Consider the following 461,373-nt stretch of genomic DNA (forward strand, 5'->3'; position numbering starts at 1 on the left):
GCAGACCGTTGCTTCTAAACTGTCAGATCGTGATATCCGTATCTTGTCAGATTATGTGAGTGCTATTCACTAATATCATATAAAGTCGGTTTGCTTTATTAACATTATCGATAAGAGCGCCGCTTGTATTCGTTTTAACTGAGTTATTAAACCCCGATTTCGGGGTTTTTTTATAACTGTCAGTCCTTATATAATGGCATATTAGTAGTACTTTACTTTATAAAAATAAATCGCCTATATATCAATTTGACGATTAAAAGCTTAAAAGCTATTTATGCTTAACTAATATTACTCAATGTTACTCACCTTGAATCGCTTGGATATAAATTATGATGATTCGCTATGCTTCTTATTTTATTGCAGCGCTGTTACCATTATTGCTTTTTCGCTGGTTTGCACCGGCGTCAATAGGAGAGATTGATTTTTGGCTGTTGTGGCTATTGGCTATGGTGCTGGTCTCGCTACCGGTCATTTATGCTGAGATAGCATTGGCTTATCGTAGTGCTGAAGCACCTTTGGCGGGTATGCAAAAGCTCACTCGAGAGGCAGATGCCAGCGCTTTGTGGCGTGGCTTTGGTTGGCTTGCTGCCCTCGTAGCCATAATCATTGCAGCACTTGTGATATCAGGTGCTAGCACGGGTATATTGACTGCACTTACAGACTTAAATAGCACACCTGAAGTGCCAAGCTTTGCGGTTGCCGCAGGCTTGATGGTCATTGCCGCATTGTTAAGCTTGTTGGGTGTGACACCCTTACCAATTGGTTTGGGATTAATGCTTATTGGATTGATATTTGGGGTAGCAAACGGTTTGCCAAATATTACCTTTGCGATGACCAATATCAGCTTAGGAGAATGGGCACGAGCAGTTGCACTAGCACTTGTCAGTGTTGGCGCAGGTACAGGCTTATATTGGTTTGGTCAAAACCGTATCACTAAGCAAGCGGTAACAGCGGTGGGAGTAGACAATCACTATGCTCAGAATTCCTCTCGTGCTCAGGCGTCAAACGAATATCGAGCAACCAAGCTGGTGCTACCGATTTGGATATTACAATTATTGGTAGGGATGGTGGCTTTATTTATCAGTGGTATGACGCTACCACCAATCGGACAGCTACTGTATTGGGCAGGAGTAATTTTTGTCGCCAGTTACTTGCTACATTATAGTACGCAGCAGCTCGTGCATAAGTTTGGACTGCTGGTCAGTTTGGTCATAACGGCTGTCATAGCGATAGTGTTGGTCGTTGCCATACCGACTATTTGGCTGGTAGGTATACTGGTTATTATCAGTACGATAGCCGTATTATTATTGTCAGTTTTTGCAGGATGGCAGATGAAAATCAGTCATTTGCGCAAGTCCTTAAACTTTGGTAATGAAGCTTTTTATAATTTATGGCGTGTGGCGATACGTTTGATTGTGCCAGTAGCACTCTTATTAGCCTTGATAGGTTGGGTGATGCAGTGGTTAAGCTAACAGCTGATGAGGTTAAAGTTAATAAACTGGATAGTGCTCAACAAGACAACGTTCAGCAAGGCACTGTTCCACAATCTATTATGATAACGGTATACTTAGCCTATGCTGAAGATGCACAGAGTCAGCATTATCTAACCTTGTCAGTAGCTGATGGCATAACCTTATATGCAGCATTGAAGCAAGCTGGTTGGTTGATACAGTTTGAAGGATTAGCAAAATGGTGCGATGAGGTGATTGATGTGGCAGTGCCGACAGCCAAACGTTGGCACGTTGGCATCTATGCGCAAAAACAGCCACTTAACTATCAATTGCAGCCTTTTGATCGGATAGAGGTATATAGAAGCTTGAGCGCTGATCCTATGTCTCAGCGCAAAAGTAAATCTCGAGTTTGAGGATTAAAGCTCGCTATCGAAGCGATTATTTAGGTAGAGACTCTAAACCCTGAATGCGAGTCACTATGCCATTATTATTAAAATAAACTTTTAGATGCTGACTGGCGTTTTTAACGTCGGCGATACCTTTACGTTGACCTTCAGTCCCTGCTTGATAGTCATAAATATAGTCCCAACGGTTCGGCTCTAAGGTATCTCTAATGGCTGGGCTACCAAGAAGATAAAGTACCTGATTTTGATTCATACCCACTTGTAATTTTTGCGCTTGGGTTTGAGTAATAGGCGTCCCTTGTGGCAAATCAATCTTATAAACACTCAGTAACGAGCAGCCAGACATGGTAACAGCGGCGCCCAATATGCTGGTAATGACAATCTTGCGTAATGCGCTTGAAGAATGAAGCGGACGTAAATTTAGGTTCTTTATCATGGTAAGATGACTCATAAAAAATGGGTTAGGTACGGCTAAGCACAGTAGATACTGGTCTTACCGACAATCTTGGATAAATGATACGTCATTTACTTGCAATTGCCTACCACTTACGACATTATTTACCAAATGTGCGCTGGCATCATTTATTATTAATATTTTAAATTCATATACTTATAATCATTTTTTTTAGAAAAAATGTACTGGAAATACATTTGATAGTGACTGATTTTGTATGAGAATAATTTTTTGCAATTAACCATTCATCACTACTAATGATTATTTACCTTATGTTTTTTGAACTTATTTGCTAAGACTTTCATAGTCAGAAGGGATATTATGGCTTCTTTTACCAATCAAGACTTACGTAGAGCGGGTTTAAAAGTAACGTTACCGCGTATCAAAATTCTAGAGCTGCTTGAGAGTGCAAAGCTGCATCATATGAGCGCAGAAGAGGTTTACAAGGCGCTAATTGAGCAAGGCGAAGATGTGGGTTTAGCGACTGTTTATCGCGTGCTGACTCAGTTTGAGCAGGCAGGTATTGTCGAGCGTCACAACTTTGAAAACAATTTATCCGTGTTTGAGATTACTCAAGAAGAGCATCACGATCATCTAGTTTGTGATAATTGCGGTAAGATTGTCGAATTTCATAATGAAGTGATTGAAGAAGAGCAGCTTAAAGTAGCAGCAGAGCATGGCTTTAAGTTATCAGGTCACTCATTGGTACTATATGGTATCTGTGATGACCAAGCCTGTAAGGACAGCGTCAAGTAAGCATCAACTTATCGATGAGATAAAATTAAAAAAGCCCTTATATATGATGAGGGCTTTTTTATGGCTATTTCTTAGCCATAAAAAATAATAACTATGGTTAAAAATACATCATTAAGTAATATCTAACGATAAACTGTCTGCGCCTTCATCCAAGTTTGCCACGCCATTTTTGCTGCTGAGTTTGATTTTTAAGCGCAAATCATTGGGAGAGTCTGCATGAAGAATCGCTTCTTTATAAGTAATCTCACCGTTTTCATATAGATCAAACAGTGCTTGGTCAAATGTCTGCATACCGCTATCACGTGAGCGTGTCATGACATCTTTGATTTCATGCACATCGCCTTTACGAATATAATCGCTAATCAGCTGTGAGTTTAATAAAATTTCAATAGCAGCGCGGCGTCCCTTACCGTCAGGCGTTGGAATCAACTGCTGCGCGATAATGGCTTGTAAGTTAAGTGATAAATCCATGAACAATTGATTATGGCGACTGGTCTCAAAAAAGTGAATAATACGATCAATTGCTTGGTTGGCATTATTGGCGTGCAAGGTTGCAAATACCAAATGCCCCGTTTCAGCATATTGAATCGCATAACTCATGACTTCGCGATTGCGAATCTCACCGATCAAAATCACATCTGGCGCTTGGCGCAAGGTGTTTTTTAGACCGGCTTCAAAAGAGTGGGTATCGATACCGACTTCGCGCTGGGTAATAATACAGCCACGATGCTTATGGACAAACTCGATAGGATCTTCTATGGTAATAATATGACCATGCGAGTTTTGATTGCGATGTCCTATCATTGCCGCAAGGGTGGTTGATTTACCCGTACCGGTTGCACCTACTAATAAAATTATACCACGCTTTTTCATTGCCAGCTCTTTTAGAGAGGGGGGCAGGCGTAGCTCCTCGACAGTAGGGATATTATTTTCGATTTTCCGTAAAATCATCCCTGCCATATCACGTTGTATAAAGGCACTGACTCTAAAACGTGCTTGTTGCGCCTGATCAGTAATCGCAAACTGGCACTCGTTGGTCTCATCAAACTCTTTTTGCTGATTGACTGTCATGACGCCTTTAACCAGCCTCATAGTCTGCTCAGCAGTTAAAGGCGTTTTACCAACCGGCAGTATTTTGCCATTGATTTTCATGGAAGGGGCGACATCAGCAGTGATAAAAAGGTCAGAGCCGTTTTTGTTAATCATCAATTGTAAAAGTTTATCAATGTCCATAACGTACCTATATGTGCGAGAAAATGTGCAATGAATAGAGTGAAACCTGCTTCAATAAACTTTTTTGCGAAAAATGACAGTTAACTTAAAGGCTGATTGCTCAAAAATCTGCAATTAGTACTATATTCTTTTAGAAAGAATTACTAATATCATTTACATTATAAGAATGCTTCAGGCTGTTTAGCGTAAGGTCGTGCAACGTCTTTACTAATTGTGCCTCTCGCTACAAGATTTTTAAGAGTTTGATCAAGAGTAATCATGCCATCACCAGCACCAGTTTGGATAGAAGAGTACATTTGAGCGATTTTATTTTCTCGTATTAAGTTACGAATAGCGGGCGTACCTAACATAATCTCATGGGCGGCAATTCGCCCGCCTGTTTGACGACGTAACAATGTTTGCGAGATAACGGCTTGTAGTGACTCTGATAGCATCGCTCGAATCATGTCTTTTTCAGCAGCAGGGAAGACGTCAATAACACGGTCAATGGTTTTGGCAGCGGAACTGGTGTGCAAAGTGCCGAAAACTAAGTGACCGGTTTCAGCGGCAGTGAGCGCTAAGCGTATGGTCTCAAGATCTCGTAGCTCACCAACCAGAATAACGTCCGGATCTTCACGTAACGCTGAGCGCAATGCTGGCTCAAACCCCAAGGTATCGCGATGGACTTCACGCTGGTTAATCAAACTCTTTTTGGACTCATGAACAAATTCAATTGGGTCTTCGATAGTCAAAATATGCTCTTTACGGGTTTCATTGATATAATCAATCATGGCAGCTAGCGTGGTCGACTTACCTGAGCCGGTTGGACCAGTGACCAACACCACGCCACGTTTAAAGTCTGAAACACGCTTAAACACTTCGCCCATACCTAGATCTTCCATCGTTAGAACTTTGGAGGGAATCGTACGAAAGACGGCGCCTGCACCGCGATTTTGATTAAATGCGTTTACGCGAAAACGGGCTAGATTTGGAATCTCAAAAGAAAAATCCGTTTCAAAAAACTCTTCAAAGTCGGCACGTTGTCTATCATTCATGATGTCATAAATGAGCTGATGAACTACCTTATGGCTCATCTCTGGCATATTAATCCGAGTCATCTCACCATCAACTCGAATCATCGCAGGCATACCGGCTGAAATATGTAAATCTGAAGCCTTATGCTTGACAGTAAAACGCAGCAAGTCTTCAATGCTTAAATTTTGTTCAGCCATAATCGGATATTCCTATTAATAAATAAAGTGTGCCAAAATCAACATAGAGAGCAGGCGATATGCAAGGTTCTATGACATTGTTTGAGCCAACCTCATTAAAATAGGTTAGGCGTCACTATAATTGTTACTATTACTAGAGCTTTTAGTAGCATATGTTAAACCATGTAACAATATCATAACAAGACTGTACTGATTTAACCATCTACTAACTGCATAAAATGCAAAAATAGACTGACTGGTTTTTCGCATAGTAATAAAGCATCGATACAATCAGCTCTCTTTTATTTCGAACTCACTATATCAACAAGAGTTTTTATGAATATGTCTTCTCAGCAAGTACTTAAAAATGTCGCAATCGATCTTACCAATAATGATGAAGCAGAAGTTCAACATTTAACTGAGAACTGGCAGCAGGTAAAGACGCAAGTGGTACAGGCATGCGAACAAATGTTGCGAGCGCCGAGCAGTGTAACTTTGCTTGCGGTGTCCAAAACCAAATCTGCTGAGATGGTGGCAACATTGGCACGTCAAGGTCAGCATGATTTTGGTGAAAATTATCTACAAGAAGCGATTGAAAAAATACAGTTGCTACGTGAGCAGGTAGGATGTAAGCATATTGTCTGGCACTATATTGGAAGCATTCAGCGTAATAAAACCCGTGATATTGCTGAGAATTTTGATTGGGTACAAACGCTTGAGCGTGACATTATTGCCAAGCGTCTTAACGACCAACGTCCTGCTGAGCTGCTACCTTTAAACATCTTGATCCAAATTAATATTGATAATGAAGACAGTAAGTCGGGATGTCTGCCAGAGCAGCTTCCAGAATTGTTAAAAACAATTAAAAATTATGAGCGTTTGCAATTGCGCGGATTGATGATTATTCCTGCTAAGGCAAACACAGATGCTTTTAAGCGCACCAAACAACTATTTGACGACATTAAGCGTACCCATCCTGAGCTGAGTCAATGGGATACGCTGAGTATGGGTATGAGTGATGATATGACTGATGCGATTGCTAGTGGCACGACCATGGTGCGTGTTGGTACTGCGATATTTGGTGCGCGTGCTTGATGTATAGTGAATTCAGTATTAAAACGATACAGTAGGACTGGGATGAATTTTACGCAGCCTCTGTCAGCGTAGTCACAGCACGCCAGAAAAATTTATACCAGTACTGCGTTGGAATATAACGTATCTGTTTTATTTGAAATTGACTATAGTCCGCACGCTTGAGGATAAAAATTATTATAAAGCCAACCCTGACAGTACTCATAAATTACATTACGTATTAAATCACATCTTCAAATTTTGTAACTAGTAGCTGAGTTATTTTAAGATTGTCAGTGGCGATAATCTCAAAACGATAATTGGCATACTCGACACAGTCTGTCTTTTTAGGAATTTTACGCAGCATATACATCATAAAACCGCTAATGGTTTCGTAATTTTGGCTATGTGGTAAATTGACCATGCCCAATGAGCGAATCACATCTTCAATGGGCGTCATGCCATCAATTAGCCAAGAGTTATCTGTACGCTGGACAATCGGTTGCTCCTCTAAAGTAACCAGCTCGCCCATCACGATGCTCATTACGTCTTTGAGCGTGATCACCCCAACCACTAATGCATACTCATTTACAATGACGGCAAAATCTGCACCCGTTGATTTAAACGTTTCCAATACTTCAAACAACGATAATGTATCGGGAATAAACAAGGCAGGTTTTAGCAACGCTTTGTCTGTTAAACACACTTCTTGCTGCTCAAGTACTGAGGCTAGAAAGCTGCGCGACTCTACATAACCGATGATATGTTCTAAGTCATCGTCATTACAGACCAAGAATTTATTATGCGGCTGCTTAATCATCACAGCAACTACTTCTTCGGTGCTGGCTTTAGTATCAAAATAGACAATATGCTCGCGCGGATTCATGACTGAGGTTACGGTTCGCTCTTGCATCTCAAAGATATTTTCGATCAAATGATGCTCTTGATGCTTAATGACGCCGGCTTCCGCACCTGCATCCATCACCGCATAAATATCCTCTGACGTCATTTCATCTTGGCGTACGGTTGACACGCCTATGAGTTTAAATAGTAAATTTGCCGCCCCATCAAACACCCAAATAATCGGCTTAAAGATAAAAATAAAGAAAATCATCGGGCGTACCATCTTGACCGCGATAGGTTCAGCATTGGACATGGCCAAACGCTTGGGCATCAAGTCTGCAAACAACACAAACACACTGGTGACTAAGATAAATGACACCACCGACGCGGCAGTCTCATTGCCAAAAAGCTGCTGTAAATATGGACTAATGGCTGACTCGCCAATGACCCCTGCTAAGATAGCCACTGCATTGAGCGCCACTTGTACCACAGTAATAAAGCTGCCGGGTTGCTCTTGCATATTGAGTACATCGAGTGCCCGTACTTCGCCTTCCTTGGCCATGACTTGTAACTTGATTTTACGGGCGGAGGCAAGCGCCAGCTCCGAACTAGAAACGATAGCGCTTAGCGCAATTAATATAAAAATAAACACACCAGCGGTTAGCAAGCTCATGACATACTCGGATAGAAATAGATAAGGTAGATAGATTTACAGTAATGATTGAAGATAATAATTGGTAGGTTTTGAGGTAAAAGGCATTTAGTTATTAGCATTTAGTTAGGCACAAAAACTAAAAAAGCTGGGCAAGCACCCAGCTAATTATAAAACAATTTTATGATATTAGATAAAAACTTAAATTTATCAAGCCTTTAAAAAATGGCTCTAAAAGGTTTTTGATAAATTCAGTATCAAGGCTTAGCCTTTTATTGACCATTTATTGACGAGTGGATAACGGCGCTCACGACCAAAGGCTTTATGGCTAATCTTAGTACCAATCGGTGCCTGCGAGCGCTTGTATTCACTATTGTCGACCATTTGGATAACCTTGGCGACCAAATCAGCATCAAACCCTTTATTAATAATATCTTGATAGCCCATATCTTCATCGATATATGACATTAAGATACCGTCTAAAACATCATAATCAGGCAAGCTGTCTTGGTCTTTTTGATCAGGACGTAGCTCAGCAGATGGTGGACGAGTAATGACGCGCTCAGGAATAACAGGCGTATCTTCTAAACGGTTACGATAGCTGGCCAATTTATAAACTTGTGATTTATACACGTCTTTTAAAACGTCAAAACCGCCTGCCATATCGCCATATAAGGTCGAATAGCCAACAGCTAGCTCTGATTTATTACCAGTCGTGATGACCAAATGCCCAAATTTATTAGACAATGCCATAAGTACCACACCGCGTGCACGTGCTTGGATGTTCTCTTCGGTGGTATCGGCTGGCGACTTGTTAAATAGTGGCGCAAGCGTATGACGAATACCTTCGACCGCATCAAAGATAGGGCAAACGGTATAAGAGACATTGAGACGGCGTGCTTGAGCTTGCGCATCCTCTAAACTGATTTGAGAAGTGTATTCATAAGGCATCATGACTGCATAGACCTTGTCAGCACCCAGTGCGTCGACCGCGATACAGAGTGTCAATGCTGAATCAATACCGCCTGATAGACCGACGATGATGCCAGTAAACCCTGAAAGATTGACATAATCGCGTAAGCCTACGACCAATGCTTGGTACATCTCTGATTCACGGCTTAATGATAAAGGTGCTTTTGCTTGTGTATCAAATTTTGCTGTTTTTACATCAAAGCTTGCCAGTAGCAACTGATTCATAAAGCGTGAGGCTTCATGTGCGACGCTGCCGTCTGCTTGAATGGCCATAGAGCCGCCGTCAAATACCAAATCATCTTGACCGCCAACGGCATTAAGATAAACGATAGGTAAGTTGTTTTCACGGCTACGCTTGGTCAGCATTGTTTTGCGAGTATCTTGTTTTTCTATCTCAAATGGTGAAGCGTTTAAGCTCACAATAAGGTCAGCGCCTTGCTTTTTGAGCTCGGCAATAGGACCTTTTTCCCATAAATCTTCACAGATCAGCAGACCAATGGTGATACCTTTATAATCAAATAAGACTTGATTACGTCCTTTATCAAAATAACGGCGCTCATCAAATACGCCATAGTTTGGCAAAATTTGCTTATGATAAAAGCCCTTTTGATGACCATTATGCAAGATAGCGGCTGAGTTAAAGGTGCCATGATGATCAACATGCGGATAGCCAACAATCATGACGATATCATCGATATCGCTTAGGGTAGACAACGCGCTTTTTATACGTCCTGAAAGACTAGGACGTAGCAACAAATCTTGCGGCGGATAGCCCAATAAGGCCAGCTCTGGGAAAATAATGACATCAGCACCTTGCTCGCGTGCTTGCAGTGCTAGGGTGCGCATTTTTTCAGCATTGGCTTTGATATCGCCAACTAAGAAGTGGGATTGGGCTAGGGCAAACGTAACGCTATCTTGCGATTTTGAAGCTTGGTTGCCCTTATTAGAAGCGTTAAGGTTGGGGTTATCAGTATCTTTTGCAGTGTCTTTTGACATTGTTATTGTTCCTATCAATAGGTTATTTAAATCTGTTATATATTTCTTGGTTTCAAATAAAACCAAATGAAAATATGTTTCCGAAAACGACTCAAAATATGTATTTAAAATCATTTACTCAAAATAAAATGCTTAAATAGTGCATCAATATCATGAGCATCAAACATGTATAGGCATGAGTGTCATGCAAATGTGCCCTCTCAATTTATGCAGCACTGCTCTAAAAATAATGCTAAATACCATCTAGAGTAAGATCATAGACGAGAGGTGTTTTATAGACGCTAAGGGCTTACCTCAATAAAAGTAATAAAGCCAAACCAACAGAGCGTCATTTAAAAGCGTAAATCAATCCCTTTAGTATAACATCAATTGATGTTACTAATAGAACCAGCCAGTGATTTAGCCCTCTAGATAGCAGATATAAAAGTGCTTAAAAAGCGCATATTGATGATGTTTTTGTTAAGATAATTATGTTCCATAGGTTTTGGCAATCAACCTCAATGACGATACAGGCACTAACAAATTTGCTCCCAAGAAAGTTGTAAGTAAAGGTTACAACATAGCGTTATTTATTTGGATAATCTTGTTGCATAATAGTTTTTTGCTGTTAGCCTAATTAACCTTATAAAAGCAGATATTTTATCCAAATCTGTACTGCTCAAAATCTTCGCTAATGGATGAAAATTACAAACATAATCTGTGATTTAAACAACCCATTTATAAATTTTATAGTAGAACCGTATTAGGTTTCTGCTGGTCACCCTTGGTTTGCACGCTATGATTGAAAACTGGACAAAAGAATTTATTATTCAGCGTTTGCTGGCAATCACCTTATTGGTCGTGCTGTTTGTGCTGTGTTTTCAAGTGGTGCAGTTTTTTATTGTACCGGCACTGTGGGCAGCGATTTTGGCGTATGTGACTTTTCCTATTTATAACTTTTTTCATCAAAGAGTCAGATTTAGCTCAAATTTTAGTGCAGCGATTATGACCGTCAGTATTACTTTGATGATAGGCGTGCCCTTGGTAGCCGGTATTTTTATCTTACAGCAAGAAGCGTTAAGCCTGATCAGTAATTTGGTCTATCGTATTAAAGTGGGTTATCTGGACGTGCCTGATTCTGTTAAAGATTTGCCGATAATAGGACAGCAGGTCAAAGATGTGCTTTGGCGCATCAATAAAAACCCTGAAGGGACGCTAGAGGCTTTTCGTCTTTGGGTACAGTCGCATCTGTACTACGGAAAAATTGCCTTTGACGTTGTGTTCAGCAGTCTTGCCAAACTTGGTATGGCGCTTATGACGTTGTTCTTCTTTTATCGCGATGGCACCAGTTTGGTTCGCCAAATTCGACAAGCGCTGCGTAATATTATCGGTAATCGTATCGACGGTTATATTGACTCTGTCGGTACTACCACGCGTGCGGTGGTTTACGGTATCGGTCTGACAGCATTAGCACAGGCATTGCTTGCTGGTATCGGCTATTATTTTGCCAGTGCACCGAGTCCTATTTTAATGACGATTGTAACGTTTATCATTGCTCTCATTCCATTTGGTACGCCATTTGTTTGGGGCGGTGTCTCACTTTGGTTATTGAGCCAAGGGCATACGGTTGAAGGTATCGGCTTAGCACTTTGGGGTATTTTAGTGATTAGCTGGGTTGATAACCTTATTCGTCCGATTGTTATTAGCGGTGCGACCAAAATTCCTTTTATTATTATCTTTATTGGGGTGTTGGGCGGTCTGACTGCTTTTGGTTTTGTGGGTTTATTTATTGGTCCTGTGGTACTAGCAATCGGACTTGCGGTATGGCGTGAATGGATATCACAGCATAAAAATGATCTGTTTGCCCAACAAGAAGAGCTGGATCAAGGTAAAAGTTTGATTAAAGTGAATCAGCCGAGCCAAGACACACTTTTATAAGCGCGTTTATAGTAAAGCAATCATCTAAAGCGCTTAAAGTCATATATAAGATTATCTATATTCAATGAGACGGTAGCGAATACGATGAAAAACAAGGTAGATACGATGAAAAATCTCACTATTGTGGCTGATAGTAATATCGCAAGCCTTGATGAGTTCTTTAATCCTGTAGCGCTGGGTCAAAATACTGAGCAACAGGTGCAGGTCATACGTGTTGCTGGTCGTGATATCAATGCACAATTAATGGCAAATGTGCAGCCTGACGTTTTGTTGATACGCTCTGTCACTTCAATAAATGAATCACTATTAAGTGAGAATAATAGCGTCAAATTCGTTGGTTCTGCGACCATTGGTACTGACCATGTCGATCAAGAATATTTGGCAGAACGCAATATTACCTTTGCCAATGCCGCTGGCTGTAGCAAGCATTCAGTCGCACAATACGTATTGACTGCTATATTAACTTTACGCCCACAGTATTGGCAGCAATCCACGAAGCCATTAACATTGGGCATCATCGGACTTGGTAATATCGGTAGTACGCTAGCTCAGTATGCCAATGATTTAGGCTGGAAAATATTGGGTTATGACCCTTTATTAGCCACATCCGATATCAATAACGCTAGTCTTGAGCAGGTATTGAGCCAAAGCGACATAGTAAGTTTACATGTCCCTTTAACGGATAAAAAAGATACGGATGCGCAAGGTACATTTAGCAACAGCATTAGCAATAATGTCAGCGACTATCCAACGCGTCATTTAATTAATGCAGAAACTTTGACACTGATGTCGCCGCATACTATGCTGATTAATAGTGCGCGCGGACCTGTGATTGATGCCGCTGCCCTCGAAGCCGATATCGATGCGACTGAACGCCAAGTGGTATTGGATGTGTTTGAACATGAGCCGCAGATTTCTGAGAGTTTGCTATCAAAGCTTGCTATTGCCACTCCGCATATTGCTGGTTATACCTTAGAAGGCAAGCTGCGTGGCACGCAAATTATTTATGATGCCTTGTGTGAAAAATTGGCAGTACTACCTGTATTATCGATGCATCAGTTACTACCACTCAATACTTATCTATGGTTTGAGCTAAAAGAACACCCAGACAGATTGCAAAAATTTTATGACATTAGAAAAGACGATGCGGCATTAAGAAATAAAATAACCAACGGTAAAGTTAAAGGTTCAGATTTTGATCAATTACGCCGTGATTACCATCTGCGCCGTGAATGGCAAGCACAAACAATCAGTGTGACTATTTAATTATCTGTTTTTACGATTTATGAGGCACTGTAACCAGTCATGAGTAAAGCCAATAATCAGCCTTTATCTAATCTAAGCTATGCCCCAACGATGACCCTTGCAATGGCGCAGCAGCGTGCAAAATTAATGAGTGTCATTCGTCAGTTTTTTGCCATACGTCAAGTATTAGAAGTGCAGACGCCGCTATTATCGCAAGCAGGCAATACCGATACCTTTTTACAATCCGTAGCCGCACAGGTCACGTATCAAGACAAGCCTTGTACTTATTATCTGCATACGTCACCTGAGTTTGCCATGAAGCGTTTGCTTGCCAGCTGGCAGGTGCCCATTTATCAAATCTGTCCGGTCTTTCGAGATAATGAGATCGGGGCGCGCCACAATATCGAATTCACCATGCTTGAATGGTATCAGCCAAATTATAGTCTGGATGATCTGGCAGCAGAGCTTGGTGAATTATTAGAGATGGTCTATGGTCATCCGATAATCATGAGTCATTATCGCTACGTTGATGCTTTTATGGATTTTGTTGGTATTCACCCGCTGACCGCCAGTCTAGCAGCATTACAAGCCGTGGCAGAAGACAAAGGTCTGATAGGATTTGATTTTAATAGTGCAGAGAGCTGCGATAGCGAACAAGACCGTCGTCAAAGCTGGCTGGATTTACTATTTAGCCATGCAGTCGAGCCACACTTGGGTCACGATTTACCGACGTTGGTGATTGAATATCCGCGTGCGACAGCTGCTTTGGCTAAAACCGCTGTTGATAAAGAAGGTAATAAAGTTGCCAAACGCTTTGAGCTGTATATCAAAGGAATCGAGATTGCCAACGCTTATGATGAGCTAGCAGACGGGCAGGCGTTAAGAGAGCGGTTTGAGCAGGACAACCAATTGAGAGGGCGTCATAATCTACCACAAATGCCTATTGATGAGCACTTAATAGCAGCGTCTGATGATTTGATACCTTGTAGCGGGATTGCTGTTGGTTTAGATAGGCTGCTGATGGTGTTGACAGATGCAACGAGCTTAGAAGAAGTTATCTCATTTCCTAGTGGTTCGGCTTAATCGCTCTTCGACAGATTTAACATAGTCGCTCCTTATTTTACAAGCCTATACTAAGAAAGCGAGTAAGCCTTTTGACTTACTCGCTTTTTTGTCTGTCATTTTATTTATAACTAACTAGGGCGTGTCCTCAATTCAATTGATCATATCTAAACGGGCTAAAAATGGCTAAATTTTACCAAACATCGTTAAATAGCTGGTTAATATCCCGATATTATCTGCGCTATTTTCCTCGTTTGACTGCAATTTATCTCATTTTTATCACCATTTTTGAAATGAGGACACGCCCTAGTACGGGGCGCCATTATAATTTTGCAATAGCCTCAGCAATGTTTGTCTCACCATTATTCATACTAAATACGGTGTTAATGCTATTGTCTGCATTAAGTACAGCAGCTAGCGTAGTTGCGACATCTTCGATTGAGTTCTCACCAGAATTATCATCATTGATCGTAATTTTTCCAGTGGCAGTTCGCTCTTTTAACGCTCCTGCTTGTACGATGGTGTAATCAAGACTGCTGTTATTGATTAACCACTGATCTGCGTAATGCTTGCAGATATAGTATTCTTTTAAATTTTCAATAGCTGAACTGTCCCATTTACTGGTGTCTAACGAAAAGACGGTACTTAGCATAATATAGCGTTTGATACCTTTACCTTGTACGGCTTGCATGGTCTTAACCGCCCCATGTAAATCGACTTCTAACACATCTTTACCACCAGAACCGGCGACGAAATAGACAGCATCGATATCTTGATCAATTTGCTGTTGAATTGCATCCTTGTTTGCAGTGATATCTAAATCTAGTTGGCTATAGTTATCGTCATTGAATAATCTTTCTTCCTGACGGGTGGTGCCGATCACTTGATGGTTATCTGCTAATAGTTGCTTAACCAAATCAGTACCCACTCGACCACTTGCGCCAATTACTAAAATTTTCATAATCATTCCTATTGTTATCTGCTTTATCGTAATTTTAAAACGTATTGTCTTAAACGTTGAATGTAGCGTAACAAGAAAAATCAGCATGCTTCGTTATGAAGCGTGCCGATTGCATAGTGTTTGGTTATAGAGTGTATACGGTTTGCAAGGAAGCAAAGCGCGTATAGTGGTTTTGAAATAATAGAGAGAACGTTATTTATAAAAGATTAGCGTACCAATTTATTTAGCCCATCGGCAAAGGCTTTTTTATCACGATCGCCATAAGGTTTTTGCCCGCTCATTTCTTGCAGCTCAAGCACGCCAGTACCACGCATGGTGTCCATAAAATCACGCATATTGAGCTTTTGCTTGATATTATTTTTGTCATAGACCACACCGCGTGTTGTCAGTACCATGCCACCTTTGTCCAAAATATCATTGGCCAAAGGGATGTCACTGGTAATCGCCAAATCACCCGGCTGAATCTGCTCAACGATATAATCATCGGCTTTATCAAAGCCAGAGGGCACGACAGTCATCACCAGTAGAGGCGATTTACGCAGTTTGATTGGCTGATTGGCGACAAATATTGCCATCGTTTGTGTGCGCTCAGCGGTCTTAATAATCAAGTCTTTGGCGATTAAAGGCACTGAATCTGCATCTACCCAAATCTGCATTATTTCTTAGCCTTCTCTGCTTTCGAGTTGGTTGACTCAAAATTTTGTTGCTCATTATCATCATTTGCTAAGCTTTCTTTATTTTCAGCGTCAGCCTTTACTTTAGCAGTAATTAGATCATCTTCTGCTGTTATCGGGTTATTGATGGGCGTTACCTTTTTATCAAGACCAACTTTATTAGGCAGTACGGCGACCAGCTTTGCCAATGCAGGCTCTAAGTCTGCGACATCATTTGGCATCAAGGTAATATGGGCAATTTTACGGTCATCGCGCTCTGCTTTATGATAGCTATGATAATGTACGCCATCGATATTGAGCACTTCACTGATATCAGGATATTGCCCCAAGACATTAATCATAATTGCTGGATAGACATTGTCAGTATCGCCTAGTGGCAGATTGACTACGGCACGAATATGATTCTCAAATTGGCTGGTGACAGCACCTTCAATACTCCAATGACCAGAGTTGTGCACGCGTGGCGCTATTTCGTTGGCAAGTAGAGTATCATTGCCGCGAGCATCTTTGGTCACAAATAGCTCAAGCGCCATCACCCCAACATAGCCCAAATGATTCATGACGTTAGTAATAGCATCAGTTGCTTGTTTGAATAAATGACTGGTACCAATAGCTGGTGCTTGAGTTTTGGCTAATATACCCTGATGATGATGGTTTTCGACCAAATCATAACAGCGTACCTGACCGTTTTGACCTCGTGCGGCGATGATAGAAAGCTCACGACTAAAGTGAATAAAACCTTCAGCAATCAATGGCGCTGGCGTTTGTGTAAGCGTGCCTTTACCCGTAACTGCATCCTTTAGTTCTTGCCAAGCTGCTTTGATCTCGCTGTCTTGTCTAATCACAAACTGACCTTTGCCATCATAACCGCCTCGGCTAGTTTTTAGGACAATAGGCAATCCAAGAGCATTACAAGCTTGCTGTAATTCCGCCTCTGAACTAACAGACACAAAAGGTACCGTTGCGATATCAAGCGAATTAAACATCTGCTTTTCTTTTAAGCGATCTTGCGCAATATCTAGGGCAATCGTTGGCGGGAACATGCCTTGTTTGCTGCCAGATTTTGATAGATTTGCTAGTTGCTGAACGGTAGCAGTTGGGGTATTTTCAAACTCCAAAGTGAAGACGTCAGCTGCTTCAATAAAGGCATCTAATTGCTCGCTGCTAAAAACGCGGCCATATAGACTGGCCGGACAGTCAGCGCTGTCTTCCAAAAACACACAGTGATAGCCCAATGGCATAGCCGCTTGTGCCAGCATCATGCCAAGCTGACCACCGCCTAAAATACCGATGGTGCGGATGGTTTGAGTAACAGGGTAAGCGTTCGCTATAGTCATGGCAGGCTCTTTGATTCAGATAAACAAGGGGTTAAATGCTTCAATATATGAAAATATAAATGCATATGGCTATAAAGGCTATAAAAGTCTAACGAGTTAAAATAGGAAAAGGTGCATTGTATGCACCTTGTATTTAGTAAAACTTATCTAAAAATAAATATCAAGTAAACCCGCTTATATTCAAAATGAACGATAAAAATGGTAAATATAATAATTATTTTCCAGTCGCTTAAGTTAAATACTAAGTATTAATAATACCGGGCGTTGGACTGGCAAGAATGGTGTCAGTTTGCGCTTGACGCATATTATCCAGCTTAGTCGCAATCGACTCATCATGTAATGCCAACACTTGAATCGCAAGCAGTGCCGCATTATAAGCGCCTGCTGAGCCAATAGCTAATGTGCCAACTGCCACGCCTTTGGGCATCTGAACGATAGACAGTAAGCTGTCCCAACCACTCAGCATAGAGGATTTTACAGGGACACCAAAGACAGGTAGCGGCGTTTGACTGGCACACATACCGGGCAGATGAGCTGCTCCGCCAGCGCCAGCGATAATCACTTGCAAGCCGTTGCCTTTTGCGCTTTTAGCATAATCGAATAATCTGTCTGGCGTACGATGTGCTGAAACCACTTCACATTCAAAGGCGATATCAAAGTCTGCAAGCAATTGTGCTGCTGCGCTCATGGTTGCCCAATCAGACTGCGAACCCATGATAATGCCAACTTTTGGTTGACCAACAGGGGAGGTGATAGGTGCGTTCTGATCAATAGCGTTAACCGTCGCTGAGATGATGCTCATGCTTTGATATCCTCAAAAAGACCATCATACAAAAATTTTGCTGTATTCGTAAAGCCAAGTTTGTGCTTTAATGCCAAATCGCGCATATAAAACATCATACATCTCAAAGATAGCCAAGTATGCGAGCCTCTTAATCATGATGATATTGGATAAAACGACTGGTCTTTAACGGTAAAGGCTGCTCACTATCGAGCTGATAACAGGTCAGATAACCGCTATCGACGGCTGCCGAATAATCAGTGCAGACCACTTGTGAACTGAGTGGCTCAGGGTCACCCGTTAGCCAATAATGTCCGACAAAGACAGGTTTGTGGGTTTTCAGAGTGAAGTCAATATTTTCAGCCAATACATCTTTAGGAATTTGCGCTAATGCCGATAAAGGTGCGCGCGCTACTTCATAAAGACTGCGTGTATTCAACTTATCAAGCCACCAGCGTACTCGTACGCGCGTGCGCTTAGTACCTTCTTTATCGACCATCACTAAGCCTTTAGGCAGCGGCGTTTCAACACCTTTTAACACGCGCTCTAACGCATCAAACGTTGCAGTACCTTCTCTAGAGGTCGAGATCAGCCCATGGACTGTCAGGCAATTGCTCTCTGTCAATAACGGCTGCAATATCGCCATGTTGTCGACATCCCAACAAGCATGCACAAAGCAGGCATAGTCGGTTTCAAGCCACAAAGGAATCTCATACAAGCGTCGTAGCCAATATTCATGTGTCTCTGAACCAAAAGGTACTTCTGCCAAAAACGCCTCATGCTGGCGGGTATGTATCTCATTATGTGAGCGCAGATATTGACTGCTATCATCAGGATCGAGGGTAGCGAAGGCAAGGGCATTATATTCATGATTGCCCATCACTGCATCAGCGACATCGGCATCGAGCATAGCAAAAACGATTTCTAATGTCGCTACCTGCTGTGAGCCGCGATCAATCAAATCCCCAATAAATAGCGCACGATGACCGGCTGGCGGCACAAAGTACTGACCATTATGCACATAACCCAATTGCTGTAGCAATCCAACCAGCTTGTCTGCATAGCCGTGAATATCACCGATAACATCTATAATCATAGTAAAGTTTCAAATCTTAAATATAAAAGGGCGTAAAAAGCGGTTTTGTGAAAATGATAGCCACTGTTATCCGTATTTTCTTGATTCGTTACTGTTATTTTCAGTCAATTTTTTCAAAACCCAGGTGACAACAGCGCATTTAGAAAATGTGGTAGTACTTTTGGCTCTAAAATGATGGTGGCTATCACCCCAAATGCGCCACCCCACATATGGGCCATATGATTGATGTTTGAGCCGCCGCGTTTATCAGAATAGATACTGTAAGCGACGTAGGCTACTGCAAATAAGATAGCGGGAATAGGGATGATCGCAAACAGATAGATTTTTTCCCAAGGAGCAAGCAATATAAACGCAAACAATACAGCAGAGACACCGCCTGATGCGCCAAGGCTTAAATAGCTGGCACTTTGCTTATGCTTAATATAACTTGGAATCATCGCAACAATAATAGCCAGTACATAGAAAAGCAGAAAACCATAACCGAACAAAAACTTCTGGTATAAGCTCTCAATGGCACGACCAAAAAAGTATAAAGTGAACATATTAAAGAGCAAGTGCATGCTGTCAGCATGGATAAATCCATGAGTCACAAAGCGATCCCATTGACCATTGTTCACTGCTGGGGGATAAAAAATCAGTCGATTAAACACTGCTTTGTTTTGCCACGCCAATAGACTGACAATAACCGTAATAATAATGATAAGCGTCGTCTGGTTAAACAAAGGGTAGTCCTTAGGTTGGGTCTAGATAGCAGTGATAAGTAAGGCAATACTTATAACATAAGTTGTATGGGTTATTGTCATCCAAATATGAGTAATAAACAGTTACGTATTCATCTTAATAATAGCAGCAGCGATTATCATGCAAAAACCAATATGCGACAAAATTGTGCTTTAATGCTTGTTTATATTGAATAATATAACATCGTACGAGTGACAGTGAGTAATGCTTCGTATACTGACAGTAACGACTGATGCTATGACCAATCAAAATATATCGACTATATATGTAATATTAACGCTGACAGAGGCAGTAACTTATGAGTATCATCGATCAACTAGAGCAAACGGTGACCCCAGCTATATTGGGTAACAATGGTAGCGTCTCCCATGTCAGCTTATTGGAACAATTTTATGCGATTTTGGCATCGCGTTTGGCATTGCCACATATCTACTCACAGTTATTGCGTATTGATGCCACCGTTATCAATGAGAATGTCGCACAACCGCCGTTATTTGAGCAACTTTGGCAAACCGCAAGCTTACGTCGGTTGATGATTCAAGAGCTGGCAGCGACCCATCATATTGATGAGTTTACGACGATGCAGCTGCTAATGAATGCCGCGCCACTGGCCTATCAAGAGTTAAAAATACTGGCAAATGGACGATTTTTGCCAGCCTTTTTGCAAGGTGAACAAGCCTCATTGCGCCCTTATTTGCCGATATGGTCCGCACCTATCATTGGCGCGCCGCAGCATACTGATGATGAGCTGTTTCAGAGCCAGAGAGTATTGGCAGGGACTGTGATACCAGCTGTTACTTTAAATAACTACAAGCCCGCCGCTGTCGATATTATCGCTTCACCGAGTTTCACAGCAGAATCGCCGATACCAACTTTAGATGAGCGTCTCAGCACTGATTCGATTCATGTCAGTCCAGCAGAGCATCATTTGGCAGAAAATAGCAGCCTACGCCGAGAAAAAACACGTACCCGTAATCAACGTAATGACATGTTGCTATGGACATTTGTATTACTAGGGGCAGTGACCGCTATTGGACTTGTGTGGGCATTATTAATCAAGCCAAATGACACGCCGCCAGTAGAGGCTGCGGTGACAACGCCAGTTGTCGTGCCGCCTGTGATTGAACCGCCCGTACAAGTGGTAACGCCAATTGAGCTCATAGTGGGGGTGGATAACAATGGCAGTCTTTATACTTGTAGTGGGTCAGTGGGCGATGTCGCGCTACAAAGCCTATTACAACAGGCGCTCAATACTAGCTTTGGTGAGCAGGCAGGGATGTGTCAGTTAACTGTCAAAGAAGGCGTTGCCAGCAGCGTTGCCAATATGCCAATAGAGGTATTACCTAATGTGCTGACATTATTAAGAGCAGCGCCGTTTGCGCGCTTACAATTACAGAATGATCGCATCACGGTAGAGGCGCCTGATGCTATGCAGCTACAGCGCTTAATGACAGATATGCGTACATTGCTACCATCGATGATGATTGAGAGTACTGCACCACTACCATTACCTAGCAACCCTAATGATATGAATAATGGTATCGTGGAGCAACAAGGTATGGCGACCAATAATTTTAATAATCAATTTGAGAATGCGCCTGCCAATAACAACGCTAACAACAGCGCTAATAATGTGGAATATCAAGCACCAGACGATGAGACCAACGATAGTGTGATGCCAGCACCTGTCAGAAATAATAATACTAATAATTTTAATAACGCGCCTTCAGGTTCAAATGGCTCTATCTCTTTATCTGAAGTTGATGACATGGCAAACAATGTTATTGTGGTTGAACCTGCTCAAGTCAGAAGATAAGTCACTATCATTTTTAAAGACTATAAAACGTTAAAAAGTGTCTTATATTTTATAAGGCACTTTTTTGTTTCCACTAATAAGCAGTTTTTTAGGCAATATTTAATTGGTACTGTTTTAATATTGCAATTTAACGTTGAGCTGAATATAGATTCGCAATTTTCACTTTATAGGCATCATAGTTACGAGTAACAACTGAAATATTACTTATTGTAGCATTTGCACAACAGCGCGTTGATTGTGAACGCCTTCTTAATACTTTTATAATGACGAAAGCTGAATCTGATCATTGCCCACTTTATAGCGTAGCTAGGTGTTATTTCAGACGATTAAATTTTAGATTAATACTGTTATATATTAGCACTGACATAACGCGCTTTTTTTTGAGCGCCTAAACGATATAAAACAAGTCACATAAAATAATGATGAATCGAGGAAGGATGCTATGGATATTATTAGTCATTTGACACGGACAGTCAGTCCAGCGGTACTTGGAGACGATCACAATCCCGCCAAGAAAAATTTACTTGAACAGTTCTATGCTATTTTTGCGGCGCGTCTAGCAGACAATCAGACCCATGACCGTTTTGCCAATGAAACGATTGCTCGTGATGATCAAGGTTTTTATGATCGTGTATGGACAGAAGACGCACATCGCGATCAAATCGCTCGCGAGCTTGCCGGTAAGCATAACGTCGATGTTACGGCTGCTCGTGGCTTAATTGCCATGGCAGCCCCGCTTGCTTATCATGAAATCAAAAGTTTGGCAGGTACGACTCCAGTACCGCAATTTTTAAACGAAAATATTGACAGTTATCAGCGTCATATTCCCGTATGGGCAACGGCTGTATTGCCTGTTGGCGTGATTGCTGCTGCTCCTGTTTCTACTGGTATGCATATATCAGATACTGTGAGCACCGCGCCGCTACAGCGCGAAGCAGAAAAAGATGGCAGCTTTATGAAGGCGCTGTTACCTATTATTGGATTGATTATTTTAGGGGCTTTAGCTTGGGCGCTATTAAGAGGCTGTCAAGATAAGCCTGAGCCGGTCGGCAAGCCTGTTGTGACAGAGCAACAAGCCGCGGATAGTGATGGGCAGGCAGTTGCAGGTGATATTACACCAGCATCCTTGCGTATTGCTACTGGTGAAAATAGTGAGCTATATGCATGCCGTATGGATGTGGGTAATGACACACTACAGAGCAATGTCATGACTGCGCTGACTGGCGTGTTTGGTGATGCCGCCAATAATTGCCGTGCAGATGTCGATGATAATTTCTCAATAGATATGCCAGCGACTGCGCAGCTTGCCACTATTTTACCTATTTTTAAAAATGTCCCAAATGCCAGTATGTTGGTCAAAGGCGATACGATTACGGTCAATGCTGCTGATACTGCCGCTTTAACCAAATTGGTATCTGATTTACAAGCTGCTGCGCCAGCGATGACAGTTATTGCTGAAGGTCCACTGAATGAGCAAACTGAGATTGCTGATAGCTTAACAGCGTCTGAGGCGGCAATGGATAACTTGGGTCAGAACCCCGATCCTCGTGATGTCGCTCGCGCCTTAAGTCTACAAGTGGTCAATTTTGAAGTAGATAAAGCGGTGATTCCTGACGCCAATAAAGCGCTATTAGATCGCGCTGTGAAGCTAATGGAGCAAGTGCCCAATATGACACTGATGATTATTGGTCACACTGACAAAACAGCGGATGCTGCTTATAATCTAAAGCTATCAGAAGAGCGTGCGCAGGCTATGAAGGCGTATTTGGTCGCGCAAGGTGTTGATCCGAGTAAGCTTATGACCAAAGGTATGGGTGAGACCGATCCTATAGCGGACAATACGACAGACCAAGGTCGTTTCCGTAACCGCCGTATCGAGTTTGTGGTCTATGACGAAACGACTACGGCCAATGATGGCTTAGCGATTAATAGTGATGCGCTTGATCCAGACCTAAATCCATTAGACAGCGACAACGATGATTTAATGCCAGATGCTGATGATGCTAGCCGTGGTACGGCATTGGATCCAGCTGCAACCAATTAAGCGAAGCGTTAAGATACATTGAATTAAACTATTAAGCAGAAAAACCGCATCTTAATCAAGGTGCGGTTTTTATTTTGTCTATTCTTCTATATCAAATTAACTTGATTGCTACCTATTAGATGTAACTGGTTGGGTCTTTTAACTCAAGATTAGCGGATGCCTTAGAGTCTAATTGAGTAGGAAAAAACGTCTGTGAGATATTCTCTTTTGCTTGTTGCCAATCATCAAACTGCTGACAAGTCGATTCAAGGTCGCCTTGCCAAGCGGGTATCTGTCCACACATGGTTTTGATACGTTTTTGATTGGGATAGGGTAGCTCTTGCGCCGCTTTTGCTGCTTCATGAGCCGCGACACGGTCATTACAGACCAAAGCAATATCACAGCCAGCGTTAATCGCTGCTTTGACGCGCGCACTGACATCACCCGCAGCTTTTGCCCCTGCCATAGACAAGTCATCAGAAAATAACACCCCATCAAAATTCAGCTGCTCACGAATAATGTCTTTGAGCCAAATCTTAGAAAAACCCGCTGGTTTATTATCTACTTGCGAAAAAATCACATGTGCTGGCATCAAAGCATCAAGCCAAGGCAACGTTTGCGCAAATGGCTGCATATCACTGTTCATAATCTCATCTAAACTACGATCATCGATGGCTTCTGCAACATGCGAGTCGGGGGCTATTGCACCGTGACCAGGGAAATGCTTGCCCGTGGTTGCCATGCCAGCGGCTTTCATACCACGCATAAACTGGCTTGCCAAAGCGGTGATAGCTTGCGGCTCATGGTGGAAGCTGCGATCACCGATAACTTGGCTGATACCATCTCTATCGAGCACCGGTGCAAAGCTCAAATCAATCCCGACAGCCAATACTTCTGCTGCCATCAAATAGCCACAATCATATGCACAGTCTAGAGCGCGATTGGGGTCTTGGTTAAATAACTCACCAAGTCTTCCCATCGCTGGCAGTGGCGTAAAACCGTTACGCAATCTGGCAACGCGTCCGCCTTCTTGATCGACCCCAATCAGAATGTCAGCGTTGTGACAACGTATGTCGTCACACAGCGCGCGCACTTGGGCGGCATCGGTGACGTTTCTGGCGAATAATATGACCCCACCAACTTGTGCTTGTCTAATCAAGCTGACATCTTCAGCCGTCAGCGCGGTACTATCGATATCAATCATCAAAACACCATACATTGCGTGATCCTTATGAGGTTATATATTGTTATATGCTACGGTAAACTAAAAAGTCATAAGAAATGACATTTATTATTCATCGCTGTCAGGGGCTTATTATGACAGTAATTACGAGTCCAGCATAATGTATCACGGGAATTCATTTGAAGACATTTTAATACATTGAACGATATTCGTTAAATAGAGTTATCTGGTTTATATAGTAGGAAACTTGGTATGAGCGCGCGCAGCGTGTAAGATTGTTTATACAGTTTGAGACAGAGCTATATTCATGCCCATGCTAGTATTGATTGGTTTTTTAACGATAAAACCAACATAATCCTTACGCAGATATAAGCTTTTAGTGCTAGCGTAACGCATGGTTTAGTGTTAAATATAAGAGAGTAAAAATAGCTGGATTTTATGGACAGCCATTTATAGATATTTTTTGATTTTGCTAAAAACAGAGCATACTTTTCACTTAAAATAATTAGGTAGATATGATGAAAAAACAACCAGCACAGTGGTTACTCAGTGCAGCGTCAGTGGGCATCGCAGGTTTAATTCTTACCCAGAGCTACGGCACCGCAGTAGCTGATACCAATACCGAAGGTTTTAAACAGACGCCTGAGCAACAGGTTACCACGCGCCAAGTAGCGGCATTGCTGGATCGCAGTCATTATCTTAATCAGCCACTGGATACAGCGACTGGTAGCGAGATTTTGTCTATGTATATCGATAGTCTCGATCCAAACCATACGTTGTTTTTGCAATCTGATGTCGATGAGTTTAAGAAAAAGTATGCCGATGAATTTGGTGCGCGTTTAAAGCGTGGTGATTTGTCTACTGGGGTAGAAGTATTTGAGCGCTATCGTAAACGCTCAAATGAGTATTTTGCCATGGCAAAAAAGATGCTAAAAACGGATATTAATTTGACCAGCAAAGATAACATTGTCCTTGACCGTGAAAAGCTCAATCATTTTAAGACCAAAAAAGAGCAGCGCGACTATTGGGCAAGTCAGTTAAAGTTTCAGTTGATGAGTATTACTTTAGGTAAGGAAGACGAAAAAGCAAAAGAAAAAGTCTTTTTAGACAACCCGGATATCACGCGTGGTCAAGATTTGGTCCGTAATGATGAGCGCACGCCAAGTGAGATTTTACTGAATCGCTTATCTCGTCAGCAAGAGCAATTTACCCGTCTCAAAGATGATGAGATTATGGAAACCATCTTAAACACGGCGATGCTGACCTACGATCCTCACAGTAATTATTACGCGCCAATTCAAGCCAATGAGCTGCAAATACAATCTAGCCTACAGTTAGAAGGGATTGGGGTATCTATCCGCCCTGACCGTAAAAACCCAGACTATACGCGTATTGTGACCTTAGTCGATGGCGGTCCGGCAGCTAAATCCGGTCAAATTAAGCCTAACGACTTAATTATTGGTATTGCCAAAGATGGCGAGACTATGACTGATGTGGTCGGCTGGTCAACCCGTGAAATCGTCAGTTTGATTCGTGGTAAACGCGGTACATCGGTGACGATTAAAGTTCGTCAGCCTAATACCCCTGATGCCAGTGCTCGTAATGTGACTGTGGTTCGAGATATTATTGCACAAGAAGAATCAGGCGTCACTCAGCGTGTCGTTGAAGTTCAGCGTCCAAATATCGATAAAACTCCGAAACGTATCGGTGTTCTTGAAATACCAAGCTTTTATTTGAACTACCGAGCCCGCCGTAATGGTGAAGATTATCGTAGTGTCAGTATCGATACCGAAAAAGCATTGAAAGAGTTAAATACAAAGAATATCGATGGCTTGGTCGTTGATTTGCGCAATAATCCAGGTGGCTCACTAGATGAAGTTGCCAAGATGCTTGGCTTCTTTATTAAGAGTGGTCCGCTAGTACAGATTCGTGATAATCGTGGCAATATTCAAGTTTACCGTGATGATGACGGTGGTGAGCAGCTATATGATGGTAAGGTAGTCGTTTTGACCAATCTTGCATCTGCGTCAGCAAGTGAGATTTTTGCCGCCGCTATTCAGGATTATGGACGTGGCTTGGTAGTCGGTAGCACGACAACAGGTAAAGGCTCAGCGCAAATCCAATTAGACAGCTTGGCGCTTGGTTCGGCGACATTAACGCAGCGTAAATTCTATCGTATCACCGGTGGTAGTACGCAGAATAAAGGCGTGGTCCCTGATATTGAATTGGTCAACATCTATGACGATGCAACCTTTGGCGAGCGCGCACAGAAAAAGGCGCTGCCTTGGGATACAATTAAGACTGCACCGTATAAGCCCGAAGGTAAATTCACGTCGAATACCTTGGCGACTCTTAACCAACAGTCAAAAATCCGCCAACAAAAAAATCCGCAGTTCGTTTATTTATCAACGCTCAATGATATCCGTAATATGGAAGATGAGAAAAAACCAGTTGCGCTCGATATCAATAAACGCCGTGCCAAAATGCAGCTAATAGAAAAACGCTCCCTAGAGGCTGAGAACAAGCGTCAGATTGCAACTGGTGAGCGTCCTTATGCCAACTGGAATACTTATCAAGCGGCAATGGATGCGAAGTTTGAAGAGCGTAGTCAGATGAAGGCTGCTGAGCGTCCAGAGCTACCAGAAGATGAAGCTTTCATTAATGAAGCGGCTTATATTATGCTCAGTGCTGAGCCAACAAAGCTGAGCAGTCCTGAAGAAAAGCTATAAAAATTATTGTAGACTATTATTTATTCAGCTGCCCAAACTCTACGAAAATTGTACGTAAGCATATGCTTACAAGGATTGACGTTTAGACCTCTTACTTAGTATGGGTCAATCTGCGATTATACATCTACGGCACGATTGAACTGAAAGGTTCAGAGGTACTAGGGATTGGTATCTGGAAAGTCGCATAAGGGATAGGTAGTTTGCTGATTAGGGATGATAGGGCTGGATGCCCGACCGTTATAAAATACTTCGGGATTAAGTATTGAATGACAGTAACATGGATGGTTGGTAATAAAAGCCGCATAATGCTAGTCATTATGCGGCTTTGTTACGTCTGGGCTTTGTGATATTTTAAAGGTCTTAACTTCAAGTAATTGCAGATAAAAACCTTTAAATTTGCTTATAAAAAAGGGTCAATAGAAAAATCTACTGACCCCTTGCAACAAAGGATGGGCTTCATCACTCATTGTTTAGGCATCTAGCACAATAATCTATAAGAGATTAGTGTTCAACGCCACCTGCGCCATGTACATGACCGTGGTTTAGTTCATCTTCAGTAGCAGCACGTACTTCTTGGATTTCAACATCAAAAGTCAAACGCTTGCCAGCTAGTGGATGGTTTGCATCAACAGTCACTTCTTTGTCACTGACGGCAGTCACAGTAACTAGCATCACTTGACCACCAGCTTCTGACTGAAATTGCATACCAGGCTGGATATCTTCAACGCCTTGGAAGTTGTCACGTGGTACATGTTGTACCGCTTGTTCTTGGTATTCGCCGTAACCGTCAGCAGGCTCAACAACAGCATTAACTCTTTCGCCAGCAGATTTACCTTCTAGTTGTTGCTCTAGACCTGGGATGATATTACTGTGACCATGCAAATAAGCAAGTGGTTGACCTTCTGGAGATTGGTCAAGGATATTACCTTCGTCGTCTTTTAGCGTGTAGTTGAACTTGACGGCAGTGTCTTTTGCGATAGTAGTCATAAATTATCCTAAATATGTTGATATTAAAAATTAAATACGGTTGCAATAAACCTAAAAAAGCCAATCAGCCAGCCAAATAGCCACGTCATCAGTTAATTATCATCAGTTTATTAGGGTAACTTTAGCAGTTAGCCTCTTTAATTGCGATAACTCCCATCACTTTCAAGGTTAAAACAACAAAAAATGCCAATTAATCGTGTAATTGAGCAGAATAATCCATGTTTTTAGCATATTAACCAAATACTGCGTTGCTGGTTTTAGGTTCGCCAGTTGCGTTTTTGAGCAATGACTTCTACCATAGCAATAATTATAAGGATAAAAAAATATGACTTCACTCTCTCATGCTGCCGATAATCAGCCATCTAATATTAACTACCAATTCGACTTTGAACGTTTTTTAGAACATCTGGTTGATGTGACTCTTAGGTTTACAGCAGATACAGACGCGCCAAGCTTATGGCTACCGGCATGGATACCGGGCAGTTATTTGATGCGTGAATTTGCTCGAAATATCACCGCTGTACATTACGAGATATTGGATAAAGAGTTATCGGATAACCAGATTGCGAATAATAAAAATCCTAAGTGTTATCGCGCGCAAAAAACTGATAAGCACACATGGCAATTGCCACACGCAAAAGCAGGGCAAACGATAAGCGTATATTACGAAGTATATTGTTATGATTTATCGGTACGCACGGCTTATGTGGATCAGCAGCGCTTGTACGGCAATTTTACTTCTTTGGCATTGGCAGTTGCTGGGCAAGAGCAATCACCAATCCAAGTTAGCTTGATGGTACCTGAAGCCTTTTTTATGGATAAAAATAAAGAGCAAGTATTACTGGCGTGGGGACTTAAAGCTACATACTTACAAAGCGATGAGCAATATTTATATGGTGTGCAAGCGGACAGCTATCACGAACTGATTGATTATCCATTTGAGATTGCGATACAAGAGAAATTTGATTTTATCATTCAAGATAATCAGCGTCAGACGCTGAGCCATCAATTTTTCCTCGCGGGTAAGCATAATGCCAATATGGGACGATTGCAGCAAGACCTAACTCGGATCTGCCAGACGTATCTCAATTGGTTGGGTGACGCGCCATTTAATGATTATACTTTTATGACTTATGCTAGTGGGCAAGATTATGGCGGCTTGGAGCACATCAATTCGACCAGTTTGATTACCCCACGCCGTGATTTACCTCGTATCAATGAACCAACAATGCCAAGTAGTGATTATCAGCGATTTTTAGGCTTGTGTAGTCATGAGTATTTTCATGCGTGGTGGGTCAAGACAGTTCGTCCCGATGTGATGCTAGATGTGGATTTACGCCACGAAGCTTTTACACCTTTGCTATGGGTATTTGAAGGCTTTACCTCCTATATCGACGATTTTATGCTGCAAGCCTCAGGGGTTATTGATAAGGCAAGCTATCTAAAGTTATTGGCAGAACAAATTAATCGCTATCACCAAACGCCGGGTCGCGCACAGCAAAGTGTGGCAGAATCGAGCTTTGATGCGTGGATTAAGCTGTATCGCAACGATGAAAATACTGGCAATGCGGGTATCAGTTACTACAATAAAGGAGCTTTAGTGGCGTTATGTCTGGATTTAACGCTACTAGAAAAGAGCGCGGGACGTTATCGTTTATTTGATGTGGTCAAAGCTTTTTATGAACAAGCGAAGCAAAATGACAAAAAGCGCGTCGGGATCAGTAGTGCCGATATGGGGACTATTATTGGGCAGTTTATGCCATTAGCGGATTGGGAAGATTTTGAGCGCTGCTATGTTAATGGCGTTGAAGAGTTGCCTCTGAAATCGTTGTTAGCCGCTAACGGTATTCAGTTACATAGCAATACCAAAGAGACCGCTGATAAACATGTACCGTGGGGCATGAGATGTGCTGAAACGCCAATAGGACTCAAGGTCAGTAAGGTAGCGCGCGCGAGCGCCGCGGCAAAAGCTGGACTCTCAGCACATGATGTTATTATCGCAATTGATGGTATCAAAGCAGATAACAAACAACTAGCACTATTCAATGATGCATCACACGATATTGAATGCCATTTGTTTCGCCGTGATGAGCTGATGACGGTTAAGGTTGTACCGAAAGTCGATACAGATGAGAGTGATGGTTTAGATAAAGTCTGTCCACATAGTATTAGCTTGCGTTTAGCAAAGGCTAATACAGATGATGAAAATAAAATAAATGAATTAAAAACAGAAAGTGCTTGGTTAGATGTGATGAAGGGTGCTCAGTCATAGTGATTTGGCTATCACACGTAGTTGAGTGCTCTACAAAGATAGTGGCTACTATAAAATTAGCAGCTATTAAAAAGCCCATACTAAACAATGATGCTTAGTATGGGCTTTGTGTTATACGCTTAAAATTTAAGCATTAGGTTTTGTGGTTTTGGCAACCTTTACGGCTTCTTTCTGGTTTGCAGAAGTATCTTGATCGGTAACACTGCTTGCATCTTTTTCTGCATTAACTAACGTTTGTGCAATCCACTCTTGTAACCATATAATTTCAGGCTGCTGGGCATCAATGATGTCTTGTGCCAATTTAAGCATTTCTTTATCAGTACCATATTGGAGCTGTACCATTGCCATATCTACCGCGCCGCGATGATGAGGCAGCATACCACGTGCAAATGCCATGTCTGGCACAGGGTTTGCGATGCCAGTCATCATGTCGTCATGCATGGCTTGCATGCCTGCCGTATAAGCTTGTTGCATTGCTTGGGTATTGGGCTTCGGCTTGGGCGCATCAGGGTGGCTAGCAAGCCATTTATTTATAATATCAATCTCAAGCTGCTGTGAGTCAATGATGTCTTTTGCCAGCTTACGCATCGTCTCATCAGTACCGTATTTAAGCTCAATCTTTGCCATATCTACTGCACCATGATGATGCCCAAGCATACTTTTTGCAAAGGCTGTATCAGGATCATTATAAGCCATACCTACCATCATCTCATTATGCATATCAGTCATAGACTTCGTATAGTCTTTAAATATGTCCGTCATTGGCATCTCATCTGGCGTAGTATCAGCAGTCATCATATCGTGAGCATCCATATCTTTATGGCTGTCAACTTGCTCTGATACGACCGGTGCATCGTCTTGCACTGCATTCACCTCAACATCATCTGATGCTGGCTGGCAAGCACTTATTAATAGCGCAGCAGACACGCCAGTAGCAAACAAGGCAAAACGATGAAAAGCAGTCATGACATATCCTTACCATAAATTGAACAAGAAGCTTAGCAAAAACGCATATGAATCATATGAATCATATGAATCATATGAATCATATGATTCATATAAAGCATATAAAGCATATAAAGCATATAAAGCATATAAAGCATATAAAGCATATAACTAAATGTTAACAGATAAATCTTACTCTTTCGAGACGCTATGTTTAAGATGTCGTAATATAGTGAGCTTAAATAAAAAAAGCTATCTTAAGTACAACTTTACTTAGGTATTATTATAGCTAACCTATGACGCCAAGTTTTCGGCATTGCTCACTATTTAAATGAATGCGTACAAACTCACCAACGCCCAACTCTCCAAGCTCAAATCCTGCCACTGACCAGCGTATCAAGCGTAAGCAAGGCAGCCCTACATGCGCAGTCATACGCCTCACTTGGCGATTTTTGCCTTCATAAATAGTCAGCATCAACCATGACGTTGGGATATTTTTACGCTCACGAATAGGCGGATCGCGCTCCCATAATGTAATCGGCAAGTCGGCTTCATCGACAAGTACTGCAGAGGCAGGCAATGTCTTACCGTCTTTCAAGACCACGCCTGACGCCAGCGCCTTTAATTGGACAGCAGTGACCATGCCTTCTACTTGCACCAAATAAGTCTTACCTTGTTTTTGTTTGTTTTGCGCAAAACCTTTTGTAGATGGTGGCTGCGTAATGGCTTTATTGATACGTCCATCACTGGTCAAAATCAGCAGCCCCTCTGAGGTAGCATCAAGCCGACCAGCGATACGGAGTGACTTGTCCGTGAAATATTCTGATAGAGTAGTATGGTCATTATTGCTGTCATCACGGAATTGACTTTGTACTCCGTAAGGCTTATTAAACAAAATCAGGCTAGAGCTGGACATAAAATAGCGTTTCCCAAAAATAAAATGGCGGATAGCAGGACATATACTATAAGAATTAATATATGAGTAAAGCCTAAAGGTAGAGGCGTGTTTTACCTTAAGTTTATCGTATTGTACAAACATTTATAATGCTGTCATCACCATGATAAAACAGCTAGCATAACAGAATGCCAAGGACGCTTAAAACACATAATACCTATCAAGGAGTATCACCTCATGTCATATAACAAGGTTATCGTACCAATAAACGGCGAAAAAATAACCGTAAATGCTGATTTATCCTTCAATATTCCAAATCATCCGATCATTCCCTTTATCGAAGGCGATGGCATCGGCGTTGATATCACACCTGTCATGATTGAAGTGATTGATGCGGCAGTTGAAAAAGCTTATAAAGGCAAAAAGTCCATCGTTTGGATGGAGACCTATTGCGGTGAAAAAGCGTCTAAAATTTATGACGGCGAATTTATGCCAGAAGAGACGCTTGATGTGTTGCGTGATTATGTCATCAGTATAAAAGGTCCGCTGACCACGCCAGTTGGCGGTGGTATGCGCTCGCTGAACGTGGCAATGCGACAAGAGCTTGATTTGTACGTTTGTCAGCGTCCTGTACGTTGGTTCGAAGGCGTTCCAAGTCCTGTCCAACATCCTGAGTTGACTGATATGATTATTTTCCGCGAAAACTCAGAAGATATCTATGCCGGTATCGAGTGGAAAGCAGGCAGTGAGGATGCCAAAAAAGTCATTAAGTTTTTAAAAGAAGAGATGGGCGTGACACAGATTCGCTTTTCAGAAGATTGTGGCATTGGTATCAAGCCAGTATCAAAAGAGGGCTCACAGCGTTTGATTTGTAAAGCCATTCAGCACGCCATCGACAATGACTTGCCCAATGTGACGCTTGTGCATAAAGGCAATATTATGAAGTTCACTGAAGGCGCTTTTAAAGAGTGGGGATATGAGGCTGCTACTGAGTGCTTTGGTGCTCAATTACTAGATGGTGGCCCTTGGATGACGATAACAAATCCTAAGACAGGTCATAAGATTGTGATTAAAGATGTGATTGCGGATGCGTTTTTGCAGCAAATCCTGATGCGTCCAGCTGACTACTCAGTGATTGCGACATTAAACCTAAACGGCGACTACATCTCTGACGCGTTAGCCGCGCAAGTCGGTGGTATCGGTATTGCTCCGGGTGCTAATAAAGGAGTTGCTATTGCCGTATATGAGGCAACACATGGTACAGCGCCAAAGTACGCCGGACAAAACAAAGTCAATCCGGGTTCGCTTATTTTGTCAGCTGAGATGATGCTACGTGATATGGGCTGGACAGAGGCTGCTGACTTGGTCATCGAAGGTATCCAAGGTGCTATCAAAAATAAGACCGTGACCTACGATTTTGAACGCTTGATGCCGGATGCCACCTTACTGAGTACCTCTGAGTTTGGTAAAGCAATCATCAAACATATGAATGCGTAAGAAAATGATGTCTTTTACACAATGTCTTGTAAATAGTCTCTGACATAAAAATCACTCATTAATAAAAGACAAAAAAACACCCCAAAATCTAAGATATTTGGGGTGTTTTGTTTACGCTAATGTCACTTCTATAAATTAACTTTTATAAGATGAGTTAATTATAATGAAGCAATGGCGTTATTGAACAAAGTGCTAGGACGCATTGCTTGCTCAGCCAATGCTTCATCCGCTAGGTAATAGCCTTTAAGATCCATAGGCTTACCTTGAGCATCATTTAGCTCTTTGATAATAGCTGCTTCATTGCTCTCAAGATTCTGCGCAAGTGCGGTAAATTGTGCTTTTAGCTCGCCATCTTGCTCTTGAGCGGCAAGCTCTTGTGCCCAATACATCGCAAGATAGAAGTGACTGCCACGATTGTCAAGCTCACCAGTTTTGCGTGATGGAGACTTGTCATTCAATAACAGCTTTTCAGTTGCTCTATCTAAGGTATCAGCCAATACTTGAGCTTTAGGGTTGTTGTCATTCTGTGCTAAATGCTCTAGCGACACAGTCAATGCCAAGAACTCACCCAAAGAATCCCAACGTAAGTGGTTTTCTTCAACCAATTGTTGTACATGCTTTGGTGCTGAACCGCCAGCGCCTGTTTCAAACAAACCGCCGCCCTTCATTAATGGAACCACTGACAACATCTTAGCACTGGTGCCCAATTCTAAAATCGGGAATAAGTCAGTGAGATAATCACGTAAGATATTACCAGTAGCAGAAATCGTATCAAGACCACGAGCAACGCGCTCTAAGGTATAACGCATGGCACGAACTTGTGACATGGTTTCGATATGTAGACCAGTGGTATCATGATCTTTTAGATACATTTTTACCTTTTTGATCAGCTCGTTTTCGTGTGGACGATACGGGTCTAACCAAAAGATAACTGGTGTATTCGATTCGCGTGCACGGCGTACTGCAAGCTTGACCCAATCTTGGATAGGCTCATCTTTAACCTGACACATGCGCCAGATATCACCTTTTTCAACACGCTGCTCAAGCAAGATTTCATTTGTTTCTTCGTCAACAATACGAGCAATACCGTTATCGCTCGCTTCAAAAGTCTTGTCGTGTGAGCCATATTCTTCCGCTTTTTGAGCCATTAGACCGACGTTAGGTACTGTACCCATCGTTGTTGGATCAAAGTTGCCATGCCATTTACAGAAATTGATCATTTCTTGATAAATGCGGGCAAAGGTAGATTCTGGCATGACGGCTTTACAGTCATATAGTTTGCCATCAGCACCCCACATTTTGCCACCGTTACGAATCATGGCTGGCATGGATGCATCAACGATGATGTCACTTGGCGAATGGAAGTTGGTGATGCCTTTTGATGAATCAACCATCGCCAAACGTGGACGATGTACTTGGCAAGCATGTAAATCACGCTCAATCTCTTCACGCAAACTGGCTGGCAACTCGGCAATTTTTTCATACAAACTTGCCATGCCGTTATTAACATTGACACCTAGCTCGTCAAATAATGCGCCATGCTTTTGGAAAGCATCTTTATAGTAGATTCTGACCGCATGACCGAAGACGATAGGGTGTGATACTTTCATCATGGTCGCTTTTACGTGCAACGAGAATAAGATACCAGCTTCACGGCAGTCTTCCATTTCACGCTCATAAAAATCAAGCAGTGATTTTTTGCTCATGAACATAAGATCGATGACTTCTTTATCAAGCAAAGCGATGCCTGTTTTGAATACATTGACAGTGCCATCGTCCGCTAAGCGTTCCATACGTACAGTACGTGCTTTATCTAAAGTGATAGATTGCTCGCCATCATAGAAGTCGCCGCTGTGCATATGTGATACATGCGTTTGTGACCATTGTTTCCATTCACCCATAGAATGCGGATGTTTGCGTGCGTAGTTTTTGACCGCTTTTGGTGCGCGGCGATCTGAGTTACCTTCACGAAGTACAGGGTTTACCGAGCTGCCTAGACTTTTGCCATAACGCAGACGAATCGATTTTTCTTCGTCAGTTTTTGGGTCATCTGGAAAATCAGGAATAGCGTAGCCTTTACCTTGTAGCTCTTTAATAGCTGCTTTCAACTGTTGAACAGAAGCACTGATATTTGGCAATTTGATGATGTTGGTGTTTGGATCTTGTGTCAGACGACCTAGCTCAGCTAAGTTATCAGGAACGCGTTGCTCTTCACTTAAAAACTCAGGGAATTCAGCCAATACACGCGCAGCAACTGAGATATCACTGGTGTCAACTTCAATGCCTGCTGTGTGAGTAAATGCTTTGACAATAGGCAAGAATGATAGGGTTGCAAGCGCTGGGGCTTCGTCGGTTTTTGTATAAATAATTTTTGACATTGTAGTAGAGTATTCCTTTATGTTGTCATTAATAAGGGGAGTAAGGCTTGGATCTTATTTCATCGCTTTATGCAGCCTTCATACCATAATGAGTGATGGCGCTAAATTAAGCACATCAAGTGTCACTTTTGCAATCATACAAAAATATATTTAAACAGTTTGACGCATTTAAATAGTTTCGAGACTGCCTGTTGACCTTATTTTGCAAAACTATCTTTTGGAAGCTGTTTTAACCTTTATGACAAACTTACCGCCAAAAGAGGGGTTGAACGATTGGGTAACACTGCCTGACGATACATGACAGTCGATATATTATAGTTCATCCACTATAAATCCGATATGATGTCAATCTCGTATGTTGAACTAAGTATACTATTTCGCTCATATCTCATCTATATGAATTATATTAAGCTAATAATACTCTTATTCTATCAGTCATCAAGATTGATATCATCTTTTCCATGTAATTTGCCTGTTTTTAATGGCAGTTTTTATTACGTATGGCATCAAAGTTTTTGTTTCTCTCACACTAGTACGGCATCATTTCTTAAACGGTATCAATAATCCTATAACGGTTATATAAAATTCTTGCAAATTGTGACAGCAAAAAAATGCCAATTTGATAGGCTATATGATCAAGAAAAGTCATCAAAAAAAACAGTGTACTGATTATGAATTTACAATATGCGTTACTGAACGATATCAGTTGGCAAAGCCTAAGCGAGTGGCAAACGCCAGACACCCCTTTTATGTCATTTGCCTTTTGGCAAGCGCTTAGTGACACTGGCGCGATTGGCGAAGAGGCTGGCTGGTTACCTATTTATATATTAGTGCACCGTGTAGATGCCGATGATGATTTTGTAGTACAGAAAAATTTGTCTTCTGTAGAAGCTTCTATAAAGGTGAAGCAGCCGGTTGCCGTGATGCCCGTATTTATTAAAGGTCATCACCAAGGGGAATTTGTATTTGACCATTCATGGGCGCAAGCTTATGCGCAGTATGGTCTCGACTATTATCCGCGTTTGGTAACGAGCGCCCCTTATACGCCTATTACTGGGCAGCGTTTATGGTTGGCAAAGGGTGAGACGCTCGATGCTGACATTATAAAGACCGCTATTGCAGGGGTGGATGATATTGCGCAGCAAGTAGATGCTTCTGGCTGGCATGGGCTATTTGTCACACCTGAGATGGCTGCTATGGCTAACGCATCGCTGCCGACTGATATTGATATAGAAATGGCGCTTAAAAACCAAGCAAATGGTGTAGCGGCAAAACCGATTGAGCTACCGATACTTGAGCGTCAAGGTTGCCAATTTTTATGGCAAAATAAAAATCTAACTCAAGATGATCAGCCATTTACAGATTTTGAAGCATTTTTGACCACGCTCAAAGCCAAAAAACGCAAAACCATTCGGGCTGAGCGCAGAAAAGTTGCTGAGCAAGGTATTACGTGCCAGCGAAAATGCGGTGATGACATTACCGAGTCTGACTGGAAGACTTTTTATCATTGCTATGTAATGACTTATGCGGTACGTGGGCAGCAGCCTTATTTGACCATGGATTTTTTTAAAGCATTAGCGCAACATATGGCTGAGCATTTAATGCTCGCACAAGCACTTGATGCCAACGGTGAAGTTATCGCGAGCAGTCTGTTTTTATATGATAAGCCTGACAATACAACGGCAACTTTGTACGGTCGTTATTGGGGAGCACTTGGTGAGTATGATAGCTTGCATTTTGAGCTGTGCTATTATCAAGGTATTGAGTTTGCCATCGAGCAAGGCTTGCACTATTTCGACCCAGGAACACAAGGCGAGCATAAGCTGATTCGTGGCTTTATTCCAACAGCTACCCACTCACTGCACCGTATTTATGATGCGCGTTTTGTGCCAGCGATTGCTGATTTTTGCCGCAAAGATCGGCTACATATGTCGCAATATCGAGAGCAAGCGTTTGAAGCTTTGCCGTTTAATATTGATAATATGCCAATGTTTGAGAACAATGAATAACCTTATCTTTTAATCATCTTCTACTTAATAAAGTACATATTAGCCGTAAACTATGACCTCTCATCTTTCTTGCGTAACCAATTCATTACCTCCAACTGAGCTATTACCTTGGCTAAATATCGAAGGCTCTCTTACTGCCTTGCTAGAGGTAAAAGCTGGGCAGCCGCTACGTGTGGAGCGTCAATTTGAGGGTTATCGTCTCCTATCTTTAGCACAAAAAAAGCAATTGGGTATCAAAGGGGCAGCGCTTAGTCGTCCACGTCTGGCGTGGGTCCGTGAGGTATATCTATACGGTAATGACGAGCTACCATGGGTACAGGCGCAAAGCCTGTTTCCGTTATCAAGTCTAAAAGGCAGTGCCAGACGTCTACAGCAATTAAAAAGCACACCCATAGGTTATGTATTGTTTAATCGCAGTCGCACCTTGCCCAATCAGCGCTGTATCAAACATACGGCAGATGGCTGGCAACGGCAGACGCTTTATGATTGGTATGGTCGTTCTTTACTTATTAGTGAGACCTTTTTGCCACGGTTCTGTGAAAAACAATTGGATATTTAAGTACTTCATCAGAAAATTAAAACAACCAATTAATTAGCCAACTATTTTCCACTTTATTGTTCAGATAAGTTTTTAGTGAATAAATTTTAATGAATTTACTACTTCTATTTAGAGGATATATTGATAAGTTACTGAAAAAAATAGATTTAAATATAGAGAATTTTACCCTGTCGTCTACTCAAAATAAGCTGATATTTTTTTGCGCTCGCAACATAAAGTTTCATGTTACACTTAAACTTTAGCGAGAATATCGATGCAAAAGAGTATCGAATTTATCCTTAAAACTGCAAGCTAATGATAAGCTCATGCCTTTTGCTTGCCTATTTCAAACTTCTTTTGCTACTCGCTTCTTTCAACGACCGTTATTACTAATAAACGTCACCACTTAGGACTTTACTATGTTTAAAGATATCTCTATCAAAGATTTTGATCCAGTACTTGCTGAAGCTATGGCTGCTGAAAGCGTTCGTCAAGAGAACCATATTGAGCTTATCGCTTCAGAAAACTACTGCTCACAAGCAGTGATGGAAGCGCAGGGTACTGATTTGACCAACAAATACGCTGAAGGCTATCCTGGTAAGCGCTATTACGGTGGTTGTGAGCATGTTGACGTCGTTGAGCAACTAGCTATTGACCGTGCAAAAGAATTGTTTGGTGCAGAATATGTGAACGTACAGCCACACTCTGGTAGCCAAGCAAACTCTGCTGTCTTTTTGGCATTGCTTGAAGCCAATGATACTGTACTTGGCATGAGTTTAGATGCTGGTGGTCACTTAACGCATGGCGCACATATCAATTTCTCAGGTCTAAACTACAATGCAGTACAGTATGGTTTGGTTGAAGGCACTGGTCTTATCGATTATGACCAAGTTGAGAGCTTGGCAAAAGAGCATAAGCCTAAAATGATCATCGCTGGTTTTTCAGCGTATTCACAAGTAGTTGATTGGGCGCGTTTCCGTGAAATCGCTGACGAAGTAGGCGCTTACTTGCTAGTGGATATGGCTCACGTTGCTGGTCTTATCGCTGGTGGCGTTTACCCAAGCCCAGTACCGTTTGCTGATGTAGTGACCACGACTACGCACAAAACCTTACGTGGCCCACGTTCAGGTATGATTCTTGCTCGTGATGAGAAGCTTGCTAAAAAGCTCAATTCTGCCGTATTCCCAGGCAACCAAGGTGGCCCGTTGATGCATGTCATCGCGGCAAAAGCAGTTTGCTTTAAAGAAGCATTAGAAGAGAACTTCAAAACCTATCAGCAGCAAGTGGTTAAAAACGCTCAAGCCATGGCAAAAGTCATTCAAGATCGCGGCTATGAAATTATCTCTGGTGGCACTGAAAACCATCTGATGCTTATCAGCTTAGTTAAGCAAGAGATGACCGGTAAAGAAGCGGATAAATGGTTGGGTGACGCACACATTACGGTCAATAAAAACGCCGTACCAAACGATCCAAAATCTCCGTTTGTGACTTCTGGTATCCGTATCGGTACACCAGCGATTACCACACGCGGCTTCAACGAAGCACAAGCAGGTGATTTGGCAGGTTGGATTTGTGATGTTCTTGACAGCCGTGGCGATGAAGCAGTAACTGCTGAAGTCCGTGGCAAAGTCGAAGCGATCTGTAAAGAGCTTCCTGTCTATGCTAAAAACCAGTAATTTCTAATTAATTGGTTTTATAAGTCAGATAAAAAAACCGCTTAGCTTTTGCTAGGCGGTTTTTTTATTTCGCGAGTATTAAATCAGCTTTTTATTTCATCAAATCACATAAATGGCAATTTGGTGAATATCTGCAAGATCGTCGCGTTAACGATATCAACGAAGAATGCACCAACCATAGGTACAATCAAAAATGCCTTATGTGATGGTAGGTAACGATCGGTGACCGCCTGCATATTGGCAATCGCTGTAGGAGTTGCACCCATACCGAAACCACAGTGTCCTGCTGACAAGACAGCTGCATCATAGTCTTTACCCATGAGTTTGAAGGTCACAAAGTAAGCATAGCCAATCATTAGAACAGTTTGTGACAATAAGATGATTAATACCGGACCTGCCAAATCTGTCAATTGCCACAGCTTTAATGACAATAAAGCCATCGCTAAGAAAAGACTCAAAGAAGCGTTACCGATGACGTCAATCGCACGGTCAAACATATCAAAGTTAAATACCATGGTTAAGGTATTACGCAAAATCACACCACCTGCTAATGCCCATACAAAGGTCGGTAACTCAAACCACGTATCCTGCGCTACCAAAGTCATGAGATCAGCAAATGCCAATGCTGCGGCAAACAGTGCCAATGATTCAATGGTAGACGATGCCGTAATCAGACGGATATTATCCGGTTTTTCAAACATCTCCTTATTACTATGAACTTCCTCTTCGCTGTGCTTGGTGCTGTAGAGCGACTGCTCACTTGCCAGTTTTTCGACATCACTTGGGTTTGGATTGTCTGCTGTAGGCTTGAGACCAAGCTTTTTAATCAAGCGACGGGCAACAGGACCACCGATAATACCACCTGCCACTAAACCATAAGTGGCAACTGCGATACCCAGCGTCGTCGCGCCAACCACACCATACTGCTCCTCCAAAGTAATGCCCCAAGCACCAGCAGTACCATGTCCACCAGTCAAAGCGATTGAACCGGTCACCAAGCCAAGCAAAGGATCAAGCCCAAGTGCGCTTGCCATTGCAACACCAAGGATGTCTTGCAAAATGATAAAGACAGACACGATGATGGTGAAGATCAGTAAGGGTGAGCCACCTGCTTTTAACCGACCAAAATCAGCGCTAAGCCCGATAGAGGCAAAAAACATCAGCATAGTTGCTGTTTGCAGTCCTTGATGGAAATTAAAGCTATAGCCCCAAACAATATTAAGAATATAAACGACAATCGCTGCGACCAAACCGCCTGCGACTGGTTCTGGAATATTGAAATCTTCTAAAAACTTAATTCTTTTGACTAAGAAGCGTCCAAGCAAAAGTACTAATGTGGCTAATATCAGGGTGTAATAGCCGTTTAGGGTGATTTCCATATGTTAATCCTTTCTATAAATATAAATTAACCTAAATTCGGGATAAATCTGTTTTTATCTCGAATTTAGATTCTTCTCTTACTAGCGACTAAGACAAATCATCAGACGCCACGACAATCCACAGTTGTGGTTTGCCAAATTCTTTAAAAGCATCTTCTATAATACTTTTGAAGACATTAAAATCTTCGTTGTTAATATTTTTAACCGCTGTTAAATCAAGTACCAAATGCTCGATATCACTGTCTGTTAAGCAGTCCCACGCTGCATCCCAGTTATGACCAAACCAACTTGGGAAATCGCATGCTTTCGCTAAGCTACTTAAGAGTGTTTCTTTATCTAATCGCTCTTCTATAGGTATAGCGATTGCTTGTTCAGGAATAGTAGCAAACGTTCTGCTGCTTTTACCTTTAACAAGGTTTTGATCAATGCTGCTTGGATTTACATAGTAAATAGCTTGAGTCATGTTATTTCACCTCCAGTTTTTGAAAGCTGTCGTAATGATCAAGGGTTAAATAATAAATGGTTGGTGGGTGACCGCCAGTGACAATACGCCGTGCGCCGCGATGCGAAACGGCAGGTGTGGGGACAGTATATTCGCGATAGTAGCCTTGCGACTGCTCCGGTAACTTGCCTTCGCGATTATAGAAAGTGGTTCCGTCTTTGTTAGGATAAGGGAAGGGTCCACCTTGCTGAATAAGGGCAATGGTTTGATCTATTTGCGCATCACCAGTGATAGCCGCTGCATTTGAATTACTGGCAATTTCAATATAATTTTGCGATAGAGTAGTAGATGGCGCGCTATCGGCAAAAAAACTGGATTTCAAATCAGCAAAGAAATAGACCGCAACAGCGATAATGGCAATCAAACTGAACAGGGTAGAGAAGCTGCTTTTCTTATTTTGGCTGCTACGATTATTTTTGCTAATGTGGTTTTGATTGTTTTTCTGATTAACATTATCTGAGCTGCGATGCATTGAATTTGCCACTGAATTGGATGCTGGCGTCTCTAAAATACTCAATTCATCCGATGTGACTTCGGTGGCGCGCAATTGGTTTTTGTCATTGCGCTCACTATTAAAATAAACGCGTTGCCCTTCACTGATAGGCTGCGCCATTCGCACGGATTTTATGTGAAAAAACACATCTTCACTCTGATTGTCGACATCGATAAAGCCATAGCCTTTATCAGAATTCCAATGCTTAATTTTGCCACTTTGCATGGGCATCCTCGTCCTATCGATAGATTTTTATCACGTAAAATAATGGCTTTATGTCATACATAATGTAGTTATTAATAATAAAAAAACGCCAGCAATTAAGCTGACGTTCTGTAACAATTATACTGCAGACGACATTATAGATTGTAGTGAAGACGTAATAAATTAGGCACGCGTTTCGCCATGACCATAAACAATCCACTTTTGTGAAGTTAAGCCTTCAAGTCCGACTGGTCCACGCGCATGAATCTTGTCAGTTGAGATACCAATTTCGGCACCAAGACCATATTCAAAACCATCGGCAAAACGGCTAGAGGCGTTAATCATCACGCTTGCCGAGTCGACTTCGCGAATAAATCTCTGTGACTTGGTATAGTTATCTGTAATGATAACATCGGTATGATGACTGCCATGGGTGTTGATATGCTCAATCGCCTCATCAATGCCGGATAAGATTTTAATCGCGAGGATAGGGGCGAGATATTCGGTATCCCAATCTTCCGCGGTGGCGGCTGATAAATGGCCTTTAAGGGTAGTGTTATCGTTCAGAATAGCCTGCGCTTTACCATCAAGACGTAGTTGCATCGCATTATCGGCTTCAACGATGGCTTCGGCAATTTTTGGTAACAGCTCATCAGCGATGGCTTCATCGACCAACAAGGTTTCCATGGTATTACAAGTACCATAGCGATGGGTTTTGGCATTGACACTCACGTTAATGGCAATCTTGGGATCAGCATCACTGTCGATAAAGGTATGACAGTTGCCATCTAAGTGCTTAATGACAGGCACACGTGCATCGCGGCTGATACGCTCAATCAGCCCTTTACCGCCGCGTGGTACGATAACATCAACATATTCTGTCATAGTGATAAGCTCACCGACGGCAGCACGGTCAGTGGTCTCTAGTACTTGGACACTATACTCAGACATACCAACGTTTTTTAGTCCTTCTAAAATACATTTGGCAATCGCTTGATTGGACTCAAATGCTTCCGAGCCGCCACGTAAAATGATGGCGTTACCTGACTTTAGTGCCAGTGAGGCTGCTTCCAAAGTGACATTGGGACGCGACTCATAAATCATACCGACTACACCAAGTGGCACGCGCATTTTGCCCAGATGAATACCCGACGGACGATACGTCATGTCTGTAACCTCACCAATAGGGTCAGGCAATGCCGCAACGTCTTTTAGACCTTGTAGCATGCCATCAAAGCGGGCGTCATTTAACTCCAAGCGATCAAGCAGCGCAGCATCTAGGTCGTTCTTTTGTCCATCGTCCATATCAACTTTATTGGCGGCTAAAATATCTTGCTTAGCGTTCTTTAATACATCGTGAATAGCCATCAGTGCAGCATTTTTGTCACCCGTATTGGCAGCAGCCAGTGCTCTGGATGCAGCGCGCGCTTCTTTACCAACATTTTGCATATAAGCGGTTACGTCTGTGGTATTGGTTTGACTCATAAATATTTTTCCTTATAGTTATAAATAGAGAATAATCAGTGTTCTTTAGCGCTCTAATGGCACTCTGCTATTTAACATAGAGGAGATTAGGTCGATAGTAAAGCCGATTTTGTGAATAGAGCTCGCTTGTCTTTATATGATAGTCATGATTGAGCATTGGATTGATGGTTACGTATTTTTAACAGAAATAGACTGCAATTACTAATGTAGTCGCTATAAATCGTCCGTATAGTGAGCGCTAAGCAGCAAAAGATTCATTTTAGCTTTAACACATTATTTTTGAACTCGCTCGGCTACATGATAGCTATTCATAGTAGAAATTAATGATAGTAAATAAAAATATTGGAGAATAAATATGACCATTGATCAACAACAAATTCAAAAATCTGGCGCGTACAAAAACTGGTTGGGCGTTGGATTGGTTGCAGCGGCATTGACGCTAAGTGCCTGTGGTAAAAAAGACGAGCCACCGGTAGAGACGGCGCCAGCAGTCGATGCGCAGACTTCGGTAGAAGATGAAGCAACGGGTGTGGCTACTGCCGGCAGTGCTGACGATGTTGCGGTAGCAACTGCTGACAATGATATGGCTGTCAGTAGCACGGATGATGTGGCCGTAGCAACTGCGGATGATGCAGAGATGATGGATGGTACTGAAAGCGAAGAGCACGTCTCAAGCTACTAATGTGGCAGATAAAACAGCGCTCACGCTATTAAGATGATAAAATAAGGCCCATAATTGACTGTATATTATGGGTCTTATTTTATAAAGGTAATTTATTGCCAAACGCCTTTTTAATGCTAAGCGCATTTTTACGTCATGTTTTCATTCATATTTATTGGAAGTCTGCTAAACCATGCTTGATACTGCAAATAATCCGACTCGACCTATCGCTTTAGATTTACAAGATATCCATAAAAGTTTCGGCTCATTGGCCGTACTGAAAGGCGTATCTCTAACTGCCTATGACGGCGATGTTATCTCTATTTTAGGTTCGTCTGGCTCAGGTAAGTCGACCCTGCTGCGCTGTATCAATTTGCTCGAAAAGCCCAATCAAGGTCGCATTATTATCGGTAAAGATGAGCTGATGCTAAAGCCAGCTAAGTCAGGCGAATTGCAAGCGGCTGATATCAAACAGCTAGAACACTTGCGCGCACGCGTGGGTTTTGTCTTTCAGAATTTCAATCTATGGCCACATAAAACGATTATTGACAATATCATCGAAGGGCCAATACAAGTCTTAAAAATAAAAAAAGACCAAGCCATTAGCGATGCTGAAAAGCTGCTCGATAAAGTCGGTTTGCTTGATAAAAAAGACGCTTATCCTGCTAATCTGTCTGGTGGTCAGCGTCAGCGTGTTGCTATTGCACGCGCCCTTGCTATGCAGCCACAGGTATTATTATTTGATGAACCGACTTCTGCTTTAGATCCTGAGCTGGTCAATGAAGTGCTTGCTGTTATGCGAGAGCTAGCAGCCGAGGGACGCACGATGTTGATTGTGACCCATGAGATGCGTTTTGCTCGTGATGTTTCTAGTAAAGTGGTGTTTTTACACCAAGGCGTGATTGAAGAGATTGGTACGCCTGAGCAGGTCTTTGATAACCCTAAGTCTGAGCGCGTTAGAGACTTTATGGCTTCACATCGTCAAAATTAATCCATTGCTTAAATCTAGTAAAATCGCAATCTTAGCAATAATTGTTTAAAACGCTAAGATTGCACATCAGTAAGTCTATTCGTGCCTTTATTACTCAATAATCACAGTCGGTATGCAAAACGTTTGTTTTTGATATTCCACTCAGGTATTATCAAAAGACCTGTGAGCGGGTATGCATAGCACTTATCCATATACCTAAATATCTTACAGCCTGAATATCCAGTTGCCTGAATCTGAGTAACTTATCTGGCAGGGACGTCAGAGAAAATATACCAGAACGCTGTATCAAAAATTAGAGATTAAAAATCATCTTAAAAATCCATCAGAATTTAAGGAACGTATGATGTCGAATTCTCGCCTATTGTGGTCATCGATGACCGTTACTGCCGCGCTCATGTTAGGGGCGTGTAGCCAACCTGCCAATGACGCTGCTGATACCAATGCAGATGCACCGGCAGCAGGAACCGCTGGCAAGACCATTCGTATTGCGACTGAAGGCGCATACCCTCCTTTTAACTATACCAATGCCGATGGCAGTTTGGCGGGTTTTGATATCGACGTTGCCAATGCTCTATGTGAGCAGATGCAAGCCAAATGTGAAATTGTCGCTCAAGATTGGGACGGTATTATTCCGGGTTTATTGGCGCAAAAATACGATGCGGTTATCGCTGGTATGTCTATTACCGCTGAACGTCAAGAAAAAGTTGATTTCAGCGAGCCTTACTTTGCCAATACGATGGTTTGGCTGACCGATACCAAAGGCAGTTTTGATCCTAAAGTCATCAAAAATCTGACGCTTGGTGGTCAACGTTCAACGACGCCGGGTGCTTATTTACAAGACAATTATGAAGGCAAAGACGGCAATACCGTTAAGCTTTATGACAATTATGACAATGCTTATTTGGACCTAAAGTCTGGTCGTAGTGATGTTGTATTGGCTGAAAAAGTATCAGCAAAATCATGGTTAGCAGACAACCCTGAAGGCTTCGGTATCGTGGGTGATGAGATTGACAATGATGACAATATTGCGATTGCTGTCCGTAAAGGCGATGCTATTAAAGAAGACTTTAATAAAGCGCTGAGTGAAATTCGCAGTAACGGTGAGCTTGCCCGTCTTGAGCAGCAAAACTTTGGTCAATAATCTGTAATCATTAGCGTCGATTGTTTATATCCTTCTTAAGTGGCGGATATATATACGGCTGGTAAATATATTAAGGAATAACCACTATGATCATTTCAATGACCTCGTCAATGACCAAAAAAGCCTTGTGGTTAGCGCCACTAAGCGCTGCCATGCTGATGCTAGCTGGCTGTAACAACAGCTCTACACCGACAGAAAGCACTGAAACAGCTGCTGCAACTGATACGCCTTTAAATATCAAAATCGCGACAGAATCAAGCTATAAACCGTTTAGTTATACCGATGCTGATGGCAAATTAATCGGCTATGAGATTGAATTGGTTGACGCACTATGTGCGCAAATGAAAGCCAAATGCGAAGTGATCTCACAGGATTGGGATGGCTTGATTCCAGGCTTAAATGCGCAGAAGTTTGACGCTGCCATCGCTGGTATGTCAATCACCCCTGAGCGCAAAGAAGTGGTCGAATTTAGCGAACCTTACTTTCATAGCGGCATTATCTTAATCGGTAAAAAAGGCGACGATGTTAGTGTTGACGCTCTAAAAGGTCAGCCAATTGCCTCACAGCGTTCAACTGTTGCCTCGCAATATCTACAAGATAAGCATGCTGATGCTGATATCAAACTTTATGATACTCAAGACAATGCGTATCTGGATCTAACGTCAGGTCGTGTGCGGGCGATGATGTCTGATAAAGTGACTGGTATTGACTGGCTAAAAACAGAAGCTGGTAAAGACTATGAGGTCAAAGGTCAAGAAATCAGCACCAATGATGATGCGATGGGTATTGCTTTCCGTAAAGGCGATCCATTGGTTGCCAAATTCAATAAAGCCTTGGCTGAGCTAAAAGACAATGGTACTTATGATCAAATCACGGGTAGCTATTTTGGTACCAGCTCAACCACTGCTGCTCAAAAAGCAGTCGCTACTAGTGATATCAAAGAAGTAGTAGTCATGGATAAAGCTAGTGTCGATGCTGATACGGCGATTGCTAAAGAAGAGCAAGCGACAGCAAACTAACACCTGTGATGACAAATATGTATTGATTCTAAGTTTTGAGGAATGCATATTTGCTAGTACTTATCAAAATTTCACGACGTAATAAACTCAAGGATGATTATGAGCAACCATCTTGTCATAGGCTCAAATTCAATGACCAGTCAGCGGTTTTTAAAACCTATGCTAGCAGTGGCAGCATTTTTAGCTTTAGTCGGTTGTAGTAACGGTCAAGATAAAGGGGCTGAAAGCACTAACTCAGACGCTAATAATACTGCGGAGACAACTGAGAAAAAAGCAGATGCGACAGAGGGTAATGTGCTGCGTATCGGTACTGAGGGTGCTTATGCGCCCTTTAACTATACCAATGCAGATGGCACGCTCGGCGGTTTTGATATCGAAATTGCCAATGCTATCTGTGCTGATATGCAAGTAACTTGTGAGATTGTGGCGCAAGATTGGGACGGTATCATCCCCGGTCTCAAGGCTGGTAAATATGATGCTATCGTCGCTGCGATGTCAGTCACCCCTGAGCGCGCTCAACAAGTCGCTTTTACGGATCCGTATTTTAGCAATGCGCTAGTGTTTTTAGCCAAAAAAGACAGCACCTTTGACCCTGCTAAGGTGACTGATATTAATGCCCACTCTATCGCCGCTCAGCGTTCCACCATCTCATCACAGTGGCTAGAAAACACTTATCCAAAAGCGGATATGAAGCTATATGATACATTAAGTAATGCGTTTTTAGATTTGGGTGCTGGTCGCGTCGATGCCATGATATCGGATAAACTGCCAGCGATTGAATGGCTCAGCTCGACGTCCGGTAATAATTATGTGTTAAAGGGCGCGGAGATTGATATCAATGATAACTTTGCGATTGCCGTCCGTCCGAATGATGAAGCTCTACAAGCAAAAATTAATACCTCATTGAGCAATATTAAAGCCAATGGCACTTATGACAAGATCAATCAAAAATACTTTGCTGTGCCAGCAAGTGCGACACTAACAGAAGCACCAGCTATAGATAGTGCTACACAGTAAAGGCTCAGTAGTATTACTGTTTTCACGACTGCATTCATATTGTGTTAATAAGCATGAGGACATCACCATTATGGTGATGTCCTTTTTCTTGTGTCCTTATTTACAGTCACGCTATTATTGTAGGCATTATTAACCAACAGATTTGCTGTTCTTTAACCAAATTATCGGCCTTTTAAGGAGAGAGATATCTATTTAGGCGATGCTTTTACACGTCAGTATTAACATAGCGGCGAATGAATATGATAAAATCAGCGCTCATTTCTACTGTGTCAATTATCGCGGCAATAACCGTATTAATCTAGCGTCAGTCTATGACGCAAATGACTCATATTTATTGGGTCTAAAGTACGTTTATTAACTGTATTCAGCTATTGATGCTGATTTTTTTAACTCATATTTTGCAATTTGCTAATATAAAGAGACTGAGTGGATAATCGTGTTTGACTTACAAGGATTTGGCGCGCTTTTACTGAGCGGCGCTACCGTCACCATACAGCTTGCCATGACCAGTCTGATCATCGGCATGTTCTTAGGTTTGCTCGGTGCCACAGCAAAGCTATCTAATATCTGGCTGCTGCGCAAAATTGCGACTGTCTATACTGCCACGATGCGCGGTATTCCTGAGCTGCTATTGGTACTGTTCATCTACTATGGCGGCTCTATACTGCTAATGAGCATCCTCAAAAAGTTCGGCTATAACGACTATGTCGAGATTAGCGCTTTTTGGGGCGGCGTGATGGCACTGTCTATTGCTTTTGGTGCTTATGCGACTGAAATCTTCCGTATGTCGATTCAAGAGATTCCTATAGGACAGCGAGAAGCGGCGCAAGCGATTGGTATGCGTCCTTTTCAGACTTTTTATCGCATAACCTTACCTCAAGTATGGCAGATTGCATTGCCAGGTTTGGGTAATCTATTTTTGGTTTTGCTTAAAGATACGGCACTGGTGTCGGTCGTAGGTCTCAAAGATATCATGTATCAGTCCTCGCGCGCCGCGCAATCAACACAGCAGCCATTTACCTTTTATATGGCAGCGGCAATAATTTATTTAGGTTTGACCATGCTGATTACTGGCTTTATGATGTGGCTTGAATGGCGTGCCAATCCGGCAGCGCGTTATGCTAAAAAGCTCAGCCGTCAAACCACTCACCGTCAATCGACCATAGGATAAAGGGGAAGACACTATGGATTGGAATTGGCAGGTTATTTTTGATCATATCCCAGACTTACTCGGTGGCGCGGTATTGACCGTACAGTTGGTTTTGTTCTCAGGTATTATTGGCTTATTTTTTGGTTTGGTTTTGGCGCTGTTACGGCTGTCTAAAAATTGGGTGGTACAGATACTCCCTTTTCTGTATATCTTCTTTTTCCGTGGCACACCGCTACTGGTACAGATATTTTTGATTTACTATGGTCTTGGGCAGTTCGAAGCGGTACGTAATTCGTTCTTGTGGGAGCCAGTTCTTAGCCAAGCTTACTGGTGTGCAATCATTGCCTTTACCCTAAATACCAGTGCTTATTTAGCCGAGATTATCCGCGGTGCGATTCAAAATATTCCGGTGGGTGAGCTTGAGGCTGCTGATGCAATCGGGATGTCAAAATGGCAGAAACTGACCCGTATTACGTTACCGCGTGCTTTTGGTATTGTGATTCCGGCATACAGTAATGAAGTTATCTTTATGCTAAAGGGCAGTGCGCTAGCGTCAACGATTGCTTTAATGGACATCACAGGCGTTGCTCGTACTATTAGTGCGCGGACCTATACCTTGATGGAGTTGTTCTTCGCTGCTGGTATCGTTTATCTCTTGTTGTCGTGGGTGATTCTGTTTAGCTTTAGAATGTTTGAAAAGCGCATGAATCGTCACGCAAGTTATGTACCACCAGATGTGACTACTCATACCGTCGGCTAATGATTTGTCATGAATAAAACCTATCATAAACGTTGTGATAAATAGTGCAGTATGTTTCGCTTTTTAAAATATCAACCATCTGTTGTGAGCGCCTAGTATGAGCCAATCACCATCTATATCCTTAGTCGATACAATTGCTGCCAGCGTCAAGGATGACGCGAGTATTGCCACCATTAATGATAGCGTACGAGAATCCATCGGCAAGGTCATCTGCGTGGGCCGTAACTATGCAGAACACGCGCGTGAGCTTGGCAATGAGATACCAAAATCGCCTATCTTATTCATGAAGCCAGCATCATCAGTGGTCAGTGTGCACAATGATATTGTCCGTCCAAATCCAGCGCTATATGGCGACACTCATTATGAAGCAGAGCTGTGTATTCAGCTGGCAGCCGACTTATCGGCAGCAACGATTGAACAAGCAAAGCAAGCGATAGGTGGCGTGACTTTGGGGCTTGATTTGACCCTACGTGACTTGCAAAGCAAGCTCAAAGAAAAAGGTCATCCATGGGAGCGTGCTAAATGTTTCGATGGTGCTTGTGTGCTTGCCGATTGGATTGATCCGCAAGCGTTTGGTGATTTTTGCCATGTCGAATATCAGCTCTATATCAATGACGAGCTGAAGCAAGATGGTGACAGTGCCTTGATGCTATTTCCAGTGTATGAGCTACTAGCAGAGATTAGCCATGCCTTTAGCTTACAAGCAGGCGATGTGATTATGACTGGTACGCCGAGCGGCGTTGGTGTATTGCAAGCAGATGATACGCTAACATTCAAGCTTGGCACTCATGAATGGCAGGTGCAAGTTCGATAATTTCTTATCGCAGCAGTATCATATAAGTTTTTACATGCATTGGCGCTATCAAAAAATCCCAAGTTCACACTTGGGATTTTTTTGGTTTATCAGTGGTAATAGCCATTTGTCATGAGGTTATCGTCACATTACTATCAAATTGGCATTTGGTTTTCAACATACTGTCATAAACACTCAGTAGACTTAGGCATAATTCGTATTTTGGTGATTGCAATTACAAGACTGCAATCAACTCTCTCATGCCAATCAAGCCTAACAGCAAGGTGACTGATAATGACATTATTGAATAGCAAACAACCACTTGCCCATGAAGTCGTTGAAGATTCTAATCCGACCAACAATATCGATTTTCAAACCATTATTAGTCGTCGTTTAAATCGGCGTAGTATCCTAAAAGGTGGCACAGGATTAACAGCGGCGGCGTTTTTTGGCGCGCTACCTTTAGTCGGCTGTAGCGATGACGATGATAGTATTCCTGCCAAAAATAATGGCAATGATGCTGCTGTCCCTGCACAAGGTGATCTCAAACGTCCCGAAACTTTGAAGTTTACAGCAGCGGCGCATTCGACTGCCGAAACGATGAGCGTGGCAGCAGGCTATAAAGCCGAGATGATATTACCACTTGGTACGCCGCTAATATCTGGTATTGATGACTGGAAAGACAATCGAGAGCAGTCGGCTGAGTCATTCGAGTGGCGCATGGGTGATAATCATGATGGCATGTGGTTTTTTGGCAAAAAGGGCAGTACCTATGACCCCAAAGCGTCAGAGAATGGGCTGCTGGTAATGAATCATGAATACGTAAACAGTAGTGAGCTGAGTCCGTTTGGCTATCATGTTATCCAAGATAACAACGCCGCGCCCATCTTTCAAAATCGTCGACTTGCTAGCGACGTGCGCCGTGAGGTTAATTGTCATGGGGTGGCGGTGGTCGAGATGAAACGCCGCGCTGATGGTATGGGCTATGAGATGGTGGCTGATTCGAAATATAATCGCCGTCTCACGAGTAGTAGTACGGCGCAGTTGACAGGACCCGTTGCAGGTTCTGATTTGGTCAAGACTAAGTTTGATCCGACAGGCTTTCAGACTCGCGGCATCAATAATAACTGCGGTGCAGGTTTATCACCTTGGGGCACTTATCTGACCACCGAAGAGAACTTTTTAGGGGTATTTGCCCGTGGGCAAGATGCTAGCCAATTAAGCGCTGGGCATAACTATGGTCGCGAACGCTACGGGGCAACGGAAAACTTCCCTGGTTGGGAATATTTATGGCATACCCCTGATGCTAAAGATGCCAAGATAAGCGATGAGTTTTCACGCTGGGATATGACCGCCGCTAGTGCTAGCGCTGCAGACGATTATAGAAATGGCTTTAATACCTTTGGCTATATCACCGAAATTGATCCTTTTGATCAGAATTCCATACCGCAAAAGCGCACGGCACTAGGGCGTTTTGCTCATGAAAATTGCGCCTATGCTCCTGTTGAACAAGGCAAACCGGTGGTTTTTTATATGGGTGACGATGCTCGGGGCGAATATATCTATAAGTTCGTCTCCAAAGCCACATGGTCAATTGCTGATATCGGCGGTGGATTAAAAGCAGGTGATAAGTATTTGAATGAGGGTACGCTCTATGTTGCCATCTTTAATGAAAATGGCCGGGGTGAATGGAAAGCGTTGATTCACGGTCAAAATGGACTGGATGTCTCCAATACGGTCTTGCCTTTTCATGGACAAGATGAGGTGTTGGTCTTTGCTCGTGCAGCAGCAGATGTGGTCGGTGCCACCAAAATGGATCGACCAGAGTGGGTGTCGGTCAGTCCTATAACGGGCGATGTATATGTGACATTGACCAATAATAAATATCGCGGCGTACGTGATGATCAGCCACTTTCAGCGCCCAATCCGCGCAGCTATAATACTGGCGGCAAAGCGCGTGGTAATGACAATGGTCATATTATTCGCTGGGCAGAAGCAGGGGGCGATCATGCGGCAACCAGTTTTGAATGGGATATTTATTTATTTGCTGCGCCGAGTGATTTTTCAGCAGAAAACTTATCACAATTAAATGACAATAATGACTTTTCTTCCCCCGACGGCTTATACTTTGATCCACGTGGCGTTCTATGGATTCAAACAGATGACGGTGCTTATACCGATACCAGCAGCTGTATGTTGCTAGCAGCGCTACCGGGCAATGTCAGCGATGGAACCTTCACTACTACGTCAGCGGGGCAACAAACCCGAGTCGGCATGCCTGCCAATAATGACAATATCAAACGTTTCTTCGTCGGTCCGGAGGGCTGTGAAGTCACAGGTATTACGATGGCCCCAGACTTTAAAACCTTATTTATTAATATTCAGCATCCGGGTAATACGTGGGGCGCTATTGCTGGAGGTAGTACACCACGCTCAGCCACCGTCATGATTACTCGCGAAGATGGTGATGTCATACTGGCAGAGTCGTTTGTCTAGTTAGACATTTGCATTAGTAATGATAGCTCTTAATAAACACAAAAATCCCAAAGCCATGGCTTTGGGATTTTTGTGTTTTAGGCAGTAGTTACTAGTGTGCAATTTTTGATATTGAATAATTACATGGCTTTTGACAATAAAGATACTTGATAGTTAAATCATTCTCTTCTGTTTATGACCATTACAGGATAGTATGGAAAATTCCTTTAACTGTTTGATATGTCAACACTATGCTCAGTCCAAAACCTTTAGAAACTATCCATGATTTATTTGCAACGACTCGGCGTCCTTCTGATGAGCAATCTGCTATCGATATAGGATTTCAAGGCGATGTCTATGAGGAACTGGATAAGCTTGACTATATCTATGTGGATGAGCTGACTGAAAAAAGCGTGAATCATACTGATATTCAACCGTATCAACCGCTCTCATTGGTTGGTTTTTTTGAAGGATTGGCACAGCTTGCGACTATGGGTGTGGTCGAGGTGACTGACATTGTGGAAGCCATCCACCGCGAGATATTACTGCGTCCTTTAGGGCGGTTTAATAAAGGAAATGTCGAGCGCTGGCAACAAGGTATCACGGGACGCATCTATGGTACAGTACGTCAGGCGATGCAACTGATTGGTAATAATTTAGCCTCAGGTCTGCACCTTTATAATACTGTTTTAAAACCCAAAAAGGTGAGACTATTACCAAAGAACTTGCGGCGCATGGTCAATATCCTAAACGGAGTGATGGGCGATCATCTGATTACGCATCAAAATCCATTAGCAGTATCGATGGTGCTGTATGATACCAATAATCGGGTGCAAAGCGCTGTATTGTCAGGGCGCGTTATTATTCTATGCCATGGACTTTGTTTAAGCCACTTAAGCTGGAAAGTATCTGGTGAGAATAATCTGGCAAAAGCGCTCATGTATAGCTTGCCATCAGCGACTGTCTTGTACTTAAATTATAATACAGGTCGACGTATCTCAAGTAATGGACGTAGCTTTGCTCAAGTGTTGCAAGATTTGGTTGAGAATAACCCAGACATCACCCAGATTGATTTGGTCGGTCATAGTATGGGCGGTTTGGTAAGCCGTAGCGCGCTGTTTTATGGCAAAGAGCAAGGTTTTAGCTGGGTCAAAAGGGTGAGCAATCTGGTGACTTTAGGGTCGCCGCATCATGGCGCAAGTTTGGAGCAGATTGGGCATTTTGTCCAAGATAAAATCGCTAAATTGCCCTTTGCTGGGTCATTGGCAAAGCTTGGTGATATGCGCAGTGCGGGTATCATTGATCTGCGTTACGGCAGTATTCGAGATGCAGACTGGCAAGCGTTAGAGGGGCGTAGTGTGCTACCAGCAGATTTTCGTCATCCTACTCACTTGCCATTGCATGTGAATACCTATCTGGTAGCAGCAGTGATGGTCGAGACCCATTTTGAATTTAAGACCACAAGTTTATTGGGCGATGGGCTGGTTTCGGTAGAGTCAGCACTGGGTGAGCATACCGAAGAGCATACGCTGGCAGTGCCAGAGGGGCACAAAGCTATTTTTTATGGGATAAACCATATGAACTTAATCTACAGCGATAGAGTACATCAGCAAATCATTGCTTGGCTCTTGGATGATAGATTAGGCGATGCACATGAAGCAAAGTATGCGCTGAACCCGCGTATTTATTCTTATCCAGAAACCTATGAGGTTTAGAATAAGAGATACAAAATAATCAGACTAATGCTAAAAACCCTCAAGCATCATACTTGAGGGTTTTTTTATGACTGACTATAGTGAATTCAGTATTAAAACGAGACAGTAGGACTGAGATGAATTTTACGCAGCCTCTGTCAGCGTAGGCACAGCACGCCAGAAAAATTTATACCAGTACTGCGTTGGAATATAACGTATCTGTTTTATTTGGAATTGACTATACTTAAATCAATGAGATAAAAGACTACTCAGCAAAAATCGCTGCCACATCGTCTTTATTAAATTTATAAATCTCACCGCAGAATCCGCAATCCATCTCAAAGGTACCGTTTTGCTCTGCAACGATATCCAATGCTTCTGTTTCGCCGATTTGCTCGATTGCCATTTCACACTTTTCACGTGAACACGTACAACCAAACGATAACGAGATAGGATCAGGAGCAACGACTTTTTCTTCATGATATAAGCGATACAAAATCTCATTGGTATCAAGCGTGGTCAATTCTTCTGCTTTCAGTGTACGCGTCAATACAGACAAGCGTGTCCACAAGTCATCATCAATACCAGCATCTTCATTTTGCTCAACTTCGTAGGTTTCTTGAGCGGTACGCGGCAGCATTTGCACCAAGATGCCACCCGCTTGTAAACCATCAGATGCCAAATTAATCAGCGTTGGAATCTGTGCCGATTGCTTTTGATAATGCGCCAAGCAATCTGCCAAATTGTCATGGCTACGTTCAACAATACCTTGATATGGCTCGCCGCCATCCGGTTGGATATTAATAAATAATACGCCTTGACCAGTAGCGCCCAGTTCAGCAAACGCTTCTTTAGCATGCAGCATATTATTCCACGCTTGCACGTGCTCGTCAGTATCACCTTTCCAGCTGGCAAGGGCGCGGATAATACCGTTTTGATCACATTCAGCCATCGCCCAATTCAGCAAACTATCGCTATCTGATGATTGCAATTGAATCGACAAGCGACCATTGATTTTAACAGTACCAATCAACAAACTTGCAGCCGTCAACATCTCACCGAGTAAGCGTTTTAGTGCTTCAGGATAAGGCTTTTGCGCAATGGTCGTCGCATAGCTACGCGATAGGCGCACCACATCACCGCGCACCGGAGAGTCTTCAATAAAAAAGCGTTGGCGAATGTCGTTATCTTGCATCAGATCAGTATTTTGTTCAGGGGAATTCGGAGTTTGGGTATCTTGGGTCATAGGTCATTTATAAGATTAAGAAGTTGCTAGCTTTATGGGGATAGGTTCGGATTTATCAATCGTATCTATAGTAGATACACTTTTAAAAGAGTACAGGGCCACTGGGATTAATATTCGCAGCTTCTTTTTGCGTAGGCACAGTCAGCAAGCAAAATTGACACCAGTAGCACCTTATAATTTTTTATTTCTTTTATTTAGGACTGACTATAGTAGATTGTTGACGTAAGAAATGATGTTTATAAAAAATGAATTTCTCTATTAGCCTTATCAAATACGTACCTATATTAATGACGTTAGAGCTTGTTTTATTTAGGGATTATTATCTTAGATAAATTAAAAACCGAAAATAGTCAGCTGAGTAAAAAAAGTTTACCCTCGTCAGTCAATTTGTTGTACAGTAACATTAAGTTGCATAGTGATAAACAACAGCAACAGCACGGATGCATAGCAATAGGGCCCATAAACGCAAATTTATAGCGTTTTTCTACGGTTTCTATCGCACTTAAATGTCATTCCAATCTTGTGGCAATGTGATAAAAGGACATATCTCATGACTTACTTTCTTTCTACCTCTATATCCAAACCATTAACGTTAGTTGCCTTAATGGCACTAGCTCTAGCAGGCTGTAACAACAATAGCCAAACCAGCAATGAGGCGACGCCAGCAGATGGAGCAACCACCGAGGCGACGGCAAATACCAACGGCACCTTAGATAAAATCAAAGAATCAGGCACCATCGTCGTCGGTCACCGTGACTCTTCTATTCCGTTCTCATACATCGCTGATGATCCAAATCAGCCGATCGGCTATGCTCATGATTTAGAGATGAAAGTGGTAGAAGCTGTCAAACAAAAGCTGAATATGCCAGATCTAAAAATCCGCTATAACCTTATTACCTCACAAACACGCATCCCATTAGTACAAAATGGTACAGTGGATTTTGAGTGTGGTTCAACAACCAACAATGAAGAGCGTCAGAAACAAGTCGCTTTTTCTAACGGCTTCTTTGAAATCGGTACGCGTTTATTGACCAAAAAAGATTCAGGTATCCAAGGTTTCGATGATTTAAAGGGTAAAACCTTAGTCACGACTGCAGGTACAACTTCAGAGCGTTATATTCGTGAATACAACGATGATAAAAAGATGGATATCAATGTCATCTCAGCAAAAGACCATGGCGAAGGTTTCTTGATGCTAGAAAACGGTCGTGCCGATGCCTTTATGATGGATGATGTATTGCTAGCAGGCGAAAAAGCCAAAGCAAAAAATCCAGATGAATGGGTCATTGTCGGTGAGCCACAATCGTTTGAGATCTATGGTTGTATGATGCGTAAAGACGATCCAGAGTTTAAAGCCGTGGTCGATGAAGCACTAGCCAATGTCTTTAAGTCAGGCGAGATCAATAGCATTTATGACAAATGGTTCTTAAATCCAATTCCACCAAAAAATGTCAATCTAAAGTTTGAGATGTCAGATAACTTAAAAGCATTGATTGCCAATCCACATGATAGCGATCAGCCAAAAGTAGCGACTGCGCAATAACGCTTCTTGTCCCTCAACATAGCATGCTTACGCGTTCAGATTGTTTGTCAAATAGTTTGATAGCAGTCTGAAAGCGTGGGCTTTTTAACCGTTGCTCGGAGAGACAATTATGAATTATAGCTGGAACTGGGGTGTGCTGTTTGAGCAGACCGGTATCGGTAGCGAGCTGTATATCCATTGGATGATTACTGGTCTTGGCTGGTTGTTATTGATTGGCAGTATTGCATGGGCAATCGCCATGGTGGTTGGTACTATTTTTGGCATCATGCGTACCTTGCCGAATAAAGGCGCACGTGCTATCGGTACTGCTTATGTGACGTTTTTCCGCAATATCCCTTTATTGGTACAATTATTTTTCTGGTTTTATATAGCTCCAGGTTGGCTCACCCCATCCATACAAGAGTGGTGGTATAAAGACTTGTCTCCCAATACCTCAGCCATGCTGTCAGCCAGTATCGGTCTTGGTTTATTTACCGCAGCTCGTATTGTTGAACAAGTACGTACTGGTATCGAGTCACTACCTCAAGGGCAGATCAATGCTGCCTACGCACTTGGCTTTAGTATCCCACAAGCCTATAAAGAAGTACTGCTGCCACAAGCGTTTCGAATTATCTTACCGCCGCTGAGCTCAGAGCTGACCAACTGCTTTAAAAACGCCTCAGTTGCGTCTTTGGTTGGGGTAATGGAGCTGATCAGTCAGACCAAAACCATCAGTGAATATACTCAAAACAGTCTTGAGATTTATACCTATGCGACCATTATTTATCTGGTGTTTAATCTGTCTTTAATTGCCATTATGGGGCTAATTGAACGTAAATTGCGTGTGCCTGGGCTAATTGCAGGGAGTCAAAAATGAATATGACCGAACTTGCAACTGCCTATCCCGGTTTGATGGGTGGCATGCTGACTACTTTAAAAGTATTATTTTTAGCAATCTTAGGCGGTCTCAGCTTAGGAACGGTATTGGCTTTGATGCGTTTGTCTGGTATCAAAGCGCTTGAGATACCTGCAAAGCTATACGTCAATTATTTCCGTTCTGTGCCATTGCTGCTCGTGCTGCTCTGGTTTTATTTTGCCGTACCGATGATTTATTTTTGGGTCGCTGGTAAATATCTGCAACTCGATACAGCCTTTACCTCGTGTGTAGTCGCTTTTATGATGTTTGAAGCGGCATATTTTTCAGAGGTGGTACGTGCGGGTATCCAATCTATCGGCAGTGGGCAGGTTAACGCTGCGAAAGCGCTTGGCATGACCTATGGGCAAACGATGCGCTTGATTATTTTGCCGCAGGCGTTTCGCAAGATGCTACCGCTGATTTTACAGCAATGTATTATTTTATTCCAAGATACGACATTGGTTTTCGCGATTGGCTTGACGGATTTTTTCCGTGCCGCTTATGTACGCGGTGAGCTGATGGGTTTATTAACGCCCTATATATTAGGAGCAGGCGCTGTTTATTTTATTATCAGTTTGAGTGCCTCTATTGGCGTACAACAAGTACAAAAGCGTTTAAGATTCTAATGATCTTTAATAAATTCGTATCGAAACCTGTACGTTAAGAGCTATATTTAATAATGATGAAAATAATGTGGTTAGGAGCCAGTGATGAATGAGCCAGTAATGAATAATACTGACACGTATATAAATGAATTTGGCGGACTGGTCACTAACACTGGTCATGCAAGCGATGAAATCGTCATCCAAATGAGTGATGTGAGTAAATGGTATGGTGATTTTCAAGTGTTGTCTGGCTGTAGTGCCCATGTGCATAAAGGCGATGTCGTCGTCGTTTGTGGTCCATCGGGCAGCGGCAAGTCGACCTTGATAAAAACGGTTAATGGGCTAGAGCCTTTTCAAAAAGGCGAGATTATGGTCAGCGGTATCTCCGTTGGCGCGCCAAAAACCAACTTGCCAAAATTACGTAGTAGTGTCGGTATGGTCTTTCAGCACTTTGAGCTGTTCCCGCATCTGACGATTGTTGATAATTTGACTGTCGCGCAAATCAAAGTGTTGGGACGTAAAGAAGCGGAAGCCAAGCAAAAAGCCATGGCATATCTAGACCGCGTCGGGCTAACGGCGCAAGCAGCAAAGTATCCAGCTGAGCTGTCCGGTGGGCAGCAGCAGCGTGTCGCGATTGCACGTGCGTTAGCAATGGATCCAGTGGCAATGCTCTTTGATGAGCCAACTTCAGCACTTGACCCTGAGATGATTCAAGAAGTGCTTGATGTCATGGTTGAGCTAACCCGTGAGGGCATGACGATGATGTGTGTTACCCATGAGATGGGCTTTGCCAGTCAAGTTGCCAATCGGATTATCTTTATGGATGAAGGTCATATCGTTGAAAATTGTAGCAAGGATGAGTTTTTTGAAAGCGCGAGAAGTGACCGCGCGCAAATGTTCTTATCAAAGATTCTCAATCATTAAGGCAGTCATTTAGAGTTGATTTATTTAGAGCGCCTATTAATAGGCGCTTTTTTTATTGTAAGCGACTTTATTAACGCCTACGTGAGTGAATACCTGTTTACTGATATAATGGCAGCCACTATCATAAACAGCCACTATCATAAAAACAATATAATCTCTCATCTATCATGGAGTCAGTATGAGCAAAGAAGCTACATTTCCTATTACTACAGCAACAGACGCCAAAGGTATTGTCATCATTGGTGCAGGTTTAGCCGGCTGGCATGTGATTGATGCCATTCGTGCCAAAGACAAAGAGGTGTCGATTACTCTAATCACCACAGACAATGGCGATCGTTATCATAAGCCGATGCTTACCATGGCAATCAGCCAAAACAAGCAGGCATCAGACTTGGTACGCGCGACTGGCGCTGATGCGGCAGAAGCGGCACAAGTGACCTTACTTGCCAATACGCAAGTCACGGACATTGATGCTGCTGCGCAAACGGTACAGCTTATCTCAGCGCTGCGCTCAGATCCTGTTTATACCAATTATGCAACCATCAGCTATGACAAGCTGGTCTTAGCGATGGGTGCTCATCCTATTTTCCCTAAGAGTTTGCCGCAAGATTTGGTATGGCATGTCAATCATATTGAGCGTTTTGGGCAATTGCAAGAAAAGCTTGCCATTGGTAGTCAGCACGTGGCGATTGTCGGTGCGGGTATGGTAGGCACTGAGATTGCTGAGGACTTGCTCAAGGCAGGTCATGAGGTAACCTTAATTGATTTAAATAATGCGCCGCTATCACAAATGCTACCGCCAAAAGCGACTGCTCGTATTGCCAAAGCAGTGCAGTCGCAGGGTATTAATTTTTTAGGCGGTTATCAAGTATCCGATGTCATACGTAATGATGACGGCAAGCTGCAAGTTAGCTATGAGCTATTTACTCCTAACGGAGAAGATACAGATACTCAGTCATCTGAGATGTTAATCGTCGACCATGTGATTGCCAGCACGGGTCTGACCGTTGATGGTAAATTACCAACTGCAGCTGGAGTTGAGTTCAACCATCGCACTGGTATCGTAGTAGATGCACCAACACTACGAACCAATACCAATAATATTTATGCGATTGGTGATTGTATGTCTATCAATGGTGTTGCCTGCCGTTATGTAGCGCCACTACGTGCGCAAGCAGCAACGATTGCTGATGATGTATTAGGTTTAGAGCATAGCGGTTATGAGCATAAGCCACCGATGATTCGCTTAAAGAATAAAGCCATCTCAGTGATGGCAACGGGCGTGCCGCAAGCAAACGGCAACTGGCAAGTAACCACTGAAACTGAAGACGAGCTTATTATGAATTTACTCAATGATAATAATGAAGTCAGCGCGACCGTTACTATTAAGGCGCCGCCAATTATATCAGCGTAGTAATTATCAAATTGCCTGTAGTTTATGGTCTTAGCTTGTTAAACATGCATCATGTTTTTAAGTTGAAGATACTCTAAAATTTAGTGCTAAAAAAAAGCCAGCCACTTATACATAGCGTGACTGGCTTTTTTGTGTCAAATATCTGCCATATTTTTATGCTATCTTTAATAAACCATTACCATTGGGCTCTAATTAAATGATACGTATTGTATTACTATTATTGACAGCATTCGATTTAAGGCGGTATAGTAGCTAACGCTAGTCGAGACCTGTTCAAGGAAGAATGAATGGGTGGCAGGCGACTAATAAGCATTATAAAAAGTAAAACGAAAGGACTCGTTATGACTCAAAATATCCATTTTGATACCATTCTAAATAATATCCCCTCTATCAATATGGGCGCACGTTCGGCAAATGCGCCATTGACTCAAAGCTATGATAAAGGTCCTGATGTGCCGCTGATTGAAGCGACCATCGGTGATTTCTTTGATGCTATCGTCTCCAAATATCCTGAACGCGAAGCGCTGGTCGTCTGCCATCAAAATATTCGCTGGACATATCAACAGCTGCAACAGCAAGTCAATCAGTTAGCGAGCAGCATGATCGAAATGGGACTTGAGATTGGTGACCGTATCGGTATCTGGTCGCACAACAATGCTGAATGGCTTTTGATGCAATTAGCAACTGCCAAGGTTGGCATCATTTTAGTCAATATCAATCCTGCTTATCGTGTTTTTGAGCTGCAATATGCGCTAAATAAATTGGGCTGCTCGGCATTGGTGCTCATGCGCCATTTTAAAAGTAGTGACTATGCCAGCTTAATCCGTGAGATGTGTCCTGAGATTTACCACAAAAATTACACTCAACTGGATTTGGTCGAGATTCCAACGATTGAGCGCATCATTTGGATTGATGAACCAAACAGCGATGAAGAGTTTGGGTTTATGCAGAAGTTTTCTGCATGGATGGCAGAAGGTGATGCCAATGATCCGCGTATCGCCGAGCGTCAAGCTCAGCTTAAAAATACTGATGCCATTAACGTACAGTTTACCAGTGGTACAACGGGCACACCGAAAGGCGCAACTTTAAGCCATCGTAATATATTAAATAATGGCTATTTCATCGGTGAAGCGATGAATTTCACTGAAGAGGATAGACTGTGTATTCCAGTGCCTTTATATCATTGCTTTGGTATGGTGCTTGGCAATTTAGCGATTCTCACGCATGGCGGTTGTATCGTTTATCCAAATGATGGTTTTGAGCCATTATCGGTATTACAAGCAGTTGAACAGGAAAAATGTACAGGTTTACATGGCGTACCGACGATGTTTATCGCTGAGCTTGATCACCCTGAATTTAAAAATTTCGACTTATCGACCTTGCGTACTGGCATTATGGCAGGCTCTAGTTGTCCGATTGAGATCATGCGCCGTGTCATCGATGAGATGCACATGAAAGAGGTCACCATTGCTTATGGCATGACTGAAACCAGCCCAGTATCCTGTCAAACCAATGAACATACGCCACTTGATAAGCAAGTCTCGACCGTGGGACTCGTGCAGCCAGCGCTTGAAGTCAAAGTAATTGATACTGAAACAGGTGAAATTGTGCCCTTAGGCGAAACTGGCGAGTTACTCACCCGAGGTTATTCGGTGATGAAAGGCTATTGGGGCAGTCGCTTTAAAACGCGTGAAGCCATTCAAGATGGCTGGATGCACACCGGTGACTTGGCGACTATGGACGAAGATGGCTATGTCAAAATCGTCGGTCGTAGTAAAGATATGGTTATCCGTGGCGGTGAAAACATCTATCCGGTTGAAATCGAAAACTATCTATATCGTCATCCTAAAATCCGTGATGTGCAAATTGTTGGCGTTCCTGATGAAAAGTATGGTGAAGTATTGGCTGCTTGGATTATACCTAAAGAAGCTGGCAGCTTAACGGAAGAAGAAGTACGTCAATTCTGTAGTGAGCATATTGCTCACTATAAAGTGCCAGCCTATTATCGCTTTGTGACCGAATACCCAATGACCATCACTGGTAAAATTCAGAAATATAAAATTATTGAGCAGATGAAAGAAGAGTTAGGATTATAAAAAATTGAGCCGTTTTACTTCTTATTTTACTAATAAATTTTTCAGTAAATATTAAAATAACCAGTAGTTAGAATAATTCGCATAAAAAAGCTACTCGCATTTACGCATTAAAGAAAAGGGATATCATGAGCGCTATCATAACCAGTAAACTGAGTCCAAATGCCGCTGAATTTCAGCAAAATAGTGCCGCCATGCAAGAGGTCGTTGATGACTTGTATCAGCATCTGCGTAAAGTCGCCCAAGGTGGATCAGAGCGTGCGCGCGCCAAGCATTTAGCACGTGGTAAGCTATTACCTCGTGAGCGTGTCGAGTGTTTGCTTGATGTTGGTACGCCATTTTTAGAAGTAGCTCCGATGGCAGCGCACGATATGTATGGCGAAGATATCCCAGCGGCGGGTGTGATTGCTGGTATCGGTCGTATCAATGGCATCGAGTGTATGATTGTCTGTAATGATGCCACGGTAAAAGGTGGTACTTATTATCCAATGACGGTCAAAAAACATCTACGTGCCCAAGAAATTGCCCAAGAAAACAATTTGCCTTGTGTCTACTTAGTTGATTCTGGCGGTGCGAACTTGCCCAATCAAGATGAAGTATTCCCTGATAAAGAGCACTTCGGACGTATATTTTTTAATCAGGCGAATATGAGTGCCGCTGGCATTCCACAGATTGCGGTGGTCATGGGCAGCTGTACGGCTGGTGGAGCTTATGTACCAGCGATGAGTGACGAGTCTATTATTGTTAAAGAACAAGGAACTATCTTTTTAGGTGGTCCGCCACTGGTGAAAGCCGCAACAGGTGAAGAAGTCACAGCAGAAGATTTGGGCGGCGGCGATGTACATACGCGTTTGTCGGGGGTGGTCGATCATTTGGCGCAAAACGATACCCATGCGTTATCAATCGCGCGTAATATCGTTAGCCACTTAAACCGTTCTGCTAAACAGATTCCAAATCAAATAAAACCACGTCCACCGCGCTATGATGCCAAAGAGCTATATGGCGTCATTCCAACTGATAAGCGTAAGCCATTTGATATTAGAGAAATTATCACTCGTATCGTCGATGACAGTGCCTTTGATGAATTTAAAGCGCGCTTTGGCACGACATTAGTATGTGGTTTTGCTCATATCGAAGGTATGCCAGTGGGTATTATTGCCAATAATGGCATCTTATTTAGTGAATCTGCACAAAAAGGTACGCACTTTATTGAGCTGTGCTGTAAGCGCAAAATCCCATTAATATTCCTCCAGAATATTACTGGCTTTATGGTTGGTCGTAAATACGAGAACGAAGGTATTGCCCGTCATGGTGCCAAGATGGTGATGGCGGTAGCGAATGCCAAAGTACCAAAATTCACCGTTATTGTTGGTGGCTCATTCGGTGCTGGTAACTACGGTATGTGTGGACGTGCTTATAGCCCGCGCTTCTTATGGATGTGGCCAAATGCGCGCATTTCTGTGATGGGCGGTGAGCAAGCGGCGTCGGTATTGGCAACGGTTAAGCGTGATAACTTTGACCGTAAAGGCGAGGCGTGGAGTGATGAAGACGAAGCAGCATTTAAAGCGCCGATTCGTGAGATGTATGAAGAGCAAGGTCATCCTTATTATGCTACTGCTCGTTTATGGGATGATGGCGTGATTGACCCTGCTGATACGCGTAACGTGTTGGCGTTAGCGCTTAGCGCAGCTCATAATTCACCGATTGAAGAGACAAGCTTTGGTGTCTTTAGAATGTAGTGTTGAACGGTATATCGCCAGACATTTAGCGCTCATAAATACATAAAATATAGAGAAAGATATGCAACAAAATTTGAATCATTATAAAAGTCTATTGGTTGACGTTGAGCAGCACGTTGCAACAGTAACCTTGAATCGCCCTGAGATACGTAACGCCTTTAATGATGAAATGATTGCTGAGCTAACCGATGCATTCAAAACGCTTGGCGCTGATGATCAAGTACGCGTTATCATTTTAGCAGCGGCTGGTAAAGCCTTTTGTGCGGGTGCCGATTTGAATTGGATGCGCGCCATGGCGGATTATAGCTATGAAGAGAACCTAGCGGACGCGGATAAATTGGCACAAATGCTTAAGACCATTTATGAGTGCCCAAAACCAACGATAGCAGCGGTACAAGGGGATGTTTATGCAGGCGGCATGGGTTTGGTTGCTGTCTGTGATGTAGCTATCGCTGTAAGAATTGCCAATTTTTGTCTTAGCGAAGTGCGTCTGGGCTTAGCACCTGCCACTATCAGTCCTTATGTGATTAGAGCCTTAGGTGCCAGAGCCTCACAGCGTTATTTTCTCAGTGCGGAAGTATTTGATAGCAAAAAAGCCCGTCAGCTTGGCTTTATCCATGAGCGCGTCAGTGAAGAGTCGCTTGATGATGCAGTTGCAGAATTTTGTGCCAAAGTAGTCAAAAATAGCCCTGAGGCCGTCAAAACCTGCAAGCGCTTATTGCATGAAGTCGCGGGCGCACCAATTACCGATGAACTAATTGCCGATACGGTCAAAGACATCGCTGATATCCGCTCATCAGAGCAGGGCAAAGAGGGCGTACAAGCATTTTTGCAAAAGCGTAAACCTGATTGGTTAATTTAGGGTGACAAGACTTAGAATAAGCTGTTTAAGAGTCAGACGTTATTCAAAAAAGGTGACAGTATAATGTTAGGAAAATGCTTGTGTGGTGATATCGAGTTTTCTGTTGACATACAGACTGACCCTTTTAAGATTTATCAGTGCCATTGTTCATTGTGCAAAAAACAATCAGGCTCAAGCGCCAATTCAGCGACCATTATCGAAGCGACCCATTTCAAATGGATAAAAAGTGAAAATATAAAAAGCTGGCAAAAAGAGACGGGGTTTAGCTCACATTTTTGTACAAACTGTGGCTGTTCTGTTCCCAATGCCTTTGCAAGTAAGTATTACTGGATACCCGTGGGTTTATTAGAGTTTGATAATAAGTTAGTTGCTATAGAGGTTGTCGCTAACTTCTGCTTAAGCACAAAGTCCAATTGGCATAGTGTCAATATAACGTCTAAAAACTTCGATGCGTTACCTAACTTCAAAAATATATTGGAACTTTTATCCTAAATTCTTAGGATTTTTCCAACTGAGTTTAAAACGTAAATATTCTAAATGATATTTAGAAAGATCATTAGAAAATAATAAAATTATCATTAGCTTTCTGCAATTTTTTAAGTTATAGATTAAACGATAAGGACTGTCATGTTTTCTAAAATTCTAATTGCCAATCGTGGTGAAATTGCCTGCCGTGTAGCCGCGACTGCCAAGCGTCTAGGTGTAAGTACCGTTGCGGTTTATTCTGATGCTGACCGTGAGGCTAAGCACGTGTCTGTCTGCGATGAAGCTATCTATTTGGGTGGTTCGGCTCCTAAAGATAGCTATCTGAAAGGCGATGCTATTATTGCCATTGCAAAAGAGACTGGCGCACAAGCTATTCACCCAGGTTATGGTTTTTTGAGTGAAAATGCGGACTTTGCCCAAGCTTGCCAAGATGCAGGTTTGGTCTTTATCGGGCCATCTGCGGACGCTATCCGTGCCATGGGCGGAAAATCTGAGTCCAAACGTTTGATGGAAGCGGCTTGCGTGCCACTAATACCCGGCTATCATGGTGAAAATCAAGATGCTCAATTTTTGCAGCAGCAAGCCGATAGCATTGGCTATCCTGTACTGATTAAAGCCAGTGCTGGTGGTGGTGGTAAAGGTATGCGTATCGTTGAGCAGTCCAGTGACTTTATTGATTTATTAGACTCTTGTCGCCGTGAAGCGATTACCAGTTTCGGTAACGATCAAGTATTGATCGAAAAATACGCATTGAAACCACGCCATATCGAGATTCAAGTCTTCGGTGATACGCATGGTAATTATGTCCATCTGTTTGAGCGAGATTGCTCGGTACAGCGTCGCCATCAAAAAGTATTAGAAGAAGCGCCGGCACCGGGTGTCGATGCGGCGATGCGTGAAGCAATGGGAACAGCGGCAATTGAAGCTGCACGTGCGGTCAATTATTTTGGTGCAGGTACGGTTGAGTTCATCGTTGAGCAGCGCGAAGGTTCGATGAACTTTTATTTTATGGAAATGAATACCCGTCTGCAAGTTGAGCATCCGGTCAGTGAAGCTATCTCTGGCGTCGACTTGGTCGAATGGCAGCTATTGGTCGCGGCAGGTTTGCCATTACCGAAAAAACAGGAAGAGCTGGCTATCAACGGACATGCGATTGAAGCACGTATTTGTGCTGAAAATCCTGACAATGGATTTTTACCAGCTACGGGTACGCTATTCACTTATCAAAAGCCTGAGCATAGTACTTTCGTCATTAATAAGAACAGCACGGATGTACGTGTCGATGACGGTGTACGCGAAGGTGATGTGATTAGCCCATTCTACGACTCTATGATTGCAAAGCTTATCGTTCATGCGCCTACTCGCGAGCAAGCGTTAGCCAAGCTTGATCGTGCTCTGGCCCAAACGCGCATCGTCGGTCTGCCAAATAACGTCGCATTTTTGCGCTATATTCTTAATACGGAATCATTCAGCCAAGCCAATCTTGATACTGCGCTGATTGAGCGTGAGCGTGAGCAGCTGTTTGATCAGCATCCGCTTGAGTTATCGACGCTTGCGGTTACTGCTATTGCGCAGCAGCTTGCCAATGAAGCGACAACGCAAGGGTCAGATCCTTTTAGCAAGCCTACGGGTTTCCGTGCCTTTAGCGATTATACGCGCTCGTTTAGCTTAGTTTATAATGAGCAATCTTATAAAGCTCTTATTAGCAACTGGCACAATGCAAGTTGTTCAGATAACAAAAAGGGCAGCGATAACCTCAGTAGCTTTACGCTAGTTATTGGGAAAGAAGTTGCGAACACTCAAGATAACAGCAACGCTAATGTAGCTGCCCAGATAGAAACTGTATATGAAGGTCAAGTCAGCTATAGCAGTATTGACGCACACAATCATACTCTATGGTTAGATGGTGCTCGTATCAACGCCCAAAGCTGGACAAACCATGAGGCCGTCTATGTCTTTACCGATAACGGACGAGATGAGATTACCCTCGTTGATATCATGGCGCATGTTGGTGAAGAGAATGCGGCGGTCGGTAGCTTAAAGTCGCCAATGCCAGGGCAAGTCGTGGCCTTCAAAGTTGCAGTCGGTGATACGGTGAAAAAAGGCCAGCCATTGGCTGTCATTGAAGCGATGAAAATCGAACATACCATTACGGCACCGACAGATGGCGTGGTTGCAGAACTATTATTTGGCGCAGGTGACTTGGTTGCCGATGGCGATGAGTTGCTGCGTATTGACAGTGCAGATAATAAGTAAAAAGGATGATAAGCATGAATCACTCGTACCCAAAACACGTCACCATCGTCGATGTCAGTCCACGTGATGGGCTACAAAATGAATCAATGACGGTACCGACTGCGGTTAAGCAAAGGCTTATCAACGATTTGATTGCCGCAGGGGTTAAAAAGCTTGAGGCTACTAGCTTTGTCTCGCCAAAGTGGGTACCGCAAATGGGCGACAATAGCACGCTGTTAGAGGCACTTGCAGCCACACGCCACATTGATGTGAGCTATTCGGTATTGGTGCCGAACATGCGCGGTTTTGAAAATGCCATCGTGCATCGTCCTGATGAGATCGTCATCTTTGGCTCAGCAAGCGAAACCTTTAGCCAAAAAAATATCAACTGCAGTATTGATGAGAGTATTGAGCGTTTTACACCAGTGGCTGCCGCGGCTAAAGCGCAAGGGATCAAGGTGCGCGGCGTCATCTCTTGTACGGTAGGTTGCCCTTATGAAGGCGAAATTGACCCTAGCCAAGTAGCTTACGTTACCAAGCGTTTGGTTGAGATAGGCTCGGAGCAAATTGGTATTGCAGATACCATTGGTGTTGGTACACCGCTCAAGGTACAGCGGGCGCTACAAGCTGCATTAGAATATGCTGATATCAGCATGTTGTCAGGGCATTTTCATGATACTTATGGTCAAGCGTTAAGTAATACCTTAGCTGCCTTACAAATGGGTGTCAGTGAATTTGATACCTCCGTCGCTGGACTTGGTGGTTGTCCTTACGCCAAAGGCGCAACGGGCAATGTCGCTACTGAAGATGTGGTTTATATGCTGCATGGTATGGGTATCAGTACTGGTATTGATTTGGATAAATTGGTCGTGGCAGGCGAGCGTATCAGTGAGTTTTTAGGTCGTCCAAATGGTTCAAACGTGGCACGTGCCTTAATCAATAAAAGTCAGTCTTAAATAGAGTCAATCCACTATAAAAGTATGACAGCGTTAACCTCGCTTGAAGTATTCAATATACATCGACATTCGGTTGCCTTGTCATACTTTCACATTGAATTGACTAGGACATTAAAAACGGTATCAAAAATATAGTGGCTTTAAAAAACAGATTAGAACCTAAACGTTAAAAATATCAAAATATCAAAACACAAGGAATAGTTATGAGTTTACCTGGATTGAATTTTCAGCTTGGCGAAGATATTGATGCCCTACGCGATATGGTACAGCAGTTTGCAACCAATGAAATCGCCCCACGTGCTGCCGAGATTGACAGTAGCGATGAGTTCCCGATGGATCTGTGGCAAAAGATGGGTGATATTGGCCTACATGGCATTACCGTTCCTGAAGAGTACGGCGGCTCTAACATGGGCTACGTCGCACATATGGTCGCGATGGAAGAGATTAGCCGTGCTTCTGCCTCTGTAGCGCTAAGCTATGGTGCGCACTCAAACCTATGTATTAACCAAATCAAACGTAATGGTTCAGAGGAACAAAAGCAAAAATATCTGCCTAAGCTCATCAGTGGCGAATTTATAGGCGCACTAGCCATGAGTGAGACAGGCGCTGGCTCAGATGTAGTCAGTATGAAGCTAAAAGCCGAAGAAAAAGATGGCAGCTACATTTTAAACGGTAGCAAAATGTGGATTACCAATGGTCCTGATGCTGACGTAATGGTAGTTTATGCTAAGACTAATCCAGAATTAGGCGCTAAAGGCATGACCGCTTTTATCGTTGAAAAAGGCATGGAAGGCTTTGGCACGGCGCAAAAGCTTGATAAGCTCGGCATGCGTGGTAGCCATACTGGTGAGATGACCTTTAATAATGTTTCAGTACCGAAAGAGAATATCTTGGGTGGATTAAACGAAGGCGTTAAGGTACTGATGAGCGGTCTTGATTATGAACGCGCGGTATTAGCCGCAGGTCCTATCGGTATCATGCAAGCAGTGATGGACAATGTCGTGCCTTATATCCATGATCGTAAGCAGTTCGGTCAAGCCATCGGTGAGTTCCAGCTTATCCAAGGTAAAGTTGCAGACATGTATACGATACTGCAAGCAGGTCGTAGCTTCTTATATACGGTCGGGAAAAACCTCGATATGTTGGATGCGCGCGGTGCCGGTCATAGTCGAGAAGTACGTAAAGACTGCGCCAGTGTGATTCTATGGTGTGCCGAAAAAGCCACGTGGATGGCAGGCGAGGGCATTCAAATCTTTGGTGGTAATGGCTATACCAACGAGTATCCACTTGGTCGTTACTGGCGCGATGCCAAGCTTTATGAGATTGGCGCGGGTACCAGTGAGATTCGCCGTATGCTAGTCGGTCGTGAATTGTTTAAAGAGACTAAGTAAGAATTATTGAGTGTTCATTAGATATTAAGTTCAAAATAAAATGGATACATTAATATCCTCGTGCTAATGGGCTAAATTTTTCTTGCGTGCTGTTCGCAGGCGTGACAGAGTCCGCCAATAGCTCATCCCTTTAGCACTCTATATTGGTCTCAAATCAAATAGACATAAAAAAGCAGGACGTTTTAAGCGTCCTGCTTTTTTAATTTCTAGCTTATAAAAATTTTTCAGTCATCATGCCTGTTTACTATGATCAAAATAGCGCGCAAGACCATTTAATAATAAATCATCGCGTAGGCGTACAGGGCGATTGACGTGTTGGGCGATAATAGCTGCATCACCGCCAGTCATGATCACTTCAAAGTTGGGATGACGTGTGCTAATCTCGTTAATAGCACCAACGATGGACAATAATATCCCACGATGGACCGCATCTTGCGTGGTGGTGCCCTGACTGACGCTATCAAAAGTACCGTTAGAGATGGTGATTTGCTTGGTGCCAGAAAACAACGACTCACGTTGTAGATAGATGCTTGGGAAAATATAACCGCCTAAATGCTCAGCGTGATCAATCAAATCAATCGTCACCGCCGTGCCGCAGCCAATCACACATTGACGTTTGGTTCTATCCACTGCGCCGAGCATCTGTAGCCAGCGGTCACAGCCGAGCTGCTCATCATTATAAGCGCTTTTCATCAGCGGATAATTGGCATCGACGTGGACAAATTCAAACGGAATATTAAGGCGACTGAGCGTTTCTGAGACTTTGACATTGAGATCATCGCCGAGCACTGATGAGATACCGATAAAGTCAGGGGCATAACGCTCAAAGCGGTCGGTCAAACCCATGAGTAATTCAGCAGGTGCTTGCAAATGTTGCTTGGCATCATGTGAGACTATCTGTCCGATATCATCGGTCAGCCAGTATTTAAGGCGAGTATTGCCGAGATCAAGCCAGAGCATAAAATTCCCTTTAGATAGAGCGCATTTAGTAAATGCTTTAAGCGTTATCAATAACGTCGATGCGTCCGGTAAAAAGCGCAGAAATATTACCGTTATCTTGACGCAATTGCAAACATCCATGTGTATCAATACCGCAAGCATAGCCAGTGAGGATCTCTGTTTGACCGTTGTGCTCTTGGGTAATACGTAAGCGCCGTCCTGCTAGTGCATCCATTGAGTCAAATTGCTGCAAAAAGCTGTCTAAATTATAGGTTTGACCAGTTGGCTTCTCTAACCCTAAATGCTCAAAGCGTGTCATTGCTGCCATGAGTGCTTTACTCATTTGTTGATAAAGCTCTCGTAGACTTGGCAGCGTACTTGCTGGTTTATCTGGCGCTAGCAGCTGCTCGATATCTTGTAAGCTAATGGCTTGGTAGCTCATACCTTCGCAGGTTTGGGCAGTAAGCATGGGAGTTGCTTGTACATTAAGACCAACTCCCATTACCACGCCGACCAATTTGCCCGCTTGGGTAACCGGCTCAATTAATATACCAGCCAGTTTGCTAAATTGAATAATTTTCGTGCTTGATACGGCTTCATCCGTTACAGAGAAAGATTGATAAAAACCCAAATCATTCGCCCATTTTACCCCGATGGGCGTTAAGTCTTGAGCATGTAATTGTTCATTTAATGTTTGAATAACGGGCATTTTTGCCAACTCAATACCGATGATTAACGACAATAAACCGCTAATCGGCACATGAACTGGATAGTATAACGATAGATAAACATTGCCACGTGGTGATTGCCATGAACGCCCATGTTGTCCACGACCTGCGCTTTGGGTTTCGGCTGTCAGTAAATGCATTTCATGGGCATTGAGCGTGCCATCCTGTACCGCTATGATAAGCTCGCTGTTGGTCGAGACGCTGCTAAATAGGTGCCGATGGTTAAGCTCTGGCAAATGAGTAAGCAGGTGAGACTTAGAGTCGCAGTCAGATAAAGAGTCGAGTGGCAGCATACGTTTTTTCGCTTTGGTTAATAGAGCAAAGGTGATAAATGTGGCAAGAGAATTTTTTGATATACTGAGCGATGGTCACAAATATTCAATACAGAGTAGATAGGATAAAGGTCAGTATACGATTTGGCAAATGCAATTAAGCGTATGATAAGTAAGTGCTGAAAAGATAAAGTAATCTAGTAAAAAGAAGCAGGATAAAAGGCTAATTCGATGATGTTATATGTATGGTTTGTGATTGCAGGGGCGTTTGCTGGCGTCAGCGCCGGCTTGTTTGGCGTCGGTGGCGGTATGATTATCGTACCAGCATTGCTCTGGATTTTTGCGGCTTATAATTTTCCTCCTGAAGTAATCACGCATTTAGCTATTGGTACCTCACTTGCAACTATTGTTGTAACCTCAATTAGCTCAATGACAGCCCACAATAAACGCGGTGGTGTACGCTGGGAAGTATGGCGCAAGATGGCATTGGGCTTGGTCATCGGTAGTCTGGTTGGTGCCGGTATTGCGGACATGATTGATGGCAAAGTGTTACAAGCTATCATCGGTGTTGGTGCATTACTGGTCGCGCTAAAAATGCTCTTTTTATCCAATAAGGAGCAGCTCGGTAAGCCGTTGCCATCTACTGGTGTACAGTTTAGCGCCGGTACGGGCATTGGCATGGCGTCCTCTATCTTTGGTATTGGCGGCGGTAGCTTGACCGTGCCATTTTTAAACTGGGCAGGGCTACCGATGAAGCAATCGGTCGGTACGTCTGCCGCTTGTGGTTTACCTATTGCATTGGCTGGTGCAGCAGGATTTGCATGGTTTGGTCAAGATGTGGTTAATATGCCCGAAGGTACGATAGGCTTTGTCCATATCACAGGATTCTTATGTATTTCCGTTGCTAGCTTTGCGATGGCAAAGGTCGGTGCCAAACTTGCCCACGTACTGCCTGCGCTCACGCTTAAGCGAGCTTTTGGCATATTATTGTTATTTGCGGGTGGACAGTTATTGTTAAGTGGGATTGGGATAATTTAGGTTTTACTTTTTATCAATCGCATCTAGCCCTAAACGCATCCATTTTCTTGCCAGCTCATCATGGTCGCTGAGCATACTCCACAGCGCATCTTCACTAAAGATAGAGTGCTCTTTACCTGAGTGCTCAATGGACAGATCCGCTTCACGATCTGTCATCCATTGTGGATTAAGATAGTAATCTTTCAACTCGTTTAGCAATGCTTCAGCTTGCAAAAACTGCTGTTGCGCTTTAAGCTGCTGGCGGTATAGTGCGCGCCATTGCTCATATTTTTGCTGTAGTTCCTGCGGATTATAGTTAGTCATTTTAATTCTCTTAATTTTTAGCGTTTAAATTAATGATATTGATTTTAAGCCATATTACAGCGTCCCTCATAAACCCTAAAAATTTAGCGCAATTTGAGGTAGAATAGCCGCCTGTTTTTGCTAAGTTTACTGATTATTCATGCGTTTAAAATCTCTCAAGCTGGCAGGCTTTAAATCCTTTGCCAATCCTACCACTTTTACCTTCCGCCATGGCATCACCGCCATTGTCGGGCCAAATGGCTGCGGCAAATCCAACGTCATTGATGCCATTCGCTGGGTGCTGGGCGAGACCTCTGCCAAGCAGCTGCGTGGCGGCGCGATGAGTGATGTTATCTTTGCGGGTACGCAAGATAAAGCCGCCAAAAGTGTTGCTAGTGTCGAGCTGACCTTTGAGCATACGCAAGACGAGCAGAATGGCATTCGCCATGAGTTTAATTTATATCAAGAGTTGTCCGTTCGCCGTCAGGTAAATTTGGAAGGGCGCTCGGATTATTTTATCAATGGCACGCGCTGCCGTCGTCGTGATGTGATCGATGTATTCTTGGGTACGGGTCTTGGCGCGCGCAGTTATGCCGTTATCGAGCAGGGTATGATTGGGCGTATTGTTGAATCTAGCCCACTGCAGCTACGTGAGTTTATCGAAGAAGCGGCAGGGGTTTCGCGCTATCAAGCGCGCCGTGAAGAGACGCAAAAGAAGTTAGAGAAAACTAAAGACAATTTGGCACGTCTGCATGATATGCAAAGCGAGCTGGTCAGCCAACAAAAACGCTTGTCTAAGCAAGCCGCCAGTGCTGAGCGTTATGAAGAGCTGGCGTTAACGCTTGCTGATATTAAACAACAACTTGCCATTCAACAATTATATCAAGCCAAACATAATCAGCAGCAGCAGAAAATCGCTCATGAGCGTAGTGCCACTGAGGTTGCAACCTTACAAGCCGACTATGAGACTCTAAAAGCTAAACAAGATAAGCTTGCGGCATATATCAATCAGGAGCAGTGGCTCAAAGACGATGCCCAAAGCAGCCATTATCAACAGCAGTTAAGCTATCAACAAGCTGAGCACCAGCTCAGTGATGCCAAGTCACAGCTGACCACCATTGAGCAGCAACTTGCCAGTTTAGAGCAGCAGCGTCAGCAAGCAGTCGATGAAATTGAGCGCTTAAAATCTGATGAAGCTGAGCAGCAGAAGGTGCTAGAATTATTGCGTCCGAAGCTTATTGAATTAACGAATAAACGTGACACGCATAAACGCAGCGAGCAACCGTTGCAGCGCGCCTACCATGACGCGCAAAATCAGCTGTCACGCCTGCAAGATAATGCGCGCTCGCTTGAACAGCAGCAAGCGATTAATAGCCAAGCACAAAAACGTTATCAGCAAAATCATGATAAATGGCAGCGCCGCCAGCAAAATTGGCAAAATCTCTGGCAGCAATTACAACAGTCTGTATCTCTAAATAATAGTGCTGACGAGCAAGAGCCGGCTGATGCGAACAATTTACAGCACACATTAGACACGCAAGTGACTGAGCTAAATAAACAGCTGCAACAGATTGAGCGTCAACAAGATAGCGTTGATGAACGTCTGTCAGAGCTACAACCGCAAGCGCATGATTTACAACAGCGTTTAAACATGCAGCAGCGCGAGTTGAGTGAATATGAAAAACGTCATGCCGTATTGGCAAGTGAGTACGATACCCTACACCAGATATTGCATCCTAAACCTATTCCAAAATCGCAACCGCTTGTTCATGCAAAAACTGCTGATGTTAAAGGTGAGTTAGGAAGCGAAATAGCTAACGATTATAAAGAGCTGGCCATATCAACCTTGCGCGAGCAGATTGAGCTAAGCGAGAAAGGCAAACAACATGCGCAATTACTCGATAGCGTATTGGCGTTGTGGTTGGATAGTCATGTATTGATTGATAAAGCATCTAATCAACAACACACCAGAGGTTTTCAAGAAGCGAAAAGCTTATGGCAAGTGCTTGAACATGATTTGGATAGTCTGTTTATTTATCAAATGGCACAAAACCAGCCTATTTCTAATAAAGATAAATCGTCAGTAGGTATGGGTCACAGCTTATGGTTATCTGCTACGCAAAATGAGTTAGCTATAAAACCATTTATCAGTAAATTGCCAGATACTCTAAGTGATAGAGTACTACCTTTATCAGAGCTGATTAGCGCACCGAACTTAGCGCTTTGGCAGCAATGTTATTTATATATTGCGCAACCTGAGACAAATAATAAGCAAACGTTAGAAGTGCTTGCTGAGATTTTAAAGGCATTGCCATCATCAGCCATTTTGCTAACGTCTGATGGCTGGCTTATCAGTCGTCAGGGGACGATTAATCTAAGTAAGTTTGCTGGCGCGCAAAATGGTCAAAACGATAGCAATAGTCAATTTTTAACTCAGCGTTTACAGCAGCGCAGCCGTCTGCAAGTGTTAGAAGATCTGCTTGATGAATTTGAGGTCAAAATACAAGATAAGCAAAAGGCTATTGCTAATAATCAGCGTAACTATGATGCACTAACGGTCAGCTTAGAAGAAACCCGCGCGCAAGCTGAGCAATTGACCCGTGACCAGCATAAATATCAGCAGCAGCTCACCACTCAACGCGCTAATGCTGAGCGTCTACAAGCGGACAGCCAACGCTTAAGCGCTGATAAAATAGCCCTTGAGCAAGAGCAGCAAGAGCTTAAGCAAGAACAACAAACGCTTAATAATGAGCTACAGGACATCCAAAGCGAAATAGCGGCGCTAACGCCACAAATCACCGATGCTCGAGCGACAACGCAGCAATTACAAGCTGAGCGCGGTGAGTTAAGTCGCACCCGTCAGGCAGACGATGATGAGTGGCAAGTATTGCAGCTGCGTATCCAGCAGAGCGAGATACGTGTAGAACATGGCGTAAGCAGCCTTATGCGTGTGACCGAGCAACACGATAAGTCACTGCAAAGCGAGAAAATTTTACAGACAAATTATGAACAGCAGCAAAAAAAGCTGCCAGCACTGCAAGCAGCCCTGCAAACAGTGCAAACGGCGCGTGATGAGCAGCAGACGTTATTAACAAGGCGTGAGACAGCATTAACGGCGCTTAAGCAAGAGTATAATCAGCAGCAGGTCGAGCTAGATACGCTGCAACATACATTGCAAACTCAGCAGTCTGAACTTGCACGTCTCGCCACCGAACTGGCATTAAGCGCTGCAAAATTAGAGGATGCTAGCAGCGATACACAAGAAGCGCTAGATACGTACTCTAATGCGAGTCATAAATATAAAGCGCAGTTGGATATATCTCAGCAGCCACAGCATCAGCAACAAGTGATGAGTGTCTCAAACTTATTGGCAGATTTTATCGCTCATGATCGCCGTGTGCGTCCAGACAAAATCGCAGAATTAGAATCTGAGTGTAACAAGCTTGAGCAGCAATTAAGCAAAATTGGCGCAGTTAATCTTGCAGCCGTGGCAGAGTTGGCAGAAGTTAATGAACGTTTAGAGCCACTGGCGCAGCAGACCGCAGATATTGCTGCCAGTATGCAAACATTGACAGAAGCGATTGCCTCGATTGATGAAACTACCAAGACACTATTTATGCAGACACTTGATGCGGTTAATAATGAGCTTGCTAACTTATTTGCCAAAGTCTTTGGTGGCGGGCAAGCAAGCTTAACCCTAAATACTGAGGATATGCCTGCTAATGCGCCAAAATCAGAACAGTGGCGGGCAGGGCTGACTTTGATGGCACAGCCAAAAGGTAAGCGTAATAGTCGATTAGCCGTGTTATCAGGCGGTGAAAAAACCCTGACCGCGCTGAGCTTAATTTTTGCGATATTTAAGCAGCATCCAGCCCCATTTTGCGTGCTTGATGAGGTTGATGCGCCGCTTGATGATGCTAATGTCGCTCGTTTTACCAGTCTCATTCATGAATTAGCAGACGATTTGCAGTTTATCTTTATTAGCCATAATAAATTAACCATGCAAATTGCTGATGAATTAAAAGGTGTTACCATGCCAAGCGCAGGGATTTCTACCTTGGTCAGCGTATCGCTCGATGAAGCCGCACTTTATATTGCTGAATAGCAAAAATAGTGATAACTGGCAGCGATTGTCAGTGGTATAGTTAGGGGTCAGGGCAGAAGGTCACGCAAGTGTGTCAGCCTCACGGTAAACGATGACTATATGGTGACGATGTTAATTAGCCATGCTAGACTATTGCCATTTATTCCCTCTTATGTATTCTCTTTTGTCGTAGATTAGGATTATTTCTCATGACCGCTATTCAGTTTATATTGATCGCCATTGCTGCATTGATTGTGCTTGCCGGGCTAATTATGGTCATGCGTAGCTTTAAGCGTCGCAAAAATGCAGAAGCTGCCGCGGTCAATTATGATAAAAACGGTATTCCTATCATACCGCGTCATGAGCGCAATATCGTCGACCAGCCAGATTTAGATGACACGATCGCTGGCGAAACCAGTATCACGCCTGACCGCAGTTATCTGAATGCAGTCGTTGAAGATGCACCTTTGAGCCAAACGCGTCAGCAAGATGATGCACAGTTGATGTCTGGATACGATAATGTTAGTAGCGATGTAAACGATAGCTATAGCCAAGTAAATGATGAAGATTATGCGCGCTGGCAGGCAGAACAGCATAACGATAATAGCGAATTTACCTCTGATGCTGAGCAAATGCATATCGAACAAGAGCCTGATGCGTTTTCAAGCTTGGTATCGGCAACCGACAGCCTGATGCCATCTATTGATACGGCAGAAGAGCCAAGTTTCAATGATAATAGCCCGATACTTGATCAGCATTTATCAGAGCCGGTCGATGATACGCAAAATGCACCACTTATCAATGCCAAAGACAATATCAATATCACCATCTTGCCGCACCAATATCGTGACCGTCCAGCAGCGTTGATTCGCGGTCGTGATTTATTGGCATTGATCGATAAATATGGTCTGCGTTATGGCGCGATGAATATGTTCCATCGCTATGAGCAAAAAGACGGCACTGGTATGCTATGGTTTAGCATGATGGGCATCACCGATAGTGGTATCGCGCCTTTTGATCCGCATAGCGTGGCGACCAATAACTATAACGGTGTGGTGGTATTTTTGTCTTTGCCGCATCCTCAAGCGCTGCGCAGTTTCGACAGTATGATGAGCATCGCTTATATGATGGCAAGCGATTTGGACGCTGTGATGCTAGATGAAGAGAACGACCCAATCACGCCTGAATACAAGCAACAGCTACGCAACCAAGTGCGCGATTATGAAGGTTGATCGCTACCAAAGTTGATTACAATTGATAAATAGTATCAGTACTAAAAAAGGCAAATAGCGATTGACGTTATTTGCCTTTTTACTTTTTCAAACCATTCATTTTCATTAAAAGTTTATCCGAGTATCTTGCAAACTTGTTATCATATCGACATCTTGAATTGCAAAAAAAAGACGCCGACTATGACTGACCCTATTGCACCGCTTACCTCTAAAGACATCAATACTGCAAAATCTGCAGCAAACGAAGATGCTATCGTGGCTCAAATGCGCACGTTCATTGATGCCCTTAAAAAGCACAATTATGCCTATTATGTGCTCGACAATCCCATCTTAGAAGACAGCGAATACGATCAGTTGCGTCGCTCTTTATTGGCGCTTGAAGAACAATATCCCGATTTAATACAGCCGGATAGCCCAATCAATCAAGTTGGCGATATGCCGCTATCGGCATTTACGCAAGTCACCCATGATATTCCGATGCTGTCGCTTGGCAACGTCTTTGAATACGATGATTTGCGTGATTTTATGCGCCGCGTTAATGACCGCTTAAGCGTGGCTCAGCAAAGCCCTGAATACGAGATGGAGCTAAAGCTGGATGGTTTGGCAGTATCGCTCAAATATGCTTATGGCAAGTTTGTCCAAGCGGTGACACGCGGTGATGGGCAAACGGGCGAGGACATCACTCAAAATGCCAAAACCATTCGCAATTTGCCACTTTGGCTCGCGGCTGCAAGCGATATCCCCTTATTGGAAGTACGCGGTGAAGTGCTGATGCCGAAAGCGGGCTTTGAGCGTTTGAACCGCCTTGCTGAAGAAAAGGGAGACAAAACTTTTGCCAATCCACGCAATGCTGCCGCTGGGAGTTTGCGTCAGCTTGACCCTGCCATTGCCGCTAGCCGTCCGCTCGCGTTTTATTGCTATTCTGTCAATCAAGGGTTACCTGAGCATATCAAAACCCAATCAGCAGCGCTTGCATGGCTAAAAACCATTGGCTTTACCGTCAGTGCGGTCGAAGTAGTGCAAAATCCACGCGAGTCTCAAGCCTATTATGAATCGGTAAAGGAGACACGTGGCGAGCTGCCGTTCGAGATTGATGGTATGGTCATCAAGGTCAATAGCTTGGCATTACAGCAACAGCTTGGTTTTCTATCGCGTGAGCCGCGCTGGGCAACCGCTTATAAATTCCCTGCCGAAACTGTCATGACACGCTTGCACGCTATCGAGTGGCAAGTCGGACGCACTGGTGCCATTACGCCCGTTGGTAAATTAGAACCCGTGAAAGTCGGCGGCGTCACGGTCAGCAATGTCACCTTGCATAACTTTGGCGAGATTCAGCGCTTGGATGTGCGCGCAGGCGATATGGTGAGCGTCCACCGTGCAGGCGATGTGATTCCTAAAGTGACCCGTGTTTGGACAGATCAACGTCCAGAAAATTCTGAACCGGTACAGCTACCGTCGACCTGCCCAGTATGCGACTCACCTGTGGTGCTGCCCAAAGATGAAGCGTTGGCGCGTTGCACCGGTGGGCTATTTTGTCCCGCGCAGCAGGTCGAGGCGCTCATTCACTTTGTCTCGCGTCGGGCAATGGATATCGATGGCTTAGGCGCAAGTTGGCTGGTCAGCTTTTTTGAGCACGGTTTGGTCAAGACTGTCGCCGATCTTTATCAATTGCACAATCATCAAGACGAGCTGATTACGCTTGAGAAACTGGGCGAAAAATCGGTACAGAATATCCTCAGTGCTATCGAAGCCAGTAAGCATACGACATTGGCTCGCTTTATCTATGCGCTGGGTATTCGCGGTGTTGGTGAGACGACTGCGCAGAATCTTGCCCAACAATTTGGCGACCTTGATAGCCTAATGGCTGCTGATATCGAAAAGCTACTGCAAACGCCTGACGTCGGTGCGATCACCGCTGAACTTGCTTATAAATTCTTCCGCGCACCACATAATATCGAAGTCATAACGGCATTACGAGAAGCTGGCGTGCATTGGGATAAGGTTGAGCAAGTGGTGTCAGAGGGATTGCCGCTCGATGGTCAAACATGGGTGATTACTGGCGCGCTTGATAGCATGGCACGCGATGAAGCCAAAGCCAAACTGCAAGCGCTGGGTGCCAAAGTCTCAGTCAGTATTTCGGCAAAAACCACCGCGCTATTGGCAGGTGAGAAGGCTGGCTCGAAAATGGCTAAAGCTGAAAAACTTGGCGTTAAAGTAGTGGGTGAAGAAGAGTTTTTGGCGATGGTTGGGGAGTAGAAAGAAATGAGCATGGATAGCTACGAAAATTTAGATAAAGCGACTCGGAAAGAAATTGAGAGGTTGCAAGGTATTACTCGCGAGAAGTATGGAAGTCAAATATTTGCAGGTTCTCTATTTAGTATAGGAAAAATCTTGTATGAAAATAATTATATTAAAGACGCACTTGATGTCTGGCAAGTAATTGACCTTAATGATGAACCAGAGATATATGCAAATGCCTTGTTTGAAATAGGCAAGTGTGTTTTGCCTAGAAAAAGCTTAAAAATAGAAGATCTTGATAAGTGTATAAAAATATGGGAAAAGATTAAGCGTGAGTATTCTCATGAAGCTTATGCAAGAGGGCAACACGCGATTGTTTTTATGCACTTTTTAAAAGGTGATTTTAAACAGGCATTAATAACTCTAGATAATATTCTATATACAGACTGTCCCACAACGTTTGCTAGAGCAAATTATTTTTTAGGTAGAGAGCTAATCAAGAAAAATCCATTTTCAGAGGCAGACATAGCTAGCCCGCTTTTTATGAAGTCAATAGAACTTTTTCCTTATGAGTCTTCTTGCTATAGAAAAATATGTGATTTATCGGTGAGTGTTGAGACTCAAACCTTGGGAAATTTATATTTACAGTTATTTAATAAAGTTTTAAGCATAGTTGATATTTTGAAATTAGATTTTGGCAGTTCGTTAATTGAAGAGAAGTCCTCCGAAAGAAAGCTTGCCCACTATACAAGTACACATACTACTAATCTACTGCTGTCACTTGATGAGAAAAATGAGTTACCCAGCTCTTTTCGACTTAACACTATTAATAACGTTAACGATCCAAGTGAAGGCCATTTACTTATTAATTATTTGAATGATTCAAAAGAAGGCTATTTTCGAGCTCCTGACTTTGACAAGAAGCTACAAGCTTTTATTACTTGTTTTACCTTTAATCATGATAGCCTCAACCAGTTCAGGCTATACGGTAAGCAAGACAATAAAGAGGCATCTGGAATTAGCTTAGTATTTAATAAAAGCTTTTTTCAAAAATATAATTCTACTGTAGGATTGTCTTACGTAGCATTTGAAGACAATTCAAAGGGAAATAGCACAACTTCTGTTCATTATGAATCTGGTGAAAATAATATAGAAGCTATAAAAAAAATAAAAAAGCAGCCAGTAATGAGATGTGTTTATCTTGATCCTACTTCTGACTACATTCATTTAGCTCAGCGTAATCGACTAACGTTTTTCCGAGAGTTTAATGATGAAATTGTACAATTAGGAAGTGAACAGATAAGTAAAGCTGAACACGAGTGGAAGAAATATCAGAGCTTTATTGATAAAAAGACGGAAGATTTCAGAAGAGCTTTTATAGACCTTAAAATTGCTTATAAAGCTATTGCAGAAGAATTAAATAAGATTGAGGAAAAAAATCCGAGTTTATCAGATAAAATAAAGATTTTATTAAATGAAATTCTTTTACCTCTGAAATACCTTATCAAACATTCAGCATTTCAAGAAGAGCAAGAGTGTCGTATGGTTTATATGACTTCACTTGACGATGAAAAAGTAAAAATGGATTTTGGCAAGTTCTTATACGTTGAATATGAAACAGACGTAAAATCAAATCTTGATAAAATATATATCGCTCCTGCTGCTGGTCAATTTCAGCCCTACTTAGCAAAACTACTTTGCGATACGAATGTCAAAATTGAGCTTTCAAGTAACCCTTATCGTCAGACCTAATATTTTTTAGTAGCGTGTGTCATATATATCAAAACACACGCTACTAACTTTTCTACTCGGCCACCTCTCCATGCCCTTTTACATCACCTTCTTTACCATCTGGCTGTATCACGATAGGCAATACCAACCCTTTTGCAAATTCCCCAGCCAACACATAATCATAGCTGCTGGCAGCGACATCCGGCGTAGTATGAATGATCAGCTTCATATCTTTATCATCAGTCAGCTCATGCGAAACATAGCTTTCACTCAGCTGATCCAACGCTTTAGATAGTGCCTCATTACTTGCCATGCTTATCGTTAGATTATGCTGAGCCGTTGCATTATCTACCTTGAAATACTCTGCATAATCGCGGACATTTTGGCTATCAAGCGCAAACGGATATTGATAGTTAGCGAGATCGGCGGGCTTTTCGCCGCTATCCATAACTGACCAATCTATCGTATTTGCTACCGCTGAGCCCGTTGTCGATACCGCCGTATCAGCTTTTTTAACAGTAGTATCATTACTATTATCGCAGCCTGTCAGCGCCCACATACTGGCAGTCGTAATGATGAGCATAGTTATAAGACGCTTTGGCATCGAGGTATCCTATTTATGATAAATCATGAGATGTTTTGATAGAGGAGCTATTTTGACAGCTTTCTGTGTGCTTCTCTAGCGAAATGCAAAAAAGGATGCTTTTCACTCTAGCAATTTCTTATTCTAGTAAGGTAGATAAGAACACGAGTTTTTTATAAACCGTTTAACAGAGGAGGCACAAAAAAACAGCCATCTTTCAATGACTGTTTATAGTAATGCTCAGTCTAATAATTATACATTTATTATTATAAATGAATGATTAAACCGAAATAACTATCTACCTACTTGGCAGTTTACTTGGTATTCTTTACCATTTGCCCATTTCATAGCGAAGATACCTTTGTCGTCTTTCATGTGCCATGCATAGACCACTTCTGGGTTTGATTCATTCACATAGCTTGCTGTATCGCCTTGAACAGCGCCATTTAAGATAATTGGCTGGTTTGCCCAGTTTACTTTAGGCAAAGTGGCGTTTAGCATTACTTGCTTCTTATTGATTGACTGCTTTGCCAAGATTTTGCTGCCATCAGTACAGGTATAAGGTGCTGGTGCCATACGGTCATAAGCGGCGTCAGTCACGCTTTCTGAAGCAGGTGTATTTGGCGTAGTAGGAGCGGTAGTCGCACAAGCGCTTAATAGGGCAAGTGCAGGTAGAGCAGTAGCAAGTTTGGTTAGGGTATTCATGGCATTCTCCAAAAGTATAAAAGTCATCGTGTATTTGTTATTAACTATGCGTTAAGCATATAGCGCATATAGTATCCAAAACTTACTTTATAGAATGTTAGAAATTGTTTGTTACGTGTTCACTTGGTTACTTAAACACTGATTACTGTAACGATTGATTTAAGGATATTTTATCAGTTTCTGATTTCATTATTTTCAGGAAGCAGCATAATCAACAAGATCAAATAAAAAAGCGCCTATCAACGTGTGGCTGATAGGCGCTTATCTAATTAGGTGTTAGCCAATAGATACTGTTGATCCACTGTATGACAGCAGATTAATAATGATTTGATTACTTGGTTTTACGCGGTGGTAGACCCGTATGCTGAGTTTGGAAGTTGCCTTTACTCACTGGCTTCTTGCCGCCAGTATTTTTGCCCGCAGTACCTTTATTTGACCAGCTGTCAGCTGTTTTATTGCTACGTTTCACCGAGTCATTACCCAGACGGCTGTTTTTCTTACGCGCTGATTGATAGCTGTCTTGCGCCGCATCACGACCTTCTAAGCTGGCATTAAATGGCGGGATTAAGCAGCCGCGATTTTTACCAATCAAATCACCGCGCCCCATATCTTGCAGGGCTTTACGCAGCATTACCCAGTTTTTTGGATCATGATAGCGTAAGAAAGCTTTGTGCAATTTGCGCTGCTTACCTGATTTGACGATATCCATATCACCTTCGTCACGGCTGATTTTATGCAGTGGGTCTTTATGCGTGTGATACATGGTGGTCGCGGTCGCCATTGGGCTTGGGTAAAACGCTTGTACTTGGTCAGCGCGGTAGCCATTGCCTTTTAACCATAGCGCAAGATTCATCATATCTTCATCTTTGGTACCCGGATGGGCGGCGATAAAGTAAGGAATCAAATACTGCTCTTTGCCCGCTTCTTGGCTGTACTGCTCAAACATGGCTTTAAATTTGTCATAATTACCCATGCCCGGTTTCATCATTTTTGATAAAACGTTTTCTTCTGAATGTTCAGGGGCAATCTTGAGATAACCACCGACATGATGGCTGACCAATTCTTTGACATATTCAGGATCTTTAATCGCCAAATCATAGCGTAGACCAGAGGCAATAAGGATTTTCTTCACGCCTTTAATATCGCGAGCTTTACGATACAACTGTGTCAAATTGCTGTGATCGGTAATCAGATTTTCACAAATATCAGGATAAACGCAAGACGGTTTACGGCAATTTTTCTCAATAGTTTCATCTTTACAGTTTAGACGATACATATTGGCCGTTGGACCACCAAGATCAGAGATAACACCGGTAAAGTTCGGTGCAGTATCACGAATCGCTTCGACTTCACGTAGGATAGATTCTTCTGAGCGATTTTGGATAATGCGTCCTTCGTGCTCAGTAATAGAGCAAAAAGTACAACCACCAAAACAGCCGCGCATGATATTGACCGAAAACTTAATCATGTCATAAGCAGGGATACGCGCATCGCCATAACTTGGATGCGGCAGGCGAGCGTATGGCAAGTCAAACACGTAATCCATCTCTTCCGTCGATAAAGGAATCGGTGGCGGATTGAGCCACACATCGATAGAGGTATGTGAGTTACCGGCGCCACTGCTATGACGCTGTACCAATGCGCGTGCATTACCCGGATTAGTCTCAAGATGCAAGATACGGCTAGCATGAGCATAAAGCACAGGGTCAGATTTGACATGCTCATAATCAGGCAGACGAATGACGGTTTTCTCACGCGGTGGCATTTTAATTTTATGCTTACGTGCTGTCATCGGTTTAGTAAAGCCACGCATTTGTACGACTTGCGTCTCTTCATCGACTTGGTCAGTATTCAAGATTTTATTGGTCACTGGCTCAGATACAAATCCTGGATATTGCCCTGACATTCCTGATAATGACTGTCCAACAGGAGAGGCGCTAGGCTTATCTTGTTCGATTGAGCATTGGTCAAGATCTTCGGTCATCACATACGGGTTGATAATCGGATCAACACGACCAACGGTATCGACATCATTACTAGCAACTTCGGTCATGCCTGCTTGCCAATGACGGCGCGTCGGCGTGAGCAAGTACGCTGTACCGCGCAAATTGCTCATTTGCTCAAAGCTATAGCCTTTTGATAGACCATGTACCACATCGACGATGGCGCGCTCAGCATTGCCATATAATAAGACATCAGCACGGGCATCAAGCAAAATACTACGGCGGACTTTGTCTGACCAATAATCATAATGCGCAATACGGCGTAGGCTGCCTTCGATACCGCCTAAGATAATCGGCACATCAGGATAGGCTTCACGGCAACGCTGACTATAGACGATAGCCGCGCGGTCAGGACGTTTGTCCGCGACGTTACCCGGCGAATAAGCGTCATCACTACGGATCTTACGATCAGCCGTATAACGGTTAATCATGCTGTCCATGTTGCCCGCCGTCACGCCATAAGCGTAGACAGGTTTGCCAAGTTCCATAAAGGCATCTTTACTTTTCCAATCTGGCTGAGCAATGATACCGACGCGGAAACCTTGTGATTCTAGTAAGCGCCCAATAATCGCCATACCAAAGCTTGGGTGATCGACATAAGCATCGCCCGAGATAATGATGACGTCACAGGCATCCCAGCCAAGCTCATCCATCTCTTTGCGGCTCATTGGCAAATAAGGCGCAGGCTCGTAGCAGCTTGCCCAATGTTTGTCGTAGTCGTAAAGGGGTTTGGTGCCTTGTTTAAAGGCGGTGCGGGCGATGGTATCGGCAGACATGGGATAACCTTAATCAGAAAAAATGCATATATATAATAGCCATTATAGAGAACGGTAGTTGATGGCTAATTTAAAGGCGCTCATTTTAACATGAATAACGTTCATGATGTAATAAACGTATTAGCGATAAGTTATTGATAGCGCAGAGTAATCTATGGATAGCTATTAGGCAAAAAGCAGATATCAATCTAAATAAATCTTCGTACCACTCTTGGTAAAATTCATCACAAACTGACTCTTAAAATTACGTACATTATTTTCGTAAGTGAGCAAATTGCGAGTGAACTGATGATAATCCTTCATATTTTTAGCACTCACCATAAGCATAAAGTCAGCATCGCCAGATACTTCATAACAGCTCATCACTTGCGACTGGGCATTCATCAAACGCTCAAATCGATGCTGCATAGAGTTATTGGAGCGCTCCATCTCTACCATCACCACCGCCGTCAAGCTATAACCGACCTTATGAGGGTCTACTATAGCGACTTGTTTAGTAATCACCCCATTGTCTATCAGCGCTTGCACACGACGTTGAGCCGTAGCGATAGACACATTGACGTGTTCTGCAAGAGTTTTTAAAGGCAATGTCGCATCATCTTGCATCAAATTCAAAATGGACTTATCGGTCTTATCTAGTGGCTGATTCATAGGGTTTCGCTTTAAGGTGAAGACATTAACAGAGGATGATTACAATTTACTTACTATAGAAGTATTATCACTATAAATTATAAAGTAATAAATTATTATTAATATGGGCGAATATAAGATAAATATATTTATATTAGGGTGAATATAGAGATTTTTTCGCAATCACTGGCTATAAACTAAGCTTTATATATTAGAAAACGATAATAATCTCTATCAAATAGTGTTCTCACTGCTCATGCAAATAAAGGTGCTTTATGTCTACTTCAACCCTAACCAATACTGTAGCGTCGACTTTGTCACGTTTCCCGATGCCAGCAATATGGACCAAAGGCAGCGTACAGCAGCGCACTTTAATGACGGGTGTAGCGCTAGCAGTCTTATCCAACGTATTGTTTGGCGTACTGTATGCTTATAGCAGTTTTTTAGCACCATTATCAGGGACACAAGTTTTTATCTGGCGGATGCTAGCGATGTGGGCCGCACTGATAGTCTATTTGCTTATTAGCGGGCGATTAGGTTTGCATATGGATAAACTCAAAGCATTAGGCTCTGTTAAACAATGGGCGTGGTTGCTATTGCCTACACCGATATTCTTAAGTCAGTTTTGGCTATTTATGTGGGCACCCGTCAATGGGCAGGGCGTACAAACCGCGATGGGATATTTCCTATTTCCATTGATGATGGTGGTGTTTGGATGCGTATTGTTCGGTGAAAAGTTAAGCCGTTTGCAATGGTTGGCGGTTGCTTTTGCCGCAGTTGGAGTCGGCAGTGAGATTGTACGTACGCAAAGCGTCTCGTGGGCAACACTATGGGTCTGCGGTACTTATCCTGTTTATTATATTTTGCGCCGTTTGCAAGGTATTGGCGCAGTTACTGGGTTATTGGTTGATTTAACCATATTCGCACCATTTGCTTTGACGTACTTATTTTTTATTGCCCCAAGTAGTTTAAGCTTAGTCAGCGGCTCTGGGTTCTTTATTGCGATGCTGGTAGGACTCGGTGTTATGAGCGTGCTGGCCATGAAAACCAACGTCGATGCCAGTCAAATGCTACCAATGAACGTTTATGGCATGATGAGTTATTTGGAGCCAGCATTACTATTTATCTTAGCAATAACCGTTTTGGGCAATCCTTTTGCATCGGCGATGATCTACAGTTATGGTTTGATTTGGCTCGGTATTGTCTGTCTGATTATGCACGGTATACGTCAATTACGCCGCGCCCATCAACAATCGCAAACGACAGAAATTGCACCAGTTATTTGAAAATTAATAAATAAGAGTAATCGAATAAATAAAAACGGACGATTCAACATTATGCTGAATCGTCCGTTTTTTTAAGATTAACACCAATCTTTTGAAAGAGGGCTTTAATCTAAATCCTTCTTAAAACCACGCTGCTTATCACGTTCCCAGTCACGGTCTTTAAGCGTTTTACGTTTGTCGTGCTGTTTTTTACCCAGTGCCAAGCCAATTTGACATTTTACCAGCGAGTTTTTCCAATAGCAGGATAATGGCACGCAGGCATAGCCTTTTTGGTTGACTGCACCCATTAGCTTTTCGATTTCGCGGCGATTAAGCAGCAGCTTACGGGTACGGATACTATCAGGGCTGACATGCGTCGAGCTAGATAGCAGCGGCTGAATATGCGCGCCAAATAGGAATGCCTCATTATTACGAAAAATAATATAAGCTTCCGTAATGGTCATTTTGCCCGCGCGAATGGCTTTAACTTCCCAACCTTGTAACGACAGACCTGCCTCAAATGTCTCTTCAATAAAGTACTCATGACGAGCCTTTTTATTGGCACAAATTTGATTTTCCGGTTTTTTTGATTTTTTTGACATAATGTCTCCATAAGGACTGCTTAAATATATCTTGTCCCTATATTTCTAGTCTTACTAATTCCTCATCCTAACCCTGAAGTGCGGGTTATTTTTTATAAATGCTAAACAGATGAGTCGAACTGGCTATTGTAACAAAGCTTCCGCTGCAAATGTAGCCGCGCTGTTAGGACAAATGTAGCAGATAAGTATTAAGTTTGGATAAAATTTGCTAGCATATAGCTTATTATTTTATTACCAACCACATTGGTCCTGCTATGAGCTCTTCTGCTACTTCTTCAAAATTGCATACCAAGATTTTATACCCTGGCACCTTTGACCCCATTACCAATGGTCATGTGGACTTAGTGACGCGCGCGACCAAATTATTTGACGAGGTGGTGATTGCAGTGGCATCTGGTCACCATAAAAAGCCGTTATTTAACTTTGAAGAGCGTGTGGCTTTGGTCGAGACCGTATTTGTTGATTTGCCGCAGGTATCCGTCATAGGCTTTGAGGGCTTGCTAGTCGATTTTATGCGCGAAAAGAATGCCACTGCTGTCTTGCGTGGTTTGCGTGCGATGTCAGATTTTGAATATGAGTTTCAACTCGCCAATATGAACCGCGAGCTTGATGAAAATTTTGAAGCGGTATTTTTGACGCCTTCACAGAATTACTCATTCATCTCGTCGACCATGATTCGCGAAATTGCTAAGCTCGGCGGTGACGTGACAAAATTTGTACCGCCTTGTGTCTCTGAAGCTTTTATTCAAAAGCTCGGTAATAAATAGGTCGCGTATCTGTGTTAGATTGCGTATTTCTTAATAAATAGAAATGCCTGATAGAAAAAAAGGAGCAGTCTATGGCGTTGTTAATTACGGATGAATGCATCAACTGCGATGTGTGTGAGCCTGCCTGCCCAAACGAAGCCATCTCAGAGGGCGATGATATCTATGTCATCGATCCTGACTTGTGTACCGAATGCGTCGGTCATTTCGATGAGCCGCAATGCGTGGTTATTTGCCCTGTCGATTGTATTCCTCATGATCCCAATCATATCGAAACCGAAAGTGATTTGATGTCTAAATACAAACGCATTACTGGTCAATAAAATATGACAACTGTATCAACCAACGATTTTGACCAGCAGCATCTTTGGCACCCGTATGCCAGCCTACCACCGACTTATCCCAATATCGTGATTGACCGTGCCGAAAGTATTTATATCGTTACTGAAGATGGTACGCGCCTGATTGATGGTATGTCGTCATGGTGGGCAAGCGTGCACGGTTATAATCATCCCAAATTGAATGCGGCGATGATTGAACAATTGGGAAAAATGGCGCACGTCATGTTTGGTGGTTTAACCCATCAGCCAGCGATAGACTTGGGCAAAAAACTGCTGTCGATTGTGCCTGCCGGACTGGATGCGATATTTTATGCCGATAGCGGCAGTATCGCGGTAGAAGTTGCGTTTAAGATGGCATTGCAATATCAAATTGCTGCCAAACGTCCGCAAAAATGCCAATTTGCCTCGACCCATTCAGGTTATTACGGCGATACATGGCATGCGATGAGTGTCTGCGACCCTATTAATGGTATGCACAGTCTCTATGGTAAGCAATTACCGATGCAGCATTTTGTCGCAGCGCCACCAATGGGATTTGAGCGTGATTTAACTCAAAATGAGAGTGATGAATTAACTGAGTTTTTTGTCAAAAATAGCGATAAGCTTGCTGGATTTATCATCGAGCCGATTGTTCAAGGCGCAGGCGGCATGCGCTTTTATAGTCCTCAGTATTTGCAGCTCTTACGCCAATTGTGTGATGAACATAACGTAGTATTAATTGCCGATGAAATTGCCACCGGTTTCGGGCGTAGTGGCAAATTATTTGCCTGCGAGCATGCTGCTATTAGCCCTGATATTATGACAATTGGTAAGGCACTGACCGGCGGTTATATGACTTTTGCCGCGACCCTGTCTACACGAGAAATAGCCGACACCATTAGCCAAAGTGATTACCCGTCACTGATGCATGGTCCGACCTTTATGGGCAACCCGCTGGCATGTGCCGTTGCTTGTGCCTCAATTGATTTAATCCTGTCTTATGATATCGAAGCACGCACGGCAAATATCCAAACAATAATGGAGCAACAACTTGCACCAGCTGCGAGTTTAGAAGGTGTTAAGGAAGTGCGTTGTTTAGGCGCAGTTGCCGTCATTGAGCTAAATGATGCGGTTAATATGCCAGTCTTTCAATCCTTACTTATTGAACACGGCATCTGGGTCAGACCCTTTGGGAAATTGGTTTATATTATGCCGCCCTATGTGATTACCGATGATGAACTTACCACTCTTTGCCAAGCGTTATTAAAAGTGGTCAGTAGTTATTTAACGCGAAAGGATTAATGATGAGCGTGCTCTTTGTTTCAGGAATTGATACCGATATTGGCAAAACTTATGCAACCGGTATGATTGCTAAAGCCTTAATGGAGCAAGGCGTTAATGTCATTACCCAAAAACTGGTGCAAACGGGCGTCGCAAGAGATTTAATTAGCGGAAAAATGGGAATTGCTGACGATATTATTACTCATCGTCAGCTGATGGGCATTCCGCTACAGCCGTGTGATATTGATAGTACCACTTGCCCATATCGTTATGAGAAACCTGCGTCACCGCATTTATCCGCCGAACTTGCCAGTGAAATTCTTAATACTGATGTGATTACAAGCGCTACAAAAATTCTGCAATCAAATTATGAGGTGGTGCTTTTAGAAGGTGCAGGGGGCTTATTAGTACCCATCACTGAACAATTATTAACCTTAGATTATATTGCTAAACAAGGCTATCCGGTCATTTTGGTCACATCAGGTCGGCTTGGTAGTATCAACCATACCTTGCTTAGCTTAGAGACGATCAAATCGCGTGGTCTAGACGTTCATAGCGTAATTTATAATCATATTCACGACAATGCTGCTCAGACGGATGAACAGATAGCAACTAGTACGATAAAATTTTTGCAAAACTATTTAGCTGAGCATCATCCAACGGCGCATTGGGTGGCCTTACCTGTACAAGAAGATAATGGGTTTAGTCATACAGATTTTATACTCCCTCAAAACTTTGTATAAATCACCGCTAAAAATAAGTCAAAATTTGCTGCCCTAAATCGTCACAAGTTTGCTATACTAGCGCGCTTGGTAGGCTAGGCAATCGCCGCTGCACACTGGTAACAGACATGCAGGGGAGGAAAGTCCGGGCTACATAGGGCAGCGTGCCAGCTAACGGCTGGGCAGGGTAACTTGACGACCAGTGCAGCAGAGAGTAGACCGCCTTTAGTGTCTGACACTATCGGTAAGGGTGAAAGGGTGCGGTAAGAGCGCACCGCGTGGCTGGCAACAGTTCACGGCATGGTAAACTCCACGCGTAGCAAGACCAAATAGGCATCGGCATGGCGCGGCCCGCGTTCGATGCGGGTAGGTTGCTTGAGCGTATTAGCGATGATACGCCTAGAGGAATGATTGTCCACGACAGAACCCGGCTTATCGGTTTACCAACCTTTTTAGCAATGTTTTAAACATGTTTCTTTATTAGCTAATTTTTAAAGAAGCACAGCAGTACCGGTTTGGTGTTTCAAAATTGCGCTTATTTTGAATTTAATTCAATTTTTTCGCAAAAAATGCCTTTTAAGGGTTGACGTAAGTCACTCATATCGGCATAATACCGAGCCTAAAATGGCGATGTAGCTCAGCTGGTTAGAGCGCATGACTCATAATCGTGAGGTCAAGAGTTCAAGTCTCTTCATCGCCACCATTTTTAGCAATACCTGCAACATTAAAAATGCCAATCATTATTTGATTGGTTTTTTTTTGCCTATTTTATGGCTGAAAATAAATAGCTACTCACAGAATCTATATCAGATCTAACGAAGTAAATATTCTTGATTTAAAGCTTGCTTGTTTACCTTCATTTATAAAACCAAGGCTTGCTGACAAAATCCACTTACTTTATAGTGGAAAACTGCTAGAATACCCTCACGTGCCTGCGTGTAGTTATAACTAATAATCAGCGCTGTAGGCACTTCACTTGCTACAATACGGTTTGCTTAATGTAGTGATATTGGTGTATTGACCAATATCAGCTATGAATAAGTATTCTATTGTTGCCATCTGACAGCATTTATATTCGTTATTCAATCCTCCATTATTTAGTAGGCGCTTTGTGACTGCATTAGCCAATATTCGTAACTTTTCTATTATTGCCCACATTGATCATGGTAAGTCGACCCTTGCCGATCGTTTTATTCAAATGTGTGGCGCGCTGCAAGATCGCGAGATGCAGGCGCAAGTCCTCGATTCGATGGATATTGAGCGTGAGCGTGGTATCACGATCAAAGCGCAGTCGGTGACGCTGTATTATGATCATCCAAATGGTGAGCGCTATCAGCTAAACTTTATTGATACCCCGGGTCACGTCGATTTTTCTTATGAAGTCTCTCGTTCCTTAGCGGCTTGTGAAGGCGCGCTATTGGTTGTTGATGCCGCGCAAGGTGTTGAAGCACAGTCGGTTGCTAACTGTTATACCGCGGTCGATCAAGGCTTAGAGGTCATGGCAGTTTTAAATAAAATTGACTTGCCACAAGTTGAGCCTGAGCGGGTGATTCAAGAGATTGAAGACATCATTGGTATTGATGCCGTTGATGCGCCACGCGTGTCGGCAAAATCTGGTCTCGGCGTTGATAAACTGCTTGAGGCGTTGGTTGAATTTATTCCTGCACCAACAGGTGATCGTGACGCACCGCTGCAAGCGTTGATCATTGACTCATGGTTTGATAATTATTTAGGCGTTGTATCATTAGTCCGTGTCCGCCAAGGTACGATAAAAAAAGGTGATAAACTTTATATCAAATCTACCAAAGATGCGCATTTAGTCGGATCAATTGGTGTCTTTACCCCGAAGCCGTTAGATACGGGTATCTTAGAAGCGGGTGAAGTGGGCTTTATTATTGCGGGTATTAAAGACATTGCAGGCGCGCCAGTTGGTGATACGATTACGCATGCCAGTACGCCTGATGTCGATCGTATTCCTGGATTTAAACAGATTACGCCGCAAGTGTATGCTGGTATGTTCCCTGTAGAATCTACCGACTTTGAAAAGTTCCGTGAAGCACTACAAAAACTGCAAATTAACGATGCGTCATTGTTCTTTGAGCCGGATACCTCAGACGCGCTAGGTTTTGGTTTCCGTTGTGGTTTCCTCGGTATGCTGCATATGGAGATTATCCAAGAGCGCCTAGAGCGCGAGTATGACTTGGATCTGATTACTACTGCGCCTTCAGTTATTTACGAGATTGTGAAAAAAGATGGCAGCATTATCTATGTTGATAACCCATCAAGACTGCCTGAACCGAATAATATCGAAGAGTTCCGTGAGCCGATTGCTCGTTGTCAGATTTTAGTACCACAGGATTATCTCGGTAACGTGATGACGCTTTGTATTGAGCGTCGCGGAGTTCAAGTCGATATGCGCTTTATGGGTCGTCAAGTGCAGCTCATTTTTGATATTCCGATGGGTGAAGTGGTCATGGACTTCTTTGACCGTCTAAAATCAGTGTCACGTGGTTTTGCCTCACTTGATTATAATTTTGAGCGTTATCAGGTCGATAAATTGGTTAAAGTTGACGTTCTGATTAACGGCGACAAAGTCGATGCGCTTGCTATGATTGTCCATGAAACTCAGTCGCGCTACCGTGGTAACGCACTGGTGACCAAAATGAAAGAGCTGATTCCGCGTCAAATGTTTGATGTCGCTATTCAAGCGGCAATTGGCAGCCAAATTATCGGGCGTAGTACTGTGAAAGCCATGCGTAAAGATGTCTTGGCTAAGTGTTATGGCGGTGACGTCTCGCGTAAGAAAAAGCTACTGTCTAAGCAAAAAGCCGGTAAAAAACGCATGAAGCAAGTGGGTAACGTCGAGATTCCACAAGAAGCCTTCTTAGCCGTATTGCAGGTAGATTAGATTATTAATAAATGAATCATCATTGCTGTTTTTACAGATGTCATCATTGGATAAGTAGCTCGCTAATAGGCAATTAAGTATGGATTTTGATTTCAATTTGATTTTAGTGCCATTAACCATAGGTTTGGGTATTATTTGGCTATTAGATAAGCTGACACTTAAACAGCGTAAAACACGGGGTCGCGGTAAAGAGAGCTTGCTGGTACGCTGGGCATATGATTTTTTCCCTGTATTAGCGGTGGTGCTTATTGTGCGCTCATTCTTAATTGAGCCGTTTAATATTCCGTCGTCCTCGATGGTGCCAACGCTATATACGGGTGACTTTATTGCCGTCAATAAGTATGCTTATGGTGTTCGTTTGCCCCTGACTTATAATAAAGTAATCGATACTGGCACGCCTGAACATGGCGATGTTGCCGTTTTTCGTTATCCAGAGAACCCAAGTATTTATTATATTAAGCGCGTCATTGGTCTGCCGGGTGATACGGTTAGTTATAATCAAGGCACAATTGCGATTAATGATGTGCCTGTTGCTACTCAAGCCATTGATTTTGACGCCAATGCAGAGCTGACGTCACAGTTATATTCGTCAGGGGAAGTTGCTCCGGGTCAAATGCTGACGGAAGAGAATGCTGCTGTGATGGGTCAGCAAGAAGAAGGCGACGCAAAATATTTTAAAGAAACTCAAGGTAAGCATGAGTATGTTGTTCGTTATTTGAATGGTATGAACAGCTCGCAATATGCGCCATTTTTACAGCAACAGTCGCCAGAAGTGGTGAGCTCAGAAGGCAATGAATGGCGTATTAATGTGCCTGAAGGTCAGTATTTTGTCATGGGCGATAATCGTGATCGCAGTGCAGATGGACGCTTTTGGGGCTTTGTTCCTGATGATAATTTAGCAGGAAAAGCAGTATATATTTGGATGCATAAGCCGCCAGGTCTACAGCTACCTACTTTTAAACGTAATGGTTCTATCGATTAATGACATCAATGTTCTTTAGATATATTTACCGACAAACGTTTTGTGCTAACATTATGGCTATTCAATGCAATGATATTTAGCTTATAAACATGTACTAAGAAATAGTGTTTTCTAAGCTAGATACATTACAAATATAGCTATTTTTCGTTGAGAGGTATTATGGTGCAACAGTTATCTGGCTTATCTACACAGCGCGGTGCTAGTGTCACGAGTATCGTTTTTATTATCATCGCTTTGGGTGTTGCTGTTAAATTGATTGTTGCCATTGTGCCAGCACAAATTGGCGATTATCAACTGACTAAAACCTTGAGTGCGCAGCTTCAAGAGTCTAATAACAAGAAAGAGACCGCCAAGCAATTCGTCGAGCGTGTTGATAAGCAGTTGTCTATCAATGCTGATTACGATACCAAAGCAGAGGATGTGTTTACCTTTCAAGATAAAAAAACAGGTCAGTTGGCTATCTATAAAAAATATGAAAAAACCAATACGCTCTTTGGAAATATTGATATTGTGAATCGCTTTGAAGGCGATATCGATCCTACAATAGCAGAGTAATTCGATTTTCTAAAATACGAGCAGCAACGATATAACAAGCCAGTACTCTAGAAAACAGTTCTTTATGAGCTGGTTTTTTGTATTTAATATTTTTAAACGTTACTATTTAATGACCTTAAATAGTACAACAAAAGGGATAATCATAAGCCACGCATGAAACCAACTTCGCAGTATCCTCAGGCGGTTCCTAATCCACCAAAAAATAGCCTGTCTGATGACACGCTTGTTATTAGCTCAGAATTTATTCAACGCTTAGCAGTATTAACGCGCAAGTTGGGTTATGTGTTTAATGATTTAAGTCTACCTAAGCTGGCACTCACGCATCGCTCGTTTGATAGTAAAAAGAACTATGAACGCTTAGAGTTTTTGGGTGATGCATTACTAGGTATGATAGTCGGTGAAGCGCTATATCATCGTTATCCAACCCAAAACGAAGGTCGTCTGACCCGTATGCGAGCGACGCTCGTGAGGCAAGAATCCTTGGTTATTATCGCTCAAAATCTAGAGCTGTCTAATCAGCTAATATTGGGTGTGGGTGAGCGTAAAGGTGGCGGACGCAATCGTGCTTCTATATTGGCGGACGCCGTCGAATCCTTGATTGGTGCTATTTATCTAGACAGTCAAGATATGAATATCACACGAGAATGTGTATTGTCTTGGTATGGTGATTTGATTGATAATGTCAATGATCAAAAAGCCCTAAAAGATGCCAAGAGCCGTTTACAAGAATGGCTGCAGTCGAAGCAATTTGACTTACCACATTATGAGTTGATGGAAACACGCGGTAATGCCCCGCATCAAATATTTGTGGTACGCTGTCAGGTAAACATTCTTAACTGTCCTGATATTACCGAATCTGGTGAAAGCCGCCGTATTGCTGAGCAAAAAGCGGCTGAATTGATGATTAACCAACTTCATAAGCTGCCTAGTGTGCCCAAAAAACGCAGCTAATGGCTTTTGTAATATTACCCTGATTTTATATTGATGACTTGATAGTAATGCCTTCAACACTATCATTTCTATATTTCAAAAATACTCATTCTTTAACGAATTGGTATTGCAACATCAAATATTCATAACTTGATAACAGTGCTGCTATTTATGTCACATGCGCATAAAGCAGTTTAACTGATGACAAACCCCACAGGATTACCCTATGAGCAATCATACTGACTTGCCATTAAACAATGAAGATAATGCCACAAACATGACCGAAAATACTGACCTAAATATAAGTACAAACAATGCAGTAGACATGAGTGAAGTAGAAATCAACGAAACGGAAAACAATGCAGTAGATAACGATTCAGCAATCGAAGATTTCTTTTCACCAAATAATGGCGCGCTTGCTGCTGAAGGTTTCAAAACCGGCTATGTCGCCATTGTTGGTCGTCCAAATGTCGGCAAATCAACGCTGATGAACCATTTATTGGGTCAAAAGCTGTCCATCACCTCACGTAAACCACAAACGACGCGTCATCGTATCCACGGTATCTTGTCTAATGATGAGATGCAGGCAGTATTTGTTGATACCCCCGGCATTCATCGCAACGAAGTACGTGCTATCAATGAACGCATGAATAAAGCGGCCGTCTCTGCATTGGTAGATGTAGACTTGGTATTGTTTGTCGTTGATTCTGATCAATGGCGTGACGATGATTTACTGGTTCTACAAAAGCTTGGCGATACCAATTTAAATGTGGTTTTAGTGATTAATAAAGCGGATACCTTAAAAGATAAAGGCAGCGTTTTACCGTTAATGGAAACCTTTAACGACAGTTTTGATTTTGCCGATATCGTCCCCGTTTCTGCATTAAAGAATCAAAACTTAGATCGTCTGCAAGAAGTGATCGCATCACATTTGCCAGTCGCTGCGCCAATTTATGATACAGAACAAATCACCGATCGCACAGAGCGTTTTTTAGCCAGTGAAATTATTCGTGAAAAAATCATGCGCAGTGCCGGTGATGAAGTACCTTACGATTTAACCGTACAAATTGACGGCTTTAAAGATGAAGCGGCTCATACTGACCCAAAAACTGGTCGTCCACGTAAAGCCTGTACCTTTATCGATGCCACTATTTATGTCGAGCGTAGCGGGCAAAAAGCGATTGTGATTGGTGACAAAGGGCAACGTATCAAACAAGTCGGTATGGATGCTCGTAAAGATATGGAGCAGCTGTTTGATAAAAAAATCATGTTAACGCTATGGGTAAAAGTTAAGCGCGGTTGGTCGGATGACGAAAGAGCCTTGACCAGTTTAGGCTATTAAAAATATTAATAGCGACTCTCTTTTATATTGAGTGAACTATAGCTGAGGTAATAATCATGCGTAACGAAGCGTTAATCGGTTATTTATTACATCAGCGCCCTTATCAAGAAAAGCGCGCCTTATATTATTTATTTTCTCAGCAGCATGGGGTGATACATGGTATTGGTAAAAAAGGCGCGCCACTATTTATGCCTTTACAACTCTTTGCTACTGGCAAACGTGATCTCAAAACATTCAGTCAAATCAATATAGCCTCTTTTAGTTCAGTCCATACACAAGCTGTCCAAGATGACGATGTAGCAAATGTAGATGTACGACATCAAGAAAGCATTACAGGTCAGCATCAATATGCAGCCCTGTATTTGAACGAGATATTGTGGCGATTGTTGCCTACTGAAGATCCTATGCCCATATTATGGCAACATTATCAAAACAGCCTAGATGCGCTCAAAAAACCTCTAACCGCTGAAGAGCTACGTCTGTGCTTACGCCAGTTTGAAAGCTATCTATTTGATGAGTTGGGATTTTCACTGACGTTACATCAAGACAGCCTTGAAAACCCTATTGAGCCTGAACAGGTTTACCGATTCTTACCCGATATGGGCTTAGTGCCGACTTTGCATACAGAAGATGGCGAAAGTATGGTTGGTCATGCGGTTTTTAAAGGGAATGATATTTTGATAATGGTAGAGCAAGGGTTGTCCGTTAGTACGCTGAACGCATGGTCGCGTTTACATCGGCAGTTGATTGATCATATGCTTGATTATCAACCGCTGCAAAGTCGTCTACTTTGGCAGCAGCAACAGCGTTATCAACTATAAAGCATACTTAACAATAGAATATGCTCACAACTACTTATCATCAATAAGCTATTTTTAGTAAATGATCTAACTATTAATAAAAGGATTTTTTATGACGGATACAGCGCAGATTTTGCCGACTACTACATTAGAGCAAAATCCACAAAATACTTCAAAAAAACCACTCTTAGGTGTCAACGTTGACCATGTGGCAACCTTACGTCAAGCACGCGGTGTGGGATATCCAAGCCCACTAGCTGCAGCACTTTTATGTGAGAAAGCAGGTGCTGATGGTATCACCATTCATTTGCGTGAAGATCGCCGTCATATTCAAGATGCCGATGTATATGAGATGGCAGGGCAGCTGACCACAAGAATGAATCTAGAGATGGCAGCAACGACTGAGATGCTAGACATAGCCTGTCAAGTCAAACCATATTGGGTATGCCTAGTGCCGGAAAAACGTGCTGAACTGACTACAGAAGGGGGGCTTGATGTGGCAGGGCAGCTAGCTTCATTGATAGATTGTGTCAGTAAGTTACAAGCAGCAGGTATCAAAGTCTCTTTGTTTATTGATCCAGAAGATAAGCAGATCGAGGCAGCAATTAATTGTAGCGCTGACGCAATCGAATTACACACAGGTTCTTACGCTGAGGCAGGTCTGGCAGGTAACACAGATAGGGTAAATATAGAGCTTGAACGTATTAAAAATGCAGTGGTTACCGCTAAACGATTTGATAGTAAGCTGTTGGTCAATGCTGGTCACGGTTTAACACGTGATAATGTTCATGCGATTGCCCAAATTGACGGTATATATGAGCTAAATATTGGTCATGCTTTGATAGCGGATGCGCTATTTATGGGGATAGAGCAGGCGGTTATTATGATGAAAACAGCGATGCACCGATAGCTACGACAGTTTATTCTTAGCTTATATTGATATATCATTATGTACCACATCCGGTCGGATGGTTTTCGTTAGGTTTGTAGGTAATACCGCCTGTCTGATTAAAAGAGATTTGGTACATGATGTGATTATAGGTTGAGGTTGGACAGTATTTAATATGTCCGAAATGCCCACGAGGACTGCCGCTATCGCCCCAAAATTTAGTGTAGTGACGGTTATTACCGACCCGTAAATATAAAGTACTGTATTTTGGGTTCAGCGCTTGGTCTTCTAACAAACCATCAATACCAACATCAAAATTGTTATTATTATTTTTATCCGAGAATAATAATAACTTTTTAAAGCTGTCTCTATGGCAAAGACCACCCCCATTAGATAAGCAAACCAGTAAATCTTGTCTTCTAATATGACTCTCAGCTTTTGCCAAAGTTAAGGTAGTGTCTATTTGGCTTGCAATACGTCTGGCTTCCATAGTTGCCAACTGAGTCAAAATATAAGGTGTGGCAATCATTAATATAATAGCTAAGATAGCAATGGTTACGATTAATTCTACTAAATTAAACCCATGCTCATTATGCCGTCTAAAACCCTTCGAGCATATTGAAAGTATTCTATAGGATATAGCCATAATGGACTGCTACCTGTATGAAAGGGATAGCTAAGATGGTTTTAAATGTTCATTGTGTTTTTAAGTCTATTGTTCATGTCACCATTTGTTTTATCAAGTTGCATTACTAATATAATGAATAGCAAAAAAAGCCATTAATCAAAATAAGTAGAATATTGTTTGTTTATATAATCGTAAATATAAACCAAATATATGTCTACTGTCAAAGAATGTTTCAATTCGTGAATAGAGGCTTTTAATAATAGAGAAAATTAACTACTTGTATTAAAATGAGTTGCAACAATAGGTAGGAATCGTTTCATCATCTATTGCGACCTAACATACAAAAGATAAAGAGTGTAAAGTGTGTTAGCTCTCAGTAAGTTAAGCGGGCTAATGTGTTTTAGTTATGACATTATCGTGTAATAATGTGTAGCTGGTTTACGAAAAAAGTTGTAAACTGAATTGATAATCGCTAAGCTACGTCTTAATTGGTTTTGCTTTGTAATTTTAAGTTCGTAAATGATGTTTGTTTTTGAGCAATAGTTTTGCTTAATGCACTACTAAAATTATCCTTTGGAGGAAGTTTCATGAAATTAAATAAAATTGCTTTGGCTTTGTTTGCCATCACAGCAGCCCCACTAGCAGCTAACGCTGGCGTAACTATCAGCCCATTATTACTTGGTTATCATTATAGCGAAGGTGCTGATGAAGAGCAGCTTTCAACTATGGGTACAGCTACTGGTGATAGTTTCTATAAAGAGAATGGTTTATACACTGGTGCTGCACTAGGTATCGAATTGACTCCTTCTACTCAGTTCCAAGTAGAGTATGGTGTATCAAATACTGATGCTGTAAATCGTGCTGGTACTGTAACTAATGATGCTGAACAAGAAATGATTTCTGGTAACTTCTTGATCGGTACTGAGCAATTTACTGGTTATACTGATAGTGCATTAAAGCCATATGTATTAGTTGGTGCTGGTCGTTCTAAGATTGAAGTTGAAGATGCTGCTGGTAACTTCGTTACTGGTTCTAAAGATACTATTGGTAACCTAGGTCTAGGTGCTATGTATCGTATCAACGACGCTTTAAGCCTACGCGGTGAAGCTCGTGCGATTCATAACTTTGACGAAAACTGGTGGGAAGGCATGGCTTTGGCCGGTCTAGAAGTAGTACTTGGTGGTCATTTAGCACCTGCAGTAGCTGTTCCACCGATGCAAGAGCCTAACGTTCAGACTCCACCAATCGTTGTTGTTGAATCTGATCTTGATTCAGACGGCGATGGCGTACCTGATAGCATCGATGCATGCCCAGGCACTCCAATGAATGTTGTTGTAGATGAGCGCGGTTGCCCAGTACCAGTAGATATTACTGATGAATTGAAAATGGAACTACGTGTATTCTTTGATAACGATAAATCAGCTATCAAAACTCAGTACAAACCTGAAATCGCTAAAGTAGCAGAGAAGATGCGCGAGTATCCTAACTCTACCGCTCGTGTTGAAGGTCATGCCTCTAAAACTGGTCCATCAGCACGTTATAACCAACGTCTGTCTGAAGCCCGTGCTGTTGCTGTGAAATCTATGTTGACTAACGAATTTGGTATTGCTCCAAACCGTCTATCAACTGTTGGTTATGGTTATGATCAACCAATCGCTGACAACAACACTGAAGAAGGTCGTGCTATGAACCGTCGTGTTTATGCCATCATCACTGGTGACAAAACAATGACTGTTGAACAAACTAAAGATATGGTTGTTCAATAAGTAATAGCTACTAATTATGTAATAAGCTAATTAGTTACAAAAAAAGTCATCCAATGGGTGGCTTTTTTTTATTTATGTATCGAGAAAAGTAAGTTATTACATAAATTTATGATTTAATAATGCTATACTAGCCACCCAAACACTTTGTAAACTGACAAAGTGTAATTAGCATAGCTATCTGTACGATGGATTCATCACCATAAGTCTATGTTTTACTTCTATTAATTATCTAGCTGTACCTATTGTATGGTTGTTTAATCATAGCGTAATACTACTTATCTGGTTAATGGCAAAAGTTTATCCAGCGGTGCTTACTGCTACTGCATTTTTTTAAGACGAAACGAGCATTTTATATGGCGAACGATATCAAACACCTGCGTAACATTGCAATTATTGCCCACGTTGATCACGGTAAAACAACTTTGGTTGATAAGCTATTACATCAGTCTGGTACTTTTGGCGACCGTGCAAATATTGCTGAGCGTGCAATGGATTCAGGTGATATTGAGCAAGAACGTGGTATTACTATTTTGGCGAAAAATACAGCCATTCGTTGGACAGATAACACTGATGGTACTGAATATCGTATTAATATTGTGGATACCCCTGGTCACGCCGATTTCGGTGGTGAAGTTGAACGTGTAATGTCTATGGTTGACTGCGTACTTCTAGTGGTTGATGCTGTTGATGGTCCAATGCCACAAACTCGTTTCGTAACGCAAAAAGCGTTCGAGCAAGGTCTAAAGCCTATTGTTGTTATCAACAAAATTGACCGTCCTGGTTCGCGCCCTGATTGGGTAATGGATCAAATTTTTGATTTATTCGATAACTTAGGTGCGACCGATGAGCAATTAGATTTCCCAGTAGTATATGCCTCAGCATTGAATGGTATTGCAGGTTTAGAAGCTGATGATTTAGCTGATGACATGACGCCACTGTTCAAAACTATCGTTGATGTTGTACAGGCTCCACAGGTTGATGCAGATGCACCATTCCGCATGCAAATCTCAAGTCTTGACTACAATAGTTTCGTTGGTGTTATCGGTATTGGTCGTATTCAGCGTGGTAAAGTAAAAACCAATACACAAGTAACTGTCATTGATAAAAATGGCAATACCCGTAATGGCCGTATTTTGAAAATTATGGGCTATCATGGTCTTGACCGTATTGATGTTGAAGATGCACAAGCTGGTGACATCGTTTGTATTACTGGTATTGATTCGCTTAATATCTCAGATACGATTTGTGATCCTAGTGCTGTCGAAGCATTACCAGCATTAACGGTTGATGAACCTACTGTTTCTATGAACTTCCAAGTAAATAACTCACCTTTTGCTGGTCGTGATGGTAAGTTTGTGACCTCACGTAATATTCGTGAGCGTCTTGAGCGTGAATTGATTCATAACGTAGCATTACGTGTAGAAGATACAGAATCTCCTGATAAATTTAAAGTATCAGGTCGTGGTGAGCTGCATTTATCTGTATTGATCGAAAACATGCGCCGTGAAGGTTTCGAGATGGGCGTTTCAGGTCCAGAAGTTATCGTCAAAGAAGTTGATGGTAAGCTACAAGAGCCGTATGAAAACGTTGTCTTCGATATCGAAGATGCGCATCAAGGTCCTATCATGGAGCAGGTTGGCTTGCGTAAAGGCGAGATGACCAATATGGAGCTTGATGGTAAAGGTCGTATGCGTATCGAAGCGACAATGCCTGCCCGTGGTTTGATTGGTTTCCGCTCTGAGTTCTTAACCCTGACTTCAGGTACAGGTATCATGACTTCAAGCTTTTCACATTATGGTCCACAGAAAGTTGGTGAGGTTGGTGCTCGCTCAAACGGTGTCTTGGTTTCTATGGCGAAGGGTGTTTGCTTGGGTTTTGCTCTATTTAACCTACAAAAACGCGGTAAATTATTTGCTGAGCCACAGCTTGAAGTTTACGAAGGTATGATTATTGGTCTTAACTCACGTAATGATGACATGGCAGTGAACCCGACGACCGGTAAGCAGTTAACCAACGTTCGTGCTAGTGGTACTGATGAAGCATTGACACTGACTCCAGCAGTTAAGTTTACGCTTGAGCAAGCACTTGAATTCATCCAAGATGATGAATTGGTAGAAGTAACGCCAAAAGCGATACGTATTCGTAAACGCTACTTGACTGAAAGTGAGCGTAAACGTTATGGTCGTAAGAAAGGTGCGTAATATTGAACAATAAATAGTGGTTATCCATTATTTGGTTCCGCATTAAAGATATCTAGTGAGCAGCATAGAATAGTTGGTATACCACTATTCTATGCTGCTTTTTTTTGTGTTGCATTTTACATAGAATAAAAAGACAATAGTTGGATATCACTTACTAAAAAAATGAGTAATCTTACGGTTATTATTAAAATCCCAAGTTGGATGCATCATTTACACACTTATCTTATGGTCGATAAGATTTTTAAGGAGATAAATCATGAGTATGGTATCTGAGTTTAAAGAATTTGCTTTAAAAGGTAATGTGATGGATCTGGCCGTCGGTGTGATCATCGGTGGAGCATTCGCTACGATCACAACGTCTTTAGTAGAAGACGTGATCATGCCCATTGTTGCTTTTATCGTCGGCGGCGAAATTAATTTCAAGAATATGTTTTTGATATTGGGCGATGCGCCAGAAGGTGTGGCAAGAACCAATGATGCCCTCAAAGCTGCTGGCATTCCTGTATTGGCTTACGGTAGCTTCATTACGGTGCTGATTAACTTTCTAATCTTGGCGTTTATTATTTTTATGATGGTAAAAATGGTCAACAGATTGCGCCGTGCAGATGAGGTAGAAGAAGCAATAGAAGAAGCAATAGAAGAAGCAATAGAAGAGCCGTCAGAAGAGGTGCAATTGCTTCGTGAAATTAGCGCTAAGCTTGGCAATATTAATAAGTAAACACATTTTACTGACCGTCAGATTAAAAAATAAAAGAGGCTAACGTCATGTTAGCCTCTTTTTATTGGATTTTTTATAATTACTTAATGGTAGTTATGTTTAGGGTCTAACGACAACATAGTCATTGGTATTAATAATAATTTCTGATGGTTGATCAACGACGATACGCACAACGTTATTATCAACGATTTGCGATTTGTAATAGTTGTCTTCAGCAACCGTACAGCCTAAACAGCGACTCATGGCATTCCATGGTTCAACAAAGAGCTTCTGCTGTGCTTGGTCAGCATTACCACCAATCAAAGAGAAGGGCAAACTGACGATGTAAGCGGCTGTACCTGCGACAGCTGCTATCAACTGTAATGGCTTGCCGACAACGGTATCTACAGCCATAGTCTCATAAGAGGGACCAAAATCTGTTTCATCAATTTCTATCGCTGCCAAAGCAGGTTGCATACTTGCAAAAGCTAAGCTGGCACTTATCAATACAGTTAATAGCTTATACTTTGCGGTGCATTTGGTGTTAGCTTGAGCAGTCATAATGATATCCTAAAACTCATAAATAGAATGATAAATGGCTGTTGCTATTTCTCCACAGAAATAGAGATATCGCGGCAACGAGAAATAGCCTATATATTACAGGTAAATAAATGGTTTGCATTATTTATGTAAGTGCAAGCACTATTAAAGCAATATGTGGATCAATAAGCAACAAAAATGCGCAGTATATAAGGATATGTTTATTAATTGCTCTATTTTAATGACAAGTAGTTAAAGAGTGGCGGACTGGTCTATTTAAGTGAATATTGGATAAAAAAATTAATATGGGAAAATCCAGATCTAATTAATTGGCTGACAAACAGGGCAGTAGACACTGGCACGTCCATTGAGCTTGATATTCTCTAAAACTGAATCACAGTGCGGACAAGTTTCACCTTGTCTACCATAGACATTCAAGGTTTGCTGGAAATAACCTGTTTGACCATCAGCAACCGTAAAATCACGTAGTGTTGAACCACCTAGCTTGATAGCTTTCTGTAAAATCGTTTTGATATGGGCGACTAAAATTACTATTTGGTCATATGATATCTTATTCGCTGGAGTAGCAGGATGGATGCCTGAGAGGTATAAGCTCTCAGTGGCATAGATATTACCAACGCCGACCACAGCTTGCTGCTCCATAATGACTGACTTGATGGCTCGTTTGATAGGCTGCTTTTTAAACGATTTGCTGCTTTGAGTCTGGATGGACTGTTCGCTACGTTGGATAAGATAATACAAATATTCTGCTGTGAACGCATCTGATAAAGGCTCAGGTCCTAAATGGTTTAGTAGCTTATCTCCGTAATCCTCAAGCCATAAGATAGAGCCAAAGCGTCTGGGGTCGTAATAATGTAGCTGAGTTTGAGTATCGTCAGCGCCGATAAAACTTATAACCAAATGGTCATGTTTGCGCTTATCGCTTGCGTGACTGTGTTGTTGCAAGCTACCTGACATCCCAAGATGAACCAGAAGCTGTCTCGGCTGTAAATTCCTAGGTTCTACAGAAGATGAGACAGTATCATCAGCTAGCGGTATAAAATTGAGGATTAAATACTTTGCCCGTCGCTCAACGCTGTCCAATGTATAATCAATCAAATCTGCTAAATTATCAGGTACCGACCAACGCAGCTTTGGTTGAAAAACTTGTACGTTGGTGACTTTTTGTCCTAATAAAGGCGTCAGACTGGTTTTTGTCGTTTCTACTTCTGGTAACTCAGGCATAGTATTTTATAAAATCTCTATTAAGAATTAAAGGTATTATCAGGCAACAGCGCGGCGAGCATGTAAGATACCGTGCTGCTGTTCAAGCTTAGCAAGTAACTTGGATAAATGTGCCAGCCCCGACACTTCAATATGAAACTTTAAAAAGGCAATATTATCATCATTGCTCAGAGTTTGAACTTGACGAATATTGACGTTTTCTTTATCAATGATTTGGGTTAAATCGCGTAATAAACCACGCCTATCATAGGCTTCTATATGAATATCAACCGGCTGATAGCGACCAGATTTAATCTTCCAAGCTGCCTTGATTTCGCGTTCAGGATCACGTTCGATCAGGCGCAGATATTCAGGGCAACCACGATTGTGGACACTGACACCACGCGATAAAGTAATGTAGCCCGCGATAGGCTCACCGTGCACAGGGTGACAGCAGCCTGCCAAGCCAACTTCAATGTTATCCAAGCCATCGATTTGGATTTTGTAAGCATCAAGCTTACCTGAATCTCTTTTATCGATAATAGGGGCAAAATCTTCTTCAGATCTTTCAGGCTCTAGATGCAGCTGACGAGAGATATGACTGGTAAGCTGATTTAGACCAATTTCACCCGTCACCAAACCAACCACAATATCGTCGGTATTGTTGACATTAAAATGTTGCGTATAATCGTTTAAATCGATGCTGTTCGGATGTACCGATAGACGTTCAAGCTCTTTACTGAGCATCTGACGCCCGATTTCGATATTCTTATCGCGATCTTGTTTGTTAAACCATTGACGCAGTTTTGAGCGGGCACGATTGGTATGAATATAGCCTAGTGAAGCCACTAGCCAGTCGCGATTGGGCTCACGTGAAGATTTGGTAATAATCTCAACTTGCTCGCCCGTTTTGAGCTGATAGGTTAGCGGCACATAACGCTGATTGACACGCGCTGCTTGAGCACGGTTACCGACCTGCGTATGAACATAATAGGCAAAATCCAGCACAGTCGCACCTTTTGGCAACTCCGTAATATCGCCATCACGACTAAATATGTAAATACGTTCGAGTTCATCAAAATCAACCAATTGCTCTTCGTCATCATATTCAACTTCCTCTAATTCATCACCGGTTGATAAAGATGAGCGCGGCTGATTATTGATAGACAGCAGTTGACGTAAAGAACTGATTCGCTGATTAAGGTAATTGTCCTTTTTATTTTTGAGCCCTTCTTTGTAGTTGACATGGGCACACATGCCAAGCTCAGCTTCAAAGTGCATCTCTTGAGTACGAATCTGTACTTCAAGCGATTTGTTTTCAGCGATGACCGCAGTATGGAGTGAGCGATAACCGTTAGATTTTGGATTAGTAATATAATCGTCAAATTGCTCAGGAATATAACGCCATAACCCGTGTACCAATCCTAGCACGTGGTAACAGTCTGAAGGAGTGGTCACCAATACTCGCAGCGCACGTATATCGTACAGCTGATCAAAAGACAATCCTTTAAGCTTCATTTTTCGATAAATAGAATAAATGTGCTTTACGCGTCCTGAAACTTCGCCCTCAATACCAGATTCTGCTAAAGACTCGTTCAGTCTATCTTGTACGCGCTGGATATAAGACTCACGCTCGCTACGCTTTTCTGATAATAGTTTGGCAATTTCTTTATAACGATCAGGGGCAAGGTAGCGAAAGGCTAAATCTTCAAGCTCCCATTTCAGCTGGGCAATCCCCAAACGATGTGCCAATGGCGCATAAATAGTCATGACTTCACGCGCCACGCGAGCTTGCCGAACTTCATTGGAAAAGGTCAGCTCGCGCATAGCAAAAGTGCGTTCAGCAAGCTTAATCAGTACTACTCGTACATCGTTGGTGACTGAGATCAGCATGCTATAAATATTCGATAATTGATCCCGCTGATTATTTACGAAGTGATCTTCTAAGCGCTTATTGCTTTCGATAATCTCAGACAGTTGTCCCATCGCCAAGGTATCTTTAACCAAGGTTGAGATATCGGTGCCAAACTTTTTTTCGATTTCGCTAAGGCTAATAATCGATTTGCGCGCACTGCGATAGAGCATGGCAGCGACAAGGGCATCTTCATCTTGATAAAGGTAAGTTAAGATATCAGTCATGCCGATACCAGTCACGTAAGCACCCGAACGCTCCGATTCACTGGTATTCATGTGATTACGGACGAATGCACAGGCAGCGCTAAGATTGGGTACTGAATCTTGCCCAATACGCTTTGCAACATTATCAAGCCAAGTAGGTACATCAATATTGATTTGATTTAAATCTAACGCTTCAAGCTCTTGCTGTGAAAACGCCTCGGATTCATCAAGGATTTTATCCCTTAAATAGTCATTTTCAAGATTTGAGTCATGACTGTAGTAGGCGTAATTAACAGAGCGATCAAAGGTAGTATGGAGTTTATGAGTGGCAAGTTGATACTTGATATCTAGTGGGATTTGAGCATAGCTATTGGCAGACTGGTGCGAGCGTTGACTCGCGACCAGTTGCGCTGCCAAAGTTGCACTGTCGGCTTGCGTGGTTTGTCCATCTACCAGCGGTAATCCTTCACGAATTTTTACCATTGCCCACTCCTCTTAGCTATTTTGACTTGATAATAACGCCATCTACAATGCTAGAGCCAAACATGAGCTTGCTATCGATAAATGGTCAGTTATAAATCAATACAGCCGCTAAAAAATCCATTTTTTAGCAGCTATAAAATCAATTATAGGGATCTTGCATAGAATTATGAGCGCTTAGACTCACTATGTTTTATAAATAATAAAAACAGTGACTATTATTATCGCATGTTGCGATGACAAATCAAGCAAGGCTCTGTAATGATAGCGTTAGCCGCATATGCGAGTAACGCAGATATCATTCTTAAATTGCAGCTATTAACGCCTCTAAAAATCATAGGTTAATACTACACTCTGCCATTACATACGGTTTAAGCAGATACTTTTTCAAAGCGCGCGATGGATTCAACGTGACCAGTATGACAAAACATATCCATGACGCCAGCGTGAGTCAAACGATAACCTTGTTCGAGCAATGCTTTGGTATCGCGAGCAAGTGTAGCAGGGTTACAGGAGACATAGACAATCCGCTCGGCGTTAAACTTAGGCAAATATTGCATAATCTCCCACGCGCCAGAACGCGGTGGATCGATAAGCAGCGCATCAAACCCTTGGTTAGCCCACGGTTTGTCCGTACAGTCATGCGTCAAATCTTGGCTATAAAACTCAGTGTTATTAATGCCATTGCGGCGCGCGTTATCAGCGGCGCGTGCAGTCATAGCTTCACTGCCTTCAACACCAACGACCGAGCCGGTTTCACCAACCAAACGCGCGAGAGGCAGGCTAAAATTGCCTAAACCGCTAAATAAATCTAGAACGCGTTCACCTGCTTTTAAATCAAGCAAGTCACAAGCAAGCTTGGTCATCTGACGATTCACCGACAGATTAACTTGGGTAAAATCAGTAGGAATAAATTCAAATGTCAAATCATACTCTGGTAATTGATAATACAAACGTCCAAACTGTTCGCTTAAATCATCTGTCTCCCTCAAGGCAATACGTTGGATACTATCCGCACCCTTTGATTGTAGATACAGCTGCCAATTACGTGCTGCAAAAAATACTTTTAGCTTATCAACATCGCCATCTGATAACGGTTCAAGATTACGCACAATGAGCGCGACTGGCTGATCGCCATCAGGCAGCTCTGGTAAATGCTCGCCCATTGCCAACTCAAGCTGAGCAATCTTGTCGCGGCTATCTAAAGTACTAATAAGGGTTTTTAAGTTTTCAATCTCAAAGCCAATACGCGGATCTAAGATATGACACTCATTTAACTCTGCTAAGAAATTACTAGAACGCTCGCGAAAGCCGACCAAAGCCGTTTCTTTTTTGACCACATAACGTACGCCCAGTCGGGCTTTGGTACGATAGCCAAGGCGATCACCGACTACCGGCTCAAGCCAGTGATCAGGTGCCACATTGGCTTGATGGACCAACATCTCAGCAAGGACAGATTGCTTAAATGTAATTTGTGCATCTGGCTGCCAATGCTGCAAATTACAGCCACCGCAAACACCAAAATGCGGGCAGGGTGGTACAACGCGTTCAGGGTTTGGATTGGCAGTGATGCTAACGGCATCACCCTCTTCAAAGCTGGTGCGGCTATTGGTAATCTTGACCAACGCACTTTCACCTGGCAGGGCAAAGCTGACAAAGATTTTTTTGCCATGCTTGTCTGTGATATGACCATCAGTTTCACCAAAGCCATTACCGTATACCGCAACGCCGCGCCCATCATGTGACAAGCCATCGATGGTAAAGGGGAGTGGCTCAGCATCTTTTAGACGACGACGCGTCTTTGATGATGGCTTGGATTTTTTCTTATTAGGCGGAATCGTAATCGTTTGCGTCTCATTTGCCTGTTCGGTCGCATCTACGTTGGTAAGCGTCTTTGAATCGGTGGGTTGCATAAACCTGCCTATAAAATGAAGGTGTTAAAAATAATAGCAATTTTAACATATAAAGCGACTAAGGTATTAGGCGCTCACAAAGTAAAAAAGCGGTGATTATAAAACTATAATCACCGCTTACATGTATCGTTCATCAATATATCAACTGGCTAAAATTGCTAGCTGATAAGCCAGTCATTCAAAAACGCCTGATGGCGTGGTGTGCCATCTACTTGAGTAAATTTTGTTAGATAATCACGGCTTTGCTGCTGCCAAATGGCAAAATCTGGCAAGGATAGCTGACCAGTCAAACGCAGCCAGCGCAGGTATATCAGCCAAGTATTCATCACATCAGACTCGCAATATATTGACAGCGTTTGCCAGTCATTATTGCTGACAAGCTCGCCGACCATACTGCCATCGACATCCGTCTTACCGGGCAAGCCATATAAGCTAGCAACGACATCCATAGCCTCGCGGCGGCTGGCACCGTATTGGCTAAATCGATCCATCAAGTCAATATGGCGCGTATGGAAGCGATTGACATAGTTATTAAAACGCATGTTTTTGATACGCTCACCTTCTTCAAATAACCAAGGCGCTGCCAAATCATATTGCATGGCACGATAAATAAGTACAGGAATGTCAAAACCTGAACCATTCCAGCTGATCAGTTTAGGCAGTTTTGCAATATCATTAAAGGCGCGAAAAAACTTGGCAAGAATCTCTTCTTCGCTAAATTTGTCTGCAGTGAGGGAAAATAATGAAAAAGTACCATCCTTAATATATAGAGCAGAGATACAGACAATGCGCTGTAATGGCAAACGCATAAAATCATGCCCGGCTTCTTGTATACGAATGGCAGTTAACGCACTGAGTGTATCTGCATCGTTGAGATTAGCCAATTGCGTATAGATACGGCGGGCAGCATCGGTATCTGCAACCGTTTCAATATCAAAGACCAAAATAGGGTCAGACGAAAAAGCTTGTGACATAGAGGTTTCTACCTGATTATAGTCTTACTACACTGCATTAAACGCACTGACCGCATGAACGGCATTGTCAGCGATTTATAAATTATCTTAGTTTACATTATCTAAGCTATCATCAACATTATATAAGCCGGTCGATAAATAACGATCACCACGGTCACAGACGATAAAGGCAATGACGGCATCAGGATTTGCCTTAGCAACTTGTGTAGCCGCCCATGCTGCTGCACCTGATGAGACACCCGCAAAAATCCCTTCGGTTTTAGCAAGCTTACGCATATAAACCTCAGCGACGCGCTGATCGATATCCATAATCTCATCGACTAAGTCGGCATCAAAAATCCCTGGCATATAAGCGGCAGGCCAGCGGCGGATACCAGCGATAGCTGCATCCTCATCAGGCTGTAAACCGATGATTTGTATATCAGGGTTTTGCTCTTTTAAATATTGTGCCACGCCGGTAATGGTGCCTGTGGTACCCATAGAGCTGATAAAATGGGTAATTTTACCGTCTGTTTGCGCCCACAGCTCAGGACCTGTAGTCAGATAATGCGCCTGTTTATTATCAGGATTATTAAACTGATCTAAGACAATACCTTTACCGTCCGTTTGCATTTGTAATGCCATGTCGCGTGCGGCTTCTATCCCTTCTTCTACCTCAATCAGCGTCGCACCATAAGCCGTCATGGCGTCTTTACGCTCTTGGGTTGAGTTGCTTGGCATAAACAAGGTAATCGGATAGCCACGCATCGCCGCTACCATGGCTAATGCAATACCAGTATTGCCACTGGTTGCCTCAATCAACATGTCACCTGGCTTAATATCACCGCGTAGCTCCGCTTGATAAATCATATTAAAAGCAGGGCGGTCTTTGACAGAACCAGCAGGATTATTACCTTCAAGCTTGGCAAGCATGATAGCACCATTGTCAATCTGCTCTTGTTCAGGTAAGCGCTGCAATTTGACTAACGGCGTTTGACCGACGCAATCAGCAAGGTCAGTAATTTGAGTAATAAAATTGGCGTTTGACTGAGCTGTAGCGGACATAAAGTATCCTTAATAGTATCTATTTTTAAAGTAGTTTAACGCTATAGTAAAGTGCTATATATTCGGCAATACTTTGAGGTAACAGCAGCGTTTTTATTATTTGATAAGATTATGGTATTAAATAACCATGTCTTTATAAATGCGTCAATAATAAGTCAATACATCGTGACTGTCAGGTATTTATTATGGAAAATAAAATTTGCGACATTGTATCATCTTGTTTTTGATGGCGCTTAACGCAGATAGCTTTATCGATGATTGTCTAACAGCGGCTAATGGAATCCTGTTAAGATAATCATAAGCTATATAGTCGTTAATAGATGATACCTAAGCGGTCAGTCAAAGCATTATAAAATGCCAGTAACAAAAACAGTAGTGGAGATGGTGCCCAGTATGGCTCACAAAAAACGTTTTGATACCAGTAGTGCTTATGGTCAGCTGGTCATATTGGTATTTTTGCCCATCTGTTTACTCGCAGCAGTGGGCGGTATCTTGGTGTTTTATGAAACCATGCGTGCCAGTAATTCAGAGCAAGCAGTGTTGGCTGAGGCGGTACTTATCCGCTATTCACCTACGATTGCAGAGATAATACCTGAGCTATTAGAGCAAGATGCTGCCAAGATACAGACTTCAGAAAATAATAATGAAAATGCTAATGACAATAATAATAAAGTCTCGCAAGCTGCGATTGCAAAGTTAGAAGGTATCCAAGATAAACTCAGGCGTATGCGGGCAGAGCAACATGTTCAGCGTATCGCTATTGTCAATCAGAGCAACGACATACTTGCGACAGTTGGCTATGGTACGGAAGAGGTGTGGCCTGCAATCGATCCATCAGAGCGTTTTTTAGCGCAAAAATCCACTCCTATCGGTACCGCTTACGGCAGTATATTAGGTGAATTTGAGGGTCAAACACTGTGGTTATTAGTCGATATGGATAGTGAGCCGCTTTATATTGCGCGCTATCGTATCGCTATGGCATTGGTGATTACCGGTTTGTTTACGTTATTAATTCTACTACTAAGTTTAAACATTTATTCAAAACGTTGGATTGCGCCGATTTATGAGCTGCGGCTGCAATTACAACGTACTCACGTCGATAATCTTTATCAGCCTATCCCCGTTGAGTCGAATGGTGAACTAAATCTATTACAACAAGACTTGGTGAGAACATTACGCCGTTTATATGTTAGTTTTCAAGAGCTGAAAGAACATGCGGAGCAGACCGAAGATGATTTGCGTCTTGCTTTTGATGAGATGGAGATGCAAAACATCTCTATTCGTAATGCGCGTGATGCGGCAATTTCTACCAGCCAAGCCAAATCAGCGTTTTTAGCCAATATCAGTCATGAGCTGCGTACGCCGCTCAATAGTATTGATGGTTTTATTAATTTGCTCGCGCGTCACGGTGAGCTCAATCCTGAGCAAGACTTGTATGTACAAACCATTCGCAAATCGTCCGCCCACTTATTGGCATTGGTCAATGATGTGCTTGATTTCTCTAAAATCGAAGCGGGCAAGTTGGTACTAGACCGCCATGAGTTTGATCTTTATGACACTATCTATGATGTGGTCGATATGCTGTCGCCGGTGTCTGCAGAAAAAGGTCTGCGCATGGCGGTACTGTTTTACAACGATGTGCCAATGCGTATCAATGGTGATGCGCTGCGCCTCAAACAAGTACTAACCAATATTGTTGGTAATGCGATTAAATTCACTGATAGCGGTGACGTGGTGGTGCGTGTCAGCTTAGATGACTATCAAGACAATTATTTGATGATTAGCGTGCAAGACAGTGGTAAAGGCATCTCGCTGTCTGATCAAAAAATGCTCTTTCAAAGCTTTAGTCAAGGAGATCCATCCATCACGCGTCAATATGGTGGCACAGGATTGGGTCTGGTCATCTCTAAACAATTAACACGGCTGATGGGCGGCGATATTGGTTTTTATGACAATATGCAAGAGAATATTTCCAATCAAGGCGCGACGTTTTGGTTTCGTATGCCAGCCCATGTTGATGTGGTAGAGGCAGCGACAGGACAAACCATTGAGCTGCCTGTATTGGCACCATTGGCAAGTGCAACCGATGAATTTAACGTTCTTATTTGGATTAACCATACCGCGTCTATACAAGTACTGAAAGCTAGTCTGCATCATTTGCCTATTAAGCTAACCCAAGCCAACTCTTTGCCAGGTTTGCTTGAATCGTTAAAAGAGCGTGGTAACTATTGGGACTGGGTCATCGTTGATGATGATACCCAAGACGATATGATGGCGCTGCTTAAGCAAATTCGTTTACATTATCAAGGTAAACTGGCCGTCTTTGGTTATCAAGTTGCCGCTGATCAAGCACTACTCAATCGTTACCATGCCAATATTTTGTATGAGCCATTAGACAAGAGACAGTTGTATGCCATGCTAGATACGCAAAAGCGTAGTGTACCTACTGGGATGGCAGAACCACGTTGGAAAGGCGTTACCGTATTGGCAGTTGACGATCATTTGCCAAACTTACTGGTGCTTGATGCGCTGCTGAGCGAGCTTGGTATTCATGTTATTACGGCCAGTAACGGATTTGATGCGATAGAGCTAATCAGTAAACAACAAGCGAAAAATATCAAAGCTACCAAAACTGAAAAACAAAGCCTGTCGAAAAAAACTCAAATCTCAAAAGCGGTCACGCGAGATGATGTCAGTAAATCAGCGGTTAGCACGTTACATATCGAAGACGTAACGACAGAAGAAAAGGGTAACGCACAACCTAAAGATAGGATCGATCTTATCTTTATGGATATTCAAATGCCACGTATGTCAGGGCATGAGGCGGCGCGACAAATCCGTAAGATTGAAGCAGCAGATAGTCATATTCCCATTATTGCACTGACTGCACATGGGCTGGCAGACGAGCGGGATAAATTAGTCGCTAGTGGTATCAATGATTATGTCGGTAAGCCTATTAGCCAGCCGCAGCTGCTACAAGTATTACAAAAATGGCTTGGGCGTAATGCGTCGTCATCACCATTAACGGCAGAAAATGATGAGTATCCACAAGGTCTTGGCATAGCAGGTGACTTACAAGTATTAGACTCAAAAACCATTGACGCTCAAAATTCTGATGTACCAAATATGATGCTGCAACCTTCCTCGTCTGCGCCTAAAAATGCAGCGCCGCCTACCTATCAAATGGTTCGAAGCGAGCAGGTTCAGAGTTATAAACCTACCAAGATGAGCAATGAAAAAAGAGTGAAGCGACCTCTGTCACTGAAAAAAATCCGTGATGACTACCTGCGTGACAGTCAACCACGTGAAGACTATCGGCGTGAAAACCTGCGCGAAACGCAGCCACGCTATGAAAACTTGCGTTTTCAAGAACAAGGGCAGGCGGCATTTGGTACGCGTTCTATTCAAACGCTCGATGATAATAAAGATGAACTATCAGTCAGTACTATGTATCTGCAAAACGACAATAACTTAAATGCTTTTGTATTTAATACCTTGGATATTCTAGATTGGCAAGATGCATTGACGCGATCAGCCAATAAGCCAGATCTTGCTGCAAAGCTAATCATTATGATGCTTGATACCATTAATGAGGAAAAACAAGCATTGACGCAAGCGTGGGAGGCACAAAATCGCAGTATGCTCGCGCAAATCGCTCATCGGATATTGGGCGGCAGTCGTTATACGGGCGTGCCACAACTGCGCCAAGCCAGCCAAGATTTAGAAGATAAGTGTTTATTAAATATCCAACATACCACGCCTGCACAGTTTGCAATGTTAGAGCCTTATTATGAGGCTTTATTAACCGCTTTGAATAATTTGCAAACGCTTGATTTGTCTGCTTATCCGCAGCTTAATTACCATCGTCTAAGTGAAAACGATATGACTTGGAAAATGATTTAAGGAAAAGTTTTATGATACTAAGAGCTAACGATATCGTGGCAGTCAGTTATTGATAAGGTAGGAGATAGGCAAGGCTGTTAATATCACTCTATATATAAGCTATTATTTCAATTATTAAGGATGATTATGCACACTATCGCCACCTACCAATATGAAACACTGCAAGTTAGCGCGACTGATGATATTTTAACCGTGACAATCAATCGACCTGAGAAAAAAAATGCCATGAGTTTTAAAGTGGTCGAAGAGTTGATTGCGGTAGCCGGTCGCATCAGTAAAGACAAAACGATACGTGCGGTGATTTTAAATGGTGCTGAAGGCACCTTCTGCGCAGGAATAGATTTGGGCGACTTAAATCACCCCAAAAACCAAGTTTTTGCGCTATGGGAGTTGATCAAACCTTGGCAAAGCTCATTTCAGCGCGTGTGCTTAGTATGGCGTGATGTCCCAGTACCTGTCATTGCCGTACTTGAAGGATATTGTATCGGTGCAGGCTTACAGCTGGCGCTGGCATGTGATATTCGTATCAGCCATCCTGATTGTAAATTGGCTATTATGGAAGCTAAATGGGGACTAGTACCAGATATGGGCTTGACGCAATCTGGTTTTGGCGTGGTACGCGCTGATATCCTAAAAGAGCTGGCAATGACAGCCCGTATCGTTAGTGCAGAGCAGGGCAAAGAGCTAGGATTGGTCAGTCATTGCAGTGAGACGCCACTTGAGCAAGCGCAGCAACTTGCCGCTGAATTTGCTGAACGGTCACCAGATGCTGTGCTGGCAAGTAAACGCGTTATCAATGCCATGTTTGAACAATCTGCGACTACTTTATATATAGAAAAAGTCTGGCAATTAAAGATGATGTTCGGGCGCAATCGTAAACTTGCCCTTAGAAAAGCGAAGCAAGCCAGTACTGTATTTGGCAAGCGCCAGTTCCGTTAATACAGTTTAGATAGCTTATTGTTTTAAATGACTTCATCTTATTTCAAACGAACCATTGTTTTATTGATTAAAGTTTGTTTTATTAACGTGATACCTCTATTGAAATATAGGCAGACAGTGCGATATAAGACTGTCTGCTTGCGTAGCGGTTCGTCGATAAAAATAAAATAACAATCACTAGATCAAATGGTTTAACTATGTCTGCTCCAAAATCCCCCCTTCCTAATAAACCGCTTGCTGCTGACCGCGTGCGCTCTGCCGATTTACCTGTCGCATGGATTATGATGCTGGGTCTTATCGTTGCGGTAGGACCTTTATCTATTGATATGTATCTGCCAGCGTTACCATCGATGGCGGATGACTTTGGTGTCTCGACTGCCTTTATGGCAAACTCCGTACCTGCTTACTTTGTCGGGTTGGTATTTGGTCAATTGTTTTATGGTCCCTTTAGTGACCGCGTTGGCCGCGTCAAGCCTTTATATATAGGCATGGTCTTATATGTGATTGCCTCTATTATTTGTGCAACCACCAACAATGAATACGTGTTGTTCGCTGGTCGTACCTTGCAAGCGCTCGGTGCTTGCGTCGGCGCAGTCGTTACCCGTGCTGCGATTCGAGACCGTCTAACCGCTAAGCAAACGGCAAAAGCGTTTTCTATCATGATTTTGGTAATGGGTTTAGCGCCGATACTAGCACCATCACTTGGCGCAGTATTTTTGCAGTATTTTAGCTGGCATTCTATCTTTTGGTTTTTGGCGGCTTTTGGCACGTTAAATTTATTACTGACCAAATTTTTCTTTTTTGAGACCCTTAGCGAAGAAAACCGCACTGTGCGTCCTGCCAAAGAGATACTCAGTCAATATTGGGATTTGCTTAGAGATCCCACCTTTAACTATCCGGCGATTGGCGGCGGGTTATTGATGGGCGCAATGTTCGTTTATATCAGCTCAGCCTCTGAACTTATCATGGATACCTATGGTATGTCAGCCACACATTTTGGCTGGCTCTTTGGTATGAATGCCGCAGGCTTTGTGGCATTGACGCAGCTTAACCAATGGCTGACCAATCGCTTCCGTATTTTGAGTATTTTACGTTTTGGTGCGATGATGCAGGTCATCTCAGCAGGGGCTCTATTTATCCTCGGCATTGTATTTGGCACGGATGCTTGGTTGCCATTGGTCTTAGTCTGTATTTTCTTTTGTATCTCAGGTCTAGGTTTGACACAGCCCAACGCTTCAGCGATTGCGCTCGCTTTTCAAAAGCGCCGTGCTGGTATGGCCAGTGCGCTACAAGGCTCGCTTATGTTCTCAGTAGGTATCTTTGGTGGATTGTTATTAAACTTATTCCCCGTCAATCCAGTACTGAAAATCGGTATCGCGATGTTTGCACTGATGAGTCTTGGTTGCTATTTAATTTGGCAGATAGACCGTAATTTGGATTTAGATAATGCAGATTAATTAACTGACAAATTCTATTTATTAATATTTATAATTAAAAAAGCATTCAGTACGTATTCATCGTCTGAATGCTTTTTTTTATGCTTTTTTTATTCATTGTTAATAATATCTATTTTTGGTACAAGCCTCAGTACGCTTAGCTTGATAGATAAAAATCTTGAACCTGATTTATATATTGTATATACATTTATAGCTATATATAAACAATTGTTTGTCTTGACAAAACAAAGTGATTGCAATGACTGAGTTGCTCAATTATTATCTAAGGTAATTTTCTGTAATTAAGTGTTTTTTATACCTTTCTTAAACTTACAGAATTGTTTTTAAAATTGATTTTTTGAATAAAATTGAGGCTTAAGGATAAGAGATGAAACTATTATATCGAGCATTACCGATTATATTGAGTGTAGGCTTATTTGGGTGTGGAAATTCTTCTACCCAAGACAACGCTAATGCAGCTGGCGCAACAGTAACGGAACATAAAGACAATTTTGTCAGTAAACTTCCTGCTACAGCACCGACATTAAAGGTGGCAATGACTGGTGATTTACCGCCTTTCTCATTTCAAGATGATTATGGCAACATGCAAGGCACTGATGTCGATTCGATTAGAGCCATTGGGGAAGAGCAAGGCTTTAAAGTCGAATTCTACAAAGAGTCATGGCAGGATATGTTCGATAGTGTGGAATCGGGAAAGCGTGATTTAGCTATTTCTGGTATTTCTTATAAAGATGATCGTGCAATTAGATATGGTCTATCAACGCCTTACTTTTTCAATCCAGCTACTATTATGTATTTGGAAGGAAAGTTTGATATCAAAGATTTAAACGATATCAAAGGTCTAAAAACAGGTACTTTAGAGGGTTCTAAAGAAGAAGACACTCTAAAAGAGATGGGCAGCTCAGTTGAGCTGGTTTCAAGATCTACTGCATTTTTGGCTTATCAGGACTTAGTTCAAGGTAATACTGATGTGTTCTTATATGATATGCCAGTTTTGCAATACATTATAAAAGGCTATCCAGAACATAAAGTTAAGATTGTCCCTTATGAAGCAGCGGATGCGCCTTCAGCACAGCAAGTCGTGTTGATGGCAAAAGAAAATACTAAGCTGATCAAGAGTGTAAATGAAGGCATTACCAAGTTAAAAGCAAAAGGCACATTTAAAGAGATTGAAGAGAAATGGCTGGGTGCGACTGAGCCTGCGACCAAAAGTACTTCAAATAATCAGCAATCGAGCTAAGGGACTATAAAGATGGCAACCACACACAATGTCGATAATAAGCGCTATCGCAGTCTGATTATTTCGATTGCATTATTTTTATCTTTGATTGGCGCCTTGCTAGCGTTTACTTTTTATACCTCAAGCTTGCTTGAAAGAAATACAGTTTTAATTGATAAAACCAACCAAGTTGCTAATAGCGCCCAAGCGGTAATTAAAGACTTATTTGACTTGGATAGCAGTTACGGTGAAGACACCAACTCGCCGCATATACAACGAGTATTAGAACGTTTGGAGCAAAATACAGCGCTTATTACTAGCTCTATCACTGCCATTGAACAGGGTGGTGAAAATACCGATGTCGATGGTAAAAGCTATGACTTACCGAAGATTAATAATAACTCTCAAACCAAAGTCGCTGCGGCGAATGAGCAGTGGTTACTTTTAGAGCCTAAGATTCAGACTTACCTTAAAGACGCTGACAACATCATGGTCGATTCATCTGATGAATTGATTCAAGCGGTTGAACAGGCAAAAACCTCAAGCCTCCTGATAAACGATTCGTTAGACCAGCTCACCGATGAAGTGTTTATTAACGCTGAACGCCAAGCAGACACTATCCGCCTCATTCAGGTATTAGGGGTTGCAGCTATTTTTGCTTACTTCCTAATTTTCGTATTTTTCTTTGTACGTCGTCTGCGTGATACAGATGCTGAAGCGTTGGCCGCTCGTCGTGAAACGCAAGAAATTATGGAAACGGTTAATACCGGCCTGTTCTTGTTGGATAAGGATTTGAATATTGGTCAGCAGCATTCTCGCGCGCTTAACGGCATTATTGGTGAGGATAGGTTGGCAGGAGAAAACTTTGCCGATGTACTGCGTGGCCGTATCTCAGACAAAGATTTGAGAACCACCCGCCAGTTTATCGAGCAATTGTACAACCCACGCGTAAAAGAAAAGCTGGTTGATTCTTTAAATCCATTGCATAAAGTCATGTTACACAATGCGTCTGGAGAGGAGAGTACGACCAGTCGCTTCTTAGACTTTAAGTTTTCACGCGTCTATGAAGATAAAGACATTGCCCGTATTTTGGTCAACGTCAATGACGTCTCAGATGCCGTTTATTTAGAGCAACGCCTAGAAAAAGAACGCTCGCAAAATGATATGCAGATTGAGATGTTGACGACCATCTTAAACGTGAATCCAAAAATTATTAATGAGTTTATTAGTAATACCAAAGCTCACATTGATAAGATGAACAATATCCTGAAAAATCCTGGTAGCTCGCAATTTGAGCTCGAGGGTAAGCTAAAAGCGATTTATCGTGAAATGCATAGCCTAAAAGGCGAGGCATCTGCGCTTAAACTGCATAGCTTTACCAAAATCGCATCAGATGCTGAAGATAAGCTTGATGCGCTGCAAAATCAAGGCAAGCTGTCGGGTAATAACTTCTTACCGCTCGCCGTGCATTTGGATGACTTATTGAGCCTATCGAATACCATTGAAACGCTAGGTGAACGTATCAATCAGGCAGCTCCAAAAGCTAATAATAATGCAAAACCTGTAATGCCAGTAAAGACTGCACCACAACCAAGTGTTGTCCAAGCTCAAGTAGCAGACGTTGCTACCACTAACATAAATGTCGATGGCGGTAATGAAATCGATTTGAGCGATGAGTCCGATGACGAGCATCTATCTTATTACCAAGATTTTGCTAAAGATATTGCTGTTAGACAAGGCAAGAAAATACAGCTTAACGGCCATAATTTAGCACATATAAACATCCCTGAACGTCTCAAACAACCGATCAAAGAAATCAGTATTCAGTTGCTACGTAATGCAGTGGTACATGGTATCGAATCACCTGAAGCGCGTCAGTCAGCGGGCAAGTCTGCCATCGGTAGCATTGATTTAGAGATGCAACGTGACAGTCAAAACTTAATCATCGCACTGCAAGATGATGGTCAAGGTATTGATTATGAAGGCATTCGTCATAAGCTGATTGCTGATGGTCGTTTCACGCAAGAAGAGGCAAGTCAGATGACTCATGGTGATCTGCTCAAAACCTTGTTTGCTTCTGGTTTCTCGACCAAAGAACATGCCGATGAAGATGGCGGTCGCGGTGTGGGCTTAGACGTTATCAAGGCGTTGGTCAAAGAGCACAACGGTAAGCTGAATGTAAATACTGAGCTTGGGAAAATGACTCGTTTTGTCATCACCTTGCCTGCTGCGTAATTAAGGACAATAAAAAATCTATGTATAAATTAATGATCGTCGATGATTCAAATATTATTCGAAACCGTATTCAGCGCGCTTATGACTCGGGTCAATTCATGTTGGTTGCTACGGCAACCAGTGGGGTTCAAGCGCTTGAAAAGTTCAATATTCATCGTCCAGATGTGGTGACCATGGATTTGACCATGCCGCAAATGGACGGTCTTGAATGTATTGAAAAAATCATTGCTATCGACCCTGACGTTCGTATCTTGGTGGTCTCAGCCTTGTCTGACAAATCTACTGGCATTGAAGCGTTATCATTGGGCGCGAGTGGGTTCTTGTGCAAGCCTTTTTCAGAAGAAGAGCTGGTAGAGTCTTTGTATGAGTTGGTACAAGACTAATATTGTCCAATAATTTTAATAAATACCTTATTAAAGAACACACATTATGAAAGAGCAAAATTTACAAATTTTTGTGAGTATCATTACCAACTATTTTACTCAGTTTGGTAATGATGAGTTGGTGGTCGATACGCCTTACTTGTTAGAAAACCAACAGCCAAAAGTCCATGATTATACGGGCGTCATCGGTATATCAGGGGTGCAAAAAGGGGTGGTTTATTTTACGGCGACCACAGCGTTATTGAGCAGTATTCTAGACAGTATGGGCGAGATAGATAAAGGTGAGGACAATCTGGTCGATTTAGCAGGCGAGGTTGCCAATACGGTTTCGGGTAATGCCCGTCACGAGTTTGGTCCAGAATTTCATATCTCTGTCCCGTTTGTCTTTAAAGGCTCGCCGCAAAGTATCATTTTGCCTAAAAGTGGCCGTTCTTTTATCATTCCAGTGAGTTGGCGCAGTCAAATCGGAGAGATTGTGGTTTGTTTGCAAGATTGAATACACAACCCCGTGATGATAACTATGGACGATGAACAATTATGGTTAATGTAGAAAAGTTAGGCGTCTTTTTAAGTTCAATCAGTGCATTTTTTGCGCAGATTGATGCTGAGGCAGTGGTCATTGATACGCCTTACCTAAACAGTAATAAAAATGCTGTTGGTTATGATTATAGTGGCATGATTAAAATATCTGGACCGCTTGAAGGCTGTGTCTATGTCAGTGCCCCAAGCAATATGTTGCGTGAAGTTATCAAAGTGATGGGCGAGCCTGACTCTTCCATGACGATGATGAAAGACTTGTTAGGTGAGATGGCAAATACCATCTCTGGTAACGCTCGCACCGAGTTTGGTGCCGATTTTATTATCTCACCTCCTAAGATTATTGAAGGGATACCCAGTATTCCTTATCTGCCAAAAGACCGCCAAAGCTATGTCACGCCATTTACGTGGCGAGGCTATAAAGCAGTTATCGGTATTAGTATCGCTTAATCTTATTCTAAATTGATTAAAAAACGACGTCTCACCGTCGTTTTTTTTATGCATTATCATCCACTTAAACCTTATAATAGCGCTAGCAGTGACTAAGCGTTATATGATAAAATACAGCCCAGCTATTTTTTATCATATAGTATTCTGTACGTTCAAATCGTAGCTCAGTTTTTTTAACCAACCCATCAACCAATGACACACACATCATGGCAAAGAATTGCTGGGTGTTTGGCGACTTGATTAATTTGCTTCACGGCTAGGTACTTTATTGATATACCTAACTCATAGCAGATGCGTGTCGCTAGATAGGCAGTTTTTGTGATGTGGAGGCATAACCCAACCAACAGGACATTTAACATGGCTACAAAGAATCCAACCAAAATCGAAATGCGCGACCTATTACAAGCCGGCGCTCACTTTGGTCACCAAACACGTTTTTGGAATCCAAAAATGGGTCCATATATTTTTGGTGCTCGTAACAAGATTCACATCATTAACCTTGAGCACACTGTAAAAGCGTTCAACGAAGCATTGACTTACGTTAATGGCTTAGCTGCTAAGAAAAACAAAGTATTATTTGTTGGTACTAAGCGCGCAGCTAGCGGCGTTATCGCTGAGCAAGCAGCACGTGCTGGCATGCCATACGTTGACCATCGCTGGTTAGGTGGTATGTTGACTAACTGGAAAACACTACGCCAATCAATCAATCGTCTAAAAGAGCTAGAAAAACAAGCTGAAGACGGTACTTTCGCTAAGCTTACTAAGCGTGAAGCGTTAGAGCGTACTCGCGATATGGAAAAACTTGAGCGTTCATTGGGCGGTATCAAAGACATGGGCGGTCTACCTGACGCAATCTTCGTTGTAGACGTAGATCATGAAGCAATCGCTATCAAAGAAGCTAAGAACCTAGGTATCCCAGTTATCGGTATCGTTGATACTAACTCTAACCCTGATAACGTTGATTACATCATCCCAGCTAACGATGATGCTATCCGTGCTGTGACTTTGTACGTAACTTCTATGGCTGATGCAATCATCGCCGGTAAAGAATACGCACAAACTCAAGCTGGTGGTAAAGCTGAGCAAGAAGCACCTGCTACTGAAGAAGCAGCTGATGCTCAAACTGAAGAAGCTGCTACTCCAGCAGAATAAATCGCTGAGTGATATGGTTTAATGTTGTAAGGCTGCCTTGATAGTTTTTCTATTAACAGCCATATAACATGACTTATAGTATAGACAGCATAAAGACAAACAATAGGCATGATGTAGTATTACTCGTCATGCCTTATTGTTAAAGCGGATTTGTTAAAGTGGCGTTGTTAAGCCGCTATACAGAATTCAAGTGCGTTTAGATATTGTGCACTCCCATATATAATAATGCTCACCTACATAATAAAAGGTAACTCTTATGTCAGAAGTAAAAGTATCTGCCAAAATGGTAAAAGAATTGCGTGACCGTACTGGTCTTGGCATGATGGAATGTAAAAAAGCGTTAGAAGAATCAAACGGTGATGTCGAAACTGCCATTGATAACCTACGTAAATCTGGTCAAGCAAAAGCGGCTAAAAAAGCGGGTAACATCGCAGCTGACGGCGCTATCATCATCGCTCAAGGCGACAGCAAAGCATTCTTGCTAGAAGTGAACTGCCAAACTGACTTCGTTGCAAAAGATGAAAATTTTGCAGCCTTTGCAGAAACAGTTGCGAACCTTGCATTAGAAAACAATGTGACTGACGTAGCTGCTATTGCTGAATTGCCATATGGCAATGGTCAAACAGTTGAAGAAGCACGTGTATCTCTAGTACAAAAAATCGGTGAGAATATCCAAATCCGCCGTGTTGAAGTACTTGAAGGCGCTAACATTGCTGCATACCGCCATGGTCTACGTATAGGCGTAGTGGTATCTTATGAAGGCGGCAGTGCAGAAACTGGTAAAAATCTTGCTATGCACATCGCTGCGTTCAACCCAGTTGCTGTTGCTGATGAAGACGTCGCTGCTGATCTATTAGCGCGCGAAAAAGACATCATTGAAGCAAAAGCACGTGAGTCTGGCAAGCCTGACAACATCGTTGAAAAAATGATCGAAGGTGGTCTACGTAAGTACCTAGAAGAAGTTACTTTATTACGTCAGCCATACGTTATGGACAATGAGAAAAAAGTTGGTGACGTACTAAAAGCTGAAGGCGTAAAAGTACTTGGTTTCAAACGTCTAGAAGTCGGTGAAGGCATTGAGAAAAAGCAAGAAGACTTCGCTGCTGAAGTTGCTGCAACTCAAGCACTAGCTAACAAGTAAGTTTTAAAATGCAGTAAGTACTGAGTTTGTTTTTGCTCAGTACTTATAGATTGTTTGACATAAGAAGCAATCAAGCATAAAAAAGCCCGTTATTTATTTAACGGGTTTTTTATGTCTGTGATTTTTATTTTGGATTAACGCAATGCTAAATAAGCAGAGTTGGCATAGCTTGCGCTATTACTGTTGCTACTCGTGCCATAACTAACGTTTTGCATGCCACCGCCATTACTGGTATTGGCTGTATTGCTATTGTTAGCATTCATCGTATTACCAGATAGCCCTGAATCGTTTTTATACAGGCTATGATAGCGGCTCATCACACTTTTGACATAGTTACGCGTTTCTTTAAACGGTGGAATGCCATTATATTTATCGACGTTACCTTCACCTGCATTATAACCCGCGACCGCAAACTCGACGTTGTTGTTAAAGCGGCGCATCAGCCAAGCGATATATTTGGCAGAACCTTCAATATTATCAGCAGGATTCCAAGGATTGCTCACTTTAAATCGACGTGCTGTAGCTGGCATTAGCTGCATCAAACCTTGCGCACCAACTGGTGAGCGAGCATTGGGATTAAAGGCAGACTCAGTATGCATCATGGCTTTCATAAGTCCTGGATCGACACCGTGGCGCTGCGCTGAAGCCAGAATATAGCTATCATAAGAGTTACGAGTACCGCTGCTGCTTGCAGAGCTGCTCCCATAGTCATTGCTATTACTGCTGCTACCACCATCATACAGACTAGAATCTTTATAATAAGTGACTTTTACTTTTTTAGTAAATTTATCAAAATTACCACTGGGATTGACGTTGGTGAGAAGTACTTGTCCGCCTTTGTCTTTATAGATATACATATTGCCTGCTTGAGCAGCGATAGGTAGGCTAGATAGGGCAACGGCGGTGAGTAAAACGGGAGACAAGCAGCGGGTTATGAAAGGTGCAACATTTATCATAGGGTTATCACTTTTTATCGAGTAGTAGCAAATTGCCTTGCTTATGGACGCATTGGTTTGCGCAATAAAGCGGTTATCCTGTCTGCAATATTTCATAGTCACTAAGCTTAAGTACTACAACGCAGAACTACGGTTAACAAAACCAATTGCAATAGATACAAAAAATAATAGTTGCTTACTATAACATATAATAACTTTTTACTACATCTGATTGCCCTGACAAGCTGGCCAAACAAACATTTAAATTGTAAAAATTTTTAATAAAATCAATATGGTATTGCAGTGTACCTTATTAAGTGCGAGGTCAGAAGTAGCGACAGACCATTTACAGTGAAGGCAAAATAGAGGAGGGCTATTATCACTAATATTGGCCAAAAAGCATTGAAATACACGATGAATCTAAATATTCGCAGCCGTACTAGAATAGCAGTGCTATATTAAAGGACAATTAAGCAGACAGTGCTGTGATAAATATAGGTACCCAGACAGCAGTGACCAAACCATTCACTGCCAAGCCAAACGCGGCATATCTGCCCGCTGTATGACTGATTTGCCATGCTTCTACGGTGCCGAACGCATGAGCGACTAAGCCAAGCGCTAAGCCTTTAGCACGGTCATCTTCAATGCCAATAAATAAGAAACGCGCTAATGTCCCGCCAATGAGGCCTGAAACGATAATAATCAGGTTTGCCATCGCTAGAGGTGCTTTGATTAAATCTGCGATGCTCAGACCAATCGGCGTGGTCACTGAACGACTGGCAAATGCTAATATCGTATCGTGACTGAGTGAAAATAGATAGGCTAATGACATCGGTAATAATGCGCCAATCAAACTCGCCATCGCCACAATTAATACAAGTTTCTTGATAGGTAAACCTTTGAAATTCATGGCAGCCAAAGGTATTGCCAATAAGACAGTGACATAACCTAATAGATGGTCAAAAACGGGTTTGGCTACGGCATAATAATGATTGTAATCCCATTGGAAAATGAATAGAAATATAACGACCAATACTAGTGCGGTAATGACCATCGGTAACCATGAAAGTTTGCGTGCCAATATGCGAGCAATTACATGGGCTGCTAAAGTCAGTAATATCGCGGCAAAGGTTGCCACAAACACATTATCAAAACTCATAAGATTCCTTTATCCATACCGCTCAAGGCTGTCATTTTTGCTCATTAATGGTAGTGTTGCCGTTCATATCATTATTACGGTTCAGCCAACGATTGGATAACACGGCAAATCCCCAAATCGGTATCAGCGTACTAATCAGTATGGTAAGCATAAAGCCCCATAGCTCATCTCCTAAAGCAAATAACAGCAAGCCTGCACCAGCTGAAACTGGCAAAAAAGCAAAGCCACTATCGACAAGTAAAGTATTACTCGCTTGGGTAAGCCAGCCTGGAATACCTTTGATAAATCGCCAAATCATCAGAATAAAAAACATGGTCAGTAAGCCGACGATATTGGCCGCTTTTTCAATACCCGCCAACTGACAGACAAATACTGCCGACTCACGCACAGTAATGACAATAGTGAGCGTCAGGAGCAATGCCATCCATAAGGGCATTTTTGAAGAATGGGTAGACTTCATAAGCAAGTGGACCACGTCAGGGATAGATAAAAGAGTAAAAAGATGAGTGAGAGGAGAATCACGAGTGCAGTATATAAAAGATTATATATAGAGTGTCGCAACTAATAAAGCGTATCGGTCAATAGTGACCATATAGTCTGTAAGTAATAAAATCGATACATCAATACATCAATACATCGATATATAGCTGTTGCTAATACGAGTTTCTCTTGTGCGCTAAGTTGATTCAGCATTAAAAAGGACACTATTAATAAATAGCGTCCTTTTTAATTTTATTCAAAGTATTTTAAGTAAATGACTTATTTTTGCAAGTCGGATGTTTGAGTATCTTCTATTAGCAAGTCTTCCGCTACTCTCTCAGCTTCAGCATTTAACGCCTCAAATTCAGCAAACGCTTTTTCTTCAGCATCCGTCATCGTTTGTTCTTCTACATCATCAGGCTGCTCAAACTCTTCAAGTATCGGCAGCAGCAATGTTGCTTGCGCTAATGGCAATACATCTAGAGGCTCTAAGTTGGCTTGACCAAGTAACTGTCTCAGTCTATCGCTTGGCAAGCGAATCGTTAAGCACTCATGACCACTGTCATCATAGCTTTCTTCTTGAATAACGCCGAGCTCATACAAAGCATTTTTTAACTGCCCTGCGCTATAAGGTAGGGTCAAATCAAAGGTAGTCAGTGTGCCAGTCAGTAATTGCTGCACGGCCAATGACAACTCTTCCATGCCTAAGTTTTCTCTAGAAGAAACATAGACGCGGTTGGGTTGACCTTCGCTAGCATAACCGATACGTGCAGGCTCATCGGTCAAATCGATCTTGTTGTAGACATTAAGCACAGGCACATCATTATCAATTTCAGCCAGTACGTCTTTCACCGCCTGAATTTGCTCATGCATATCTTCGCTCGAAGAATCGATGACATGGAGCAATAGGTCTGCTTCAAGCGTCTCTTCTAAGGTCGCATGGAAAGATTCAACCAATTCATGTGGAAGATGACGGACAAAACCTACTGTGTCGACCAGTACCACACGTCCTACACCTTGCCAATCTAAGCGGCGTAACGTCGGATCGAGTGTCGCAAACAGTTTGTCGGCTGCATAGATGTTTTCATCGACCAAGCGATTAAACAAAGTAGACTTACCAGCATTGGTATAACCCACAAGTGAAATAGTCGGTACATCTGATTTTTGACGGCGAGCTCGACCTTGCGCACGCGTCTGTCTGACTTTTTCGATTCTACTTTTGAGCTGCATGACTCGCACTTGTAGCAAGCGACGATCCGTCTCAAGCTGGGTTTCACCGGGTCCACGTAGACCAATACCCCCTTTTTGACGTTCCAAATGCGTCCAACCACGCACCAAACGTGTCGACAAATGGTTGAGCTGTGCCAGCTCTACTTGTAGTTTACCTTCGTAAGTACGTGCACGCTGCGCGAAAATGTCCAAAATCAGACCCGTGCGATCAAGTACGCGGCATTGTACCAAGGCTTCAATATTACGCTCTTGTGAAGGCGATAAGCTGTGGTTAAAAAGCACGATGTCCGCATCATGCTCGCGCACCAATTCTGCTATCTCTTCTGCTTTGCCGCTACCAACAAAATATCTGGCGTCAGGGCGTGCACGTGAGCCTGTCACCAGTGCCAAGCGGTCTGCGCCTGCTGAGTCTGCCAATAATTCAAATTCACCTAAATCATCAGGATCTTGAATTTGGCGGATGTCTAAATGTACGATGATGGCGCGCTCGCCACCAGTATGTCTTTCAAAATATTCCAAAGAGTATCACCTATCCATAAAGTAAATAAATCGCAACGCTGCCTATTCTAAATATTATTTCTAATGAATTTTATTCAACATATTGAGTAAATTACCAAGCTTATCTAAATAGAATAACTATCTTAGTTGCGTTCAGATAACCATTTATATGTGGTCTTATCAGTTGATATTAAAGCGTATTCACACAATTAGCGATGATTTTATGTTACAGCGTTCATTAAGTAGGATTTTATCTTTGCAGCGCAATATTCTTTCTAAACTGAATCAGTGAGAGACATTAGCAGCAAATTACTCACAAAACCTATTCATAACTCAGTGAACAAGTCGTCACTGACTGCATAAACTTTGTTATACTCATTGCCTTTGTTTACCATATATAATCATAAGTTTTAATTACGAGGGACAGAGATGAGCCAACCCAAGACAGGCTTTTCAATCAAACAGCAATTGGGGCGCGGCAAACAGATTGCTGGTATGACCACCACAATTGCTGGTGGGCTACGCGCCGCCCAACGTATCGGGGCATTTAAACAGCCACCACGCGAAACACTGCCACGCTACATTCAAGCTTTTTGTCGCAAAATGGCAGGCTCTTTTGGCGTCAAGGTTATCGCCGTTGAGCGCGTAGAGCAACATCACGGGCTATGGGTTTCTAACCATGTATCGTGGATGGATATCCCTGTGGTCGGTACAGTGAGCCCTGCTTTTTTCTTATCCAAAGCCGAAATAGGTGAGTGGCCTATCTTTGGTAAGCTGGCACACGCGGCAGGTACAGTATTTATCGAGCGTGGTTCCGGTGATGTCGGCTCAGTTGCGTCGCAAATTGCTAACTTTTTAACCAAAGGCTTCTCGGTTATCTTTTTCCCTGAAGCGACTACCACAGATGGCAAAAAAATCAAACGTATCCATGGCACATTGCTACAAGCGGCGATAGATGCTGATGTGCCTGTGCGCCCGCTAGTGATTGCGTATGTCAATAAAGACGGTACCTTAAGTGAAGAACTGCCTTATTACGGCAAGCTGACGATGAAAGACAGTTTGAAAAAGGTTTTAGATAGTAAAGATGTCACCGCTTACGTCTTACCACTAGAAGCAATCGATCCTAAAGGTTTGAGCAAAAGTCAGCTGACAGATTTATTACAATTACGTATGCAAGAAGGCTTAGCTGAATTACATTCGCGTGTATTGACCAAAATAGCGAAAGTTTAATTCTATACGCTTTAAATTGGTTATTTAAACGTGTATAAAAAAGGCGCAAATCTTAGTAGTTAATACTAACGACTTGCGCCTTTTTCTTTGCTATGCAAATACCTGAACTTCAGATTGTTGAAAGCTGAACAATATCAATCTATGACCACGCAAAATTATGGTGAAGGATTAGGTTGTTGAGTATGTACCGCTTCGATAGCGTCCAGTACATCTGAATCTAAGGTTAAGTTAATGCTATCAATGTTAGATTTTAGCTGTTCGATAGTGGTAGCACCAATGATATTGCTGGTTACAAACGAGCGTGAGTTAACAAAGGCTAATGCCATCTGCGCCATATCTAAACCAGCATCATCTGCGATTTTGGCATATTGGGCGGTGGCTGATAGTGCTTCTTCATTAGTATAACGGGCAAAGCGATCATACATGGTCAGGCGCGCGCCAGTAGGACGTTTACCATCGAGATACTTACCAGATAGCACACCAAAGCCTAGTGGTGAATAAGCAAGTAAACCCACATTTTCACGATGCGCAATCTCTGCCATGGCCACTTCATATAAGCGGTTAAGTAAACTATAAGGGTTTTGCACCGTAATAGGTGCGATCAAACCATGTTTATCCGCTTCCCATAAGTAGCGCATCAATCCCCAAGCAGTATCGTTTGATAATCCATAAGCACGGATACGGCCTTTTTTAATCTCGTCATTCAACGCTTGGATGGTTTCTAAAAAAGGCGTCAAATCATCGAGCGGCTGTGCTGCCATCGCTTCGGTATAACCGAGCTGACTGAAGTAGTTCGTTTGACGTTCAGGCCAGTGTAGTTGGTAGATATCAATATAATCGGTCTGCAAACGCTCAAGATTGCCATCAATAGCACTGCTGATATGCGCGGCATTAAAACGCGTTTGCCCATCACGTAAAAAATCCATTGGCGATATCTTACTGGCAAGAACGATTTTATCGCGTTGTTTGGTCTTTTGGAACCACGTGCCCATAAAGCGCTCAGTATCGCCTTGCTTATCTTTATCCGGCGGTGAGGGATACATCTCAGCAGTATCCCAGAAATTTACGCCTTCACTGAGTGCTAAGTCCATCTGCTCATGTGCATCGCTTTCGCTATTTTGCTGTCCCCACGTCATCGTTCCCAAGCAGATTTTGGAGACTTTTTCATTGAGCTGTGGCAGTGTTTGATATTGCATATGTTCTTCCTTTTTTATTTTATTCTGAAGCAAATTTTTATATTACATGAGCTTGATGCCTGTGACACCCGGCGGCGTCACTTGAAAGATTTTAATTTTAAACTGCACAGATTGTCCAGCAAGCGGATGGTTAAAGTCTACTTCTACTTCGTCATCAGTGATGGCGCTAATCGTACCGGGTAGAGTGTTTTTGCCTTTGTCTTCAAATTCTACTAGCATGCCAATTTCAGGATTGTCAGCGATAAGCGCAAACTGAGTAGAGCTAAAGCGTTGGATGTTGTCAGGGTTCCATTCACCAAATGCTTGCTCTGGCTCAAGATGAGCGGAACGCGTATCGCCTGCACGCAGATTCATCAGCACTTGCTCAAAGCCAGGTAACAAGCTCTCATCACCTATAGTTAAAGTAACGGGTGTATCACGGCTAAAGGTTGAATCAATTACGGTGCCATTCTCGAGTGATACTTCAAAATGCAGCTTAACTAGGCTGCCAAAGGTGATACGTACATCTTCATTTGGTGTGATAAATTGCGAGTCGGTCATGGAAAATTTACCTATTACTGGAGTAGGAAGTTAGGTGGACATCAATATAAGAAATGATAAGTCATCTAGAAAAGGTTGTAAGCGCCAATAGTGTAACGTAAATAGTGTAATATATTTGGCGAATCTAAAAGTGAGCGCAACATTTATGGCAAAACTGATGGCAAACAAACAACAAGGTCGAGTCACAAAATGGCAAGACGATAAAGGCTTTGGTTTTATTGAAACCAAAGCGGGCGAGTCGGTATTTTTTCATGTCAGTGCGTTTAAAGCGCAGCGTCGTCCTGTTATCGGCGAAGAGGTTGTTTTTACGGTTGGCTATGATAATCAAAGACGCTTGCAAGCAAAAGAGGTGCAAGAGCTGAGCTTTGTACAACAAAAGATGGCGCAAAAAAATAAGCAAATTCGCCAGCGTAATGACAAACGTAACGCCCAAGCAGAGTTTGAAGCAGGACAAAAGAACCGCTTGTTTCTTGGTGTTGGATTTTATGGTGTACTGATATTGCTGGCGGTCATGAATAAGCTTAGCTGGCTAGTTGTTGGGTGGTATGCTGTATTGGGTATGATAACCTATACCATGTATGCTAAAGACAAAGCGGCTGCTCAAAACAACGACTGGCGAACACCTGAGATGACATTACATGTTTTAAGTGCGCTTGGTGGCTGGGTCGGGGCAATGGTCGCACAAACCTACTTGCGTCATAAGTCACAAAAGCCTGAATTTCGTATTGCGTATTATTTGACTGTCATCATTAACATGGCAGGGTTACTATTTATATTGGCGGATGGCGGTTTGGATTTTCTGGAAGAATTGTTATAGGTTTTAGATAGTGAGAATAAAAGCCAAAGAAAAGGTGGATTTACAAAAATGCAATCCACCTTTTCTATTAATAAAGCGATATGCCTTGAGACGCGTTAAACTTCACGCTTCTTTTCCAAAAACAGCATATCGATGACAATCAATAATACACCGATAGAAATGCCAATATCAGCAATATTAAAAATGGGATAATGCCAAACATCAGCATAATGCACATGTATAAAATCGATGACGTGACCATGTAATAAGCGATCGATCAAATTACCCACGGCACCGCCTAACACTAAGGCTAACCCAAGTGATAAGAGCTTAGCTTGACGGGGCGCTTTAGCTAGATAGCCTATCAAGAATAGCGACATCAATAGCGCTAGCCCTGCAAAAAACCACTTTTGCCAACCGCCTGCATCTGCCAAAAAGCTAAAAGCAGCGCCGTAGTTGTAAGCGAGCGTCCAGTTTAGAAACGGCTCAATCACAGGCACAGGTTCAAGAAAGGTCAGATTGGTCTCAGCTAACCATTTTGTCCATTGATCAAGGATAATCACGACCAGTGACAACAGATACCAGTTAAGCGCAAGGCGACCATTAGCGATCATCTTTGGCGTCTTGTTCAGTCGACTCTTCGGCGTCGATGAGCTACCCGTAGTGGCATGAGCCGGTTTAGGTGAACTGTCGACGTCAATAGGCACCTGCTTATCGTCAGGCGAATTTGTTGGATTAGGCGTTGAGTTAGGCATAGTGGCGCACCTCTCCATCACCGCTGACGTTGGTTGCACAGCGCGCACATAATTCTGGATGTGCACTATCTGTGCCAATGTCATCACGGATATGCCAACAGCGCACGCACTTGGTCCCCGCTGCAGCATTCACTTCGACGACTAAATCTGCCGTTATATTATTGCTATCTGTTTGCTCATCGGTGCTTGCTACATTAGCAGGGGCAGTGTTCATAGGCTTTAAAGTTGCGCTACTGGTAATAAGGACAAAACGCAGCTCTTCGCCAAGCTTAGCTAGACTTTCATGCATAGCGCCATCAGCATATAGACTGACGTCAGCAGATAAGTTGGCATTGATGATTTTCTCGCCACGTGCAGTTTCGATATGTTTATTGACCATATCTTTTGCAAGCATAATACGCTGCCAGTCATCGTTGCTAATAGCGCTCATTTCAAACTCTGGGAAGCTGTACCATTCTTCAGTGAATATATAGCTATCAGCGCCATGCAATACTTCCCATGCTTCTTGCGCCGTAAAGGATAAAATCGGTGTAATCCAGCGAATCAATGCTTCAGCGATATGGTAAATCGCTGTTTGCGCAGAGCGGCGCGGCTGCCCGTCAGTTTGGGTGGTGTATTGACGGTCTTTGATAATATCCAAATAGAAGCTGCCCAAGTCTTGCGAGCAGAATGCGGTGATATGCTGCGTGACTTGGTGGAAGTCCATCGCATCATAAGCACTGATGATTTGTGCTTGTACCGTTTGCGCACGCTCAATGATAAATTTATCGAGGCTAACCAGCTCATTAATATCAACGCTATTGGTAGCAGGATCAAAATCATCAGTATTGGCAAGCAAGAAGCGCAAGGTATTCCGGATACGGCGATACATGTCGATTGCGCCTTTAAAGACGGTTTTACCAGCGCTCATTTCATAACGGTAGTCGCTTGATGCAATCCACAAACGCAACATATCCGCGCCCGTTTTATTGATCTCTTCTTGCGGCGTAATGATATTACCCAGTGATTTACTCATCTTGCGACCATTTTCATCAACCACAAAGCCATGGGTTAAAACTTGTTTAAACGGTGGGCGCTCGTACATGGCTTCCGAGGTCAGCAACGACGTCTGGAACCATCCACGATGTTGGTCGGAGCCTTCTAAGTACATATCAGCAGGGTTGGTCAGCTCATCGCGTTGATCAAGTACGGCAAAATGTGTCGTGCCAGAGTCAAACCAAACGTCTAAGGTATCAGTCGCTTTATCATAATCAGCAGCTTCCGCGCCTAAAAAATCCTCACAGCTGGCATCAAACCATGCTTCTACGCCACCTTCATTGATTTTTTGTGCTGCCGTTTCCATCAGTTCAAGCGTATTTGGGTGTAGTTCACCCGTTTCTTTATGGGTAAAGAAAGTAATCGGTACGCCCCACGTACGCTGGCGAGAGATGCACCAATCTGGGCGACCTGTCATCATAGACTCAATACGGTTTTGACCCCACGCTGGTGTCCATTGAACCGCTGGAATATCAGCAAGCGCGCGCTCACGTAAGCCTTGAGTTTCCATGCTGATAAACCATTGCGGCGTGGCACGGAAAATGATTGGCGATTTATGACGCCAGCAATGCGGATAGCTATGCTCAATTTTGGTATGGCTAACTAAATGACCGTTTTCGTGTAGGGCAGCGATGATTTGTGGATTGGCTTTATAGATGTGCTCACCAGCAAATACCGCTGCGCTGTCTAAATAAACGCCCGTACCACTCACTGGGTTTTCAACAGGCAAATTATATTTTAGACCGACGATATAATCGTCAAGACCATGACCCGGTGCAGTATGGACTAAGCCAGTACCGCTGTCAGTCGTTACGTGATCGCCCAAGATTAATGGCACTTGGCGAGCTTCGATAAGCGGATGCTGAGCATGTAGACCTTCAAGCTCACGACCTGATACGGTCGCTAAGACACCTTTATTCTCGAGCTTAAATTCACTTAACGCCGACTCAACCAAATCAGTCGCCAGTAGCAAGTTGCCGTTCTCAGTAGCGACCACGCTATAGTCATGCTCAGGATGCACTGCAATAGCTTGGTTGGCAGGCAATGTCCAAGGTGTCGTCGTCCAGATAACGGCAGCGATATTGCCGTCTATTTCAGCCAATGCCGCAACTTTGTCACTGTCTACAATATCAAAGCTGACATAAATGGCATCTGAGACTTTATCTTGATATTCAACTTCGGCTTCAGCCAATGCTGAACTACAGTCCAAGCACCAATTGACCGGCTTCATACCGCGAGTTACGTGACCATTGTCATAAATTTTGGCAAGGGCGCGCACGATATTGGCTTCTTGATGGAAGTTCATCGTTAGATAAGGATTGTCCCAATCACCAAACACACCCAGACGCTTAAAATCCGCCTTTTGCAATTCGATCTGTGTACTGGCATATTCACGACATAGACCACGGAATTCGGTTGCAGAAACCTTTTGACCGACTTTACCATGTTTGGCTTCGACTTTTTGCTCGATAGGCAGACCATGACAGTCCCAACCGGGCACATAAGGCGCATCAAAACCGGATAGAGTTTTTGATTTTACGATAATGTCTTTGAGTACTTTATTGACTGCATGACCCAAGTGAATCTGACCGTTGGCGTATGGAGGACCATCATGCAAAATGTATTTGGTTGCCCCAGCACGTGCCGCACGAATTTTACCGTAAACATCATCTGCTTCCCAAGCTACTAGCCAATCTGGCTCACGTTTGGCAAGGTTTGCACGCATCGCAAACGGCGTGTCGGCAAGGTTTAGGGTGTCTTTATAGTCTTGGCTTGGCATATCAGTACTTTTATCAGTCATAGAAGGCGTCTTTTAGAATGGTGATGAAAATGTAAATTGAATTAAAAAGTGCGTGTAAAGCTGGCTACAAAAGTTAAAGTAATAATTTGATTGAAAGTAGATAACACTCGCTATTATATGACAAAAAGAGTGGGGTAAGAAGAGCTGCCGAGTATCGTTTCTATGTCCGTCAAAACCGTCACAAAATTCATTTAACGAGCGATTGGTTGTTATTTTATATCTGCTAGGATAATAAAGGTGATAATAAATTGAGCAATCAATGTTCATGCTGTCTTTATGTGCAAGACAGCATCATATCACTATCGTCAGATAATCCCTACTTTCAGTAGTTGATGGTCGTTGTTGATTTAACTGTTCTTATTCATTGATTTCAATCTGTATCACATATCATATCCGATTCAATTCGATTTAAAGAAATGAAACATACACTTACTAATATGGGTTTATTAAGGTGTGAATACCACGCAAGGTCATATGACGTATAAAGCCGTAGCAGAAGTGCTAGATTATCAGTATAGAAAAATGGATGCTTTAGTTGGCTAGTTTTTATCGCCGCTGATTATTTTAAATAAAAAACCTGCCAGTCAAATGATTGGCAGGTTTTTTAATGTAAACGGCTTTAAAGGGTGCTAAAAGTGCATTTCTATTACCAATACTCAAGCAGGCACGATAGTCAGCTGCTCGGCTAAGCTAAAGAAAGGTTTTGCTGCGCATTTAAAGTCTAGGCTAGATTCTAAGTGATTCAAGTGTTGATTAATCAGCAATAACAGACCTTCTTCATCCCTGTTTTCAATGGCATTTACCATGCCAAGATGTTCGTCTTCAGCGCAGTTAGATGAGCCAACTTTGTTATATAGCCCAATGATTAGCGTGGTACGTAATGTAAGTTCACTCAAAAACCGCTCTAAAACTGTATTGCCTGAAATCATCGCCAACTGCATATGGAAAGTGCGAGATAGGCGTAGCTCAGCGGGCTTATCACCTTGCGCCCGCGCGTCAGCTTCGGCAGCTATCGTAGCACGCATGTCAGCAATGTCTTGCAGCTTGGCATTTTTGATTACTTTACGGGCGAGTGTACGCTCAATCGTGCGCCGTGCTTCAAACACATCACCTGCTTCTTTCGGTGACGGAGTTGAAACAAAAGCGCCGCGGTTGGGCTGTAATTGCACCACATGCATTGTTGCAAGGGTAGAGAGTGCTCGCCTCACATTGGCTCTATTGCAGTTAAACAAGTCACTCAGCATCTGCTCGCCAAGCTTTGTTCCAGCGGGCAAGCGTTGCTCTGACACCGCAGCGGTGATGGAGTTAATAATAGTTTGCTCGGGTATTTCATCGAGCACAGGAACTGTTTGTTTGGTTTTCTCTATTTTCATAGACGCAATTATAGTGTGCGACTGTTATCGCTACAACAAATATTAAAAAAATAGATTGTTTTGTTAACAATAATAGTTAACAATGATTGTTAACAAATATAACATGCTGCTGATCTGTGAATAATGACGATAACCTATGAATAGCGAGGCTCTATGAAAATTCTAGTAATGAACCCAAACTCGACCACTTCTATGACCGATAAAATCGTTGAAAGCGCGCGTCAAAAAGCCAGTGCAGGTACGACCATTATTGGCGCTTCCGGAACGGATTCGCCTGCATCTATTCAAGGACATCATGATGAAGCGCTCTCTGTCCCTGGCTTGATTAAACGCTTACAACAAGCGGAACAAGAAGGAATTGATGGTGTGGTCGTCGCCTGCTTTGATGACCCAGGTATTGGTGCTTGCCGCGAAGTGTTTTCAGGTCCGGTTATTGGAATTTGTGAAGCGGCGGTCAAAGCCGCTAGTATGATTTCAACCTCTTTTAGTGTGGTCACCACCTTGCCACGTTCTGTAGCCGTGATTGAAGATTTGATTCATGGTTATGGTTTATCTCATCGCTGTAGAAAAGTACGCTCTGCTGCCATACCCGTGCTTGCTCTTGAGGAAGCTGGCTCTGGTGCCCGTGAAAAAGTTCGTGATGAAATTTTACGTGCAGTGCGTGAAGACAACTGCGAAGCGGTGGTTTTGGGCTGTGCTGGGATGGCAGACCTAACAGAATGGCTGACTGCGGAAACGGGTGTGCCTGTGATTGATGGTGTGACTGTGGCTACTCGTATGATTGAGGCACTGGTTGGCTGTGGTCTAAAAACCAGTAAAATTGGCGCCTATGCAGTACCTATCCAACATTAAATAAATAGAGATGGACGAAACAGCTATTAACCAATAAATATTCAACATTCTCAAGGAAGGAGAAGGTGATGGACAATATTCAAGGAGCCGTTGCTACGGCAGGCGTAAAAACAATAGAGCATAAAGGGGTTGGTGAAGAGAGCCTAGCACCGCAAACCACACGAATTATGGGCTCTTGGTCTTATTTATTTACTTGGTTAGGTGGGTGTGTCTCTATTGGTACCTTCACCGTTGGGTCAGGTTTGGTTGGTACTCTTAACTTATTACAAGTAGTGCTAGCAATCGCCATTGGTTGTACGGTTATTGGTGCCGCGCTCATGATTAACGGTCGCGCAGGTCATAAATATGGCATCCCGTTTATGGTGCAAAGTCGTTCATCTTTTGGTTTCACTGGTAGTCGCATACCAGCACTGGTGCGCTCTGTACCTGCGATTGTCTGGTTTGGCTTTCAGAGCTGGATTGGTGCCGGTGCCTTGAACTTAGTATCTGATGCCTTGTTTGGCTACAGTAATATAGTCGTCTTCTTTGTTGGTTTTCAGTTTTTACAAATTGGTCTGTCCGTTTTGGGTTTTCATGGTATCAAATGGCTTGAAAACATTGGCTCAATTTTTATTATTGGTTCACTGATTTACATGTTTATTAGTGTGATTAATAAATATGGTGATGTGATTTCAACCAATCTTATCAATACAGAAGGGACTTGGGGAGCGCCATTTTGGGGCGCAACCATGCTGTTTTTAGGCGTTTACAGTACGATGATGCTTAACGTCTCTGACTATTCGCGTGAACTAAAAGAAGATGTTGGTCTTTTTCGTCAAGTAGCCATCTATGCCAACTCTATCCTACCTGCAACATTGTTTATGGGTCTGATTGGTGTAATGGTGACCAGTGCGACTGGTGAAGTTGATCCTATCAAGGTATTTTCTAGCGCCGTTGATAATAAGCCTCTATTAATCATTACGATGCTTTTCATTGCTTTTGCGCAGGTCACTACCAATATCTTAAACAACGTCGTACCGCCTGCTTATGCATTAATGGATATCTTCAAAATTAAGTATAAAACCGCTGCAGTTATTGTTGGGTTGCTTGCCTTTGGGACATTCCCTTGGGAGTTGGTAAAAGATGAATCTGCTGCGGGATTAAACTTATTTATTCAAACTTACTCAGCGTTTTTGGGTCCTATATTTGCCATCTTAGTCGTTGACTACTATTTCTTACGTAAGCAAAAGCTGGATCTTGACAAGCTATATGATGAGAATGGTCCCTATAAGGGCGTCAACATGGCAGCTGTTATCGCTATGGTAGTGGGGATTGTAGTCGCTCTACTATTCTCAAGTATCTCTTGGTATGCAAGCTTAATTCCAGCAGGTGCTATCTATTGGATCTTGATGTTAAAGATGCCTGCGGCACAACGCTTTATGTCATAATTTTTTCAAATGTTTAGACAAAAAACCCTATAGCAGTGAGCTCTGCTATAGGGTTTTTGCGTGAGGTGCTAGACTAAGACTACAGTTAATTTCAGCCCTAAAAAACTGACGACAGCCACAGTCTTAGTTTTAATGACCATAATGGTTGAATACCTGTAAGCCCTTGGCTCATCTCGCCATTTTTTAATATGACATAAGAGGGCGTGACTTGCCCTTGCCAATCATCAAAGATAGCGCCTTCTTTATCGTTTACAGTATTAAAACTATAATTGCTTTGCTTAAGGTAGCTGTGTAACTCTTGGTCAGAGCCAGACTTGATAGCGACCGTAACAACTGGATAGTTATTTTCTGTAGCCAACGTATTAATATTCGGTGAGGTCACGCTACATATCGGACACCACGTACCCCAAAAATAGACCAGCGTGGGTTTATCCGCACTCATTGCTGCCAAATCAATACTCTGCCCTTGATAATCCATCAATTGCAACTGTGGATCGGCTGGCATGACCGGCTGTCGCCACCAGTTAACAGCAGTATAAATAATGGCAAATACCAAGCCGTAGAGCAGCACAGTTTTAATAAGTGACAGTGCTTTTTGCTTGGGGGTCTTTTTAGGTTTTTCAATCGTCTTGTCGCTATCAGTCGTCATAATGGCTGCTTTTTTGCTAGGTAGTTTTTATAAGTACAGTGAATTCAGTATTAAAGCGATACAGTAGGACTGGGATGAATTTTACGCAGCCTCTGTCGGCGTAAGCACAGCATGCCAGAAAAATTTATACCAGTACTGCGTTGGGATATAACGTATCTGTTTTATTTGGAATTGACTATAGTTTGTAATAGATAAAAATATACGGCTGAATAGTCAGCCGTATGATTAAAATATTAAGAGTCTTATTAATTAAGTATGCTATTAATTAACGGTTGGATAGTCCTCACTTAAGGCTTTTGCGCACGGTTTTGTAATGGATCGCCTAAAAGTACGCTACCAGAGTTTTCACGGCGCTCTTCATCACTCAACTTGCTCGCTGGAATTTTGGATTTTCGCTTCCATTTTAAGCTAAATAAGTCATCACGGCGATCAAGCAAATTGTGGACCGAACCTTCGTTACGGACGTGAGTGAGCTTGTCTAAATTCACATCTGAAAAGAAAACCATCTCAGTGTTGGCCGTTGTTTCTGCCATAATCGCGTCATGCGGGAATGCAAAATCTGACGGTGAAAAAATAGACGACTGCGCGTACTGAATGTCTAAGCTCTCAACTTGCGGTAAGTTACCCACTGATCCACAAATCATCACATAACATTCGTTTTCAATGGCTCGCGCTTGAGCACAGTGGCGCACACGTAAGTAGCCGTTTTTGGTATCTGTCCAAAAAGGCACAAACAAAATATCCATATCATCGAGCGCCAACAAGCGGGCAAGCTCAGGGAATTCAACATCATAACAGACCAAGATACCAATACGACCAGCATCCGTATCAAATACTTTGACCTCATCACCGCCTTCGATGACCCAAGCGCTACGCTCATGCGGAGTAATATGGATTTTGCGTTGCTCTTCTACCGTACCGTCGCGGCGACATAGATAACTGACATTGTACAGCGTGTCGTCTTCATCTAGTAATGGCATGGAGCCCATAATAACGTTAACGTTATAGCTGACCGCTAAATGCGATATTTCGTTTTTAAACCACTCGGTATAACCTGCCAAAAAGCGAATCGCAATGTTTTGATCCGTCGACTCACACAAACCCATCAATGGCGCGTTAAAAAATTCTGGCAAGCAGGCAAAGTCTGAGTTGTAATCAGCCATAACGTCGACAAAGAATTCAACTTGCTGCAACAGCTCTTCTGGCGACTCAACTTCACGCATCTGCCACTGGATACCGCCGATACGCACTTCAGATTTGCGCGTATTGGGCTTATAGTCTTTGGGTTCATAATAAATATTTGCCCACTCAAGTAAGGTCGCAAAGCCTTTAGACTGTTTGTCATCTGGCAAATAAGCGGTCAAAATACGCTTGACGATAAAACCATTCGATAATTGGAAGGAAAGCGCAGAATCATGAATTTCGCGTGAGGCAACCGCATCGATATAGTCACCGGGCGTTAAATCTTGATGATTATGGTAGTTTGGAATACGACCACCAGCTAAAATAGCTCGGAAGTTCAACTGACGACAAAGCTCTTTACGGGCATCATACAGCCTGCGACCCAAGCGATAACCACGATATTCAGGGTCAATGAGAGCGTCTAAACCATAGATAGCATCGCCTTCAGGATTGTCTCTGATAATCTCTTTATGACCAATCAAGTCATCATAGGTATGTGGATTAGAAAACTTTGCATAATCAACGCGCATAGATAATACGATACCAATCAGCTCGTCGTGATCAAATAAAGCAATCTGCCCTTCTGGGAAAGCGTCAATCAAAGTATGAATTGTATTCTTTGACCATGCGCCGCCTAAATTGACATAGACTCGATCCATTAACGCTTTTAGTTGCGGGTAGTCTTTTTTCTTAATCTCAGCAATCGTTAAATGAAAGTCTTCTGGTTTTTCTATCTTACTCATAAAATTCCTGTCTGTTGTTTCTGTATGCGGGTGTTGATAAGTGATATTGATAAATGAAGGTACGACACATCTTGCGATTAATTTTTATATAAGTGGGGTAAATAACGGCAAACTTAAGTCTCAACTTAAGGACAAGGTTTCGGCATAACAATGTTGAGAAAAATATACCAATAGGCTGTGAGAATCGTTACAATCATTTATCTGTGTATTTACAATAAGTTATAAGGATCGTTTCTCATATGATCTATTTTAATGAGGCATTTTTATAAGTTTGCAAGTGGCTCTATCGCACTTCAAGGGTGCTTTGACTGCCTTTTAACGTACCTTGACTGCTGATTATAGTTTTATTGAAGTAAATGTCGACTGGTATGATATCAAGCTCGTCAGCTAATGACAGTCAAACGTCGTAAAGATTTGCTAGGTTTTTGTGAGTCTTTCTGCCTCGTCGAGACATCATTTGATAAATTTATACTTAATTTTATTTGGTTGTTTTTCCTTGCTCATATTTAATATTAACCCGTTAGGAATTTTTAATGACGCCTGAAATTCATACTGCTGCTTTTAGAACATTAGACGACATTGAAGATACTGCACTGGTGCAATTGGTGTACGTCAGTAGCATGACGCTTAGTTCGCGTTTTAGCACGACGATATTCGAAGAAGTAGAAAGTCATGCGCGTAATTATAATCAGCAGCAGGGTATTACAGGCACGTTATGCTATGGCAATGGACATTTTTTGCAGTGCATTGAGGGTGAAAAAGCCAGAGTACTGACGCTAATTCAGCGTATATATGTCGATACCCGTCATAAAAACATTCAAGTGCTATTAGTGCAAGTCATCAAGCAGCGCAGTTTTTCTGATTGGCGTATGCGCTTACTGTTTTTGGAACGTTGGTTATGGTCACCTGCAACCAAAAAACAAGCGGCACAGCTATCACCGTTTTTGCCATTTTCGCCCCACGATTGGAGACCCGATCATACCGAATTATTCTTACAAGTGATCAAAAATTTTGATACGCCGCCTCATATCAATGCAGCGGGCATCACTTACAATGCGCTAGGTAATATGGTGCGCCATGTCGCTGCGCCGCATCAGGCTTTTTTAGTTGTTCAGGGTTTTTTGAGTGTGCTGCTCGTCGCAGGTTTAGCGCTGCTGTATGTATAGTTTATGCCACTTTAGAAAGATATAGGCGATTCACTTAAATATATCGTACTAGTGTTATTTGAGCATAAAAAAAGACGCTAATCTTATCGATTGAGCGTCTTTCTATTTATCTTTAATAATTAAAGATATATCAGGAGTAAGAACGCCTTACATATCGAAAATCTTACCACGGTTCATAATATTATTTGGGTCAAAAACCTTTTTGACTTCACGCAAATACTCAATCTCAGTCTCACTGCGGCTATAGTGTAGATAAGGCTTTTTGGTCATACCAACGCCATGCTCAGCAGAGACTGAACCGCCATATCTTTGCACTGTTTCAAACACGTGTTTGTTGACGACTTGACACTCGCTAAAGAAATCGTCTTTACCCATATTTTCAGGCTTTAAGATATTTAAATGCAAGTTACCATCACCGATATGACCGAACCAACAGACTTCAAAGTCAGGGTAGTTACTGCTGACAATATGATCAATCTCAGCGATAAAATCAGGTACATGACTGATTAATACTGACACATCATTTTTATAAGGGGTAAATACTGAGATGGTCTCAGAGATATATTCGCGCAGCTTCCAAAGCTCCTCTGCTTGCGCCAGACTCTGACTCATGACCCCATCGACGACCCAGCCTTGTTCCATGCACTCCTCAAATATCGCCATGGCTTTATCCATGATAGGCTCATAAGGCGCTTCAAATTCTAATAGCGTATAGAATTTGGTGCGCGATTCAAATGGCTCTTGTACTTGACCGTGTGCCATCAGCTTATCAATCGCTACGTCATCAAAGAATTCAAACGCGGTCAAATCTATCTTTGCCTGAAAGGCAGACAGCACATTCATCACATCATTAAAGCTGTCCATACCCAGCACCATGACGTTTAAGTCTTGCGGCTGACGCTCAAGCTTGATTTGGGCATGAGTGACAAAGCCAAGGGTGCCTTCGCTACCGATAAATAATTGGCGCAAATCATAGCCGGTGGCATTTTTGACCATACCGCGGTTCAATTGCAAGATATCGCCTTTACCGGTCACCACGGTCAGCCCCATGATCCATTGACGGGTCATACCATAGCGTATCACTTTAATACCGCCAGCATTGGTGCCAATATTGCCACCGATTTGACTGGAGCCTGCTGAGGCAAAGTCGACAGGGTAGTAGAGGTCTTTTGATTCAGCAAACTGTTGTAATTGCTGAGTGACCACACCGGCTTCAATCTCAACCATACGATCGGCAGGATAAAATTGTCCGATATGGTTCATCTTATCCATACTGACTACAATCTCACCATTGGCGGCAACCGCACCTGCGGATAATCCCGTACGACCGCCACTTGGGGTCAATACCACATCATGCTCATTAGCAAGTAATACAATTGCTTGTACTTGCTCAGTAGTCTTTGGAAAGACGATAGCCGCAGGTGCGGGTACAAAGTGCTTGGTCCAGTCTTTACCCCAATGCTCTAAGCTTTCGCTATCAGTTTTAATTTGACTGGCATCAAACTGATGGGCGTCAATCAGCGAATTTAATAGGGTCTGGACAGCCGCGGTATAGGTTTCAGATAGGGCTTGGCTAGATAAAGAAGTCATGGTCAAATCTCGGTATCAACGTGAGTGCTATGCATAGAGGGGATTATTATGGGAATTATCATATAACCAAATGGCTATAACTAAACGTGTTTAATGGTGTATGTTATTAAGGGAATATTAACAATGTATATTATTGCAATTTAATAGTCGTCGCAATCGTAGAGTGTTATGAGTTTGCTTTTATATATGGGCATACATCGTAAACAGGGTATGGCTGCTCATTTGGATAGCAGGATTCACTATAGCATAAAAAGTTTTCAGGATTGATAACCAATAATTCATCTAATCTGCTAACATCGCCGCCCAATTTTGTGTAAGATATCCAGACTCTTTTCGTTTCATTCATCCAAGCTTATCCCTCAGATGATTTTTATAAGACAATTATAGGACAGTTCTCACATGGCGTTATCACTCCAAAAAGACAAAATCCGGTTTTTATTGCTTGAAGGTCTGCACGACAATGCTTTAAAAGTATTAAAAGATGCTGGTTATCAAAACATTGAAAATATCAGTCATGCATTGGATCAAGATGAGCTGATTGAAAAGATTAAAGATGCTCATTTTATCGGTATTCGCTCGCGTACGCAGCTGACACGTGAAGTGCTTCAGCATGCACATAAGCTTATCGGCATTGGTTGCTTTTGTATTGGTACCAACCAAGTAGATTTAGATGCTGCTCGTGAATTCGGTATCCCGGTCTTCAATGCGCCATTCTCAAACACCCGTTCGGTCGCTGAGCTGGTACTTGCTGAAGCCATTATGCTCTATCGCGGTATCCCTGAAAAGAGTGCCACTGTACATCGCGGTGGTTGGGGTAAGTCTGCGACTAACTCACATGAAGTACGCGGCAAAACCATCGGTATCGTCGGTTATGGCTCTATTGGCTCGCAGCTGTCTGTATTGGCTGAAAGCTTTGGTATGAAAGTCATTTATCATGATGTTTTGACCAAACTGCCACTAGGTAATGCAGTCCAAGTAGCTAGCTTAGAAGAGCTGTTATCTACTGCTGATATCGTGACTTTGCATGTACCTGATCTGCCAAGCACACGCTACATGATGGGCGCGGCGCAGTTTGCGCATATGAAAGACGGCAGCTACTTTATCAATGCTGCGCGTGGTACTTGTGTCGAGATTGATGACCTTGCTGCCGTGCTTGAATCTGGCAAAATCTTGGGTGCAGCAATTGATGTGTTCCCAAAAGAGCCAAAATCTGCTGATGAAGAGTTTGAATCACCACTGCGTAAGTTCGATAATGTCATCTTGACCCCGCATATCGGTGGCTCAACCCAAGAAGCACAGGCAAATATTGGACTGGAAGTTGCAGATAAGTTTGTGCGATATTCTGACCAAGGCGATACAGCAACGGCGGTCAACTTCCCAGAAGTATCGATTCCGTTTAAAGAAGGTACGCATCGCCTGCTACATATCCACAGAAACGTACCAGGCGTCCTGTCACAGATTAACCGTCTGTTTGCTGAAGCAAATATCAATATCTTGGCGCAGAGCTTGATGACGGAAGGCGATGTCGGCTATCTCGTTATGGATGTCGATTATAACGACTCAACCGCGGCTTTAGATCAGCTAAAAGACGTTCAAGAGACAATTCGTGTGCGTATTTTGTTTTAAGTTTTGTAATAACAGTTTGAATTTATAGTTAGCGCTATAAATAGCGAATAACAAAAAAGAGAGGCTCTATTCATAAGAGCCTCTCTTTTTTTATCGCATTTTACATATTTCTAAGGCATAAATTTAGCTAGCTTTAGTTTTATTGGCTGCGTCTGCTTGACGGCGGGCTTCTATCTTAGCTGCTTTGCGCTTCTCAATGACATCAATGACGTCACTACCGATATGGGCTTCACCACGTTTTTGTGCCAATTGCATTTGATGCTCACGCTCACGAAAGCGTGCTTTTTGCTCGTCAGTCGCTTTATCGATACAGTGCGGACATGACTCACCCTTTATGTAGGCAGGGCTTTGCATCTCAGCTTGCGTAATCGGCATACGACAGGCAAAACACTGCTCATAACTGCCTTTTTCTAAGTTGTGATTGACTGAGACACGGTTATCAAAGACGAAGCAATCGCCTTCCCACATAGAATCGCTGGCAGGTACTTCTTCTAGATATTTTAAAATGCCGCCCTCTAAATGATAAACCTCTTCAAAACCTTGCTCGCGCATAAATGCCGTTGATTTTTCGCAGCGGATACCGCCCGTACAGAACATGGCGACTTTTTTATGCTTGCTTGGGTCTAGCTCTTTTGCCACGTACTCTGGGAATTCACGAAACGTTTCGGTATTAGGATTGACCGCATTCTTAAAGGTGCCAATTTTTACTTCATAATCATTACGCGTATCAATCAGGATGACATCAGGATCTGAGATTAGGGCATTCCAGTCGCTTGGCTTGACATAGCGACCTACCGACTGCAATGGGTCGATATTCTCTACACCCATGGTGACAATTTCTTTTTTAATCTTTACTTTGGTGCGATAAAAAGGCTGGGCATTAGTGTAAGATTCTTTAAAAGTAAAACTGCCAATCGCTTCGATACTACGCAGATAGTCTAGGACATTATCGATACCTTGGCGGCTGCCAGAAATGGTCCCATTAATACCTTCACTAGCGATTAGCAAGGTGCCTTTGACGTCATTGTCGAGCATGGTATTTAGAATTGGGTCACGGTATTCAAAGTCAGCAAAGCGAGTGAATTTATATAGGGCAGCGACGACAATATTATTGGTCACGCTGTCGTATTCGGTCGCATGGGTTGATGCTTTTACGTTATTAGTCTGTGAGGTACTCATGTTTTTCTCCTGCTGGCTAGGTCGCAAACCTAGTGCATTGGGTTAAGGTGCTTTTTATCATTAACGGTTAGAATGAGTTGGTAAGATTCATAACACTAGCATGATTGTGGAATTGGCTAATGCGGGCGTAGTGTAACAAATTTTAGGAATATTTTGGGTGTTTTATCCTTCTTAAGCCAGATATAGGCGAGGATAAAAACAGTCAATAAAAAAGCCCAGTAAAATACTGAGCTTTTTGCATATTCATTGTATAAAGTAAATTAAAGCTTATTTACTCTGAAACCAAGTATCTGCTTTGCTGCGAGCACTAGCGATATCAGCACTGGATAAGTTTAATGCCAATTGACCAATTTTGCCACGGGCTTTATTACGGACTTTTTCATCGAGCATGCCATCACGGGCAGCCAAGTCGTACCATTTATAAGCATCGACTAGATTTTTTTGCTTTTCATCTAACAAGGCAAGTGTATAGCTAGCACGGTTATCACCACGCATAGCGGCTTTTTCTAACCAACCACGCGCTTGTTGTAGGTTTGGTTGTACACCTTCACCGCGCAAGTACATGATGGCTAAGTTAAGTTGAGCAGGGGCAACACCTTGCTGAGCCGCTTTGGTATACCACTGAACCGCTTGTTTGGTATTTTGAGCAATGCCTTCGCCTTTTTGCAAACGCTTGGCCAGATAAAATTGAGCATGATCATTACCTTGAGCCGCGCGATTGGACAATTCGCTAATAGGCATTAGCTCAAAACGTGACGTATCAAGTGGTACGTTTGATATTAACTCAGCGTTGGCAAAACCTGCACAAGAAAAAATGGCAGTAAACAACGCAGCTTTTAATAATTTCATAGCAGCTCCAAAATTAGGCAGTTAATAAGCAAAAAAAAATTGTCCCGCTAAACATTGTCTTGCTAAAGACAGTTAGACGGCGATAACAATTAGGCGACATCTTGCAAGACCAACTTACCTAATTATTAGCAATATAATTAATCGTTATCATGTGTCAATAGATTCCAATAAAGCCGACAAACGGTATTAATCGGGGTGCAGTTGACACTATTTCGCTAGCTTAACACCCAAACTTACGAAACTCAAATACTAATTACACGATTTACTGCCTCTCTATACCTCGTTGTCCTCAATAAAATCATAGAGTTACTTAGGTGTAAGAATATATTAAGACTTTATTAAAGTTAAGGTTGTACTTATGGGTGTCAATATTACTTTTAAGAAGAGCTAGCAGTAGCAAATATCATTTAGGTTTTTGTTTGGTGACGCGATAAATAGCGACATCTGCCAGTAGGTTTGGCGCTTGTCTTATCAATGCTGTCATCAACGGTGAATGCTCTTTTTCAGAATCACTGACGGCAAAACGATTGATAATATGAATATCATGCTGCGCGCACAGTTTCTCAAAATCTTTAAAGGTGCATAGATGAATATTTGGGGTGTTATACCACTCATAAGGCAGCGCTTCTGAGACCGGCATAATACCTTTCAAACCCAAATGTATTCGGTTCTGCCAATGGGCAAAATTAGGAAAAGTAATAACCGCTTCACGAGCGACGCGCAGCATATCAAGCAACAGTATATCGGGCGATTTGACGGCTTGTAGTGCACGTGCCATTACTACAGTATCAAAACTATTATCAGCGAAACGTGCCAAGCCGTCATTCAAGTCTTGCTCAACAATGGATAAACCATTAGCGATGGCTTCATTGATTTTGTCCTCGTCAATCTCAAGTCCATAACCAGTTACGCCGCGATTTTGCTGTAAATGCGCGAGCAGCTCGCCATTACCACAGCCTAAGTCAAGTACATGTGAGTGTGGGGCAATCCAACGCTCAGCCAATTGATGATCCATTCTCATGAGCGCGCTCCTAATGTTTTTTGACTGTTTTGGTCTCGGTTATCAGTCATAAATGGTGCATTTAGGAAGCCTTTGACAGCGCCCATATAACGCGGAATATCAAATAAGAAAGAATCATGCCCGTGCGGCGCATCGACATTGATATAGCTGACCGGTTTACCAGTCGCCATCAGCGCATCGACAATCTCTTGTGAGCGCTCGGGAGCAAAACGCCAATCCGTGGTAAATGACACAATCAGATACTGGCATTCAGTATGGGCAAAGGCGGCTTTCAATGCGGTCAGCTCTTGATGATTGGTTGCACTTATGTTGTCGATATCCGCACTGTCCGCTAAAGTATTTGCTAGCTCGTCTTCGCTACTGTCCGCTTTTACAGATTCAGCAAGGGACGAGGCTAAAGATTCTGGCGACGAATCTATAGCAGTCTCTAATGGATAATCCCGTGTCGGGTCAAAGTAATCTAGCGCTTTGGTCATGAGCAAATAGGTATTGGCATCGAAATTTTCGCTAAAGCGCTCACCTTGATAGCGCAGATAGCTTTCGACTTGGAACTCGACATCATAGCCATACATAAACTTGCCGGACTTTAAATCACGGCCAAACTTGGCTTTCATCGCATCGTCAGTCAGATAGGTAATGTGTCCTACCATTCGCGCAAGGATAAGCCCTCGGCGAGGGTAAGTGCCTGCTAGCAGATAGCGTCCGTCTTTAAAGTCAGGATCAGATAAAATAGACTGGCGTGCCACCTCATTAAAGGCAATATTTTGCGCAGACAGCTTGGGCGTACTGGCAATGACCACGCAACGTTTTAAACGGTTTGGGTAATCTACTGACCATTGCAGCGCTTGCATACCGCCCATTGAACCACCGACGACGGCATGCCAGACGTCAATGCCCAAGCGATCTGAAAGCATGGCTTGGGTCTTTACCCAGTCTTTGATAGTGACCAGAGGAAAGTCAGGTCCATATACTTGTGCTTGACTGCTATCTGGATTTATTGTCGTGGGACCAGTAGAGCCAAAGCAGCTACCGATATTATTAACACAGACCACAAAGAATCGATTGGTATCAATGGACTTATTGGGTCCGATCATATTGTCCCACCAGCCAGCTTTTTGATCTTCATCGCTATGAAAGCCTGCTGCGTGATGATTGCCTGATAGGGCATGGCAAATAAGCACAGCGTTTGACTTGTCGCTATTAAGCGTACCATAGGTTTCGATAATCAAATCGAATGATGGTAAAGTGCGATTACACTCTAGAGTTAATGGCTCAGCGAAATGAAGAGTCTGGGGCGTGACGACTCCGACTGAGTTCAATAATTCCTCAGTGTTGATTGAGCTTTTAGCATTGCCTTTAGCATTGCTTTTATCTGTGGCGGACTGGTCACTGGTATTATCAGGGCGTGCGTTCAAAGCTACCTCACAAGACAACAATCATCAATAAAATAAGAAGGACACTGTATCGACAACTCGTTTTGCCGATATTTTTAAATGGTTTACTAAAAGCGTTTTATCTACACTGTTTTTTTGACCATGTGCTTGCCTATTGTAGGGCGATGCGCATATGAGTACAACCTTCAAGCGCAGCCTTTCATACTTAGTTTTTATGTTATTAAGCCAATCGAAAAAAATGCTGGGTCATTGCTACAGGTTTTAGGCGCTATCGACGTAGGCGAGTAGTGATAACTGCGTGTCAAATTGTACAAGGACACTTTTGCCATGCGTTATAAAGGGTTAAAATGCTACACTAACAGCGTGCTCATTGAATACTGTCTTAACAATCTTTTGTAGAGCTTCCTTCATCAACTTAACTATAAAACAGTGCTGCTATGAAACCTGACCTGCCTCCCCGTATTGCCGTTTTACTTGTCAACCTTGGTACGCCAGATGAGCCGACCGCGCCAGCTGTCCGTCGTTATCTCAAACAGTTTTTGTCCGATCCGCGCGTGATTGAAATCCCAAAATTCTTATGGGCGATTATCCTCAATCTGTTTGTGCTGCCAAGTCGCCCGAAACGGGTAGCAGAAGCATATGCCAGTATTTGGGATGGCGATTCGCCGATGCGCAATATTCTTAACGCGCAAGTTGAGATGTTAGACAAGCGTTTGGCTGAACGTGCTGCGCCATTTCGCGTGTCTGTTCATGCCGCGATGAGCTACGGTAATCCGGGTTTGCCTGATGTCATGGATCAATTGCGTAGCGAAGGGGTTGACCATTTCGTCATGTTACCCGTGTTTCCGCAGTATTCAGCGACTTCAACAGGTGCGGTTTATGATGCGATTACTAAGTGGTCGCTGAAGCAGCGTAATTTGCCCAATATAACGATAGTTAAAGATTACTTTGCTCATCCTTTATATATTAAAGCATTAGCAGATAGCATCCGCCGTTTTCAAGCGGTACATGGCAAGCCTGAAAAGCTCATGTTTAGCTTTCACGGTATTCCGCAGCCTTATGCTGATAAAGGCGATCCGTACCCGAAGCGCTGTAAATGTACGGCGGCACAAGTGGCTCATGAGCTTGGGCTAAAACCAGATGAATGGATTATCAGTTTCCAGTCACGCTTTGGTAAGCAAGAATGGATTAAGCCCTATACCGATGTGGTACTCAAAGAGTGGGGCAGCTCAGGTGTGCGCTCAGTACAGATTCTTAGCCCTGCGTTTTCGGCAGATTGCCTAGAAACCTTGGAAGAATTGGCTATCGAAAACAGCGAGACTTTCCTGCATGCTGGCGGGCAAGAATACCATTATATTCCAGCGCTCAATGCTGACGAAGCACATATAGACTTGTTAGAGGCAATGAGTGCGCCATTGGTAAAAGGTTGGGCAGGGACTCTGGATGGTTGGGCATAAACGTTTTTAATATCAAATGAATATTCATAAAAATACCGAACATCATGTTCGGTATTTTTTTATCAATAATTTTCTAAAAGTACTATCTAAAAGTCATTGTCATGGCTTAATTTTGCCGCGTCTTTGTCAGCAATGTCGGCAATACTGGGGTAGTGGCTATCATCTAAATTCTCTTCAACAAGCAACTCATCAATACGTGATTCATCGATATTTTGATGATGTACAGGGGTAAGACCTTGGGTTGCATCACTTCCGACTTGCGAATTATTAAATCCTGCATCATCGTCAAAGTCATCATTGTCGATAACATGCAGCATAGGATTGTCTAAATCGACCTCTTGGCTACCTTGGTTATCTTGACCTTCATCGATATCATTATCAATATTTTCATCACCTTCGATGTGATTCATCTCTTCTGGTAGCGGGGTTTTTGAGTGTTCCATACTGTCTTCCTTAGTTTTTATAGTTAACAAGCCTAGTAGGGTTTAAATGTGGTCGTATAGCTATTTTGTCCGCTTATCATCATTGCCTCTAGTAGTAAGGTGTCACAGGATGTTAAAAATATGTACGAAGGTTGCTTATTTAACCGTAAAAAAACGGCTGCCAAATCTTGGTAGCCGTTTAAATATTGTCATGTTACTTTTGAGCTTTATAATCTAAATTTATTTAGTACCGATTTTACTATTGATAAAGCGCATTAATGAGTCAGGTGCGACTTGCGACGCTGTATGCAGCATTTTCGCAGGAAAGCCAATAGGATAGTGAGTCCGTGACAGCTTGCGATTCGGCTGAGCGCTTAATTTACACAAGGTTTTAGCCACATCGTCAACGTTTAGATTGATGCCCAAACGGTCGATACTGGTGACCTTGATGTCTTTCGTCATGTCGGATTTTACCCATAGTGGCATGACATCAATCACTTTGATACCTAGCTCAGCGTATTCAATATTTAGCCCTTCGGTTAAACCGCGGACAAAGAATTTACTGGCAGAATAAGGTGCCACTTCAGATTGACCATATATCGCTAAGGCAGATGAGAGATTGATGATTTTGGCGTTTTTGCTGTCGGCTAAATGCGGCGCTAGCTTATGACAGCCGATGAGCACACCTTTACAATTGATATCAATCAATGACAATTGCTTGTCCAAGTCAGTATTGGGCAACGCGCCACTCACCAATACGCCAGCATTATTAATCAAGACATCAATACCACCAAAATTCTCCAGCATATGATCGATCGCCGTATCCCATGCTTCAGGGTCAATGACATCTAGATGACCATGAACGAGACGATTGCCTTTTAGCGCTTTTTTAAAAGTTTTATCATCAATCGCACGCTCAAGCTCAACCGTGTCAATATCAAAAAGACCGACGCTATGACCTTTTGCGAGCAATCGTTTTGCTGTCGCTAGACCGATACCGCGTGATGCACCCGTAATGAATATATTCATAATGACTCGCTTAATGATTGATGATAAATGATGCCTGAAAAAATGCGCTAATTTTTAGTATAGCAAACTCTCTATTAAAAGTTAGCGCTAAGACAAATGCTATCATGACCAGTGATTGCTACGCTTGGCATGATGAATAGCGCTTATTAAGTGGCAAGCGTCTTTCAAACATAAGCGGTTTGAAACGCCATATATAGGTCAATGCAATCGTGTAAACGCCAGTTTCTGCCATTTCTTCAACGATCTCTCCCCAACCTTGAGGAATCATAATCGCGTTTTCGCCCATATATTCTAATAACGCCAACCCCACTATCATAAGATATAAATAAACCGGCACCGATTTTAATACTGCCCAGAGATAGCGCCAGGTATACGCTAATAAACCCACGATAAGCAGATAAACTATAAGCAGCACCGCATCTTCCCACCAGTCATAGGACTGATTTAACAGTGAAAAATCGCTAGCAATAAACAACTCAGGTAAATAGTTTAACTCGCGACGGATCACCGCGAAAAACGTCAATACTGATGCCAGCCAAAAATAAAGACTTTGCTTGCTTTCACTCTGCACTACATATTGCACGCAACGTAATATACAGGCTATCAGTAAGATAATGCCGGGGATTTCGATAATGCCATCTGCAGCCAAAATAAGCGCTCCTGATTTTTAGAATAAAAAAAGTGAGCGCTAAGGCTCACTTTAGACTAAAAAATAATTTGGGAAAAAATAAGATAGGTTTATTATACCGACAATTATAATACGCGACTGTTTTTTTTAGTTTACGCTGCGAGTGTCAAGTATCTTAAATAGCATTAAACCTACTTAAAATCTCCTTAAGAATCAATGCGCCTCATCCCAATTCTGACCACTATCCGTCTCAACCAATAGCGGCACTGCAAAGTTGACGTTCCAGCCTTTTTCAACTGCTGTTGCTGTTAAGACATCTTGCATAGCATCAGTAATCAATTGGCTTATCTCATCGACCTTGTCAGCATCGACTTCGAACACCAGCTCATCATGAACTTGCAGTAGCATTTTTGCCTGCTCTTTAGGTAGTACTTTGTCGACGGCAATCATAGCAAGCTTAATCAAGTCAGCTGCAGAACCTTGTAATGGTGCGTTAATCGCCGCCCGTTCAGCGCCTTGTTTGACCATGCGATTGCTGTGATTGATATCAGGGGTATAAAGCTTACGACCCAATATCGTCTCGATATAGCCATGCTCATAAGCGCTGGCACGAGTATTGATCATATAGTCTTTGACGCCAGGATAGCGCTCAAAATACATGTCAATGTAGTCTTGCGCCTCACTACGGCTCATCTGTAACTGTTTGGCTAGTCCAAAGGCGCTCATGCCATATAGCAGACCAAAGTTAATGGCTTTGGCATTACGGCGCTCGGTTGCTGTAACCTCTGCGACCTCTTTTCCTAGTACTTCGGCGGCAGTGGCGGCATGAATATCTAGCCCTTCATTAAAGGCATGAGTTAGATTTTTATCACCTGAGAAATGCGCCATCAAACGCAGCTCAATTTGCGAATAATCCGCCGCTAATATGACTCGACCTTCTGGCGCAATAAATGCTTGACGAATCAAGCGACCAGTAGCGGTACGAATAGGAATATTTTGTAAATTGGGATCAGTTGAAGATAAGCGCCCAGTACTGGTCAATGCTTGATGATAGCTGGTATGCACACGGTCAGTCTTGGCATCTGCTACATTATCAAGCGCATCGGTATAGGTGCTCTTAAGTTTAGAGAGTCCGCGATACTCTAGGGTAATATCGACCAAAGGATGGTCGATTTTTGACAGTACTGCTTCACCGGTAGAATATTGACCGGTTTTGGTTTTTTTGCCACTCACGACGCCAAGCTTATCGAATAACATCTCGCCAAGCTGCTTAGGAGAGCCAAGATTAAACTCTTCACCGGCGACTTCGTACGCACGTTTTTCTAGGGCAATGATTTCTTCATCAAAGCGTTTAGATAACTCGTTTAAGAACGGACGCTTAATTAAAATGCCATTGGCTTCCATTTGGCACAGTATTTCAGCCGTTGGGATTTCTAGCTCGTGTAGCAGCTTAGCGTTATTAGTGTCATCAGCAAGTTTTTTGCTAAACAAATCAAACAACTGATAAGTAATATCGGCATCTTCACACGCATAGTCGCTAGCAATATCAATCGCCACTTGATCGAAACTTACTTGCTTAGCGCCTTTACCAGCGACATCTTCAAAGCTGATGGTCTGCGTTTGCAGGTAATGCCGTGCCAAATCATCCATACCGTGACGGGTAATCGCCGCATTAATTACATAACTGGCAAGCATAGTATCCATCGCCCAATTGTTGGGCTTGTCATGAATATTGCCTAAGAGGTTTATGTCATAAAGGCTAAGAATATGGGCATCATACTTTAAATGTTGACCGATTTTACCGATGTTTGGGTTTTCTAAAATAGGCTTTAAACGCGCCAAAACGGTATCGCGGTCGAGCTGTTTTGCTGTTAATTCATCGCCTTCTAGCGCATGAGTCAGCGGAATATAATAAGCTTCGTGTGCTTGCACAGAAAAAGACAAGCCAACCAATTCAGCCTGACGCCAATAGACACTCGTGGTTTCGGTATCGATAACGAAATGCGGCGCAGATGCTAACAATTGAACTAAGTTGTCAAAGGCAGGCTCGTCTAAAATAGTATGCCATGCTCTATCATGACTTTTGCTATCAGTGACATGACTGATGGTGCTTGATTGTAGGGATTTAGCGATTTGCGCTTGTGACTCAGCATCAGCCTGACTATGAGCAACACTTTGCGTGCCATGCCCATTACCATTGGCAGGATGATTAGGGTGATCAAGTGACGCTAACTCATTTCTAAATTCGAGCTCACTATATAGCTCACGTAGCTCATCGATGTGGGCGCAAGGATCAGTGTTTATTTTTAAATCTTGCCAGTCTTGCCCCACTTCTAAATCAGTGACAATGGTTGCCAGTTGCGCGTTCATCGGAATATCATCGGCATATTCGAGCAAGTTTTTGCCAGCACGCCCTTTGATATTGGCGACGTTTTTGAGCATATTATCGATATTGCCATATTCGTTTAGCAAATCTTTGGCGGTCTTTTTACCAATACCGGGCACGCCTTTGATACCGTCAGAGGAATCGCCCATCAAGGTTAAAAAATCAATCATTTGCTCAGGATTGATACCGAATTTTTCAACCACGCCAGCGCTATCAGTCATCTTGCCTGTGAAGCTATCTTCTAGTATTACGCAGTCATTAATCAGCTGCATCATGTCTTTATCGCCAGTTGAGATAACCACGTGATGCCCTTCGGCGACCGCACGATAGGCGAGCGTACCGATAATATCGTCCGCTTCTGCGCCTTCGATACGTAACAGTGGAATCCCAAGCGCGGTGACCAAACGATGAATATAAGGAATCTGCTCGGCAAGCTCGATATCCATTTTTGGACGATTGGCTTTGTACTCTTCTGACATAGCATGACGAAAGGTTGGCGATTTGGTATCAAAACAAACGGCCATATGGGTTGGATGATAGCGGCGCATCAGCTTTAAAAGTGCATTGAGCGTGCCACGTATTGCATTGGTGACTAGCCCTTGCGAATTCTGCATGGTTTTTGGCAGCGCATGATAGGTACGAAACAGATAATAAGAGCCATCGACCAAAATAAAAGGTGGCTGGTTTTTGTCCACATGCGTGGTGTCCATCGTTGCCACATTGGGCATCGTTGCAAAATTCGGTAGCGTATTGGGATTAATAGGCGAGTGGGAGTTGTGATCGTTGGCAGTCATAGAAAGTCACTTATCAGGTTTTGGGTCGCAAGTATTGGTCAGTAAATATTTTGCAGTAAGTATGGGGTGAAAAGATACCTTCATTATAACGATAAAAGCGCTGCGTGCCGAATAGATGATGAACGAATAGAATGCATAAACAGTTACGATGTGTACGACCTAAAATGATAATTCATAAAAAAAGAACCCAGATCAACTGAGTTCTTTTTATCATTGTAACTATTGTAGTTACTAGAAATTTATTTTACTTCTGAGGTTACTTCGCTATCGACATTACCATGGGTCGCTTTAGAATATGGGCAGACCTTATTGGCTTTCTCAACCAATTGCTGAAACTCATCCGCTGATAGCTCTGTATTTTCACCGATAACATGAATTTTAACGGCCAATTTAAAGTCTAGACCTTCGCCTTTCTTTAAATCTACTGAGACTTCAGTAGTAGAATCAAACTTTGCTTTTTCTGCCCCTTTGACGGCACCAAGTGCACCATCAAAACAAGCAGCATAACCCATAGCGAACAGTTGCTCTGGGTTATTACCGTCTTTACCAGAACCAGGTGCAACCATATTGATGGTTAAATCGCTGTCTTGTAAGCTAGCTTTACCTGCACGGCCACCAGTGACAGATGCTTTAGTCGAATATAGGGTTTCCATAATGTATCCTTTTATATAAATTGTTTTCCATCATTTCTAGATAGGATTTTTGAGTCTTGTTATAACTAGTTATAAAATAGCCCATCTAGCATACCAGACGACAAGGCAAGCTTTATATAGCGGCAGTAAAAGTATGATATGAATTTGTAAGTTAGTTTTCTCAGTAAAATCAGATTATAACTAGCTCTCTATACGTAGTCGTTGCAATAAAGTGAAAGCGATAAGACTGATTTAGTCAAAACAAATCGTTGCTCATAAAAACAGCTTGTATCTATAGATCTATTTATGAGCTGCTTGCCATGCGCCCATCGAACCAAGATAAATATCGATGTTTTCAAAACCTTGGCTTGCAAGCCATCCTGCGGCTATTGTGGCCCGTGCTCCGCTAGCACACATCAAGGTGTAATGATGCTTCTTATCAAGTTCACGCCAACATTTGTTAAGATGTCCAACGTAAATGTGTTGTGACCCCTCGATTGCGACAGTATCTCGTTCGTCGGCATCACGGACATCGAGTAGGGTCCAGCCCTCAGTATCATTCTTTAGACGAGCTTCAACCTCGCTAGTATCAATCATAGGGGTTTGCTGCATTTTTTCACCTTTCGCAGCAGCGGGAACCACGCCGACATAGCCACCTAATACGTTATCAAGGGCAATCCGAACCAGATGCTCCATAGCCGTGGCGAGTTGTGCCTCATCAGAGGCAATTAATGCCAAGCTTTCGCCTTCATGGATGTACCACCCGGCAAAGGCGGAAATCATGCTCACGGGTAGGCTCATCGCTCCAGGTAAATGACCGGAAGCATAAGCCATCGGCTCACGAATATCAATCAGATGATCGGCACCGCAGCTTTTCAACTGCTGTAGCGAAAAGCTGCGCGGTCGAATAACAGAAGGAGGTGCAGTACCGCCCTCCATGTTCAAGCGCTCCATCAGTCTGAAATAAGGCGGCTGATAATGGTTTTCGCTGACCTTAAAGCGGATAAAGGCGTCGCGATCTGTGAATTGTAAACGTGGGTTATTCAATCTTTCATGACCGACGCTAGAGAATTCACGCTCTGCCATACCTGATCCGCAGACAGAGCCCGCGCCGTGTGCAGGATGTATAATGGCCTGATCACCTAGTGCTAATATTTTTTGTAGCGAATCATAGAGTAGACCTGCGACTTCCTCATCTCTATCAGGATAGAAGTCAGTACGGCCGACGTCACCGACGAATAGGGCATCTCCGGTGAAGACCGCCACAGCTTTATCGGGGTAAGCTGTGTCAAATAGAGCATAGGCAAGATGGTCATCAGTATGACCGGGCGTTTCTAAAACGCGTATTTCAAGCTGACCGATGGTAAAACAATCACCATCGCGCACCGTTTGAGCATAGACGATAGGCTGTTCTGGGTTCGGACCGTGAAGAACACTGGCGCCGGTCATTTCTGCTAGAATCGGAGCACCGGAAACAAGATCTTCGTTGCGATGAGTTTCGAAAATATGTATGATTTCTAACCCTTGTGCCCGTGCCTTTTCTACATAAATCGCACAGTCACGGCGAGGATCTATCACAGCAGCTTGACCACCTGACCCCACCAGATAAGATAGATGGGCAAGCCCAGGTGTCTTAATCTTTTCAAGCAACATAACTGTCTCCTTCTAATAATTTTACAATGACTAATATATGATTGTTTTTATCTATTTTAATAAAAATCTTTGAATAATCAATGTTGTATGATGATGTTTTGATTGTCAAACAGGTTTCTTATACAATTAAATGAGTGTTTTGTAAAAATCATGGATCTAGATAATTGGTGTAGATAAGGCTGTTGCAAGCTAAGGGATGAATAGTATCTTAACCATAAATCCGCTACAATACGCGCACCAAAATCCATCACATTTACTGTTAGACCTTTTCTAAATTCTTGTTTTTTTCTTCCAAAATTTAACGATAAGTTATTCATTATGAGCGTAGATCCAAAGAAATTAAATAAAGAAGTGGCCAAACGCCGCACCTTTGCCATCATCTCGCATCCTGATGCTGGTAAGACGACGATGACCGAAAAGCTGCTGCTATGGGGTAAAGCGATTCAAGTAGTGGGCGAGGTCAAAGGTCGTAAAACCGACCGCCATGCGACATCTGATTGGATGAGTATGGAGCAGGAGCGTGGTATTTCTATTACCACTTCGGTCATGCAGTTCCCTTATAAAGAACATATGGTCAACCTGCTAGATACACCGGGTCACGCTGACTTTAGTGAAGATACCTATCGTACTCTGACCGCTGTAGACAGTGCGCTGATGATGGTCGATGGCGCAAAAGGTGTCGAAGAACGTACCATCAAATTGATGGAAGTTTGCCGGATGCGTGATACGCCCATCATCTCATTCGTCAATAAACTTGACCGCCAGATTCGTGAGCCGCTTGAGCTATTGAGTGAAATCGAAGCGGTATTAAAGATTAAATGTATTCCTGTCACTTGGCCTATCGGTATGGGACAGGATTTTGTTGGTGTCTATCATTTAACCGAAAACAAAACCTATTTTTATGAGAAAGGTCATGGCGGTGATATGACGGTCGCTGAGACGCGCGAAGGCTATGATTATCCTGATATCCGTGAGCGCTTAGGCGCTTTAATGTTCGCCTCGTTTGAAGAGTCACTAGAATTGGTACAAATGGCCCTAGAAGACTTCGATGTTGACGAGTTTTTAGCCGGTGAAATGACACCCGTATTGTTCGGTACAGCGCTAGGTAACTTTGGCGTCAATATGGTACTTGATACTTTAATCAAATATGCGCCGCCACCAAAAGCGCATCCGACCAATGAACGTGAAGTAGCGGCGAATGAAACAACGTTTAGTGGTTTTGTCTTTAAGATTCAGGCAAACATGGATCCGCGTCATCGTGATCGCATTGCATTTTTACGTGTCTGCTCAGGCAAGTACGAAAAAGGCATGAAATTAAAGCATGTACGTTTAGGTAAGGACGTACGTATTGCTGATGCCTTGACCTTTTTAGCAGGTGACCGTGAAGCGTTGGAAGAAGCCTATCCGGGTGATATTATTGGTTTACACAATCATGGCACCATCTCTATCGGCGATAGTTTCACTGAAGGCGAAGAGCTCAACTTTACCGGTATCCCGCATTTCGCCCCTGAGCTATTCCGCCGTGTTATTCTAAAAGATCCGCTTAAATCAAAAGCCCTGCAAAAAGGTTTACAGCAGTTGAGTGAAGAGGGAGCAACACAGGTCTTTATGCCGCAGATTAATAATGATTTAATCTTGGGTGCGGTTGGTGTACTACAGTTCGAAGTGGTTGCCCATCGTCTCAAAGAAGAGTACAAAGTACAGTGTATCTTTGAGCCAGTATCGATTGCGACGGTACGCTGGATACATTGCGATGACGAAGTAGCGTTAGCCAAGTTTAAGCGCAAAGCCCATGACCAACTATCGCTAGATGGCGGTGGTCATCTGACTTATCTTGCGCCATCACGGGTGAACTTGCAGCTGATGCAAGATCGCTATCCAGAAGTGACGTTTAGCAATACGCGTGAGCACTAAAATCCATTATTCCACTTTGCTTAATCTTAAAAGACACGTTATCGTGTCTTTTTTATTAGCTTATCAAACAGCGTGTTATTGATTTTAATCCCTATGAATCTAGAAAAAACACGAACAGTGTTCCTACAATATAGGACAAAGGTTACGGTAGAATATCAGTAAATCTTATAGATATATTAAAGAGGCTATATGAAAACTGCTAATAAACGTCCTATTATTGAGTCACAATCAGTCCAGCAATCTTCTACGGATGCGGGTAGGCTGCATTTATTGTCAATAGTAAGTAGTGCGTTGCTGTTTGGCACGTTAAGCTTCTCAGCATATGCCGATAGCCTTTTTAGTAGCACAGAATATCTTGATTATCAGTTACCCAAAAAACTACAAGAAACCTGCACGGCGCGTGATAACTGTCCGGAGATTGAAGTTAAATATCTTAAAACCAATCACAAATGGATAAATGATATCACCAATCAGCGTATCAATACGCTGGTTGTAAATAGTAAACCCTCTGAATCTGCGCCTATCACTACCAAAGCTACTCCAGCTGCTGTCAAAAGCGCGCTTGATGGTTTTGCTGCCTCGCAATTGAATGAGCTACTGAGTGACAGTGCGTTTGCTTACAGCCTAACGGTGACACCTGAGTATGTGGGTCATATTAATGATTTTGAGACGTTCGAGATAAGCTCATATGTCTTTACTGGCGGCGCACATGGAATGCCATATAGCGAATATCTAGTGTTTGATCAAGAGACGAAAAAGCAAATAAAACTGGCGGATATGCTGCAAAGCGGTAAAAAGCCACAGTTTAAGGCACTGGCCTACAATGCTTATAAAGACTGGGTGAAAACGGTCGATAAAGATGTGAAAAACTACGAGAAAAATTGGCCATTTACCTTAAGTGATAACGTCACATTGACGGATAAAGGGGTTGATATTCGTTATCAGCATTATGCTATCGCTCCCTATGCCTATGGTATGCCAGTGCTTAGCATTCCTTATAATAAGCTTGGCGGTATTATACAACCGCGCTTTATCCCTAAATAATATAGCTATAAACGTCAGATACAATAGGATGGATCAGCTAATGACCATCATGAATATTTAATAATAAATAAGGAGTCATCGCATGACAAACGATATCGATAATATGAATGCCGCAACGACCAATACATGGCAGTTGAATGCCTTGACAGAGGCACTTGGTGATCTGACATTAACAGTCACTGACAGCCTCTCTGTGGGCCGTGGTAGTGATAATGATCTGGTACTAGGTAGCAAGCAAATTTCACGCAATCATGCACAACTGAGTGTCTTAAACGGTCAGCTATACGTAAAAGATCTAGAGTCGTCAAACGGCACTTTTATTAATGATGAGCGTATTGCTGCCAATGAATCGAAGCAGTTAGCAGCAGAGGATACGCTTGGGTTTGCAAGCTTTATCTTTCAGGTAAGTGCGCCAGTGGCTGCTACCGTTATTCATGAGCAAGCAGTTGTAGATAAACCAACGTTAATGTTGAGTCCTGATACTGAAATAGCACCTATTGTTGAAGCAGAGCCAGTGGTTAAAGAAACGATAATCGAAGAGATATTACCTGTCGAAAATTCTTTAGAAGCAATGCCTATTGCTGCTGTGCAAGCAGAGCCGATTGTTAGCGCTGCTCAAACAGATAAGCCAGTGACCAAAGAAACAGGTATCACTGACATCTTAGCCGCCGCAGATAAAGCTGAACCTGTATTGAGCGAAGTAGAATATAGTCCTACTGAAACTTCAAGTGTTCCTAGCGTGGCTGCTGAGGACGAAGTAATAGATTCTATCTCAACCGAAACTACATCAACGCCTTCTGCTCATCAAGAATCACTTGTAAAGCAGCCCGTCTTATCTGATGAGTCTTTGCTACATAAAGACGCTGTATCTGAAACCCTTTCAGAAACGTCTCTTGTAAGTGAGGCGCCAGTCATTGAAGCAGCTATTGAGCCAGAGCACGACAAAACCACTAAGACGGCCTTGCAAGAAGAAGCAGATCCAGATGTACTTCGTGCTAAGCAGGCAGCCACTTCACAGTTTTCGGGCACAGCCAATCTAGGTCAATCTCGCGATTTGGGTACCACAGGCAATAATGCGATGGATCAAGCACTGGATAACCCTGCCACTACTGGAGCAGTTGAAAAGAAACCGAGTGGTAGTTGGTTTATATGGGTGTTTGTCGCGATTATTATTATTGGCTTAGCACTATGGTTGTTTAATACAGGCATGGTATAGCCAATTTTCAACAAGAGAGCTATCTTTGTTTATTTAAATAATAAATTGGTCAACTGGTAAAAGTTGTAGTTGATTGGCTTTAAGATATTTTCGCTTTAAGAGATTAGTGCTATGTTAGGATAAATTTTTCATCGCTTTAAATAGTAATTTTATAGCGAACAAGTTTTGTCTTAGCATCGCAGGAATCACAAGTTTTAACGGTATCTTTTCAAAATTCTGCTGCTGATAAGTATTAGCGCTTGGCAGGTTTACACAATTATTGAATGTTTCTAGCAATGAGTAATCAATCCACAGAAGTTAAGTGACTAGTTTTTTGGCTAAAAGATAGACCGTTGAAGTAAGAGCAGTAAAAGTAGCTACTTTCAAAAAATAAAAACCCTTTTATAATCAGTTGCTTGAGATTTTTTATTAAAATAAAGCCAAAAATACTAAAAAAGGGCTTGCGCATCTCAAAATATTTGATAGAATAGCCACCACTTTGAGAGAACAAGCCGACTTAGCTCAGTTGGTAGAGCAACTGACTTGTAATCAGTAGGTCGCCAGTTCGATCCCGGCAGTCGGCACCATCTCTCTCAAAGTAGCTTTTTATGAATATGTCTTAAACTAAAGCCATTTTTGTTTAAAGCAACCTAAGGTGGGATTGGGGAGCGGTCAAACCCAACAGACTGTAAATCTGTCGCGAAAGCTTCGAAGGTTCGAATCCTTCTCCCACCACCATATTTTTCTAAGTTCGTCTTAGCGCCAAGCATACTCTATATCAATCCATGATTCTTTATTGGAGTCAATCCAGATAAGAGTAAATGCGGGTGTGGTATAATGGTAACACCTTAGCCTTCCAAGCTAATGACGCGGGTTCGATTCCCGCCACCCGCTCCATATATGTACCATTGCACAAATCATCAATACTCATCACGACAGTCAGTTATTATTGCTGTATCGTGATATTTTTTTTAGTGCAACTTAGTGGTTGGCTGCTGTAGTTGTTAAAAACATGCTCATATAGCTCAGCGGTAGAGCACTCCCTTGGTAAGGGAGAGGTCTTGAGTTCAATTCTCAATATGAGCTCCATTTATTGTTCCATTATTTATATTCGCTTTGCTAGTGCTTGTCCATAGCTCAGTATTGGTATCAAAATTATAAATATCGAAAATTATACATACAGTGTGGCAGAGAATAATTCAAAGGTGACACTGAGGTGTTGCCTTTTTGCGCTGTCAGTTTATTAGTAGGTGTTATCTTTATCTAATAAATGAGCTGTATAAAGAATTAAATGAATAAGAGTTAGATAAAGTAGTGCAATAGCAGTACTGTATATTAACTTGTCATGTTCAACAGATTGAAAAGCACGTATAATGCCTCTATTTATACGCTTAACAGCTAAAATATCGAATACGAAGATAGTATAGCGTTATAGCTAGTATTTTAATAAATATTGGTTTAATAGAAAAAACACAGTGTCAACGGTTTGATGGTCATACATCATAAGCCGTCAAACAGTTATTTACCGATCTTTGATTGATAAATATTCACCAAAAAAAGAGGAAATACCCATGGCAAAGGCCAAGTTTGAACGTCTAAAACCACATGTTAACGTCGGTACCATCGGACACGTTGACCACGGTAAAACCACCCTTACCGCTGCAATCGCAACCGTAGCTGCAATCACTTCAGGTGGCGAAGCCAAAGACTACGCGTCTATTGACTCAGCACCAGAAGAAAAAGCACGTGGCATCACCATCAACACCTCACACGTAGAATATGACACCCCATCACGTCACTATGCTCACGTTGATTGCCCAGGTCACGCCGATTATGTTAAAAACATGATCACCGGTGCCGCTCAAATGGACGGCGCAATCCTAGTTGTATCAGCAACTGACGGCCCTATGCCACAAACCCGTGAGCACATCCTGCTTTCACGTCAGGTTGGCGTACCGTACATCGTCGTATTCATGAACAAGTGCGACGTTGTTGATGACGAAGAATTGTTAGAGCTAGTAGAAATGGAAGTTCGTGAATTATTAAGCGACTATGACTTCCCAGGTGATGACACCCCAATCATCCACGGTTCTGCAACTGAAGCCCTAAAAGGCTCACAAGAAAAATATGGTCAACCAGCCGTTGTAGAACTATTAAACGTTCTTGACACCTACATCCCAGAGCCAGAGCGTGACATCGACAAAGCATTCCTAATGCCAATCGAAGACGTATTCTCAATCTCAGGTCGTGGTACTGTTGTAACTGGCCGTGTTGAATCTGGTATCGTACGCGTTGGCGACGAAATCGAAATCGTCGGTATCCGTGACACTCAAAAAACCACCTGTACTGGTGTAGAGATGTTCCGTAAACTGCTTGACGAAGGTCGTGCAGGCGAAAACTGTGGCGTACTACTACGTGGTACTAAGCGTGAAGACGTACAACGTGGCCAAGTACTAGCTAAGCCAGGTTCAATCACTCCGCATACCAAGTTTGACGCTGAAGTATATGTGTTGTCAAAAGAAGAGGGTGGTCGTCACACACCATTCCTAAACGGCTATCGTCCACAGTTCTATTTCCGTACCACTGACGTAACTGGCGCAATCCAATTACAAGACGGTACTGAAATGGTTATGCCTGGTGATAACGTTGAGATGGGCGTAGAGCTTATCCACCCAATCGCTATGGACAAAGGTCTTCGCTTTGCTATTCGTGAAGGCGGCCGTACTGTAGGCGCTGGTGTTGTTGCTAACGTATTAAACTAATACTTAACGCTGTCAGAGTAATCTGATCTTCGTTAATAATTTAGTCAAAAGCCATCCTCGAAAGAGGGTGGCTTTTTTTTGGGTATGGTTTGCTAATAGAATGACAGTGTCGATAATCAACGATAATATAACTGATATTAAAGCCAGCAAATAAAGAGGCACTGATGTTCGATATAAAGATGCTATTAGATGAACCAGATAAGCGTAAAGAAATGGTCGAAGCAGTTGCAGCTGTTGAAGCTATGGTTCAGCTACAAGACCCTTGGACATCTCAAACAATAGGCGACCTGCTTGAACAGGATAGTATCAGTCTGATGGTTGTTACTGATAATTCTGCAAACGAATTGATTGGCTACTGCTTATACCAATTATTGTTTGAGCAAGCAGAGATTTTACGCATTGGCACTCATCCTAATTATCAGCGACAAGGTATAGCATCACGAGTTTTTATTAGACTAGATGAGGCGTTAGAGGCCAATCAAGTGGAGAGTCTTTTATTAGAAGTGCGAGCAGACAATACTGCTGCGATCGCGTTATATGAGCAGCAAGGATTTACTGTGATTCATACACGTAAAAGCTACTATCAAGCAGCGCATCAACCGGCAGTCGACGCGCTAATCATGCAGCGTATTTATAATTAATCTTAAAAAATATTAGCAGCTTTTATTATTTGAGATTTAAAACAATAACAAATAATAAATGCAGTGTGGTATCGAGGTTTCCTTATCAGGATAAAGGCAGTGTCTTTTTACACACATCAATGTCGAGTTTATAATCACTATCAGCCTTCATATGCTCAAGAATATCAATGCGTTCGGTCAACATTTCTATCATCAAACTGATGGTCGTTTGTTGTTTTCTGATTTGAATCAGTTTTTGCTGGGTAATGTTCAGCTGTAAGTCAATATCGAGCTGACCATCATAATAATCATTGAGGCTGTCTTTGATTTCAGTCAGGGTAAAGCCAATTGCTTGCGCGCTTTTAATTAATTCGATACGTTCAACGCATTCTGGATGAAACTCAGTATATAGCCGCGAACCTGCCTGACGCTTACGAGACTTCAGCAGCCCCAATTGATCATAGTGACGAATGGTATCTTTAGTGGTGTTGGCTTTGGTTGCCAGCTTACCTATTAATAGAAAAGAGGTATCAGGTGCCATAATGTACTCATGATCGTGATAGGTAAGTTACTGATTTATGAAAACATTGCCGATTAAACGTAACAGTAATAATCATACGTACTCAATCGAGTCGCGCTATTTTAACTATCGATTAGCCAGATCAACTTTAGATTTTAAAATAAAGTAAGAAACTAGAGGTTTAATTGCCAAGGTTGCAAACTCCCTAACAGCGATACCGCTAGAGGCTTATGCGAGTTTTTGTGCCAATTATCTGAACTATTAGATATTAATATATCTAGTTGAGTCAAAAACTCAGTACGTGACAAGGTGATAGCACCTAAACTCGTGAGATGATCGTTAGGTAGTTGACAGTCGACAAGATTAACATTGCTTTGCTCACATAAGCGCATCAAGCCCCAAAATGCTAGCTTTGATGCATTAGAAGCGATATGGAACATCGATTCACCAAAATAAATACCACCTATTTTTAAGCCATATAAACCACCAACGAGCGTGCCTTTATCATCCCAAACTTCAATACTATGCGCAAAACCTTGAGCATGTAGCTCGCTATAGGCTTCAATCATCTCATCATGAATCCAAGTATGTTCGCCTTCAGGCTGACTTTCATTAAGATCGTCATTAACGCCATTACTACGCGGTAAACTACAAGCGTGTATGACTTCATCAAAAGCTTGATTCAGCGTCAACTGCCAACGACTACGGTTTGCTTGCTTACGTAGCGATTTACTCGGCTGATAGTCTGTCGGCTGCATCACACATCTGGGTTCAGGGCACCACCAAGCAATTGGCTCATCGTCATTAAACCAAGGAAATAGACCCTGTGCGTAAGCAGAAATCAGCGTCTCAGGGGCTAAATCTCCCCCGATAGCCACAATGCCCATACCTTCAGGGTCTACTATCGCTGGCTCTGGAAAGTCATAACGCCCAAGACTCTTGATATGTTGAACAAAAGCCTCAGGCGTTATGCGACCATCGTTAACAAAATCGCTCATTTACGCTTCTTTGTCAGCTGTCAACGTTGAAGCATAAGTATGATCTTGAGCGACCGTTTCGCCTATTGCATCTAGGTACTTTTCAGCATCAAGTGCTGCCATACAGCCTGTACCAGCAGAGGTAATCGCTTGACGATAGACATGATCTGCGACGTCACCTGCGGCAAAAACCCCTTCGATACTGGTTTGGGTAGCATTACCATTGAGACCGCTGTTGACGATCAGATAACCGTCTTTCATCTCTAACTGACCTTTAAATAAGTCAGTATTCGGCTTATGACCAATGGCGACAAACATACCAAACACGTCCAGTTGCTTGGTACTGCCATCAATCATAGATTCAATGACCACGCCATTAACGCCCATATCATCACCAACCACTTCTTTTACGCTGTGGTTCCACTCGATTTTGACATTACCATTTTTGGCTTTTTCAAATAGTTTATCTTGTAGGATTTTTTCTGAGCGTAAGCTATCACGGCGATGGACTAAAGTGACTTCAGCGGCGATATTTGATAAATACAGCGCTTCTTCAACGGCCGTGTTACCACCACCGATAACTGCCACTTTTTGGTCTTTATAAAAGAAGCCATCACAAGTTGCACAGGCAGAAACGCCAAGACCACGGAATTTGGTTTCTGACTCTAGACCTAGATACTGTGCTGATGCGCCGGTTGAGATAATAAGAGCATCACAGGTGTAATTGCCGTTATTACCGGTTAGCTCAAAAGGACGCACATTTAAATTCACAGCATTGACATGATCATAAACCAGTTCAGTACCAAAGCGTTCGGCATGGGCTTTCATACGCTCCATCAATGCAGGACCAGTCAAATCATGTGCATCACCCGGCCAGTTATCGACTTCGGTCGTCGTCGTGAGCTGTCCGCCGACTTCCATACCGGTGACCATAACAGGCTTTAGGTTGGCGCGTGCTGCATACACAGCAGCAGAATAACCAGCAGGACCTGAACCTAAAATAATGAGTTTTTCGTGGCGTGGAGCAGTATTATCAGTTGCCATAAGATTTCCTTGCTAGAGCAATAAATGTGAAAAGGTTCAACGTTAAAATAATAAGTAGATATTATAAGTATTATAAAAGATAAGCGTAAAAATGACGACGTATCTGGTTATTATCGTTGCTATGTGATAATAACATAAGGGCTAAGAGCAAAAAGTGCAAGTTTGCTAAAACAAATATGGGTATCATTAGAACTAAAGTATCTGAAGCTTGAAATTTTAGTACCAAAAATGAGCCCATATTCAAATATAGTCAGTGAAAAGTTATATAAACATCACGTACTGCTGGTATTAATTTGTCTTGCTTGCTGTGCCTACGCAGACAGAGGCTATAAAAAATTTATACCAGCAGTAACGTAGAGCTTTAATATATTTTGGTTAGATTCTAATGCAAAAAGAACAGGCATCATTTTTCACTAGCTGCATTTTTAGCTAAATCACTACTGGATTGATTTTCTTATGCGCTTTATTGATAACACGGTCGCCACGGCAGCTATGTATTTGTTATTATAAGAAGTTGTATGCCGCGCACAAAACAAAAACAGCAATGCGGTCAATATTTTGCCGTAGTATTTTAGATAAATTTTTTTTGTTATTACGCCACATCAGTCGTAACCTATTACAGCAGTTTCTATCAAGAATTTATGTCAGCATGATTAAGCTTAATCATGGTTTGACGACTATTAAGTATTCATGACGAGTATTAACAACAAGGCAGATCTTACGTGATATCAGCACCAATTATTGATTACTTAAAAAAGGGCATATTTACCCTACTAGGATTACTCCTCGCGGTTTATTTGTTCGTGATTTTGATGACTTATACCGGTAATGATCCTAGCTGGTCGCACATCAGTAGTGATATGACGACCATTAATAATATGGGCGGCGAGATGGGCGCATGGCTCTCAGATTTGCTGTATAGCTTCTTTGGTTTTGGTGCGTGGTGGTTACTGGCGTTTCTGGTTTATGAGTCAGTACTGATTTGGTGGGACAATAAACCGACGTTTTGGTTATTACGCTTGGTTGCTTATGTGTTTTTAATATTGAGCAGTAGTGCATTATTTGCCCAACTGATCGCATTGGTACAGCAGGTAGCAGATCCGATGTCGTCAGGTCTTAAAGGCGTTGCTGGCGGTATTATTGGTCTTGAGCTACAAGCGAGGCTAGCACAGCTATTATCGCAGTGGGGGAGTGTGACGTTTTTGGCAGTGTTTGTCGCTATTACGACCACCTTTGCCTTTAATATTCATTGGATGAGTATTTACGAAAAATTCAAAACTTTGTCTTGGTTTGGGTCAGGTGTCAAAAACCTTGATAGCAGCCTTGATGTTAGTCAAATAATACAAGAAGACAATGCTACTAGTGCTACCGATAAACAAGGTCGTGATATAGCAATAAGTGATATTAATACTCCAGAATATGAGCAATTGCCTCTTGAGTTGCAAGCGGATGAACAGGCTAACAATAAACAGCAAGACAATGGAAGTGGTCGTTTTAATAGCGCATTAACAGACTTTTTATCGTCTTCAGGATTGGGTGCCAGTGTAAAAGCCTCTATGGCAGCCGCTGCGCAAGTCGCCAGTGAAAGTACCAAACGAGAAGAGCAGTTGCAAACTGCAGCCGCTACGACGAGTAGCAATAGTGCTTTTAATCTAAATAAAACATCAGTACCTGCTACCAATGCTACGCCAATGTCTATCAGAAAGGTTGAGCCAAGTTTTGCATGGAACGATGCAAATACTGTCGCTGATTTATTAGCAAACCAGATAGAAAATGAGCAAGATACGATACCTTATGATGTCGTAAATGCCCCATATTCAGAGGCATTAGCTGCTGCTGTTGACAGCTTAGATACGGGCATTTCTTCTGCTAGCCCAGTTCTTGATATCACTCAGGAGGAGACTCAGCAACAAGCAGCACATTCGTTAAATGATTATGCACCGAACATGTCAACTACGCAGCCAAATACTCCTGAATCAGCGCCTAGCGTCGATAGCTTAGTGGATGCATGGTTGGCAGAACATGCGGCAGTGCCAGAAGCGACTGATTTTAGCCATGAACAAGAATTATCTGCCGTAGAGACATTAACAGAAACTGCACCTATTCAGCAGCAAACTGGTATCTCACCAAACGACACTACTGACGACATTCCTAATAATGCTGCAAATGAATTGTTGAACGATTTGGAGTCTTTTGCTGATGCTGATGTAGAGAATACATCAGAAATAATAGATATGACACCGACCAATACCCCGCCTGCAAATCCAAAAGCACCACCAATAGCAGAGAGTACGGCTACCATATCAAGTATCGAGTCAGCCACAGTAACTAAACCAACTATGAGTTTTGCAGTCCCAGAAGGTGATAGTAGCAATCATATTACGGATATGATGCCAGAAGATAACAATGTTTATGATAGCACTGACGCGATTGATGCTCCCATTATGCCTCATATTAGTGATGATATTGCATTCAGTCAAAAATCACGCTCGATGCAAACGGCTGCCTATCGTAGTAGTCTGTTGCCGATTCCAGAGATGTCGATCTTAGATAAGCCAGACCCCAATCGTCAGCCAAGCTATACGCTTGCTGAGCTTGAGCAGTTATCAGAGCTACTGGAAATCAAATTACAAGAGTTCAATGTCAAAGCAAATGTTGTCAATGCGATTCCAGGACCTGTCGTCACCCGCTTTGAAGTAGACCTAGCGCCTGGGATAAAAGCCAGTAAAGTTACGGGAATTTCACGCGATTTGGCACGCTCATTATCAATGGCATCTTTACGTGTGGTTGAGGTCATTCCTGGCAAGCCGTACATTGGCATTGAAGTGCCCAATAAACAGCGCGAAATGGTACGTTTGATTGAGTTGTTGGATACCGAAAAATTTAAAGATCCTAAAGCGCAAATCAGTATGGCGATGGGTAAAGATATTGGCGGTAAAGCTATTATTACTGATCTTGCACGAGCACCGCATATGTTGGTCGCTGGTACGACGGGTTCTGGTAAATCAGTCTTGGTCAACGCGATGTTACTATCGATGCTGCTAAAATACACGCCGAACGAGCTGCGAATGATTCTTATCGATCCTAAGCAGCTTGAGCTTGCCAACTATAATGATATTCCGCATTTACTGACCCCAGTCGTTACCGATATGACTGAGGCGGCAAGTGCTTTGTCATGGTGCGTCGCAGAGATGGAACGTCGTTATCAGCTTATGAGCTTGCTAAAGGTGCGTAAACTAAATGAGTTTAACAAAAAAGTGATCGCTGCTGAAAAATCAGGCAATCCAATGCTTGACCCATTATGGCGACCCAATGACAGCGTAAGTATTAGCCAAGCACCAAAGCTAAAAACCTTACCGATGATTGTCATCGTTGCCGACGAGTTTGCCGATATGATTATGCAGGTCGGTAAGCAGGCAGAAGAGTTAATTACACGCTTGGCGCAAAAATCGCGGGCAGCAGGGATTCATTTAATCCTTGCGACTCAGCGTCCTTCAGTTGATGTGATTACTGGTTTGATTAAAGCCAATATTCCGGTACGAGCAGCGTTACGAGTCAACTCAAAAGTCGATTCACGGACTATTTTGGATAGTGGTGGCGCAGAAGATATGCTTGGTAATGGTGATATGCTGTTCTTAGGGCCTGGGCAGATTGAACCTGATCGTGTCCATGGCGCTTATGTCAGCGATGAAGAAGTCAATAGCGTCTGTGATGCATGGCGTGAGCGCGGTGCGCCTGATTATATCGACAATATGGCAGGCAATTTTGAATTGTCTAGTCCTAGCGGTGGCAGTAGTGCTGCCAATGCCTCTGGTGAAGATGATGACCTTTACAACGAAGCCGTTGGTTTTATTATGGAGACTCGTAAAGTTTCCGCTTCTAGTATTCAGCGTAAATTTAGCATTGGCTATAACCGCGCAGCGCGTATTGTTGACTCTATGGAAGAGGCTGGACTGGTCAGCTCAATGGGTAAGAGTGGTAAACGTGAGCTACTAATGTAAAGCTTATGTTTGACTGGATGGTAAAAAGACGATTTACGAAAGTAACTCGTCTTTTTTATTGAAAATATTAAAGAATTTTATGTAGTAAAAGGTGTTAAGAGCATGATTGTCAGGCTATCAATTGCCCCTATCTAATAGGATTCTAAATACCGTAAATGACTAATGAGTTTGTTTATTCATTATAAACAGTAAGGTTTTATACTAAACTGGATACTGTCTATAAATCGAGTACATATCAATCTTTTCAAAATTTAAATTTGATTACTCTCCAAGGAAGGTCGGTTATGTTTAAAGAATATACCCAATACGATGCATTAGCACTCGCGGCATTGGTCAATGCTGGGGAAGTCAGTGCCAAAGAGTTGCTGGATGCGGCAGTCTATCAAGCCAATCAGCTCAATCCTAAATTGAATGCTATCATCCACCGTTTTGACGAGCGCGCTTATGCTGCAGCGCAGGCGGGACTGCCAGCTGGTGTATTTAACGGCGTCCCTTATTTGTTAAAAGATTTGTCATTTAGCTTCACGGATGAGCCGATTACGATGGGCAGTCGTAGCGTCAATATCATCTCAAAAAGCGATAGCGAAATCGTCAAGCGTATGAAAGCTACGGGTGTGAACACTTTTGGTAAGACCAATACCCCAGAATTTGGCTTGATTATCACCACTGAGCCAAAAGCGCATGGCGTGACACATAATCCTTTTAAAAAAGGCTATAGCTCTGGGGGCTCATCGGGTGGTAGTGCGGCGGCAGTGGCAAGCGGTATCGTACCGATGGCAGGCGCGGGTGATGGTGGCGGCTCGATACGCTTTCCTGCCGCGTGGTGTGGTACGTTTGGACTCAAACCCAGTCGTGGACGTAACCCAATGGGTCCCTTATTTGGTGAAGGCTGGGAAGGGGCAGTAGCCGATCATGTAATTACACGTAGCGTGCGTGATAGTGCCGCGATGCTTGATGCGACTAGTGGTGCTGAGATTGGGGCGCCTTATGTCATAGCACCGCCTAAAGGTACTTTCTTAGAAGCGGCAATGCGTGCTCCAAGGCAATTAACCATCGCCTTGCACCAACAGCCGTTGGTTGCCAATACTGTGGTCGATAAAGAAGTACTGGTCGTATTAGAGCAGACCGCTAAGCAGCTAGAAGCCATGGGTCACCGCGTAATACCGGCTGAACCTAATATTAATATTGAACAATTCTGGCATAATTTTTTAGTCGTTGTTTGCGCGCATACTGCGTTTACTATTGATAATATTGAGCGTTGCTATGGTGCGCAGCATATACAAAATCTTGAACCGCAAACGTATAACATGGCGATGTTAGGACGTTCACTATCGGCTGTTGATTTGGCGCACGCCAAGCATGGCTGGCATGATAGCCAATATCAAACCGGTCTTCTGCTAGAGACCTACGATATAATTTTGTGCCCAACCGTTCCAACACCGGCAGTAAAACATGGCGTATTACCACCAAGTCGCATGGATGAAATGCTGATGCGCAGTGCTGGTTTGCTAAATAAAGGCATGGATATGGGCAAATACGCTTTTAGCTCAGGCATGATTGAAAAGTTAAGCTCGCCAGTGCTTGGGAAGATGGGTTTTACCTTATTGGGTAATATTACAGGCTTGCCAGCCATGTCGTTGCCTGTCGGTATGAGTAAAAAAGGTCTGCCGATCGGTATGCAATTGATTGGGCGTATGAATGATGAGACGACGTTATTGAGTGTAGCAGGCGAAATGGAGCGTGCAGGTTTATTTACTAAACTTGCTTTTGAAAAGTAGTGTGGTATACCTGCATATATCTGACGCTTTGATTGAGAGCCTTTAATCAAAGCGATAGATATCCATGCCTAAGCTATGATGAGCCATACTTTGATGCACGACTGAGACACGTTGACCGGCACCTAAGGCAAAAAATAGCGGCAGTAAATGCTCATCACTTGGATGGATATCCTTATAGTCAGGATATTGCTGCCAGTCTAAGGCGCTTGGGATGTCGGTTTTGAGCTGTTGTAGCAGCCAAACTTTAAAATCTTTTGCGGTTTGATCAATACTGTCTGCTTGCCAGCGTAGCGCTTGCAAATTGTGGGTGATATTTCCTGAACCAATAATCAGAATTTGCTCATCACGCAGCCGTGCCAGTTGCGCGCCCAATTGATAGCAAGCGATACTGTCATAATACTGTGGCAAGGATACTTGTACGATAGGAATATCAGCCTGTGGATACAGGTGTAAAAGTGGCGCCCATACCCCATGGTCACTGACACGTAAGGGATTGACCCTACAAATAATACCACGGGCACTCAGTTGCTGCGCCAAGGTCTCAGCAAGTGCTGGATGACCAGTAGCAGGATATTGCAGCTCATATAGCTCTGGAGTAAAACCTGAAAAATCATGCCACGTTTTTGGCTCAGGATTGCTGCTGATTTCAAGTTTCGCTGACTGCCAATGCGCGGACATAATGACGATGGCACGAGGTTTGGGTAAGTTTTGTCCTATACGAGCTAGCGCGCTCGTCGTAGCAGATTGCTCGATAGCCAGCGTCGGTGCACCATGCGATATAAACAGCGCCGGTAACTTAGGGCGCTTTGCCGCGCTCGATATGATGGGCGTATTTGTCCAAGCCGCCGCCGCTGTAATTGGCGTCGGTATCAGTGGGCTATGCAAATCGTCGCGATTATCATCGCGTTGCGGATTGATACTTTGGGCATTGGGTGTTGCAGGTTTAGGATGTCTCATGTGGCATTTATTAGGGCGCGCGTCCATTTTTCAATCTGTTGTCTCACTGTGATTGATGATGTTTTCCTACGGGATAGTTTTCTATTGCTACTTTAATTACCACGGTGATAAGGGTGGTTATGATTGATACTCATCGCGCGATATAGCTGCTCCATGAGGACAACGCGCACTAAAGGATGCGGTAGCGTAAGCGCCGATAACGACCATTTCACATCTGCTTTTGCCAATACCTCTGGTGATACCCCGTCAGCTCCACCGATGACCAAGGCAATATCATCGCCTTGCTGCATACCATCAGACAATTTATCTGCCAAATTTTCGGTCGAAAGCATCTTACCCTTGACATCAAGTACCCACAATTGCTCACGTCCTGCTGTAGCATGAGCGGCTAAGATCGCCTGACCCTCTTGCTCACGGTATTGAGCTAAATTGGCATCTGATGGATTCTTAGCACGTTTTGCCGCCGCAATTTCAACGACTTCAGTAGTGAGCATAGGCTGAATACGCTTATGATACTCATCGAAACCAGTTTGTACCCACTTGGGCATTTTATTACCTACGGTCAAAATTCTTACTTTCATAACAGCTGCCATTTTAAGAAGTGGTTAAATAAATGTAATAAGAAAACCTGTTAAATACTAGATTCTTTGCTCAAGACATGTTTGATAAATAATTATTCTGTATGATTTTAATGCTTTCAAAGCCCACTTACTTACTAATAGTCCAACAGCCGCCTAAAAAGGATAGAGTAAAACAAAGAGAAGAGTCATGATGCTCTATCCTTTTTAGAGCTGATCAAGTTTTTAGTAAAAATTTTATCAACTGTATTACATAAGCGGAGCAATCGTCTCTGATACCGTATCATCTGCTTCTTGGTTATTGCTATAAGAAGGACTGGGCTTTGGAATAATAGTCAGTTTGGCATCCGACTCAAAAACAACGGCTTCAACCTCATCAAAATTATGAATACCCTCAGAGCGCATGGCACATTCAATTTCTTGGCGGGTCAAACGCTCATCACGCATGGCATCTGGCAAAAACTGTCCTTGGTAAAAGACAATGCGTGGCTCAGACAAAATAAAGCTACTAAATTGCGGCGAAACAGAGGCGTATTTGGTGACCAAAAATTGTAATAAATACAGTGAAAGAATAGCCGCCATACCTTCGATAATTGGAATGCCTTTGAGTAAAATCGTACTGGCACTTAATGACCCAATCATCACTGTGACAATCCAGTCAAAATTATTTAGCTGAGAGGTTGAGCGTTTGCCTGAAATTTTAGTAAACGTAACAATCAAAACGTAGACCACGACTGTGGTCAGAATAATACGTCCAAGCTTATCAACATTGTCAAAAAAAATCATTTCCATGGTCTTATCTCCTATTCATCAAAGTGCATCAGCGTAAATACAGCGTAACGGAATTTAGAGATGAATAGGGCAAAAACTTTGTAGTTGCTTGTTTATAACGTTTAATTGCTGAAAGTAAGCAATTAAGCGCCCTTGCGATTGGGATCAAGCAAGTGGTTAATTGCCCAAATGCTGATACGTGCACTCACCAAACTCAGCACCAATATCATGATCAATGCAGAAATTAGCGGTAAAGGCTGCTGCATGCTCATCTCAAGCAGTACTTCACGGCTGATGGAATCGAATAGAAATACCCATATCCCCAAAAAGTAAACCATAGTGAGTAGCCAAACCACGATCACGCCGCCAAACATTAAGCGGTTGATCTCGTCTCTATCTAGTGCACGCTGTTGGTGCTTGATAAACTTATGCACGGCAATATAAGCGCCCAAGACAATAGACAGCACAGTGACCAATTGCGCATTGAGAGCAAGCTTGGTTTGAATCATCATAAATACAGCGCTGGCAAGCATATAGCCAACGGCAAAAAACCCAATATGGAGCATCAATTTGGGTTGAGTGGTAGTTGTATTTAAGTGTGATCCTTTACGTCCTGATGGGGTAATAGGTTTGCTAAGTGACGCGGGCTTACGTGACATAAAATGTCCTTTATAAAGTAAATAATTTGGCGTAAAAAATTAATGCTGCGCTGTCCAATCTAGCATGGCGTCAAGTACCGTTCTTGCTGTATAAGTATTTAGCGCTTGCTCATTATTGATCAGTCCCACTACCACATAATCCTGTCCTGATAAGCCTTTGACATAGCCTGCCATCGAAGTGACATTGTTTAAAGTGCCCGTTTTTATCCAAGCTCGACCAATGGCGTTTGATTCTGGTAAACGCTCGCTATGTGTCAAAATGGTGCCACTGACGCCAGCGATACCTAACGAGTTTACATAAGCATTAAAGCTTGGGTGAGCGTAAGCATAAGTCAGCAGCTCGCTTAGATTAGCAGCGCTGATGGTACAATCACGGCACAACCCTGAACCATTGGTCAGATGTGGCGGCGGCGTGCTTAGATGCGTTTGCCACCATTCGTTGATGGTTTGTAAGGCAGCAGGGTAGCTCGTTGTCGCAGGCTTACCAAATTGATATAAGCTGTGCTGACTATTAATAGCTTTATCGACGTTTTTATTAATGGTTGGATTAACGGTTTCATCTCTGGGTTTATGATAAGCGCCTATTGATAACGCTACTTGCTCAGTCATCACATTATTAGAGAAATGATTGATATCATAGATTTGCTGCGTTAAGTTTAAGGAAGGATAACTAACAATTGGTAAAGGCGATATTGGTAGAGCTGCCAAACCGCGCGCTGATATGGATTTCTTATTCTTATATGGTGTTTCTTGAGCGACAACGTTGCCCGTTAGCGTATTATCCAGTGCTTGCCATTTGGCTTTGATCACGCGAGCCGCAAAATCTTTGGCATCAGGATAAGCGACATAAAAAGCATGGTTGCCGCAGTTATCGGGTAGAGATGTATCAAAGGTCAGCTGAGTTACTTGCCACTGCGGCGCTAAACTATAACGTGCTTGACCACAGGCAGAGGGGCGTATATTTATCTTATTTGGCAACTTATAATCTGCCAGCTGCGGCGTATAAGTCAGCTGTGCTTGGGCATTATCTAATGGATAGCTTTGGATACCAATAGTACTGAAATTTACCAAAAAACCATCGGGACTGGCGTTATAAGGACGTAAAGGCGCGTTATCAAATGCCGCAGGATCTTTAGTGACATGGTTAAAAATAGTGCTATCTACAATGATATCGCCATCGATATGACGGATGCCTGCTGCTTTCACTTTATAGAGCAATTGCTGTAAGCGCTCATGGGTCATTTTTGGGTCGCCACTGCCTTGAATTATCAAATCACCAAGCAATGTATTACCAATGATAATACCAGTATGATAAACGCGCGTATGCCAGACAAAGTCAGCGCCTAAGATATCTAAGGCAATAAAGCTAGGAACGAGTTTCATCGTGCTGGCGGGCGTACGTGCTATGTCAGGCTGATGATTGAGTAATGGCGAAAACGATATTTTTATTGAGGTCTCACTGTCAGATTTTTTATTGTCGCTGTTATTATTATCTGCGCCATTAGCACTGATATTGTCGTTCTGATGGGAAGAATAATTAGCAGTGTTTAATACGTTTTCTGGCAGTAATGACGGAGTACTCATCAAGCTTTGATGGGTATAAGGATCATCGGTATAAGCGTGTAATTGTCTGTCGTGCTGTCTGATGGTTTGCTTTTCGATGGTTACTAACGCGCTTTGGTAATTGGCTAACGGCTTAGGGCTCGGCTTGTTTTGCACCAGTTTTTGCTTGCTGTTATTGGCATCAGTATTTATCTCGTCTGAGCTTGCAGGCTGCAATTGATTGACCGCCTTTTTACTATCGATAACCTGAACGACAGAGGGCAAGCGGCTGGCGTTTTTGTCTCCCACAGGTGTGATAACGATACTGATGTCTGCTGCGCTTAAATGGGCTCGCGCTAATGCGGTCTCAATCTCTTGCGGTAAGGCAGCGTGCAGCGGTAATGGCGCTAAAGTAGGAGCAACAACTAGTACCAATAAAGATAGACGTTGACCGATATTTTTCGGCGTTTGCAAATATTGGCTAATGGCTGTTGTGCGTATAGAAGAATTATGAGTTCTAAGTAGAGTTGGTTTTACTAAGGAGCGCATGAGCAGCCTATCATCAGGTGGCAAAAACAGGATATGGTAACATGAGTTGCTGTTTTCGCGTAGCTGTAGCATGTAGTTGTAAGCGTGCTTTTATCTTAAAGCCTTGTCTAAATAATGCATTTTAGCCATTATATTAGCGCATATGCAAAAATGCCATTGCCGTCATGATGGCATCATTATAAGCATCGTGGGTGCCAAGCTCAGGAATATTATAATGCGCCAAGATACTATTCAAATGCTGTGCTTGGCTTGAAAGCCCTTGGCTACGACCCATCATACGCCGGCTATAAAGGGGGCGGATATCGATAATCTCATTAGGCAAATGAGTACCCATATAATGCTTTACTAAAGGGTTTAAGAACCCGACGTCTATTTGCGGACAAAACCCCACAAGTGGCCGATTACCAATAAAGGGCAATAGTAACCCCAGCATCTCATCATAGCTCATCGCATGCTCAACATCGGCGGTGCGCAGTCCATGAATGACGATGGTATCGCCCTCAGGCATGACAGGCGGTCTGCAAAGCAGATGCAGCCCATTTCCTGTATCAATCTTATCGCCATTGATATGAATGGCAGCTACCGATAATAGGTGATGCTTCTTTGGATTAAGTCCGGTCATCTCACAATCAATTGCAACCCACTGCTCATCGACAGGTGCCGTAAACATTGATGCCAGTTCAGGTCGCTGTAATTGTTTTTTTTGCCAAGCAGTAGACAGCTGTTTTAGCCAGTTCATAGTCATTTATCTCCAAGGCTAACCGGTTTACCTTAACCTAATTCAAGCTGATAATGTCGGCTTAACTGGTCTTTAAAGCTTTTTACTACCGCCAAACACTCTTTTAATAAATCACGCTCAAGGGCAGACAAGGTCGTTGGATTGACTTCTTTTGCATGCTTATTGTCTGTCAATAAAGCAACCGATAGGCGCTGGGCCATAAAGAACTCTAGGGCTTCAAGCAAGGTATCCGCCCGCTCTTGGGTTAAGGCATGAGTCTGTACCAAAGCTTTCAGACGACCTTTGCTGCTAGGGTCGGTAAAGAGATCGTTTTCTAACGCCAAGGTACGGATACCATGTACCAATGGAAAGATACCCGCTTTTTTGAGGTCAATAGTATAATCGCCTGGTTTACCACCTAATAACGGTACTAGCTTTTGCCACCATTGATTGACATCGCCGAACTGTAGCGCTGCTCGTGCAAATTGGCGCACGAACATCAAGTCTGACTGCCTATGGGCCGTCTTTATATGTTCACGAACCTGCGTCAATAGCGTTTCATCACCGCAGACATACTCACCATCGAATATAGCGGATAAATAAATACTATGCATCGGGTCGGTGTTTTTAAACCATAGACTAATCTGCGCTTTAAACGCTTTTAATGGTTGCCGCCACATGGGATTATTCATCATGATATGACCATCACAGAGTGGATAGCCAAGTTCTGCTAAGTGCTGGTTAAAGGTATCGGCAAATTGTGCCAGCTTAGGGTGGTCATAACCATCACGCATGATGAGCGCATTGTCTTGATCGGTACGCATGATTTGCTCGCCGCGACCCTCTGAGCCCATGACGATAACACAGGTATTCTCCATTACTTCATCAGGAACGATGAGTTGCCAAAGTTTGGTAAATACTTGCGCGTTAAGGGTTTGTACCATGCGGCTGACGTTGCCCATTTTGATACCGTTTTGATGCTGAGCACGTATATAGCGCCCAATGAGTTCAACTGCGGTCGCCAAACTTGGCAAATCTGTGGCTTGGTTAATTTGAATACTAATCAGCTGAGAATGATGACCAATGTGAGCAAGCATATCGCCTTGTGCAAGCACACCGATGACTTTACCATTAGTATCTATCACTGGTAACCTGTGAATGCGATAGCGAGTCATGGTCAGTAACGCATCACCAATCTCATTATCAGCGTTAATGGTTCGCAGATTAAAACTTGCATAGTTTTGACAAGGCGTTGTAGTAGTGTTCTGTTGGTCGCTGACGGCGCGGCAGATATCATTATCGCTGAGGATACCCAAGGTACGATCGGAGCTATTTTTATCTTGTAAATGTCCTGATGGGCGTATCAAAACATGCTTCAATCCAGCCTCAGTCATGGTACGTGCTGCTTGATATAGACTATCGTCTGCGTCAATGATATGAACTGGTAGTAAAGTAATATCAATCACCGGCTGTAGCATGATTTGCTGTACTTCCTGAGGGTCGTCATAGCTGGCAGCGTCAAGTTTTTTTCCACCATGCCTTAGCTGTAAGGCTTTTAGTCGCTCAGGCAGATTTTCTGACAATAATTGGCGTACGAAATGGTTTTGGGCACCGATTTTATCAATGGTTACCCCATTTACTTGCAGCAATAAAGTATCTTCGACAGCGCGAAACTGATAAGCAGCTGGCTGCGAATCAATGTTTTTATCTTCTTGCAGCCCATCTTCTATGAGCGACTTTGGTGAGCGTCTGCTATCAAACCAATCATTACTATTAAGATGGGCAGTATGGTTGTTGCCCAAATAAGAGGCGACAAAATCACCATCTAACAACTGCTCGACATGACCTTTAAGCACCACATAGAAGTACTGCAAATCATCCGCTGGTAACATCTCATCTTTGGCAAGATAACGCACTTGGGTATTTTTTTTGATACTTTGGCGTTCAGCGGCACTTAATACATCAAATGGTGGTTGGGTGAAATCAAGATGGGGCATGGCATCATCCTTGATGGCATAAGCATTAAAAAGGTTGGTAACTATTAAAAATACAGCGTCAAATAACAGTGCTGTATTATCTGAATATAAGACTTACTATAGCATTCTTTAACAGAAAACCGCCAATAACCATAATATTATTGTGGTTATTGGCGGTTTGTTAAGCTTAATGCGTTTTAAATAGCGATTTTAAGCACCGAGTAATTGACGAATGCGCTTGATTGCCTCGCGACTTTCCTCGACGCTTGCCACCAAAGCAATACGCACATAGCCTTGCCCCGGATTTTCACCATTGACCTCGCGTGATAGGTAACGTCCGGCAAGCGCGTGAATATTGGCATCCTCATAGAGTGCTTTGACAAATAATTCATCATCACCACCGAATTGCTCAGGCGCTTTTATCCAAAAGTAAAATCCTGCCTCAGGCATACGTAACTCCAGTAATTCTCCAAGCTCCGACATCCAGAGTGCAAACTTTTCTTGATACAGCGCTCGATTGTGTGCCACATGCTTCTCATCTTCCCAAGCGGCGATCGACGCCAGCTGATGAGGTATTGGCATCGCGCAACCCTGATAGGTGCGGTATTGTAAATAAGCCTGCAAGATAGCGGCATCGCCTGCCACAAAGCCTGAGCGCAAACCGGGTAGGTTTGAGCGCTTCGATAAAGAGTGAAACACCAGACAATTTTTGAAATCGTGTCGACCAAGGGCAGCGCAGGCTTGCAGCAAGCCTATTGGCGCTTTATCAAAATACAGCTCGCTATAACACTCGTCGCTGGCAATGATAAAGCCATATTGGTCTGATAGGCGCAACACTTGCTCCCAGTCATCCATCGTCATCACTGAACCGGTTGGGTTGTTTGGGCTACAGACAAATAACAACTGCGTACGCGTCCAGATATCTTTTGGCACACTACGAAAATCCCCCTTAAAGCTATTGTCGGAGGTGCAAGGGATAAAATAAGGCGTTGCTTGCGCTAATATCGCCGCCCCTTCATATATCTGATAAAAGGGATTAGGCATAACTACTATAGGCGTAGGAGTAGGCGATTGGTTGAGCGTTGCCGTCTGACTAACAGTCTCTGTCTCGTGATTAATCACTGCCTGCACGATACTAAATATTGCCTCACGTGTACCCATTACTGGCAATACTTGCGTATTAGGGTTGAGGTGATTTAAGAAAAAGCGCTTCTCAAGCCAATGAGCAATGGTCTGACGCAGCTCAAATAGCCCATTTGTGGTCGGATAATGGCTTATTTTGTCCAAGTTTTCGCGTAGCACGTCCAGAACAAAGGCTGGCGGCGCATGTTTTGGCTCACCAATACCCAGTTTGATTTCATCATAGCTATGGGCTGGAGTACTATCAGCCAGTAAAGTGGCCATCTTAGCGAATGGATAAGGGTGTAGGGACGTCAAGTTGTGATTCATAGGCAGGCTAACTATAATAGACAGTTAATAATAAAGTTATAAAGAAAAATTACATTTAAGCAGTGTAGCACTTCTCTTATTTTTTGTCTTTTTCTTCTTATATTTCCTTATAGTGCTTTGTAATGACTTGGCTAGAGGATATTTAAGCATTGTTATTTTAACTATATGGCTGTGTAAATAGGTAATCATGTGACTATATCGTAACGCGTTATTATAAAAGCGATGTGATGTCTGTATTACTAAGTAAAGATAAATGCTGGCTTTTCTGACAGCGTATTTTAGGAATAATTTGATATGTCTAGTATGTTAAAAACGGACAGTCTCGATGCTAAGGATATCAATGAAAAATACTTTGATAATCATGAAAGTCTTGACGTTTATAAGCAGTTAAAGCAGCGTGAACAGACTTGGTGGAAATCACGCCAGCAGTTGACACTGTTACGAGAACGTCAAATGTTTTGGTTTGGCGATAACAGTTTTATGATGTGGCTGCTCTGGCAATTGGTCAGCTATATAGTCGTTGCTATGGTACTCATGCTGCTTAGCAAGTTGCTAGATATATCGTTACCTCTGTGGCAATACATCGCTTTATTTGTCGTACAAACCTTAATTTTTATTGTGATGCTGAGTTTTAAAGACAGACTTGCTAGGCAGTTGCAATATAAGATCAATCAAGCCGATTTGTCGCGTGAAGAGATGCTTAATGAGATGACTATCTTGGCTTCTGATAGCTTGTATCGCGATGTTCATGCCAAAGCCCCTATTACTTTGAAGCAAATCTACCGATATTATAATGCAGAATTTCGTTTGGCCAGCTTGCACCGCCTCCTACAAAAGGAGGTCGATGCGGGACGCTTGATATATGGCGACCAAAAGGTAGAAGCCGATATACTGCCTCTAGAGCTTGCCGATGATGCACTGAAGGAATATGCACGTGGCATCATCTACAAAAGCTTGATATAGAAAATTAGCTAGACTCTATCATTACGGACACTAAGACTGTCTATCAGTGCCGTTTTTAACGTCTTAAGTTTATCAGTGCTCAGTGCTTGATCATTTTGATCGCTGATATAAAACATGTCTTCTGCACGCTCGCCAAGCGTAGTAATACGCGCGGCATGTACCTCAATCTGCTGCTGCAAAAATACTTGTCCAACACGGGCAAGTAGACCTGGCTGATCAAGGGTCTCTAAGCTCATGATGTGCTGACTTGATGCATCATTGAACTCAAAATTGATCGTCGTTGCTACATCGAAATGTTTGAGCTGGCGTGGAATTCGTTTGTGCGTCAGTTTGGGCGCGGTAGGATTTTTAAAGGCATCAATCAGTCGCTGCTTAAGCTCTTGCTGGCTATCGCTATCGACCAGTAAAGTACCGCTACGGTCGAGTAGTACATAAGAATCCAACGCAAAATCACGGGTCGCTGTGATAATACGGGCATCCAATACATCAAGATTCATCTGATCGAATACGGCCATAGTCACCGCAAACAAATTGACCTGATCTTGGGTATAAACAAAAACCTGTACTGCATCAAGCGCCAGCTCTCGATGCTCACGTAGAACGACTAATGGCGGACTATCAGCATTTGACGCTCGACCTATAGGTGGATGATTCAAAATCGCTTCAGTATGCCATAAGATATCTTCTGCAATTTCACGCAAAAAATACTCATCGCCCAAATCATCCCACAATCTCAGCACCTCATCGCGATTCATATGCTGATTGTCGACGTTATCTAGCATTATCAGTGCTTGCTTGCGTGTGGCACTAATCATATCTTGACGATTGGTTGGGGCATCAATATCCGCCCGCAAAATACGGCGCGTTTGCGAATATAGTTGCTTCATAAGTGTCGCACGCCAGCTGTTCCAAAGTTGTGGATTAGTGGCGTTCATATCCGCGACGGTTAAGACATACAGATGGTTTAGATGGGTAACGTTACCCACCAAATCTGCAAATAGTGTCACAACCTCTGGGTCTGAGATATCTTTTTTCTGAGCTGTCATTGACATCAGCAGATGATAACGGGTCAACCAGCCAACCAGATTGGCGTCGGCAGTACTCATACCATGAGCCAAACAAAACTCAATCGACTCGATTTCGCCAAGTTGACTATGATTGCCGCCACGACCTTTGGCAATATCATGAAACATCGCCGCTAATACCAAAATCTCTTTGCGCTCAATGCGCTGAAAGATGGAGCTCACGAGCGGAAAATCTTCATAAAAATGCGGATCCGTAAAACGGTGCAGAATACGAATCAAAAATAAGGTATGGGCATCGACCGTATAACGATGGAACAAGTCATACTGCATCAAACCAGTAACTTGAGCAAAGGCGGGGATATAGTTGCCAAGCACGCCATAGCGATTCATGGTACGCAGACGATGAAAGAGATAATTCTGCTCTTTTAAATTGGCTAGAAACAAGGTTTGATGCGTAGGATTGTCGCGATAAGCCTGATCAATACCACGCGCTGCAATTTTTAGCGCGCGCAAAGTATGGGTACGGACATTCTTGATGCCATACTGACCCATAAGTAAAAACATCTCTAAAATCGACTCGGGATGCTGCGCAAATACTCTGTGATGCGCCATTGCGATTTGGTCGCCGACTTGGTTAAAGCGGGCATTAATAGGCTGTTTTTTTGGGCGTTCTTCATCAGGCAACTGTGCCTCGATAATGGTTTCGTAATAGTGATTGGTTAGCATTTCAGACAATGTTGATATTTGCATCGCACAGCGGTAATAATCGCGCATAAAGCGCTCTACCGCAGCATTTGGTTGATCATCTGTCTGGGTATCATAGCCCATCAGTTGAGCAATCTCACGCTGATAATCGAATAACAGCTTGTTTTCATTGCGACCAGTCAGTTCGTGCAGGTAGTGCCGTATCTGCCATAAATAGTTTTCTGAAAAGCTTAATTCATCGAATTCCTTTTCAGTCAAAAAGTTCTGTTGTACCAGATCATAGAGCTTACTGACCCGAAAATAGCGTTTGGTCACCCAGCCAATAATATGGATATCGCGCAGACCACCAGGAGCGGTTTTTATATTGGGCTCAAGATTATATTCTGTGGCATTGTGCTGTAAATAACGTGCTTTTGCCTCATCGATTTTTACATCATAAAACGAGCGCGGGGACCATTGATTGTTTACTATTTGGTGCGGGACATTTTGCAAGGCGTCATTGCCTATTAATAGGCGAGCCTCTAATAATGCACTGGCAATAGTATGGTCAAGCGCCGCCTCCAAGCAGTCACTGACGCTGCGTACTGATAACGCAGGCTCAAGTCCAATGTCCCATAAGAGTGCCACCAAGTTATCAATTTTACTACTGGTATCAGCGTCAATATCATGTGGCATCAGTAGCAAAATATCGATATCTGAATGTAGCGATAACTCACCGCGACCATAGCCACCAGTTGCAAACAGTGCCAAATCCGTCTTATCAAGCCCAAAGCATTTAAATAATTCGATCAATAAATCATCAATCACGCAAGCACGCGCGCTAACCAGTTGCCGGATATTGACGCCACGTTCGAGTGCGCGGCTGATATCGTCATTTATTTGAAGCAACCATTCAGGAATACCAAATAGCGATTTTTCTACCACGCTCGTGTCTGTTGATAAAGAGGCAGTTGTCATATTGTCTGCTGAAAACAAAGGCATCGGTGTCAAATCAATAGCGGTGACATCACAATTAAACATGAGATTTATCCAGTTAAAAGTTTGAAGTCTAGTTCAGTAAATAAGGATCGCTAAAAATAAAAAGCGATCAATAAGATGGAGAAAGTATAAAGATAAAAAACCATCAAGAATAGTGGGGGACAACCATTAATAATAGACGAAAAAAAAGACCGCCTAAGCGATCTTTTATTGTATTACTGAGTCAAGAAACTCAAATCTTCTTCAGGGCGCGTGGTGAATACTTCACAGCCATTATCCGTTACGACCATGGTATGCTCCCACTGGGCGGATAGCTTGCGATCTTTAGTGATAGCAGTCCATTCATCCGGTAAAATCTTAGTCTGCCATTTGCCTTCGTTAATCATAGGCTCGATGGTAAAAGTCATGCCAGTTTTTAGCTCAAAGCCCGTACCTTTTTGGCCATAGTGCATGACTTGTGGCTCATGGTGGAACTCATTACTGATACCGTGACCACAGAACTCACGCACGATACTAAAACGCTCAGGCTCAACCACTGCTTGGATAGCCGCACCAACGTCGCCCAAACGCGCGCCGTTTTTGACCACGCTCATGCCAGCATATAGGGCGTCTTGTGCTACTTTGCAGATACGCTGCGCCATGATAGAGCCATTGCCGACGATCCACATTTTTGAGGTATCACCATAATAGCCATCTTTAATCACGGTCACATCGATATTGATGATGTCGCCGTCTTTTAGCAATTTATTTTCGGATGGAATACCATGACAAACCACGTGGTTAATCGAGGTGCAGATAGATTTTGGAAAACCATTGTAGTTAAGCGGTGCAGGAATAGCTTGTTGCACATTAACGATATAATCATGGGCAATTTGGTTCAGTGCTTCAGTACTGATGCCCACTCTGACATGCTCATCAAGCAACACAAGGACATCGCTGGCAAGTTTACCAGCCACGCGCATTTTTTCTATGGCTTCAGGAGATTGGATAAGAGATTTTTTAGTCATCATCGTCGTACTTATAGTTATAGAATTTAGGTCATCAATTATAGCATAAACGCACAAGTTGCTGCTTGAATGCAAGTTATTGAATATTTCAATCATATCGATATTGACTGACTTTATATACATAAAAATGACTATAGAGTCATCATAATAGGCGTGTGAATGTCAAAAACCAGTTGAATGTTACAGAATATATAAGTATTGTAATTTTGTTTGCTAAATGATTTAGTAGCCCTCTATACCGCTTTGTGCAGGATGCAACAAACAAGGCATATAAAGATAGAATCACGTTTACGATAACAAGGATGTTGTTATGTTTATAAAACCCTCTCTCCGCGCTGTGCTAACACCAAGTGTAGCTCTACCGTCATTAGGTGCCATTGCCACCGGTATGCTTTTGATGACTATGCAAACCACCTCTGCTCAAGCATCTGGTCAATATTACAACTGTGCAAATGCTGACGGCTGCCAGCTCGTGAGTAGTCAGTACTTCACCTCAGATTATACCAAAACCAAATATCCAATAGTACTAGCCCATGGTATGGGAGGCTTTACTAAGATGTTCGGCTTGGTCGATTATTTTTATGGTATTCCTGAAACACTCATGAGCGGTGGCAGTCAAGTGTACACCACAAAAAGCTCTTCTTTTAATAATAGCGAAATTCGCGGCGAGCAGCTTTTACAGAAAGTAAAAACCATCAGTGCCATTTCAGGCAGCCCAAAAGTGAATTTATTGGGTCACAGTCAAGGCGGTATTGATGTTCGTTATGTCGCTGGCGTGGCACCAAAGTATGTCGCTTCTGTCACTGCTATTTCCAGTCCAGAACAAGGCTCAAAAACGGCAGATGCAGTGATGCAAACGCTTTCTGAGGATAGTTTGGTGACACAAGCGGTATCTGTTTTCTTACAGCTATTCGGTGGCGTTACGGATATTGGCTCAGGTACGAGCCCAACAGAACTTAATAAACAAGAAGCTTGGAATACAGCTGTCGCGTTATCAACTGATGGTGCTGCCAAGTTTAATGCTAAATTTCCTGCGGCGATGCCGACCAGCTATTGTGGTCAACCTACAAATACTGAAGTTAATGGTATCAAGTATTACTCATTTAGTGGCGTTGGGCAAATAACCAATGGTATTGATCCTAGTGATTATTTGCTCGCACTCACAGGGACAACCTTTGACAATGATCCCAACGATGGCTTGGTATCTGCCTGCTCAAGCCGACTGGGTTATGTGATTCGAGACGACTATAGTATGAACCACTTAGATTCAGCCAATCAAATTCTTGCCTTAACAGCGTGGGGACAGCCTGATCCAGAAACTTTGTATCGTGATCACGTCAATCGTCTGAAAAAAGCCAATTTATAACGTTCATAGACGAGTTAACAGATTCACAGCTCTTATGATTCATAGCTTTTATAGAAAAAGGGTCAATACTAAAATGACCCTTTTTCTTTATCCATTTTTATTTATCGTAAACCCCTACATAAACCGATTGATTAAATAAGATATTCTCGTTATGTCAAATAATCGCCGTTCACCCTTTTTGCCAGTCATCATCGCTGTGATAGTCGTGCTAGTAGTAGCGATTATTTGGTGGTTTAAGCCTAATGACAATAGTAAACTCTCTTCTCAAGCGGTTTCTACAGTACTCGACAGTCAAGCTAGCGCTAAATCTACAGACGAAGCGAGCTCTGATAGCGGCATGAGCAAAAAATCTAAGCAAAGTACGATTAAATTTACCACAGGACTTGAGAGTTTACCGCGCTCCTTGCAAGGTACTGATGTCGATGGCGAGATTATCATTGATGAAAACAAGCAACTGGTCGTTACTGAAGGCTTACGGCGTTTATTTGATTATTTTTTATCGGCACTTGGTGAAGAAGAGGAAGCAACTATCTATGCTCGCGTAGAGAGTTATATTCGTAGTCATACGCCAGAGCCAGCCGCCAGTCAAGCGCTTGCTATATTTGACCAATATGTGGCTTATCTCAAAGCCATGCCTGAGATTGAGAAAAAGTACGGTACTCTACAGTTGCAAGCGACCCAAAGTGGCGAGCTAGATTTAAACGTCGTCACTCAGCAAAAACAAGATGTCGCTAGATTGCGTCAACAGCGTTTTGATAAAGAAACCATTATCGCCTTCTTTGGTGCAGAAGATGAGTATGATGACTATAGTATGGAGATGGTCAGAATCAACCAAAATGCCCAACTGTCTGATGCGCAAAAAGAAGCTACAAGACAAGATTATATTAGCCGCATGCCAGACAATGCGACCAAAACCAACATTGCCCAGCAAGCCAATCTAAACGAGTTGATGACGCGTACAGAACAGATGCAAGCAAAAGGTGCCACGCCTGAAGCGCTATACAATATGCGTCGAGAGCTGGTTGGTGCACCAGCGGCAGCACGCTTAGCGCAAGTAGATCAAGCAGACGCTAGCTTTGATAAACGTTTTAATCAGTATCAAGCGCAAAAACAGCAACTTCTAAAACAAAGCGTCAATCAATCACAAACGCAATCACAAGCTCAAATCAATCAGATTGAAAGGCAATTGTTTAACGACTCTGAACGCAAGCGTTTAACAGGTTATGCCGCCCTGCAGCAGCAGAAAACTGCTGATATGAATTAACCAAAAGACAGGCTATAGGTGGGAATTTAAAGGCAAGTAAAAAGCTATAAACATAGCTTAATAAGTTTTGAAACAATAAATTTATTCTTAAGGATAGATTTATTGTGTGTTAGCAGCTCATAACTGGCTTAGCAAGGCATATTAGCAAAAATACCATAGAGTGGAACAAATATAGCGGTCATTGGTACTCAATCTATCATGATAGGCTTATGAAAAATGGGCATAATAGCCGCATTGTTTAGACTAAAGAAAACAACAAATTCATCAGAGCAAGCGCTACTGATTAAAATGATAAACAATGAGTATCTTACTTTGTATATTAATATTTGAAACCTCTAGGATTTTATATGAAAAATATGACCAAAATAATGATGGCTGCTACCCTTACTGTAGGTACATTGGCTGCTGGTTGCCAAACTGCTCCTATCGTAACGGCGCCTGTGACTCAACCAATTACTGCTAATGCACTACAAGCGTATGATTGGCAGCTTGTTGATGCCAAGCGTGCAAATGGTGACAAGGTCACTCAGTTATTCTTTGATCCAGCCAAACCACTTACCCTAAAATTCTTCAAAGACAACGGCAATGACCGTGTTGCGTTTGTCAATACTTGTAATAACATGGGTTCTAACTATAATGTTGTGAATGGCAATGTTGTATTAGGCAATGTTCTATCTACTATGATGGCATGCCCTGAGCCACAAGCTAGCTTTGATACAGCGACGCTTGCTACGGTACAAGGTAAATATAGCATTAGTACTAATGCAAACAACACGCCTATCTTGACCATCAAAAATAACAGTCAAGTTGCACACTTTAAAGCGGTTACTAAATAATAGAGACAGTCAGTTACTACCGTTATATTATAACCGTATATAAAAAATGCCTCACTTAGCAGTGGGGCATTTTTTCGTCTAAAATTTTTGTTTAAAAGAAGAGAACAATTTGCGTTACACTAGCGACATCGCTGTTCCTGATGACTTATATTTCATTTAGCATTTTTCTACTTGATATTATTAATAGTAAGTTGCACGTTTTAAATAGCTCATATCGAATGGCTCTATAGGACTTTATCTTATGTTAAAAACTGCTGTCTTAAAACAGACTGTTAATATTCGTAGTCTAAACAGTACTGTTCCTATTATCATGCTTTCAATGCTGGCGGTATTAACAGGCTGCCAGACCATGCCAACTGCTTTGTCCAAAGCGCCTAGCGCGATGGCTATGAATAATCCGCTCACTATTGGCATGCCAGCAATAGATCGACAAGGCTATATTGCTTATGTAGAGGAGCAAGGCGTGGGTGCTGCCAAGGTCTCGACGCTATATCGTATCCGCCCCGATGGAAGCGGGCGTCAATTGATTGATCAGCTAAATGGCTATATCTACGCGCCTACGTGGTCAGCGGATGGTCAAATGCTCGCTTATAGCAAACAAGCCGCGCATCAGCATCCAAAGATTTATATTTACGATGTCAAAAGCGGTAGTCATAATTTGGTCGTCAACGCAGAAGGCAGCAATTTATCACCGTCATTCTCACCCGATGGTAAAAAGCTGCTTTATAGCTCAACCGTTGGTGGCAATGCCGATATCTATGAGATGCGTTTAAGCGATGGCGATACCAAACAGCTCACCACGCTACCGAGTACTGAGGTGCAGCCAAGCTACGCCAGCGATGGACAAAGCTTTGTCTATACCAGTGATAAAGTCCGCGCTGGTCGCCCAAGCATTTATCGTTATAGCTTTGCCACGGGCAACGCCGCGCTGATATCGACGGGAGCCTATGCTGCTAGTCCTCAGCTTAGCTTAGATAGTCAACGTTTGGCATATCTTAATGGTCGCAAGGCGTCAGTAATGATGCTTACCACCAGACAAGTCATCAATCTGGCAGAAACGGGACTCGATGAGCCAGCGCGACTGTCGCCTTCTGGGCAATACGCCATCTATCCAACGCGTCAGTCAAATTTGGGTGGACAAGTAGGCGGTCAAAGCAGTCAAAGTGGCGGCAGCTTGGTTATCCATTCTCTAGAAGGGAATACCAGTTATGCAATTAGCAGTAAAACGGGCGGAGTAGTGCGCTCACCAATTTGGGGTCGTTAAGCGATTTTTTTAACTTAAAGGTAAATATCATGGCGCATAAAAAGAAGAACGTCCGCAAAAAACTCTGTCCTGTCTGCGAGCGCGAATTTAGTTGGACTAAAAAGTTGGATAAAAACTGGGAGAGCATGGTCTATTGCTCCGACCAATGCCGCCGCGTGAAGAAATATGAAGGATTGGATCATCAAAAAGAAGATAAATAGGCAGTAATAACTAACCATAGATATTAGATATACGGCACAAGGGAGCAGACGATGGCACACAAAAAAGTAAACTTACCGCAAAAAACCTGCCCCGTCTGCCAGCGTCCTTTTGCCTGGCGCAAGAAGTGGGAGAAGGATTGGGCACAGGTGATTTATTGTTCGGAGAAGTGTCGGCGGGGGAAAGATAAACATAGTGAATGAATAAAAAGCCAAATATCAATGTTTGATATTTGGCTTATCAATAATGATAAAGTTTGTATGCTAAATAGATATCTAAATCATTAGTAACCTACAAATTTGGATTCAACCACTTCTCAGCCGTCTTCATATCCCAACCTTTACGCTCAGCATAACTCTCTAACTGATCACGACTGATCTTACCGACGTTAAAGTACTCACTATCAGGATGTGAGTAATAAAAGCCGCTGACTGATGACGCAGGCCACATCGCATAGCTTTCAGTCAAGGTCGTACCGATAGCCTCAACCGTACCAAGCCATTCAAACAGTTTGCCTTTTTCCGTATGTTCAGGGCAGGCAGGGTAGCCAGGTGCAGGGCGAATACCGACGTATTTTTCTTTAATCATATCCTCATTGGTTAAGCTCTCATCAGCCTGATAGCCCCAGTATTCTTTGCGAATCAGCTCATGCAGATGTTCGGCAAAGGCTTCGGCTAAGCGGTCAGATAATGCTTGTACCATAATGGCATTATAGTCGTCACCAGCCGCTTTATACTTCTCAGCCAGCGCTTCTGTTCCAACGATCGAAACAGTAAAGCCGCCAAGATAATCCGTGTGCGTATCCGATGGTGAGATAAAATCTGCCAAGCTAAAGTTTGGCTTGCCGCTGGCTTTGTCACTTTGTTGACGTAAATGCTCAAATTGATATTCTGCTATGCCGCCCTTAGTCGGTGCTTTATCATAAACGGTGACGGTATCCGCGCCAGTACGACGAGCTGGCATGAGTTTAAACACGCCTTTTGCGACGATTAATTGCTCATCAATCATCTTTTGCATCAGCTCATTAGCATTATCGAACAAATCACGCGCCGCTTCGCCAACCACATCATCTTGCAATATTTTTGGATATTTGCCAGCAAGTCCCCAAGAGATAAAGAAGGGTGTCCAATCGATATAAGGCAGCAGGTTAGTGATAGGATAGTCGTCAAAGATCACTTGCCCTAATTTATTAGGCGTCGGTGGCACATAGTTGTCCCAATCATACTGAAAGCCAATCTTGACCGATTCGGCATATGTGACCTTCGCCGCCTTTGGTTGGCGCTTAGCCAGACGCTCACGCACCTTGATATATTCTTCGCGGGTTTCATCAATGAGACCTTGGCAATGCTCTTTTGACAGTAGCTTGGTCACTACGCCGACAGAGCGTGAGGCATCCGCCACATAGATGACACCATTGTTTTGGTATTGTGGTTCGACTTTGACCGCCGTATGTGCTTTTGAGGTCGTTGCACCACCGATCATCAATGGCAAAGTCATGCCACGCTCTTGCATTTGCTTGGCGACATAGACCATCTCATCAAGGCTTGGGGTAATCAGACCTGATAAGCCAATAATATCGACTTTCTCAGCTATCGCGGTATCAAGGATTTTCTCACAAGGTACCATGACGCCCAAATCGACAATATCATAGCCATTACAGCCGAGTACCACGCCGACGATATTTTTACCGATATCATGGACGTCGCCTTTGACCGTTGCCATGAGGATTTTACCTTTCTTTTCACCCTCGACTTTTTCCGCTTCGATATACGGATTTAGCCAAGCGACCGACTGCTTCATGACGCGCGCAGATTTCACGACCTGCGGTAAGAACATTTTACCAGCACCGAATAAATCACCGACGATGTTCATACCGTCCATCAATGGCCCTTCGATGACCTCCAGTGGGCGCGGATATTTCTCCCACGCTTCTTTAGTATCCGCTTCGATAAAAGTAGTAATACCTTTTACCAACGCATGAGCAATCCGTTCTTCAACGGTACCTTCACGCCATGTCATATCGACGGTGCTGTCTTTTTTCTTACCGCCATCTTGATAGTTTTCAGCGATGGTCATCAGCCGTTCGGTGGCATCTTGCCCAGTTTCGCCTTGATTGCGATTAAGCATCACATCTTCGATGGCATCGCGTGCCTCGACAGGAATGTCATCATATAGCTCAAGCATGGCAGGGTTGACGATACCCATCGTTAATCCGTTTTGAATCGCATGATAAAGGAATACAGAATTGATGGCTTCACGAATCGGGTTACCACGGAAACTAAACGAGACGTTAGAGACACCGCCTGAAACCATCGCATTGGGCAGATTTTCCGTAATCCATTTGGTCGCGTTAATAAAGTCGGCACCGTAGTTATTGTGCTCAGTGATACCGGTAGCAACCGCAAAAATATTCGGGTCAAAGATAATATCTTCAGAGGGAAAGCCCACTTCATCGACCAACACATCATAGCTGCGTTTACAAATCTGAGTTTTACGCTCAAAGGTATCCGCCTGACCATCTTCATCGAATGCCATAACAATAATGGCTGCACCATAGCGCATACAGAGCTTGGCACGCTCGACGAACTCAGCGTGACCTTCTTTTAATGAGATAGAGTTGACGACACATTTACCTTGGGTGCGTTTAAGACCTTCTTCGATAATGTCCCATTTCGATGAGTCCAGCATCAACGGTACACGGCTAATATCTGGCTCGCCTGACACCAAGTTGACGAAGTGAATCATCGCTTGTTTAGAGTCAAGCATCCCTTCGTCCATATTGATATCGACGATTTGCGCGCCGCCTTCGACTTGGTCACGGGCAACGTCAAGCGCCTCAAGATAAGCTTCGGTTTTGATTAGGCGTAAGAATTTCTTCGAACCCGTGACATTGGTACGCTCACCAACGTTGACGAATAGACTGTCTTTATTGATGGTAAATGGCTCAAGACCAGATAAGCGGCAGGCAGGCGGAATCTCAGGAATGATGCGCGGTGGGTACTTTGCTACCATATTAGCGATTTGACGGATATGCTCAGGTGTTGTACCACAACAGCCGCCAACGATATTTAAGATACCAGCTTTGGCAAAGCCTTCAAGCAGTGCAGCAGTTTCATCGGCAGTTTCATCATATTCACCAAACTCATTGGGCAGACCGGCATTAGGATGCGCAGAGACATAAGTATTGGCAATATTCGATAGCGTTTGGATATGCGGACGTAGGGCATCAGCACCCAAGGCACAGTTAAAGCCAACGGATAGCGGTTTGGCATGGCGAATCGAGTTATAAAACGCTTCCGCCGTTTGCCCAGATAGCGTACGACCTGACGCATCTGTAATCGTCCCTGAAATCATAATTGGCAATTCAAATCCGATATCATCAAACACGCCTGTGACGGCAAAGATTGCTGCTTTGGCGTTAAGCGTATCAAAAATAGTCTCAATCAAAATGAGATCAACGCCACCTTCCATTAGCGCCAAGGTTGCTTCGCGATAGTTCAGCACCAGTTCATCAAAGGTAATATTACGAAAGGCGGGGTCATTAACGTCAGGTGATAGCGAGCAAGTACGCGATGTCGGACCAATAACCCCAGCGACAAAGCGTGGTTTTTCTGGATTCTTCGCAGTGTATTCGTCAGCGGCTTCACGTGCGATTTTAGCAGCCGTTTTATTTAGCTCAGGCACGAGATACTGCATATCGTAGTCTGCCATCGACAGCCGCGTACCATTAAAGCTATTGGTCTCGATAATATCAGCGCCAGATTCCAAATGCGCCAAATGAATCTCTTTAATCATATGTGGCTGCGTCAGCACCAATAAATCATTATTGCCGCGGACATCTTGCTTGATATCAGCAAAGCGCTCACCGCGATAGTCCGCTTCCTCTAATTTATAGTTCTGAATATGCGTGCCCATGGCGCCATCGAGCATCAAAATCCGTGCTGCCATTTGCTCCGTGATACGTGCGCGTGCGGTTAGCTGCTGATCCTTATAAGGGAATACAGCAGGCGGCGTCAATATAAAGTCATTGGGATTAGCATTTGGGTTACTGGCGTCAGTTAGATTGGTTAAAGAAGTATTAGTTTGAGAACGGGCTGTTGGAATCATAGGAGCGCTGCTTATAGAGTCAAAGTTATAAAAAAGAAGAGGAAAAAGTCGTTATAATTTTTAATAGAGAAGACGTTAAAACCATCAATGCCAGTAAAAAATAGTAAATAAATACAGATGATTTTAGCAGAAAATATATTGCCAATGTCAGGTTATCAAAGTCTATTGCATAAAGCGTGTGAGCACAAATGAATATCATTTATCCTTAGGGTTACAGAAAGCTTTACTTATGATTATAAACGTAAAAGTATCACTTTATAATGCAAATACAGATTACATGCCCACCACAAAAAGTAGCGTAAATAGCCGTTTACGCCACTTAAGGATATGTTAATTTAATTTCAGAAGGATTGATGTTTCATAAGCAGTGCTTATTAGTAAGGATTGATGATTTTATTTGCAAGTTTGCCTATATATTATTTTTCATGGGTAATCATGCATTATCAAATCAGTGATTATATCGTTAAGCGTTGCTGCTAGGGAAAGCCAATCTCATCTGACATACCAGATAAAAACCAACAGATTATAGATATTTACTCATTAAGGATAATATTATGAAAATCATCAAAATCGCTGCTATTGGTACTTTAGCTGTTTCAATTGCAGGTCTAAGTGCTTGTAACAATATGATGCCAGCCAAAAGCGCTCCTATGAAAGCGCCCATGCATAGCCAATCAATGGCAAAAATGAATGTAGTACAAATTGCCCAAAGCAATCCTGACTTCTCTGTACTCGTAGAAGCTGTCGTTGCCGCTGATTTAGCGGGCGCGCTCTCTAATCCTAATGCCAACTATACGATTCTTGCGCCAACCAATGCTGCCTTTATGCAAGCGTTACAAGAAAATAACATGACCAAAGCACAGCTCTTTGCCAATAAACCACTATTGACTAAAATCTTAAGCTATCACGTGATTAACGCCGCAGCACCTATTTATGCCAAGGATGTTAGACCAGGCAATATAACTATGTTAAGCATGGACACGCTTATGGTCACAGCCCAAGGCAAATTGATGGATGAAAGTGGACGTACAGCAAATCTCTTAAAAACGGACATTACTGCCAGTAATGGTGTGGTACATGTGATTGATAGAGTTCTAATGCCTAGATAGTCTTTTGGCAAGGTTTTATAAACTAGCCATTATATGCGTATAAGATCAATCGTTTAAGAGCTGTTCTACGCAGCTCTTAAATTCGTTATAGATTTAGATAACGAAACGCCTGTGTTATATACGTGATTGCTACAGTGCTACTACCTAAGAATATATCAATTAAAAATCAATCAGTTAATATTGTAGATGATTTCAGATAACGTCCCTTTAAAGAATGTCATATTCTAAACAGTATTGTGCATTTTAAAAAAACTGTTTATGCAAAAATTATTACTTATCGAATCAGTACTTATCAAATTTTTATTCACTCAATAGTTATTAATATCAAAGGAATGTCTTATGTTAAAAAAGAACTTACTATCTATCGCCGTTGTGGCGGCAGCAATGTCATTAGCAGCTTGTAACGATAAAGAAGTCGTTGCTGAGCCAGTTGAGCCAGAAGCAACCACTGATGTAGTCGTTGAGCCAGAAGTCGCAGCTGAACCAATGGTTGAAGCGGATGTTGCCCCTGAAGCAGCAGCTACGCAGACTATTGGTGAGATGGCAGCTGGCAATAAAGACTTGACCATCTTGACCGCTGCACTACAGGCAGCTGGGCTTGATTCGATGCTGATGGCTGAAGACAAGTACACAGTATTTGCACCTACTGATGATGCCTTTGCTGGTTTATTGACTAAGTTGAACATTACCAAAGAAGAGTTACTTGCTGATCAAGCGACGCTAAAAAGTGTGCTTCCATACCATGTCGTACCTATGGTTGTAAAAGCCGCTGATATTCCTTACGGTACTGCGATTGAAACGGCGAATGGTCAAACCATCACGATTAGTGATGCCAATGTCATTACAGATTCAAATGGTAATACCGCCAATATCGTTGGCACTGATATGATGGCAACCAATGGTGTAGTGCATGTAATTGATACAGTTTTATTGCCTAAATAAGTTTTGGTTAATAGACTTACTAAGTCTTTCTTGTAAACAGTAAATGATGTAAAAATACCTAAAGCCCAGCCATTGAGTTGGGCTTTTTGCTGCCTATTAATTGCTGCTAATAATTTGAGTCGATGCAATGTAAAAGGAATCCAGTAGTGGCTTATAACATTTGTATTTCTTTTATTTAGGACCGAATATAGTAGAAAAGAGACAAGAGCGCACATACAAAAAAGCCCAAGACAATGGTCTCGGGCTTTTTTAATAACTGGCTAGTAGGCAAATACTTTACAGAGGATTAACGATGCTCTTTATTTAAAGGATCTTGTGCCGCTATTCTTTGTTGCTCTTTTAGATGACGCTCTTCCCAATAAGGCGCGTTTTTGATACCGAATTTTGCAGGATCAAATGTATAGCGCGTTACACCAGCTTTACGCTGTGCTTCATAGTCTTTAAGCATGGTAAGCGTCGGACGTGCCACAAAGAAGATAACAAGAATACCAACAATATTGAGCCAAGCCATAAGACCAACACCAATATCACCAATTGCCCAAATATAACCGGCTGAGTTAAGACCACCATAGGCAACCATCACCATGATTAGGACTTTAACTAAAAATAGACCAGTTTTGTTGGCACCGCGACCGATAAAGCGCGTCAAGTAAGCAACGTTCACTTCAGCGATGTAGTAGTAAGCCAAGATGGTTGTAAAGGCAAAGAAGAAGACGGCGATAGCGATAAAGGTATTACCAAAACCACCATAGACAGATTCCATTGCCATTTGCGTAAATGCTGGAGCGTTGATTTCAGTCGTAGCCGCTACATTCTGGACGATAAATTGACCATCTGGTAATGTACCTTGGATGTTATAAGTACCCATCGTTAAGATCATAAATGCAGTAGCAGAACAAACCAGTAACGTATCAACGTAAACCGAGAAGGCCTGTACTAAACCTTGCTGTGATGGATGCTCAACTTCAGCAGCAGCAGCAGCGTGAGGACCTGTACCTTGACCGGCTTCGTTAGAGTAAATACCACGTTTTACACCCCAACCAATCGCTGCACCAAAACCTGCTTGAGCAGTAAACGCATCACCAACGATTAAGCCAAATACTTCTGGAATCATCTCAAAGTTAGCAAACATGATGATCAGTGCAAGGATAATATAGCCGATTGCCATGAAAGGAACCGCATACTCGGTAAACGTTGCGATACGCTTGATACCACCGAAGATGATGATACCTAATACCACAAGAATAATACCCAATGCTACTAACCGCATAGAGCCAACTTCTAAGGCTCCAATGTTAACGATAGAACCTTCACCCATTACCTGCGCAAAAGCACTGATAACGCCGTTTGCCTGTACGCCTGGTAGGAACATACCACAAGCAAGGATAGATGAGATTGCAAAAAGGATGCCGTACCATTTTTGACCAAGTGCGCGCTCAAAATAGTAAGCAGGGCCACCGCGATATTCGCCAGTGATTACATCTTTTTCTTTGTAAATCTGAGCCAGTGTCGACTCAACATAAGCAGTAGATGCGCCTAGGAAAGCAACTACCCACATCCAAAATACAGCACCAGGACCACCGAAGCCGATAGCGGCTGCTACCCCTGCGATGTTACCCATACCCACACGACCAGCAAGCGAGACGGCAAGTGCCTGAAACGATGAAATGCCTTGTTCACTAGATTTACCAGTAAATAGCAATTTGATCATTTCACCGAATAAACGTACTTGTACAAAGCGCGTCATGATGGAATAAAATAGACCTGCGCCCAAGCATAAGTAAATTAATGCGGGGCTCCAAATAATTCCGTTTACTAAATTGACTAAACCTTCCATATATCTATTCCTTCAACTGTCTCAAAATGACTATATATGAGGATGCATAGAGTGAGTTAACGGTTTAATATCCTTATTAAAGCCAACCACTCAAATTATCTGCATGTACTTAAAACAATGATTTAAGCTTCATATGTACATAGTCACCAAGAATGGACTGTAGTTGTCTGTGTTTATCCGCTTGGTTTATTATCAAAGTTTGGCTGTATTTGCTCATCTCTTGATAGCACTTATATATGAGTATCAATCGATTGGCGATGGTTGCCATCTTTTTACTGTCTCTTTACTTTGGTAATCCGTCATCCTGCCATAAACATAAACGCTGTTATAAATAAACCAGTGGATAAAACAGGCGGTTATAATTGTAAATACCCATCATCGTGATGGTATTCAGCTTACTATGAGCGGTATCGGCTAAGTACAATTGCGTAATAGAGTCATAAAGCGATGATTTATCTGTCTATTAATCCTTTTAAATGATAAATAAATGAATCGCTAGTACTATGAAGAAAATAAGTCCACTACCAAATGTATGCAAACCGTACAGCTACGTAACTGCAATTTGCCATATTTTTTACCCAATTACTAGAAATTTCTTCTTAGCGGCAGCTATATATATGTTATGGCAAGCTTTATTATGGCAACAAGTACCGTAGAATATGGCATAAGGTCGATTTATCTCAGTTTGGATGATTTTTCAATAATTCATGATAAGTCAGGTTATATAGATACATAGTCAAAACAGAGCGAGAGATTATGCTACAAGTCGTTGCTTGCGGTTGTGTTTTGGTAACGATGAATTGTAAAAAAAGCGTTATAGCGCCATTATTAGCACAACATATTGTAGGCTACAAAATATAAGCTTATATAGTCATAGTATTGAAGTCAGTATCAAAAAAAGCAGTCAAAAGCCATTTTAAAATCTTGTTATCAGTTGTTTGATATTTATCATTATTAGGAGAATCCACAATGACCCGTAAATCCATTGTAAAACCCATCTTGCTATCAGCTGTATTAGCCACGTCTACTGTCGGCTTGACAGGTTGTGGTTATAATAATCTTCAGGCTCAAGATGAGCAAGTGACGGCTTCGTGGTCAGAGGTGGTCAACCAATATCAACGTCGCTCGGATTTGGTGCCAAACTTGGTAAAAGTAGTACAGCAGTATGCCAAGCAAGAGCAGGAAGTCTTTACGCAAGTCGCTGAAGCCCGCTCACGCGCTGGTGGTATTACCGTAACGCCAGAAGTACTCAATGATCCTGAAGCGATGGAGCGTTATGCGGCGGCGCAAGAACAGATGACGGGTGCACTATCACGTTTGATGGCAGTGTCTGAGCGTTATCCTGAACTGAAATCTGATGCGCTATTCCAAGATTTGCAAGCGCAATTAGAAGGTACTGAAAACCGTATCGCCGTCGCTCGTAACCGCTATATCCAAGAAGTACAGGGTTACAATACGACCGTACGTCAATTCCCAACCAATATTACGGCAAAAGTATTTGGGATGAGTGCTAAACCAAACTTTAGCGTCGCGAACGAAAAAGAGATTTCTACTGCACCAAGCGTGGATTTTGACAATGGCGACTCAAAGACGGCTCAATAGCAGCAAATCAATAATGATGAATCATGCGTTTATTTCACGCCGGTATGCTTCATCTATTAAACGAATTGTGTAGCCGTCTTAGCGTTTCTTACTGGTATGAATAGGTTGCGTCTAATATTAAATATAAGCGTCTCTTAAAGCCTATTTATATCGTTAAGCCATTAAAAACAGGTAGAGCATCAAGTACTGATTAATTAAATACTTACTGATTGCCGCTCTACCTATTAATTTAGTAAAGATTTGACTTGAGGTGGTATACAGTTAATGACTCATTTAAAAACACCCCTAGCAGCGTTGTTATTCGCCCTTACTATTGGTAGCGCGTCTACATTGCATGCAGCGCCCGATGACAGTACGCTTGCTGCCGATAGCACCACGCAAAATCGCAGTGTGGAAGACTTAGTGGCTATTGCAAAAGCCGCTGAATCCAATGAAGCTATTAATGATGCTGTTTTAGGCAATGAGGCGATTAACGAAACCATACTCGGTAATGAAGATATCAATCCTAATGCATCCAACAATGAGGGCGTGGCAGAGGCAAATGCGACCAAACGTCCCCCTGTCAAATCAACTGCTGACAGTGTCGATGCGGACAAACTGATTTTGAACAATCCTGTCATCGACCAAGCTAATATCTTAAACCCACAAGAGAAGCAGCGCTTAGAAGCACAGCTACGTACAATTTATCAGCAAGGTTTGGCACAAGCAGCAGTGGTGATTGTCCCAACTACCAATGGCATGCCTATCTTTGATTATGCCTTGCAAGTTGCTGAAAAATGGCAGCTGGGTAGTAAAGACATCGATGATGGCTTGCTTGTGGTTGTCGCTGTCAATGACCGTGATATGTATATATTGACAGGTTATGGACTCGAAGGTGTACTGCCAGATGCGGCGGTCAATCGCATCATTCGAGAGGATATTACCCCGTTATTTAAGCAAAATAATTATGGAGCAGGGATATTGGCAGGCGTAACAGCCTTACAAAATCGTTTATCTGCTGATCCTGAAGTGCTTGCTCGTGCCGATGCGCAGGCAGCTGAACGTACTACCCAACAAGGCTCAGACGAGCTGCCATCTCCTATTTTTCTATTCATCATGGCGATGATATTTGGTAGCTTTATTACCAGTATATTTGGTCGAGTATTCGGTTCAGTGCTGACGGCTGGTGGTTTTGTTGCAGGCTCACTAGCATTGGGCGGTGGTCTATTTATGACCATCATTATGGCGATATTTTTATGGCTGTTCTTGATTTCACGCGGCGGCGGTAAAGGCGGGTCTGGCGGCGGTAAAGGAGGTAGAGGCGGTGGTATGATATTCCTACCGGGTATGGGCGGTGGCTTCGGCGGCGGCGGTTTTGGTGGTGGCGGCTTCGGCGGTGGCGGTGGCGGTTTTGGTGGTGGCGGCGCTGGCGGTTCTTGGTAAGCATTAGCCCGTTGTTTTTCAGTGGCTTCATAGCTACCTAGTAAAGACACTAAATAACCATTAGTAATGACGTACTTGAGGAAATAGTATCATGGCAGAGAATAACGCTTCAAAATCCAGCTTTGCCCGCTGGTGGCGCCAAGTCTTATTTATCCCCGTTTTGCATAGTAAATGGTTAACGCCCGCGGCAAAAGCTCGGTTGACAGAGCGGGTGACACTTGCTGAGCAAGGCCATCGCGGCGAGGTATTTTTGATCGTAGAAAATCATTTGCCTATTCAAGAGGCCTATCATAGCGACTGCCGTGACCGTGCGATTGATTTATTTAGTGAGTATCGAGTGTGGGACACCGAAGAAAATACGGGTGTGCTGATATACGTCAATGTTTGCGAGCATAAGCTTGAAATCGTCGCTGATCGCGGTATCAGTGCCCATGTTAGCCCAACAGTTTGGCGCGCAATGTGTGACAAAGCGGTAGTCGGTATTGCCAATCAGAAAACAGAAGAAAGCTTGACTGAATTGCTCGATGAGGTTGGTCAAGTGCTGCGCCAGTATTATCATCTGGAGCAAAACCCATCAGGTAATGAGCTATCTGATACGGTGGTTTTTTTAAAATAAACCCTGACGGCCATCAGCATGAAAGATTACACTAAACACTTATCGCTATATTTAATAAATAACCGATATACAACGCCAATACTGGAATATTATGATTGATCTAATAAAAAGACTGCCAAAAGCAGAACTGCATTTACATATTGAAGGCTCGCTCGAGCCTGAGCTTATGTTTAGATTGGCAAAAAAGAACCAGATAGAGATTCCTTATAAAGACATAGAGGATGTGCGTAATGCTTATAATTTTACCAATCTGCAGACGTTTTTAGACATCTATTATGCCGGTGCCAATGTCTTGATTACGCAGGATGACTTCTACGATTTGACATGGGAGTATATTCTCAAATGTGTCGAAGACAATGTCATTCATACAGAGATATTTTTTGATCCGCAGACGCATACGGCAAGAGGCGTGGCGTTTGAGACAGTCATAACAGGCATCAAACGTGCACTGGCTGATGCCAAAGCACAATACGGTATTACCTCTTGTATTATCATGTGCTTTTTACGGCATTTATCACAAGAAGAAGCGTTTGAGACGTTAGAGCAAGCATTGCCATTTAAAGACGATATTATCGGTGTCGGTTTAGATTCTTCAGAATTAGGCAATCCGCCATCGAAGTTTATAGAGGTATTTAAACAGGCAAAAGAGGAAGGCTTTAAGTTGGTTGCCCATGCTGGCGAAGAAGCGGATTTCTCTTACATTTATGAAGCGTTGGATTTATTGGATATCAGTAGAATCGATCATGGCGTGCAATCTATCAAAAGCGCTGAGCTGATGCAGCGTCTAAAAGATGAGCAGATGCCGCTCACCGTGTGCCCGAATTCTAATATCGAGTTGAGAGTATTTGACAACTATAAAGAGCACAACATCAAAGAGCTGCTAGATTATGGTCTAAATATCACTGTCAACTCAGATGACCCTGCTTATTTTAAAGGCTATATTAACCAAAACTTCATCAATATCAGTGAGAATTTGCCATTAACAGAAGATGATATTATCACCTTGGTAAAGAACTCTTTTAGATCGTCATTTATCAGTGATGAGCTAAAGCAGCAGTATTTAGACAAAGTAGATCAAGCGGTAGGTTAATGGTTTGTCTATTATAGTACGCCCATTCTTTTTACTAACTCTGGCAGGATGACACCAGCTTTTGCTGCCAGAGTAATATCGACTAGCGTATTTGGTGTCGGATAAGGATTTATCTCGATAATTTTGGCACCGTTATGTTTTGCCAGTTGTGCCAGTCCGGCAGCGGGATAGACGAGGCTGGAAGTACCGATACTAATAAATACATCACAACTCGCGGCAGCTTCCTCTGCTGTCTGCCACTCGTGCATCGGTAACGACTCTCCAAACCACACAATATCAGGTCTGATATAACCATCACAATGCTGGCAAGTCACTAGAGCTTCATCAAAGCTGATGCTATTCTCGCTGTCATAAGCGCCTTTTAATTGGATTGTATAAGGTGTCTGACATTGATTGCATCGATTACGCCATAGATTGCCATGCAGGTGGGTAACAGCGCTGCCTGCTTGCTCATGCAAATCATCGACATTTTGAGTAATGAGGGTTAGTTGCTGATTAGTCGATTGACTGTGATACTGCCACTGTGCCAATGCCGTATGGGCAGGATTGGGTTTTTTACTAGCCACGAGCTGTCTGCGCCATTGATACCATGACCAAACCAGCTTTGGGTCGCGAGCAAAGGCATCTGGTGTCGCCAAGTCCTCAGCCCGATAATTCTCCCACAAGCCAGTTTGCTTATCACGAAAAGTCGGAATACCGCTTTCTGCTGAAATCCCTGCGCCAGTTAAAAGGCAAATATGCTGTTTCGATTCTAATAGTTCGGCAGCACGCTCTACTTCTGCTATTAACGCTGATGATAATTCTGCTAACATAAGCTAACCCTTGCTAATAATGGATATCCTTTCTTATGATAGACGGAATTTGGTGGCTTGTCATATTGACGGCAGTTATCGTTGGACTATGGTTTTTTGCAAAATCACGTGCGCCAAATAACTTACATGACACAAAGTCAAAAGATAAGAAAAAACCGATAAATGACGCCTTACAAAAAACGGCGGAGATGATTAAGCAGTATTTTCCTGATTATCGAGTGACACGAAAGGGCAGTCATTTGCTCGTTACTCGACAAAATATAAAAATCGCGATGATTACGATCGACCCCAAGCTTGCTGCTAGTCAACGCCGTTTGGGTGATATACCAGTGATTAATTATCAGCGTGTACCTAGCCGTGCGCAACTAGATGCCAATTTGCAAGAGGCAGAGTAGATTGGTACGAATATTTAGCTAGGAGAAGTAACACTCCGTCATAAGTCAGCATAAAATGGAGTTAACAACAATATATACAACATTTTATAGGTATTAACAGACGAGCTTATTAATGATAAAAACTTCAAGGTTTTGTTTTAAATGGTCTTATAGATTTGAGGTAGTGCTGAGAAATGGCGAAATACGATGATTGGTGCGCTCGGCGGGAATCGAACCCACGACCCTCGGCTTCGGAGACCGATACTCTATCCAACTGAGCTACGAGCGCAAAAGTGCCTAGAAATAAAGACCGCTTAGTCTAACAAATAAAAGTCATAAAGCCAATGAATGAAGCCAGCTATTGAGGTTTTTTAAGAAAAAACAGCATAGTCCGCAAACAGGCATGGCAATCTACCCGTCTTTTCCCTTATAATGTCAGGGAGAATCCATATTTATAATCACCGATTACAAGTGCGCTCGCATGCGGGATGGCTGTTTGCTATTGACAACGGTTTGTTGTCAAAGGAGGACAGACAGAATGTCTAAGTCATGCTGACCCTTGTATACGTAATAAGAGAACGTGACGAATGAGAAAAGTAGTTATGTTATCGGCAGCTGCCATTCTAGGAATCGCTAGTATCGCTGTGAGCCAAGCTGAAAGTGCTATAGATACACCCGTTACTATATCTGCTGTCGCAGAAGGCAAAGAGGTTGTCGAAAATGCCCCTCAAAAGCTAGGTGATGAGCCTCAAGCGGCGGCTGACACCACGGATGGCGCTGCTTCTGCTGATGCAACTGCACAAGCAAACGCGACAGCAACAGATGCACCAGCCGAGGCAACTGCGGCAGCCGCACCAGCTGCTGTTGAAGAGCCAATTCCACAAGATACGCCGCAAGTACAAAAATTGATTGCATTGTATCCGAACCTGATTGCTCGTATTCAGCCTGTTGCCAAAATATGTTTTGAAGAAGATGAAGTTTGTGACGTGACGGCTCGTTCTGCTGGTCCAGCTGCAGGCGATGGTCCTCGTGATGGTAAAGCAGTCTATAACGCAGTATGCCAAACTTGTCATGCGTCAGGGCTGCTCGGCTCTCCTAAGTTAGGTGATGCGGGTGCTTGGGGACCTCGTATAGCAAAAGGTAAAGATACCCTATATACCCATGCTATCAATGGTTTCAATGCTATGCCTGCCAAAGGCGGCGCAGATATCCCTGATGAAGAAGTGCAAAATGCCGTTGATTATATGGTTGGTGAAGCCAGCTAGTTTTTATGGCTAAGGTGCTTTAATATCGCACTTTAAAAGGCAATAAATAAAAAGCACCTATCTCATAGTGAGGTAGGTGCTTTTTTATGTATGATTGATAGGACTCATGTCGTCGTTATGATATTCCACCGTTGAAATAGCTTCCCTTCAGCCTCACATTAATACACGACAGCAACGATTATAAGAATTGGCATGCTGATACAGCATTTTTTAGATTAATCATTCATAAAGAGGTATTCATGTCTGAAGTACCAGCACTATCGATTCAGAATTTATCCAAAACTTATAGCAACGGATTTTCGGCATTAAAAGATGTCAGTCTTACGGTTCCGCAAGGGGGATTTTTTGCGTTACTGGGACCAAATGGTGCTGGTAAGTCAACGATGATTGGTATCATTAGCTCGCTCTTTAAGCCAACAGCGGGTAGTGTCCATATCTTTGGTACGGACTTGTTATCTGATCCCTCAAAAGCCAAGCAGTTTTTGGGCGTAGTACCACAAGAGTTTAACTTTAATCAGTTTGAAAAAGTTGAAGACATTCTTATTACTCAAGCAGGCTATTTTGGCATTGCAGCAAAAGAAGCAAAACCGCGTGCAGAGAAGTTGCTCAAAGCTTTGGGACTTTGGGACAAACGTGACAGCAAATCGCGTGAGCTCTCAGGTGGTATGAAGCGTCGATTGATGATTGCACGGGCGCTCATACATAAGCCACGTCTATTGATATTAGATGAACCGACTGCTGGGGTTGATATTGAGCTACGTCGCTCAATGTGGGAGTTTATGGAGCAGATTAATATTGAAGAAAACACCACCATTATTCTAACTACGCATTATCTTGAAGAAGCTGAGCAGCTGTGTAAGCGTATCGCGATTTTGGATCACGGTGAAATTCGTATCAATACTGAAATGAAAGACTTGCTTGCGCAGTTATCGGTTGAGACTTTTGTCTTTGATGTGGCGACTCCGTTAACACATCAAATAGTATTAACGGGTGTGACGGATGTCGTGCAGCCGGATGATTTGACGATTGAGGTAACATTGACAGAAGGTGAGTCGTTAAATGGTGTCTTTACTCAATTGTCTGAGCAAGGTATTACGGTCGCGAGTATGCGTAATAAAGCCAACCGTTTAGAAGAGCTGTTTATGCGTCTGGTAGATAAAAGCCTACATGAGCCTTTAAGCTCGTAGCTCTTTAGCATTAGCTACCTTTGAAAGTTGGTCTTTATAACGAATTTTTATGAATAATAAGACCGTATTAATAAGTCTTCATTCAACATGTATATTAAATAGAATAATCAGATAGGCAACTCTGTTTGCACTAGAGACTATTTACTCTAGCAAGCATAGGCGCTTAGGAGAGATACCGCATGAACTTTGCACAACGCTGGATTGCATTTCGCACTATTTTGGTCAAAGAAGTGCGCCGAATTCTACGTATTTGGCCGCAGACGTTATTGCCGCCAGTCATTACCATGAGCCTGTATTTTGTCATCTTTGGTAAGATGATTGGACCACGTGTAGGTGAGATGGGCGGTGTGCCGTATATGCAGTTTATCGTGCCTGGTTTGATTATGATGGCAATCATCACTAACAGCTATTCTAATGTGGTCTCAAGCTTTTTTAGTGCCAAATTTACCGCCAGTATCGAGGAGCTTTTGGTCTCGCCCGTATCAAAACATGCTATTTTGATGGGCTATATCAGCGGTGGTATTTTCCGCGGATTAGCGATTGGTATCATTGTCTCGATCGTGGCGCTGTTCTTTACTGATTTGGGTATTGAACATTTATTTGTGACCATATTTACTGTCCTTGGCACCTCTATTCTGTTTTCATTGGGCGGCTTTATTAATGCTGTTTTTGCCCGCTCTTTTGATGATATCTCCATCATTCCAAGTTTTGTATTAACGCCGCTGACCTATCTTGGCGGGGTGTTTTACTCCATGGAAAACTTATCACCATTTTGGCAAAATATCTCATTATTGAACCCAATCGTCTATATGGTCAACTCATTCCGCTACGGGATTTTGGGCTATTCTGACGTCAATGTCTGGTATTCAATGGGCGCTATTTTTGCTTTTTGTGCGATATTTTATACCATTGCCTATCGACTATTAAGTGACGGCTCGCACGTACGTTTGTAGGAAGAATAAGGTTTATATAAATCTTTCATTCCGTTCGAGCACTTGAACTGGTTAATAATTTTACTAAAACTTTAAATGTTATTTAATTTCAATCATTACTATTAGGAAATACCAATGAGTATCCACGGTATCTTGGGTGAACAAACCACTGATTATCCAACTGAGTATAGTCCAGAGACGTTATATCCGATTGCTCGTAGTATGGGGCGAGAGGTCATTGGTTGGCAGGATGATAAGCTAGAGATAGGTATCGATTGGTGGCAGGCATTTGAGCTGTCATGGTTAAATGAGCAAGGTATATCGCAGGTCGCGATAGCACGCTTTGGCATTCCGGCAAGCTCGCCATTTATTGTTGAATCAAAGTCATTGAAGCTTTATTTAAATAGTATCAACTTTACTGAATTTGGTAGTTGGGAAACAGTACAAACGCTGATAGCGAAAGATTTGTCGAAATGCGTACAAGCTGAAGTTAACGTTGAATTGTTTGACTTAGAGGATGAGCATTCAGGGCTATTGATCGCTCAGCCTTATGGCATTTGTATTGATGATGCACTAGCGGACAGTACTGAGAAAGTAGCATTAACGCTGCATCCTGATGCGTCATTATTAGAACATGATTCAAGTGATGCTAAAATATCAGAGGGTAAAACTTTTAGCTTTTATTCTAATCTATTACGTAGTAATTGTCCGGTGACCAATCAGCCAGATTGGGGGACATTGGCAGTTTCAATAACCACTAATAAGCCAGTTAATAACGCAAATATGCTGCGTTATATATTAAGTTTCCGTCAGCATAATGGCTTTCATGAGCAGTGTGTTGAGCAGATATTTGCTGATTTGAGTCAATACTATGAGCCAAGTGAGCTCATGGTTCGTGCTTGGTATACACGTCGAGGTGGTATTGATATCAATCCTTGTCGTGTGAGCGATATTGCATTATTGCCTGTGCCTAGTCGTTTGATTCGTCAATAATAAAAGCATTGTGAATGGTTTTTAAATAAAACTCTAAGAATAAAAAGCGCCTATCTCATATACTGAGATAGGCGCTTTTTATGGTACTAATTTTATCGTTTCACTATTTACCGCTGACTTTAGCTACTACTTCATCACGGCTAAGTAGTTGCTTCTCACTATCACGGCGATTAACGTATTCGTACTTGTCTTCTGCCAAGTTACGGTCAGATACTACGATACGATGCGGAATACCAATCAGCTCAAGGTCAGCAAACTTCACGCCTGGGCGCTCATTACGGTCATCAAGCAATACATTGATACCAAGAGCTTTTAGCTCCTCGTACAATGCCGTTGCTGTTTCCATAACGGTGTCTTCTTTTGATTTCATTGGCACGATCGCGACTTCAAAAGGTGCTAAAGAATCACTAATATCTGGGGTTGATGGCCACATAATGCCGTTTTCATCGTTGTTTTGCTCAATAGCAGCAGCGATAATACGGCTGACGCCAATACCGTAACAGCCCATCATCAAAGTGACCGGCTTGCCATCTTCGCCTGATACCGTGCAGTTCATCGCTTGTGAGTACTTATCACCCAACTGGAAGATATGACCGACTTCGATACCGCGTTTGATCTGTAGCGTACCTTTACCGTCAGGAGAAGGATCGCCTTCGTGTACATTGCGAATATCAACAATACGGGTGATATGCGCGTCACGCTCCCAATTCATACCCGTCGTGTGCTTGTTAATTTCATTGGCACCAGAGACAAAGTCGGACAATGCTGCTGCTGCACGATCAACAAAGACTGGCATATCAAGCTCGACGCCGATATAGCCTTTATGCAGACCAGCGGCTTTTAGCTCTTCTTCCGTTGCCATCATTAAAGGGACATTGGCTTCTTCAATTTTTTCGGCTTTTATGGTGTTTAGTGTATGGTCGCCGCGTAATACCACAGCGATAAGCTGCGGCTCACCTTCTGGCGTATGACCTTGCACAATCAATGTTTTGACAGTCGTAGCAAGTGGGACATTTAAATGCTCAGCAACGGCTTCACAGGTTGGCATATTGACGGTATCAATATTCTCGCGAGCCATCATCGCAGGCTGGCGTTCTGCCGTACTCACAGATTCTGCAAGCTCGACATTGGCAGCATATTCAGACGAATCAGAGAAAGCAATATCATCTTCACCGCTGTCTGCTAGGACATGAAACTCGTGTGAGGCAAAGCCGCCAATCGAGCCGGTGTCGGCTTGTACCGCACGGAAATCAAGACCTAAGCGCGTGAATATGCGCGTATAAGCGTCATACATCTCATCATACGTCTTTGCCAGTGATGCTTGGTCAACGTGAAATGAATAGGCATCTTTCATAGTAAATTCGCGTGCGCGCATCACACCAAAGCGTGGACGAATCTCATCACGGAACTTATTTTGAATTTGAAAGAAAGTAATCGGTAATTGCTTATAACTGCGCAGCTCGCCTTGGGCAAGATTGGTGATGACTTCTTCGTGCGTCGGTCCCAATACAAAATCGCGGTCATGACGGTCTTTAAAGCGTAGTAGCTCAGGACCATAATCGTTAAAACGTCCGGTCAGCTGCCAAAGCTCAGCAGGCTGAGTCATCGGCATAAGCACTTCTTGAGCGCCGATATTTTGCATCTCTTCGCGAACGATACGCTCGACTTTTTGCAATACGCGCAAACCCATTGGCAACCAGATATATAATCCAGAAGCGATTTTGCGAATCAGACCGGCTCTAACCATTAATTGGCTTGAAGCGATATCTGCATCACTGGGTGTTTCTTTTAGCGTGGCAAATAAAAATTGACTGGCTTTCATAAATAAAGCGGAACCTTATCGACGATAAAATAAATAAGAAATAGTAGGATGTTGAGCGTGTGGTTTGATAGCCGACGCAAGATTACCTGTTATTACTTGGTAATAGTGTAGGACATGCCCTAGCTAGAAAGTACTACAACAGACAGTACGCTAGTGAGCAGTGCGTTCGTAAACAGCATTTAAAAAAGGATATAACATATTATTTTGTATAAAAATACCAGACTTCATCGAGCGCTGTCTTTAGCATAAAGCTCGAAAAATACCTGTATACCGATATTTTAAGCATACAACCTGACTATGTTAGGTAAAGTTCGCCTAAGACGCAATGACTTTTTGTTTTTTCAGAGCGAAGGTTACCTAAAGGGTTGAATGAGACAGCTATAACTCGATTATTTACCAGTTCTAAATGTATTTATAGCAAATGAATAAGTGGTTTTTTGAAAAGGGCAGTATTGGTAATTATGTAGAGTATTGGTAGTCATTACTTGAAGTTGCTGCTTAAAAATAGCATTTATCATCTAGTATGTCGTTTTTTGTGTAGTTCTAATAATATGGCATTATAAAAATAATCGATAAAACTATGATAAAACCACAAAGGTGTTTATATGAACGATTCTGATAATCGAACTCCTCTTGATACGACTGATTCAAAAGCGAAAAAATCTATCTCTATGATGTCGTGGATCGTATTGCTTGTTGGTCTCGCAGCCATCGTTTTGGCTATCTATACTGTGCAGAATATCACCAAAGAAGAGCCCATAGAAGCCATCACTCGTGAGGGTGTGGTGACACAAATTCAGAAATTGAATCGATTGGAGACGGTGGCATTCAGCGTTGATACGGTGATTACTAGTCAGCGTTCAGGCAGTTGGATGAAGCTATGGCAAGATGAGCAAAAGGCGCTATTTATTGCTCGTGGTCGCGTAGAGGCAGGCATTGACTTGAGCGCATTGACACCTGAGATGGTACAAGTGATACAGCCTACCGAGTCGGAAGTAAATGATGCTGAAAACTCTGATGTTAATGCCCCCGTTTCTATTATGCCCCAAATTAATATTACGCTACCGCCATCAGAGATATTTTCAGTCTATCTAGATGATATTGAGATTTATGATTGGCAAACCGGTGCTTTTGGGATGATGCAAGTCGATCCAAAAATTCTAAAACAAGCACAAAGTATGGCAAAAGCCGAGGTGCTTGAACGTGCTTGCCGCGGTGATGTCATGACAATGGCGTTAGATAACGCGCAAACGCAATTGCAGCAGTTATTTGCATTAACTGGCGCAGTAGTGACGGTTACCACGCAAGGTGCTGGCTCGTGTCAAATGCCGTTAGTCGCTTCAACATCGGCGACTGCTACGGTTAACAAATAATTAAACCCATTCTCAGCAGATAATGCTTGTATAGTCAGGGAAAAGTAATATCGATACATCAAGTACTACTGATATTAATTTTTCTTGCTTGCTGTGCCTACGCAGACAGAGGCTGCAAAAAATTTATACCAGCAGCACTGTAGCGTTTTTTGAGATATTTTAACTATAGATACTACTCTTTTTTAAATTCAGCAATCGCTAATTGTCGTGCCAGTTTATGCTCAACGATTGGCACAGGATAATCAATATCTGCAAAGGTACCATTCTTATTCAGTGCCTTGCGCATTTTATCCTCGCTATGCAAGATGCTGGTAGGAATCGGTTTTAATTCAGGCAGCCAAGTCTTAATGAATATTCCCTCAGCATCATGGCTTTTAGCTTGGCTAAAGGGATTCATAATACGAAAATAGGGCGCAGAATCTGTACCTGTTGATGCGCTCCACTGCCAGCCACCATTATTAGACGCAAAGTCACCGTCTATCAGCTGCTGCATAAAGTAACGCTCACCCCAGCGCCAATCAATCAATAAATCTTTAGTCAAAAACATCGCGGTAACCATGCGCAAGCGATTGTGCATAAAGCCTGTCGCATTAAGGCAGCGCATCGCTGCATCGACTAATGGCACACCCGTTTTGCCCTCACGCCATGCTGCAAAAGCATCTTCATCATATGACCAGTTGATTTTCTTATCAGTCTCATATTTATAAGCTTGATGGCGGATAAGCGCTGGTTTATAGTCTAAAACATGGCGATAAAAATCTCGCCAAGCCAGCTCGCTTATCCAGCGGTTGATGTCGTTATTGTCACCGCTGTCAAAGTTGTCACCATCATTTCTATGTAATTTCCCTAGTGCCTGAGTAGCTTGTAAGTAGCAAAGTCTGGGACTGATTGCGCCAATAGTAAGATAGGTTGATAATTGACTGGTCGCCTGTAAGCTGGGCACATCGCGGCTTACATCATAGTTATTGATATCATCCGCGATAAATTGGTCTAATCGATGACAAGCAGTAACTTCGCCAGCAGGATAGGCAAGGCGAGCTTGGCTAATTTGCTTGTCCGTATCTATATCTTGATAGGATTTATGAGTTTGTAGATATTTTTGATAGTCGTGGACAGTTTTTTTAGACAATACTTCTATATCTTGAGTAGTGTTTGCACTGTTTTCTGATAATGTTAAATTAACTTGTTTATTATCTATGACGGCAAGTGCTGTATGAATTTGTATGTCACTAACCTCCAAGGTATGCCGCCATTTTTTATAAAATGGGGTAAACACTTGATACATGCTGTCGTCATTGGTAGTGATACTTTTCGGTGGTAAGATACATTGGTCATGCCAGCGGATAAACTCAATTTCGTTGTTTGCAAGTTGTTTGGTTAACAGTTCATCACGCGCAACCTCATTACCTTCGTACTCATGATTTGCCATCACGCAGCTGATATTATTTGTCTCACATAATGCGCTCAACGCAGCTATACAATCAGTGAAACTAGGGCAGATTTGCACGGTTAAAATGATGTTCAACTGGTGCAGTTTTTCTGCGAGGATAGGGAGTGTTCGCGCAATATGATCAAGCTGTGTAAGCGACATGTCATGTGCCTGCCACTGCTCAGGGGTAAGAAAAAATACTGCGCTGAGCTGAGCATTGTCTTCGTTTGCACGCTCACAAATGGCAGCCAAAGCAGTATTGTCATGAACGCGTAGATCACGGCGAAACCACATGAGATAATGCAGCTGATGACTACCCTCGACATTGTTGTGTGAATTATTTTTTATCGCTACCGCCGTTTTAGACATTCATCTATTCCCATATTAATCAATCGCAATCATAAACAAAACTATGAATAAAAGTATGCTAGGATAAGTTTTTGGATGCAATTGATTTGCTCCTTTATTAACAAATCATCATATTCAGTCTTTCGCAAGGTCACCTCATGCACGTTAAGTTTTGTGGATTTACTCAACTTGATGATATTAAAGCTGCTGTTAAGCTCAATGCGGACGCCATTGGCTTGGTATTTTATCCGCCAAGTCCTCGTGCGGTTACAATCGAGCAGGCGCAAATATTGAGTGCGGCAGTACCGGCTTTTATCAGTGTGGTGGCTTTGGTCGTCAATATGCCTGAAGATGAGCTTATTGAACTGGCAAATCATGTCTCTTTTGATATTATCCAATTTCACGGCGATGAAACGCCCGAGCAGTGCCGTCAGCTGGCAAATCTCGTCAATAAACGTTGGATTAAGGCGTTGCGTGTCAATACTGAACAAGATGCGCTTGAGAGTGTGAATATGCAAATCGATAGTTTTGCCGCAGCAGGCGCGAGCAGCATTTTACTAGATGCCTACCATCAACATAAGTATGGCGGTACAGGCGCACGCTTTGACTGGAGTCTAATACCGAATGACAGCCCACTACCGATTATCCTAGCCGGTGGACTTGATGCCGATAATGTCGGTACTACTTATGACTTACCTATTTACGCCGTCGATGTCAGCGGTGGGATTGAGTCTGATAAAGGCAAAAAAGACGTTGGAAAAATGCATGCCTTTATGAAATCAGTCAAACGCGACCGATGGCAAAACGAGACGCTTAGCGAACCTTCGAATATAAATAGTTAGCTTTGCCGCTGTCAAATTGCCAAAGCAAACTATGTAAACAGTTTTCCCTATAGTTATTTCAAAAAACAGATATCCTAAAAAATACCACTTATTACAGTAGGAATTACCATGAGTCATGTCGCTAACAAAGATGTATCTGCCACCGCACACGCTATTAATAGCTTTACCAATCCAGAAAGCGTGCAAGATTTTAACCAGTATCCTGATGCGCGAGGACATTTTGGCGTCCACGGCGGACGCTTTGTCTCTGAAACCTTGATGGCAGCGTTAGAAGAGCTAGAAACGTTGTATAACACAGTCAAAAAAGACCCTGCATTTTGGGAAGAATATCACAATGATTTGGTCAACTATGTCGGACGCCCAACGCCTCTCTATCATGCCAAGCATTTGAGTGATGAGATTGGCGGTGCGCAAATTTACTTTAAGCGTGAAGACTTAAACCATACTGGCGCGCATAAGGTCAATAATACTATTGGACAAGCACTTCTTGCCAAAATGAGTGGCAAAAAACGTATTATTGCAGAAACTGGAGCAGGGCAACATGGCGTTGCGACGGCGACGATTGCCGCGCGTTTGGGACTAGAGTGTATCGTTTATATGGGCGCGGACGATGTTGAGCGTCAAAAGATGAACGTCTATCGTATGCGCTTACTTGGTGCGACAGTTGTGCCGGTAACATCGGGCTCACGTACTCTCAAAGATGCAATGAATGAAGCCATGCGTGACTGGGTTACCAATGTGGATAGCACATATTATATTATTGGTACGGTTGCAGGTCCGCATCCTTATCCATTACTCGTACGCGACTTCCAAGCAATTATTGGTAAAGAAGCGCGTGTGCAACATCTGCAAATGACGGGTAAATTACCAGATGCGCTAGTCGCTTGTGTTGGCGGCGGCTCAAATGCCATTGGTCTATTCTTTGACTTCTTAAATGATAATGAAGTTAAAATGTATGGCGTGGAAGCAACAGGCGATGGTATTGAAACGGGTCGTCATTCAGCACCACTTGCAGCAGGTCGTATTGGTGTATTACACGGTAACCGTACTTACTTGATGGCCGATGATGAAGGTCAAATCCAAGAAACCCATTCTATCTCGGCGGGACTTGATTATCCTGGTGTCGGTCCTGAGCATAGCTTCTTAAAAGATATGAAGCGTGTTGAATATGTTGGTTGTACCGATAAGGAGTCGTTAGAAGGTTTCCATGAAGTCACGCGTAAAGAAGGCATCATTCCGGCGCTTGAATCTGCTCATGCGGTCGCTTATGCACTGAAGCTGGCTAAAACGATGACTCCTGATCAAACTATTATCGTCAATATGTCTGGTCGTGGCGATAAAGATTTGCATTCGGTGATGAAGGCAGAAGGGATTGAGCTGTAATAGCTACTTTTTAGTAACAACTGGATTATCCCTTGGAAGAAAAATTACTGATTTGACCCGTTATTATTAAATAAAGGGTCAAATGAGCCAGTTTATAATAATTAAGAGACCACTATGACCCGAATTGAAAGCACCTTTGAAACCTTAAAAGCACAAAATAAAAAAGCACTCATCCCTTATGTGATGGCAGGCGATCCCAATCCAAGCAACTTTGTTGGCTTGCTGCATGATTTAGTCAAGCATGGCGCAGATATGATTGAAGTGGGCTTACCATTTTCTGACCCAATGGCAGATGGTCCTACAGTAGCATTGGCAGGCGAGCGTGCATTAGCAGCAGGTACGAGCACTCGTGATGCGCTAAAAATGGTCAAAGAGTTCCGTCTGCAAGACACGCAGACGCCAATTATCCTGATGGGTTACCTCAATCCAGTAGAGATTATCGGTTATGATAACTTTGTTGCGCTATGCGAGCAGTCAGGCGTCGATGGTATTTTGATGGTTGATTTGCCGCCAGCAGAAGCGGGTAGCTTTACCCAGCATTTGACTGAGCACGCGATGAATGAGATTTTCTTATTATCACCAACTACGCTGGCTGAACGTCGTCAGCAAGTATTGACCCATTGCGGTGGTTATATCTACTACGTGTCTTTAAAAGGTGTGACAGGTTCAGCAACGCTAGATACTGACGATGTTGCAAGGCAAGTACAAGCAATTAAAGCAGAGACAGATTTGCCAGTATGTGTGGGCTTTGGTATTCGTGATGCAACTTCTGCCAAAGCAATTGGTGCTCATGCGGATGGTATTATCGTCGGTAGTGCATTGGTGCAGAACTTTGCTGATATCGATGCCAATGATATCGCTGCAGTCGCTAATGCTCAGCAAAAAATTATGGCAAAAATGGATGAGTTACGCGGCGCACTCGATAGTTTATAAGCACCCGCTCAAAAAGTTGGGCAAGTTATCGTCACAATATTTATGAGGGTATTTATAACAATGTTTATAAAGACACAGGCAAATGGCTTTGCTAATGTTAGTTTACGTGTGTAAACTAACATTACATATAAATGGTCACAGTTATGCATTAGCGTGCCTTATAATTGCTAAAGTCATGAGGATATGTGACGATTAAACTGATTCTTATAAATGGACTCTTACGGACAAGTGCACAAGTGAGCTTGCCAATAAGCCTTAGATAATGGCGAATAATATGACTGATACGATGACAAAACCTGATATAAATAACGATAGTACAAGCCTGCAGCAGAATGGCAATAAAGCCGGTCAATCATGGTTTGAGCGCCCGATTCCGGGTATCAAACAGCAATTAACGGCGCAATTGACCGCTGTAGAGACAGAGCCTTCTACAAAATGCAGCAGCTGCCATTCGATCATTACCAATACAGCGCTGATTTTTAACTGTTACGTGTGCCCGCATTGTGACCATCATCTGCCAATGAGTGCTCGTGAGCGCTTGAACTGGCTGCTTGATAAGGTAGAAGGCGAGCTTGGGCAAGAGTTTACCGCCAAAGACCCGCTAAAATTTGTAGATAGTAAGCCGTATCCAAGTCGCATGGCAGAAGCACAAGAAAAAACGAAAGAGAGTGAAGCGCTGATTGTGCTATATGGCAAATTGCGCAATCTCGATATCGTAACTTGTGCGTTTGACTTTCGATTTATGGGTGGCTCTATGGGATCGGTGGTTGGCGACCGTTTTGTTCAAGCTGCCGAAAAAGCCCTCGCAGACAGAGTACCTTTGGTCTGTTTCGCTGCCTCTGGTGGTGCGCGTATGCAAGAAGGCTTGCTATCATTGATGCAAATGGCAAGAACAGCAGCAGCAATCGAGCGTTTGAGAATTGCTGGCGTGCCATATATCGTGATACTGACCAATCCTGTTTATGGCGGTGTGACCGCATCTCTTGCGATGCTTGGTGACATTCACTTAGCAGAACCAAAAGCTATGATTGGCTTTGCTGGTAAGCGTGTGATTGAACAGACAGTACGTGAGACACTAGAAGAGCCGTTTCAACGTGCAGAGTTTTTGCTAGAACATGGTGTGGTTGACGAAGTGGTACATCGTCATCAAATGATTGATACCATTTATCGTCTGCTGGCGAAACTGTGTAGCGTACCCAATGTTGATGCTCAGTAGGTAGTAAAAATAAAAACACGTGGGTTAGATTCAAGCAGCTGTTTTATAATTTCGCTGCATAATGATCGAGCGGCGTGCTAATATCTGCCAAATATGTAAAACTAATGAATAGCATTTATCGTGAATAACGGTAAATGCTATTTTGCTTTGTAGCAAGCTAGTCATACTGTTTTTATTTTTTTATAAGTTTTATCTTTTATCTCAAACTTTGATATAGGTTCTGTCCATGTCTGATTCTTTAGCGTCTCATAGCCCTAGTAGTACCCCTGACAACCAAGCCACTTTAACCGAATGGCTGAATTATATGCAGCAGATTCATGTTTCGGCGATAGACATGGGGCTGTCACGTGTATTGCCAGTCGCTGAGGCATTGGGAGTCGTACAATCAGCCAAAGATGACGCCTATGTATTTACGGTTGCAGGTACTAATGGCAAAGGCTCGACGACTGCGGTCATCGCGCAGATGTGCCAAGCCGCAGGATATAAAACTGCCTTATATCAATCGCCGCACTTGAGCGTCTTTAACGAGCGGGTACGGATCGATGGCGAGATGGTCAGCGATGAAACCCTGATTGCTGCCTTTAGCAAGGTAGAAGCGGCACGGTTGCAATGTGATTTAACATTGTCATTTTTTGAGATGACAACACTGGCAGCATTGTTGATATTCGCGGAAGCGGATTGCGATGTTTGGGTGTTAGAAGTAGGGCTGGGCGGTCGCTTAGATGTGGTCAATATCATCGACCCTGATATGGCAGTGATTACCAATATTGCCATCGATCATGTTGATTGGTTGGGTGATAATGTGGAAGCCATCGGAGCGGAAAAAGCAGGTATTTTACGTGATGGGATTAGCGTCATTTACGGTGCTACAGAGATGCCAAATAGCGTACAGCAAGCGATAGATAAGCATCAGGCGACTTGTTATCAAGTCAGTAAAGAGTTCAGCTATTGTGAAAATAATTCGACTACGTGGCAATATAGCAATGCCGCTGTCACTCTACAATTGCCTCGACCCGCACTGTCATTGACCAATACTGCCAATGCTCTGTCAGCAGTACTTGCAAGTCCCTTAGACGTCGATACCAATGCTATAGAGCAAGCGCTAAAAACAGTTAAGCTTGCCGGTCGCTTCGATTATCGTGAAGTCCATGAGCGTCATTGGCTATTTGATGTGGCGCATAATGATCAAGGCGTTGAGTTTTTATTGGCACAGCTAGTGCCGCTTTGGCAGCAGCATTTAACACAGCAAAGTATATCTGAACAAGTTAATCAAACTTCAGGTGAACCTGCTACCATTAACATGTTGTTTTCTATGCTAGGTGATAAAGATATTAATAAAGTGGTGCGGCGTTTGACGACAGCAGGCTTACCAATCAGTGATTGGTTCATCGCTGAAATTGATTATCCACGTGCTGCCACTACAGAGCATTTGCAAGGTATCTTAGCGAGCTATGTCGATGATTCTCAGATACATGAGTTTGCGCGTTTGCAAGAAGCCACTCATGCGATTATAAATGCCAGTCAGCCCCAAGATTTAATCGTAGTCTGTGGCTCTTTTCATACGATTGGAGAGGCATTGTCTACGCTTGAAACGCGATAATTTACGTTAAAACATTGACTGTTTGATGTTAGTCTTAGTAATAGCGTGGTGGCAGACAGCATGAAAAATATGCTTTATAATCAAAGTGATTAAAACCTAGCGCATTAGTATTAAAACGGATGGAAGCAACTGGCGCTAATGGCTTGCTGATTTAAGCTATCTATAATATAGTTTAAAACAATAACCGCGCCGCCCAATCAACCTTATTACCAACTAAGAGACGTAAACGGATGAATTTTTCGAGACAAGCCTTATTGGGCATTGGGATGATTATCGGTGGTAGCGTCATGCTATACGCCATGGTACAACAAATTGGTGATACCAATAAATCACAGCCAGCATCGGCAATGATCGATCAACCAAGTGCTGAGCCTACGTCTGTACAACCACTGACAACAGATATCGAGACAGAAAAACGTATCTTGGCACAAAAACAAAAAGAGCGTGCCGCTCGCGTTGCAGAACAAGAAAAGCGTGCTCAGCAGTTCTTAACTGAACAAGAAGCGGCAGAGGCGCAAGCATTGGCAAAAGCACGCGCTGAAAGTCAGCAATATCTGGCGAGCACCACACCAAGTATCGAAGATAACGCTGATACTAACAGTACTAATGAAGAGGCGACGAAGAACACACTTGCAACACCTATATCAGCGCCTTCTAGTGCAGAGACGTCCACTAATTCTGCTGATGGTGCTGAAGCAAAGAAGAAAGCACTAGCAGAGCAGCAGGCAGCTGAAAGACAAGCAACTATTAGAGAGCAAGCTGCTGCTAAGAAATTAGCAGATAGTAAAAAAGAAGCAGACGTTAAAAAGCAGGCTGAAGCGCAAGTAGCTGCGGAAAAAAAGCGCGAGGCGGATGAAGCCGCAAAAAAGGCCCCACCTAAGTCGCCCTCTGACTATCAAGTCAAAAGAGGAGATGGGCTGATTAAACTGGCACGCCAGTACGATATGCCGGTAGAAGTCTTAGCTCAAGCCAATAATCTCTCACCATCAACATCGCTAAATCTTGGTCAAACCATTACGATACCATCGCGTAAGCAGGTAGAGCGTTTAGAGCGAGAAGCAACAGCGGCTGAACAGGCACGTGAAGAAAAGCGTCAAAGAGAAGAAGCTTTAGCGAAAAAGTCAGCAGACGCTAAACGTGATGCTCAGCAAAAACTCAGTGAAGCCCGTAAAGAAGTCAAAGAAACCGATGCTAAAGGTAGCTTTGGGGTACAAGTAGCGTTAGCAAACGACCAATCCAAAGCGGATGAGATGGCAAAAAAATTCCAATCTGCAGGTTATCAAGTTAAGACCAGCCCGACGAGTCGCGGTGTACGGGTTATTGTCGGTCCCGAGCGTGGTAAAGTAGCTGCTTTAGCCTTGAAGGATAAGATTAATAGTGACCCTAAAGTGAATACCACCAGCGCTTGGGTATTATATTGGCGCTAGATTTTGTTAAACTGCTAAACGCATGATAATGAAATAGCAGCTAAAATCTTAATGAGAGTGCTTTCATTTATTATCCTTTGATGCCTCTATGATTAAAACACGACATCTATTGTCGTGTTTTTCGTTTTAGTGTTTGTCCATTTGCTCATACTTAGTTACCATGAGCACCATTTTTGTTTCTCTCTGTATAACCTGTTAGCCCATAAGGGTCGACCTGCTGCAGTTAGATAGCTTGCCTATATGTTAGCTAGGCTAGCTATCTAACTGCTTAGATATTGCATAAGGTAAAACCATGTCATTTGGCGCTATATTTTTAATATTGGCAGTTGGCTTTTTGGGGCTGATTACCTTACCAAAATTATTTTCTAATAAACAAGCTGTTGAACCAGATCCGCCACCTGTACGCGGTGATGAGTTGGCTATTTGGCCGTTTGCGCCGATGCCTATCATGACCCCTACTGAAGTGATATTTTTTAATAAGTTAAAAAATGCATTACCGGAATATCATATTTTTGTGCAAGTACAGCTGTCACGGATTATTGAAGCGAACAGTAATGAGACGTCTGAGCGCAGTTTTTGGTTCAATCGTATCTGCCGCCAAAGTGTTGATTATGTGATTGTTGATATTGATGCGCAGACTACCTTGGTTGCCATCGAGCTTGATGATTGGACACATAGCAGTAAAGCAAGGCAAAAAGCCGATGACAAAAAAGACAAGGCGCTTGCCAGTGCGGGCATTGCTATCGTGCGTTTTCATGCGGAGCGCATGCCGAGTGCCGACATGCTGAGATATGAGCTGATGCAAGTGATTGAGAGTTATTAAAAGCTATTAAGATGATGATAAAAGCTTAAAGTTTATTTTCTACTTGTTCGGTCTGCTTAGGATAAATGACAATAGGTCTATCGCCTGCAAAATATAAACCTGTTTTTAATATATCGTTTTTAGAATTGTTCAGTGGCGACTGACGACCGTCATAAAAATCGCGCCTAGTAAACCATTCAATATAATGGGCGGCTCGTAATGCCCTTATATCAAGAGTCGTGAGAGTGCTTGTGTCGTACTTATCGCACCATTCGTGCATGGGAAAGTTTGGTACTAGCCAAGATGGATAGACGAAATTAGTGATGTCTATTGGTAAAAAGAATCGCCCTTTTATCACGCCATAGCGTTTATCAATTTTAATTTGCCCATGATTTTCGGTATCTACCCATACGGTGCGAAACTGCTTGGTTTGCATATGGGTCATTTTGCGTTGTAAATTGTCCTTTGAGTTGATGCCAACCCAGTTTTCAGGCTCAAAAGGTGCTGATCCCATAAAGAACTTAATAGCCAGTTCCCAATGCTCGACCAGATTTTCGGCATGATTATATAAGATTAAATCCAGCTCACCAGTCGTCTGCTTGCCGTTAAATAATTGCACATTATTAGCGAGTGTTTCATACGGATGTAGTTTGCGCGCATAACCATCCTCTAACCAAAATGACAATAATCCTTCAAAGTGAAAACCCAGTCGATTGGGACTGGGGCGCTTGAGTAAGTAACGGGTGAGTGCTTGATAAGCATTGGTAGTGTCCAGCTCTGATAAACGCTGCTTATATCCTGCGAATTGCTGTTGCCAAAAACTTGCGCTATGTACGGAAATAGCATGAGTGTTTTGGTAAGGCGCAACGTCAAGCCATTTAGTCAAAACGTTTGGGCAAGCAAGCACATACGCCAAATCACGCACATAAGGTCGCTGGTAAGCTTCCCAAGGTGCGTCATTTCTAAGGCGAGTAGATGTGGGCTGAGCGATAGGCTCTGACATAAGGTGAACCAATGCAAAGATGTAGCATTTACCCTAACGGCTCGCTCTATAAAAGTCTATAGGACACGAGTATCATCTAGGGTAGTGCTTAGTTTTTTAGCGCTAAAATATGATATTAATGTGATGAATGTGAATGCTGATATCAGACGGTGATAGCAAGTAAGGCAACATAATACCGAGTGCTGCTTTGAATAAAAATCGAAGCCAGTTTTTTGGTTTGGTAGTTTGGGTTTTAGGTGATTGTTGGTTTGAGTGGGTCATTTGTATAGCTCCATGTTATGCCACAATGATATTCGGCGGGTTACATGGGCTATCGTAAGGGGTGGAGCTGAGTAAGAAAATTCCCCTAACTTAGGTTTATATATATTAACTTAGGTTCGTGTAGGTTTTATGATGATGGTGGTCTGCCTCCTTCTCTAGCGTAATCGGGTGCTACCTCCTTAATCCAAGATTTAATATTTTTTGCTTGGTCGGGTAGTTCATTGTGAAACCCAAGTGAGTAAAGTTTTGAATATATAATTTCTGCCATTTCAGTAATTTTAATTTTATTCTGTTTGTCTGCTTGCCATTCTTTATCGGCTATATGTTTAGCCATATGCTTAGCCAATAGTTTGTGGGGGCTAACCCCTTTCTTTTTTAAAAAATCCGTGTCTAAAGATTTAACTTCTATATTTGGTTCTTCAATACTTGAAATAAGCTCTTCAAGCTTTGCAATGCCACTACTAAGTATTATTAAATCACTTCTATTAAACTCAAAATATGGCGTTATATAAGGTTTTTGACTCTCTCTATTCCCTAAATAATAGTCCACAACTTTTGGAGTACATAACTTAATAGCACTATCAATAGCTAATGTTATATCCTCTTCGTTGTCTGGAAAAATATCAATACTTGGATATAGGGCAAGAGTGAATGCTACACTGTCCTCGAAATCTCGTAATAAATAATCATCTAGATAATCCAGACTAGATGCATTGCCGTTTGGTGTAGCTATTGGTAGAAAACCCCCAAATAACGAGGTTTCATCAATATTATCTGTTGTTATCTTACTATCAAATAAAAATGCCCTTATAGTCTCTAAGCTTAGTTCTAGAAATCCTCCTGTATTTTCCATAACTGCAGATAGCATACTATCTATCCTAGAATAGGCTAATCTGTTAATTTTTAATACTTCTTTAAGAGTATTTCTACGTAGCTCCATATCATCGTTTATAAGCCTTACTGACTTATAAGAGCTCATTACATAATCACCAGTAAGTTGAAAGTTTTTACCATATATAAATAACGGTATTTCATATTGAACAACTTTTTTCAAAAGCTTATGCGCATTAATGTTGTCAGTTTTATATTTTCTATTAAGATATTCGCTTGCCTCTTCTAAGCTATAGTATTCAGCCTTATCAAAATTTAAAGCTATATCATCATTCACATTCATACCTTTACGCACCATTAAACCAAAGTAAATACAAAGCAGCGAAAGTGTAAGAGTACGAATGCCTTCACCTTACCTAATCAATCCTAGCCTTGTCCAAATTCTTATTATTTTTTGCTCTATCAACTATCATACAATCCCTAGCCAAATTTATCACAAAAAAAAGCCAACCATTGAAAACAATGATTGGCTTTTCTCTTTATTACTATGTTTGGTCGGAACGGCAGGATTTGAACCTGCGACCACTACACCCCCAGTGTAGTGCGCTACCAGACTGCGCTACGCCCCGAATGACTGACTATTTTACGCAAAATTATGCATATTGCAAGAGCTATTTATTTTAGCCAAAATCTACAATGTCATTTTACATATCATAGCCAGTATAACCAATGAGCAGTTAACCTTAACCCAATAACTCTTTCAGAATTTGGTTGACTTGCTGTGGATTGGCACTACCGCGACTGGCTTTCATTACTTGACCAACTAAACCATTGAAGGCTTTTTCTTTACCGCCGCGATACTCTTCAACCATCGCTGCATTCTTAGCAATGACCTCTTCAACGATGGCTTTGATAGCGCCCGTATCGGTTTCTTGCTTAAGACCTTTTTCCTCGATGATTTTATCTGCTGCATCATCAGCATCGCCACCTTCGCGCTCATATAAGGCACTAAAGACCTTCTTAGCTAGTTTGCCAGATAGGGTATCGTCTTTGATACGCGATAGCATACCAGCCAATTGCTTGGCACTGATAGGGGAGTCAGTAATTTCCTTATCATCTTTATTCAACGCACCAAGTAGGTCGCCCATTACCCAGTTGCCTGCCATTTTGGCATCTGCTTGCCCAATTTCTGCAACCACACTTTCAAAGTAATCAGCAATTTGACGGCTACCAGTCAAGATACGAGCGTCATATTCTGAAAGACCAAGCGCTTCTTCAAAACGCGCACGGCGGGCAACTGGTAACTCAGGCATCGCTGCACGAATGCTATCAACCGTATGCTGCTCAATACGCACAGGTAGCAAGTCAGGATCAGGGAAGTAGCGATAATCATTGGCATCTTCTTTGGTACGCATAACACGAGTTTCGTCGCGCTCTGGGTCATAAAGCATCGTTGCTTGCACAACTTTACCGCCGTCTTCTAAGATGTCAATCTGACGCTCTATTTCGCGATTGATGGCACGCTCGATGAAGCGGAATGAGTTGAGGTTCTTTAGCTCAGTACGTGTACCAAGCTCGCTTTCAGGCTTACGGATAGAGACGTTACAATCACAGCGGAATGAGCCTTCTGCCATGATAGCGTCTGAGATACCCAGCCAAGTCACTAGCTGATGAATGGCTTTGATATAGGCAAGCGCTTCGTGAGCCGAGCGCATATCAGGTTCAGAGACGATTTCGATCAGTGGCGTACCAGCGCGGTTCAAATCCACACCAGTCATACCATCGACGGCATCGTGTACTGATTTACCAGCATCTTCTTCTAGATGCGCGCGGGTGATACCCATGCGCTTAGGATATTCGTTCTTTTCACCTTCATTGACCACGACATCTATATAGCCTTCGCCAACGATAGGATTGGCCATCTGGGTGATTTGATAGCCTTTCGGTAAATCAGGGTAAAAATAGTTTTTGCGGTCAAAGGTATTAAATAGACCCAGCTCAGCGTTGACACCAATACCAAATTTTAGCGCACGATCAACCACACCAGCATTTAGCACTGGCAAAACACCCGGTAAGCCTAAATCTACAATACTGGCTTGGCTGTTTGGCTCGTGACCAAAGTCAGTCGGCGCGCTCGAGAATATCTTACTTTCTGTGTTCAGCTGGCAGTGAATCTCGATACCGATGACCACTTCATAACCATCGACGAATAGCTCTTTACGAACATCGTGTTTGCGAACGGCGTTGTTATCAGTAGTAGTTGCTGTATTCATTATACCGTCTCCTTCGCGATGGTAGAGTGTTGCAGATGATGATCTGTATGCTGCTGGAATAAATGAGCAGTAGAGAGCAATTTGCTCTCTTGCCAATATTGTCCAATCAATTGCAAACCAATAGGCAATCCAGCTGCGGTTAAACCAACTGGCTGACTAAGCGCAGGTAGACCCGCTAAGTTGACACCAATGGTATAAACATCACCTAGGTACATCGTTGCAGGATCGAGGTCTTCACCAAGTTTATAAGCCGCTGTTGGCGCCGTTGGACTGGCGATCACATCACAGTTGGCAAAAGCATCTTCGAAGTCTTTGATAATTATGCGGCGCACTTTTTGTGCCTTAGTATAATAGGCATCAAAGTAACCAGCAGATAGCGCATAAGTCCCTGACAAAATACGGCGCTGTACTTCAGGACCAAAGCCTTCAGAACGCGAGCGCGTATATAAGTCAATCAAGTCTTTAGGGTTTTCACAGCGATACCCAAAGCGCACACCATCGAAGCGTGATAGGTTTGATGATGCTTCAGCTGGGGCGAGCATATAATAGGTAGCAAGGGTGATCTCTGGATCGGTGATTGTCACCTCTACAATGGTCGCGCCAAGCTCTTCATATTTCTTTAACGCTGCACGAGCTGCTTGTTCGACTTCAGTATCAAGTCCTTTACTAAAGTATTCTTTAGCAACACCAATACGTAAACCGGCAAACGGTTTATCACCAGCGCTGGTAGCTGCGTCATTTAAATCTTGTACATAATCAGGCATGTCGTATTTGATAGAAGTCGCATCGCGTGGGTCATGACCAATCATTGGCTGTAATAGGAAGGCACAGTCCATGGCACTGCGACCCATACTACCGGCTTGATCAAGACTCGAGGCATAAGCAATCATACCGAAGCGAGAGACGCGACCATAAGTAGGTTTGATGCCCGTTAAGCCGCAAAATGAGGCAGGCTGACGAATAGAGCCACCAGTATCACTACCAGTCGCAACGGGTACAAATCCTGCTGCAACGGCTGCTGCACTACCACCTGATGAGCCACCAGGTACATGCGCTATGTTCCAAGGATTGTGCACCGCACCATAATATGAGCTTTCATTATCCGAGCCCATCGCAAACTCATCCATATTAAGCTTACCAAGGCTAATCATCCCAGCTTTATCAATGTTAGTGACGATGGTCGCATCATAAGGAGAGATAAAGTTATGCAGCATTTTAGAGCCACAGGTCGTCAATACGCCTTGAGTACAAAAAATATCTTTATGCGCCATGGGTACGCCAAGTAATGGGCGTTTGTCCCCTTGTACACGCATCTCGTCCGCCGCTTTTGCTTGCGCGCGTGCTGTCTCAGAGGTATGAGTGATAAAACTGTTAATCTTGCTATCAAGCGCGTTGATACGTTTGATGTAGTGGTCAGTCAGCTCAAGGCTGCTAAATTGTTTGTCTTGCAGACCAGTAATGAGCTGCTGGGTACTTAATAAATGAAGTTCAGACATAAGGTGTCGTCCGTCAAAATGTTAATAGCATAAAGTAAGATACGAAATCAGAGAGCGCCAGCCGCCTATTCAATCACTTGCGGTACCAAATACAAGCCATCTTCGACAGCAGGGGCGACCGATTGATTGCGTTCACGATTGATATCGTGTTTAGCGACATCAGCACGCAAATCTTGGCAAGCTTCATGAATGTTTGATAAAGGTTTGATATCGGTGGTATCGACATTACCAAGCGTGTTCATCAGCTTAAGTATTTTAGAGATATCAGCAGCATAGCTATCGGCAGTATTTTCATCGACACCTAAACGGGCAAGGTTGGCAACTTCTAGGATTTCTTCACGGCTGACAGTGTTGTCAGACGTTAATGGTTGCTGTGACATAGTGTCTCCAGTTACGGACAGTTTTTGTTAGAGTAGAATATGACTAAAACAGATAAGCACTAAAATAAGCGACTTATATAAAGATGTAAATATACAGTGGCTTTATTATAAAGCATCTGACCGAAGTTTACAGAGTAGGACACTTGATTACAGCACAATCTTTACTCACAAGATTGCTTAAAAGGGCTTTATTCACGACTCTTCTATTAAAAAAGGCTCAACTTAATAAGCAATTATGCAAAGCTGACTGGATAGTAAAAAGTTGATGGTCAATAGCTCCCCATTTAATGACGAAATACGTTACAGTGGGTAGCTGCTGCTAAGCAAGTTATCAAGCAAATTACTTAGTAAGTATCATAAGACGGTAGCTACTTGTGAGTGATTGAATTAAAGGCTGTTTCATCAAAGCGGCTGGTATGGTCTGCGATTTCAAACTTTGTAACAACTTTTAGCGCATAAGCGCAAAATCCTAGCGTACTGATGCAAATATCTGTGTTTTTTTTGAGCCAAATCGGTATAATTTAGCTCAGTTTTTTCATTTCATCATTATAGCTTCGGTTTGACTTGTTACGATGATAAACTCTCGCCACGGGTAATGTCTAAAGACGACCTGCTCAATACTGACGAGTAATCCCTCGGTCACTCTCATTTGCCTCATTCGCCTCATTTGTAATACGCTGGAAATATTAGTCATGAACCTGTTTGGATTTTTATCAAATAATATCGCAATCGACCTCGGTACTGCGAACACCCTTATTTTTATTCCTGGTAAAGGCGTGGTGCTCGATGAGCCTACGGTGGTCGCTTTAAGAAGCAATCGCACACAGAACCCTACCGTTGCTGCTGTTGGTATTGATGCCAAGCAGATGCTGGGTCGTACGCCTGCCAATATTACGGCTATCCGCCCTTTAAAAGACGGCGTAATTGCTGACTTTGAAGTGACGCAAAAAATGCTTAAGCATTTTATCGCAAAGGTAAAAGCTAAGCGTTTTATGGCCCAGCCTAATGTGGTGGTTTGCGTGCCTTGCAAGTCTACCCTTGTTGAGCGTAAAGCGATTCGTGAAGCGGTATCATCAGCGGGCGCGAGCAAAGTATTGTTATTAGAAGAGCCAATGGCAGCGGCAATTGGCGCCGGCATGCCGGTTCATGAAGCCAGCGGTTCAATGGTCGTTGATATCGGCGGTGGCACCACTGAGATTGCCGTTATTGCTTTGTCAGGTTGTGTCTATGCTGAGTCTATCCGTATCGGTGGCGATATGTTTGATGATGCCATTATTACCCATGTACGTCGTATTCATGGCTGCGTGATTGGTGAAACCACCGCTGAGCGTATCAAACAAGAAGTTGGCTCCGCGCTAAATGAAGACAGCCAGTTAGAAGTAGAAGTACGCGGACGTAGCATGGCAGAAGGCGTACCAAAAACCTTCACTGTCAACTCAGAAGAAGTGCAGAAAGCTTTGAGTGATCCGCTGAGTGGTATCGTCAGCGCGGTAAAAGCAGCACTTGAGCAGACGCCACCAGAGTTGTCATCAGACATCGCTGAACGCGGTATTGTCTTGACCGGTGGCGGCGCACTATTACGTGACCTAGATAAGCTCATCTCAAGAGAGACAGGCTTACCAGTTACAGTCGCTGAAGATCCATTAACTTGCGTGAGCCGTGGTGGCGGTATTGCGCTTGATTTTATCAATAACAAAAGCCTAAATATGATTTTTGTATAAATCACTGTTTATCAAGCATTGTCATACTAGCAATGTTAGATAAGGCTGAAGTTAACGATAACTAGGCATGAGAAAGGATAGATGAATAACATTGAAGGTAGCCAAAAGGTTGCCTTTAATATTATCAATAAAGGCAATCAATATCTGATAGATACTGAGCTTTTTTTGATATTAAATGCCTTTTATATAGTGCTATTCAGTGCTGGCTAATGCTCACATTAAAACCTCTACATTAGACGAACTATGACTCCAAGTATTTTTGCTCGCCAGCCACTCGCGCTTCGTATAACTGCTGTTTTATTAATAGTGGCATTGATATTGATGTGGTTTGATAGCAAAAATCCAGAATGGTTCAAGCCTATACGCTCAACGAGCCACGCCGCAATGCAGCCTATTTACGAGCTGTCATTATTACCCAGTTATGCACAACACTGGTCAAGCGGCAGCCTACAATCAAAAGAAACGCTGCGCCGCGAAAACATGCAGCTCAGATCTCAACTTATTCACGCGCAAGCTAAATTGCAGCAGCAAGATTATATCTTGGCGCAAAACGCTCGCCTGCAAGGTATTCTATCGACCACGCGCCCTGAACAATTTGATTTAAATCTGGCACAGGTAATTGGTACTGACACCAATCTACTGCGTCAAATTGTGGTGTTGAATAAAGGGGAGCAAGATGGGGTACAAGTTGGGCAAACGGTCATTGATGAAAACGGCATTTTAGGTCAGATTATCAATGTCTATCCTAATACCAGCCGTTTATTGCTTATTACTGATGAGCAGCAGTCCGTTGCCGTTACTGTCAAGCGGACAGGTCAGCGCGCTATTGTCACCGGTCAGGGTATACCTACTTCATTGAGCCTTGAATATGTCTTTAAAACCTCAGATGTACGCGTCGGGGATGAGCTGGTCTCGTCTGGATTAGGTGGGCGTATCCCTGCAGGCTACCGTGTTGGTCGTATCACCCATATTGAAGACACGCAAGCGGATAATTTTAGAAGCATTGATGTCACACCTGCCGCAAACTTTGTTGATAATGCTTATGTGCTGATATTGCAAGACAAGCTGGCTAATAAAAACAATATTGGCATCAATGAGTCTTGATGGTCATTGTTAGAGATAATCATTGCCCGATAATCAGCCGCTATTCTATTTAAGTGCGCTGCTTTACTCCTCTTTTTTTATTCCCTGCAATGCTGAATTCATTATTAAGTAGCTGCTAAACATCCGCTAAAGGTACGTATTCATGGCATATCCTGATTCTGATCATGCAAATGGGCTGCTGCATGCCGTGATTGTACTGAGTTTTATTATTGCCTCATCGCTCAGTGTTTATCCATTAAGTCCTAGTATGGCCACATTGCGTCCTATGATCATGATCATGGTATTGATTTTTTGGTTATTGTTTCAGCCGCGTTATGTAGGCATTTTTAGTGCCTTTGCTATTGGCCTTATTGCTGATTTGCTGATGGATACTCATTTAGGACAGCAGGCTTTTTCTGCTGTGGCAGTGGCGCTTATGATAAAGGTGACCAGTATCTATATCAGACAGCTAAATACGATTAGTGCATGGATAATAGCGAGTTTAGGATTATTTGTATTTCAAGCGAGTCTGTGGATGCTACAGATGTTTGTACAAGATCTCTTTGTTGCCCAATCTACTTTTTCTTTATTGATGAGTATTATTAGCTGGCCATTGGTACTATTGACGTTACGAAAATTTGTGCGTTAATCAGATTGATTATTACATCGATTATCAATACAAGTATTTTCATCACACATGGTTTTTATAAGCATCTACGATAAACGACCCTCGTTTATTTATGACTAAACCTATCAATATCAAGTTTCTACATAATATAGAGAGTAGTGATGGATATTATCCTAGCATCCGGCTCGCCGCGTCGTCGCGAGTTACTAAGTAGAGTGCAACTAGAATTTACGGTCATCAGCGTTGATATCGATGAAACGCCTTATCAAGATGAGTCGCCCAAAGACTATATTGTTCGTATGGTTGCTGCCAAAGCAGAGGCAGCAACTGTGCAGCTAAATAGACAGTTAAAGAATAATGACGCTCACTTATATCAATCACTCTTGTCGAAGCCCATTATTTTATTGACCTCTGATACCATTGGGGTATTGCCAGATGGCAAAACAGTCTTGGTCAAACCAAATAATCGCGAAGATGCTTATCGTATGTGGCAGCAAATGTCCGATAGTACTCATGAAGTATGGACGGCGGTACAGGCAACGCAACTCTCATTACAGCCTAAACGTTCTGATGAGTTCAATAATGAGCAAGTATGGCAAATCATCAATCAGCAACAAATCATTGAACGCACAGAGGTCACCTTTGTAGCGCTTACTCCAGAGATGATGGGTGATTATTGGGACAGCGGCGAGCCTGTAGACAAAGCAGGTGGCTATGGTATTCAAGGGTTGGGTGCGGCTTGGGTTAGCCGTATCAATGGCAGCTATACCAATGTGGTGGGCTTACCGCTTGCGCAAACGCTGGCATTGATTAAAGAGATGACCAGCACTGATACGCGTTAAAATTTTGATGCTTAAATAGATAATACCTAATAAAGCTTACATGCTCAAAACGTTTAGAATAGGGGTATTGAGTTAACAGTGCTTTAGGATGAAGCTTAATATTAAACCATCCGCACATAATGACACGCTTGTGTCGTGGGCAAAAGCAAGTGGCATTTGTTACACTGTCAGGCTACCAAACTATGAATGCTTCACCAGAAAGCTAAGTGATAAGAGAAAATACTATGTCCGAAGAGCTGCTGATTAATATTAGTCCCATGGAGTCCCGTGTTGCCGTATTAGATAACGGTATCTTGGGCGAGATTTATATTGAGCGTCATCATAAACTGGGTTTGGTTGGTAACATTTACTTGGGTACAGTGGTGCGCGTTCTGCCGGGTATGCAGGCAGCCTTTATCGATATTGGTCAGTCACGTACTGCATTCTTACACGTTAATGATATGCAGCGCGAACCTCGTCCAGCTGCCAAAAGCATTAAAGTCGAAAAGACTGGTGATGAGCGCACTATTATAGAGGTAACCGCTGACGATTTAGCCATCACGCCGCCTGTAATAAGTACGCAGAACACAGAAGTTGTATCAGTTTCGAAAACTCTCATCCAGCATCGCCTACACGAGAGCCAACGTATCTTAGTTCAAGTCACCAAAGATCAGTTAGGCAGTAAAGGCGCGCGCTTAACCACCAATATATCACTGCCATCTCGCTATCTGGTCTACTTGCCATCGAGTGAGCATATCGGTATCTCGCAGCGTATTGATGGTGAAGAAGAGCGTACCCGTCTCAAGACTGAGCTCACTAGCCTGATGCAAACCGTCAATCTCAAGGGCGGTCTTATTGCACGTACGGCGGCAGAGCGTGTACCCGTTGATAAACTCGAAGAAGACATCTACTATCTCTTGCAGCTATGGAGAACGATATGTGCCCGTCGCCAAGAAATGAAGCCTAATCAAAGCTCAGAGCTTATTTATCAAGAATTATCGTTACCACTGCGTTCTATCCGCGATTTGGTACACGCTGGTACCGAAAAAGTCGTGATTGATAATTCGCAGATATATGAGCAGGTTAGATACTTTGCCAAAGAATTTGTGCCTTTTGTCTATGATCGCATAGTACATTATACCGCTGAGCAGTCGCTGTTTGATGTGCACCGCGTCGAAGATGATTTACGTGATGCGCTCAAACGCCGCGTTGATTTAAAGTCGGGCGGCTATCTGATTATTGACCAAACTGAAGCGATGACCACCATTGATGTCAATACTGGCTCATTCGTTGGTGGGCGTTCATTAGAAGATACCGTCTACAAAACGAATCTAGAGGCAACACACGCGATAGCCCGTCAGCTGCGCTTACGTAATCTAGGCGGTATTATTATCCTAGACTTCATCGATATGCTTGAGCAGCAGCATAAGGATGATATCTTAGAGAGCTTGCAGTCACAGCTAGTACAAGATTATGCCAAAACCAAAATCACTCAAGTCAGTGAGCTTGGTTTGGTTGAGATGACCCGTAAGCGCACCCGTGAATCGCTTGGTCAGCAACTATGTGAGCCTTGCTCGACCTGTCAAGGGCGCGGCTTTGTCAAAACCGCTGAGACGGTCTGCTTTGAGATATTTCGTGAAATCATGCGCTGTGCTCGTACTTATAACTCTCCAAAGAAGTTTACGGTGGTCGCTCATGCGGCAGTGATTGATTTGTTACTGACGTCAGAATCGGATACCGTGGCAGATTTAGAGTATTTGCTTGGTAGAGTGATTACCTTTGATGTTGAGAATTTATATACCCAAGAACAATACGATATAGTATTAGATTGAACCTCAAGGCGGGATCTGAATAGTAAGTATTGCCGTCAAATGTTGAAAACTTAGGGCATTTAATGGGACGGTTTAGCTTTGATGATTAGTAAGCAATTGGTTAAAAGTTAAAAGAATCTGTTTTAAAAACCAATATTTATATCAAACAGTTGTGTATATCATTGTAAATAATCCCCTTGCAATCATCTGATTATTATGTATAATACAGACCACTGAATTATATATGCGCAGCCAATAAAACAGCTGGCGCTATGACAGCTAGAGCATCGTTTCTAGCACTATTTCATTATGCCTTTGCTGACATCCTACAATGGAAGGGTCGGCGGGGCTTTAAACTATTTTGCTTTTGGCACGCTATAAGTTCGGATAAAGAACTCATTCTGGTTTAGAACAGAAGGCCGCTTTAAGTGAATATTTAACCAAACGGCTTTTGCTCATATCCTTGCAAAGCAAGAATGACAAAAGCACATATTAGGAGCTTGCTGGCATGGCTAACCAGAGAATCCGTATCCGTCTTAAGTCTTTTGATCATCGTCTGATTGATCAATCTGCACAAGAGATTGTTGATACTGCAAAGCGCACCGGTGCGCAAGTTTGTGGTCCTGTACCGTTGCCGACTCGCATTGAGCGCTTCAACGTTCTAACTTCACCACACGTAAACAAAGACGCTCGTGATCAGTACGAAATTCGTACTCATAAGCGTATGGTTGACATTGTTCAACCTACCGATAAAACTGTGGATGCGCTAATGAAGCTTGACTTAGCGGCGGGTGTTGACGTTCAAATTGCTTTGGGTTAATGCACATAAACACCCAACCCATTAATATAAGATATAAAGAGGTCTAAAATGGCGATCGGTTTAGTCGGTAAAAAATGCGGCATGACCCGTGTCTTCACTGAAGCAGGCGCATCTATCCCTGTAACAGTGGTTGAGATCAGTGCTAACCGCATTACTCAAGTAAAAAATACTGATGTAGATGGCTATCAAGCCATCCAAGTTACCACAGGCACCCGTCGTGACAGCCGCGTAACAGCAGCTCAAAAAGGTCACTTCGCTAAAGCCGGCGTTGCCGCTGGTCGTGGTGTTTGGGAATTTCGTGCCAATGATAGCGATCTTGAAGGTCGTGAGATTGGTGGTGAGATCCTAGCTGACTTGTTCGAACAAGGTCAGATGGTTGATGTCACAGGAAACAGTAAAGGTAAAGGCTTTCAAGGCGGCGTGAAGCGTCACAACTTCAGCATGCAAGATGCCACTCATGGTAACTCAGTATCTCACCGTGCCATTGGTTCAACTGGTCAAAACCAGTCACCAGGTAAAGTCTTCAAAGGCAAAAAAATGCCAGGTCAGATGGGTAACAAACGCGTTACCGTTCAAGGCCTAGAAGTGATATCGGTTGATGTTGAAAATGGGTTACTTGTCATCAAGGGTGCTATCCCAGGTGCCACCGGTGGCGATGTCATCGTACGTCCGTCAGTCAAAGCCTAAGCAAGGGGATTAACGTGGATTTAAAAACAGTTACAGGGGCGGCAGTTGAGCTTTCTGATACGGCTTTCGGTCGTGAATTCAACGAAGCACTAGTGCATCAAGTCGTCACCGCATATCTTGCTGGTGCTCGTCAAGGTACACGCGCTCAAAAGACCCGTGCCGAAGTTTCTGGTGGTGGCATTAAGCCATGGCGCCAAAAAGGTACTGGTCGCGCTCGTGCAGGTTCTATTCGTAGCCCAATCTGGCGTGGGGGCGGTCGTGCATTCGCGGCTAAGCCACAAGATTGGTCACAGAAAGTTAACCGTAAGATGTATCGCGGTGCTATGCAGTGCATCCTAGCCGAATTGATTCGCCAAGAGCGTCTGATTTTGGTTGAAGAGATAAGCGTTTCTGGTCCTAAGACCAAAGAGCTGATCGCAAAGTTAGGTGAGTTAAATGCATCACGTGCATTGATCGTCACCAAAGAAGTTGACGAAAACTTATACTTAGCTGCTCGCAACATCCCACATGTCAATGTACTTGATACAAGTGAAGTGGATCCAGTGAGCTTGATCGCTTTTGATAAAGTGATCATGACAGTCGAAGCTGCGAAACAATTTGAGGAAGCACTAGCATGAATAACGCAAGACTTTATCAGATCCTAAGAGGACCTGTATTCTCAGAGAAATCTCAAATGCTTGGCGACTCACTTGGTGTGCAGGTATTTAAAATTGACTCTAAGGCTACTAAGCTTGAAGTTAAAAAAGCAGTTGAGATGATGTTTGAAGGTGTTGAAGTTTTAAAAGTAAACACATTGAACGTTAAAGGTAAGACAAAGCGTTTTGGTAAAAGTATCGGCCGTCGTAATGACTATAAAAAAGCCTATGTTACCTTAAAAGCTGGTCAAGATGTACAAATGGCTGATGCTGGTGAAGAGGTCGCAAATACGACTGCTTCTACTAGTGAAACAGCGAATAACGAATAAGGATTACACTCATGCCTATCGTAAGAGCAAAGCCAACATCACCAGGCCGTCGTTTTGTTGAAAAAGTAGTGCATCCACACCTTTATAAAGGTCGTCCGTTTGCAGCGCTTCTAGAATCAAAAAGCAAGACCGGTGGTCGTAACAATAATGGCCGTATCACTACTCGTCACATCGGCGGTGGTCATAAGCAACATTATCGTATTATCGATTTTAAACGTACTAAAGACAATATCCCAGCTACAGTAGAGCGTATTGAATACGATCCTAACCGTACTGCGCATATTGCTTTACTTAAGTACGCTGATGGCGAACGTCGTTATATTATCGCTGCTAAAAAGCAAGCAGTTGGCGATACTGTAATGTCAGGTGAATTATCACCAATTCGTCCAGGTAACTGTTTACCGCTAAAAAACATACCACTAGGTACTGTGATCCATAATATCGAACTTAAAATCGGTAAAGGCGCACAGATGGCTCGTGCTGCGGGTGCTAGCGTTCAGCTACTAGGTCGTGATGGTATTTATGCAATTCTTCGTTTACGTTCTGGCGAAACTCGCCGTGTACACGTAAATTGCCGTGCTGTTATCGGTGAAGTTTCTAATACTGAAAACAACTTGAAATCACTTGGTAAAGCCGGTGCTTCACGTTGGAGAGGTATTCGTCCTTCTGTTCGTGGTGTCGCTATGAACCCGGTTGATCACCCACATGGTGGTGGTGAAGGTCGTAACAAAGGTCGCCATCCTACTAGCCCTTGGGGTCAGAAGTCTAAAGGACTTAAAACGCGTCACAATAAGCGTACTGACAACATGATCATCCGCCGTCGCGCCAAGAAGAAATAAAGGAAGAATTTCATGCCTCGTTCATTGAAAAAAGGTCCATTCATAGACGCGCATTTATTTGCTAAAGTTGAAACTGCATTAGAAACCAACTCACGCAAACCAATTAAAACTTGGTCGCGCCGCTCAATGATTCTGCCACAAATGGTTGGCCTAACTTTATCTGTTCACAATGGCCGTACTCATGTACCGGTTATCGTAAGTGAACAGATGGTTGGTCATAAACTAGGTGAATTTGCCCCGACTCGTACATATCGTGGTCACGGCATTGACAAGAAAGCTAAGAGATAAGGTGCTTACCATGGAAGTAACTGCAAAATTACGCGGTGCCGCCATATCGGCACAAAAAGTTAGACTCGTTGCTGATGAAGTTCGTGGCAAATCTATTGAGCGTGCTTTGGATATCCTAACGTATAGCAATAAAAAAGGCGCGGTTTTTGTTAAGAAATGTCTTAACTCTGCCATCGCCAATGCTGAAAACAACAACGGTTTAGATATCGATACTCTTAAAGTATCAACCATCTACGTTGATGAAGGCATTACGCTAAAACGTATCCTACCACGTGCTAAAGGTCGCGCTGATCGTATCAGTAAGCGTACCTGTCACATCACTATAAAGGTAGGGGAATAAGTTATGGGACAAAAAGTACATCCAATCGGAATTCGTCTTGGTGTTGTAAAAAAGCATAACGCAAACTGGTATGCTAGCCCTAAACAATACTCAGAATACCTAATTAACGACATTCAGGTTCGTGAATATCTTCGCAAGAAACTTGATAGTGCTATGATTAGCAAAATCATGATTGAGCGTCCTACTGGTGCTGCTAAGATTACCATCGCCACTGCGCGTCCTGGTATTGTTATCGGTAAGAAAGGCGAAGATATTGAAAGACTTCAAAAAGAATTGACCAAAATTATGGGCGTACCTGCTCAGGTCAACATTGAAGAAATCACCTCGCCTGATCTTGATGCTCATTTAGTAGCGGAAGGCATCGCAAGTCAGCTTGAGCGTCGTGTTATGTTCCGCCGTGCTATGAAGCGTGCGGTACAGAACAGCATGCGTTCTGGTGCTAAAGGTATTAAAGTTGAGCTGTCTGGCCGTCTTGGCGGTGCTGAGATTGCTCGTACTGAATGGTACCGTGAAGGTCGTGTGCCACTGCATACACTACGCGCTGACATCGACTATTCGTCAGTACGTGCGGAAACCACTTACGGCACCATCGGTGTAAAAGTTTGGATCTTCCGTGGCGAAATTCTTGACGGTATGAACAGTGTATACAATCCCGTTAAAGAAGAGCAGACTCGTGCGCCAAAACGCCGTGGTCGTGGAAACGGAAACCGTCGAAACACAGACAGAGGTTAAACTATGTTACAGCCAAAACGTACCAAGTTTCGTAAAATGCACAAAGGTCGTAACACTGGGCTAGCTCATCGTGGAAGCACCGTTGCATTCGGACAAATTGGTCTAAAATCTTTGACTCGTGGTCGTATGACTGCCCGTCAAATTGAAGCAGCACGCCGTACCATCACTCGTAAAATTAAGCGTGGCGGTAAGATTTGGATTCGCGTTTTCCCAGACAAACCAATTACCAATAAACCATTAGAAGTACGTATGGGTAAAGGTAAAGGTCCTGTAGAATATTGGGTATGCGAAATCAAACCTGGTAAAATACTATATGAACTTGAAGGGATTTCAGAAGAGCTTGCTCGCGAAGCGTTAACGCTTGCTGCAGCTAAACTGCCCTTTAAAACTACCATTGTTAAGCGGACGATAATGTAATGAAGATCAGTGAATTACGTGATAAATCATTAGAAGAACTGACCCAGTTACTTGATGAAAAGCAACTTGATGCTTTCCGTATTCGTATGGCTAAAGCAACTGGTCAGTTGGGTAATACCCATGAAGTACGTGTCAATCGTCGTGCGATTGCTCAGCTTCAGACTTTGATTAACGAGAAACAACGAGGCGACTCATGAGCGATAACAATCAAGCAACGACCAATGCTAGTGTTCTGACAGGACGAGTTGTCAGTGACAAGATGGACAAGTCCATCACGGTTTTGATTGAGCGTCTGGTTCGTCATCCTTTGTATGGCAAGCAGCTTCGTCGTTCTACTAAAATCAAAGCACATGATGAGAATAATGTTTGCCAACAAGGCGATCTTGTCCGCATCAAAGAAACGCGTCCAATCTCAAAAACCAAGTCTTGGACTTTGGTTGATGTGGTTGAAAAAGTAGAAAAAATCTAAGTAAATTGCATTAAAAGCCAGAAGCTGTTAAAATAGCTGCCTTTTTAAGGATACTGATTGCGCCGAGCGTATATCACTCACATTAAGAGTAGCAGCGGTTATTAATATTAAAATGCCGACTACTCATACTGTGCTAGCGGCAGCAACTGGTTTTTATTGCTCATACGTGTGGAGTAACGCTATGATTCAGGTTGAATCTATGCTGGAAGTTGCAGATAATAGCGGTGCAAGACGAGTTCAGTGCATTAAAGTACTGGGTGGCTCTCATCGTCGTTATGCATCAGTTGGCGACATTATTAAAGTAACGGTTAAAGAAGCCATTCCTCGCGGTCGTGTTAAGAAAGGCGACGTGATGAATGCGGTAGTTGTACGTACCAAAAAAGGCGTTCGTCGTCCTGATGGTTCGGTATTACGTTTTGACGACAATGCTGCGGTATTGTTGAACCAAAACAAAGCGCCGATTGCAACTCGTATTTTTGGACCGGTAACTCGTGAACTACGTGGTGATCAGTTTATGAAAATTGTATCACTAGCACCAGAAGTATTGTGAGGTAATCCATGTCAAAATTACGTAAAGGCGATACAGTTATCGTGATTGCTGGGAAAGACAAAGGCAAGCAAGGTACTGTACAAGCTGTAAAAAACGATCGTATTAAAGTTGAAGGCATTAACATTGTCACTAAACATCAGAAGCCAAATCAGGCAACTGGCGTTGAAGGCGGCATTCTTAAGCAAGAAGCTTTTCTGCATATCTCAAATGTCGCAATCTTAAATGCGCAAACCCAAAAAGCTGATCGTATTACTTATCAGTTCGGCGAAGACGGCAAGAAACAACGCCTGTATCGTTCGAACGGTGAAGTAGTGGCGACTGCGTAAGACACTAAGGGTGTAATGGTAATGGCAAGATTAAAATCTTTATATAACGAAGAATTAAAACAGCAAATCAAAGAAGAACTTGGTTTGGCGAATGTGATGCAAGTGCCAAAAATCACTAAAATCACACTAAATATGGGTGTAGGCGGCGCGTCTCAAGACAAGAAATTGCTTGAAGGTGCTGTAGCTGATATGACTGCTATTGCTGGTCAAAAACCTGTAGTCACCAAAGCGCGTAAATCAGTTGCTGGCTTTAAAATTCGTGAAGAATGGCCAATTGGCTGTAAAGTAACGCTACGCGGTGAGCAAATGTACGAATTTTTAGATCGTCTCATTGCCATTGCAATTCCTCGTATTCGTGATTTCCGTGGTTTTTCTCCTAAAGCCTTTGACGGACGTGGTAACTACTCATTGGGTATCAAAGAACAAATCGTATTCCCAGAAGTAGACTTTGACAAGATTGATCGTATCCGTGGTATGGATGTGACAATTACTACGTCAGCTCAATCTGATGAAGAAGGTCGTGCGTTGCTTAAAGCTTTCGGCTTCCCATTTAAATAAGGTAAAGACGTTATGGCAAAGAAGAGCATGATTAACCGCGAATTAAAGCGCGAAAAAATGGTTGCTAAATACGCTGATAAGCGTATCAAGCTAAAAGAAACTATCAGTGATATGACTGCAAGTGACGAAACTCGTATGGAAGCGATGCTAGAGCTACAAGCTTTACCACGTAACGCATCACCAGTACGTCTGCGCAATCGTTGTGCTATCACGGGTCGTCCTCACGGTTACTTCCGCAAGTTTGGCTTATCACGCAATATGCTGCGTGAGCGTGTCATGCAAGGCGATGTGCCTGGTGTTCGTAAAGCAAGCTGGTAAGGGGTAACTATATGAGTATGCAAGATACCGTTGGGGATATGCTAACCCGTATTCGTAACGCACAAATGGCTAATAAAGTATCGGTAGCAATGCCGAACTCTAAGCTACGCAAATCAATCGCTGATTTGTTGGTTAACGAAGGTTATGTTGCTAGCGCTGTTGTTACTGAAGAAAACAACAACAAAGCAACTTTGACCATCGTATTAAAATACTTCGAAGGCAAAGCTGTCATCGAAACGATTCAACGTTTTAGCCGTCCTGGTTTACGCCAGCATCGCGGTAAAGACGCTATCCCTACTGTTAAGCAAGGTATGGGTGTTGCTATTGTATCAACTAGCCAAGGCATCATGACTGATCGTGCTGCACGCGCTGCTGGTATCGGTGGTGAAGTCGTCGCATTTGTAGCGTAAGCTACACGACGATAAAGTCTATTTGACGCTGTTAGGCTTCTATCAATGTGGTAGTGATAAATTATTTAACATTGTTAGGTGTCTAACGCGATCAACTATGCTAAACTAACACGCTTTTTAGCCTGTTAGTTTTTTCGCTAATATAAAGAAGTTAATTTTCTAAGGAATATTCCTATGTCTCGTGTGGCTAAAGCCCCAGTGACGCTGCCAAACGGCGTAAGCGTTACTTTGAACGATCGGCAGGTCGAAGTTAAAGGCAAGAACGGCAATATGTCTTTACGCCTGCATGAATTGGTCGAGCTGAAACAGGAAGATGATGCAATCATTTTCTCACCTACAGTCGATTCAAAAGAAGCGATGATGCATACTGGCACCATGCGCTCTTTACTAAATAATTTAGTAATAGGCGTTAACGAAGGCTTTGAAAAACGTCTTCAATTGATTGGTGTTGGTTACCGTGCTCAAGCTGCTGGTAATAAAGTAACCCTAAACGTTGGTTACTCACATCCAGTAGAATATACGTTACCTGAAGGTGTGTCAGCTGAAACCCCAACGCAAACTGAAATTGTTTTAAAATCAAACGATAAGCAGCAGCTTGGTCAAGCAGCAGCCGATATCCGCGGTTTCCGCCCACCTGAGCCTTACAAAGGTAAAGGTATTCGTTATAGTGACGAGCATGTGATTCGCAAAGAAGCCAAGAAAAAATAAGGTGAGTTGAAATGTTTGATAAAAAAGCAGCTCGTCTACGTCGAGCTAAGAAAACCCGCGCACATATCCGTTTTTTGGGCGTTCATCGTCTAACGGTTAATCGTACGCCAAGACACATCTATGCCCAGATTATCTCTCCGAACGGTGGTGAAGTGATTGCTCAGGCATCTACCTTAGACAGCAGCTTGCGTTCAGGCGCGACTGGTAACGCTGATGCAGCGACGTCTGTAGGCCAAATGATCGCAGAACGCGCAAAAGCAGCTGGCATTACTAAAGTTGCCTTTGACCGTAGTGGTTTTAAATATCATGGTCGAGTAAAAGCTTTAGCTGAAGCTGCTCGCGAAAACGGATTGGAGTTTTAATCATGGCTAGAAATGATAAAAATGATAAAAATGAACAGACTGACGGTCTAGTAGAACGCTTAGTTACCGTTGATCGCGTTGCAAAAGTTGTTAAAGGTGGTCGTATTTTCTCTTTCACTGCGTTGACTGTAGTTGGTGATGGTAATGGTCGCGTTGGTTTTGGTCGCGGTAAAGCACGTGAAGTGCCAGCTGCTATCCAAAAAGCACTAGAAGCTGCCAAACGTAATATGATTACTGTTGAGCTAAATGATGCAACTTTGTATCATCCGATCAAAGCACGTCATGGTGCTAGTAAAGTCTATATGCAACCTGCATCTGAAGGTACTGGCGTAATCGCTGGTGGCGCAATGCGTGCTGTATTAGAAGTTGCTGGTGTCAAAGATGTTTTGACTAAATGTTATGGTTCTACCAATACTGCTAACGTTGTTCGTGCAACGTTTAACGGTTTACGTGATATGTCAACTCCAGAAAAGATGGCAGCAAAACGTGGTAAATCTGTAGACGAAATCTTGGGTTAACTTAGACTAGGTGAGTTACGATGAAAAAAATGAAAGTCACTCAATTCAAATCGGGTGCCCATCGCCTCAAGAGCCACAAAGCATGCTTGAAAGGATTGGGTTTACGCCGTATTAATCATTCTGTTGTAGTAGAAGATACTCCTTCAACTCGTGGTATGGTCAATCGCGTTAACTACTTGGTAAAAGTGGAGGAAGCGTAATGGGTCTTAGATTAAATGAATTATCACCAGGTGTTGGCGCAAAGAAAACTGCCCAACGTCGTGGTCGTGGTATCGGTTCAGGCCTTGGTAAAACTGGTGGTCGTGGTGTAAAAGGTCAAAAATCTCGTTCAGGTTCTAGCATACGCTCAGGATTTGAAGGTGGTCAAATGCCTTTATATCGTCGTCTACCAAAATTTGGTTTTACCAGTAAAATGGCTATGACGACTGCTGAAGTTCGTCTGTCTGAACTGAGCCAAATTGAAGGCGATGTCGTTAGTATTGAAACTTTGAAAGCTGCTAACCTTATCCGTCGTGACATGAAGCGTGCGCGCGTTATGTTGTCGGGTGAAGTCACTAAAGCTTATACTTTTAAAGGTATCAAAGTGACTAAAGGCGCTAAGCAAGCAATCGAAGCTGCTGGTGGTAGCATCGAGGAGTAGTAACGTGTCAAAGCAATCAATGTCATCGACTGGTATACCGCTTAATCCTTTTGCCTTTATACGTAAGTATGATGAGCTATGGACGCGTTTGTTATTCTTAATCGGCGCATTGATTGTTTATCGTTTTGGGTCGCATATCCCAGTACCGGGTATCAATCCGGTTAACTTGGCTGATCTGTTTTCGCGCAACGAAAATACCATCCTGAGCATGTTTAATATGTTCTCAGGTGGTGCACTAGAGCGTATGTCCATCATGGCACTTGGTATTATGCCATATATCTCAGCATCGATTATTGTACAGATGATGTCTGCGGTATTGCCATCGCTTGAAGCTCTCAAAAAAGAGGGTGAAGCGGGACGACGTAAGCTAAACAAGTATACTCGTCAAGGGACACTTGCATTAGCTCTAGTACAGTCATTAGGGATGTGTGCTGGCTTAATCAGTCAAAACCTTACTTTATCTTCTGGTCTGACTTTCTATATTCCAGCGGTTACTTCATTGGTAGCTGGTGCTATGTTCTTAATGTGGCTTGGTGAGCAGATTACAGAGCGCGGCGTAGGTAATGGTATCTCAATGCTCATTTTTGCGAGTATTGTGGCTGGTACGCCAGGTATGATTTCGCAGTCTATTGAACAGGTCAACCAAGGTCAAATGAACTTGATTGTCCTCTTTATCTTTGCACTGTTAGGTGTCGCGGTTACTGCGGGTATCGTCTATATTGAACGTGCTCAGCGCCGTGTTCCTGTCAATTATGCGCAAAAACAACAGCAAGGTCGCAAGATTTACGCTCAGCAGCAATCACATTTGCCGTTGAAGCTAAATATGGCAGGGGTTATTCCTGCTATTTTTGCTAGCTCATTGCTATTGTTTCCTGCAAGTTTAGGGCAGTGGGTTGGTCAATCGCCTGATCCTACCTTGACGCAAAAGATATTGCAAAATATGGCATTGGTGTTGTCCCCAGGACAGCCGCTGTATCTCGTTCTATTTGGTGCAATGATTATCTTTTTCTGTTACTTCTACACGGCATTGGTATTTAGTCCGCGTGAAGTGGCTGAAAACCTTAAACGTAGTGGTGCGTATATCCCAGGTATTCGCCCAGGACAACAAACTCAGCGTTACCTCGATCATGTATTAAACCGATTGACCTTTATTGGCGCGATGTATATGACGGTTATTTGTTTAATGCCAATGGTCGTGCAGTCATCGTTTGGTGTGCCGTTTCAACTTGGTGGTACGTCGTTACTGATTATGGTGGTTGTGGTAATGGACTTCATCTCGCAGATTCAAGCGCATTTGATGACCCATCAATATCATGATCAGACGTTAATTCAATCGCCCACTCAACCTTAAATGAGCGGTACGATATCTCAAAGGAGTATGCTATGAAAGTTCAAGCATCAGTTAAAAAGATTTGTGGTAGCTGTAAAGTTGTGCGCCGTAAAGGCCGTGTACATATCATTTGTACCGCAGAACCTCGCCACAAGCAACGCCAAGGTTAATAATTTAAGCAAGTCAGTTTTAAGTGATTGGCTTGCTTATTAAATTAATACTTGAAAAATGACGGCGGATGCGATATCATCCGCCACTTGCCGTAGTTTATGCAAAATCTTTTATGAAATGATCAATGAATAGATTGGTTTACCAACTCGAAGCAGCGATAATAATTATAAAAGCTTTAGTATTGACAGCAACAAATCTGAAAAATAACACCTTGTTTTAATGAATAAGGGTATTTTTCTTTAATGGAGAGAAATCAATGGCTCGTATTGCCGGCGTAAACATTCCGGATAATAAGCATGCTGTTATTTCACTAACTTACATCTTTGGTGTAGGTCGTACCACTGCTCAGAAAATCTTAGAAGCAGTTGGCATTGCCCCTAGTACTAAAGTCAGTCAGTTAGATGATACACAGTTAGATGCTATCCGTGCACAAGTTGCAGAATACATGACTGAAGGTGATCTTCGTCGTGAAGTGTCAATGAATATCAAGCGCTTGGTTGATCTTGGTTGTTACCGTGGCATCCGCCATCGTCGTAACTTACCAGTTAGAGGTCAAAACACCAAGAACAACGCTCGTACTCGTAAGGGTCCGACACGCCCTCTCAAAAGATAATTAACTTAGGAAGCTAAAAGATGGCAAAAGACACTCGCAGTCGCAAAAAGGTGGCTCGTCGTTCAGTATCGGAGGGCATTGCCCATATCCATGCGTCTTTTAATAACACCATTGTTACGATTACCGATCGTCAAGGTAATGCATTGGCTTGGGCCACTTCAGGTGGACAAGGCTTCCGTGGTTCACGTAAATCTACACCATTTGCAGCTCAGGTTGCAGCTGAAGTCGCTGGTAAAGCGGCTCAAGAATATGGTGTTAAGAACATCGATGTTTTGGTCAAAGGACCAGGACCGGGTCGTGAGTCTGCGGTAAGAGCACTAGGTGCATTGGGTTATAAAGTCAACAGCATCTCTGATGTAACCCCAATCCCACACAATGGTTGCCGTGCGCCGAAAAAGCGCCGCGTCTAATATTAAAGACGAAGCTTTTTATAATAGAAGCTTATAGGAGACATAACAATGGCCCGTTATATTGGACCAAAACTCAAATTATCACGTCGTGAAGGCACTGACTTAGGTCTTAAGTCTGGTGTTAAACCATACGACGTAAAAACGAAAAAATCGGCTCGTCCACCTGGTCAACATGGTGTTAGCCGTAACAAAAGCTCAGAGTACTCTCTACAGTTACGTGAAAAACAAAAAGTTAAGCGTATCTACGGTGTATTAGAGCGTCAGTTTGCAAACTACTACAAAGAAGCTGCTCGTAAGCGTGGCGCTACTGGTGAAAACTTGTTAGCAATGCTTGAGAGCCGTCTTGATAACGTAGTATATCGTATGGGCTTTGGCTCTACGCGCGCTGAAGCACGTCAGTTAGTTAGCCATCGTACTGTTATGGTGAAAAAAGCTGGCCGTGATGAGTTTATTCGTGTGAATATTCCATCAATTCAGTTGCAAGATGGTGATGTCATCGCTATCCAAGAGAAGTCTCGCGAGCAATTACGTATTAAAAACGCAATTGAGCTGGCTACCCAACGTGGTATTCCAGAATGGCTAGATGTTGATCACAGCAAGCTACAGGGCACGTTCAAAAAAGCGCCTGATCGTATTGATCTACCTGCTGAAATCAACGAAAGCTTAATCGTTGAGCTATACTCTAAGTAAGTAACGTACTGCTCGATGCTGTTCACATGGCATTGAGCAATTAACGTTAATTAAACCAGTTTAATAAATCGAGGTGACATCATGATGCTAAATGCAACTGAGTTTCTAACGCCGAACGCCATCAACGTGGATACGGTTAATGAAACGATTGCGAAAGTCACGCTCGAACCGTTAGAACGCGGCTTTGGGCATACCTTGGGTAATGCCTTACGTCGCATCTTGTTATCTTCATTACCTGGTGCTGCAGTCATTGAAGCTGAGATTGATGGTGTTGACCATGAATACTCAACGCTTGAAGGACTACAAGAAGATGTGCTTGATTTGCTTTTGAACTTAAAAGGCTTAGCAATCACCCTTCATGACCAAAATGAAGTATTTTTGACCTTGGATAAACAAGGTCCAGGCACTATTACTGCTGCAGACATCACGTTACCGCACAATGTGGACATCATCAATCCAGAATTGGTATTGGGTACATTGAGTGATCGTGGTCATCTAAAGATGCGTTTGCGCGTAGTAATGGGTCGTGGATATGAGCCAGCAAACCAGCGCCGTGAAGATGGTGATACTAAAGCGATTGGACGCTTAAAACTTGATGCAAGTTTTAGTCCTGTGCTTCGTGTTGCTTATCAGGTTGAGAACGCACGTGTAGAACAACGTACCGATCTTGATCGTCTTATCATTGAGCTTGAAACAAATGGCACTATAGATCCAGAAGAAGCAATTCGTAAAGCAGCCACTATATTACAACAACAGATTTCTATCTTTGTTGACCTAGAAGCTGAAGAAGCGCCTGAGCCTGTGAAAGAAAAAGAAGAGGTTGATCCGGTGCTATTACGCCCTGTGGACGATCTTGAACTAACGGTTCGCTCAGCCAACTGCTTAAAAGCTGAAAACATTTACTATATCGGTGATTTGGTACAGCGTTCAGAGACTGAACTTCTAAAAACCCCAAATCTTGGTAAGAAATCATTGACAGAAATCAAAGACGTACTAGCGTCTAAAGATTTGGAGCTTGGTATGCGCCTAGATAACTGGCCACCAGCTGATTTACGTGTTGATGATCGCTTTTCTTATCGTAGCCGTTAAACTTTAAGGATTTTTGACTATGCGCCATCGTAAGAGTGGAGTCAAGCTGGGTCGTACCGGCAGTCATCGTAAGGCAATGTTTCAGAACATGACCAACTCATTATTTGAGCATGAACTGATCAAAACAACTTTACCAAAAGCAAAAGAGTTACGTCGCGTTGCTGAGCCATTGATCACTATGGCTAAAGAAGACAGCGTTGCTAACCGTCGCTTGGCATTTAGCCGTATGCGTAGCAAAGCTATGGTAGGCAAATTATTTGGTACTCTTGGTCCTCGTTACCAAGCTCGTCCAGGTGGTTATTTGCGTATCGTAAAATGTGGTTACCGTGATGGTGACAATGCGCCTATGGCTTATGTAGAATTGGTTGATCGCGACTAATTTTACAGTAACCAAAATATGTACATAAAAAAGCTCCAATTCAATTGGAGCTTTTTTTCGTTTAAATTTTTGTATGATCGTTAGGGAAGTGCATATTTAAACACTTACAGTATGTCTATATCTACAGCAATGAGCTTACATCAGCAGCACCTTGCCGAATGATTTCTGGCTGGCTACTAGTCATATCGACGATGGTCGTGAGTTTGGTGGTTTTAATGCCAGCATTAATGAGCCCATCTATCTGATTGCCTAATAATTCTTCGATCTCGAAAGGGTCATCTAATATATCATCACGATTCGGTAGTATTAATGAGCTGGTTAAAATAGGTTCATCCATCGCTTCTAATAAAGCTTGGGCAATAGCATTACTTGGAACACGAATACCAATGGTTTTTTTCTTTGCATGTGCCAGCTTCTTAGGGACATCTTTAGTGGCGTTTAAAATAAAGGTAATCGGTGCTGGCGTATGCGCTTTGAGCTGTTTAAATTGGACATTGTCTACTGCAGCGTAATTAGCAATCTCACTTAGATCACGGCAAAGTAGGGTGAATTGATGTTTATCATCAAGTGCGCGTATTTGTTTTAGTTTTTCCAAGGCATCTTTTGCGCCCAGGCGACAGCCGAAAGCGTAACTGGTATCAGTCGGATAAATAATCAATTGATCTTTACGTAATAAATCCGCTACTTGCTCAATCAGCCGTGGCTGTGGATTTTCTGGATGAATATAAAATACTTGCATAATAATTCCTTATTTTATAATTATTAGAATTTGATTGATGAACTTTGCTTTTTGTACTAAAGATTAAAATACGGCTTTATTAAGTAGTATAGCGTAAAGTAAATATAAGTTTATGGGCAAGGCGTTAACGTGAGTATAAAATCGTTAACAATAGCCAGTCGTGTAATGAGTTTTGATGACAATAATAAAAAATCTTACATTGTAGGTTTTAGCTAAGATACAGCGCAGATAGTGAGTAAGGCTTGTAGCAAGGTTTTAGCATCAGATGGTAGGGTATCTGGCTTAGTAATATATGCTTGAACTTGTTGATAAACATCTTGAGCAAAAGTACTACCACTGGTATCAAAATCTGCAAATAAATTGTCTTGTGATACTTGAAAAGGTCGTCCACAAGCTAACGTAAACAAACACTCTATAGCTTGTGGCTTAACCTCAACACGTTCAAATGCCTGCTGCTGAGCCGCTGAGCGTCCGTCAGGTGTATACCAGTAGCCAAAGTCAGGTAGTTGTCTACGTCGTTCACCCGCCATACAAAAATGGCTGATTTCATGCAATGCACTAGCAAAAAATCCATGAGCAAACTCAATTCTTGCGGGTTGATTGCTCTGGGCAGGAAAGTATTCGGGCTCGCCAGTGCTACGAACCAAGATAACCTGTTTGCTGATAAATAAATGATTAAATAGATTAATAAGCCAATCGGTCAGTGCTTGCTCAATACTTTCAAACAATAATTCATTTTGTAAATTAAGATCGGTTAAACTGTTTTGAATAAATTCGCATACTTTGATAGGCTCAATGATGTCTTTAGCAGAATGAATCAAATAGTTATTAGCCAAATATTGCCACTGTAATGACAGTCTTTTTAATGAGGCATCTACCTCAAGATTGATACTATGTTCAGTAGGATTTGTTTTCTGACTTTGCAATTCATTCAAACGGTGTAATAAATTTTTGGCATCAATAGTAGATAATAAATTGGAAAAATCAGGAGAAACGGTAGGCGATATCATAAATAAAACTTTAACCAAGTAAAGGATGATAGAGCAGGATGTCCTATCTCTTTAGGTAAACAATGACAAGGAAATTGCCAAAAAATATTAACATACTAGCGCTAGCGCAACAGGGCGCTTTCCGTTAGTATGGCAGGCAATATTATACACCGTTTTTGATCAATGAGGCCGCGTATGTCAAGCACCCAAGATAACAAGCCGTCAGCGCTTCATGCTAGTAACGTACAAGTGCCTACGTCAACCAGCATGCCTGATAACATCTCTTTAAATAAGTGGGAAGACACTGGCTTTGAATGGGCAGGTGAAGAAGCTCCCAGCTCTTTTGAGCGTCTTGCGACTATTTTAGCTAGCGAGCATGAACAATCAAATATTGTGCTAAATACCACTTTGTATCGTCGTAACAATGTACTGCATTTGGCTTTCACATTGACTGGTGAAGTCTGGCTGACTTGCCAGCGCTGTCTGCAACCGATTGCTATTGATTTGAGTGATGAGTATGATATTGCGCTTCTTGATAATGAAAGCCAAATACGCCTAGTTAATGAAGAGCAAGATTATTTATTGTTAGACGAAATTGTCACTGAGCAATCGCCAGAGCGACTATTACCATTTAAAAAATTGGTAGAAGATGAAATTTTGCTCAAAACGCCAATGGCGCCAAAACATGATGACTGTGAAATGAGTGTTGAGCAGTTTGGTGAAATACCTGAAGAAGAAGAAACCGAAAATCCTTTTGCTGCTTTAGCATCTTTGAAAGGTAACTTATAACGCTATAAACGGCATTTATAAAAGATATGTTCTATTATATTTTTGCCCGCTTTATGCAGAAGAGTGAAAAGCAGGGCTTTATTAATCCGTTAAACATGCGTATAATGTCCCGTTTATTGCATTCTAGCAATCTGCCATTGGCAGAGAGAAGCTAACCTTGCAGACTAACTATAGATTTTAGACGTAATCAACACTTTAATACGTGGCAATCTATTTAACTAATGATGCGTAAGACTTAGGTTGTTGTGATTATATAGCCTCTGTCAGTGTCGATTAAAGCTGAATTTCAAGCTTATCCCTTTTAAGTATAGGAGCTATATCATGGCCGTTCAAAAAAGTCGTAAAAGTCGTTCACGTCGTGACATGCGCCGTTCACATCATCGTATGGAAATCGCTGAAATAAGCGTTGATGCTACTACTGGTGAAAAACATCGTCGTCATCACATGACCAAAGATGGTTTTTATCGTGGTCGTCAGTTGTTTAAAGTAAGTCAAGACGCTTAATTTATTGTTATTTGATGGCTGCTAAAGATGATGATGGTTTTTATGACTGTCGATGTTCTTTATCAGACTATTATTCAGCAATTGGTTTGAGCTAATGAAAGCCAAGTTATTTCGCTATCATATATTATGTGGCTAGATAACTTGGCTTTTTGCTATGGGTTTTTTAGTAATAGTATTAATTATTAGTTTTTAGTTTTTAGTACTGTTTATTGACTGTTAGCTGTTGACGGCTGTTTTAACGCATCAGTTATGAAGAATTAGCTATCTAGTATAAGTCACATCAAAGGATTTATCTAAGCGAGACAAACAATTAACTTTTTAGCAGCTTTGTTAATTACCGATGTCAGTGTATAGTTTCATAAGAGTATGCTGTCTTAAAGGACTAGTGACAGTAACGGCTCTATAAAATTAATATCCTATTATAGTCTTTAACTCTACGATTAGCCCCATTTACGCTAGGGGTGTTTCCAATCAAATAAGGAATATTGGTTATGGGCTCTGTACCCGATATGATAAAAAAACAACCAACCCGTATTGCAATACTGTTTCCTGGGCAAGGCTCACAAGTAGTCGGTATGACAAGCGAGCTTGCTGATACCTATCCTGAAATTCTTGAAACCTTTACTGAAGCAAGTGTGGCCTTAGGCGAAGATTTGTGGGCAATCTGTCAAGATGAAGAAAAACTTAATCAAACGCACTATACACAGCCTGCGTTATTGACCGCTAGTATCGCTATTTGGCGCATCTTACAACAAAAAATAAAGGATAAGCCTTGTTACCTAGCTGGTCATTCCCTTGGCGAATATAGCGCCCTTTGCGCAGCTAACGTGCTGTCACTTGCTGATGCCGTAAAACTAGTACATAAGCGTGGTCAATTGATGCAAGACGCTGTAGTGGGTATTGATACGGCTATGGCAGCAGTACTAGGTTTGGAAGATCACCGAGTCGAAAATTTGTGTGAGCAAGCAACCGAGCATGTAGATGATGCGATTGTTGGTGCAGCAAATTTTAATAGCCCAGGGCAAGTGGTGGTTTCTGGTAATGCTGCAGGCGTTAATGCCGTCATTGATAAAGTGCAAAATACTGGCAAAAAAGCCATTCCATTAAAGGTAAGTGTGCCGTCACACTGCGCTTTGATGGAGCCGGCTAGTAAAGCGTTGGCAGCAGAGCTTGCCGCCATTAAGTTTGATCAAGCAACGATTCCTGTGATTCAAAACCGTCATGCACGTGTTGAAACCAGTGCGGCAGGTATTAAAGAGGCATTAACCGAACAATTAAGTCAGCCAGTACTATGGTCAAAAACCATGCAAGAGCTGGCAGATAAACAAATTAATATTTTAATTGAGTGTGGTAGTGGTAACGTCTTGAGTAATTTGGCGAAGCGTCAAGCGCATCCAATTATGAGCTATCCGACTGACAAGCCCGCTCGTCTAGATAAATTGCTGGAGGTATTATCATGAGCCGTACGATCACATTAGTCACAGGCGCAAGCCGCGGTATCGGCAAAGCCGTCGCCAAACGCTTTGCTAAAGAAGGACATTTTGTCATTGGGACAGCCACCACCGAGAAAGGGGCTGCACAGATTGATGACTATCTAAATGATAGTGGCGGTATTGGTCGTGTTTTAGATGTACGCGATACTGCGCAGATTGACAAGCTGTTTGAAGAGATAGAAAGCGTTTATGGTGCTGTTCAAGTATTGGTAAATAATGCTGGTATCACTCAAGATGGCTTATTGATGCGTATGAAAGATGAAGATTGGGACAATGTGATAGATACCAATCTAACTTCTGTCTATCGTATGAGCAAACGTGCTATCCGCGGTATGATGAAAGCACGCCGTGGTCGTATTATCAATATTACCTCTGTGGTTGCTCAAATGGGCAATGCCGGTCAATCTAACTATGCGGCGACTAAAGCTGGCGTAGAGGGTTTTAGCCGTACGCTAGCGCGCGAAATTGGCTCACGTCAAGTAACCATTAACTGCGTCGCGCCAGGTTTGATTGAAACAGATATGACTGATGAGCTCGATGAGCGTTTATTGAACTCGATGTTAGATGCTGTACCTATCAGCCGTTTGGGTCAACCAGAAGATATCGCTGCTGCTGTACTGTTTTTAGCCAGTGATGAAGCCAGTTATATCACAGGTGCTGTTTTGCCGGTCAATGGCGGCATGTATATGTAGCAGTTTGCTATCAAATTTTCCTACATGCGATAGCAATTAGTGCTGAATCCCAAGCGTTACATACTTATAATAAAAAACTGTGTGAACGAGTGTAAACTATAATAAAGGGTGCTATAATGTCGAATACTTTTAAGTCAAAGCCATGTATGATAGCAAGGCTTTACTAAATATTAGTACAGAATGTATAACTTGTTATAGTACACTCAGATGGCTATATGGATCTGAAAATCCCATTTATATACAATGCTATAGTAGCTAAACCATGCGACTATAGTAGTTTGTCAAAATAATAGATCAAAAAGGAGAAATCTACATGAGTAATGATACCGAGCAAAGAGTTAAAGCTGCCGTAGCTGAGCAACTAGGTATGAATGTTGAAGACATCAACAATGATGCTTCATTTATGGAAGACCTAGGCGCTGATTCATTGGATTTAGTTGAGTTGGTTATGTCATTTGAAAGCGATTTTGGCATCACGATTCCTGACGAAGATTCAGCAGAATTAACGACTGTTCAAAAAGCAATCGACTACGTACAAGCACAGCTATAATTAGCGACTTGCTCAATAGGTTCGATATGACCGCTTATCTTAATAGATAGGCGGTTTTTTTATGTTAGTCATTTCTCTTTATTATTACACTTATAACAACTGATTTAATATTAGCGTTAACATTGGCTACGCCAAATCAACATTACTCAACATACTCTTACTGTTTATCGCTCATGCCTTTGCTTATACTCATAATGGTAAGCAAAAAAGGGTGATAACCGATATGCGTTATCATCGAAACAACAATTATGCATAATAATTAATAATATTTTAAGGAGCAGTTATATGGGTATGTTCAGTTTTGCAAAAGACATTGGTGATAAAATCTTTAATCGTGATGACGCCAAGCATGACGCTAAAGTAGAAACTAAAGCAGACGCTAATACACCAGTACAGAGTACTGAGCCTTCAGCGCAATCAGTAGCCAATATTTTACTTCGTCGTATTCAGCAGCAAAATCTAAATATTAGTGATTTAAAGATTAAGTATAATGGGTCAACCGATACTGCAGAAATTAGCGGTAAAGCTAAGACTCAAGCTGATCGAGAAAAAGCCATTATTGCCATCGGCAATGTACAAAACGTGGCTAAAGTCATTGATAATATCGATATTGAAGAGCAGTCACCTGAGTCGACTATGTACACTGTAAAATCTGGTGATAGCTTATCTAAAATTGCAAAAGATGTTTATGGTTCAACTGGCGATTATATGAAGATATTTGAAGCCAATAAGCCGATGTTGTCTGACCCAGACAAGATTTATCCTGGTCAAGTACTACGTATTCCTAAATAGTTATCATTTTTTAAGTCATTATAAGTATCGAAACACTCATAGTATTTTGGATACTTAGAATATGGCTGAATAAAAACACCTCAAAATATGAGGTGTTTTTTTATGTATAAAATATAGAGTTAAAAATTAGGCTTCTAATTATTAATAAGTAAGATATCCAATTTATGACGCTGTTCGGCGATCGCCCAATCTATATGTTCGTCAAGCATCGTGTTATGTAGCCCCAGTTTTGCTTGTAATGCTTTGATGGTTTCTTGATTAGCGGTGGCATTGCCAAGACCGATAGCGATATTACGCAGAAAATTCACATAACCGGTGCGTCTAAGTGGGCTACCTTCGGTCTTTTTCATAAACTCTGCTTCTTGCCATTGCCACAATTCAAGCAAACTGCTGCTATCAAGGCGATGCCTTGGCGCAAAATCCTCTACGGGCGTCAGATTGGCGTAACGGTTCCATGGGCAAATTAGCTGACAATCATCACAGCCAAAGATACGATTGCCGATCGCGCGGCGGTATTTTTTATCAATAACACCGTCATGTTCAATCGTAAGATAAGAGATGCAGGCTGAGGCATTAAGCTCATAAGGGGCGACAATGGCTTGAGTGGGACAGATATCGATACAGGCGCTGCAACTGCCGCAATGCTCTTTAACTGGCTCATCGTCAGGTAGTTCAAGGCTCATAAACAGCTCTCCGAGCACAAAGAACGAGCCGGCTTGTTTGTTTATGAGTAATGTATGCTTGCCTGTCCAGCCAAGACCTGCAGCATCGGCGATCGGTCGCTCAAAGATAGGAGCTGAGTCACTAAAAGGTCTAAAAATAAAATCTGTGTCAGCGCCAATATCTAGATGTTGCCATTCAGGAAGCATCGCCTCGATTTTTAACGCCAATTGCTTTAGCCGACTACGCATGATTTTATGATAGTCGCGCCCTCTCGCATAACGCGCAATGATACCTTGGTTAGGATAATCATTGTCAGTCACAGCGCGCGGTATTGGAGTTTGAGTGAGATAATCCATACGCACACTAATAATGGTTTTTGCGCCTTCTACCAGTTGCTCAGGGTGCGCACGCAGATGATGATTGCTGTGCATAAACTGTAATTGTGCTTCATAGCCTTTGGCCAACCACTGTTTTAACTTTTCAGTCTGCTTAACAAACAGAGGGTGATGTACCGATAAAAAGCCGCAATCTGCAAACCCTAACGATTGCGCTGTCTCTTTAATCCAGTGTTTAATATCTGCTGTAGTAGTAAAATCATGCGTATTATTGATAGCAATCTTTTTAGCAGTGACGCTAGTAGGCAATGATGGCATCTGCGTTTGAGAGTTTGTTTGAGATTTATTGCTCATATCTGACGATCAATGATAATGTGAATATGGATATGATAAGCCAGTGAGCGAAGAGCGCAAGTATCAAAGTGAATAAATCCATATAAATATAGATTTATATGGATTAAACCTAATTAATTGACCTTAAAGTCAATAGCAGCAAATACATACATCCATTTTGGGTTGTACTGATAATAAGTCAGAAGCTTAGCCAAATCTTATAATAATAATCGAGGGTTAGTCATGCCAACGTCAAATGAATTGTCATCGAAAACTACCATTTCTACCATGCCTATCGCGCTATATAGCAGCAAGCAGCTCTATGCGATGGAACAAGCATGGTTTGCACAAGGCAATAACAGCTTTGCTCTAATGCAACAAGCGGCTTGGCAAATGGTGAAGCATATTGAGATACTTTATGAAAAAAAATGTTTGAATGAGCAATTAGCAAAGCAAGGCATTGCCTCTCGTCCTGTTAATCGTCCGTGCCGTGTCAGTGTTTGGGTCGGAAAAGGTAATAATGGTGGCGATGGGTGGCTTGTTGCGTATTATTTACAGCAGAGAGGCTGGCAAGTACAAGTCATTACAGTTGGCTTTGAGAAACAAGATTTTGTTATAAAAGATAATATAGAAAGTTTTGATGAAGATAATAAAAACCCAATTGCTGATGCGACAAAGGCGTTACAGCTGGCACTATCTGCTGATTGTAAATATCGATGTTTTGGAAATAGCGATGATAGAAGCATGAGCGCTTTGCCGGCGGATGTTTATATCGATGCGATATTTGGTATTGGATTCAATCGTGCAGCGAGCGATATTTATCAGCAAGCAATTTGCGCTTTCAACGAAGCAGCAGGGCATGCTAAAGCATTGGTCATCGCGGTTGATGTCCCAAGTGGCTTGGTTGCCTCTACTGGTCAGGTATTTGAGCGTGTTGCGATAGCCGCAGATGTGACCTTATGTCTGATCGCACGTAAATTTGGTCTGCATACCAAAGACGGGCTCGATTATAGCGGCGCCGTGATTGATATACCGCTGATACCCCATCTAGCAAATGAGAAAGCGCTTATTCCTATCGCCACCCTTATTAATTCGCCTTATCAATTAAAGTCACGCAGACAAAACAGCCATAAAGGCAGCTATGGGCATGTATTAATCATTGGCGGCAATCGTATGGATAACTCACAAGGCATGGGCGGAGCAGCCATATTATCGGCATCGAGCGCGATGGCGACGGGCAGTGGTAAAATAACAGTTGCCTCCCATAAGGCTTACCATGGGGCGTTATTAACCTCGCTACCAGATGCAATGAGCATGGATTTGCATGATACCCAAGGAGTAAAAAGCCTAATTAAAGAGGCCAGTGTGATTGCTATTGGTATGGGCCTGGGGCGTGATGAAAAAGCAAAATTGCTATTTACTGAATATCTGCAGGCTGCGGTAGCTGAAGGTAAGCCGATAATAATTGATGCCGATGGTCTTTATTATTTGGCTTCATTGCATCGGGAAAACCATATGCTTATAGCCGAGCTAAAAACACATAGTAAAAATTATCAAGTGTGTTTAACGCCACATAGTGGGGAAGCTGCTAGATTATTAAATAAAACAGTAGCTGAGATAGAAAATGATAGATTGGCTGCAATAACAGAGGGTGCAGCAATTTATGGCGGTGATTGGGTGTTAAAGGGAGCAGGGTCGTTAATTCTGGAGCAGCAATCAGCGCAACCGCATGTTTATGTATGCGGTGTGGGCAATGCTGGCATGGCGACCGCTGGTATGGGTGATGTACTTGCAGGTGTCATTACTGGACTATGGGCACAGGATGATTTAAAACATGAACTACGCAGTTTGCACCAAGCAGTCATTATCCATGGATTAGCAGGCGATGTTTTAGTCAACCAGACGAGAAATAACGATAATCATTTATTATTGGTAGGGCAGCGAGGTCTGCAAGCTCAAGATATGCCAGCAGCTATCCGTCATGTGATGCATCTCATAACAGATAGCCTTTAACGATTTAATTTTACCTTAGCCCAATGTGTTTAAACATCAAATTGAAGATTAGCCACAATACTGGGTAATGGCTTGTTGAACACGTTCACGCTTAAGATCAATCTCACGACCATCTAGATATTGACGTTTGCCATTGGCATCCATCTCATAAATACGTCCGCCCACATTTAGATTGGTTAAATTATTGCGTAACGATTGACAACGCTGGGCATTCGCTTGGGCTTCTTGCTCTTTGATACGTGCTTCTAATTGGGCAACGCGCTGTTCTTCTGCGCTTTGCGGCGCACTTTGATTGGCTTCGGTTTTACCTGCCAGCTGTCCAGCATTGCTCTGTCTACCGTCACTACGAAACTCGATAACTTCGATATTCCTACCATTTTGCGGCGCATATTGGCTGTACTTGACTTCGCCATGTGCGCCAATAGATTTGTATACCTGAATGGCATGAGTGGCGCTCATTGGTAGTATGAACATACACGCAGTGCTGACACTGATAAGTAGTTTGGTAGCAGTGCTTATCGTAGACGCTTGTGCCATAGTAACAGCCCTCTTAATGGGTAAAAAATACAGCTATCGTTCAGTTAAGCATAAGGGTTAATAGAATCGATAACAATATAAATACATAATGGCTTGATTCTAGCAAATAATACTTATGAATGTACATTGTTTAATAACCAATAGTTGGGGATAGGGTTTAGAAGTTTTTCTTGACAATAGCTCACAAACCATCGAATATAATAGCAGTTGATTGGTCAGTGAGCGGCTTTTATGATATTGCCGTGGCACTTGAAAATAAGGACTACGGGTTGCTTATCGGTAGCTTGCTTAGCCTTATTATCTTTGTGACAATGATATAAAATAAATAGCGCTTGTAATAATGCTATTCAAATCTATATTTATTGTCTCCGGACTTATCTGTCTACAATGACTAAGATAAACTTATTATTACTGTGTCTCGTAAGATTTTGCTGTTGTAAAAATAGAGTGTCATGTGTGTTTTTAACATCTCCTCATCAAACAGGTTATAAGATTTCGTAATCATATAACATGATATAAGCTATAAAATATAAGCTTTGAGATTTGTTCTATCATTCTGTATCCGTCTATTTGTCATTAGCGCAACCTTGTATGCACTACAAATAATAAGCTTCTTTTATAGATGCACTCGCATCTTGTCACTGTATATCGATAAAACCCTGTCGCAAAGCTGACCTTAAATATATTGCTATGTTTGAGTAATATGCTGTCCTATAACACAGCGTAACTTAGACGTAGCGGGCACATATTCTTGCCACAAAAAAAGGTGACGACAGTGACGCAAACCACGCAAAGTCCGAATATGACTGGACATACCCAAACGGGTCATGCTGCCAAGAATTTCCCTGAAAAGCAGCAACGCCTTGCCGAAGGAAGCAATGAGCCTGTCATGCTATCTGGTGCTGAGATGTTGGTGCAAGCACTAACGGATGAGGGCGTCAAATACATTTTTGGTTATCCAGGCGGTGCGGTCCTTCATATCTATGACGCCTTATTTCAACAAGACAATGTTGAGCATATTCTGGTACGTCATGAACAAGCCGCAGGTCACATGGCAGATGCTTATTCACGAGTAACTGGCAACACGGGTGTGGTGCTAGCGACTTCAGGTCCTGGTGCGACCAATACAGTGACAGCTATTGCCACTGCTTTTATGGATTCTGTACCGATGGTGATCATCGCAGGTCAGGTGCCTAGTAGTCTGATCGGTGAAGATGCTTTCCAAGAAACCGATATGATTGGTGTATCACGCCCAATCGTGAAGCATAGCTTTCAAGTGCGCCATGCTAGCGAAATCCCAATGATTGTCAAAAAAGCCTTTTATATTGCCCAGTCTGGACGTCCGGGTCCTGTTGTCATCGATGTGCCAAAAGACATGACTGCGCCTAGCGAAAAATTTGCTTATGAATATCCAAAAGAGGTATTTATACGCTCATATCAACCGTCATTAAAAGGTCATAGTGGTCAAATCAAAAAGGCGGTTGAAACCTTACTTGCGGCTAAGCGCCCGATTATTTACTCTGGTGGCGGTGTAGTTTTAGGTAATGCCTATAAAGAATTAACGGCGCTTGCTCATCGTTTAAACCTACCAGTCACCAATACCTTAATGGGTTTGGGTGCTTTCCCTGGCTCTGATGAGCAGTTCTTGGGTATGCTTGGTATGCATGGCACTTATGAAGCCAATATGACTATGCATCATTCTGACGTTATATTGGCAGTTGGGGCACGCTTTGATGATCGCGTGACCAATAACGTCAAAAAATTCTGTCCAAATGCGACGATTATTCATATTGATATTGACCCAACGTCTATCTCAAAAACGATCTTTGCTCATATTCCTATCGTTGGCGATGTGAAATCAGTGCTTACTGACATGATAGACATTATTGGCGAAGATAAAGAGTTAGACCAACCGGCGTTATTGGATTGGTGGTCACAGATTAATGAGTGGCGCAAGCGTCATGGTTTGCGCTATGACACCAGTACCGATAATGGTATTAAGCCACAAGCGGTCGTTCAAGCTTTAGATAAAGTGACTAATAGTAATGCGATTATCACGAGTGACGTGGGTCAACATCAGATGTTTGCCGCGCTTTACTATACCTATAATGAGCCACGTCAATGGCTGAACTCAGGTGGTCTTGGTACTATGGGTGTTGGCTTGCCGTATGCGATGGCAGCCAAACTTGCTAATCCTGAGCGTGATGTGGTTTGTATTACTGGCGAAGGCTCTATTCAGATGAATATCCAAGAACTGTCTACCTGTTTGCAGTATGATTTGCCAGTTAAAATCCTAAACTTGAATAATGCACAGTTGGGTATGGTAAAACAGTGGCAAGACATGCTGTATGAAGGTCGTCACGCACACTCTTACATGAATTCTTTACCAGACTTTGTCAAGCTTGCTGAAAGCTATGGTCACGTCGGTATCAAGATTACTGATCCTGCGACCATGGAAGCACAATTGGCTGAAGCCATGGCAATAAAAGACAGGTTGGTATTTATCGATGTTTACGTCGATCGTAATGAGCATGTATATCCGATGCAAATCGCTGGGCAAACGATGCGTGATATGTGGTTAACAAAAGGAGAGCGTACCTAATGCAACAACAACATCTGATTTCGGTATTGATGGAAAACGAAGCGGGTTCGTTGTCGCGTTTAGTCGGCTTGTTCTCACAACGTGGCTACAATATCGAAACGCTAAACGTCGCGCCTACTGATGATCCAAGTATTTCACGTCTGACAGTAACGACAGTCACGTCACCTGAAAAAATAGAACAAATCACCAAGCAATTGCATAAATTGATCGAAGTGGTTAAAGTGCTTAATCTCTCAGATACCGTACACGTCGAACGTGAGTTGATGCTAATCAAAGTACGTGCGACGGGTGGTGTACGTGAAGAGATCAAACGCAGTGCCGATATTTTTCGTGCACAGATCGTTGACGTCAATGCGAACTTATATACGATTCAAATCGTCGGCGATAAAGCTAAGCTCGATGGTTTTATTGATGTTATTGGTCGCGAACGTATCATGGAAGTAGTGCGTTCAGGCGTCATTGGTATTGCTCGTGGTGACAAAACGCTAAGCCTATAATCAGCGTTTATGATCTTCAAAATACAGTATTTCAAACTTATTTATTCAACATCAACATAGCGCTTATCTCACCAATCACTTCGATAAGGTGACTATAATTTAAGTGTTTATTTATCCATGGTACGCCATGATTTAGGAAAAGGACTCTGTTTATGAACGTTTATTATGATAAAGATTGTGATCTATCAATCGTCCAAGGTAAAAAAGTCGCCATTATTGGTTATGGTTCACAAGGTCATGCGCACGCGCTTAACCTACAAGATTCAAACGTCGATGTGACCGTTGGTCTACGTGCTAACTCTGGCTCATGGAAGAAAGCAGAAAATGCTGGCTTAAAAGTTGCTGAAGTAGAAGAGGCGGTAAAAGCTGCTGACATCATCATGATTTTGACGCCTGATGAATTCCAAAAAGAGCTTTATAACGATGTGATCGAGCCAAATATCAAGCAGGGCGCGACACTGGCTTTTGCTCATGGTTTTGCGATTCATTATAACCAAGTTATACCACGTAGCGATCTTGACGTCATCATGGTGGCACCAAAAGCACCAGGTCATACCGTTCGTTCAGAATTCGCCAAAGGCGGTGGTATCCCAGATCTTATCGCTATCTATCAAGATGCGTCAGGTCAAGCCAAGCAATTAGCACTATCTTATGCTGCTGGTGTTGGTGGTGGACGTTCAGGTATTATCGAAACGACCTTTAAAGATGAAACTGAAACTGACCTATTTGGTGAGCAAGCGGTTCTTTGTGGTGGCGCAGTAGAGCTAGTAAAAATGGGTTTTGAGACCTTAACTGAAGCGGGCTATGCACCAGAAATGGCTTACTTTGAGTGCTTACATGAGCTAAAGCTTATTGTCGACTTGATGTATGAAGGCGGTATCGCTGACATGAACTACTCAATCAGTAACAACGCTGAATATGGCGAATATGTGACTGGTCCTGAAGTGATCAATGAGCAATCACGTGAAGCCATGCGTAATGCGCTAAAACGCATTCAATCTGGCGAATATGCAAAAATGTTCATCAGTGAAGGCGCAACCAACTATCCATCAATGACAGCTCGTCGTCGTAACAATGCAGAGCATCAAATTGAAATCACGGGCGCTAAGCTACGTGGTATGATGCCTTGGATCGGCGGCAATAAAATCATCGATAAAGACAAAAACTAATTTGCTATTGATGAATTAGTAAAGAAATCAGTCTAAAGAAGCCCATGTTATCAGTGATAGCATGGGCTTTTTATTTTTAGTAGGCGATGTTTTATAAAGTATTTTTATCATCGCCAGTCTGTACTGGTTGAAAATCTGACTTCGCTGCCTAATATAGGCAAGCATTACCATATCTATTAACGGCTTACTCGGTTAAATAGGTATCGCTATTTTTATTCTTGCAATATAAATGCCAAGGATTCTCTTATTCTATAGATTATAGGTTGTCTGTTGTGCAAATATCTTATCCTGATTGGCTAACACCGCAATTCATATACATTACTCTGAGCGCTGTCGTTGCCGTTTTGATTTGGATCGAAGGGGAAATGCTCAAAAAAACCGGTGGCAAACTACCTAACTCTAAGTTCTTTCAAATCAGCTCAATTCTAGATACCTCATGGTTTTTCATCTCAGTAGTGATGCTATATACGATTGATTTGACACCACTAGCCGTTGCTGTACCAGCGGCTTACGGTCTTTATACGACCTTTGGCTGGATCTATGGCGCACGTTTATTGAAGCGTAAAGGCATTCCTGACTCTCCGAAAGACTTGGTCATACCTGCTAAATATATCGCTTATAGTCAGTCATTTTCGCTGATATTTTTTGCGCTATGTTTATTGGTATTGAGCTCACCGTGGCTACCAATTTCTCCATAGTTTTTTTTCAATACATTAGTATATATAATTCTTATCACTGTGATTTGTCGAAAGCGATATCTAAGTCCATAGTAAATCTTGAAAGGTAAGTGGTAAAAAAACATTCTATATCAACGTATTAAGTCTCAAGTAGTTAATAGTAATAATTATTTAAAATTGACTTGAATAGGTTACAAAAATCATCAATTTAAGCTGTTGCGCTTAAAGAAAGCTGTTATAATCAGCTTGTACTCAAAGGATTTCGGGTAAAAATATTAAGATCTCTATTAGAGGTTTTAATGATTTCATCCACGCATTCTGCAAGAAAAACTTAGGTATATATCAATTAATCGGTGATGACACACGTCTCGCCAACAGTTAAAGAGTTAGGAAAATTTATGTCAGATAAAGTTGAAGGCACTGTAAAGTGGTTTAATGAAGCTAAAGGTTTTGGTTTTATCGCGCAAGACAATGGTGGACAAGACGTATTCGCTCACTACAGCGCTATCCAAGGCGGTGGTTTCAAAACTCTAGCCGAAGGCCAAAAAGTGTCTTTCATCTTAGGTGATGGCAAGAAAGGCCCACAAGCTGAGCAAATCGAAGCTATCTAATCTCATTTGACATTGAGTAAGCTGTTCTTTAGCGCGCTTAATGACAGTAAGATTATCAATATGCATTGATGCCTTTGTTTGTTAAAACAATAAAAATACTGTTTAGACTTTAAAAAAGAGCAACCTCTGATCAGGTTGCTTTTTTTATGATCTTTTTTTGATTCAATTCTTATAATAACGAGATAGTATTGGTTTATATTAACGGTTATAAACGACTTAGATAGCTTGCAAAAGTCAGAAAAGAATAAGAATAATGATAAGAAAATGGCGTGACTAGGCGCTTATAAACTGTTTATTGTAGAATGGTGACAAATTTATGACGCATTATTCACGGCGTTGTCTTGACCTTAGGGCTGAGCTCACGCAAGATACATAGGTCTGATAATAACGGTTGGCTTAGCTTTGGCAGATTTTATAGATAGAGAGTGTGATGCCAGTATATTGTTTATGGTCTGATATTTTTTATTACATTATAGATGCTGACGCAGCAATCAACCTTGAGTACTATTTCGAACGACGATTTTAAAGAAATGAACCTTTGGTTCTTAACTGGCAATTTTAATTCATAACATTAATAAACGAGGAACGTATGAAAGCATTAGTAGCGGTCAAGCGTGTCATTGATTACAACGTAAAAGTTCGTGTAAAAGCTGATAATTCTGGCGTAGATTTATCTAACACTAAAATGTCAATCAACCCTTTTGATGAAATTGCAGTAGAAGAAGCGGTTCGTCTTAAAGAAGCGGGTGTGATTGATGAAATCATCGTTGCCTCAATTGGTCCAAAAGAGTCACAAGAGCAGATTCGTGCTGCTTTAGCACTGGGTGCTGATCGTGGCATCTTGGTAGTAACTGATGCAAAACCTTATCCTCTACAAATCGCTAAAATCCTGAAAAATATCGCTGAATCTGAAGCTACCGATATTATTCTACTAGGTAAACAAGCGATTGATGATGATAATAACCAAACGGGTCAAATGCTAGCGGCATTGATGGGTATTGGTCAGGGTACATTTGCATCAGAAGTAAAGGTTGAAGGCGATAAAGTTAATGTAACGCGCGAAATCGATGGTGGTTTGCAAACGGTTGCGCTTGATTTGCCAGCGGTTATTACGACTGATTTACGTTTGAATGAGCCACGTTATGCAAAATTGCCTAACATCATGAAAGCAAAGAAAAAGCAGCTTGATGAAAAAACACCTGCTGATTTTGGTGTTGATATGGCATCTAAGCAAGAAATCATTAAAGTTGTACCACCTGCTGAGCGTAAAGCTGGTATCAAAGTGGGTTCAGTTGATGAGTTGGTCGATAAGCTAAGAAACGAAGCAAAAGTCATTTAATACTTTGCTAGTGCCTATCTACTGCAAAGCCATGACGTCCTAAATAAGTTTTATTGAACTTGGACATAATAGGGCTTTGTGTACCAACAACCTCATGAATAGATGATACGAATAAATAAAGGACAAAAACAATGGCAATTTTGGTATATGCAGAACACGACAATGCCAGTCTAAAAAAGGCAACTTTGAATACGATCGCTGCTGCTCAGCAAATTGGCGGTGATATTCATGTATTGATCGCTGGTAGTGGTGCGCAAGCAGCAGCTGACGAAGCAGCAAAAGCAGCAGGCGTTAGCAAAGTATTACTAGCCGACAACGCAGCTTATGAGCATCAATTAGCAGGTAACTTAGCGCTATTGGTCGCTGATATTGCTGGTGAGTACAGTCATATTCTTGCACCTGCTACAACCACTGGTAAAAATTTCTTACCACGCGTTGCCGCATTACTTGATGTGAGTATGTTATCAGAAATCTCTGCTGTGGTAGATGCACAAACGTTTGAGCGTCCTATCTATGCTGGTAACGCGACTGCAACGGTTAAGACGACAGAAGATAAAGTGGTATTAACCGTACGTACCACTGCTTTTGATCCAGTAGCAAGTGAAGGTGGTTCAGCCGCTGTTGAAACTCTTGACAATGTACAAGAGCTTGGCAAATCAAGCTTTGTTAACGAAGAGATGGCTAAGTCTGATCGTCCTGAATTGACGTCAGCCAGCATCGTGGTTTCTGGTGGTCGTGCCCTAGCAAATGGTGAAAACTTCACTAAATATATCGAGCCATTGGCTGATAAACTTGGCGCTGCTGTTGGTGCATCACGTGCCGCTGTCGACGCAGGCTATGTACCAAACGATATGCAGGTTGGTCAAACGGGTAAAATCGTTGCACCAGACTTATATATCGCAGCTGGTATTTCAGGCGCTATTCAGCATTTAGCGGGTATGAAAGATTCTAAAGTCATCGTTGCTATCAACAATGACCCAGAATCACCTATTGCTAGCGTTGCCGATTACTTCTTAGAAGCTGATTTATTTGCAGCCTTACCTGAACTGACCAGTAAAATCTAAGTACTTGTTAGTGAAAGTTGAATACAAAAAAACCCGCTATCATTGATTGCGGGTTTTTTTATATTCAATTTAAAAATCGTCTTGCTGATTCAGTTAAATGATATTAGCTATAACTTCTTTGACGTAATGTTTCATACAAACATAGTGAGCCTGCAATCGCAACATTGAGGCTTTCTTGCCCATTGGGCTGTGGTAGAGCGATAGGGGTTGCGCACTGCATCAGCTCGTCACAAACCCCTTGACCTTCATGTCCCATAATCCAAGCGATTGGTTTTTTTAAATCATGCTGATAGATGACGGTATCAGTGTGCGAGCTGGTGGCAAATAGAGGGGTTTGCACATGGTCTAAAACCTCTTGTACACTTAATCCCTCATATATATTTAGGGCAAACTGGGCACCCATTCCTGCCCGTAATGTTTTTGGTGACCAAGCTTGCGCAGTAGCGCTGGTGCAAAGTATGTCTTTGATTCCAACAGCTGCTGCGGTACGCAGTAATGTGCCGACATTCCCACTATCCTGAACGTCATTGAGAATCAAGCAGTCATCATGAATCATAGATAGGCTAGGGGTTGGCACCTTAATCACTGCCATAATATCAATCCCAGTACCTAAGCTACGAATACTTTCATAAAGCGCATCCGACAAGGTTAAGATAGGCGTATAAGTGGGCAAGCGAGTGAGAACTTGCTGCACCTCAGGATGGTGGTGTGCAGACTCTGCTAGCAATATTTGCACAAATGGATAATCACTACGAAGGGCAGCATCAATAAGATGGATACCTTCTACGACAGTTTGACCATGTTTGTTACGTTGGCGAGCTTGCGTCAATAACGCCTTTACTAGCTTGACCGTTGTATTCTTATCTGAGGTGATAAGCTCGGTGGGATTTGCTACCATAATAGATCGCTTAGAGAAAAAGTATAAAATATAGACAGCGCCTATAAAATGATGATTGATATGGCTTTATAGGTGCTGTCACAATGTGCTTGATTAGCTTACTTATCACTGTAGTTTAAATGCAACTCTTTAATATAGTCGACTTCATTTTTACTGCCAAGTACTACAGGCACGCGTTGATGAATGTCAAGCGGCTCTATATCTAAAATGCGATTGACTGCATCCGTTGCCCCGCCGCTAGCACGTTCAATTAATAAACTCATGGGATTGGCTTCATACATGAGACGTAATTTGCCTGCTTTATTGGCGTATTTGGTATCAAACGGATATGTGAATAAACCACCGCGGCATAGAATGCGATGAACATCACCAACCATAGCGGCAACCCAGCGCGTATTAAAATCGCGACCACGTACGCCTGTCTCGCCAGCGATAAGCTCATCGATATATTGCTGCATTGGCGCGCGCCAATAACGGTAGTTTGAGGCATTGATAGCATATTCGCTAGTATCGGCATCGATTGTGACATTTTCTTCTATTAATACATAGTCATTGGTATCTGGATCTAGGCTAAACATGACTACATTATCTGTGATGGTCAGCGCAAGAACGGTAGAGGTGCCATATAGTAAGTAACCGGCTGCTAACTGCTGATTACCCGCTTGTAAAAAGTCGCTATTTTTACTAACTTGACCTTGACGCTGGTACGGTAAAATCGAGAATATGGTGCCGACAGCCATATTGATGTCGATATTAGACGAGCCATCGAGTGGGTCAAACAATACCAACAAACTGCCATCAACATTGGCAGGAGTAGCATCATCAAGTTCTTCTGAAGCAACACCAGCACAATGGCTGTTTTGTGCCAATGCATCTAATAATAAATCGTTGGCCAATACATCTAACTTCTTCTGGTCTTCACCTTGCACATTTTGATTACCCGCTTCACCAAGGATGTCTGCCAAAGCGCCTTTTCTTAAGAGCTGTGAGATGGTTTTGCCGACGTCAGTGACGGTAGTGATAACGTCATTGAGGGCAGGAGTGGTGGCGTTAGTGTTCAAATACTGTGCTAAGGTTGTCATAGTGTTTCCTAATGAATAATTCTGATAAAGAGTGGTATAAGTTAAGTATGGAATGCGTGTTTAAGAATTGATTACGTTATATTGATATGAGAGATATTGTTAAATACTGACTAAGGCGTCTTTGTCCTGACCTGAAAATCAGCTACACTAACACTATTATTATTCAATTATGGTTTAAGAGGCTGTCTTTTGATACGGTTGCCAAATTATGTGCTGCTATTCTATAAGATGAGAGCTGCATCTATTTTAATATTGCTTATATCATTGCGGTAAATTGTAGCAAATAAGCAGCAAAATGTCCTTGTCTGTATGCATGTCTGCCGTATTATCGAGTCAAAACCGTTAAAAAAACGAATGATAACTTCTTATAAAATCATACAAACCCTTAATGAAGACGTGTCCTTATGTCAAATTCTATCGATAGCCAATCACTACCTACCGTCTCGCCGACAGACTACGCAAGATTTGATCCTGATACGATTCATGAAAAACTTGATGCGTCATTGAGTCGTCCGCAGCTCAATACTGATGGTAGTATTCGTCATTTTTTAGGTATCGAAGGTCTTAATAAAGCCCAGCTGCAGGCGATTATCGCTAAAGCTGAGTCATTTTTTGATGATAAGGGACAGCTGATTAACCGTCCTGAGCTTGAAGGCTATACGGTGATGAATCTATTTTTTGAGCCATCGACGCGCACGCGTACCACGTTTGAAGTAGCAGAAAAACGTTTAGGTGCTAATGTATTAAATATCGATATCGAACGCTCTAGCACCAAGAAGGGAGAGAGCTTACGCGATACGTTATGGAATCTGCAAGCGATGACGGCAGATATCTTTGTGGTACGTCATTCAGCATCAGGTGCAGCACATTTTATGGCGACTGAAGTGACGCCAGATATTGCCATTATCAATGGTGGTGATGGCTGGCATGCGCATCCAACGCAAGGCATGCTTGATATGCTGACTATTCACCGTGAGGCGCCGCGTCCTTTTGAAGAGCTGTCGGTTGCAATCGTTGGCGATATCAAACACTCGCGAGTAGCACGCTCTGACATCAGTGCGCTACAAACATTGGGTGTAAAAGACATTCGCGTCTGCGCACCTCGTACGTTATTACCAAAAGGGATTGAGCGTTTTGGTGTGCAAGTATATGAGAATATGAATGAATGCGTGACGGACTGTGATGTCATTATGGGCTTGAGAATTCAAAATGAGCGTATTGGCTCTCCACTATTGGCATCATCGAGTGAATACTATAAGCACTATGGTATTACTCCTGAGCGCGTGGCACTGGCTAAGCCTGATGCTCTAGTTATGCACCCAGGACCGATGAACCGCGGTGTTGAGATTGCCTCAAGCGTTGCCGATGGTGCGCAATCTGTAATTTTAAAACAGGTTAATAACGGCATTGCTATTCGTATGGCGGTACTGTCACTGGCGATGGAAGGTCAGCGCGCGCATCAAGCGGCTGGTCATTAATATTTAGCTCGCCTGTTTTATTCTTATTTATCCCATTTCATTGATACGGTAATAACGCTCATGGTTCACATTACGAATTCAGATGTTCATATGCACGACTTACTTCCAAAAGTATTTAAAGAATCACTGTCACAAATCGCCACTGCTCAGTTAGCAAAGCTGACGAGCAAGCGCGAGACATGGATATTACCACCGTTGGTTGATTTGTGTGCCCGCTTACGTGAGCCGGGTCAACAGCAGCATGGCACGTTAGAGTCAGAAGGGCGTGCAGCACGTGGTAATGGTTTTTTGCATGTGGTGAGTCCCCCTGATACCAATCCTATTTTAGAAAATGGCTCGCTCTTAAAAGGCTTACGTGAGCGCGCGCTTGATGATGGTGGGATTTATTTACATATTTTGGGTGCGTTGACCGCTGGCTTGGAGGGTGAGCGCCCTTCCAATATCGCAGGGCTTAAAAAAGGTGGCTGTATTGCTGTCTCTAATGCTCGCAGACCCTTCCAAAACGACTTAGTGCTCTTACGTACACTTGAGTATGCGGCGACGTTTGGCATGAAGGTATTCTTTTATCCTGATGAGCCTAGTCTATCTGGTGATGGCGTTGCCCATGAAGGCTATATCGCTTCTTATCATGGTCTGCAGGGTATTCCTTGGATTGCAGAAACCGTCGCTTTATCAACGCAGTTACTTATGGTGGAAGAAACGGGTATAGCTGCTCACTTTAGCCAATTATCTTGTAAGTCGTCAATTGAGCTGATGCGCTGGGCGAAAGATAAAGGTTTGCCAGTTACTTGTGACGTGGCAATGCATCAGTTGTATTTAACCGATGATAATCTGGAAGGCTTTAATGCTCAAGCATATGTATTACCCCCTTTGCGTAGTAATACCGATCAGCAAGCGATTCGCCGTGGTCTAAAAGATGGCACAATTGATGCAATTTGTAGTCATCATGAGCCGTTAAACAGTACCGCGAAAAAAGCCCCATTTGCGGAAAGTACGCCCGGTATCTCAAATTTTGATACCTTTATGGCGCTGGCGTGCCAGCTGGTAAAAGATGAGGTGTTAACACTTGAGCAGCTAGTCGATAAAATCTGTTTAAATCCTGCAAAAATTGCGGGTATCAGCGAGCAATATGAGACTATCGGTGGCGCAGTACTGGTTGATCCCAATCTTGAATGGCAGGTGACTAGCGAATCCATGTTATCAAACGGCAAAAATACGCCATTCTTTAACCAAACACTGCAAGGGCGCGTTGTGGAGACTTTCTTTGGCTAATTTGCCTAGGCAGGATGATAGTCTAGAGTCTTCGTCAGAGGGCAATTCATCAAAAGATAACCATCGGTCTTCAGACCCACGACACAATGAGCCTCGCACGACGTCAAGCGAATCTATCAAAGCAGTAGCAATCTATGAAGTCGTAAAGGGTATTGGCGCACTACTAGGTGCATTGGCTTTATGGTCGTGGCATACCGACCTTGAGCATTGGCTCATTACGGCGACGGCTTCTTGGCAACAAGTATTTGGTCAGTTATTAGCGCCGCAAGTTGACAGTGCGGTACGTATTGCACAGATGGCAAGCAAAAACTGGTCAGTATTCTTATTATTGATTTTTGCTTATGCCAGTTTGCGTTTTGTTGAGGCGTATGGCTTATGGCAAGATAAAACATGGGCTTACTGGTTTGGGGTACTAGGTTATGGAATATTTATTCCTATTGAACTCTACTATCTGATTGTGAGCCCGTTTGATTGGTTCAAACTTGCCATATTGGTATCGAATATTATTATTGTGATTGTGGTTTATCGTAATATGAAACGAAAGGGTTTAATCTAATCAGGTTTCCTTAGGTTCAAATGACAATTTAGAAAGCCTGTTTAAGATATTTATCTTAAACAGGCTTTCTTATAAATAACGTAATCTAAGATTTATATATCGGCTTTTTTTTCATCAGTACGAATGCTTTTAGCGACCTTGCCTACACTTAACCCTTGTACTAGTATAGAAAATATAACCACTGCATAAGTTAGGGCCAATAGTATATCGCGTTCAGATCCTGTTGGGAGTTGCAATACTAAAGCAACTGAAATACCACCTCGTAGTCCACCCCATGTTAGCACCTTCCAAGCCCCTGCTGGCAAGTCAAGTTGTCGATGAAAGGTTTTGGTGGTCATGCCGACCACAATAAATCGAGCAAGTAAGGCAATCACAATCGTTAAAGCGCCAGCGATAAATAAATTGGCCGAATAAGCAATCATCACCACTTCAAGACCGATTAATACAAATAAAATTGCGTTCAAAATCTCATCGATCAATTCCCAAAACAAATCAACATAATGGCGCGTTTTATCACTCATCGCTAGTGCTCGTCCGCGATTACCAAGCATCAGCCCCATCATTACCATTGCTAGTGGTCCCGATAAATGCCAATGACTGGCCAGCGCATAGCCGCCTATGACACCAGCAAGGGTCAATAGAACCTCTTCTTGATAGCTATCGATGCTTTTGAGCATGTAATATAAAATCGCGCCAAGTACTAAGCCAAAAATAATACCGCCACCAGCCTCGACTGCCAAGGTATGCACCACATAATTGGCGGTTGGGATATCACCGCTCGATAAAATACCGAGCAGCAGTACAAAGATGACGACGCCGATACCATCGTTAAATAGCGATTCGCCCGCGATGACCGTCTCTATGCTTTTTGGGGCGCCAGCAGAGGCTAAAATACCCATCACTGCAATAGGGTCGGTTGGAGATATCAAAGCGCCAAACAGTAAGCACCATAAAAAAGACAGCTCGAAACCAAACAGCGGCAACATTAGATATAGAGCACTTGCAATCAGCAGCGCTGATACTAAGGTACCTATGAAAGCTAGAATGCCAATAGGCAGCTTATAACGTTTTAGATCACCAATATTGACGTGCAAAGCGGCAGCAAATAAAAGCATAGAAAGCATGCCATCAAGTAAGACTTCAGTGAAATCAAGCTGGCCTAATAGACTGACTTCATAATCAATAAGCTGATCAAACCCTAAAAACCCTAAAAATATCGCCCCGATCGACAATAATATCGAGATAACCATTACACCGATAGTTGTGGGTAGGCCAATAAATCGATGGTTAACGTAAGTTAATAGGGCAGTGATAGATAAAAATATCGCGCTAATTTCGAGTATGGTCAGGCTGCTCGTAGGGTCCATAAAAAAGTCTCAAGTGGGTAATAAAAGGTGTCAACTATGCTCTGACTTGTTTCGATTGGGCTTGTAGTGCCTGACGAATATGGGCATCAAAATCACTGACATAATGGAAATAGTGATGCTGGGCGTTTTCACTCATAATAAATTTCTCTGCTTGTTGGCACATTGCGGTCAAATCATCAGCGAGTTGATGGTAATTCAAATTATCCGCGCCGGCACGCTCAATCAATTTTATCTCATGTATGAGCGTTTGCTGCTGCGCCTCATTAACCCTAGCATAATTCAAGTCAATCATTGCCTGACATAGCGCCTTTAATACCATCAAATCTGCTGCTGCATAACGCCGTATCTCACCAAGTGAGCTATCAATAAAATCTGATATTTTAGGGATACGTGTAACAACGGCAAGGATGGCTGACGGCTGATGGCTGATAGTATCTGGTGTATCTGTCTCATCTAACGGTTTATAAAAATGATACGGCGTCGGCGGTTGACAGCGCATCATAATGCTCAGACAGCTGGTCAGCGATTGAACACAGTTAACCGCTGTTTTTGGGTCATTGATACCTGGTGACAATGCGCGTACGGCAATTTCAGTCATTTGCCCTAAGCTATAGGCAATATCATTAGATTGCGTCAAGCGCTGTTCAAGGCGTATACAACCAGCAAAACGTTGCCAAAACAGCCCATCAGGCGAACGTGGCACAAGCGCCAAATGCGGCGTTTTGGTTTTTTGTAGGTTAGTTGGATGGTCTGCCGGACGCTGATAAAAATAGCCAATCACATTTTTGTCGGTGACAAAGTGACCGAGACTGCTATTTATTTCTACCACACCGCCATAATCTTGCGATAGGGTAATGAGCGATTCAAAATAAATCTGCTGCAAATAGCCAGAATACGGTGGATAAATAGGCGTCGCAGACCAGTGATGAAATTGTTCGATATCATGATGCTCAATATTACGTTGGTGCTCGATATCGCAGCGGTCGCTGTACCAATAATGAATGTTTTTAATCGCCTCATTGCTGGCACCTTCAATCACATGCGATGCCTGAATGGCATGTACCATATGCTGTACAAAATAGACCAGTAGAAGGGCACAAATAATCGCCATAATAATGGCAAAAGTCACCGACAATTGCGGCACACCAAAACCAACATCGTATTTATGAATGGCTTTTAACACCAGCAAGCTATAGCTAAACGTACCGATAAACGCGCCCAAAACGAACTGATTGGGCGTATCGGTCAAAAAGTTACGGAGTAATCTAGGACCAAATTGTGAAGATGCCATTGATAATACAGCAATGGTAATCGAGAAAGTCGTGCCTGCCACGCCAAGTACTGCACCAGCAATGGTAGTCATAATAGCGCGCGCGGCGTCATCATCACCAGTAAAGGCAAAGGTAATCTCTCTGACCATGTCGCGATCAAAATGCTCATCGATCGTCACAAGGATAGGAGCGAGCAAGATGCCTACTAGCACACAGGCAGTCGGTATAAACCAGTAAGAGCCAATCAGCTGTTGCCACAAATTCGTTAGGCGATCGGGTAAATTGGTAAGCGTTTTTAGCGACCATAACTGAAAAAACTGCCGCAGTCTTTTGAGACTTGACGTTGATAGACGGTTAAATAAGTTGTCTTCAGCATGTTTAGTCAACGTGAGCAGCTCCAAAAATGATCGTAGTATTTCTTTTGTTGCCAGCAGTTATATAGAACATGACTGCTGACAACAAAAGCTCTTAAAAACAAATTACCTGATTCACTGCAAATAATCCATTAAAAACAGGATAAAAAAATAAGCTCCATTTGGAACTTGTTTTTTATAGAGAGGTCTTGTTATTTAGACACTCAAATCGATCTTGGGTTATCGGCTTCAGTAATAATATCGCGTTTAGCATTAGAAAAATTAGCGTTTATTTGATTTTTATCGTCAATGCTGTCTTGTGGAATAAGGATTTCACGATTGTGCTCGTCACGCTCTATGTCGCTATCCTTATCATAAGCGACTGGTTCAAACTTCGGCATGTCATCCTTACTGTCTAGAGGCTCTTGTAATAAATGACTGGAGGTAGCCGTGCTAGATTTCCTAAAAAACTCATTTTTCTCTTTTTGAAGCTTTTCGTTTTTATGGTTAGTGGATTTGTCATCAGAGGTTTTCTTACGTGGTTCACTATGGGCAAAAATAGCACCGAGCGGCACATTCAATTGTGCTTTGGCATAGGCTTCGGTATTTTCAAAGCGATTAACCAATAAGCTAAGCCAAGGTTTTTGGTCTTCTAGGCTCATCTCATCAAGTTCATCTTTGATAGGCAATGGATACGGCAGGGTACGATAAAAATCCCACAAGGTCATTTTGCTCAAATCTCTTTTGAGTACATAGTGCTCATCTTCTGTCATGGTAATCAAGTTGCTGTCTTGCAGATAATTGATATAGGTATACCATTTTGGCAGCTCTTTACGTCCGAGGACATTGCGTAGCGCTTGTTCGCTCACCGCTTCGCCTTTTAAGTGATGGGTATAAACGAGATTTAACATATCAAGCAAGCTTAAAAATGGATGGCGCGGATAAACCTCTTTTGTCTCAAATATCGTTAAGGTATAGCTGATCTCAACCCCTAATAAAATCAGATTCCATGACAGATATATCCATAATAAGAAAATTGGCAGCGCAGCAAATGCGCCATAGATCGCTTCATAACTGGTAAAGTTTGCCATCACTGTACCAAATAGATGTTTCATCAGCTCAAAGACAATCGCTACAAAGACACCTGCAATCGCAGCATTTTTTGCTGGTACTCGCGCTTTTGGAATAAACCAATACATACTGATAAAACCAGCGATCGTAACTGCAATCGATACTATCTGTACCCAAAACGACCAATCAATACCATAGCCACCAATTTGTCTATTTAACAAACTCAGGCTTTGTACAGCACTTGAGGCGATGAATGCCGTACCCAGCACCAAGGGTCCTAAGGTGACGATGGTCCAATAGCGCAGCATACTTCTCATACCGCCAGAACGATCTTCTACGCGCCATATTTGGTTAAAAGCGCGCTCAATGGTGGTCAAAGTCATGATGGTAGTAAAAAGTAAGAACATCGCCCCAATGATGGTGAGGTTTGAGGATTTTTCAGCGAAGTTATTGATATATTTACTGACTTGCAAGCTCGATTGTGGCAGCAAGTTGCTATAAATGACTTCATAAATCTGCGCCCTAACTGAAGCAAGTGCTGGCACTGAAGACAAAATCATCAGCAGTACGGTTAATATAGGCACAATTGACAACAAAGTCGTATAGGTTAATGATGCAGCTTTTTGCTGACAATTATCCTCAAAAAAGTGCCGCGTCAAAAAACGTAAGAACTGAAACCAACGTTGGTGTAAAAAAGGTATTTTTTTAATAGATTTTCCATAACGACCATCTAGCAAGGATAATAGAGTGCGGATAGTGTAGCAAACATGGTCTGTCTGAATCTGCGCGTTAATTGTGTCAATATGCATTAGATTGTATTGAGTCGTTAAGTAAAGTACTGCAGATGATTTGCTTGGCTGCTAGGTTAAGTATGCTACCAAGTAGCAGGGTTTGTTTGCATGTCAGTGAATGACTCGGGCATAATGGGCAATATCTATATTACTGTTAACGATTTTATAAGGAAGTTTTGCTAATGAGTCAGACCGCCCCTTATGTTTTGGTACTCTATTATTCAAATTATGGTACGACTAAGACATTAGCCTATGCTATCGCTCAGGGTATCGAAGAGGCGGGCATGACCGTGCGCATCCGTACGGTACCGACAGTCGCGCCTGAAACCACGGTAAGCAAGCCTGCGATACCGGACGACGGTGATTTGTATTGCACGATGGAAGATCTAAAAAATTGCAGCGGTCTGGCACTTGGTAGCCCAACCCATTTTGGTAATATGGCCGCGCCCATGAAGTATTTTTGGGACAATACCGTCACTATTTGGCTGGCAGGCAATCTACAGAACAAGCCGGCGTCAGTATTTACGGCGACAGGCTCTATGCATGGCGGTCAAGAGACGACACTACTGACGATGATGTTACCACTGTTGCATCATGGCATGATGATTGTGGGCGTGCCTTATGCTGAACCTGCTTTAAACCGTACCACGCGTGGCGGTTCACCTTATGGTGCCAGTCATGTGAGCGGCGCATCTCATGATCAGCCTGTATCTGCTGATGAACGCGAGCTTGGCATCGCTCAAGGGCGTCGCTTGGCGATTACGGCATCTGCATTAGCGCAAGCTAACTGGAGCCGTTAATGCGCTCATCTATTACTGTTTGGCATGAACAATTAGGAAATATATACCTCTAATGGCTACTAACCTTTCTCATGATGACAGTCAACAGCAAATATCCGAAACAAGCAGTCAATCAACCCAGCTGTTGAAACCGATTATGCCTGTTCGTCAGCGCCTGATGGTGACATGGCTGGTTTGGTTAACCTTTCGATTGCTCGCTTTGCCTCTTTTGATCAATATCTTTAATCCTAGTCACCCTGATATTATCGGCGGTATTGCATGGCAAGCGCTATGGTTAGTACCAGCATTTGTCTTAACACCATCGATACTACGCGGGCGCTCGCCTTATGCGCTATTAATAGACAGTATGTTTACTTTGGTATATTTAGGGGCAAGTGGGGTTGTATTGTTCACACGTGCTTATGGCAGTAGTTGGGCAGAAATCGCTGTTTATTTCATTGATTTCGTCCTACTATTTGCGATTAATATCTGGCTGTTTATCTTATTAAAGCGCCTACCTTCGATGAATAATGTGGTTAAACAGCCACGTTCATAAGTTATTGCATCGCAAATTACGCAATAAGTCCCTAAAGTTTGTGATAAAAAAAAGCGGCACGCTATTTAGCATGCCGCTTTTTTAATGTTTTAAACCGTAGAGTTGAGGCTCTTAGTTCACTTTAGACAATTCTAAATCCATCTTCTTACCATCATTAATCTGGCTTACTTTTACCGGTAAGTAATCTAAGCTTGGTGCCAACCAAAAACTGGTCGAACGGCTATTGTCATCATGGATACGGTCGACACGCACCGTATCAAAGGTACCAGCAGGGACCGTTATCTTGGTATTACCAGATTTTTTAAACGGCGTTTTTTCAATTTTATCGTGTTTTGCCATGTAGTAATTCCCAGAGAATTTACCATTTAACAAGTCTTGGCGAATTTGCACTTCAAGGCTCAAATCATCAAATGCTTGCTGCGCCATATTTAACGTGGTCGATTTGCCTCTATAATTACTCACGACTTTTTTACCACGGGGATTAAAATCGAGTTTATGCGTACGACCGATACCCAGTAGTTTATAAGTGGTACTGGCTTGTGTTGGAACAACCGCATTACCGTTGATAGTAAAGGTACTATGTTGCGCAGCACTTGCGATACCGGCAACCCGTGCATCGACATTATATTTCCACGTGTTGCCTGACTTATCTAAAGCACGAGTGGCGGTACCTTTATACTTGTCTTCAATCGTAAACGTATAATCAGCGCTCGAAGGTTGAATGTCTTTTGCACTGGCAATCGTTGGTGCAGCCATACTTAAAGCGCTGATAGCCGCTATGCTCACTCCAGTGGTCAACGCAGTTAAGAATTTAACCTTACCGTTGTTTTTGTCATTGTAATCGGTTATGGATGGTTCTTTAGTGGTAGATAAAAAACTCATGGACAGTCCTTAATAGATTGATATCAAATAACTTACTTAAGTCGATTCGATCTTACTGTTAACTAATATTATATTTTCAATGCTTATAATGGTCATACTCTGTTACATTTTCAAGAGGGAGAACTTACGCTGACGTTTGGCTCTTGTAGTTGATGTTACTATCTTAAGTAATGCTTGGCCTATGAGTAACTTGCTGTAAATTTAGTAAGAATAGGCGTATAGAATACTGGTATTTTCTACTGGATTATTACTCACTTAATGCCTTTATTGCATAATACTCCCAGAGATTTAGTATTGCTTATCGACAAACACCCCTCTAATTAAGAAATTCTTGTAAATTTTCGGTCTTTACACTTGAAGCTACCTCGCTATGCCCCCACTTTTTGAAACAAGCTCAAGGCTTATCTTAGTAAAAGCGTTTTTATAAGATGGCTTTTGAAGATAGGATGTTGAGACTAACAAACCAAATAAATTTTTAACTTAAACAACCAATTATTGGAGACATATTGATGAATATTCGTCCTTTACATGATCGTATTGTTGTCCGCCGCATAGAAGAAGAAACAAAAACGGCTGGTGGTATCTTGCTTCCTGGTTCAGCGCAAGAAAAGCCTTCACAAGGTGAAGTGCTAGCAACTGGTAACGGTCAGATTCGTGACAACGGTGAAACTCGCGCGTTAGATGTAAAAGCTGGCGACAAAGTATTGTTCGGTCAATATGCTGGTCAAACGGTAAAAGTTGACGGCGAAGAACTATTGATTATGAAGGAATCTGATGTATTGGGTGTGTTAGAAGGCTAGTCCCTTTTGAGTATTATTATACTCAACGCATTTTGACAATATCATTGAAATATTTAATTGCATTCTCATACTTATAATAGTGGAGTAATTTAACATGGCAAAAGACGTAAAATTCGGCATTGATGCCCGTAAACAAATGATGGACGGCGTAAACGTTCTAGCAAACGCAGTACGAGTAACACTAGGCCCTAAAGGTCGTAACGTGGTTATCGATAAGTCATTTGGCGCGCCTACCATCACTAAAGATGGTGTATCGGTTGCCAAAGAAATCGAGCTTGAAAACAAATTTGAAAACATGGGCGCGCAATTGGTTCGTGAAGTCGCTAGCCGTACCAACGATGTCGCTGGTGATGGTACAACGACTGCGACTGTATTGGCTCAGTCAATCTTGCAAGAAGGCATGAAATCAGTTGCCGCTGGCATGAACCCAATGGATCTAAAACGCGGTATCGATAAAGCGGTACGTGCGGCTGTTGAGCAGATTCATTTGCTATCTACTCCCGCAGACGATTCAAAAGCGATTGCCCAAGTTGGTTCTATCTCTGCCAACTCAGACACCAAAATCGGTGAATTAATTGCCCAAGCGATGGAAAAAGTCGGTAAGCAAGGTGTTATCACTGTTGAAGAAGGTTCAAGCTTTGAAGATACCTTAGAAGTCGTCGAAGGTATGCAGTTTGACCGTGGTTATATCAGCCCGTACTTTGCGAACAAGCAAGACAGCCTGACTGCTGAATTTGAAAATCCATATATCTTGCTTGTTGACAAAAAAATCAGTAACATCCGTGAGATCGTGCCATTACTTGAGCAAGTCATGCAGCAAAGCAAGCCATTGCTAATCATTGCGGAAGACGTAGAAAACGAAGCATTAGCGACATTGGTTGTCAACAACATGCGTGGCGGCTTAAAAACTTGTGCCGTTAAAGCACCAGGTTTTGGCGATCGTCGTAAAGCGATGTTAGAAGATATCGCAACGCTAACTGGCGGTACGGTTATCTCTGAAGAGATTGGTCTAAGTTTAGAGACTGCTACTCTTGAGCAACTTGGTACTGCTAAGAAAGTCACTGTCGGTAAGGAAAACACCGTTATCGTTGATGGCGCTGGCAACTCTGCTGATATCGAAAACCGTGTTGAATCTATCAAACGTCAAGTTGAAGAATCAACGTCTGACTACGACAAAGAAAAGCTTCAAGAGCGTATGGCTAAACTAGCTGGCGGCGTTGCCGTTATCAAAGTTGGCGCTGCGACTGAAACTGAAATGAAAGAGAAGAAAGACCGTGTTGACGATGCGCTACATGCCACTCGTGCAGCGGTTGAAGAAGGCGTTGTCCCTGGTGGCGGTGTTGCGTTAGTTCGTGCAATGAATGCATTGTCTGAGCTACGTGGTGATAATGACGACCAAAACGCGGGTATCAATATCTTACGTCGCGCGATGGAAGCACCATTACGTCAAATCGTGACCAACTCAGGCGAAGAAGCCTCAGTGGTGGTTAACGAAGTGAAGAGCGGTAGCGGTAACTACGGTTACAACGCAGCTTCTGGCGAATATGGCGATATGCTAGAGATGGGTATCCTTGACCCAGCTAAAGTTGCTCGTTCAGCACTAGAAAATGCGGCATCTGTTGCAGGCTTAATGCTAACTACCGAAGTTATGATTACTGATTTACCGCAAGGTGATGACGGTATGGCTGGCATGGGTGCTGGCGGTGGAATGGGCGGTATGGGTGGAATGGGCGGCATGATGTAATTTTACTTCTGCTACAAAGCGATTTTTCTTTGTCAGATGCGCTCAATGTACAATAGGTATTATTTTCGCTAGTTTTCCTCGACAAATCGCTTTTCGCTAGAAGTATGACTTTGTCATAACGTACTTGTTAAACCTAGTTCAAATAAAACCCCGATAGGCTGAGCTTATCGGGGTTTTTCATGTGTATCATAAAAGCATTAAATATTACTGATTCGCTGCATCCCGTCTAAATGTCCACGTTTTATCATCAGACAACTCATCGACATAATAATATCCCGCCAAATCAAACTGCTTTAATTGTTCCGCATTGATCAGTTTATTATCCGCAGCATATTTCACCATCAGTCCACGTGCTTTTTTAGCATAGAAGCTAATCACTTTATATTGACCATTCTTTTCATCTTCAAATCTTGGCGTGATAATCTCCGCATTCAAGGCTTTTTTCTTTACCACTTTAAAGTATTCATTAGAAGCTAAGTTGATCAATACTTTGTCATCGCTATCAGCCATGCGCTTATTAATAATCTTAGTGACTTCTTCGCCCCAAAACTCGTATAAATTATCGCCACGCTCATTTTTAAGCTTGGTACCCATTTCAAGTCGATACGGCTGAATAAAATCCAGTGGCTTTAGTACGCCATAAAGCCCGGACAAGATACCCAAATGTTCATTAACATAAATAGCAGTATCTTTATCCATGTTATACATATCAAGTCCAGTATAAACATCGCCATCGAACAAATAACCAGCTGGTTTGGCATTGTCATCCGTAAACAGTTCGTTATCACTCCAAGCCCAATCTTGATTGCGTTTAGCATTTAGCTGCGACAAATCATCAGAGATACTCATCAGCTCTTGTAAGTCAATCGGCTCCTTCGACTTCAATATCTTCATCAGCGCCTGTGAATGTTCGATTAACTCAGGCTGACTATAGTAGCTGCTAATAACCATTGGGGCAGTATCTGTTTCGTTCAAAGATTTGGCAGGAGAGAGTAAAAAATACATAATTATTCCTTATTATAGTGAAGTGATAAACACTCCATTAATGTTTCAAGCTTTCTCATTATACGATACCTACAGGTTTAACTTGACTTACGCGTGGCTGTTTTGTACTTTTAAGCCTCATCATGGACATATATCAACTATTATAGGCATTGTGATAACTCGTGTAAGCCAATAACCTAAAGGCTTCAAGCTACTTAAGAATAAATAAAATTTTTTAATATAACAATAAAAGTTATGATAATGTTATAAATAGCTAACTTTTATTTTACTTGCGGGTCATCATTAGACAATGAAAGTTGGCAGACGATATATCTATAATAAAACGGCATGATGGCAAACGAGCTATCATTTATTAAATTGATAATCTTTGGTCTTAAGTATTAAGCTAACCCTGACCAAAGATTTTTTTGTCCCCTGTGCTTTTTAGAGGTGCGTTAGGGTATTAAAAGTAGTCATTAGACGTAAGGAGACGGTATGAAAATTGGTGTTATTAGTGCAGAGAGCGCAAGTGAGAGTCGGGTGGCATTAACCCCAGACGCGGTAAAAAAGTTACGCAAACTTGGGTTTGAGGTTGTCATCCAGTCAGGTGCAGGTCAAGCGTCTTATTATGCGGATGAATTATATCAGGCTGCGGGTGCTGATATTGCCAATAGTAGCATTGACGTCGTGACACAGTCTCAGATTATCACTACCGTCAATGATTTGCCGACGTCAACGACTGCTAGCTTAACATCTGGTCAAATCGTCATCGGCATGCTTGATCCCTATCGCAATACCCAACTGGATACTTATGCTGCTAAAGGGGCTACCGCCTTTGCCATGGAGCTATTGCCACGCACCTTATCACGCGCACAGAATATGGACGTCTTGTCTTCACAAGCCAACCTTGCCGGTTACAAAGCGGTTTTGCTCGCTGCCAATGAATATTCGCGTCCTTTCCCGATGTTTATGACCTCAGCTGGTACGGTTAAGCCTGCCAAAGTCGTTATTCTAGGTGTTGGGGTTGCGGGTTTACAAGCGATTGCGACGGCGAAGCGTTTAGGCGCTGTCGTTGAAGCCAGTGATTTACGTCCGACCGCTCGCGAGCAAGTGGAGTCATTAGGTGGTAAATGGCTTGATGTCCCGATGAGTGCGGAGGAGGCTGAGATAGCTAAATCTACAGGCGGCTATGCGTGGACGCCATCTGAGCAATATATCAAAGACCAAGCTGCTATTGTTGATAAAGCCTTGAGCAATGCTGACATCGTCATTACGACTGCACAGATTCCGGGTCGTCAAGCGCCGCGTTTGGTACACCAATCAACCATTGCTAAGATGAAAGCTGGTTCGGTACTGATCGATATGGCGGCTGGCACTGGCGGAAACGTTGAAGGCAGTGTCCCTGATGAAACGATTACGACGTCAAATGGCGTGCGTATTGTCGGTGCAGCTAATATTCCCTCACAGTTGGCGGCGCAATCATCAGACTTGTATGCCAATAACCTCGTTAATTTTATCACCACTTTAATTGCGCCTGCCGCTACAGATGACGCTACAGCAAACACAATGGCACTCAACTTAGACATGGAAGATGAGATTCAAGGCGCATTAGCGGTAACGCATAACAATCAAGTACGTCTTGCTAAACGCTAAGTGCTAAATTTCAGGTCTTGATAATTTCATTATCGTACATTTGCCAGACACGAACAAATTTTAGGAGGATAAGATGATTGCCACTATTTTAGCGGCAGCGCCAGCCGGTGCGGCCATGAGTAGCACGCCATTCGTAGCGATTTTTACCGTATTTGTACTGGCTATCTTTGTCGGATACTACGTTGTTTGGGGTGTAACCCCTGCACTGCATACGCCTTTAATGGCTGTAACCAACGCTTTATCAAGTATTGTTATTGTCGGTGCAATGCTACAGACCGTCACTATTGATAATTCGATATTTACGCCGACCAGTTTACTTGGGGCTTTTGCGGTATTTTTAGCCAGTATCAATATTTTTGGTGGTTTCGCCGTGACTGAGCGTATGCTGTCGATGTTTAAGCCAAAAGTAAAAAAAGCAGTAGTAACAACGGATACTGGGGGTGACGCATGAGTGACTTATCAAATATGATTGCGGCTAATGCGGACTGGTTTTATCTAGTCGGTGCCATTCTTTTTGTTTTGACGTTGCGTGGTTTATCTAGCCCAAAAACGGCGATTCGTGGTAATCGATTGGGTATGGTTGCCATGGCGATTGCCGTTGTAACAACGTTCTTCCTAGCAGAAGGTCCAGTGCTTTGGTTAATCATCGGTGCGATGGTATTGGGTGCTATCGTCGGTATGTGGAAAGCAAAGACGGTCGCCATGACCCAAATGCCAGAAACCGTGGCTTTGATGCACTCGTTTGTTGGTTTGGCAGCGGTGGCGATTGCATTAGCAACGGTACTGCATACTGAACAACAGCATGGCGCGGTTGCTCGTATTGAATTGTTTATTGGTTGTTTCATCGGTGCGATTACTTTCTCAGCATCTGTCTTTGCCTTTGGTAAATTGGCAGCTAAGAGCTGGGCTAAAACCTTGGTTGGTAGTTGGGTCAAACCAGTACAAGCACTACTATTTATTGCAATGATTGCGTTCGGTGGTGTGTACTTTGTCACTGATTCATTACCCGCCTTCTATGCGATGGCAGTGATTGCAGTGATTTTTGGTTGGATGTGGATTGCGCCAATTGGTGGTGGCGATATGCCAGTGGTAGTGTCGTTATTGAACTCATTTTCAGGGTGGGCAGCAGCAGGTATTGGTTTTACTCTTGGCAACTCGATGTTGATTATCGCAGGTTCGCTAGTCGGTTCGTCAGGTGCGATTCTATCTTATATCATGTGTAAAGCCATGAACCGCTCATTACTTAACGTATTGTTTGGCGGTATGGGTACGTCAGCGGTCGCAGCGGGCGGCGATGATGGCGCGCCGAAAAATTACAAAGCAGGATCAGCAGAAGATGCTGGCTTCCTTATGGCAAATGCCAGTAGTGTGGTGATTGTCCCAGGTTACGGCATGGCGCAAGGTCGTGCACAAAACGCTGTAAAAGAATTGTATGAGCTGTTAAAAGAAGAAGGCGTTAATGTTCGTTTTGCCATTCATCCAGTTGCCGGTCGTATGCCAGGACATATGAACGTCCTATTGGCAGAAGCCGATGTGCCTTATGATGATATTTTAGAGATGGATGAGATTAACTCAGATTTTGCGAGTACGGATGTAGTATTAGTCATCGGTGCCAATGATGTTGTCAATCCATCTGCGAAAGATGATCCGACATCGCCAATCTTTGGTATGCCAATTCTAGAAGTGACTAAAGCCCAAACGGTTATGGTTATCAAGCGTTCTATGAGTACAGGTTATGCCGGTCTAGATAACAGCTTATTCTATATGGACAAGACCATGATGATATTCGGTGATGCCAAGAAGATGGTTGAAGAGATGGTACGTAGTATCAATGGCGCTGGTCATTAATCTTTAAAATAGGTTTTACACATCATTTTTTAAACAGAAGCTTTCACATAAAAAAGTCACTGAGGTGGCTTTTTTTGCGTTAGAGTATTGCTCATCTAAAGCTATCTACAATGTATTTTCTCATTATCAATATTATAAAATAAGAAGGTTTCTTATGAATATGCTGTTGCGTTTCTTTATTATGGTAAGCCTACTCAAACAACAACTTAAGCAGCAATCGATAAGCAATCACCTGAGTATTGAGACATTGACAGCACCAACTGTGCGTCAGTATCGGGTATTACCACATGACATGGGTTTTCGCGATCATCTGCCTAATTATCGCTATCTGTCTTTTATTGAGCTAAATATCACCAAATGGCTTATGTCATGCTGTCATCAAAAAGGCATTAAAAATCTCGGTTGGATTATCGCTATGCAGGAGATGGTCTATCTTAAACAAATCAAGTTTCTAGATAAGATAACAGTCAATAGTATGCTTGTCGGTTGGGATAAAAAATATGTCTATTTTGAACATCGATTTTTTGTTAAAAACCAGCTGATGGCAGTGGGTATGACCAAGTTTGTTTTAACCAATAAGCAAGGTAAGTGCGCAACTGAAGTGCTAGATATGACGGGTGAGCAGCTGACAGAAGTTATTGAGTCATGGAATCAGCATCAAGTGGCGATTAAAGCTGCCAAATCTACTGAGTTGACTAAATCAACAAAGGCTGCGTAACCAACTTGCCTATAATGCTATGATGAATTTTGGTAGGATAGCGTATATATATTTTATAATGCTATTTTATAAAAATAATTGAAAACATAAGGAGCTACTATGACCCCGCAGAAGTTAAAATGGACAGACAGCTTAGATATCGCTATTGAGCTTTATGAAAAATTCCCAGAGACCGATCCGCAGTATATTCGCTTTACGGATTTGCATCGCTGGGTGACGGAGCTTGAAGGCTTTGATGATGATCCGCAACGCTCCAATGAAGGTATCTTAGAAGCGATTCAGATGAATTGGATCGACGAAGCTGACTAGATTGACCTTTTTACTATTTTTTAATAACAAACATAGCTTTAATAAACATAATCTCAAATGAAAACAGGACATATTGTCTCATGACTGCACCAATCCAAGAGCTAACCGACGTACAAACTTGCACAGGCATCAGCGTACGCACCACCAACACCGATGAAATCAGCCATGAAACGGCAAAGTTAGGCAAGCTATGGCAAAGTTTTTACAAAAATCACGTGAGCCAACTTGAAAAGGGTCAGGATATCTATGGTATCTATCATAACTATGAGAGTGATGATGTAGGCGCTTTTGATGTGGTTGCGAGTTGGAAGGTGGAAAGTCAGCAAAAACAGTCAGACAATGACGACACGGCTAATACTGTCAAAGCTACTAAGAATAAAAATGCAAGCAACCTAACAACGGTCACTATTCCTGCAGGAAAATACATGGTGTTTTCTGAATACGGTAACATGCCTAATACCGTGATGAATGCATGGGAAAAAGCGTGGACGTATTTCAATGATCCAAGCTGTGAGCATACTCGAACTTATAACGTCGACTTTGAGCGTTACGTTGAGGGTAAGTTAGAATATGGTCAAGTCGAGCTATATATTGGTATTGAGTAAAGTAATTAATATCTATAATAAAAAAGCGCCATCTGTATGAGATGGCGCTTTTTTTACTAGTGTTTATTAGTCTAATAGTAAATTCTCTAAAATCCCTTCATAAATCTGCGCCAATTTCCCTAAGTCATCTACTTCAACTTTTTCATCAACCTGATGAATAGTGGCATTACGCACGCCAAGTTCGACCACTTGCGCACCGGTTGGTGCAATAAAGCGTCCATCTGATGTGCCGCCAGAAGTTGATAATATCGTATCGGTTCCAGTCACAGATTTAATCGCTTGCTGGCATGCTGAGACCAATTTACCTTCAGGCGTCAAAAAAGGCTGACCAGATAATTTCCAATGAATATCATAAGCTGCTTTGCTATCAGCGAAATATCTATCAAAGATAGCGTGGGTTTTTGCTTTTAGTTCATCTTCAGACGTTTCTGTTGAAAAGCGGAAGTTAAATACAGCTTCTAAGGTTTCAGGAATGACGTTGGTCGCGCCCGTTCCACTATTGATATTAGATATTTGTAGTGAAGTCGCAGGGAAGTAATCATTGCCATTATCCCAAGTAGCATTGGTCAGTTCTGCGAGTGCCGACATAGCCGCATGAATGGGATTTGAGGCAAGGTGCGGGTAGGCAACATGACCTTGTTTACCAGTGACAGTAAGTACTGCGCCGAGTGAGCCACGACGACCATTCTTGATGATATCGCCTAATGTATCCGTGCTTGATGGTTCACCAACCAAGCAGTACGTAATTTTCTCATTGCGCGCTTCTAGCGTTTCTACTACCTTGACTGTGCCGTTAATAGACGGACCTTCTTCATCTGAGGTGATTAAAAAAGCAATAGAGCCATTGTGCTCAGGATGATTGGCAACGAAACGCTCAGCAGCGACGGTAAAAGCGGCAATGCCAGTTTTCATATCCGCAGCACCACGTGCCCATAAATAGCCATCTGCAATGGTTGGCGTAAATGGCGGATAAGTCCAGTTTGTTTCATCGCCTGTTGGGACGACGTCAGTATGACCGGCAAAGCAAATGACCGGATTGGTGGTGCCACGGCGCGCCCATAAGTTTTTAACCTCAGCGTGTTCGCCTTTTGCTTGTCTATCACCGTAATACATAAACTCGCAGTCGAAGCCTGCTTGCGTTAGCCGCTCAGACAAAATATCTTGGCAGCCATCATCATCTGGGGTGACAGAAGGACGTTCAAGTAGGGCGATGCTTAAGTCCAAGGTTGCTTGTTGATGAGTTGCTTGCGTCTGAGACTGAGTATTTCGGTTTTTATCAAAATCTGACATGGGAAGCCTTTTTTATTATAGAGGGATAGATAGTATGGTTAGATGTAACTGGTAAGAGAGTCTTTATGAATATTACAGTACTTAAATAACGTCTTCAATAAAAGGTACTAAGCCATCACGGCGCATCCAAGTCGCGATAGAATAACGCTGACGATGGGCGATTTGCACTTGATGCCGTAAGTCACTATCGAATATTACAAGCCTATTAGCGACAGGCATTACATTATGATGGACACCATGTTTATCAACGATTTCTAGCGCGCCGCCGTCATTCGCTGTCCAGTCATCATTAAGATAAAACACTGCCGAGATAACGCGTTCATTACGTCTATCCGGATTATCACTATGCCATAGATAGCCAAAACCTACTGGATAACAAGCATAATGCGCCTCGCTATGGCGAATACCAGCGTACAAGCTTTGATTGAATAAGTTGGCAAGCGCATTGATACTGTGCAGATAGTAAAATCCTGCAAAAAAATCTTTGGTAATCCAGCGTATTTTATCACCGCGAATATCACTGATACGAATACCCGCCGTTAGCTGAGCATCACGATAGTCAATAAAGCCACTTTCCGCTTGCAGTGCTAATAAGGCTTTTTGTTCAAAGACATTGTCAATAATGAGCCAACCATCATCAACAAACGTATCCAACTGTTTATCTGTCAGCTTGTGTTCCCAATTAACCGCAAAATCAGAGGATTGTAATAAATGTTGGGTGGGCGGCGCCTGATTATTATAGTTAGTAGGATGTACAGATAACAGTGGCGGATTCTCCTTACCTATTGGATTATCAACTACCAACGTTGTCACATCAAGATTGCTAATAATCTTCGTCATTTTGTCTCGCTATCGTCCATTATCTGTTATTACACCGTCAATCTATACCTTTACCCGATCAATCTATGCCTTTTTATCAAAACCATCGTTATCTTTTAGCCATCCTATGCTACCATAGATGCAATTTTTCTTATTTAAACTTTTGAACTTATGAACTATAAACACGCCTATCATGCTGGTAACTTTGCCGATGTTGTTAAACACATTCTATTGGTACAACTACTGAACCAAATGGGGCAAAAAAACAAACCTTTTTATGTGCTTGATGCTTATGGCGGTCGTGGACTGTATTCGCTCGGCAGTGAAGAGGCGCGCAAGACGGGTGAAGCCAAAGGTGGTATCCAAGCTTTGGTAAAAGCCGATGTCGAAAAAGCACCAGCTGCCATCAAAGACTATATGGAAGGTATTAACCAAGCCCGTTTTACCTATGATAAAAAAGTCTATCCGGGTTCGCCATGGTGGATTGCCCATCATGTTGAAAAAAATCCAGATGCTGGCGTGCGCGGTGAAGCGTTTGAAGCCAAAGCCAGTGAATATGATGCACTGAACTATCAGCTACATAAATTGCCAATTGGTATTCATCATCGCAATGCTTTTGAAGGTATCGCTGCCGTGATTCCGCCAAAAGAAAAGCGTGGCTTGATATTTTTAGATCCTCCTTATGAGCAAGAGCATAAAGACTTCACGCGTCTGATTGATTTGTTGGTGCATTCTTATAACAAGTGGCCACAAGGCACTTATGCGTTATGGTTCCCAATTAAAAACATCGACGCGGTTGAGCTGTTCTATAAAAAGCTCAAGCGTACTGAGATGAGACGTCAGCTGGTTTGTGAGCTAAATATTTATCCTAAAGATATCGCTGTCGGTCTGAACGGTACAGGGCTACTCGTGATCAATCCGCCATGGCAGTTTGATAACCAAGCGCGTGAGATACTACGTTTCTTACAGCCTGTATTAAAAGTTGCTGATGCACCAGATTTAACACCTGATAGTGCAACCACCGTCCGCTGGTTGGTTGGCGAATAAGGATATTGTTATGACGACTGATCAATCATCACGTAGCCTTGAAAAAAATAGTCTTGCAAAGGGCAGTCTGGTCACTGATAAAGTGATGAATGACGGTTTGATTAAAGAGCCCTTATTACAAGATAGCGCTGCCACTCAACCGCCTTTTGTGGATGAGCATGATTTCGATATTCGCTTGGCGGATAATGAGAACTATGATGGGCTGACGTTCGAGGTGATTGAAGCAGAAGTCGCTGAAGGTAAGCGGGTGGTCAGTCGCGGTGTTTATTTAGCGCCCAACTTGATCACCACTTTATCGCTGCTGTCAGGCTTTTATTCTATCTTAGCCAGTACCCAAGGTGAGTTCTATAAAGCCTCTTTAGCGATTTTCTTGTCGGCTATTTTAGATGGTGCAGATGGAAGGGTAGCGCGTATGCTCAATGCGCAAAGCCCCTTTGGTGAGCAGTATGATTCGCTTGCCGATATGTTAGCTTTTGGTGTCGCACCGGCAATCTTAATTTATAGCTTTGCTTTGCAGCCATTGGGTCGTATTGGGCTTGGCTGTGCGTTTGTCTTTACTGCCTGTGCCGCCTTCCGTCTAGCACGTTTTAACGTTCAGATTGGTGAGGTCGATAAAAAATACTTTGTTGGTTTGGCCAGTCCGCTTGCCGCTATTTTGGTCACAGCGGCTGTTATGGTTGCCGTTGATCACAATCAATGGATCGGACAATACGATACGCCTGTGATGTTTTTATTTGCTGCTTGGGTCGTTATTTGCGGTTTGCTGATGGTTAGCAATGTCAAATACTATAGTTTTAAAGAGTTTGATAAGAAGAAAGTCCCTTTCGTGGTGCTTATCGTTGGTGTGTTGGTCATGAGTATCGTGTTATATGATATTCCAGTCGGCATTTTAGCGATTGGTGTTATTTATGCCTTGTCAGGTATTTTTAGCACCTTACAAGCCAAAGCGACCAGTTAATACTATAGCTTTTTATAGTAAATATTAACTTAAGACACGCAAACAAAAACCGCTTTATTTTTTAATAGGCGGTTTTTGTTTGCGCATTAGTTTTCGAATCTATTGGGCACTGATTTATAGCTTTGATAGAGATAACCATAACAAGTGAAAAATTAAAATAAAACAACACAAATAGCTATTGATTGGGTGCAATATTAAAGCCTTATCCAATGCTATTGTATGCAGTTTATATAAAGTTTATACGATGAGCCTTCCTATAACGCCATTTGATAACTAAGCCGAGGTTATTATGCTGAACTTACCTATTTTGAATCGCCTATTACCTGTTTCAAGGACCTTAAACAATTTGTTAAGAGGTTTGATGGCAAGCGCTTTATTTTCATTGTCACTTATTTCAGTTTCTACATATGCCACTACTAGTAACTCAGTAAGTACAATATCTCGTGCTGAAGCTGCCAATCCAGCTAATTTTAAGCATCTAAATATCAATGGTAGTGCAGTAACTTCCGCATCAGCACCGTGCTCTATCAAAAAAGGGCTGATTGCTTGTGGTCTTGAAAAGCTTAAGTTAATCAATAGCAGTATTAACGAAGTAGATGCGGATTATGATTTGGCACAAGCTTTTTACTATCCATCAAAATCGCAGCCTAAGACAGCGGTTGTTGTCATTACCCGTTCTGGTCTCATGGATGATAGTGTGAGTGCAGAACGTTACCGTATTAGTTTTACCTTAAAAGGCAAGCCGTCTGATTTAAATTGGCAATGGGTACAGTATGGGGTGCAATATCAATGTGTTCGCGGTAATAAAGTAGGGAAATGGACGAAAAATCTTTGTCCTTGATGGAATCTTGCATTGAATGCCAAGCCTAGTGTTTTCAACCAAGTAAAAATAAATCCTAATAACCCCTTGACCCCTTCTCTAAAGCGAGTATACTGCCACCCAGTCGGAGAGGAAGGCGGATTGAGAGTGGTTTACCGCTTAGACAATTTAGCCAACCGAAAAAATTACTTTTAAGTTAACTCAAATTAAAATAATTTACTTCTTGACTTACTAATTAAAGCGTCTATAATACGCACCTCATTAAGACGAACCGGAAGTAGCTACTGTGTGATTACACAATAACTAACCAGTTAACTTAAAGAAACAAATTAAGAAAAGAAGTTGACAGACTATTAAAACATGATATGATGGTCAGCTCGCTAAATAGGATAAGCCAGATTGGTTTAGCATATTTAGTAAGAATACTCTAACTGGACGACAGTAGAGACATTATTTAAAAGCATAACTAAAGAACAACTTGTGTGGATTTTTGCTGATTCAGAATGCTAAAAAATAAAGTTGGTTGACTATCTTTTCGATAGGATTCTAACTATAAAAATTATCATTTAAGACAGTAAAAAAACTCAAAGTTAATTCATTACGAACATAATTTTTAGCGATTTTGCCAGATTAGATGAGCCAAGTTTAGAAGTCTCTTTAAAGGACTTCATAGCAAGATTAAACTGAAGAGTTTGATCATGGCTCAGATTGAACGCTGGCGGCAGGCTTAACACATGCAAGTCGAGCGGAAACGATGATAGCTTGCTATCAGGCGTCGAGCGGCGGACGGGTGAGTAATACTTAGGAATCTACCTAGTAGTGGGGGATAGCACGGGGAAACTCGTATTAATACCGCATACGACCTACGGGAGAAAGGGGGCAGTTTACTGCTCTCGCTATTAGATGAGCCTAAGTCGGATTAGCTAGATGGTGGGGTAAAGGCCTACCATGGCGACGATCTGTAGCTGGTCTGAGAGGATGATCAGCCACACCGGGACTGAGACACGGCCCGGACTCCTACGGGAGGCAGCAGTGGGGAATATTGGACAATGGGGGAAACCCTGATCCAGCCATGCCGCGTGTGTGAAGAAGGCCTTTTGGTTGTAAAGCACTTTAAGCAGTGAAGAAGACTCTTCGGTTAATACCCGGAGACGATGACATTAGCTGCAGAATAAGCACCGGCTAACTCTGTGCCAGCAGCCGCGGTAATACAGAGGGTGCAAGCGTTAATCGGAATTACTGGGCGTAAAGGGAGCGTAGGTGGCTCGATAAGTCAGATGTGAAATCCCCGGGCTCAACCTGGGAACTGCATCTGATACTGTTGAGCTAGAGTATGTGAGAGGAAGGTAGAATTCCAGGTGTAGCGGTGAAATGCGTAGAGATCTGGAGGAATACCGATGGCGAAGGCAGCCTTCTGGCATAATACTGACACTGAGGCTCGAAAGCGTGGGTAGCAAACAGGATTAGATACCCTGGTAGTCCACGCCGTAAACGATGTCTACTAGTCGTTGGGTCCCTTGAGGACTTAGTGACGCAGCTAACGCAATAAGTAGACCGCCTGGGGAGTACGGCCGCAAGGTTAAAACTCAAATGAATTGACGGGGGCCCGCACAAGCGGTGGAGCATGTGGTTTAATTCGATGCAACGCGAAGAACCTTACCTGGTCTTGACATATCTAGAATCCTGCAGAGATGCGGGAGTGCCTTCGGGAATTAGAATACAGGTGCTGCATGGCTGTCGTCAGCTCGTGTCGTGAGATGTTGGGTTAAGTCCCGCAACGAGCGCAACCCTTGTCCTTAGTTACCAGCGGGTTAAGCCGGGAACTCTAAGGATACTGCCAGTGACAAACTGGAGGAAGGCGGGGACGACGTCAAGTCATCATGGCCCTTACGACCAGGGCTACACACGTGCTACAATGGTAGGTACAGAGGGCAGCTACACAGCGATGTGATGCGAATCTCAAAAAGCCTATCGTAGTCCAGATTGGAGTCTGCAACTCGACTCCATGAAGTAGGAATCGCTAGTAATCGCGGATCAGAATGCCGCGGTGAATACGTTCCCGGGCCTTGTACACACCGCCCGTCACACCATGGGAGTTGATTGCACCAGAAGTGGATAGCTTAACCTTCGGGGGAGCGTTCACCACGGTGTGGTTGATGACTGGGGTGAAGTCGTAACAAGGTAGCCGTAGGGGAACCTGCGGCTGGATCACCTCCTTATAGATGGCATTCGGTCAGCAAGAATTCACAACAAGTTGTTCTTTAGTTTAAGCTAGTTTATTAGCTAGAGGTATATGCCTCGTACAGGCCTGTAGCTCAGCTGGTTAGAGCACCGTGTTGATAACGCGGGGGTCGGCAGTTCAAGTCTGCCCAGGCCTACCATTATTAGGGGCCATAGCTCAGTTGGTAGAGCGCCTGCCTTGCACGCAGGAGGTCAACGGTTCGACTCCGTTTGGCTCCACCACATAATAAACTTCTTTAGATGCTAATAAATAAATAGGTATCAAATAGAAACAAGTGATTCGTCTTAGTAAAGGCAAGATTACTTCTTTCTGTTTTATACAGAATCTGTGACTCGACGAGAGCATAGAGACTATTTAAAAACATAGATATGAGTCTGGGTTAGGAACACGTGTTCACGCGTTGTTTCTAACCTTAATAACTCACTACTTAACGACATCAGTTGTTATCCCAGTAGTGAGTTATTAAAAAAGTAAAGAGAACTGAATCAAGCGTATAAAATTAGGTGATATCGTTATCATAATTAGACTTATATAACACTTAGAAATCTAACTCCTATCTTTAGTAATAAAGGTTAGAGAAAGACTACTTGGGGTTGTATGGTCAAGTAATGAAGCGCACATGGTGGATGCCTTGGCAGTCAGAGGCGATGAAAGACGTGACAGCCTGCGATAAGCTTCGGGGAGGCGGCAATATCCTGTGATCCGGAGATTTCTGAATGGGGAAACCCACCTACCATAAGGTAGGTATCTTGTACTTGTACAAGAGGCAAACGAGGGGAAGTGAAACATCTCAGTACCCTTAGGAAAAGACATCAAATGAGATTCCCCAAGTAGCGGCGAGCGAACGGGGAGAAGCCGATTAATGCTAATGTAGAAGAACAGCGTGGGAAAGCTGACCGTAGTAGGTGATAGTCCTGTATTCGAAACATTAGCGTTAACATATTAAGTAGGGCGGGACACGAGAAATCCTGTTTGAAGATGGGGGGACCATCCTCCAAGGCTAAATACTCCTGACTGACCGATAGTGAACCAGTACCGTGAGGGAAAGGCGAAAAGAACCCCTGTGAGGGGAGTGAAATAGAACCTGAAACCGTGTGCGTACAAGCAGTGGGAGCCTTAATTTATTAGGGTGACCGCGTACCTTTTGTATAATGGGTCAGCGACTTATGTTCTGTAGCAAGGTTAACCGTTTAGGGGAGCCGTAGGGAAACCGAGTCTTAATAGGGCGTTTAGTTGCAGGGCATAGACCCGAAACCGAGTGATCTATCCATGAGCAGGTTGAAAGTGCCGTAACAGGCACCGGAGGACCGAACCCACTATCGTTGAAAAGCTAGGGGATGACTTGTGGATAGGGGTGAAAGGCTAATCAAACTCGGTGATAGCTGGTTCTCCCCGAAAGCTATTTAGGTAGCGCCTCGGACGAACACCATTGGGGGTAGAGCACTGTTTCGGCTAGGGGGTCATACCGACTTACCAAACCGATGCAAACTCCGAATACCGATGAGTGATATCCGGGAGACACACAGTGGGTGCTAACGTCCATTGTGGAGAGGGAAACAACCCAGACCGCCAGCTAAGGCCCCAAATTCCTAGTTAAGTGGGAAACGAGGTGGGAAGGCATAGACAGCTAGGAGGTTGGCTTAGAAGCAGCCATCCTTTAAAGAAAGCGTAATAGCTCACTAGTCGAGTCGGCCCGCGCGGAAGATGTAACGGGGCTCAAACTAGGAGCCGAAGCTGCGGATTTGAATTTGTTTTCAAGTGGTAGGGGAGCGTTGTGTAAGCCTGTGAAGGTGTGTCGTAAGGCATGCTGGAGGTATCACAAGAGCGAATGCTGACGTGAGTAACGATAATGCGAGTGAAAAGCTCGCACGCCGGAAGATCAAGGGTTCCAGTCCAACGTTAATCGGGGCTGGGTGAGTCGACCCCTAAGGCGAGGCCGAAAGGCGTAGTCGATGGGAAATCGGTTAATATTCCGATACTTGTTTATAATGCGATGGAGGGACGGAGTAGGTTATGTCAGCCTGGCGTTGGTTGTCCAGGTGAAAGGATGTAGGCAGACAGTTTAGGCAAATCCGGACTGTCATTATGCTGAGATCTGATAGCAAGCTGTACTTGTACAGCGAAGTGGCAAATACCATGCTTCCAGGAAAAGCTTCTAAGCAATAGTTATAAACGAATCGTACCCTAAACCGACACAGGTGATCAGGTAGAGAATACCAAGGCGCTTGAGAGAACTCTGCTGAAGGAACTAGGCAAAATGGTACCGTAACTTCGGGAGAAGGTACGCTGCCGATGGTGATAGGACTTGCTCCTTGAGCTGTTGGCAGTCGCAGATACCAGGCTGCTGCAACTGTTTATTAAAAACACAGCACTCTGCAAACACGAAAGTGGACGTATAGGGTGTGATGTCTGCCCGGTGCTGGAAGGTTAATTGATGGGGTTAGCGTAAGCGAAGCTCTTGATCGAAGCCCCAGTAAACGGCGGCCGTAACTATAACGGTCCTAAGGTAGCGAAATTCCTTGTCGGGTAAGTTCCGACCTGCACGAATGACATAATGATGGCAGCGCTGTCTCCAGCAGAGACTCAGTGAAATCGAAATCGCAGTGAAGATGCTGTGTACCCGCGGCTAGACGGAAAGACCCCGTGAACCTTTACTACAGCTTTACATTGAACTTTGACCTGACTTGTGCAGGATAGGTGGGAGGCTTTGAAGCAGACACGCTAGTGTTTGTGGAGCCAATCTTGAAATACCACCCTGGTCATGTTGGGGTTCTAACTCAGGTATAACAATACCGAGGACAATGTATGGTGGGTAGTTTGACTGGGGCGGTCTCCTCCTAAAGAGTAACGGAGGAGTACGAAGGTGCGCTCAGACCGGTCGGAAATCGGTCGTAGAGTATAAAGGCAAAAGCGCGCTTAACTGCGAGACCCACAAGTCGAGCAGGTACGAAAGTAGGTCTTAGTGATCCGGTGGTTCTGTATGGAAGGGCCATCGCTCAACGGATAAAAGGTACTCTGGGGATAACAGGCTGATACCGCCCAAGAGTTCATATCGACGGCGGTGTTTGGCACCTCGATGTCGGCTCATCTCATCCTAGGGCTGAAGCAGGTCCTAAGGGTATGGCTGTTCGCCATTTAAAGAGGTACGCGAGCTGGGTTTAGAACGTCGTGAGACAGTTCGGTCCCTATCTACCGTGGGCGTTGGAAATTTGAGAGGATCTGCTCCTAGTACGAGAGGACCAGAGTGGACGAACCTCTGGTGTTCGGGTTGTCACGCCAGTGGCATTGCCCGGTAGCTACGTTCGGATGGGATAATCGCTGAAAGCATCTAAGCGAGAAGCCCACCTCAAGATTAGATTTCCCTAAAGAGCCGTTGAAGACTACGACGTTGATAGGCAGGGTGTGGAAGTGCAGCGATGCATGTAGCTAACCTGTACTAATTGCTCGTTTGGCTTGACCATACAACACCCAAGTGGTTTGTATGAAAGCTCTAATTAATCTATCTTGTATAGCCTAGGCTATAGAATATATATAATTTCGATATCACCTTTAACCTTGATTCAGTTAGGTTACAAGTTGGTCGACCAATAGATAATATCTTGACGTCAAAACAATAATAACAGACTCATATCTAACCCCTTTGCTGACGACAATAGCACGATGGAACCACCTGATCCCTTCCCGAACTCAGAAGTGAAACATCGTCGCGCCAATGGTAGTGTGGTTCGCCCATGTGAGAGTAGGTCATCGTCAGCTCTCTATTCTAGATAAACCCCCTTTGCTTATGCAAAGGGGGTTTTCTTTCGTTTGGATTATTTATAAATACCTAAAAGCGCACAATTCGACCTTTATTGCTATATTATTAGTTCATAGTATTGCTACTTAAACTAACCAGTACAGTACTAGCAAATAGCTAAATTTGTAAAATTATAAATACTGAGTTATTAGGATAAATAATGAGTTTTGAACCTGCCGTAGTAAGTGCAATAACTGCTTTAGTTGCAATTATAATAGGACCACTAGTAAGTATATGTATTGCTAAAAATCAAATTAATGCTTCTGTAATTTCTACTAATCGTCAAGTATGGATAAATCGTCTGCGCGACGAACTAGCTACTTTGGTAGGTATGGTTCATCATTTACCATCAGCCCATGCTAATGACTCAGTTTCGACCAACGATGCAATTGCTGAGTATGGTAAGTTTGTAGAGAAATTTCAAGTTATAAAGCTTCTTCTCAATCCTAATGAAGCTGATCATCAAGAGCTAGTCCGATTAATTGAGTGTGCTGATAAAAAACTTATCGAATCAATAAATAATAAAATATCTAATAGAAGTGAATTTGAAACTATTGGTCGAGATATTGTGACCCAATCTCAAATAGTTTTAAAAAAAGAATGGCAGCGAGTGAAGAGTGGTCAGTAGAAAATTCATCAATAGTTTAAAGAAATTATAAAATTTGGAACAATATAAGCTGCTATTTAGAACTGTGCTAATTACTTTGATGGAATAACATATATGAAAAGAATAGTGACAAAAATAGATTGCTTAGCAGAGTTGAAAAGATTCTTTAAGTGCTATTTTGCTTATTGCCAAAGCCCAGACCCAGATTCAGTCAGAGAAGTGCTTGCTTCTATTTATAGTGTCAATGACAAACTGCGAAAGGCTGGGTATCCTAATTTCTTCGATAGTGATGAGTTTTTAGCAATTAAAGCTATTCGTAACTATGCAATACACCAAGCTGAAATATATAACGATGCTAGAGCCTTGCCAATAATCTCTAATGTACCTATAGACGCTGAACTGAGTATTCTTTGTTTGATACCAATAGATATTATGAATTCTGTTTGTAAAGAAATATCTGTAAAAGACAAAACGGCTATAATGAATACATGTATTTATTATAAAAATTATGTTGATATATATCCCTGTATTTTTAATTTTGGGGTTCAGCTTTTTCTTTACAGCGAAGTTCATAGTTTAGAGGTTGAATCTAAAGAGTATCTAGAGTTTAAAAACTCAATTGAATATGAAAGAGTTCATGATTATCCGCATAATGTGGTAGGTGGATTTAGCTTACCAAAAGGAGGTGATGTCGATGACTTTATTGAAAGTAGTCTTTATTCTATAGAGGAAAGATCTGGTGCACTGAGTTTGTTATATTCAGAAGAAAATGGAATGTATACGTTTAAAGGATTTAACTAAATACGCTTAAAAAATTAATCAACTACGTGCCTCCAGCTATAGAAATAGTAAAGTTCATTATGGTTCTTGAGACATTATACATGAGCCGTTTTTCCTTAAAGTTTCTCAGTCCAAAATGCTACATTTTAATTAACGAGTCTTAAGTAATTATATTGCTACATGTAGCTATTGAAAAGCAGTAAATTATTAATAATAACTATCAAAGAGAACTATATGACAACATCAAAAGTAACTTATCAAGGCGATCTACGTACTACAGCGATACACCTACAATCAAATAACAAGATTATCACTGATGCGCCAATTGATAATCAAGGTAAAGGCGAAGCCTTTTCACCGACTGATTTATTGGCGACGAGCTTAGCCAGTTGTATGCTAACCATTATCGGTATTAAAGCGCGTGATATGGAAATCGACATTGCAGGTACTACCGCTGAGGTGACCAAAGTCATGGCTGCTGATCCAAGACGTGTTAGTGAAATACATGTCGCGATTACTTTTAATCAACAGCTAGATGATAAAACGCAAAAAATATTTTATAACACCTCACTTACTTGTCCGGTTGCGAAAAGTATCCATCCTGATATCATTCAAAGAGTGATCATTAATTCTAAGAGCTATTAATGCTAAAAGCTATTGATTCTAAGAACTACTAATTCCAAAAACCAGTAACCTCTATAAGGATGAGTGATATGGCTAGCAAAACCTTACTGATCGTTGCTCATGCGCCATCGCCTAATACTAAAAAATTGGCACAAGCGGCTTACGATGGTGCCAATCATCCTGATATAGATATCAATGTCATATTAAAGTCGCCACAAGATACCCAGCCTGAAGATGTATTGGCAGCTGATGCGCTGTTATTAGGGACGACTGAGAACTTGGCGTATATGGCAGGACTAACCAAGGACTTCTTTGATCGCTGTTATTATCCAGTGTTAGAGAAGAAACAAGGTATGCCATTTGCCTTATATATTCGTGCAGGTCATGATGGTACGGGCGCCAAGCTTGCGCTGAAGACGATTACCACTGGTCTGCGTTGGGAATGGATTCAAGAAGCACTGATATTGCAAGGCGATTGGCAAGAGGCATTTACTGAGCAAGTCGAAGAGCTGGCGATGACACTGGCAGCTGGGGTAGAAGCGGGTATTTATTAGGTATTTGGAATATTTATTGCCAGATAATAGAGGAGAGGAAAGGCTATGAATAAAGACAGCTCAACAAGCAATCATCTCTTTAATACTTCAACTTTGCCGTTTTCTCAAGCGTGTGAAAATAATAAGCAGCCGATTTTAGAAATTTTACAGCAAGAACTGCAATATTGTATTCATGTATTAGAAGTGGGTTCAGGGACGGGTCAGCATAGCGTATATTTCGCGCCAAGATTAGCCCATTTAACATGGCAGACGAGTGATGTATTAGCGCATCACACCACTATCAATGCTTGGCATACTGTCCATCCTGCGCCAAATCTATATGCGCCGCTAACTTTTGATTTGTCAGTCGATCCATTACCGATTAGTCTTGCTAGCAATCAGCCCTATAATGCGGTATTTACCGCCAACACCCTGCATATTATCTCATGGTCTTTGGTGGAAAAGTTGTTTGAGTTAGTAGGTGAGGCTTTACCTATCAATGGAAAGTTAATCGTATATGGACCGTTTAATGAAAACGGACAGTATACCAGCGCGGGTAATCAACAGTTTGATAGTAGTCTCAGACAACGCGACCCAAAGAGCGGTATTCGTCATTTAGAAGACATAATAGCGTTGGCAAATACGCATATGCTAAAACTGTCCGATAAATATGCGATGCCCGCTAATAACCAGCTATTGGTATTTCAAAAAATTAGATAACGAATCTTTGGCACAAAAAGAACTCTTAATTACGATTGATTGAGAGGTCTTTTTATTTGGAGCTACTTATGTTGTTTACATACACTCAAATTATTTATAGGCTTCTGCTAAAAAATCTAAATAACGTTTCCAAGAACGCTCATCAGCACGGGCATCATATCTATCGCTTCCGAACACACTAAAGGCATGTGGCGCACCACTATAAGTTAGCATCTCATGTGGCACTTTTGCCGCTTCTAACGTCTTACCCAAAGTGGCAAAGCTTTCAAGGGAGACGGATTCATCCGCAGAGCCATGAAATACCAATATCTCGCCAGTCGTCTTATCATAACTTTGACCTATTGGGGTGTCAAAGGCACCATGGAAAGGGACAAATGCTTTTTGTGGGAATCCTGAGCGTGCTAACTCTAAAGCAACTGTACCGCCAAAACAATAGCCCATCGTGACACCTGTGCGTGCATCATTACCTTGCGCTTGACCAGCGTTCAATGCGCCTTGAAGTAGGCGGCGCATTTTGCTGCGATCGTCATATAGTGCACCGGTTAAGCGTTTATTGTCTTCAATAGTTGTCGGACGGATACCTTGCCCAAACATATCGGCCGCTAATACGTTGTAGCCTTCAGCCGCTAACATGTCAGCACGTTTGCGCTCATAGTCGGTTAGCCCATCCCAATCATGAATCAGTAATATAAATGGCGCATTCGCTTTGTCGGCTTTGGCGTAATAGCCCTCATAGGGTTGATTATCTACTGTATAAGTGACATTTTTAGTGGTAATCGCTGCCGCTGTTTGGCTAAGTAGTAGTGCTGTTAAGCCTACAGAGGCGCTGTACAATAACTTTTCGCCGTAGCGCTTAGATGATTTGGGAGAAGTGGATGTCAATGTGAATGTCATGGGTAGCCTCATTATGTTAGTTAAAAAATGTCAGTGAAAAATAGCCTATTTCAAAACCGATCCACCCTTTTAACCCTAATGAGCAGACACCTTTTACAGGATAGCGTAAAGAATAACGACATAACAACGCTATATTGTTAAAAATAATAAGTGTTTCTATCGTTTATAAGTTTAACTAATGCCTGATTTTCTTAACCAAATATCAACACGCTTAACCATATAGTTGACATACCTGAGCAAAATTTTTGAGTAAGATAATTGTTGAGCTCAGCATTGCTATCTCAAGAGTGCTTGAATCAGTTTTTATTTTTAACCGTGCTACAACACAGAAAATAAACGGACATTTGAAGTCGCCACTATCGCTACGGATATAAAAACTGTGTTAGCGCTTATTAAATGGTCTAGTTATAGTCCATTTTTACTCATCAGCTAGCTAGGATATTTTATGAATAAGAATATTGATCATACCGACCCCGCTAAAGACATGAATATGGAACGTGGCAATGGTGGTGAAACCCATCAACGTGCAGGTGATGACACCAAAGTACTGACTACCCAACAGGGTGTACCAATTTCGGACAATCAAAACTCACTCAAAGCCGGACCGCGCGGTCCAACGTTATTAGAGGATTTTGTCTTACGTGAAAAGATCCATCACTTTGACCATGAGCGTATTCCTGAGCGTATTGTGCATGCGCGTGGTAGTGCCGCACACGGTTATTTTGAGCTGACCGAGTCATTAGAAGAATATACCACGGCTAAAATTTTGACTGAGACTGGCAAACAAACGCCACTATTTACGCGTTTTTCAACTGTTGCAGGTAGTAAAGGCTCAAAAGATACACCGCGTGATGTACGTGGCTTTTCAGTAAAAGTTTATACCGAAGAAGGCAACTGGGATTTGGTCGGTAATGACATGCCGATTTTTTTTATTCAAGATGCAATGAAATTCCCAGACCTTGTCCATGCAGTCAAACCTGAGCCGGATCGCGGTTTCCCGCAAGCGGCGTCCGCTCATGATACCTTTTGGGATTTTGTATCATTAAGTCCTGAAACCATGCACAACGTCATTTGGTTGATGAGTGATCGCGGGATACCGCGTAGCTTACGCATGATTGAAGGTTTTGGTATTCATAGTTATCGCCTAATTAATAAAGAAGGCAAAAGTACCTTTATGCGTTTCCATTGGAAACCAGTGCTTGGCGTACAATCAACGACATGGGATGAAGCGGTAAAAATCTCTGGTGCCGATCCTGATTATCATCGCCGCGATTTGTTTGAATCGATTAATAACGGTGATTTCCCTGAATGGGAATTTGGCGTGCAATTATTCACGGAAGAAGAAGCCAATGACTTTCCGTTCGACCATTTAGATGCGACCAAGCTGATTCCAGAAGAAATGGTGCCCGTTAAAATCGTTGGTAAAATGGTGCTAAATCGTTATCCTGATAATTTCTTTGCTGAAACAGAGCAAGTGGCTTTCTGTCCATCGCATGTACCGCCGGGTATCGATTTTAGTAATGATCCCTTATTACAAGGTCGTCTGTTCAGCTACTTGGACACTCAGTTATCGCGCTTAGGCTCACCAAATTTTGCACAAATTCCAATCAATGCACCAAAATGTCCATTTGCTAATAATCAGCAAGATGGTCATATGCAGATGCAAGTGCCAAAAACGCGCGTGCTTTATGAGCCACAAAGTCTTGATCCTACCAGACCACGTGAAAGTGTGAAGAAAGGCTTTGCATCTTTTGCTGAGACGCTAGATGATGGTGTTAAAGGTCGCGTGCGCGCTGAGAGCTTCGCGGATCATTATAGTCAGCCACGTATGTTCTATCGCAGCCAAACGACAGTTGAACAAGCACACATTGCCTCAGCCTATGCTTTTGAGCTAGGTAAAGTAGATACAGCGCATGTCCGTAGTCGTACGCTTAGCCATTTACGTAATATCGATGAAGATTTGGCAAGTCGTGTAGCAAAAGCGTTGGGTATGGAGCTGCCGGAAGCTGCTGAATCTGCCGCACCTATTCAAGATATGGAAGTCTCTCCAGCCGTAAGAACCATTGGTCTGTCACCTAATAGCTTAAAGGGTCGCATGATTGGTATTTTGGTAGCGGAAGGCTCAAAGCATAGTGAAATAGAGAAGTATGAGAAGGCAGCGCAAGCGCAAGGTGCCAGTGTCAAAATTATTGCACCGAATAAAGAAGTCAAATTGGACGATGATACCATCATACAAGCTGATGAGCGTGTAGCAGGGGGTCCATCCGTGATGTTTGATGCCGTGGTTAGTATCATCATGCCTGACCAAGCTAAGAAGTTGGCTAAAGACAGTGCTACGTTAGATTGGTTCACGGATGCTTATGTACACTGTAAAGCGATTTCTTATTGCGGGGCAACGGACGAGTTTATCTTAAGTAAACTACCGATTGAAAAAGATGCCTTTGTCACGCCACTATCTGATATAGACGTCTTTATTGAAAATGCCAAATCGCGCTTATGGGAACGTGAGCCAAAGGTTCGTGACTTAGCTTAATTTGGCTTAATATATTCGTATTTAAATCTCCAACAATGAACTCAGCCACTATGCTGGGTTTTTTTATTCTTTAACCTAAACAATATTTGGTCACAAGCGTTCACTGAATATTATTTCTAAACCTTTATTGAACGTTATAATCATCAATCATATTGTTTAATAACATCAAGAATACGGCAATGAATAAGCTGGTTAAATATAGCCTTTGCTTTCATATAATGAATTCAGTATTAAAATGATACCATTACTGCCTTGGAATATAACGAATCTGTTTTATTTAGAATTAACTAGATATGGATATTTAAATGGCTAATATAAGCGTTATATTGGATAAAGGGATATTATGAGTTTAGTAGATATCGTTGCGATAGAGGGATATATTCAGACAACGTATATGGCGGTTTATCCTGACAAGTTATTATTGTTAGATTCAGGGTGTCGATGTGATGTCGATAAGATTTTAGCGTATATTACCGACACTCTAAAACGTCCAGTTGAGCAACTTAAGACAGTCATGGTCACGCATATGCATCCCGATCATGCGGGCGGCGCTAAGCTATTGCATCAAAGAACTGGCTGTCAGATAGTTACCGCTATGTCCGAAAAGCCTTGGTACCATGGTGTTTTGGGTAGAATTGCCCATCTGAATGATTTGGGATTGACTTATTATGTCGCCAGTCGCCAAGGTAAGTCTATGACCAACGTCTGGTACCACCCCATTTTAAAAGCGGATATCACTGTTCAAGATGGCGACCGTGTGCCAAATTTTGACGATTGGATCGTCTTGGAGACGCCAGGGCATACCGATCGGGACTTGTCTTTATGGCATCCGCAAAGCAAGCAGGCGTATACCGCCGATCTCATATTAATCATCAAAAATAGATTTGTCTCGCCTTATTTAATTACTTTACCTGATGCTTATCGCGCGTCATTGGACAAGGTAAAAGCACTGCAACCAGATACTTTATTACTGGCACATGATAAAAGAGTTAAGCTTAGCGATAAAGACTTTGAAAAATTGATAGAACGGACACCGAACGCACCACGCAAAACAACGTTACAAAATGGTTTTAAGCTCATGCTTGCACAAGTTAAATTTGCTCGTAAAAGAGTAGATACTCCTTAATCAAATAATACAAACAAAAAAAAGCCCAATCATTAAATGATTGGGCTTTTCAAATATGGTGGGCCGACCGCGACTCGAACGCGGGACCAATTGATTAAAAGTCAACTGCTCTACCAACTGAGCTATCGGCCCTGAGCGAGGATAAAACGAAGCACTGCTTCGTCTGAGCGCAAGAGAATTTACATTTTCGTAAATTCTAAAAACTCAGCATCCAAACTAGGTTTGCATTTACTGCAAGATAAATTTCCTTAAAGGGAAATTTATTAAAACAAGACATCAAAAAGGATGTCTTTAAACTTATTACATCACTACCGGATAGGGTAGCATACATAACAAGCGTAATACTAAAGATGGTGGGCCGACCGCGACTCGAACGCGGGACCAATTGATTAAAAGTCAACTGCTCTACCAACTGAGCTATCGGCCCTGAAGAGTATAAAAAAGCACTGCTTTTTAACTCTACAAGTGAAAATTCTTTCAATGGAATTTTCGGTAAGCTTAACTTCTTTATTTATCGACTGCTCAATATCAAAAGAGGCATCAAACTTGTTTCATATTTAGATAATTTGTATCTCTAAACGTGAGAGCACATTATATATATAATTAAGACAAATACAACCCCGAATCAGCAAAAAAGTTAAAAATCTTAGATAATAATGAATGTTTTTTAACTTTGTCCCTTATTTGGCTATCGAGTCACCTATTATCGCGGATAGTTTGTTATTTCAAAAATGATGTTTGAAAATTTTTGCTTAATATCTTACTAATCTCTAGAGAGCGCTTCTACTGGATCCAATTTGGCAGCATTACGGGCAGGCAAGAATCCAAATACCACGCCAATAAGCGTTGAGCAGACAAAAGCGGCAATAATGGAGGTCGAAGAATAAATGACTTTAAAACTATCACCACCAACACGGTTAATTAGCTCACCAATAGCAAACGCCATACCAATACCTAATAAACCACCTAATATACAAACCAAAATGGCCTCAATCAAAAACTGCTGCATGATATCGCTTTGACGAGCACCGACTGCCATACGTACGCCAATCTCATTGGTGCGCTCGGTCACGGATACCAGCATGATATTCATGACGCCAATACCGCCGACAATCAGAGAGATAATGGCGATAGAGGATATCAGCAAGGTCAATGCTGCCGTTGTAGATTCAATGGTTTGACGGATAGAGTCGGAGTTACGTATGCGAAAATCATCGGTACCGTGACGGCTTTTCATCAGATCTGAGATGGCAGACTCAGCGGCAGAAGAGGAGATGTTATTATCAATCAGCGCAATAAAACTCTCGATATAGGCGCTGCCTATGAGCCGTGACATCATGGTGGTATAGGGCATATATAAAGTAGGGGTGTCGACGCTTCTACTAAACCCGCCTTCGTTTGGCTCCAGTACCCCAATCACGCGTCCAGGAACACTACCTATCAATAGTACCTCACCGATAGGGTTTGCTATAGTAGGAAAGAAGGTTTTATGTGCATTGCTGTCGATAATAATATCTTGGGTGCGGCGTAAGATACTTTGTTCATCAAAGCCTTGACCCATTGCCAATGTTTCACCACTGACATCGAGATAATCTTTACCTACTCCGCTGATACTGGCGGCTTCTTGGACATTACGATAGCGGACGCTCATATTGCTATTCAGCTGTGGACTGACACTAAGTACATAAGGCTGATCTGCAACCGCTTGGGCATCCTGTGGGGTCAAGTTATCATCATTATACTGACGTCTAGGATCGCCGTAAGGGTAGCCGTCGGTGACGGTGATGGTATTGGTACCTAGTGAGCTGATATTAGACAATATCTGCTCTTGTGAGCCTTTACCGAGCCCGACAACCGATACCACAGAGGCAATACCAATGATGATACCTAGCATTGTCAGCAGAGTACGCATTTTATGCGCCCGCATAGCAAGTAAAGACATTTTAAACGATTCAAGCAAGCGGTCGATAAAGCTGCCAAACGCGCTCTTACGGTGTTTGTCTATTATCGACGCAGGTTGTGCTGCTGGACGCTGATAGTCTTCGTTTTTATAATCGGCAATGATATAACCGTCTTTGATTTCAATCACGCGCTCAGCTTGAGCAGCAAGACTGGGGTCATGCGTTACCATAATAATGGTATGACCTTGCGCATTTAAGTCTTTCAAGATTTGTACGACATCTTTGCCTGACTTGCTATCTAGCGCGCCTGTCGGCTCATCCGCTAAGATAATATCACCGCCGTTCATCAATGCCCTTGCGATAGACACACGCTGCTGCTGACCACCCGATAACTGGCTTGGGCGATTATTGACTTTGTCCGCCAGTCCCAAATCTGATAAGAGCTTCTCGGCACGCTCATTGCGCGCTTGCCCATCCATCCCTGCATAGACGGCAGGCACAGAGACATTGTCACGGGCACTGATGTCACCCAATAGATGGTAACGCTGAAAAATAAAACCAAAGTGTTCACGGCGCAGCTTTGCCAGTTCATCAGGGGCTAAACGATTAACGGATTGACCAAATACTTGATAATCGCCGGCAGTCGCTTGATCCAAGCAGCCCAAAATATTCATCAAGGTTGATTTGCCTGAGCCTGATTGTCCAATAATAGCCACCATCTCGCCTTGATGGATGGTTAGATTGATATCGTGCAATACACGAATGGTCTGCTCGCCGGCTTTAAACTCTCTAATCAAGCCTTTGACTTGCATCAAAGGCTTATCAGTAACGGCGTTAGCATAAAGATCTTGGCTGCTCATTTACTATCCTGCTTATCTTAATCAATATCAAAGCTGATTTGTCGCTAATTTAAATTCATTTAAATCTTGTTCTATCTGATTTTGGAGTTAAGGCTAAAACGGTCGGCCGCCTCTGCCACCACCGCCTTTACTGCCACTATCTGGTCCTTCCTCGCTTAAGATAACCTCGTCACCTTTTTTAAGACCGCTCAATATCTCCGCATTGACGCGGTTATTAATACCGACTTTGACAGTTTGTTCAACCACTGTGCCATCAGCTTTAAGAACGCGGACACTAGCTTTAGTTGCGGCAGAATCGCCATTAGTATTAACCGCAGTGGTAGATGCTTTTTTATTATTTCCAGTTTTGTTAGTTTTACCAGCAGGTTGCAGTGCGGCAGAAGGGATAAGTAGCGCGTCTTTGGCTTGGTTAATGACAATATAAACTTGCGCGGTCATATCGATACGAAAGCGGCGCTCGGTATTGGGTACTTCAATATAACCGACATAATAAATGGCGGCATCGGTCGAGCTGGTATCACTGATTTTTTCAGGAGCCGGTTCAATCGCTTTAAGGATCGAATCATATTTTTGGTCGGGATTACCGATGATATTAAAATAAACAGGCAAGCCCGCTTTGACATTAATGACGTCAGCTTCAGAGATTTGAGCATTGATGCGCACGGTAGATAAATCAGCTAAGGTAACAATGGTCGGTGCACTCTGATTGGCATTGACCGTCGTCCCTTGCTCAGTCGTTACGGATACTACAGTACCTGACATCGGCGCGCGAATGGTGGTGTAGCTTAAATCTTCTTGCGCGGTGCTGACGTTGGTTTGAGATTTACGTAACGCCGCCTGTTGACTATTGATATTCGCTGCAGTAGTGGCAATAGCGGCTTTAGCAGTATCGATAGAGGCACGCGCATTGGCGACTGCTGCCTGCGCAGTTTGTACCTTTGTCCCTTGAGTATCATAATCCTGCTGTGATATCGCGTCGATAGCGAGTAAGCCTTGCAAGCGTGAAAAATCTGCTTGCGCTTGTCTTAACTCAGCTTGGCGGCTGGCAAGATCTGCCTGCGCACTTTTTAAACCTGCTTGACGACTTAATGACTCAGCTTGCGCACTTTGTAGCGCCGCTTCACTTTGCTCAAGGCTTGCTTGCTCATTGCTCAGACTGTTCTTCTGCGTTACTTGGTCAATCTGCGCAATCAAATCGCCTTTTTGCACTTCATCACCGACTTCAACGAATAGTCGCGTCACTTCACCAGATACTTGCGCACCAACATCGACGGTATTTAAAGCCTTAACTTTACCCGATGCCATAACGTTATTTTCGATATCGCCAATCTCAGCAGTCGCCGTTAGATAGTTGGGTGTTACTTCTTTTGGTTTTAAGGTTTTGTAGGCTAAAACCCCTAAAGCGATGATGACGAGGGCAATAATGCCCCATTTAATAGCAGAGTTTTTGCTAATTTTGCGCATGACGACAATCCAATAACAAGAAAATCAAATGTAACTATAAATGTCACTATAATAGAGGCTCGACGGACAAAAGGGAATGGGAGTTAGTTTGCGAAAGGTTAAGAAGAGATATTGAGGCAGGTTTTGCAGAGGAGATTTGGATTTGTGCAGGAAGTTTATCGTTGAAAAAGCAGGTTAAGAAATAATATCGTTCTTAGAGGTATTATTGGTTACTGACTGATAAATAACTAAGAATTCATCACTCTGGTCATTTAGTAGGGAACAAACGTTTTCCTGATAATTCTAACGCAGCTTGTAGTAATAGCTCCCATGCTGGCTGGATAATAAGACCTTTGATTGCCTGATCACAGCGATAAAGCAGAGCAGGCCACGCGGCTGATTGCGCTTTTGACTGACGACGACAGGCTTGCTGATATAAGCCTTGTTTACTGCGCCAAATACCTAGGGCTTGCGGATCTTGTCCATCCATCAGTTGCATGATTTGTCGCATGTCTTTACTGATTGCCCATAATACTAAGGTTGTTGGCTCATCCGTGGCTTTGAGCTGAAATATGATTTTAGCGACTTGGGCACTATTGCCAGCAAGCATCGCATCGGACAAATCAAACACGCTAAACTGCGCATCGCTGACCAATGCCGCTTGTAAGTCATTAATATCTAGTGCGACCTGTGATAGGTGCGGGCTAGAGTTTGTAGTTTCTTGAATGGCAGCATCATTATTTGCCATGAGTTGTGGGGCAAACAAATAGGATAAACGCCATAAGGTTTGATAGGCACTGAGCAAATGATGTTCAGTATGTGACATGAGTAGCTGCCACGCTTCTTGCGATAGCTTTAAGCCAAACTGCTGCGCTTGTATCTGCAATAACTGCTGACGCTGCTGCTCATTATACAAATTACAGTCGATGACGTGACCATATTGCGCAAATGGCGTGAACCACTTGCTGCTCTGAGCGCGTTTGTCTTGTTTTGGGGTCAACCATAATAAGCTATGACTGTGGCTGCCTGCTTGAGCGTCCTGTGCAAAGCGTTCAAGTTCTGTAATGACTGCCTTATCAGGTTTATGGTTGCCTGTGACAATCAAGGCACTGGCATCATCAAATAAAGACTGGCTGCCAAGCTCTGACAATACTTCTTGCCAGCTCTTAACTGATACCAGCTCGATACGCTTAATGGCGTAATTCTGCGCGCGCCAATGTGGACGCAGCGCATCGATGAGCCATTGACTTAATAATGGCTCGTCACCATGTGCTAGCCACAAGCCTGCTACAGCAACTGAGGATCGCTGTAGTTTTGGATAAGCTTGTATAAAAGTATCTTGCATAAAAGGCTAACGCACACAAAGTTGTGAATAAAAAAGCAAAGCCAAAAAATTGCTAAGCTACATTTGAGCTATATTAAGGTTTGGGTACAAGAATCGCCGTAGCGCCTGTACCTTTACCGATTTGCGCAGAAGTAGTGGCGCTGGCAGGTGTCACCTTTGGCAATGCAATCGCGACATATTGATCGGTGATACGTCTTGCTAAACTGTCATAGAGCCATTCACGAATTTGATCACCTTGCTGATCGTCGGTGCTCACTGACGCTTCGTTATACTGATAGCTACGTTCAACTTGAATCGGATTACTGAGCGTTATAGGCTTACCATTATCTATGCTTTGATAGCTAACATCGGCTGATATCACTAAACGAATTTCTGTTAATACGCCGACCAATTCATAACGCTTAAAACGTACGTTATTGACAGTAATCGCAGCGATGGTTTCAGCGCCTACGTTTTGATTGTTACTAGCGACATCAGTCAATGTCATGTTAGTAATGACATCAACGCCCAATGCCTCAAGGCGCTTTGTGAGCGGCAGCTTCAGTGGGAATGCAGTGCGATTGTCTTCGATAATTACCGCGGTCTTCGCCACATCAAACAGCATGGGCGCATCATAACCGCGTAGTTGAAAGCCGCAGCCACTAAGACTGGCAGTTGCCCCAACGATGGCAAGCATTGGCAAAGATGCAAGTAATGCGGTCGCTAGTTTCTGTCTATTCGAATTATTAGGCATGGGCTTTTTCCCTTACATGTTGTTTGATATGACGACATAGCATGGTGCTTATCCGTCATAATCGCTATTCTTATTATGATAAGAAAACCTAAAATATCCGCGTTTAATTATCCCTAACCTGCAACCACGATATTAACCAGTTTATTCGGTACGACGATCTCTTTTTTGATCTCGCCAGTCAGGAACTTTGCCACACCTTCAATCGCGCGTGCCTGTGCTTTTAGCTGCTCAGGGTCGCTGTTTGGTGCCACATCCATTTTGCCGCGCATTTTTCCATTGACCTGAATCACCATGGTAATCATATCTTGTACCAATGCACTTTCATCGACCATAGGGTAATTTAAGGTGACGGTATCAAGCCCTAATTGCTCAAGTAAATGCTCGCCAATGTGTGGCGCATATACCGACAGCATAATCAATAAATCAGTCAAGGCTTCATGCTGGACTTGCAGATCTTGTTCACTGCTTGCTTTAAAGTTGCTCAGCTCATTAGCAAGCTCCATTAGGCTAGAAACTGGCGTATTGAGTGCTAGGCGTTTACCCAAGTCACTATCAATCTTGCCAATGGTTTCATGCGACTTACGGCGCAAGGCTTTAGCTTCTTTGCTTAAGCTATCCGTATTTAAAGCATCACTATTGAGCGATTCAAGACTTAAGTTGGCATCAGTTAACGCTTGGATATGCTCAGAAGCAATGCGCCATACTTTTTTAACAAAGTTATAAGGACCTTTTAGTGCATCATCTGACCATTCAAGTGTTTGGTCAGCAGGCGCAGTAAATAAGGTGTAAAGACGAACAGTATCCGCGCCATATTTATCAATGGTAAGCTGCGGGTCGACACCATTATTTTTTGACTTTGACATTTTTTCGATTTTGCCAATCGTCACCGGCTGTCCATCTGATTTAAGGATGGCTTTAATCGGCTGACCGCGCTCGTTAAAGTCAATATCGATGTCTTTAGTAAAGTAATAAGTGGTACTGCCATCGCTATTCACGCGGTAGAAAGTACCTGCAAGTACCATTCCTTGAGTCATCAAATTGGCAAAGGGCTCATCGCCTGATACTAAGTTTTCATCACGCATCAGCTTATGGAAGAATCGTGCATAAAGCAGATGCATAACGGCGTGTTCTACACCGCCGATATATTGGTCAACCGGTAACCATTTATTCGCCGCCGACTTGTTGACCATGTTGGTTGTATCGTGTGGGCTGGCAAAGCGCGCATAGTACCAGCTTGATTCTACAAAGGTATCAAAGGTATCGGTTTCGCGCTCAGCAGGATTGCCACATTTAGGGCAAGTGGTATTCACAAATTCTGGAATATTTTTTAGTGGATTGCCACGACCGTCCGGAACGACGTCAGTTGGCAAGACAACCGGCAAGTCTTGCTCTTCAACGGGCACTGTGCCGCAATGCTCACAGTTGACCATTGGGATAGGGCAGCCCCAATAACGCTGGCGTGAAACACCCCAATCACGGAGACGGTATTGAATTTTTTTCTTGGCAAGCTCTTGAGGCTCAAGTTTGGTTAGCATCGCTGCAAATGCTTGTTCGAAATCTAAACCGTCAAATTCGCCTGAATTGACCAAGGTATTACGCTCAGTATAAGCACGATTGTCATTACTTTCTTCTACATCATCAAAGTACCCTGCAGGAATCTCAATCACTTGTTTGATAGGCAGGCTGTACTTAGTAGCAAACTCATAGTCGCGCTCATCGTGAGCAGGTACTGCCATTACCGCACCTGAGCCATAGCTCATAAGTACATAATTGGCAACCCAAACAGGCACTTCTTCGCCAGTCAATGGATGGGTCACGGTTAGACCCGTATCCATACCGATTTTTTCGGCTTTAGCAAGGTCTGCCTCAGCGACTGAGCCTTTCTTACAAAGGGCGCAAAAATCTGCAATCGCTTTATTGTTCTCTGAGGCATATTGAGCTAGCGGGTGCTCTGCAGCAACTGCCACATAAGTGACACCCATCAAAGTATCAGGACGAGTGGTAAAGACGTCTAAGCTATTGCTTTGACCAGCCAGCTCATAAGGGAAATGGACTTCCATACCTGAGCTACGACCAATCCAATTGCGCTGCATAGTAATTACTTCAGAGGGCCAATGACCCTCTAGCTGATCCAAATCATCAAGCAGCTCATCAGCATAATCAGTGATATTAAAATAATACATCGGAATATCACGCTTTTCGACCATAGCGCCACTACGCCAGCCTTTACCATCGATGACTTGCTCATTGGCTAGGACAGTGTTATCAATCGGATCCCAGTTGACGGTTGCAAGCTTTTTATAAACCAGACCTTTTTTATATAACTGCAAAAACAACCACTGCTCCCACTGATAATATTCAGGGCTACAAGTGGCAAATTCACGTGACCAGTCAATAGACAAGCCAAGCAATTTTAGCTGGGCGCGCATGCTGTCAATATTCTCAAACGTCCACTTGGCAGGCGGCGTCTGATTGGCAATCGCGGCGTTTTCTGCTGGCAAGCCAAAACCATCCCAGCCCATTGGCTGCATGACTTCATAACCTTTGAGCCGATAATAACGGCTCAACACATCAGAGATAGTATAGTTGCGCACGTGACCCATATGCAGCTTACCACTTGGGTACGGGAACATTGACAGCATATAACGGCTTGGTTTATCACTTGGCTCATTGCTGACTTCAAAACGCTTATCTGTTGCCCATTTGGCTTGCTGCTGCGCTTCGATAAGTTGCGGCTGATATTGGGTCTTGTCGCTAGAAGTATTATTAGTATGGTTAGTATTAGCAGTTTCTGCTGTTACGGCGTTGGTCATAGTTGGCTCGGAATCGGTTATTACAGATAAATGGGGTGAAATTTTATAATGCCATAGCATAGCTTAATTTGGCGAAAATTGCGACGATAGGATGTCGCCTTTCATTGATTACCTAGTGGCTTTTCAGCTTATATTCGGCGCTTGCCGATATCTACATTTGCCATGTGCCAGCTTCAAGCATTATTTGAGTATAATAAACAGTAACATTCTTGACAAGGAGACATTATGACCATCACTATTTACGGTATCAAATCTTGTAGCACCATGAAAAAAGCCTTTACCAAGCTTGATGAGTTGGGCGTTAGCTATAACTTTCATGATTATAAAAAACAAGATATTGATAAAGAAACGATACAGCGCTGGGTGGATAGCCTAGGTATTGATAAAGTATTAAACAAACGCGGAACGACATGGCGTAAGCTAGAAGATGCTCAAAAGCAAGCGGCGGATAGCGATGTGGATAAATCCATTGATTTACTCATTGAAAATACCAGTATGATTAAGCGTCCGATAGTTGAAGGTGAGCTGACTGATAAAAATAAGCCGATATTATTATGTGGCTTTGATGAAGCCGAGTTTGATAAAGTTTTTTCGTAAAAGACTACTGCTACCATCAATAAAGCCCGAGCTAAGAACCTCTTAGCTCGGGCTTTGTAACACCTAAAATAAACCAAATCACACTTGCGAGCCATATAAGCAAGACGTAAAAGCGAATTTGTTCGGCATTCCAATCTAGTGCAAACCACTCAATGAGGAAAAATGATTTCCACCCTTCTATCCATTTTGCGCCACCATAGCCAATAATCCACCAGCAGTACGAGCTTTCTAAGATAAAAAGTAGACACCAAAGCCACAATGCCATGATTTACTCCTACTATTCTGCCAATGATTAGCCTAGATCTCGACTGATTAATGTACCAACACCTTCGTTGGTAAAAATCTCTAACAGCGTCGCATGCGGTACGCGGCCATCGACGATAACAGCACTTTTTACGCCGCTACGAACGGCATCAAGCGCACATTGAATTTTAGGAATCATGCCGCCTGAAATCGTACCATCTTCAATTAGGCTGTCCACAGTTTTAGGCGTCAAACCAGTGACGACTTCGCCATCACGACCCAATACTCCTTTGATATTGGTTAATAGCATGAGTTTCTCTGCCTGCAAGAATTCGGCGACTTTACCAGCAACCAAATCCGCATTGATATTATAAGTATTGCCTTCTTCATCGACGCCAAGAGGGGCGATAACAGGGATAAAGTCAGAAGCAATCAGCATATTAATCACGTCTTTATTGACGCTAACCACATCCCCGACAAAGCCTAAATCTACCGGTACAGCAACACCATCTGCGCCAACTTTTTCCATCATCAATTTTTTAGCCAAGATTAAATTGGCGTCTTTACCAGTTAGACCGATAGCGCAGCCGCCATGTTTATTGATCAAGCTCACAATCGATTTATTAACATTGCCGCCAAGTACCATCTCGACGATATCCATGGTGTCCTTGTCAGTAACGCGCATCCCATCAATACGGTCTGAGTGCCGCCCAAGCTCTTTTAATAAATTATCCACTTGTGGACCGCCACCATGTACGACCACAGGATGCATACCAACGGTTTTGAGTAGGACGATATCTCGGGCAAATGAGCTTTCAAGCGCAGGATCAGTCATGGCATTGCCGCCGTATTTGACCACAATGATTTTATCGACGAAGCGTTGAATATAGGGCAGGGCGGTGGTCAAGACTTCAGCAGTAATTTTGGCTTCATCTAAATTCAAGGTCATTATAAACTCCTAAAATACGGTGTTAAGCGATTGGTTGTTGTTATAAAAAGTCATAAATAACAAAGTTACATTTGTGATAAAAAATAGTTTTGATAACTGACTACTGAGGGGAAATAGCTACAATCTGCGCAGCTAGATTTTCATCAAAAGGACGGCATAGCGCGGCAAATTTTGCTTGAATATCTTGTAGATATGCCATGCTGTCTCCTGCAAAGCGCGCGGTTAAATTGTGACTGGTATTTGATTGACGCAGTACGCCAAAACCATGCGCGAAATCTAGACGCACGCCATCAATACAGCTCAGAGTTGTACCTATTGGCAATAAGTCTTTGGCTTTCTCTATGCTGATAGGGAGGTTTTTTATAGAGCAGCTACAAAGCGTCCGCTGACAGGTACTAAGTACTTGATATTCAGCCTGAGTAGGCAGTGGAGCGGTTACTTTTATGAGTTGTTGTAAATACACGCATAGTCGAGTTAGCTGCTCAATGATTGAGCAATCAGTTGACGCACTTACTGGCAGTGGTAAATAATGATCGGCAGTACTGACAATGTTTGGTAATTGATAGATGATATTGGCAAGATTTGTTGTAGAATTTAGACTATTTGAGTTATCAGCTGCCAGCCAATGCAACAGTCTTAAAGCTGCGTATATGGCATCATCATAGACAATAAAGCGACTGTCGTTAAAGATAAAATGCCCCGATAACTCTCCAGCAAATACGATTTGCCCAGCAGAGTCCTGCATCTGTTGGCGCATTAGACTACTGCCAGTCTTGCTGATGATAGGTTCTGCGCCAAGCTCAGTCAGTAGCTTCGGCAAATGATGCGAACATTTAATATCAAAGAGAATTTGCGGCGGAGATTGCAACTGGGTATAAGCGACTGGACGCTCAGTCAATATCACCTTTGCTAATAAGTAGAGCAAGTGATCGGGTGTGACTACCTTACCTATATTATCGACGATCATTAGTCGGTCGCCATCACCGTCAAAGGCGATACCTATATCTGCCTGATGATTAACGACGCTTTGCTGCAACTGTTTGAGCCGATTTGGCTCGGTAGGATCGGGATTTCCAGCAGGGAAATCTCCATTAGGAGTGTCATTAAGCCTGATAACATGGTGGCAAAAACGATCAAACAATTGTGGCGCGATATGACTGGTCGCACCATGCATACAATCGATAACAACCATCAAATCTAGCTTGGTAAGAAATGATTGGTTATCATGCGGATAAAGCTCTTTGAATACTTGCACAATAGCATCGATATAATGTGTCGCTACTTGCTCAGGCGATAAAGACATTTGCTGATTGCTAATAGGGTTATCCACTACATGTCGTGGAGTGCTTAACGCTTTATAGCCTTTTTGATTGTCTTCTTTATCAATCACTTTTTGAAAATCAGTATTTTTAAACCTGTTTTCTTGCAGGCAGCCTTTAGGCAAACCACTTTTTTCAAGCATACTGTTGTCTAAAGAACATAGAGCTAGTTGCTGCTGAGTCACTTGCTGATAGAGCGTCTGAATATCTTCAATGCTAGGGGATTGATGGTTGACCAACCACTTAATACCTAAAACATCTCTCGCAGAATGACTAGCAGTCACGATAATACCGTGTCCCTGATATTGCTCAGCCCAAAATACCATCATAGGCGTGGTAATCAGTCCCAATTGGATAACTTGTAGACCGCATTGGATCAATATAGTGGCAAGGTTTTGAGCAATGACATCGCTATCACGACGTACATCATAGCCAATCACGACGATATTTTTTTTGTTATCACTGTCTTGTTGAATGCGATAAAGATGCGCAAAGGCGTATCCTAAAGCTTGAACAAAGTCATCATTAAAATACTGGCGTGAACCACGAATATCATATGCACGAAATAAGGAGTGCTGCGCAGCAAAAAACGGCATCTTTTACTTCCTTATTGTTGTGATTGATATGCTAATGGTTGATGAAAAATAAATCGTCTAAGAGTATTAGGCGTATAGCTGATCGTTATTTTAGAATAGCTACTACTGACGACCGGAGTGTCCAAAACCACCAGCACCGCGCGCACTGGTATCGCTAAATTCTGTCACGACTTCAAATTCAGGACGGGCAACAGGGACAACCACATATTGTGCCATGCGTTCTGCAGGACTTAATACAAAGTCTTCCTGGCTACGATTCCAAATACTGACCATCAGCTCACCTTGATAATCAGCATCGATAAGTCCAACCAAGTTACCCAAAACAATGCCATGCTTATGTCCAAGACCTGAACGCGGTAAAATCATGCCTGCAAAGTTAGGATCTTGTATATAAACCGCCAAACCAGTACCAATCAAATGGGTGGCACCCGCTTTAATCGTTAAAGGCTCATCAATACAAGCGCGCAAATCAATACCTGCGCTGCCGTCAGTGGCACGAGTAGGCAAAGAAAACGCTTTATCTTCAGTGATTTTAGGGTTTAAGACTTTAACTTGTACAGCTTGCATAACGCACTCACTTAACGATTTAATGGTTTTATAAACAGAATGAATTTAGGGCGTGCCCTAATTTTTAAATTTAATTGCTTAACAACAACTATTTTTATAAATAGCTGATGATTTTTAACTTTTATTTTCTAAATTTTAATAAGCGATTGATTAAAGAATCAGTATACTTGCCAAGCCCAAAAACGACATAAAGCCAACAATATCCGTTACCGTGGTTAGGATAACAGAGGCAGATAATGCCGGATCAATATTCATGCGCTTTAGCATCAGTGGAATACTAATGCCCGAGACATTGGCAGCGGTCATATTAATCGCAATCGCTAGACCGATGACCGCGCTGATTTTAATGTTATGAAACCACAATTGCGCAATAAACGCCATAATTATCGCCCATATGATACCGTTTATCGCCCCAACCCACAGCTCTTTATTTAATAACCATACGCGGTTAGAGCCACCGATTTGCCCCATTGCCATACCGCGAATGACGACGGTAAGCGTCTGCGAGCCTGCAATACCGCCCATGCTAGCGACCACGGGCATGAGAATTGCCAATGCCACCACTTGTGCCAATACTTCCTCAAACTGTCCAATTACAGCCGCAGCTAATAGTGCCGTACATAAATTGATACCAAGCCAAATACTACGGCTTTTTGCACTGGTCAAGATAGGCGCAAACAGCTCTTCATCTTGACTGACACCAGCAAGGTTCTTCATGGTGCTATCGACATCATCTTGGATAATTTCCATGATGTCCTCACCGTTTAATTGACCGACTAGCTCGCCATGGCTGTTAATCACTGGGGCAAAACGAATGTCTTCTGAGCGAAAAATCGCCGCCGCATCTTGAATGTCCAAGCGATCATTGATGGTAATAGCGCTATCAATCAAATCGGCAACTAAGGTGCTTTGGTCATGCTTAATCAAATCAGCGAGACTTAATAAGCCAAGCAGTTGCTGGCTTTGATCGACAACCAATAGCTCTTGGCTTTCATCATCAAGCAGCTCAATATCTTCTCGCAGCCAGTTTTGAACATCAGCCAGCGTCATGTCTTCTTGGACTTGAATAAGCTCAGGATCCATATAGCTGCCAACTTCCCAGTCGGCATAGGTATCGAGTTTATTGACCTGAATACGTATTTCTTCATCCAATGTCGCCATCACTGAAGTACGCACACTTTCGGTAACGGTGTCTAAAATCTCTGAGATATCTTGTGCATCAAGATCTTGGGTAAACAGTGATATCTCTTTTGACGAGATATTTTCCATCAATGGCTGGCGTGTATCAAACTCTAGCTCAGCTAATACTTCACCTTTGATATTCTCTGGGACTTGTGCCCAAATCAGTAGTCGGCTCTGAGTTGGGAACGACTCTAGTAAGTTGGCAATCTCATATTCTGACTGCTTCCCTAAAAACTCAGTAATCGCCTCATATGCCTTGTCCGCAACCAACTCTTGCAAATAGAGTAGTTTATACTCAGCGTTAGATTCAGCCGGATTATAATCTCCCTGTCGTGTCGATGGTCGTGCAGAATTCGGCGTAGGAGCGGGCATAAAAGTTCCAAGTTTTCAAAATATGTAAATAATAATGACTAAGAGCTAAGCTTAATGAATGAGTTATATTTGTTAGCTTTTTAATGGTTAAACATTATCGATTGCCCAATAAAGCGCGAATATTAGCCAAGTATTCATCAGCAACTGCTGCGGGATCTTTGGTGGCTTTTTGTCTTTTTACTTTGGCAGGCCAATCGATATGATCTTCTGGCAACTCATCTAAAAATCGTGATTCAGACGTGACGCGCATTTGACCACCAGCACGGCGCTGAGTGGCTAGTGTCAAAGTTAGCTCGCGACGCGCGCGAGTAATGCCCACATACATCAAGCGCCGTTCCTCTTCGACCGTCTCGCTTAGGATAGAGTTGCGATGTGGTAGCATCTCTTCCTCAAGCCCCATGATATAAACAAAATCAAACTCCAAGCCTTTTGCCGCATGTAAGGTCATTAGATTAACTTTATTGGTGTTTTCTTCTTCCTGCTGCTGCTCCAGCATATCAAGCAATACCAGCTTGCGAATGATGGTATCAATGGTACGGTCTTCGTCTTCTTCGGCGCGATTAATCAGCGATTGAATACTTGTATAAAGCATGTCGATATTATCAATGCGGTTTTTTTCTTGCTGCGGTGTTTTAGAGTCACTACGCACAAAATCAATATAACCGGTTTCATCAATCATTTGACGGACAATTGGCACAGGGTCAGGATGTTGATCCAGCTCGCGAGTATAGTGCTCAATAAAGTCGCCAAACTCCTTTAAAGTACTATAAGATTTCGACGGTAAAACGTGGGCAAGACCAGCATGCGTACAAGAAGCCAGTAGCGAGATACTATGTTCTTGTGAAAATAAGCCAAGCTTTTCAAGCGTGGCTGGTCCCATGCCACGCTTGGGCGTATTAATCACGCGCAAAAATGCACTGTCGTCTTCTGGGTTTAAAATCAGACGTAAGTAGCTCATAACGTCTTTGATCTCACTACGAGCAAAGAACGACTGACCACCCGATAATTTATAAGGCACTTGCAGTTGACGCAACTGCGCCTCTAGCATCCGCGCCTGAAAGTTACTGCGATAAAGAACGGCATATTGTTCCCACTCATTGCCAAAGCGCAATTTATGCGTGACGATTTCTTTGGCGACACGCTCAGACTCATCATCATCATTACGGCAATTGATAATACGGATTTTTTCGCCTTGACCTTTATCTGACCAGAGTTTCTTTTCAAATAAATGTTCATTGTTGGTAATAACCGCATTAGCAGAGGTCAAAATACGGGTAGTCGAGCGATAGTTTTGCTCAAGCATGACGATTTTTAATTTTGGGAAATCCTCTTTAAGTAAACCCATATTTTCAGGTTTAGCACCGCGCCATGCATAAATAGATTGGTCATCATCACCAACGACCGTAAAGCGCCCTTGCGGTCCGACTAGATACTTAATCATTTCATACTGAGCGGTATTGGTATCTTGGTATTCATCGACCAGCAAATAGCGAATACGGTTTTGCCATTTATCACGTAGCTCTCGATTTTCACGCAGTATTTTGGTCGGTAAGACAATCAAATCATCAAAATCAACCGCGTTATAAGCCCGTAGATTGCGCTCATATAAAGCATAAAGCGTCGCAAAAATCATATCTTCTGGATCGTCTAAGGTTTCCATCGCCTTATCCGGCTCAATCAAATCATTTTTCCAATCAGAAATCATCTTGATTGCTTTACCAACCAACTCACGACTTTCAGCGCCGCTTAAGTTATCACGCATCATAAGCTCCATTAGCAAACGCTTGCTATCGTCGCTGTCCATAATGGAGAAATTGCCTTTCAATGGCGTATGAAGCAGCTCATATCGCAGAAACTGCAGCCCAAATTGGTGAAAGGTTGAAACCGTTAGACCACGGGTCTTTTCACTCGGTAGTAGCTTACTGACTCGAGCTTTCATTTCACGCGCCGCTTTATTAGTAAAGGTCACCGCCGTGATCCGCTCAGCAGGCATATTACATTCTTCGATCAGATAAGCAATCTTGCGGGTAATCACTGACGTCTTACCGGAGCCGGCACCTGCTAACACCAGTAGCGGACCAGATACGTAGAGCATGGCTTCTTGTTGTTTGGGATTAAGTTGACTCATAACGTGACCTGTAAGACAAAAGCAAAAAGAGGGTAGCAGTAAATCGTAAAATGCCACTAGATGCCATCAAGCGAAAAATACATTCGTTAAAATAGAGGGCATATTGGCATTTTAAATAGAGTAACTCACAGAATAATTTTAAAGTTTTAGGCAATCTGCGAGCAAAATTAGGTGAGTTATTATAAAGCAAAACTAAGGCTTTTGGGCAGGAGTTAGTAGCGTGGAATATATAAGATTATGAGGTATATATAAGGTACGTCTTGGAAAATGACATAGAGAAACATTTTGTTTCAATGAAAACCGTCGAAAATTTGGCCAATACAAGCTCATTTCCCATGAATAAAAATAAGGAGTCAGATTTAAGCATTATCCATTATGGAGGTGAAAGTGAAATAATTACAAGCTGTGACTAACTGCGCGGTTTATATAGATTTTTCATCTTAGTTAGCAGTCAATTAATAATACATTCTTTAAACTTTTAGAAGGTTTTTAGAGCAGGATGATGAATAATCTATAGCATAGTTTGCGGATAAAAAAACCTATTTTTTTTGCCGATAAAGTGACCGCTCAATGCAGTTAAAAACTAGCTTTTGATTGCCGATATGCGTATAGTACGTAAATAATTTATGCCAGTTGTCACGTCATTGTTGACCACGTGTAATGAGCTATTAAATCAATTAAATAAACTATCGAATATGACATTGATTTAATACGTTGATCTTACGTTGTTAGAAGATGCGTTGGGCGACCAGCCTTTATCCGCATATAGAGCGGACACTCTACAGTTGGTCAGATCTGACATCGTCGTCAATAAGCTTGATAATTGGTTGTTACCAGTACAGAACCTAACATGTGACTCAATGACAGTTACTTAAATACAGTGACAGTTGCTTAAGTGACAGTTGCTTTGTGTTTTCGTCTGCGTTATGCCTGTCGCTTGACGACCTTAATATGTAGGTCGGTGCTTGCGCGGCTTGTAACACTCGATTGGGTGAGGAGCACGTATTATCATGTCTGCTTTTAATTGGTCAGCCATTGCTTTTATTTTAGCCGCCATTGCGCTAGTTGTGTTTATGTTGGTTGTCCCGCGTCTACTTGGCGGTCGCTCACATGGCTCACAAAAAGAAGAGATATTTGAAGCGGGTGTTGTCGGATCTGGCAACGCCCGTATTCGTTTGTCTGCCAAATTCTATTTGGTGGCGATCTTCTTTGTTATTTTTGATCTAGAAGCCCTCTACTTATATGCTTATGCAGTCTCAGTTCGTGAAGCTGGCTGGCTTGGTTTTGCTGCTGCCGCTATATTTATAACCATCTTGATCATTGGCTTGGTATACGAGTTGAGTCTGGGTGCGATGAACTGGGCACCGGCTGATAAGTTACGCAAAAAAGCGCGCCTATATGCTGCACCCGCAGGCTTTAGTTTAGCTGATATCACCAAGTTCGATGGTGTTGATGAACTCATGGTCGATCCTACAGGCAAGATACCTGCGCAGTCCTCCGGTCAGATTAATGTTTCAAACAATATTGAGACCAATCGTCGTCACTTACAAAACATTGATCATATTAATACCACGGGTAATGTCACTTCTGTGGACTTTGCGACGTCTGCACAAACAGATAAAATGACGCGTTAATGAATAACAGTGCGTGTTAATTAGTGAATAACAAAATTATTTAATAATGAAGTTAAGGCAGTAGTGAGGGCAAATCATTGCCGCACTTTGTTTAACATAAAGGTTGTATGTTATGAAATACACATTAACAAAAGCCAACCCTGATGCAGATGTCTATCCTGCTCAGACAAGCCAAACTGTCAACGATCCAATGGAAGATGAAGTCAATAAAAACGTCTTTATGGGTCGTCTAGAAGATCTTGTGCATTCAACAGCAAACTGGGGGCGTAAGCACTCATTATGGCCATTTAACTTTGGTACCTCATGCTGTTATGTCGAATATGCGACTACTTTAACGGCGGTTCACGATTTGTCACGCTTTGGTGCCGAAGTTATTCGCGCCTCGCCACGTCAGGCAGATGTGATGATTGTTGCTGGTACTTGCTTTGTTAAAATGGCACCTGTTATTCAACGTCTATACGAGCAAATGCTTGAGCCAAAATGGGTCATCTCGATGGGTGCTTGTGCCAACTCGGGCGGTATGTATGACATCTATTCGGTCGTGCAAGGCGTGGATAAAATTATCCCTGTCGATGTCTATGTGCCCGGTTGTCCGCCACGTCCAGAAGCATTGATTCAAGGTTTGATGTTGTTACAAGAATCTATTACTAAAGAACGTCGTCCGCTGGGTATCCATGTCAATGATCAGGGTGTCTATCAGCCGCAGATGACGCCTGAGCGTGACCGTAAGCAAGCAGATCGTATCGCTGTGAAAAACTTACGTAGCCCAGATAGCATTTAGTTAAGCATTTTGGCGTAGTTATTAATAATTGTTAGAAGTGCGCGTACGCTCATCATAGTTTGGTTATGATTATCATCTTTTATTATGGTTGTCATGGTTCAGTTATGATTAATGAAGGAAGACATCATTCATGGTCACGGTAGTCGAAAACACAGATCCTAAGATCAAGCCTGTCCCAGCGGTTATCAAAGAGCTGGAAGAAAAATATGCTGGTAAGTTCGTTGTGCAGCACACGGTTGACGACATTCCAACGGTTTGGGTGGCACGCGCTGATTTATTAGACGTTCTCTTATTCTTACGAAAATTGCCAAAACCTTATGTCATGTTATTTGACTTGTCAGCGATAGATGAGCGTTTACGTCAGCATCGCCAAGGTTTACCTGACAGTGATTTTACGGTGTTTTATCACTTGATGTCGCTTGAGCGTAATAGTGATGTGCGTATCAAAGTGGCGCTCAGTGAAGAAGATTTAAACGTCCCAAGTGCGACACAGATTTGGCCCAATGCCAACTGGTATGAGCGTGAAGTTTGGGACATGTTTGGTATTGTCTTTACAGGACATCCGCATCTAACGCGTATCTTATTACCTAAATATTGGGAAGGTCATCCACTGCGCAAAGAATATCATGCGCGGGCAACTGAATTTACCCCGTATTTCTTGAATACCGCCAAACAACAATACGAGCAAGAAAACCTGCGCTTTGTCCCAGAAGAATGGGGCATGAAACGCTCGGGTCGTGATGAAGATTTTATGTTCTTGAACATTGGTCCTAACCATCCATCCGCTCATGGTGCTTTCCGTTTGGTACTACAGCTTGATGGCGAAGAAGTCGTCGATTGTATCCCTGATATTGGCTATCACCATCGCGGCGCCGAAAAGATGGCTGAGCGTCAAACGTGGCACTCATTTATTCCTTATACCGACCGTATCGACTATCTCGGCGGCGTAATGAATGAGCTACCGTATATCATGTCGGTTGAAAAGCTTGCCGGTATTACTATTCCGCCGCGTGCTGAAACCATCCGCGTGATGATGAGTGAGTTTTTCCGTATTACCAATAACTTGCTGTTCGTCGGTACCTTTATCCAAGATGCCGGTGGTATGACGCCGGTATTCTATATGTTTACTGATCGCCAAAAAGCTTATGACGTTATCGAAGCTGTAACCGGTTACCGTATGCATCCTGCGTGGTTCCGTATCGGCGGTACAGCGCATGATTTACCGCGCGGCTGGCAGCGTTTGGTTCGCGAGTTTTTAGATTGGATGCCAAAACGCTTGGATGAGTATGTCAAAGCAGCATTGCAAAACAGTGTGCTTAAAGGTCGTACCCAAGGTGTTGCCCAATATAATACTAAGCAAGCACTGGCATGGGGCGTTACTGGCGCAGGTTTGCGTGCAACGGGTTTGGATTTTGATTTGCGTAAAGCGCGTCCGTACATGGGATACGAGAATTACGATTTCGAAGTACCAGTCGGCTATAACGGCGATGCTTATGATCGCTGTATGGTGAAAGTCGAAGAGATGCGCCAGTCGCTACGTATTATCCGTCAATGTATGGATAATATGCCGCAAGGTCCTTATAAGGCGGATCATCCATTGGCAGTACCGCCACCAAAAGACCGTACCTTGAATGACATCGAAACCTTGATTAATCACTTTATCTCTGTTTCTTGGGGTCCTGTGATGCCAGCGGGTGAGTGCACAACGATTGTAGAAGCAACTAAAGGTCTAAACAGTTATTACATCACCTCGGATAAAGCGACGATGAGCTATCGTACCCGTATCCGTACTCCGACATTCGCGCATTTGCAGCAGATGCCATCAGTCATTAATGGTTCATTGGTATCCGATGCCATTATGTATCTGGCATCAATTGATATTGTGATGGCCGATTGTGACCGTTAGAAAGTCTGTGGTTATACGTTTATCATTATCGTTTATATATTAAAAGTACGACGCGTTCATTAACATATTATCGCCAAACTGGCACACCAAAACGCTGTCATTGCGCCGTGAGCGCAATCTTAACAGTGGGCTGAGTGAGGAAAGAAAAAGATTATGAAAATTGTTTCCGATAAAATGCCAAAAGTAGATGTGGCAAGTATCTTAACTGCAGAAGAAATTGCGGCTATCCATGAGTTTATGCATCATTATCCCCATCCACGAGCAGCATCTTTAGATTCGCTGAAAATTGTGCAAAAGCGTAACGGCTGGGTTAATGATGCACAAGTGAATGCGATTGCTAATATTCTAAATGTACCGATGACGGATATGGATGGGGTAGCAACCTTCTTTAACCGTATCTATCGTCAGCCAGTTGGTCGTCATGTCATCCTTGTTTGTGATTCGGTCGCTTGTTATTTAACAGGCTATGAAGCACTGGCAGCTGAATTAAAGTCGCAGCTGGGCATCAACTATGGTCAAACCACTGCTGATGGTCGTTTTACGCTATTGCCGATTTGCTGTTTAGGTAACTGTGACAAAGGTCCTGCGGTATTGATTGATGAAGATACCTATGGTCCTGTCCAGCCTGAAGAAGTCGCCCAATTGTTGGAGCTATACGCATGAGATTAACTGTTTCAGAGCAGATTGCTCTTCGTAATCAAGGCAAAGCGCCAAGCCAACTTAATGAACAGCGTATTCCTATCTATGGCGATAGAGCGACTGCTACCAGTGAAACCAAACCACTGACATGGCGCTTAGCGCATCATGATGCTGTGCTTGATTTGGCCACTTATGAATCATTACGTGGTTTTGAAGCGTTAAAGATAGCGTTAAACCAATCGCCAGATGATACGTTAAATACTATCAAAGAAGCGGTGGTAAAAGGTCGCGGAGGTGCAGGTTTTCCAGCAGGTATTAAATGGTCGCTAATGGCACCACCTGATGGCGGTCCACGCTATCTAGTCTGTAATGCTGATGAGATGGAGCCGGGTACGTTTAAAGACCGTTTGCTCATGGAGCGTTTGCCACTTCAGCTTATTGAAGGCATGCTTATTTCTGCCTATGCGATTGGTGCAACAGCCGGTTATATCTTTATCCGTGGTGAATACATCTTAGCGGCAGAGCGTTTAAGTACAGCGATTGAAGAATTGCGTGCCAATAACTTAATTGGCGATAATATTTTAGGCTCAGATTTTAGTTTTGATTTACATGTGCATACGGGTGCTGGTCGTTATATCTGCGGTGAAGAAACGGCATTGATTAACTGCTTAGAAGGTCGTCGTGCTAATCCGCGTACCAAACCACCATTTCCACAGGTAGCTGGTGCATGGGGTCGACCAACCGTGGTCAATAACGTTGAAACTTTACATAATGTTTCAGCGATTATCCTGCATGGTAGTAAGTGGTATCAAGACCTGCCAAAAGCCAAAGGTGTGGTCGAAACGCCAGGCACGAAGCTATTTGGCTGTTCTGGTTTGGTCAATGACCCCGGTCTTTGGGAATTACCATTTGGTTATACGGCGCGTGAGATTATTGAAGATTTCGCAGGTGGTATGCAGGAAGGTCGCACACTTAAGGCTTGGTTACCAGGCGGCGCATCAACGGATTTTTTAACCGCTGAACACTTAGATACTGTCGTTGATTTTGACACCATTCAAAAAGCGGGTAGCCGTATGGGTACGGGTTTGCTTATGGTTGTCGATGAAGAGCAAGATATGGTGCCATTGGTACGTAATCTTGAGATTTTCTTTCAGCGCGAATCGTGTGGTTGGTGTACCCCATGCCGCGATGGTTTGCCGTGGGGCGTCAAAATCCTTACCGCTATCAATGATGGCGAAGGGCAGATTGGCGATGTTGAAAAGCTAGAAGGTTTAACCCGTGACTTATGGATCGGTAAAACCTTTTGCGCGCACGCCCCTGGTGCGATGGAACCACTGATGAGTGCAATTAAATATTTCCGTCCTGAGTTTGATCAAAAGATAGCACAGGCGGTTGGTGAAGATGTCATTGAGGCTGCAGCCAATCAACAGCTAGATGTGAAATAAGGAGAGCGGCATGGCAGTCATACATATTGATGGAACCACTGTCGAAGTAGATAGCGCGGACAATTTGCTACAAGCATGTTTGTCACTCGGCATTGATGTGCCGTATTTTTGTTATCACCCAGCCCTTGGTTCAGTAGGCTCTTGCCGTCAGTGCGCGGTTAAGCAATATATGACCAAAGAAGATATGGAAGCAGGTCGCGGTCGCCTTGTGATGTCCTGCATGGTCGCCCCAGGCGATGATATGTACATCTCAGTGACTGATGATGAAGCGAAGGCGTTCCGTAAGTCGATGGTTGAGCTGTTGATGATTAACCATCCGCATGACTGCCCAACCTGTGAAGAGGGTGGACATTGTCATTTACAAGATATGACCTATATGTCAGGTCATCATCGTCGTCGCTACCGCTTTACCAAACGCACCCATCATAATCAAGAGCTTGGTCCTTTTATCGCGCATGAAATGAACCGCTGTATCGCTTGCTACCGCTGTGTCCGTTTTTATAAAGACTATGCAGGCGGCGAAGATTTAGGTGTTTATGGCTCAAATGAACGTGTTTATTTTGGTCGTGATAAAGATGGTCAGTTTGAAAGTGAGTTTTCAGGTAACCTAACGGAAGTCTGTCCAACGGGGGTATTTACCGATAAGACACATTCGGATCGTTATAACCGTAAATGGGATATGCAGTATGCACCAAGCATCTGTCATGGCTGCTCAGCGGGTTGTAATATCTCTGCCGGTGAGCGCTATGGTGAATTACGCCGTATCGAAAATCGCTATAATGGCGAGGTAAATCGTTATTTCTTATGTGACCGTGGTCGTTTTGGTTATGGCTATGTCAATCGTGAAGACCGCCCGACTCAAGCGCTTGAACGTATCAATGATAAACATGTCAAAATCAATATTGACTATGCTCTTGATGAAACTATTAAGCGTATTAAAGACAAAAAAGTCATTGGTATTGGTTCACCACGTGCCAGCCTTGAGACCAACTTTGCGCTAAAAAACCTCGTTGGTTTTGATAATTTTTCAACGGGTCTTAATTATCAGCAGCAAGCACTGGTCAATAAATGTATTGAAGTCTTGAGTACTGAGGGTATTTATAACCCAGGTATGACCGATATTGAAAGCCACGATGCGGTACTGATTTTGGGTGAAGATATCACTCAAACGTCATCACGTGTGGCACTCTCTATCCGTCAAGCGGCGAAAAATGAAGCCATAAAAATGGCGACTGCTACCAAAACGCAATCGTGGTTGGCTGAGCCAGTCAAACGTATTGCTCAAGGCGCACAAAGCCCAGTATATGTCATCGATGTGACTCAAACCAAACTTGAAGATATCAGTAAGGTTAGCGTCGTAGCGACACCTGAAGACATCACTAAACTTGGTTTTAAAGTTGCGGATGAAATTGCTATATTTGCTGATAACTTATCAAAAATAGTCGACCCGCAAAGCAATGAGGAAGATGCTAATGCCAATATTGGCGCTGATCCTATGCAAGCGCTGGCACAGCAAATCGCTTATGACTTGATCCAAGCGGACAAGCCGTTGGTTGTCTCTGGTAGCAGCTTATCGTCTATTGCCTTGATAGAAGCAGCAGCGCAAATCACGCAAGCATTAAGCCAAAAGCGTGCAGCGATCAAAGCAACTGAGCAGTATGAAGTTGAGACACATAATGCCAAAGTTGCAGCAGCTGAAGCGCAAGCACAAACAACAACGGCGCAGCAAACAGAAGATAAAGATCTGTCTGCCAAGCCAAATAAGCCTGAAACGGGCGTTAATACTGAAGCACAAGACGATGTTGAACGTCAGCCTGCAACCAAACTTGAGCTAAAAGAAGTCAATAAAAAGTATCATGCCCAAGCGGGTATCTATTTAGCAGTGACAGATGCTAATAGTATCGGTGTTTGTTTACTCGGTGGTCATTCAGTTGAAGAATTGCTGGCGACTGATTTTGATGTGGTGATAGTCGCTGAAAATCAGCTGACTGATGCTATTGATGCGAATAAATTAACACAGCTATTGACTGATAAAACCGTCATTGCGTTAGATCATCAATTACTCGATTGGCACAAAGACGTCGATATTGTATTGCCAGCAGCCACTTTTGCTGAAGCAGACGGCACGCTTATTTCTGCCGAAGGTCGTGCGCAGCGCTTCTTCCAAGTTTATGATAATGACTATTATCATCCGCTTAGTAGTATCAAAGAAGGCTGGCGCTGGTTACATGCCGTGCACAGCAGCTTAGAAGGTCGTGATGTCGATTGGACGCAGCTTGACGATGTCATCAATGCTTTGATAGCGACCCATCCTAAGCTTGCTGGTATCAAAGAAGCTGCACCCGATGCTGATTACCGGATGACGGGTCTAAAAATTGCCCGTCAGCCACGTCGTTACTCAGGTCGTACTTCTATGCGCGCGCCTGTCTCTGTCCATGAGCCAATGCAGCCAAAAGATTTGGATACCGGTTTAACCTTTTCAATGGAAGGCTATAGCGGTAAGCAAACCCCAAGCGCGATGATTCCTTTTGCGCAATCTGCCGGTTGGAACTCACCGCAAGCTTGGAACAAATACCAAGATAAAGTGGGTGGTAGTCTTAGAAATGGTGATCCGGGTGTGCGTTTGTTCGATCAGTTAGAGCGTTTAGCTACGCGCCAATATGTTGCGCCAGAAGTTAGCTCAGTAGCTACGACGGATATGCAGCAAGGGCAAGCTAAATTGGTTCCTATTTATAATATCTATGCCAGTTCAATGATGGCATCGCGTAGCCCAGTCGTTGCTGAACAATTACCAGTAGCTGCATGGCGTATAGGGATTGATGACGCAAAAGATTGGAGTATCGTGGCTGGTGATTATCTAGCGATTGAGATTGATAAACAGCAAATCACGCTGCCAGTAGAGCTTGTTGGCTATTTAGCCGAAGGTTGTATCGGTTATCCTGTCGGTCAGGTGAGCATTATTCATCCATCGATGCCAGCGTCAGTACGTAAAGTCGATGCACCTATTACGATGATGGGCGGCTTAGCTAATGACGCTAGTGGCAATTCTGAAAATGACACTGCTTTAAATAGCTTTGAAGATAACAATAACCGCGCCGCGCCAGTAAGCACAGCGCCGACCACCACACAGGAGGTGTAATATGCAAGTCACTCGTATTATCCCTGATGTGCCAAGTTTTTTGGCGAGTATGATGACCTTTGATACTTGGTCCATACTTTTTATGGTCATACAATCGTTGGTTATCTTTTTAGTCGTTGTCATTGTCGCGGCAATGATGATTATCTATGAGCGCCGGATGCTAGCACTCTGGCAAGACCGTTATGGTCCAAACCGTGTTGGACCGTTTGGTTCACTACAGCTAGTCGCCGATATGCTCAAAATCTTCTTTAAAGAAGATTGGACACCAAATTTTACCGATAAGTTTATGTTTACTTTGGCGCCTGCAGTTGCCATGTTTACTGCTCTGGCTTCATTTGCCATTATTCCTATCTCGCCAACGCTTGGCGTTGCTGATTGGGATATTGGTATTTTATTCTTTTTTGCCATGGCTGGTATTGCAGTCTATGCAGTGCTATTCGGTGGTTGGGCATCAGCCAATAAATTCTCATTGCTTGGCGGCTTACGTTCAGCCGCGCAAACTATCAGTTATGAAGTGTTCTTAGGCTTGTCGTTGATGGGTGTTGTTGCATTGACTGGCTCATTTAATTTACGTGCGATTGTTGAAGCGCAGGCTGATGGTTGGTATATCATTCCGCAGTTCTTTGGCTTTTTAACCTTTGTCGTTGCTGGTGTTGCGGTCACGCATAGACATCCATTTGACCAACCAGAAGCTGAGCAAGAGCTGGCAGAAGGGTATCACGTTGAATATTCTGGCATGAAGTTCGGTATGTTCTTTATTGGCGAATACGTCAATGTCGTATTGATTTCTGCTTTGATGACCTGCTTATTCTTTGGTGGTTGGTTGGCACCTTTTAATTTAGATATCCCGTTTATTCCACCCGCTTTTTGGTTCATGATTAAGACGCTTTTCTTTATGACTATGTTTGTTTTGGCTCGAGGCTCACTCATGCGTCCGCGCTATGATCAGGTGATGAACTTTGGCTGGAAAGTCTGCCTGCCCGTAACCTTGATTAATCTATTGGTTACTGCTGCAGTCATTTTGATTTTTTCCCCAACGTTGTAATCATCACTAGCCATCACTGATGAACTAGGGTAAAGCTGAGAAGGATAATAATCCCATGTTTACTACGATAAAAAAGACCGTCATTGGACTATTTACCATTGTCCGCAGCATGTGGATGGTCAATAGTCATGCGCTTAGACCACGCGATACCATTCTTTATCCTGAGGTGCCAGTACCAGTGCCGCCACGTTTTCGTGGACGTATTATATTGTCGCGTGACCCTGACGGCGATGAGCGCTGCGTTGCTTGTAACTTGTGCGCTGTGGCATGTCCAGTTGGTTGTATCTCCCTGCAAAAAGCGGAACGTGAAGATGGTCGCTGGTATCCAGAGTTCTTCCGTATTAATTTTTCACGTTGTATTTTTTGTGGCTTGTGTGAAGAAGCTTGTCCTACGACAGCTATTCAGATGACTCCTGATTTTGAGATGAGCGAATACGTCCGTCAAGACTTGGTCTATGAAAAAGAGCATTTGCTGATTTCAGGACCAGGTAAATATCCCGATTATAACTATTATCGCGTGACGGGTATGGCGGTAGCAGATAAACCAAAAGGCGCGGCGCAAAATGAAGCGGCACCGATTGATCTAAGGAGCTTGCTACCATGATGAATATTTTAAATAATCCTGAATTGGCAGGGTTTTACTCATTAGCAGCGGTAGCAATATTTGCCAGTTTGCGCGTGGTAACCCAAGCCAATCCAGTGCATGCTATTTTATCGATGATTGTGTCATTGCTGGCAATCGCTGGCATATTTTTTGTGATAGGTGCGCCGTTTGCTGGAGCACTTGAAATTGTCGTTTACGCGGGTGCCATTATGGTGCTGTTCGTCTTCGTGATTATGATGCTGAATTTAGGCATGCGTAATGATGAGCGGGAAGAGCGTTGGCTTGATGCCGGCACTTGGGCGATACCGACGGGGCTAACGATTATTATCGCGGTCGTGCTATATGCGATGATTGGTCTCAATCATAACGAAGCAGCTCTGATGGGCGGTACGACTATTTCAGCAAAAGCAGTAGGTACAGTCTTATTTACCAAATACATTATGTTGATAGAAGTAGCCGCATTGCTACTACTTGCTGCTCTAGTTGCAGCTTATCATTTAGGTAAAGAAGCTATCGATGATGAGATTATCGGTAATGATAGCCTAGTAGCCAGTCCAAATGTCGGTAGTATTGAGCTGTACGAAAACGACAGCATGCACACCAATAACGATGTAGTAAAGATGGCAAAACCATACGAATATAAAGATGTCGACCCGCATGACTATGTGGGCATGAAGGTCGGTATGAAAGCAGGTACGCAGAACGGTATGAAGAAAGTCACGCGCAAGGAGTCAGACTGATGGTACTAGCAGCAAGCGTGGCACAAGATATTGCCAATGTGCCGTTTGCCCATGAAGTAGCAGGCTTAGTGCAGCCGGTTGCTGAGGCGCAAAATGTACTGGGTCTGATACCCATGAGCCATGGACTAATCTTGGCAGGTATTTTATTTGCGATTGGTCTGTGCGGTGTTATGGTACGGCGTAATTTTCTATTTATGCTGATGAGCCTTGAGATCATGATGAATGCGGCGGCACTAGCATTTGTGGTAGCAGGTAGTCGTTGGGTCGATCCAGATGGACAGATTATGTTTATCTTTATCTTGACCTTAGCAGCAGCAGAGGCCGCTATTGGTTTAGCAATATTATTGCGTTTTTATCATCAGCGTGGGCATCTTGATGTCGACAGCGCCAATGAGATGAAAGGATGATGTCATGAGTTTATTACCATTAACCTTTATATTCCCGCTCGTTGGCTTTTTGATTCTAGCCTTTATGCGCGATAAATTAAGCGAGCAGGTGGCAGCGATTGTTGGTGTCGGTAGTATGCTGCTATCAGCGCTATGTACGCTGATCGTCAGCTATACCTTCTTAACGACGTATCCAGCCGGAACTGTTGTAGAGATTCCACTCTGGACATGGTTCCAAGTCGGTGATTTTGCGCCAAATTTTGGCTTAAGCTTTGATGGGTTAGCATTGACGATGACGGGTGTCATTACCGGTATCGGCTTTTTGATTCATCTGTTTGCCGCATGGTATATGAAAGGTGAAACAGGCTTTGCGCGCTTCTTTAGCTATATGAACTTATTCGTCGCCAGTATGTTATTGCTGGTATTAGCGGATAACTTGTTCTTGCTCTATCTTGGCTGGGAAGGCGTCGGTATCTGTTCTTACTTGCTAATTGGTTTTTACTATCATGACCGCGCTAATGGTCGAGCAGCGATAAAAGCCTTTACCGTGACCCGTGTTGGTGATGTGTTCTTAGCATTTGGTTTGTTTTTATTATTCCGCGAATTTGGTACGCTTAATATTCAAGAGATTATTACCCGTGCCCCGGAAGTATTTGATATTAATAATCCAACCATGATTCTAACTACCATGATGTTGGTTGGCGGTGCGATGGGTAAATCAGCGCAGCTACCATTACATACATGGCTTGCAGATGCGATGGCAGGTCCAACGCCAGTATCGGCATTGATTCACGCGGCGACGATGGTTACCGCTGGTGTTTATTTGATTGCCCGTCTACATCCATTATTTATATTAACACCTGGCGTACTATTGTACTGGGTTGGGGCAGTGGGCGCATTAACGCTGGTTATCGCAGGATTCTGTGCGTTGGCACAAACGGACATCAAGCGTATCCTTGCTTATTCGACTATGAGCCAAATTGGCTATATGTTCTTAGCACTCGGCGTTGGTGCATGGCAAGGGGCTATCTTCCACTTGATGACTCATGCTTTCTTTAAAGCATTGTTATTCTTATCATCAGGTGCAGTCATCCTTTCGGTACATCATGAGCAAAACATCTTTAAGATGGGCGGCTTACGTAAAAAGATTCCGTTAGTATTCTGGTGCTATATCGTCGGTGGCGGTGCACTTGCTGCGATACCTTGGGTCACCGTTGGTTTTTATTCTAAAGAAGCCATTCTGTGGGAAAGTTATGCAACCGGTCATATGGTTTTATTCTATATGGGCGTATTCGGTGCTTTCTTAACCGCGCTTTATACCTTCCGTATGATTTGGATTATCTTCTTTGGTGAAGAGAAAACGCATGCCCATAAACTATCTGGTGTGTCATATTGGCTGCCGCTTAGTGTGTTGCTCGTATTATCTACGGCAGTGGGTGCATTTATTACCCCGCCATTGCAAGGCGTATTGCCAGAAAGTGTTGGGCACTTATTAGAAGTGGCTGGTCAGGCGCATGCTAAGCACACCGCAGAGTATATCGCGATGGGTGCGATGGCAGCAGGCTTGATATTGGCGGCGCTATTATATGTCGTTAATAAAGGTCGACTGCTGACCAGCTTTAAGCGCACGCGTATCGGTGGGGCGCTATATCATTGGTGCTATCACGGTATGGGCTTTGACGCGCTATACGATATAGTTTTTGTAAAACCCTTTTTGTTCATCGGCCGCTTATTTAAAGCCGACCCTATCGATAAAACGTGGCTGTTATTACCTAAGCTGGCATCAGCGGGTAATAAGGTATTGTCTGCGACGCAAACAGGGTCACTTCGAGGTTATGCTGCAAGCTTTGGCTTGGGTATGGCTGTATTACTCGTGCTGGTAATGATGACGGTGGTATAAGATGATTGAGTTACAACAAACGTGGATGCTACCAGCATTAATCGCCATTCCTTTTATTGCAGGATTGCTATGTTGGCTGGTTGAACGCTTTAATAAACGCTTGCCGCGCTGGATTGCTTTAATTGGTATGACGTTGACCTTTGTATTATCAATGGTACTGTGGCAATACGGTGATTTTTCTGGCATGAGTCAGCAAGTCATTGCGCCAGATGCTGCTGTGCCTTGGGTGGCTGAATTCAGTGTGCCTTGGATACCGAGTTTTGGTATCAGTTTTCACTTAGCGTTAGACGGTTTATCGCTAATGATGGTTGCATTAACTGGTCTGCTCGGTGTTGCCGCAGTTGCCTGTTCGTGGAATGAGATTCAGCGCCGTGTTGGTTTCTTCCATCTAAACTTGTTGTGGAGTTTGGGCGGCGTCATCGGTGTTTTCTTAGCCATTGATATGTTCTTATTCTTCTTCTTTTGGGAGATGATGCTGGTTCCAATCTACTTCTTGATCGCGATTTGGGGTCATGATGTCGTTGGTAAAACCAAAGAATACGCTGCAACTAAGTTCTTTATTTATACCCAAGCATCTGGTCTTATCATGCTGGTCGGTATTTTGATATTGGTCATTATCAGCTACGCCCAAAAAGGCGTGGTCAGCTTTAACTATAATGATTTACTCGGTACGTCACTTGGCGGCTGGGAATATCCGATCATGCTGTGCTTCTTTATTGGTTTTGCCGTCAAGTTGCCGATTATTCCATTCCACGGCTGGTTGCCAGATGCCCATGCGCAAGCACCAACAGCCGGTTCGGTGGATTTGGCAGGGGTTTTGATTAAGACGGCTGCTTATGGTTTGATTCGTTTTGTCTTGCCATTGTTTCCAGCAGCATCACAAGATTTTGCGCCTATTGCCATGACGTTAGGTACGATTGGTATCTTCTATGGCGCATGGCTTGCCTTTATGCAAACAGATATGAAGCGTCTGCTTGCTTATACCAGTATCTCGCATATGGGCTTTGTGGTATTGGCAATTTATGCCGGAACATTACTTAGCTTACAAGGTTTGATGATTCAAATGCTTGCACATGGTCTAAGCTCAGCAGCGCTATTCATTATGGCAGGGCAGTTATATGAGCGCTTACATACACGTGATTTGACCCTGATGGGTGGTATGTGGGGTCAGTTCCGTTATTACGCGCCAATACTGATGTTCTTCTGTGCCGCTTTACTGGGCATTCCGGGTACGGGTAACTTTATCGGTGAATTCTTGATCTTGTTTGGTGCCTTTGCTCAGTATCCTGTGTTTGTAGTCTTAGCAACCTTTAGCTTAGTATTGGCAGGTTTATACTCACTTATATTAATTCATAAAGCGCTATTTGGTATCAACAATATTAAAGAAGTGGCATTAAAAGAAACCAAATCGCATGGCCTGCCGACGCGTCCGTTAAAAGATTTGGGTAAACGTGAGCTGTCTTTATTATTAATGCTAGCGGCAGGCTTGGTATGGCTGGGACTATATCCACAGCCGTTCCTTGATACCTCAAGTCATGCGATGCAATGGATTAATAACGCTTATATATATAGTCAAGTAACACAAGTAGATGCCTCGCAGCTGCTTGATGCAATGGAGGCACGTTAAGTCATGAACGATTTTACGATGAATGATTTGATGGGGCTATTGCCTTATGCACCAATCATTGCGGTAGTCATTACGGTATTGGCGGTGATGATTGCCATCACGATGAAGCGCTCACATATGGTGACCGGTACAATTTCGGTCATCGGTCTCAATATCGGTCTGTTTATTTTGCTTGGGCAAATGGCAGGTATAGTCGATAGTGGAACGCTTGTGCCAGCGGCTGAGCAGTTATTTGTGATTGATAATTTTGCTCAGTTTAATATGGTGATTATTTTTATCTGTGCATTGGCTTGTTGTACGTTGTCTTATGCGTATTTAGCAAACCTCAAGGATAATAAAGAAGAGCTGTATTTGCTCATGTTGTTATCGACGATTGGTGCACTGCTTATGGTTTGCGCCCAGCATTTGGCATCGTTCTTTATGAGCCTTGAGATGCTATCGATACCGCTATATGGCATGTTGTCCTATACCTATATGCGTACCCGCTCGCTTGAGTCGGGGCTGAAATACTTAGTGCTATCAGCGACAGCATCGGCAACGCTGCTGATGGGTATGGCATTTATCTATGCAGAAGTTGGCTCACTGGCATTTAAGCCTATTAGCTTAACATTGACAGATACGTTTGAATCGCCGCTGCTAATCTTAGGGGCAGCGATGATGATGTTTGGTATCGCCTTTAAACTTTCTGCCGCGCCCTTTCATATTTGGACACCTGATGTCTATGAAGGCGCCCCTGCACCTATCGCGACTTATCTGGCCTCGGTATCAAAAGTAGCGATGATGGCATTGGCAGTACGATTTTTAATTGATACCTCATTATTGGCATTGCCATCGGTACAGATGCTGCTTATGGTCATGGCAACTTTATCTATTTTGCTAGGTAACTTACTGGCAGTACGCCAGACCAGTCTCAAACGTTTACTTGGTTATTCATCGATTGCCCATATGGGCTATGTGCTAATCGTAATCGTGAGCATTGGTTCTGCTGCTGATAGTATCTCTAGCATGTATATGGCGATTTATGCCTTTACCTCTATTGGTGCCTTTGGTGTCGTGACCTTGATGTCTAGCCCTTATCGCTTATCTGGTGAAGCCGATCAATTGATTCATTATCAAGGATTGTTCTGGAGACGTCCGGTATTGACTGGTGTCATGACTATCATGATGCTATCTCTAGCGGGTATTCCATTAACCGCAGGTTTTATCACGAAGCTGTTTGCGATTCTTGCTGCAGTACAAGGGACTAATTGGTTCTTGGCAGCGATGATTATCCTCGGTAGTGCGATTGGCTTGTTCTATTACTTGCGCGTCTTGCTCACGCTATTTAAACGTCCAAAACAATTTATTGAATTTGACGTCTCGAAGCAGTGGGGTTTACGTACTGGTGGTATCATGGTCATTGCAGTCACGGCGATCATCTTGTTCTTTGGCGTATTACCAAATAGTATGATTGAATGGGCAAGTTTGGCACGTATTTGGTAAATAGCAAAAGGGTAAGTAGGGGTATGCTGATACCGCTGCTTATCTGTTATTACGGTCAGAAACCCAAGATGCGCCCGCTTTATGATAAGCTTGGCGCATCTTTTTTTTATGTTGTTTAAATTTTATAAAAATAAATGTTAATAAAATATAAGTGATTTATGACTATGAGCGACAATATTCAAACCGTAACAGTGCTAAGCAAAACCACTTGGACGCCAAATTTATTTAGCTTTACCGTCAGCCGTCCGGATAGCTTTAAATTTACGGCTGGGCAATTTGTACGTTTGGGTGTTAATCCCAGTCATTTAAACTACTATAAGCAGCAAGGCGAAGCAGGCAATGATGTCGCTAATGACGCACTAAACGAAGATATTTTTCGCGCTTATTCGATTGTATCTTCACCCTTTGATGAAGTATTAGAGTTTTTCTCTATTGTCATTCCTAATGGTGCATTTACCTCACAGTTGCAGCACTTAGAAGTAGGCGATGAGCTGCTGCTTAATACGATGCCTTTTGGATTTTTAACATTGGCGCGTTATCAAAAGCCATTACCAAAGGATTTATGGTTGCTGGCTACGGGCACTGGTCTTGCGCCTTTCTTATCAATGCTGCAAGATTTAAAGACTTGGGAAGATTACGAGCATATTATCCTCGCATATAGCGCGCGCTCGATAGAAGAGTTGGCGTACGTTGATAAGATAAAAAGTCTGCAAGAAGACTTTGGCTCCTTGGTTGATAATCCTGCAAAATTAATCTTTATACCGGTTGTTACTCGTGAGCCTATCGAAGATGCACTGACAGAGCGCCTGCCAAAATTGCTACTAGATGGAACGCTACAAGAGCGCGCAGGCATTGCTTTAGATGTCGATAGCACGCACGTTATGCTATGTGGCAACCCAGATATGGTAGAAGATACCAAAGAGACGTTAAAAAGCTTAGGACTGGTGATGAATCGCCGTGGAGAAGGCAATATTGCGGTAGAAAATTACTGGTAACGAATGTCATAAAGTGTGATCGAGTGGCATTCTTTTAAAATTTTTAGCAAAAGAAAAATGCTGTATCTTGACGACTCTCGTCTGGCAAGATACAGCATTTTTTTATAATAGTTGACAGTTATCAGATAGCAAAGTAATAAGAGCTAAGAGTTTATGATGTTCTAAACTTGGCTTGCTACATTTTCTGTATCTAGTGGATGGACAGGACCTTGTACTTGTACTGGCTCGTCTTTTTCGCTGATAATATCTTCGTTGCTATTTGAGGATAATAAATCGCGATAATTAATCTGCGCTTTCAAAATCAATTGTTCTTCTTCAAGCTCACCATAGTTAACTTGTGCCTTATGTAACATGCCGATAATTTTCTTATTACTCTTCAGCCAACGATTAATATCAATATAAATAATCTCATTTTTGGCGCGTGCAATATCGATATAAGATAGGATAAAGCCCAACGGGTCTTTTTTCAGGATACGGTGGTAAAACCAAATAAACAGTTTGATACCTTGACGCTTAAGGAATGATTCGCAGCGCAAATTTAGGATATCGGTATAGGTCAGTTGCCCAAAGACAAAGCGCTGTACATTGCGATCGAGCTGCGCATGTACCAGACGAAAGTTACTCGCCACCTCTGCATAAATACCGCCGGCATCGACCGTGCAATACAAGCGAAACCAATCTTCATGTATCTCAACACGCAGCTCTAAGATGGCTTTGACATTATCCGTGACATAAGTTTTTAGCGCATCATTGACGTAGGCTTGTGTCAGCGGTAGCGCCAGCTCCTCTTCTAGCTTATCGGTTGTACGGTTGTATAAGTCTTTAATAGATTGGGTCAGGCGAGCCCAACCATCGCTAAATGATTCATCAAAGCGGTAGCCGAGATTCTCAAAAAAGTCATCAAAGTTGTCTGAATGATCGACATTATCACTCATGTTATTAAAGCTACTCAAACTTATTATCCTTATCATTATAAAAGCGTGACCGATACCAAACAGTATATATCAAAAACGAGGCGGGCAAAATGAACGTCTATTACTCATCAGCATACCTGTATTTTCGATATCAAATGCGCTGGGCTTATGCGATGAGTACAAGTTAGAGCATACTTTTCATTGTGAGCAATGATAAATTGTTGAGAAGTTACTGTGAATTTACGGTATACGGTTGTGCTAGCGAGACAATTCTATGTCATGTTATGATGGCGCCGGCATGGGCAATAGATATGGATATTAACACGTTTATTGATGACCGCCTTTATATTCATAAGCTGAGACTGACTGCGGTGTATATTAAAGACTCACAAAGCTACCATTTTTCAGCGCAAGCACCAAAACGTGATATCAGCTTGCCGATGGCGATGGTTATTGCCATTAGCGTGCATGCGTTGATTATTTTCGGTATCAGCTTTTCGATGGGGCAAGACCCTGCCGGATTGATGCAAGACGTTGCTAAAGCCCTAACGGATAATATGCAGCCAAATGAAGATGCGCAATTTATTGCCAATGCCTCGCAACAAGGCGGCGGTACGGTAAAAGAGCAATTGCGTCAAGAAACCGACCAAAGCAGCCCGTTATCCGCTGAGCAAATGAGTGAGACGCAAGATGTGATTCGCTTGCAGCGGCAAGTACGCCAGCAGCATTATCAAGAAAGCTACCTGCGCACCACGCTCAGCTGGCGTCATGCAAGCGTAGAGTCTGACAATGATAGTAAGCAAGCGCAAGATGATATGAGAGTGCAAGAAGAGCGCCTGCGTAAGCAGATTGCTACTTTAGAGGCTCAGCTATCCCAGCGTCAGCAGACTTATGCCACCAAATCAAAAGTAGTGACCATGGACAGTAACTCAACGACCCATGGCGCGGCGGCCGATTATATCAATACCTTTCGTGAGCATGTTGAGCGCGTTGGTAATTTGCAATATCCTGCTCAAGCACGAGCGCAAAGTATTACGGGCGAAGTGCGTTTAATGGTAATTATTGCTAACGACGGTAATATCAAAGCCATCCGTTTGCTTGAGAGTTCAAATTCAACTATCTTAGATGAGGCAGCCAAACAATCAGTCAGGCAAGCCGCGCCATTTGGTAAATTTACCGCAGATATGAAAGACATTGTTGAGTTGCGTCTGATACGTACCTATCGTTATAGTGATACGGTAGAGGTGACGTACTAGAAGAGTTAACAGCAGTCCTGCATTTTCAACGTATTAACTAAAACAGTAAATGGATAACACCCAGATATAGAGTAAAGAGTTTATATGGAATTTTTAGGTTTTACCCTTGATGTTGCCACTTTAACCAATAACGCTTTGAGCATTGCTGCCAAAGTGGCATTAGCGCTGCTAATATTTATGATAGGGCGCTGGCTTGCCAAAAAAGCCGTCACATTTGCTCACGGTATGATGTTGCGTAGTCGTTTAGATGAGACGGTCGCTAGCTTTTTAGGTCGCTTAATTTACGGTGTGCTATTGGTTGTGGTCGTTTTGGCTGCCTTGAGTAAAGTTGGCGTGCAGACCACATCGGTCGTGGCTATCTTGGGCGGTGCAGCGGTTGCGATTGGTTTATCACTGAAAGATCAGCTGTCTAATTTTGCAGCGGGCATTATGATTGTCACCTTTCGCCCCTTTGTACGCGGCGACTATGTGCAAATAAGCAGCTATACAGGCACTGTGACAGAGATTACCTTGGTCAATACGCATCTAACAACGATTAACAATCATGATGTCATCATTCCTAATAGCGATATCACCACTTCAGCGGTTGTTAATTACACCGCATTGCCCAATCGCCGCGTCGATATCACTGTTGGCATTGGTTATGATGCTGATATCAAAACTGCCAAAGATGTTATGCTAAATCTAGCCATCAGCAATCCAAAGGCGTTTACGGATCCTGCACCGGTTATCCGCGTCACTAACTTGGGCGATAACTCCGTTGATTTAACTTTAAACGTTTGGACGACTAATGACGACTGGTGGTCAATGCAGTGCGATCTATTGGAACAGTTTAAATATGCACTGGATGATAATAAAATTGATATTCCGTTCCCGCAGCGTAATGTCCATGTTAAAGGGCTTGACCAGATGATTAATCAGATGGACCAAGCACAAAAACTACTAACGAAAAAAGATTAGTTATAAGGGTTTGGGATATTGAGCCCTGCCAAAATTTCAATCTCAAAGCGCTCCATCTCCTCTTGCTCGGCTTGCCCGAGCTCATGATCGAAACCGAGCAAATGCAGTATGCCATGAATTAATAAGTGGCTAATATGCTGTACAGCCTCTTTATTTTGCTCTGCTGCTTCACGTATCATCACCGCATGGCAAATGATTAGCTCTCCAAGCGGTAGCGTTGGCATCAGTCCAATAATTGCTGCTGGCAGGTCGCTTGGATAAGAGAGGATATTGGTTGCATAATCCTTTTGACGGGCTTTTAAATTCAGCTCGCGACCTTCGACTTCATCAGTAATATAAATATCGAGCACCTTAATCTTCTCTTGCCACTGCTCAGCATCGATATCGTCAAAGTATGGCAGTATCAGACCACCTTTTACCTGCGCATCGATATAGTTAAGTGTCGCTGCCATTACAGACAGCAGCTGCTCCCGACTGTAAAAACTATCGAGTGTTTGGTCATCGATAAGCTCACTGGCACTAATATCAAGCGTGTCTAAGCTCTTGTTCCCATTAGAATTATCATTAATATTGTTGCTAGCATTACTATTGCTGTCTTGGCTCATACCCTAATCCTTTTATATATCAATTAAAAAATATCTAACAGTAAAAAACCGGATATAAAATCCGGTTTCTTTCCAATATACGGCTATCAAGATAGGTTAGAGTTTGGCTGCTGCATCAGCAACTATCTGTTTGCGCTCCTGCTCTTTGATACGTTCAAACTTGCGCTTTTCCTGCAAGGCAAACTGCTCGTCATCATAGACATCATAAGCTTCAACGATTTTCTGTACCAATTGATGGCGTACAACGTCTTTTGAATCAAATTTAGTGATATGAATCTCTTCAATACCACTTAAGATTTCCATCGCTTGTGCCAAGCCTGACTTGCTGCCACGTGGCAAATCTACCTGTGTGATGTCACCGGTAATGACCGCGCGCGAACCAAAACCTAAGCGCGTCAAAAACATCTTCATCTGCTCAGGCGTGGTATTTTGTGCTTCATCCAAGATAACAAACGAGTTATTTAAAGTACGACCACGCATATAGGCAAGCGGGGCAATTTCAATGATTTGCTTTTCAATCATCTTACCGACTTTCTCAAACCCAATCATTTCATATAGCGCATCGTATAAAGGACGCAAGTATGGATCGATTTTTTGCGTCAAATCACCTGGTAAAAAGCCCAGTTTTTCGCCAGCTTCTACCGCAGGACGTACGAGCAAAATCCGTTCAATCTCATTGCGCTCAATCATATCAACTGCACAAGCAACCGCGAGATAGGTTTTACCAGTACCGGCAGGTCCAATACCAAAGGACACATCAGAGGATAAAATATCTCTGACATAGCGTTGTTGATTGCCACCACGTGGAATGATTTTGCCATTACGGGTACGCAAGCTGATAGGCGTAAATTCGCTTGGGGCGTCTAAGTCTTCCTCATTATCCTCTAGCTGTGCTGCATCTTCTTCAATATCTTCATCGCGCGCGAGGCTTGATTGAATGATGAGATGCAATTCTTCGGCGCTGATGTCTTTGGTGTTTTGTGCTTCATCGACCATTTTATAAATAATACGTTCGCCGCGCTCAACACCCAATATGTCGCCGCTTAGACAAAAGTCGCCTTGACGTTGGCTGATTTTAATATCGAGGCGTTGTTGAATGTATTTCATGTGATTGTTGTATTCGCCAAGCACGGTTTTGAGCTGTGCTGGGGTCAAGGATTCAAATTTTATACGGCGGCTCATGGAGTCAGTCAAGCGATTATCCTTGTGTTGGTTGCCCGCTGCTATGATTATTGCTTCTATGCTGCATAGTCAGACGAACTTCAGAGATAAAATAGTTAGTCGTGCTTTATGTTCTTTGGTTTATAGCTTTTAGCGTACGGCTTTTAGATAATAGAAAATGACGGCAAAGTAGCTGTTAGTTTAATGAATAGTAAGTTTGATGAATAATAAATAAATTTCCTGCCTTCATTATGGTAGATAGAATTTAAATTTCAAGCTATATAGATGTATGCATGGCTTTGTTTTTGTATGGCGATTGCAACGATAGATAAAAGCATTCAGCAGTCACACTGAAAGAATTTTTTATAGCTGCTACGGATACCGTCAAGACCACAGAATAATAGGCAATTTGTGGTAATCTATTGTTTAGGCGATAACGCTATAGTCAGTTTTAAATGAAAAAAATACAAACATTATAACGTGCTACTGGAATTAATTTTTCTTGCTTGCTGTGCCTATGCAGACAGAGGCTGCGAATAATTAATTCCAGTAGCACTGTATTCTTTTAAAGGTGCATCTACTATATTAGAAATTTTTTAATATGTTCAAAGAACAATAGGTTTTTCAATAAAATAAAATTTTGAGTGAATAATAATCACGTATAAATGCGTGCTAAATCGACAATGATAGGAATAATAATGATGCAAACTACTGAATCAAATTTATCAAAACTTAATAATATTAAACACACTACTATGACTGAGCAGCAGGTACTTATCGCTGGTGGCGGTCATGTCGGTTTGTCGTTTGCGTTGCTATTGGCAAACCATGGTATCGCCAGTACATTGCTCGAGAAGAACAGCTATCCGACCATCAGTCCAAATGATGATAGCAATCGCAGCCACTATTTAGACAGCCGTAATACGGCATTGTCACGGCGTACGGTACAGATTTATCAAGAGATCGGGCTGTGGGATGAACTACAAAGCCATGCCTGCCGTATCGATGCTGTACAGATTAGTGAACAAGGTAGCTTTGGGCGTGCGCAACTCAATAAAGCCGATGAACAAGTTGAGTCGTTTGGACAAGTGATGGAAAATGCGTGGCTTGGGCGTAAGTTGCTCCTTGCTGCTCAGCAAGAGCCGCTTATTACCCTGATTGATAATGCCGATGTAATAGCTGTTGACCAGAAAAGCGATAGCGTAACCCTAAGTTTTAGCTACTATGGTGAAGAAGAGCATGAGCAGCAATTGCAGGGTAGTGTGTTGGTCGCCTGTGATGGGCGCGACTCTACCGTGCGTCAGTTATTAGATATCGGTACGACTACTCATGATTATAAGCAAACGGCTATCGTCGGCGTGGTAGAAACGGACAAACCACATGAGCATAATGCGATTGAGCGTTTTAGTCCTGCCGGACCACTGGCAGTATTGCCATTAACGGATCCAGAAGGCGACGGTAATGACGAATATCAGACTGGCTATAGACGTTCAGTCGTTTGGGTTTGCCGAACCAGAGAAGAGACGCAATACTTAGAGGATGACGCGCATTTCTTAGCGACTTTGCAGCAAGCTTTTGGTCAGCGTGCAGGGACGTTTAAAACTGCTGGTCGCCGTGGTGCATATCCATTGACACGGGTGCTGGCAGATAAACAAGTGGATGGTCGCTGCGTTATCATGGGTAATGCAGCGCACACCCTGCATCCAGTAGCAGGACAAGGGTTTAACCTATGTATGCGTGACGCTCATGTACTGGCACAAATGATGAGCGCGCAAGTACTAAAAGGCGAAGACATCGGTAATCCTACATTACTAAAGCGTTATGAGAAAGCCCGTCAAACTGACCAAAAACGCGTTATTCGTTTTTGTGATGTAGTGGTACATGGCTTTACGCATCCAAATCCAGCCGTGAAGCTGGCACGTAATGTCGCTTTGGTTGCCTTTGATAAGTTACCGAATATTAAACCATTAATTGCCAATTATGCGATGGGTCTAAAGTCTTAGTATTGATAAGCCATTAAAAAAATTCAAAAATCTAACTGCTGCTAATTATTAAAATATCAGCGGATAATTCAAATAGCGACACAAAGGATATTTTATGAAAAATAACCATACGCTGATTATCGGCGGCGGTATTGTCGGCGCAACGCTTGCCCTAAAACTGGCACAAGACAATAAGCTGGTGACACTCATTGATGCGCGCCCAAAGCATGACGAGGAAGATTGGCAGCAAGTACTGGGTCAACGTGATGCCCGTGTTTATGCGCTAAGTCTTGCCAGTATTGAATTATTAAAAGAGGTTGGTGCTTGGCAAAAGATAGCAGCGTCAAGTCGCACAGCCGATTACTCACAAATGCAAGTCTGGCAACTAAACGGTAGAGGCGAGCTACTGTTCGGCGATAGTGCTAATAATAGTAATGACACTAATCAAAATTCTGAGCCAAAAATGCTTGGTAGTATGGTTGAGCCCGCAGTTATCGAATATGCATTATGGCAGCGTTTATTAGCGCCTGATGTCAGTCAATATCTAACCGTCATCGATGGGCAAAAAGTTGTCGATATGGATTGGCTAGGAAGCACGCAAGGCTACCGTGTGACGTTAGATAACGGAAGCGTGATTGACGCGCGTTTATTGGTCGGTGCTGACGGTCGTGGCTCATTCGTGCGCAAGCAAGCAGGTATTGAGCTTGATATTCTTGATTATAATCAAACTGCGATCTGTTGTGCGATTCAAACTGAAAAGCCGCATCAAGCAACTGCTCGTCAAGCCATGCTGCCGACTGGTACGCTGGCATTATTGCCGCTCGCTGATATCACTGATGAAGACAAAGCCAATCCACAGCATTGGCAGTCGATTGTATGGACATTACCACGTAATCAAGCATTGGCACTGGTAGACGAACACCCGCGCTATATCGCTGATAAATTGGCTGCTGCCAGTCATTATGAGCTTGGTGCTATCCATAAAATTGAATCAATCGCCAGCTTTCCATTAGCGGCGCAGCAAGCAAAGACTTATGTTGCGGATAATTTAGTCTTAATTGGGGATGCGGCGCATGGTGTGCATCCGCTTGCTGGGCAAGGGCTCAATCTTGGGATGCTCGATGTAAAAGTATTAAGCAAACAATTGGCGCATGATTATAACCGTAGTGGCGGGACGTTTTGGGGTACCAACCAAACCTTGCGTAGCTATGAGCGCTTGCGTCGTCCGCATAACAGTCTGATGATGCATAGCTTTTCTGCGCTTAATTGGCTGTTTGCCGGCTCGCTTGCGCAGATGCGTCCGATTCAACAACTTCGTAATGAAGGTATGTATCGCGTCAGCAAAATTAAACCATTGATGCGGTTGTTTGCGAAGCAGGCAAGTGGGGTTTAGGTTTTAACTGAAGCTATTAATTGAACTAAGGATGGCGTATGAAAAATAATTCATGGATGACGATAGCCGTTGTAATAGCTAGTTTTATGTTAGCTTCCTGCCAATCTGTACCCAAAAACACCATAATCAATAAAAAGGCAGACAACACACCTAAAGTCCTGATAGAGCCACTTGCAGATACGGACAATGATGGCGTCCCTGACATTATAGATAATTGTCCGAACACTCCTAAAGGGGTAGTGGCGGATGAGTATGGCTGTCCAGTAGCGGTGAGTTTAATCGATTATCTTACAATGGAGCTACGAGTTTTCTTTGAGCAAAATAGTAATGAGCTACGAATAAAGTACTTGCCAGAAGTGGAAAAAGTAGCGGAAAAAATGCATAGCGATCCTGAGCTGGTGGTAGTCTTGTCTGGTCACCTCTCGGAACCTGAAGCTGCGCAAATATCAGTAGGTATAGACGGAAAAATGAATCAAGTAAAATCTGATAAACGTCCATTAGGACGTGAGCGGGCACAGGTAATAAAAACTGCTTTGATTAACAGAAATATAGCTGCTGATAAAATTTATACGTTTGATTGCGCTGATAGTATGCCGATTGCACCTAACGATACTGAGGAAGGCGCGTCAATGAACCAGCGTATTTATGGTAAAGCGTTAAAGGCAGATGATTTTTATACTGGCAGTGATAATGAGCAATCACTCACGTACTATAAAGAATTTTGTCAGCAATTTTAAAGGAAGAAGACATGACCATGCTATTAAGAAGTATGCTTGTTGTTTCAATCAGCGTCTTAACGCTATCGGCATGTCAAACGTCTGACTTGTCTAAGCAAACAAGCCAAACTATTAAGATACCAAATATAACTGTTAATTTAGATAGCGATGGTGACGGTGTGCTTGATGCTATAGACGAATGCCCTGAAACGCCATCTAACGTAGTAGTTGATGCTAAAGGCTGTCCAATAGAGGTTTATACAGGTTCGCTAGAAATGCAGTTGCAAGGATTTTTTGAACCGATGAGCAGTCAATTATCTGACGAATATGATCAAGCATTTGCAATAATTGAAGAAAACCTTCATGAGCAACCAGATGCTAAAGTTTTTATTTTTGGTCATGTAGCATCAAACGAGCTTGCGATAACGCCTAATAAAAATAATTTATCGCGTAACCGTGCCATTAATATCAGGAATAGGTTAGTAGAAAAGCATCACATTACCTCTGATCGTATCTCCACTTATGATTGCTCAGATAGATATCCGTTTATAGCTACAGACTTTAGCGAAAGTGATCTTGCAGGTATAGAGTCAAAAGATAGAAGGGTAACTGTCAAAGCAAGTACGCAAGTCAACGACCTAGCGAATATAGAAAACCCAAGTGATTGGAAAAACTATGAACCATATCTAAAGCGCTGCGAGATATTTAAATCTGAATAATAACGTCAAAAAAACGGTTGATTTTTAAAAAGCCGAAAACAACACCATCAGCACTGGCGAGACAATATTAATAATAAAACCAAAGCTAATCGCCAGTGGCACGACTTTTAGCCCGCCAGATTGTTGAATAATCGGTAAGGTAAAATCCAAACTGGTCGCGCCGCCAAGACCGACCGCTGCTGATGGATATTTGCGCATAAAGACGGGAATAAATAATAGCGCAAAGAACTCACGTACCAAGTCGTTAAATAGCGCCACACTGCCCCAAATAGCCCCATAAGCATCAGTCATCACAATCGCAGATAGCGAATACCAACCAAATCCTGACGCTAGTGCTAAGCCCTTCGTCCAAGAGACATCGCTAAACATCAGCGCAAAGATAAGCCCGCCAACTAATACCGATAATGTAAAAATAATACTCATCTCAACGCCGCGCTTATTAAGCAGCACTTCTTTTAGAGTAATACCCGAGCCTTTTAGTCCAATACCAACCAGCAAGATTAATATCATTAGCATGACCGTCATGGTGTTTTCAGGCGGTATATAGTTGGCTGGCAAGAAATAACCAATCACAAAACCTATTACTACACAGATGACTTGGGTAAGGCTACCGCGAATACTGACGCGATGCTCTTTAGATTTAACACTGGGTTTTTTGGCATGCCACGGGCGCAAACGGTCAAACAGCATTAGCCCAAATAATCCAGTTCCAATTGTCAGTATTGATAATATCGTGACGTACAGTGCGATTTCGCCTACCTGACTGCCAAGTCCTTCGACTTGTGCCAGCTCAATACCAATCAAGCCTAAAATAATAAAGACCAAATAAGACAAGCCTTTATCGGCAATTTTGGTCAGGGTTGGATTGGATGGAATGGCAAAGCCAATAAACATTGGCATTAAAACCAAGACAAGGGTAACTAAGCTTTGCATGGTAAAGGGCTCGCGGCATTTTTAAAAGGCGTTTTAACAAATTGTTTTTAGGAAGGGTTTTTTAAGAAGTCGAAGATTGTAACATATCAGAGTAACAATGCTGACATAAGCAGATAAAATTCATTGAATTGCTGCTGTTCTAAGCGTCTTTTATGAGTGTCTCTATATGCTGAACAGCAGTGCCACATTGATTGAATATAAAGCCACTATACCGCGTGCTCGTATTTGATGGATTTACGATGTTTCTGAATTTTTGAAGTGGGGTTATTGATACCACTTAATGGGCAAATAGCTTGATTTGATAATGGCTCAATCACACTAATGCGAGCAGTGGCTGCTAGGTTGGGATAGTCTCTACGATAGTGTCCGCCACGACTTTCAAGGCGCTGACAAGCAGACTGAATAATTAAAGTCGCTAATTGCAACTGTCTTGCTAATTGAAAGTATGTAAGTTTATCAGTGGTCATGGCGTCGTCTGATGCATTCATATTGGGCTGACTTAACTCAGATTTTTCAAGCCACTGTTGCCATTGCTGTATCTGTATTAACATTTGCTCTAATGATTCGGCAGTGCGAGTGATACCCATATGTGAGGTCATTAAAAATTTTAATTCTGTAATGATTTTGCCAGCCTGATTATTAGTATCTATATTGCTATCAGTGTCCTCGTAATCAGCTGAAGTCAATGGACGTGTAATAAGAGAAGAGAGCGTAATGGCTTGAGTATCTTTAAGAGTTGGCGCTGTCCAAAAGGTAGGTGCTGATAAGTTTATGCTTTCATAAATGGCAGCAGTATCTAGATTCTCTAGTGCTTTCAAATAGCGAGGCAAATCAGCGGCGATATTACGCCCAACCACCACGCATTCCAATAATGAATTACTTGCCAAGCGATTTGCTCCATGCAGACCTGTATAAGCAACTTCACCAGCGGCATAAAGACCTGCTACATCGGTTACGCCATTAGCATCAGTGACCACGCCGCCACAGCTATAATGGGCGGTTGGGGCAACCGGAATTGGCTCTTTAGTTATATCAATACCAAGTGGTAATAGTGTCTGATAAATCTGTGGAAAATGTTCGCGCAAAAATTCGGCTGGCAAGTGACTGACATCAAGATGTACATACCCAAGTCCATTATTATTAATCTGCTCAGCTATTGCCCGTGCGACGATATCTCGCGGCGCCAGTTCTGCACGCTCATCAATCTCAAGCATAAAACGCTTGCCCGTTTTTGGACAATATAAGCGCCCACCTTCGCCGCGTAAAGCTTCAGAAATCAAAAAACTGCTATTATCTAGTGCTAGACCAGTCGGATGAAATTGGATGAACTCTAAATTTGCCAAACGGCAGCCTGCTTGCCATGCCATCATAATGCCATCACCGACACAGACGTTGGGCGCGCTGGCTCTTTGAAATAATTGCCCTAAACCACCACTGGCTAAGACAACGGCGCGACTATGAAATGTGATTTGGCGCTGAATAGTATGATCAAAAACTTGCGCCCCTTGGCAACGGTTATCACTGTTGTCAGTTAATAAATACAGTGCTTCATGGTAGGGCAAGATAGTGATATTGGAAGCGGCTTGCACTTTTATAGTCAAGGCCTCCATGATATGTCGACCCGTTGCATCATCAGCATGGGCAACGCGTCTGCAGCCATGACCGCCTTCTTTGGTTAAATGTAAGTGAGAGAGGTCAAAACCCGCCTTTATATAATTTTTTGATTCTTGGTGGGGAATTTGAGTAAAAGGTACGCCTTGCTCACATAGCCATTGAACCGCTTGTTGTCCAGTGCTGAGGATGTTTGTCGTATTATCCGCTGCACATAATCCTGCACCAGCGATTAGCGTATCGGCGATATGGTCAGCTACCGAATCATTTTTGTCCAAGCTTGCGGCGATACCGCCTTGGGCATAATGGCTTGAGCAAACTTCCAGTGCTGCTTTACTTAATATGGTAATGTTCAGCGACTCTGGTAAAGCAAGCGCGGTGCTTAATCCTGCAAGCCCAGCCCCAACGATAAGTACATCTGTTATCACGACAGCATCAGGGATCTGATGCGCATTACAGTTATCTTTGCCATTTAACCAGTTCGCGCTCATATTATGCTGCTCCAACATTCGCAAACAATGCACGGTCTTTGACGATATCGCCACTTGCTGTCACGCGTTGCTTCTGCGATTCAGCAAAATCGAGCATACGTTGTAATGGCTTTCTAGCTGCCGCTGCGAGCTCAGCCGTCATTAATACTTCACCGCTATTATTAATCAAGCATTGCTCGATACCTTGTAGACCATTCATCGCCATCCATGGACAAAAAGCACAGCTCTTACAACTGGCACTTTCGCCCGCAGTCGGTGCAGCCAAGAAGCGCTTGTTTGGCGAGCGCTTTTGCATCTCATGCAAGATACCCAAGTCAGTTGCGACGATAAAGGTATCGGTATCCATCTCATAGGTGGATTGTAATAGCTTACTGGTCGAGCCAACCACGTCGGCAAGCGCCACGACACTATCTGGAGATTCAGGATGTACCAAGACTTTCGCTGTCGGATGTTCAGCTTTTAATTGTTCAAGCTCAGTGGCTTTAAACTCATTATGCACCATACATGAACCTTGCCAGAGCAGCATATCTGCGCCAGTCTCACGGGCAATGTATTTACCTAAGTGTCTATCTGGACCCCAAATGATAGGCTCACCTTGTTCATGCAAATGACGAATGATATCGATACCAACTGACGAAGTTACTACCCAATCAGCCCGTGCTTTCACCGCAGCGCTAGTATTGGCATAAACGACAACCGTACGCTCAGGATATGCATCACAAAAGGCAGAAAATTCATCGGCAGGGCAGCCCAAATCAAGCGAGCATTCTGCTTCTAAGTCTGGCATCAGTACTGTTTTTTCCATACTGAGTATCTTTGCCGACTCACCCATAAAGCGTACACCTGCAACTACCAGTGTTTGTGCACTATGCGCCTGACCAAAACGCGCCATTTCAAGTGAATCACCAACACAACCGCCGGTCGCCAATGCCAAATCCTGAATAAAAGGGTCGACATAATAATGCGCCACTAAGACGGCGTTATGCGCTTTTAATAACTGCTTAATATTTTCTTCAACTTGCAGTCGCTCACTACGCGGCAAGTCTGCGGGCATTTTTGCTTTGGCATATTCGATATTCATTTGCGTGGCAATGCGATTATCGGCACTCATAATCGGTGCGTCATACGGATACGTTTTCATAAGTGCAAACCTTTCATGCAATAACGACACGTCAATTGCCGTTAAAAGTGGGTCAAGTAAATAGCGCTAAAAAATATACTGGTTTAATTATGCTCATTTTGAGCATAAATACAAGAAATTTTTTATACGTTTATTATTTATGCAGGACTCATTTTGTATAATTACAACCATAAGCTATGATAAGCATCGATTCAAGCTATACTTAGCATGTGGTCAATGGCTTATCATTTGAGCTGTATTTTATAATTAAAATAAAAGGTAATCATTAACGTCATGACGTTGTCTTATTCACATGCTCATCAACAAGGTAGCGGCACGACCGAAGTCGTCGCAGTGCTGGTTGCGATTACTGAACACACGGCGCGCGTTTTAACTGTTGATCAAGGCAAGCTATTGCCCAATGGTCCCCTCATGCCATTACACCGCTCGTTGCAAGCCGGTGTGCGCCAATGGGTTGAAGAGCAAACACAGCAGCCACTTGGTTATTTGGAACAGCTATATACCTTTGTTGATACCAATAGACGCAATGATGATGGTCATGCGCTGGTTTACGTCAGCTATTTGGGTTTGGTGCAAGAGGCGCAAGCACAGCTACAAAGCCAAGCATTATGGCGTGATTGGTATGATTATTTCCCATGGGAAAATCATTTAGATGGTATGCCAGCTATCATTATGGATTATATCGTACCGGCATTATTACGTTGGGCAGATGCTACAAAAGAGCCTGATATTCAGCAGCGCCGGCGTCAGCGTATTGGTCTGTGTTGGAGCGTCAGTGAGACGATTCTAAATAATTGCTCTAAAAATAAAAGCGTGCATTCAAATGCAGAGAGCAATGATCAGCTGATTAATAGTAAAGAATACGAGAATAGGGAATGGGTTGCAGAACATGTCCTTCTGCGTTATGAGATGTTGTATGAAGCAGGTCTTATTGCAGAAGCACCAACTTATCCACCAAGCTATTTGGCTAATGTTCAACCTGACAGCGCTGAATCTAACAAGGCGTTTAAATTACCTAGTAACTGGTCACAGCTTATAGGGTCACCGATGTACTATGACCATCGCCGAGTGATTGCGACGGCTATCTCAAGACTACGTGCAAAAATTGAATATCGACCGCTCATTTTTGGCTTAATGCCAGATGAATTCACCTTGTCGCAGTTGCAGCAGAGTGTCGAAGCACTATCGGGTGTACGCTTACATAAGCAAAACTTCCGCCGGCTGCTAGAGTCACAAAATCTTGTGCTAGAAACAGGGCAGAGTAGTAGCGCCCAGCGTGGTCGTCCCGCTAAACTTTATCGTTTTCGCCATGATATTGAATTGCAAAGTTTGCTGATGGATAGCAAATTGCCAAAACGTAAGTAGTCGCCCAATCGTTATCAGCCTCTATCATTGCCAAACCCAATAAATTTATCGAAAATTTTAATTTAGGATATTTTCTTGCGAGACAATAAACTTTACGTTATATTTATGCTCATTTTGAGTTTATATAATATATATTCAGAATATAAGCATAATAAGGGCTAAAAATGACAGTTAAACGAGAGCCAGCATTGGCTAAAGTATTACTTAAACCATTGGTTGAAGCGGCATTAACAGAAGATTTGGGCAGACGTGGTGATGTCACTTCGCAAGCGACTATTCCAGCCGACATGCAAGCGCAATTACAGATTAAGGCAAGGCAAGCAGGCGTAATATGTGGTATGGATTTAGCACGCTTATCTTTTGCTTTGATTGATGAGCAGATAGAATTCGTTGCTCAAGTCTATGATGGTGAAGTGGTCGAAGCTGGCGCAGTATTAGCAACTGTCCATGGCAATGCGCGTAATTTGCTGACAGCAGAGCGTACGGCGCTTAACTTTATGACTCATCTTAGCGGTATTGCGACAGATACTAAGAAGGTTGTCGATAGCGTGGCAGCATATCCAGCGCAAATTACTTGTACGCGTAAAACCATTCCAGGCTTACGTATCGTCCAAAAATATGCGGTACGCTGCGGTGGCGGGCGTAATCATCGCTTGGGTTTAGATGATGCGATTTTAATTAAAGACAACCATATTGCTATCGCAGGTGATATTAAAACAGCGATTGAGCAAGCGCAAGAATTTGCTGGGCATCTGATTCCAATCGAAGTGGAAGTCGATACATTAGCACAGTTAGAGCAAGCACTAGATGCTGGTGTGAGCTTAGTGCTTTTGGACAATATGTCGCCTGAGATATTGTCGCAGGCAGTCGCTATGTGTAAAGGTCGTGCTAAAACCGAAGCATCAGGTGGTATCACTCCTAAAACAGTGCAAGCCGTTGCGGAAACAGGCGTTGATTTTATCGCGATGGGTTATTTGACCCACAGCACGACTGCATTAGATATTGGTTTGGATTTTAGCATTTAGCTTTAACGCTTGGTCTAAGTATAGTGAGTCCCAAATAGAAGAAGTACAAATGTTATAAAGCACTGCTGGGGTTAACTATTCGCAGACAGAGGCTGCGAATAGTTAACCCCAGCAGTGCTGTACTCTTTTAAAAATGGATCAACTATATAGACTTGTTTTAATGAAGTTTAATAGAGGATTAACCCTCTATTAAAAGGGCAGATTTGTATCGATAACCTATGGATTTGGTAAGGTGTAGGAATTAAGCGAAGTTAATGATTTAATAGGCTTATCTGCCTATGCTACAATGCCGCTGCTACCGACTATTAGGTCATTGATGCACTTGCCCAATGGCCTTGTTTTTTGCCCGATTTGACTAATAGACAAGCGAGCGCTCAGTGAATACTGAAATTATTAAGATAATCTTAGCCTTTATGGTATTGATTAACCCCTTTAGCGCATTGACATTGTTTTTAGATTCAACGCGTGGTTATTCAATGAATAATCGACGTAAAGTAGCGCGCGTTGCTTGTCTGACCATTTTTATTACTATTAGTTTTTTCACCTTAGCAGGCGAAACGCTCCTCAAAGTCTTGGGTATTTCAATCGGCTCGTTTCAGTTAGCAGGCGGTATATTAGTGTTTCTAATTGCTCTCAATATGATGAATGGCGAGGGCAATCCAGTTAAGCCTGATCAAGAAAATTTCGATGTTGACCATCTCCAAGGTGCGCCGCCAACGATGGCAGCCGCGGTTGTGCCGATTGCTATTCCTATGATGATTGGACCGGGTGGTATTTCAACCGTTATTATCTACTCATCACAAGTTTCCGGTATCTTGCAAATATCTGCCATTTTGATTGCGGGTTTGTTTATCAGTTTATTTTGTTATTTGGCATTGATGGCAGCTGGTCGTATCAGTCGCTTATTGGGTGATACAGGGCTTAATATTATGAGTCGAATCATGGGGATGCTATTGGCGGCAGTTGCTATCGAAATTATCGTTAACGGGCTACGTACGCTGTTTCCTGATTTGATTTAGTTTTTTAGTCTATAAAAGTGATTTAATCCCTCAAAAAACCAACTACTTTCAAAAAAGTATTTGGTTTTTCTGCTTTTTAAGCGGTGTATTTGTTTTTAGTTAAAGGATGTTGAGTAGAAAGCTCTGTTTTAGCTTTGGTACAAATGCCAAGCCAAATAAAGCATCAATATACCGACCAAGGCATCAAGGATATTCCACGCTTTTGGTTTGGCAAATAATGGTTTGAGTAATCGCGCCCCATAGCCAAGCGCAAAAAAGAAAAAGAATGAAGCGCTGACTGCTCCTACTGCAAAGGCAAGCTTACTACTGGCTCCTGTTGAAACCATACCGACCAGCACCAAGGTATCTAAGTAGACATGTGGATTGAGCCATGTAAAACCAAAGCATAGTAATAATGCCTTTTTTAGGCTAGTGACGACTTGTCCATCGACGGTAAGTGAGTGGGATAAACGCATACTGGCATACAAGCTTTGCAGTCCGTAACCTAATAAGAATATGACGCCCGCGACCTTGGCAATATTGACCACTTGCGGATAGCGTGCCGTTACCGCGCCAAAACCGCCAACGCCAGCTGAAATCAACAACGCATCACTGACTGCGCAGAACAGACAGACAAAAAATATGTGCTCGCGTTTGAGCCCTTGTTTGAGTACAAAAGCGTTCTGCGAACCAATAGCGATGATGAGAGATAAGCCAAGCAAAAAACCGGAACTGTAATCGGTGATATTCATGATGGCTGTCTTATCCTTTAAAAATGCTGACGTTTGCTTACTGGTAGTATGGCAAAAAGCTGTTAAGATAAGGGATTGAATGGTCAAATGCAATCAGTAAATGGGCGAGGAGCAGGGTAAGTTATGGTCATAAGTTTGACAAGAATGCTACAGTCATTTGGGCAAGCACATGATGACCTGCCAACCGCCGCTGCTAAAAATGCTCAGCAAGCGGCTGCCAATAAACTTACTAATAATAAAAATGATGTCAATACTTCAACGTCTAATGCTTCGCCGCTTACTGAGCCACAGCGTACCGAACGTATTTGTGATGCTTTAGCGCAAGTGTCTGATATTCGTGCACCGACGCCATTGACCGATCGTTATTTGTCCAATCGTGCTCAAATGCGACCGAGTAATAGACCACCTTTTGACCCAGATACCTTATGGTTTCTTAAACATGGACGCTGTCCGATTATGACTGAGCTTGTGAATGTGGTCGATGCAGCCACGCTAAATGCGATGCCAATTGAAGCAGTTGCTATTTTAGATAGAATCAATGGCAAATTAAAACGCTATCGTGAATGGAGTAGCGAGCTTAATGATGAGCAGAAGCAGCAACATAATGAGCGGCAGTTTGTCATTGATAAGCTGATATCTGAAAGTATTCCAGAAGCCTTGCATCATTACGAGCAGCTGCAACGTTTTAGTCCACATCGTACGAAGAATAATGTAGTACAGGGTAAAATGACCGCAGGCGATATGCTGACGGATTTGTTTTTAGAGATTGATTATGAGCTTGATGAATTGTTAGAGGAGCTGCATCAAACGGTGATGAATCGTCTGGCTTCAACCCATCGTTATGTTAAAAGCCGTACGCAAAATTAGCCGTCATTTTTCTATTCTGCTAAAAAATAAGCATCAGCAAACACAAACAACTCAATGCATAACAATATAGGGCTTTAATAGAGCCTTATTTTTTTGTTTAATAAAATCATTAAATACTATATTCAGTCTTAAATAAGAGAAATATGAATATTATAAAGTGCTACTAGGATTAATTTTCGTAGCCTCTGTCTGCGTAGGCACAGTAAGCAAGAAAATTGATCCTAGTAGCGCTGTGTTCTTGCAAAAGTGGAGCAACCATATCAAGAATAATAATAAATTTGCCAATTAATACTATTAAATAATAAGGATAATTTTATGACTCAAATCACTGCGATACTTGTCATGTTTGTTTTATATGGAGTGCTACCCGCAGCAGGTCTGTATTTAGGCTATCGTGGTATCAAAAAGGTGACAGCACCTAAAATGCTAGCGTATAAAGCGATGCCGCAATTGGGTTATATTCCTGAGAAAAGCTTACCATTTGATGTTAAAGCTGCATTGACCCAAATTAATGAAAAAGGTGAAAAGCTGAGACTTATTTATGGTGATACCAATAATGATGGCAAGATAGATAATAAAGATGCAGTTAACGAAACTTATATTACCATTCAAAATCTGATGGATAAACATGTACCACAAGCAGTAGCAGATTATCGCCGTTTGCATGACTTAGATGTCGGGGATGGCGCACTTGCTGATAATACTAAAATTAAGCATTCTGATGTCACTGGTAAAGAAGCGCTGTTGGATATATTGGGAACTATTAACACCCAGTTTGATGAACTGCTTAATGCATCTTATCATCAAGATGGACAAAAACTGCTAGTAACCAATCGATATTTACAACAGCGTTTTGATAATCCTAATGTAGATACAGATACACAATTGCTTAATACTACTAAAATAGAGCAGATTGAAAAGCTATAAGATGACACTGTTAGTAAGGATATGAGATAGAGAGTAGTAAATAGTTAAGAGAATCAATGACGGTTGAACGATTAAGAGTAAATTGCTATGAGTGTATTAATAGGCGTTGGTGTCATAACGACAATGAGCGTCTTCTATCTAGGTAGAAAAGGCTGGTATGCTTTCCATAAAGCGGTTGGTATTACGCCAGGTGTACTTATTTATCAAAATGCTAATGCACCATTATCGTTAGCAAGCATCAGCTGGCAACAACTAAATCTAAATAAAAAGCATCTTAATTTTTTAACAGATAATCAGCTACGCCAGCTACAACATATTGATGAAAAGGTAGCCAGTTATTATGACTATCAGATAGAGCTAAAGTCACAAGAAAAGATGCCTGAAATCACCGAAGCACAGTTCGTATTGCATAAGATGCTGCATACACGTTTACCTGAACTACTCAGTAGTTATTATCAACTGACGATTATCAAATCAAATGCTAAAAGCGTCAATAATCAATCACGAGATGAAGCCGGCAAGTTGCTGCAAGACGTATTAGATAAGATAGAACAACGCTTAGATAGCTTATTAGAACAAATGGAGCAGCAGCAATTACAGGATTTACGAATCATGAAAAGCTATATTGATAGTCATAATCACTAATATGTCAGTAGCTAGAGAATACTTATTAATGTCACATACAAAAAAGCTGCCAATGATTATGTATCATTGGCAGCTTTTTATTGAGTATGCTAAATCTAAAAAATATTAGCGTTTATCGTTGCGGTCACGGGTATTACGGGTGCCGCGACTGGCAGGACTTGCACTGCTTTTTGGTTTTGCGCTACTAGTGCTATTACGATTATCGCTACGAGTGTCAGTACGACGTGCTTTCAGCGGTTTATTTCTGATACGCTCTTGCTTTTCTTTAGCAGCACCATGGAGACCTGTACCATAACGCGGGCGTAAGCTCACTAGGTCTGTTAACGTATTAATATCTTTTCTATCAAGCTCTAAGAAGCGACCTGTACGTAGCTCTTTTGGCAACGCAATATTACCGTAGCTCGTACGTAATAGACGACTGACTTTAAGACCTTGGGATTCAAATAAGCGGCGTACTTCACGGTTACGACCTTCTTTAAGCTGCACATGATGCCACTTGTTGACGCCTTCACCACCGCCTTCTTTGATGTCTTCAAACTTGGCTAAGCCATCTTCCAACATGACACCTGTTGTCATCGCCCGTGCCATATCTGGGGTAACATCACCCAGCACACGTACGGCATATTCACGGGTTACTTCGCTAGAAGGATGCATCAAACGATGTGCCATTTCACCATCATTAGTAAATAATAATAGACCTGTCGAGTTGATATCCAAGCGACCTACCATAACCCAACGGTCATGAGTCAGCTTTGGCAAACGTTCAAATACGGTAGGACGACCTTCTGGATCATTCGCCGAGCATACTTCGCCTTCAGGTTTGTAATAAGCTAAAACGCGACGACGCTTTTCATTTTCAGAAGTATATTTAATCTGACGACCATCAACGCGAATCTCATCACCTTGTTCAACACGATCACCAATGGTTGCCGGACCATTATTGACAGTTACACGACCTGCTTTAATGACTTCTTCCATCTGACGACGTGAACCAAGTCCCATACGGGCAAGTGCTTTCTGTAATTTTTCATCTTTCATAGCGATTTCCTAGAATCGGTGGGTTTACATTTCTCAATGTATAAAATTGGACTGCATATTATACGCTATTTCTAAGGGTTATAGATATTATGTTTAAATAATTTTCCACTTTAATGTCTGAATAAGGTAGATGATTTTCATATCATTTGTCGGTTTAAATTGGTTAGTTAAATAAATAAGAGAAGATTTTTTATAATTTATATGACCAATGACTATATTGTAATTATCGCTAAATATTAGTATTTTTCCATATAAGCCATTTTCCGATAAATCGTAATTTCCATCAAAAATACATGATTATGGTTCAAAATTTAACCACCTATGTTATTATGGTTTTGTTTTTTTGCACATAATGCAACGCTTTGATATGACTGTCTGATTCTTTAATGCTAGACACTACTTATATCTATGATTTATAAAGGTCTTTTTATGTTTTTCAATTCATCAAAGTTACTAAGTATAACGTGTCTATTAATTATTGCTTTGGCTTCAGGGTGCTCTAGCATCAATGCGGGTTTGCAAGCAGGTGAGCTGCCACCAAGTGGCGCATTTATCGCTGAAAACGGTCTTCATTTTAACGTTCAACCACTAAATCTAGCGACATTACCACCAAAGCAAGCAGTGCTTCCAAGCAGCAATTTAAGTCAGCTAATAAGAAACTCTGGTCGAGCAGAGTATCGTATTTCTGCAGGTGATATTCTTAGTATTATATTAGTTGGTTATCCCGATATTACAGCAGCAGGTGCGTCAGGCTACCCTGTGGATCAGCAAGGGTTTGTTCAATTTCCACTTGTTGGACGTGTTAAAGCGACAGGTATGAGTGTGCCGCAATTCACGGCGAACTTGCAGAGACAACTACAGCGCTATCTTAAGTTTTCAGATCCACAGGTTAAAATTCTTGATTATCGGGGTAATAAATTTTTTATTGATGGTGAAGTGGCTAAACCTGGTGAATTTGCAATTGCTGATGCACCAGTGTCGCTGTATAGCGCGATTTCTATGGCTGGTGGTGCAACGCCTACAGGTGATTCAAATAATATTGTGTTTAATCGTAAAGGTGTGAACTACAATATTGGGCTGCAATCCTTACGCCAACTAGGGTCTTCTGCCAATCAAATCTATCTCCAAGACGGCGACTCTATTCATGTTAATAGTCAAAATCGTAATAAAGTATATGTTCTAGGAGAGTTTGGACGTGTAGAGCCTGTCCCAATTTTAGAACAGGGTATTACCTTAGCGCAGGTGATAGGTGAATCAAAAGGTCTTGATTCTAATACGGCCAATGCTGCTAAGATATATGTCGTCCGTGATAACCTCAATACCAGAACAACAGACATTTACTATGTTGATATGCAAACAATTACCAGTTTTGCGCTTGCAAATCGTTTTGAGATGCGTGCCAATGATATTATCTATGTAGATCCTACTGGTTTGACGCGTTGGAACCGTGTCCTCAGTGCGTTATTACCATCAACTTCTGCAGTTACTGTTCTTTCTGGCTTATAAATAATAGGTAATAACTATCATGGCATTTGATCATATTCTAGTTGTGTGTGTTGGTAACATTTGTCGTAGTCCAATGGCGGAAGCACTCTTGAAACAGCGTTTTCCCAATAAGATTATCGACTCTGCAGGTGTGGGTGCTTTAGTCGGTCATCCTGCCGATCCAGCGGCATTAGAAATCATGTCAAAACAGCAGATTGATATTACCAGTCATGTTGCTAAGCAAATTGATGAGCAATTGGCTAAAAAAGTGGATCTTATTTTCACTATGTCAGACGGTCAGACTAAGTGGATTGAAGAACGCTGGCCTTTTTGCCGTGGTAAAACCTTTAAGTTGGGCCATTGGACTAATAAAGACATTGCTGATCCTTACCAGCATGAGATAAGTGCTTTTGAGACTGCACATCAAGATATTGTTGACGGTCTGTCGCAGTGGACTGATAAAATTAGCTAAGCTATTGTTGTGAATAAACGATTATTATAAAAGACTAAAACTAAACGATTACCTTAAGTGATGAACCTACCGTTATGAATACAGATTCAAAGAATGTATTAAACTCTGCCTCTAAAGAAGATGATGACGAAATCGATTTGATGGCGCTAATTTTTGCCATTTTGCGTGGCTGGAAAACCATTGTCTTTTTTGCTGTATTGGGTCTGATAATAGGTATCTTGTATAGTCGGTATGTGAATCCTACTTTTCAATCAGATGCATTGATCCAAATAGATGAGCAGTCAAAAGGTATTTCTGCGTTAGGTTCGGATATCTCTGAGCTGATAGGGTCAGAAGCTAGTAAGGCTCAAACAGAGGCAGAGCTCATTAGGTCTCGTATGATATTAGAGCCTGTTGTAAATTTACTGCATCTGCGTATAAAGCTTACTGATCCTACTATCGGCTATGTTGATAGAATAAAAAATGCTGTTACGCCTACTCAAATCAATAAACCTGAAGGCGTTTCACTTAAAACACAGGACGGTGAAGTACAAGTCAGTCAATTTAATGTCTCGCAAGACTATTTAAATCAATCGTTTACATTAACCAGATCTGCAACAGGGTTTGTATTAAGCAATGGTTTTGATGATTTTAAAGGTCAGATTGGTCAAGCGCATCAGTTTAGAGGCACAGAAGGTCAGATTCACATTACAGTAAATAGCCTCCCAGCTGATGGTTACCCTATTAATATTACTAAGCAGTCATTGCATAATACAACAAACGATATTAATAATGCGCTTTCTGTCCTTGAGAAAGGTAAGCAGACAGGCATTATTGAGATGTCAATGACAGGCACTAATCAACAACAAGTTACATCCATATTAAAACAAATTATCGTATCCTATGTAGATCAAAATCAGTCGCGAGGCTCTGAGGAAACCACTCAAACTATTAATTTTATGGAAACTCAGATTCCAACGTTAAAGAAAAAATTAGAAGAGTCAGAAGAAGTATTTAATAGATTCCGTAAGAAATATGGCACTATTGATGTAAGCAAAGAAGCAGAGCTGTTGTTAACAGAGAACTCGCAAATTGATGTTCAGCTTAATGAGCTTAAGCTTAAAAAAGCCGATCTAACGACCTATTATACCGAAGAGCATCCATTAGTCATTCAAATCGATGAACAGCTCAAAGTTCTTAATAGTAGAAAGCAAGACATAGATGATACTATTTTAGGACTACCCGAAATACAAAGAGAGTTTTTACAACTATCTGCTGACACAGAGATTAATAGAGAAATATATTTAACTCTACTGAAAAACTATGAACAGTTAAAAATAGTTAGAGCTGGACAAATTGGTTATGCACGTATTATTGATCTACCGATTAATACTTTTAAAGCGATTGCACCGAACAAACTTTTGATTTGGGCATTGGCTGCGTCATTAGGTACGGTACTTGGTACGATATTAGTTCTTATTAAAAATATGCTTAGAAACGTTGTGAAAGACCCAGAGCGCCTTGAAGCTAAGACAGGTGTACCTGTTATTGCGACGATTCCACGTTCACCACTATTGACTAGGTTGGGTAAGAAAAAATCTTCAGATAGGCTACTCGCCTATGCAGATAACAATAGTTTAAGTTATGAAGCCATTAAAAGCTTAAGAACGAATCTCATGTTTGGGATGCCAATCCAAGGACGAGCTGGTCAGCGTGCTAAAGTTATCTTAATTACTGGTGAAAGTCCGGGAGTAGGTAAGTCTTTTATCTCATCTAACTTAACAGAAGTATTTGCTCAATTGGATAAAAAGACTTTAATTATAGATGCAGATATGCGTTTGGGTGAGTTGCATAAAGTGTTTAATATGGACCAATATAATGGTTTGGCGGATTATTTAACACAAGATACAACCCATCTATCAAGAAGTAGTACTCAGCTAACAAAAGTTGATAGTTCTCAAGAACTTAGTCATTTAGCAAGCTTTATCCACTCAACGGGTATTGAAAATATTGACTTTATGCCTCGGGGCGAACATCCACGTAATCCTGCATCGCTATTAGCTAATGGTAGCTTCGATCACTTGATGACTGAGTTAAATCTTCATTATGATTATATTATTATCGACTCACCACCGATATTGGCAGCTTCTGACGCTATGATATTAGCGCAACATGCTGACAAAGTACTGATGGTGACAAGATATGATACTTCAATAGAAGGGCAATTGGTCTACGCTGTTAATCAGATGAACAAAGCTAACATAAAAGTAGATGGCATTATCTTAAATGATGTACAACAAGGTATTATGAGCAAATACAGTTATAACTATAGTTATGCTTATGGTAACAATAACTAATATTTGTCTGAGACAAAATTTATTACCTTAATTATTAGTATTTAAACAAAATAGTTGCTTGATATGCCAATAGACCCATCTATAATTTCTAAAAAAGATGTGACTTCTCCTGTAAAGTCTAATGACTTTGCTGAGCGTACTGCTAGGATATTGCTGAATCTACCTCGAGGCATCAAGCGCAGTATTTTGATGATGGCTGATTTTATCATGTCAGTGGTCTGTCTATTCTTTGCCATAGCAGCCCGCTACGGGTATATAGACAACCACGTGAGTTTGTTATTATTAAGCGTCAGTGCATTGATTCCAGTATTATGCTTATATGTAATTGGATTTTATAATGGCGTGGCACGAGGGTTCTTTGATGCGATGATGGGCAGTGTATTACAACTTTTCTTTGTAATCATCCTCGTCGCCCAAACCGTTTTATATTTTAAATTACTACCAGGTATTCCTCGTGCAGTACCTATCGTGTATTTATTTCTATTTTTTATATGGTTATGGAATAGTCGCTTAACGATTAGAGAGCTGCTAGCAAGGTGGCAGGGTCAAAGGCCACAGTATAAGTATGATGATTATGATAACGTTGTCATCTATGGGGCAGGAGAGGCCGGTAAAGAGCTCTTAGAAGGTTTAAGAAATTCTCATAAGTATAATGTCGTCGCTTATGTCGATGACGATCCGCAATTGACAGGCGCCTATTTACTCGGTAAAAAAATTCACGCGGCTTCTGACCTTATTAGGCTCGTAGGTAAACTAAATGTTGCCCAAGTTTTTTTAGCCATTCCTTCTATCAGTCGATCACGCAAACGACAAATCATCGATAAACTAGAAGGTATCTCTATTAAAATCAAGGAATTGCCTAGCTTAGAAGAAATCGCTGAAGAAAAAGTCACCGTTAGCAGTATGCGTAGAGTGGATATATTAGATGTATTGGATCGGCAGACAGTTGAACCTGACGTTAATCTTTTACAGCAAAATATTACGGGTAAAAGCGTACTGGTGACAGGTGCCGGTGGCTCTATCGGTAGTGAATTGTGTCGTCAAATTATCAAGAATAAGCCTAAATGCTTGGTACTATATGAATTATCTGAGTACGCGCTTTATACGATTGATCAAGAGTTGACGGCGAAAAAAGCTAAAAATAAAGACTACGATGCCATAGATATTGTTGCCATTATTGGCAATGTGATCAACGAAGACAACTTGCTGCGCGTATTGAACCTCTATCATATACAGACGGTATATCATGCGGCAGCGTATAAGCACGTGCCCATCGTAGAGCATAATCCGTTTGAAGGCGTGATTAATAATAGTAAAGGCACCTATCACTGTGCGCGTGCCGCGATACAAGCGAAGGTTGACACCTTTGTACTGATCTCAACTGACAAAGCAGTCAGACCGACCAACATAATGGGAGCGTCCAAGCGTTTAGCAGAGTTAGTCTGTCAAGGGCTTAGTATGACGACGGCTCATACTTGTATCAGTATGGTACGCTTCGGCAATGTGCTTGGGTCCTCAGGCTCGGTAGTCCCTGTGTTTACGAAGCAGATAGAACAAGGGCGACCTATCACGGTGACTCATCCAGATGTCACACGCTACTTTATGACGATTCCTGAAGCCGCCAATCTAGTGATTCAAGCAGGGGCGATGGCAAAAGGCGGTGAAGTATTCGTTTTGGATATGGGTGAACCAGTCAAAATCGTTGATTTAGCACGTCGTATGATTCATTTAAGTGGACACAGAGCCAAGACTACTGATAATCCTAACGGCGATATAGAGATAATTTTCACTGGTTTGAGACCGGGTGAAAAGCTGTATGAAGAGTTGATCATCGGTGAGGATAATATCGAAAATACCGATCATCCTCTGATTATGCAAGCGATGGAACATAGCTTTCCTTTAACTGAGCTTGAATCGCTACTGTCTGAGCTGACTGAAAAGCAAAAAGAGTTTGACGTTCCTTGGTTAAAGCGACAATTTAGGCAGTTTGTAGCGGGCTATCAAGAAGGATCTATAGATAAATAACTCTCTACTAATATCTTAAGTATTATACTATTAAATAGAATTGATTAGATTGGCAAAGGAATATTATGTTAGACATCAAAGATATAAGAATTGCAGTCATTGGTCTAGGTTATGTAGGTTTGCCATTGGCGGTTGAGTTTGGTAAGTCTTTGCCAGTAGTAGGTTTCGATATAAATGCCAGTCGTATAGCTGCACTTTGCACAGGTACAGATCATACGTTAGAAGTGAGTAATGAAGAATTAGCACAGGCCTCGCACTTGAGTTACAGTTGCGATATCAAAGCACTCAAAGATTGTAACTTTTTTATAGTGACCGTACCGACGCCTATCGATAAGTATAAACAACCCGATTTGACGCCATTAATAAAAGCCTCTGAGGCTATCGGCAGCCTGCTGAAAAAAGATGATATTGTGGTCTATGAGTCTACCGTCTACCCTGGTGCGACTGAAGAAGTCTGTATCCCAGTACTCGAAAAAGTTTCTGGATTAGCCTTCAATAAAGATTTTTATGCGGGTTACAGTCCTGAGCGTATTAATCCGGGTGATAAAGAGCACCGTGTTACTAATATCCTAAAAGTAACAGCAGGCTCGACACCTGAGGTAGCAGATTTCGTTGATGACGTATATAACTTAATTATTACCGCGGGTACGCATAAAGCTGCCAGTATCAAGGTGGCAGAAGCGGCAAAGGTTATCGAAAACACCCAAAGAGATGTAAATATCGCTTTAATCAATGAGCTCGCCGTTATCTTTAATAAGATGGGGATAGATACTCAAGCAGTATTAGAAGCAGCAGGAACCAAATGGAACTTTCTACCGTTCCGACCGGGTTTAGTAGGCGGTCACTGTATTGGCGTTGATCCGTATTATTTGACGCACAAAGCGCAAGCTATTGGCTATAATCCTGAGATCATTTTGGCTGGCCGTCGCCTGAACGATAGTATGGGCGAGTATGTTGTCACGCAGCTCGTTAAAACCATGATTAAAAAGCGCATTCAAGTTGAAGGAGCCAAAGTTTTAATCTTAGGATTAAGCTTCAAAGAAAACTGCCCCGACGTGCGTAATACCAAGGTTATCGATATTGTCCATGAGTTAGAAGAATATAATATCGAAGTCGATGTTTATGACCCTTGGGTAGATAAAGCAGAAGCTGAGCGTGAATATAATGTGACGCCTATTAGCAAGCCCGCTATAAATAACTATGATGGTATTATCTTAGCAGTCGCGCATAATGAATTCGTCGAGCTGGGTGTAGATCAGATTAGAGCGTTTGGCAAGAATGAACACGTGCTTTACGATTTAAAGTATGTTTTCACTAAAGAAGACACTGATATCCGCTTATAAATCTATAAAAAATACGGAAAGTAATGGTTATGACGTTAACTGCATATGAAAAAGTTCAAAAAGTATTAATTAACGAACCAAAAACTTGGTTGATTACTGGGGTAGCGGGATTCATAGGCTCTAATTTACTAGAAGAGTTATTGTTACTAAATCAAAAAGTAGTCGGTCTAGATAACTTTGCTACTGGTTTTCAGCATAACTTAGATGAAGTACAGGGTTTAGTAAATGAAGATCAGTGGCAGAACTTTACTTTTATAGAAGGCGATATTCGTAATCTAGATGACTGTCAGTCAGCATGTATAGGCGTAGACTACGTACTGCATCAAGCAGCACTAGGTTCGGTGCCACGTTCTATTGCTAATCCCATTAATACCAATGATACCAATATCTCAGGCTACTTAAATATGCTCGTAGCAGCTCGTGATGCAAAGGTTGCTAGCTTTACCTATGCGGCTAGTAGCTCAACGTATGGCGATCATCCAGCATTACCAAAAGTCGAAGATGCTATTGGCAATCCGTTATCACCCTATGCGGTGACTAAATATGTCAATGAGCTGTATGCCGATGTGTTCGCACGTACTTATAACTTTAAAACGATCGGTCTGCGTTATTTCAATATTTTTGGTAAACGACAAACACCTGATGGTGCCTATGCAGCGGTAATACCAAAATGGACGGCTGCTATGATCGCAGGTGATGAAGTATTTATTAATGGCGATGGTGATACCAGTCGCGACTTTAATTTTATTGAAAATGCGGTACAAGCTAATATTTTAGCTGCGACAGCCAATAACGAAGCCAAGAACCAAGTATATAATGTAGCAGTTGGCGGTCGTACTACTCTTAATACGCTATTTTCAGCACTTAAAGAGCATTTAAGTACTAATGAGGTTGGCTACACTCAAGACCCAGTCTATCGAGATTTTAGAGCAGGGGATGTGCGTCATAGTCAGGCTGATATTAGCAAAATACAAAATGCGTTAGGCTATGCGCCACAGTTTGATATTATTCAAGGTATCGAGAAAGCGATGCCTTGGTATGTAAAGTCCTTAACTTAAGAAAATAAGTAGATTTTTATGAAAATATTAGTTACTGGCGGCGCAGGCTTTATCGGCTCTGCTGTTATCCGCCATATTATCCATAATACGGACGACGAAGTCTTAAATATTGATAAATTAACCTACGCGGGTAATTTAGAATCTCTCAAAGAGATTGATAAAAATTCAAGATATACATTTCAACAGATTGATATTTGTGACAAGGAAGCGTTAGAGCAAGCATTCGATAGCTTTAAACCCAATCTTGTGATGCATTTAGCAGCAGAGTCACATGTAGATCGCTCTATCGATGGACCAGCTGAATTTATTAATACTAATATTGTCGGTACGTATCATTTATTAGAAGTCGCGCGTCAATACTGGCAAACGCTTGATGACATAAGCAAGCAACAGTTTAAATTCCACCATATCTCTACCGATGAAGTGTATGGTGATCTTGATGGAACGACAGACCTCTTTACTGAAACCACCCCTTATGCACCAAGTTCACCTTATTCTGCGTCTAAGGCTAGCTCAGACCATTTGGTTCGAGCCTGGCAGCGTACTTATGGTTTTCCTACACTTATAACTAACTGCTCTAACAATTATGGTCCTTACCATTTTCCTGAAAAGCTTATTCCATTGGTTATCCTAAATGCTTTAGACGGCAAAGCTTTGCCTGTTTATGGTAAAGGCAACCAAATACGTGATTGGCTGTTTGTAGAGGATCATGCACGCGCTTTATATAAAGTGGTCACTGAAGGCAAAGTGGGTGAAACTTATAATATCGGTGGTCATAACGAAAAGCAAAATATCGAAGTGGTCAAAACCATTTGCCACATCTTAGATGAGCTAAAACCACAGGCAAATGGTCAGCCGTACGAATCATTAATTACGTTTGTAAAAGACCGCCCAGGACATGACTTGCGCTATGCAATCGATGCAAGCAAAATTGCCAATGAATTAAATTGGACGCCGACAGAGACGTTTGATAGTGGTATTAGAAAAACGGTCGAATGGTATTTGAACAATATGGAGTGGTGCAGCCGCGTTCAAGATGGCAGCTATCAGCGTGAAAGATTAGGAGCAGGTGAGTAATGAATACAAAAGGTATTATTTTAGCAGGCGGTTCAGGTACGCGTCTTTATCCCATTACTAAAGGCGTCTCTAAGCAGCTGCTCCCTATCTATGATAAACCGATGATTTATTATCCGTTGTCTGTATTGATGCTCGCAGGTATCCGTGAGGTGCTTATTATTAGCACACCAGATGATATAGATGGTTTTAAGCGTTTACTCGGCGACGGTCAAGAGCTTGGCATCGATATCAGTTATGCGGTTCAACCTAGTCCAGATGGTTTGGCGCAAGCCTTTATCATCGGCGAAGAGTTTATTGGCGATAGTAATGTCTGTTTAGTGCTTGGGGATAATATCTTTTATGGTCAAGGCTTTACTCCATTGCTGCGTCAAGCTGTCAATCGTCAAAAAGGCGCAACCGTCTTTGGCTATCAAGTTAAAGATCCAGAGCGTTTTGGCGTAGTAGCATTTGATGAAAATAAGCGCGCCATTTCAATAGAAGAAAAACCTGTCAAGCCTAAATCTAATTATGCGGTAACTGGTTTGTACTTCTATGATAATGATGTCATAGAGATTGCGAAGAAGGTAAAGCCTTCTGATCGAGGCGAAGTCGAGATTACCACTGTAAATCAGATGTATATGGAACGTGGTGATCTCAATGTCGAGCTACTAGGTCGTGGATTTGCTTGGCTAGATACTGGTACACATGAGAGCTTACTAGAAGCAGCGCAGTTTGTAGAGACCATTGAAAAGCGTCAAGGCTATAAAGTGGCTTGCTTAGAAGAAATTGCCCTCAATAATGGTTGGTTGACTAAGCAGAAAGTGGCTGAGATTGGTCAGTCGATGAGTAAGAATGCGTATGGTCAGTATCTAATCTCTTTAGCAGAGGATAAGTGATGAGCCTAATAGAATGGGTCGAGCTACCAAATCTGGGAGATGATCGAGGTTCGCTCATAGTAGCTGAATCTAATAAAAACGTCCCTTTTGAGGTTAAAAGGTTTTATTACATATTAGATGCCAAACCTGATGTTCCCCGTGGATTTCATGCCCATAAAGAACTTATGCAGTTAGCTTTTTGTATAAAAGGTAGCTGCAATATGATAATGGATAACGGCATAGAAAAGCAGCAAGTGCGCATTGATAAATCTAATATAGGTTTGATGATTCCCCCTATGGTTTGGCATGAAATGCATGACTTTAGCGAAGATTGCGTGATGTTGGTATTGGCAAGTGCACAGTATGATGAAGCGGATTATATTCGTGATTACGATGAGTTTATGAATGAAGTTAATAAGCCTTTTATCCACCCATTGTCTGATGTGATGTCAACCACTATAGGACAAAAAACCAAAGTTTGGCAGTATAGTGTGATTCTTCCTAATGCAGTCATTGGAGAAAATTGCAACATTTGTGCTCATACATTGATTGAAAATGATGTGGTAATCGGAAATAACGTGACGGTTAAGTCAGGCGTCTATATATGGGACGGTATTACTTTAAAGGATAACGTCTTTATCGGGCCTTGTGTCACTTTTACGAATGATAAGAAGCCGCGCTCAAAACAGTACCCAGATGAATTTCCAATAACTGTTGTAGAAGAAGGGGCGAGTATTGGTGCTAATGCTACTCTTTTACCAGGTATTACCATTGGAAAAAATGCATTAATAGGTGCTGGAGCCGTCGTGACTAAGAATGTTCCAGAAAACGCAATTATGGTGGGCAACCCTGCCGTTATTCAAGGGTATGTATAAATGATTCCTTTTCTTGATCTAAAAGCAATTAACGCTCAATATCGTGATGAGCTTATAGATGCTTGTACTCGCGTTATTGATTCAGGCTGGTATATTGGCGGCAGTGAGCTCGAACAATTCGAGCAGCAATTTGCTAATTACTGTGGGACGAAATATGCAATTGGTGTGGCCAATGGTTTAGATGCCCTAATCTTGACACTGCGAGCATGGAAGGAGTTAGGTAAGCTAAAAGAGGGTGATGAAGTTATCGTACCGTCTAATACTTATATAGCTAGCATATTAGCGATCAGTGCCAATAACTTAACGCCTATATTAGTTGAACCCTGTATATATAGCTTTAATATCGATCCTAACAAAATTGAGACAGCTATGACTAGCAGAACAAAAGCTATAATCCCTGTGCATTTATATGGGCAATTAGCTGATATGCCAGCTATTATGGATACTGCTAAACGTCATGAGTTGTTGGTATTAGAAGACTCGGCGCAAGCCCACGGCGCTTGCCTTGATGGTAAGAGAGCAGGCAGTTGGGGTGATGCAAGTGGTTTTAGCTTTTATCCAGGTAAAAACTTAGGTGCGCTAGGTGATGCAGGTGCAATCACGACGAATGATGAAGAGTTGGCTAATACCTTGCGTGCGTTACGTAATTATGGCTCATATGAAAAGTATAAAAACTTATTTCAAGGCGTTAACAGCCGGCTAGATGAGATTCAAGCAGCGATGCTTAATGTAAAACTAAACCATTTAAATGATGAGATTGCACATCGTCGTAAACTCGCGAATGCTTACCTTAAAGGTATTAACAATAACGCAATTATATTGCCTAAAAAAGAAGATGATAGCGCTCATGTTTGGCATGTTTTCGTGATCCGCTGTGAACATAGAGATGAGCTACAAAAGTACCTAACTGACAATGGGGTTCAGACATTAATTCATTATCCAATACCACCGCATCAGCAGCCTGCGTATAAAGAATGGAATGATCAGAGCTATCTTATTTCTGAAAAAATTCATGCAGAGGTATTGAGTTTGCCCATTGGACCTACAATGACTATGGAAGACATCAATACAGTCATTCAGGTATGCAATGAGTTCCAATTATAAATGAATTTACTCAAAACTAGCGCACTCAATGGTATAGCGGTCTTAATTAAGACTGCGACTATGCTCATACTGAACAAAATATTAGCAGTATATGTTGGTCCATCAGGATATGCAGTAATCGGTCAGTTTCAAAATTTTGTACAGATAATGACTGCCTTCGCAGGAAGCGCAGTTAATACAGCAGTTGTAAAATATACTGCAGAATATTACGAAGATGAAGAGAAGCAAAAAGCTATTTGGAAGACTTCTGGCAGCATTGTTTTCTTATTTAGTATAGTAATTTCTGGTTTATTATTATTATTCCAAAAAAAGACTTTCTTTATATATTTTTCAATCAGTTGAGTATCAATCAGTCTTTGTATGGTTTGCAATATTTTTAGTATTATTTAACTTCAATATATTATTTTTAGCCATATTAAATGGTAAAAAAGAAATATCTAAACTTGTGATTGCAAATATTATTGGTAGTTTGCTTTCATTGATTATAACTGGATTGTTAGCTATAAACTTTCGTTTATATGGTGCATTGATTGCACTTTCTATATATCAATCAGTGGCTTTCTTTGTGACATTCTTTATATGTTATAAATCAGATTGGTTTAAAATTTCTTACCTATTTGGAAAGATAGATCCTGAGGTATTAAAAAAAATATCCAGTTTTGCATTAATGGCAATAGTGAGCGTAGTTTTTGGAAATTTATCCCAAATTATTTTAAGAAATTTAATCATATCTGAATACGATGTAGCTTATGCAGGTTACTGGGATGCAATGACGCGTCTAAGTGGTGGTTACCTAATGTTTGCCTCAACAATATTGGCCGTTTACTACTTACCAAGACTGTCAGAACTTAAAAAATATAAAGATATTAAAAAAGAGATAAACTATGGATACAAGGTTATTTTACCTTTGGCATGTATATTGTCACTAATAATATATTTTTATCAAGACTTTATAATAAATCTTTTATTTACAAAAGATTTTTTACCGATGAAGGAGCTCATGTTTTGGCAATTGGTAGGAGATGTAATAAAAATAGGAAGCTGGATTATAAGTTTTATGATGCTCAGTAAAGCAATGACGAAGATATTCATAGTTACAGAAACTATTTTCGCTTTGAGTATCATCCCTTTATCTGTATTTTTTATTCATCATTTCGGATTTAAAGGTATTGCTATGGCTTTCGCGTTGAACTGTCTGTTATATTGGATAGTTTGTAGTTATTACTCATTTAAAAAACTCAAAAGGTTATCATATGAACCTTGTTAGTATAATTATCCCTATGTTCAATGAAGAATTAAATGTTATAAATTGTGTGAAAGTATTAAAAAAGCAAACGAATCAAAGGTTTGACGTTTTATTTGTCGATGATGGTTCAGAAGATAAAACGCTTGAAAATTTAGAAGAGATTATCAAGTTAGGAGTTGAGTTTAATTATAGAATTATAACAAGAGTTAATGGTGGTGCATCTGCTGCAAGAAGAACTGGAATAGATTTAGCTTCAACAGAGTACGTGATGGTATTTGACTGTGACGATGGTTTATCAGATAACTGTATAGATGAAATTTACAATATTCACCATAATAATGTTGATGTGGATATTATTATTCCTGAGATGTGTGTTGAAAATAAAAGCGGGATATGGAATGATTTTGTATTTTATACGAGTGATAGAAAGCTGAGCTCATTAGATTGTGTTGAGAACTCTCTAAATGGATGGAAAGTTCATGGATGTATAACGATTAAGAAAAGCATTATCCAAAAAAGTTATATTGATTATGATAAATATAATGCAAATAATGAGAATTATATTAATAATGATGAAGTAATTACTAGGTTTAATTTTTCAAATTCAAAAAACATAGTAAGAAGTAAGGGTGTCTATTATTATTGTCACAATAGTTTATCGACAACGAAAAAAGTAAATAGTGATAGATATTTAATGATAAAAAATGCATTGATAGTTAAAAATTATTATTATAAAAATACCAAACTAAAGAAAAAAGTAGATGAAGAGTTAATTGCTGTAATCTGGAGTACTAAATTGTATATGTATAGGAATAAATTAGCACTTAAAAATATATCAAAGTGGGAAAAAATGATATACCAGTCTACAAAGGAAATCATATATTTTGATTACTGCCATAGATTAAGTTTAAAAAAAATATTTCAGTTAACTATATTAAAGTCATTAAATATACGTTGAGAACGATATGGTAAACCCTTTAGTTTCAGTAGTAATACCTTGCTATAACCATGAGCAATTTGTAAAAGATTCAATTCAGAGTGTAATTGATCAAACATATGAGAATATAGAACTAATTATAATCGATGACGGGTCAACTGATGACTCAGTTTTGGAAATTCAATCGATGATTGAAATCTGCCAAAAGAGATTTATAAATTTCGATTTTAGAAGTAGGTCAAATAAGGGTTTATGTGCCACTTTAAATGAATCTTTGGAATGGTGTAAGGGGAAATATTTTTCAGCATTAGCATCAGATGATCAAATGATATTTAATAAAACAGAAATTCAGATTGAATATCTGGAAAGTCATGCTGATATAAGTGCATTAATGGGTTCAGTTGATTGGGTAGACAGTAATAATAAAATTATAAGTAAAAGAAGTTCTTTATATAAGGAATACACGTTTGAAGATGTTTTTTTGTGTAAACACAATCTTTATGCATGTACCCAGATTTCTAGAATGAAGGATATCAAGTCGGTGGGAGGGTATAAAGAGGGATGTCCGATCGAAGATTGGTATATGTGGCTAAAACTTTCACAATTAGGAAAATTAGTAAATTTAAATGAAAAATTCGTAAAATATCGCTTGCATGATGATAATACTATTAAAAAAGGTGAGATTATTTATAATGGAATGACAGAAATTGCTGAAGAATATAAGTTTCATCCTTTATACTTATCTTCACTAAAGAGGATTATATGGAGAAGAATTGCTGCTGTAATAATAAAAGATAAAAGAAAAGGCTATATTCTTCTGAAAGAAGTGGTTAAAGCAGACAAGATGAGCGTGTTTCATAAGGACTTTTATCGTTGTATTAGGAATATAGCTTTTAAATGAAAGTTAAGCTAGTATTTAATAACAGGTAAATAAAAAATGAGTTTAAAGAATCTTTTTTTATTTTAATAATGATAGTTAGTTGTATTTCTTCTTTATTAATATATAATTTTTATAGCTATGATATTGTATTTTCTATCTCTTTAATTTTGAATTTATCCTTAAGTTTTATTATTTTATGGAAAAACTCTCCTGATGAATATTTAGTAAAACTATCTATAGTTTATTTGGTGGGTTTTACTCTATTCATTGGTGGAAGGTACATAGCTAATATATTTGGTGTAGAAGATATTTATTGTTACGAATTTGGTTACTTTTATTGTCTAAGCGGTTATGAAAAAATAAAGCTAAACTTTCTTATAAATTGCTCTCTGATATCATTTATAATAGGGTTTTTATACAAATCAAATAACGTTAGTTCTCTAAATAGAAATAACAACCAATATTTTAACAAGAAAGTGTTATCAGCGATTATAGTATTGTCTTTTGTTACCGGTACTTTTAGCATATATTTTCAATTGGAAGCGGTAGCAATAGCAATAAATAAGGGTTATTTAGCTTTATATGAAGCACAGGGTGAAGTGTATCAAGCTCCATTTGCATTAATATCAAACACTCTATTCGTGGCTAGCTTGGCAACAATATATAGTGTAAATAAAAACATTAAGCCATTTATTTTTTACTCTTTATTTTCTATTTTTATTGCTGGTCAGCTACTAGGTGTATTAACTGGTGCAAGATCTAGCTTTATTAATGCTATAATTATTTTACTGTGGCTATTTTTGGGAACTAAGAAAATTAGTCCTAAAAAAATATTAATGTTAGCTTCTATTCCTTTTGTTTTTCTCATGACTAATTATTTATCTTCATTGAGTGGAGCACGAGCTACTACATCTGGAGGTAGCTTTTACGATACTATAATATTAGAAATATTTTATGGACAAGGTACTTCTATGATGGTGTTTGGTATAGGAAGTCTAGAGACAGACTATCCTGTATTAGCTTATCTGAAAACTATATTTCCAGGAATTCAAATTATTTATTCTTTTTTTACTGATATCAACAACTATGAATTATCTTTTTCACAAAGTTTATCCTATAGGCTAGCTCCTTCAGTATATTATGATAATATGGGTTGGGGATGGTCATTGTTAGGAGATTTTTATGCATTTTCATTTGGCTTTTCTATCTTGTTTCTACTTTATAACTTTATCTGGGGAAAGTTAATTTTCAAAATATCTCTTTTGAATAATTCAAGTATGTACTATAGAGGCTTGTTCTTTTGTTTTTTGATTACAGTATTTTCTATAAATAGAGCAAGTATTTCTTACCTAGTTTTTTTGGTTTTTTTATATACATTTTTCTATTTCTCACTTAAGTTAGTTTTAGGTAAAAAGTATAAACATCAACGTATGTAATAACATATTCAGTTCTATATAAGAATGTGTATCAGCTAATTAAATAATTCCCAAAATTAAATAGTTGAAATGCAATATATAATCACATATTTTTAAAAGTGTTATAAATTAAATCAACTAAATCAACTAAATCAACTAAATCAACTAAATCATTATCTTTATAAATAATCGTGGCTTATTCACTAGATTTTCGTAAACAGGTAATCAAAAGCTTAGATGATTGCATGACCTATGCTCAAGCGGTTGAGTTCTACGAGCTTAGCACCAGTACTATGCATAGCTGGAGACAGATTTTAGAGCATAAGAAAGCGCGAGATAAAGCCCTGACTCAAATACCTGATAATGCTTTGCTTCAGGATGTCAAAGCGTATCCTGATGACTATAAATATGAGCACGCAAATCGTCTGGGTTGTAGCAAAACAAGCATTCATCATGACCTAAAGTGCCTTGGTATCAGTCAAAAAAAGACCTTGGAACATCCAAAGGCCTGTCCGATAAAAAAAGCTAAGTATTCCAATCATTTGAGTGATTATATGATTCAAGACTACCCCATTGTTTATATGGATGAAAGTGGCTTTGACGCTGAAACTATCAGACCTTATGGCTATGCTCCAATAGGTAAACCTTGTATCGATCGTTACAACTGGCAAGATAAAAAACGTACCAACGTCATTGGTGCCCTGTACGAGAGAGTATTATTTGCACTTGATTACTTCGAGAAAAACATCAATAGAGAGGTATTCTATCACTGGTGCAAGCACACACTAAGCCCAAGTCTTAAGAGCAAATATGTGATTGTAATGGATATGAGCAAGGATAAAGCACTGCTTTGCGCGAGACGAAGAATATGCCTAAGTGACAAGATTTCATAAGCGCAAACGCATTCAAAAGCTATTGAATAGGCATGGTCACTGTATTCTATTGCTGTCACCTTACAGTCCTGATTTAAATCCCATTGAAAAAAATGGACACAAGCAAAGTTTTTACGCTAATGGTGGATAGAGAATAGTCTGCCTAAACTGTTTCATGATATGGGATGTATCTCTTTTATTATGAACTGACTACAACGCTGTAACACTTTTATAGTGGATTTATTATACATTAGTTATTTTGATAATTTTTTTGGATACAATATGAATATATTGCATATATTATCAGCGCCGGCCTCAGGTGGGGCGGAAGTCTATATTAAAGACATAGCAAAATATTTATCTGAACAAGGACATCAGATACATATTGCTTTTTTGAGCTCAGCCACTAATGCTAATAGGGATTTAACTTATGAAAAGAATTTTTTAGATGATCTAGAGTCTTCTGGTGTTACGACTTACGTGATTGGCAACGAGACTAGAAAAAAACCTTGGTTAGGTATGGCAAGACTTAGAAATTATGTTATCAAGAATGATATAGATATTTGTCATACTCATCTAGCTTATGGGATTGTATTTTCTTCCTTATTAAGAATACCTATAGTATATACGCATCATACTATTGCCAGTCGCTGGGGTAAGTTAACTTATAAAATTTTTAATAATTTAGTTGATGAGTACGTTGGTATATCAGAAAAATGTGCTATAGCCCTAGGTATGTATACTGGTAGAAAAGTTACTACTATAACTAATGCAGTTTCTGAAGATAAATTTGTTGGTTATATCAGAGAAAGGTGTCTAAAAGATACAGTTATTTTTGTAATGGTGGGTCGCTTAGATGTTGAAAAAGACTATCTAAATATGTTACATGCACTAATGCTACTAGATACCGAATCAAAACAGAAATTAAGAGTATTGATAGCTGGCGAAGGCGATAACAGTTACAAAAATGAGCTGTTAAATTATATCGATAAGAACAAACTTAACAATGTAGTCGAATTTGTTGGATTGAAAACCAATATTCCCGAATTTCTTTATGACGCTGAGGTTTTTCTTATGAGCTCATCGTTCGAAGGATTACCTATTGCGCTGATTGAAGCTGCTGTAGTAGGACTACCTTGTATCGTCACTGACGTTGGTGGTTGTGCTGAAATTATAGCTAGAAGTGATAACGGAGTCGCTGTACCTCCACACTCCCCTCAAGCGATAGCTGACGAAATCATTAGGTTTGTTTCAGAAAAAAGTCTGATAAAACAGTATTCAATTAACGCAATTGCTAATGCACATAAGTACTCTATAAGTATAGCAGCGCAGCTACATCTTGATTTATATTCCTCAATGCTTAAATAGCTATGTAATCAGTTCAATGTAAAAAAATCATCCCAGTTTTGCGTTACTTAGATTAACAAATGAAGTGCAATTTCAAAGAGCAGATGAAAAAGAAGCCTAGATGCGATAGCACCAAGGTTACTCTCCACCGCCAAAGTGAGATTGCAACCATGAACTATACACATCTAAGTCTTAGTGAACGATATCAGATTTATGCTCTCAAAGGGGCAAAACACAGTATTAAATTTATATCCGATAAATTAAACAGAAGCCCAACTACTATATCAAGAGAAATTAGGCGTAATAAGAGTCAGCGAGGTTATCGGGCACAGTTTGCAAATGAGCAGGCGACAGCATGGCGAGCGAAAAATGCCTTCACCATTGCTATAGACGTTTGGGTCAAAGTCAAACTCAAAGAGTATTGGAGTCCTGAACAGATTGCAGGCGTTCATGGTGGTATTAGCCATATGAGTATCTATCGCTACCTATGGACAGATAAGAGACAAGGCGGCACCTTATGGCAGTATCTTAGGCGCAAAGCCAAGCCTTATCGCTAAAGGCTTACTAACGAGACTCGTGGACGCATCAATGACAGAGTCTCTATTCACAAGCGTCCTCAAGTGGTAGAAGATAGATCACGTATTGGTGACTGGGAAGCGGATACCGTTATCGGTCAGCATCACAAGCAAGCGATTGTGACACTTGTTGAACGTAAAATATGGCTACTGAAGATGAAGCGTGTAGGTAATAAAACGGCACAGCAAGTATAAGAGGCAATGATAGATATCTTAAAGCTGGTGAGGTTACAAGTTAAGACTATTACCTCTGATAATGGTAAAGAGTTTGCTCAGCATAAGAAGGTGAAACAAAAGCTCTTTAGCCCTTTCTTCTTTGCCGATGCTTATGCGTCATGGCAGCGAGGAACCAACGAGAATACCAATGGCTTGATCAGAGAGTTCTTGCCTAAGGGTTGTGACTTTAGACAAGTCTCTGATAATGAGATACAGAACATTGAGAATAAACTAAAAAACAGACCAAGAAAACGCTTAGGGTTTAAAACGCCTAATCAGGTGTTCTATAATATAATTTAGCGTTGCAATTGGTGTGTTAATTTAGCCAATTAAATTTCATTTTAGGTTATACTTTATTTTTTATAAAAACCTATATCAACCTTTGGAGCTCGAATGAAGTTTTCATTATTAATTGTTAATTATAATACAGAAAGCTATATTGAAGCACTTATATATAGCCTATTAGAACAAACGATTTCAAAACTAGATTTTGAAATAATTATTAGTAATAATGTTCAGAATAAAAATCTTGAAGAAATGATATCTAAAAATAATTTTTACGATGTTATTGACATTAAAGTAGTACAGATAGATAAGAATATTGGTTTTGGACGTGCTACAAATGCGGCAGCTGAGTTAGCTAATGGAGCCCATTTGTTGATTATAAATCCAGATGTTTTGATGACAGATAACAACTACTTGTCTTCAATGTATCAATTTATTATTAGAAACCAAGATTATGGTGTTATTAGTAGTAAGATATTAGGTGATAGTGGTTTTGATATGTGTGAGCATTATGATTATGAGTTCTCTGAAAGTTTTGGTTACACGAATGAGATTTGTTGGTTTTCAGGATCATTGTTATTTATAAGAAAAGATTTGTTTAAAGAAATTGATGGGTTTGATGATGATTATTTTATGTTTTGTGAGGATGTGGATATATGCTATCGTATAAAAAAACAAGGTTTACCTTTAATAAAGAATGAGGAATTAAGCGTTTATCATAAAGTTGGCGCAAGTGAGCCTGTTCGAGAGCATGATTTTTATCGTCGCTGGTGCAAGTCAAGAATATTGTTTATGCATAAGCACTATAATAACAATAAATTTAATGAATTTATTAATGATTTGTATAAAAGACAGAAATTGCTAAGCATACGTTATACTATTTTGGATGCTATTTTCCCTACTGATAGATACAAAATGGTAGCTATCGAGCACCAGATTATGTTTGAAACAGTAAAAAAAACAATTAATAGTTCAACTGAGCATTTATACTAGGGCGTGCTGAATATTGGTGCCAAATTTATGGCAAAAAAATAGCGAATAGTTAATCTTTAAGTTCTCCCACAAAAAAGATATCGTTCGCTATGCCTCGCATCATGCTCAAAGATGAACACTGGACAAGACTGAATGAGGCGTTACTTATTTTTTTCAACTATTACCCAATTCTATGCAGCTCCTAGAAAATAATTTTTTTAGGTTATACCTGTAATCAATTTTAATATATTAAAATGTGGTGGAAATGAAATTTTTACTTATCGCTGGTTTTGCAGATTCTTTAATTGGGTTTCGTAAAGCACTCATTATTGCGCTTATAGACAAAGGTTTGGAAGTTCATGTTGCTGCTCCTGATCTACTGGAAAACCAAGTTACCTCATTAAACCTAAAGAATTTAGGGGTTGTCACTCATGATATCTCGATGCAACGTACAGGTACCAATCCTGTAGCAGATTCAAAAGCTCTATTTGCATTGTATTTCCTAATCAAAGGTATAAAGCCTGATTATGTTATGGGCTATACTGTAAAACCTGTTATTTATGGCACCTTAGCAGCTTGGCTCGCACGGGTGCCACAACGGTTTGCATTAATTACCGGTTTGGGCTTTGCTTTTACGGTTGAAAATGATAATAAACGTAGTCATATACGCGCTGTTGTTCAGGGGTTGTATCGGACAGCACTACGCCGTTGCCAAACGGTGTTTTTTCAGAACCCTGATGATGAGGTTCTATTTCGTAAGCTAAATATTTTATCTAATCAGAATACAACCTGCGTGGTCAATGGTTCAGGTGTAGACTTATTTGAATATTCAGTCGCACTATTACCCATTACTAATGATGAAATAGATATTAGGTTTTTATTGATTGCTCGTTTATTAGGCGACAAAGGTATTCGAGAATATGCACAGGCAGCTCGTACTATTAAAGCTAAATATCCACACGCTCAATTTGATTTAGTTGGTTGGATAGATGAGAACCCTGATGCTATTGAACAGCAAGAACTAGACAGTTGGGTTGAAGATGGATTATTTACTTTTTGGGGTAAGCTTACTAATGTACAGGCCGCTATTTCAGCTTCTTCTGTCTATGTTCTACCTTCATATCGCGAAGGAACCCCGCGTACCGTGTTAGAGGCTATGGCTATGGGTCGGCCTATAATTACTACTGATGCACCTGGCTGTCGTGAAACGGTTGTTGACAACTATAATGGCTATCTTGTACCGATTAAGGCTGTAGATGAGCTTGTATTAGCAATGGAAGAGTTTATTCTTAATCCAGGTTTGATTGTCTCTATGGGTATGGCATCACGCGCATTAGCCGAAAAGAAGTTTGATGTGCATAGTGTTAATAAATCTATGTTGAAAGCCATGGGCTTATAGGAATCAAGAATGATAAAACGCCTTTTTGATATTACTGCCGCTACTGCCGCTCTAGTCGTATTATCTCCGGTATATGCCATCACTGCTTACAAGGTTAAACATAATTTAGGCTCGCCAGTATTTTTTCGGCAGACGCGTCCCGGGTTGAATGGTGAACCCTTTGAGATGATTAAGTTCCGCACTATGAAAGATGCCATAGATAGCGAAGGCAATCCTTTGCCTGATAGCGAGCGCCTGACCGATTTTGGTAAAGCACTACGCAATAGTAGTCTCGATGAATTGCCTGAGCTTTGGAATGTTGTTAAAGGTAATATGAGCTTAGTCGGACCACGGCCATTATTGATGGAGTACTTGCCGCTCTATAGTAAAGCGCAAGCGCGTCGTCATAATGTACGCCCTGGTATTACCGGTTATGCGCAAGTGAATGGGCGTAATGCCATCGGTTGGGATAAGAAGTTTGAGCTTGATACGTGGTATGTAGACAATCAATCATTATTGCTAGATATTAAGATATTGCTTAAGACGGTAAAAAAAGTACTTATCAAAGACGGTATCAGTGCCGATGGTGAAGCGACGATGAGTAAATTTATGGGTACTCAAAACCAGTCAGCTTTAGAAAATAGTTATGAGTAAATTATTTGCCGTTTATGGTGCGTCAGGTTGTGGACGTAGTTTAATGCCAGTGGCCATTGATCAGTTGCAGAGATTGGACAATGACAATGACACAGAGAGTCAGATTATATTTATTGACGATGCATTAGTTGAAGACACTAATGTCAACGGCTATACTGCGATGAATTATACAAAATTTAAAAGCATAGATAGCGATGATAAGTTTGTCCTGATTGCCATTGCTAATAGTGTTGTTCGTCAAAAAATAGCGGATAAGTTAGATAAGGATGGAATATTGCTTTGGTCAGTTCAACATGATTCTACTTTGATTATGGATGCAGTAAAGATAGATAAGGGGGCAGCACTTAGTCCATTTGTCACTATAGCTGCTAACGTCACTATTGGTAAATGCTTCCATGCCAATTTATATAGCTACGTCGAACACGATTGTATCATTGGCGATTATGTCACCTTTGCACCACGTGTCAGTTGCAATGGCAATATTCACATTCATGATCATGCTTATATCGGTACGGGCGCAGTCATCAAGCAAGGCACACCTGATAAGCCCTTAGTTATTGGTAAAGGTGCCATCGTTGGAATGGGTGCCGTTGTTACGAAAGACGTCCCAGCTGGGGCAGTCGTCATTGGTAATCCTGCAAGACCACTCAATAAATAGTTTTAAAAAATGTTTAATAAATATCGTTGACCTTTGAGTTAAAACATAGGTTTATTCTACATATAAAAAAATTTACAATAAATATAAGGTGCTTTGACCATGTGTGGAATAAATGGTTTTTTCAATACAAATACAATACTACCTTCAAATACTATAATACAACAAATGAACACAGCAATCCGTAATCGAGGTCCAGATGCTGGAGATAGCTGGCAAGATGAAAGCATTAATTTAGTTCTTGGTCATCGACGTTTAGCGATTCAAGATTTATCGCCCGCAGGTGCGCAGCCTATGCACTCTGCATGTGGTCGATATGTGATTGTTTTTAATGGTGAGATTTATAATCACTTAGAGTTGCGTAAGCAATTGATGTCTGAACATAAAGCGCCTAATTGGCGTGGTCATTCAGATACAGAGACCATGCTTGCTTGTTTTGTAGCTTGGGGTATCAAAAATACTCTACAAGCTATGGTGGGTATGTTTGCTATTGCGTTATGGGATCGACAACAAAAAATATTGACTTTCGCAAAAGATCGAATGGGTGAAAAGCCTTTATATTGGGGCTGGCAAGGTAAAAGTCTGTACTTTAGTTCCGAGTTAAAAGGACTAAAAGCACATCCCACTTTTCAGACAGATATCAATCGTGATGCGATCACCTTACTACTTCGACATAACTGTATTCCCGCACCTTATAGTATTTATGAAGGTATTGAAAAGCTGCGACCAGGTCATTGGCTACAACTACCATTAGAAGATATAGAAAAAGCGAAAAAGGCTCAACCACAAGCATACTGGCGTTTTAACGATATGGTTGAAAATGGAACATCTAATCCATTTACAGGAAGTCCAGAGCAGGCTGTAGACGCTTTAGAGTCAGCTCTTACTAAAAGTATTGGAGATCAAATGCTATCTGATGTTCCGCTTGGTGCTTTTTTAAGTGGAGGTATAGACAGCAGTGCTGTCGTAGCATTAATGCAAGCACAAAGCTCGCGTCCAGTGAAAACCTTTACTATAGGTTTTGATGACGTAGGCTATAATGAAGCGATTCATGCAAAAGCGGTAGCGAAACATATTGGTACTGATCATACTGAGCTTTACGTACGCCCTGAAGACGCTTTATCTGTGATACCCAAGCTAGCTTGTATATATAGTGAACCGTTTTCAGATAGCTCACAAATTCCAACTTTTTTAGTCAGCGAGCTCGCGAGTCAACACGTGACTGTTTCACTCAGTGGGGATGGAGGTGATGAGTTGTTTGGCGGTTACAATCGTTATCTAATGGCTCAACAGGTTTGGAATAGAAGTCGTAAGCTACCAAAACCAGTACGTCAATCTGTTGCTTCTGTACTTACTTCTTTATCACCAAAAAATTGGGATATGCTCTTTGATAAGCTTGGCCCAGCGCTACCTGAGCGTTTACGTTTACGTACGCCAGGAGATAAGGTTCACAAATTTGCAGGCGTACTTGATATTAATGACGAGCAAGCTTTTTATCAGACGCTCACCAGTCATTGGCAGCATCCTGAAAGCATAGTTATTAATGCAAAGGAACCAAAAACATTAATTAGCGATTCTAAGGCTTGGCCTGAGACGGATAGTTTTCAACATGCCATGATGGCTATGGATGCACAGACCTACATGACAGACGATATATTGGCGAAAGTTGATAGAGCGGCCATGGCAAACAGTCTTGAAACACGTGTGCCACTGCTCGATCACCGCATTGCTGAACTGGCTTGGAGTTTGCCATTAGATTACAAGATACATAAGGGAGAAGGTAAGTGGCCTTTAAAACAGGTATTATTTCGTCATGTACCACGTGAGTTAATTGAACGTCCTAAAATGGGGTTTGGTATACCTTTGCATGATTGGCTACGTGGCTCATTACGAGACTGGGCTGAAGAATTGTTAAACGAAAATCTTCTATTACAGCAAGGTTTTTTTAATCCACAACCCATACGAAAAATGTGGAAAGAACATTTAAGTGGACTGTACAATCATCAGCACCACTTATGGGATGTATTGATGTTCCAAGCATGGATTGAGACCCAGTAAATCGGCCTCTATTTGCATATGTGAAATATTTTAATTGGTAATCCTGCAAGACCCCTCAATAAATAAAAAGTATAAATAAAAACTCAGAATCAAATATTTCGTTATAAGTTATTAATCGTCAATGATGAATCATTAATTATAAATAAGCACTATCGAGGCAACTATGTTAAACACCACATTTTCACCTTGGCCAAGCTTTACTCAAATCGAGGCTGATGCAGTCAGTCAAGTATTATTGTCTAACAAGGTAAATTACTGGACAGGTCAAGAGTGTCGTCAGTTTGAGGAAGAATTCGCTGAGTGGTCAGACAGCAAGTATGCAATTGCCATGGGCAACGGTACTTTAGCATTAGATGTGGCGTTGCAAGCGTTCGGTATAGGAGCGGGCGATGAGGTCATCGTGACGCCGCGTACCTTTATTGCGAGTATCTCATCGGTGGTCAATATTGGCGCTACGCCAGTATTTTCCGATGTTGACGAAGCCACTGGTAACATTACTCCTGAGTCGATCGCTGCGGTGTTGACTGACAAGACCAAAGGTATTGTATGCGTACATCTGGCAGGCTGGCCATGTGATATGGATGGCATCATGGCGCTGGCAGATAAGCATAATCTATATGTGATAGAAGACTGCGCGCAGGCACATGGTGCGACCTATAAAGGTCGGAGTGTCGGTAGTATTGGTCATATCGGCGCGTGGAGCTTTTGCCAAGACAAGATCATGACCACAGGCGGTGAGGGCGGCATGGTCACCACCAATGACGAGCAGTTATGGCGTAAGATGTGGGCGTATAAAGACCATGGTAAAAGCTACGCTGCTGTCTATGAGACAGATCATGCACCCGGCTATCGCTGGTTACATGAAAGCTTCGGTACAAATTGGCGTATGACTGAAATGCAAGCAGTGCTCGGTCGTATTCAATTAAAAAGGATGCCTGATTGGACAGCCAAGCGTACCGCCAATGCTCAAACTATCCTAGATGCCTGTGCTAAATGGGAAGCAAAAGGCTATCTTTCTGTACCAAGATTAGAAGAATCAGTGCAGTTTGCAGATTCGACCCACGCCTATTATAAGCTTTACGTCTATGTGCAGTCAGATAACCTACCGAAAGAGTGGTCACGAGATCGTATTATTCGAGAGATAAATGACTTAGGGGTTCCTTGTTTTTCAGGATCGGCTTCTGAGGTATATCTGGAAAAAGCATTTGATAATACCGGCTTACGTCCTGAAAATAGACTGCCAGTCGCTAAGCAGCTGGGCGAAACCAGCTTGATGTTTTTGGTGCATCCAACGTTGACAGAAGACGAAATTAAGCAAACCGTACAGGCGATTGATGGCGTATTTGCGAATATACATAACCAATAAGATATCAGTTATTGAGTTAAGTTAAATTTAGTTACGTTAATGCAAATTGATGTTTGACCGATAGCATTTATAAACCATTGGCATTTATAATAAACCCCTTATAACCAAAGAGTATTTGATCATGTACAAGAAGCTAAGCATTTTATTGGGTTTTGGTGTCTTATCATCAGTGTCGATGTTGGCATCTGCACAAAACCTGTATATGAACGATCTAAAGCTTAAGGCAGATCTTGACTGGCTGAATACTCAAGGGGTCGCGCAGATTAGCACCAGTACTTGGCCACTGACTGCTAATGAGATTAAACGTGCTCTAAATAGCGCTAATGCCCAGACGCCAGCGCAGCAGCAGATCCTACAGTCGGTACAAACGCGATTGAATCAGAACCGCAACTCAGTGGTAAAAGGCTCGGCAGCCCTGCATATACAAACCGACAGAGATCAGCTACCACAAAAATTTGCTGATGATAAGCTGGCGGGTCAACAGGCAAGCGTTGGCGTGTCACTTAGCGAAGCGGAGTGGGAATTTAATTTACAAGCCAATTTAAAAAATGACAAACTCATCGATGACAGCTCAGATGTTAGCTTTGAGGGCTCATACCTTGCTGGTACTGCTGCCAATCAGTGGTTGATAGCGGGTAAAATTCCAACGTGGTGGGGACCTGGGCATGATGGTAGCCTTATTCGAGGCGATGCAAGCTTGCCGGTCGCAGGTTTTACCATGCAGCGTGATCAGCAAACAGCGCCGACATCGCAGTATTTATCGTGGGTTGGACCTTGGCAGTATCAGCTATTTGCCGGTCAGTTAGAGGATTATGAAGCGATTCCTGACGCTAAGCTGTTTGGTGCAAGGCTGACGGCTAGCCCATGGGAATGGTTAGAGGTGGGTGCTTCTCGTACCTTTATGTGGGGCGGTGAAGGTCGTCCACAGAGTTTTGGCTCCTTTACTGATGCTCTCTTAGGCACCAAAGATAATGGTGATAATGGTGCTACAATTGGTGAAGATCCTGCCAATCAGTTAGGCGGTTTTGACGCGCGCTTAAGTTTAGCGTCATTGGTGAATGTACCTGCGGGCGTTTATGCTCAATATGTCGGTGAAGATGAAGCAGGCGGCTTGCCAGCGAAAAACATGTATTTAGCCGGTGTTGATTATGCGTCTGCTGCTTATGGCAAACCTTATCAGCTTTATGCAGAGTATACAGATACCCGCACTAGCGGTGAGGTAAGAGGGATTTCTTATGATCATGGTACTTATACAGACGGCTATTATCAGCAAGGCTTCCCATTAGGCTATGCATTAGGTGGCGATGCAGAAAGTATCGCACTTGGTGGTCGCTTATGGCTCGATAACCGTAATTTTATTAATGCAAAACTACAGCATGCTAAGGTAAATCAAGCAGATGAAGCCATTAACCAAGCATTCCCAACGACTGATAAGTTAACTGGTATCGATGTGGCTTGGGAGCATCAATACAACCCTCAAACGCTTATTTCTAGCCGAATTTGGGCCGTAGATTCAGATATCCAGTCGACTGATATCGGCGTAGGTGTAGGTATTGAGCTGCAGACTTACTAAATGGTGGCTTAATCAATGCACGACAGTGCTTGAAAACAAAAAGTCGATCTATTAGTATTTAATAGATCGACTTTTTTATGGTCACGTTATTATTTTTTAATTATGGCTTTTTAATATAGTGAGTTCAATATAAAGGAGTTATGCTTAGAATAGCATTATGCTGGGATAAATTTCTCTCGCTTGCTGTGCGCTTCGCACTCCAGAGGCTTCGTAAAATTTATCCCAGCAGTACGGTGTTCTTTTTAAATTGAATCGAATATAGGGTGCTAGGATTTTTTGGCTCAGGCAGGTACAATATGAGTATCAAACATACCTTGATCAAGGATAAGACAGGCATGCAAGCAATTGCGGCGCTGTCTTTACTTTTTTATCGCACCCTCTATTGGAGTTACTATGTCAATTGCGTCTATTACGTCAACTGCCCAAGGATCTGCTACCGTTTTGGACGGTAAAGCACTTGCTAAACAAATAGAACAGCAACTGCGCACGCGTGTAGACGCTATTAAAGCTAAGACAGGACGTACACCAAGCTTAGCGACGATATTGGTCGGTGACGATCCAGCTTCTGCGACTTATGTACGTATGAAAGGTAATGCTTGTAAGCGTGTCGGCATGGATTCTATTCGGGTTGAGATGCCAAGTGTAACGACGACTGCAGAGTTGATGGCAAAAATATACGAGCTGAATAGCAGTCCAGATGTTCATGGGATTTTGCTGCAGCACCCAGTACCGGCTCATATTGATGAGCGTGCTTGCTTTGAGAAGATTGACTTGGCAAAAGACGTCGATGGTGTGACCTGTCTTGGCTTTGGTCGTATGGCAATGCAGCAGTCCGCTTATGGCTCATGTACCCCGCAAGGTATCATGCATTTACTAGAGCAGCATAATATTGAGCTGGCTGGTTTGGAGGCCGTGGTAGTGGGTCGTAGTGCAATTTTAGGTAAACCAATGGCAATGATGCTATTAAATGCCAACTGTACAGTAACAATCTGCCATTCAAGAACGCAAGATTTAGAGTCTCATATTAAACGTGCTGATATCATAGTTGGAGCAGTAGGTGTACCTGAGCTGATCAAAGCTGATTGGATTAAAGCAGGCGCGGTAGTCATCGATGCAGGATTCCATCCGACTGATAATGGCGGCGTCGGTGATATCGAGCTGCAAGGTGTAGAAAATATTGCCAGTGCTTATACACCAGTCCCAGGCGGCGTTGGGCCTATGACGATTAATACGCTTATTCGCCAGACCGTTGATGCTGCTGAAAAAGCTGCCGGTTTAGACAATAGTTAATCATAAGAGCATGGATTGCCGATAGATAAGGAGCCTGAGACTTCACAGTAGACAGCACAAAGACTCAGGCTAAATCAACCCCCTTACCGTTGATAGGATCTAACATGGCTAAAAATAACGTGGGTATTCATGAGCGATTACAAGGTATTGGTAGAGAGTTCGTCGATGTCTCTCATTACATAATCTTATTTTTAATCAGTGTAGTGGTAGTTTGGACAGCGGGCAAAGAATTCTTTGTGATCTTTCAAAAAGGTTCAGCGGATTTGAAAGACATCTTATTGCTCTTTATTTATCTAGAGCTGTTAGCGATGATTGGGATCTATTTTAAGACTCATCGTTTGCCAGTGCAGTTCTTGATATTTATTGCGATTACGGCTTTATCGCGACATCTAGTCGTCGATGTACAGGCAGTATCAGATAACTTTCACTTATGGCTGCTAGCAACGATTTCCTTTGCCATTATGGTGCTGAGTGCGTCAATTGTTATATTAACTTGGACAGCTAAGATGTTTGGGCGACCAGAAGATTATTTGAAAGACCATCAAGTGACCAGTACTGAGCATCACTTGCCTTGTGTTGATAATGAACAGTCTCTTAAATAATTATTTTCGATAAATATCATGAATAAAGGGATGATAGGTGTCGATGAGTTACTAACGATAGTTAATATCTGTTAATAAAAAAAGAGCTTCTATATATATGGAAGCTCTTTTTTTTATCTAAAAAGCGGGTTTATAACCAGCCCAAGCGCTTAAAGTTAAGGTATAAAAAGCTACATAGTGAAATGATAACCGCCATAATGATAAAGTAAGAATATTGCCAGTGTAGCTCAGGCATAAAGTCGAAGTTCATGCCATAAATACCAGCAATCGCCGTCGGTACTGCCAAAATACCTGCCCAAGCCGCAAGCTTGCGAACCACCTCATTCTGTCCCATATTTACCATAGCGAGATATGTATTCATCACCACACTGAGCATCTCATTTAAACCATTGATGGCATCTAAAGAATGCAGTAAATGGTCATTCACATCTCGAAAGTAGGGCTTTGCAGCGTGCGAAAATGGTGAGACCAAATCGCTTTTTTGATGGTTTATAAAAAAGCTACAGATATCCTGCACTGGTAAAATAACTGCACGCATATGCACCAATTGTGATTTTAATTCATATAGATTTCTAAGCGTTTCTTTATTAAATTCATAAGTAAAAATATTGCGCTCTTGCTCACGTAAATAGCTGCCTAAGCGGTCGGTCACTGGCATATAGTTATCGACGATAAAATCAATTACAGCGTGCAAGACAAATATAGGTCCCATACGCAGTTTTTCAGGGCGTCGATTGCAGTGCTCACGTACCGGCGCATAGGAGTTAGAAGGACCATTACGAATCGTAATCAGATAGTTCTTGCCCATAAATATCGCCGTAGTACCGTAGCGGATGACATTGCCTTCAAGCTTAGCGGTACGTAATACCACAAATATCGTATCGTTATCATAACTTTCAACTTTGGCGCGTTGATGGTCAGCAAAGGCATCTTCGATTGAAAGCTCGTGCAGATCAAAGGCTTCTTTTACCTCGGATATTGTCTGCAGGCTAGGCTCATAAAGACCTAACCAGATAAACTGACCACTATTGCTCAAGGCGCGACTGACATCCCTGAGCGCTATTTTGTTCAGCTGTTCACCCGTTTTACGGGAATACGCATAACAATTGACCACTTCATTAGCACTGAGTGGCTCAATATCCTCATAGCGCTCAGAATCTGGATCATAGACGGTCATGGTCTCAATAGTGTCCTCGACCGTCGCATCAGAATCGCCATAGATATAGCTGTCATAATTGTCTAGATAGGAGTGCTCGTCTATGACAGTGGCGTCAATAAGACTGACATTAGACTCAGGTGTGATACGCGTTGCCGTTTTGACAATCAGGTCATCATCTTGGTTCATACCTACTCCTTCTGTCTAAGTATAAAAATAAATATAAAATAACTTCTGCAACTGATACGGATTACAAGGCAAAGTGTTTTAACGTATCAATATCGACCAAATTTAATAAGCTCTCATGACATGCTTCAAGCTTGATTTGTGGTGCCATGCCTAAATCGAGTGCTTCAACCCAACGTAGCGCGCAAATACACCAGTAGTCACCAGGTTGTAGACCGGCGAAACCATACTCGGGCAGTGGCGTTATCAAATCGTTACCGCGACTGGCTGAAAAATTTAAAAACTCGCTGGTCATTTTGGCGCAAACGGTATGTTGACCAACATCATGATTGCCCGTATGACAAAAACCATTGCGATAATAACCGGTAAGCGGATCAAAACAACAGCTGGCTAGGGCAGTACCAAGCACATTTGCTTGATTGGTAGCAGGATTTGGATGATAATCAGATGACATAAGGCTTCCAAAGTAAAAATATAGGCTAGTGTAACATGAGTATAGATCTAAGACGTTATTCAACGATAGATGCAGCAGATAGTTAGACAAAATATTGCCCCGTTAACGCTATATTTTGTCTATAGAAATACGGTATTTATGATGATAAATCTGTCATAAAAAAGACAGTTTTTAAGGTTATTAGAATAAATTAGATGGCGATTGCCGTTAATTGTCACTAGGCGAAGCGTGGCTGCTATGCTAAACTAAAGCATAAAGTGCCTTGATTATTTATCATAATTTTTTAGCGCATAAAGATACTCGTCTTATCATCCCAACTAATACTATTACTCACCCTTTTGCGGTTACCTAGTTTGCTTATCAATAATTGGGTCAGTGATGTTGCGCGTGAAAAATAAAAAACGCCTGATGTCTATGCAATTGGAAATATAACCTTTAAGTACCGCATCTTTACCGCGCTTTTGGTAAGCGATACGCCAAACAAGGATTTATTGTGTCTGCCAGTTCTGATTCTGCAAAACCTGCCCTGCAAAATACCCTCAAGCAAGCGGCTACTCAGCCCGCTGATAATACCGCCGCACCCAACCGTTTACCTTATCTTAGCAATCTTGCCAGCGATGTTGCTAATAGCTGGTTGTTGCCTGATGGGGTGGTCGATGTGTTATTTGAAGACGCCCATAAGCAAGAAGTGCTTAGACATCAATTGACCCAGCAACTTATCAGCCATGGCTATCAGTTGGTCAATCCGCCAATGATTGAGTTTACTGAATCGCTACTGAGCGGAGCCTCAGAAGATTTAAAGCGTCAAACCTTTAAGATTATCGATCAGTTAACTGGTCGATTGATGGGTATACGCGCGGATATCACGCCGCAGATTCTACGTATTGATGCACACCATGGCGGCGATGGAATCGCGCGTTATTGCTATGCAGGTGATGTGATTCATACTTTGCCATCGGGGCTTTTTGGCTCACGTACACCGTTACAGCTCGGTGCTGAGATATTTGGTTGTGAGTCCATTGCAGCAGATATTGAGCTGATTGATGTCTTATTTAGCATGCTTAATAGCCTAGAGATGAGCGCAGCATTACATGTTGATTTGGGTCATGTAGCGATATTTAAGCGCTTGGCAGAATTAGCAGTATTATCAGAAAGTGATACTGAGCAATTGATGCAGCTTTATGCCAATAAGAACTTACCAGAGCTGAAACAGGTTTGCCAAGCGCTACCGCTGGGTAGCGATTTTTATACCTTGGCGCGCTTTGGTCATGACATTGCAAATCTGCTTGGAAGATTGTCAGAGAATGCGCAACAAGACACTCAAATTGTCACAGCTATTGATGAGCTGCAACGTCTAAAAGCGCACTTGCAAGTACAGTGGCAGTGTGCGGTCAGTATCGATGTGACCGAGCTGTCAGGCTATCATTATCATACGGGCATTGTGTTCAATGGTTATATCAATAGTGAAATTCAGCCGCTGGTACGTGGCGGGCGCTTTGATGGTATGAAAAGTAATCAATTAGCCACGAATCAGCCACGTCAAGCGACCGGCTTTAGTATGGATGTCAGCCGTTTGCTCGCGCATACTCAGCTTGATGCACCTGTTATTGTGCTGGTTGATTATGACGCTTTCAAGGATTTGGATAGTGAGCAGCTGCAGCTATTATTACAGCAAGTGGCAAGCTTACGTCAGCAGGGCTATCGTGTGACCATGCCATTAACGGCAAAAGATATGCCAGTGGGTATGACTCATCGTTTAAGTCTGGTCGATAACCAATGGCAGCTACACGCGGTTTAACTTTGAAAATATTTAACATTTATAAATGCTATAAAAAAGCGTTTGCTATAAAAAGATATTTAGTGATTAAGTCGTTAAAAATATACTTTGTTTAAAGTATCGTTTTTAGCATTACTTTCGTTTTGATAGGTAGTTTTAAACACTTATTGCACACACCTCAATATATTAAGGTAAGGATTTATCATGGGTAAAAATGTCGTAGTTTTAGGTAGCCAATGGGGCGATGAAGGTAAAGGTAAAATCGTCGATTTACTAACCGAAAAAGCCTCAGCAGTTGCACGCTTCCAAGGCGGACATAACGCTGGACATACGTTAGTTGTAGATGGTAAAACCACCGTCTTACACTTAATCCCATCTGGTATTTTGCGTGAAGGCGTTACCTGTTTTATCGGTAATGGCGTGGTATTAGCACCTGATGCACTACTTAAAGAGATGAAAGGTTTAGAAGAGAATGGCGTTCCAGTACGTGAGCGCCTACGTATTTCTCCAAACTGCCCACTAATCATGCCATATCATGTTGCCCTTGATCAAGCGCGTGAAGCCAAGCGCGGTAGTGGTAAAATCGGTACGACTGGTCGTGGTATTGGACCAGCTTATGAGGACAAAGTTGCACGCCGTGCCATCAAGCTTGCTGATTTGTTCCGTGATGACTTAGAAGAAAAACTACGTAACTTAATCGAATATCATAACTTCCAATTGACTCAGTACTATAAAGTTGAAGCGATTGATTTTGATGAAACGCTTAAGCTTTGTAAAGAGTGGAAAGAAGAAATCAGAGGCATGGTGACTGATGTCACTGAAGATTTGAACCAATTGCGTCTTGCTGGCAAGAACCTAATGTTTGAAGGTGCACAAGGCACATTACTTGATATCGACCACGGTACTTATCCGTTTGTAACCAGCTCAAGTGTAACCGCTGGTGGTGTATCTACAGGTACGGGTATCGGTCCATTATATTTAGATTATGTCCTTGGTATCACGAAAGCCTATACCACCCGTGTTGGTAGTGGTCCATTCCCAACTGAATTGTTTGATGATGTTGGCGCGCATTTAGCCAAAGTCGGTCATGAGTTTGGTGCCACGACTGGCCGCGCGCGTCGCTGTGGTTGGTTTGATGCTGAAGCATTACGCCGTGCAGTGGTACTTAACTCTATGTCAGGTATCTGCCTAACCAAGCTTGACGTGTTAGATGGTCTAGAAGAATTGCTAATCGGTGTGGGTTATAACTTACCTGAGACTGAGTGTGCAGGCGCGCATGATGCAGAGTTCTACGAAGCGGTAACGCCAAAGTACGAAACGCTACAAGGCTGGAGCGAATCAACGGTCGGTATCACTAACTACGATGAGCTGCCTGAAAACGCCAAAATATACATCAAACGTATCGAAGCGTTGATTGGTTGCCCAGTTGATATCATCTCAACCGGTCCTGATCGTGAAGAGACCATTGTATTGCGTGATCCGTATGATGCTTAATTGGTAAAAAAGTTACTTAGTAACAATAACCTCCATTGGCTAAATGCAATGGGGGTTTTTTTACGGCATTTTTTTAAAATATTGGCACTTCTTAATTACATAAAGTCGAGATAAACGCTTTCAAAAAGGGATAAGCTTATAGTGATAAAGTGTAGTGAGATTACTATCTCTATTAAATAGTATTTAATAAGTGAGCAAATAGCCTTGTAAAAGCAATAGGGTAAAAAGGATTTTTTTAGCCATCAATTAATAAGAGGGATCTGTTATGAAAATGAATATCGTTAATCATACTATTGGTAAAACGTCTTTAGCGATACTGACGTCAGCGGCTTTCATGTTTCCTATGCTCTCTTGGGGCGCACAGAATTGTGATAAACCGGTTAATGACTTTGACGGATTGTACTGCTTAACCAAAGTATATTTGGAAGCAGATAAAGAGCTCAATAATTCTTATACCAAATTGAATAAAGTCTTAAGTAGTACGCAAAAATCTAAACTCAAACGTGGGCAGTTAGCTTGGATGCGTGACCGTAATGATCAATGTAGCTATCATGATGAAGGTGGTTTTTATGTCAACATGGACTGTGCTACCCGTACCACTATCAAACGTGTAAACTTCTTAAATGAGCGGGCACGTGAATGTAGCGCTGGCAGTTGCCGCGACAGTCGCTTAGGAGAGTAATTAGCCAATTGTACGTTTGTAAAATCCTTTGCAATGTGACTAATATTGCCTCTATATAAAAATGTGACTAATATTGCCTCTATATAAAAAAGCTTTAAAATTATCCATTTTTACACATGGTAATTTTAAAGCTTTTTTAAACCTTGCTTTTCTGAGCAGTTAGAGTAATTAACCCTATCATTTACAGTCTTAATCATTATAATAGGCAGCAATCATTCGCTGAGCATCGTATTGCGTATCCGCATTGGACATTCATAAATGAATTCGCTCAGCGCAATGATCACAGACAATGTAAATTATTTAACTTCTCACTTATTTATTAGGAGCTTTTCATGGCTAACGAACGTACTCTATCTATCATCAAACCTGACGCAGTCGCTGGCAACAACATTGGCGCTATCTACGATCGTTTTGAAAAATCAGGTCTAAAAATTGTTGCTGCTAAAATGATGCAACTTGATGATAAAAAAGCGGGCGGTTTTTACGCTGAGCACGCTGAGCGTCCATTCTACAACGACCTAGTGTCATTTATGACTTCAGGTCCAGTACTGGTATCAGTATTAGAAGGCGAAAATGCGATCGCTACGCATCGTGATATCATGGGCGCGACTAACCCAAAAGACGCAGCTGAAGGCACTATCCGTGCTGATTTCGCTAGCAGCATCGATGAAAATGCGGTTCATGGTTCAGATTCAGCTGAATCAGCAGCACGTGAAATCAGCTACTTTTTCAATGAAGAAGAAGTGTGTGCACGTACGCGTTAATAGCAGTTTTTATTGATAGCCGCTTTTGTGCATGATAGTTGTTATGCATAATAATAGTGCTAATTAATAATTAGTGTAGTAAGACGGCTTATATCTTTTGGTATAAGCCGTTTTAGCTATTATAATAGTCTGACTATGTATTGAAATTTTAACTCCTCTCCCTCATTATTGGTTTTATATAGCGTTATCAATCCTTTATCAGCATATTGCCCTCAGTTTTTGGTAAAAAATGCGCTCATAACGGATTGCTCATGCACTCATATATTGAGTATGTCTAGCACCGCCCATCTCAACAATTGCATCGCTCATACCAGCAGATGCAAAAAGGTTATTTATTATGTCGAATGTCCAAACCCCTATCCAACATGTCCCAGCCAAAACTGCTAACAGCATAAAATTGGTAGATGAGGCGCAGGCAAAAACCAATCTATTAGGTATGACACAAGCGCAACTGGCGGAATACTTTAAGAGTATTGGCGAAAAGCCGTTTCGCTCGACGCAAGTCATCAAGTGGATATATCAGCAAGGGGTAACTGACTTTGAGCAAATGACCAACCTGAGTAAATCTTTGCGTGATAAATTATCAGCCAATGCCTGTGTCATTCCGCCAAAAGTGATTCATCGTCAATATAGTGATGACGGTACGCGTAAATGGGTATTTGAAGTTACGGGTGGCTCGTTGGTCGAGACCGTACTGATTCCCGCAGATGATAGCAAATTAAACGGTCGTAAAACCTTGTGTGTCTCTTCGCAAGTGGGCTGTGCACTGGACTGTAGTTTTTGTAGTACGGGTAAGCAGGGCTTTGAGCGCGATTTGACGGCGGCTGAGATTCTTGGACAATTATGGGTGGCAAATGCCTCTTATATGACCGATGAAAATGATAGTTTAGAAAATATTGACCATAGTTTATGGGAAAACAACGTTACTAATGTGGTTATGATGGGTATGGGTGAGCCGTTATTAAACTATCGTCCCGTTGTCAGCTCGATGGAATTGATGCTCAGTGACCATGCTTATGGTTTATCAAAGCGCCGCGTTACTTTGTCGACTTCAGGCGTGGTACCAAAAATGTATGAGTTGGCACAGGAGCTTGACGTGGCTTTAGCGATTTCATTGCACGCACCAAATGATGAGCTGCGTAATGAATTAGTGCCGATCAATAAAAAATATCCATTAGAGCAGCTCATGGCGGCAGCGAGAAATTACGTTTTTGAAGTCAATCCGCGCCACAAGAAACACGTGACTATTGAATATGTGATGTTAGATGGCGTCAATGATAGTAATGAGCATGCTGAGCAATTGGTCACATTATTGGGCGATTTACCGAGTAAGATTAACTTGATACCATTTAACCCGTTCCCTCATGCAAATTATGATAAGTCGAGTAATAATCGCATTCATGCCTTTAGCAACATATTAAGCGAAGCAGGTTTTGTTTGTACCATACGTCAAACTCGTGGTGATGATATTGATGCGGCATGTGGTCAATTGGTTGGGCAAGTTGCTGATAGAACGCGTCGTTCAGCCGCATGGCAGCAAAGCATCAAGGATCGCGAGAATAGTTAATTAGGTTAATAAAAATGACTGCTATAGCTATCTAACGTAGCTATAGACGAATTGATGTATTAAAGAGAATCCTACTATAGTATTTTTTGTAGCCTCTACTATGCAGGCAGTACTAATCAACAATTTATTGTGGTAGCGTGTCGTGTTACTATCAGTCTATCTAAGCACTAAAGAGGGCTCCACCCGAGCTAGGTCGTAGGTAAATTTCACATAGTTTTTAGTCTTTTTCACACAGCTCACTCATTAAAAGTATACCAAAATAAATGACGTATCTGTATAGTGTTAAACATTAGAATATTCGTTTATTGGTAAAGAGTATTTGATGAAAATCAACAAGGCGTACAAATTTAGGCTTAGCCCTAATGCAGAACAAGTGGTCATATTAACCAGTCTTGTTGACTCTGCGCGTTTTGTTTGGAATGAAATGTTGGCACTTTCGCTTGAGATGTTTGCTAAAAACGAATTTATTAATGCCATCAATTTGGTTAACAAGATTGTTGGACTGAAGAACAATCCTGAGTTTGCCTTTTTGAAATCCCGATCTAACGCCGTATCTCTACAACAAAAAGTTCGTGATCTCGCGTCAGCTTGGTCACGATTCTTTGACCCCAAAGTACATGCCAGATTTAAAGAAAGTAAAAAGAAGCCTAGAAAGCCTAAGTTTGTTAAATTGCTTGATGGAACAGAAATTCAGCACCGACCTTTAATGCCGCAGTTTAAGCGTAAAGCAGATCGCTGCGACTCAATGCGCTTGGTGCAATTTGATAAATACTGCCGTGTTGAGGGCAATCGAGTAAAGCTGCCTAACGGGGTTGGGTTTGTGAAATTTAGAAAATCTCAAGAGATTGTCGGTATCATTAAAAACGTTACCATCAGCAAGAAATCAGGGCAATGGTATGTGTCATTTGGTACTGAGCGAGAATTACTACAAAACCCAATTCACCCCTCTAAAAGCTCACTAGGCGTTGATTTAGGCATTACTAAACTTATTACCACCTCAGAAAATAAAACCATCAAGCCCAAAAACAGCTTTAAGGCCAATCAAGTCAAACTGGCAAAATTACAGCGTCAATTAAGTAGAAAAGTTCTATTTAGTCAAAACTGGAAAAAGCACAACCACAAAATCCAAAAGCTCCACAGCCATATTGCCAATATTCGCCATGACTACTTACATAAAGTAACCACCACGATCAGCAAAAACCACGCCATGATTGTCGTTGAGGACTTAAAAATAGCCAATATGTCAAGGTCGGCAAGCGGTACGATGGAGAATAAAGGTCGTAATGTCAGAGCTAAATCAGGATTAAATAAATCAATCCTAGATCAAGGTTGGGGCATGATGATTGATATGCTTGGATATAAGCAACATTGGCGCGGTGGATTAGTGATTAAGGTCAATCCGAGATACACCAGTCAAACCTGTTTTAACTGCAAACATGTTGCCAAAGAAAATAGACGGACTCAGGCAAAATTTGAGTGTGTTAAATGCATGTATGTTGCAAATGCCGACTTCAATGCGGCATGTAACATATTATCGGCAGGACATGCCGTTTTGTCTGCGGAGGGAGGATGCGGTAAAGGTCGCCCGATGATACAGAAAACTTGTGACAGCCGTGAGGAAGTCGCCTAAGAGCTTTTGCTTTTAGAATCCTCCACTTGAGCAATGCGAAAGTGGGGTGAGTATGTCAATAAACTGATGCCTCGATGATCGAACGCATTGAATTATAGTTTTATGATGGTAGCCATGATGACTTCTAAAAACTCTTATCAGTTCAACTATAAAAGACCCTTTTATCCTGTGATAAAACGATTAGGCTCTACAGTCTTTCATGCTAATAAAAAGCGTGCTTACGTTGTAGGCATCTTTAGTATGTTGTTGTCTGGATTCTTGGTTGGCTGTCAAAGTACGCCAACCAACGATCTAATAACGGGCACGCCTTATCAAACCTCAACGCAACCCAATGACAACCGTAAATTGGATCAGCAAGAAATTGCTCGCGTTCGAACGACACTTGCTGCACAATATATCCGCAAAAACGAGCTTGATGCTGCCCAAAGACAGCTCGAAAAAGCCTTTGCTGCCGATAGCCGTCATGCGCCCGCCTATGATATGATGGGTGTTTTGTTGCAGCAAGAAGGCAGCCGCCTTAATCTTGAAAAAGCGGATCAATATTTCAAAAAAGCCATTGCGCTTGATAAAGATTTTGACCAAGCTCACAATAATTATGGCGTGTATTTATCGCAGATGAAGCGTTATAAAGAGGCAGCTGAGCAGTTTGAAATCGCTGGTGCTGCCCTTGGTTACGAAGGTCGTATTGGGGCGTTAGAGAACTTAGGTCGTACCTACCTTCAGCTCAATGATCATCCTGCCGCAGCAAAGGCTTTTTTACGGGCTCTAGATGGCAATCGAAATAGTGTTATTGCGCATATTGAACTGGTTGATTTATTACTTGAGCAGCAGCGTATTGAGCAGGCACAAAGGCTCTATGATGAGACCTTGATATTGGTACAAGGGCAGGGCGCTAGTCCGCGCTTGCTCCTACAAGGCATCAAATTGGCGGCAGCGCAAAAAAACATCAAGACACGCCAACAATTGGCACAGCAACTTTTATCTGCTTATCCATTAAGTGATGAAGCAAAACAACTAAAGACTTGGCTTAACAATCCAGAGGCACCATGGAAATGACCACCCCATCATCAAACACAAACTTTAACGCTCAGGGATCATTTGGTGCCATGTTGCAGCAAGCTCGCAAAGCTAAGCAAGTAAGCTTGGACGACGCGGCAAATGAATTGTTTATTTTAAAACGTCACCTGCAAGCGTTAGAAAATGAAAATTTCGCAGATTTACCGCAAGTGGCGTTCGCGCGCGGTTTTGCGATCAACTATGCCAAATATTTGGGTCTCGACCCAGTCAGAATAGCCAGTAGCTTTGATGCCGCTTACCCAAATGAGCTAAAATCGCGTTCGGCTAATAATACTCAGTCGCCACTGCAGCCTATGGGTACGCTACAGCGCGATACACACAATCGTATTCGCTTTAATCCGCTACTAATTATCGCAGTGATCGGTGTCATTATTTTAGCGATTTTCCTATTCCGTATGGTTAGTAATGCCAGCAAGGAAAATACCGAGCAGCCTATATCTAACTCTGAAGATATCTCAGCAGTAGAACAAGCACAAGGCGCAGCTATTAATACCGATGTTACAGGTGTTAGCGCTTCAGGTTCAGCACTAAACTTAGGCGGTGGCGACGTTGCTCCTGCCACTTTGGATGTTAAGCTGACGGATGCTGCTGTCGTCACTATTACGGATGCTACTGGTAGCAGCTTGATCGCGGGCTCTCAGAATGCAGGTGATTATCAGTTATCAGGTATGCCACCGTTTAACGTACAGATCGACGATATCAATAACGTGCGCCTGATGCTTAATCAGCAATCTGTCGCTTTAAACAGCTATGCAAATGGTAGCCAAGCCAGTTTTGAATTGGCACCTTAATTTATCAATTGGTTCAGTTTTTAAAGTAAATATTATTACCTTGTTTTTATTGTTATTCTCGTTTTTACTGCTTTCATGAAAGGGTTTGTCTATGTCAACGTCAGCACCTATTAACCGTCGTCTTACGAAGAAAATATATGTCGGTGATGTCGCGATTGGTGGTGATGCGCCGATTAGTGTGCAAAGTATGACCAATACCGATACCTGTGATGTGGCAGCGACTGTTGCCCAAATTGAGCGCTGTGTTGAAGCAGGCGCTGATTTGATGAGAGTTTCTACTCCGACGATGGATACCGTTAAAGCGTTTGGTGAAATTCGCAAGTTGGTCAGCGTACCCTTGATAGCAGATGTGCATTTTGACCACAAAATTGCTTTAGCCGTTGCGGCAGCGGGCGCAGATTGTTTACGTATTAACCCGGGCAATATCGGTAGTGACGCCAAAGTACGCGAAGTAGTTGCCTGTGCCAAGCACTACAATATCCCTATTCGTATCGGCGTCAATGCTGGCTCTTTAGAAAAAGACATTCAGCGTAAGTATAAAGAGCCAAATGGCGCAGCGATGCTCGAATCGGCAATGCGTCATATTGATATATTAGAACGTCTTAATTTTGATCAATATAAAGTATCGGTTAAAGCCAGTAACGTATTTTTGACCATGGATGCCTATCGTCTGATTTCAGCACAAATTGATAATCCTCTGCATTTAGGTGTGACTGAAGCTGGTGTTTACCGTACTGGTTCGGTCAAATCTGCTATCGCGCTGGGTGGTTTATTATTGGACGGTATTGGTGATACGATTCGTATCTCCTTAGCTGCAGAGCCAGAAGAAGAAATTAAGATTGGCTTTGATATCTTAAAATCGCTCAATATTCGCTCTAATGGTGTCAATTTCATTGCTTGTCCAAGCTGCTCACGTCAAGAGTTCGACGTGATTAGAGTGATGACTGCGTTAGAGTCGCGTTTAGAGGATATTCGTGAACCAATGAACTTATCAGTGATTGGCTGTAAGGTAAATGGTCCAGGTGAAGCGAAGGAAGCTGATATCGGTATTGTTGGCGCCGCACCAAAATCATTGGTTTATCGTATGGGCGAAAAAAGTCATCTGATTGATACAGATAATCTGGTTGATGAGATAGAAGGTATGGTACGCGCCCATGCAGAAGAATTGGCAAAAAAACGCGAAAACGAGATTATACGTGTTAGATAATAAAGCGTTTCATTAATAAAAATTATAGAGCTGTTTGTTAAAAATTAAAGGACATAACCGTATCATGATTAAAGCGATTAAAGGGTTTAATGATATTTTGCCTGCACAGTCTGCAAAATGGCTGTATCTAGAGTCTATATTGGCTAATGTGCTAGGCAGATACGGTTATGAGCATATTCGCTTGCCTATCGTTGAGCAAACCGATTTGTTTGCTCGCGCGATCGGCGGTGCTACGGATATCGTTGAAAAAGAGATGTATAGCTTTACGGATAAATCTGATCCACCAACGCCGCTTACCTTGCGTCCTGAAGGCACGGCAGGGGCAGTACGAGCAGTAAATGAGCACAATCTACTACGCGGTGATACGCCTAAGCTTTGGTATATTGGTCCAATGTTCCGCTATGAACGCCCACAAAAGGGTCGCTATCGTCAATTTCATCAAATAGGTGTTGAAAGCTTTGGTAGTGCCTTACCAGACGCTGATGCCGAGCTGATTGCGATGACTCATTTGATGTGGCAAGAGCTGGGTCTAAAAGATGAGATGCGTTTAGAGCTAAACAGTCTGGGCGAAATTGATGAGCGTCATGCTTATCGTGAAGCGTTGGTCACCTATCTGACCGATAAGCAAGAGCAGTTAGATGAGGATAGTAAGCGTCGCCTGACGACCAATCCGCTACGTATTTTAGACAGTAAAGAAGCCAGCACCCAAGCCCTATTGGTAGACGCGCCTAAGCTTGCTGACTTTTTAGGTGAAGAAAGCGTGGCGCATTTTGAGCAAGTACAAGCCTATTTAACAGAGCTTGGTATCAACTTTGAAATTAACCCGCATCTGGTGCGTGGTCTTGATTACTATAATAAAACTGTTTTTGAGTGGGTAACTGACAAACTTGGTAGCCAAGCAACTGTCTGTGCCGGCGGTCGTTATGATGGTTTGGTTGGACAGCTAAAATCTGCTGATAACCGTGATGGTAAAGGCGATAATAAACCGGTTAAATCTGAACCTGCAGTTGGTTTTGCCATGGGACTTGAGCGTTTATTGCTTCTTATGGAAGTTGTCGCGCCTATTGCTGATATACCTGCTTGTGATGTCTTTGTGGTCGCCCATCCTGAGGTTTATAGTGCGGGTATTAGTTATGCGCAAAAACTGCGTTATAGCCGTCCAGATTTGCGCGTCAAAATGGCAAGTGCCACCAGCTTAAAAGCACAAATGAAAAAGGCGGATAAGTCAGGTGCTGCATTGACCGTTATTATCGCCCAGCAAGAGCTGGATGATAAAACCATTAGCATCAAAGATATGCAAACTGGCGAACAAAAAACAGCAGCGCAAGATTGGCTGTCGGATAAAGATAACTTTTCTCGCCATAAATAGTAGTGAGCGTAGCATTAACACTTTAATATAAATTGATCAGGTAAAAGTATATGGCTCTGACCCCTAATTCGCCGAATGCAGACAACTCAATGCAAGCGTTAAAGCAGTATGGCAGCTATATTGTCACCGCGATTTTATTGGCGTTAGCCGCTTATTTTGGCTGGACTTATTGGCAGGATAATCATGCACGTGTCGATACCGTTGCAGCCGATCAATATGCGGATATTCAACGTCTTAATGAAGAAGTTAGCTTGGCATCGCAAAATCCTGATCTAGAAGCGGAAGCAAAAGCATCGTTAGAAAAGAGTCGTACTCAGCTAAATAAGAACATCGATACTTTAGTGGGCACTCATGGAGAATCGGTCTATGCTTGGCAGGCTTTAATGATTAAAGCGCGCCAGCAAGTTGACAATGATGATTTTAAGGCAGCAGGCGAGACCTTTAAAAAGGCATTGGCGATAGATTTGGGTGATGCAGGTCTAGAGGCAATTACCCGTTTGCGCTATGCGACCACGCTTTTGGCAGCAGGCGATGCAAAAGCAGCATTGACAGAAGCCAGTCGTGATATGCCAAGCTCATTTGAAGCCAGTCAGCAAGAATTATTGGGTGATATTTATTTGGCACAAGACAATTCAGACTCAGCGATTAAATCCTATAATAATGCTTGGAGCTTATTACGTGAGCGTCAAGAAACTCGCGCAGTATTGGCATTGAAAATGGAAAGTTTGGGTATCGTCCCTGAGCCTATCGCTGAACAGACTGGTCTTATTCAAGAGTCTACGGCCACATCGCAAGCACCAGCGAGCGAAGATTCAGTAGCAGCCAATACCGGTGCTGGTGCATAAAATAGTAGTGCTAAATATTCGGCAATAAAGACTTAGTATTAAGAAATTGAGTACTAATTTCGATAGAATAGAGATGGTAATACCTCAAACCGTTCTACAAAGGAAGTAGCCTAATCAGTCGGAAGTAATATGGTGGTAACTAATACTTATTTTTACTAAGTTATTATCGTTTTTTATCACTGATTAAATGCTAATTTATTAATGATTAATTTATTTGTAGTGAGACCTATAATGACTCAAGCTATTCGCTTTAACAAAACCATCAAAGCCAAGACCATGCGCTCAACGGCCATGCATGTAGCCGTAATTGCAGTGATGGCAACTGCGGTCATTGGGTGTAATCGAGGTATCAAGCCAGTCGTCAACGACCCTGTAAAATTGGTACAAATTGTGCAACCTGTTAGCGTATTGCAGCCGGTTTTTAGTACCGACCTTGGTAATAAAAACGTCAGTAAAAAAGATCCGCTTACTTTGCAAGTCGGCTATGCCAATTCGCAAATCGTTACTGCCTCGCGCGGTGGTGATTTGGTGGGTTTTGACAAAGCTGGTCAGCGTTTATGGTCAGTAAATGTTGGCGACCAGATTACAGGTGGTGTTGCGATAGACGAGCTAAGCCAAACTGCTATTATTAGTACTCGTGGCGGTCTGGTTATGGCATTCGATAGTGTAACAGGTGCAAAACGCTGGCAGCAACAGCTTACTGGTTCAGTATTAACGCCAGCGCTCATTAGCAATAACCGCGTTATCTTGTCAGCCAATGATGGTTTTCTACATGGCTTATCGCTGCAGACTGGTCAGTCAGTTTGGCAGTTTGCTACCCAAGTTCCAGCGATTAGTGTACGCGGTAGCGCTGCACCAACATTATTAGATGCTAAGACGGCGTTGTTAGCGACTGCCGATGGACGCTTGCATGCTGTTACAGTAGATAATGGTTTGCCGCTATGGTCAAGACGCGTTGGTGTGGGTACAGGCAGCAGCGAAGTTGAACGCATGAGCGATGTTGATGGTATGCCAATTGTAGATAACAATCAGTTATTTGCCATTAGCTATAGTGGTCAGTTACTCGGTATTGATTTGGCATCGCGCCAAGTGATGTTTGTTAATGAGATTGCCAGTTTAAAAGCGCTTGCAGTCAACAATCAGCAAGTGGTTGCGACAAGCTTAGACGGTAAAGTGGTTGCTTACAACCGCAGTAATGGTGCTGTTCTATGGGAAAGTGAAGAATTGGCCTATCGCCATTTGACCAATCCTGTGATGATTGGTAACTATATCGCAGTGGGCGACTTTGATGGGGTAGTACACCTATTTGACCCAGCCACGGGTAAAATTGTCAGCCGTGTACAGACCAAAGGCGCATTGACCAATTTGCAAGTGCAAGGCAGCCGTTTGATGACTCAAAGTACTTCAGGTCAAGTCGCAATTTGGCAGTTGGCACGCTAATCTAATTACTTGCAGTCCTATTTAATGAGCATTTTTCTATATTGCTCATTAAATAGGTGGCCTAGTAGTAAGTCACCTAATAGTAAAATGAACAGAAAACGCTGCATAGTCAGTGTTTAATGCCTTGTAAAACTGCTTGTTTACATATCGGCTTTCGCGTACGCTATGCGACCGGTGCATTATTGGCGTTATCTATATATAATAGCGACAGATAATATCCATATATGATGCATTCCTCTGAATATCATTTATTCATTGTAAGATAGCCAAGAACTATTTTCTGGCTATCGTTTTATCTTATCATTCATTTAAATTTGCGGTCAACGGCTGCTACTTTTTGCTTTTTTATAACGGTAAATTTACGTTGTAAAAGAGATTGTATCTAAGTAGTTGCACTGTCCGTCATTGTGCCTTTCACTGAGAGTAACCCATGAGTATCAAGCCTGTGGTCGCCTTAATTGGTCGTCCAAACGTCGGTAAATCCACCTTATTTAATCAGTTCACTAAAAGTCGGCAGGCATTGGTTGCTGATTTGTCAGGATTGACTCGTGACCGTCAATACGGTGATGCGAGCTACGAAGACAAAGCTTTTATTGTCGTTGATACCGGTGGTATTGGTGAAGCGGACGATGGTAGAGGCGATATTGATGATTATATGTCTGAGCAGTCGTATACTGCCATTCATGAAGCCGATATCATTGTATTTGTGGTTGATGCACGTGCAGGGATGATCGGTGCCGATGCTGAGATTGGTAAGTTTTTACACACCCTTGGCAAGCCTGTATATGTTGTTGCCAACAAAGTCGATGGTGTGCATGATTCGGCGCCTGCTGAATTTTATGCATTAGGTCTAGGCGAACCATATCCAATGGCGGCAAGTCACGGTCGCGGGGTCGGCAATCTGCTCGAAGTATTAACCGCTGATATGCCTAGTCAGGAAAATGTGGTTGAGCCAAGAGGTTTGAAACTTGCTATCATCGGTCGTCCAAACGTTGGTAAATCGACGCTAGTCAACCGTTTGCTTGGTGAAGACCGCGTTGTCGTCTTTGATATGCCGGGTACCACTCGTGATAGTATCTATATCCCATATACGCGTGAAGGTAAAGATTACGTATTGATTGATACGGCTGGTGTTCGTCGCCGTGGTAAAATCGATGAAAAAGTTGAGAAATTTTCAGTTATCAAAACCTTACAAGCGATTGAAGACTCTAACGTAACCGTTATTGTTATTGATGCTCATGAAGGTATTGTCGATCAAGATTTGCATATGATTGGCTATGCGCTGGACGCAGGTCGTGCGCTAGTGGTTGCGATTAATAAGTGGGACGGTTTGACTGCTGATCAGAAGAACTATATCAAAATCGAGATGGATCGCCGTTTTAACTTTATTCCTTATGTAAAAGTCCATCAAATCTCAGCATTACATGGTACGGGCGTGGGTAATTTATATCCGTCTATTTTGCGTGCTTATCAATCGTCAATGTTTGAGGTATCAACCAACCGTTTGACGCAGATTTTGCAAGATGCTGTTACTGCCAATCCACCGCCAACGGTCGCTGGTCGCCGTATTAAGTTGCGTTATGCGCATATCGGTGGACACAATCCGCCCGTTATCGTCATTCATGGTAATCAAACTGGTTCGTTACCTAAGAGCTATCAGCGCTATCTTGAAAATCAATTCCGTCAGGTATTTAAGTTAGAAGGCACGCCACTAAACGTGGTCTTTAAACTGAATGAAAACCCATATGCTAATAAAAGCGATACGCCAACCAAAGCCAAAACCCAACAGTTACGTCAACGTGAACGTAATCGTGCGCAGAAATTTACCACCAAAGATAAGCCGAGATTTACCAACAAAGATAAAAAGCGTTAATGTAATCATATTTGCGCTTTTGGGTAGTAGTAGCTAGCCGATAAAAATCCTTTGATACTATCTATCAGGCTTTTTAAATGTGCTTTGTCATGACGGCTGTATCAGTTGTCATGGCATTTTGCAATTTAGGGCACTATTCATTAATTGCCTTAAAATATCAATTTTCACTTATAACCGCTATAAAATACCTGTACTATAATCAAAAGTTGTCTAACTCAGTTGAGTGATATGAACAACCGCCCGCATCAAACACTTCCTACGCTTATCTGGCACTCTATCATGCAGACCATGGTTTTGGCTGTTTTGGCAGGTCTATTAGTGTCTTTTATTTATGGCTTTGTTCACTATTACAAAGACACGCGCCAGCATATTCAGGATTTAGCGACATTACTGACTATCAGCGCATCGATAGCAGATTCCACCGATATCGTCGATGAACAAATACATTTTTTATTAGAAAAAGAGCAAGGCATTGAGAGTATTTTATTTTATACCACCTCTCAGCCTATTGTTGAAGCCAATCAATTAAGAGATGATTGGAAAAATGCGCTATTTGCTAATACAGTCAGCTTTAACTATCCAGTTGTTGGCGATCCTACTAATAAAATTATTTCACCTAAAGAAGATGCTTTGGTTGGTTATCTGAATATCACTTTAGATGTGGCGACGCTGCGTGAGAATTGGATTAAAAAGAACCTACTGCTATGGCTTATGACAACGCTATTGGCGATTATTTGGGCGTTGTTTATCCTGCGTAAGCTGAATTGGCCGTCAAAAGATATCGCTAATCTGACGGCAGCTTGCGATATGGTTATAAAAAATCCAGATATTGAGCAGTTACCTCTGATTCAACAGCGTTTTGAGTTTCAGGAGTTGGTACAGATTAAACAGGCTTTCATTACCCTATTTGATCGCCTGCAAATTGCAAAGCAAGATTATCAGGCACTTGCGGCTTTCGAGCAACAACTGCATCATAAAGATGTGTCGCTTGATGTGCAGCTACATAATTTTCAAAGTATGATTACCCATGAGCTAAAAACTTCACTAAATGCGATCGTTGGCGGCTTACAGCTACTAGATGATGAAAAGTTAAATCACGAGCAAAGAGACGCGGTTGATATTATTCGAGAGGGTAGTGAAAAGCTGGTCTTAACCTTAGATCAAATTATTCAGTTAAATCAAATCCAGAAAGGTCAAATCAGCCTACATGTGCACGAATTTAATCCATTGCAACTAATCGCTGACTTATTGGCAGAGTTTGAGCCAGCTATTAAGAAAAAGGGCTTAACGTTAATCAGTCATATCCATCATAACGATTATATCCTCGAAGGCGATGCTGAAAGAATACAGCAAATTTTAGCGATACTGGTCAGTAACGCCATGAAGTTCACACCAGCAGGTCAAATCACCATTACGTCGCAACTGACCCATTTTGATAACAGCAATCGCTGGCAGATTAGCGTAAAGGACACTGGTATCGGGATTGATAGCAGTTTTATTGAAGATATTTTTAATCCATTTTTTCAAGTAGATTCATCGCAAACTCGTCAATACGAAGGGTCGGGAATTGGTCTGCCAGTGGTTAAGCAAATGGCTCAGCTGATGGGGGCCAGCATTGAAGTGGATAGCACTTTAGGTATTGGTACGAATTTTACAGTTACTATTCCCATGTCTAATCAACACCATTCTCAACAACAGCAACATCTGCGTGGCTTAAAAATTATTTATTACTACTATCATGAAAAAGGGTTGTTGGTAGATCAATTACAGCATTTGGGTGCTGATGTGGCCTGCTATCAACATGAACAGCTGGTTATCGATGAGGTACATGCAAAGCAATTTGACATGCTGATGTTTGCAGAAGATGTGTTCCCCAGAAAAGCAGCCTCATTAGCGAGTCATATTCGTGCGGCTGAGACAGAATATCGAACGCTACTGGTGTTTTGGTATCCACAGCAGCAAGCAAAATATTTAGCCGATTTTGAGTTTGGTCTAAAGGCTGCAGGTATAGACTATTGCGAAGTTGCCAAATACGAAGACAAAGCGCTAAATGATTTACTAAAAAGCTGGCTGACATGGTCATAAAAATAGCGAGAAATATAAGATTTTAGACATAAAAAAGACGCCTCGATATGAGACGTCTTTTTTATGTTGAGCTTTATGATAAAAGCATTATTTCAAAACGCTATCATTGTGCTTAAAATAAGTTCTGGGTCCAACGAGAAAAACGTTGCCAGATACGGCTCATAAAGCCTGATTGCTCAATATCGCTTGTCGCAATCACAGGCACAGAAGCCACTGCTTTGCCATCTATCACAGCCATCATTTTACCGATTTCTTGACCTTTTTTGATAGGCGCTTCTAAGCTTTCAGGAATATCGACCACAGTAGTGATTTTATTCTTTTGAGTCTTAGTGGTCAAAATCTGCAAATTATCACCAGTCGCTACTTCTATCTCTTTTGCTTCACCAAACCAGACAGGAACTTTGCTGACAAACTGACCAGCAGGTGCTTGAGTAACCGTTGTGAAGTGACCAAAACCCCAATTGAGCAATTCACGCGACTGATCAGCACGTGCTTGCTGACTTTCAGTGCCCATAATGACAGAGATTAGGCGCATACCTTCACGGTTGCTCGAGGCTGCTAAGCAATACCCAGCTGCATCCGTATGTCCTGTTTTTAGACCATCAACAGTAGGGTCGGTAGCGAGTAGAGCATTACGATTACCTTGAGTGATACCATTATAGGTAAACTCTTTTTCTGAATAAATGCTGTAGTAATCGCCGCTGTTTTTGATAATGGCGCGTGATAGCTTGGCCAAATCTAGAGCAGATGCTTGGTGACCCTCATCAGGCATACCAGTAGAGTTGACGAAATGGGTATTCTTCATACCAATCTTTTGCGCTTGCTCATTCATCAAGATAGCAAACGATGCTTCGCTACCAGCAATATGCTCAGCCATTGCTTTTGAGGCGTCATTACCTGATTGAATAATAATACCGCGTAGCATATCTATAACACTCGCGCTCTTATTCACCGGTACATACATGCACGACTGGCTACTACTGCCGCGGCACCAAGCACTTGGACTCATCAATACCTGATCGGTTTCTTTGAGATCGCCTGAAGCTAAGCGCTGTTCAATGATGTAACTGGTCATCATTTTGGTCAAAGATGCTGGCGGCAAGGCTTGATTGGCATTTTTCTGTGCCAAAATTTCACCCGTGTTATAGTCCATTAATACATACGCAGTATTTGCCATCTCAGGCGGCTGTATGGCTGCACTTGCCATCACTGCACCCATAGAAATACTGACACCCACTACCAGCTGCACCAGCTGTTTTTTCACACGCTTTACTGTCATAGATTGTTACACCGCATCATAAAACCAAATGTATCTGTCGCTTGTCCCCAACACCATACCTTCACACAATCTTTGGCAGACTATGTTAAATCTCAGGTTAAACCATAGATTTTTTGAGAGTAGAGGAGACTAAAGCAACGGACATAAAACTAACGCCTTATCTTAGCAAAATGCCGCCCGATGGGGAAACGATAAATACAATAAAATAAAACGTTATTAAAAATAGAGTGAATAATTTTATAAACTTCACTCATAAAAAAGCTTGCTACTATCCTTATTAAATAATAGGGATAGCAGCAAGCTTTTTGTAGCGAGTCATCTAAATAAACACTCAGCACTGGCTTATATAATAGTTATTTGACCACTTTATACAGATATTAAAGAGATAAGAAAGTAGATTGTTATCGTTAATTATGGCGATCTTTACCTCTTTAACCTCTTACTATGGCTTAAAAACGTATTTCGATAACATAGCGTATCAACAAAGGGCTACTACTGATATTCAGCATTCGCTAAATCTTCACACAATGCTTTATTATCTTGCTTAGAAAATCCCATCGTCCAGCTACGAATACCTTGCAGAATTTGACGATAATCTTGCTGAGTAGATAAGTACTGGATAGCTGCTTTTGGGTCTTCTAATGACGGCATCAACTCATGAAGCTGCACGTTATAAGACTTATAAAAACGCTGCTTTTGCTTACCATTTAGCATCGGCGGGCATATCTCTGACAGCACTTGCATAACCGCAATTTCATGTTTTGTGATATTGATACCAGATAAATCTAAAGGTATGGTCGTCGCAGAATTGGGTGCAGCATTTGTGGCTTGAGACAGCATCGCAATAGATGTTATCAATGCTGCTAGCCCGACTTTTGAGGCACTTCTTGCCAATACAGAAGTCATAGATAATATCGATTGATTTTTCATTCAGTATCACACTCGCTTATCTTTATTTAATGGTGCTATGTTAATGGGTAAAAAAACAAATGTCACATAAAATATTGATTTATGTGTAGAGATATTGTGAGCTAAATCAGGTCTCCAGCAACATAGCCGTATTATAAACCGGTAAGTTACCTCAACATAAAAGTATAAGTTGTAAATGTTGTGGGTTGTAGCCTACTGTAACCTCAGCGCAGGTTTTCAATGCTGAAAAATAGGAATCTTGCTCTGGGCAAATCATTCAACAAACTACGTTATTATGCAAATTATGTATAAAGAGTGGGTTCGTCTCAATAGTCTATTAGGGTATAATCGCCCGAAATAATCATAGCTATTTACTATGTAAACAAACATAGATGGGCAGTATCAGTAACTGATATAGCTTTAAGTATCATACTTTTAAATAGAATGATATTAGTAGCAATAGCGGTGATTATAGCAACTTTACGCAAATAACGTAGATAAGCGGATGAACGGTAATTCATAAATAGATTGAGTAAATATGAAGATTTTAATGAGCAATGACGATGGGGTTTATGCACCAGGTTTGCTGGCACTATATGAGGCATTATCTACTATTGCTGAGGTCATGGTGGTTGCGCCAAATAGTGAGCAAAGTGGCTGCGCCAGTGCCTTAAGTATCACCACACCCTTATATACGCATCAATTGACTTCTGGTTTTATTGCTGTCAATGGCACACCAGCTGACTGTATTTATCTGGCATTAAACGAAATATATTCTGACACAGAGTTTGATTGTGTGATTACGGGCATCAATTCAGGTGCCAATCTTGGTCAAGATGTTATGTTTTCAGGCACTTTTGGGGCGGCATTAACCGCTCAGTTATTTGGCATACCCGCTATTGCGACCTCATTGGTAGGCGGTGGGGCAAAAACCAGTGAGCAGGAATGTGAGCGTCATTATCAAATGGCAGCAAGTGAGATTGTGAAATTATTGAGAGATACGCCAATATTGGATATTTGCAAAAATTTGCCCTATCACGTATTAAACGTTAATATTCCTGATGTGAGTAATGCTGATGAGATTAACGGTCGCAAAATGACAGCTTTGGGGCATAGGAAAATAGCGCGTCCTGTCCACCATGTGGTAGATCCACGCGGGCGAGATGCATATTGGTTATCACTACGCAAGCGTCAGGATATATTGGCAGATAATACTGATCATGATTCGTCTGGTACTACTATGACTGATGATCAAGCGGTTGCCGCAGGTTACATCAGTCTATCGCCTGTACGTTTGCACCATACGCCAGCCGCCACACTCGATATGCTATCAGCGTTAATGCTGTAAGATGAATCGAATATTGATGATGGCAGCTAAGATAGCTAAACACTTAAACGGTATAACAGTTAGCAAAATGCTTGTGAGTCACACAAGGAGTTTGTACGTAACATAAAGAATAGGAAATCTTGTATGAAGAAGCTTATTGCTGGATCGCGATTTATCACAGTGGCATTGCTGGGCACGATGGCTGCTGCCACGGTAACGATGGTAGGCTGTGCTACCAAGCCCACTTACCAATCAGCCAACCAAGCGGGACCGAAGATTATTACCAATAATCAAGGGGTTCCTAACTATCATCGTGTGCAGCGCGGCGATACGGTCAGTCAAGTGGCGGCGCGCTATAATCTCAATTACCGTCAAATTGGTTCACTGAATGGCCTAGACAGTAAATACACCATTTATAGTGGTCAGTGGCTCAAACTATGGCAAGGTGAGCCGGCAAGTGCCAATAATAGTAATCGCTACAATACTCAATCTGCACCAGTACAACCTACTTATACACCGCCTGTGACCAGCACGCCTAACTTTTCACAACCGCCCGTCTATGAAGTGACTGCCAATGCAACGTCAGGCTATGAGTATCCGACCCGCAACCAAATAACCCGCAACTTCGATGCAGCATCTAGCACGATGGGCATGTGGTTTGCTGGTAACGTGGGTGATCCGGTGCAAGCAAGTCAATCAGGTACGGTTCTTTATTCGGGTAACGGTCTGCCAGAGTATGGCAACTTGATTATGATTCGTCATAGTGACAACTATATCACTGCTTATGCCCATAACAGCCAGCTGTTAGTGAAAGAGGGCGATAGCGTTCAGCGTGGTCAACGTATCGCAAATATGGGTAATAGTGGTCAGACCAATCAAGTGGGTTTGGAATTTCAAGTACGCTTAAATGGCAACCCTATCGATCCACGAGCGGTACTAGGGCGTTAAATTTCTTATTGTTTGGCGATTAAATGGAATTATCTAAGCCACATTGCAATTTACTTACGGATACTTGAGACCTCTTATGCGATTAAATAAACACTACCTTGCCTTTTTCCCCGCTCTAGTCATGGTCGGCTGTACCAGTCAGCAGGCGATGCAGCAACCTAATAAGCCAGTTCGTCAAGGTAATGTGCAAATTACCCAGACTCAAACCATTCAAGTGAAGCCGACTCCAGCACCGGTCATTAAACCAACACCCGCAAAGCCAAGCTACAATAGTTTTTCTGATTGGAAGTCTGATTTTTCTATGCGTGCCATTTCATCAGGTCATGATGCTGCTACGGTTCGTCGTCTGCTCGATTCTGCTTACTTAAATCAACAAGTCATCTCGCTTGATTCAGGACAGCCAGAGTTTTCAAAAATGCCATGGGAATATGTCGATTCTGCGGTATCAGATGGTCGCGTCAGTACTGGTAAGCGTAAGTTCGCTGAGCAACGCACGTATTTATCGCAGTTACAGTCGCAGTATGGCGTCAATGCAGAAATCATTGCAGCGATTTGGGGCATGGAGTCGTCATACGGCGTAGTAACGGGTAATAGTAGTATTCCAAGCTCGCTAGCCAGCCTTGCTTATGATGGGCGCCGTCAAGAATTTGCCGAAACTCAGCTATTATCACTAGCGACACTATTGCAGCGCGGCGATGTGTCTTGGTCACAGCTCGACGGCTCTTGGGCAGGCGGTATGGGGCAGACGCAGTTTATCCCTGATACCTGGCTTAAGCATGGGGTTGACGGTGATGGTAATGGACATCGCAATCCATGGTCGACGGGCGACGCCTTGGCGTCTACTGCTAATTATCTGAGCAATTCAGGTTGGGTACGTGGTTTGGCACCATTTTATGAAGCAACCATTCCGTCATCATTTGATTACACACTGGTTGGTACCAAGCAGCCTGCTGCTAGATGGGCGTCAATGGGCGTCGATACCATAGCCGATGTGTCCTTGGATGGTAACACTCAAATGGAGTTGTGGCTGCCAGCGGGTAAAGACGGTCCGGTACTGCTACTCAGTCCAAATTTTGATGTCATAAAAGTATATAACAATTCATCAAGCTATGCCCTCGGTGTTAGCTTACTGGGTAAAGCGCTGATTGGACAAGGCGGTTTACAAAAGTCATGGCCACGTTATGAGCGCCCGTTATCGACGTCGCAAGTACGCAATTTACAACAGCGTTTGACAAGCTCAGGCTACGATACAAAAGGCTCTGATGGTATCGTAGGTACCAATACTCGCAATGCGTTCCAGCGCTGGCAAGCAGCCAATGGTCAAACGCCAGATGGTTTTATTACTCAGCGTAGCGCGTCTTCGTTGGCGGGGTGGTGAGATAGGTTGAAATCACTATTTTTGGATAATGGTTGTTTTCAAAGGTTGTTTAAAAATAACGATGTTAATAAATAAAAAAACTCCGTTTTATAACGGAGTTTTTCATTGTATAAGGATAACAGCAGCAGTTTTGATGTTTAGGTATTTAAATAGTAATGGTAAATTCAAACAATTCAAACTCTGCACTATCAGCCATAATACCTTCATCTACGCTTGCTGTAATTGCACCAATCACGGCACTCACTTTTTGCTGGCGCTTGTCCTTATTTAACAATCGCCAATCACCAAGTACATAGCGAGTTTTACCCTCATTACTTTGGTGGATTTCAGGACGATGGGTATGACCATGTAGTAGGGCATCAAAGCGATAAATAGCTTTATTCACTGCTGCTTCATTAACATCCATGATATGCGCCGCTTTATTGGCATTATTCTGCTGACTTTTTTGCCGCATTTTATCGGCGATAGCCAAGCGTTTTTCTAATGATTTATTGAGCAAATACCACTGCGTCAAACGATTACGCATTACTTTACGAAAAAACTGATACTTTTTATCATCAACGCATAGTGCATCACCGTGTTCTAAGCGATAGTTTTGCTGTCCAACGGTTAAGGTATACGGCTCATAAATAAGCTCGCCACCGAATATATTACAAAAAGGCTGACCTAACAAAAAATCACGGTTGCCATGCATGATTAAAATCTCACAACCAGCTATGCGCAGTTTCTTTAACTTAATGATAAGTGGTGTGAGCCAATGTATTTGTCGTTCCTCTTCGGATAAAGACAAATAAAAATCATCCCCAAGCCAGACTTCAAACCAGTCACCTAATATAAATAGGCGTTTAAGGGCAGGCAAGGCAAGGCAATCATCAAGCAGTGCCAAAAAAGCCTGCACTAAGGCAGGCTCTTCAGGCGATAAATGCAAATCGCTAATCAATACTTGTCGCACCTCATGAGGGCGGGTGGTAATTAGATGGCTGAAACTTTGCATTTATCCTTATCCTCATAACTTTAAACAGTAACGACTCATAAGCTTTCACTGATTCATCGCTACTAAGTAATAACTATTGAAGAATGATTACTGAGTGATGATGGTGGCTGAATTGATAACCACTGGCTCTTTTGGTACATCAGCATGCATACCGAAACGACCAGTTGGGACGCCGCGCATTTTTTCGATGACGTCCATACCGCTTGTTACTTTACCAAATACGGTATAACCCCAACCTTGCATGTTTTTGCCAGAATGATTTAAAAAATCGTTGTCTTTTACGTTGACAAAAAATTGGCTAGTCGCTGAATGTGGATCTTGAGTACGCGCCATAGCAATCGTGCCAGCGTCGTTCTTTAGACCGTTGTCTGCTTCGTTTTCTACTGGCTTGTTGGTGGCTTTTTCATTCATGTCAGCATCCATTCCACCGCCTTGAATCATAAAGCCATCAATGATGCGATGGAAAATCGTGCCATCATAATGACCAGATTTTACATAGTTTAAAAAGTTTTCTACCGTTTTAGGTGCTTTTTCTTCATTGAGCTCGATAACGATCGCACCCATACTGGTGTCAAGTTCTACTACTGGTGGCATGTCTACCATGTGATATTCCTCTTTGATTGCAGCGCCTAAAATGACGCTGTTAAGTGGTGGCTAAAAAGTTGGTGGTTAAAAAGTTATGGCTAGTCTAACGGCTTTTTTATCTCGTGTCATGTATCAGGCTGTTAATGCGTTCGCAAAAGCTGATAGAATAACGCAACTTTACCCATTTCTAAACGATTTTGACAAAAAGTCATCATAGCTTGGTGTTTATAACACACTGTTTTTATAACCCAAATTTTTGTAAATTGGCTTAAATTTAATGGCTGAGGCTTGTTTTACGATATCGTTTTACTTTATCAAATATTTTGAATTTTCCATGAGGCGTGATGGCACGTCGCATGAATTGACCATTTGCGTTAGGAGCAATGCCCGATGAGTGAGCACTCAAGCAATAATGCACAAAAAGACGAACACAAAAACGACTTTATTCGTAATATTATTCGTGATGATGTTAATGCGCAAAAATACCAACAGATTGTCACTCGTTTCCCACCTGAGCCCAATGGTTACTTGCATTTAGGTCATGTTAAATCCATCTGTCTAAACTTTGGTGTGGCTGAGGAGTTTGGCGGTATCTGCAACCTGCGTTTTGATGACACCAACCCAACCGCAGAAAAGCAAGACTTCATTGATAACATCGAGAATGATGTAAAATGGTTGGGCTTTGAGTGGGCAGGAGAGGCGTACCATGCCTCAGGATATTTCGACCAACTTCATGCTTGGGCGATTCAGCTGATCAAGCAAGGCGATGCTTATGTAGATTTGCAATCGCCTGAGCAAATCAAAGAAAATCGTGGCTCATTTAATGAAGCAGGTACAGCGTCACCACATCGTAATGCCAGTGTTGAAGAAAATTTGCAACTCTTTGATGATATGAAAGAGGGCAAATATGCTGAAGGTAAAGCAGTGCTACGTGCCAAGATTGATATGGCAAGCCCTAATATGAACCTACGTGATCCTGTTATCTATCGAATTATGCATCAAGCACATCACCAAACGGGGGATAAATGGTGCATTTATCCGATGTATGACTTTGCTCACCCGTTATCTGATGCGCTCGAAGGCATTACCCATTCATTATGTACGTTAGAGTTTGAAGACCATCGTCCATTTTATGACTGGGCAATAGAAAAAGTTGGCTTTGAGCAACCGCCGCATCAGTATGAGTTCTCTCGTCTAAATGTTGACCATACATTAACCAGTAAACGAAAATTAAAGCAGTTGGTTGATGAAAATATCGTTAGCGGTTGGGATGATCCACGTATGCCGACGATTGCTGGCATGCGTCGCCGTGGGTATACACCAGAAGGCTTACGTGATTTCTGTGAGCGTGTTGGCGTGACTAAAGTAGACAGTGTTGTAGACTTTCGCTTATTAGAATTTAGTATTCGTCAGTCACTAGAGACGACGACTGCACGTGGTATGGCAGTGCTCAAACCATTAAAAGTGACCATTACCAACTTTAGCGATGCTGTTAGCAGTTGGGATTTGCAAAAGGCTGACACCGTTCAAGCTCGTTTTGACGATGCCTCGCAGACTTTATGGTTAACTCAGCCCAATCATCCCAATGTCGATATGGGTGAACGTGAAATTCCATTTACTGAGACCATTTATATTGACCAAGGCGATTATGAAATTGAGCCGCCAGCAGGTTATAAGCGTTTATCACCAGAGAAGAATGAAATTCGTCTGCGTAATACCTATGTATTGGCCGTGACGAAGCATATTTTAGATGATAGCGGTAACGTGATTGAGCTTAAAGCAACGATTGATCCGGCGACTTTGGGCAACAATCCTGAAGGTCGCAAGGTGAAAGGCGTGATTCATTGGGTATCGGCTAGCCAAGGCGTTCCAGCCACGGTGCGCATGTATGAGCAGCTATTTAGTGTTGAAGACCCAAGTGGCGTCGCTGACGTCCATCAAGCCTTGAATCCTAACTCATTGACTGAGCTAAATGCTGTAGTTGAGCCATCATTGGTCAATGCAGACGCTGGCACGCGCTTCCAGTTTGAGCGTGAAGGTTACTTTATCTCTGATAGTAAAGATCATAGCAGTGATAAGCCTGTCTTTAACCAAATCGTCAGCTTACGTGATAGTTATAAACCTGCTTAAGTTATCATTAGCGCAGTTCATATTTATTGTAAGAAAATACTGAACAATAGTAGTTTGCAATGTTGCCCATTTCTAGTACGCTAGGGATGGGCTTTTTTGTGAATAAGTATAAATTTTAATCGTAGATGGTGAGGGTATTAAAATGGCAAAATTTTTAAACAGCAGTGGCACGACTTATCATTTAGAAGAGTTGATTAAAAATGCGTCTGATAGATTGATTATTATTAGCCCCTATTTAAAGCTTAATGAGCGTATCAAAGAGCTGTTAGAAGATCGTAATCGTCTCAAAATTGATATCCGTATCGTTTATGGTAAAAATGATTTGCACCCTGAAGAAATAAACTGGCTCAAAAATCTGACTTTTATTCGCACCAGCTTTTGTAAAAATTTGCATGCAAAATGCTACCTGAACGAAAATGAGTGCATTATTACTAGCTTAAACCTTTATGAATTCAGCCAAGTAAATAATAATGAAATGGGCGTACTGATTTACCGTAATGAAGATGCGAAACTCTATGCCGATACTTATGAAGAAGCCCAGCGTATTATTCGTATCAGTGACGAAGTCAGAATGTCACTTGAAAAAATAATTGAGCCTAGTAATAGTGTTGATAACAACCTTAGTTCTGAGAGTGCTTCTCAAGTCCCTACTGAAACTAATTCTCCTAAACCTACAGAAGTAGCAACACCTAATTATTCTAAGTTAACGACGGCAAAGCTTGCCAAAGAGCTGGGCTTTAAAACCCAAGAATTAAACGATAAATTACTGACAGCGGGGTATCTGAAAGAGCAAGAAGGTGAGTTGTTATTAACAGATGCTGGGCGTGCCGCAGGTGGTACAAGTAAGCGTGGAAAGTTTGGTGAGTTTTGTCTGTGGGATTCAGGGATGGTGATATAAACGTCTATTTAACTTCTTACTTTTTAGCTCATTACTTTGTTTTCAAAGAATAATTTTGCTACATTCGTATTAGTAATAAAAGGAATAACCGCATTACAATCCGTCACAAGACATTCATAACCAGTTTGTTAAGATAAAGTCAGTTTTTTTGTTGAGATGCTTCGTAGATATTTTAACCGCTGAGTATGTCGTTGATAATAAGAGCGCGCGTAGATAGCATTCGATAATAGCGCTCGTCACAATCATAAATAAGGAAATCAAGCATGGCACATTTACGTTTAGGCGATACCGCACCAAATTTTGATGCAACCACTACTGAAGGTGATATCAATTTTCATGAGTGGGCGGGTGATAATTGGGTAGTTTTCTTCTCACATCCAGCCGATTTTACCCCAGTATGTACCACTGAGCTTGGTCGTGCTGCTGCGCTAAATGGCGAATTTCAAAAGCGCGGCGTGAAGCCAATTTGTATCTCTGTTGACGGTATCGATGACCATCATGCCTGGGCAAAAGATATCGGTGAAACTCAAGGTACTGAACTGAACTTCCCAATCATTGCTGATCCTAATAAAGAAGTGGCTGAGCTGTATGACATGATGCATCCAAATGCAGACAGCACGCATACCGTACGTAGCGTCTTTATTATTGACCCAAGCAAAAAGATTCGACTAACACTGACTTATCCTGCTAGCTGTGGTCGTAACTTTGACGAGATCCTTCGCGTGATTGACGCATTGCAATTGTCTGATGAATACAACATCGCAACGCCAGTAGATTGGAAAGATGGTGATGACGTTATCATTCCGCCAAGTGTTAAAAACGAAGATATCGCTGCCAAATATCCAAAAGGTCACACAGAAATTAAGCCGTATCTACGTACCACTCCTGCACCTAATAAATAATAAGCTGGAGCATGTGAGCTTGATGAAGAGATGATTTAAAAAGCCCCATAATGCAAAATTGTGGGGCTTTCTGTTATTCAGCTTAACATCAGAAGCATCAGCTAAATAAGGCTTTGCTATGATGAACAGAGTACGCTATAACTAGTAAATCAAGTATGCATGATTTAGAGATGAATCGTTATCGTTAATACTTGAGTTAATGGAGCATTTGATACTTGATGACACAACAATCATAATAAAGTATAGCAGCGCTAAGTCGCTTTTAAGCCCACCTTACAAGGAGTTTTTATGAAAAAATTATATGTCACCCGTACTGCACCTAATCCACGGAAAGCACTTATTTTACTAGCATCAAAAGGTATCGATATTGATGATATGGATGACCTCGATGTGATTGATATCGATTTTGCTGCCAACGAGCAAATGTCAGAGGCATTTACCAAAATAAATCCTATGCAAACCGTACCTGTTTTGACATTAGATGATGGGACTGTACTCAATGACTCGCAGGCAGTGTGCGAATATCTCGACCGTGTTTATGGTGAGCGCTCGGTGATGGGCAATGATGTGGTACAGCGTGCGCAAGTATGCTCTATGCGCCGTATCGCCGAATTTGAGGTGCTATATAACTTTATGCTCGCCTTTCAGCATAGCCACCCATCAAAAGCCCAGCGTGTTGAGCAAGTACCAGAGTTTGTCGCGCCATCTATCGCGCGTGCTGTCAAAGCATTAGCATATTTTGAAACCCTGTTGGAGGGTCATGAGTATCTGGTCGGTGACCAGCTGAGCTTTGCTGATATTGTGCTGTATTTGGGTTTAGATTTTGGCAAAGTCCTTCAAGTCAATCCTAATGAACAGGGCGACAATCTTGCCCGTTTTTACCAGATGATGAACGAGCGTTTTAGCATCAAAAATATGGCAAAAGCCAAACCTGTTCATGAAGAAGATTAAAGTAATAAATTTTTTTAAAATGTAATGATAAGCAGCAACAGCTTTGCGTAACGAGGATAATTCCTAACGACGCAGGGCTGTTTTGCTATGGTTAACATTAAAAACAGGATCAGCATATATGTGAAATTTACTATGAATCTATAAAATTAAACACTTCGTTACACCCATATCACTTATGAGCGCTATAGTGGTCAGATTATTACCCTTTTATAAGCATCTTTTTAAATGCCCTTTGAATAATTTGACTGATATGCATCTTATAATTGTGACAATCAGATTTTGTAGATTAAATGGGTCAAAAAGTTGAATTAAGAAGTATAACTGCAAGGTATGATCTTCATGACGCTATCTTTTAAATCCGCCCTATTGCCAAGTATGCTAGCGATAAGTCTGGCATTAAGTGCTTGCCAAGATGCTTCTGTTCCAACGGATGCAAATCTCGAGTCAGCTGATACCAATGTTAGCACTGCAGATGCTGATATAGCGAATACTAATTCCACGTTAGCTAAGGCAAGCGAGATGAGTGCTGAAGAACAAATGATTGAAAATCTTGCGCGTTATCGTTGGACACTACTTGATATCGATGATAAAAGTGGTGGACCTGTCATAACGACGCTTGTAGATATTAAGAACCAAGTAATGCTGTCGTTTAAACAAAACCAAGGTCATAACACCCTAAATTATGGTGTAGGCTGTAACACTATGAGTGCAGGTTATGAGTTGCAAGGTCATACGTTAACGACAGAAGACAGCATGAGTACCAAAATGCTATGCGAAAATCTAAACAAGGCAGAAAATCGTTTAGATACCTTGATGCAGGGTACTAGTGAGCTCAGTGTCACTGAGGGTGATAACCCAGTCCTAACGCAAGTGACGAGCAATGCGGTCACTTTGACTTGGAAAGGTAGGTTGACGTCACAAGCTAAGTACAATAGTAAAGGTGAGACGGTATTTTGGGCCGTAAATGCCAATGAAACAGTGTGCTCTGATAATAGCTTAGAGATGTGTTTGCAAGTGAAACCAGTCGCTTATAATGATCAGGGTATTAAAGTCAGTGAAGGCAAGTGGTCTGCATTTAATGGTGAGATTGATGGCTATGAGCATGATGGTAAGCATGATGAAGTGCTACGCCTACAACGTTATCAATTAGACAGCGATAAGGTATCAGAAGGTGAAGAGTATGCCTATGTATTGGACGCCGTTATTGAAAGCTCAGTCGTAGAATAGGGCTGATTGGTTATTAACGAATGAATACATCAAGTAGTGACATTAAATATTGATAATAAAAAACACGTGCCATTTGAACGCGTGTTTTATTATGCTTGCTTAATTGTTTTAACGCAAATTACCTAAGTCTTCTTCAGTTAAACGCCAGCGTCCCTTTTTCTTAGACGCACCGCGCCCGCGCATAGCACTATTTAATATCAATTTGTTCATTGAATGGCTTGAGTGCGCATGACAGATGGCGCAGGCAAGACCGTCTGCCGCATCTTGTTGTGGTACAAAATCCAGAGTCAGTATCCGGCACACCATTTCTTGTACTTGCTCTTTTGCTGCTGCACCATAGCCGCAAACGGCTTGTTTGATTTGGCGTGCCGTATATTCTGAAACTTCCAAATCCAGGGCTACCATCGCTGCAATGGCTGCGCCACGTGCTTGCCCAAGCTTAAGCGCTGAATCAGGGTTTTCTGCCATAAATACTTGTTCAATTGCCGTATAAATAGGCTCATCTGCATATTTTAGATGATGCTGAGTAATACGCGTCAAGCCATTAAAAATGCGTTTTAGGCGTTCAGGCATCTCTTTAGTATCTGTACGAATGGTGCCTGAATCAATATAGGTGAGCTTATCGCCCGTTTGTTGAAGGATGCCATAGCCGGTCATGCGTGAACCTGGATCAATCCCAATAATAATTGCCATAGTGTTCCGTCTTACTTACATTTTGTTTTATGGCTTAAAAATTAGCCGTAAGTTTGATAGTATAGCAATCAATCCCCATATACATCACATGTTAGCCATTTTAATTTGCATGGCGCTCAATTTATTGGTTTTTATTTTATAGGACGACACTTTATGGGTCAGATAGTTGGTATTGCCATCGTATGGTTTATTATCGAGATGCTGCTTTGGTATTTGCTTGCTCAATTTACGAGTGGCTGGTTGGTGTTTATTTGGTTTATTATCGCCGCCGTCATCGGTATTTCGCTCCTGCGCAAAGGCATGGCAGCTCTCAACCCAATGGCCCAGCAGATGAAAGCAGGCGGTATGATGAATCCGTCGATGCGTCCGCAAGAGTCAACCATGATCAAAAGTGTGGCTATGGCAGCGGCTGGTATTTTGCTACTCATTCCTGGTGTGCTTAGTGACTTATTGGCGTTACTGGTTATCTTGCCACCCGTGCAGAAAAAGCTCAAAGACTTCGCCAATAATTACGTCATGAACAATCAACAAAAAATGATGGAGATGATGGCCAAGCAGATGGGTGGACAAATGGGCGGCGGACAAAATCCGTTCGGTGGTGCTGGCGGCATGGGTGGTCAAAACCCGTTTGGCGGCGCAGGTGGTATGAATAATCAGAACCCGTTTGGTCAACAGCAAAACCCGTTTGGTGATGTGTTTAAGCAGCATACAACGATTGATGGGACAGCAAAAACCATTCCTAAAGATGTGAAAAAAATCACTAAATCTGCTAATGACGAATAGTTGAATTAATAGACAAGCATAGAAAAAGCCCCTTTCGTCAATGACAAAAGGGGCTTTTTAGTAGCTGTAATTCATTCTTTATAAATATAGTACTTATAAATAAAAAAACTACTAACCGAATATAACAACCGAAGTGCCGCCGCAAGATGGTGACCCATGAACCGTGAAGTTCAGGGCGGATGCGTCACTGCCTCGGCAGGTTTCCTGATACACCGCAAGCGGTGCAGGCATACACAATGAAGCAATAGGTACCACATCCTGGTAAAGCATTATCGGCTCAGGGAATAAACATCTGCTAGCCAACACTTCAGAATATAATTATCTTAACCAATGGTTTGAGTGATTGCAAGTACGATTTACAGATTGCTACGTGAGTTTGATAATTAGCATGATTACCATTACATCATTATTAAATCCTAATCTATTTATATAGTAATCAATTGTTGACTTAGAAGCTCACTTTTCAGCTATTTCAAGATGTGTGCTAATATAGACAACTTTAGACATCCTAATACAGCATTATAGGCGTTCATTCACTTGAGGAGCGGTAATCCATGACCAATACCCAGCAACAATCAGAATCTATCGACGATAATCAGGCACAATTAAGCAAGCAGCAGTATAGTGATAATAATAAGAAAGTGCCGCGTGTATTAATGATATTAGATGGGTTTGGGCATCGTGAAGACGATAAAGACAATGCCATTGCTGCCGCTAATATGCCAAATTTAGATAATATTTATGAGCAATATCCGCATGGATTGATATCAGCGTCAGGAGAAGATGTTGGTTTGCCAGATGGTCAGTTTGGTAATTCAGAAGTTGGGCATATGAATTTGGGCGCTGGGCGCGTGCTTTATCAAGATTCAACTCGTATCTCAAGTGAAGTTGCCAGTCGTGATTTTTATAAAAATGAAGCCTTGGTCGATGCAGTAAAAGCCGCCAATACATTGGGCGGCAATGTTCATATTATGGGCTTGCTGTCAGATGGTGGCGTCCATTCTCATCAAGACCATATTGAAGCAATGTGTCATTCCGCATTGGTACATGGTGCCAAAAACGTCTTTGTGCATTGCTTTTTAGATGGACGTGACACGCCGCCTAAGTCTGCTGATAAATATATCAATCGTCTTCGTGATCATATCGCAAAGCTGAATGCCCATTATGAGAGTGGTCGTGTACAGATTGCCAGTATTATCGGGCGTTACTATGCGATGGATCGTGACAATCGCTGGGATCGCGTGCAAAAAGCTTATGAGCTGATTACTGAAGGTAAAGCGGATCGTTTAGCAACTCGTGCTGATGGGGCAGTGCAAGCTGCGTACAAAGCACGCGAAACCGACGAATTCATTAATCCAACGGTCGTGATTGGACGTGACGAAGTGCCTTATACCGTTGATGACAATGATGCCCTTATTTTTATGAATTTCCGTGCTGACCGTGCTCGTGAGCTTGCACAAGCTTTCGTATTACCGGACCATGAGTTTTCAGGATTTGCCCGCAATAAGCAGCCAAAACTTGCTGCATTTGTGATGTTGACCAAGTATTCTGATGTGTTAGCAGATAATCCTAAAACCAGCATCGCTTATTATCCAACCTCATTGACCAATACACTTGGCGAGTATTTGCAAGATAAGGGCAAGACCCAGTTACGTATTGCTGAAACTGAAAAATACGCGCATGTGACATTCTTCTTTAGTGGTGGGCGTGAAGATGAATATAAAGGTGAGACACGCATCTTAGTGCCATCGCCGGATGTTGCTACTTATGACTTGCAGCCTGAGATGAGCGCGCCTGAAGTGACTGATAGATTGGTGGAAGCGATAGAATCTGGTAAATATGACGTGCTAGTTGTCAATTATGCCAATGGTGATATGGTCGGTCATACTGGTATCTTTGATGCTGCGGTGCAAGCAGTAGAAGCGTTAGATATCTGCGTTGGGCGCGTGGCAGAAGCAGTACGTGCGGCAGGCGGCGATATGCTGATTACAGCAGATCATGGCAACTGTGAGCAGATGCAAGACTATGAAAGCGGTCAAGTCCATACTCAGCATACTACTGAACACGTGCCACTGATTTATGTCGGTGAGAAAAAAGTACAAGTCCGTGGCGGCGGTAAGCTTAGTGATGTTGCACCTACTATTCTGGCCTTAATGGATATCGAAGCGCCGAAAGAGATGACAGGCGAAAGTTTGTTGGTGGCTGCTGGATAATCCAATTATAGTAAGGCGCTAGAAATTTATAGTAGTAGCGTTACATTACTTTCAAAGTAAATTGATATTAAAAGGGAGAGCTATTGATCAGCTCTCCCTTTTTTGTTGCTACATTTTGTCTAACATTTCACCTAAGTTACTTGCAATACTCTCCTATTCTTATAAGGGTGCTTGATGCTATCTTATGGGCTATTATTCAATAATAACCATATAACAATCCTATAATAATGATGGCTTAACTTTGGACAAATTTTCAGGTGATTTTTATGCATTTTAACAATCCTATCAGTCGTACATTTCCATTGACCTCTAAAAGACTCGAGCAGTCAATGAGTACGATATCTAGCTACACTAACGTCTTAAAGCCGACGCTTATCATGGGTTTTCTGGGCTTAAGTATGATTGCTATACCAGCGCAAGCGGCTGTCAAAGATACTGCTGCAGGGCGCAACGCGAGTCGTACGGCAAGCTTACAACTCATCAGTTTAAATGCTGATAATGTACCATTAGATAACGGCGCAGATGATTTATCAGATATTGCTGATATGCTTGAATCTGCTGATCAAGCTGACGATTTAATTGATAGTGTGGCGGATGAAACTGTGCTTAACAATGAATCGCCTATTATTAATACCGACATTCCTGCTGAAGTCGCTCAAGTGTCATTAAATGCTATTTCTCCTGAAACGTTGAAGACCTTTGTGGCTTTGATTGATTTGGTGCGTCGTGAATATGTCGATACGGTTAATGATGAAGAACTGTTTAATAATGCTATGAGCGGTATGTTAACCAAGCTTGATAGCCATGCGGAATTTTTGGACGCCGAAGCTTATGAGAATCTGCGTGCTTTTACGGAAGGCGATGTCGGGGATATTGGCATCAAAGTTGAGTATCAATCAGCCTTGGGCTATTGGGTCATCACTGAGGTGCTTGATGATTCACCTGCCGATAAAAAGGGTATCGCAGTTGGCGATTATCTACACCAAGTCGATGAGTTTAAGCTTGGCGAAGATGAAGAAAGTAACGATATCGAGCAGCTTTTGACAGGCATTGCCGGTACCCAAGTAGATGTGGTGACGTCCAAGGCAGGACGCCGTAAACATGTCACCACTTTACAACGTAATAATAGCCATCCTCAAATTATCGAAACTCGTTTTGTAGATGGTATGGCCATTGTGAGGTTACCAGCATTTCAAAATAATAGCCGTGAAAAACTGCTACAAAGTTTGATCGATTTGGATAAGCCTGTCACAGGAATACTACTAGATTTACGTGATAATCCAGGTGGCGTATTGGCATCCGCTGTGAGCGTTGCTAGCCTATTTATGACAGATACGGATGTGGTACAGATAAAGAGTCGCCAAGCAGATTCCCGTACATTGTCGACTAGAGGTGCAGCATTGCTTGAGGCGTTACCGGTAGTGGTATTGCAAAATCGCTATTCGGCGTCAGCGGCAGAAGTGTTGACCAGTAGCTTGCAAGCGCAAAAGCGTGGCACTGTCTTAGGTGAGGTCAGTTACGGCAAAGGCTCTGTACAATCGGTGATACCGCTTAACGATGAGCAAGCGGTCAAGCTTACGGTTGCCAACTATATGACTGCTTCAGGTAAAAAGATAGATGGTATTGGGGTAGAGCCTGATATTGCTCTATCGGGCAGTGAAAGCACGTGGGAGCAGCAAGCGCTTGATTTATTACGAAAGAAAGCACTTACTTCAGGTATTCGATTTGTACGCTCTGAGAAAAAGCCAGATCCTAAAAATAGTATCATCAAAAACAATACAGCTATAAAGAATGTTATTGAAAAACCAACATCTAAGGTAAAGCTCTAATCTAGTCACAATTTTAAAGCAAATCGTATTATTCAGCTTGATCTTCTGCAATCTCAAGTTTGGTCATACGATAGCGTAAGGATCGAAAAGTTGTCCCTAATAGTTCAGCGGCTTGGGTTTTATTCCAGCCAGTTTGCTTAAGTGCAGTGATAATAAGTTGTCTTTCTTGCTCTTGGAGATAGTGCTCTAACCCTTGTGCTGGTAGCTGACCACTGACGCTGTTTTTTATCGCTATACTGTTTAATATATCAATATTGCCATCAATACTACTGTCGAGATTGGCTACAGAATCGGTCTTATCACTATTTGCGTTCTTGTTTACTGATTCAGCGCGCTCCGCCATTGCTGTCACTGATTGCTGCTCTATTCCTATTGCGGAAGACGATGAGTCGGATATCGTACCGGATATCGAAGATTGCTTCACTGCAGCATAGTGATGAGTCATCGTACGATAAGGGTGCAGATTAGCCGTTGCTTGCTGCGTCGAGACGCTTTTGATAGATGATGGTTCTCTATCGTCTTTATCTATATTTTCTATTGAATCAGATGCGTTATATTCATTGATTTTTTGAGGCATATGAGCCTGTTGATGGACATCTAAGTCAGATAAGCCGAGATGGCTTACATCAATAGTTGAGGTTTCAGCCAAAGTAACGGCACGTTCAAGTACATTACGCAGCTCACGAACGTTACCCGCAAAATCATGCTGCTGTAAACGCAGGCAAGCCTCTGCAGTTAATAAAGGCTTCGACTCCAACTGCCACTCTTCAGCAATCAGCGCTAAAAAATGCGTGGCTAATACCGGTATATCATCGCGCCGTGCATTCAATGTTGGTAATTTAAGCTCAATCACGTTAATGCGGTAATATAAATCCTGACGGAACAACCCTGTCTGTACCAACTGGTTTAAATCTTTATGCGTGGCTGACAAGATACGAATATCGACAGGTACTTCTTTGGTATCACCAATCGCGCGTACGGTTTTTTCCTGAATAGCCCGTAGCAACTTCACTTGCATAGCCAAAGGTAGGTCAGCTACCTCATCTAAAAACAAAGTACCGCCATTGGCTTGCTGAAACAGCCCTTGCTTGTCCGCAACGGCACCTGTAAAGCTGCCTTTTTTATGACCAAAAAACTCTGATTCCATCAGCTCTGAAGGTATTGCCCCGCAGTTGACTGGCACAAAACTGCCGTCACGCCGCGGGCTTAAGTCATGAATGAGCCGCGCAACGACTTCTTTACCTGTACCTGACGCCCCTGACAAAAATACCGGCGCTTGTGAGCGAGCCAATTTTAAAATCGTGTTTTTTAAAGGATGCATTACCGCCGAATCACCAATCAGGCGCTCATCAAGCATCTGCTGTTCAGGTGAGCGTTGCGGCGTGGACTTGGCAGTCAAATCTTGTTGTATTACCTTTAGCGCGTTTTCAACCAATTGCCGTAAGCGGGGTAGCTCAAGCGGTTTATTGACGAAATCAAAAGCCCCAAGCTTTAGTGCTTCAATCGCTAAATCCATACTACCATGCGCTGTAATCACCGCAATGGGCTTACTGGAGCTGGCACTGATATGTTTGACCAACTCTAATCCCGAACCATCAGGGAGTTTTAAATCGGTTAGACAAAAATCATAGTCATTGTCTTGCCAGTACGATTTCGCTTGCGACAATGTATAGGCAACATCACTTTTGATACCCATTTTGGTCAGGGTGATTTGCATCAAACGGCATAAATCTACTTCGTCATCAACGACTAGCGCGGTGGTTGTCATACATCATCTCATTGTTTTCAAGTGCTACAAAAGTATATAAAATAACGCTCTAAGGGTTTATCAGTCTTAATAACTGCATTGGTTACAGGTATTTTTTAATGAACAATATAAAGCCTTTTGTTTTACATTTTCTTTCAATGTTTTTTGAGAAGCAATTTTTTTCTTTAGATAAAAGTTGGACTAACGATGTCATTATGAACAGCAGGAAAAATTAGCCGGAAGCAAGTTTTTTGATGCTCAGGCACATACAGTAAGCGTGCCTGATTGGCTTCACAAAAGGCTTGTGATAAATATAGCCCAAGCCCTGTGCCTGATTGTTCGGTGGTGAAAAACGGATTAAATAAAGCGCTTAAATCATCTGCATTAACACCAGTACCGCCATCCAAAACATCGATTATAACATCGTTATCGGCACAATAAATTTCGATTTCCACAAAGGCATGAGGGTGGGCGTAACTACTATAGCGTAAACCATTATTGATTAAATTGATGAGTACCTGCTCTAACTGATGAATATCAAAAGAGATGGTAGGCTGGGTAATAATATGTAAAAAGACATCGTGTCCTTTAAAGTAATTGTCTAAAAATACAGGCATCCAATCAGCAAGGATAATGGTTTGTTGATTGGCCGTTTGCTGACGCGACAGTTTTAATACGTCTTCGATAATGCGATTGACGCGTTTTGTTTGCGAAAATATCATTTTGTAAAGCTCATGATTGCCAGTCATCTGGCTATTTATATCATTATTAGCGAAAGGACTTAGGGCATTGTCATTGTCCATCTCGCTTTCTATAACATCTTCTATTAGCAACTGGCTAGCTTGAGAAATAGCTGCCAAAGGGTTTCTGATTTCATGAGCGATACTGGCGGTCAACTGTCCAAGTGAGGCGAGCTTTAATTGTTGCGCACTGGCTTGTTCACGGCGTAAATCCTCTAATATAATGAGTTTACTGTCGTCTTTTAACGGAATAATATCGACACGCAGCTTGCCAATGATAGAAGAGTTGGCAACAGCAGGCAGCTCATAAATAAAAGTACGCGTTAGTCCTGCGGCTACCGATAAGCAGGCATTAAACAATTGCAGATGTTGTTGACCAAGTTGCTGCTCAAAAGCGGCTACTGGTTTTGACTTATTGTCATGACGGCTTGGGATGCTAAGTAGCTGATAAGCCGCAAGGTTGGCTAAGACCACTTGTTGGTCATCAATGACGATGACACCATTGACCATTTGAGAGATGACTTCTTGATTGATGCTATTTAAACGCTCGACTTCTTTGGCATGGCGAACCGCCACTTTTTCAAGCTGTACCAAGCGCTGCGATATCGACCAGCTTAGACCTCCTACTGCCAAAAAGCTGGCTGACATGAGTAGGGCATTGCCTAAATTTGCCAAACTCATACTATTGGCAATGGCATAAAAAAACTGCTGATAAATCACAAAAATAATGGCAAGCAAAGTAATAATTAATGCTTGTGAGCCATGTAATAACATAAAGCTTGCGGCTACCACCACCATATATAGCATGGTCAGCTGCAAATCAGGTGCGCCAGCGGTATAAAGCAGTAAGCTTAAGATAATGACATCTAGCGCCAACCCAAAAGCCAGCTGTCGGCGCATATGCTTACCAACGGTATAAAATAATCCCAGCAAGATTAAACTTAGCAAAACGTAAAAACTGAGAACGGTTTGCTGCAAGAAACTTGGCAATGATGGGTTGCCATCCGTGCGAACCGTAATATATACCATCAGCATAAAAAACAAGCTGACGATAAAGCGATAACTGCTATAAATCATCCCCAGTTTGCGTAACTGCGGCACAGGCAAAATATCATCTTGCTCTAGATAGTCAGTAATAATAGCAATAAGCTTGGAGGCAGATTTGGCAGGATTCATGGATTAATAACTAATGTTCTTAATGAAAGAGGAACTTGATAATTAGGGCTGAATAAGACCATGACGAATCGCTAAATGCGTCAATTTCACATCACTATCGACATTTACTTTTTCATAAATGCGATAGCGATAGGTGTTAATGGTCTTCACACTGACAAATAACTGGTCTGCGATTTGTTGAGGACTTTGACAATTAACCACCATCATTGCTACTTGCTTCTCACGATCACTGAGCAAATCAAAAGGAGAGTTGGCATTATCAGATAATAGTACGTCAGCTAATTGTTCAGCGACGTCTTGGCTAAAATAGCGTCCACCTTGATAGATTTTTTTGACCGCTCGTATCATCTCATCAAGCGGTGTGCCTTTAGTAATATAGCCATTGACGCCCGCTTTAATCAACATTGAGGGATAAGGTTGAGCTGACATACTACTAACCGCCAAAATTTTGATACCCATATCCAGCTGAATCAAGCGTTTGGTTGCTTCCAGACCGCCGATATTGGGCATATTTACATCCAGTAATATCACATCAGGACGCAGCTGTTTTGCCATCTTTATCGCCATATCACCGCTGTCTGCCTCGCCGACGACTTCGATATCGGCACTATCTGCCAACATACGGCTAATGCCCATCCGCACCAAATCATGATCATCTACTACTAATACTCGAATCATAGTTATACTCTTTTCTATCTATCAGAATAAAGGGTGCACTGCTAAATTTAAGTCATCTTAATCAATCTATTTGACCAACAACACTCATTTACGCATAAAAAAGCCAATATTAATTGCTTTATTTGGACAGTAGAGACGCAATAAGGTGTCTACCAGCGTTAATGTAATGCTATATTGCGCTAATGTTAACTAATATTGCTGTAACATCAAGTAAGTGTAGTAAAATTTGAATGTGGCACTGAAATGCCATCTAATTGATTTAGTACATTAAACTTAAATGTAAACCATGATACACTAAAAATACAAAAACTCTATGTGAGTATCTACAAACACACCTATAAACGCTACGTACGTAGTTGGCGTCAGTCAGTATGTCACTGATGACAGCACGTAAGCAGGAGGCAGAATGAAGCAACTACCATTAACCAAACAGCAATTAATCGCTGCTATGATTTCATTGAGTTTGGGCAGTGTCGCACAAGCCGCACTTACAATTAATGGTAGCGCTAGCTCTGAGTCTAGTGCTCGCCTGAGCTGGGGCGGTGCCGATAGCTTGTCTGAAGCGCGCAGTATCATGTCTAGGTCTGGCAGCAGCTCTACGATTAAAAAAATAGATAACGGTTCTGGTACAACCAGTATTACCAATACGACCAGTTTTGGTAGTAGTAATAACAACAGTTATAATAATGCCAATAGCTACAACACCACTTATCGCGGTAGTTTTGGTAACAGTAATATGATTCCGATCAGCACCGATTCGCGCAGTGTCGCGGTTATTGATGCAGAAACCGGTGAGTCAATTTATCAAAAAGATGCGGATATCGCGCGTCCAATGGCCAGTATTACCAAGGTAATGACGGCTATCGTGGTACTTGATGCCGGCTTAGATATGCGTGAAGAGCTAACACTTGATCCAGAAGATTTCGTTGGTCCAAAGCGTGCCAGCTCTAACCTAAAGTCAGGCGATCGTCTCAATCGTGCTGAGATGCTATTAATGGCATTAATGAAATCAGAAAATCCTGCAGCAAAAAGTCTTGCCCGTAATTATCCGGGTGGCTATAGCGCCTTTATACGCGCGATGAACCGTAAAGCACAAGAGCTTGGTATGAGTACCGCTTTCTTTGGTGACCCAACTGGTCTGGATAAGCGCAACGTTGCTTCCTCAAATGACTTGGTTAAAATGGTTCGTGCGGCTGGTAACTATGACGTGATTCGTCGTTTCTCAACCACTAAGAGCTATGATTTTTTTGTCTCTAACTTCTCAAGTGGTAACCGCACTTATAAAGCCAATAATACCAGCAGCTTAGTTCGTGATGGTAGCTATCCTATCGGCATCTCAAAGACAGGTTTTATCAATGAAGCAGGGCGTTGTGTTGTCATGGAGACGCGCGTCAATAATCGTCCTGCTATTATCGTAATTTTGGGTGCCAATAGCTCAGCAACGCGCTGGGGTGATGCCAAAAATATCTTAAATAGCTTGGCAACACGCCGCACGGTATAAGATTACAGCGTTGAATGAGCAGTATCAAAAGACATTTATAATAAAAAGGCTGTTATGCGATATAACAGCCTTTTTATTATGTCAAAAACGTATTGATATTAAGGAGCATTACATGATTCAGCCATCAGTCTCTACGGTTTCTCATACTATACCTAAGCTATATTTGCTGACTAATGATGATGAGTTTAGCCTTTTATATCAAAAGCTAGAAGCCGCCTTAGCAACAGGATTGATTGCTCTTTTACAAATACGCCGTAAGCAGATATTGGCATTGCCTGACGGTGAGTCTCTTCTTTATGAAGAAGCGCTACAAATCGTTAATTTGGCTAAAACCTACAATGTGCCAGTTTTGATAAATGACAATATTGCTTTGGCCGAAAAACTTGGTATCGGCGTGCATTTGGGACAGCAAGATGGTGATCTTAGTGAGGCAACACAATCTTTAGCCCCGAATCAAATCATTGGTCGCACTTGTCATGGCGACATAACGCTAGTCAAAGCTGCGAAAACTGAAGGCGCAAGCTATGCCGCCATGGGTGCAATCTTTGCTTCAACGACCAAGCCCAATGCTGCCACTATCTTACGCCAGCAACTGATAGAAGGTTGTCAGCAAGATATAAAAATATGCGTGATAGGCGGTTTAACGGCAGAAAACATCTCAGAGCTGGCAGGGTTACCTATTGCTTATATAGCAATCGTTGGCGATATCATGGATTTACCTGTCCATCAAATCGCAACGCGTTGTCAGCAGTGGCAGCAAGTACTTAATAAGTGGAATGTGCCTGCTGAATGAATACTATTTTAAAATATAAGTACGAATTTATTCAGCGTGCTGCATACATAAAGTTGCATAAGGTAGTGCTTGCAAGCGCTGTGCTTCGATAGGCTCAGCGCATACCTCACATTCTCCATAGCTGCCACTTTCGATACGGCTTAAAGCGTGGTCTACAAAACCTAAGCTTTGCTGTGCCTCAATCATTAAGTTCTTGCGCATGTCATTCTGACGATAAGCAATCGCTTGATCTTCCCAGTGTTCATTGAGATCATCTTGCGGATTTTGGATATGGTCCTCAATGTCAGCAATCCGAGTTTGGTACTCTTCTTTTAGTTGTAATAGGTTTTGTTTGGCAGCTTCAAAGTCGATACTCATTGATTTCTCCTAATGATTTATTGTTATGGCACAAGTACGCTATTGATCATAGATAGCTAAACGACTCAGTACCACCACAAAATGTTAATGAGAGTGTTATTAGTTTGAGAAGATAAATTTGCTTATCGCTAAATTTATCTTAGGTGACATATAAGTACAGACTATAAAACTGTTAGAATACACCGCCTTAAATGCTTGTTAGGACAGTTTTCTAAAACTGCCAGCAATAAGATTTGATGAAATAAATTTGCTAAAGAATATCCAATAAACCGTTGGCGAACCGTCATACAGATTGATAACAGATGATATATAGGAGCAGGTAATGAATTTTTTGCGTATGAGCGAGCTGAGTTTGACCGATAAAGTAGTGTTGATTCGTGAAGACCTTAATGTCCCTATTAAAGCGGGTAAAGTGGCTAGTGATGCACGCCTGCAAGCAAGTTTGCCGACGATTAAGATGGCGCTAGAAAAGGGTGCAGCAGTGATAATCTGCTCGCATTTAGGACGCCCGACAGAAGGCAATCCTGAAGCCATTTATTCGTTAGCACCCGTTGCTGATTATTTAAGCGATAAACTATCCGCGCCTGTTACGCTTAATAGTGACTACCTTACTCAAGGCGTCGCTATCGAAGCAGGTGAAGTCGTACTGTTAGAGAACGTACGTTTTAATGAGGGCGAAAAGAAGAATGATGCAGCGCTTGCACAAAAATATGCTGATTTGTGCGATGTATTTGTGATGGACGCTTTTGGCACAGCACATCGCGCCCAAGCATCAACAGAAGGCGTGACCCAAGCGATGCATAAAGCTGGTAAGACCGCCTGTGCTGGACCTTTATTGGCAGCAGAGCTTGATGCTTTAAGCCTAGCACTTGAAACGCCAGCACAACCTATGCTCGCTATCGTTGGTGGCTCAAAAGTTTCTACCAAATTAGAGGTTTTACATAGTTTGTCTGAGCTTTGTTCACAGATTATTGTTGGTGGCGGGATTGCCAATACCTTCTTAGCCGCGCAAGGTCATAGTGTTGGTGCGTCACTTTATGAAGCAGATCTGCTCGATACAGCTCGTGAAATCATGGGTAAAACTGAGATTTTATTGCCTGAATATGTCGTCGTTGCTGATAAAAGCGACATTGATTTTGCTGACTTCACTGGCTCATTACAACAAGCCTCTGCGACCATCAAATCTGTCGACACTATTGGCGAAAATGACATGATATTGGATATCGCGCCAGATAGTGCTATGAAATTGGCAGAGGCAATTACCAAGGCAAAGACTATCTTATGGAATGGTCCAGTCGGCGTTTTTGAAGTGGATGCGTTTGGTCAGGGTACTCAGATAGTGGCAGAAGCGGTCAAAAACAGCCAAGGTTTCTCGATTGCAGGTGGTGGTGATACACTTGCTGCGATTGATAAATATCAAGTGGCTGATGGCGTCAGCTACATGTCAACGGGTGGCGGTGCGTTCTTAGAGTTTGTAGAAGGTAAAATCTTGCCAGCGGTTGCTGCTTTACAAATTAATGCATAACCTCTTAACGATACTTAAGCAGATGAGTAACATTAGCCGTACAACTTAGCCGCAGTATCTAAGGTACGCTGTACGGATAATATTTTGGCTACTATTCATATCTTATTGTTTTCAAGGCAATAAGTTCGAATTGTCATCGATTATTATTAAGTGGTAATTATTTGTTTCTATACTGAAAATTATTATTGCATGTCTAATTTGCACTCTATAAAATAGCGCAAACCATGTATTTGACATGCTTTATTTATGAGGGATTTGTTATGTTAAAACGTCATTTATTACTTGCTAGTGTTCTTGCTGGTACTTTTGCAATCACTGCATGTAGCCAAGAAACACAAGATAAAACCGATGCTGCTGCTGAATCAGCTGGCGAAGATGCTGCTGCTAACACAGAAGAAGCTGCTGCGAATACAGAAGCCGCTGCTGCTGAAGCTGAAGTAGCTGCCCAAGAAGCTGGCGCTGAAGCTGCAGAAAATGCTGAAGTTGCTGGTGCTGCTGCCACTAATGCACTAGAAGAAACTGGCGATGCTATTGCTGAAGGCACAAGCAAAGTCGTTGAAGGTACTGCATCAGCCGTTGCTGACGGTGCTAACGCAGTTGCTGACGGCGCAAATGATGTCGCTGTTGATGCAGAACAACAGTACTAAGTCGTATAAAGGCTAAGTCATTTAAAATTAAGCAACATAAAGTTCAGTTTATTTATTAAAATAAGATGGATAGACTGTTAGCTGATAAGTTGTTTTATAAGCCTATAAAATATATAAAAGCTTTGGTAATTGCCAAGGCTTTTTTTATGGATAAAAATAATCAATTTGATTCATAAAAAGCAGGTCATGAATTTTTTATAGACGAAATCGACTATCTAACTGTGCAAACAAGGTATAAAAACCAAACAGACAAACAAATAGTCAGTTAAGCGCTACGAAGCGCTGGTAATTTTTGCTATAATCACGGCGTAATAATGACGAGCAGAAAACAGGGTTTTTTGTTGGCTTATAATGGAATACCCATAGCAAAGCTAGGTCGCAGTGCAAACGTGACAACGTCTTATTGTTAAAAATGATGTTTTAATATCATCTTCAAAATACTATTTTTAGAATATAACCAGAGAGCGTTTTATGGCCTTAATATCGTTACGTCAACTTTTGGATCATGCTGCTGAACACGGCTATGGTGTTCCTGCTTACAATGTTAATAATTTAGAGCAGATGCGTGCCATTATGATGGCGGCTGACGCCTGTGACTCTCCTGTGATTGTACAAGCCAGTGCCGGTGCCCGCAGTTATGCAGGCTCTGCGTTTTTGCGTCATCTGATTATTGCTGCTATTGAAGAGTGGCCACATATTCCAGTCGTTATGCACCAAGATCACGGTATGTCACCTGCTATTTGCCAACGCTCAATTCAGCTTGGCTTCTCATCAGTGATGATGGACGGCTCGCTTGGTACAGACGGTAAAACGCCGATGGATTATGACTATAACGCCAGCGTGACTCGCGAAGTGGTCAAAATGGCTCATGCATGCGGTGTTTCAGTCGAAGGAGAGATTGGTTGCTTAGGTAGTCTTGAAACTGGTATGGCAGGCGAAGAAGATGGCTCTGGCGCAGAAGGCGTGTTGGATCATGAGCAGCTATTGACCAGTGCTGATGAAGCAGAGCAGTTCGTTAAAGACACCAACGTCGATGCGTTAGCGATTGCTATCGGTACCAGTCATGGTGCTTATAAGTTTACGCGTCCACCGACAGGCGATATCTTATCGATTGAGCGTGTCAAAGAAATCCATGCCCGTATTCCTAACACTCACCTAGTCATGCATGGCTCATCATCAGTGCCACAAGAATGGTTAAAAGTCATCAATGAAAATGGTGGTAACATTGGTGAGACTTATGGTGTACCGGTTGAGCAAATCGTTGAAGCGATTAAGCATGGTGTGCGTAAAGTAAATATCGATACCGATTTACGTTTGGCATCAACTGGCGCTATCCGTAAATTCCTTGCAGAAAACCCTAGCGAATTTGATCCACGTAAATACTTTAAAGCCTCTATGGTTGCGATGTCAGATATCTGTACCAATCGTTTTGAAGCCTTTGGTTCAGCTGGTCAAGCGCATAAGATTCGTCCAATCAGTCTTGAAGGTATGGTTAATTTTTACTAGTAAGCTTACATGGTAAAAAAGACTGATTAATAGTTAGGTGATGGTTTAGCTCATTTTTATAATAGTCTATATAAGAGATCGTGGATTATGATTGGATTGATTAATGGACAGGTGCAATACTTAATGGCACCGACTGCCTGTATCATGACCACCTCTGGTGTTGGCTATGATATTGAGCTACCATTGCCGTCATTTTGCCAATTGCGTCTTAACGAGCAGGCGAGCATTTGGACGCATTTCCATGTGCGCGAAGATGCGCAGCTGCTCTATGGTTTTATTGATCGTAAAGAGCGTGATGTCTTTCGCCAGCTGATTAAAATCAACGGTGTTGGGGCAAAAATGGCATTAGCAATGCTATCTGCAATGTCAGCTGCTGAGCTGAAAATGCATGTCGAGCAAGATTCAGAATCAGCATTGACACGTATCCCAGGTATCGGCAAAAAGACAGCGCAGCGCTTATTGATTGAGCTAAAAGATAAGCTGAAAAATATCGAGGTCGACAGCAGTCATTTAGAATTTGCTATGCAGCCGGTACCAATATCTGCTGAAGGAAGTATCATTGCTGAAGTTGAAGGCGCATTGATTAGCTTGGGCTATAAAGAAAAAGAAGCTCAGCAAGCTATTAAGGCGGCAAAAAGTAATGGCGAGACATTTGCAGATACGCAGAGCTTGTTAAAAGCGACGCTGCAGCAATTTCAAAGTTTTAATTAGCGACATTTTTATAATAAAACAGTGATTTAAAAAAGCGATTAAAAATAAGCGACATTAGATGTCGCTTATTTTCGTTTTAGCACCTGCTTTATCATGTTTCGCATGACTTATGAGCAGCGTTTGGTTATGCTATTTATTACCTAATCTTTTAAAAATAATGCTTTAAGCATAATGGCAAAAATTATGATGCAAGATCGTTTGATTAATCCGCTAGAAGGGGCGTCAGATGCCCCTGATGCCAATATTCGACCAGCATTATTGGCGGAATATATCGGTCAGCCCGTCGTACGCGAGCAGATGGAAGTCTTTATTCAAGCGGCACGGGCGCGTGATGAAGCGTTGGATCATACGCTCATCTTTGGACCACCAGGCTTAGGAAAAACGACGCTTGCCAATATTATTGCTCGTGAAATGGGTGGCAATCTACGTTCTACGTCAGGGCCTGTCCTTGAGCGCGCTGGCGATTTGGCAGCGATGCTGACCAATTTGGAAGCTGGTGATGTCCTATTTATTGATGAGATTCACCGCTTAAGTCCGGTAATTGAAGAAATTCTCTATCCAGCGATGGAGGATTTTCAACTGGATATCATGATTGGTGAAGGACCAGCAGCACGCTCTATTAAGCTTGATTTGCCGCCATTCACTCTGGTCGCAGCAACCACCCGAGCCGGATTATTAACGTCACCATTGAGAGATCGCTTTGGTATCGTGCAGCGACTAGAGTTTTATAATATTGCTGATTTAACCACCATTGTCAGTCGCGCAGCGCGGTTGATGCGCGTGCCAATGAGTGAGGATGGTGCCGTTGAAATTGCGCGCCGTGCACGTGGTACGCCAAGGATTGCCAACCGTCTATTACGCCGTGTACGTGATTATGCTCAGGTCAGAGGCGATGGCAGTATCAATGGGGCGATTGCTGGTAGTGCGCTCGATATGCTCGCAGTCGATAGACGTGGTCTCGATCATTTGGATAGACGCTATATTGAGATATTGCACGAGCGTTTTGACGGTGGACCTGCGGGCGTTGAAGCGGTGGCAGCAGCAATGGCTGAAGACCGCGGTACGTTAGAGGATGTGATTGAGCCATACCTTATCCAACAAGGCTATGTACTTCGGACTGCACGTGGTCGAGTATTAACGCAGATGGCGATCGATCAGATGCTATAAAGTTAGTCTAAAAAAATGTGCCTACACTTAATTAGAATATTAAATGTAGGCACATTTTTTTTGTTTTATTTTTTATAGTATCTATTAAATAGTGGATGAAGGCTCAAGCCAAATGCTTATGCCCATCTATTTTTAATAAGTACTTGTTATTGTCAGAAGTCTTTTAGTCAAAGCTACTAACGGTTTAGGCTAAGATACGCCACACGACTGCCAAAATCGCTAAGAGGTAAAAAATAGGTGATAGCCAACCGATAACTTGTGTTGCAATGGCTATGAAAATAGCAAAGCCCGCCAGCGCCAACCAATCTCGGCGACGGTCGTTTAGCATATCGGCACGGATTTGTTGAATCTCACGCAGTTGACTGTCTTGACGTGATCCTTGTGAAGCAAGGCTCTGTAACCCTTGATCTAGCAGTCTTGGGATATCAGTGGTCGATAATAAAATCTCAGGCAACTGCTGACGTAGCTGTTGTAAATTACGCATCGGATCAAGCTGCTCCTTAATCCAGCTGCTTAAGATTGGCTTGGCAAGCGACCAGATATCAAGATTAGGATACAAGTCGCGACCAAGTCCTTCGACATGCACTAAAGTTTTGAGCAGTAGCATCAACTGCGGTGGAATACTCATATGATGGCGGCGGGCGATATCTAATATTTGCATTAATACACCGGCAAAGTCGATATCGTTAATGGATTTTTGTAACATCGGACCGACAGTGCGTTTCATATCACGCATCAATGCATGCTTATCAGCACTTGGCGGTATCCAGCCAGCTCGACTGACGATATCAACCATCGCTGTAAAGTTGTTATTCATCACGGACAATAACATTCGCGCGACGATAAGCTGATCGTCCTTTGATAAGGTGCCCATGATGGCACAATCAAGCCCGATATAACGCGGCTCATGCCCTAAGTCCACGGCGGCCATATTTGCAGTCAAGGTATTGACTGGTGGCGTCTCGACAAAAACATTGCCGGGGTGCATGTCGGCATGGAAGAAGTTATCACGGAATACTTGGGTAAAAAATATCGTTAAGCCTTTTTCTGCCAGTGCCGCACGGTCATAGCCTAATTGATCAAATACCTCAATTTGTGAGATTGGAACGCCTTGTATACGCTCCATGACCATGACGTTTTTATTGGCATCATAGACTTCTGGCACATACATCAATGCCGAGCCCAAAAAGTTGTTACGCATTTGCGTTGTATTGTCTGCCTCTAATGTCAAATCTAACTCGTTGAGCATGACTTGACGGTAGTCTTCAACAATATCGATGATGTGTATTGCACGAGCTGCTTCGATACGCGCCGATGCCCAATTGGCGAGTTCTCGTAGCAATTCAAAATCTGTAATAATGGTCGTGCGAATATCAGGACGAACCACTTTGACCACCACTTCACGCCCATCATGCAGCGCAGCGGTATGTACTTGGGCAATAGAAGCAGCAGCTAGAGGCTTGACGTCAAAACGTGCAAATAAAGAGCCAATAGATTGACCGAGACCGTGTCTAGGGTCTTGGATTTGCGCAATCGCAATATCAGAATCGAAAGATTTAACTTTATCTTGTAGTTGAATAAGTTGCGCAATAATCTCAGGTGGCACGAGGTCACGGCGGGTCGAGAGTAATTGTCCAAGCTTTAAAAATAGAGTGCCCATATCTTCAAGGGCGTATTTAATCGCATTAGGCTGATGCTTTTTACCCCACGCAGCTGGATGCATACGGATTAAACGCACCAAGGGCTGTAGTTGCGGCGCCTCTTCGACAGAAAAATGGGTGTCAATACGATAGGTGGCGGCAATGCGCCATAGCTCAAGTAAACGGGCGCGATGGGATAATAGCATGAGATATAAATACTCTAGATAAAGTCAAAAATAAGGTAGGCGTTGTAGAAAAGGCAATTATCTACTATGAGTTAGACGTGCTTGCTCATCTTTGATAGCGGCTAGTTTGGCTTCTTCACGTTCAACATCGGCGCGCAGTTTCAGTAGTTGCTGCTTAAGCGCATTTACTTCAGTTACATCTATTGGGTCAGGTGCACTATTACCTGCCACATCGTTTGCCCAATCGCTAACATCGTTAAAAGCACGCTTGGCACTATGACGCCAGCTGCCTTTAAGCTGCGATATCAGGAGGTGCAACTGGCTCGCCATCGATTTACCAATAAATGGTTCAAGTTGTCCCGCAACATCAGGATCAAAGCCTGCAACCAATTGATTGAGTTGCATAAGTACTTTGTAATCGCCCTCAATAGGCAAGTTGCCTTCTGTACCGCGCATGAGATTCAGTAGCTGGGCAGGATTATCAACGGTAATAATACAATCTGGGCGGCTATGACCAAGACGCGCACGATCCATACTGGCTTTTTGACGCTCATTCATAGCGCCACTTTGCTCAAACACACTTTCAGTCGTCACTGGCTCAAAACGCAAGCGCTCTTGGGTGAATAGCACATCTAAATTCACCTCAGGCGTCCCCATATTGAGACGTAGCACTTTGCCAGCAAGTGGCGCTAAACCCGCTTTGGTAATCTCATCACTGGAAATAGCCATATTAATCAGCTTTTCAGCACCGGCCAAAAGTAGAACAGTCAGCATAAGGCTCTCGCATAGTCAATTGAGCGCCTTAAAAGAGCGCATTATTTATAAATATAAGTTGCCATCATTTTACATAATGGCATTTTTATCGCTATGTATTGTCATTTAAAACTTAATCTTATGCTTTAAAGCCGCGATGTACTGCGACGATACCAGCGGTCAGATTATGATAATCACAATTTTCAAAGCCTGCTTGCTCCATCATCTGCTTTAGCGTCTGCTGATCAGGGTGCATACGAATCGATTCAGCTAAATATTTATAGCTTTCTGAATCGTTAGCAACCAGCTTACCCATCATCGGTAGCGCTGTGAATGAATATAAATCATAGGCTTTTGATAATGGCTCAAAGATAGGTTTTGAGAATTCTAGTATTAATAAGCGACCACCTGGCTTAAGCACACGGTACATCGATTTTAACGCAGCATCTTTATCTGTGACGTTACGTAGACCAAAGCTGATGGTCAGCAGATCAAAGCTATTATCATCAAATGGCGCTAGGGTTTCAGCGTTCGCCAAAACAAAATCGACATTATTACAGCCAGCATTAATCAAGCGCTCACGACCAACTTCTAGCATGGCCGCATTGATATCAGACAACACGACTTTACCGTTGCGACCGACTTCACGGCTAAAGACTTTGGCCAAATCACCCGTACCACCAGCGATATCTAATACATGTTGACCGGCACGCACGCCAGACAAACTGATGGCATAACGCTTCCACAAGCGATGAATACCAAATGACATTAGGTCATTCATGATGTCGTATTTTTTGGCGACAGAGGTAAATACGTCAGCCACGCGTGCTTGTTTTTCTGCTTTATTAACGGTCTTATAGCCAAAATGGGTTTCTTCATGACCATCAGTATCAGACGTATGTGGATTATTGATATCGTCACGCTGGTTAAAAAGCGTTTGCTTAGGGGCTTGAGTATTTGTCTGTGCAGCGTCATTTACAGTGCTATTTTGGGCGTGGTTTTCAGTATTGGCATTTGGCATAGTGGTTTGTTGCCCTTGTGGCGTTCCTATGGGTAAATCTTCAACATGAGTAAAGTCATTATTAATAACGTTATTAACACTTGTAGCGGTATTTTGACGTGCTTTTACTTGAGCGGTAATATTTTGGTTATGAGTGATACTGTCTTGAACCAATTTATCTTGTATACGGCCATTAGTCGTCGTTTTATTATTTACATGATCAGTCATCGCGGTGTCCTATGATTTATTTTTATGCTTGTTTTTAGTCAGATAAAATACTAATAGTTGTTGAGACAATAGCGCTTATCATACAGCAAACGCAGCGGGCTTACCGTCATTATCCATGGCATGGACTTCATCAATAACTTCAAGCTCGCGCGCGCAAAACGGTTCAATAAAGCTGCTCACACTTTTTAATGGTTTCATGGCTTTAAAGCCTGAATCGATAAAATCATAAAGCGGCTGAAAGTTATAGCGATATGCGG

General features: G+C 42.3%; 395 protein-coding genes, 11 tRNA genes, 3 rRNA genes, 2 other RNA genes and 1 pseudogene (2 of these 412 running past the window's edge). 277 read left to right on the forward strand and 135 right to left on the reverse strand.

What is annotated here, in order from left to right; all coding sequences use genetic code 11:
* The 3 genes from PSYCG_RS01460 to PSYCG_RS01470 form a co-directional block, all read left to right on the forward strand.
* On the forward strand, positions 1-73 hold the end of the coding sequence (locus PSYCG_RS01460; protein ID WP_011512659.1) for a c-type cytochrome. 596 nt of this gene lie to the left of the window's left edge; only the last 73 of its 669 coding nucleotides appear in the window; the start codon falls outside the window, past its left edge; the stop codon is at positions 71-73.
* Positions 74-329: 256 nt separating this feature from the next.
* Positions 330-1,472: a hypothetical protein gene (locus PSYCG_RS01465; RefSeq protein ID WP_020442644.1), complete on the forward strand. Its 1,143-nt coding sequence runs from the start codon at positions 330-332 to the stop codon at positions 1,470-1,472.
* A complete protein-coding gene (locus PSYCG_RS01470; RefSeq protein WP_020442645.1) occupies positions 1,460-1,864 on the forward strand; it encodes an RnfH family protein in 405 nt (134 codons plus the stop codon). The genes PSYCG_RS01465 and PSYCG_RS01470 overlap by 13 nt, the downstream gene beginning before the upstream one ends.
* A 25-nt stretch (positions 1,865-1,889) precedes the next feature.
* On the opposite strand, the gene PSYCG_RS01475 is transcribed toward PSYCG_RS01470, so the two are convergent.
* Entirely contained in the window at positions 1,890-2,306 is a 417-nt protein-coding gene (locus PSYCG_RS01475; RefSeq protein ID WP_051130937.1) for an outer membrane protein assembly factor BamE, read from the reverse strand.
* A gap of 324 nt (positions 2,307-2,630) precedes the next feature.
* On the opposite strand from PSYCG_RS01475, the gene fur reads away from it, so the two are divergent.
* Positions 2,631-3,065, forward strand: a complete 435-nt coding sequence (fur, locus tag PSYCG_RS01480; protein ID WP_011512663.1) for a ferric iron uptake transcriptional regulator — start codon at positions 2,631-2,633, stop codon at positions 3,063-3,065.
* 111 nt (positions 3,066-3,176) lie between these two features.
* Here fur and PSYCG_RS01485 read toward each other — a convergent pair whose 3' ends face one another.
* Together PSYCG_RS01485 and PSYCG_RS01490 are read right to left on the reverse strand one after the other, a co-directional pair.
* Positions 3,177-4,298 carry a PilT/PilU family type 4a pilus ATPase gene (locus PSYCG_RS01485; protein WP_020442647.1) on the reverse strand — a complete coding sequence of 374 codons (1,122 nt, stop codon included), beginning with the start codon at positions 4,296-4,298 and terminating at the stop codon, positions 3,177-3,179.
* 158 nt (positions 4,299-4,456) lie between these two features.
* Positions 4,457-5,509, reverse strand: coding sequence for a type IV pilus twitching motility protein PilT (locus PSYCG_RS01490; protein ID WP_020442648.1), 1,053 nt, complete (start codon positions 5,507-5,509; stop codon positions 4,457-4,459).
* Positions 5,510-5,824: 315 nt separating this feature from the next.
* Between PSYCG_RS01490 and PSYCG_RS01495 the strand changes: the two genes are divergently transcribed.
* Entirely contained in the window at positions 5,825-6,583 is a 759-nt protein-coding gene (locus PSYCG_RS01495; protein WP_020442649.1) for a YggS family pyridoxal phosphate-dependent enzyme, read from the forward strand.
* A 217-nt stretch (positions 6,584-6,800) separates the two neighbouring features.
* On the opposite strand, the gene PSYCG_RS01500 is transcribed toward PSYCG_RS01495, so the two are convergent.
* The gene (locus PSYCG_RS01500; protein WP_020442650.1) at positions 6,801-8,075 is read right to left on the reverse strand and encodes a hemolysin family protein; all 1,275 of its coding nucleotides are present in this window, start codon (positions 8,073-8,075) and stop codon (positions 6,801-6,803) included.
* Positions 8,076-8,318: 243 nt separating this feature from the next.
* The gene (locus tag PSYCG_RS01505) at positions 8,319-10,022 is read right to left on the reverse strand and encodes an NAD+ synthase (protein ID WP_020442651.1); all 1,704 of its coding nucleotides are present in this window, start codon (positions 10,020-10,022) and stop codon (positions 8,319-8,321) included.
* Positions 10,023-10,799: 777 nt separating this feature from the next.
* Between PSYCG_RS01505 and PSYCG_RS01510 the strand changes: the two genes are divergently transcribed.
* The 3 genes from PSYCG_RS01510 (at position 10,800) to epmA (ending at position 14,267) form a co-directional block, all read left to right on the forward strand.
* Positions 10,800-11,939 (forward strand): AI-2E family transporter, encoded by a 1,140-nt coding sequence (locus tag PSYCG_RS01510; protein WP_020442652.1) that lies wholly within the window; start codon positions 10,800-10,802, stop codon positions 11,937-11,939.
* Between the two features lie 105 nt (positions 11,940-12,044).
* On the forward strand, positions 12,045-13,205 hold the full coding sequence (locus PSYCG_RS01515; protein ID WP_020442653.1) for a 4-phosphoerythronate dehydrogenase: 1,161 nt from the start codon (positions 12,045-12,047) through the stop codon (positions 13,203-13,205).
* A gap of 39 nt (positions 13,206-13,244) precedes the next feature.
* Entirely contained in the window at positions 13,245-14,267 is a 1,023-nt protein-coding gene (gene epmA / locus PSYCG_RS01520) for an EF-P lysine aminoacylase EpmA (protein ID WP_020442654.1), read from the forward strand.
* A gap of 301 nt (positions 14,268-14,568) precedes the next feature.
* Here epmA and PSYCG_RS01525 read toward each other — a convergent pair whose 3' ends face one another.
* The 6 genes from PSYCG_RS01525 to PSYCG_RS01550 form a co-directional block, all read right to left on the reverse strand.
* The gene (locus PSYCG_RS01525) at positions 14,569-15,207 is read right to left on the reverse strand and encodes an NAD(P)H-binding protein (RefSeq protein ID WP_020442655.1); all 639 of its coding nucleotides are present in this window, start codon (positions 15,205-15,207) and stop codon (positions 14,569-14,571) included.
* Positions 15,208-15,413: 206 nt separating this feature from the next.
* Positions 15,414-15,863, reverse strand: a complete 450-nt coding sequence (locus tag PSYCG_RS01530; protein WP_011279582.1) for a YaiI/YqxD family protein — start codon at positions 15,861-15,863, stop codon at positions 15,414-15,416.
* Positions 15,863-17,218, reverse strand: a complete 1,356-nt coding sequence (locus PSYCG_RS01535) for a 5-(carboxyamino)imidazole ribonucleotide synthase (protein WP_020442656.1) — start codon at positions 17,216-17,218, stop codon at positions 15,863-15,865. Before PSYCG_RS01535 ends, PSYCG_RS01530 begins: the two co-directional genes overlap by 1 nt.
* Before the next feature lie 241 nt (positions 17,219-17,459).
* A complete protein-coding gene (gene purE, locus PSYCG_RS01540) occupies positions 17,460-18,020 on the reverse strand; it encodes a 5-(carboxyamino)imidazole ribonucleotide mutase (protein ID WP_020442657.1) in 561 nt (186 codons plus the stop codon).
* Between the two features lie 130 nt (positions 18,021-18,150).
* Entirely contained in the window at positions 18,151-19,095 is a 945-nt protein-coding gene (locus PSYCG_RS01545) for a metallophosphoesterase (RefSeq protein WP_020442659.1), read from the reverse strand.
* Positions 19,096-19,208: 113 nt separating this feature from the next.
* A complete protein-coding gene (locus tag PSYCG_RS01550; protein WP_020442660.1) occupies positions 19,209-19,817 on the reverse strand; it encodes a rhomboid family intramembrane serine protease in 609 nt (202 codons plus the stop codon).
* A 317-nt stretch (positions 19,818-20,134) separates the two neighbouring features.
* On the opposite strand from PSYCG_RS01550, the gene PSYCG_RS01555 reads away from it, so the two are divergent.
* A complete protein-coding gene (locus PSYCG_RS01555) occupies positions 20,135-21,652 on the forward strand; it encodes a hypothetical protein (protein ID WP_020442662.1) in 1,518 nt (505 codons plus the stop codon).
* Between the two features lie 442 nt (positions 21,653-22,094).
* A complete protein-coding gene (locus PSYCG_RS01560) occupies positions 22,095-23,696 on the forward strand; it encodes an OmpA family protein (protein ID WP_020442663.1) in 1,602 nt (533 codons plus the stop codon).
* Between the two features lie 115 nt (positions 23,697-23,811).
* Here the strand turns inward: PSYCG_RS01560 and nagZ are convergent, their stop codons facing one another.
* A complete protein-coding gene (gene nagZ / locus PSYCG_RS01565; RefSeq protein WP_020442664.1) occupies positions 23,812-24,894 on the reverse strand; it encodes a beta-N-acetylhexosaminidase in 1,083 nt (360 codons plus the stop codon).
* 482 nt (positions 24,895-25,376) lie between these two features.
* Here nagZ and PSYCG_RS01570 point away from each other — a divergent pair, with 482 nt between their 5' ends.
* On the forward strand, positions 25,377-27,587 hold the full coding sequence (locus tag PSYCG_RS01570) for a carboxy terminal-processing peptidase (RefSeq protein ID WP_020442665.1): 2,211 nt from the start codon (positions 25,377-25,379) through the stop codon (positions 27,585-27,587).
* A gap of 501 nt (positions 27,588-28,088) precedes the next feature.
* Here PSYCG_RS01570 and PSYCG_RS01575 read toward each other — a convergent pair.
* Positions 28,089-28,574, reverse strand: coding sequence for an FKBP-type peptidyl-prolyl cis-trans isomerase (locus PSYCG_RS01575; RefSeq protein WP_011279591.1), 486 nt, complete (start codon positions 28,572-28,574; stop codon positions 28,089-28,091).
* Between the two features lie 325 nt (positions 28,575-28,899).
* On the opposite strand from PSYCG_RS01575, the gene PSYCG_RS01580 reads away from it, so the two are divergent.
* Complete coding sequence (locus PSYCG_RS01580; RefSeq protein WP_020442666.1) at positions 28,900-30,846, forward strand: M61 family metallopeptidase; 1,947 nt, start codon at positions 28,900-28,902, stop codon at positions 30,844-30,846.
* Positions 30,847-30,972: 126 nt separating this feature from the next.
* Here PSYCG_RS01580 and PSYCG_RS01585 read toward each other — a convergent pair whose 3' ends face one another.
* Together PSYCG_RS01585 and PSYCG_RS01590 are read right to left on the reverse strand one after the other, a co-directional pair.
* Positions 30,973-31,812: a DUF305 domain-containing protein gene (locus tag PSYCG_RS01585; RefSeq protein WP_020442667.1), complete on the reverse strand. Its 840-nt coding sequence runs from the start codon at positions 31,810-31,812 to the stop codon at positions 30,973-30,975.
* A gap of 268 nt (positions 31,813-32,080) precedes the next feature.
* Entirely contained in the window at positions 32,081-32,707 is a 627-nt protein-coding gene (locus PSYCG_RS01590; protein WP_020442669.1) for an rRNA large subunit pseudouridine synthase E, read from the reverse strand.
* 216 nt (positions 32,708-32,923) lie between these two features.
* Between PSYCG_RS01590 and icd the strand changes: the two genes are divergently transcribed.
* Positions 32,924-34,183, forward strand: a complete 1,260-nt coding sequence (gene icd / locus PSYCG_RS01595; RefSeq protein WP_020442670.1) for an NADP-dependent isocitrate dehydrogenase — start codon at positions 32,924-32,926, stop codon at positions 34,181-34,183.
* A 158-nt stretch (positions 34,184-34,341) separates the two neighbouring features.
* On the opposite strand, the gene PSYCG_RS01600 is transcribed toward icd, so the two are convergent.
* On the reverse strand, positions 34,342-36,561 hold the full coding sequence (locus PSYCG_RS01600) for an NADP-dependent isocitrate dehydrogenase (RefSeq protein ID WP_020442671.1): 2,220 nt from the start codon (positions 36,559-36,561) through the stop codon (positions 34,342-34,344).
* A 671-nt stretch (positions 36,562-37,232) separates the two neighbouring features.
* On the opposite strand from PSYCG_RS01600, the gene PSYCG_RS01605 reads away from it, so the two are divergent.
* From PSYCG_RS01605 to glyA, 3 genes are all read left to right on the forward strand, one after another.
* On the forward strand, positions 37,233-38,570 hold the full coding sequence (locus PSYCG_RS01605) for a GNAT family N-acetyltransferase (protein WP_020442672.1): 1,338 nt from the start codon (positions 37,233-37,235) through the stop codon (positions 38,568-38,570).
* Positions 38,571-38,622: 52 nt separating this feature from the next.
* Positions 38,623-39,129, forward strand: a complete 507-nt coding sequence (locus PSYCG_RS01610) for a chorismate--pyruvate lyase family protein (RefSeq protein WP_020442673.1) — start codon at positions 38,623-38,625, stop codon at positions 39,127-39,129.
* Between the two features lie 398 nt (positions 39,130-39,527).
* On the forward strand, positions 39,528-40,784 hold the full coding sequence (gene glyA, locus PSYCG_RS01615; protein ID WP_020442674.1) for a serine hydroxymethyltransferase: 1,257 nt from the start codon (positions 39,528-39,530) through the stop codon (positions 40,782-40,784).
* A 104-nt stretch (positions 40,785-40,888) separates the two neighbouring features.
* On the opposite strand, the gene gltS is transcribed toward glyA, so the two are convergent.
* From gltS to PSYCG_RS01635, 4 genes are all read right to left on the reverse strand, one after another.
* On the reverse strand, positions 40,889-42,163 hold the full coding sequence (gene gltS, locus PSYCG_RS01620) for a sodium/glutamate symporter (RefSeq protein ID WP_011512689.1): 1,275 nt from the start codon (positions 42,161-42,163) through the stop codon (positions 40,889-40,891).
* Between the two features lie 88 nt (positions 42,164-42,251).
* Positions 42,252-42,626, reverse strand: a complete 375-nt coding sequence (locus PSYCG_RS01625) for a barstar family protein (RefSeq protein WP_020442675.1) — start codon at positions 42,624-42,626, stop codon at positions 42,252-42,254.
* 1 nt (position 42,627) lies between these two features.
* Positions 42,628-43,389, reverse strand: a complete 762-nt coding sequence (locus PSYCG_RS13625; RefSeq protein ID WP_020442676.1) for a ribonuclease domain-containing protein — start codon at positions 43,387-43,389, stop codon at positions 42,628-42,630.
* Positions 43,390-43,545: 156 nt separating this feature from the next.
* Complete coding sequence (locus PSYCG_RS01635; protein WP_020442677.1) at positions 43,546-44,847, reverse strand: glutamate-5-semialdehyde dehydrogenase; 1,302 nt, start codon at positions 44,845-44,847, stop codon at positions 43,546-43,548.
* Between the two features lie 355 nt (positions 44,848-45,202).
* Between PSYCG_RS01635 and PSYCG_RS01640 the strand changes: the two genes are divergently transcribed.
* The 10 genes from PSYCG_RS01640 (at position 45,203) to PSYCG_RS01685 (ending at position 56,569) form a co-directional block, all read left to right on the forward strand.
* The gene (locus tag PSYCG_RS01640; protein WP_020442678.1) at positions 45,203-45,529 is read left to right on the forward strand and encodes a hypothetical protein; all 327 of its coding nucleotides are present in this window, start codon (positions 45,203-45,205) and stop codon (positions 45,527-45,529) included.
* 172 nt (positions 45,530-45,701) lie between these two features.
* A complete protein-coding gene (locus PSYCG_RS01645) occupies positions 45,702-46,499 on the forward strand; it encodes an ABC transporter ATP-binding protein (RefSeq protein WP_011512694.1) in 798 nt (265 codons plus the stop codon).
* 340 nt (positions 46,500-46,839) lie between these two features.
* On the forward strand, positions 46,840-47,640 hold the full coding sequence (locus PSYCG_RS01650; protein ID WP_187289119.1) for a transporter substrate-binding domain-containing protein: 801 nt from the start codon (positions 46,840-46,842) through the stop codon (positions 47,638-47,640).
* An 86-nt stretch (positions 47,641-47,726) separates the two neighbouring features.
* Positions 47,727-48,659, forward strand: a complete 933-nt coding sequence (locus tag PSYCG_RS01655) for a transporter substrate-binding domain-containing protein (protein WP_011512696.1) — start codon at positions 47,727-47,729, stop codon at positions 48,657-48,659.
* 99 nt (positions 48,660-48,758) lie between these two features.
* The gene (locus PSYCG_RS01660; RefSeq protein ID WP_020442680.1) at positions 48,759-49,676 is read left to right on the forward strand and encodes an ABC transporter substrate-binding protein; all 918 of its coding nucleotides are present in this window, start codon (positions 48,759-48,761) and stop codon (positions 49,674-49,676) included.
* Between the two features lie 436 nt (positions 49,677-50,112).
* Positions 50,113-50,847 carry an ABC transporter permease gene (locus PSYCG_RS01665; protein WP_020442682.1) on the forward strand — a complete coding sequence of 245 codons (735 nt, stop codon included), beginning with the start codon at positions 50,113-50,115 and terminating at the stop codon, positions 50,845-50,847.
* Between the two features lie 13 nt (positions 50,848-50,860).
* A complete protein-coding gene (locus PSYCG_RS01670) occupies positions 50,861-51,586 on the forward strand; it encodes an ABC transporter permease (protein ID WP_020442683.1) in 726 nt (241 codons plus the stop codon).
* Between the two features lie 97 nt (positions 51,587-51,683).
* Entirely contained in the window at positions 51,684-52,400 is a 717-nt protein-coding gene (locus PSYCG_RS01675) for a fumarylacetoacetate hydrolase family protein (RefSeq protein WP_020442684.1), read from the forward strand.
* Between the two features lie 273 nt (positions 52,401-52,673).
* On the forward strand, positions 52,674-54,875 hold the full coding sequence (locus PSYCG_RS01680) for a PhoX family protein (RefSeq protein WP_020442685.1): 2,202 nt from the start codon (positions 52,674-52,676) through the stop codon (positions 54,873-54,875).
* A 230-nt stretch (positions 54,876-55,105) separates the two neighbouring features.
* Positions 55,106-56,569: an esterase/lipase family protein gene (locus tag PSYCG_RS01685; protein WP_020442686.1), complete on the forward strand. Its 1,464-nt coding sequence runs from the start codon at positions 55,106-55,108 to the stop codon at positions 56,567-56,569.
* Between the two features lie 244 nt (positions 56,570-56,813).
* Here PSYCG_RS01685 and PSYCG_RS01690 read toward each other — a convergent pair whose 3' ends face one another.
* Positions 56,814-57,794 carry an Hsp33 family molecular chaperone HslO gene (locus PSYCG_RS01690; protein WP_020442687.1) on the reverse strand — a complete coding sequence of 327 codons (981 nt, stop codon included), beginning with the start codon at positions 57,792-57,794 and terminating at the stop codon, positions 56,814-56,816.
* A 550-nt stretch (positions 57,795-58,344) separates the two neighbouring features.
* Between PSYCG_RS01690 and PSYCG_RS01695 the strand changes: the two genes are divergently transcribed.
* From PSYCG_RS01695 to PSYCG_RS01750, 12 genes are all read left to right on the forward strand, one after another.
* Entirely contained in the window at positions 58,345-59,337 is a 993-nt protein-coding gene (locus PSYCG_RS01695; RefSeq protein ID WP_020442688.1) for a glutamate/aspartate ABC transporter substrate-binding protein, read from the forward strand.
* A 109-nt stretch (positions 59,338-59,446) separates the two neighbouring features.
* Positions 59,447-60,193, forward strand: coding sequence for an amino acid ABC transporter permease (locus PSYCG_RS01700; protein WP_011512705.1), 747 nt, complete (start codon positions 59,447-59,449; stop codon positions 60,191-60,193).
* Complete coding sequence (locus PSYCG_RS01705; protein WP_011512706.1) at positions 60,190-60,858, forward strand: ABC transporter permease subunit; 669 nt, start codon at positions 60,190-60,192, stop codon at positions 60,856-60,858. Before PSYCG_RS01700 ends, PSYCG_RS01705 begins: the two co-directional genes overlap by 4 nt.
* Positions 60,859-61,041: 183 nt before the next feature.
* Positions 61,042-61,761 (forward strand): amino acid ABC transporter ATP-binding protein, encoded by a 720-nt coding sequence (locus PSYCG_RS01710; protein WP_041772397.1) that lies wholly within the window; start codon positions 61,042-61,044, stop codon positions 61,759-61,761.
* A 178-nt stretch (positions 61,762-61,939) separates the two neighbouring features.
* Entirely contained in the window at positions 61,940-63,175 is a 1,236-nt protein-coding gene (locus PSYCG_RS01715) for an FAD-dependent oxidoreductase (RefSeq protein ID WP_020442690.1), read from the forward strand.
* A gap of 341 nt (positions 63,176-63,516) precedes the next feature.
* On the forward strand, positions 63,517-65,271 hold the full coding sequence (locus PSYCG_RS01720) for an AMP-binding protein (protein ID WP_020442691.1): 1,755 nt from the start codon (positions 63,517-63,519) through the stop codon (positions 65,269-65,271).
* Between the two features lie 125 nt (positions 65,272-65,396).
* Complete coding sequence (locus PSYCG_RS01725) at positions 65,397-67,007, forward strand: carboxyl transferase domain-containing protein (RefSeq protein ID WP_020442692.1); 1,611 nt, start codon at positions 65,397-65,399, stop codon at positions 67,005-67,007.
* A gap of 61 nt (positions 67,008-67,068) precedes the next feature.
* Complete coding sequence (locus tag PSYCG_RS01730) at positions 67,069-67,869, forward strand: enoyl-CoA hydratase/isomerase family protein (RefSeq protein ID WP_020442693.1); 801 nt, start codon at positions 67,069-67,071, stop codon at positions 67,867-67,869.
* Positions 67,870-67,932: 63 nt separating this feature from the next.
* Positions 67,933-68,361, forward strand: coding sequence for a GFA family protein (locus PSYCG_RS01735; protein ID WP_020442694.1), 429 nt, complete (start codon positions 67,933-67,935; stop codon positions 68,359-68,361).
* A gap of 135 nt (positions 68,362-68,496) precedes the next feature.
* Positions 68,497-70,611 carry an acetyl/propionyl/methylcrotonyl-CoA carboxylase subunit alpha gene (locus PSYCG_RS01740; RefSeq protein ID WP_020442695.1) on the forward strand — a complete coding sequence of 705 codons (2,115 nt, stop codon included), beginning with the start codon at positions 68,497-68,499 and terminating at the stop codon, positions 70,609-70,611.
* A 14-nt stretch (positions 70,612-70,625) separates the two neighbouring features.
* The gene (locus PSYCG_RS01745) at positions 70,626-71,546 is read left to right on the forward strand and encodes a hydroxymethylglutaryl-CoA lyase (protein WP_020442696.1); all 921 of its coding nucleotides are present in this window, start codon (positions 70,626-70,628) and stop codon (positions 71,544-71,546) included.
* Between the two features lie 203 nt (positions 71,547-71,749).
* Positions 71,750-72,937 carry an isovaleryl-CoA dehydrogenase gene (locus PSYCG_RS01750; RefSeq protein ID WP_020442697.1) on the forward strand — a complete coding sequence of 396 codons (1,188 nt, stop codon included), beginning with the start codon at positions 71,750-71,752 and terminating at the stop codon, positions 72,935-72,937.
* A gap of 231 nt (positions 72,938-73,168) precedes the next feature.
* Here the strand turns inward: PSYCG_RS01750 and PSYCG_RS01755 are convergent, their stop codons facing one another.
* Both PSYCG_RS01755 and PSYCG_RS01760 read right to left on the reverse strand, forming a co-directional pair.
* Complete coding sequence (locus tag PSYCG_RS01755; protein WP_020442698.1) at positions 73,169-73,897, reverse strand: pantothenate kinase; 729 nt, start codon at positions 73,895-73,897, stop codon at positions 73,169-73,171.
* Positions 73,898-73,934: 37 nt separating this feature from the next.
* Positions 73,935-74,897 (reverse strand): biotin--[acetyl-CoA-carboxylase] ligase, encoded by a 963-nt coding sequence (locus tag PSYCG_RS01760; RefSeq protein ID WP_020442699.1) that lies wholly within the window; start codon positions 74,895-74,897, stop codon positions 73,935-73,937.
* A 213-nt stretch (positions 74,898-75,110) separates the two neighbouring features.
* Between PSYCG_RS01760 and PSYCG_RS01765 the strand changes: the two genes are divergently transcribed.
* Positions 75,111-75,914, forward strand: coding sequence for a sulfite exporter TauE/SafE family protein (locus PSYCG_RS01765; RefSeq protein ID WP_041772399.1), 804 nt, complete (start codon positions 75,111-75,113; stop codon positions 75,912-75,914).
* Positions 75,915-75,917: 3 nt separating this feature from the next.
* On the opposite strand, the gene PSYCG_RS01770 is transcribed toward PSYCG_RS01765, so the two are convergent.
* A complete protein-coding gene (locus PSYCG_RS01770; protein WP_020442701.1) occupies positions 75,918-76,217 on the reverse strand; it encodes a DUF4298 domain-containing protein in 300 nt (99 codons plus the stop codon).
* Positions 76,218-76,356: 139 nt separating this feature from the next.
* Here PSYCG_RS01770 and PSYCG_RS01775 point away from each other — a divergent pair, with 139 nt between their 5' ends.
* From PSYCG_RS01775 to PSYCG_RS13095, 4 genes are all read left to right on the forward strand, one after another.
* Positions 76,357-80,301 carry an AAA family ATPase gene (locus tag PSYCG_RS01775; RefSeq protein ID WP_020442702.1) on the forward strand — a complete coding sequence of 1,315 codons (3,945 nt, stop codon included), beginning with the start codon at positions 76,357-76,359 and terminating at the stop codon, positions 80,299-80,301.
* Positions 80,302-80,489: 188 nt separating this feature from the next.
* Positions 80,490-81,512: a cell division protein ZipA C-terminal FtsZ-binding domain-containing protein gene (locus PSYCG_RS01780; RefSeq protein ID WP_020442703.1), complete on the forward strand. Its 1,023-nt coding sequence runs from the start codon at positions 80,490-80,492 to the stop codon at positions 81,510-81,512.
* Between the two features lie 180 nt (positions 81,513-81,692).
* On the forward strand, positions 81,693-83,768 hold the full coding sequence (ligA, locus tag PSYCG_RS01785; RefSeq protein ID WP_020442704.1) for an NAD-dependent DNA ligase LigA: 2,076 nt from the start codon (positions 81,693-81,695) through the stop codon (positions 83,766-83,768).
* Positions 83,769-83,780: 12 nt separating this feature from the next.
* Positions 83,781-85,502, forward strand: a complete 1,722-nt coding sequence (locus PSYCG_RS13095; protein WP_020442705.1) for a tetratricopeptide repeat protein — start codon at positions 83,781-83,783, stop codon at positions 85,500-85,502.
* Between the two features lie 52 nt (positions 85,503-85,554).
* Here PSYCG_RS13095 and PSYCG_RS01795 read toward each other — a convergent pair whose 3' ends face one another.
* The 4 genes from PSYCG_RS01795 to PSYCG_RS01810 all read right to left on the reverse strand — a co-directional run bounded on the left by PSYCG_RS01795 (position 85,555) and on the right by PSYCG_RS01810 (position 90,199).
* Positions 85,555-86,085 carry a hypothetical protein gene (locus PSYCG_RS01795; RefSeq protein WP_020442706.1) on the reverse strand — a complete coding sequence of 177 codons (531 nt, stop codon included), beginning with the start codon at positions 86,083-86,085 and terminating at the stop codon, positions 85,555-85,557.
* A 273-nt stretch (positions 86,086-86,358) separates the two neighbouring features.
* Complete coding sequence (locus PSYCG_RS01800; protein ID WP_011512724.1) at positions 86,359-86,769, reverse strand: hypothetical protein; 411 nt, start codon at positions 86,767-86,769, stop codon at positions 86,359-86,361.
* 331 nt (positions 86,770-87,100) lie between these two features.
* Positions 87,101-89,548 carry a YgiQ family radical SAM protein gene (locus tag PSYCG_RS01805; protein WP_020442707.1) on the reverse strand — a complete coding sequence of 816 codons (2,448 nt, stop codon included), beginning with the start codon at positions 89,546-89,548 and terminating at the stop codon, positions 87,101-87,103.
* A 183-nt stretch (positions 89,549-89,731) separates the two neighbouring features.
* Positions 89,732-90,199 carry an Lrp/AsnC family transcriptional regulator gene (locus PSYCG_RS01810; RefSeq protein ID WP_011512726.1) on the reverse strand — a complete coding sequence of 156 codons (468 nt, stop codon included), beginning with the start codon at positions 90,197-90,199 and terminating at the stop codon, positions 89,732-89,734.
* A gap of 254 nt (positions 90,200-90,453) precedes the next feature.
* On the opposite strand from PSYCG_RS01810, the gene rarD reads away from it, so the two are divergent.
* Positions 90,454-91,464 carry an EamA family transporter RarD gene (gene rarD / locus PSYCG_RS01815; RefSeq protein ID WP_020442708.1) on the forward strand — a complete coding sequence of 337 codons (1,011 nt, stop codon included), beginning with the start codon at positions 90,454-90,456 and terminating at the stop codon, positions 91,462-91,464.
* A 104-nt stretch (positions 91,465-91,568) separates the two neighbouring features.
* On the opposite strand, the gene smpB is transcribed toward rarD, so the two are convergent.
* The gene (smpB, locus tag PSYCG_RS01820) at positions 91,569-92,045 is read right to left on the reverse strand and encodes an SsrA-binding protein SmpB (protein WP_011512728.1); all 477 of its coding nucleotides are present in this window, start codon (positions 92,043-92,045) and stop codon (positions 91,569-91,571) included.
* Between the two features lie 254 nt (positions 92,046-92,299).
* Here smpB and coaD point away from each other — a divergent pair, with 254 nt between their 5' ends.
* The 13 genes from coaD to PSYCG_RS01880 all read left to right on the forward strand — a co-directional run bounded on the left by coaD (position 92,300) and on the right by PSYCG_RS01880 (position 103,559).
* The gene (gene coaD, locus PSYCG_RS01825) at positions 92,300-92,812 is read left to right on the forward strand and encodes a pantetheine-phosphate adenylyltransferase (protein ID WP_020442709.1); all 513 of its coding nucleotides are present in this window, start codon (positions 92,300-92,302) and stop codon (positions 92,810-92,812) included.
* 71 nt (positions 92,813-92,883) lie between these two features.
* The gene (locus tag PSYCG_RS01830) at positions 92,884-93,132 is read left to right on the forward strand and encodes a YfhL family 4Fe-4S dicluster ferredoxin (RefSeq protein WP_011512730.1); all 249 of its coding nucleotides are present in this window, start codon (positions 92,884-92,886) and stop codon (positions 93,130-93,132) included.
* Between the two features lie 3 nt (positions 93,133-93,135).
* On the forward strand, positions 93,136-94,431 hold the full coding sequence (bioA, locus tag PSYCG_RS01835) for an adenosylmethionine--8-amino-7-oxononanoate transaminase (RefSeq protein WP_020442710.1): 1,296 nt from the start codon (positions 93,136-93,138) through the stop codon (positions 94,429-94,431).
* Between the two features lie 2 nt (positions 94,432-94,433).
* Positions 94,434-95,153, forward strand: coding sequence for a dethiobiotin synthase (gene bioD, locus PSYCG_RS01840; protein ID WP_020442711.1), 720 nt, complete (start codon positions 94,434-94,436; stop codon positions 95,151-95,153).
* Between the two features lie 66 nt (positions 95,154-95,219).
* Positions 95,220-95,583: RNase P RNA component class A (rnpB, locus tag PSYCG_RS13155), an RNA gene on the forward strand.
* A 175-nt stretch (positions 95,584-95,758) separates the two neighbouring features.
* A tRNA-Met gene (locus PSYCG_RS01845) sits at positions 95,759-95,835 on the forward strand.
* Positions 95,836-96,243: 408 nt separating this feature from the next.
* Positions 96,244-98,040: a translation elongation factor 4 gene (lepA, locus tag PSYCG_RS01850; RefSeq protein ID WP_011512733.1), complete on the forward strand. Its 1,797-nt coding sequence runs from the start codon at positions 96,244-96,246 to the stop codon at positions 98,038-98,040.
* A gap of 79 nt (positions 98,041-98,119) precedes the next feature.
* Positions 98,120-99,022, forward strand: coding sequence for a signal peptidase I (gene lepB, locus PSYCG_RS01855; protein WP_020442712.1), 903 nt, complete (start codon positions 98,120-98,122; stop codon positions 99,020-99,022).
* A gap of 159 nt (positions 99,023-99,181) precedes the next feature.
* The gene (locus PSYCG_RS01860; RefSeq protein WP_020442713.1) at positions 99,182-99,577 is read left to right on the forward strand and encodes a DUF4845 domain-containing protein; all 396 of its coding nucleotides are present in this window, start codon (positions 99,182-99,184) and stop codon (positions 99,575-99,577) included.
* Between the two features lie 153 nt (positions 99,578-99,730).
* The gene (rnc, locus tag PSYCG_RS01865; protein ID WP_020442714.1) at positions 99,731-100,528 is read left to right on the forward strand and encodes a ribonuclease III; all 798 of its coding nucleotides are present in this window, start codon (positions 99,731-99,733) and stop codon (positions 100,526-100,528) included.
* Positions 100,529-100,832: 304 nt separating this feature from the next.
* On the forward strand, positions 100,833-101,849 hold the full coding sequence (gene era, locus PSYCG_RS01870) for a GTPase Era (protein ID WP_041772402.1): 1,017 nt from the start codon (positions 100,833-100,835) through the stop codon (positions 101,847-101,849).
* 56 nt (positions 101,850-101,905) lie between these two features.
* On the forward strand, positions 101,906-102,670 hold the full coding sequence (gene recO, locus PSYCG_RS01875) for a DNA repair protein RecO (protein ID WP_020442716.1): 765 nt from the start codon (positions 101,906-101,908) through the stop codon (positions 102,668-102,670).
* 91 nt (positions 102,671-102,761) lie between these two features.
* A complete protein-coding gene (locus tag PSYCG_RS01880; RefSeq protein WP_020442717.1) occupies positions 102,762-103,559 on the forward strand; it encodes a pyridoxine 5'-phosphate synthase in 798 nt (265 codons plus the stop codon).
* A gap of 37 nt (positions 103,560-103,596) precedes the next feature.
* Here PSYCG_RS01880 and PSYCG_RS01885 read toward each other — a convergent pair whose 3' ends face one another.
* Positions 103,597-104,184, reverse strand: a complete 588-nt coding sequence (locus tag PSYCG_RS01885; RefSeq protein WP_041772200.1) for a prepilin-type N-terminal cleavage/methylation domain-containing protein — start codon at positions 104,182-104,184, stop codon at positions 103,597-103,599.
* 569 nt (positions 104,185-104,753) lie between these two features.
* Between PSYCG_RS01885 and PSYCG_RS01890 the strand changes: the two genes are divergently transcribed.
* From PSYCG_RS01890 to mscL, 3 genes are all read left to right on the forward strand, one after another.
* Positions 104,754-105,932 carry an OmpA family protein gene (locus PSYCG_RS01890; RefSeq protein ID WP_020442719.1) on the forward strand — a complete coding sequence of 393 codons (1,179 nt, stop codon included), beginning with the start codon at positions 104,754-104,756 and terminating at the stop codon, positions 105,930-105,932.
* Positions 105,933-106,285: 353 nt separating this feature from the next.
* Positions 106,286-108,133: a translational GTPase TypA gene (typA, locus tag PSYCG_RS01895; RefSeq protein ID WP_011512742.1), complete on the forward strand. Its 1,848-nt coding sequence runs from the start codon at positions 106,286-106,288 to the stop codon at positions 108,131-108,133.
* Positions 108,134-108,389: 256 nt separating this feature from the next.
* Positions 108,390-108,851 (forward strand): large conductance mechanosensitive channel protein MscL, encoded by a 462-nt coding sequence (gene mscL / locus PSYCG_RS01900; RefSeq protein ID WP_020442720.1) that lies wholly within the window; start codon positions 108,390-108,392, stop codon positions 108,849-108,851.
* A gap of 99 nt (positions 108,852-108,950) precedes the next feature.
* Here mscL and PSYCG_RS01905 read toward each other — a convergent pair whose 3' ends face one another.
* From PSYCG_RS01905 to cysM, 6 genes are all read right to left on the reverse strand, one after another.
* Positions 108,951-109,391: a hypothetical protein gene (locus PSYCG_RS01905; RefSeq protein ID WP_020442721.1), complete on the reverse strand. Its 441-nt coding sequence runs from the start codon at positions 109,389-109,391 to the stop codon at positions 108,951-108,953.
* A 300-nt stretch (positions 109,392-109,691) separates the two neighbouring features.
* Entirely contained in the window at positions 109,692-110,615 is a 924-nt protein-coding gene (gene mutM / locus PSYCG_RS01910; RefSeq protein ID WP_020442722.1) for a bifunctional DNA-formamidopyrimidine glycosylase/DNA-(apurinic or apyrimidinic site) lyase, read from the reverse strand.
* Between the two features lie 39 nt (positions 110,616-110,654).
* The gene (locus PSYCG_RS01915; RefSeq protein ID WP_020442723.1) at positions 110,655-113,195 is read right to left on the reverse strand and encodes a RelA/SpoT family protein; all 2,541 of its coding nucleotides are present in this window, start codon (positions 113,193-113,195) and stop codon (positions 110,655-110,657) included.
* A gap of 368 nt (positions 113,196-113,563) precedes the next feature.
* Positions 113,564-115,105 carry a 23S rRNA (uracil(1939)-C(5))-methyltransferase RlmD gene (gene rlmD, locus PSYCG_RS01920; protein ID WP_020442724.1) on the reverse strand — a complete coding sequence of 514 codons (1,542 nt, stop codon included), beginning with the start codon at positions 115,103-115,105 and terminating at the stop codon, positions 113,564-113,566.
* A 158-nt stretch (positions 115,106-115,263) separates the two neighbouring features.
* Complete coding sequence (locus PSYCG_RS01925; RefSeq protein WP_020442725.1) at positions 115,264-116,079, reverse strand: 3'-5' exonuclease; 816 nt, start codon at positions 116,077-116,079, stop codon at positions 115,264-115,266.
* Positions 116,080-116,166: 87 nt separating this feature from the next.
* A complete protein-coding gene (cysM, locus tag PSYCG_RS01930) occupies positions 116,167-117,123 on the reverse strand; it encodes a cysteine synthase CysM (protein WP_020442726.1) in 957 nt (318 codons plus the stop codon).
* A 393-nt stretch (positions 117,124-117,516) separates the two neighbouring features.
* Between cysM and PSYCG_RS01935 the strand changes: the two genes are divergently transcribed.
* The 10 genes from PSYCG_RS01935 to tsf all read left to right on the forward strand — a co-directional run bounded on the left by PSYCG_RS01935 (position 117,517) and on the right by tsf (position 130,539).
* Positions 117,517-121,026 (forward strand): ATP-binding protein, encoded by a 3,510-nt coding sequence (locus tag PSYCG_RS01935; protein WP_041772405.1) that lies wholly within the window; start codon positions 117,517-117,519, stop codon positions 121,024-121,026.
* Between the two features lie 126 nt (positions 121,027-121,152).
* Positions 121,153-121,965, forward strand: a complete 813-nt coding sequence (locus PSYCG_RS01940) for a crotonase/enoyl-CoA hydratase family protein (RefSeq protein WP_011512751.1) — start codon at positions 121,153-121,155, stop codon at positions 121,963-121,965.
* Positions 121,966-122,162: 197 nt separating this feature from the next.
* Positions 122,163-123,422 carry a multidrug effflux MFS transporter gene (locus PSYCG_RS01945; RefSeq protein ID WP_020442728.1) on the forward strand — a complete coding sequence of 420 codons (1,260 nt, stop codon included), beginning with the start codon at positions 122,163-122,165 and terminating at the stop codon, positions 123,420-123,422.
* A 367-nt stretch (positions 123,423-123,789) separates the two neighbouring features.
* Positions 123,790-124,662 (forward strand): transporter substrate-binding domain-containing protein, encoded by an 873-nt coding sequence (locus tag PSYCG_RS01950; RefSeq protein WP_011512753.1) that lies wholly within the window; start codon positions 123,790-123,792, stop codon positions 124,660-124,662.
* 12 nt (positions 124,663-124,674) lie between these two features.
* The gene (locus PSYCG_RS01955) at positions 124,675-126,876 is read left to right on the forward strand and encodes an ATP-binding protein (protein WP_020442729.1); all 2,202 of its coding nucleotides are present in this window, start codon (positions 124,675-124,677) and stop codon (positions 126,874-126,876) included.
* Between the two features lie 20 nt (positions 126,877-126,896).
* Positions 126,897-127,259: a response regulator gene (locus PSYCG_RS01960; protein ID WP_011512755.1), complete on the forward strand. Its 363-nt coding sequence runs from the start codon at positions 126,897-126,899 to the stop codon at positions 127,257-127,259.
* A gap of 46 nt (positions 127,260-127,305) precedes the next feature.
* Positions 127,306-127,755 carry a chemotaxis protein CheX gene (locus PSYCG_RS01965; protein ID WP_020442730.1) on the forward strand — a complete coding sequence of 150 codons (450 nt, stop codon included), beginning with the start codon at positions 127,306-127,308 and terminating at the stop codon, positions 127,753-127,755.
* A 41-nt stretch (positions 127,756-127,796) separates the two neighbouring features.
* Positions 127,797-128,246, forward strand: coding sequence for a chemotaxis protein CheX (locus PSYCG_RS01970; protein ID WP_020442731.1), 450 nt, complete (start codon positions 127,797-127,799; stop codon positions 128,244-128,246).
* Between the two features lie 357 nt (positions 128,247-128,603).
* The gene (gene rpsB, locus PSYCG_RS01975) at positions 128,604-129,398 is read left to right on the forward strand and encodes a 30S ribosomal protein S2 (RefSeq protein WP_011279657.1); all 795 of its coding nucleotides are present in this window, start codon (positions 128,604-128,606) and stop codon (positions 129,396-129,398) included.
* Between the two features lie 256 nt (positions 129,399-129,654).
* Positions 129,655-130,539 (forward strand): translation elongation factor Ts, encoded by an 885-nt coding sequence (gene tsf / locus PSYCG_RS01980; protein ID WP_011512758.1) that lies wholly within the window; start codon positions 129,655-129,657, stop codon positions 130,537-130,539.
* A 134-nt stretch (positions 130,540-130,673) separates the two neighbouring features.
* On the opposite strand, the gene PSYCG_RS01985 is transcribed toward tsf, so the two are convergent.
* From PSYCG_RS01985 to hflX, 4 genes are all read right to left on the reverse strand, one after another.
* Positions 130,674-131,495 (reverse strand): lytic transglycosylase domain-containing protein, encoded by an 822-nt coding sequence (locus PSYCG_RS01985; protein WP_020442732.1) that lies wholly within the window; start codon positions 131,493-131,495, stop codon positions 130,674-130,676.
* A gap of 448 nt (positions 131,496-131,943) precedes the next feature.
* A complete protein-coding gene (locus PSYCG_RS01990) occupies positions 131,944-132,633 on the reverse strand; it encodes an LrgB family protein (protein ID WP_020442733.1) in 690 nt (229 codons plus the stop codon).
* Between the two features lie 31 nt (positions 132,634-132,664).
* A complete protein-coding gene (locus PSYCG_RS01995) occupies positions 132,665-133,093 on the reverse strand; it encodes a hypothetical protein (protein WP_041772203.1) in 429 nt (142 codons plus the stop codon).
* A gap of 299 nt (positions 133,094-133,392) precedes the next feature.
* Complete coding sequence (hflX, locus tag PSYCG_RS02000) at positions 133,393-134,862, reverse strand: ribosome rescue GTPase HflX (protein ID WP_020442735.1); 1,470 nt, start codon at positions 134,860-134,862, stop codon at positions 133,393-133,395.
* Positions 134,863-135,270: 408 nt separating this feature from the next.
* Here hflX and PSYCG_RS02005 point away from each other — a divergent pair, with 408 nt between their 5' ends.
* A complete protein-coding gene (locus PSYCG_RS02005) occupies positions 135,271-136,071 on the forward strand; it encodes a lysophospholipid acyltransferase family protein (protein WP_020442736.1) in 801 nt (266 codons plus the stop codon).
* 155 nt (positions 136,072-136,226) lie between these two features.
* Here PSYCG_RS02005 and PSYCG_RS02010 read toward each other — a convergent pair whose 3' ends face one another.
* Positions 136,227-137,267, reverse strand: a complete 1,041-nt coding sequence (locus PSYCG_RS02010) for an aldo/keto reductase (protein WP_020442737.1) — start codon at positions 137,265-137,267, stop codon at positions 136,227-136,229.
* Between the two features lie 42 nt (positions 137,268-137,309).
* Positions 137,310-137,807 carry an FKBP-type peptidyl-prolyl cis-trans isomerase gene (locus PSYCG_RS02015; protein ID WP_020442738.1) on the reverse strand — a complete coding sequence of 166 codons (498 nt, stop codon included), beginning with the start codon at positions 137,805-137,807 and terminating at the stop codon, positions 137,310-137,312.
* 157 nt (positions 137,808-137,964) lie between these two features.
* Between PSYCG_RS02015 and PSYCG_RS02020 the strand changes: the two genes are divergently transcribed.
* Positions 137,965-138,624 (forward strand): DUF1294 domain-containing protein, encoded by a 660-nt coding sequence (locus PSYCG_RS02020; RefSeq protein WP_020442739.1) that lies wholly within the window; start codon positions 137,965-137,967, stop codon positions 138,622-138,624.
* 95 nt (positions 138,625-138,719) lie between these two features.
* On the opposite strand, the gene lspA is transcribed toward PSYCG_RS02020, so the two are convergent.
* From lspA to PSYCG_RS02035, 3 genes are all read right to left on the reverse strand, one after another.
* Positions 138,720-139,358: a signal peptidase II gene (gene lspA / locus PSYCG_RS02025; RefSeq protein WP_020442740.1), complete on the reverse strand. Its 639-nt coding sequence runs from the start codon at positions 139,356-139,358 to the stop codon at positions 138,720-138,722.
* Positions 139,351-142,194 carry an isoleucine--tRNA ligase gene (gene ileS, locus PSYCG_RS02030; protein ID WP_020442741.1) on the reverse strand — a complete coding sequence of 948 codons (2,844 nt, stop codon included), beginning with the start codon at positions 142,192-142,194 and terminating at the stop codon, positions 139,351-139,353. Before ileS ends, lspA begins: the two co-directional genes overlap by 8 nt.
* Before the next feature lie 656 nt (positions 142,195-142,850).
* Positions 142,851-143,567 (reverse strand): GntR family transcriptional regulator, encoded by a 717-nt coding sequence (locus tag PSYCG_RS02035; protein WP_020442742.1) that lies wholly within the window; start codon positions 143,565-143,567, stop codon positions 142,851-142,853.
* Between the two features lie 153 nt (positions 143,568-143,720).
* On the opposite strand from PSYCG_RS02035, the gene PSYCG_RS02040 reads away from it, so the two are divergent.
* Both PSYCG_RS02040 and PSYCG_RS02045 read left to right on the forward strand, forming a co-directional pair.
* On the forward strand, positions 143,721-144,419 hold the full coding sequence (locus PSYCG_RS02040) for an aspartate/glutamate racemase family protein (RefSeq protein WP_041772206.1): 699 nt from the start codon (positions 143,721-143,723) through the stop codon (positions 144,417-144,419).
* A 68-nt stretch (positions 144,420-144,487) separates the two neighbouring features.
* Positions 144,488-145,846 carry an NCS1 family transporter gene (locus PSYCG_RS02045; protein ID WP_011512773.1) on the forward strand — a complete coding sequence of 453 codons (1,359 nt, stop codon included), beginning with the start codon at positions 144,488-144,490 and terminating at the stop codon, positions 145,844-145,846.
* A gap of 97 nt (positions 145,847-145,943) precedes the next feature.
* On the opposite strand, the gene PSYCG_RS02050 is transcribed toward PSYCG_RS02045, so the two are convergent.
* Together PSYCG_RS02050 and PSYCG_RS02055 are read right to left on the reverse strand one after the other, a co-directional pair.
* Positions 145,944-146,495, reverse strand: a complete 552-nt coding sequence (locus PSYCG_RS02050; protein WP_020442744.1) for a protein disulfide oxidoreductase — start codon at positions 146,493-146,495, stop codon at positions 145,944-145,946.
* Between the two features lie 287 nt (positions 146,496-146,782).
* The gene (locus PSYCG_RS02055) at positions 146,783-148,420 is read right to left on the reverse strand and encodes a carbon-nitrogen hydrolase family protein (protein ID WP_011512775.1); all 1,638 of its coding nucleotides are present in this window, start codon (positions 148,418-148,420) and stop codon (positions 146,783-146,785) included.
* A 533-nt stretch (positions 148,421-148,953) separates the two neighbouring features.
* On the opposite strand from PSYCG_RS02055, the gene PSYCG_RS02060 reads away from it, so the two are divergent.
* A complete protein-coding gene (locus PSYCG_RS02060; RefSeq protein WP_020442745.1) occupies positions 148,954-149,586 on the forward strand; it encodes a BLUF domain-containing protein in 633 nt (210 codons plus the stop codon).
* Between the two features lie 147 nt (positions 149,587-149,733).
* Here PSYCG_RS02060 and PSYCG_RS02065 read toward each other — a convergent pair whose 3' ends face one another.
* Positions 149,734-151,176, reverse strand: a complete 1,443-nt coding sequence (locus PSYCG_RS02065) for an FAD-binding oxidoreductase (RefSeq protein ID WP_020442746.1) — start codon at positions 151,174-151,176, stop codon at positions 149,734-149,736.
* Positions 151,177-151,575: 399 nt separating this feature from the next.
* On the opposite strand from PSYCG_RS02065, the gene serA reads away from it, so the two are divergent.
* Positions 151,576-152,802 carry a phosphoglycerate dehydrogenase gene (gene serA / locus PSYCG_RS02070; RefSeq protein ID WP_020442747.1) on the forward strand — a complete coding sequence of 409 codons (1,227 nt, stop codon included), beginning with the start codon at positions 151,576-151,578 and terminating at the stop codon, positions 152,800-152,802.
* A 123-nt stretch (positions 152,803-152,925) separates the two neighbouring features.
* Here the strand turns inward: serA and PSYCG_RS02075 are convergent, their stop codons facing one another.
* The 4 genes from PSYCG_RS02075 to metX all read right to left on the reverse strand — a co-directional run bounded on the left by PSYCG_RS02075 (position 152,926) and on the right by metX (position 157,170).
* Positions 152,926-153,981, reverse strand: coding sequence for a rhodanese-related sulfurtransferase (locus PSYCG_RS02075; protein WP_020442748.1), 1,056 nt, complete (start codon positions 153,979-153,981; stop codon positions 152,926-152,928).
* A 267-nt stretch (positions 153,982-154,248) separates the two neighbouring features.
* On the reverse strand, positions 154,249-154,830 hold the full coding sequence (locus PSYCG_RS02080; RefSeq protein WP_011512780.1) for a tetratricopeptide repeat protein: 582 nt from the start codon (positions 154,828-154,830) through the stop codon (positions 154,249-154,251).
* 403 nt (positions 154,831-155,233) lie between these two features.
* On the reverse strand, positions 155,234-155,851 hold the full coding sequence (gene metW, locus PSYCG_RS02085) for a methionine biosynthesis protein MetW (RefSeq protein ID WP_020442749.1): 618 nt from the start codon (positions 155,849-155,851) through the stop codon (positions 155,234-155,236).
* Positions 155,848-157,170: a homoserine O-acetyltransferase MetX gene (gene metX, locus PSYCG_RS02090; RefSeq protein WP_144061787.1), complete on the reverse strand. Its 1,323-nt coding sequence runs from the start codon at positions 157,168-157,170 to the stop codon at positions 155,848-155,850. Before metX ends, metW begins: the two co-directional genes overlap by 4 nt.
* 512 nt (positions 157,171-157,682) lie before the next feature.
* Between metX and hemH the strand changes: the two genes are divergently transcribed.
* Positions 157,683-158,702, forward strand: a complete 1,020-nt coding sequence (gene hemH, locus PSYCG_RS02095) for a ferrochelatase (protein WP_020442751.1) — start codon at positions 157,683-157,685, stop codon at positions 158,700-158,702.
* 86 nt (positions 158,703-158,788) lie between these two features.
* Here the strand turns inward: hemH and PSYCG_RS02100 are convergent, their stop codons facing one another.
* From PSYCG_RS02100 to PSYCG_RS02125, 6 genes are all read right to left on the reverse strand, one after another.
* Positions 158,789-159,145: a hypothetical protein gene (locus tag PSYCG_RS02100; RefSeq protein ID WP_020442752.1), complete on the reverse strand. Its 357-nt coding sequence runs from the start codon at positions 159,143-159,145 to the stop codon at positions 158,789-158,791.
* A gap of 219 nt (positions 159,146-159,364) precedes the next feature.
* Positions 159,365-160,153, reverse strand: coding sequence for an SDR family NAD(P)-dependent oxidoreductase (locus tag PSYCG_RS02105; protein WP_020442753.1), 789 nt, complete (start codon positions 160,151-160,153; stop codon positions 159,365-159,367).
* Between the two features lie 118 nt (positions 160,154-160,271).
* Complete coding sequence (locus tag PSYCG_RS02110; protein WP_011512786.1) at positions 160,272-160,802, reverse strand: hypothetical protein; 531 nt, start codon at positions 160,800-160,802, stop codon at positions 160,272-160,274.
* Positions 160,803-160,994: 192 nt separating this feature from the next.
* Positions 160,995-163,961 carry a DNA polymerase I gene (polA, locus tag PSYCG_RS02115; protein ID WP_020442754.1) on the reverse strand — a complete coding sequence of 989 codons (2,967 nt, stop codon included), beginning with the start codon at positions 163,959-163,961 and terminating at the stop codon, positions 160,995-160,997.
* A 239-nt stretch (positions 163,962-164,200) separates the two neighbouring features.
* Positions 164,201-164,614, reverse strand: coding sequence for an Ohr family peroxiredoxin (locus PSYCG_RS02120; protein ID WP_020442755.1), 414 nt, complete (start codon positions 164,612-164,614; stop codon positions 164,201-164,203).
* Between the two features lie 279 nt (positions 164,615-164,893).
* A complete protein-coding gene (locus tag PSYCG_RS02125; protein ID WP_020442756.1) occupies positions 164,894-166,246 on the reverse strand; it encodes an MBL fold metallo-hydrolase in 1,353 nt (450 codons plus the stop codon).
* A 318-nt stretch (positions 166,247-166,564) separates the two neighbouring features.
* Between PSYCG_RS02125 and PSYCG_RS02130 the strand changes: the two genes are divergently transcribed.
* From PSYCG_RS02130 to rimI, 9 genes are all read left to right on the forward strand, one after another.
* The gene (locus PSYCG_RS02130) at positions 166,565-168,160 is read left to right on the forward strand and encodes a peptide chain release factor 3 (RefSeq protein ID WP_020442757.1); all 1,596 of its coding nucleotides are present in this window, start codon (positions 166,565-166,567) and stop codon (positions 168,158-168,160) included.
* A 189-nt stretch (positions 168,161-168,349) separates the two neighbouring features.
* On the forward strand, positions 168,350-169,204 hold the full coding sequence (locus tag PSYCG_RS02135; protein WP_020442758.1) for an RsiV family protein: 855 nt from the start codon (positions 168,350-168,352) through the stop codon (positions 169,202-169,204).
* A gap of 82 nt (positions 169,205-169,286) precedes the next feature.
* Positions 169,287-170,420 (forward strand): FHA domain-containing protein, encoded by a 1,134-nt coding sequence (locus PSYCG_RS02140; RefSeq protein ID WP_020442759.1) that lies wholly within the window; start codon positions 169,287-169,289, stop codon positions 170,418-170,420.
* A gap of 490 nt (positions 170,421-170,910) precedes the next feature.
* Positions 170,911-170,986: transfer RNA gene (locus tag PSYCG_RS02150), tRNA-Thr, on the forward strand.
* Between the two features lie 67 nt (positions 170,987-171,053).
* Positions 171,054-171,137 (forward strand) — tRNA-Tyr (locus PSYCG_RS02155).
* 85 nt (positions 171,138-171,222) lie between these two features.
* A tRNA-Gly gene (locus PSYCG_RS02160) sits at positions 171,223-171,296 on the forward strand.
* Between the two features lie 117 nt (positions 171,297-171,413).
* Positions 171,414-171,488: transfer RNA gene (locus PSYCG_RS02165), tRNA-Thr, on the forward strand.
* Between the two features lie 482 nt (positions 171,489-171,970).
* On the forward strand, positions 171,971-173,161 hold the full coding sequence (tuf, locus tag PSYCG_RS02170) for an elongation factor Tu (RefSeq protein WP_011512793.1): 1,191 nt from the start codon (positions 171,971-171,973) through the stop codon (positions 173,159-173,161).
* Positions 173,162-173,325: 164 nt separating this feature from the next.
* Positions 173,326-173,802 carry a ribosomal protein S18-alanine N-acetyltransferase gene (gene rimI / locus PSYCG_RS02175; RefSeq protein WP_020442760.1) on the forward strand — a complete coding sequence of 159 codons (477 nt, stop codon included), beginning with the start codon at positions 173,326-173,328 and terminating at the stop codon, positions 173,800-173,802.
* Positions 173,803-173,887: 85 nt separating this feature from the next.
* Here the strand turns inward: rimI and PSYCG_RS02180 are convergent, their stop codons facing one another.
* The 3 genes from PSYCG_RS02180 to trxB all read right to left on the reverse strand — a co-directional run bounded on the left by PSYCG_RS02180 (position 173,888) and on the right by trxB (position 176,322).
* Positions 173,888-174,322, reverse strand: coding sequence for a MerR family transcriptional regulator (locus tag PSYCG_RS02180; protein WP_011512795.1), 435 nt, complete (start codon positions 174,320-174,322; stop codon positions 173,888-173,890).
* Between the two features lie 152 nt (positions 174,323-174,474).
* Entirely contained in the window at positions 174,475-175,299 is an 825-nt protein-coding gene (gene aat / locus PSYCG_RS02185) for a leucyl/phenylalanyl-tRNA--protein transferase (RefSeq protein WP_020442761.1), read from the reverse strand.
* Positions 175,300-176,322: a thioredoxin-disulfide reductase gene (gene trxB / locus PSYCG_RS02190; protein ID WP_011512797.1), complete on the reverse strand. Its 1,023-nt coding sequence runs from the start codon at positions 176,320-176,322 to the stop codon at positions 175,300-175,302. It abuts the gene before it with no gap.
* 722 nt (positions 176,323-177,044) lie between these two features.
* Between trxB and PSYCG_RS02195 the strand changes: the two genes are divergently transcribed.
* Positions 177,045-180,323, forward strand: a complete 3,279-nt coding sequence (locus tag PSYCG_RS02195; protein ID WP_084674191.1) for a DNA translocase FtsK 4TM domain-containing protein — start codon at positions 177,045-177,047, stop codon at positions 180,321-180,323.
* Positions 180,324-180,607: 284 nt separating this feature from the next.
* Entirely contained in the window at positions 180,608-182,101 is a 1,494-nt protein-coding gene (locus PSYCG_RS02200) for an amidase (RefSeq protein WP_020442763.1), read from the forward strand.
* A 42-nt stretch (positions 182,102-182,143) separates the two neighbouring features.
* Here the strand turns inward: PSYCG_RS02200 and PSYCG_RS02205 are convergent, their stop codons facing one another.
* From PSYCG_RS02205 to dapC, 8 genes are all read right to left on the reverse strand, one after another.
* Positions 182,144-183,058 carry a DODA-type extradiol aromatic ring-opening family dioxygenase gene (locus tag PSYCG_RS02205; protein ID WP_020442764.1) on the reverse strand — a complete coding sequence of 305 codons (915 nt, stop codon included), beginning with the start codon at positions 183,056-183,058 and terminating at the stop codon, positions 182,144-182,146.
* Positions 183,059-183,150: 92 nt separating this feature from the next.
* Positions 183,151-183,639, reverse strand: a complete 489-nt coding sequence (rlmH, locus tag PSYCG_RS02210) for a 23S rRNA (pseudouridine(1915)-N(3))-methyltransferase RlmH (RefSeq protein ID WP_020442765.1) — start codon at positions 183,637-183,639, stop codon at positions 183,151-183,153.
* Positions 183,640-183,885: 246 nt separating this feature from the next.
* Positions 183,886-184,428: a DUF421 domain-containing protein gene (locus tag PSYCG_RS02215; protein WP_020442766.1), complete on the reverse strand. Its 543-nt coding sequence runs from the start codon at positions 184,426-184,428 to the stop codon at positions 183,886-183,888.
* 122 nt (positions 184,429-184,550) lie between these two features.
* Complete coding sequence (locus PSYCG_RS02220; RefSeq protein WP_020442767.1) at positions 184,551-185,066, reverse strand: ABZJ_00895 family protein; 516 nt, start codon at positions 185,064-185,066, stop codon at positions 184,551-184,553.
* Positions 185,067-185,105: 39 nt separating this feature from the next.
* Positions 185,106-187,229 carry a D-alanyl-D-alanine carboxypeptidase/D-alanyl-D-alanine-endopeptidase gene (locus PSYCG_RS02225; protein WP_020442768.1) on the reverse strand — a complete coding sequence of 708 codons (2,124 nt, stop codon included), beginning with the start codon at positions 187,227-187,229 and terminating at the stop codon, positions 185,106-185,108.
* Positions 187,230-187,290: 61 nt separating this feature from the next.
* Entirely contained in the window at positions 187,291-187,902 is a 612-nt protein-coding gene (locus PSYCG_RS02230) for a 3'-5' exonuclease (RefSeq protein ID WP_020442769.1), read from the reverse strand.
* Between the two features lie 26 nt (positions 187,903-187,928).
* Entirely contained in the window at positions 187,929-189,872 is a 1,944-nt protein-coding gene (locus tag PSYCG_RS02235; protein WP_020442770.1) for a DUF294 nucleotidyltransferase-like domain-containing protein, read from the reverse strand.
* A 189-nt stretch (positions 189,873-190,061) separates the two neighbouring features.
* On the reverse strand, positions 190,062-191,300 hold the full coding sequence (gene dapC, locus PSYCG_RS02240) for a succinyldiaminopimelate transaminase (RefSeq protein WP_051130939.1): 1,239 nt from the start codon (positions 191,298-191,300) through the stop codon (positions 190,062-190,064).
* A gap of 294 nt (positions 191,301-191,594) precedes the next feature.
* On the opposite strand from dapC, the gene PSYCG_RS02245 reads away from it, so the two are divergent.
* Positions 191,595-192,263: a hypothetical protein gene (locus tag PSYCG_RS02245; protein WP_020442772.1), complete on the forward strand. Its 669-nt coding sequence runs from the start codon at positions 191,595-191,597 to the stop codon at positions 192,261-192,263.
* 8 nt (positions 192,264-192,271) lie between these two features.
* Here the strand turns inward: PSYCG_RS02245 and glnD are convergent, their stop codons facing one another.
* Entirely contained in the window at positions 192,272-195,013 is a 2,742-nt protein-coding gene (gene glnD / locus PSYCG_RS02250) for a [protein-PII] uridylyltransferase (protein ID WP_020442773.1), read from the reverse strand.
* Positions 195,014-195,186: 173 nt separating this feature from the next.
* Positions 195,187-195,978, reverse strand: coding sequence for a type I methionyl aminopeptidase (gene map / locus PSYCG_RS02255; RefSeq protein WP_413771532.1), 792 nt, complete (start codon positions 195,976-195,978; stop codon positions 195,187-195,189).
* Between the two features lie 310 nt (positions 195,979-196,288).
* On the opposite strand from map, the gene PSYCG_RS02260 reads away from it, so the two are divergent.
* The 6 genes from PSYCG_RS02260 to PSYCG_RS13175 all read left to right on the forward strand — a co-directional run bounded on the left by PSYCG_RS02260 (position 196,289) and on the right by PSYCG_RS13175 (position 201,109).
* Positions 196,289-197,344, forward strand: a complete 1,056-nt coding sequence (locus PSYCG_RS02260) for an esterase/lipase family protein (RefSeq protein ID WP_020442775.1) — start codon at positions 196,289-196,291, stop codon at positions 197,342-197,344.
* 151 nt (positions 197,345-197,495) lie between these two features.
* Entirely contained in the window at positions 197,496-198,608 is a 1,113-nt protein-coding gene (locus tag PSYCG_RS02265; RefSeq protein ID WP_020442776.1) for a lipase secretion chaperone, read from the forward strand.
* A gap of 347 nt (positions 198,609-198,955) precedes the next feature.
* Entirely contained in the window at positions 198,956-199,444 is a 489-nt protein-coding gene (locus PSYCG_RS02270) for an META domain-containing protein (RefSeq protein ID WP_020442777.1), read from the forward strand.
* Between the two features lie 241 nt (positions 199,445-199,685).
* Positions 199,686-200,708 carry a PD40 domain-containing protein gene (locus PSYCG_RS02275; RefSeq protein WP_020442778.1) on the forward strand — a complete coding sequence of 341 codons (1,023 nt, stop codon included), beginning with the start codon at positions 199,686-199,688 and terminating at the stop codon, positions 200,706-200,708.
* Between the two features lie 29 nt (positions 200,709-200,737).
* Positions 200,738-200,908, forward strand: coding sequence for a DUF2256 domain-containing protein (locus PSYCG_RS13170; protein ID WP_010196547.1), 171 nt, complete (start codon positions 200,738-200,740; stop codon positions 200,906-200,908).
* 51 nt (positions 200,909-200,959) lie between these two features.
* Entirely contained in the window at positions 200,960-201,109 is a 150-nt protein-coding gene (locus PSYCG_RS13175) for a DUF2256 domain-containing protein (RefSeq protein WP_020442779.1), read from the forward strand.
* 88 nt (positions 201,110-201,197) lie between these two features.
* Here the strand turns inward: PSYCG_RS13175 and metH are convergent, their stop codons facing one another.
* Complete coding sequence (metH, locus tag PSYCG_RS02280; RefSeq protein WP_020442780.1) at positions 201,198-205,013, reverse strand: methionine synthase; 3,816 nt, start codon at positions 205,011-205,013, stop codon at positions 201,198-201,200.
* 554 nt (positions 205,014-205,567) lie between these two features.
* On the opposite strand from metH, the gene PSYCG_RS02285 reads away from it, so the two are divergent.
* Both PSYCG_RS02285 and PSYCG_RS02290 read left to right on the forward strand, forming a co-directional pair.
* Positions 205,568-206,122 (forward strand): fasciclin domain-containing protein, encoded by a 555-nt coding sequence (locus tag PSYCG_RS02285; protein ID WP_020442781.1) that lies wholly within the window; start codon positions 205,568-205,570, stop codon positions 206,120-206,122.
* Between the two features lie 339 nt (positions 206,123-206,461).
* The gene (locus tag PSYCG_RS02290; protein WP_011512819.1) at positions 206,462-207,064 is read left to right on the forward strand and encodes a fasciclin domain-containing protein; all 603 of its coding nucleotides are present in this window, start codon (positions 206,462-206,464) and stop codon (positions 207,062-207,064) included.
* Positions 207,065-207,350: 286 nt separating this feature from the next.
* Here the strand turns inward: PSYCG_RS02290 and PSYCG_RS02295 are convergent, their stop codons facing one another.
* Positions 207,351-208,901 (reverse strand): alanine/glycine:cation symporter family protein, encoded by a 1,551-nt coding sequence (locus tag PSYCG_RS02295; protein WP_020442782.1) that lies wholly within the window; start codon positions 208,899-208,901, stop codon positions 207,351-207,353.
* A 969-nt stretch (positions 208,902-209,870) separates the two neighbouring features.
* Here PSYCG_RS02295 and PSYCG_RS02300 point away from each other — a divergent pair.
* The 4 genes from PSYCG_RS02300 (at position 209,871) to PSYCG_RS02315 (ending at position 213,631) form a co-directional block, all read left to right on the forward strand.
* Positions 209,871-210,503, forward strand: coding sequence for a LemA family protein (locus tag PSYCG_RS02300; RefSeq protein ID WP_020442783.1), 633 nt, complete (start codon positions 209,871-209,873; stop codon positions 210,501-210,503).
* Positions 210,504-210,767: 264 nt separating this feature from the next.
* Positions 210,768-211,925, forward strand: a complete 1,158-nt coding sequence (locus PSYCG_RS02305; RefSeq protein ID WP_020442784.1) for a TPM domain-containing protein — start codon at positions 210,768-210,770, stop codon at positions 211,923-211,925.
* Between the two features lie 91 nt (positions 211,926-212,016).
* Positions 212,017-212,541, forward strand: coding sequence for a TPM domain-containing protein (locus PSYCG_RS02310; RefSeq protein WP_020442785.1), 525 nt, complete (start codon positions 212,017-212,019; stop codon positions 212,539-212,541).
* A gap of 91 nt (positions 212,542-212,632) precedes the next feature.
* Positions 212,633-213,631: an adenosine deaminase gene (locus PSYCG_RS02315; RefSeq protein ID WP_020442786.1), complete on the forward strand. Its 999-nt coding sequence runs from the start codon at positions 212,633-212,635 to the stop codon at positions 213,629-213,631.
* 11 nt (positions 213,632-213,642) lie between these two features.
* Here PSYCG_RS02315 and PSYCG_RS02320 read toward each other — a convergent pair whose 3' ends face one another.
* Complete coding sequence (locus PSYCG_RS02320; protein ID WP_020442787.1) at positions 213,643-214,443, reverse strand: NAD-dependent deacylase; 801 nt, start codon at positions 214,441-214,443, stop codon at positions 213,643-213,645.
* A 35-nt stretch (positions 214,444-214,478) separates the two neighbouring features.
* Here PSYCG_RS02320 and PSYCG_RS02325 point away from each other — a divergent pair, with 35 nt between their 5' ends.
* Entirely contained in the window at positions 214,479-214,838 is a 360-nt protein-coding gene (locus PSYCG_RS02325) for a hypothetical protein (RefSeq protein WP_020442788.1), read from the forward strand.
* Positions 214,839-215,029: 191 nt separating this feature from the next.
* Here PSYCG_RS02325 and PSYCG_RS02330 read toward each other — a convergent pair.
* Positions 215,030-215,106 (reverse strand) — tRNA-Arg (locus tag PSYCG_RS02330).
* Between the two features lie 298 nt (positions 215,107-215,404).
* Between PSYCG_RS02330 and PSYCG_RS02335 the strand changes: the two genes are divergently transcribed.
* From PSYCG_RS02335 to queF, 4 genes are all read left to right on the forward strand, one after another.
* A complete protein-coding gene (locus PSYCG_RS02335) occupies positions 215,405-216,082 on the forward strand; it encodes a c-type cytochrome (protein ID WP_041772211.1) in 678 nt (225 codons plus the stop codon).
* A 239-nt stretch (positions 216,083-216,321) separates the two neighbouring features.
* Positions 216,322-217,269, forward strand: a complete 948-nt coding sequence (locus PSYCG_RS02340) for an ABC transporter ATP-binding protein (protein ID WP_011512828.1) — start codon at positions 216,322-216,324, stop codon at positions 217,267-217,269.
* Positions 217,270-217,448: 179 nt separating this feature from the next.
* On the forward strand, positions 217,449-218,222 hold the full coding sequence (locus tag PSYCG_RS02345) for an ABC transporter permease (RefSeq protein WP_020442790.1): 774 nt from the start codon (positions 217,449-217,451) through the stop codon (positions 218,220-218,222).
* 114 nt (positions 218,223-218,336) lie between these two features.
* Positions 218,337-219,194, forward strand: coding sequence for an NADPH-dependent 7-cyano-7-deazaguanine reductase QueF (gene queF, locus PSYCG_RS02350; protein WP_020442791.1), 858 nt, complete (start codon positions 218,337-218,339; stop codon positions 219,192-219,194).
* Positions 219,195-219,297: 103 nt separating this feature from the next.
* Here queF and PSYCG_RS02355 read toward each other — a convergent pair whose 3' ends face one another.
* Positions 219,298-221,016: a proline--tRNA ligase gene (locus PSYCG_RS02355; protein WP_020442792.1), complete on the reverse strand. Its 1,719-nt coding sequence runs from the start codon at positions 221,014-221,016 to the stop codon at positions 219,298-219,300.
* A gap of 605 nt (positions 221,017-221,621) precedes the next feature.
* On the opposite strand from PSYCG_RS02355, the gene PSYCG_RS02360 reads away from it, so the two are divergent.
* Positions 221,622-222,389, forward strand: coding sequence for a DUF4230 domain-containing protein (locus PSYCG_RS02360; RefSeq protein ID WP_020442793.1), 768 nt, complete (start codon positions 221,622-221,624; stop codon positions 222,387-222,389).
* Between the two features lie 172 nt (positions 222,390-222,561).
* On the opposite strand, the gene PSYCG_RS02365 is transcribed toward PSYCG_RS02360, so the two are convergent.
* On the reverse strand, positions 222,562-224,187 hold the full coding sequence (locus tag PSYCG_RS02365) for a cryptochrome/photolyase family protein (protein WP_020442794.1): 1,626 nt from the start codon (positions 224,185-224,187) through the stop codon (positions 222,562-222,564).
* A 137-nt stretch (positions 224,188-224,324) separates the two neighbouring features.
* Here PSYCG_RS02365 and PSYCG_RS02370 point away from each other — a divergent pair, with 137 nt between their 5' ends.
* The 7 genes from PSYCG_RS02370 to PSYCG_RS02400 all read left to right on the forward strand — a co-directional run bounded on the left by PSYCG_RS02370 (position 224,325) and on the right by PSYCG_RS02400 (position 232,390).
* A complete protein-coding gene (locus PSYCG_RS02370) occupies positions 224,325-225,008 on the forward strand; it encodes a phosphoribosylanthranilate isomerase (RefSeq protein ID WP_020442795.1) in 684 nt (227 codons plus the stop codon).
* Positions 225,009-225,188: 180 nt separating this feature from the next.
* On the forward strand, positions 225,189-226,391 hold the full coding sequence (trpB, locus tag PSYCG_RS02375; protein ID WP_187289127.1) for a tryptophan synthase subunit beta: 1,203 nt from the start codon (positions 225,189-225,191) through the stop codon (positions 226,389-226,391).
* 114 nt (positions 226,392-226,505) lie between these two features.
* Complete coding sequence (gene trpA / locus PSYCG_RS02380; protein ID WP_020442797.1) at positions 226,506-227,324, forward strand: tryptophan synthase subunit alpha; 819 nt, start codon at positions 226,506-226,508, stop codon at positions 227,322-227,324.
* Positions 227,325-227,586: 262 nt separating this feature from the next.
* On the forward strand, positions 227,587-228,540 hold the full coding sequence (gene accD / locus PSYCG_RS02385) for an acetyl-CoA carboxylase, carboxyltransferase subunit beta (RefSeq protein WP_187289120.1): 954 nt from the start codon (positions 227,587-227,589) through the stop codon (positions 228,538-228,540).
* Between the two features lie 226 nt (positions 228,541-228,766).
* Positions 228,767-230,140 (forward strand): bifunctional folylpolyglutamate synthase/dihydrofolate synthase, encoded by a 1,374-nt coding sequence (locus PSYCG_RS02390; RefSeq protein ID WP_020442799.1) that lies wholly within the window; start codon positions 228,767-228,769, stop codon positions 230,138-230,140.
* Between the two features lie 230 nt (positions 230,141-230,370).
* Positions 230,371-231,567, forward strand: coding sequence for an SPOR domain-containing protein (locus tag PSYCG_RS02395; RefSeq protein ID WP_020442800.1), 1,197 nt, complete (start codon positions 230,371-230,373; stop codon positions 231,565-231,567).
* Between the two features lie 292 nt (positions 231,568-231,859).
* Positions 231,860-232,390, forward strand: a complete 531-nt coding sequence (locus PSYCG_RS02400; protein WP_020442801.1) for a DUF2726 domain-containing protein — start codon at positions 231,860-231,862, stop codon at positions 232,388-232,390.
* A 25-nt stretch (positions 232,391-232,415) separates the two neighbouring features.
* Here the strand turns inward: PSYCG_RS02400 and PSYCG_RS02405 are convergent, their stop codons facing one another.
* The 7 genes from PSYCG_RS02405 to gatC all read right to left on the reverse strand — a co-directional run bounded on the left by PSYCG_RS02405 (position 232,416) and on the right by gatC (position 238,613).
* Complete coding sequence (locus PSYCG_RS02405) at positions 232,416-233,372, reverse strand: DUF1853 family protein (protein ID WP_020442802.1); 957 nt, start codon at positions 233,370-233,372, stop codon at positions 232,416-232,418.
* A gap of 102 nt (positions 233,373-233,474) precedes the next feature.
* Complete coding sequence (locus tag PSYCG_RS13395) at positions 233,475-233,633, reverse strand: hypothetical protein (protein ID WP_020442803.1); 159 nt, start codon at positions 233,631-233,633, stop codon at positions 233,475-233,477.
* Positions 233,634-233,760: 127 nt separating this feature from the next.
* Positions 233,761-234,801: a hypothetical protein gene (locus PSYCG_RS02410; protein WP_144061743.1), complete on the reverse strand. Its 1,041-nt coding sequence runs from the start codon at positions 234,799-234,801 to the stop codon at positions 233,761-233,763.
* Between the two features lie 215 nt (positions 234,802-235,016).
* Positions 235,017-235,093, reverse strand: a tRNA-Pro gene (locus tag PSYCG_RS02415).
* 114 nt (positions 235,094-235,207) lie between these two features.
* Positions 235,208-236,737: an Asp-tRNA(Asn)/Glu-tRNA(Gln) amidotransferase subunit GatB gene (gene gatB, locus PSYCG_RS02420; protein WP_020442805.1), complete on the reverse strand. Its 1,530-nt coding sequence runs from the start codon at positions 236,735-236,737 to the stop codon at positions 235,208-235,210.
* Positions 236,737-238,233 carry an Asp-tRNA(Asn)/Glu-tRNA(Gln) amidotransferase subunit GatA gene (gatA, locus tag PSYCG_RS02425; protein WP_020442806.1) on the reverse strand — a complete coding sequence of 499 codons (1,497 nt, stop codon included), beginning with the start codon at positions 238,231-238,233 and terminating at the stop codon, positions 236,737-236,739. Before gatA ends, gatB begins: the two co-directional genes overlap by 1 nt.
* 65 nt (positions 238,234-238,298) lie before the next feature.
* Positions 238,299-238,613: an Asp-tRNA(Asn)/Glu-tRNA(Gln) amidotransferase subunit GatC gene (gatC, locus tag PSYCG_RS02430; protein ID WP_011512845.1), complete on the reverse strand. Its 315-nt coding sequence runs from the start codon at positions 238,611-238,613 to the stop codon at positions 238,299-238,301.
* Between the two features lie 692 nt (positions 238,614-239,305).
* Here gatC and PSYCG_RS02435 point away from each other — a divergent pair.
* The 34 genes from PSYCG_RS02435 (at position 239,306) to rplQ (ending at position 259,305) form a co-directional block, all read left to right on the forward strand.
* Complete coding sequence (locus PSYCG_RS02435; RefSeq protein ID WP_011512846.1) at positions 239,306-240,334, forward strand: rod shape-determining protein; 1,029 nt, start codon at positions 239,306-239,308, stop codon at positions 240,332-240,334.
* Positions 240,335-240,415: 81 nt separating this feature from the next.
* Positions 240,416-240,544, forward strand: a complete 129-nt coding sequence (locus PSYCG_RS13630; protein WP_020442808.1) for a hypothetical protein — start codon at positions 240,416-240,418, stop codon at positions 240,542-240,544.
* Positions 240,545-240,577: 33 nt separating this feature from the next.
* On the forward strand, positions 240,578-241,438 hold the full coding sequence (gene mreC / locus PSYCG_RS02440; protein WP_020442809.1) for a rod shape-determining protein MreC: 861 nt from the start codon (positions 240,578-240,580) through the stop codon (positions 241,436-241,438).
* A gap of 142 nt (positions 241,439-241,580) precedes the next feature.
* Positions 241,581-242,066: a rod shape-determining protein MreD gene (mreD, locus tag PSYCG_RS02445; RefSeq protein WP_020442810.1), complete on the forward strand. Its 486-nt coding sequence runs from the start codon at positions 241,581-241,583 to the stop codon at positions 242,064-242,066.
* Between the two features lie 140 nt (positions 242,067-242,206).
* Positions 242,207-242,887 carry a Maf family protein gene (locus PSYCG_RS02450; protein WP_020442811.1) on the forward strand — a complete coding sequence of 227 codons (681 nt, stop codon included), beginning with the start codon at positions 242,207-242,209 and terminating at the stop codon, positions 242,885-242,887.
* A 224-nt stretch (positions 242,888-243,111) separates the two neighbouring features.
* A complete protein-coding gene (locus PSYCG_RS02455) occupies positions 243,112-244,698 on the forward strand; it encodes an Rne/Rng family ribonuclease (protein WP_020442812.1) in 1,587 nt (528 codons plus the stop codon).
* A 487-nt stretch (positions 244,699-245,185) separates the two neighbouring features.
* A complete protein-coding gene (gene rpsJ, locus PSYCG_RS02460; RefSeq protein ID WP_010196670.1) occupies positions 245,186-245,497 on the forward strand; it encodes a 30S ribosomal protein S10 in 312 nt (103 codons plus the stop codon).
* Between the two features lie 48 nt (positions 245,498-245,545).
* Positions 245,546-246,184, forward strand: a complete 639-nt coding sequence (gene rplC, locus PSYCG_RS02465) for a 50S ribosomal protein L3 (RefSeq protein ID WP_011512851.1) — start codon at positions 245,546-245,548, stop codon at positions 246,182-246,184.
* Between the two features lie 14 nt (positions 246,185-246,198).
* A complete protein-coding gene (rplD, locus tag PSYCG_RS02470; protein ID WP_011512852.1) occupies positions 246,199-246,801 on the forward strand; it encodes a 50S ribosomal protein L4 in 603 nt (200 codons plus the stop codon).
* Positions 246,798-247,148, forward strand: a complete 351-nt coding sequence (gene rplW / locus PSYCG_RS02475) for a 50S ribosomal protein L23 (RefSeq protein ID WP_011279789.1) — start codon at positions 246,798-246,800, stop codon at positions 247,146-247,148. Before rplD ends, rplW begins: the two co-directional genes overlap by 4 nt.
* 11 nt (positions 247,149-247,159) lie before the next feature.
* Positions 247,160-247,987, forward strand: coding sequence for a 50S ribosomal protein L2 (gene rplB / locus PSYCG_RS02480; RefSeq protein WP_011512853.1), 828 nt, complete (start codon positions 247,160-247,162; stop codon positions 247,985-247,987).
* Positions 247,988-247,999: 12 nt separating this feature from the next.
* Complete coding sequence (gene rpsS / locus PSYCG_RS02485; RefSeq protein ID WP_011279791.1) at positions 248,000-248,275, forward strand: 30S ribosomal protein S19; 276 nt, start codon at positions 248,000-248,002, stop codon at positions 248,273-248,275.
* 10 nt (positions 248,276-248,285) lie between these two features.
* A complete protein-coding gene (rplV, locus tag PSYCG_RS02490) occupies positions 248,286-248,615 on the forward strand; it encodes a 50S ribosomal protein L22 (RefSeq protein ID WP_010196689.1) in 330 nt (109 codons plus the stop codon).
* Between the two features lie 3 nt (positions 248,616-248,618).
* Positions 248,619-249,347, forward strand: a complete 729-nt coding sequence (gene rpsC / locus PSYCG_RS02495) for a 30S ribosomal protein S3 (RefSeq protein WP_011512854.1) — start codon at positions 248,619-248,621, stop codon at positions 249,345-249,347.
* Positions 249,348-249,350: 3 nt separating this feature from the next.
* The gene (gene rplP, locus PSYCG_RS02500; protein WP_011512855.1) at positions 249,351-249,764 is read left to right on the forward strand and encodes a 50S ribosomal protein L16; all 414 of its coding nucleotides are present in this window, start codon (positions 249,351-249,353) and stop codon (positions 249,762-249,764) included.
* Complete coding sequence (rpmC, locus tag PSYCG_RS02505; RefSeq protein WP_011279794.1) at positions 249,764-249,961, forward strand: 50S ribosomal protein L29; 198 nt, start codon at positions 249,764-249,766, stop codon at positions 249,959-249,961. Before rplP ends, rpmC begins: the two co-directional genes overlap by 1 nt.
* Positions 249,958-250,233 (forward strand): 30S ribosomal protein S17, encoded by a 276-nt coding sequence (gene rpsQ, locus PSYCG_RS02510; RefSeq protein ID WP_011512856.1) that lies wholly within the window; start codon positions 249,958-249,960, stop codon positions 250,231-250,233. Before rpmC ends, rpsQ begins: the two co-directional genes overlap by 4 nt.
* Before the next feature lie 181 nt (positions 250,234-250,414).
* A complete protein-coding gene (rplN, locus tag PSYCG_RS02515; RefSeq protein ID WP_010196702.1) occupies positions 250,415-250,783 on the forward strand; it encodes a 50S ribosomal protein L14 in 369 nt (122 codons plus the stop codon).
* An 8-nt stretch (positions 250,784-250,791) separates the two neighbouring features.
* Positions 250,792-251,109 carry a 50S ribosomal protein L24 gene (gene rplX, locus PSYCG_RS02520; RefSeq protein ID WP_011512857.1) on the forward strand — a complete coding sequence of 106 codons (318 nt, stop codon included), beginning with the start codon at positions 250,792-250,794 and terminating at the stop codon, positions 251,107-251,109.
* Positions 251,110-251,130: 21 nt separating this feature from the next.
* Entirely contained in the window at positions 251,131-251,667 is a 537-nt protein-coding gene (rplE, locus tag PSYCG_RS02525) for a 50S ribosomal protein L5 (RefSeq protein ID WP_011512858.1), read from the forward strand.
* Between the two features lie 12 nt (positions 251,668-251,679).
* Positions 251,680-251,985, forward strand: a complete 306-nt coding sequence (rpsN, locus tag PSYCG_RS02530) for a 30S ribosomal protein S14 (RefSeq protein ID WP_011279798.1) — start codon at positions 251,680-251,682, stop codon at positions 251,983-251,985.
* A gap of 11 nt (positions 251,986-251,996) precedes the next feature.
* Entirely contained in the window at positions 251,997-252,395 is a 399-nt protein-coding gene (gene rpsH, locus PSYCG_RS02535; RefSeq protein ID WP_011512859.1) for a 30S ribosomal protein S8, read from the forward strand.
* A gap of 174 nt (positions 252,396-252,569) precedes the next feature.
* Positions 252,570-253,103 carry a 50S ribosomal protein L6 gene (rplF, locus tag PSYCG_RS02540; RefSeq protein ID WP_011512860.1) on the forward strand — a complete coding sequence of 178 codons (534 nt, stop codon included), beginning with the start codon at positions 252,570-252,572 and terminating at the stop codon, positions 253,101-253,103.
* A gap of 11 nt (positions 253,104-253,114) precedes the next feature.
* Positions 253,115-253,465 (forward strand): 50S ribosomal protein L18, encoded by a 351-nt coding sequence (gene rplR, locus PSYCG_RS02545; RefSeq protein ID WP_011279801.1) that lies wholly within the window; start codon positions 253,115-253,117, stop codon positions 253,463-253,465.
* Positions 253,466-253,467: 2 nt separating this feature from the next.
* The gene (gene rpsE / locus PSYCG_RS02550) at positions 253,468-253,983 is read left to right on the forward strand and encodes a 30S ribosomal protein S5 (protein ID WP_010196711.1); all 516 of its coding nucleotides are present in this window, start codon (positions 253,468-253,470) and stop codon (positions 253,981-253,983) included.
* Positions 253,984-254,003: 20 nt separating this feature from the next.
* Positions 254,004-254,183 (forward strand): 50S ribosomal protein L30, encoded by a 180-nt coding sequence (gene rpmD, locus PSYCG_RS02555; protein WP_011512861.1) that lies wholly within the window; start codon positions 254,004-254,006, stop codon positions 254,181-254,183.
* A complete protein-coding gene (rplO, locus tag PSYCG_RS02560; RefSeq protein ID WP_011512862.1) occupies positions 254,183-254,623 on the forward strand; it encodes a 50S ribosomal protein L15 in 441 nt (146 codons plus the stop codon). The genes rpmD and rplO overlap by 1 nt, the downstream gene beginning before the upstream one ends.
* Positions 254,624-254,642: 19 nt before the next feature.
* On the forward strand, positions 254,643-255,974 hold the full coding sequence (secY, locus tag PSYCG_RS02565) for a preprotein translocase subunit SecY (protein ID WP_011512863.1): 1,332 nt from the start codon (positions 254,643-254,645) through the stop codon (positions 255,972-255,974).
* A gap of 32 nt (positions 255,975-256,006) precedes the next feature.
* Positions 256,007-256,123: a 50S ribosomal protein L36 gene (gene rpmJ, locus PSYCG_RS02570; RefSeq protein WP_010196721.1), complete on the forward strand. Its 117-nt coding sequence runs from the start codon at positions 256,007-256,009 to the stop codon at positions 256,121-256,123.
* 257 nt (positions 256,124-256,380) lie between these two features.
* Positions 256,381-256,737, forward strand: coding sequence for a 30S ribosomal protein S13 (rpsM, locus tag PSYCG_RS02575; protein ID WP_011512864.1), 357 nt, complete (start codon positions 256,381-256,383; stop codon positions 256,735-256,737).
* Between the two features lie 20 nt (positions 256,738-256,757).
* Positions 256,758-257,147 (forward strand): 30S ribosomal protein S11, encoded by a 390-nt coding sequence (gene rpsK / locus PSYCG_RS02580; protein WP_010196728.1) that lies wholly within the window; start codon positions 256,758-256,760, stop codon positions 257,145-257,147.
* Between the two features lie 48 nt (positions 257,148-257,195).
* A complete protein-coding gene (gene rpsD / locus PSYCG_RS02585) occupies positions 257,196-257,837 on the forward strand; it encodes a 30S ribosomal protein S4 (protein ID WP_011512865.1) in 642 nt (213 codons plus the stop codon).
* An 81-nt stretch (positions 257,838-257,918) separates the two neighbouring features.
* The gene (locus PSYCG_RS02590) at positions 257,919-258,926 is read left to right on the forward strand and encodes a DNA-directed RNA polymerase subunit alpha (protein WP_011279808.1); all 1,008 of its coding nucleotides are present in this window, start codon (positions 257,919-257,921) and stop codon (positions 258,924-258,926) included.
* A 19-nt stretch (positions 258,927-258,945) separates the two neighbouring features.
* On the forward strand, positions 258,946-259,305 hold the full coding sequence (gene rplQ / locus PSYCG_RS02595) for a 50S ribosomal protein L17 (protein WP_011279809.1): 360 nt from the start codon (positions 258,946-258,948) through the stop codon (positions 259,303-259,305).
* A 121-nt stretch (positions 259,306-259,426) separates the two neighbouring features.
* On the opposite strand, the gene PSYCG_RS02600 is transcribed toward rplQ, so the two are convergent.
* On the reverse strand, positions 259,427-260,044 hold the full coding sequence (locus tag PSYCG_RS02600) for an L-threonylcarbamoyladenylate synthase (RefSeq protein ID WP_020442814.1): 618 nt from the start codon (positions 260,042-260,044) through the stop codon (positions 259,427-259,429).
* 212 nt (positions 260,045-260,256) lie between these two features.
* Complete coding sequence (locus tag PSYCG_RS02605; RefSeq protein ID WP_020442815.1) at positions 260,257-261,054, reverse strand: elongation factor P hydroxylase; 798 nt, start codon at positions 261,052-261,054, stop codon at positions 260,257-260,259.
* 174 nt (positions 261,055-261,228) lie between these two features.
* Between PSYCG_RS02605 and PSYCG_RS02610 the strand changes: the two genes are divergently transcribed.
* The 6 genes from PSYCG_RS02610 (at position 261,229) to lysM (ending at position 265,853) form a co-directional block, all read left to right on the forward strand.
* Positions 261,229-261,822, forward strand: coding sequence for a YceD family protein (locus tag PSYCG_RS02610; RefSeq protein WP_020442816.1), 594 nt, complete (start codon positions 261,229-261,231; stop codon positions 261,820-261,822).
* Positions 261,823-262,143: 321 nt separating this feature from the next.
* Positions 262,144-262,326 carry a 50S ribosomal protein L32 gene (gene rpmF, locus PSYCG_RS02615; RefSeq protein ID WP_011512869.1) on the forward strand — a complete coding sequence of 61 codons (183 nt, stop codon included), beginning with the start codon at positions 262,144-262,146 and terminating at the stop codon, positions 262,324-262,326.
* Positions 262,327-262,817: 491 nt separating this feature from the next.
* Entirely contained in the window at positions 262,818-263,786 is a 969-nt protein-coding gene (gene fabD / locus PSYCG_RS02620) for an ACP S-malonyltransferase (protein WP_020442817.1), read from the forward strand.
* Positions 263,777-264,511, forward strand: a complete 735-nt coding sequence (fabG, locus tag PSYCG_RS02625) for a 3-oxoacyl-ACP reductase FabG (RefSeq protein ID WP_226939375.1) — start codon at positions 263,777-263,779, stop codon at positions 264,509-264,511. Before fabD ends, fabG begins: the two co-directional genes overlap by 10 nt.
* A 313-nt stretch (positions 264,512-264,824) precedes the next feature.
* Positions 264,825-265,061, forward strand: coding sequence for an acyl carrier protein (gene acpP / locus PSYCG_RS02630; protein ID WP_011279816.1), 237 nt, complete (start codon positions 264,825-264,827; stop codon positions 265,059-265,061).
* 285 nt (positions 265,062-265,346) lie between these two features.
* Positions 265,347-265,853: a peptidoglycan-binding protein LysM gene (lysM, locus tag PSYCG_RS02635; protein WP_011512872.1), complete on the forward strand. Its 507-nt coding sequence runs from the start codon at positions 265,347-265,349 to the stop codon at positions 265,851-265,853.
* Positions 265,854-265,987: 134 nt separating this feature from the next.
* Here lysM and queG read toward each other — a convergent pair whose 3' ends face one another.
* Positions 265,988-267,205, reverse strand: a complete 1,218-nt coding sequence (queG, locus tag PSYCG_RS02640) for a tRNA epoxyqueuosine(34) reductase QueG (RefSeq protein WP_020442818.1) — start codon at positions 267,203-267,205, stop codon at positions 265,988-265,990.
* A 222-nt stretch (positions 267,206-267,427) separates the two neighbouring features.
* On the opposite strand from queG, the gene PSYCG_RS02645 reads away from it, so the two are divergent.
* On the forward strand, positions 267,428-269,197 hold the full coding sequence (locus PSYCG_RS02645; RefSeq protein ID WP_020442819.1) for an NAD(P)H-hydrate dehydratase: 1,770 nt from the start codon (positions 267,428-267,430) through the stop codon (positions 269,195-269,197).
* A 48-nt stretch (positions 269,198-269,245) separates the two neighbouring features.
* Here PSYCG_RS02645 and PSYCG_RS02650 read toward each other — a convergent pair whose 3' ends face one another.
* Positions 269,246-269,734 carry a DUF4124 domain-containing protein gene (locus PSYCG_RS02650; RefSeq protein ID WP_020442820.1) on the reverse strand — a complete coding sequence of 163 codons (489 nt, stop codon included), beginning with the start codon at positions 269,732-269,734 and terminating at the stop codon, positions 269,246-269,248.
* An 889-nt stretch (positions 269,735-270,623) separates the two neighbouring features.
* Here PSYCG_RS02650 and PSYCG_RS02655 point away from each other — a divergent pair.
* From PSYCG_RS02655 to PSYCG_RS02685, 7 genes are all read left to right on the forward strand, one after another.
* Complete coding sequence (locus tag PSYCG_RS02655) at positions 270,624-272,336, forward strand: acetolactate synthase 3 large subunit (protein ID WP_011512876.1); 1,713 nt, start codon at positions 270,624-270,626, stop codon at positions 272,334-272,336.
* Entirely contained in the window at positions 272,336-272,833 is a 498-nt protein-coding gene (gene ilvN, locus PSYCG_RS02660) for an acetolactate synthase small subunit (protein WP_020442822.1), read from the forward strand. Before PSYCG_RS02655 ends, ilvN begins: the two co-directional genes overlap by 1 nt.
* Positions 272,834-272,985: 152 nt before the next feature.
* Complete coding sequence (ilvC, locus tag PSYCG_RS02665) at positions 272,986-274,002, forward strand: ketol-acid reductoisomerase (protein ID WP_011512878.1); 1,017 nt, start codon at positions 272,986-272,988, stop codon at positions 274,000-274,002.
* A 272-nt stretch (positions 274,003-274,274) separates the two neighbouring features.
* Entirely contained in the window at positions 274,275-274,700 is a 426-nt protein-coding gene (locus PSYCG_RS02670) for a hypothetical protein (RefSeq protein ID WP_020442823.1), read from the forward strand.
* Positions 274,701-275,077: 377 nt separating this feature from the next.
* Positions 275,078-275,290 (forward strand): cold-shock protein, encoded by a 213-nt coding sequence (locus PSYCG_RS02675; RefSeq protein WP_010196799.1) that lies wholly within the window; start codon positions 275,078-275,080, stop codon positions 275,288-275,290.
* Between the two features lie 589 nt (positions 275,291-275,879).
* Positions 275,880-276,629: an electron transfer flavoprotein subunit beta/FixA family protein gene (locus tag PSYCG_RS02680; protein WP_011512880.1), complete on the forward strand. Its 750-nt coding sequence runs from the start codon at positions 275,880-275,882 to the stop codon at positions 276,627-276,629.
* A 131-nt stretch (positions 276,630-276,760) separates the two neighbouring features.
* Positions 276,761-277,693, forward strand: a complete 933-nt coding sequence (locus tag PSYCG_RS02685; RefSeq protein WP_011512881.1) for an electron transfer flavoprotein subunit alpha/FixB family protein — start codon at positions 276,761-276,763, stop codon at positions 277,691-277,693.
* A 103-nt stretch (positions 277,694-277,796) separates the two neighbouring features.
* Here PSYCG_RS02685 and PSYCG_RS02690 read toward each other — a convergent pair whose 3' ends face one another.
* Positions 277,797-278,591 carry a TrmH family RNA methyltransferase gene (locus PSYCG_RS02690; RefSeq protein WP_020442824.1) on the reverse strand — a complete coding sequence of 265 codons (795 nt, stop codon included), beginning with the start codon at positions 278,589-278,591 and terminating at the stop codon, positions 277,797-277,799.
* Between the two features lie 98 nt (positions 278,592-278,689).
* Positions 278,690-279,673: a class 1 fructose-bisphosphatase gene (locus PSYCG_RS02695; RefSeq protein WP_020442825.1), complete on the reverse strand. Its 984-nt coding sequence runs from the start codon at positions 279,671-279,673 to the stop codon at positions 278,690-278,692.
* Between the two features lie 404 nt (positions 279,674-280,077).
* Here PSYCG_RS02695 and PSYCG_RS02700 point away from each other — a divergent pair, with 404 nt between their 5' ends.
* The 3 genes from PSYCG_RS02700 to PSYCG_RS02710 all read left to right on the forward strand — a co-directional run bounded on the left by PSYCG_RS02700 (position 280,078) and on the right by PSYCG_RS02710 (position 282,979).
* Positions 280,078-281,151, forward strand: coding sequence for an aspartate carbamoyltransferase catalytic subunit (locus PSYCG_RS02700; RefSeq protein WP_011512884.1), 1,074 nt, complete (start codon positions 280,078-280,080; stop codon positions 281,149-281,151).
* Positions 281,152-281,241: 90 nt separating this feature from the next.
* Positions 281,242-282,423 carry a dihydroorotase gene (locus tag PSYCG_RS02705; protein ID WP_020442826.1) on the forward strand — a complete coding sequence of 394 codons (1,182 nt, stop codon included), beginning with the start codon at positions 281,242-281,244 and terminating at the stop codon, positions 282,421-282,423.
* On the forward strand, positions 282,416-282,979 hold the full coding sequence (locus PSYCG_RS02710; protein WP_020442827.1) for a DUF2127 domain-containing protein: 564 nt from the start codon (positions 282,416-282,418) through the stop codon (positions 282,977-282,979). Before PSYCG_RS02705 ends, PSYCG_RS02710 begins: the two co-directional genes overlap by 8 nt.
* 92 nt (positions 282,980-283,071) lie before the next feature.
* Here the strand turns inward: PSYCG_RS02710 and PSYCG_RS02715 are convergent, their stop codons facing one another.
* The 3 genes from PSYCG_RS02715 to PSYCG_RS02725 form a co-directional block, all read right to left on the reverse strand.
* On the reverse strand, positions 283,072-284,346 hold the full coding sequence (locus PSYCG_RS02715; protein WP_020442828.1) for a cation:proton antiporter: 1,275 nt from the start codon (positions 284,344-284,346) through the stop codon (positions 283,072-283,074).
* A gap of 34 nt (positions 284,347-284,380) precedes the next feature.
* Entirely contained in the window at positions 284,381-286,003 is a 1,623-nt protein-coding gene (locus PSYCG_RS02720; RefSeq protein ID WP_144061744.1) for a DUF2254 domain-containing protein, read from the reverse strand.
* Between the two features lie 191 nt (positions 286,004-286,194).
* Positions 286,195-287,850, reverse strand: a complete 1,656-nt coding sequence (locus PSYCG_RS02725) for a YihY family inner membrane protein (protein WP_020442830.1) — start codon at positions 287,848-287,850, stop codon at positions 286,195-286,197.
* 164 nt (positions 287,851-288,014) lie between these two features.
* Here PSYCG_RS02725 and wrbA point away from each other — a divergent pair, with 164 nt between their 5' ends.
* Both wrbA and PSYCG_RS02735 read left to right on the forward strand, forming a co-directional pair.
* A complete protein-coding gene (gene wrbA, locus PSYCG_RS02730) occupies positions 288,015-288,632 on the forward strand; it encodes an NAD(P)H:quinone oxidoreductase (protein WP_020442831.1) in 618 nt (205 codons plus the stop codon).
* A gap of 52 nt (positions 288,633-288,684) precedes the next feature.
* Positions 288,685-289,167: a hypothetical protein gene (locus PSYCG_RS02735; RefSeq protein WP_020442832.1), complete on the forward strand. Its 483-nt coding sequence runs from the start codon at positions 288,685-288,687 to the stop codon at positions 289,165-289,167.
* A 111-nt stretch (positions 289,168-289,278) separates the two neighbouring features.
* Here the strand turns inward: PSYCG_RS02735 and PSYCG_RS02740 are convergent, their stop codons facing one another.
* The gene (locus PSYCG_RS02740) at positions 289,279-290,049 is read right to left on the reverse strand and encodes a DUF3108 domain-containing protein (RefSeq protein ID WP_020442833.1); all 771 of its coding nucleotides are present in this window, start codon (positions 290,047-290,049) and stop codon (positions 289,279-289,281) included.
* A gap of 506 nt (positions 290,050-290,555) precedes the next feature.
* Between PSYCG_RS02740 and PSYCG_RS02745 the strand changes: the two genes are divergently transcribed.
* Complete coding sequence (locus PSYCG_RS02745) at positions 290,556-290,849, forward strand: co-chaperone GroES (RefSeq protein WP_025652227.1); 294 nt, start codon at positions 290,556-290,558, stop codon at positions 290,847-290,849.
* 94 nt (positions 290,850-290,943) lie between these two features.
* Positions 290,944-292,593 (forward strand): chaperonin GroEL, encoded by a 1,650-nt coding sequence (gene groL / locus PSYCG_RS02750; RefSeq protein ID WP_020442834.1) that lies wholly within the window; start codon positions 290,944-290,946, stop codon positions 292,591-292,593.
* 204 nt (positions 292,594-292,797) lie between these two features.
* Here groL and yaaA read toward each other — a convergent pair whose 3' ends face one another.
* Entirely contained in the window at positions 292,798-293,598 is an 801-nt protein-coding gene (gene yaaA, locus PSYCG_RS02755; protein ID WP_020442835.1) for a peroxide stress protein YaaA, read from the reverse strand.
* A gap of 474 nt (positions 293,599-294,072) precedes the next feature.
* Between yaaA and PSYCG_RS02760 the strand changes: the two genes are divergently transcribed.
* The 6 genes from PSYCG_RS02760 to PSYCG_RS02785 all read left to right on the forward strand — a co-directional run bounded on the left by PSYCG_RS02760 (position 294,073) and on the right by PSYCG_RS02785 (position 298,710).
* Positions 294,073-295,230, forward strand: a complete 1,158-nt coding sequence (locus PSYCG_RS02760; RefSeq protein WP_020442836.1) for a Re/Si-specific NAD(P)(+) transhydrogenase subunit alpha — start codon at positions 294,073-294,075, stop codon at positions 295,228-295,230.
* 115 nt (positions 295,231-295,345) lie between these two features.
* Positions 295,346-295,681, forward strand: a complete 336-nt coding sequence (locus tag PSYCG_RS02765; RefSeq protein ID WP_201765220.1) for a proton-translocating transhydrogenase family protein — start codon at positions 295,346-295,348, stop codon at positions 295,679-295,681.
* On the forward strand, positions 295,678-297,078 hold the full coding sequence (locus PSYCG_RS02770) for an NAD(P)(+) transhydrogenase (Re/Si-specific) subunit beta (protein WP_020442838.1): 1,401 nt from the start codon (positions 295,678-295,680) through the stop codon (positions 297,076-297,078). The genes PSYCG_RS02765 and PSYCG_RS02770 overlap by 4 nt, the downstream gene beginning before the upstream one ends.
* A gap of 154 nt (positions 297,079-297,232) precedes the next feature.
* Positions 297,233-297,796 carry an acyl-CoA thioesterase gene (locus PSYCG_RS02775; RefSeq protein ID WP_020442839.1) on the forward strand — a complete coding sequence of 188 codons (564 nt, stop codon included), beginning with the start codon at positions 297,233-297,235 and terminating at the stop codon, positions 297,794-297,796.
* Positions 297,797-297,895: 99 nt separating this feature from the next.
* Entirely contained in the window at positions 297,896-298,105 is a 210-nt protein-coding gene (iscX, locus tag PSYCG_RS02780; protein WP_011279849.1) for a Fe-S cluster assembly protein IscX, read from the forward strand.
* An 80-nt stretch (positions 298,106-298,185) separates the two neighbouring features.
* Entirely contained in the window at positions 298,186-298,710 is a 525-nt protein-coding gene (locus PSYCG_RS02785) for a GyrI-like domain-containing protein (protein WP_020442840.1), read from the forward strand.
* A gap of 66 nt (positions 298,711-298,776) precedes the next feature.
* On the opposite strand, the gene dapE is transcribed toward PSYCG_RS02785, so the two are convergent.
* The gene (gene dapE, locus PSYCG_RS02790) at positions 298,777-300,000 is read right to left on the reverse strand and encodes a succinyl-diaminopimelate desuccinylase (protein ID WP_020442841.1); all 1,224 of its coding nucleotides are present in this window, start codon (positions 299,998-300,000) and stop codon (positions 298,777-298,779) included.
* An 81-nt stretch (positions 300,001-300,081) separates the two neighbouring features.
* Positions 300,082-300,840, reverse strand: a complete 759-nt coding sequence (locus PSYCG_RS02795) for a 2OG-Fe(II) oxygenase (protein WP_020442842.1) — start codon at positions 300,838-300,840, stop codon at positions 300,082-300,084.
* A gap of 150 nt (positions 300,841-300,990) precedes the next feature.
* Between PSYCG_RS02795 and PSYCG_RS02800 the strand changes: the two genes are divergently transcribed.
* The 13 genes from PSYCG_RS02800 (at position 300,991) to PSYCG_RS02860 (ending at position 312,946) form a co-directional block, all read left to right on the forward strand.
* On the forward strand, positions 300,991-301,866 hold the full coding sequence (locus PSYCG_RS02800; protein ID WP_020442843.1) for a 23S rRNA (adenine(2030)-N(6))-methyltransferase RlmJ: 876 nt from the start codon (positions 300,991-300,993) through the stop codon (positions 301,864-301,866).
* 10 nt (positions 301,867-301,876) lie between these two features.
* Positions 301,877-302,824 carry a CDP-diacylglycerol--serine O-phosphatidyltransferase gene (gene pssA / locus PSYCG_RS02805; RefSeq protein ID WP_020442844.1) on the forward strand — a complete coding sequence of 316 codons (948 nt, stop codon included), beginning with the start codon at positions 301,877-301,879 and terminating at the stop codon, positions 302,822-302,824.
* A gap of 361 nt (positions 302,825-303,185) precedes the next feature.
* Entirely contained in the window at positions 303,186-303,665 is a 480-nt protein-coding gene (locus PSYCG_RS02810) for a hypothetical protein (protein ID WP_020442845.1), read from the forward strand.
* Positions 303,666-304,324: 659 nt separating this feature from the next.
* Positions 304,325-305,863: ribosomal RNA gene (locus tag PSYCG_RS02815) — 16S ribosomal RNA — on the forward strand.
* An 85-nt stretch (positions 305,864-305,948) separates the two neighbouring features.
* Positions 305,949-306,025, forward strand: a tRNA-Ile gene (locus PSYCG_RS02820).
* 6 nt (positions 306,026-306,031) lie between these two features.
* Positions 306,032-306,107, forward strand: a tRNA-Ala gene (locus tag PSYCG_RS02825).
* Positions 306,108-306,485: 378 nt separating this feature from the next.
* Positions 306,486-309,347, forward strand: a 23S ribosomal RNA gene (locus PSYCG_RS02830).
* 181 nt (positions 309,348-309,528) lie between these two features.
* Positions 309,529-309,642: ribosomal RNA gene (gene rrf, locus PSYCG_RS02835) — 5S ribosomal RNA — on the forward strand.
* Together the 16S, 23S and 5S rRNA genes with 2 tRNA genes alongside form the textbook arrangement of a ribosomal RNA operon.
* Before the next feature lie 200 nt (positions 309,643-309,842).
* Complete coding sequence (locus PSYCG_RS02840) at positions 309,843-310,310, forward strand: hypothetical protein (protein ID WP_020442846.1); 468 nt, start codon at positions 309,843-309,845, stop codon at positions 310,308-310,310.
* Positions 310,311-310,403: 93 nt separating this feature from the next.
* Positions 310,404-311,090, forward strand: a complete 687-nt coding sequence (locus PSYCG_RS02845; RefSeq protein WP_020442847.1) for a hypothetical protein — start codon at positions 310,404-310,406, stop codon at positions 311,088-311,090.
* 213 nt (positions 311,091-311,303) lie between these two features.
* Entirely contained in the window at positions 311,304-311,714 is a 411-nt protein-coding gene (locus PSYCG_RS02850; protein WP_020442848.1) for an OsmC family protein, read from the forward strand.
* A gap of 68 nt (positions 311,715-311,782) precedes the next feature.
* Complete coding sequence (locus PSYCG_RS02855) at positions 311,783-312,247, forward strand: flavodoxin family protein (protein ID WP_020442849.1); 465 nt, start codon at positions 311,783-311,785, stop codon at positions 312,245-312,247.
* A gap of 45 nt (positions 312,248-312,292) precedes the next feature.
* The gene (locus tag PSYCG_RS02860) at positions 312,293-312,946 is read left to right on the forward strand and encodes a DUF938 domain-containing protein (RefSeq protein WP_020442850.1); all 654 of its coding nucleotides are present in this window, start codon (positions 312,293-312,295) and stop codon (positions 312,944-312,946) included.
* 90 nt (positions 312,947-313,036) lie between these two features.
* Here the strand turns inward: PSYCG_RS02860 and PSYCG_RS02865 are convergent, their stop codons facing one another.
* Positions 313,037-313,840, reverse strand: coding sequence for a dienelactone hydrolase family protein (locus PSYCG_RS02865; protein WP_020442851.1), 804 nt, complete (start codon positions 313,838-313,840; stop codon positions 313,037-313,039).
* Positions 313,841-314,285: 445 nt separating this feature from the next.
* Here PSYCG_RS02865 and PSYCG_RS02870 point away from each other — a divergent pair, with 445 nt between their 5' ends.
* Both PSYCG_RS02870 and PSYCG_RS02875 read left to right on the forward strand, forming a co-directional pair.
* Positions 314,286-316,373 (forward strand): catalase, encoded by a 2,088-nt coding sequence (locus PSYCG_RS02870; protein WP_020442852.1) that lies wholly within the window; start codon positions 314,286-314,288, stop codon positions 316,371-316,373.
* 343 nt (positions 316,374-316,716) lie between these two features.
* Positions 316,717-317,499, forward strand: a complete 783-nt coding sequence (locus tag PSYCG_RS02875; protein ID WP_020442853.1) for an MBL fold metallo-hydrolase — start codon at positions 316,717-316,719, stop codon at positions 317,497-317,499.
* A 56-nt stretch (positions 317,500-317,555) separates the two neighbouring features.
* On the opposite strand, the gene PSYCG_RS02880 is transcribed toward PSYCG_RS02875, so the two are convergent.
* From PSYCG_RS02880 to leuS, 7 genes are all read right to left on the reverse strand, one after another.
* Positions 317,556-317,631: transfer RNA gene (locus tag PSYCG_RS02880), tRNA-Lys, on the reverse strand.
* A gap of 219 nt (positions 317,632-317,850) precedes the next feature.
* A tRNA-Lys gene (locus PSYCG_RS02885) sits at positions 317,851-317,926 on the reverse strand.
* A 336-nt stretch (positions 317,927-318,262) separates the two neighbouring features.
* On the reverse strand, positions 318,263-320,260 hold the full coding sequence (locus PSYCG_RS02890; RefSeq protein WP_020442854.1) for a MacB family efflux pump subunit: 1,998 nt from the start codon (positions 320,258-320,260) through the stop codon (positions 318,263-318,265).
* 93 nt (positions 320,261-320,353) lie between these two features.
* Positions 320,354-321,724 carry an efflux RND transporter periplasmic adaptor subunit gene (locus tag PSYCG_RS02895; protein ID WP_020442855.1) on the reverse strand — a complete coding sequence of 457 codons (1,371 nt, stop codon included), beginning with the start codon at positions 321,722-321,724 and terminating at the stop codon, positions 320,354-320,356.
* 247 nt (positions 321,725-321,971) lie between these two features.
* Entirely contained in the window at positions 321,972-323,048 is a 1,077-nt protein-coding gene (gene holA / locus PSYCG_RS02900) for a DNA polymerase III subunit delta (RefSeq protein ID WP_020442856.1), read from the reverse strand.
* Positions 323,049-323,121: 73 nt separating this feature from the next.
* Entirely contained in the window at positions 323,122-323,781 is a 660-nt protein-coding gene (gene lptE / locus PSYCG_RS02905; protein WP_020442857.1) for an LPS assembly lipoprotein LptE, read from the reverse strand.
* A gap of 113 nt (positions 323,782-323,894) precedes the next feature.
* The gene (gene leuS, locus PSYCG_RS02910) at positions 323,895-326,594 is read right to left on the reverse strand and encodes a leucine--tRNA ligase (protein ID WP_020442858.1); all 2,700 of its coding nucleotides are present in this window, start codon (positions 326,592-326,594) and stop codon (positions 323,895-323,897) included.
* A 225-nt stretch (positions 326,595-326,819) separates the two neighbouring features.
* Here leuS and PSYCG_RS02915 point away from each other — a divergent pair, with 225 nt between their 5' ends.
* Entirely contained in the window at positions 326,820-327,191 is a 372-nt protein-coding gene (locus PSYCG_RS02915; RefSeq protein WP_020442859.1) for a Spx/MgsR family RNA polymerase-binding regulatory protein, read from the forward strand.
* A gap of 31 nt (positions 327,192-327,222) precedes the next feature.
* Here the strand turns inward: PSYCG_RS02915 and PSYCG_RS02920 are convergent, their stop codons facing one another.
* The 6 genes from PSYCG_RS02920 to PSYCG_RS02945 all read right to left on the reverse strand — a co-directional run bounded on the left by PSYCG_RS02920 (position 327,223) and on the right by PSYCG_RS02945 (position 334,547).
* Positions 327,223-327,456, reverse strand: coding sequence for a hypothetical protein (locus PSYCG_RS02920; protein WP_020442860.1), 234 nt, complete (start codon positions 327,454-327,456; stop codon positions 327,223-327,225).
* A gap of 27 nt (positions 327,457-327,483) precedes the next feature.
* Positions 327,484-328,383 (reverse strand): acetylglutamate kinase, encoded by a 900-nt coding sequence (gene argB, locus PSYCG_RS02925; protein ID WP_020442861.1) that lies wholly within the window; start codon positions 328,381-328,383, stop codon positions 327,484-327,486.
* A gap of 100 nt (positions 328,384-328,483) precedes the next feature.
* Positions 328,484-330,298 (reverse strand): phosphomannomutase, encoded by a 1,815-nt coding sequence (locus PSYCG_RS02930; protein ID WP_020442862.1) that lies wholly within the window; start codon positions 330,296-330,298, stop codon positions 328,484-328,486.
* Between the two features lie 102 nt (positions 330,299-330,400).
* Positions 330,401-330,865 carry a dUTP diphosphatase gene (dut, locus tag PSYCG_RS02935; RefSeq protein ID WP_020442863.1) on the reverse strand — a complete coding sequence of 155 codons (465 nt, stop codon included), beginning with the start codon at positions 330,863-330,865 and terminating at the stop codon, positions 330,401-330,403.
* Between the two features lie 150 nt (positions 330,866-331,015).
* A complete protein-coding gene (mgtE, locus tag PSYCG_RS02940; RefSeq protein WP_020442864.1) occupies positions 331,016-332,419 on the reverse strand; it encodes a magnesium transporter in 1,404 nt (467 codons plus the stop codon).
* Positions 332,420-332,513: 94 nt separating this feature from the next.
* Complete coding sequence (locus tag PSYCG_RS02945; RefSeq protein WP_020442865.1) at positions 332,514-334,547, reverse strand: UvrD-helicase domain-containing protein; 2,034 nt, start codon at positions 334,545-334,547, stop codon at positions 332,514-332,516.
* Positions 334,548-335,557: 1,010 nt separating this feature from the next.
* On the opposite strand from PSYCG_RS02945, the gene ndhC reads away from it, so the two are divergent.
* From ndhC to PSYCG_RS03015, 14 genes are all read left to right on the forward strand, one after another.
* On the forward strand, positions 335,558-336,181 hold the full coding sequence (gene ndhC / locus PSYCG_RS02950) for an NADH-quinone oxidoreductase subunit A (RefSeq protein ID WP_020442866.1): 624 nt from the start codon (positions 335,558-335,560) through the stop codon (positions 336,179-336,181).
* A gap of 112 nt (positions 336,182-336,293) precedes the next feature.
* The gene (locus tag PSYCG_RS02955; protein ID WP_011512925.1) at positions 336,294-336,962 is read left to right on the forward strand and encodes a NuoB/complex I 20 kDa subunit family protein; all 669 of its coding nucleotides are present in this window, start codon (positions 336,294-336,296) and stop codon (positions 336,960-336,962) included.
* 130 nt (positions 336,963-337,092) lie between these two features.
* Positions 337,093-338,868, forward strand: a complete 1,776-nt coding sequence (nuoC, locus tag PSYCG_RS02960) for an NADH-quinone oxidoreductase subunit C/D (protein WP_011512926.1) — start codon at positions 337,093-337,095, stop codon at positions 338,866-338,868.
* Between the two features lie 153 nt (positions 338,869-339,021).
* The gene (gene nuoE, locus PSYCG_RS02965; RefSeq protein WP_020442867.1) at positions 339,022-339,531 is read left to right on the forward strand and encodes an NADH-quinone oxidoreductase subunit NuoE; all 510 of its coding nucleotides are present in this window, start codon (positions 339,022-339,024) and stop codon (positions 339,529-339,531) included.
* Positions 339,528-340,952 carry an NADH-quinone oxidoreductase subunit NuoF gene (gene nuoF, locus PSYCG_RS02970; protein WP_020442868.1) on the forward strand — a complete coding sequence of 475 codons (1,425 nt, stop codon included), beginning with the start codon at positions 339,528-339,530 and terminating at the stop codon, positions 340,950-340,952. The genes nuoE and nuoF overlap by 4 nt, the downstream gene beginning before the upstream one ends.
* Positions 340,953-340,962: 10 nt before the next feature.
* The gene (gene nuoG, locus PSYCG_RS02975; protein WP_020442869.1) at positions 340,963-344,091 is read left to right on the forward strand and encodes an NADH-quinone oxidoreductase subunit NuoG; all 3,129 of its coding nucleotides are present in this window, start codon (positions 340,963-340,965) and stop codon (positions 344,089-344,091) included.
* A gap of 49 nt (positions 344,092-344,140) precedes the next feature.
* Positions 344,141-345,136 carry an NADH-quinone oxidoreductase subunit NuoH gene (gene nuoH, locus PSYCG_RS02980; protein ID WP_041772426.1) on the forward strand — a complete coding sequence of 332 codons (996 nt, stop codon included), beginning with the start codon at positions 344,141-344,143 and terminating at the stop codon, positions 345,134-345,136.
* 55 nt (positions 345,137-345,191) lie between these two features.
* Positions 345,192-345,740, forward strand: a complete 549-nt coding sequence (gene nuoI / locus PSYCG_RS02985; protein ID WP_020442871.1) for an NADH-quinone oxidoreductase subunit NuoI — start codon at positions 345,192-345,194, stop codon at positions 345,738-345,740.
* Entirely contained in the window at positions 345,737-346,480 is a 744-nt protein-coding gene (gene nuoJ / locus PSYCG_RS02990; RefSeq protein ID WP_020442872.1) for an NADH-quinone oxidoreductase subunit J, read from the forward strand. Before nuoI ends, nuoJ begins: the two co-directional genes overlap by 4 nt.
* A 98-nt stretch (positions 346,481-346,578) precedes the next feature.
* Positions 346,579-346,887: an NADH-quinone oxidoreductase subunit NuoK gene (nuoK, locus tag PSYCG_RS02995; RefSeq protein WP_041753378.1), complete on the forward strand. Its 309-nt coding sequence runs from the start codon at positions 346,579-346,581 to the stop codon at positions 346,885-346,887.
* Between the two features lie 4 nt (positions 346,888-346,891).
* Positions 346,892-348,766 (forward strand): NADH-quinone oxidoreductase subunit L, encoded by a 1,875-nt coding sequence (gene nuoL / locus PSYCG_RS03000; RefSeq protein ID WP_020442874.1) that lies wholly within the window; start codon positions 346,892-346,894, stop codon positions 348,764-348,766.
* Between the two features lies 1 nt (position 348,767).
* A complete protein-coding gene (nuoM, locus tag PSYCG_RS03005) occupies positions 348,768-350,393 on the forward strand; it encodes an NADH-quinone oxidoreductase subunit M (protein ID WP_020442875.1) in 1,626 nt (541 codons plus the stop codon).
* A gap of 3 nt (positions 350,394-350,396) precedes the next feature.
* Positions 350,397-351,875: an NADH-quinone oxidoreductase subunit N gene (locus PSYCG_RS03010; RefSeq protein WP_020442876.1), complete on the forward strand. Its 1,479-nt coding sequence runs from the start codon at positions 350,397-350,399 to the stop codon at positions 351,873-351,875.
* Between the two features lie 164 nt (positions 351,876-352,039).
* Positions 352,040-352,870 (forward strand): ferredoxin--NADP reductase, encoded by an 831-nt coding sequence (locus PSYCG_RS03015; RefSeq protein WP_020442877.1) that lies wholly within the window; start codon positions 352,040-352,042, stop codon positions 352,868-352,870.
* Between the two features lie 161 nt (positions 352,871-353,031).
* Here PSYCG_RS03015 and PSYCG_RS03020 read toward each other — a convergent pair whose 3' ends face one another.
* Positions 353,032-353,841: a hypothetical protein gene (locus PSYCG_RS03020; RefSeq protein WP_051130940.1), complete on the reverse strand. Its 810-nt coding sequence runs from the start codon at positions 353,839-353,841 to the stop codon at positions 353,032-353,034.
* A gap of 254 nt (positions 353,842-354,095) precedes the next feature.
* On the opposite strand from PSYCG_RS03020, the gene PSYCG_RS03025 reads away from it, so the two are divergent.
* On the forward strand, positions 354,096-355,040 hold the full coding sequence (locus PSYCG_RS03025; protein WP_227500753.1) for an energy transducer TonB: 945 nt from the start codon (positions 354,096-354,098) through the stop codon (positions 355,038-355,040).
* An 84-nt stretch (positions 355,041-355,124) separates the two neighbouring features.
* Positions 355,125-356,000, forward strand: a complete 876-nt coding sequence (locus PSYCG_RS03030) for a mechanosensitive ion channel family protein (RefSeq protein ID WP_011512940.1) — start codon at positions 355,125-355,127, stop codon at positions 355,998-356,000.
* Here the strand turns inward: PSYCG_RS03030 and ybeY are convergent.
* On the reverse strand, positions 355,997-356,605 hold the full coding sequence (ybeY, locus tag PSYCG_RS03035; RefSeq protein WP_020442880.1) for an rRNA maturation RNase YbeY: 609 nt from the start codon (positions 356,603-356,605) through the stop codon (positions 355,997-355,999). The two genes, PSYCG_RS03030 and ybeY, sit on opposite strands and share 4 nt — an antisense overlap.
* 96 nt (positions 356,606-356,701) lie before the next feature.
* Positions 356,702-357,787 (reverse strand): PhoH family protein, encoded by a 1,086-nt coding sequence (locus PSYCG_RS03040; protein ID WP_020442881.1) that lies wholly within the window; start codon positions 357,785-357,787, stop codon positions 356,702-356,704.
* Between the two features lie 680 nt (positions 357,788-358,467).
* On the opposite strand from PSYCG_RS03040, the gene PSYCG_RS03045 reads away from it, so the two are divergent.
* The 4 genes from PSYCG_RS03045 (at position 358,468) to PSYCG_RS03060 (ending at position 362,576) form a co-directional block, all read left to right on the forward strand.
* Entirely contained in the window at positions 358,468-359,769 is a 1,302-nt protein-coding gene (locus PSYCG_RS03045) for a UbiH/UbiF/VisC/COQ6 family ubiquinone biosynthesis hydroxylase (RefSeq protein WP_264649328.1), read from the forward strand.
* Between the two features lie 94 nt (positions 359,770-359,863).
* Positions 359,864-361,141 carry an FAD-dependent monooxygenase gene (locus tag PSYCG_RS03050; RefSeq protein ID WP_020442883.1) on the forward strand — a complete coding sequence of 426 codons (1,278 nt, stop codon included), beginning with the start codon at positions 359,864-359,866 and terminating at the stop codon, positions 361,139-361,141.
* A gap of 38 nt (positions 361,142-361,179) precedes the next feature.
* Entirely contained in the window at positions 361,180-361,878 is a 699-nt protein-coding gene (locus tag PSYCG_RS03055) for an OmpA family protein (RefSeq protein WP_020442884.1), read from the forward strand.
* A gap of 11 nt (positions 361,879-361,889) precedes the next feature.
* The gene (locus PSYCG_RS03060) at positions 361,890-362,576 is read left to right on the forward strand and encodes an OmpA family protein (RefSeq protein WP_020442885.1); all 687 of its coding nucleotides are present in this window, start codon (positions 361,890-361,892) and stop codon (positions 362,574-362,576) included.
* Positions 362,577-362,600: 24 nt separating this feature from the next.
* On the opposite strand, the gene PSYCG_RS03065 is transcribed toward PSYCG_RS03060, so the two are convergent.
* From PSYCG_RS03065 to nadA, 3 genes are all read right to left on the reverse strand, one after another.
* Positions 362,601-363,509 (reverse strand): lysine exporter LysO family protein, encoded by a 909-nt coding sequence (locus PSYCG_RS03065; RefSeq protein ID WP_041772218.1) that lies wholly within the window; start codon positions 363,507-363,509, stop codon positions 362,601-362,603.
* Positions 363,510-363,715: 206 nt separating this feature from the next.
* Entirely contained in the window at positions 363,716-365,611 is a 1,896-nt protein-coding gene (nadB, locus tag PSYCG_RS03070) for an L-aspartate oxidase (RefSeq protein ID WP_041772220.1), read from the reverse strand.
* Position 365,612: 1 nt separating this feature from the next.
* Positions 365,613-366,752: a quinolinate synthase NadA gene (nadA, locus tag PSYCG_RS03075; protein WP_020442888.1), complete on the reverse strand. Its 1,140-nt coding sequence runs from the start codon at positions 366,750-366,752 to the stop codon at positions 365,613-365,615.
* 273 nt (positions 366,753-367,025) lie between these two features.
* Here nadA and PSYCG_RS03080 point away from each other — a divergent pair, with 273 nt between their 5' ends.
* The 3 genes from PSYCG_RS03080 (at position 367,026) to PSYCG_RS03090 (ending at position 370,161) form a co-directional block, all read left to right on the forward strand.
* Entirely contained in the window at positions 367,026-368,117 is a 1,092-nt protein-coding gene (locus PSYCG_RS03080; protein ID WP_020442889.1) for an NUDIX hydrolase, read from the forward strand.
* Between the two features lie 164 nt (positions 368,118-368,281).
* Positions 368,282-369,142 (forward strand): carboxylating nicotinate-nucleotide diphosphorylase, encoded by an 861-nt coding sequence (gene nadC / locus PSYCG_RS03085; RefSeq protein ID WP_011512953.1) that lies wholly within the window; start codon positions 368,282-368,284, stop codon positions 369,140-369,142.
* 377 nt (positions 369,143-369,519) lie between these two features.
* Entirely contained in the window at positions 369,520-370,161 is a 642-nt protein-coding gene (locus PSYCG_RS03090; RefSeq protein ID WP_084674192.1) for a MarC family protein, read from the forward strand.
* A gap of 128 nt (positions 370,162-370,289) precedes the next feature.
* Here the strand turns inward: PSYCG_RS03090 and PSYCG_RS03095 are convergent, their stop codons facing one another.
* Positions 370,290-370,892 (reverse strand): LysE/ArgO family amino acid transporter, encoded by a 603-nt coding sequence (locus PSYCG_RS03095; protein WP_011512955.1) that lies wholly within the window; start codon positions 370,890-370,892, stop codon positions 370,290-370,292.
* A 144-nt stretch (positions 370,893-371,036) separates the two neighbouring features.
* On the opposite strand from PSYCG_RS03095, the gene PSYCG_RS03100 reads away from it, so the two are divergent.
* The 3 genes from PSYCG_RS03100 (at position 371,037) to PSYCG_RS03110 (ending at position 373,331) form a co-directional block, all read left to right on the forward strand.
* Positions 371,037-371,759, forward strand: coding sequence for a hypothetical protein (locus tag PSYCG_RS03100; protein ID WP_020442891.1), 723 nt, complete (start codon positions 371,037-371,039; stop codon positions 371,757-371,759).
* A gap of 315 nt (positions 371,760-372,074) precedes the next feature.
* Positions 372,075-372,686, forward strand: a complete 612-nt coding sequence (locus PSYCG_RS03105) for a hypothetical protein (protein ID WP_020442892.1) — start codon at positions 372,075-372,077, stop codon at positions 372,684-372,686.
* Positions 372,687-372,773: 87 nt separating this feature from the next.
* A complete protein-coding gene (locus PSYCG_RS03110) occupies positions 372,774-373,331 on the forward strand; it encodes a hypothetical protein (RefSeq protein WP_020442893.1) in 558 nt (185 codons plus the stop codon).
* 105 nt (positions 373,332-373,436) lie between these two features.
* Here the strand turns inward: PSYCG_RS03110 and rluB are convergent, their stop codons facing one another.
* Entirely contained in the window at positions 373,437-374,369 is a 933-nt protein-coding gene (gene rluB / locus PSYCG_RS03115; protein WP_020442894.1) for a 23S rRNA pseudouridine(2605) synthase RluB, read from the reverse strand.
* A 429-nt stretch (positions 374,370-374,798) separates the two neighbouring features.
* Here rluB and PSYCG_RS03120 point away from each other — a divergent pair, with 429 nt between their 5' ends.
* From PSYCG_RS03120 to PSYCG_RS03255, 28 genes and pseudogenes are all read left to right on the forward strand, one after another.
* The gene (locus tag PSYCG_RS03120) at positions 374,799-375,875 is read left to right on the forward strand and encodes a polysaccharide biosynthesis/export family protein (protein WP_020442895.1); all 1,077 of its coding nucleotides are present in this window, start codon (positions 374,799-374,801) and stop codon (positions 375,873-375,875) included.
* Between the two features lie 19 nt (positions 375,876-375,894).
* The gene (locus PSYCG_RS03125; protein WP_020442896.1) at positions 375,895-376,326 is read left to right on the forward strand and encodes a low molecular weight protein-tyrosine-phosphatase; all 432 of its coding nucleotides are present in this window, start codon (positions 375,895-375,897) and stop codon (positions 376,324-376,326) included.
* Positions 376,327-376,400: 74 nt separating this feature from the next.
* A complete protein-coding gene (locus PSYCG_RS03130) occupies positions 376,401-378,662 on the forward strand; it encodes a GNVR domain-containing protein (protein ID WP_020442897.1) in 2,262 nt (753 codons plus the stop codon).
* Between the two features lie 63 nt (positions 378,663-378,725).
* Entirely contained in the window at positions 378,726-380,687 is a 1,962-nt protein-coding gene (locus PSYCG_RS03135) for a polysaccharide biosynthesis protein (RefSeq protein WP_020442898.1), read from the forward strand.
* 65 nt (positions 380,688-380,752) lie between these two features.
* Complete coding sequence (gene tviB / locus PSYCG_RS03140) at positions 380,753-382,030, forward strand: Vi polysaccharide biosynthesis UDP-N-acetylglucosamine C-6 dehydrogenase TviB (RefSeq protein ID WP_020442899.1); 1,278 nt, start codon at positions 380,753-380,755, stop codon at positions 382,028-382,030.
* Positions 382,031-382,053: 23 nt separating this feature from the next.
* Positions 382,054-383,088 carry an NAD-dependent epimerase/dehydratase family protein gene (locus PSYCG_RS03145; RefSeq protein WP_020442900.1) on the forward strand — a complete coding sequence of 345 codons (1,035 nt, stop codon included), beginning with the start codon at positions 382,054-382,056 and terminating at the stop codon, positions 383,086-383,088.
* 18 nt (positions 383,089-383,106) lie between these two features.
* Positions 383,107-384,165 carry a dTDP-glucose 4,6-dehydratase gene (gene rfbB / locus PSYCG_RS03150; protein WP_020442901.1) on the forward strand — a complete coding sequence of 353 codons (1,059 nt, stop codon included), beginning with the start codon at positions 383,107-383,109 and terminating at the stop codon, positions 384,163-384,165.
* Positions 384,165-385,040, forward strand: a complete 876-nt coding sequence (rfbA, locus tag PSYCG_RS03155; protein ID WP_020442902.1) for a glucose-1-phosphate thymidylyltransferase RfbA — start codon at positions 384,165-384,167, stop codon at positions 385,038-385,040. The genes rfbB and rfbA overlap by 1 nt, the downstream gene beginning before the upstream one ends.
* On the forward strand, positions 385,040-385,894 hold the full coding sequence (locus PSYCG_RS13180) for a WxcM-like domain-containing protein (RefSeq protein ID WP_020442903.1): 855 nt from the start codon (positions 385,040-385,042) through the stop codon (positions 385,892-385,894). Before rfbA ends, PSYCG_RS13180 begins: the two co-directional genes overlap by 1 nt.
* Positions 385,895-386,998 (forward strand): DegT/DnrJ/EryC1/StrS family aminotransferase, encoded by a 1,104-nt coding sequence (locus PSYCG_RS03165; RefSeq protein ID WP_020442904.1) that lies wholly within the window; start codon positions 385,895-385,897, stop codon positions 386,996-386,998.
* Positions 386,999-388,265 (forward strand): annotated as a pseudogene (locus tag PSYCG_RS03170) (O-antigen translocase).
* Complete coding sequence (locus PSYCG_RS13100) at positions 388,252-389,202, forward strand: glycosyltransferase family 2 protein (RefSeq protein WP_020442905.1); 951 nt, start codon at positions 388,252-388,254, stop codon at positions 389,200-389,202. Before PSYCG_RS03170 ends, PSYCG_RS13100 begins: the two are co-directional and overlap by 14 nt.
* Before the next feature lie 7 nt (positions 389,203-389,209).
* Positions 389,210-390,082 (forward strand): glycosyltransferase family 2 protein, encoded by an 873-nt coding sequence (locus PSYCG_RS03180; protein WP_020442906.1) that lies wholly within the window; start codon positions 389,210-389,212, stop codon positions 390,080-390,082.
* A 68-nt stretch (positions 390,083-390,150) separates the two neighbouring features.
* On the forward strand, positions 390,151-391,497 hold the full coding sequence (wzy, locus tag PSYCG_RS03185) for an O-antigen polysaccharide polymerase Wzy (protein WP_020442907.1): 1,347 nt from the start codon (positions 390,151-390,153) through the stop codon (positions 391,495-391,497).
* 224 nt (positions 391,498-391,721) lie between these two features.
* A complete protein-coding gene (locus PSYCG_RS13305; protein WP_020442908.1) occupies positions 391,722-392,369 on the forward strand; it encodes a transposase in 648 nt (215 codons plus the stop codon).
* A 261-nt stretch (positions 392,370-392,630) separates the two neighbouring features.
* Complete coding sequence (locus tag PSYCG_RS03195; RefSeq protein WP_020442909.1) at positions 392,631-393,716, forward strand: glycosyltransferase family 4 protein; 1,086 nt, start codon at positions 392,631-392,633, stop codon at positions 393,714-393,716.
* A gap of 83 nt (positions 393,717-393,799) precedes the next feature.
* Positions 393,800-394,252, forward strand: a complete 453-nt coding sequence (locus tag PSYCG_RS03200) for a helix-turn-helix domain-containing protein (RefSeq protein WP_187289121.1) — start codon at positions 393,800-393,802, stop codon at positions 394,250-394,252.
* A gap of 63 nt (positions 394,253-394,315) precedes the next feature.
* Positions 394,316-394,465, forward strand: coding sequence for an IS30 family transposase (locus tag PSYCG_RS03205; RefSeq protein WP_020442911.1), 150 nt, complete (start codon positions 394,316-394,318; stop codon positions 394,463-394,465).
* 6 nt (positions 394,466-394,471) lie between these two features.
* Positions 394,472-394,786, forward strand: a complete 315-nt coding sequence (locus tag PSYCG_RS03210) for an IS30 family transposase (RefSeq protein WP_020442912.1) — start codon at positions 394,472-394,474, stop codon at positions 394,784-394,786.
* A 93-nt stretch (positions 394,787-394,879) separates the two neighbouring features.
* Complete coding sequence (locus tag PSYCG_RS03215; protein WP_020442913.1) at positions 394,880-395,764, forward strand: glycosyltransferase family 2 protein; 885 nt, start codon at positions 394,880-394,882, stop codon at positions 395,762-395,764.
* A 244-nt stretch (positions 395,765-396,008) separates the two neighbouring features.
* A complete protein-coding gene (locus PSYCG_RS03220) occupies positions 396,009-397,142 on the forward strand; it encodes a glycosyltransferase family 4 protein (RefSeq protein WP_020442914.1) in 1,134 nt (377 codons plus the stop codon).
* Positions 397,143-397,151: 9 nt separating this feature from the next.
* Complete coding sequence (locus tag PSYCG_RS03225; RefSeq protein WP_020442915.1) at positions 397,152-397,775, forward strand: sugar transferase; 624 nt, start codon at positions 397,152-397,154, stop codon at positions 397,773-397,775.
* Positions 397,768-398,433 carry an acetyltransferase gene (locus PSYCG_RS03230; RefSeq protein ID WP_020442916.1) on the forward strand — a complete coding sequence of 222 codons (666 nt, stop codon included), beginning with the start codon at positions 397,768-397,770 and terminating at the stop codon, positions 398,431-398,433. The genes PSYCG_RS03225 and PSYCG_RS03230 overlap by 8 nt, the downstream gene beginning before the upstream one ends.
* Before the next feature lie 99 nt (positions 398,434-398,532).
* On the forward strand, positions 398,533-400,488 hold the full coding sequence (gene asnB, locus PSYCG_RS03235; protein WP_020442917.1) for an asparagine synthase (glutamine-hydrolyzing): 1,956 nt from the start codon (positions 398,533-398,535) through the stop codon (positions 400,486-400,488).
* A 163-nt stretch (positions 400,489-400,651) separates the two neighbouring features.
* On the forward strand, positions 400,652-401,854 hold the full coding sequence (locus tag PSYCG_RS03240; protein ID WP_020442918.1) for a DegT/DnrJ/EryC1/StrS family aminotransferase: 1,203 nt from the start codon (positions 400,652-400,654) through the stop codon (positions 401,852-401,854).
* A gap of 121 nt (positions 401,855-401,975) precedes the next feature.
* Positions 401,976-403,427, forward strand: coding sequence for a capsule assembly Wzi family protein (locus PSYCG_RS03245; protein ID WP_011512990.1), 1,452 nt, complete (start codon positions 401,976-401,978; stop codon positions 403,425-403,427).
* A 393-nt stretch (positions 403,428-403,820) separates the two neighbouring features.
* On the forward strand, positions 403,821-404,717 hold the full coding sequence (folD, locus tag PSYCG_RS03250; RefSeq protein ID WP_011512991.1) for a bifunctional methylenetetrahydrofolate dehydrogenase/methenyltetrahydrofolate cyclohydrolase FolD: 897 nt from the start codon (positions 403,821-403,823) through the stop codon (positions 404,715-404,717).
* A 104-nt stretch (positions 404,718-404,821) separates the two neighbouring features.
* Positions 404,822-405,319, forward strand: a complete 498-nt coding sequence (locus PSYCG_RS03255; protein WP_011512992.1) for a phosphate-starvation-inducible PsiE family protein — start codon at positions 404,822-404,824, stop codon at positions 405,317-405,319.
* A 130-nt stretch (positions 405,320-405,449) separates the two neighbouring features.
* Here the strand turns inward: PSYCG_RS03255 and corA are convergent, their stop codons facing one another.
* Together corA and PSYCG_RS03265 are read right to left on the reverse strand one after the other, a co-directional pair.
* The gene (corA, locus tag PSYCG_RS03260) at positions 405,450-406,664 is read right to left on the reverse strand and encodes a magnesium/cobalt transporter CorA (protein ID WP_020442919.1); all 1,215 of its coding nucleotides are present in this window, start codon (positions 406,662-406,664) and stop codon (positions 405,450-405,452) included.
* A gap of 61 nt (positions 406,665-406,725) precedes the next feature.
* A complete protein-coding gene (locus PSYCG_RS03265) occupies positions 406,726-407,115 on the reverse strand; it encodes a DUF2237 family protein (protein ID WP_011512994.1) in 390 nt (129 codons plus the stop codon).
* A gap of 493 nt (positions 407,116-407,608) precedes the next feature.
* On the opposite strand from PSYCG_RS03265, the gene PSYCG_RS03270 reads away from it, so the two are divergent.
* The 14 genes from PSYCG_RS03270 (at position 407,609) to PSYCG_RS03335 (ending at position 425,716) form a co-directional block, all read left to right on the forward strand.
* The gene (locus tag PSYCG_RS03270) at positions 407,609-408,913 is read left to right on the forward strand and encodes an ATP phosphoribosyltransferase regulatory subunit (protein WP_020442920.1); all 1,305 of its coding nucleotides are present in this window, start codon (positions 407,609-407,611) and stop codon (positions 408,911-408,913) included.
* Between the two features lie 183 nt (positions 408,914-409,096).
* Positions 409,097-410,386, forward strand: a complete 1,290-nt coding sequence (locus PSYCG_RS03275; protein ID WP_011512996.1) for an adenylosuccinate synthase — start codon at positions 409,097-409,099, stop codon at positions 410,384-410,386.
* 265 nt (positions 410,387-410,651) lie between these two features.
* A complete protein-coding gene (locus tag PSYCG_RS03280) occupies positions 410,652-411,068 on the forward strand; it encodes a lysozyme inhibitor LprI family protein (RefSeq protein WP_020442921.1) in 417 nt (138 codons plus the stop codon).
* A 332-nt stretch (positions 411,069-411,400) separates the two neighbouring features.
* Positions 411,401-411,832: a nucleoside-diphosphate kinase gene (gene ndk, locus PSYCG_RS03285; RefSeq protein WP_011512998.1), complete on the forward strand. Its 432-nt coding sequence runs from the start codon at positions 411,401-411,403 to the stop codon at positions 411,830-411,832.
* Between the two features lie 337 nt (positions 411,833-412,169).
* Positions 412,170-413,399: a 23S rRNA (adenine(2503)-C(2))-methyltransferase RlmN gene (gene rlmN, locus PSYCG_RS03290; protein ID WP_020442922.1), complete on the forward strand. Its 1,230-nt coding sequence runs from the start codon at positions 412,170-412,172 to the stop codon at positions 413,397-413,399.
* A 322-nt stretch (positions 413,400-413,721) separates the two neighbouring features.
* Entirely contained in the window at positions 413,722-415,029 is a 1,308-nt protein-coding gene (locus PSYCG_RS03295; protein ID WP_020442923.1) for an RNA-guided endonuclease InsQ/TnpB family protein, read from the forward strand.
* A 102-nt stretch (positions 415,030-415,131) separates the two neighbouring features.
* Complete coding sequence (gene pilW, locus PSYCG_RS03300; RefSeq protein WP_020442924.1) at positions 415,132-416,085, forward strand: type IV pilus biogenesis/stability protein PilW; 954 nt, start codon at positions 415,132-415,134, stop codon at positions 416,083-416,085.
* Positions 416,082-416,897, forward strand: a complete 816-nt coding sequence (locus tag PSYCG_RS03305; protein ID WP_020442925.1) for a helix-turn-helix domain-containing protein — start codon at positions 416,082-416,084, stop codon at positions 416,895-416,897. The genes pilW and PSYCG_RS03305 overlap by 4 nt, the downstream gene beginning before the upstream one ends.
* A 91-nt stretch (positions 416,898-416,988) precedes the next feature.
* A complete protein-coding gene (gene ispG, locus PSYCG_RS03310; protein ID WP_011279968.1) occupies positions 416,989-418,104 on the forward strand; it encodes a flavodoxin-dependent (E)-4-hydroxy-3-methylbut-2-enyl-diphosphate synthase in 1,116 nt (371 codons plus the stop codon).
* A gap of 64 nt (positions 418,105-418,168) precedes the next feature.
* Positions 418,169-419,473: a histidine--tRNA ligase gene (hisS, locus tag PSYCG_RS03315; RefSeq protein ID WP_020442926.1), complete on the forward strand. Its 1,305-nt coding sequence runs from the start codon at positions 418,169-418,171 to the stop codon at positions 419,471-419,473.
* A gap of 50 nt (positions 419,474-419,523) precedes the next feature.
* Positions 419,524-420,318, forward strand: a complete 795-nt coding sequence (locus PSYCG_RS03320) for a YfgM family protein (protein ID WP_020442927.1) — start codon at positions 419,524-419,526, stop codon at positions 420,316-420,318.
* A 231-nt stretch (positions 420,319-420,549) separates the two neighbouring features.
* Positions 420,550-421,758 carry an outer membrane protein assembly factor BamB gene (gene bamB / locus PSYCG_RS03325; RefSeq protein ID WP_020442928.1) on the forward strand — a complete coding sequence of 403 codons (1,209 nt, stop codon included), beginning with the start codon at positions 420,550-420,552 and terminating at the stop codon, positions 421,756-421,758.
* A gap of 430 nt (positions 421,759-422,188) precedes the next feature.
* Entirely contained in the window at positions 422,189-423,631 is a 1,443-nt protein-coding gene (gene der / locus PSYCG_RS03330) for a ribosome biogenesis GTPase Der (protein WP_020442929.1), read from the forward strand.
* A gap of 228 nt (positions 423,632-423,859) precedes the next feature.
* Positions 423,860-425,716, forward strand: a complete 1,857-nt coding sequence (locus PSYCG_RS03335) for a sensor histidine kinase (RefSeq protein WP_020442930.1) — start codon at positions 423,860-423,862, stop codon at positions 425,714-425,716.
* A 112-nt stretch (positions 425,717-425,828) separates the two neighbouring features.
* Here PSYCG_RS03335 and PSYCG_RS03340 read toward each other — a convergent pair whose 3' ends face one another.
* Positions 425,829-426,995 (reverse strand): D-alanyl-D-alanine carboxypeptidase family protein, encoded by a 1,167-nt coding sequence (locus PSYCG_RS03340; RefSeq protein WP_011513008.1) that lies wholly within the window; start codon positions 426,993-426,995, stop codon positions 425,829-425,831.
* 492 nt (positions 426,996-427,487) lie between these two features.
* The gene (locus tag PSYCG_RS03345) at positions 427,488-427,925 is read right to left on the reverse strand and encodes an MCR_0457 family protein (protein ID WP_011513009.1); all 438 of its coding nucleotides are present in this window, start codon (positions 427,923-427,925) and stop codon (positions 427,488-427,490) included.
* A 517-nt stretch (positions 427,926-428,442) separates the two neighbouring features.
* Between PSYCG_RS03345 and surE the strand changes: the two genes are divergently transcribed.
* The 3 genes from surE (at position 428,443) to PSYCG_RS03360 (ending at position 431,557) form a co-directional block, all read left to right on the forward strand.
* Positions 428,443-429,252: a 5'/3'-nucleotidase SurE gene (gene surE, locus PSYCG_RS03350; RefSeq protein ID WP_041772224.1), complete on the forward strand. Its 810-nt coding sequence runs from the start codon at positions 428,443-428,445 to the stop codon at positions 429,250-429,252.
* Between the two features lie 123 nt (positions 429,253-429,375).
* Positions 429,376-430,179 carry a M23 family metallopeptidase gene (locus PSYCG_RS03355; protein WP_020442932.1) on the forward strand — a complete coding sequence of 268 codons (804 nt, stop codon included), beginning with the start codon at positions 429,376-429,378 and terminating at the stop codon, positions 430,177-430,179.
* A gap of 76 nt (positions 430,180-430,255) precedes the next feature.
* Positions 430,256-431,557, forward strand: a complete 1,302-nt coding sequence (locus PSYCG_RS03360) for a lytic murein transglycosylase (protein WP_011513012.1) — start codon at positions 430,256-430,258, stop codon at positions 431,555-431,557.
* 145 nt (positions 431,558-431,702) lie between these two features.
* Here PSYCG_RS03360 and PSYCG_RS03365 read toward each other — a convergent pair whose 3' ends face one another.
* Both PSYCG_RS03365 and PSYCG_RS03370 read right to left on the reverse strand, forming a co-directional pair.
* On the reverse strand, positions 431,703-432,551 hold the full coding sequence (locus tag PSYCG_RS03365; RefSeq protein ID WP_020442934.1) for a UDP-2,3-diacylglucosamine diphosphatase: 849 nt from the start codon (positions 432,549-432,551) through the stop codon (positions 431,703-431,705).
* 87 nt (positions 432,552-432,638) lie between these two features.
* Positions 432,639-433,154, reverse strand: coding sequence for a peptidylprolyl isomerase (locus PSYCG_RS03370; RefSeq protein WP_020442935.1), 516 nt, complete (start codon positions 433,152-433,154; stop codon positions 432,639-432,641).
* Positions 433,155-433,526: 372 nt separating this feature from the next.
* Here PSYCG_RS03370 and PSYCG_RS03375 point away from each other — a divergent pair, with 372 nt between their 5' ends.
* From PSYCG_RS03375 to PSYCG_RS03395, 5 genes are all read left to right on the forward strand, one after another.
* Complete coding sequence (locus tag PSYCG_RS03375) at positions 433,527-435,266, forward strand: glutamine--tRNA ligase/YqeY domain fusion protein (RefSeq protein ID WP_020442936.1); 1,740 nt, start codon at positions 433,527-433,529, stop codon at positions 435,264-435,266.
* Between the two features lie 142 nt (positions 435,267-435,408).
* The gene (locus tag PSYCG_RS03380) at positions 435,409-436,164 is read left to right on the forward strand and encodes a phospholipase D family protein (RefSeq protein WP_020442937.1); all 756 of its coding nucleotides are present in this window, start codon (positions 435,409-435,411) and stop codon (positions 436,162-436,164) included.
* Between the two features lie 263 nt (positions 436,165-436,427).
* On the forward strand, positions 436,428-437,066 hold the full coding sequence (locus tag PSYCG_RS03385) for a peroxiredoxin (RefSeq protein ID WP_011513017.1): 639 nt from the start codon (positions 436,428-436,430) through the stop codon (positions 437,064-437,066).
* 288 nt (positions 437,067-437,354) lie between these two features.
* The gene (locus PSYCG_RS03390; RefSeq protein WP_011513018.1) at positions 437,355-438,017 is read left to right on the forward strand and encodes a glutathione S-transferase family protein; all 663 of its coding nucleotides are present in this window, start codon (positions 437,355-437,357) and stop codon (positions 438,015-438,017) included.
* A 339-nt stretch (positions 438,018-438,356) separates the two neighbouring features.
* The gene (locus PSYCG_RS03395; protein ID WP_020442938.1) at positions 438,357-439,244 is read left to right on the forward strand and encodes an META domain-containing protein; all 888 of its coding nucleotides are present in this window, start codon (positions 438,357-438,359) and stop codon (positions 439,242-439,244) included.
* 108 nt (positions 439,245-439,352) lie between these two features.
* Here PSYCG_RS03395 and ruvC read toward each other — a convergent pair whose 3' ends face one another.
* Positions 439,353-439,937 carry a crossover junction endodeoxyribonuclease RuvC gene (ruvC, locus tag PSYCG_RS03400; RefSeq protein ID WP_011513021.1) on the reverse strand — a complete coding sequence of 195 codons (585 nt, stop codon included), beginning with the start codon at positions 439,935-439,937 and terminating at the stop codon, positions 439,353-439,355.
* A 153-nt stretch (positions 439,938-440,090) separates the two neighbouring features.
* Here ruvC and PSYCG_RS03405 point away from each other — a divergent pair, with 153 nt between their 5' ends.
* Positions 440,091-440,720: an FxsA family protein gene (locus tag PSYCG_RS03405; protein WP_020442939.1), complete on the forward strand. Its 630-nt coding sequence runs from the start codon at positions 440,091-440,093 to the stop codon at positions 440,718-440,720.
* Positions 440,721-440,841: 121 nt separating this feature from the next.
* Here the strand turns inward: PSYCG_RS03405 and ssrS are convergent.
* Positions 440,842-441,037: non-coding RNA, 6S RNA (ssrS, locus tag PSYCG_RS13185), on the reverse strand.
* Positions 441,038-441,274: 237 nt separating this feature from the next.
* On the opposite strand from ssrS, the gene gpmI reads away from it, so the two are divergent.
* Both gpmI and PSYCG_RS03415 read left to right on the forward strand, forming a co-directional pair.
* Complete coding sequence (gene gpmI / locus PSYCG_RS03410; RefSeq protein ID WP_020442940.1) at positions 441,275-442,933, forward strand: 2,3-bisphosphoglycerate-independent phosphoglycerate mutase; 1,659 nt, start codon at positions 441,275-441,277, stop codon at positions 442,931-442,933.
* Between the two features lie 266 nt (positions 442,934-443,199).
* Complete coding sequence (locus PSYCG_RS03415) at positions 443,200-444,762, forward strand: S41 family peptidase (protein ID WP_020442941.1); 1,563 nt, start codon at positions 443,200-443,202, stop codon at positions 444,760-444,762.
* A gap of 28 nt (positions 444,763-444,790) precedes the next feature.
* Here the strand turns inward: PSYCG_RS03415 and PSYCG_RS13700 are convergent, their stop codons facing one another.
* From PSYCG_RS13700 to PSYCG_RS03430, 3 genes are all read right to left on the reverse strand, one after another.
* Positions 444,791-446,530: a sigma-54-dependent transcriptional regulator gene (locus PSYCG_RS13700; RefSeq protein ID WP_020442942.1), complete on the reverse strand. Its 1,740-nt coding sequence runs from the start codon at positions 446,528-446,530 to the stop codon at positions 444,791-444,793.
* A gap of 164 nt (positions 446,531-446,694) precedes the next feature.
* Entirely contained in the window at positions 446,695-448,425 is a 1,731-nt protein-coding gene (locus PSYCG_RS03425) for a sensor histidine kinase (RefSeq protein WP_020442943.1), read from the reverse strand.
* Positions 448,426-448,467: 42 nt separating this feature from the next.
* A complete protein-coding gene (locus PSYCG_RS03430) occupies positions 448,468-449,103 on the reverse strand; it encodes a response regulator (protein WP_011513027.1) in 636 nt (211 codons plus the stop codon).
* Between the two features lie 406 nt (positions 449,104-449,509).
* Here PSYCG_RS03430 and PSYCG_RS03435 point away from each other — a divergent pair, with 406 nt between their 5' ends.
* Entirely contained in the window at positions 449,510-450,604 is a 1,095-nt protein-coding gene (locus PSYCG_RS03435) for a serine hydrolase (RefSeq protein ID WP_020442944.1), read from the forward strand.
* Positions 450,605-450,716: 112 nt separating this feature from the next.
* Entirely contained in the window at positions 450,717-451,397 is a 681-nt protein-coding gene (locus tag PSYCG_RS03440; RefSeq protein ID WP_020442945.1) for a thiamine phosphate synthase, read from the forward strand.
* 27 nt (positions 451,398-451,424) lie between these two features.
* On the opposite strand, the gene PSYCG_RS03445 is transcribed toward PSYCG_RS03440, so the two are convergent.
* Positions 451,425-451,754: a TraR/DksA family transcriptional regulator gene (locus PSYCG_RS03445; RefSeq protein ID WP_020442946.1), complete on the reverse strand. Its 330-nt coding sequence runs from the start codon at positions 451,752-451,754 to the stop codon at positions 451,425-451,427.
* A gap of 322 nt (positions 451,755-452,076) precedes the next feature.
* Here PSYCG_RS03445 and PSYCG_RS03450 point away from each other — a divergent pair, with 322 nt between their 5' ends.
* From PSYCG_RS03450 to ruvB, 5 genes are all read left to right on the forward strand, one after another.
* Entirely contained in the window at positions 452,077-453,279 is a 1,203-nt protein-coding gene (locus tag PSYCG_RS03450; RefSeq protein ID WP_020442947.1) for a phosphoglycerate kinase, read from the forward strand.
* Between the two features lie 260 nt (positions 453,280-453,539).
* Positions 453,540-453,926: a hypothetical protein gene (locus PSYCG_RS03455; RefSeq protein WP_020442948.1), complete on the forward strand. Its 387-nt coding sequence runs from the start codon at positions 453,540-453,542 to the stop codon at positions 453,924-453,926.
* A 471-nt stretch (positions 453,927-454,397) separates the two neighbouring features.
* Positions 454,398-455,432 carry a class II fructose-bisphosphate aldolase gene (gene fba / locus PSYCG_RS03460; protein ID WP_020442949.1) on the forward strand — a complete coding sequence of 345 codons (1,035 nt, stop codon included), beginning with the start codon at positions 454,398-454,400 and terminating at the stop codon, positions 455,430-455,432.
* A gap of 87 nt (positions 455,433-455,519) precedes the next feature.
* Positions 455,520-456,143: a Holliday junction branch migration protein RuvA gene (ruvA, locus tag PSYCG_RS03465; RefSeq protein WP_020442950.1), complete on the forward strand. Its 624-nt coding sequence runs from the start codon at positions 455,520-455,522 to the stop codon at positions 456,141-456,143.
* Between the two features lie 186 nt (positions 456,144-456,329).
* A complete protein-coding gene (ruvB, locus tag PSYCG_RS03470) occupies positions 456,330-457,310 on the forward strand; it encodes a Holliday junction branch migration DNA helicase RuvB (protein ID WP_041772439.1) in 981 nt (326 codons plus the stop codon).
* A gap of 184 nt (positions 457,311-457,494) precedes the next feature.
* Here ruvB and PSYCG_RS03475 read toward each other — a convergent pair whose 3' ends face one another.
* From PSYCG_RS03475 to PSYCG_RS03490, 4 genes are all read right to left on the reverse strand, one after another.
* Positions 457,495-459,156 (reverse strand): ABC1 kinase family protein, encoded by a 1,662-nt coding sequence (locus PSYCG_RS03475; RefSeq protein ID WP_020442952.1) that lies wholly within the window; start codon positions 459,154-459,156, stop codon positions 457,495-457,497.
* Positions 459,157-459,213: 57 nt separating this feature from the next.
* A complete protein-coding gene (locus tag PSYCG_RS03480) occupies positions 459,214-459,909 on the reverse strand; it encodes an SCP2 domain-containing protein (RefSeq protein ID WP_020442953.1) in 696 nt (231 codons plus the stop codon).
* Between the two features lie 118 nt (positions 459,910-460,027).
* Positions 460,028-461,116 carry a bifunctional demethylmenaquinone methyltransferase/2-methoxy-6-polyprenyl-1,4-benzoquinol methylase UbiE gene (gene ubiE, locus PSYCG_RS03485; RefSeq protein WP_020442954.1) on the reverse strand — a complete coding sequence of 363 codons (1,089 nt, stop codon included), beginning with the start codon at positions 461,114-461,116 and terminating at the stop codon, positions 460,028-460,030.
* A 78-nt stretch (positions 461,117-461,194) separates the two neighbouring features.
* Positions 461,195-461,373, reverse strand: partial view of an FFLEELY motif protein gene (locus tag PSYCG_RS03490; RefSeq protein ID WP_020442955.1) — the 3' end only. It continues 532 nt past the right edge of the window; 179 of the gene's 711 nt are visible here — the last part of the coding sequence; its start codon lies beyond the right edge, outside the window; it ends in the stop codon at positions 461,195-461,197.

The organism is Psychrobacter sp. G (assembly GCF_000418305.1).
In the GTDB taxonomy this organism is placed as follows: domain Bacteria; phylum Pseudomonadota; class Gammaproteobacteria; order Pseudomonadales; family Moraxellaceae; genus Psychrobacter; species Psychrobacter cryohalolentis.

What these genes read in the sequence shown, in the direction of transcription:
- PSYCG_RS01465 (WP_020442644.1), top strand. Translation starts at nt 330, where the DNA reads ATGATGATTCGCTATGCTTCTTATTTTATTGCAGCGCTGTTACCATTA.
- PSYCG_RS01475 (WP_051130937.1), bottom strand. Translation starts at nt 2,306, where the DNA reads ATGAGTCATCTTACCATGATAAAGAACCTAAATTTACGTCCGCTTCAT.
- fur (WP_011512663.1), top strand. Translation starts at nt 2,631, where the DNA reads ATGGCTTCTTTTACCAATCAAGACTTACGTAGAGCGGGTTTAAAAGTA.
- PSYCG_RS01485 (WP_020442647.1), bottom strand. Translation starts at nt 4,298, where the DNA reads ATGGACATTGATAAACTTTTACAATTGATGATTAACAAAAACGGCTCT.
- PSYCG_RS01490 (WP_020442648.1), bottom strand. Translation starts at nt 5,509, where the DNA reads ATGGCTGAACAAAATTTAAGCATTGAAGACTTGCTGCGTTTTACTGTC.
- PSYCG_RS01495 (WP_020442649.1), top strand. Translation starts at nt 5,825, where the DNA reads ATGAATATGTCTTCTCAGCAAGTACTTAAAAATGTCGCAATCGATCTT.
- PSYCG_RS01500 (WP_020442650.1), bottom strand. Translation starts at nt 8,075, where the DNA reads ATGAGCTTGCTAACCGCTGGTGTGTTTATTTTTATATTAATTGCGCTA.
- PSYCG_RS01505 (WP_020442651.1), bottom strand. Translation starts at nt 10,022, where the DNA reads ATGTCAAAAGACACTGCAAAAGATACTGATAACCCCAACCTTAACGCT.
- PSYCG_RS01510 (WP_020442652.1), top strand. Translation starts at nt 10,800, where the DNA reads ATGATTGAAAACTGGACAAAAGAATTTATTATTCAGCGTTTGCTGGCA.
- PSYCG_RS01515 (WP_020442653.1), top strand. Translation starts at nt 12,045, where the DNA reads ATGAAAAATCTCACTATTGTGGCTGATAGTAATATCGCAAGCCTTGAT.
- epmA (WP_020442654.1), top strand. Translation starts at nt 13,245, where the DNA reads ATGAGTAAAGCCAATAATCAGCCTTTATCTAATCTAAGCTATGCCCCA.
- PSYCG_RS01525 (WP_020442655.1), bottom strand. Translation starts at nt 15,207, where the DNA reads ATGAAAATTTTAGTAATTGGCGCAAGTGGTCGAGTGGGTACTGATTTG.
- PSYCG_RS01530 (WP_011279582.1), bottom strand. Translation starts at nt 15,863, where the DNA reads ATGCAGATTTGGGTAGATGCAGATTCAGTGCCTTTAATCGCCAAAGAC.
- PSYCG_RS01535 (WP_020442656.1), bottom strand. Translation starts at nt 17,218, where the DNA reads ATGACTATAGCGAACGCTTACCCTGTTACTCAAACCATCCGCACCATC.
- purE (WP_020442657.1), bottom strand. Translation starts at nt 18,020, where the DNA reads ATGAGCATCATCTCAGCGACGGTTAACGCTATTGATCAGAACGCACCT.
- PSYCG_RS01545 (WP_020442659.1), bottom strand. Translation starts at nt 19,095, where the DNA reads ATGATTATAGATGTTATCGGTGATATTCACGGCTATGCAGACAAGCTG.
- PSYCG_RS01555 (WP_020442662.1), top strand. Translation starts at nt 20,135, where the DNA reads ATGAGTATCATCGATCAACTAGAGCAAACGGTGACCCCAGCTATATTG.
- PSYCG_RS01560 (WP_020442663.1), top strand. Translation starts at nt 22,095, where the DNA reads ATGGATATTATTAGTCATTTGACACGGACAGTCAGTCCAGCGGTACTT.
- nagZ (WP_020442664.1), bottom strand. Translation starts at nt 24,894, where the DNA reads ATGTATGGTGTTTTGATGATTGATATCGATAGTACCGCGCTGACGGCT.
- PSYCG_RS01570 (WP_020442665.1), top strand. Translation starts at nt 25,377, where the DNA reads ATGAAAAAACAACCAGCACAGTGGTTACTCAGTGCAGCGTCAGTGGGC.
- PSYCG_RS01575 (WP_011279591.1), bottom strand. Translation starts at nt 28,574, where the DNA reads ATGACTACTATCGCAAAAGACACTGCCGTCAAGTTCAACTACACGCTA.
- PSYCG_RS01580 (WP_020442666.1), top strand. Translation starts at nt 28,900, where the DNA reads ATGACTTCACTCTCTCATGCTGCCGATAATCAGCCATCTAATATTAAC.
- PSYCG_RS01585 (WP_020442667.1), bottom strand. Translation starts at nt 31,812, where the DNA reads ATGACTGCTTTTCATCGTTTTGCCTTGTTTGCTACTGGCGTGTCTGCT.
- PSYCG_RS01590 (WP_020442669.1), bottom strand. Translation starts at nt 32,707, where the DNA reads ATGTCCAGCTCTAGCCTGATTTTGTTTAATAAGCCTTACGGAGTACAA.
- icd (WP_020442670.1), top strand. Translation starts at nt 32,924, where the DNA reads ATGTCATATAACAAGGTTATCGTACCAATAAACGGCGAAAAAATAACC.
- PSYCG_RS01600 (WP_020442671.1), bottom strand. Translation starts at nt 36,561, where the DNA reads ATGTCAAAAATTATTTATACAAAAACCGACGAAGCCCCAGCGCTTGCA.
- PSYCG_RS01605 (WP_020442672.1), top strand. Translation starts at nt 37,233, where the DNA reads ATGAATTTACAATATGCGTTACTGAACGATATCAGTTGGCAAAGCCTA.
- PSYCG_RS01610 (WP_020442673.1), top strand. Translation starts at nt 38,623, where the DNA reads ATGACCTCTCATCTTTCTTGCGTAACCAATTCATTACCTCCAACTGAG.
- glyA (WP_020442674.1), top strand. Translation starts at nt 39,528, where the DNA reads ATGTTTAAAGATATCTCTATCAAAGATTTTGATCCAGTACTTGCTGAA.
- gltS (WP_011512689.1), bottom strand. Translation starts at nt 42,163, where the DNA reads ATGGAAATCACCCTAAACGGCTATTACACCCTGATATTAGCCACATTA.
- PSYCG_RS01625 (WP_020442675.1), bottom strand. Translation starts at nt 42,626, where the DNA reads ATGACTCAAGCTATTTACTATGTAAATCCAAGCAGCATTGATCAAAAC.
- PSYCG_RS13625 (WP_020442676.1), bottom strand. Translation starts at nt 43,389, where the DNA reads ATGCCCATGCAAAGTGGCAAAATTAAGCATTGGAATTCTGATAAAGGC.
- PSYCG_RS01635 (WP_020442677.1), bottom strand. Translation starts at nt 44,847, where the DNA reads ATGAGTCAAACCAATACCACAGACGTAACCGCTTATATGCAAAATGTT.
- PSYCG_RS01640 (WP_020442678.1), top strand. Translation starts at nt 45,203, where the DNA reads ATGACCATTGATCAACAACAAATTCAAAAATCTGGCGCGTACAAAAAC.
- PSYCG_RS01645 (WP_011512694.1), top strand. Translation starts at nt 45,702, where the DNA reads ATGCTTGATACTGCAAATAATCCGACTCGACCTATCGCTTTAGATTTA.
- PSYCG_RS01650 (WP_187289119.1), top strand. Translation starts at nt 46,840, where the DNA reads ATGATGTCGAATTCTCGCCTATTGTGGTCATCGATGACCGTTACTGCC.
- PSYCG_RS01655 (WP_011512696.1), top strand. Translation starts at nt 47,727, where the DNA reads ATGATCATTTCAATGACCTCGTCAATGACCAAAAAAGCCTTGTGGTTA.
- PSYCG_RS01660 (WP_020442680.1), top strand. Translation starts at nt 48,759, where the DNA reads ATGAGCAACCATCTTGTCATAGGCTCAAATTCAATGACCAGTCAGCGG.
- PSYCG_RS01670 (WP_020442683.1), top strand. Translation starts at nt 50,861, where the DNA reads ATGGATTGGAATTGGCAGGTTATTTTTGATCATATCCCAGACTTACTC.
- PSYCG_RS01675 (WP_020442684.1), top strand. Translation starts at nt 51,684, where the DNA reads ATGAGCCAATCACCATCTATATCCTTAGTCGATACAATTGCTGCCAGC.
- PSYCG_RS01680 (WP_020442685.1), top strand. Translation starts at nt 52,674, where the DNA reads ATGACATTATTGAATAGCAAACAACCACTTGCCCATGAAGTCGTTGAA.
- PSYCG_RS01685 (WP_020442686.1), top strand. Translation starts at nt 55,106, where the DNA reads ATGCTCAGTCCAAAACCTTTAGAAACTATCCATGATTTATTTGCAACG.
- PSYCG_RS01690 (WP_020442687.1), bottom strand. Translation starts at nt 57,794, where the DNA reads ATGACCCAAGATACCCAAACTCCGAATTCCCCTGAACAAAATACTGAT.
- PSYCG_RS01695 (WP_020442688.1), top strand. Translation starts at nt 58,345, where the DNA reads ATGACTTACTTTCTTTCTACCTCTATATCCAAACCATTAACGTTAGTT.
- PSYCG_RS01700 (WP_011512705.1), top strand. Translation starts at nt 59,447, where the DNA reads ATGAATTATAGCTGGAACTGGGGTGTGCTGTTTGAGCAGACCGGTATC.
- PSYCG_RS01705 (WP_011512706.1), top strand. Translation starts at nt 60,190, where the DNA reads ATGAATATGACCGAACTTGCAACTGCCTATCCCGGTTTGATGGGTGGC.
- PSYCG_RS01710 (WP_041772397.1), top strand. Translation starts at nt 61,042, where the DNA reads ATGAGTGATGTGAGTAAATGGTATGGTGATTTTCAAGTGTTGTCTGGC.
- PSYCG_RS01715 (WP_020442690.1), top strand. Translation starts at nt 61,940, where the DNA reads ATGAGCAAAGAAGCTACATTTCCTATTACTACAGCAACAGACGCCAAA.
- PSYCG_RS01720 (WP_020442691.1), top strand. Translation starts at nt 63,517, where the DNA reads ATGACTCAAAATATCCATTTTGATACCATTCTAAATAATATCCCCTCT.
- PSYCG_RS01725 (WP_020442692.1), top strand. Translation starts at nt 65,397, where the DNA reads ATGAGCGCTATCATAACCAGTAAACTGAGTCCAAATGCCGCTGAATTT.
- PSYCG_RS01730 (WP_020442693.1), top strand. Translation starts at nt 67,069, where the DNA reads ATGCAACAAAATTTGAATCATTATAAAAGTCTATTGGTTGACGTTGAG.
- PSYCG_RS01735 (WP_020442694.1), top strand. Translation starts at nt 67,933, where the DNA reads ATGTTAGGAAAATGCTTGTGTGGTGATATCGAGTTTTCTGTTGACATA.
- PSYCG_RS01740 (WP_020442695.1), top strand. Translation starts at nt 68,497, where the DNA reads ATGTTTTCTAAAATTCTAATTGCCAATCGTGGTGAAATTGCCTGCCGT.
- PSYCG_RS01745 (WP_020442696.1), top strand. Translation starts at nt 70,626, where the DNA reads ATGAATCACTCGTACCCAAAACACGTCACCATCGTCGATGTCAGTCCA.
- PSYCG_RS01750 (WP_020442697.1), top strand. Translation starts at nt 71,750, where the DNA reads ATGAGTTTACCTGGATTGAATTTTCAGCTTGGCGAAGATATTGATGCC.
- PSYCG_RS01755 (WP_020442698.1), bottom strand. Translation starts at nt 73,897, where the DNA reads ATGCTCTGGCTTGATCTCGGCAATACTCGCCTTAAATACTGGCTGACC.
- PSYCG_RS01760 (WP_020442699.1), bottom strand. Translation starts at nt 74,897, where the DNA reads ATGCTGCCACTCGACTCTTTATCTGACTGCGACTCTAAGTCTCACCTG.
- PSYCG_RS01765 (WP_041772399.1), top strand. Translation starts at nt 75,111, where the DNA reads ATGTTATATGTATGGTTTGTGATTGCAGGGGCGTTTGCTGGCGTCAGC.
- PSYCG_RS01770 (WP_020442701.1), bottom strand. Translation starts at nt 76,217, where the DNA reads ATGACTAACTATAATCCGCAGGAACTACAGCAAAAATATGAGCAATGG.
- PSYCG_RS01775 (WP_020442702.1), top strand. Translation starts at nt 76,357, where the DNA reads ATGCGTTTAAAATCTCTCAAGCTGGCAGGCTTTAAATCCTTTGCCAAT.
- PSYCG_RS01780 (WP_020442703.1), top strand. Translation starts at nt 80,490, where the DNA reads ATGACCGCTATTCAGTTTATATTGATCGCCATTGCTGCATTGATTGTG.
- ligA (WP_020442704.1), top strand. Translation starts at nt 81,693, where the DNA reads ATGACTGACCCTATTGCACCGCTTACCTCTAAAGACATCAATACTGCA.
- PSYCG_RS13095 (WP_020442705.1), top strand. Translation starts at nt 83,781, where the DNA reads ATGGATAGCTACGAAAATTTAGATAAAGCGACTCGGAAAGAAATTGAG.
- PSYCG_RS01795 (WP_020442706.1), bottom strand. Translation starts at nt 86,085, where the DNA reads ATGCCAAAGCGTCTTATAACTATGCTCATCATTACGACTGCCAGTATG.
- PSYCG_RS01800 (WP_011512724.1), bottom strand. Translation starts at nt 86,769, where the DNA reads ATGAATACCCTAACCAAACTTGCTACTGCTCTACCTGCACTTGCCCTA.
- PSYCG_RS01805 (WP_020442707.1), bottom strand. Translation starts at nt 89,548, where the DNA reads ATGTCTGCCGATACCATCGCCCGCACCGCCTTTAAACAAGGCACCAAA.
- PSYCG_RS01810 (WP_011512726.1), bottom strand. Translation starts at nt 90,199, where the DNA reads ATGAATCAGCCACTAGATAAGACCGATAAGTCCATTTTGAATTTGATG.
- rarD (WP_020442708.1), top strand. Translation starts at nt 90,454, where the DNA reads ATGTCTACTTCAACCCTAACCAATACTGTAGCGTCGACTTTGTCACGT.
- smpB (WP_011512728.1), bottom strand. Translation starts at nt 92,045, where the DNA reads ATGTCAAAAAAATCAAAAAAACCGGAAAATCAAATTTGTGCCAATAAA.
- coaD (WP_020442709.1), top strand. Translation starts at nt 92,300, where the DNA reads ATGAGCTCTTCTGCTACTTCTTCAAAATTGCATACCAAGATTTTATAC.
- PSYCG_RS01830 (WP_011512730.1), top strand. Translation starts at nt 92,884, where the DNA reads ATGGCGTTGTTAATTACGGATGAATGCATCAACTGCGATGTGTGTGAG.
- bioA (WP_020442710.1), top strand. Translation starts at nt 93,136, where the DNA reads ATGACAACTGTATCAACCAACGATTTTGACCAGCAGCATCTTTGGCAC.
- bioD (WP_020442711.1), top strand. Translation starts at nt 94,434, where the DNA reads ATGAGCGTGCTCTTTGTTTCAGGAATTGATACCGATATTGGCAAAACT.
- lepB (WP_020442712.1), top strand. Translation starts at nt 98,120, where the DNA reads ATGGATTTTGATTTCAATTTGATTTTAGTGCCATTAACCATAGGTTTG.
- PSYCG_RS01860 (WP_020442713.1), top strand. Translation starts at nt 99,182, where the DNA reads ATGGTGCAACAGTTATCTGGCTTATCTACACAGCGCGGTGCTAGTGTC.
- rnc (WP_020442714.1), top strand. Translation starts at nt 99,731, where the DNA reads ATGAAACCAACTTCGCAGTATCCTCAGGCGGTTCCTAATCCACCAAAA.
- era (WP_041772402.1), top strand. Translation starts at nt 100,833, where the DNA reads ATGAGTGAAGTAGAAATCAACGAAACGGAAAACAATGCAGTAGATAAC.
- recO (WP_020442716.1), top strand. Translation starts at nt 101,906, where the DNA reads ATGCGTAACGAAGCGTTAATCGGTTATTTATTACATCAGCGCCCTTAT.
- PSYCG_RS01880 (WP_020442717.1), top strand. Translation starts at nt 102,762, where the DNA reads ATGACGGATACAGCGCAGATTTTGCCGACTACTACATTAGAGCAAAAT.
- PSYCG_RS01885 (WP_041772200.1), bottom strand. Translation starts at nt 104,184, where the DNA reads ATGGCTATATCCTATAGAATACTTTCAATATGCTCGAAGGGTTTTAGA.
- PSYCG_RS01890 (WP_020442719.1), top strand. Translation starts at nt 104,754, where the DNA reads ATGAAATTAAATAAAATTGCTTTGGCTTTGTTTGCCATCACAGCAGCC.
- typA (WP_011512742.1), top strand. Translation starts at nt 106,286, where the DNA reads ATGGCGAACGATATCAAACACCTGCGTAACATTGCAATTATTGCCCAC.
- mscL (WP_020442720.1), top strand. Translation starts at nt 108,390, where the DNA reads ATGAGTATGGTATCTGAGTTTAAAGAATTTGCTTTAAAAGGTAATGTG.
- PSYCG_RS01905 (WP_020442721.1), bottom strand. Translation starts at nt 109,391, where the DNA reads ATGACTGCTCAAGCTAACACCAAATGCACCGCAAAGTATAAGCTATTA.
- mutM (WP_020442722.1), bottom strand. Translation starts at nt 110,615, where the DNA reads ATGCCTGAGTTACCAGAAGTAGAAACGACAAAAACCAGTCTGACGCCT.
- PSYCG_RS01915 (WP_020442723.1), bottom strand. Translation starts at nt 113,195, where the DNA reads ATGGTAAAAATTCGTGAAGGATTACCGCTGGTAGATGGACAAACCACG.
- rlmD (WP_020442724.1), bottom strand. Translation starts at nt 115,105, where the DNA reads ATGCAACCCACCGATTCAAAGACGCTTACCAACGTAGATGCGACCGAA.
- PSYCG_RS01925 (WP_020442725.1), bottom strand. Translation starts at nt 116,079, where the DNA reads ATGTCACAAGCTTTTTCGTCTGACCCTATTTTGGTCTTTGATATTGAA.
- cysM (WP_020442726.1), bottom strand. Translation starts at nt 117,123, where the DNA reads ATGTCCGCTACAGCTCAGTCAAACGCCAATTTTATTACTCAAATTACT.
- PSYCG_RS01935 (WP_041772405.1), top strand. Translation starts at nt 117,517, where the DNA reads ATGGCTCACAAAAAACGTTTTGATACCAGTAGTGCTTATGGTCAGCTG.
- PSYCG_RS01940 (WP_011512751.1), top strand. Translation starts at nt 121,153, where the DNA reads ATGCACACTATCGCCACCTACCAATATGAAACACTGCAAGTTAGCGCG.
- PSYCG_RS01945 (WP_020442728.1), top strand. Translation starts at nt 122,163, where the DNA reads ATGTCTGCTCCAAAATCCCCCCTTCCTAATAAACCGCTTGCTGCTGAC.
- PSYCG_RS01950 (WP_011512753.1), top strand. Translation starts at nt 123,790, where the DNA reads ATGAAACTATTATATCGAGCATTACCGATTATATTGAGTGTAGGCTTA.
- PSYCG_RS01955 (WP_020442729.1), top strand. Translation starts at nt 124,675, where the DNA reads ATGGCAACCACACACAATGTCGATAATAAGCGCTATCGCAGTCTGATT.
- PSYCG_RS01960 (WP_011512755.1), top strand. Translation starts at nt 126,897, where the DNA reads ATGTATAAATTAATGATCGTCGATGATTCAAATATTATTCGAAACCGT.
- PSYCG_RS01965 (WP_020442730.1), top strand. Translation starts at nt 127,306, where the DNA reads ATGAAAGAGCAAAATTTACAAATTTTTGTGAGTATCATTACCAACTAT.
- PSYCG_RS01970 (WP_020442731.1), top strand. Translation starts at nt 127,797, where the DNA reads ATGGTTAATGTAGAAAAGTTAGGCGTCTTTTTAAGTTCAATCAGTGCA.
- rpsB (WP_011279657.1), top strand. Translation starts at nt 128,604, where the DNA reads ATGGCTACAAAGAATCCAACCAAAATCGAAATGCGCGACCTATTACAA.
- tsf (WP_011512758.1), top strand. Translation starts at nt 129,655, where the DNA reads ATGTCAGAAGTAAAAGTATCTGCCAAAATGGTAAAAGAATTGCGTGAC.
- PSYCG_RS01985 (WP_020442732.1), bottom strand. Translation starts at nt 131,495, where the DNA reads ATGATAAATGTTGCACCTTTCATAACCCGCTGCTTGTCTCCCGTTTTA.
- PSYCG_RS01990 (WP_020442733.1), bottom strand. Translation starts at nt 132,633, where the DNA reads ATGAGTTTTGATAATGTGTTTGTGGCAACCTTTGCCGCGATATTACTG.
- PSYCG_RS01995 (WP_041772203.1), bottom strand. Translation starts at nt 133,093, where the DNA reads ATGAAGTCTACCCATTCTTCAAAAATGCCCTTATGGATGGCATTGCTC.
- PSYCG_RS02005 (WP_020442736.1), top strand. Translation starts at nt 135,271, where the DNA reads ATGAGCCAACCCAAGACAGGCTTTTCAATCAAACAGCAATTGGGGCGC.
- PSYCG_RS02010 (WP_020442737.1), bottom strand. Translation starts at nt 137,267, where the DNA reads ATGCAATATCAAACACTGCCACAGCTCAATGAAAAAGTCTCCAAAATC.
- PSYCG_RS02015 (WP_020442738.1), bottom strand. Translation starts at nt 137,807, where the DNA reads ATGACCGACTCGCAATTTATCACACCAAATGAAGATGTACGTATCACC.
- PSYCG_RS02020 (WP_020442739.1), top strand. Translation starts at nt 137,965, where the DNA reads ATGGCAAACAAACAACAAGGTCGAGTCACAAAATGGCAAGACGATAAA.
- lspA (WP_020442740.1), bottom strand. Translation starts at nt 139,358, where the DNA reads ATGCCTAACTCAACGCCTAATCCAACAAATTCGCCTGACGATAAGCAG.
- ileS (WP_020442741.1), bottom strand. Translation starts at nt 142,194, where the DNA reads ATGACTGATAAAAGTACTGATATGCCAAGCCAAGACTATAAAGACACC.
- PSYCG_RS02035 (WP_020442742.1), bottom strand. Translation starts at nt 143,567, where the DNA reads ATGAAAATAGAGAAAACCAAACAAACAGTTCCTGTGCTCGATGAAATA.
- PSYCG_RS02040 (WP_041772206.1), top strand. Translation starts at nt 143,721, where the DNA reads ATGAAAATTCTAGTAATGAACCCAAACTCGACCACTTCTATGACCGAT.
- PSYCG_RS02045 (WP_011512773.1), top strand. Translation starts at nt 144,488, where the DNA reads ATGGACAATATTCAAGGAGCCGTTGCTACGGCAGGCGTAAAAACAATA.
- PSYCG_RS02050 (WP_020442744.1), bottom strand. Translation starts at nt 146,495, where the DNA reads ATGACGACTGATAGCGACAAGACGATTGAAAAACCTAAAAAGACCCCC.
- PSYCG_RS02055 (WP_011512775.1), bottom strand. Translation starts at nt 148,420, where the DNA reads ATGAGTAAGATAGAAAAACCAGAAGACTTTCATTTAACGATTGCTGAG.
- PSYCG_RS02060 (WP_020442745.1), top strand. Translation starts at nt 148,954, where the DNA reads ATGACGCCTGAAATTCATACTGCTGCTTTTAGAACATTAGACGACATT.
- PSYCG_RS02065 (WP_020442746.1), bottom strand. Translation starts at nt 151,176, where the DNA reads ATGACTTCTTTATCTAGCCAAGCCCTATCTGAAACCTATACCGCGGCT.
- serA (WP_020442747.1), top strand. Translation starts at nt 151,576, where the DNA reads ATGGCGTTATCACTCCAAAAAGACAAAATCCGGTTTTTATTGCTTGAA.
- PSYCG_RS02075 (WP_020442748.1), bottom strand. Translation starts at nt 153,981, where the DNA reads ATGAGTACCTCACAGACTAATAACGTAAAAGCATCAACCCATGCGACC.
- PSYCG_RS02080 (WP_011512780.1), bottom strand. Translation starts at nt 154,830, where the DNA reads ATGAAATTATTAAAAGCTGCGTTGTTTACTGCCATTTTTTCTTGTGCA.
- metW (WP_020442749.1), bottom strand. Translation starts at nt 155,851, where the DNA reads ATGAGAATGGATCATCAATTGGCTGAGCGTTGGATTGCCCCACACTCA.
- hemH (WP_020442751.1), top strand. Translation starts at nt 157,683, where the DNA reads ATGAAACCTGACCTGCCTCCCCGTATTGCCGTTTTACTTGTCAACCTT.
- PSYCG_RS02100 (WP_020442752.1), bottom strand. Translation starts at nt 159,145, where the DNA reads ATGGAACACTCAAAAACCCCGCTACCAGAAGAGATGAATCACATCGAA.
- PSYCG_RS02105 (WP_020442753.1), bottom strand. Translation starts at nt 160,153, where the DNA reads ATGAATATATTCATTACGGGTGCATCACGCGGTATCGGTCTAGCGACA.
- polA (WP_020442754.1), bottom strand. Translation starts at nt 163,961, where the DNA reads ATGACTGCCAACGATCACAACTCCCACTCGCCTATTAATCCCAATACG.
- PSYCG_RS02120 (WP_020442755.1), bottom strand. Translation starts at nt 164,614, where the DNA reads ATGGAAACCCTATATTCGACTAAAGCATCTGTCACTGGTGGCCGTGCA.
- PSYCG_RS02125 (WP_020442756.1), bottom strand. Translation starts at nt 166,246, where the DNA reads ATGTTGCTTGAAAAGATTAAGACACCTGGGCTTGCCCATCTATCTTAT.
- PSYCG_RS02130 (WP_020442757.1), top strand. Translation starts at nt 166,565, where the DNA reads ATGAGCGTAGATCCAAAGAAATTAAATAAAGAAGTGGCCAAACGCCGC.
- PSYCG_RS02135 (WP_020442758.1), top strand. Translation starts at nt 168,350, where the DNA reads ATGAAAACTGCTAATAAACGTCCTATTATTGAGTCACAATCAGTCCAG.
- PSYCG_RS02140 (WP_020442759.1), top strand. Translation starts at nt 169,287, where the DNA reads ATGACAAACGATATCGATAATATGAATGCCGCAACGACCAATACATGG.
- tuf (WP_011512793.1), top strand. Translation starts at nt 171,971, where the DNA reads ATGGCAAAGGCCAAGTTTGAACGTCTAAAACCACATGTTAACGTCGGT.
- rimI (WP_020442760.1), top strand. Translation starts at nt 173,326, where the DNA reads ATGTTCGATATAAAGATGCTATTAGATGAACCAGATAAGCGTAAAGAA.
- PSYCG_RS02180 (WP_011512795.1), bottom strand. Translation starts at nt 174,322, where the DNA reads ATGGCACCTGATACCTCTTTTCTATTAATAGGTAAGCTGGCAACCAAA.
- aat (WP_020442761.1), bottom strand. Translation starts at nt 175,299, where the DNA reads ATGAGCGATTTTGTTAACGATGGTCGCATAACGCCTGAGGCTTTTGTT.
- trxB (WP_011512797.1), bottom strand. Translation starts at nt 176,322, where the DNA reads ATGGCAACTGATAATACTGCTCCACGCCACGAAAAACTCATTATTTTA.
- PSYCG_RS02200 (WP_020442763.1), top strand. Translation starts at nt 180,608, where the DNA reads ATGTTTAAAGAATATACCCAATACGATGCATTAGCACTCGCGGCATTG.
- PSYCG_RS02205 (WP_020442764.1), bottom strand. Translation starts at nt 183,058, where the DNA reads ATGAGACATCCTAAACCTGCAACACCCAATGCCCAAAGTATCAATCCG.
- rlmH (WP_020442765.1), bottom strand. Translation starts at nt 183,639, where the DNA reads ATGAAAGTAAGAATTTTGACCGTAGGTAATAAAATGCCCAAGTGGGTA.
- PSYCG_RS02215 (WP_020442766.1), bottom strand. Translation starts at nt 184,428, where the DNA reads ATGGAAATGATTTTTTTTGACAATGTTGATAAGCTTGGACGTATTATT.
- PSYCG_RS02220 (WP_020442767.1), bottom strand. Translation starts at nt 185,066, where the DNA reads ATGTCACGTAAGCCCGCGTCACTTAGCAAACCTATTACCCCATCAGGA.
- PSYCG_RS02225 (WP_020442768.1), bottom strand. Translation starts at nt 187,229, where the DNA reads ATGCTACAGCTACGCGAAAACAGCAACTCATGTTACCATATCCTGTTT.
- PSYCG_RS02230 (WP_020442769.1), bottom strand. Translation starts at nt 187,902, where the DNA reads ATGACTATGAACTGGCTAAAACAGCTGTCTACTGCTTGGCAAAAAAAA.
- PSYCG_RS02235 (WP_020442770.1), bottom strand. Translation starts at nt 189,872, where the DNA reads ATGCCCCATCTTGATTTCACCCAACCACCATTTGATGTATTAAGTGCC.
- dapC (WP_051130939.1), bottom strand. Translation starts at nt 191,300, where the DNA reads ATGAATCACAACTTGACGTCCCTACACCCTTATCCATTCGCTAAGATG.
- PSYCG_RS02245 (WP_020442772.1), top strand. Translation starts at nt 191,595, where the DNA reads ATGTCTAGTATGTTAAAAACGGACAGTCTCGATGCTAAGGATATCAAT.
- glnD (WP_020442773.1), bottom strand. Translation starts at nt 195,013, where the DNA reads ATGTTTAATTGTGATGTCACCGCTATTGATTTGACACCGATGCCTTTG.
- map (WP_413771532.1), bottom strand. Translation starts at nt 195,978, where the DNA reads ATGACTAAAAAATCTCTTATCCAATCTCCTGAAGCCATAGAAAAAATG.
- PSYCG_RS02260 (WP_020442775.1), top strand. Translation starts at nt 196,289, where the DNA reads ATGTTTATAAAACCCTCTCTCCGCGCTGTGCTAACACCAAGTGTAGCT.
- PSYCG_RS02265 (WP_020442776.1), top strand. Translation starts at nt 197,496, where the DNA reads ATGTCAAATAATCGCCGTTCACCCTTTTTGCCAGTCATCATCGCTGTG.
- PSYCG_RS02270 (WP_020442777.1), top strand. Translation starts at nt 198,956, where the DNA reads ATGAAAAATATGACCAAAATAATGATGGCTGCTACCCTTACTGTAGGT.
- PSYCG_RS02275 (WP_020442778.1), top strand. Translation starts at nt 199,686, where the DNA reads ATGTTAAAAACTGCTGTCTTAAAACAGACTGTTAATATTCGTAGTCTA.
- PSYCG_RS13170 (WP_010196547.1), top strand. Translation starts at nt 200,738, where the DNA reads ATGGCGCATAAAAAGAAGAACGTCCGCAAAAAACTCTGTCCTGTCTGC.
- PSYCG_RS13175 (WP_020442779.1), top strand. Translation starts at nt 200,960, where the DNA reads ATGGCACACAAAAAAGTAAACTTACCGCAAAAAACCTGCCCCGTCTGC.
- metH (WP_020442780.1), bottom strand. Translation starts at nt 205,013, where the DNA reads ATGATTCCAACAGCCCGTTCTCAAACTAATACTTCTTTAACCAATCTA.
- PSYCG_RS02285 (WP_020442781.1), top strand. Translation starts at nt 205,568, where the DNA reads ATGAAAATCATCAAAATCGCTGCTATTGGTACTTTAGCTGTTTCAATT.
- PSYCG_RS02290 (WP_011512819.1), top strand. Translation starts at nt 206,462, where the DNA reads ATGTTAAAAAAGAACTTACTATCTATCGCCGTTGTGGCGGCAGCAATG.
- PSYCG_RS02295 (WP_020442782.1), bottom strand. Translation starts at nt 208,901, where the DNA reads ATGGAAGGTTTAGTCAATTTAGTAAACGGAATTATTTGGAGCCCCGCA.
- PSYCG_RS02300 (WP_020442783.1), top strand. Translation starts at nt 209,871, where the DNA reads ATGACCCGTAAATCCATTGTAAAACCCATCTTGCTATCAGCTGTATTA.
- PSYCG_RS02305 (WP_020442784.1), top strand. Translation starts at nt 210,768, where the DNA reads ATGACTCATTTAAAAACACCCCTAGCAGCGTTGTTATTCGCCCTTACT.
- PSYCG_RS02310 (WP_020442785.1), top strand. Translation starts at nt 212,017, where the DNA reads ATGGCAGAGAATAACGCTTCAAAATCCAGCTTTGCCCGCTGGTGGCGC.
- PSYCG_RS02315 (WP_020442786.1), top strand. Translation starts at nt 212,633, where the DNA reads ATGATTGATCTAATAAAAAGACTGCCAAAAGCAGAACTGCATTTACAT.
- PSYCG_RS02320 (WP_020442787.1), bottom strand. Translation starts at nt 214,443, where the DNA reads ATGTTAGCAGAATTATCATCAGCGTTAATAGCAGAAGTAGAGCGTGCT.
- PSYCG_RS02325 (WP_020442788.1), top strand. Translation starts at nt 214,479, where the DNA reads ATGATAGACGGAATTTGGTGGCTTGTCATATTGACGGCAGTTATCGTT.
- PSYCG_RS02335 (WP_041772211.1), top strand. Translation starts at nt 215,405, where the DNA reads ATGAGAAAAGTAGTTATGTTATCGGCAGCTGCCATTCTAGGAATCGCT.
- PSYCG_RS02340 (WP_011512828.1), top strand. Translation starts at nt 216,322, where the DNA reads ATGTCTGAAGTACCAGCACTATCGATTCAGAATTTATCCAAAACTTAT.
- PSYCG_RS02345 (WP_020442790.1), top strand. Translation starts at nt 217,449, where the DNA reads ATGAACTTTGCACAACGCTGGATTGCATTTCGCACTATTTTGGTCAAA.
- queF (WP_020442791.1), top strand. Translation starts at nt 218,337, where the DNA reads ATGAGTATCCACGGTATCTTGGGTGAACAAACCACTGATTATCCAACT.
- PSYCG_RS02355 (WP_020442792.1), bottom strand. Translation starts at nt 221,016, where the DNA reads ATGAAAGCCAGTCAATTTTTATTTGCCACGCTAAAAGAAACACCCAGT.
- PSYCG_RS02360 (WP_020442793.1), top strand. Translation starts at nt 221,622, where the DNA reads ATGAACGATTCTGATAATCGAACTCCTCTTGATACGACTGATTCAAAA.
- PSYCG_RS02365 (WP_020442794.1), bottom strand. Translation starts at nt 224,187, where the DNA reads ATGTCTAAAACGGCGGTAGCGATAAAAAATAATTCACACAACAATGTC.
- PSYCG_RS02370 (WP_020442795.1), top strand. Translation starts at nt 224,325, where the DNA reads ATGCACGTTAAGTTTTGTGGATTTACTCAACTTGATGATATTAAAGCT.
- trpA (WP_020442797.1), top strand. Translation starts at nt 226,506, where the DNA reads ATGACCCGAATTGAAAGCACCTTTGAAACCTTAAAAGCACAAAATAAA.
- accD (WP_187289120.1), top strand. Translation starts at nt 227,587, where the DNA reads ATGGCGAATAATATGACTGATACGATGACAAAACCTGATATAAATAAC.
- PSYCG_RS02390 (WP_020442799.1), top strand. Translation starts at nt 228,767, where the DNA reads ATGTCTGATTCTTTAGCGTCTCATAGCCCTAGTAGTACCCCTGACAAC.
- PSYCG_RS02395 (WP_020442800.1), top strand. Translation starts at nt 230,371, where the DNA reads ATGAATTTTTCGAGACAAGCCTTATTGGGCATTGGGATGATTATCGGT.
- PSYCG_RS02400 (WP_020442801.1), top strand. Translation starts at nt 231,860, where the DNA reads ATGTCATTTGGCGCTATATTTTTAATATTGGCAGTTGGCTTTTTGGGG.
- PSYCG_RS02405 (WP_020442802.1), bottom strand. Translation starts at nt 233,372, where the DNA reads ATGTCAGAGCCTATCGCTCAGCCCACATCTACTCGCCTTAGAAATGAC.
- PSYCG_RS13395 (WP_020442803.1), bottom strand. Translation starts at nt 233,633, where the DNA reads ATGACCCACTCAAACCAACAATCACCTAAAACCCAAACTACCAAACCA.
- gatB (WP_020442805.1), bottom strand. Translation starts at nt 236,737, where the DNA reads ATGAATACAGCAACTACTACTGATAACAACGCCGTTCGCAAACACGAT.
- gatA (WP_020442806.1), bottom strand. Translation starts at nt 238,233, where the DNA reads ATGTCTGAACTTCATTTATTAAGTACCCAGCAGCTCATTACTGGTCTG.
- gatC (WP_011512845.1), bottom strand. Translation starts at nt 238,613, where the DNA reads ATGTCACAGCAACCATTAACGTCTGACAACACTGTCAGCCGTGAAGAA.
- PSYCG_RS02435 (WP_011512846.1), top strand. Translation starts at nt 239,306, where the DNA reads ATGAACCTGTTTGGATTTTTATCAAATAATATCGCAATCGACCTCGGT.
- PSYCG_RS13630 (WP_020442808.1), top strand. Translation starts at nt 240,416, where the DNA reads ATGAATAACATTGAAGGTAGCCAAAAGGTTGCCTTTAATATTATCAAT.
- mreC (WP_020442809.1), top strand. Translation starts at nt 240,578, where the DNA reads ATGACTCCAAGTATTTTTGCTCGCCAGCCACTCGCGCTTCGTATAACT.
- mreD (WP_020442810.1), top strand. Translation starts at nt 241,581, where the DNA reads ATGGCATATCCTGATTCTGATCATGCAAATGGGCTGCTGCATGCCGTG.
- PSYCG_RS02450 (WP_020442811.1), top strand. Translation starts at nt 242,207, where the DNA reads ATGGATATTATCCTAGCATCCGGCTCGCCGCGTCGTCGCGAGTTACTA.
- PSYCG_RS02455 (WP_020442812.1), top strand. Translation starts at nt 243,112, where the DNA reads ATGTCCGAAGAGCTGCTGATTAATATTAGTCCCATGGAGTCCCGTGTT.
- rpsJ (WP_010196670.1), top strand. Translation starts at nt 245,186, where the DNA reads ATGGCTAACCAGAGAATCCGTATCCGTCTTAAGTCTTTTGATCATCGT.
- rplC (WP_011512851.1), top strand. Translation starts at nt 245,546, where the DNA reads ATGGCGATCGGTTTAGTCGGTAAAAAATGCGGCATGACCCGTGTCTTC.
- rplW (WP_011279789.1), top strand. Translation starts at nt 246,798, where the DNA reads ATGAATAACGCAAGACTTTATCAGATCCTAAGAGGACCTGTATTCTCA.
- rplB (WP_011512853.1), top strand. Translation starts at nt 247,160, where the DNA reads ATGCCTATCGTAAGAGCAAAGCCAACATCACCAGGCCGTCGTTTTGTT.
- rpsS (WP_011279791.1), top strand. Translation starts at nt 248,000, where the DNA reads ATGCCTCGTTCATTGAAAAAAGGTCCATTCATAGACGCGCATTTATTT.
- rplV (WP_010196689.1), top strand. Translation starts at nt 248,286, where the DNA reads ATGGAAGTAACTGCAAAATTACGCGGTGCCGCCATATCGGCACAAAAA.
- rpsC (WP_011512854.1), top strand. Translation starts at nt 248,619, where the DNA reads ATGGGACAAAAAGTACATCCAATCGGAATTCGTCTTGGTGTTGTAAAA.
- rplP (WP_011512855.1), top strand. Translation starts at nt 249,351, where the DNA reads ATGTTACAGCCAAAACGTACCAAGTTTCGTAAAATGCACAAAGGTCGT.
- rpmC (WP_011279794.1), top strand. Translation starts at nt 249,764, where the DNA reads ATGAAGATCAGTGAATTACGTGATAAATCATTAGAAGAACTGACCCAG.
- rpsQ (WP_011512856.1), top strand. Translation starts at nt 249,958, where the DNA reads ATGAGCGATAACAATCAAGCAACGACCAATGCTAGTGTTCTGACAGGA.
- rplN (WP_010196702.1), top strand. Translation starts at nt 250,415, where the DNA reads ATGATTCAGGTTGAATCTATGCTGGAAGTTGCAGATAATAGCGGTGCA.
- rplX (WP_011512857.1), top strand. Translation starts at nt 250,792, where the DNA reads ATGTCAAAATTACGTAAAGGCGATACAGTTATCGTGATTGCTGGGAAA.
- rplE (WP_011512858.1), top strand. Translation starts at nt 251,131, where the DNA reads ATGGCAAGATTAAAATCTTTATATAACGAAGAATTAAAACAGCAAATC.
- rpsN (WP_011279798.1), top strand. Translation starts at nt 251,680, where the DNA reads ATGGCAAAGAAGAGCATGATTAACCGCGAATTAAAGCGCGAAAAAATG.
- rpsH (WP_011512859.1), top strand. Translation starts at nt 251,997, where the DNA reads ATGAGTATGCAAGATACCGTTGGGGATATGCTAACCCGTATTCGTAAC.
- rplF (WP_011512860.1), top strand. Translation starts at nt 252,570, where the DNA reads ATGTCTCGTGTGGCTAAAGCCCCAGTGACGCTGCCAAACGGCGTAAGC.
- rplR (WP_011279801.1), top strand. Translation starts at nt 253,115, where the DNA reads ATGTTTGATAAAAAAGCAGCTCGTCTACGTCGAGCTAAGAAAACCCGC.
- rpsE (WP_010196711.1), top strand. Translation starts at nt 253,468, where the DNA reads ATGGCTAGAAATGATAAAAATGATAAAAATGAACAGACTGACGGTCTA.
- rpmD (WP_011512861.1), top strand. Translation starts at nt 254,004, where the DNA reads ATGAAAAAAATGAAAGTCACTCAATTCAAATCGGGTGCCCATCGCCTC.
- rplO (WP_011512862.1), top strand. Translation starts at nt 254,183, where the DNA reads ATGGGTCTTAGATTAAATGAATTATCACCAGGTGTTGGCGCAAAGAAA.
- secY (WP_011512863.1), top strand. Translation starts at nt 254,643, where the DNA reads ATGTCATCGACTGGTATACCGCTTAATCCTTTTGCCTTTATACGTAAG.
- rpmJ (WP_010196721.1), top strand. Translation starts at nt 256,007, where the DNA reads ATGAAAGTTCAAGCATCAGTTAAAAAGATTTGTGGTAGCTGTAAAGTT.
- rpsM (WP_011512864.1), top strand. Translation starts at nt 256,381, where the DNA reads ATGGCTCGTATTGCCGGCGTAAACATTCCGGATAATAAGCATGCTGTT.
- rpsK (WP_010196728.1), top strand. Translation starts at nt 256,758, where the DNA reads ATGGCAAAAGACACTCGCAGTCGCAAAAAGGTGGCTCGTCGTTCAGTA.
- rpsD (WP_011512865.1), top strand. Translation starts at nt 257,196, where the DNA reads ATGGCCCGTTATATTGGACCAAAACTCAAATTATCACGTCGTGAAGGC.
- PSYCG_RS02590 (WP_011279808.1), top strand. Translation starts at nt 257,919, where the DNA reads ATGATGCTAAATGCAACTGAGTTTCTAACGCCGAACGCCATCAACGTG.
- rplQ (WP_011279809.1), top strand. Translation starts at nt 258,946, where the DNA reads ATGCGCCATCGTAAGAGTGGAGTCAAGCTGGGTCGTACCGGCAGTCAT.
- PSYCG_RS02600 (WP_020442814.1), bottom strand. Translation starts at nt 260,044, where the DNA reads ATGCAAGTATTTTATATTCATCCAGAAAATCCACAGCCACGGCTGATT.
- PSYCG_RS02605 (WP_020442815.1), bottom strand. Translation starts at nt 261,054, where the DNA reads ATGATATCGCCTACCGTTTCTCCTGATTTTTCCAATTTATTATCTACT.
- PSYCG_RS02610 (WP_020442816.1), top strand. Translation starts at nt 261,229, where the DNA reads ATGTCAAGCACCCAAGATAACAAGCCGTCAGCGCTTCATGCTAGTAAC.
- rpmF (WP_011512869.1), top strand. Translation starts at nt 262,144, where the DNA reads ATGGCCGTTCAAAAAAGTCGTAAAAGTCGTTCACGTCGTGACATGCGC.
- fabD (WP_020442817.1), top strand. Translation starts at nt 262,818, where the DNA reads ATGGGCTCTGTACCCGATATGATAAAAAAACAACCAACCCGTATTGCA.
- acpP (WP_011279816.1), top strand. Translation starts at nt 264,825, where the DNA reads ATGAGTAATGATACCGAGCAAAGAGTTAAAGCTGCCGTAGCTGAGCAA.
- lysM (WP_011512872.1), top strand. Translation starts at nt 265,347, where the DNA reads ATGGGTATGTTCAGTTTTGCAAAAGACATTGGTGATAAAATCTTTAAT.
- queG (WP_020442818.1), bottom strand. Translation starts at nt 267,205, where the DNA reads ATGAGCAATAAATCTCAAACAAACTCTCAAACGCAGATGCCATCATTG.
- PSYCG_RS02645 (WP_020442819.1), top strand. Translation starts at nt 267,428, where the DNA reads ATGCCAACGTCAAATGAATTGTCATCGAAAACTACCATTTCTACCATG.
- PSYCG_RS02650 (WP_020442820.1), bottom strand. Translation starts at nt 269,734, where the DNA reads ATGGCACAAGCGTCTACGATAAGCACTGCTACCAAACTACTTATCAGT.
- PSYCG_RS02655 (WP_011512876.1), top strand. Translation starts at nt 270,624, where the DNA reads ATGCTATCTGGTGCTGAGATGTTGGTGCAAGCACTAACGGATGAGGGC.
- ilvN (WP_020442822.1), top strand. Translation starts at nt 272,336, where the DNA reads ATGCAACAACAACATCTGATTTCGGTATTGATGGAAAACGAAGCGGGT.
- ilvC (WP_011512878.1), top strand. Translation starts at nt 272,986, where the DNA reads ATGAACGTTTATTATGATAAAGATTGTGATCTATCAATCGTCCAAGGT.
- PSYCG_RS02675 (WP_010196799.1), top strand. Translation starts at nt 275,078, where the DNA reads ATGTCAGATAAAGTTGAAGGCACTGTAAAGTGGTTTAATGAAGCTAAA.
- PSYCG_RS02680 (WP_011512880.1), top strand. Translation starts at nt 275,880, where the DNA reads ATGAAAGCATTAGTAGCGGTCAAGCGTGTCATTGATTACAACGTAAAA.
- PSYCG_RS02685 (WP_011512881.1), top strand. Translation starts at nt 276,761, where the DNA reads ATGGCAATTTTGGTATATGCAGAACACGACAATGCCAGTCTAAAAAAG.
- PSYCG_RS02690 (WP_020442824.1), bottom strand. Translation starts at nt 278,591, where the DNA reads ATGGTAGCAAATCCCACCGAGCTTATCACCTCAGATAAGAATACAACG.
- PSYCG_RS02695 (WP_020442825.1), bottom strand. Translation starts at nt 279,673, where the DNA reads ATGACAACCTTAGCACAGTATTTGAACACTAACGCCACCACTCCTGCC.
- PSYCG_RS02700 (WP_011512884.1), top strand. Translation starts at nt 280,078, where the DNA reads ATGTCAAATTCTATCGATAGCCAATCACTACCTACCGTCTCGCCGACA.
- PSYCG_RS02705 (WP_020442826.1), top strand. Translation starts at nt 281,242, where the DNA reads ATGCACGACTTACTTCCAAAAGTATTTAAAGAATCACTGTCACAAATC.
- PSYCG_RS02715 (WP_020442828.1), bottom strand. Translation starts at nt 284,346, where the DNA reads ATGGACCCTACGAGCAGCCTGACCATACTCGAAATTAGCGCGATATTT.
- PSYCG_RS02725 (WP_020442830.1), bottom strand. Translation starts at nt 287,850, where the DNA reads ATGCATATTGACACAATTAACGCGCAGATTCAGACAGACCATGTTTGC.
- wrbA (WP_020442831.1), top strand. Translation starts at nt 288,015, where the DNA reads ATGAGTCAGACCGCCCCTTATGTTTTGGTACTCTATTATTCAAATTAT.
- PSYCG_RS02735 (WP_020442832.1), top strand. Translation starts at nt 288,685, where the DNA reads ATGGCTACTAACCTTTCTCATGATGACAGTCAACAGCAAATATCCGAA.
- PSYCG_RS02740 (WP_020442833.1), bottom strand. Translation starts at nt 290,049, where the DNA reads ATGAGTTTTTTATCTACCACTAAAGAACCATCCATAACCGATTACAAT.
- groL (WP_020442834.1), top strand. Translation starts at nt 290,944, where the DNA reads ATGGCAAAAGACGTAAAATTCGGCATTGATGCCCGTAAACAAATGATG.
- yaaA (WP_020442835.1), bottom strand. Translation starts at nt 293,598, where the DNA reads ATGTATTTTTTACTCTCTCCTGCCAAATCTTTGAACGAAACAGATACT.
- PSYCG_RS02760 (WP_020442836.1), top strand. Translation starts at nt 294,073, where the DNA reads ATGAAAATTGGTGTTATTAGTGCAGAGAGCGCAAGTGAGAGTCGGGTG.
- PSYCG_RS02765 (WP_201765220.1), top strand. Translation starts at nt 295,346, where the DNA reads ATGAGTAGCACGCCATTCGTAGCGATTTTTACCGTATTTGTACTGGCT.
- PSYCG_RS02770 (WP_020442838.1), top strand. Translation starts at nt 295,678, where the DNA reads ATGAGTGACTTATCAAATATGATTGCGGCTAATGCGGACTGGTTTTAT.
- PSYCG_RS02775 (WP_020442839.1), top strand. Translation starts at nt 297,233, where the DNA reads ATGAATATGCTGTTGCGTTTCTTTATTATGGTAAGCCTACTCAAACAA.
- iscX (WP_011279849.1), top strand. Translation starts at nt 297,896, where the DNA reads ATGACCCCGCAGAAGTTAAAATGGACAGACAGCTTAGATATCGCTATT.
- PSYCG_RS02785 (WP_020442840.1), top strand. Translation starts at nt 298,186, where the DNA reads ATGACTGCACCAATCCAAGAGCTAACCGACGTACAAACTTGCACAGGC.
- dapE (WP_020442841.1), bottom strand. Translation starts at nt 300,000, where the DNA reads ATGTCAGATTTTGATAAAAACCGAAATACTCAGTCTCAGACGCAAGCA.
- PSYCG_RS02795 (WP_020442842.1), bottom strand. Translation starts at nt 300,840, where the DNA reads ATGACGAAGATTATTAGCAATCTTGATGTGACAACGTTGGTAGTTGAT.
- PSYCG_RS02800 (WP_020442843.1), top strand. Translation starts at nt 300,991, where the DNA reads ATGAACTATAAACACGCCTATCATGCTGGTAACTTTGCCGATGTTGTT.
- pssA (WP_020442844.1), top strand. Translation starts at nt 301,877, where the DNA reads ATGACGACTGATCAATCATCACGTAGCCTTGAAAAAAATAGTCTTGCA.
- PSYCG_RS02810 (WP_020442845.1), top strand. Translation starts at nt 303,186, where the DNA reads ATGGCAAGCGCTTTATTTTCATTGTCACTTATTTCAGTTTCTACATAT.
- PSYCG_RS02840 (WP_020442846.1), top strand. Translation starts at nt 309,843, where the DNA reads ATGAGTTTTGAACCTGCCGTAGTAAGTGCAATAACTGCTTTAGTTGCA.
- PSYCG_RS02845 (WP_020442847.1), top strand. Translation starts at nt 310,404, where the DNA reads ATGAAAAGAATAGTGACAAAAATAGATTGCTTAGCAGAGTTGAAAAGA.
- PSYCG_RS02850 (WP_020442848.1), top strand. Translation starts at nt 311,304, where the DNA reads ATGACAACATCAAAAGTAACTTATCAAGGCGATCTACGTACTACAGCG.
- PSYCG_RS02855 (WP_020442849.1), top strand. Translation starts at nt 311,783, where the DNA reads ATGGCTAGCAAAACCTTACTGATCGTTGCTCATGCGCCATCGCCTAAT.
- PSYCG_RS02860 (WP_020442850.1), top strand. Translation starts at nt 312,293, where the DNA reads ATGAATAAAGACAGCTCAACAAGCAATCATCTCTTTAATACTTCAACT.
- PSYCG_RS02865 (WP_020442851.1), bottom strand. Translation starts at nt 313,840, where the DNA reads ATGACATTCACATTGACATCCACTTCTCCCAAATCATCTAAGCGCTAC.
- PSYCG_RS02870 (WP_020442852.1), top strand. Translation starts at nt 314,286, where the DNA reads ATGAATAAGAATATTGATCATACCGACCCCGCTAAAGACATGAATATG.
- PSYCG_RS02875 (WP_020442853.1), top strand. Translation starts at nt 316,717, where the DNA reads ATGAGTTTAGTAGATATCGTTGCGATAGAGGGATATATTCAGACAACG.
- PSYCG_RS02890 (WP_020442854.1), bottom strand. Translation starts at nt 320,260, where the DNA reads ATGAGCAGCCAAGATCTTTATGCTAACGCCGTTACTGATAAGCCTTTG.
- PSYCG_RS02895 (WP_020442855.1), bottom strand. Translation starts at nt 321,724, where the DNA reads ATGCGCAAAATTAGCAAAAACTCTGCTATTAAATGGGGCATTATTGCC.
- holA (WP_020442856.1), bottom strand. Translation starts at nt 323,048, where the DNA reads ATGCAAGATACTTTTATACAAGCTTATCCAAAACTACAGCGATCCTCA.
- lptE (WP_020442857.1), bottom strand. Translation starts at nt 323,781, where the DNA reads ATGCCTAATAATTCGAATAGACAGAAACTAGCGACCGCATTACTTGCA.
- leuS (WP_020442858.1), bottom strand. Translation starts at nt 326,594, where the DNA reads ATGACCAACGCCGTAACAGCAGAAACTGCTAATACTAACCATACTAAT.
- PSYCG_RS02915 (WP_020442859.1), top strand. Translation starts at nt 326,820, where the DNA reads ATGACCATCACTATTTACGGTATCAAATCTTGTAGCACCATGAAAAAA.
- PSYCG_RS02920 (WP_020442860.1), bottom strand. Translation starts at nt 327,456, where the DNA reads ATGGCATTGTGGCTTTGGTGTCTACTTTTTATCTTAGAAAGCTCGTAC.
- argB (WP_020442861.1), bottom strand. Translation starts at nt 328,383, where the DNA reads ATGACCTTGAATTTAGATGAAGCCAAAATTACTGCTGAAGTCTTGACC.
- PSYCG_RS02930 (WP_020442862.1), bottom strand. Translation starts at nt 330,298, where the DNA reads ATGCCGTTTTTTGCTGCGCAGCACTCCTTATTTCGTGCATATGATATT.
- dut (WP_020442863.1), bottom strand. Translation starts at nt 330,865, where the DNA reads ATGCAAGCTGTACAAGTTAAAGTCTTAAACCCTAAAATCACTGAAGAT.
- mgtE (WP_020442864.1), bottom strand. Translation starts at nt 332,419, where the DNA reads ATGCCCGCTCCTACGCCGAATTCTGCACGACCATCGACACGACAGGGA.
- PSYCG_RS02945 (WP_020442865.1), bottom strand. Translation starts at nt 334,547, where the DNA reads ATGAGTCAACTTAATCCCAAACAACAAGAAGCCATGCTCTACGTATCT.
- ndhC (WP_020442866.1), top strand. Translation starts at nt 335,558, where the DNA reads ATGTCTGCTTTTAATTGGTCAGCCATTGCTTTTATTTTAGCCGCCATT.
- PSYCG_RS02955 (WP_011512925.1), top strand. Translation starts at nt 336,294, where the DNA reads ATGAAATACACATTAACAAAAGCCAACCCTGATGCAGATGTCTATCCT.
- nuoC (WP_011512926.1), top strand. Translation starts at nt 337,093, where the DNA reads ATGGTCACGGTAGTCGAAAACACAGATCCTAAGATCAAGCCTGTCCCA.
- nuoE (WP_020442867.1), top strand. Translation starts at nt 339,022, where the DNA reads ATGAAAATTGTTTCCGATAAAATGCCAAAAGTAGATGTGGCAAGTATC.
- nuoF (WP_020442868.1), top strand. Translation starts at nt 339,528, where the DNA reads ATGAGATTAACTGTTTCAGAGCAGATTGCTCTTCGTAATCAAGGCAAA.
- nuoG (WP_020442869.1), top strand. Translation starts at nt 340,963, where the DNA reads ATGGCAGTCATACATATTGATGGAACCACTGTCGAAGTAGATAGCGCG.
- nuoH (WP_041772426.1), top strand. Translation starts at nt 344,141, where the DNA reads ATGATGACCTTTGATACTTGGTCCATACTTTTTATGGTCATACAATCG.
- nuoI (WP_020442871.1), top strand. Translation starts at nt 345,192, where the DNA reads ATGTTTACTACGATAAAAAAGACCGTCATTGGACTATTTACCATTGTC.
- nuoJ (WP_020442872.1), top strand. Translation starts at nt 345,737, where the DNA reads ATGATGAATATTTTAAATAATCCTGAATTGGCAGGGTTTTACTCATTA.
- nuoL (WP_020442874.1), top strand. Translation starts at nt 346,892, where the DNA reads ATGAGTTTATTACCATTAACCTTTATATTCCCGCTCGTTGGCTTTTTG.
- nuoM (WP_020442875.1), top strand. Translation starts at nt 348,768, where the DNA reads ATGATTGAGTTACAACAAACGTGGATGCTACCAGCATTAATCGCCATT.
- PSYCG_RS03010 (WP_020442876.1), top strand. Translation starts at nt 350,397, where the DNA reads ATGAACGATTTTACGATGAATGATTTGATGGGGCTATTGCCTTATGCA.
- PSYCG_RS03015 (WP_020442877.1), top strand. Translation starts at nt 352,040, where the DNA reads ATGAGCGACAATATTCAAACCGTAACAGTGCTAAGCAAAACCACTTGG.
- PSYCG_RS03020 (WP_051130940.1), bottom strand. Translation starts at nt 353,841, where the DNA reads ATGATAAGGATAATAAGTTTGAGTAGCTTTAATAACATGAGTGATAAT.
- PSYCG_RS03025 (WP_227500753.1), top strand. Translation starts at nt 354,096, where the DNA reads ATGGATATTAACACGTTTATTGATGACCGCCTTTATATTCATAAGCTG.
- PSYCG_RS03030 (WP_011512940.1), top strand. Translation starts at nt 355,125, where the DNA reads ATGGAATTTTTAGGTTTTACCCTTGATGTTGCCACTTTAACCAATAAC.
- ybeY (WP_020442880.1), bottom strand. Translation starts at nt 356,605, where the DNA reads ATGAGCCAAGACAGCAATAGTAATGCTAGCAACAATATTAATGATAAT.
- PSYCG_RS03040 (WP_020442881.1), bottom strand. Translation starts at nt 357,787, where the DNA reads ATGAGCCGCCGTATAAAATTTGAATCCTTGACCCCAGCACAGCTCAAA.
- PSYCG_RS03045 (WP_264649328.1), top strand. Translation starts at nt 358,468, where the DNA reads ATGCAAACTACTGAATCAAATTTATCAAAACTTAATAATATTAAACAC.
- PSYCG_RS03050 (WP_020442883.1), top strand. Translation starts at nt 359,864, where the DNA reads ATGAAAAATAACCATACGCTGATTATCGGCGGCGGTATTGTCGGCGCA.
- PSYCG_RS03055 (WP_020442884.1), top strand. Translation starts at nt 361,180, where the DNA reads ATGAAAAATAATTCATGGATGACGATAGCCGTTGTAATAGCTAGTTTT.
- PSYCG_RS03060 (WP_020442885.1), top strand. Translation starts at nt 361,890, where the DNA reads ATGACCATGCTATTAAGAAGTATGCTTGTTGTTTCAATCAGCGTCTTA.
- PSYCG_RS03065 (WP_041772218.1), bottom strand. Translation starts at nt 363,509, where the DNA reads ATGCAAAGCTTAGTTACCCTTGTCTTGGTTTTAATGCCAATGTTTATT.
- nadB (WP_041772220.1), bottom strand. Translation starts at nt 365,611, where the DNA reads ATGAGCGCGAACTGGTTAAATGGCAAAGATAACTGTAATGCGCATCAG.
- nadA (WP_020442888.1), bottom strand. Translation starts at nt 366,752, where the DNA reads ATGAAAACGTATCCGTATGACGCACCGATTATGAGTGCCGATAATCGC.
- PSYCG_RS03080 (WP_020442889.1), top strand. Translation starts at nt 367,026, where the DNA reads ATGACGTTGTCTTATTCACATGCTCATCAACAAGGTAGCGGCACGACC.
- nadC (WP_011512953.1), top strand. Translation starts at nt 368,282, where the DNA reads ATGACAGTTAAACGAGAGCCAGCATTGGCTAAAGTATTACTTAAACCA.
- PSYCG_RS03095 (WP_011512955.1), bottom strand. Translation starts at nt 370,892, where the DNA reads ATGAATATCACCGATTACAGTTCCGGTTTTTTGCTTGGCTTATCTCTC.
- PSYCG_RS03100 (WP_020442891.1), top strand. Translation starts at nt 371,037, where the DNA reads ATGCTACAGTCATTTGGGCAAGCACATGATGACCTGCCAACCGCCGCT.
- PSYCG_RS03105 (WP_020442892.1), top strand. Translation starts at nt 372,075, where the DNA reads ATGACTCAAATCACTGCGATACTTGTCATGTTTGTTTTATATGGAGTG.
- PSYCG_RS03110 (WP_020442893.1), top strand. Translation starts at nt 372,774, where the DNA reads ATGAGTGTATTAATAGGCGTTGGTGTCATAACGACAATGAGCGTCTTC.
- rluB (WP_020442894.1), bottom strand. Translation starts at nt 374,369, where the DNA reads ATGAAAGATGAAAAATTACAGAAAGCACTTGCCCGTATGGGACTTGGT.
- PSYCG_RS03120 (WP_020442895.1), top strand. Translation starts at nt 374,799, where the DNA reads ATGTTTTTCAATTCATCAAAGTTACTAAGTATAACGTGTCTATTAATT.
- PSYCG_RS03125 (WP_020442896.1), top strand. Translation starts at nt 375,895, where the DNA reads ATGGCATTTGATCATATTCTAGTTGTGTGTGTTGGTAACATTTGTCGT.
- PSYCG_RS03130 (WP_020442897.1), top strand. Translation starts at nt 376,401, where the DNA reads ATGAATACAGATTCAAAGAATGTATTAAACTCTGCCTCTAAAGAAGAT.
- PSYCG_RS03135 (WP_020442898.1), top strand. Translation starts at nt 378,726, where the DNA reads ATGCCAATAGACCCATCTATAATTTCTAAAAAAGATGTGACTTCTCCT.
- tviB (WP_020442899.1), top strand. Translation starts at nt 380,753, where the DNA reads ATGTTAGACATCAAAGATATAAGAATTGCAGTCATTGGTCTAGGTTAT.
- PSYCG_RS03145 (WP_020442900.1), top strand. Translation starts at nt 382,054, where the DNA reads ATGGTTATGACGTTAACTGCATATGAAAAAGTTCAAAAAGTATTAATT.
- rfbB (WP_020442901.1), top strand. Translation starts at nt 383,107, where the DNA reads ATGAAAATATTAGTTACTGGCGGCGCAGGCTTTATCGGCTCTGCTGTT.
- rfbA (WP_020442902.1), top strand. Translation starts at nt 384,165, where the DNA reads ATGAATACAAAAGGTATTATTTTAGCAGGCGGTTCAGGTACGCGTCTT.
- PSYCG_RS13180 (WP_020442903.1), top strand. Translation starts at nt 385,040, where the DNA reads ATGAGCCTAATAGAATGGGTCGAGCTACCAAATCTGGGAGATGATCGA.
- PSYCG_RS03165 (WP_020442904.1), top strand. Translation starts at nt 385,895, where the DNA reads ATGATTCCTTTTCTTGATCTAAAAGCAATTAACGCTCAATATCGTGAT.
- PSYCG_RS13100 (WP_020442905.1), top strand. Translation starts at nt 388,252, where the DNA reads ATGAACCTTGTTAGTATAATTATCCCTATGTTCAATGAAGAATTAAAT.
- PSYCG_RS03180 (WP_020442906.1), top strand. Translation starts at nt 389,210, where the DNA reads ATGGTAAACCCTTTAGTTTCAGTAGTAATACCTTGCTATAACCATGAG.
- wzy (WP_020442907.1), top strand. Translation starts at nt 390,151, where the DNA reads ATGATAGTTAGTTGTATTTCTTCTTTATTAATATATAATTTTTATAGC.
- PSYCG_RS13305 (WP_020442908.1), top strand. Translation starts at nt 391,722, where the DNA reads ATGACCTATGCTCAAGCGGTTGAGTTCTACGAGCTTAGCACCAGTACT.
- PSYCG_RS03195 (WP_020442909.1), top strand. Translation starts at nt 392,631, where the DNA reads ATGAATATATTGCATATATTATCAGCGCCGGCCTCAGGTGGGGCGGAA.
- PSYCG_RS03200 (WP_187289121.1), top strand. Translation starts at nt 393,800, where the DNA reads ATGAAAAAGAAGCCTAGATGCGATAGCACCAAGGTTACTCTCCACCGC.
- PSYCG_RS03210 (WP_020442912.1), top strand. Translation starts at nt 394,472, where the DNA reads ATGATAGATATCTTAAAGCTGGTGAGGTTACAAGTTAAGACTATTACC.
- PSYCG_RS03215 (WP_020442913.1), top strand. Translation starts at nt 394,880, where the DNA reads ATGAAGTTTTCATTATTAATTGTTAATTATAATACAGAAAGCTATATT.
- PSYCG_RS03220 (WP_020442914.1), top strand. Translation starts at nt 396,009, where the DNA reads ATGAAATTTTTACTTATCGCTGGTTTTGCAGATTCTTTAATTGGGTTT.
- PSYCG_RS03225 (WP_020442915.1), top strand. Translation starts at nt 397,152, where the DNA reads ATGATAAAACGCCTTTTTGATATTACTGCCGCTACTGCCGCTCTAGTC.
- PSYCG_RS03230 (WP_020442916.1), top strand. Translation starts at nt 397,768, where the DNA reads ATGAGTAAATTATTTGCCGTTTATGGTGCGTCAGGTTGTGGACGTAGT.
- asnB (WP_020442917.1), top strand. Translation starts at nt 398,533, where the DNA reads ATGTGTGGAATAAATGGTTTTTTCAATACAAATACAATACTACCTTCA.
- PSYCG_RS03240 (WP_020442918.1), top strand. Translation starts at nt 400,652, where the DNA reads ATGTTAAACACCACATTTTCACCTTGGCCAAGCTTTACTCAAATCGAG.
- PSYCG_RS03245 (WP_011512990.1), top strand. Translation starts at nt 401,976, where the DNA reads ATGTACAAGAAGCTAAGCATTTTATTGGGTTTTGGTGTCTTATCATCA.
- folD (WP_011512991.1), top strand. Translation starts at nt 403,821, where the DNA reads ATGTCAATTGCGTCTATTACGTCAACTGCCCAAGGATCTGCTACCGTT.
- PSYCG_RS03255 (WP_011512992.1), top strand. Translation starts at nt 404,822, where the DNA reads ATGGCTAAAAATAACGTGGGTATTCATGAGCGATTACAAGGTATTGGT.
- corA (WP_020442919.1), bottom strand. Translation starts at nt 406,664, where the DNA reads ATGAACCAAGATGATGACCTGATTGTCAAAACGGCAACGCGTATCACA.
- PSYCG_RS03265 (WP_011512994.1), bottom strand. Translation starts at nt 407,115, where the DNA reads ATGTCATCTGATTATCATCCAAATCCTGCTACCAATCAAGCAAATGTG.
- PSYCG_RS03275 (WP_011512996.1), top strand. Translation starts at nt 409,097, where the DNA reads ATGGGTAAAAATGTCGTAGTTTTAGGTAGCCAATGGGGCGATGAAGGT.
- PSYCG_RS03280 (WP_020442921.1), top strand. Translation starts at nt 410,652, where the DNA reads ATGAAAATGAATATCGTTAATCATACTATTGGTAAAACGTCTTTAGCG.
- ndk (WP_011512998.1), top strand. Translation starts at nt 411,401, where the DNA reads ATGGCTAACGAACGTACTCTATCTATCATCAAACCTGACGCAGTCGCT.
- rlmN (WP_020442922.1), top strand. Translation starts at nt 412,170, where the DNA reads ATGTCGAATGTCCAAACCCCTATCCAACATGTCCCAGCCAAAACTGCT.
- PSYCG_RS03295 (WP_020442923.1), top strand. Translation starts at nt 413,722, where the DNA reads ATGAAAATCAACAAGGCGTACAAATTTAGGCTTAGCCCTAATGCAGAA.
- pilW (WP_020442924.1), top strand. Translation starts at nt 415,132, where the DNA reads ATGATGGTAGCCATGATGACTTCTAAAAACTCTTATCAGTTCAACTAT.
- PSYCG_RS03305 (WP_020442925.1), top strand. Translation starts at nt 416,082, where the DNA reads ATGACCACCCCATCATCAAACACAAACTTTAACGCTCAGGGATCATTT.
- ispG (WP_011279968.1), top strand. Translation starts at nt 416,989, where the DNA reads ATGTCAACGTCAGCACCTATTAACCGTCGTCTTACGAAGAAAATATAT.
- hisS (WP_020442926.1), top strand. Translation starts at nt 418,169, where the DNA reads ATGATTAAAGCGATTAAAGGGTTTAATGATATTTTGCCTGCACAGTCT.
- PSYCG_RS03320 (WP_020442927.1), top strand. Translation starts at nt 419,524, where the DNA reads ATGGCTCTGACCCCTAATTCGCCGAATGCAGACAACTCAATGCAAGCG.
- bamB (WP_020442928.1), top strand. Translation starts at nt 420,550, where the DNA reads ATGACTCAAGCTATTCGCTTTAACAAAACCATCAAAGCCAAGACCATG.
- der (WP_020442929.1), top strand. Translation starts at nt 422,189, where the DNA reads ATGAGTATCAAGCCTGTGGTCGCCTTAATTGGTCGTCCAAACGTCGGT.
- PSYCG_RS03335 (WP_020442930.1), top strand. Translation starts at nt 423,860, where the DNA reads ATGAACAACCGCCCGCATCAAACACTTCCTACGCTTATCTGGCACTCT.
- PSYCG_RS03340 (WP_011513008.1), bottom strand. Translation starts at nt 426,995, where the DNA reads ATGACAGTAAAGCGTGTGAAAAAACAGCTGGTGCAGCTGGTAGTGGGT.
- PSYCG_RS03345 (WP_011513009.1), bottom strand. Translation starts at nt 427,925, where the DNA reads ATGAAAAATCAATCGATATTATCTATGACTTCTGTATTGGCAAGAAGT.
- surE (WP_041772224.1), top strand. Translation starts at nt 428,443, where the DNA reads ATGAAGATTTTAATGAGCAATGACGATGGGGTTTATGCACCAGGTTTG.
- PSYCG_RS03355 (WP_020442932.1), top strand. Translation starts at nt 429,376, where the DNA reads ATGAAGAAGCTTATTGCTGGATCGCGATTTATCACAGTGGCATTGCTG.
- PSYCG_RS03360 (WP_011513012.1), top strand. Translation starts at nt 430,256, where the DNA reads ATGCGATTAAATAAACACTACCTTGCCTTTTTCCCCGCTCTAGTCATG.
- PSYCG_RS03365 (WP_020442934.1), bottom strand. Translation starts at nt 432,551, where the DNA reads ATGCAAAGTTTCAGCCATCTAATTACCACCCGCCCTCATGAGGTGCGA.
- PSYCG_RS03370 (WP_020442935.1), bottom strand. Translation starts at nt 433,154, where the DNA reads ATGGTAGACATGCCACCAGTAGTAGAACTTGACACCAGTATGGGTGCG.
- PSYCG_RS03375 (WP_020442936.1), top strand. Translation starts at nt 433,527, where the DNA reads ATGAGTGAGCACTCAAGCAATAATGCACAAAAAGACGAACACAAAAAC.
- PSYCG_RS03380 (WP_020442937.1), top strand. Translation starts at nt 435,409, where the DNA reads ATGGCAAAATTTTTAAACAGCAGTGGCACGACTTATCATTTAGAAGAG.
- PSYCG_RS03385 (WP_011513017.1), top strand. Translation starts at nt 436,428, where the DNA reads ATGGCACATTTACGTTTAGGCGATACCGCACCAAATTTTGATGCAACC.
- PSYCG_RS03390 (WP_011513018.1), top strand. Translation starts at nt 437,355, where the DNA reads ATGAAAAAATTATATGTCACCCGTACTGCACCTAATCCACGGAAAGCA.
- PSYCG_RS03395 (WP_020442938.1), top strand. Translation starts at nt 438,357, where the DNA reads ATGACGCTATCTTTTAAATCCGCCCTATTGCCAAGTATGCTAGCGATA.
- ruvC (WP_011513021.1), bottom strand. Translation starts at nt 439,937, where the DNA reads ATGGCAATTATTATTGGGATTGATCCAGGTTCACGCATGACCGGCTAT.
- PSYCG_RS03405 (WP_020442939.1), top strand. Translation starts at nt 440,091, where the DNA reads ATGGGTCAGATAGTTGGTATTGCCATCGTATGGTTTATTATCGAGATG.
- gpmI (WP_020442940.1), top strand. Translation starts at nt 441,275, where the DNA reads ATGACCAATACCCAGCAACAATCAGAATCTATCGACGATAATCAGGCA.
- PSYCG_RS03415 (WP_020442941.1), top strand. Translation starts at nt 443,200, where the DNA reads ATGCATTTTAACAATCCTATCAGTCGTACATTTCCATTGACCTCTAAA.
- PSYCG_RS13700 (WP_020442942.1), bottom strand. Translation starts at nt 446,530, where the DNA reads ATGACAACCACCGCGCTAGTCGTTGATGACGAAGTAGATTTATGCCGT.
- PSYCG_RS03425 (WP_020442943.1), bottom strand. Translation starts at nt 448,425, where the DNA reads ATGAATCCTGCCAAATCTGCCTCCAAGCTTATTGCTATTATTACTGAC.
- PSYCG_RS03430 (WP_011513027.1), bottom strand. Translation starts at nt 449,103, where the DNA reads ATGATTCGAGTATTAGTAGTAGATGATCATGATTTGGTGCGGATGGGC.
- PSYCG_RS03435 (WP_020442944.1), top strand. Translation starts at nt 449,510, where the DNA reads ATGAAGCAACTACCATTAACCAAACAGCAATTAATCGCTGCTATGATT.
- PSYCG_RS03440 (WP_020442945.1), top strand. Translation starts at nt 450,717, where the DNA reads ATGATTCAGCCATCAGTCTCTACGGTTTCTCATACTATACCTAAGCTA.
- PSYCG_RS03445 (WP_020442946.1), bottom strand. Translation starts at nt 451,754, where the DNA reads ATGAGTATCGACTTTGAAGCTGCCAAACAAAACCTATTACAACTAAAA.
- PSYCG_RS03450 (WP_020442947.1), top strand. Translation starts at nt 452,077, where the DNA reads ATGAATTTTTTGCGTATGAGCGAGCTGAGTTTGACCGATAAAGTAGTG.
- PSYCG_RS03455 (WP_020442948.1), top strand. Translation starts at nt 453,540, where the DNA reads ATGTTAAAACGTCATTTATTACTTGCTAGTGTTCTTGCTGGTACTTTT.
- fba (WP_020442949.1), top strand. Translation starts at nt 454,398, where the DNA reads ATGGCCTTAATATCGTTACGTCAACTTTTGGATCATGCTGCTGAACAC.
- ruvA (WP_020442950.1), top strand. Translation starts at nt 455,520, where the DNA reads ATGATTGGATTGATTAATGGACAGGTGCAATACTTAATGGCACCGACT.
- ruvB (WP_041772439.1), top strand. Translation starts at nt 456,330, where the DNA reads ATGCAAGATCGTTTGATTAATCCGCTAGAAGGGGCGTCAGATGCCCCT.
- PSYCG_RS03475 (WP_020442952.1), bottom strand. Translation starts at nt 459,156, where the DNA reads ATGCTATTATCCCATCGCGCCCGTTTACTTGAGCTATGGCGCATTGCC.
- PSYCG_RS03480 (WP_020442953.1), bottom strand. Translation starts at nt 459,909, where the DNA reads ATGCTGACTGTTCTACTTTTGGCCGGTGCTGAAAAGCTGATTAATATG.
- ubiE (WP_020442954.1), bottom strand. Translation starts at nt 461,116, where the DNA reads ATGACTGATCATGTAAATAATAAAACGACGACTAATGGCCGTATACAA.